This window comes from Bifidobacterium sp. ESL0822 (genome assembly GCF_052606675.1).
Map to the genome: position 1 here is coordinate 1,326,445 of NZ_CP199596.1, position 461,373 is coordinate 1,787,817.

326 protein-coding genes, 7 tRNA genes, 6 rRNA genes, 9 pseudogenes and 1 riboswitch (2 of these 349 cut by a window edge) are annotated in these 461,373 nt (G+C 59.1%); of the genes and pseudogenes, 147 read left to right on the forward strand and 201 right to left on the reverse strand.

The window, feature by feature from the left end:
• Positions 1-247 carry the beginning of an alpha-glucuronidase gene (locus ACUIAF_RS05225; protein WP_445338010.1) on the reverse strand. The gene continues 1,601 nt to the left of window position 1, outside the view, so 247 of the gene's 1,848 nt are visible here — the first part of the coding sequence; it begins with the start codon at positions 245-247; its stop codon lies beyond the left edge, outside the window.
• Between the two features lie 410 nt (positions 248-657).
• Here ACUIAF_RS05225 and ACUIAF_RS05230 point away from each other — a divergent pair, with 410 nt between their 5' ends.
• On the forward strand, positions 658-1,671 hold the full coding sequence (locus ACUIAF_RS05230) for a LacI family DNA-binding transcriptional regulator (RefSeq protein WP_015021274.1): 1,014 nt from the start codon (positions 658-660) through the stop codon (positions 1,669-1,671).
• 57 nt (positions 1,672-1,728) lie between these two features.
• Here ACUIAF_RS05230 and ACUIAF_RS05235 read toward each other — a convergent pair whose 3' ends face one another.
• The 7 genes and pseudogenes from ACUIAF_RS05235 to ACUIAF_RS05265 all read right to left on the reverse strand — a co-directional run bounded on the left by ACUIAF_RS05235 (position 1,729) and on the right by ACUIAF_RS05265 (position 11,878).
• Positions 1,729-3,084: an ABC transporter substrate-binding protein gene (locus ACUIAF_RS05235; protein WP_015021273.1), complete on the reverse strand. Its 1,356-nt coding sequence runs from the start codon at positions 3,082-3,084 to the stop codon at positions 1,729-1,731.
• A gap of 151 nt (positions 3,085-3,235) precedes the next feature.
• Positions 3,236-3,829 carry a DUF624 domain-containing protein gene (locus ACUIAF_RS05240; RefSeq protein ID WP_445338013.1) on the reverse strand — a complete coding sequence of 198 codons (594 nt, stop codon included), beginning with the start codon at positions 3,827-3,829 and terminating at the stop codon, positions 3,236-3,238.
• 153 nt (positions 3,830-3,982) lie between these two features.
• Positions 3,983-4,882: a carbohydrate ABC transporter permease gene (locus ACUIAF_RS05245; RefSeq protein WP_445338014.1), complete on the reverse strand. Its 900-nt coding sequence runs from the start codon at positions 4,880-4,882 to the stop codon at positions 3,983-3,985.
• The gene (locus tag ACUIAF_RS05250; protein WP_198216408.1) at positions 4,875-5,807 is read right to left on the reverse strand and encodes a carbohydrate ABC transporter permease; all 933 of its coding nucleotides are present in this window, start codon (positions 5,805-5,807) and stop codon (positions 4,875-4,877) included. Before ACUIAF_RS05250 ends, ACUIAF_RS05245 begins: the two co-directional genes overlap by 8 nt.
• Before the next feature lie 544 nt (positions 5,808-6,351).
• Positions 6,352-7,635, reverse strand: a complete 1,284-nt coding sequence (locus tag ACUIAF_RS05255; protein ID WP_445339165.1) for a sialate O-acetylesterase — start codon at positions 7,633-7,635, stop codon at positions 6,352-6,354.
• 102 nt (positions 7,636-7,737) lie between these two features.
• Positions 7,738-8,253: pseudogene (locus ACUIAF_RS05260) on the reverse strand (hypothetical protein); the annotation flags it as partial.
• A gap of 130 nt (positions 8,254-8,383) precedes the next feature.
• Positions 8,384-11,878: an SNF2-related protein gene (locus ACUIAF_RS05265; protein WP_445338016.1), complete on the reverse strand. Its 3,495-nt coding sequence runs from the start codon at positions 11,876-11,878 to the stop codon at positions 8,384-8,386.
• Positions 11,879-12,038: 160 nt separating this feature from the next.
• Here ACUIAF_RS05265 and ACUIAF_RS05270 point away from each other — a divergent pair, with 160 nt between their 5' ends.
• The 4 genes from ACUIAF_RS05270 (at position 12,039) to ACUIAF_RS05285 (ending at position 16,843) form a co-directional block, all read left to right on the forward strand.
• On the forward strand, positions 12,039-13,511 hold the full coding sequence (locus ACUIAF_RS05270; RefSeq protein WP_445338018.1) for a DHA2 family efflux MFS transporter permease subunit: 1,473 nt from the start codon (positions 12,039-12,041) through the stop codon (positions 13,509-13,511).
• Between the two features lie 101 nt (positions 13,512-13,612).
• Positions 13,613-14,848 (forward strand): FtsX-like permease family protein, encoded by a 1,236-nt coding sequence (locus ACUIAF_RS05275; protein WP_445338020.1) that lies wholly within the window; start codon positions 13,613-13,615, stop codon positions 14,846-14,848.
• The gene (locus ACUIAF_RS05280; protein ID WP_445338021.1) at positions 14,845-15,879 is read left to right on the forward strand and encodes an ATP-binding cassette domain-containing protein; all 1,035 of its coding nucleotides are present in this window, start codon (positions 14,845-14,847) and stop codon (positions 15,877-15,879) included. Before ACUIAF_RS05275 ends, ACUIAF_RS05280 begins: the two co-directional genes overlap by 4 nt.
• Before the next feature lie 82 nt (positions 15,880-15,961).
• On the forward strand, positions 15,962-16,843 hold the full coding sequence (locus tag ACUIAF_RS05285) for a hypothetical protein (RefSeq protein WP_445338023.1): 882 nt from the start codon (positions 15,962-15,964) through the stop codon (positions 16,841-16,843).
• Here the strand turns inward: ACUIAF_RS05285 and ACUIAF_RS05290 are convergent.
• Positions 16,822-17,487: an HD domain-containing protein gene (locus ACUIAF_RS05290; RefSeq protein WP_445338025.1), complete on the reverse strand. Its 666-nt coding sequence runs from the start codon at positions 17,485-17,487 to the stop codon at positions 16,822-16,824. The two genes, ACUIAF_RS05285 and ACUIAF_RS05290, sit on opposite strands and share 22 nt — an antisense overlap.
• Before the next feature lie 233 nt (positions 17,488-17,720).
• On the opposite strand from ACUIAF_RS05290, the gene zwf reads away from it, so the two are divergent.
• The 3 genes from zwf to pgl all read left to right on the forward strand — a co-directional run bounded on the left by zwf (position 17,721) and on the right by pgl (position 21,078).
• A complete protein-coding gene (gene zwf / locus ACUIAF_RS05295) occupies positions 17,721-19,202 on the forward strand; it encodes a glucose-6-phosphate dehydrogenase (RefSeq protein ID WP_227028616.1) in 1,482 nt (493 codons plus the stop codon).
• Positions 19,199-20,206, forward strand: coding sequence for a glucose-6-phosphate dehydrogenase assembly protein OpcA (locus ACUIAF_RS05300; RefSeq protein WP_445338026.1), 1,008 nt, complete (start codon positions 19,199-19,201; stop codon positions 20,204-20,206). Before zwf ends, ACUIAF_RS05300 begins: the two co-directional genes overlap by 4 nt.
• 80 nt (positions 20,207-20,286) lie before the next feature.
• Positions 20,287-21,078, forward strand: coding sequence for a 6-phosphogluconolactonase (pgl, locus tag ACUIAF_RS05305; protein WP_110416756.1), 792 nt, complete (start codon positions 20,287-20,289; stop codon positions 21,076-21,078).
• Positions 21,079-21,107: 29 nt separating this feature from the next.
• Here pgl and ACUIAF_RS05310 read toward each other — a convergent pair whose 3' ends face one another.
• Positions 21,108-21,884, reverse strand: coding sequence for a FadR/GntR family transcriptional regulator (locus ACUIAF_RS05310; RefSeq protein WP_220000428.1), 777 nt, complete (start codon positions 21,882-21,884; stop codon positions 21,108-21,110).
• Between the two features lie 233 nt (positions 21,885-22,117).
• Between ACUIAF_RS05310 and ACUIAF_RS05315 the strand changes: the two genes are divergently transcribed.
• From ACUIAF_RS05315 to gnd, 3 genes are all read left to right on the forward strand, one after another.
• The gene (locus ACUIAF_RS05315; RefSeq protein ID WP_445338029.1) at positions 22,118-23,563 is read left to right on the forward strand and encodes a GntP family permease; all 1,446 of its coding nucleotides are present in this window, start codon (positions 22,118-22,120) and stop codon (positions 23,561-23,563) included.
• Between the two features lie 36 nt (positions 23,564-23,599).
• On the forward strand, positions 23,600-24,277 hold the full coding sequence (locus ACUIAF_RS05320) for a gluconokinase (RefSeq protein ID WP_015021257.1): 678 nt from the start codon (positions 23,600-23,602) through the stop codon (positions 24,275-24,277).
• Positions 24,278-24,363: 86 nt separating this feature from the next.
• A complete protein-coding gene (gnd, locus tag ACUIAF_RS05325; protein ID WP_445338031.1) occupies positions 24,364-25,242 on the forward strand; it encodes a phosphogluconate dehydrogenase (NAD(+)-dependent, decarboxylating) in 879 nt (292 codons plus the stop codon).
• On the opposite strand, the gene ACUIAF_RS05330 is transcribed toward gnd, so the two are convergent.
• The 4 genes from ACUIAF_RS05330 to ACUIAF_RS05345 all read right to left on the reverse strand — a co-directional run bounded on the left by ACUIAF_RS05330 (position 25,232) and on the right by ACUIAF_RS05345 (position 29,378).
• Complete coding sequence (locus ACUIAF_RS05330; RefSeq protein WP_445338033.1) at positions 25,232-26,116, reverse strand: family 43 glycosylhydrolase; 885 nt, start codon at positions 26,114-26,116, stop codon at positions 25,232-25,234. The genes gnd and ACUIAF_RS05330 overlap by 11 nt on opposite strands.
• Positions 26,117-26,244: 128 nt before the next feature.
• Entirely contained in the window at positions 26,245-27,102 is an 858-nt protein-coding gene (locus ACUIAF_RS05335; protein WP_015021254.1) for a carbohydrate ABC transporter permease, read from the reverse strand.
• Positions 27,099-28,022 carry a carbohydrate ABC transporter permease gene (locus ACUIAF_RS05340; RefSeq protein ID WP_181415535.1) on the reverse strand — a complete coding sequence of 308 codons (924 nt, stop codon included), beginning with the start codon at positions 28,020-28,022 and terminating at the stop codon, positions 27,099-27,101. The genes ACUIAF_RS05335 and ACUIAF_RS05340 overlap by 4 nt, the downstream gene beginning before the upstream one ends.
• Before the next feature lie 102 nt (positions 28,023-28,124).
• On the reverse strand, positions 28,125-29,378 hold the full coding sequence (locus ACUIAF_RS05345) for an ABC transporter substrate-binding protein (RefSeq protein WP_445338035.1): 1,254 nt from the start codon (positions 29,376-29,378) through the stop codon (positions 28,125-28,127).
• Between the two features lie 224 nt (positions 29,379-29,602).
• Here ACUIAF_RS05345 and ACUIAF_RS05350 point away from each other — a divergent pair.
• Both ACUIAF_RS05350 and ACUIAF_RS05355 read left to right on the forward strand, forming a co-directional pair.
• A pseudogene (locus ACUIAF_RS05350) lies at positions 29,603-29,677 on the forward strand (LacI family DNA-binding transcriptional regulator); the annotation flags it as partial.
• 144 nt (positions 29,678-29,821) lie between these two features.
• Positions 29,822-30,628 carry a LacI family DNA-binding transcriptional regulator gene (locus ACUIAF_RS05355; protein WP_445339166.1) on the forward strand — a complete coding sequence of 269 codons (807 nt, stop codon included), beginning with the start codon at positions 29,822-29,824 and terminating at the stop codon, positions 30,626-30,628.
• Between the two features lie 178 nt (positions 30,629-30,806).
• Here ACUIAF_RS05355 and gndA read toward each other — a convergent pair whose 3' ends face one another.
• From gndA to ACUIAF_RS05370, 3 genes are all read right to left on the reverse strand, one after another.
• On the reverse strand, positions 30,807-32,273 hold the full coding sequence (gene gndA, locus ACUIAF_RS05360; RefSeq protein WP_110416750.1) for an NADP-dependent phosphogluconate dehydrogenase: 1,467 nt from the start codon (positions 32,271-32,273) through the stop codon (positions 30,807-30,809).
• 112 nt (positions 32,274-32,385) lie between these two features.
• A complete protein-coding gene (locus ACUIAF_RS05365) occupies positions 32,386-34,707 on the reverse strand; it encodes a KUP/HAK/KT family potassium transporter (RefSeq protein ID WP_445338037.1) in 2,322 nt (773 codons plus the stop codon).
• 174 nt (positions 34,708-34,881) lie between these two features.
• Entirely contained in the window at positions 34,882-35,838 is a 957-nt protein-coding gene (locus ACUIAF_RS05370; protein ID WP_445338038.1) for a TatD family hydrolase, read from the reverse strand.
• 198 nt (positions 35,839-36,036) lie between these two features.
• Here ACUIAF_RS05370 and ACUIAF_RS05375 point away from each other — a divergent pair, with 198 nt between their 5' ends.
• On the forward strand, positions 36,037-37,101 hold the full coding sequence (locus ACUIAF_RS05375; protein ID WP_445338040.1) for a glycoside hydrolase family 43 protein: 1,065 nt from the start codon (positions 36,037-36,039) through the stop codon (positions 37,099-37,101).
• Between the two features lie 508 nt (positions 37,102-37,609).
• On the opposite strand, the gene ACUIAF_RS05380 is transcribed toward ACUIAF_RS05375, so the two are convergent.
• From ACUIAF_RS05380 to ACUIAF_RS05415, 8 genes are all read right to left on the reverse strand, one after another.
• Complete coding sequence (locus ACUIAF_RS05380; protein WP_445338042.1) at positions 37,610-38,341, reverse strand: hypothetical protein; 732 nt, start codon at positions 38,339-38,341, stop codon at positions 37,610-37,612.
• Between the two features lie 163 nt (positions 38,342-38,504).
• Positions 38,505-39,386, reverse strand: coding sequence for a carbohydrate ABC transporter permease (locus ACUIAF_RS05385; protein WP_015021245.1), 882 nt, complete (start codon positions 39,384-39,386; stop codon positions 38,505-38,507).
• Positions 39,383-40,333 (reverse strand): carbohydrate ABC transporter permease, encoded by a 951-nt coding sequence (locus tag ACUIAF_RS05390; protein ID WP_015021244.1) that lies wholly within the window; start codon positions 40,331-40,333, stop codon positions 39,383-39,385. Before ACUIAF_RS05390 ends, ACUIAF_RS05385 begins: the two co-directional genes overlap by 4 nt.
• 112 nt (positions 40,334-40,445) lie before the next feature.
• The gene (locus tag ACUIAF_RS05395) at positions 40,446-41,765 is read right to left on the reverse strand and encodes an ABC transporter substrate-binding protein (RefSeq protein ID WP_445338044.1); all 1,320 of its coding nucleotides are present in this window, start codon (positions 41,763-41,765) and stop codon (positions 40,446-40,448) included.
• Positions 41,766-41,994: 229 nt separating this feature from the next.
• On the reverse strand, positions 41,995-42,987 hold the full coding sequence (locus tag ACUIAF_RS05400) for a glycoside hydrolase family 43 protein (RefSeq protein WP_445338046.1): 993 nt from the start codon (positions 42,985-42,987) through the stop codon (positions 41,995-41,997).
• Between the two features lie 138 nt (positions 42,988-43,125).
• A complete protein-coding gene (locus ACUIAF_RS05405) occupies positions 43,126-45,963 on the reverse strand; it encodes a family 43 glycosylhydrolase (RefSeq protein WP_445338048.1) in 2,838 nt (945 codons plus the stop codon).
• A 161-nt stretch (positions 45,964-46,124) separates the two neighbouring features.
• Positions 46,125-47,207 (reverse strand): LacI family DNA-binding transcriptional regulator, encoded by a 1,083-nt coding sequence (locus ACUIAF_RS05410; RefSeq protein ID WP_110416742.1) that lies wholly within the window; start codon positions 47,205-47,207, stop codon positions 46,125-46,127.
• Positions 47,204-49,375: a family 43 glycosylhydrolase gene (locus ACUIAF_RS05415; RefSeq protein ID WP_445338050.1), complete on the reverse strand. Its 2,172-nt coding sequence runs from the start codon at positions 49,373-49,375 to the stop codon at positions 47,204-47,206. The genes ACUIAF_RS05410 and ACUIAF_RS05415 overlap by 4 nt, the downstream gene beginning before the upstream one ends.
• A 211-nt stretch (positions 49,376-49,586) precedes the next feature.
• Here ACUIAF_RS05415 and ACUIAF_RS05420 point away from each other — a divergent pair, with 211 nt between their 5' ends.
• The gene (locus ACUIAF_RS05420) at positions 49,587-51,161 is read left to right on the forward strand and encodes a glycoside hydrolase family 43 protein (protein WP_110416740.1); all 1,575 of its coding nucleotides are present in this window, start codon (positions 49,587-49,589) and stop codon (positions 51,159-51,161) included.
• Between the two features lie 6 nt (positions 51,162-51,167).
• On the opposite strand, the gene ACUIAF_RS05425 is transcribed toward ACUIAF_RS05420, so the two are convergent.
• The 6 genes from ACUIAF_RS05425 to metG all read right to left on the reverse strand — a co-directional run bounded on the left by ACUIAF_RS05425 (position 51,168) and on the right by metG (position 62,880).
• On the reverse strand, positions 51,168-52,526 hold the full coding sequence (locus ACUIAF_RS05425) for a glycoside hydrolase family 27 protein (RefSeq protein WP_445338052.1): 1,359 nt from the start codon (positions 52,524-52,526) through the stop codon (positions 51,168-51,170).
• Between the two features lie 52 nt (positions 52,527-52,578).
• The gene (locus tag ACUIAF_RS05430) at positions 52,579-53,646 is read right to left on the reverse strand and encodes a glycoside hydrolase family 43 protein (RefSeq protein WP_445338053.1); all 1,068 of its coding nucleotides are present in this window, start codon (positions 53,644-53,646) and stop codon (positions 52,579-52,581) included.
• A gap of 192 nt (positions 53,647-53,838) precedes the next feature.
• The gene (locus ACUIAF_RS05435) at positions 53,839-55,668 is read right to left on the reverse strand and encodes an ABC transporter ATP-binding protein (protein WP_445338055.1); all 1,830 of its coding nucleotides are present in this window, start codon (positions 55,666-55,668) and stop codon (positions 53,839-53,841) included.
• 29 nt (positions 55,669-55,697) lie between these two features.
• Complete coding sequence (locus ACUIAF_RS05440) at positions 55,698-57,536, reverse strand: ABC transporter ATP-binding protein (protein ID WP_445338057.1); 1,839 nt, start codon at positions 57,534-57,536, stop codon at positions 55,698-55,700.
• Between the two features lie 226 nt (positions 57,537-57,762).
• Complete coding sequence (locus tag ACUIAF_RS05445; RefSeq protein WP_445338059.1) at positions 57,763-60,783, reverse strand: HAD-IA family hydrolase; 3,021 nt, start codon at positions 60,781-60,783, stop codon at positions 57,763-57,765.
• A 225-nt stretch (positions 60,784-61,008) separates the two neighbouring features.
• Complete coding sequence (gene metG, locus ACUIAF_RS05450) at positions 61,009-62,880, reverse strand: methionine--tRNA ligase (protein ID WP_445338061.1); 1,872 nt, start codon at positions 62,878-62,880, stop codon at positions 61,009-61,011.
• A 382-nt stretch (positions 62,881-63,262) separates the two neighbouring features.
• Here metG and ACUIAF_RS05455 point away from each other — a divergent pair, with 382 nt between their 5' ends.
• Both ACUIAF_RS05455 and ACUIAF_RS05460 read left to right on the forward strand, forming a co-directional pair.
• Complete coding sequence (locus ACUIAF_RS05455; RefSeq protein WP_181415532.1) at positions 63,263-63,754, forward strand: hypothetical protein; 492 nt, start codon at positions 63,263-63,265, stop codon at positions 63,752-63,754.
• Positions 63,751-64,212: a variant leucine-rich repeat-containing protein gene (locus tag ACUIAF_RS05460; RefSeq protein WP_445338063.1), complete on the forward strand. Its 462-nt coding sequence runs from the start codon at positions 63,751-63,753 to the stop codon at positions 64,210-64,212. Before ACUIAF_RS05455 ends, ACUIAF_RS05460 begins: the two co-directional genes overlap by 4 nt.
• On the opposite strand, the gene rsmI is transcribed toward ACUIAF_RS05460, so the two are convergent.
• Positions 64,176-65,129, reverse strand: a complete 954-nt coding sequence (gene rsmI, locus ACUIAF_RS05465; RefSeq protein WP_110416733.1) for a 16S rRNA (cytidine(1402)-2'-O)-methyltransferase — start codon at positions 65,127-65,129, stop codon at positions 64,176-64,178. The genes ACUIAF_RS05460 and rsmI overlap by 37 nt on opposite strands.
• 226 nt (positions 65,130-65,355) lie before the next feature.
• Here rsmI and ACUIAF_RS05470 point away from each other — a divergent pair, with 226 nt between their 5' ends.
• The gene (locus ACUIAF_RS05470; protein WP_445339167.1) at positions 65,356-66,912 is read left to right on the forward strand and encodes a dolichyl-phosphate-mannose--protein mannosyltransferase; all 1,557 of its coding nucleotides are present in this window, start codon (positions 65,356-65,358) and stop codon (positions 66,910-66,912) included.
• Positions 66,913-67,093: 181 nt separating this feature from the next.
• Here ACUIAF_RS05470 and ACUIAF_RS05475 read toward each other — a convergent pair.
• The 6 genes and pseudogenes from ACUIAF_RS05475 to ACUIAF_RS05500 form a co-directional block, all read right to left on the reverse strand.
• A pseudogene (locus ACUIAF_RS05475) lies at positions 67,094-67,391 on the reverse strand (class I tRNA ligase family protein); the annotation flags it as partial.
• Between the two features lie 578 nt (positions 67,392-67,969).
• Positions 67,970-69,592 (reverse strand): ABC transporter substrate-binding protein, encoded by a 1,623-nt coding sequence (locus tag ACUIAF_RS05480; RefSeq protein ID WP_445338065.1) that lies wholly within the window; start codon positions 69,590-69,592, stop codon positions 67,970-67,972.
• 97 nt (positions 69,593-69,689) lie between these two features.
• Positions 69,690-70,361 (reverse strand): YesL family protein, encoded by a 672-nt coding sequence (locus tag ACUIAF_RS05485; protein WP_445338067.1) that lies wholly within the window; start codon positions 70,359-70,361, stop codon positions 69,690-69,692.
• Positions 70,362-70,448: 87 nt separating this feature from the next.
• Complete coding sequence (locus ACUIAF_RS05490) at positions 70,449-71,369, reverse strand: carbohydrate ABC transporter permease (RefSeq protein WP_445339168.1); 921 nt, start codon at positions 71,367-71,369, stop codon at positions 70,449-70,451.
• 36 nt (positions 71,370-71,405) lie between these two features.
• Positions 71,406-72,290, reverse strand: a pseudogene (locus ACUIAF_RS05495) (ABC transporter permease); the annotation flags it as partial.
• Positions 72,291-72,972: 682 nt separating this feature from the next.
• A complete protein-coding gene (locus tag ACUIAF_RS05500) occupies positions 72,973-74,367 on the reverse strand; it encodes a GH1 family beta-glucosidase (RefSeq protein ID WP_110416730.1) in 1,395 nt (464 codons plus the stop codon).
• A 212-nt stretch (positions 74,368-74,579) separates the two neighbouring features.
• Here ACUIAF_RS05500 and ACUIAF_RS05505 point away from each other — a divergent pair, with 212 nt between their 5' ends.
• On the forward strand, positions 74,580-75,260 hold the full coding sequence (locus tag ACUIAF_RS05505) for a VTT domain-containing protein (protein ID WP_445338069.1): 681 nt from the start codon (positions 74,580-74,582) through the stop codon (positions 75,258-75,260).
• 83 nt (positions 75,261-75,343) lie between these two features.
• Positions 75,344-75,416 (forward strand) — tRNA-Ala (locus ACUIAF_RS05510).
• A 1,165-nt stretch (positions 75,417-76,581) separates the two neighbouring features.
• Here the strand turns inward: ACUIAF_RS05510 and ACUIAF_RS05515 are convergent.
• Together ACUIAF_RS05515 and ACUIAF_RS05520 are read right to left on the reverse strand one after the other, a co-directional pair.
• Positions 76,582-77,682 (reverse strand): mandelate racemase/muconate lactonizing enzyme family protein, encoded by a 1,101-nt coding sequence (locus ACUIAF_RS05515; protein WP_445338071.1) that lies wholly within the window; start codon positions 77,680-77,682, stop codon positions 76,582-76,584.
• 100 nt (positions 77,683-77,782) lie between these two features.
• Positions 77,783-79,195, reverse strand: a complete 1,413-nt coding sequence (locus ACUIAF_RS05520; RefSeq protein WP_445338073.1) for an MFS transporter — start codon at positions 79,193-79,195, stop codon at positions 77,783-77,785.
• Between the two features lie 219 nt (positions 79,196-79,414).
• Between ACUIAF_RS05520 and ACUIAF_RS05525 the strand changes: the two genes are divergently transcribed.
• Positions 79,415-81,538 carry a transketolase family protein gene (locus tag ACUIAF_RS05525; RefSeq protein WP_110416725.1) on the forward strand — a complete coding sequence of 708 codons (2,124 nt, stop codon included), beginning with the start codon at positions 79,415-79,417 and terminating at the stop codon, positions 81,536-81,538.
• On the opposite strand, the gene ACUIAF_RS05530 is transcribed toward ACUIAF_RS05525, so the two are convergent.
• The 12 genes and pseudogenes from ACUIAF_RS05530 to ACUIAF_RS05585 form a co-directional block, all read right to left on the reverse strand.
• Positions 81,526-82,182 (reverse strand): GntR family transcriptional regulator, encoded by a 657-nt coding sequence (locus ACUIAF_RS05530; protein WP_015021211.1) that lies wholly within the window; start codon positions 82,180-82,182, stop codon positions 81,526-81,528. The two genes, ACUIAF_RS05525 and ACUIAF_RS05530, sit on opposite strands and share 13 nt — an antisense overlap.
• Before the next feature lie 123 nt (positions 82,183-82,305).
• A pseudogene (locus tag ACUIAF_RS05535) lies at positions 82,306-83,928 on the reverse strand (DEAD/DEAH box helicase); the annotation flags it as partial.
• A gap of 199 nt (positions 83,929-84,127) precedes the next feature.
• Entirely contained in the window at positions 84,128-84,658 is a 531-nt protein-coding gene (locus tag ACUIAF_RS05540; protein WP_198216511.1) for a heat shock protein transcriptional repressor HspR, read from the reverse strand.
• A gap of 52 nt (positions 84,659-84,710) precedes the next feature.
• Entirely contained in the window at positions 84,711-85,715 is a 1,005-nt protein-coding gene (locus tag ACUIAF_RS05545; RefSeq protein WP_110416722.1) for a DnaJ C-terminal domain-containing protein, read from the reverse strand.
• Positions 85,716-85,861: 146 nt separating this feature from the next.
• Positions 85,862-86,587, reverse strand: a complete 726-nt coding sequence (gene grpE / locus ACUIAF_RS05550) for a nucleotide exchange factor GrpE (RefSeq protein WP_445338074.1) — start codon at positions 86,585-86,587, stop codon at positions 85,862-85,864.
• Between the two features lies 1 nt (position 86,588).
• Positions 86,589-88,487: a molecular chaperone DnaK gene (gene dnaK / locus ACUIAF_RS05555; RefSeq protein WP_445338075.1), complete on the reverse strand. Its 1,899-nt coding sequence runs from the start codon at positions 88,485-88,487 to the stop codon at positions 86,589-86,591.
• Between the two features lie 229 nt (positions 88,488-88,716).
• Positions 88,717-89,316, reverse strand: coding sequence for a DUF624 domain-containing protein (locus tag ACUIAF_RS05560; RefSeq protein WP_445338077.1), 600 nt, complete (start codon positions 89,314-89,316; stop codon positions 88,717-88,719).
• 16 nt (positions 89,317-89,332) lie between these two features.
• A complete protein-coding gene (locus ACUIAF_RS05565) occupies positions 89,333-90,454 on the reverse strand; it encodes a glycoside hydrolase family 172 protein (RefSeq protein WP_445339169.1) in 1,122 nt (373 codons plus the stop codon).
• Between the two features lie 55 nt (positions 90,455-90,509).
• The gene (locus tag ACUIAF_RS05570; RefSeq protein WP_445338078.1) at positions 90,510-92,750 is read right to left on the reverse strand and encodes a hypothetical protein; all 2,241 of its coding nucleotides are present in this window, start codon (positions 92,748-92,750) and stop codon (positions 90,510-90,512) included.
• Between the two features lie 3 nt (positions 92,751-92,753).
• The gene (locus ACUIAF_RS05575; RefSeq protein ID WP_445338080.1) at positions 92,754-93,593 is read right to left on the reverse strand and encodes a carbohydrate ABC transporter permease; all 840 of its coding nucleotides are present in this window, start codon (positions 93,591-93,593) and stop codon (positions 92,754-92,756) included.
• Positions 93,590-94,444, reverse strand: coding sequence for a carbohydrate ABC transporter permease (locus tag ACUIAF_RS05580; protein ID WP_445338081.1), 855 nt, complete (start codon positions 94,442-94,444; stop codon positions 93,590-93,592). The genes ACUIAF_RS05575 and ACUIAF_RS05580 overlap by 4 nt, the downstream gene beginning before the upstream one ends.
• A gap of 166 nt (positions 94,445-94,610) precedes the next feature.
• Positions 94,611-95,975, reverse strand: a complete 1,365-nt coding sequence (locus tag ACUIAF_RS05585; RefSeq protein WP_445338082.1) for an ABC transporter substrate-binding protein — start codon at positions 95,973-95,975, stop codon at positions 94,611-94,613.
• A gap of 564 nt (positions 95,976-96,539) precedes the next feature.
• On the opposite strand from ACUIAF_RS05585, the gene ACUIAF_RS05590 reads away from it, so the two are divergent.
• Positions 96,540-98,288: a glycoside hydrolase family 13 protein gene (locus ACUIAF_RS05590; RefSeq protein ID WP_445338084.1), complete on the forward strand. Its 1,749-nt coding sequence runs from the start codon at positions 96,540-96,542 to the stop codon at positions 98,286-98,288.
• Between the two features lie 76 nt (positions 98,289-98,364).
• Positions 98,365-99,405, forward strand: a complete 1,041-nt coding sequence (locus tag ACUIAF_RS05595) for a LacI family DNA-binding transcriptional regulator (protein ID WP_445338085.1) — start codon at positions 98,365-98,367, stop codon at positions 99,403-99,405.
• A 96-nt stretch (positions 99,406-99,501) separates the two neighbouring features.
• On the opposite strand, the gene ACUIAF_RS05600 is transcribed toward ACUIAF_RS05595, so the two are convergent.
• The gene (locus ACUIAF_RS05600; RefSeq protein ID WP_445338086.1) at positions 99,502-100,212 is read right to left on the reverse strand and encodes a histidine phosphatase family protein; all 711 of its coding nucleotides are present in this window, start codon (positions 100,210-100,212) and stop codon (positions 99,502-99,504) included.
• 40 nt (positions 100,213-100,252) lie between these two features.
• Here ACUIAF_RS05600 and ACUIAF_RS05605 point away from each other — a divergent pair, with 40 nt between their 5' ends.
• Entirely contained in the window at positions 100,253-100,618 is a 366-nt protein-coding gene (locus tag ACUIAF_RS05605; protein ID WP_445338088.1) for a DUF4235 domain-containing protein, read from the forward strand.
• Between the two features lie 105 nt (positions 100,619-100,723).
• Positions 100,724-101,542 (forward strand): nitroreductase family protein, encoded by an 819-nt coding sequence (locus ACUIAF_RS05610; RefSeq protein WP_445338089.1) that lies wholly within the window; start codon positions 100,724-100,726, stop codon positions 101,540-101,542.
• Positions 101,543-101,713: 171 nt separating this feature from the next.
• Here ACUIAF_RS05610 and ACUIAF_RS05615 read toward each other — a convergent pair whose 3' ends face one another.
• The 7 genes from ACUIAF_RS05615 to ACUIAF_RS05645 all read right to left on the reverse strand — a co-directional run bounded on the left by ACUIAF_RS05615 (position 101,714) and on the right by ACUIAF_RS05645 (position 110,373).
• A complete protein-coding gene (locus ACUIAF_RS05615; RefSeq protein ID WP_445338090.1) occupies positions 101,714-101,965 on the reverse strand; it encodes a hypothetical protein in 252 nt (83 codons plus the stop codon).
• 205 nt (positions 101,966-102,170) lie between these two features.
• Positions 102,171-103,109 (reverse strand): aldo/keto reductase, encoded by a 939-nt coding sequence (locus tag ACUIAF_RS05620; protein ID WP_445338091.1) that lies wholly within the window; start codon positions 103,107-103,109, stop codon positions 102,171-102,173.
• 68 nt (positions 103,110-103,177) lie between these two features.
• A complete protein-coding gene (locus ACUIAF_RS05625; RefSeq protein WP_015021183.1) occupies positions 103,178-103,930 on the reverse strand; it encodes a tyrosine-protein phosphatase in 753 nt (250 codons plus the stop codon).
• 189 nt (positions 103,931-104,119) lie between these two features.
• The gene (locus tag ACUIAF_RS05630; protein WP_445338093.1) at positions 104,120-104,785 is read right to left on the reverse strand and encodes an NAD(P)H-binding protein; all 666 of its coding nucleotides are present in this window, start codon (positions 104,783-104,785) and stop codon (positions 104,120-104,122) included.
• A gap of 300 nt (positions 104,786-105,085) precedes the next feature.
• Positions 105,086-105,202 (reverse strand): 5S ribosomal RNA (gene rrf / locus ACUIAF_RS05635).
• 170 nt (positions 105,203-105,372) lie between these two features.
• Positions 105,373-108,444, reverse strand: a 23S ribosomal RNA gene (locus tag ACUIAF_RS05640).
• Between the two features lie 404 nt (positions 108,445-108,848).
• Positions 108,849-110,373 (reverse strand): 16S ribosomal RNA (locus tag ACUIAF_RS05645).
• The 16S, 23S and 5S rRNA genes sit together here, the layout of an rRNA operon.
• Positions 110,374-111,027: 654 nt before the next feature.
• Here ACUIAF_RS05645 and ACUIAF_RS05650 point away from each other — a divergent pair.
• The 6 genes from ACUIAF_RS05650 to ACUIAF_RS05675 all read left to right on the forward strand — a co-directional run bounded on the left by ACUIAF_RS05650 (position 111,028) and on the right by ACUIAF_RS05675 (position 118,045).
• Positions 111,028-111,783 (forward strand): Sir2 family NAD-dependent protein deacetylase, encoded by a 756-nt coding sequence (locus ACUIAF_RS05650; RefSeq protein ID WP_445338095.1) that lies wholly within the window; start codon positions 111,028-111,030, stop codon positions 111,781-111,783.
• 979 nt (positions 111,784-112,762) lie between these two features.
• On the forward strand, positions 112,763-113,416 hold the full coding sequence (locus ACUIAF_RS05655) for a DUF1648 domain-containing protein (protein ID WP_445338096.1): 654 nt from the start codon (positions 112,763-112,765) through the stop codon (positions 113,414-113,416).
• Positions 113,417-113,463: 47 nt separating this feature from the next.
• Positions 113,464-113,835: an SdpI family protein gene (locus ACUIAF_RS05660; RefSeq protein WP_445338098.1), complete on the forward strand. Its 372-nt coding sequence runs from the start codon at positions 113,464-113,466 to the stop codon at positions 113,833-113,835.
• 507 nt (positions 113,836-114,342) lie between these two features.
• On the forward strand, positions 114,343-114,843 hold the full coding sequence (locus tag ACUIAF_RS05665) for a hypothetical protein (protein ID WP_445338100.1): 501 nt from the start codon (positions 114,343-114,345) through the stop codon (positions 114,841-114,843).
• A 486-nt stretch (positions 114,844-115,329) separates the two neighbouring features.
• A complete protein-coding gene (locus tag ACUIAF_RS05670; protein WP_445338102.1) occupies positions 115,330-117,348 on the forward strand; it encodes a bacteriocin-associated integral membrane family protein in 2,019 nt (672 codons plus the stop codon).
• Positions 117,349-117,373: 25 nt separating this feature from the next.
• Positions 117,374-118,045 (forward strand): ATP-binding cassette domain-containing protein, encoded by a 672-nt coding sequence (locus ACUIAF_RS05675; RefSeq protein ID WP_052733229.1) that lies wholly within the window; start codon positions 117,374-117,376, stop codon positions 118,043-118,045.
• Between the two features lie 531 nt (positions 118,046-118,576).
• Here the strand turns inward: ACUIAF_RS05675 and ilvA are convergent.
• From ilvA to ACUIAF_RS05705, 6 genes are all read right to left on the reverse strand, one after another.
• Complete coding sequence (ilvA, locus tag ACUIAF_RS05680) at positions 118,577-119,842, reverse strand: threonine ammonia-lyase (RefSeq protein ID WP_110416703.1); 1,266 nt, start codon at positions 119,840-119,842, stop codon at positions 118,577-118,579.
• 255 nt (positions 119,843-120,097) lie between these two features.
• Positions 120,098-122,563 carry a bifunctional alpha,alpha-trehalose-phosphate synthase (UDP-forming)/trehalose-phosphatase gene (locus tag ACUIAF_RS05685; protein WP_445338104.1) on the reverse strand — a complete coding sequence of 822 codons (2,466 nt, stop codon included), beginning with the start codon at positions 122,561-122,563 and terminating at the stop codon, positions 120,098-120,100.
• Positions 122,564-122,725: 162 nt separating this feature from the next.
• On the reverse strand, positions 122,726-124,636 hold the full coding sequence (locus ACUIAF_RS05690; protein ID WP_445338106.1) for a glycoside hydrolase family 13 protein: 1,911 nt from the start codon (positions 124,634-124,636) through the stop codon (positions 122,726-122,728).
• Positions 124,637-124,724: 88 nt separating this feature from the next.
• Positions 124,725-125,624 carry a carbohydrate ABC transporter permease gene (locus ACUIAF_RS05695; protein WP_445338108.1) on the reverse strand — a complete coding sequence of 300 codons (900 nt, stop codon included), beginning with the start codon at positions 125,622-125,624 and terminating at the stop codon, positions 124,725-124,727.
• A gap of 1 nt (position 125,625) precedes the next feature.
• Positions 125,626-126,564 carry a carbohydrate ABC transporter permease gene (locus ACUIAF_RS05700; protein ID WP_445338110.1) on the reverse strand — a complete coding sequence of 313 codons (939 nt, stop codon included), beginning with the start codon at positions 126,562-126,564 and terminating at the stop codon, positions 125,626-125,628.
• 20 nt (positions 126,565-126,584) lie between these two features.
• The gene (locus ACUIAF_RS05705; protein WP_445339170.1) at positions 126,585-127,781 is read right to left on the reverse strand and encodes an ABC transporter substrate-binding protein; all 1,197 of its coding nucleotides are present in this window, start codon (positions 127,779-127,781) and stop codon (positions 126,585-126,587) included.
• A 291-nt stretch (positions 127,782-128,072) separates the two neighbouring features.
• On the opposite strand from ACUIAF_RS05705, the gene ACUIAF_RS05710 reads away from it, so the two are divergent.
• Positions 128,073-129,353, forward strand: coding sequence for an ROK family protein (locus ACUIAF_RS05710; RefSeq protein ID WP_445338112.1), 1,281 nt, complete (start codon positions 128,073-128,075; stop codon positions 129,351-129,353).
• 22 nt (positions 129,354-129,375) lie between these two features.
• Here the strand turns inward: ACUIAF_RS05710 and ACUIAF_RS05715 are convergent, their stop codons facing one another.
• Both ACUIAF_RS05715 and ACUIAF_RS05720 read right to left on the reverse strand, forming a co-directional pair.
• Entirely contained in the window at positions 129,376-131,601 is a 2,226-nt protein-coding gene (locus tag ACUIAF_RS05715) for an alpha-galactosidase (protein WP_445339171.1), read from the reverse strand.
• A 176-nt stretch (positions 131,602-131,777) separates the two neighbouring features.
• Positions 131,778-132,752 carry a ketopantoate reductase family protein gene (locus ACUIAF_RS05720; protein ID WP_445338114.1) on the reverse strand — a complete coding sequence of 325 codons (975 nt, stop codon included), beginning with the start codon at positions 132,750-132,752 and terminating at the stop codon, positions 131,778-131,780.
• 245 nt (positions 132,753-132,997) lie between these two features.
• Here ACUIAF_RS05720 and ACUIAF_RS05725 point away from each other — a divergent pair, with 245 nt between their 5' ends.
• Complete coding sequence (locus ACUIAF_RS05725; RefSeq protein ID WP_110416697.1) at positions 132,998-133,825, forward strand: sulfite exporter TauE/SafE family protein; 828 nt, start codon at positions 132,998-133,000, stop codon at positions 133,823-133,825.
• Between the two features lie 10 nt (positions 133,826-133,835).
• Here ACUIAF_RS05725 and ACUIAF_RS05730 read toward each other — a convergent pair whose 3' ends face one another.
• Complete coding sequence (locus ACUIAF_RS05730) at positions 133,836-134,264, reverse strand: nucleoside deaminase (RefSeq protein WP_015021164.1); 429 nt, start codon at positions 134,262-134,264, stop codon at positions 133,836-133,838.
• Between the two features lie 59 nt (positions 134,265-134,323).
• Positions 134,324-137,110, reverse strand: a complete 2,787-nt coding sequence (locus tag ACUIAF_RS05735) for a cation-translocating P-type ATPase (RefSeq protein WP_445338116.1) — start codon at positions 137,108-137,110, stop codon at positions 134,324-134,326.
• 522 nt (positions 137,111-137,632) lie between these two features.
• Here ACUIAF_RS05735 and ACUIAF_RS05740 point away from each other — a divergent pair.
• Positions 137,633-139,861: a cation:proton antiporter domain-containing protein gene (locus tag ACUIAF_RS05740; protein WP_445338118.1), complete on the forward strand. Its 2,229-nt coding sequence runs from the start codon at positions 137,633-137,635 to the stop codon at positions 139,859-139,861.
• Positions 139,862-139,867: 6 nt separating this feature from the next.
• On the opposite strand, the gene ACUIAF_RS05745 is transcribed toward ACUIAF_RS05740, so the two are convergent.
• The 3 genes from ACUIAF_RS05745 to ACUIAF_RS05755 form a co-directional block, all read right to left on the reverse strand.
• On the reverse strand, positions 139,868-140,623 hold the full coding sequence (locus tag ACUIAF_RS05745; protein WP_033511701.1) for an alpha/beta hydrolase: 756 nt from the start codon (positions 140,621-140,623) through the stop codon (positions 139,868-139,870).
• Positions 140,624-140,654: 31 nt separating this feature from the next.
• Positions 140,655-141,464: a hypothetical protein gene (locus tag ACUIAF_RS05750; protein WP_445338120.1), complete on the reverse strand. Its 810-nt coding sequence runs from the start codon at positions 141,462-141,464 to the stop codon at positions 140,655-140,657.
• 200 nt (positions 141,465-141,664) lie between these two features.
• A complete protein-coding gene (locus tag ACUIAF_RS05755) occupies positions 141,665-141,898 on the reverse strand; it encodes a DUF2188 domain-containing protein (RefSeq protein ID WP_015021159.1) in 234 nt (77 codons plus the stop codon).
• Positions 141,899-142,443: 545 nt separating this feature from the next.
• Here ACUIAF_RS05755 and ACUIAF_RS05760 point away from each other — a divergent pair.
• Both ACUIAF_RS05760 and ACUIAF_RS05765 read left to right on the forward strand, forming a co-directional pair.
• A complete protein-coding gene (locus ACUIAF_RS05760; RefSeq protein WP_445338121.1) occupies positions 142,444-143,517 on the forward strand; it encodes a hypothetical protein in 1,074 nt (357 codons plus the stop codon).
• A gap of 830 nt (positions 143,518-144,347) precedes the next feature.
• A complete protein-coding gene (locus ACUIAF_RS05765) occupies positions 144,348-144,785 on the forward strand; it encodes a hypothetical protein (protein WP_445338123.1) in 438 nt (145 codons plus the stop codon).
• A gap of 229 nt (positions 144,786-145,014) precedes the next feature.
• Here the strand turns inward: ACUIAF_RS05765 and ACUIAF_RS05770 are convergent.
• Positions 145,015-145,085, reverse strand: a tRNA-Gly gene (locus ACUIAF_RS05770).
• A gap of 123 nt (positions 145,086-145,208) precedes the next feature.
• Complete coding sequence (locus ACUIAF_RS05775) at positions 145,209-146,327, reverse strand: ROK family protein (protein ID WP_198204087.1); 1,119 nt, start codon at positions 146,325-146,327, stop codon at positions 145,209-145,211.
• Positions 146,328-146,624: 297 nt separating this feature from the next.
• On the opposite strand from ACUIAF_RS05775, the gene ACUIAF_RS05780 reads away from it, so the two are divergent.
• From ACUIAF_RS05780 to nagA, 4 genes are read left to right on the forward strand one after another with little or no spacing between them, the layout of a single operon-like run.
• On the forward strand, positions 146,625-147,929 hold the full coding sequence (locus ACUIAF_RS05780) for an AGE family epimerase/isomerase (RefSeq protein ID WP_445338124.1): 1,305 nt from the start codon (positions 146,625-146,627) through the stop codon (positions 147,927-147,929).
• Between the two features lie 5 nt (positions 147,930-147,934).
• On the forward strand, positions 147,935-149,041 hold the full coding sequence (locus tag ACUIAF_RS05785; RefSeq protein WP_445338126.1) for an ROK family protein: 1,107 nt from the start codon (positions 147,935-147,937) through the stop codon (positions 149,039-149,041).
• Positions 149,038-149,826, forward strand: coding sequence for a glucosamine-6-phosphate deaminase (gene nagB, locus ACUIAF_RS05790; RefSeq protein WP_015021154.1), 789 nt, complete (start codon positions 149,038-149,040; stop codon positions 149,824-149,826). Before ACUIAF_RS05785 ends, nagB begins: the two co-directional genes overlap by 4 nt.
• Positions 149,827-149,840: 14 nt before the next feature.
• Complete coding sequence (nagA, locus tag ACUIAF_RS05795; RefSeq protein WP_445338128.1) at positions 149,841-151,148, forward strand: N-acetylglucosamine-6-phosphate deacetylase; 1,308 nt, start codon at positions 149,841-149,843, stop codon at positions 151,146-151,148.
• Positions 151,149-151,168: 20 nt separating this feature from the next.
• Here nagA and ACUIAF_RS05800 read toward each other — a convergent pair whose 3' ends face one another.
• From ACUIAF_RS05800 to ACUIAF_RS05845, 10 genes are all read right to left on the reverse strand, one after another.
• The gene (locus ACUIAF_RS05800; RefSeq protein WP_015021152.1) at positions 151,169-152,011 is read right to left on the reverse strand and encodes an ABC transporter ATP-binding protein; all 843 of its coding nucleotides are present in this window, start codon (positions 152,009-152,011) and stop codon (positions 151,169-151,171) included.
• Positions 152,012-152,143: 132 nt separating this feature from the next.
• A complete protein-coding gene (locus ACUIAF_RS05805; RefSeq protein WP_445338130.1) occupies positions 152,144-153,976 on the reverse strand; it encodes a hypothetical protein in 1,833 nt (610 codons plus the stop codon).
• 249 nt (positions 153,977-154,225) lie between these two features.
• A complete protein-coding gene (locus ACUIAF_RS05810) occupies positions 154,226-155,401 on the reverse strand; it encodes a sensor histidine kinase (protein WP_445338131.1) in 1,176 nt (391 codons plus the stop codon).
• A complete protein-coding gene (locus ACUIAF_RS05815; protein WP_181415028.1) occupies positions 155,398-156,057 on the reverse strand; it encodes a response regulator in 660 nt (219 codons plus the stop codon). Before ACUIAF_RS05815 ends, ACUIAF_RS05810 begins: the two co-directional genes overlap by 4 nt.
• A gap of 47 nt (positions 156,058-156,104) precedes the next feature.
• On the reverse strand, positions 156,105-157,040 hold the full coding sequence (gene htpX, locus ACUIAF_RS05820) for a zinc metalloprotease HtpX (RefSeq protein WP_015021148.1): 936 nt from the start codon (positions 157,038-157,040) through the stop codon (positions 156,105-156,107).
• Positions 157,041-157,121: 81 nt separating this feature from the next.
• The gene (locus ACUIAF_RS05825; RefSeq protein ID WP_445338132.1) at positions 157,122-157,715 is read right to left on the reverse strand and encodes a DUF4411 family protein; all 594 of its coding nucleotides are present in this window, start codon (positions 157,713-157,715) and stop codon (positions 157,122-157,124) included.
• On the reverse strand, positions 157,712-158,893 hold the full coding sequence (locus ACUIAF_RS05830) for an ImmA/IrrE family metallo-endopeptidase (RefSeq protein ID WP_445338134.1): 1,182 nt from the start codon (positions 158,891-158,893) through the stop codon (positions 157,712-157,714). The genes ACUIAF_RS05825 and ACUIAF_RS05830 overlap by 4 nt, the downstream gene beginning before the upstream one ends.
• A 166-nt stretch (positions 158,894-159,059) precedes the next feature.
• Positions 159,060-160,526 carry an FAD-dependent oxidoreductase gene (locus ACUIAF_RS05835; RefSeq protein ID WP_445339172.1) on the reverse strand — a complete coding sequence of 489 codons (1,467 nt, stop codon included), beginning with the start codon at positions 160,524-160,526 and terminating at the stop codon, positions 159,060-159,062.
• Between the two features lie 117 nt (positions 160,527-160,643).
• Positions 160,644-162,611: a heavy metal translocating P-type ATPase gene (locus ACUIAF_RS05840; RefSeq protein ID WP_445338135.1), complete on the reverse strand. Its 1,968-nt coding sequence runs from the start codon at positions 162,609-162,611 to the stop codon at positions 160,644-160,646.
• 171 nt (positions 162,612-162,782) lie between these two features.
• Positions 162,783-164,660, reverse strand: coding sequence for a S1C family serine protease (locus tag ACUIAF_RS05845; protein ID WP_110416681.1), 1,878 nt, complete (start codon positions 164,658-164,660; stop codon positions 162,783-162,785).
• A gap of 232 nt (positions 164,661-164,892) precedes the next feature.
• On the opposite strand from ACUIAF_RS05845, the gene tgt reads away from it, so the two are divergent.
• Together tgt and ACUIAF_RS05855 are read left to right on the forward strand one after the other, a co-directional pair.
• Entirely contained in the window at positions 164,893-166,191 is a 1,299-nt protein-coding gene (gene tgt / locus ACUIAF_RS05850) for a tRNA guanosine(34) transglycosylase Tgt (RefSeq protein WP_015021142.1), read from the forward strand.
• A gap of 56 nt (positions 166,192-166,247) precedes the next feature.
• Positions 166,248-166,330: transfer RNA gene (locus ACUIAF_RS05855), tRNA-Leu, on the forward strand.
• Between the two features lie 70 nt (positions 166,331-166,400).
• Here ACUIAF_RS05855 and ACUIAF_RS05860 read toward each other — a convergent pair.
• The 7 genes from ACUIAF_RS05860 to ACUIAF_RS05890 form a co-directional block, all read right to left on the reverse strand.
• Positions 166,401-167,039 carry an RpiB/LacA/LacB family sugar-phosphate isomerase gene (locus ACUIAF_RS05860; RefSeq protein WP_015021141.1) on the reverse strand — a complete coding sequence of 213 codons (639 nt, stop codon included), beginning with the start codon at positions 167,037-167,039 and terminating at the stop codon, positions 166,401-166,403.
• Positions 167,040-167,098: 59 nt separating this feature from the next.
• Positions 167,099-167,908, reverse strand: a complete 810-nt coding sequence (locus ACUIAF_RS05865; RefSeq protein ID WP_015021140.1) for a gluconate 5-dehydrogenase — start codon at positions 167,906-167,908, stop codon at positions 167,099-167,101.
• 80 nt (positions 167,909-167,988) lie between these two features.
• On the reverse strand, positions 167,989-168,825 hold the full coding sequence (locus ACUIAF_RS05870; RefSeq protein ID WP_015021139.1) for a sugar phosphate isomerase/epimerase family protein: 837 nt from the start codon (positions 168,823-168,825) through the stop codon (positions 167,989-167,991).
• A gap of 75 nt (positions 168,826-168,900) precedes the next feature.
• Positions 168,901-170,532 carry a hypothetical protein gene (locus ACUIAF_RS05875; protein WP_445338139.1) on the reverse strand — a complete coding sequence of 544 codons (1,632 nt, stop codon included), beginning with the start codon at positions 170,530-170,532 and terminating at the stop codon, positions 168,901-168,903.
• Between the two features lie 162 nt (positions 170,533-170,694).
• Positions 170,695-171,480, reverse strand: coding sequence for a carbohydrate ABC transporter permease (locus tag ACUIAF_RS05880; RefSeq protein WP_232348561.1), 786 nt, complete (start codon positions 171,478-171,480; stop codon positions 170,695-170,697).
• Between the two features lie 65 nt (positions 171,481-171,545).
• A complete protein-coding gene (locus ACUIAF_RS05885) occupies positions 171,546-172,463 on the reverse strand; it encodes a carbohydrate ABC transporter permease (protein WP_110416679.1) in 918 nt (305 codons plus the stop codon).
• Between the two features lie 37 nt (positions 172,464-172,500).
• The gene (locus tag ACUIAF_RS05890) at positions 172,501-173,760 is read right to left on the reverse strand and encodes an ABC transporter substrate-binding protein (protein WP_198216766.1); all 1,260 of its coding nucleotides are present in this window, start codon (positions 173,758-173,760) and stop codon (positions 172,501-172,503) included.
• A 429-nt stretch (positions 173,761-174,189) separates the two neighbouring features.
• On the opposite strand from ACUIAF_RS05890, the gene ACUIAF_RS05895 reads away from it, so the two are divergent.
• The 3 genes from ACUIAF_RS05895 to ACUIAF_RS05905 are packed head-to-tail and all read left to right on the forward strand — an operon-like array spanning position 174,190 to position 177,282.
• Positions 174,190-175,185, forward strand: coding sequence for an ROK family protein (locus tag ACUIAF_RS05895; protein WP_445338141.1), 996 nt, complete (start codon positions 174,190-174,192; stop codon positions 175,183-175,185).
• A gap of 1 nt (position 175,186) precedes the next feature.
• Positions 175,187-176,200, forward strand: a complete 1,014-nt coding sequence (locus ACUIAF_RS05900; protein WP_110416677.1) for a sugar kinase — start codon at positions 175,187-175,189, stop codon at positions 176,198-176,200.
• A complete protein-coding gene (locus tag ACUIAF_RS05905) occupies positions 176,197-177,282 on the forward strand; it encodes a glycoside hydrolase family 88/105 protein (RefSeq protein ID WP_445338143.1) in 1,086 nt (361 codons plus the stop codon). The genes ACUIAF_RS05900 and ACUIAF_RS05905 overlap by 4 nt, the downstream gene beginning before the upstream one ends.
• Here the strand turns inward: ACUIAF_RS05905 and ACUIAF_RS05910 are convergent.
• Positions 177,279-178,643, reverse strand: coding sequence for a dicarboxylate/amino acid:cation symporter (locus tag ACUIAF_RS05910; RefSeq protein WP_445338145.1), 1,365 nt, complete (start codon positions 178,641-178,643; stop codon positions 177,279-177,281). The two genes, ACUIAF_RS05905 and ACUIAF_RS05910, sit on opposite strands and share 4 nt — an antisense overlap.
• Positions 178,644-178,812: 169 nt before the next feature.
• Positions 178,813-179,094 (reverse strand): metal-sensitive transcriptional regulator, encoded by a 282-nt coding sequence (locus tag ACUIAF_RS05915; protein ID WP_110416674.1) that lies wholly within the window; start codon positions 179,092-179,094, stop codon positions 178,813-178,815.
• A gap of 115 nt (positions 179,095-179,209) precedes the next feature.
• On the opposite strand from ACUIAF_RS05915, the gene ACUIAF_RS05920 reads away from it, so the two are divergent.
• Positions 179,210-182,038, forward strand: a complete 2,829-nt coding sequence (locus ACUIAF_RS05920; protein ID WP_445338147.1) for a heavy metal translocating P-type ATPase — start codon at positions 179,210-179,212, stop codon at positions 182,036-182,038.
• 21 nt (positions 182,039-182,059) lie between these two features.
• Here the strand turns inward: ACUIAF_RS05920 and ACUIAF_RS05925 are convergent, their stop codons facing one another.
• From ACUIAF_RS05925 to ACUIAF_RS05945, 5 genes are all read right to left on the reverse strand, one after another.
• Positions 182,060-183,151 (reverse strand): alpha/beta fold hydrolase, encoded by a 1,092-nt coding sequence (locus ACUIAF_RS05925; RefSeq protein ID WP_445338148.1) that lies wholly within the window; start codon positions 183,149-183,151, stop codon positions 182,060-182,062.
• Positions 183,152-183,187: 36 nt separating this feature from the next.
• Positions 183,188-185,518, reverse strand: a complete 2,331-nt coding sequence (locus ACUIAF_RS05930) for a YhgE/Pip family protein (protein ID WP_445338150.1) — start codon at positions 185,516-185,518, stop codon at positions 183,188-183,190.
• Positions 185,515-188,151 carry a YhgE/Pip family protein gene (locus ACUIAF_RS05935; RefSeq protein ID WP_445338152.1) on the reverse strand — a complete coding sequence of 879 codons (2,637 nt, stop codon included), beginning with the start codon at positions 188,149-188,151 and terminating at the stop codon, positions 185,515-185,517. Before ACUIAF_RS05935 ends, ACUIAF_RS05930 begins: the two co-directional genes overlap by 4 nt.
• 277 nt (positions 188,152-188,428) lie before the next feature.
• Positions 188,429-189,736, reverse strand: a complete 1,308-nt coding sequence (locus tag ACUIAF_RS05940) for a chloride channel protein (RefSeq protein ID WP_445338154.1) — start codon at positions 189,734-189,736, stop codon at positions 188,429-188,431.
• Positions 189,737-189,793: 57 nt separating this feature from the next.
• A complete protein-coding gene (locus ACUIAF_RS05945) occupies positions 189,794-192,202 on the reverse strand; it encodes a prolyl oligopeptidase family serine peptidase (protein WP_445338156.1) in 2,409 nt (802 codons plus the stop codon).
• A 346-nt stretch (positions 192,203-192,548) separates the two neighbouring features.
• Between ACUIAF_RS05945 and ACUIAF_RS05950 the strand changes: the two genes are divergently transcribed.
• The 8 genes from ACUIAF_RS05950 to pknB all read left to right on the forward strand — a co-directional run bounded on the left by ACUIAF_RS05950 (position 192,549) and on the right by pknB (position 202,579).
• Positions 192,549-193,415 carry an LPXTG cell wall anchor domain-containing protein gene (locus tag ACUIAF_RS05950; protein WP_445338157.1) on the forward strand — a complete coding sequence of 289 codons (867 nt, stop codon included), beginning with the start codon at positions 192,549-192,551 and terminating at the stop codon, positions 193,413-193,415.
• 198 nt (positions 193,416-193,613) lie between these two features.
• The gene (locus tag ACUIAF_RS05955) at positions 193,614-194,318 is read left to right on the forward strand and encodes an FhaA domain-containing protein (protein ID WP_015021121.1); all 705 of its coding nucleotides are present in this window, start codon (positions 193,614-193,616) and stop codon (positions 194,316-194,318) included.
• Between the two features lie 36 nt (positions 194,319-194,354).
• Positions 194,355-194,870: an FHA domain-containing protein FhaB/FipA gene (locus tag ACUIAF_RS05960; RefSeq protein WP_099327452.1), complete on the forward strand. Its 516-nt coding sequence runs from the start codon at positions 194,355-194,357 to the stop codon at positions 194,868-194,870.
• Positions 194,871-194,876: 6 nt separating this feature from the next.
• Entirely contained in the window at positions 194,877-196,451 is a 1,575-nt protein-coding gene (locus ACUIAF_RS05965; protein ID WP_110416667.1) for a BofC C-terminal domain-containing protein, read from the forward strand.
• A complete protein-coding gene (locus ACUIAF_RS05970) occupies positions 196,448-197,971 on the forward strand; it encodes an FtsW/RodA/SpoVE family cell cycle protein (RefSeq protein WP_445338159.1) in 1,524 nt (507 codons plus the stop codon). Before ACUIAF_RS05965 ends, ACUIAF_RS05970 begins: the two co-directional genes overlap by 4 nt.
• Positions 197,968-199,431 (forward strand): peptidoglycan D,D-transpeptidase FtsI family protein, encoded by a 1,464-nt coding sequence (locus tag ACUIAF_RS05975; RefSeq protein ID WP_198216696.1) that lies wholly within the window; start codon positions 197,968-197,970, stop codon positions 199,429-199,431. The genes ACUIAF_RS05970 and ACUIAF_RS05975 overlap by 4 nt, the downstream gene beginning before the upstream one ends.
• On the forward strand, positions 199,428-200,420 hold the full coding sequence (locus tag ACUIAF_RS05980; RefSeq protein WP_198216697.1) for a serine/threonine-protein kinase: 993 nt from the start codon (positions 199,428-199,430) through the stop codon (positions 200,418-200,420). Before ACUIAF_RS05975 ends, ACUIAF_RS05980 begins: the two co-directional genes overlap by 4 nt.
• On the forward strand, positions 200,417-202,579 hold the full coding sequence (pknB, locus tag ACUIAF_RS05985; protein WP_198216698.1) for a Stk1 family PASTA domain-containing Ser/Thr kinase: 2,163 nt from the start codon (positions 200,417-200,419) through the stop codon (positions 202,577-202,579). Before ACUIAF_RS05980 ends, pknB begins: the two co-directional genes overlap by 4 nt.
• A 237-nt stretch (positions 202,580-202,816) precedes the next feature.
• On the opposite strand, the gene ACUIAF_RS05990 is transcribed toward pknB, so the two are convergent.
• The gene (locus ACUIAF_RS05990; RefSeq protein WP_445338162.1) at positions 202,817-203,932 is read right to left on the reverse strand and encodes a class E sortase; all 1,116 of its coding nucleotides are present in this window, start codon (positions 203,930-203,932) and stop codon (positions 202,817-202,819) included.
• Complete coding sequence (locus ACUIAF_RS05995; protein WP_445338164.1) at positions 203,933-204,685, reverse strand: DUF881 domain-containing protein; 753 nt, start codon at positions 204,683-204,685, stop codon at positions 203,933-203,935.
• Positions 204,686-204,775: 90 nt separating this feature from the next.
• Between ACUIAF_RS05995 and crgA the strand changes: the two genes are divergently transcribed.
• Positions 204,776-205,216: a cell division protein CrgA gene (crgA, locus tag ACUIAF_RS06000; protein WP_110416662.1), complete on the forward strand. Its 441-nt coding sequence runs from the start codon at positions 204,776-204,778 to the stop codon at positions 205,214-205,216.
• A gap of 416 nt (positions 205,217-205,632) precedes the next feature.
• Here crgA and ACUIAF_RS06005 read toward each other — a convergent pair whose 3' ends face one another.
• On the reverse strand, positions 205,633-206,394 hold the full coding sequence (locus ACUIAF_RS06005) for a rhomboid family intramembrane serine protease (RefSeq protein WP_015021111.1): 762 nt from the start codon (positions 206,392-206,394) through the stop codon (positions 205,633-205,635).
• 154 nt (positions 206,395-206,548) lie between these two features.
• On the opposite strand from ACUIAF_RS06005, the gene ACUIAF_RS06010 reads away from it, so the two are divergent.
• Positions 206,549-206,779 (forward strand): hypothetical protein, encoded by a 231-nt coding sequence (locus ACUIAF_RS06010; RefSeq protein WP_015021110.1) that lies wholly within the window; start codon positions 206,549-206,551, stop codon positions 206,777-206,779.
• A 133-nt stretch (positions 206,780-206,912) separates the two neighbouring features.
• Positions 206,913-207,332: a sterol carrier family protein gene (locus ACUIAF_RS06015; RefSeq protein ID WP_198204118.1), complete on the forward strand. Its 420-nt coding sequence runs from the start codon at positions 206,913-206,915 to the stop codon at positions 207,330-207,332.
• Positions 207,333-207,359: 27 nt separating this feature from the next.
• On the opposite strand, the gene ACUIAF_RS06020 is transcribed toward ACUIAF_RS06015, so the two are convergent.
• Entirely contained in the window at positions 207,360-207,743 is a 384-nt protein-coding gene (locus tag ACUIAF_RS06020; protein WP_445338167.1) for a DUF3073 domain-containing protein, read from the reverse strand.
• Between the two features lie 153 nt (positions 207,744-207,896).
• On the opposite strand from ACUIAF_RS06020, the gene trpS reads away from it, so the two are divergent.
• Entirely contained in the window at positions 207,897-208,982 is a 1,086-nt protein-coding gene (gene trpS, locus ACUIAF_RS06025) for a tryptophan--tRNA ligase (RefSeq protein WP_445338169.1), read from the forward strand.
• Here trpS and ACUIAF_RS06030 read toward each other — a convergent pair.
• The gene (locus ACUIAF_RS06030; protein WP_445339173.1) at positions 208,979-210,871 is read right to left on the reverse strand and encodes a threonine/serine ThrE exporter family protein; all 1,893 of its coding nucleotides are present in this window, start codon (positions 210,869-210,871) and stop codon (positions 208,979-208,981) included. The two genes, trpS and ACUIAF_RS06030, sit on opposite strands and share 4 nt — an antisense overlap.
• A gap of 306 nt (positions 210,872-211,177) precedes the next feature.
• On the opposite strand from ACUIAF_RS06030, the gene ACUIAF_RS06035 reads away from it, so the two are divergent.
• Both ACUIAF_RS06035 and ACUIAF_RS06040 read left to right on the forward strand, forming a co-directional pair.
• Positions 211,178-213,937: a phosphoenolpyruvate carboxylase gene (locus ACUIAF_RS06035; protein WP_445338170.1), complete on the forward strand. Its 2,760-nt coding sequence runs from the start codon at positions 211,178-211,180 to the stop codon at positions 213,935-213,937.
• 305 nt (positions 213,938-214,242) lie between these two features.
• The gene (locus ACUIAF_RS06040) at positions 214,243-217,725 is read left to right on the forward strand and encodes an RCC1 domain-containing protein (RefSeq protein ID WP_445338171.1); all 3,483 of its coding nucleotides are present in this window, start codon (positions 214,243-214,245) and stop codon (positions 217,723-217,725) included.
• Between the two features lie 379 nt (positions 217,726-218,104).
• Here the strand turns inward: ACUIAF_RS06040 and ACUIAF_RS06045 are convergent, their stop codons facing one another.
• The 5 genes from ACUIAF_RS06045 to ACUIAF_RS06065 form a co-directional block, all read right to left on the reverse strand.
• Positions 218,105-219,742 (reverse strand): glycoside hydrolase family 36 protein, encoded by a 1,638-nt coding sequence (locus ACUIAF_RS06045; RefSeq protein ID WP_445338172.1) that lies wholly within the window; start codon positions 219,740-219,742, stop codon positions 218,105-218,107.
• 45 nt (positions 219,743-219,787) lie between these two features.
• Positions 219,788-221,908, reverse strand: coding sequence for an alpha-galactosidase (locus tag ACUIAF_RS06050; RefSeq protein WP_445338174.1), 2,121 nt, complete (start codon positions 221,906-221,908; stop codon positions 219,788-219,790).
• Positions 221,909-222,013: 105 nt separating this feature from the next.
• On the reverse strand, positions 222,014-222,874 hold the full coding sequence (locus ACUIAF_RS06055; protein WP_144085847.1) for a carbohydrate ABC transporter permease: 861 nt from the start codon (positions 222,872-222,874) through the stop codon (positions 222,014-222,016).
• Between the two features lies 1 nt (position 222,875).
• A complete protein-coding gene (locus ACUIAF_RS06060; protein WP_445338176.1) occupies positions 222,876-223,862 on the reverse strand; it encodes a carbohydrate ABC transporter permease in 987 nt (328 codons plus the stop codon).
• Positions 223,863-223,887: 25 nt separating this feature from the next.
• Positions 223,888-225,150 carry an ABC transporter substrate-binding protein gene (locus tag ACUIAF_RS06065; RefSeq protein ID WP_198189877.1) on the reverse strand — a complete coding sequence of 421 codons (1,263 nt, stop codon included), beginning with the start codon at positions 225,148-225,150 and terminating at the stop codon, positions 223,888-223,890.
• Between the two features lie 325 nt (positions 225,151-225,475).
• On the opposite strand from ACUIAF_RS06065, the gene ACUIAF_RS06070 reads away from it, so the two are divergent.
• Positions 225,476-226,489: a LacI family DNA-binding transcriptional regulator gene (locus ACUIAF_RS06070; RefSeq protein ID WP_445338178.1), complete on the forward strand. Its 1,014-nt coding sequence runs from the start codon at positions 225,476-225,478 to the stop codon at positions 226,487-226,489.
• 148 nt (positions 226,490-226,637) lie between these two features.
• Here the strand turns inward: ACUIAF_RS06070 and ACUIAF_RS06075 are convergent, their stop codons facing one another.
• Together ACUIAF_RS06075 and ACUIAF_RS06080 are read right to left on the reverse strand one after the other, a co-directional pair.
• Positions 226,638-228,389 (reverse strand): FAD-dependent oxidoreductase, encoded by a 1,752-nt coding sequence (locus ACUIAF_RS06075; protein ID WP_445338180.1) that lies wholly within the window; start codon positions 228,387-228,389, stop codon positions 226,638-226,640.
• A 120-nt stretch (positions 228,390-228,509) separates the two neighbouring features.
• A complete protein-coding gene (locus ACUIAF_RS06080; RefSeq protein WP_015021096.1) occupies positions 228,510-229,073 on the reverse strand; it encodes a peroxiredoxin in 564 nt (187 codons plus the stop codon).
• A gap of 158 nt (positions 229,074-229,231) precedes the next feature.
• On the opposite strand from ACUIAF_RS06080, the gene ACUIAF_RS06085 reads away from it, so the two are divergent.
• The 3 genes from ACUIAF_RS06085 to ACUIAF_RS06095 all read left to right on the forward strand — a co-directional run bounded on the left by ACUIAF_RS06085 (position 229,232) and on the right by ACUIAF_RS06095 (position 233,231).
• Complete coding sequence (locus tag ACUIAF_RS06085) at positions 229,232-230,617, forward strand: hemolysin family protein (protein WP_445338182.1); 1,386 nt, start codon at positions 229,232-229,234, stop codon at positions 230,615-230,617.
• A 375-nt stretch (positions 230,618-230,992) separates the two neighbouring features.
• Positions 230,993-231,472 (forward strand): Dps family protein, encoded by a 480-nt coding sequence (locus tag ACUIAF_RS06090; RefSeq protein ID WP_015021094.1) that lies wholly within the window; start codon positions 230,993-230,995, stop codon positions 231,470-231,472.
• A gap of 499 nt (positions 231,473-231,971) precedes the next feature.
• Positions 231,972-233,231 carry a Na+/H+ antiporter NhaA gene (locus ACUIAF_RS06095; protein ID WP_445338183.1) on the forward strand — a complete coding sequence of 420 codons (1,260 nt, stop codon included), beginning with the start codon at positions 231,972-231,974 and terminating at the stop codon, positions 233,229-233,231.
• Positions 233,232-233,342: 111 nt separating this feature from the next.
• Here the strand turns inward: ACUIAF_RS06095 and ACUIAF_RS06100 are convergent, their stop codons facing one another.
• The gene (locus ACUIAF_RS06100; protein ID WP_445338185.1) at positions 233,343-234,110 is read right to left on the reverse strand and encodes an SDR family oxidoreductase; all 768 of its coding nucleotides are present in this window, start codon (positions 234,108-234,110) and stop codon (positions 233,343-233,345) included.
• Between the two features lie 495 nt (positions 234,111-234,605).
• Positions 234,606-235,214, reverse strand: coding sequence for a M48 family metallopeptidase (locus ACUIAF_RS06105; protein ID WP_445338186.1), 609 nt, complete (start codon positions 235,212-235,214; stop codon positions 234,606-234,608).
• Between the two features lie 104 nt (positions 235,215-235,318).
• On the opposite strand from ACUIAF_RS06105, the gene ACUIAF_RS06110 reads away from it, so the two are divergent.
• Together ACUIAF_RS06110 and ACUIAF_RS06115 are read left to right on the forward strand one after the other, a co-directional pair.
• A tRNA-Ile gene (locus ACUIAF_RS06110) sits at positions 235,319-235,392 on the forward strand.
• Positions 235,393-235,429: 37 nt separating this feature from the next.
• Positions 235,430-235,502 (forward strand) — tRNA-Ala (locus ACUIAF_RS06115).
• Positions 235,503-235,779: 277 nt separating this feature from the next.
• On the opposite strand, the gene ACUIAF_RS06120 is transcribed toward ACUIAF_RS06115, so the two are convergent.
• The 8 genes from ACUIAF_RS06120 to ACUIAF_RS06155 form a co-directional block, all read right to left on the reverse strand.
• Positions 235,780-236,772 carry a hypothetical protein gene (locus ACUIAF_RS06120; RefSeq protein WP_445338187.1) on the reverse strand — a complete coding sequence of 331 codons (993 nt, stop codon included), beginning with the start codon at positions 236,770-236,772 and terminating at the stop codon, positions 235,780-235,782.
• A gap of 241 nt (positions 236,773-237,013) precedes the next feature.
• On the reverse strand, positions 237,014-238,030 hold the full coding sequence (locus ACUIAF_RS06125; protein WP_445338188.1) for a hypothetical protein: 1,017 nt from the start codon (positions 238,028-238,030) through the stop codon (positions 237,014-237,016).
• A gap of 914 nt (positions 238,031-238,944) precedes the next feature.
• Positions 238,945-240,009: an Abi family protein gene (locus ACUIAF_RS06130; protein ID WP_445338190.1), complete on the reverse strand. Its 1,065-nt coding sequence runs from the start codon at positions 240,007-240,009 to the stop codon at positions 238,945-238,947.
• 229 nt (positions 240,010-240,238) lie between these two features.
• On the reverse strand, positions 240,239-241,720 hold the full coding sequence (gene nhaC / locus ACUIAF_RS06135; RefSeq protein WP_445338192.1) for a Na+/H+ antiporter NhaC: 1,482 nt from the start codon (positions 241,718-241,720) through the stop codon (positions 240,239-240,241).
• Positions 241,721-241,727: 7 nt separating this feature from the next.
• Positions 241,728-242,900 carry a MalY/PatB family protein gene (locus tag ACUIAF_RS06140; protein ID WP_015021082.1) on the reverse strand — a complete coding sequence of 391 codons (1,173 nt, stop codon included), beginning with the start codon at positions 242,898-242,900 and terminating at the stop codon, positions 241,728-241,730.
• A gap of 100 nt (positions 242,901-243,000) precedes the next feature.
• Complete coding sequence (locus tag ACUIAF_RS06145) at positions 243,001-243,828, reverse strand: helix-turn-helix transcriptional regulator (protein WP_445338195.1); 828 nt, start codon at positions 243,826-243,828, stop codon at positions 243,001-243,003.
• Between the two features lie 755 nt (positions 243,829-244,583).
• Positions 244,584-246,347, reverse strand: coding sequence for an amino acid ABC transporter ATP-binding/permease protein (locus tag ACUIAF_RS06150; RefSeq protein ID WP_445338197.1), 1,764 nt, complete (start codon positions 246,345-246,347; stop codon positions 244,584-244,586).
• Positions 246,331-248,418, reverse strand: coding sequence for an ATP-binding cassette domain-containing protein (locus tag ACUIAF_RS06155; RefSeq protein ID WP_445338198.1), 2,088 nt, complete (start codon positions 248,416-248,418; stop codon positions 246,331-246,333). Before ACUIAF_RS06155 ends, ACUIAF_RS06150 begins: the two co-directional genes overlap by 17 nt.
• 219 nt (positions 248,419-248,637) lie before the next feature.
• On the opposite strand from ACUIAF_RS06155, the gene ACUIAF_RS06160 reads away from it, so the two are divergent.
• From ACUIAF_RS06160 to ACUIAF_RS06195, 8 genes are all read left to right on the forward strand, one after another.
• Complete coding sequence (locus ACUIAF_RS06160) at positions 248,638-249,246, forward strand: MptD family putative ECF transporter S component (protein ID WP_015021078.1); 609 nt, start codon at positions 248,638-248,640, stop codon at positions 249,244-249,246.
• Entirely contained in the window at positions 249,243-249,941 is a 699-nt protein-coding gene (locus ACUIAF_RS06165; protein WP_198230208.1) for an energy-coupling factor transporter transmembrane component T, read from the forward strand. Before ACUIAF_RS06160 ends, ACUIAF_RS06165 begins: the two co-directional genes overlap by 4 nt.
• Positions 249,919-251,370: an ABC transporter ATP-binding protein gene (locus ACUIAF_RS06170; protein ID WP_445338200.1), complete on the forward strand. Its 1,452-nt coding sequence runs from the start codon at positions 249,919-249,921 to the stop codon at positions 251,368-251,370. The genes ACUIAF_RS06165 and ACUIAF_RS06170 overlap by 23 nt, the downstream gene beginning before the upstream one ends.
• 164 nt (positions 251,371-251,534) lie before the next feature.
• Positions 251,535-252,236 carry an ABC transporter ATP-binding protein gene (locus ACUIAF_RS06175; protein ID WP_198216729.1) on the forward strand — a complete coding sequence of 234 codons (702 nt, stop codon included), beginning with the start codon at positions 251,535-251,537 and terminating at the stop codon, positions 252,234-252,236.
• A gap of 2 nt (positions 252,237-252,238) precedes the next feature.
• On the forward strand, positions 252,239-255,697 hold the full coding sequence (locus ACUIAF_RS06180) for an FtsX-like permease family protein (RefSeq protein ID WP_445338202.1): 3,459 nt from the start codon (positions 252,239-252,241) through the stop codon (positions 255,695-255,697).
• Positions 255,698-255,801: 104 nt separating this feature from the next.
• Complete coding sequence (locus ACUIAF_RS06185) at positions 255,802-258,633, forward strand: ABC transporter ATP-binding protein/permease (protein WP_445338203.1); 2,832 nt, start codon at positions 255,802-255,804, stop codon at positions 258,631-258,633.
• A 110-nt stretch (positions 258,634-258,743) separates the two neighbouring features.
• Positions 258,744-259,586, forward strand: coding sequence for a formate/nitrite transporter family protein (locus ACUIAF_RS06190; RefSeq protein ID WP_046323574.1), 843 nt, complete (start codon positions 258,744-258,746; stop codon positions 259,584-259,586).
• 126 nt (positions 259,587-259,712) lie between these two features.
• Entirely contained in the window at positions 259,713-260,096 is a 384-nt protein-coding gene (locus ACUIAF_RS06195) for a nuclear transport factor 2 family protein (protein WP_445338204.1), read from the forward strand.
• A gap of 82 nt (positions 260,097-260,178) precedes the next feature.
• Here the strand turns inward: ACUIAF_RS06195 and ptsP are convergent, their stop codons facing one another.
• The 13 genes from ptsP to ACUIAF_RS06260 form a co-directional block, all read right to left on the reverse strand.
• On the reverse strand, positions 260,179-261,792 hold the full coding sequence (gene ptsP / locus ACUIAF_RS06200; RefSeq protein WP_445338205.1) for a phosphoenolpyruvate--protein phosphotransferase: 1,614 nt from the start codon (positions 261,790-261,792) through the stop codon (positions 260,179-260,181).
• Positions 261,789-262,049, reverse strand: a complete 261-nt coding sequence (locus tag ACUIAF_RS06205) for an HPr family phosphocarrier protein (RefSeq protein ID WP_015021069.1) — start codon at positions 262,047-262,049, stop codon at positions 261,789-261,791. Before ACUIAF_RS06205 ends, ptsP begins: the two co-directional genes overlap by 4 nt.
• Before the next feature lie 10 nt (positions 262,050-262,059).
• The gene (gene alsE / locus ACUIAF_RS06210; protein WP_445338206.1) at positions 262,060-262,809 is read right to left on the reverse strand and encodes a D-allulose 6-phosphate 3-epimerase; all 750 of its coding nucleotides are present in this window, start codon (positions 262,807-262,809) and stop codon (positions 262,060-262,062) included.
• 26 nt (positions 262,810-262,835) lie between these two features.
• On the reverse strand, positions 262,836-263,954 hold the full coding sequence (locus ACUIAF_RS06215; protein WP_445338207.1) for a PTS fructose transporter subunit IIC: 1,119 nt from the start codon (positions 263,952-263,954) through the stop codon (positions 262,836-262,838).
• Positions 263,955-263,991: 37 nt separating this feature from the next.
• Positions 263,992-264,303 (reverse strand): PTS fructose transporter subunit IIB, encoded by a 312-nt coding sequence (locus ACUIAF_RS06220; protein WP_445338209.1) that lies wholly within the window; start codon positions 264,301-264,303, stop codon positions 263,992-263,994.
• A 39-nt stretch (positions 264,304-264,342) separates the two neighbouring features.
• Entirely contained in the window at positions 264,343-264,807 is a 465-nt protein-coding gene (locus ACUIAF_RS06225; RefSeq protein WP_015021065.1) for a PTS sugar transporter subunit IIA, read from the reverse strand.
• Positions 264,807-265,280, reverse strand: coding sequence for a PTS sugar transporter subunit IIA (locus ACUIAF_RS06230; protein WP_198204149.1), 474 nt, complete (start codon positions 265,278-265,280; stop codon positions 264,807-264,809). Before ACUIAF_RS06230 ends, ACUIAF_RS06225 begins: the two co-directional genes overlap by 1 nt.
• Complete coding sequence (locus ACUIAF_RS06235) at positions 265,277-266,779, reverse strand: BglG family transcription antiterminator (protein WP_445338211.1); 1,503 nt, start codon at positions 266,777-266,779, stop codon at positions 265,277-265,279. The genes ACUIAF_RS06230 and ACUIAF_RS06235 overlap by 4 nt, the downstream gene beginning before the upstream one ends.
• Before the next feature lie 493 nt (positions 266,780-267,272).
• A 5S ribosomal RNA gene (gene rrf, locus ACUIAF_RS06240) occupies positions 267,273-267,389 on the reverse strand.
• 170 nt (positions 267,390-267,559) lie between these two features.
• Positions 267,560-270,631, reverse strand: a 23S ribosomal RNA gene (locus tag ACUIAF_RS06245).
• 404 nt (positions 270,632-271,035) lie between these two features.
• Positions 271,036-272,560, reverse strand: a 16S ribosomal RNA gene (locus ACUIAF_RS06250).
• A gap of 528 nt (positions 272,561-273,088) precedes the next feature.
• The gene (locus ACUIAF_RS06255) at positions 273,089-273,985 is read right to left on the reverse strand and encodes an alpha/beta fold hydrolase (protein ID WP_445338213.1); all 897 of its coding nucleotides are present in this window, start codon (positions 273,983-273,985) and stop codon (positions 273,089-273,091) included.
• 221 nt (positions 273,986-274,206) lie between these two features.
• The gene (locus ACUIAF_RS06260) at positions 274,207-277,284 is read right to left on the reverse strand and encodes a glycoside hydrolase family 3 N-terminal domain-containing protein (RefSeq protein WP_445338215.1); all 3,078 of its coding nucleotides are present in this window, start codon (positions 277,282-277,284) and stop codon (positions 274,207-274,209) included.
• A 422-nt stretch (positions 277,285-277,706) separates the two neighbouring features.
• On the opposite strand from ACUIAF_RS06260, the gene ACUIAF_RS06265 reads away from it, so the two are divergent.
• The 3 genes from ACUIAF_RS06265 to ACUIAF_RS06275 all read left to right on the forward strand — a co-directional run bounded on the left by ACUIAF_RS06265 (position 277,707) and on the right by ACUIAF_RS06275 (position 282,021).
• Positions 277,707-280,136, forward strand: coding sequence for a glycoside hydrolase family 3 C-terminal domain-containing protein (locus ACUIAF_RS06265; RefSeq protein WP_445338217.1), 2,430 nt, complete (start codon positions 277,707-277,709; stop codon positions 280,134-280,136).
• Positions 280,129-280,800 carry a hypothetical protein gene (locus tag ACUIAF_RS06270; RefSeq protein WP_198204248.1) on the forward strand — a complete coding sequence of 224 codons (672 nt, stop codon included), beginning with the start codon at positions 280,129-280,131 and terminating at the stop codon, positions 280,798-280,800. The genes ACUIAF_RS06265 and ACUIAF_RS06270 overlap by 8 nt, the downstream gene beginning before the upstream one ends.
• 171 nt (positions 280,801-280,971) lie before the next feature.
• Complete coding sequence (locus tag ACUIAF_RS06275) at positions 280,972-282,021, forward strand: glycosyltransferase family 2 protein (protein ID WP_445338219.1); 1,050 nt, start codon at positions 280,972-280,974, stop codon at positions 282,019-282,021.
• Here ACUIAF_RS06275 and ACUIAF_RS06280 read toward each other — a convergent pair.
• Positions 281,985-283,352, reverse strand: coding sequence for a sensor histidine kinase (locus ACUIAF_RS06280; protein ID WP_015021057.1), 1,368 nt, complete (start codon positions 283,350-283,352; stop codon positions 281,985-281,987). The genes ACUIAF_RS06275 and ACUIAF_RS06280 overlap by 37 nt on opposite strands.
• Positions 283,349-284,059, reverse strand: a complete 711-nt coding sequence (locus ACUIAF_RS06285; RefSeq protein WP_015021056.1) for a LytR/AlgR family response regulator transcription factor — start codon at positions 284,057-284,059, stop codon at positions 283,349-283,351. Before ACUIAF_RS06285 ends, ACUIAF_RS06280 begins: the two co-directional genes overlap by 4 nt.
• Positions 284,060-284,255: 196 nt before the next feature.
• Between ACUIAF_RS06285 and ACUIAF_RS06290 the strand changes: the two genes are divergently transcribed.
• The gene (locus ACUIAF_RS06290) at positions 284,256-285,209 is read left to right on the forward strand and encodes a DMT family transporter (protein ID WP_015021055.1); all 954 of its coding nucleotides are present in this window, start codon (positions 284,256-284,258) and stop codon (positions 285,207-285,209) included.
• On the opposite strand, the gene ACUIAF_RS06295 is transcribed toward ACUIAF_RS06290, so the two are convergent.
• The 8 genes from ACUIAF_RS06295 to dnaA all read right to left on the reverse strand — a co-directional run bounded on the left by ACUIAF_RS06295 (position 285,155) and on the right by dnaA (position 297,232).
• Positions 285,155-286,270: a VanZ family protein gene (locus tag ACUIAF_RS06295; protein WP_015021054.1), complete on the reverse strand. Its 1,116-nt coding sequence runs from the start codon at positions 286,268-286,270 to the stop codon at positions 285,155-285,157. The genes ACUIAF_RS06290 and ACUIAF_RS06295 overlap by 55 nt on opposite strands.
• A 58-nt stretch (positions 286,271-286,328) precedes the next feature.
• Entirely contained in the window at positions 286,329-286,955 is a 627-nt protein-coding gene (locus ACUIAF_RS06300) for a DUF3566 domain-containing protein (RefSeq protein ID WP_198216799.1), read from the reverse strand.
• A 105-nt stretch (positions 286,956-287,060) separates the two neighbouring features.
• Positions 287,061-289,688, reverse strand: coding sequence for a DNA gyrase subunit A (gene gyrA, locus ACUIAF_RS06305; RefSeq protein ID WP_445339174.1), 2,628 nt, complete (start codon positions 289,686-289,688; stop codon positions 287,061-287,063).
• A gap of 135 nt (positions 289,689-289,823) precedes the next feature.
• Positions 289,824-291,872: a DNA topoisomerase (ATP-hydrolyzing) subunit B gene (gene gyrB, locus ACUIAF_RS06310; RefSeq protein ID WP_445339175.1), complete on the reverse strand. Its 2,049-nt coding sequence runs from the start codon at positions 291,870-291,872 to the stop codon at positions 289,824-289,826.
• A 292-nt stretch (positions 291,873-292,164) separates the two neighbouring features.
• Positions 292,165-292,650, reverse strand: coding sequence for a DUF721 domain-containing protein (locus tag ACUIAF_RS06315; protein WP_232348564.1), 486 nt, complete (start codon positions 292,648-292,650; stop codon positions 292,165-292,167).
• 8 nt (positions 292,651-292,658) lie between these two features.
• Positions 292,659-293,921 carry a DNA replication/repair protein RecF gene (gene recF / locus ACUIAF_RS06320; RefSeq protein WP_110416628.1) on the reverse strand — a complete coding sequence of 421 codons (1,263 nt, stop codon included), beginning with the start codon at positions 293,919-293,921 and terminating at the stop codon, positions 292,659-292,661.
• A 29-nt stretch (positions 293,922-293,950) separates the two neighbouring features.
• Positions 293,951-295,075 (reverse strand): DNA polymerase III subunit beta, encoded by a 1,125-nt coding sequence (dnaN, locus tag ACUIAF_RS06325; RefSeq protein WP_110416627.1) that lies wholly within the window; start codon positions 295,073-295,075, stop codon positions 293,951-293,953.
• A 414-nt stretch (positions 295,076-295,489) separates the two neighbouring features.
• Complete coding sequence (gene dnaA, locus ACUIAF_RS06330) at positions 295,490-297,232, reverse strand: chromosomal replication initiator protein DnaA (RefSeq protein ID WP_015021047.1); 1,743 nt, start codon at positions 297,230-297,232, stop codon at positions 295,490-295,492.
• Positions 297,233-297,564: 332 nt separating this feature from the next.
• Between dnaA and rpmH the strand changes: the two genes are divergently transcribed.
• From rpmH to ACUIAF_RS06370, 8 genes and pseudogenes are all read left to right on the forward strand, one after another.
• Positions 297,565-297,699, forward strand: coding sequence for a 50S ribosomal protein L34 (gene rpmH, locus ACUIAF_RS06335; RefSeq protein ID WP_015022700.1), 135 nt, complete (start codon positions 297,565-297,567; stop codon positions 297,697-297,699).
• Positions 297,700-297,725: 26 nt separating this feature from the next.
• Positions 297,726-298,109 (forward strand): annotated as a pseudogene (rnpA, locus tag ACUIAF_RS06340) (ribonuclease P protein component); the annotation flags it as partial.
• 119 nt (positions 298,110-298,228) lie between these two features.
• Entirely contained in the window at positions 298,229-298,540 is a 312-nt protein-coding gene (yidD, locus tag ACUIAF_RS06345) for a membrane protein insertion efficiency factor YidD (protein WP_015022698.1), read from the forward strand.
• A 2-nt stretch (positions 298,541-298,542) separates the two neighbouring features.
• The gene (gene yidC / locus ACUIAF_RS06350) at positions 298,543-299,565 is read left to right on the forward strand and encodes a membrane protein insertase YidC (RefSeq protein ID WP_445338221.1); all 1,023 of its coding nucleotides are present in this window, start codon (positions 298,543-298,545) and stop codon (positions 299,563-299,565) included.
• 177 nt (positions 299,566-299,742) lie between these two features.
• Positions 299,743-300,384, forward strand: a complete 642-nt coding sequence (locus ACUIAF_RS06355) for a Jag family protein (RefSeq protein ID WP_015022696.1) — start codon at positions 299,743-299,745, stop codon at positions 300,382-300,384.
• A 432-nt stretch (positions 300,385-300,816) separates the two neighbouring features.
• Positions 300,817-301,698 (forward strand): 16S rRNA (guanine(527)-N(7))-methyltransferase RsmG, encoded by an 882-nt coding sequence (locus ACUIAF_RS06360; protein ID WP_445338223.1) that lies wholly within the window; start codon positions 300,817-300,819, stop codon positions 301,696-301,698.
• A 2,009-nt stretch (positions 301,699-303,707) separates the two neighbouring features.
• Positions 303,708-304,655 carry a ParA family protein gene (locus ACUIAF_RS06365; RefSeq protein WP_445339176.1) on the forward strand — a complete coding sequence of 316 codons (948 nt, stop codon included), beginning with the start codon at positions 303,708-303,710 and terminating at the stop codon, positions 304,653-304,655.
• Positions 304,656-304,659: 4 nt separating this feature from the next.
• Positions 304,660-306,255 (forward strand): ParB/RepB/Spo0J family partition protein, encoded by a 1,596-nt coding sequence (locus ACUIAF_RS06370; protein ID WP_445338225.1) that lies wholly within the window; start codon positions 304,660-304,662, stop codon positions 306,253-306,255.
• A gap of 772 nt (positions 306,256-307,027) precedes the next feature.
• Here the strand turns inward: ACUIAF_RS06370 and trxB are convergent.
• Positions 307,028-307,978: a thioredoxin-disulfide reductase gene (gene trxB / locus ACUIAF_RS06375; RefSeq protein WP_445338226.1), complete on the reverse strand. Its 951-nt coding sequence runs from the start codon at positions 307,976-307,978 to the stop codon at positions 307,028-307,030.
• A gap of 109 nt (positions 307,979-308,087) precedes the next feature.
• Here trxB and ACUIAF_RS06380 point away from each other — a divergent pair, with 109 nt between their 5' ends.
• On the forward strand, positions 308,088-308,444 hold the full coding sequence (locus tag ACUIAF_RS06380; protein WP_445338228.1) for a hypothetical protein: 357 nt from the start codon (positions 308,088-308,090) through the stop codon (positions 308,442-308,444).
• A 1,205-nt stretch (positions 308,445-309,649) separates the two neighbouring features.
• Here ACUIAF_RS06380 and ACUIAF_RS06385 read toward each other — a convergent pair.
• The 5 genes from ACUIAF_RS06385 to ACUIAF_RS06405 all read right to left on the reverse strand — a co-directional run bounded on the left by ACUIAF_RS06385 (position 309,650) and on the right by ACUIAF_RS06405 (position 319,481).
• Positions 309,650-310,852 (reverse strand): D-alanine--D-alanine ligase family protein, encoded by a 1,203-nt coding sequence (locus ACUIAF_RS06385; protein WP_110417892.1) that lies wholly within the window; start codon positions 310,850-310,852, stop codon positions 309,650-309,652.
• Between the two features lie 3 nt (positions 310,853-310,855).
• Positions 310,856-312,139: an aminotransferase-like domain-containing protein gene (locus ACUIAF_RS06390; RefSeq protein ID WP_445338229.1), complete on the reverse strand. Its 1,284-nt coding sequence runs from the start codon at positions 312,137-312,139 to the stop codon at positions 310,856-310,858.
• A gap of 243 nt (positions 312,140-312,382) precedes the next feature.
• Complete coding sequence (locus ACUIAF_RS06395; protein WP_445338230.1) at positions 312,383-316,606, reverse strand: lipid II flippase MurJ; 4,224 nt, start codon at positions 316,604-316,606, stop codon at positions 312,383-312,385.
• Positions 316,603-318,816, reverse strand: a complete 2,214-nt coding sequence (locus ACUIAF_RS06400; RefSeq protein WP_445338232.1) for a DUF6049 family protein — start codon at positions 318,814-318,816, stop codon at positions 316,603-316,605. Before ACUIAF_RS06400 ends, ACUIAF_RS06395 begins: the two co-directional genes overlap by 4 nt.
• A complete protein-coding gene (locus tag ACUIAF_RS06405; protein ID WP_110417888.1) occupies positions 318,813-319,481 on the reverse strand; it encodes an NUDIX hydrolase in 669 nt (222 codons plus the stop codon). Before ACUIAF_RS06405 ends, ACUIAF_RS06400 begins: the two co-directional genes overlap by 4 nt.
• A gap of 81 nt (positions 319,482-319,562) precedes the next feature.
• On the opposite strand from ACUIAF_RS06405, the gene ACUIAF_RS06410 reads away from it, so the two are divergent.
• Positions 319,563-320,975, forward strand: a complete 1,413-nt coding sequence (locus tag ACUIAF_RS06410; protein WP_445338233.1) for a CCA tRNA nucleotidyltransferase — start codon at positions 319,563-319,565, stop codon at positions 320,973-320,975.
• Between the two features lie 123 nt (positions 320,976-321,098).
• Here ACUIAF_RS06410 and ACUIAF_RS06415 read toward each other — a convergent pair whose 3' ends face one another.
• The 9 genes from ACUIAF_RS06415 to ACUIAF_RS06455 form a co-directional block, all read right to left on the reverse strand.
• On the reverse strand, positions 321,099-321,758 hold the full coding sequence (locus ACUIAF_RS06415) for an LPXTG cell wall anchor domain-containing protein (protein WP_445338235.1): 660 nt from the start codon (positions 321,756-321,758) through the stop codon (positions 321,099-321,101).
• On the reverse strand, positions 321,731-322,387 hold the full coding sequence (locus ACUIAF_RS06420) for an InlB B-repeat-containing protein (RefSeq protein ID WP_445338237.1): 657 nt from the start codon (positions 322,385-322,387) through the stop codon (positions 321,731-321,733). Before ACUIAF_RS06420 ends, ACUIAF_RS06415 begins: the two co-directional genes overlap by 28 nt.
• A gap of 221 nt (positions 322,388-322,608) precedes the next feature.
• On the reverse strand, positions 322,609-323,220 hold the full coding sequence (locus ACUIAF_RS06425; RefSeq protein ID WP_015022681.1) for a LytR C-terminal domain-containing protein: 612 nt from the start codon (positions 323,218-323,220) through the stop codon (positions 322,609-322,611).
• Positions 323,221-323,230: 10 nt separating this feature from the next.
• Positions 323,231-324,151 (reverse strand): 4-(cytidine 5'-diphospho)-2-C-methyl-D-erythritol kinase, encoded by a 921-nt coding sequence (locus tag ACUIAF_RS06430; RefSeq protein ID WP_445338239.1) that lies wholly within the window; start codon positions 324,149-324,151, stop codon positions 323,231-323,233.
• On the reverse strand, positions 324,148-325,029 hold the full coding sequence (rsmA, locus tag ACUIAF_RS06435) for a 16S rRNA (adenine(1518)-N(6)/adenine(1519)-N(6))-dimethyltransferase RsmA (protein ID WP_445338241.1): 882 nt from the start codon (positions 325,027-325,029) through the stop codon (positions 324,148-324,150). The genes ACUIAF_RS06430 and rsmA overlap by 4 nt, the downstream gene beginning before the upstream one ends.
• Before the next feature lie 33 nt (positions 325,030-325,062).
• On the reverse strand, positions 325,063-326,484 hold the full coding sequence (locus ACUIAF_RS06440) for a G5 domain-containing protein (RefSeq protein ID WP_445338242.1): 1,422 nt from the start codon (positions 326,482-326,484) through the stop codon (positions 325,063-325,065).
• A 402-nt stretch (positions 326,485-326,886) separates the two neighbouring features.
• A tRNA-Thr gene (locus tag ACUIAF_RS06445) sits at positions 326,887-326,960 on the reverse strand.
• Between the two features lie 110 nt (positions 326,961-327,070).
• Positions 327,071-327,994: a DsbA family protein gene (locus tag ACUIAF_RS06450; protein WP_445338244.1), complete on the reverse strand. Its 924-nt coding sequence runs from the start codon at positions 327,992-327,994 to the stop codon at positions 327,071-327,073.
• A 61-nt stretch (positions 327,995-328,055) separates the two neighbouring features.
• Positions 328,056-330,074: a serine/threonine-protein kinase gene (locus ACUIAF_RS06455; protein ID WP_445338246.1), complete on the reverse strand. Its 2,019-nt coding sequence runs from the start codon at positions 330,072-330,074 to the stop codon at positions 328,056-328,058.
• 171 nt (positions 330,075-330,245) lie between these two features.
• Between ACUIAF_RS06455 and ACUIAF_RS06460 the strand changes: the two genes are divergently transcribed.
• From ACUIAF_RS06460 to ACUIAF_RS06470, 3 genes and pseudogenes are all read left to right on the forward strand, one after another.
• On the forward strand, positions 330,246-330,644 hold the full coding sequence (locus ACUIAF_RS06460; protein WP_154312993.1) for a carboxymuconolactone decarboxylase family protein: 399 nt from the start codon (positions 330,246-330,248) through the stop codon (positions 330,642-330,644).
• A gap of 201 nt (positions 330,645-330,845) precedes the next feature.
• Entirely contained in the window at positions 330,846-331,973 is a 1,128-nt protein-coding gene (locus tag ACUIAF_RS06465) for an ABC transporter ATP-binding protein (protein ID WP_445338248.1), read from the forward strand.
• A gap of 171 nt (positions 331,974-332,144) precedes the next feature.
• Positions 332,145-333,506: pseudogene (locus tag ACUIAF_RS06470) on the forward strand (DUF4032 domain-containing protein); the annotation flags it as partial.
• Positions 333,507-333,926: 420 nt separating this feature from the next.
• On the opposite strand, the gene rlmB (ACUIAF_RS06475) reads toward ACUIAF_RS06470, so the two are convergent.
• The 6 genes from rlmB (ACUIAF_RS06475) to ACUIAF_RS06500 all read right to left on the reverse strand — a co-directional run bounded on the left by rlmB (ACUIAF_RS06475) (position 333,927) and on the right by ACUIAF_RS06500 (position 342,018).
• The gene (gene rlmB / locus ACUIAF_RS06475; RefSeq protein ID WP_445338249.1) at positions 333,927-334,919 is read right to left on the reverse strand and encodes a 23S rRNA (guanosine(2251)-2'-O)-methyltransferase RlmB; all 993 of its coding nucleotides are present in this window, start codon (positions 334,917-334,919) and stop codon (positions 333,927-333,929) included.
• A 646-nt stretch (positions 334,920-335,565) separates the two neighbouring features.
• A complete protein-coding gene (locus ACUIAF_RS06480) occupies positions 335,566-337,377 on the reverse strand; it encodes a DUF4012 domain-containing protein (RefSeq protein ID WP_445338251.1) in 1,812 nt (603 codons plus the stop codon).
• 208 nt (positions 337,378-337,585) lie between these two features.
• Entirely contained in the window at positions 337,586-339,298 is a 1,713-nt protein-coding gene (locus ACUIAF_RS06485) for a sugar transferase (protein ID WP_445338252.1), read from the reverse strand.
• A 114-nt stretch (positions 339,299-339,412) separates the two neighbouring features.
• On the reverse strand, positions 339,413-340,528 hold the full coding sequence (locus tag ACUIAF_RS06490; protein ID WP_110417877.1) for a glycosyltransferase: 1,116 nt from the start codon (positions 340,526-340,528) through the stop codon (positions 339,413-339,415).
• A gap of 45 nt (positions 340,529-340,573) precedes the next feature.
• On the reverse strand, positions 340,574-341,506 hold the full coding sequence (locus ACUIAF_RS06495; protein WP_445338253.1) for an RNA methyltransferase substrate-binding domain-containing protein: 933 nt from the start codon (positions 341,504-341,506) through the stop codon (positions 340,574-340,576).
• A 218-nt stretch (positions 341,507-341,724) separates the two neighbouring features.
• Entirely contained in the window at positions 341,725-342,018 is a 294-nt protein-coding gene (locus ACUIAF_RS06500) for a cupin domain-containing protein (RefSeq protein WP_445339177.1), read from the reverse strand.
• Positions 342,019-342,031: 13 nt separating this feature from the next.
• Here ACUIAF_RS06500 and ACUIAF_RS06505 point away from each other — a divergent pair.
• Positions 342,032-342,307: pseudogene (locus tag ACUIAF_RS06505) on the forward strand (cation transporting ATPase C-terminal domain-containing protein); the annotation flags it as partial.
• A 139-nt stretch (positions 342,308-342,446) separates the two neighbouring features.
• On the opposite strand, the gene ACUIAF_RS06510 reads toward ACUIAF_RS06505, so the two are convergent.
• The gene (locus ACUIAF_RS06510) at positions 342,447-342,908 is read right to left on the reverse strand and encodes a sugar transferase (protein ID WP_445338254.1); all 462 of its coding nucleotides are present in this window, start codon (positions 342,906-342,908) and stop codon (positions 342,447-342,449) included.
• Between the two features lie 1,245 nt (positions 342,909-344,153).
• Between ACUIAF_RS06510 and ACUIAF_RS06515 the strand changes: the two genes are divergently transcribed.
• The 4 genes from ACUIAF_RS06515 to ACUIAF_RS06530 all read left to right on the forward strand — a co-directional run bounded on the left by ACUIAF_RS06515 (position 344,154) and on the right by ACUIAF_RS06530 (position 348,863).
• Positions 344,154-344,963 (forward strand): glycosyltransferase, encoded by an 810-nt coding sequence (locus ACUIAF_RS06515; protein ID WP_181415697.1) that lies wholly within the window; start codon positions 344,154-344,156, stop codon positions 344,961-344,963.
• Complete coding sequence (locus ACUIAF_RS06520) at positions 344,960-346,201, forward strand: glycosyltransferase (RefSeq protein ID WP_445338255.1); 1,242 nt, start codon at positions 344,960-344,962, stop codon at positions 346,199-346,201. The genes ACUIAF_RS06515 and ACUIAF_RS06520 overlap by 4 nt, the downstream gene beginning before the upstream one ends.
• A gap of 108 nt (positions 346,202-346,309) precedes the next feature.
• The gene (locus ACUIAF_RS06525) at positions 346,310-347,392 is read left to right on the forward strand and encodes a polysaccharide pyruvyl transferase family protein (protein ID WP_445338257.1); all 1,083 of its coding nucleotides are present in this window, start codon (positions 346,310-346,312) and stop codon (positions 347,390-347,392) included.
• Positions 347,393-347,498: 106 nt separating this feature from the next.
• A complete protein-coding gene (locus tag ACUIAF_RS06530) occupies positions 347,499-348,863 on the forward strand; it encodes a lipopolysaccharide biosynthesis protein (RefSeq protein WP_445338259.1) in 1,365 nt (454 codons plus the stop codon).
• Here ACUIAF_RS06530 and ACUIAF_RS06535 read toward each other — a convergent pair.
• Together ACUIAF_RS06535 and ACUIAF_RS06540 are read right to left on the reverse strand one after the other, a co-directional pair.
• The gene (locus ACUIAF_RS06535; RefSeq protein ID WP_445338261.1) at positions 348,860-350,068 is read right to left on the reverse strand and encodes an EpsG family protein; all 1,209 of its coding nucleotides are present in this window, start codon (positions 350,066-350,068) and stop codon (positions 348,860-348,862) included. The genes ACUIAF_RS06530 and ACUIAF_RS06535 overlap by 4 nt on opposite strands.
• A gap of 141 nt (positions 350,069-350,209) precedes the next feature.
• On the reverse strand, positions 350,210-351,922 hold the full coding sequence (locus ACUIAF_RS06540; RefSeq protein ID WP_445338262.1) for a DUF4012 domain-containing protein: 1,713 nt from the start codon (positions 351,920-351,922) through the stop codon (positions 350,210-350,212).
• A 499-nt stretch (positions 351,923-352,421) separates the two neighbouring features.
• Here ACUIAF_RS06540 and ACUIAF_RS06545 point away from each other — a divergent pair, with 499 nt between their 5' ends.
• Positions 352,422-353,045: a hypothetical protein gene (locus ACUIAF_RS06545; RefSeq protein ID WP_445338264.1), complete on the forward strand. Its 624-nt coding sequence runs from the start codon at positions 352,422-352,424 to the stop codon at positions 353,043-353,045.
• Between the two features lie 46 nt (positions 353,046-353,091).
• Positions 353,092-353,328, forward strand: a complete 237-nt coding sequence (locus ACUIAF_RS06550; protein WP_445338266.1) for a hypothetical protein — start codon at positions 353,092-353,094, stop codon at positions 353,326-353,328.
• A 105-nt stretch (positions 353,329-353,433) separates the two neighbouring features.
• On the opposite strand, the gene rlmB (ACUIAF_RS06555) is transcribed toward ACUIAF_RS06550, so the two are convergent.
• The 8 genes from rlmB (ACUIAF_RS06555) to ACUIAF_RS06590 form a co-directional block, all read right to left on the reverse strand.
• Complete coding sequence (rlmB, locus tag ACUIAF_RS06555) at positions 353,434-354,426, reverse strand: 23S rRNA (guanosine(2251)-2'-O)-methyltransferase RlmB (RefSeq protein WP_445338267.1); 993 nt, start codon at positions 354,424-354,426, stop codon at positions 353,434-353,436.
• 114 nt (positions 354,427-354,540) lie between these two features.
• The gene (locus tag ACUIAF_RS06560) at positions 354,541-355,305 is read right to left on the reverse strand and encodes a carboxymuconolactone decarboxylase family protein (RefSeq protein ID WP_445338269.1); all 765 of its coding nucleotides are present in this window, start codon (positions 355,303-355,305) and stop codon (positions 354,541-354,543) included.
• 18 nt (positions 355,306-355,323) lie between these two features.
• On the reverse strand, positions 355,324-356,406 hold the full coding sequence (locus ACUIAF_RS06565; RefSeq protein WP_015022652.1) for a LacI family DNA-binding transcriptional regulator: 1,083 nt from the start codon (positions 356,404-356,406) through the stop codon (positions 355,324-355,326).
• On the reverse strand, positions 356,403-357,851 hold the full coding sequence (locus ACUIAF_RS06570; RefSeq protein WP_015022651.1) for an MFS transporter: 1,449 nt from the start codon (positions 357,849-357,851) through the stop codon (positions 356,403-356,405). The genes ACUIAF_RS06565 and ACUIAF_RS06570 overlap by 4 nt, the downstream gene beginning before the upstream one ends.
• Entirely contained in the window at positions 357,841-361,899 is a 4,059-nt protein-coding gene (locus ACUIAF_RS06575) for a fibronectin type III domain-containing protein (RefSeq protein ID WP_445338271.1), read from the reverse strand. Before ACUIAF_RS06575 ends, ACUIAF_RS06570 begins: the two co-directional genes overlap by 11 nt.
• Positions 361,900-362,147: 248 nt before the next feature.
• Positions 362,148-362,729 (reverse strand): dCTP deaminase, encoded by a 582-nt coding sequence (dcd, locus tag ACUIAF_RS06580; RefSeq protein ID WP_015022650.1) that lies wholly within the window; start codon positions 362,727-362,729, stop codon positions 362,148-362,150.
• Positions 362,730-363,576: 847 nt separating this feature from the next.
• Complete coding sequence (locus ACUIAF_RS06585; RefSeq protein ID WP_110417801.1) at positions 363,577-364,980, reverse strand: MFS transporter; 1,404 nt, start codon at positions 364,978-364,980, stop codon at positions 363,577-363,579.
• A 13-nt stretch (positions 364,981-364,993) separates the two neighbouring features.
• The gene (locus ACUIAF_RS06590; protein ID WP_110417800.1) at positions 364,994-365,986 is read right to left on the reverse strand and encodes a nucleoside hydrolase; all 993 of its coding nucleotides are present in this window, start codon (positions 365,984-365,986) and stop codon (positions 364,994-364,996) included.
• A 275-nt stretch (positions 365,987-366,261) separates the two neighbouring features.
• Between ACUIAF_RS06590 and fbaA the strand changes: the two genes are divergently transcribed.
• The 5 genes from fbaA (at position 366,262) to ilvC (ending at position 372,770) form a co-directional block, all read left to right on the forward strand.
• Positions 366,262-367,326 (forward strand): class II fructose-bisphosphate aldolase, encoded by a 1,065-nt coding sequence (fbaA, locus tag ACUIAF_RS06595; RefSeq protein WP_445338272.1) that lies wholly within the window; start codon positions 366,262-366,264, stop codon positions 367,324-367,326.
• Positions 367,327-367,520: 194 nt separating this feature from the next.
• Entirely contained in the window at positions 367,521-368,822 is a 1,302-nt protein-coding gene (locus ACUIAF_RS06600) for an adenylosuccinate synthase (RefSeq protein ID WP_110417798.1), read from the forward strand.
• Between the two features lie 9 nt (positions 368,823-368,831).
• On the forward strand, positions 368,832-369,800 hold the full coding sequence (locus ACUIAF_RS06605) for an FAD:protein FMN transferase (protein WP_445338275.1): 969 nt from the start codon (positions 368,832-368,834) through the stop codon (positions 369,798-369,800).
• A 399-nt stretch (positions 369,801-370,199) separates the two neighbouring features.
• Complete coding sequence (locus ACUIAF_RS06610; RefSeq protein WP_445339178.1) at positions 370,200-371,456, forward strand: MFS transporter; 1,257 nt, start codon at positions 370,200-370,202, stop codon at positions 371,454-371,456.
• Between the two features lie 264 nt (positions 371,457-371,720).
• The gene (ilvC, locus tag ACUIAF_RS06615; RefSeq protein ID WP_121912809.1) at positions 371,721-372,770 is read left to right on the forward strand and encodes a ketol-acid reductoisomerase; all 1,050 of its coding nucleotides are present in this window, start codon (positions 371,721-371,723) and stop codon (positions 372,768-372,770) included.
• A 311-nt stretch (positions 372,771-373,081) separates the two neighbouring features.
• Here the strand turns inward: ilvC and ACUIAF_RS06620 are convergent, their stop codons facing one another.
• Together ACUIAF_RS06620 and ACUIAF_RS06625 are read right to left on the reverse strand one after the other, a co-directional pair.
• Positions 373,082-374,587 carry an amino acid permease gene (locus ACUIAF_RS06620; protein ID WP_445338276.1) on the reverse strand — a complete coding sequence of 502 codons (1,506 nt, stop codon included), beginning with the start codon at positions 374,585-374,587 and terminating at the stop codon, positions 373,082-373,084.
• A gap of 204 nt (positions 374,588-374,791) precedes the next feature.
• The gene (locus tag ACUIAF_RS06625; RefSeq protein ID WP_445338277.1) at positions 374,792-376,267 is read right to left on the reverse strand and encodes an amino acid permease; all 1,476 of its coding nucleotides are present in this window, start codon (positions 376,265-376,267) and stop codon (positions 374,792-374,794) included.
• 96 nt (positions 376,268-376,363) lie between these two features.
• Positions 376,364-376,542, reverse strand: a riboswitch (Lysine riboswitch).
• Positions 376,543-376,715: 173 nt separating this feature from the next.
• Here ACUIAF_RS06625 and ACUIAF_RS06630 point away from each other — a divergent pair.
• Entirely contained in the window at positions 376,716-377,672 is a 957-nt protein-coding gene (locus ACUIAF_RS06630; RefSeq protein ID WP_198217349.1) for a 3-hydroxyacyl-CoA dehydrogenase family protein, read from the forward strand.
• 18 nt (positions 377,673-377,690) lie between these two features.
• Here the strand turns inward: ACUIAF_RS06630 and ACUIAF_RS06635 are convergent, their stop codons facing one another.
• Positions 377,691-379,151 carry an amino acid permease gene (locus ACUIAF_RS06635; protein ID WP_445338278.1) on the reverse strand — a complete coding sequence of 487 codons (1,461 nt, stop codon included), beginning with the start codon at positions 379,149-379,151 and terminating at the stop codon, positions 377,691-377,693.
• A 302-nt stretch (positions 379,152-379,453) separates the two neighbouring features.
• On the opposite strand from ACUIAF_RS06635, the gene ACUIAF_RS06640 reads away from it, so the two are divergent.
• The 8 genes from ACUIAF_RS06640 to ACUIAF_RS06675 all read left to right on the forward strand — a co-directional run bounded on the left by ACUIAF_RS06640 (position 379,454) and on the right by ACUIAF_RS06675 (position 388,762).
• Positions 379,454-380,944: an amino acid permease gene (locus tag ACUIAF_RS06640; protein WP_445338279.1), complete on the forward strand. Its 1,491-nt coding sequence runs from the start codon at positions 379,454-379,456 to the stop codon at positions 380,942-380,944.
• 160 nt (positions 380,945-381,104) lie between these two features.
• Positions 381,105-382,919, forward strand: coding sequence for an FTR1 family iron permease (locus ACUIAF_RS06645; RefSeq protein ID WP_445338280.1), 1,815 nt, complete (start codon positions 381,105-381,107; stop codon positions 382,917-382,919).
• Positions 382,916-383,539 (forward strand): iron transporter, encoded by a 624-nt coding sequence (locus ACUIAF_RS06650; protein ID WP_110417790.1) that lies wholly within the window; start codon positions 382,916-382,918, stop codon positions 383,537-383,539. The genes ACUIAF_RS06645 and ACUIAF_RS06650 overlap by 4 nt, the downstream gene beginning before the upstream one ends.
• A 13-nt stretch (positions 383,540-383,552) precedes the next feature.
• On the forward strand, positions 383,553-384,827 hold the full coding sequence (locus ACUIAF_RS06655) for a Fe-S-containing protein (protein WP_445338281.1): 1,275 nt from the start codon (positions 383,553-383,555) through the stop codon (positions 384,825-384,827).
• Positions 384,828-384,849: 22 nt separating this feature from the next.
• Positions 384,850-386,160, forward strand: coding sequence for an ABC transporter permease (locus ACUIAF_RS06660; protein ID WP_445338283.1), 1,311 nt, complete (start codon positions 384,850-384,852; stop codon positions 386,158-386,160).
• Positions 386,161-386,176: 16 nt separating this feature from the next.
• Positions 386,177-387,343 (forward strand): ABC transporter permease, encoded by a 1,167-nt coding sequence (locus tag ACUIAF_RS06665; protein ID WP_445339179.1) that lies wholly within the window; start codon positions 386,177-386,179, stop codon positions 387,341-387,343.
• A 44-nt stretch (positions 387,344-387,387) separates the two neighbouring features.
• Complete coding sequence (locus ACUIAF_RS06670) at positions 387,388-388,215, forward strand: ABC transporter ATP-binding protein (RefSeq protein WP_445339180.1); 828 nt, start codon at positions 387,388-387,390, stop codon at positions 388,213-388,215.
• 1 nt (position 388,216) lies between these two features.
• Positions 388,217-388,762: an FMN-binding protein gene (locus ACUIAF_RS06675; RefSeq protein ID WP_445338285.1), complete on the forward strand. Its 546-nt coding sequence runs from the start codon at positions 388,217-388,219 to the stop codon at positions 388,760-388,762.
• A 70-nt stretch (positions 388,763-388,832) separates the two neighbouring features.
• Here ACUIAF_RS06675 and ACUIAF_RS06680 read toward each other — a convergent pair whose 3' ends face one another.
• Positions 388,833-390,122, reverse strand: a complete 1,290-nt coding sequence (locus tag ACUIAF_RS06680; RefSeq protein ID WP_445338287.1) for a class I SAM-dependent methyltransferase — start codon at positions 390,120-390,122, stop codon at positions 388,833-388,835.
• Positions 390,123-390,313: 191 nt separating this feature from the next.
• Here ACUIAF_RS06680 and ACUIAF_RS06685 point away from each other — a divergent pair, with 191 nt between their 5' ends.
• Positions 390,314-390,724 carry a DUF4186 domain-containing protein gene (locus ACUIAF_RS06685; RefSeq protein WP_445338289.1) on the forward strand — a complete coding sequence of 137 codons (411 nt, stop codon included), beginning with the start codon at positions 390,314-390,316 and terminating at the stop codon, positions 390,722-390,724.
• 9 nt (positions 390,725-390,733) lie between these two features.
• Here ACUIAF_RS06685 and ACUIAF_RS06690 read toward each other — a convergent pair whose 3' ends face one another.
• The 10 genes from ACUIAF_RS06690 to ACUIAF_RS06735 all read right to left on the reverse strand — a co-directional run bounded on the left by ACUIAF_RS06690 (position 390,734) and on the right by ACUIAF_RS06735 (position 404,370).
• Positions 390,734-392,392 carry an MFS transporter gene (locus ACUIAF_RS06690; protein WP_445338291.1) on the reverse strand — a complete coding sequence of 553 codons (1,659 nt, stop codon included), beginning with the start codon at positions 392,390-392,392 and terminating at the stop codon, positions 390,734-390,736.
• Positions 392,393-392,571: 179 nt separating this feature from the next.
• On the reverse strand, positions 392,572-393,465 hold the full coding sequence (locus ACUIAF_RS06695) for a 3-hydroxyacyl-CoA dehydrogenase (RefSeq protein ID WP_110417783.1): 894 nt from the start codon (positions 393,463-393,465) through the stop codon (positions 392,572-392,574).
• A gap of 215 nt (positions 393,466-393,680) precedes the next feature.
• Positions 393,681-394,574 carry a 3-hydroxyacyl-CoA dehydrogenase gene (locus ACUIAF_RS06700; RefSeq protein WP_015022614.1) on the reverse strand — a complete coding sequence of 298 codons (894 nt, stop codon included), beginning with the start codon at positions 394,572-394,574 and terminating at the stop codon, positions 393,681-393,683.
• A gap of 301 nt (positions 394,575-394,875) precedes the next feature.
• The gene (locus tag ACUIAF_RS06705; RefSeq protein WP_015022613.1) at positions 394,876-395,271 is read right to left on the reverse strand and encodes a VOC family protein; all 396 of its coding nucleotides are present in this window, start codon (positions 395,269-395,271) and stop codon (positions 394,876-394,878) included.
• Between the two features lie 486 nt (positions 395,272-395,757).
• Positions 395,758-397,830, reverse strand: a complete 2,073-nt coding sequence (locus ACUIAF_RS06710) for a glycoside hydrolase family 31 protein (RefSeq protein ID WP_445338294.1) — start codon at positions 397,828-397,830, stop codon at positions 395,758-395,760.
• Positions 397,831-397,870: 40 nt separating this feature from the next.
• Complete coding sequence (locus ACUIAF_RS06715) at positions 397,871-398,686, reverse strand: carbohydrate ABC transporter permease (protein ID WP_198183248.1); 816 nt, start codon at positions 398,684-398,686, stop codon at positions 397,871-397,873.
• Positions 398,686-399,636, reverse strand: coding sequence for a carbohydrate ABC transporter permease (locus ACUIAF_RS06720; protein ID WP_198183246.1), 951 nt, complete (start codon positions 399,634-399,636; stop codon positions 398,686-398,688). The genes ACUIAF_RS06715 and ACUIAF_RS06720 overlap by 1 nt, the downstream gene beginning before the upstream one ends.
• Before the next feature lie 97 nt (positions 399,637-399,733).
• A complete protein-coding gene (locus ACUIAF_RS06725; protein ID WP_198216340.1) occupies positions 399,734-400,903 on the reverse strand; it encodes an ABC transporter substrate-binding protein in 1,170 nt (389 codons plus the stop codon).
• 210 nt (positions 400,904-401,113) lie between these two features.
• Positions 401,114-402,139, reverse strand: a complete 1,026-nt coding sequence (locus tag ACUIAF_RS06730; protein WP_445338297.1) for a LacI family DNA-binding transcriptional regulator — start codon at positions 402,137-402,139, stop codon at positions 401,114-401,116.
• Positions 402,140-402,498: 359 nt separating this feature from the next.
• Positions 402,499-404,370 carry a PfkB family carbohydrate kinase gene (locus ACUIAF_RS06735; protein ID WP_445338298.1) on the reverse strand — a complete coding sequence of 624 codons (1,872 nt, stop codon included), beginning with the start codon at positions 404,368-404,370 and terminating at the stop codon, positions 402,499-402,501.
• Between the two features lie 251 nt (positions 404,371-404,621).
• On the opposite strand from ACUIAF_RS06735, the pseudogene ACUIAF_RS06740 reads away from it, so the two are divergent.
• The 8 genes and pseudogenes from ACUIAF_RS06740 to ACUIAF_RS06775 form a co-directional block, all read left to right on the forward strand.
• A pseudogene (locus ACUIAF_RS06740) lies at positions 404,622-405,272 on the forward strand (ECF transporter S component); the annotation flags it as partial.
• A gap of 146 nt (positions 405,273-405,418) precedes the next feature.
• Positions 405,419-406,237, forward strand: a complete 819-nt coding sequence (locus ACUIAF_RS06745; protein ID WP_110417779.1) for an energy-coupling factor transporter transmembrane component T — start codon at positions 405,419-405,421, stop codon at positions 406,235-406,237.
• Positions 406,234-407,082 (forward strand): energy-coupling factor ABC transporter ATP-binding protein, encoded by an 849-nt coding sequence (locus ACUIAF_RS06750; protein ID WP_445338299.1) that lies wholly within the window; start codon positions 406,234-406,236, stop codon positions 407,080-407,082. The genes ACUIAF_RS06745 and ACUIAF_RS06750 overlap by 4 nt, the downstream gene beginning before the upstream one ends.
• Positions 407,079-407,897, forward strand: coding sequence for an energy-coupling factor ABC transporter ATP-binding protein (locus ACUIAF_RS06755; protein WP_445338301.1), 819 nt, complete (start codon positions 407,079-407,081; stop codon positions 407,895-407,897). The genes ACUIAF_RS06750 and ACUIAF_RS06755 overlap by 4 nt, the downstream gene beginning before the upstream one ends.
• Before the next feature lie 34 nt (positions 407,898-407,931).
• The gene (locus tag ACUIAF_RS06760; RefSeq protein ID WP_445338303.1) at positions 407,932-408,855 is read left to right on the forward strand and encodes a nucleoside hydrolase; all 924 of its coding nucleotides are present in this window, start codon (positions 407,932-407,934) and stop codon (positions 408,853-408,855) included.
• A gap of 40 nt (positions 408,856-408,895) precedes the next feature.
• The gene (locus tag ACUIAF_RS06765; protein ID WP_015022602.1) at positions 408,896-410,344 is read left to right on the forward strand and encodes an MFS transporter; all 1,449 of its coding nucleotides are present in this window, start codon (positions 408,896-408,898) and stop codon (positions 410,342-410,344) included.
• A gap of 473 nt (positions 410,345-410,817) precedes the next feature.
• Entirely contained in the window at positions 410,818-412,455 is a 1,638-nt protein-coding gene (locus tag ACUIAF_RS06770; RefSeq protein WP_445338305.1) for an anthranilate synthase component I family protein, read from the forward strand.
• Complete coding sequence (locus ACUIAF_RS06775) at positions 412,436-413,026, forward strand: anthranilate synthase component II (protein WP_445338307.1); 591 nt, start codon at positions 412,436-412,438, stop codon at positions 413,024-413,026. The genes ACUIAF_RS06770 and ACUIAF_RS06775 overlap by 20 nt, the downstream gene beginning before the upstream one ends.
• Before the next feature lie 233 nt (positions 413,027-413,259).
• Here the strand turns inward: ACUIAF_RS06775 and ACUIAF_RS06780 are convergent, their stop codons facing one another.
• The 5 genes from ACUIAF_RS06780 to ACUIAF_RS06800 all read right to left on the reverse strand — a co-directional run bounded on the left by ACUIAF_RS06780 (position 413,260) and on the right by ACUIAF_RS06800 (position 418,516).
• Complete coding sequence (locus ACUIAF_RS06780; RefSeq protein WP_445338309.1) at positions 413,260-414,231, reverse strand: siderophore-interacting protein; 972 nt, start codon at positions 414,229-414,231, stop codon at positions 413,260-413,262.
• Positions 414,232-414,383: 152 nt separating this feature from the next.
• Positions 414,384-415,283 carry an ABC transporter ATP-binding protein gene (locus ACUIAF_RS06785; RefSeq protein WP_445338311.1) on the reverse strand — a complete coding sequence of 300 codons (900 nt, stop codon included), beginning with the start codon at positions 415,281-415,283 and terminating at the stop codon, positions 414,384-414,386.
• A 5-nt stretch (positions 415,284-415,288) separates the two neighbouring features.
• Positions 415,289-416,305: a FecCD family ABC transporter permease gene (locus tag ACUIAF_RS06790; protein WP_445338312.1), complete on the reverse strand. Its 1,017-nt coding sequence runs from the start codon at positions 416,303-416,305 to the stop codon at positions 415,289-415,291.
• A gap of 44 nt (positions 416,306-416,349) precedes the next feature.
• The gene (locus ACUIAF_RS06795; RefSeq protein WP_445338314.1) at positions 416,350-417,354 is read right to left on the reverse strand and encodes a FecCD family ABC transporter permease; all 1,005 of its coding nucleotides are present in this window, start codon (positions 417,352-417,354) and stop codon (positions 416,350-416,352) included.
• A gap of 91 nt (positions 417,355-417,445) precedes the next feature.
• Positions 417,446-418,516: an iron-siderophore ABC transporter substrate-binding protein gene (locus ACUIAF_RS06800; protein ID WP_445338316.1), complete on the reverse strand. Its 1,071-nt coding sequence runs from the start codon at positions 418,514-418,516 to the stop codon at positions 417,446-417,448.
• Between the two features lie 651 nt (positions 418,517-419,167).
• Between ACUIAF_RS06800 and ACUIAF_RS06805 the strand changes: the two genes are divergently transcribed.
• The 9 genes from ACUIAF_RS06805 (at position 419,168) to ACUIAF_RS06845 (ending at position 428,558) form a co-directional block, all read left to right on the forward strand.
• The gene (locus ACUIAF_RS06805) at positions 419,168-420,310 is read left to right on the forward strand and encodes an ABC transporter ATP-binding protein (protein ID WP_445338317.1); all 1,143 of its coding nucleotides are present in this window, start codon (positions 419,168-419,170) and stop codon (positions 420,308-420,310) included.
• Entirely contained in the window at positions 420,307-421,086 is a 780-nt protein-coding gene (locus tag ACUIAF_RS06810; protein WP_445338319.1) for a multidrug ABC transporter permease, read from the forward strand. The genes ACUIAF_RS06805 and ACUIAF_RS06810 overlap by 4 nt, the downstream gene beginning before the upstream one ends.
• 2 nt (positions 421,087-421,088) lie before the next feature.
• On the forward strand, positions 421,089-421,853 hold the full coding sequence (locus ACUIAF_RS06815; protein ID WP_445338321.1) for a hypothetical protein: 765 nt from the start codon (positions 421,089-421,091) through the stop codon (positions 421,851-421,853).
• Positions 421,854-422,058: 205 nt separating this feature from the next.
• Complete coding sequence (locus tag ACUIAF_RS06820; RefSeq protein WP_445338322.1) at positions 422,059-422,754, forward strand: lantibiotic protection ABC transporter ATP-binding protein; 696 nt, start codon at positions 422,059-422,061, stop codon at positions 422,752-422,754.
• Positions 422,751-423,608: a hypothetical protein gene (locus ACUIAF_RS06825; protein ID WP_110417769.1), complete on the forward strand. Its 858-nt coding sequence runs from the start codon at positions 422,751-422,753 to the stop codon at positions 423,606-423,608. Before ACUIAF_RS06820 ends, ACUIAF_RS06825 begins: the two co-directional genes overlap by 4 nt.
• A gap of 1 nt (position 423,609) precedes the next feature.
• Positions 423,610-424,434, forward strand: coding sequence for an ABC transporter permease (locus ACUIAF_RS06830; protein ID WP_110413571.1), 825 nt, complete (start codon positions 423,610-423,612; stop codon positions 424,432-424,434).
• Between the two features lie 150 nt (positions 424,435-424,584).
• Positions 424,585-425,316, forward strand: a complete 732-nt coding sequence (locus ACUIAF_RS06835) for a response regulator transcription factor (RefSeq protein WP_110413570.1) — start codon at positions 424,585-424,587, stop codon at positions 425,314-425,316.
• Positions 425,304-426,812, forward strand: a complete 1,509-nt coding sequence (locus ACUIAF_RS06840; RefSeq protein ID WP_110413569.1) for a sensor histidine kinase — start codon at positions 425,304-425,306, stop codon at positions 426,810-426,812. The genes ACUIAF_RS06835 and ACUIAF_RS06840 overlap by 13 nt, the downstream gene beginning before the upstream one ends.
• Positions 426,813-427,025: 213 nt before the next feature.
• On the forward strand, positions 427,026-428,558 hold the full coding sequence (locus ACUIAF_RS06845; RefSeq protein WP_110417768.1) for an ATP-binding protein: 1,533 nt from the start codon (positions 427,026-427,028) through the stop codon (positions 428,556-428,558).
• An 81-nt stretch (positions 428,559-428,639) separates the two neighbouring features.
• Here ACUIAF_RS06845 and ACUIAF_RS06850 read toward each other — a convergent pair whose 3' ends face one another.
• Positions 428,640-429,692, reverse strand: coding sequence for a LacI family DNA-binding transcriptional regulator (locus ACUIAF_RS06850; RefSeq protein ID WP_110417767.1), 1,053 nt, complete (start codon positions 429,690-429,692; stop codon positions 428,640-428,642).
• Positions 429,693-429,935: 243 nt separating this feature from the next.
• Here ACUIAF_RS06850 and ACUIAF_RS06855 point away from each other — a divergent pair, with 243 nt between their 5' ends.
• From ACUIAF_RS06855 to ACUIAF_RS06865, 3 genes are all read left to right on the forward strand, one after another.
• Positions 429,936-431,234 carry an MFS transporter gene (locus ACUIAF_RS06855; RefSeq protein ID WP_110417766.1) on the forward strand — a complete coding sequence of 433 codons (1,299 nt, stop codon included), beginning with the start codon at positions 429,936-429,938 and terminating at the stop codon, positions 431,232-431,234.
• A 32-nt stretch (positions 431,235-431,266) separates the two neighbouring features.
• Positions 431,267-433,933 carry an alpha-L-rhamnosidase gene (locus tag ACUIAF_RS06860; protein WP_110417765.1) on the forward strand — a complete coding sequence of 889 codons (2,667 nt, stop codon included), beginning with the start codon at positions 431,267-431,269 and terminating at the stop codon, positions 433,931-433,933.
• 184 nt (positions 433,934-434,117) lie between these two features.
• Positions 434,118-435,443, forward strand: a complete 1,326-nt coding sequence (locus ACUIAF_RS06865) for an MFS transporter (RefSeq protein WP_045924972.1) — start codon at positions 434,118-434,120, stop codon at positions 435,441-435,443.
• A gap of 946 nt (positions 435,444-436,389) precedes the next feature.
• On the opposite strand, the gene ACUIAF_RS06870 is transcribed toward ACUIAF_RS06865, so the two are convergent.
• The 4 genes from ACUIAF_RS06870 to ACUIAF_RS06885 form a co-directional block, all read right to left on the reverse strand.
• The gene (locus ACUIAF_RS06870) at positions 436,390-436,680 is read right to left on the reverse strand and encodes an ATP-binding cassette domain-containing protein (RefSeq protein ID WP_082067746.1); all 291 of its coding nucleotides are present in this window, start codon (positions 436,678-436,680) and stop codon (positions 436,390-436,392) included.
• A gap of 403 nt (positions 436,681-437,083) precedes the next feature.
• Positions 437,084-437,335: an ABC transporter transmembrane domain-containing protein gene (locus tag ACUIAF_RS06875; protein ID WP_110413566.1), complete on the reverse strand. Its 252-nt coding sequence runs from the start codon at positions 437,333-437,335 to the stop codon at positions 437,084-437,086.
• A 475-nt stretch (positions 437,336-437,810) separates the two neighbouring features.
• Complete coding sequence (locus tag ACUIAF_RS06880; RefSeq protein ID WP_024627010.1) at positions 437,811-439,241, reverse strand: ABC transporter permease; 1,431 nt, start codon at positions 439,239-439,241, stop codon at positions 437,811-437,813.
• Complete coding sequence (locus ACUIAF_RS06885; RefSeq protein WP_445338325.1) at positions 439,238-439,903, reverse strand: ABC transporter ATP-binding protein; 666 nt, start codon at positions 439,901-439,903, stop codon at positions 439,238-439,240. Before ACUIAF_RS06885 ends, ACUIAF_RS06880 begins: the two co-directional genes overlap by 4 nt.
• Before the next feature lie 111 nt (positions 439,904-440,014).
• Between ACUIAF_RS06885 and ACUIAF_RS06890 the strand changes: the two genes are divergently transcribed.
• The 5 genes from ACUIAF_RS06890 (at position 440,015) to ACUIAF_RS06910 (ending at position 450,554) form a co-directional block, all read left to right on the forward strand.
• The gene (locus ACUIAF_RS06890) at positions 440,015-440,401 is read left to right on the forward strand and encodes a hypothetical protein (RefSeq protein WP_146210942.1); all 387 of its coding nucleotides are present in this window, start codon (positions 440,015-440,017) and stop codon (positions 440,399-440,401) included.
• 454 nt (positions 440,402-440,855) lie between these two features.
• On the forward strand, positions 440,856-443,894 hold the full coding sequence (locus ACUIAF_RS06895; protein ID WP_445339181.1) for a cation-translocating P-type ATPase: 3,039 nt from the start codon (positions 440,856-440,858) through the stop codon (positions 443,892-443,894).
• 121 nt (positions 443,895-444,015) lie between these two features.
• Positions 444,016-445,938 (forward strand): hypothetical protein, encoded by a 1,923-nt coding sequence (locus ACUIAF_RS06900; protein ID WP_445338327.1) that lies wholly within the window; start codon positions 444,016-444,018, stop codon positions 445,936-445,938.
• Between the two features lie 27 nt (positions 445,939-445,965).
• The gene (locus tag ACUIAF_RS06905) at positions 445,966-447,831 is read left to right on the forward strand and encodes a DEAD/DEAH box helicase (RefSeq protein WP_445338329.1); all 1,866 of its coding nucleotides are present in this window, start codon (positions 445,966-445,968) and stop codon (positions 447,829-447,831) included.
• Positions 447,832-448,229: 398 nt separating this feature from the next.
• The gene (locus ACUIAF_RS06910; RefSeq protein ID WP_445338330.1) at positions 448,230-450,554 is read left to right on the forward strand and encodes a KAP family P-loop NTPase fold protein; all 2,325 of its coding nucleotides are present in this window, start codon (positions 448,230-448,232) and stop codon (positions 450,552-450,554) included.
• Between the two features lie 1,042 nt (positions 450,555-451,596).
• Here the strand turns inward: ACUIAF_RS06910 and ACUIAF_RS06915 are convergent.
• Positions 451,597-451,669: transfer RNA gene (locus tag ACUIAF_RS06915), tRNA-Lys, on the reverse strand.
• 498 nt (positions 451,670-452,167) lie between these two features.
• On the opposite strand from ACUIAF_RS06915, the gene ACUIAF_RS06920 reads away from it, so the two are divergent.
• The 9 genes from ACUIAF_RS06920 to ftsY all read left to right on the forward strand — a co-directional run.
• A complete protein-coding gene (locus ACUIAF_RS06920) occupies positions 452,168-452,905 on the forward strand; it encodes an ABC transporter ATP-binding protein (protein ID WP_445338332.1) in 738 nt (245 codons plus the stop codon).
• Positions 452,905-454,326, forward strand: a complete 1,422-nt coding sequence (locus ACUIAF_RS06925) for an FtsX-like permease family protein (RefSeq protein WP_445338334.1) — start codon at positions 452,905-452,907, stop codon at positions 454,324-454,326. Before ACUIAF_RS06920 ends, ACUIAF_RS06925 begins: the two co-directional genes overlap by 1 nt.
• A gap of 37 nt (positions 454,327-454,363) precedes the next feature.
• The gene (locus ACUIAF_RS06930) at positions 454,364-455,629 is read left to right on the forward strand and encodes a sensor histidine kinase (RefSeq protein ID WP_445338336.1); all 1,266 of its coding nucleotides are present in this window, start codon (positions 454,364-454,366) and stop codon (positions 455,627-455,629) included.
• Positions 455,622-456,296 (forward strand): response regulator, encoded by a 675-nt coding sequence (locus tag ACUIAF_RS06935; RefSeq protein WP_445338337.1) that lies wholly within the window; start codon positions 455,622-455,624, stop codon positions 456,294-456,296. The genes ACUIAF_RS06930 and ACUIAF_RS06935 overlap by 8 nt, the downstream gene beginning before the upstream one ends.
• Positions 456,297-456,595: 299 nt before the next feature.
• Positions 456,596-457,159 (forward strand): GNAT family N-acetyltransferase, encoded by a 564-nt coding sequence (locus ACUIAF_RS06940; protein ID WP_445338339.1) that lies wholly within the window; start codon positions 456,596-456,598, stop codon positions 457,157-457,159.
• A gap of 1,199 nt (positions 457,160-458,358) precedes the next feature.
• Positions 458,359-459,129, forward strand: a complete 771-nt coding sequence (locus ACUIAF_RS06945) for an ABC transporter ATP-binding protein (protein WP_445338341.1) — start codon at positions 458,359-458,361, stop codon at positions 459,127-459,129.
• Positions 459,126-459,857 (forward strand): ABC transporter permease, encoded by a 732-nt coding sequence (locus ACUIAF_RS06950; protein WP_198177162.1) that lies wholly within the window; start codon positions 459,126-459,128, stop codon positions 459,855-459,857. The genes ACUIAF_RS06945 and ACUIAF_RS06950 overlap by 4 nt, the downstream gene beginning before the upstream one ends.
• 225 nt (positions 459,858-460,082) lie before the next feature.
• Entirely contained in the window at positions 460,083-460,646 is a 564-nt protein-coding gene (locus tag ACUIAF_RS06955) for a hypothetical protein (RefSeq protein ID WP_445338343.1), read from the forward strand.
• A 199-nt stretch (positions 460,647-460,845) separates the two neighbouring features.
• A protein-coding gene (gene ftsY, locus ACUIAF_RS06960) for a signal recognition particle-docking protein FtsY (protein WP_445339182.1) crosses the window boundary here: on the forward strand, positions 460,846-461,373 show its beginning. It continues 639 nt past the right edge of the window; only the first 528 of its 1,167 coding nucleotides appear in the window; its start codon is at positions 460,846-460,848; its stop codon lies off the right edge, out of view.

Sequence of the window (461,373 nt, forward strand, 5' to 3'; positions counted from 1 at the left end):
TGGATTCGCCTGCGTACCCGCGCTCAACCGAACCATCCGTCTGATCCCAGTGGTCGATCATTCTCAATGCTTGATTCGGCACTGACTCAAAGTCATCGATCTGCTGCCCGCATGCCTTTCTGCGCACCCATCCGTAGAGGCCATAGAGGAGGGCCGTGGCCGTATTGCCTTCGATGCAGACACAATCCCCCTCTGTGTGGATGCGATAGGCCCCGTCCTGTTCCGCGGGTAAGGCAGCGGAATTCATTATGAAGACCAAATCCGCGCACTCCCGGTCAGCCGCTTGGCTAGCCCCGAAGAAATCAAGCAGTTCTCTATATATGCGCGTCGCGACAGGATCTTGAAAATCAAGACCCTCAATATAGAACCTGCGGGTGCCGACTATGGGTCTTATGACTTTTGGCGATAGCCACATGGGCTCAAACATGCTCATTCCTTCTTCGCTGCAGACTTGGCATAGTTGATAACGTAAATTTCGTTACTAGCTTCGTAATTTTATTATATACGTACCTTGTACAATGATTCCCAGACAGTGTCCTAGACGACACAAAAGAGTCCACTACCTTTCTATTAGACACAGGTGAGCAGTAATCTAGTAATTACTTAGAAAGTTTCGATGAATTCAATCGCACACTTACTCGGAAAGGCTCCCGAATCATGAGGAAAGTTGTGAAACTCGCTGACATTGCAAAAGAGGCCGGAGTCTCCACTGCCACTGTCTCCAAAGTCGTCAATGGACGATCCGATGTAGCCAAGACCACACGCGACCATATCGAGAAGCTGCTAGACTCGGCAGGATACAAGAAATCGCTGACCAAGACCGCCAACAGCAATTCGATTGAAGTCATTCTCGAACGAATCGATACCGTATGGTCCTTGGAGATCCTCCAAGGGGTGAGCGAAATGGCTCAGGAAAACGACCTGAGCGTCACTCTGACGATGGCCAAGACCGGTGACGAGAGCGACAATCATTCCTGGGTCTACGGGACTCTGGGACGGCGTCCAATTGGGGTTATCTTTGTGCTTCTGGAAGGCAACAAGAAGGAAAGACGCCTGCTCACATCCCGCAATATTCCTTTCGTCACAGTGGATGCACGAGGCGAAGTCGCACAGGACTCCATCACGCTCAGGGCGGACAATTGGACTGGTGGACTTTTGGGAACCAGACATCTAATCTCCCTGGGGCACACCCGGATCGGAATCATCACTGGTCCGAAAGACATGACCTGTTCCATGGCACGTTATGACGGATACTGCTCAGCCATGGCCAAGGCAGGCATTCCTGTGGATCCCGCCTTGAAGCGTTCAGGTCAATTCACCGAAAGCGACGGTCGCGCACAGGCCCTGTCCCTGCTCTCCATGGACAATAGGCCAACAGCCATCTTTGCTGGTGACGACCTTCAGGCCATGGGCATCTATGAAGCGGCCCGACAGTTGGACATCAGCATTCCAGGCGATTTGTCCGTAGTCGGATTCGACAACATCCGAACCTCGGAATACCTGGGTCCAGCCTTGACCACGGTTGAACAGCCGATTTCCGAGATGGCCCGTCATGCCGTTAAACTTATTCTGCAAATGAAGGATGGGCAAAAGGTGGAGAACGAAAACGTATTTCCCACCAAACTTATTGTCAGGAACAGCACGGCGCCAGCACGTGAAAACAAGGGGTGAAGCAACATCGCGGCATACCGCTCTGCTGCTCCCACCCTTGAATTCCAGCGGTTTTTATCAGGATGCGGTATCTACCGAATTCTGAATTTCGCTGATCAATTCATCTGCAGCCTTATCAGGCTTGGACTTATCAAAGACGACATCCTGAAGCTTGCGTAGGAAGGCGTTGGTAAACCCACTGGCTCCGTTAGGGGTCGGGTCTGGATTGGGACCAGAGATCTTGCTCATCTGATCCACAAACGCGAACAGCTGCTTATCAAGCGGATTCGCAACGCTGTCCAGTTCCTTGCGAATTTTCTTGTTGGAGGGGATGCCACGGTCCGTGCCAAACTCCTTGCCGGTTTCATCATCGTTGATCAGAAAGTCGATCAGCTTGGCAGATTCTGCGGGGTGCTTGGTCTTCGCCGACATCGACCAGTACATCCCCGGCTTCATGTAATAGTACTTCTTACTCGCCGACTTGTCAGCAGGCATGGGAACTATCTTGAAGTTTTCAGTTCCCAGTGCCTTTGCATACTGAGCCAGCTGGGATGAGAGGCCGCCTGATCCGAATGAGAGAGCCTGCTTGCCCTTGGCCATATCCGAATCCTGGAGGGTTCCGTTTACTGCAGAGAACTGCTCACTCCACCTGTCGGGACTGCCGGCAATGGGGTTCTTGCCATGGGTCCAGTCATAGGCTTTCTGCATGTAGTCTGACATCAGTTTCTTATCGATGGTGACCTTGTTGCCAGTGAACATTGTTCTCTTGCCATGTTGGCGCTGCCAAAGCTGGAAGTCATAGCCGCCGAAGGTAGGCTGGGTGCCCACATACTGACCATTGGACTTATCGACCACCTGCTGACAGACATCTTCATACTCCTTCCAGGTCCACTTCGAGGTGTCAGGAAGGGTGATGCCCAATTTCTCCAGTATGTCCATATTGACGATTACGCCAATCAAAGTGACGCTTGTTTCGGCTGCATACTGCTTTCCATCGATTTGTCCGGCTTTCTTGTTTTCCGCAGCCATGTTTCCCAGATCCAGGTATTTCGAAACCTTGGAAAGGTCATAGAGCGATCCTTGCGAGGCATAGGAGGAAAAATAACTTTCATCCATTTGCATCACGTCAGGAGCGTTATCCCCAGCCACCGAGGTTGCCAGCTTGTCCCAATATCCACCCCAATCGGAGTATTGCATATCTACGTGAATGTTGGGATTGGCCTGTTCGAATCGCTTCACTGCGGATTCGGTCAGCTTAACGCGAGCGTCGGAGCCCCACCAGTTCAGCGTGATAGAGACCTTCTCCCCTTTGGGGGCCAAAGTCGGGTCATCGCCGCCACCACTGGCGCTGACTGAACTACCACAGCCCGACAGAGCCATAACCACAGCAGAAGCGGCAGCAACGGCTGCGATCAGCGTACTTTTGTATTTCATTGCCATTCCTCCTTGAAAAGCAGACAGGGTTTCACACCCGTCTTCATAAAAACCAGCTCGAAGCGCGTATTCCGGACGATGCCTTCTCCAGCAGCAAATCCTGGGCTATGACCACTGGGTTGAGGCATCGTCTATTGAACTCCACCTCCTTTCATGCGGAAGTTCGTCCAACGATGACATACTGCCTGATGCCTTCAGAAGCGTTCCATACATGGACAAGAGCCAACGGACCCCAGGCAAGCAGGAGCAGGATGCAGAGCAGATCCGGAACGAGAAGGGCCGTGATCACGATCAGGCAAGGCCCCGCGAGGAGAACCAACATGTTCCGGGGCAGCCTGATCATGGTCAATAACAGGGAATCGCGGACCAGATTACGGTAATGCAAATCAGTCGCCCATATGAGTGGAAAAACATAAGTGGCAGCCATGCAGAACAAGACGAATATAAGGATGAATCCCATCATGGCTATATCGCCGCCAGGTCCTCCAGCCCGGGAACAGAAGACAATCCCCGTGAAAGCAACCACCTGAAAGGCCAGCAGCGTCCATCCTGCGCACATGACGCGCTTCCAATCTTGGATCATGGCCCTTGGAAAATCATGCCAGGGATTGCAGATCCGGCGTTGCATGAGCATATCGCAAACCCGGCACAGGGCTGAACAGGCCAAGGGTATGGTGATTATTGGCAGACAGGCGAGGGTGAAGACCAGGCTCGCCTGGATAAGCTGCCACGGCCTTGTTGCCATTACATGCACCAGCTGTCTTATACCTGTCAACGGCTGGGCATCTGAGCGCTTACCACCTCGCCACTTTGATGCGTCTTTGTACCGCAACATGCTCACGTCTACCTCCCTGCCCTCCGGACAGACCGCATTCCTCCACACTCGACACGGATATCGCTACTTGCCGCCGGTTGTTGCAATGCCCTCGACCAGATATCTTTGTCCGAAGCAGAAGACCAGGAAGAGCGGGACAATCGACAGGACGCTCATGGCAAACATGGGGCCATAGGATGACTGTGATTGGGCATCGATGAAAGTACGGAGAGCAATGGGGACCGTATAATACTGTGGTTTGGTCAGATAGATGAGCTGACTGAAGAAATCATTCCAGGTCCACATGAAGGTGAATACGGCAGTTGTCCCGATGGCCGGTTTCATCAATGGCAGAAGCACTTGGAAGAATATCCGCAGATGACCGGCTCCATCGATCTTCGCCGCTTCATCCAAATCCCGGGGTATGCCTCGTATGAATTGATAAAACAGAAAGACGAAGAACCCATCCATGGCCAGGAACTTGGGAAGGACCAGCGGCACGATCGTGTTGATCATGCCCAGGGAATTCCAAATGATGTACTGCGGAATCACAATGACATGGATTGGGACCATCAGCATGAGCAGCATAAAGCCGAACATGATATTCCTGAAGCTGAAATCCAATCGTGCAAAAGCATAGGCGGTCAGCGAACAGGTGATGATGTTGCCAATGATGGCAAAGATCACAATGATGAATGAATTGATGAAATACTTGCTGAACGGGTAGCTTAGCGCATTCCAGCCTTTGACATAGTTCGACCAGATTGGGTGGGTTACCAAGAGCCCCATATTCTTGAAAATCTCATTTTGCCCGCGCAGACTTGAAGCTATCATCCACAAGATTGGATAAAGCATGACAAGGGCAAAGACAAACATGAGAATCTGCTTGATAAGCTGCTTGAATATATCCGCGCTCCGATGACCAAAAACGGGAAGAGCAGCGGACGGAGAGCCTGTTTTCAAATTTTTGTGCGAATCAGTCATCGTAATACACCCAGTACTTTGAAAGAGCGAAATTGATCAGTGTAAATACAGCCACGATGAGCACCAGGATCCAAGCCATTGCGGAAGCATAACCCATCTTCAGCTGGCCAAAACCCTGTTGGTAGAGATACAGGGTGTAGAACAGCGTGGAGTCGGATGGTCCACCCGTGCCTCCGGAGACCACGAATGCTTGGGTGAAGGTCTGAAAACTATTGATGATGCTCATGACCAAGTTGAAGAAGACTATGGGCGACAGCATCGGCATGGTAATTGACCGGAACTGCCTCCACTTTCCCGCCCCATCGACACTCGCGGCCTCGTAGAGCTCCCGGGGAATCTGCCGTAATCCCGCCAGGAAGATCACCATGGCGGAACCGAATTGCCAGACATGCAAAGCCACCAAGGTCCAATTTGCAGTGGCGGGATTTCCTATCCAGGACTGAGTCATGTGAAGGCCGAACATATTCAGGAAATTGTTAAATAGTCCTTCCGAACCAAACACCATCTTCCATAGGACTGCTATGGCCACGGAACCGCCGAGCATTGAAGGCAAATAGAAGGCGGAGCGATAAAATGTCAACCCCTTCATTCCGCGATCCAAGATCACTGCGAGTGCCAGCGCAGCCAAAAGCTGTAGCGGCACAGACACAATGACATAGGTGAAGGTGACTCGTAGCGAATGCTGAAATCTTATATCCTTGAACAGGGTGGCAAAATTCTGCAGGCCCACAAATTTTGGACTGGTCAGCATGTTGTATTTGGTGAACGACAAGACAACGGAAGCGATCATTGGTATAAGCGACAAAAAGACAGCCCCGATGACCCATGGGGCCATAAAAGCACATGCTGCCTTATTGTCAGGATGCTTCCGCTTCTCCCTTTCCCTGTCCTTCACCAATGAAGCGAACTCAGCGGCATAGCTCACAGCCGTTCATCCCCTTTCACTGAATACATGTGTTGTCGAATTTCTTTCAACCCACCTCCAGCGCGTGGACCTACCATCATCCCTTGCCGTCCTTTCCTGGAAAGAGTGAGAACTGAACGAAGACCGATCATGGTCGTTCGACAACTCCGTCAGGTTCTTTGTTGCTCAGCAACCAAAGACAGTGTATCAGTTTTTAAGGAAAAAACCTAATCTTTTCATTATTCATATCTTAATTTTCGTACTACCTGATCGGATATTCCCCACCTAATAAATACCTGCCTAAAGGCTCATATGTATGGTTCTCAAAGATACAAAGTCTATAAGATAGCGATACTGGGACAGGTCACAATCCGCCTAAGGAAGCATTCGCATTTTTCACGGTTTTGTGTCACCTGCAATCTTCACCTCAGCAAGCATCAGAAGGGATTGATAGTATGTTTCTCGCTCGAATTAACGACAATTTCGACTAGTTTCCGCAATCTGATGAGAGATCCATTACCAAACAGGTCCATCAGGCAAAGACTGGCATACGCCGCCCCGAAATTCACCGGGAGGGGAGAATTTGATCCAGCGGGACTTCAAAGGGGGAAACCGGCAGACCATCCTCGCCGGCCAGAGGCAGACGAGGCGAGTGCGCCCAGGCGTATCGCACAAAGACCGGATTGCCCAGAGCCCGGTCCGAATCCAAAGGAATGAGAATCATGTCAGAAGAAGCGATGATTCCGCTTAAGGATTCAGATACTCCGCCAGATGAAGAATCGACCAGGTCAAACTTCAGCGGGCCGTTTGCAACCAGACCGGACCCGGCTTCAGCGAAATGGAGGACGATGCCCTCCTCCCTGCGCTCCGCGTGACTGATCCGCGGGCCCATTGCCGGATGGTCGGCACCATAGACAATGGACTGTGCCGCATAGGCCAATCGCTCCCCCACAGCTTTTTTGTTCAGCGGATGCAGATCGTTATCCTCGCCTAAGCCGCAGGAGACCACCATTGCAGTATGGTCAAGGACCAATGCCTTGCGCTGTTCATCACGCAGACGAGGCCATTGCTGACCTTCGATTTTCAGGTTTGGCAACTGCACATATATAAATGGAAGATCCGGCCGATGGAAAAGGCGTCGCCAATCCTGAATCAAACCAATTAATTTTCTGCCATACCCCTCTGACGAACGAGAAGCATTTGATTCGCCCTGATACCACAGAACGCCTGACATTTGCAAACCAGCCAGTGGCGCCACCATGGCATTGAAACACGCAGCCGGCATCCGCGTAGGATAGTGCTCGATTGGAGCCGGCGGCGCCCATAGACCCCTCCGACAGCGCCACGACCCAGAAGCATCCAAATCAATCTGCGCCTGATCCATATCGACGATTCTCAGGCAATGGCGCTTGCCCGGCGTCCACCCGCCCCCCTGATCGGTGTCAATGCGAAGCCGTACCGTTATCTGCATTTGAGCGCCCAAGTGTCCGACGGGATACAACCGAGGAGGATATCGATATCCAGTCTCACCCACTAATTGCCCATCAACATAGCACTGGTCCGAATCGACCAGAGTACCCAGATCCAGCACAGCGGGATGTCCTTGATACAAGGGCGGAACCTCCACCTTGCACCGCATCCATACAACTCCTGGACCCGCGAAGGCATCATGCAGGTACCATGCCTGGCTGAGTGCAAGAGGCTTCCAGTCCGAGTCATCATAGTCCCGCTCGTACCAATTGCCAGCCAGACCGCGATCGGCCTGATCCAGGCTACGCCGATATTTTTGAACAGCGTCATGCTCTGATTGTTGAAAGGCCGTAAGGCCGTCTTCGGAAGGAAAATCCATGGGATCCGCCTGAAGATACCCCAGGTTCTTCAACCGACAAGCGCTCATCCAGGACTCGATGGGCGTACCGCCAATGGCTATCTGAATCAAGCCGAGAGGCACATCCTGGCTTTTCCTGATCCTCCGGGCGAAGAAGTAGCCTACGCCGGACAAATTGGTGATATCGTCCAAACCGACGACCTGCCAGCGCCCCCCAGGCAAATCGATGGAGGGCTCACAGGGCGATGCAGATTCGCCAACCAGAAAGAACCGTATGCCATCGTCATTGGCCATATCGATTTCATCGTGATATTTGGTTTTTAATCGTCCCATCCAGAGCTGCATATTCGACTGGCCAGCCAGAATCCAGACATCCCCAAAGAGGACATCATCGATGACGATCTTCTCTTCACTAACCCCGGACTGTGTTCTTGAGGTCACATGGAGCGCATATGGGCCTCCAGCAGCATGCGCAGGCAGAACAATCCGCCAGCGACCGGAGCGGTCAGACAGAGCGCTCCCCTTCGAATGCGCAATGGATGCATCCACTCGGGTTCCGGGTCTGGACCATCCCCAAATCACAGAGGGAACATCACGCTGCAGCACCATTCCATTGCTGAACACCGACGACAAACGCATGGAGAACACCTCATCGTATGAAAGTCATCTTTCCTGCACCTGTATCTGGTATCCATCAACCTCACCATCAACGGCACAGAGTATGAAGCCATATACAATTTCAAGATTACCAACACCCAGTCCAAGCCGCTCAGCCCAGCAGTGCCAGGAGGTCTTTTCTGCTCAGTCTTGCCACGCTGGAAGCGCCGGTGGAGGCGGCCGAATCGACAAAGCGCGATGCCAGGTCGCTCTTACTGTGCTGCAGGTTGAGGATGCGTTCCTCGATGGTGTCCTTGGCCACGATCTGGTAGACGTTGACGTCCTGGGTCTGACCGATCCGGTGGGCGCGGTCGTTGGCCTGCTCCTGGGCTGCGGCGTTCCACCAGGGGTCCGCATGGACGACTACACAGGCTCCGGTCAGGTTGAGCCCAGTATTGCCGGCCTTCAGGGAGATCAGAAAAACCGGCGTGGCATCCCTATTGAACTGTTCCACCAGCTCCAGCCGACGCTTCTTGGATGTGGCGCCGGTGATCAGGTCGTAAGGCACGTCCAGCCGACGGAGCCGTTGTGCTATCAGGTCCAGGTAGGAGGTGAACTGGGAGAAGATCAGCATCTTACGCCCGGCATCCTGGCAGGAGACCACCAGATCCTCGATGGCATCCAGTTTGGCCGACTCGCCGCGCCGGTCCCGACCCTGATCCTGGTAGACCAGACGCGGATCGCAGCAAACCTCCCGCAGCCTGGTCAGCTGGGCCAGCACCTGGATTTTACCGACCTCGTACTCCTGATCCCTTTCCTTGTTGAGCGTGGCCCTCAGCTCCTGCTCCAGAGCCGCATAGAGTTTGCGCTGACGACCCTGCAGGGGCACGCTGATCACGTTTTCGATCTTCTCGGGCAGATCCGTCAGCACCTGTGACTTGAGCCGGCGCAGAATGAATGGTCCAACCAGGGCCTGGAGCCGGGACTGGGCATCCTGATCGCCGCTGAGTATGCGCATTTCGAAGCGGTCCCGGAACCGAGAGTAGGGACCCAGCATCCCCGGCATCAGGAAGTCGAAGATGCTCCAAAGCTCAGACAGCCGGTTCTCAATGGGCGTACCGGTCAGGGCGAACCGGTGCAAGCTGTCCAGAGCGCGTACGGCCCGGGCCGCCTTGGTGGCATGGTTCTTGATGTACTGGGCCTCGTCCAAGACCAAGGCATACCAGGGCAGCCGCCGATACCGGTCCAGGTCCTGCCTGAGCAGATCATATGAAGTTATCAGCAGATCGTAGGATCTGGCCTGATCCAGCAGAGTCTGACGCTGGCTGCGCCCTCCGGCCAGGACCGCCACCCGCAGATCCGGCGTAAAGCGGCGGCACTCGGCCTCCCAGTTGTAGACCAATGAGGCCGGACAGACGATCAGCGAGGGTCCCCGATCTCTGGCCTGATCCCGACGGGAGAGCAGGTAGGCCAGCATCTGTATGGTCTTGCCCAGGCCCATCTCGTCGGCCAGGATGCCGCCGAATCCGCGATCGCTCAGGGTACACAGCCAACGCAGCCCCTCGACCTGGTAGGGCCTGAGCTGTCCGCGCAGCCCGTCAGGGACCCTGAACCCCTGCGGGTCGGGCTTGCGCTCCTTCAGATAGTCGCGAAAGCTGGAATCGCGGTCCTGCTCGGGCACCAGCGCATCCAGGTAGCCGAGCTGGAAGTCAGGCACCCGGACCGGCCCCTTGGCCAGATCAGCCGGGTCGATGCCCAGATCCTGGGCCAGGGTGTCCACTGCCTCGGTATCCAGATCAGCCAACTCGACGAAGGCCCCATTGCGCAGACGATGGAAGCGCCGACGACGGCGATGGTCAGCCAAAATGGCGGCAGCCTCCTCAGGCCGTACCTCATCGGCGATGGGCGAAATCTCGACCAGTCCGGATCGCACCCGCACGCCCACGCGGATCTGTGGATGAGAGACGACGCTCAGTCCGTCGAAGGCCGGGGTGGAGAAGACCCGTCCCAGACCCTTGAGCACTGGCAGGCCCCGGGTCAGCAGGGTGTGGATAGCCTCCTCGTTCTCCTCGGGTATGCGCGCCAGTCCCTCCTCCATCAGAGGGAAATAGCGGCGGACCGTCTGCCTGGCCAAAGACTCGCTCTCCCGATCCCTGCCGGGTTCATCCTCCGAGGCAGGGTCGGTGCCTACAGACAGAAGACGGTCACCATAACGGGCTTTGAGATCGCAGCTGACCCCCTGCCGATCCCTGTCCAGGTAAAGCTCGATCCTACAGGGCGGCCGCCGCCGGGCATCCAACTCCTCGGGCAGACTGGCGGAGAGCCCGGATCCTTCCTGGGCACCCTGATCCAGGTCGGGCAGTACGGTCCGGGCAAAAAGATCCAGGTCGTCGGCATCCAGATGCAGATCCCGATCCTCGCCAGGGCGGCAGAGGGTCTCCAGCAGGTCCCGATGACGCATGAAACGCGCGCTGCAACGGTGGATGACTGGTCCCGAATCCAGCCCTAAACCGGGCTGAGAGGGGCGCACGATAACGAAGGAATGGGCCTGGCCTACGATGAAGCGCTCCACGGCCAGGGCATGAGTGATCCGGTAGCCTTCCGCCTCCTTGCTGACTGCGATGCCAGGGTCCGGGTCTCCGCCGACCACGGGGGCAGGCATGGTCTGCAGGAAGGAGTCCTCGGGAGGCGTGTAGTCCAGGGTGAGCCCGGAATCCACGAACAGATCGAGAATCTGCGCCACCTCGTCGTCGCTGAGCCGAATCCCCGCCAATCCTGCACGTGTAAGACGGCGGCGCATGCCCCCCTCCTGTTCGGCCAGGCTGCGACGGATGGCGCCGGCCCTTTCCAGAATGGTCAGCAGAGCCTGTGCCCGGTCATCAAAGGTGTCACGAGAATGGATGAAGGCCAGCCGCCGTCCGTAAGACATGAATTCGCCCTGGTTCACGGCACGCAACAGGGCCGGCAGGTCCTTGACCAGGTAGGCGACACCGTGGGAGGACAGGGTGATGTGCAGACGTACCTGCCACCCGCCGCGTTCACTGGTCAGATCGGGGATCAGCCCAACCGAGCCGATGGGCAGGTGACGACCGCCGACCGGACCGTTCTCCTGCTTGAGCAGGCTCAGCTGGCGGTCACGAAAGGCCTGCCGCCGCCGACCCTCCTGCCGGTGCATATAAGCCGCCAGGGGTCCGGAAGTCGACCGGGCGGACCGGGATCGACCCCGGTCACCGGCCCAGTCATCCGATCCTGCAAAGGCCTGGCTGGACTCGTTGTAGGCCATGATCAAGGCGACTACGTGCTTGCATGCAGGACCCTGGCGCCCGAAGGACCGGCAGGTGCAGGAGGAGTCGATGACCCGATGGGCCTGCTCGTCCAGCCGAGCCTGAACCATGCAGTCGCCATCCGGCTGATAGGTGGCGGGCACACGTCCCTTGAGGACGGTCAAAGCCCCCAGGTGCCGCAGGCGCAGGTCTGTAAAGCGGCGGTCATCCAGCAGTTGATGGGCACGAAAGTAGGCCTTGCCGCCCAATCGACGCAGAGCGGCGTCAGAGATGGTGTCCGGATCGCCGAAGATCCGTCCCTCCTCCTCGTCGCCCGGATCATAGAAACCATGGCCTCCCGAACCGCCGGCTCTTGACCCGTAGACCGTTGCATGCCAATCCACACGCACCCTCCTTATGGTCTCTGACGACCATTCCCGAGCATAACCTTTTCCGTCCCGAGGCGGCACGCCTTCGGCGAAGCGAGTAGACATGCCGGCTTACGAAAAAAGTGCCGCCTCCCTAAGATGGCGTGCTGTTTGTCTGAAGAAGGAGATCATTATCGTGCAAAACACGTCCACCTCTGCTTCCGTTCACCGGTCACGCCCGGCCGTCCCCCACCCCTGGCCGGCCATCGCCGCGCTGATGATCGGGGCCTTCGTGGGCATGCTGAGTGAAACCTCGCTCAATATCGCCCTGCCCAACCTGATGGAGAGTTTCCAAATCCCCGCTGCCACCGTGCAATGGCTGGTGACGGGGTACATGCTGGTCATCGGCATCGTCCTGCCCTTCTCCAGCCTGATCTCCAAGTGGTTCACCACCAGGCAGACCGTGATCTTCGGTCTGGTCGCTTTCCTGGCGGGCTCGGTGATCTCGGCCATGGCCCCCACCTTCCCCGTCCTTCTGACAGGACGGCTGATTCAAGGCATCGGCACCGGCCTGATCCTGCCGCTCATGTTCACCGTGGCCATGCTGATCTTCCCGCCGGCCCGTTTGGGCACGGTCATGGGCATGTGCGCCCTGGTCATCATGTTCGCTCCCGCCATCGGCCCGACCCTGACCGGAATCATCCTGGGCAAGCTGACCTGGCACTGGATCTTCTGGTTCTTCACCCCCTTCCTGGTTGTAGCCCTGATCTTCGCCGTCGGCTTCCTGAAGAATGTAGGGACCATCACCCACCAACGGCCCGACCTGGCCTCTATTCTGGAATCCATTGTCGGTTTCGGCGGACTGGTGGCAGGCGTCAGCCTGGCCAGCAGGTACGGCTGGCTTTCCCCGGTCACCCTGATCATTCTGGTTGTGGCCCTGGCTGCCCTGGTCCTCTATATTCGTCGTCAGCTGGACCTGGAGCACCCGGTGCTCAACCTGCGCATCTTCTCCATCCCAGCCTTCCGCTACGGCGCCACCCTGGTCATGCTGGACTTCGCAGTCATCCTCTCCTCCATGTATCTGCTGCCCCAGTTCCTGCAGCGGGGACTGCTCCTGCCCGTAGCCATGACCGGCATCCTCATGCTGCCCGGTGGCGCCATCAACGCTCTGGTCTCAGCCTTCGCCGGCCGGCTCTATGACGGCTTTGGAGCCCGGATGCCCGTCCGCTGCGGATTCATCGTCGCTCTGCTTGGAACCGTCATCCTACTGTTCACCGGCCCCCACACCCCTGTAGCCCTGGTGGTGGCAGCCCACATCATCCTCATGATCGGCTGCCCCCTGGCCATGTCACCAGCCCAGACCTACGCGCTCAACTCTCTGAGCGGCCCGCAGTCCGGCGATGGAAGCACCATCATCAACACCATGCAACAGATCGTAGGAGCCGTGGCCACGGCCATCACCACCTCCCTGCTGGCCATGGGTGAAGGGCGGGCAGCCGGAGCTGATAAAGCACAGGCCTTCACCAGGGGCACCCACTACGGATTGATCTTCACCCTGGTGCTGATTCTGGCTGCTCTGGCCGTCTCCCTGAAGGTGCGCAACTTCTCCCACGCCGAGCAGCCAGAGACCGAACAGGACATTCAGCAAGCTCCAAGTTCGCACCGCTAGCTTGGGAACGTCCTTGGTTAGACTGGAGGACGGCGACCGGACTCAAGGCCCGCCAGCGCGGGCCGCCCGGTCATCCCTGGAACGCTATCAGGAAGGGTGTCATGTTCGTTCTCAAGAACGCCTGGTTCACCATCAGGCGGCATGCGGCGCGGAGCCTGGTCATGGTTCTGGTCTGCCTGGTCGTGGCGGCATCGGCCACGACGGCGGCCACCGTGCTCCAGGCTGACACCAGGGCACGTACCACAGACTACGAATCCCAACAGGTGGATGCCGTTATCAGCCCGCGCAAGGGAACCAAGGCCTCTCCCCTGGGCTGGAACGAGTATTCCAAGTATGCCCAGCGCCTGCAGATGGATGGCATGCAGTACAAGGCCTACTTCCATGAGACCGCCGACATCAGCCCGGAGGGACTGCCCCAGTCAGGCACTTACTCCCTGGTGGGTGTTTCCGACAAGCAGGCCGAGCCCACCCTGCCTCACGGCCCCTTCGTACTGGACCAGGGCAAGGGGCTGGATTACGCTTCACAGAATGCCTCGGGCACCCAGACCGTGCTGATCTCCAAGCAGATGGCACAGTCCAACAAGCTCAAGGTGGGCGATACCCTGACCATCAAGGATCCCCGCCAGCAGGATCAACAGGTCGAGCTGACCGTCTCGGGCATCTATCATTACCGAAAGGCCGCCGACCAGGCAGCCAACCGTGCCATCTACACGGCCTATCCCACTTTTGCCATGCTGGGGTTGGATACGGCCAGCAAACCCGGTGATCCTGGCCATGAGCTGCTGGTGGCCTTCGTCCTGGATTCGCCGAGCACCTACCAAAAGTTCATCAAGGAGCTACGCAAGGACGGGCTCAAAGCCTCGCAGTACGACATCGACTCCCCCGGCCTGAAGGACTACCAGCGTCGGATGGAGCCGGTCCACCAGGCTGCCGACCAGGCGCGAACCACCATCATCCTGGTCTGCCTGCTGGGCGGGCTGATTCTGCTGGGCTGCCTGATCCTCATGCTGCGCGGCCGTGCCAACGAAATCGGCATGGCTGTTACCATCGGAGTCCACAAAGCCCGGCTGGGCTGGCAGTTCGCCCTGGAGACCCTCTTGCTCACCCTGCCCGGACTGGCACTGGGCCTGGCTCTGGGCGCCCTGATCAGTCGGCCGCTGGGCCGGTTGCTCTTCCGACTGGGGAACCTGGCCAGCATGCCTGATGCTGGTCTGATCTGGAAGATGACCCTGATTGGCCTGGCCGCCTGCCTGGTTCTAGCGCTGGCCGCAGCCGCCCGGGTAGCGGCCTTCAGAACCGCCCAGCTATACACCAACGACCTGGAGGACGAGGCATGAGCGAAAAGACATCGGACCAGCAACCTAACAAAGAGTCCCAGGAAAAGGCTGCGACCATGACCGCTGACCAGGCAAAGACTGAAAAGACTGATCGGAAGCAGGCCGATCAGAAGCAAGCTGCTCAGACAAGGGCCGAAACCAATCAAAAAGCCGACGAGAACACCGGCGCCGAACCTCTGCCCGAATCCGAGCAAGAAGCAGCCACCCTGACAGACGAAAAGTCCGAGGAGGGTGATTCTTCGGAAGAAGATGTCTCGCTGGCTGCCTTCAAAGTGGTCATCGAGCATGAAGATGCCGAAGATCCTGATGGCGACCAGGAAGAGGACCCGCTGTTGGAGACCGGTGACCAACGGGTGCTGGTTCCTGGCGGCTACCCGGTGCTTTCCCTGAAGCACGTGGATTACACGCGCAAGGTCCAGGGTCGCCCCGAACAGATTCTGGACGATGTCAATCTGGATTTCCAGCGCCGCCGCATCTACTCAGTGGAGACCACCTCGCCTTCCGGACGGGCCGCACTGATGGCTCTGATAACCGGTCTGCGAGCCCCCACGCAGGGCAGCGTGCTCTTCCGAGGCACGGACCTGCGCCAGTTGCTGGCCTCCGACTATCGCGGCCACCAGATCGGGGCCATCTTTGACACCGATGCCTTGAGGCACGACCTGACCGCCGTGCAGAACCTTGTCTACACCATGGATGCCAGCGGGCGCACCTTCCTGGGACCCAAGGACAATCTGGCCCGTCACCTGCTGGACGAGGTGGGCTTCCCGGAGCGTCTGCAGGACAAGACGACCGCTGATTTGGGCCACCTGGACTTCCGTCTGGCCTCCGTGGCCCGTGCCCTGTGCTGCGAGTGCGATGTGCTCATCGCCGACGAACCCACCGAGGGGCTTGAGCCGGGTGACTGGGACACCCTGCTGGCCACCCTGAAACGGGTCTCCCGCCGTCATGACTGCACCGTGATCATCCTGACCTCGGGCGGTTCGGACACTGTAGACGAGGGCACCTACGACGACCGGTTCATCGTCGATTGAGCCCCAACCTTCCGGGCCGGGGACGGACGGCACTGCACTGATTTGTTCGGTCATCACCCATGAGGAGTGGATACCCCGGGTCGTGGCCGAGCAAATCAATTTGTGCAGCAAGGGCCCACGCCCGCAACAAGGGGTCATTCTGCATCATCACCATGGATTCGGACCCATTCAGGAAGTCGGCGTCAAGGAAGCCATATGGATCACCCCAGGGCTGCTGATCGCCCAGAACGTCTGGCTGGCCTCCCATGGCCGTCCTTCCTGGGTCCTGTCATCCCCACCGACCTTGTGGCTGGATGAGCTGGATCAATCCCTGACCGGACGCAGGATTCTGACCGTGACGGCCGAAACCATCCTGAGCTGGCACCGACTGCCATCGGGCTTGGGACAGCGCCCCTGGTCGCAACTGGCTGCCGGACGGGTATCGGGCCTTCCTGCAGCCCGACGAACCCTTGCAGACCTGCAGCATGACCTACGAACGGCACCTGCGCAATCGCTGATTCGCATCCAGACCCACTTGCCGGATATTCATGAGGAGTGGCGGGTCATCATCGACAAGGACCGGATTGCGGCCTCCAGCGGATACTGTCTGCATGAGGGTGAAAATTCTCGGACCATCACCACGGTCTTTGACGGTGCCGTCTTCAACCCCAGGCATCGAAGAATCGCCGAGGACTGCGCCCTCCAGGCAACCGAGGGTCAATCTCCTGCTCCGATCAGCGTGGATCTGGCCTTCCTCCGTGGATCGGATCGGCCTCTCGTTCTGGAAGGAAACCCGGTCTGGTGCGCAGCCCCTTACGCTTACGGATCGCAGGGGATGATCTCTTTCCTGAAAGCCGTTGCGGCATGCCGGACCAATCCAGTCGACCCTTATCAACCAGACCCGTGGATGCTGCGGGAATTCGGCGGTCGCTTCCGCAGTTCCTGGGGTCCGGTACAGCCGAATCAGACGATGGTCATGCCATAGTGATTGGCCAGGGGTTGCAGGTCCGGCACCCCATACCGGGCCACCAGTTGCCTCCACCGGGCCAGATTGTCGGGACCATACTTGGCCGTGCGCTTGGCGGCAGTGGGCTCGGAGACAAAGATAGGCGGCTGGTGCTTGCTGTGGAACTTGTCCGCATACATGACCACCTCCTGCTCAGGATTGACCGGCAGGTAGTCGTCCGGGGGCAGGTTCAGATGCTCCTCCTCCACCTGGCGACGGGTCAGCCCCACCCCGGTATGGTTGCGGGCGAACTGGGCCACCGACTCGTCCACTCCAGCACCCAGCAGCAGGCGGTAGCCCTCTAACCCGTGCTCGATGTACCGATCGCCCTGGAAGGTCAGGGGCCGACCCTGGGAGCCGTCATCCTTGAGGATCCGATAGGTGCCGATGTCGTGCAACAGGGCGCCTATGCGTACCAGATCACGATCCAGGGGCCGCTCGGGCAGAACCCCTTCAGGGTCATCACCACGCAACAGGCGTTCGTTGACCTGATCGGCCATACGCACCGCTAGGGCGGCGACGATCTGGCAGTGGGTGTGTATCAGTTCATAGGCGGCTTGGGAGGGCGCGTACTGACGGTGCAGGTCCTCGGCCATGGGAACATTGGGAATCATACGGACCATTCTAGGGATTCCATCCGTAAATGTGACCTTTGCGACGCTTATGCACACTTCAGCGGATATTCAGCCCTGCCCTTCTACTGCCGACAGTAGACTGGGAGCCACGGTATTTCACGAGGAGCACTATGGACACTTCACCACTTGCGCGCTCCGCCGACCAGCCCACTCCCCCCGACGAGGGCGGCGGCCGACAGGCGCCTTGGCACAATCCCCTGCTGGACCCGCGCGATCTGCGCATGCCGCGCATCGCAGGACCCAGCTCACTGGTCATTTTCGGCGTCACCGGCGATTTGGCCAAGAAAAAGCTATTGCCGGCCGTCTATGACCTGGCCAACCGGGGGCTGTTGCCGGCCAGCTTCGGACTGATCGGCTTCGGACGGCGCGACTGGAGCGACCAACAGTTCGTCGCCTTTGCGGAGGAGAACGTCCGCGCCCACTGCCGCACCCCCTTCAACGAGTCCACCTGGCGACATCTGAGCCAGGGCATGCGCTTCGTCAAGGGCAGCTTCGACGATGCCGAGGCCTTCCGCAACCTGTCGGCCACCGTCTCGGAGCTGGACCGGGTCCGGGGCACCCGTGGCAACCATGCCTTCTACATGTCGGTGCCACCCAAGGCCTTTCCCCAGGTTGCCCGTCAGTTGGCGGAGTCAGGGCTCTCCCACTCCACCGAAGGGGCCTGGCGCCGCGTCATCATCGAGAAACCTTTCGGCCACGACCTGGCCTCGGCCAAGGAGCTCGACCGCGTGGTCTCCGAGGTCTTCGAGCCGGATTCGGTCTTCCGCATCGACCACTACCTGGGCAAGGAGACCGTGCAGAACATCCTGGCCCTGCGCTTTGCCAACATGATGTTCGAGCCGGTCTGGAACTCCAACTACGTCTCCCACGTGCAGATCACCATGGCCGAGGACATGGGCATCGGCGGCAGGGCCGGCTACTACGACGGAATCGGAGCAGCCCGGGATGTGATCCAGAACCACCTCCTCCAGCTGATGGCCCTGACAGCCATGGAGGAGCCGGTTTCCTTCTCGGCGTCGGATCTGACGGCTGAAAAAACCAAGATTCTTTCCGCTGTCCATCTTCCCAAGGATCTGGCGGCCCACACCGCCCGAGGCCAGTACACGGCCGGCTGGCAGGGGTCCCAGCATGTGGTCGGCTACCTGGACGAGGACGGGATCGACCCCTCCTCCACCACCGAAACCTACGCGGCCATCAGGCTGGATGTGGACACCCGCCGCTGGGCCGGCGTCCCCTTCTACCTGCGCACAGGCAAGCGCCTGGGCAAGCGGGTCAGCGAAATCGCCATCGTCTTCAAGCGTGCCCCCCACCTGCCCTTCGAGGCCACGGCCACCCGGGAACTGGGCGCCAACGCCGTGGTCATCCGCGTACAGCCCGATGAAGGCGTGACCCTGCGTTTCGGGGCCAAGACCCCTGGCTCGGCCATGGAGGTTCGCGACGTCAACATGGACTTCTCCTACGGGCGTTCCTTCACCGAAGCCTCACCGGAGGCCTATGAGCGGCTGATCCTGGACGTGCTCCTGGGAGACCCGCCCCTCTTCCCCACCACCGAGGAGGTCAATCTGTCCTGGAAGATTCTGGACCCCATCGAGGAGTTCTGGGCCGGACAGGGCCAACCCCAGCCCTACCGCGCCGGCACCTGGGGTCCGCGGGAGGCAGATCTGATGCTAGCCCGCGACGGATACCACTGGAGGATGCCATGATCGTCAGACTGAACAACACCACTACCTCCGCCATCGCCCGGGAGATTGACGAGCTCCACGTGGAGCGGGGAGAGGCCGCCCAGGGACGGGTGCTGACCCTGGTCATCATCACCGAGCAGGCCCATCTGGAGACGGCCCTGGAAACCGTGAACGCAGCAAGCCGGGAACACCCCTGCCGGGTCATCGCCATGGTGACCGACGCCGAAGACCACCAGGCCGAGCAGGAAGCGGACCAGAGGTTCGCTGCAGCACAGTCCTCTGAAGACTGCGTCTCCTACAAGAACACCGACCATAACGGCGAGCGCACACTGGATGCCGAGATTCGCTTCGGTTCGGATGCCGGCGCCGGCGAGGTGGTGGTCCTGCGGCCAGTGGCGGCTCTGCTGGATCATTCCGATGCCCTGGTCATCCCCCTCCTGGTGCCGGATGCACCTCTGGTGGTCTGGTGGCCCACCAATCCACCCGTGGATCCCTCGCAGGACCCCATCGGGACCATGGCCGCCGGCAGAATCACCGACGCCATGGAGGCCGACGATCGCCAGGCCGCCTTCGCCCGGCTGCTGGCCCATTCGCGCGCCCAGGACGTGGATCTGTCCTGGACCAGAATCACCATCTGGCGGGCACAGCTGACATCCATGGTGCAGCAGCCGCCCCATCTGCCCATCCGTTCGGTTAGGGTGACCGGCCAGGCCCACTACCTGCCATTGGAGCTTTTGGCCTCCTGGCTGGCACTGAAACTTAAGGTGCCGGTCACCGTTGAGCGTGACCCGCAGGCCCGGGCCGTCACCGGTGTCTACTTCGAACGTCCTGACGGAGTCATGAGCATGGAGCGCCACAATGACGATCAGGCCCGAATCAACCAGCCCAATCAGGCCTCACAGACCATCTCCATGCCCCTGCGCACCGCTGTGGACTGTATGAGCGAGGAACTGGGCCGGTTGGATCCTGACGAGGTCTATCAGGAGGTCATCCACACCGGCTGGGGAATGGTCGACCACCAGTAGGCCCCGGCAGCGACTGAATTCATATGCAAACACAGGGGTGTAGGCTGAGGCCAGCATCACCTGCATGCGAGGAGGATCAGATGACCGATCGTCGTACCGTGACCTATGCCACAACCAAGCTGCTCAACCAAGCTACAGCAGCCCGCATCCTGCTGGAGTTGGGAGACCTTCTGGCCCGTCAGGATCGGGCAGACCTGGCGCTGACCGGTGGGCGAGATGCGGCGGATGTCTATGCCCTGATGGGTGCTGATCCCTTGAGCCGGAGTGTGGATTGGAGCCGGGTCCACCTCTGGTGGAGCGATGAGCGGTTCGTGGGCCTGGAGGACCCGGACCGCAACGACGAACAGGCACGGCGGGCCTGGTATGGTTCGCTGATTGACCAGGGGCTGCTGCCGCAGGCCAATGTGCATTCCATGCCCGTGGACACCCGCAGCCCATCCCAGGTAGAGGCCGCCGACCAGGAGGAGAACGAACGGGCTCTGACCCAGGCTGCAGCCACGTATCAGCAGGAGATCATCGACCAGCTGGGCCCTGAGGGCCGGATGGATCTGGCCGTCTTTGGCGTGGGCCCCGACGGCCACTATGCCTCCCTCTTCCCCGACCGCCCTGAAGTCAGGTTGCAGGACGACGCTCTGCTGGTGACGGGTGTCAGCAACTCCCCCAAGCTGCCCCCGCTCAGGGTCACCATGACCACGCCGTTTATCCGCCGAACCCCAAAAGTGTGGCTCTTCACCTCAACTGCCGAAAAGGCCTCGGCCGTCGCTGCCGCCCTGGGAACCACAGACAATCCCCATGTCCCCTCCTCTTATGCCAGGGGCACCCTGGAGACCCTGTGGCTCCTGGACGCTGATGCCGCCTCGAAACTGAACTGAGCCTTCTGCACCAAGAGCCTCCACGGATCTCAGGACTCCGAAGATTCCTTACCCGCAGCACGGACGGAATCTTCGGAGTCCTTTCTCGTCATTTGCTCGACAGCCCGATCGGATTCGTCGACGATCCACTCCATGGCATGCCGTGCCCCCTCTGCATCGCCCCGACGTATCAGCGCAGCCACGTCGCCGTGCAGCCGCAGAGCCTTCTCATCGGCCTTCCTGGGCATAAGTTCATGCCGGGTCCGCCCGGACAGCACTGAGGCAATCACATCGCCCAGCGCCGCGAACATAGCGTTGCCCGATGCCTCAAGCAGGGTTCGATGGAAGGTTTCGTCAGCCCGAAGATAATCCGGACCGTCGGCCCGGTCAGCGTTGGCCACCATATCAATAGCGGCCCGCGTCAGCTTCGCCCATTGATCCTGATCAGCATGGCCGGCCGCCAGCTGGGCAGCCATGGGCTCCACGCATGCCCTGAGCTCGGACAGCTCATGCAGGGTCCGCCCCCGGTCGGGTCCGCGCAGCCTCCACTCGATCACCTGTGGATCATAAATATTCCAGTGTTGACAAGGATTGACTGTGGCACCGACCTTGCGCTTGACAGTGACCAGACCCATGGCCTCAAGAACACTGGTAACCTCCCGAGTCACTGTGCGCGAAGGCCTCTGGCTATCCAGATCCGGGGAGGGCAGCCTGTCGCCCGGTGCGATAGTGCCATCGACGATGGCCGCCCCCCACTGGTCCAGCAGCCGGTCATGCAGGGTGCCTTCTATAGCCGTTTCGTCATCAGGCTTGCTCGCGCTTTCCACGGATTCCACTCTAGCAATCGGTCCCGTATTCAGAGCGATCAGACGATTCAGCAAACAAGTAGAGGCTCAACCCTGCTTTCAGCATGCCATCTTCCAATCCGTCCCAGATTCGTGTAGGATATTGTTTGTTAAGGCATACTTAATTTCACTCTGTTGATATTAAGTAATGCAAAAAAAAAGAGCCGGAAAGCTGATAATGCCGAATGGTTCGCACCCTCAGAGAAGAGGTAGCCATGCTTTTAGCGTCGCAGCCGACAGCCGACGGGTACCTAACCCTGGCGGCGAGTCAGGCCGTTTCCCTGAACACCACCCAATTGGGCATCAGCTTGGTGCTCAGCCTGGTGGTGCTCATTTTCCTGGTCACTGTCGTCAAACTCCATCCCTTTGTCTCCCTGCTGGGTGCCGCCCTGGTGGTCGGCATCGGTTCCGGCTACGGTCCCATGGCCACCCTGACCAGCTTCACTGGCGAGTTCGGCTCCACCATGGGCTCCGTGGGCATTCTGATCGGCCTGGGAGCAATGATCGGCAAGGTCCTCATGGACACTGGAGCCACTGACCAGGTGGTCAACACCCTGGTCGCCAAGTCCAAGCCCGCAACCATCCCCTGGATCATGGCCCTGATCGGCGCCCTGATCGGCCTGCCCATGTTCTTCGAGGTTGGCCTGGTCATTCTGGTCCCGGTCATCATTCTGGTGGCCCGCCGCACCAAGCTTCCCCTGATGCGTGTGGCCATCCCCACCCTGGCAGGCCTGTCCATCATGCACGCCTGTGTGCCTCCTCACCCTGGTCCCCTGGCCGCCCTGAGCCAGTTCAAGCAGACCGGCAACGTAGGCCTGACCATGATGTTCGGCATCCCCTTCGCCCTGATCACCCTGGTCGTCGTGGGCCCGGCCTTCTCCCGACTGGCCTCCCGCTGGGTGCCCATCGAAGCCCCGGCTGACTTCGTGGCCAAGAGCGAACAGGCGGGCAAGGAAGAGACCCGTCTGCCATCCTTCGGCCTCTCGGTCTGCTGCATCCTACTGCCAGCAGTCCTCATGCTGCTGACCTCCATCTTCGAGATTGCCATTCCCGGCTTCATGGACCGCACGGACGGCCTGGCACAGACCATCAACTTCATCGGCAACCCGGTCATGGCCCTGGCCATAGCGCTGATTGTCTCCATGCTGGTCCTCAAGGCAGCCTCGGGAATCTCCTGGAAGACCGTCAATGACTCCCTGGGAGCCTCGCTTCCCGCCGTGGCAGGCATCCTGCTGATTGTGGGCGCAGGCGGCGGCTTCAAGGGCGTTCTGGTCTCCACCGGCATCGGCAAAATCATCGGTACCTTTGTAGAGAACTCCAATATCTCCATTTTCCTTCTGGGTTGGGTCATCGCCGTCTTCGTGCGCATCGCCACAGGCTCGGCCACCGTCTCCATCCTGACCACGGCCGGCATCCTCAGCAACGCCATGACCATGATGCATGCAGGCTCCATGGCCACTACCCTCCTGGTCATCGTCATCGGCGCTGGGTCCATCTTCCTCTCCCACCTCAATGACGCGGGCTTCTGGCTGATCAAGGAGTACTTCGGCCTGAGTGTCGGCGAGACCCTGAAGACCTGGTCGGTTCTTGAATGCCTGCTGTCGGTAGTGGTCCTGGTCCTGGTCATGGTCGCCAGCATCTTTGTGCCCATCACTGCCTGAGCGTCATTGTCAAATCACTTTTCAGAAAGGTTACACATGGTCGACACAACGTTGAAGAACTCCGACGCGCTGAGCGCAGAAGAACACCCTGAGCCGCAGGTGCCCTCAGCAGTGGACAACACGGTTCCCCCGGACTACTTCCAAGGCCGCACCCCCATTCTGGTCATCATGGGGGTCGCCGGCTGCGGCAAGACCACCATGAACGAGCACCTGGGCAACAAGCTGGGTTGGGACATGGCCGAGGCCGACGATTTCCACCCGCAGGCCAACATCGACAAGATGGCTCGCGGCATCCCCCTGAACGACGAGGACCGATGGCCCTGGCTGGACAGTATCCATGATTGGATCAAGGACCACATGCGGCGAGGAGTGCCCGGAATGGTCACTTGTTCGGCCCTGAAGCGGATCTATCGTGAACGGTTGCGGATGCCGGGGGTAGTCTTCATTCACCTGAGCGGGGACTACGACTCCATCATGGAACGGCTCTCCAAGCGGAAGGGCCACTTCATGAAGCCGCAGATGCTCCGCTCCCAGTTCGATGACCTGGAACCCCTGGGACCGGACGAAGTCCACCTGACCATCGACGTGGGTCTGCGCATGTCTCCTGAGATCGAGGCCGAAGAGGTCATCGACACCCTAGGCCTTCAGAGCTACGTCAAGGCGCACACCGCCCAGGTTCAGGCCGAGCGTGCCCGGCAGGCAGCCCGCCAGTAGCACCGACGATTCGGCCCGACCGCGGCCGAGAACCAACCGCCGCGGTCAACTTCACACTGTTGCAGTCAAGGAGAGGAACTGACACTATGAAGATTGGCATGATTGGCCTGGGACGCATGGGCAAGAACATGGCAGACCGCCTACGTACCGGCGGCCACCAGGTGATCGGCTACGACATCGCTCCGAACTCGGGCAGGGATGTCAGCAGCCTTGGGGCCCTGATCCAGGCGCTGGAGGCCCCCAGGGTGATCTGGGTCATGGTCCCGGCCGGCAAGCCCATCGAGTCCACACTTGATCAGCTGGGCGAGCTGATGGAACGTGGCGACCTGGTCGTGGATGGCGGCAACACCCGCTTCACCCAGGACCAGGAGCACGCCCAAGCCCTGTCCGCCAAGGGTATAGGCCTGGTGGACGTGGGCACCTCCAACGGCATCTGGGGCAAGGAGAAGGGGTACGCCCTGATGGTCGGCGGATCTGACCAGGACGTGGCCCGGATCCAGCCCATTCTTGACACCCTGAAGCCCGAGGGCGACTACGGCCTGGTCCACGCTGGAGGAACCGGCGCGGGCCACTATGCCAAGATGGTCCACAACGGCATCGAGTACGGGATGATGCAGGCCCTGGCCGAGGGGTATGCGGTCCTGGAGGCCTGCAACCTGATCAAGGAGCCAGGCGAAGTGGTGGAGTCCTGGCGCAAGGGCTCGGTCATCCAGTCCTGGCTGCTGGACCTGCTGGCCCAGGCCCTGAAGGAGGATCCGCACCTGAGCGGGATCGCCGGCGAGGCCGATGAGACCGGTGAGACCAAGTGGATGATTGCGGACGCCCTGGGGCTGGGGGTGCCCACACCGGCCATCACCTCGGCCCTCTACGCCCGTCAGTCCTCCAAGATCGAGGATCCCATGACCATGAAGGTGGTCTCCGCTCTGCGCAGCGCCTTCGGCGGCCACCCCATCGTCAGGGAGTGACCTGGTCCCGGGCCGGGTACCAGTAGGATCCCACCTGCGGACGGACCTGGACCATGGCACCGTCATCAGCGAAATCCAAGGGGGCAAAGACGATTTCGCGATGGCAGCCGTCGCCCTGAACGTCCCTGGCGAACCTGTGGTAGGCCACAATCCAATCATCCCGGCCCGGCACGCATGTGATGCAGTGGTGCCCCGTGGCCAGGATCCCCTTGGCACGATCCGCCTGGATCAGAACCTCGGGCGTGGTCCAGGGCCCGTCTAGCGATGGCGCGCTGGACCAGCGGATCCGGTAGTTCGGATCCCTGGTGTCGTTCTCCGACCAGGAGGCATAGTAGGTATCTCCCCGTCGGAAAACAGTGATGGCTTCGCGGAAATTGTCGGGTACGGCGGAGCGCACCGAGCCGTCTTCCAAGCGCAGGCCGTCCGAGCTCAGCCGCGCCATGTAGGCACGGCCATTGCCCCAGAGCAGATAGGGTACATCGTCGTCATCCACAAAGACCGAGGGATCAATGGGCACGCAGTCATAGTCCCCTCGGGCGATGAATGGCTCCTGGGCCACCCGGAAGGGGCCGGTTGGGCCGGGAGCGACAGCTTGGCCGATTTGCCCGTCTGCCACAAAATACAGGATGCAGCGCCCCTGGCGCACCAGCAGACAGGGAGCCCAGGCACCTTGCCTCCCATGCCACCAGGGGACCTGGTCCAGGTCCAAGATCTTTCGGCGGGTCCAGTGGCACAGATCCCCGGATTCATAGACGTAGAAGGCGTGCGAGGACCAATCAGCTAGACCGTCCTCGGTACAATAGAGGTACCAGCGGTCCCCGATCATGACCAGATCCGGGTCCGCACAGTAGCGATGCAAAGGGTTGCTCGCCAATCCCGTCCCCTTCGGCCCTTGATGTGCGCTTGCGAATTCCTCCATGGACTATGACTCCGATCCTTCATGAGTGCGGCGGCCGGAACCTCCGACCGCCGCCATTGACTACGACCTTTCGACTGGCCGCCTTACCCCTTGACCGCTCCGGCAACCAGCCCGGAAACGATCCACTTCTGGCAGAAGATGAAGAAGATGAAGACCGGAATCAGGGCCAGGACCGTAATGGTCATGAAGCTGGGCCAATCAGTCGTGAACTGGCCGACTGCGTTGTAGACCTGCAGGACGATGGTGCGCAGGTTGGAGCTGCTGATGAAAACGTTGGCCGTCATGAAGTCGTTCCAGGTCGACATGGTCTGGAAGACCACCACCGTAGTCAGGATGGGCCTGATCAGTGGCAGCACGATGCTCCAGAAGATCCTCAAGGGGCCGGCACCGTCGATCCTGGCGGCCTCGATGAGCTCGAAGGGCAGGGACTGCATGTAGCCCACGATCAGGAAGTAGCAGAAGACCGCCCCGCCCAGGTACATGACGATCAGACCCAGGAGCGTGTTGACAAGCCCCACGCTGGACTCCATCCGGTAGAGGGGAATCAGAGTGGACTGGGCGGGAATGACGAAGGCAATCATGAGGATCACCCCGATGACCGAGGTGAAGATCGACTTGCGCATGATCATCCCGTAGGCAGCCAAAGCTCCGATCAGCACCTGGAAGAGGACACCGAAAAAGGTGACGATCAGGGTGTTGACCAGGCTGCGGACGATGGGCACCGTGGCGAAGGCCCGCGTGTAATTGCGCAACGTCCACTGCTTGGGCAGGCCCAGGGGATTGGTGGCCATGTCGGGGACGGTCTTGAAGGTGTTGATCAGGATGTACCAGAGGGGCACAGCGCAGATCAGGGCGATAATCAGCACCACTACGCTCCTGACCACCGAACGCCGCCGCTCCCGCTGGCTCAGTGTCAGAGTCGAGCTCTTGCTGCTGCTCATTGGAACCTCCTCGAAATCAGACTGGCGGCACCCATCTGAGCGAAGACCACGAGGGCCGTAGCCAAGGTGAACAAAACCGCCAGGGCCGAGCCCAACCCGTACTGGGACTGGCCGATGCCCTGCTGGATGATGGACTGGGTCACCGTATAGGTGGAGTACCCGGGGCCGCCCTTGGTCATGGTGTAGGGCAGATCGTAAACCTTGAGGCCACCTGACATGAGGAGGAAACTTGAGGTGACGATGCCCGGAATCAGCTGGGGCAGGGTGATGTGGACGAACTGCTGGCGGCTGCTGGCCCCGTCCACTGTGGCCTGCTCATAGAGGTCTCCGGGAATGGACTGCAGGAAAGCCAGGTAGAGGGTGGCATGCCAGCCGATCTGTGCCCAGACGGCGATGAAGATGACGCAGCACCGGGCCAGGGTCGAGTTGGACAGCCAGGGCACCGGCGCCAGGCCGAAGACACCCAGGATGGTGTTGAAGACGCCCGACTTCATAGGCGAAAAAATGTACTTCCAGACCATGCCCATGATTGCCAACGATGGCACACTGAAGAAGAAGAACAGTGAGCGTGCGAAGTTGCGGCCCCAGAACTTCCGGTTCAGGGTGACGGCCAAGGGGATGGCGAAGACGGTCACCAGGACCGTCTGGGCCACAGCGTACAGAATGGTGAACACCAGGCCCTGTATGGTCGAGGAGTCAGTGAACACGCTACGGTAGTTCTCCCAGCCCACATAATGCATGTTCATGCTGTAGCCGTTGAAGTCGGTCATCGAGTAGATGATGGTCTGCACCAAGGGCACTGCAAAGAGAATTATGAAAACAGCCAGGATGGGCAGGAGGAACCAAAACGATGTGAGATCTTCCCGCAGCCCTTGGATACGCTTGCGATGAGCATATTCACGTTCCCGCCGATCATCCATACTCAAACTATCAGCCGTGGCACGCACCACTGGCATTTCATCATCAAGGACCATAAGTCACCCATTTCGGACCAACTGTTTCAACTTTCACCAACTCGGATTTCATTTCACTGAAGCCATTTTGTCGTCGATGGCCTTGGCCCACTGATCCACTGAAATAGAACCCTGCACCAGCTGCTGCGTCTCCGACTGCCGGACCGTAGTCAGCACATCGGGCTTGGCATAGAAATTCATGACCAAGAAGTAGCGACCTGTCTTGACGTTCTTCTCGTACACGGTCTGGTATTCTTTTTTAACCGTGGACTTGAAACCCTCGACAGTAACGGCATCACCGTTTTTCGCCCTTTCCTTGAGCGCCCAGTCCCCTTCCAGGAAAGTCAGGAACTTACGAGCTGCCTTGAGTTTGCTACCTGTCAGCTTGGAGTAGATGGCAAAGGCAGGCGAGGGAGATCCTTGCGCGTAGTTTATCTGCCCCTTGGCAAGCATGGGCATTGGGGCCATGCCCCACTTGATGTCAGATTCAGAGAAAGAAGGAATATCCCATGGACCGGTGCAAATCATTGCCACCTGTCCATTGACGAACTGTGTCTTCATGTCATCCCCGCTGATGCCCACAGTATCTCTGGTGACCAAGTCTTCATCGTAGAGTTTCATCCACGCCTTGACAGCCTCCTTCTGGTCTGCGCCCGGGGTTTGAGGACGCTTGTCGATCAGTGAAGTGACGTCAACGTTGTTTTGAGCAAATTCGGAGCCCAGAAAAGCATCAGGGATTCGGCTGGGACCATCAGCGATTGTCTCCAAGAATGGGGTGATCTGGGCTTTCTTGAGCTTTTCGCAGAGCTTGAGGAAATCATCCCAGTTGTCGGGAACACTCTTAGCGCCGACTTTGGCCAGGAGCTCCTTGTTGTAGATGATGCCCGACGCCCAGGAGGAAAGGGACATGCCGTAGACTTTCTTGTCGTGGCTGACGAAATCCTTGTTGGCCTGCGATATGTTTTTCATGAAAGGCTCATCTGTCAGATCACGTACATACCCGTTCTTGATCAGATCAGCTTTGTTCTCGGAAGTGATAATGAACACGTCAGGAGCCTGATTACCCACAAGTCTGGTCTGCAGGGTCTGAATATACTCCGGGGTCGGCGGCGAGTAGCTGAAATCAACCTTGATATCAGGATTCTCTTTCTCGAACTCGTCAATATACGGTCTCATAGTCTGCTCATTGCTCCATGACAGGAAAGACAGCTTGGTCTTGCCGGCATTGGATTCACCTCCTCCACCACAGGCTCCCATCGCCGCCACCATGGCACCGGTCAGGGCCGCAACTGTCACTTGCTTCAGTGCTTTGCTCAGCTTCATGATTCCTCCTTGTAATCAATCTTCTGTAATCCTTGTGGTATTCAACTCCGAAACCAGCATTTTTGACACGATTCAATTCCACTACACAAAGATATATCATTTGAATTGAATCGTGTCAAATCATGAATGTACTACTATTGCAATATGGCATAACACGGTGCACTTTTATGCGTTGAGATAGATGTGAAACCGGAAATACTGGAATGGTGCGCAACATGGTAACAATGAGTGACGTAGCCAGGGAGGCCGATGTGTCGCGAGCCACTGCCTCATATGCCCTCAGAGGCGATAGCCGTATCACGAAAAAAACCAGGTCGAAGGTCATAGCCGCAGCGAAGAAACTCAATTATTCTGCCAATCTTTCAGCCAGAAGCCTTCGGTCCGGAAGAAATGGGGTTGTCGGGGTTGCAATCTTCGAACTGGACAAGTCCTACCCCTCCCAGATGAGTGCCGCAATCTCCAAGGAAATCAACGCACACGGAATGCAAGCCATCATCCAACAGACCACAAACTCCAGAGAGGACGAGGTTTCTATTCTGCAGCGGGTCACCAGCCAACTCTGCGATGGAACCATATTCAGCCCAGGCAATGTCTCAAACGAGGAGATGAAAGCCTTGATCCACGGCAAGCCGATAGTCTTGCTTGATGATCACTCGGCCCATCCCATCTTCGATAGTGTCGAGACCGCCGGCCGGGAAGGCGCAAGGACGGCCATAACCCATCTGCTCGCCCAGGGATGCCGACACATTGGAGTGGTAGGAGCAGACATTTCCGTTCTCGAAAAACCCTCCATGAAAAACTCCGTTGCAGCCAGAAGATTGATCGGTTGTCAGGAAGCCTTTGAAGCTAGCGGCAGGATGCTGTCTCCGGATGCATTCATAGGATTAAGCCCCTGGGACGAAAATGCCTCCAGGTCCTTGGCCCATAACCTGGCCGATCAGGGCGACTTCCCCTTCGATGGGGTGTTCTGCTTGACGGATTCGATAGCTCTGGGCATGATTCGGGGACTGTATGATTGCGGAATCTCCGTTCCGAGAGATGTGGCAGTCATTGGCTTCGATGGCATCAACGAAGGCGCTTCCTATATTCCTTCCTTAACGACAATCAGCACGGATCGAGAGGATCTGGCCCGCAAGGCGGTCTCCATTCTGCTGCATGATCTCAACCATCCCGACAGACAATCCAAGCCCAGGAGAGAAACAGCCAAGTTCAACCTGGAAGTGCGCGAATCCACCATGCTTGGCCGGTAAGAGTCCGAAAAGCACACACTCCACGCATACCCACCGCAACACGGATGCTCCCCTGGTTCTCCGAAGAGAGCCAGGGGAGCATCCGAAGCCAGAGCGTTGCCTGAGCCGAGGCATTAACCTATGATTGGCAATTGCTCATGACGAGATCAATCCACAGGAAATGCCGACATTCTGCTACTCAGTCCTGCTTGATTTCTGACTTGTCCTCGGCCCAGAGGGTGTGGAAGACACCCGGCTGATCCACGCGCCCATAGGTGTGGGCGCCGAAGAGGTCGCGCTGCCCCTGGATCAGGGCGGCGGGGAGCCGATCGGAACGCAGTCCGTCGTAGTAGGACAGGGAGCTGGCGAAGACGGGGATGGGGATGCCGGCCTGGGTGGCGCTGGCCACGACACGCCGCCATGAATCCTGGGCCTGCTCGACCGCCTGCTTGAAGAAGGGGTCGAAGAGCAGGGAGCCCGGTTCACGGCCAGAGGCGTAGGCATCAGAGATCCGGTTCAGGAACTTGGCCCGGATGATGCAGCCGCCGCGCCAGATGCGGGCGATGGCGCCCATGTCCAGCTTCCAGCCATAGACCCGGGCTCCCTCCTGCATCTCGTTGAATCCCTGGGCGTAAGCCACGATCTTGGAAGCATAGAGGGCCTGGCGAATGTCCTCGATGAAGGACTTGCGGGCCTCGGGGTCGGCAGCCAGATCGGCCATGACGGCCTTGGGCTGCGGACCCTTCAGTCCCTCCTGTGCAGCCTGGCTGCGCAGCTCAGGCGAAGAGGAAAGTCCCCGGGCGAAGACGGCCTCACCAATGCCGGTCACGGGCACAGCAAGATCCAGTGCGGTCTGCACAGTCCAGGTACCGGTGCCCTTCATGCCGGCCTGATCGGTGACGATGTCGATGAAGGGCTTGCCGGTGGCGGCATCGGTGTGGTGCAGCACCTCGGCGGTGATCTGCACCAGATAGGAGTTCAGATCGCCCTGGTTCCACTCCTCGAAGACCTGGGCGATGGCCTCGGGCTCCATGCCCAGACCGCGACGCATCAGGTCATAGGACTCGGCGATCACCTGCATATCGGAGTACTCGATGCCGTTGTGGACCATCTTGACGAAGTGACCCGCACCGTCTGTGCCGATGTGGGTAACGCAGGGTTCGCCGTCGACCTTGGCGGCGATGGACTCCAGGATGGGTCCGAGGGTCTTCCAGGACTCATCGGTTCCACCGGGCATCATGGAGGGCCCCAGGAGTGCGCCCTGCTCGCCGCCGGAGACACCGCAGCCAACAAAGTGCAATCCACGGGCGCGGATGGCCTTCTCCCGGCGGATGGTGTCCTTGAAGTAGGCATTGCCGGCGTCGACGATGATGTCCCCCGGCTCCATCAGGTCGGCCAGGTCGTTGATCATCTGGTCGGTGGGATCACCGGCCTTGACCATGATGATGGCGGTGCGGGGTTTGGTCAACGAGGCCACGAACTCCTGCAACGTCTTGGCCGGGACAAACCGCCCCTCCTGGCCATGATCATTGATCAGGGTCTCGGTGCGCGAATAGTGACGGTTGTAAACCGCTACGGTATTGCCGTGCCGTGCCAGATTCCTGGACAGGCTGGCGCCCATGGCGGCCAGACCCACGACTCCGATATTGGCTTGAGCTTGTGTCATCACATCACCTTTCGACGGTAGCCCGGAAAGGCCGGGCACCAGGTTCCATGCCGTCAATTCTATGGCCCGGACCCGATTTGGGCCAGGATCCATAGGGTGAGATTCCACTCACTCAGTCCTTGTGATGCTTGCCGCCCTTGATTTTGCGGGAGGGCAGGACCACTCGCGTCAGCTTGGGAACCGCCCTGGTGGAAACGAACAGGGGCTGCACCTCCACGATGGGGTTGTAGGGAGCCAGACCGAACCACTTGATCGGCGAGCCCGCCACCTTGCGGATGGCATACTTGACCTTCAGCGAGAAGGCACCGCGGGAGTCGATCTTCGACTCGGGCATCAGAGCCTTGTGGACCAGCACGTAGGTGACTGTGCCGATCTGCGGATCCTCGTCCACCTTGGGGTAGATGGATGGCTGCTTGGGCAGTTCGCCGCTGTCGATCAGCTCATGCATGATCTGGTGCAGGTAGGTGGCCACATTCTGGTCAACCTTGAAGCCCAGCCTCATGCGCACACGGAAGAGGTAGTTGGTGCCGAAATTCTCCACCGAATACTTGCGGGTGTAGGGAGCATCCGTGGTCTGGACCGAGACCGCCCACCAGGCGCGAGCCCGTTTGGGCCGGTTGGCGAAGATGGAGAAGAAGATATCGGTGTCCAGCCGCCGCATCTCCGCGTCCGAGGTCAGATAGACCAGATTGTCCGCGTAATAGGGGACGCGGAAGTCGTTGTGGAGCATCTCCAGGGCGGGCAGACACTCCTTTGCCGTCATATGCCGACGCTGCGAGCGCTCCACCTTGGTGCCCACATCCCAGGTGTACATGATGTAGAGGATGGCCGCGGTCAGCAGCATGGTGAACCAGCCGCCGTGCATGAACTTTGCCATGGAGGCCATGAAGAAGAGGATCTGGATGGCCAGGAAGACAGCAGCGAAGAGCAGGGAGAGCGCACGCTTGCCATCGTGCCAGATATAGTCGGCCAGCAGAACGGTGGTGGTGATCATGGTCACCGTCAGGGCCAATCCGTAGGCGGCAGAAATGTGCTCGGAATCCTTGAAGATGGCCAGCACCGTCAGCGTGGCCGCACACAGGACCCAGTTGATGGTTGGGATATAGAGCTGGCCACGGGTCCGCGCCGGGTAGCGCACCTGCAGGTGCGGCATCCAGTTGAGGCCGGTGGCCTCCGAGACCATGGTGAATGCACCCGTTATCAGGGCCTGCGAGGCGATGACACCGGCCGTCACCGACAGGAGGACAGCCACGTAACGCACGGTGGTGGGCATCATCTGGAAGAAGGGGTTGAGCCCGTCCACACCCTGCAGGGCCTTATTGTCGCTGTTGCGCAGGATCCAGGCCCCCTGGCCGAAGTAGTTGAAGACCAGGGCGACGTTGATAAAGGGCCATGTGGCATAGATGTTGCCCCGACCCACGTGACCCATGTCGGAATAGAGAGCCTCGGCTCCCGTGGTGGACAGGAAGACCGTGCCCATGATGGTCAGACCCACCGGGTTCTGCGGGCTGAAGAGGAAGCGAATCCCGTAGACCGGATTCAGGGCCTCGAAGATGGACCAGTCGTTGCCTATGCAGTAGATGCCGATCAGGGCCAGGAATGCGAACCAGACCATGACCACGCTTCCGAAGACCTTGCCGATCCGCTCCGTTCCGCGCGACTGGACCGCAAACAGAATCAGGATGATCACTAAGGTGATGACCATGGTCAGGTTTCCGTTTTCGCGGAAGATCGGAGTCAGGACTGGGATGGTCTTCAGGCCTTCGACTGCCGAGGATATGGAGACGGCCGGAGTCAGCACCGAGTCAGCCAGGAAGGCTGCACCGCCGACCATGGCAGGAATGGCCAGCCATTTGCCGTAGTGCCGGACCAGGGTGTACAGGGCGAAGATGCCACCCTCGCCCTTGTTGTCGATGCGCATGGCCACCAGAACGTATTTGACCGTGGTGATCAGCGTGATGGACCAGAAGACCAGGGAGAGCATGCCCAGCACTGCAGCCCTGTCCACACGGGCCATGCCGCCCTGCCCGGCCACGAAGGCCTGCATGGTGTACAGGGGCGAGGTGCCGATGTCGCCGTAGACCACACCCAGGGCCACGATGCACATGCCCAGGCTGATCCTGTCAGGCGAGGACTGCACCCGTCGCCACCAGCGGCCCAGAGGGCCCTTTGGCGGGGTGCGGCGACGCTGGGCCGCACGCTGGGCCTCGCGCCGGACCCGCTTGAGCTCGTTCTCCTCCTCGCGGGTGCGGGATTTGGCCGAGATCTTTGGGGCCTTGGTAAAGCTCTCCGGGGGAAGTATCGACTCCTTCGTCAGCCGACCCTTACGGGAGGCCGCCGTCGACTTCGCCGCTTTTTCGCCGGATAACCGGGGTGGTTCGTCAGCGCCCCTGCCATCATCCTGAGCCGCCAACTCATGCCGCTCATCCGCCATAGAGCCCTCCATCGGCCAATGCCTTCACTCATCTACTTCCGGGTGCCGTATGTTGCTGTTCGCGCACACGTGCGACGACAACCGTAGCACTCTCCCCCCACACTCGGCAGGGGCGATTCAGACCGCGACACACCATTAGCTTAATACCGCCTGGCAGCGTCCGTCGGACATCCCTCACAAGCCATAAACCCGGCGCGTGGTGGCCGCCGTCGCTTTGGCCACTTGGGCCAGGGGGCAACCCAAGGCATCGGCCATGGCTCGGAGGGTATAAGGAATCATGTATGGGGAGTTGGTGCGTCCCCTGTAGGGCATAGGACTCAGGTAGGGTGCATCGGTCTCCACCATGATGTGGTCCATGCCGACCACGGACAGGGCCTGGCGGATTCCCTCGTTGCCCTTGTAGGAGACCGTCCCGGAAAAACTCAGATACCAGCCGTGCTCTGCGACCACCTGAGCCATCTGCGCATCACCCGAATAGGAGTGGAAGATTGTGCGCTCGGGAGCGCCGTCCTCCAATAGGGTCTCGATGACCTGCCGATGGGCGTCGCGGTCGTGGATCTGCATGGGCAGACCCAGCTCCTTGGCCAGGGCAATGTGGTCGCGGAAGGCCTGCCGCTGGATCTGTTCGGCCCCCTGACCGGTTCGGAAGAGGTCCATGCCCGTCTCACCGATGGCCACCACCTGGTCGGGATACGCGCGAGCCAGTCGCGAAACCTCCCCAAGCGCCTGCTCGAAGGAAGCTTCATGCCAGGGCTGATACTTCAGTGGCAGTCCGTCCGGTCCCGGCACCCCTCGATGACCATGCAGAACGGCCTCATTGGGATGAATGGCCAGAGCTGCGTGAACCACCCCGGGATGGGCCAGGGCCAGGTCCACAGCCGTCTGCAGGTTAGGCAGCTCGCAGCCCACGTCGATGGTCCCGACCACGCCCACGGCCCTAGCCCTTTCCAGCTGCTGGTCGACCGTGCGGACGGGGACCGGATCCTGCCCGCGCTCCCTGGCCTGCCGGTCCATCTCCTGGGCGAAAGGAACAACAGAGGCCATGTGGGTGTGATCGTCGATGACTCCAATGCCTTCGGGCAGGGGCTCCGGGTCGGGAGCCCAGCTGCGGTCGCGATGATGCCTGCTCATGGTCCACAGTCTAGAGTCCCGCGCGACCCAAACCACGACCCGTCCGGGTGGGTGGCGCCGACAAAGGGAACGCCGGCAGCTAAAATCACCCATGGCGGCCCTCGAACGGCAGGAACGGAAGAGCGAAGAAGCATCCGCCGTCCGTCCGCCAGTCCCCCGCCGCCGCGGTACCGTTGTCGTAAGCAGGAAAGGTGGATTATGTCTATGGATTGGCAGCCCTCTTTCGAGGCGACCAGCGCCTACCTCTTCGTCCACTTCACCGGCCATGAACAGGCCGAGACGGACGAGCAGCTCTACTTCGCCCTCAGCCGCGACGGCCTGCACTGGCATGACCTGCGGGCCCAGGGAGACCCGGTGCTGACCTGGAGCGAAGGCGAGGGCGGCGTACGCGACCCCTATGTCGTCCGTGGACCAGACGGCCTCTTCCACATCATCGCCACCGACCTATCCGTCTACCACAGGGGCGGCTGGCAGGAGGGCAGGGCCACCGTAAACGGATCCACCGGCCTGGTCATCTGGGATTCGCCTGACCTGGCCCACTGGGGTAGACCCCGCCTGGTTGATGTGGCCTCGGCCATTCCCAAGGCCGGCATGGCCTGGGCGCCGGAGGCCTGTTGGGATGCCGACAGGAAGCAATGGATAGTCTTCTGGGCCACGGCTGCCGCCGACAGCACCGAGGACCCGGCCGCGGCCGACCTGGTCAACGAGCTGGGCGACGGCATCAACATGTATTACGCCACCAGCGCTGACCTGATCACCTTCTCACGTCCAGTCAAGTGGATCGACCGCAGCAACGGAATCATCGACACAACCATGCTCAAGGCGCCCGACAGCTGGTGGTACCGAGCCTCCAAGGATGACCAGATCACCCTGGAACGCACCCGTAACCCTTATGCGGTAACCCATGAGCTGGTCCGTACGGACGACGACCAGGCCTGGTCCTACCTATCCAATCTGACCGACATCTTCGGCCAAGGACGCTACTCCTCGCATTATCTGGAGGGACCCGAGCTCTTCCTCTACAACGATACGGATGCCGCCGTACCCGACGGTCGGACCATGCCCTTCGGCCTGATCTGCGACCAGTTCGCCGAGGGCCGAGGCTACCTGCCCTTCCGCTCGGCGGATTTGTCATCCCGACGGCAGCAGGACTGGACCTTGGTCAACGACATGAACTTCGGCCGACTGACCAAGCGCCACGGCTCCATTATGCCCATCACCGAGAGCGAGTATCGGATTTTGAAGCGGACTCTGACCCGCTGACTCGCTTCTTTGCAGGTTCGTACATATACAGCTCCATACCAGTCAGCCTTGCCCACATGAGGGTAAAGGCAATCCTCCTCTCCATCTATATGCCTCTGCATGTCATGGAGTCCGATGTCCGGCAGCGCAGCACCCGGTGTCTGTCCATAATCCGCTCCGGAGAGATCATTCCTCCCGGCGCCCCACTGGCAGAGCACAGCCCAGGTCGCGCCAGTGGACGAAGTCCTCGGTGGCGTAGCAGCAGATTCACCCGAATTGGCTGCCTGCGGAGACGGGATTGAACCGGAGCCCGCTCCGTCCCCACCCTGACCATCGTGGCCTTGGATTTCACTTTTCACTGAAATGGCGCAGAGGCCATCTTCATGATGCTGGATCATGTCCGTCAGCAGGAAAGACAGGAAGATTCGGGCCGAACCCCTCGCGCAGTGATTGTGGGCTACCATCTGTTGGAGCGGGAATTCGCCCTGGGAATTCATACCACAAACACGCTTCAAAGGGATCCGGGAACTCAGTCGAAATCCATATAGTCAACGAAGGCCCGGACGTAGGTTATGGTGTCTGCCACCTTGCTCAGCCCTAGGATGGCATGATCGGGCAGACCAGGCACCTGCCGCCAGCGCGATGAGCGGGAGAGATCCAGACCCATGGCACGGGACGGATTCGATACCTGTCGGCCATTGGAATCCACCAGAACACCCTGGCCAGCCAACCGACGCAGGTCGTCGCCCTTCAATCCTTGCGAGGGCTTGGCCACCAGCCCGCGCTTGCATAGAGTCGGAAAGATGCCCACGGGGGCGATCACCATGTTGATCTGGCCTGCGCTGACCCGGGTCAGGGCCTTGGCCGAATCGTCGTAGCCTTGGCCGTTCAGCGTCATGGTCGCCTCCATGTCCACCAGCCGACCATCTTTGATTCCCCGGTCGCGCATGAATCCCTGTTTGAGCCGGTCGAACCCCTCCTCATGGGCGCTCATATTGAAGCCTTGCACTGAAATAAGCGGGTCCGGCGGCCTGGTCAGCCTGGTGACGACCAGGCTGACCACAAGGGCCAGCACCAGACCAGCGGCCAGAATACCAGGAAGGAAGTGCTGGGCGAAGTAGGGCCAACGCTTATCCGGCGGCAATTGCCTCAAGATGGTCCATTTGGACTGTCCGGCGTGAGGATCCGCCGATGCCAGAACCCCTAGGGCATCCTCCTGCTCGGAGCTCAGCCCATATTGATCGTCCTGACGCTCATCCATGCCTGACCTCCCCGTCCGCGACGTTCACCAGCCCAGTCTAAATCCAGAACGAACAAGGGGCCGACGGAGGTCGCTCATCCCCCGTCGGCCCCTTGGGCGCCAGGCAGAAAGTTCCATCCTCAAGGGACCCTGTATCTGGTGCCGATGATGTCGGCCTCGTCGGTCACTTGATGCCCGTCATGGCGATACCCTGTACGAAGCTCTTCTGAATGAAGAAGAAGATGATCAGCAGGGGCAGCGCCGAGATCAGGGCGCCTGCCATGACCACGCCATAGGGTGTGACCGAGGAGCCATGCCCGGTCAGCATGGCCAGACCGGCGGTGATGGTCCTGGTTTCCGGGCGGCTGGTCATGATCAATGGCCAGAGCAGATCGTTCCAGTTGCCCATGAAGTTGAACATGGTCACCACCAGCACCGAGGATTTGGCGTTGGGCAGGATGATCTGCCAGAAGATGCGGAACTCGCCGGCGCCGTCGATGCGGGCCGCGTTGTCCAGATCCTTGGGCAGGGAGATGAAGAACTGACGCATCAGGAAGATGCCGCCCACATCAGCCAGCCTGGGGATGATGATGCCCCAGTAGGAGTTGACCAGCCCCATGCTTGCCAGCAGCTTGTACACCGGGATCAGCAGGGCCATGCCGGGGATCATCATGGTGGCAATCAGGATTCCCAGCAGGAAGCCGCGCCCCTTGAAGTCGATCCTGGAGAGCCCATAGGCAGCCAGGGAGTCGAAGAAGACCGAGAAGACCGTCACGGCTCCGGCGAAGATCACCGTGTTCATCAACTGTCTGCCTATAGGCATCCGCTGGAAGAGCGAGGTGTAGTTGTCCAGGGTGAATGAGGAAGGAATCACCTTGGGCGGCCAGGTCTGGGTCAGCTTGTTGGGTGTGAAGGAGGTGATGAGCACGATCAACAGCGGGAAGATGATGATCACCGTCATCAGGATCAGCAGGAAGTAGGTCAGAACCCTGGCCACCATGTGTCGGGCATGAGCCCTCTTGAGCAGCTTATCGTGCTCGATTGCGGTAGGAGTCGACTGGCTCATCCGATTTCCTCCTTCTCATGCTTGTTGTTCCAGACCAGCTGGATAATGCCGATGATCAGCGTCATGATCAGCAGGACATAGGACAGGGCCGATGCGTAGCCCATCTTGCCGTTGCCGAAGGCCTCGGTGTAGATGCGGTAGACGATGGTCTCCGTGGCGCGGTCGGGGCCTCCGGAGGTCAGAATGAAGACCTGGTCGAAGACCTGGAAGGATCCGATCAGTCCGAAGATGACCACATAGTTGAAGGTGGGCATCAACCCGGGCAGTGTGATGTGCAGGAAACGCTGCCAGGCGTTGGCCCCATCCAGCGAGGCCGCCTCGTACAGGTCCGGGTTGATCCCCTGCAGACCGGCCAGGAAGATGACCATGAAATAGCCGAAGTTCTTCCATACGGTGATGAAGATGATGGTGGCCAGGGCCGTGGACTTGGTTCCCAGCAGATCCATGTGCTGGATGCCGAAGAGCACCTTGCCCCAGTAGGGTATCAGACCCAGGGAGGGCGAGAGGAGGAAGCTCCAGGCGATGGACGCCACAGTCAGCGAAATGATGTAGGGCATGAACAGGCAGGTGCGGAAGAAGCCGACCCCCTTGATGTCCTTGCGGTTGAGCAACAGGGCGAAGGCCAGGGCCACGATGACCACCAGCGGCGCGTAGACGACCGCGTAGATGACCGTGTTGCGGAAGTCGGTCCAGAAGTCCGCGTTGGTGAAAAGCTCGGCGTAGTTGTGCAGACCGACAAAGATGCCCTTGCGGTTGATGCGGTCTGTAGTCAGCGAGGTGAAGAAGGTCTTGATGGTCGGGTAAAAGACGAAGACCGACAGGACGATCAGGGCCGGGGCTATGAAGCTCAGCCCGATGCGGATATTGCGCCTTGAAAGGGTTTTCTTGTTGTCCTTGATGACCGCGTCGGCGCCCTGCGCGGGTGGGATCCCAGTGGTAGTGGACATAAGTACTCCAAAGTGCCGCCCGGACGCCGGGCCCGGGCGACGGTCAGCCATGAGGGGACCGGCCGGCGGCACTACTGGCCGCCAAACCGGTTCCTCAGGGGTGGATGGTCAATCAGTCCTCAGCCTTGTACTCGTCCAGATACTTCTGGATCTTGTTGGAGGCTTTGGACAGCGAGGCGGAAATGTCATCGTCGGTACGAGCGGTGTTCTGGGTCACCGAATCCAGGGTGGCCGAGATATCCCCGAAACCGCCCTTGAGGCCGGCAATGCCAATGTAGGAGTTGTCCGTGTTCTCGGAGACCTTGGCGATCAGGGGGCGCTTGGAGAGCTCTTCGGTGGTCACGGTCTTGTTGTTCGGCGGATAGGCGGAGCCCAGGGACCACATGACCTGGTTGTCATGGTTGTTGTAGTACTTGAAGAAAGCGTAGATGCCCTTCTTCTTGGCCTCGTCCTTGACCTGTGAGGTAACCCACCAATACAGGCCGGTGCAACCGGTGTTGGAGCCCTTCTTACCATCGGGGTAGACATAGGTGCCGTCTCCGTTGGGTACGGGGAACAGATCGTGCTTGATGCCCTTGTCGGTGGCTGCCTGGTCCTCCCAGGGACCGACGATTACCATGGCCGACTGGCCGGACTCAAAGGACTCGCGCGCAGCGGTGTCATCCATGCCGCTCTTGGAGTAACCGCCCTTGTAGAACTCGCGCATCTTCTGCAGGAAGGCCTTGTTCTGCTCGGAGTTGATGGTGACCTTGCCTTTGGTGTCGTAAAGACCGGTGCCGTTGCCCTTCATGAAGGCCGCCCATCCGGAGTCGGACAGGGCCATGCCGTACTGGGAACCATCACCCTTGGTCAGCTTCTTGGCCACATCCAGGAGCTGATCCCAGGTCTTGGGATAGTCCTGCTCGGTCAGGCCAGCGGCCTTCCACATATCGGTGTTGTACCAGACGGTGGTGGGCGCGTAGCCCATGGGGACCGCACACTGCTGCTTCTTGCCGTCAATGGTGAACTCGGTCTGCTTGGTGACGTTGGGCAGGTAGTTCTTGGTCTCGTTGGAGGGATCGTCATAGAAGTCCTGCACGCACTGGAAGGTGCCGTCGATGGACCAGCCCTGGCCGTTGTCGGCACCGGTGGTGACGAAGTCGGGGCCGTCACCCGAGGTGACCTTGGTGACCATGGTCTCGCCGATGGTGCTCCAGGGCTGGAGCTGGGCATCGATGTGGTACTGCTTCTGGGACTTGTTGAAGTTCTCAACGATCTTCTTCAAAGTCTTGCCATCAGCCTCGGAGAATCCGTGCCACATGACGATGTTGGTGACGCCGTCCTTGCCCTTGGCATCCTTGCCTCCACTGCCGGAACCGCAGGCCGAGAGCCCTACGGTGCTGAGCGTGGCGAGCGCGATTGCGGCTACCGCAGCCTTTCTGATTGCCTTCATTGTCTCTGTCCTTTCGACATCAAGCAACGGTTACAAAGGAACCGATGGCGGCCGGAACAGCCATGTCCTGCCCATCTGGTCCAATGGCTTGCATCGCTTGGTCACGCTCCCAGATACGTGAACGTAGCCCACGCCTTTGTAAACCGACATCTTTCTAACGTTGCAAATTATATAATACTCGCTTCTCCAACGATGTACAAGCGTGTCGGGCATGGCCCGGCAATGCCGCTCAATGACTACCGTCGGGAGGCAGGATCTGACGACTTGTCGGGGTCCACCGATCGTCAGGCAAAGGCCGCCCGAAGTCCGGGCCATGGTCGGTCCAAGTGACCAGCCCCACCCTGGCATGACGGTTGGGATCAAAGAGGGGATCCCCCTCGATCTGGGTGTAGTTGCGGGCATGGTAGACAATCAGATCCTGGCTGCCGTCCTCGCTGACTGTGAAGCAGTTGTGGCCGGGCCCGTACTGATGGTTCTCCTCTGCCGTTTTGAAGACGGGATGGTCACTCTTGATCCAGGAGGCCGGATCCAGCAGGTCGGCCTCCTCACGGGCGGTCAGCATGCCCACCGCATAAGGGACCCCGGTGCCCGATGCCGAGTAGGTCAGGTAGATCATACCCTGGTGAAGCAGGACAGCCGGCCCCTCGTTGACCTTGAAATCAATGCATTCCCAGTCGTATTCGGGCTTGGAGAGCAGGACGGGATCGGTGGCCAGGGTCCAGGGGTTGGCCATGCGGGCGATGTAGAGATTGGAATTGCCCTCGATGGCCGGATCCTTCTGGGCCCAAATCAGGTACTGGCTGCCCCCGATCACCGCTGTAGTGGCATCCAGGGAGAAGGAATCGATCGGGGTGTGGATCTGCCCCTTCTCGGTCCACTCGCCATCCATGGGATCTTCGCCGGTATTCTCCAGTACGTACATGCGGTGGGTGGGCAGATCAGCAGAACCGAAGTCCTGCTCGGCTGCCGCGAAGTAGATGTACCAGGCCCCGTTGATCCGGTGGAGTTCAGGTGCCCAGATGTACTTGCTCATGGGGCCGGACTCGTGCTTGCGCCAGATGGTGTGCTCAGGTGCGGCCTGCAGATCGTTCAGCCTGGCGGCGGCACGCAGGATGATCCTGTCATAGGCCGGGTAGGAGGCGGTGAAATAGTAGAGGCCCTTGTGCCTGATGACCCAAGGATCGGCCCTCTGGAGTACCAGGGGATTGTGGTATGCGCTCATCATGTGTTCCTATCACGAAGACGAAGGTACTGGTCTGTACGACCAATATACAACGTTGAATATCATTGGACGGCTCACCATCCGCCGGGGCGATCGAAGGCGAAGGCGGAGGGCGGCTTCGGCAGCGTCCGTTCGGGTTCAGCCCCGGGCTCGGCGAATTGCAGTGAAGACCAGTGCTCCCAGACCCAATAGGGCCGCAGATGCGGCCGCAACGGGAGCCGACAGGGCCGATCCAGTCGAGGGCAGGCGACCGGCCTTGCCTTCCTTGCCGGACCGGCCTGCGGGTTCACGAGTGGAGTTCGAGGCGGGAACAGTCGCATGACCGTTGCCACTGTCGACTTCCTCCTGAACCTTGGCATCGGTCAGGGGACGCGAACCCCAGATGGCCGCGGCGCCTGCCGTCTTGGAGACATCGGCACCGGCATCGGTGAAGACATCGCCGCCCAGCCCTGAGAAGAAGACGACCGGATGGCCTTGCTCATCAAGCTGTCTGCCCAGTCTGGCCCGATAGAGACCATGCAACAGAGTGCCCGGATCCGCCGAGTCCACCTTGATGGTCAGATCGCCGCCGGTCGCCGTCCAGGAGCCCTGCACCTGGCCGCCCAGCCGACCGTCGGCCAGCAGACTCACTGACACCGACCGGTAGATGGCCGGACTGGACAAGCCAGATCCCGCATAGTAGTGGACAGGGTCATGAACCACCACCTGGTAGTCGCCGACCACCTGGCTGGAGGAGACCCTGCCCACCGAATCCCGGTATTCGAAGGGCGTCATGACCAACCAGCCGTCAAGGGTCTGCACCATCTGCTTGACCCGGACCTGGTGCTCTTCAAGATTGCCCTCAGCGCGCACGAAGCGAGTGTGGTAGACGTTGAAGACGCGATCTTCGTCAATCAAAAGTGCGTTGCCACCCTGGGAGGTCAGCACCTGGTCCTGTCCGGGCTGGGCGAGGGAGGAGTCGATCCGCAGACCCCGGTTGGCATCCAGATCATTCATTTCACGCTCGTAGACGGCCGGCTTGCCATTCTGATCCAGGTAGGGGCCGGTGATGGAACGGGAGCGGAATTCCCGCATCTGATAGCCCACGGTCTGCCCCAGTCCGCCGTAAGAAAGCATCAGATACCACCAGTCGCCCTGATGGACCAGGGCGGTTCCTTCGCCTGAGTTGCCGAAGCCGCCGGCGAGTTTGTGCCCGTAGTAGGCGTCGGACTGGTTGGCCTGGGTGGGGTAGGTGGTGGAATAGTCGCGCAGCCCGGTCTTGGGATCCAGGCGGATCATCCAGATGCCGCCGAACCAGGAGCCGAAGCTCATCCACAGGCCCCCCTGCCCGTCATCCTTGACACAGGCGTCAATCGCATTGATGCCGGTATCCGTGAGGCTGGCATATCGCGACAGATCGGCATTGGGGCCCAGCACCTTGGGAACGTCGGTCGCCGCCACGTTGGACTTCTGGAAACCGGAGTAGACCACCGGGCCCACCAGGCTCCAGTCCCCCTCGATGTCGTCGGCGGTCAGCAGGACGATGACCGACTTCTGGAAGGGGAATCCTCCCCCGTTCAGGCTCAGGTACATGCACCACTTCTTCATGGTGGCGTTGTAGTAGACCTCGGGCGCCCACATGTTGCCGGTCACGTCCGGATTGGAGGACTGCTTGGGCCATGCCTTCCAGATGGGATCCAGAATGCGCTGGTAATCCTGGCTCAGATTGTTGGTGAAGGGCTCCCAATGCTTGAGGTCGGTGCTACGGGCCCAGGCCCGGTGGGAGCCGAAGATGTAGTAGCGCCCACCGGCCTTGACCACGGAAGGGTCATGCACGGGGACGCGCGAGTAGGCATTCTGACCGTCCTTGGAGGTGCCCCTGACAATAAGCCGATAGTCCTGCTGGATGGCCTCAGCGTCCAGGGAGGGCCCCGAGGCCTTGCTCGCCTGCAGCCGGGCCGTCAGCGTAACGGGGACATCCCGCTTGCCGCGGACCACATGGGCCCTGCCGGTGGCTGCATCGACACTGACTGTTCCGGAAGCCGAAGAGGTCCACACCACTGAGGCAACAGTAGTTGAGACCGGCAGGTTGAAATCACCGTCCACAGCGGCTGGGACCGCCAGCGATGTGGCCTGCTGGTCAATCAGCTCGCCCAGGTCCTCCGAGGGCAGCGTGGCAGCGATCTGATCGGCATCCAGGGCCTGCGGGTAGACGGCGAATGACTGTACTGCGCCATGGAAGAGCGCGTCGCCTATGCCAGGGTATCGGGACTGGCCGATTACGTTGTGATGGTGGTCGCCAAAGGCTGCTGGATTGACCGTGGCCTTGCCCTCAGCCACCTGCAGACCGTTGATATAGAGCCGGACCATGTTGTCCTTGCCATCGATGGTGGCCGTCAGCGTGGAGAAGCGGTTGTCGGGCAGGTCCTTGGATGCCGGCAGATAGGTCTCACCCTGGCCGTTGGCCTTGGAAGTGATGGAGGTGTACAGGGAGGTGTGGGTGGAGGCGGTCCAGGAGCCGACAGCCCGCTGGCCGGTCCCCCCTAGTGACCAGAGATAGGTCCAGGGGCCTGAGGCATTGAATCGGTCGTTGCGCACGCGGATGGACACCGTGGCGCTGGCGTGTCCGCTCAGTATGCCATCAGGAAGCTTGACATAGGTGGATCCATCGAGCAGGAGCGCATCGTCGGCCTTGACCGCCCCGGCCGGCCGACCATCGGCGTCCAGGATGCGGGCCGGGCCAAAGGATGAGCCTGAGACGGTATTTTTTGCCTCCCTGGCTTCTGGGGCAAGAGCTGAAAAATCATAGCCAAGCAGGGGCTGCGGCTGACTGGTCGGCATCGTGGCTGTGGCTCCGCCGCCGGCTTGGGACTGATCCGCCCAGGCTGGAGATGCAACTGTACCGCCCGCCAGTATCATGCCCATGCCCACGAGGGCCGCCGCTGCAACCCCTCCTCGGCTTCGTCGTCCCGCGTCTGATGACGATTGATGACGCATGCTCACACCTTTCCATATCGGCATCGAAGCGACCGCGCTCCGACCGGCAGGCCTCCATGGTCCGCCGATGCTGCCTCAAATTATTTATCCGAAATCTTCTTCAGTATATTACAACGTTAGAAATCAAGAAACCCAGAGAACCCGAAAAAGAACGTCAGCACTCAGACGGCGATTTCGTTTCCGGGCAAGGCACGGGTTGATTTACGGACCACCAGCGAGGAGGACACCTTCCGGAAGACGTGCTGGCCTTCCTTGGTGTTCAGCGGACGCACCCCATTGATTCTGTCCTTGAGGACCCGGACGGAGAGCCTTGCCACGGCCTTGAGCCCGGGCGAGATGCTGGTCAGCGAAGGCGACAGATACTGGGAATCGTCCGAATTGTCGAAGCCGATGACCGAGATGTCGTCCGGCACCGACATACCGTGCATTTGTATGGAATGCAGAACCCCTGCCGCCAGCATGTCATTCAGGGCCACCACCCCGTCGGGGACGATGCCTTGGTCCAGCAGGGAGTTCATGGCATTGACCCCGTCGATACGGTGCCACATGCGCGATGGGGCTACCAACCGGGGATCGTAGTCCAGGCCTGCCTCCTCCAGACCCTGCCTGTACCCCTCCAGGCGAAGAGCGGCCGACCCCAGCTTTTCGCCGGGGTGGGTGCCGATGACCGCCACACGACGGCAGCCGGTATTGATCAGATAGGCGGTGGCGTGCTTGGCACCCTCCACATTCTCCGTGGCCACATGATCAAATTGATCGCTGAAGATCCGCTCCCCCACGACCACCAGGGGGTAGTCCACCCGCAGCTGGTCCAGGTCTTCCATGCCCAGCTCCAGTGGGCTGTAGATGAGGCCGTCGATCATGGACCGCTGGGAGCCGTGCAGGGACTCAATTTCACCCTCACGTGAGTAGAGGGTGGGCTCCACCAGCACCCTCATGCCCAGTTTCTTGGCCTCCTCGATGACCAGGGAAGAGAGCTGAGCGAAGTAGGGCATGGTCAGATCAGGTATGGCCAGGGAGATCATTCCCGTGTAGCCCAGCCTCAGATTTCTGGCCGGTACGTTGACCCGGTAGCCCAGCTCCTCTATGGCCTTATTGACCCTGCCCCTGGTGGCCTCGGAGACGAATTCGTAATCATTGACCACGTTGGAAACGGTTTTGACCGACACTCCTGCAGCCTGGGCCACATCCTTCATGGTCGGGGTGGAACCACGTCCGGTGCCGGGGGAAGCGGCTAAACTCATAAGACCCTGACCTCCAAGGTTACCGTGGCGCGGGTGGGGTCGAGCTCCTCACCCGTTTGCATATCCAATACGGGCATCCCCTCAGCAGACCAATGTACCCGCCGTACCTGACTGTCGCGGCCGAGGTAGCGGTCCTGGTCATGCTCGGCATTATGGAAGACGTAGATCATGGTGCCGTCCTCGTCCTGGGACCACATGCCGTGGCCGGTGCCCAGCTGCCAGTGACCATTGTACTTCCCGGACTTCTGCAATGGGTAGTCCAGTTTCTTCCACACACCGGGATCGCATAGATCGGCGCCGACTCCGGCCGGTGCAGTTACCAGTCCAGTGGTGTAGTCGATGCCCACCAGGGAGCCGGAATAGATCAGGAAGATCCGGCCGTCATGAACCACGGCGTTGGGCCCTTCGGCAATCATGTTATCCCATGCGAACTCGGGGACGATGATCTGGCGCGGCGTGCTGGTCAGACGGTCGGGGCGGGCCGGGTCGAAGGCGGCGATCCAGACCGAACCCAGCTGCTGCCAGGCGTAATACCAGCGGCCGGTATCATGCAGGACCGTCATGTCCAGGCTGATGCGCTGGATGGGGTTGAGAGGGGTGCCTTCAGCCCGCAGGATGGGTCGGGGCCTGTCCCAGTTCTCAGGCCGGCGAGGGTCCAGATCCCGGCCCTGGTCGTCGCGGCGCAACTGCATGATGTGGCAGCAGCCCGTCCACATGTCCGGCTTTCCGGCCCGATCATTGGCGGTCCCGTCCGGGTTGGTCTGCGGACCATCGAAGCAAGGCATGAAGAGAATGGAGAGCCTGCCGCCAATCAGGTGAATCTCCGGAGCCCAGAAGCAGCCGGTCATGACCCGGCCCTCGCTGTTGCGATCGCCCCTGCGCAGCAGGTCCACTTCCTTTTCATGGCCCCCGGCCTGATCGCTCAGACCCTCGATCATGTCAGCAACCCGCAGGGGCATGTGCGTGTGCCCGTTCAAGGGGTCGACACAATTGCCATCCGCATCCTCGGTGGCGATGAACATGAACAGGCGCTGGCCCCTCCAGGACCAGCGGAAAATGGAGGGATCGGCACGCTGCCGGGCGAAGGGTACAGGGTAGGCCGTCTGCCGGACCCGTCCGCCGATCAGCCTGGTCGCTCCAGGATTCAGACGACCCTGCGCCAGGTCACCGGCCAGACGATCCAACTGGCCCTGGTCCCAGTCCACCCCGCGCAAGGCGGTGGACCCGTCGCTGTAGAGGAGCCGCGCCTGGGCCTGCCGGACCGACTCCAGGCCGTCGCCCCGACGGACCTGAACCGGATCCACCTTCACGCCCGTATTGTAGATGCGGCCGAAGCGTTCCAGCAGGCCACGCTCGCAATCGGCGCTGACCGACACGACGTTGCCAGCCAGAATGCCCTTCATGCCGCAGTCCTCCTCCAGGGCGCGCCGCCGATCCAGGGGCAGGGGGTCGCCCTGGGCCAGGGGAGCGTCATCCTCCAGGACCTTCATGCCGGTCACTGTGCCCATCCGCGTCGGGTCATCCGCCGTGGCCGTGCACAGCCGCCCGCGGTCGTCGTCCCAGTAAAGCCGGCAGCCCTGGCCATCGTCCAGAAGCCGCGCCCTGGGCCGGTGGACACCATGAGCGCCCAGGATATGGACCTGCGGCAGTCGTCTATAGGTCAACAGATCCGGCGAAAGAGCCATCAGGAAGGAGTCAGCCTGGGAGCCGTCCGGCTGACCGCCCCTGGCCACCCTGGTGGCCAGAATGACGAAGGTACCGTCTCGCAGAGGCAGCAGGAACGGGTCGATCAGACTCTTAAGGATCAGATCCTGCCCTGGTACCACCGCAAGTTCCTGGGCCGCCTGCGATGCCTGGTGAGCGTCCAGTCCAGGATTGTGTTCGCCCTCTTGCGGTGCCTCCTCGCCTGGCAGGGCGGCCCCGGCCGTGCAGGCCCCGCGGGCACTATCCGGCACTGCCTTGGTGGGTACAGCCGCAGCGAAGAAGATGCCATAGTCGCCGTTCAGGGGTTCCCAATGGCCATTCGCCCGCGAGCGCAGCGCCAGGTGCATGCTCAGGGCGATATCCTCGTTGTTGGCCTCCTGCCGATCAGTGGGATGCCGGGTGTAGCACATGAGTGCAACCCCATTCCCGAAATCTCGTCCACCGTCCAGAGCATCCTCACCCATGACGATTCCTTCCATCCGGCTTGCCGGCTTCAACGCCGACGACTATCGTTTCTAACGATAGAAATTATACATGGAGATCAGTCCCCGACGCCCGACGCCCGCATGGATGAGGCCGGGTTGTTCGCTCATTCGAACCGAGCCGCAAGGTCGGCCATACGCCGCGGGTCGTCATCGATGTCGATCGGACTGCCTCCACGGAAAGCGAGGAACCATGAGAAGACCCAAACGCACCGGACGGGCCATGAAGGCCCTGACTGCCCTGACGGCGGGTCTGGCGGTGCTGCTGACAGGAGCGCTGGGCGCCTGCTCTAACCAGCAGCCATCGGCCAGCGGCACAAATGCCGCCACCCAGGAGCCCAAGCGCGTCTCGGTCCACGACCCCTCCGTGGTTCGCTCAGGCAAGAACTACTACGTCTTCGGCTCGCATCGGGCCTATGCCCGCAGCACCGACCTGGTCAACTGGACCCCCTTCACCAACAATCTGAGCCGCGATTACAAGAAGATCTTTGCACAGATATGGAAGGACTGGCCCAAGCAGTCCTCCAATCCGGATGTGACCGGCAACATGTGGGCGCCCGACGTCTATTACAACGCCACCATGAAGAAGTGGTGCATGTACCTGAGCCTGAACGGGGCAGAGCATCGTTCGGTCATCGTCCTGCTGACCGCCGACCGGGTGGACGGCGATTGGACTTATGTGGGACCAGTGGTCTACTCCGGCTTCACCCGGGCCAATTACATGAACACCGACGTTCCCAAGGTGCTGGGCTCTGACCCGAAGCTGGACCGCTACCAGTCCTACACGGATACGGGTATCAATGCGATTGACGCCTGTGTCAAGGATGACGGGCAGGGGGGCCTGTGGATGAGCTTCGGCTCCTGGTTCGGCGGCATCTGGATGATCCGCCTGGATCCCAAGACCGGGCTGCGCGACTATTCCACCACCTACCCCACCCAGGCCAACCAGTCCGACGCCTACTACGGGCACAAACTCGCCGGCGGCTTCGGCAACTCAGGCGAAGGATCGGCGCTGCTGCACACCAACGGCCACTGGTACCTCTTCCTCTCCTATGGCAAGCTGGTGCAGACCGGCGGCTACCAGATGCGGATGTTCCGCTCGGACTCCATTACCGGCCCCTACCTGGATCAGCAGGGCAACCCGGCCATCGCCACCAGCGGCGAGGCCGACAACTGGACCAGCAAGACAGGCATCCGCCTGATGGGTTCCTACCAGTGGAGCGGGGACAAGAAGAGCGACATCGAGGTTTCCCAGGGTGGGAACACGGCCCTGCATGACAAGGACGGCCGGGACTACGTGGTCTACCACACCAGATTCTCCGACCGCAAGGAGGAGCATCAGATCCGGGTCCGGCAGCTGATGCCCACAGCAGACGGGTGGCTGGTGGCTGCCCCCTATGAGTATCTGGGCACCAAGGCCGGCGGCCCCGCCAAGGACGAGGCCGGCACCTATGAGCTGGTGGAGCATGATCCGACCATCTTCTTCAAGGGGCCGCGCAAGGTGACCGACACTCACAGCACCCGATACCGGGGCGTGGTCAAGGCCGTGGACATCCGACTGGAGCCCGGCGGCCAGGTGACCGGAGCGCGACAGGGCCACTGGCAGGTCGACGACCAGGGACGGCTGTCCATGGACCTCAAGGAGGAGGACGGGACCGTGACCTACCAGGGGGTCTTCGCCCGGCTACCCAGGGACAAGGATCACCGGACGGTCATGACCTTCAGCGCCCTGGGCGACAACGTCTGCATCTGGGGTTCCAAGCGCTGAGCAGTCTCAGCGGGGATCCAGCGCCACCCAGACCACGCCGTGTGCGGGCACAAGGGCCACCAGCTCCCGATCGACACCCTGTCCTTCCAGGCTGATCTGGGCAGGCTCGGTGGTTCGGTCCCGCCACAAATCGACCGGGGTCCAGGTCCCGTCCGCCTTATCCAGTCCCACCAGGGAGGACAGGGCCGTCCTGATCCGCCGGGGGCGATCCCCGGTCCAGAAGACAGCCGCATAGACCCCGTCGGCATGGGCCGAGGGGGTTCCGTCAGCCCAGTCGCTGGCCAGAGCCCTCCAGACGATCTCCTCGCCTAAGACCTTCTTGTCTTGGCCGTCCCCGCCCTCGACCGGCTCCCGGATGATCTCACCGTTGTCGGCCGAGCCGGCGGTAACCTCCTGCAGGACCGGGTTGTCCAGCAGCGACAGAGTGGCCTCATCGCTGCTGGGAAGGTCGCCGCCCACCATAAGCGGCGAACGCCCCATGGCCCATAAGGTCAGCATGGTGCGCTGCTCGTCGGCTGTCAGAAGGCTGGACCGGTCCCCGCCCCGCTCGGCCCGCAGGCCGATATGCCCCAGGGGCAGCATGTCCGCATCAGCCCAGTGACCTGTGCGCTGCAGGGGAGCCCAGCGGGCCAGACGGGCGAACTGGGCATAAAGATCCTGCCAACGATCCCAGAGATCGTCCGAAATCCGCCAGAGCTGAGCATGATCCTGGAGGAAACCAAGGTGGGTGGTGGGCACCCGGGTGCCCGGGGACAGAGAGAGGGTCATGGAATGCCCATGGGCCTGCTCGGCCTTGCGGATGGCCCGGGCATAGGCGTCGATTTCACGGTCCATGAAGGGGGCCTGCATATCGTCCACTTTCAGGTAGTCCACTCCCCAACGGGCAAACTGGTCAACCTGGGCGTCGTACCAGGCCTGGGCTCCCAGATGGGACTGGTCCAGGCCGTAATTGTCGGGGTTCCAGGCACAGACGTGGGTGGTGTCAGCCACCTGGGCGGCTGTATAAGAGGTGCCGAGGACGGGCAGGTTCCGCTCGACCGCCAGCCTGGGGATACCCCGCATGACGTGGATGCCGAAGCGCAACCCCAGATCGTGGATTCGAGCGGCCAGAGGGGCAAACCCCTGACCCTCGGCCGCCGATGGGAACCGGACCGGATCCGGCAGCTGCCGGCCGTAGTCGTCCAGGACCAGAGGCGCCTTGGCATTGTAGCCATGGGCCCTGGCGGTCGGGTCGTACCAGGCGATGTCTATGACAACCGTATCCCAGCCCACCGGAAGCAACCTATCGCGCATGACCTGTGCGTTGTCCAGCACCTCCTGCTCAGTGACGGTGGTCCCGTAGCTGTCCCAGCTATTCCACCCCATAGGTGGTCTCCAGGCCTTGTCCATATCTTGCTCCTTTCCCAGTTCTTTTACTTCAGTTCTGCTGCGCCAGAGGGCGCAGACGTTCGTATTCCTGCCGGGTCAGGGACAGGACTCCGCCGTGCTTGGTATGGGGGCGCAGATGAAAGTCCTGCTCCCGGGCATAGTCGAACCCGGTGTCCGGATTGTCGCTGACCATGGGCCTGTAGCCCACTGAAGGAATCACATCCACCAGCAGATACCAACGGTTACGGGCATGGTCGGCATAGAGGGCCGGACCCTCTACACCCGAGGGGTTGCCATCGGCGCACCAGCCGGCGCCGATTCGCTCCTGGATGGTGGTCCACCGGGCCTGTGGCAGCCACCATCTAGGATTGTCGGTGCTGTCCAGCCAGATGCCCCTGCCAAAGCCGTTGTCCTTGGTGGCCCGGTAGGTGCGCAGGCCGCCCCCAGGCAGAGGGCACTGGACCATGGTGGTGTCGATGGCATTACGACCGGTATCGATAAGGACTCCCCCATAGCGGAAATGCTCCTGGCTGAAGTCGGTGGTCGAGCCCCAGAGCACCCGGTCGTAGGCCGACGGGTCGGCATGGTCGGGATCATCCCGGTCAAAGAGCTTGGATGACCAGTAGAGGACGAAGGCCCCCTGTCCCGGTCCCTCATAGTCGGGCACCCATAGGCACTCCGGCGCCCAGGCCATGCCCAGCGGGACCCTGCTGCCGTCCTGCTGCAAGGACACATCCAAGGGCCAGGGACCTGACCAATGGATCAGGTCGTCAGTGGACCAGATCATCAGCTTGGTGCTGCCATGGCGGGACCAGTGCTCCCAACCACTACCCTGCGACTGATCGCCGCCGAACACCCGCAGATCGGTGGCCATGACATAGATCCGGCCGTTGCGCGGGTCACGCACCATGTAGGGATCCCGCAGACCGGTGGTGCCCAGGTTCGAGGTCAGCAGCGGCCTGCCCCCGTACAGCGGATCCCACTTCAGAGGGTCGTCACCCCGGGACAGGTCGAAGTAGAGGCGCTCGGCATACCCCTGGGGGTCTTCGATGAAGTGCACCATCAGATACCCGTAGGGGTCGGCTCCTTCGACGTTTTTATGAACCGTATTGCTCAAGGTCTGCTCCTTTGCCCTGGCTGCCGATCCTGTCGGCTTTGACTTGTCGCTACTGATTTTATAACGATGTAATTCTGCTAGCTAGAGACCAGAACCAACGCATAGGTCAGCCTGCTATTGAGCAGAGGCAGCCGAATCCTGCTGAACCTGGTTATCCTGTCCTGCATCATCGCCAGGCTGTGCCGATTGCGCCTAATCGCCGTTGGCTGTGCGGATCATGGCGTACTGGGACTCGTGCAGCCGATAGTAGGCGCCCCTCTTGTCCAGGAGCTCCTGATGGGTGCCGTGCTCCACAATCTGCCCGTGATCGATATAGAAGATCTGCTCCGCATTCTCGATGGTGGACAGCCGGTGGGCGATGACGAAGGAGGTCCGCCCCTTGAGCAGATGGGCCAGTCCTGCCTGGAGGGCCTCCTCGGTGCGGGTGTCGATGCTGCTGGTCGCCTCGTCCAGGATCAGGATGCGGGGGTCGGCCAGCAGGACCCTGGCAAAGGCGATCAACTGCCGCTGACCGGCGGAGAGGGTGGATCCGCGCTCCTCGACCTTGGTATCGTAGCCGTCGGGCAGCTCCATGATGAACTCGTGGGCATGGACGGCCTTGGCGGCCTCTTCGATCTGCTGGTCGGTCGCATCCAGGCGGCCGTAACGGATGTTCTCGCGCACGTTGCCGGTGAAGATGAAAGTGTCCTGAAGCATGACCCCCATCTGCCGGCGCAGGGAGGACAGGGTCACGTCGCGCACGTCATGCCCGTCCACGCAGACGCTGCCCTCGGTCACGTCGTAGAAGCGCGAGAGAAGGTTGACGATGGTGGTCTTGCCGGCGCCCGTGGGCCCTACCAGGGCGACCGTGCTGCCTGCCGGCACATGGAAGTCCACCAGGTTGAGGATGCTGCGGCCTCCGGGCTCATACTTGAAGACCACGTCGTTGAAGTCCACCCTGCCCTTGATCGGTGGCAACTCTATGGCCCCGGGGCGGTCCTCGATCTCCGGGTGGACGTCCAGGGTCTCGAAGATGCGCTCCAGGTAGGCCGAGCAGGTAATCAGCTGGTTGTAGAAGTTGCCGATGTTGATGATGGGGTTCCAGAAGTTGTTGGCATAGCCGATGAAAGCGATCAACATGCCCGTGGTCACCTGCACGCCACCCAGGCCGGTGATCCCCAGATAGTAGATCAGTGCGATGGTGATGGTGGAGATGTTCTGCACTCCTGGCCACATCAGGTACTGGATGTGCACGGCCCGCATCCAGGCGCTGCGAACCTGGCCCTGCTGCTCCTGGAAGGTCTGGAACTGCTCGCGCTCCCTGACGAAGGTCTGCGTGGTCTTGACCCCTGCGATGGACTCATGGATGTAGGCGTTCAGATTGCTCTGCTTGTTGGACAGACGCTGGAAGGCCCGCCGCTGGAAGCGCTGGAGGACCAGCACGTAAAGCACCAGCAGGGGCATGAGGACCAGGGACCAGAGGGTCAGCCTCCAGTCGATGACGAACATGACCACCAGGGTCAGCAGGAAGGTGAAGATGTCCGCAATGACGTTGATCAGACCCGAGCTCAGGGTATCCGAGAGGGTGTTGACGTAGTTGACCACCCGAATCAGAATCTTGCCGTGGGGCCGGGAGTCGAAGTAGGAGAAGGGCAGGGTCTGGATGTGGGTGAAGAGGTCCCTGCGCATGTCCTTGAGCATGAGCTGGCCCACCTGGGTGATGGCCACGGTCCGGTAGCGCAGGAGGAGCTCATAGACCACGATTGCCAGCAGGAAGACCGCGCCCAGCGCGAAGAGCCGGACCGGATCCTTGGAAGGGATGACCGTGTCGATCATGGTCTTGGTCATGTAGGGAATGGCCACGGCGATGGCACTCATGGACAGGACCGCCGCCAGGATGATCACCCCCTGGCGCAGGTAGGGCTTCAGATAGGCCCCTATGCGCTTGATGTCACCGAAATCGATCTGCTCTTCCAGGTCCTCGTCCTCGCGGAAGGTGTTCCTGCGAGCGGTGCCAGCCGAACGTTGCTCTTGCTGCTTCATCGTCTCACCTTGTCAAACCTGCTGATGTGTCAGAATCCTACCGACTGTCCGGATTGCAGCCCCAACTGCTTGCGGTATATCCGGTAGTAGCGGCCGTGGGCGTGGACCAGATCCTCATGGGACCCGCGTTCCACGATCCTGCCGTGGTCCAGGACCAGGATCAGGTCGGAATCCTTGATGGAGGAGATCCTGTGGGCGATGGTGACCATGGTCCTGGTGCCCTCCATCTCCTGCAGATGCCGCTGGATGGTGGCCTCGGTCTCCATGTCGACGGCCGATGTGGTGTCGTCCATGATCAGGATAGCCGGGTCGTCAGCCAGGGCCCGTGCCAGGCTGAGCCGTTGCTTCTGTCCACCCGACAGGCCAACCCCGCGCTCGCCCACCACGGTGTCATAGCCCTCGGGCATCCGGTTGATGAATGAGTCAGCGCCGGCCATGGAGGCCATGGTCCTGACGTACTGCTCGTCGTCGCGGTGAGCTCCGAAGGCGATGTTGTCGCCGATGGTGTCCGAGAAGAGGAAGGTGTCCTGTGCCACGATGTTGACCTGCCGCCGCAGCAGGTCCAAGGGCCACTGCCTGGCGTCGATTCCATCGATGAGCACATGGCCCACGGTGGGGTCGTAGAAGCGGGCCACCAGGCTGACCAGGGTGGACTTGCCCGATCCGGTCTCCCCCAGTATGCCCAGCCGGGTGCCGGCCGCCACATGGAAGTCGATGTCCTTGAGGATGGGGGTCTCCGGGTCGTCAGGGAAGGCGAAGCTGACATGGTCGAAACGGATGTCCCCGCGAATCCTGACCGGGTCACCGGTCTGTTCGCCGTTGACCTTGGCGCGGACCTTGGCCGCCTGGACCACACCGGCCTGGGCGTTCTTGCGCTCGACGATCCTGGGCTCGGCCGTCAGCAGCCGACGGATCTTGACACAGGAGGCGTTGAAACGCTCCACATCGTTGATAAGCCAGCCGGACTGGCGCACCGGGCCGTCAATCATCCACAGGAAGCTGTTGAAGGAGACCAGGGCACCCAGGGTCATCTGCTGACGGATGACCAACCAGCCGCCCAGAATCAGGGTAATCAGCTGGAGCATGTAGGAGCAGCCGTCCAGCCAGGGCATATAGGTGCGGCTGTTGCGGGCGGAGTCCATGTTGCGCTGCATATAGTCATCGTTATGCCGATCGAACTTCTCGGTCTCATAGGGCTCGCGGACGAAGGCCTTGACTACCCGGTTGCCCTCGATGTTCTCTTCGACCATGGAATTAAGGGATGCCAGCGAGTTGCGGATGGCATAGAAGAGCGGGTGGGCGTGCTTGGAAAGCTGCCAGGTGAAGTAGAAGAGGAACGGCGTCACGGCCAGCAGGGCCAGGGCCAGCCGCCATTCGATGGTGAACATGACAGCCAAGGACCCGGCGAAGAGGCAGACGGCATCCAGGATGTTGTAGGAGACCCAGGAGACGAAGTGGCGGATGGCATCGGTGTCCGAGGTCATCCGGCTCATGATGTCGCCATTGCGGGTGTGGTTGAAGTAGGTGAAGTCCATGTCGTGGAGCTTCTCGTACTCGTCGCTGACCAGTCGATAGATGGTGTTCTGACCGAAACGCTCCATGAACATCTGATAGCCGTAGCGGCAGACGCTGCGCCCTAGGGTGACGGCTATCATGGCGAAACAAAGCCTGGGCAGCCGGTCCTCGTGCCCCTGGCCAATGACCTGATCCACGATCATGCCCGCCAAAATGGGCATAAGCATGACCAGGACCTTATCCCCCGTAAAGAGCAGGAGGGCGGCGGCTATTCTACCGGCGTCCGGCCTGCAGTAGGGGAGAATCCATCGAAGGTTGTTGCTGTGCTGATTCTTCGCAGAATCGACATACATTGGAGGACACCCTCACGTTCCCTGTTGAACTTCTCTGATCTGGTCTCTTCTCATTGCCGTGACCGTCCGGGAGAGTGACTGACCGATGATGACGCCCGGCTATGTTCCCCGCCTCTGCAACGCCGCGCATGTCCGCCCTGGATTCGTCAAGCGTTGCCTATTTTATTGGAGCCCGGAGCAGATGCAACCCCGGATTCCGGGCGTGTCTAAGCCCGGAATCCGTAGGTCATATATGGCGGGGATGCCCCTGAACCAGAAGGTCCAGCTCCGGTCCTGACAAGCGCTTCAGATCGACACCGTCTGTCGTTACAGCAACCTGGAACCTGGTGCCCCGCACCTCCAGCTCATAGGTCAGCGAGCGCCAAGAAGAAGGCAGGCGGGGATTAATGCTCAGCGCGGTCCCACCGGTGTCGCGCAGGCCTCCAAAACCACAGACCAGGCTGGACCAGACGCCTCCGCAGGCGGCCAGGTGGATGCCATCGGTCGTATTGGCATGCAGGTCGTCCACGTCCGTGAACAAGGACCGACGGAAGTACTGCATGGCCAGCTGATCATGCCCCACCTCGGCGGCGAGGATGGACTGGGAGGCTGCAGACAGGGTCGAATCCCCGGTGGTCAGCGAATCGTAGTAGTCGAAGTCAGCCAGCTTCTGCTCCGGGGTGAACCAGGAGCTGAGCAGGTAGAGGGCCATGACCACGTCGGTCTGCTTGAGCACCTTGTGCCGGTAAATGACCAGCGGATGGTAGTGCAGCAGCAGGGGCCTGGCCGTGAACTGGCCGAAGTGCCAGCGGGGGCGTTGCATGAACTGGGCATCCTGGGCATGGACACCCTCCTGATCGTCGAAGGGGACGAACATGGCCTCGGCCGCACGAGACCACGTGTCGGTCTCAGCGTCGTCGAAGTGCAGCCTTTCACGGATGGCGCCAATCAGGTCGGAGTGCTTCTCGAGCAGGTGCCGGTAGGCCTTGTAAGCAGCCAGAAGGTTGAACCGGGCCATCTGATTGGTGTAGAGATTGTCGTCGACCAGGACCGTGTATTCGTCAGGGCCGGTCACACAGTGGATGTGAAAACGGCCGTCCTCCTTGTAACCCCCCAGACTCATCCAGAGACGGGCCGTCTCAACCAGGATGTCGATGCCCTCGGCCTGCAGGAAGTCTTCATCGCCGGTGACCTGCACATACTGGGCCACCGCGTAGGCGATGTCGGCATCGATATGGTATTGGGCCGTGCCCGTAGGGAAGTAGGCGGAGGCCTCCTCGCCATCGATGGTCCTCCATGGGAAGAGGGCGCCGTTCAGGTTGAGCGCGCAGGCCCTGCGCCTGGCGGCAGGCAGCATCAGGTAGCGGTAGTGGAGGACGGCTCTTGCCCGAGCAGGCGCCGAATAGATCAGGAAGGGGAGAATGTAGATCTCGGTGTCCCAGAAGTAGTGGCCGCTGTAGCCGGACCCGCTCAGACCCTTGGCGCCCACACCGTTCTCGATCTGGGCCGTGGACTGGGCCAGCTGGAAGAGTTCCCAGCGCACCATTTGCTGGGTACGACCGCCATCATCGGCCTGGATGCGGATATCCTGCCGCTCCCAGAACCGATCCAGCCATTCCCGTTGGCGCTGCTCCAGCTCATCCAGAGAGAGGGTGCTGACCTCCTCCAACCGATCACGGCAGTCCTCGACCAGATTCCTGGTCCCCTCGCCCCGGGTCTGGACGACCAGACCGTTGCCGCTGGTACCAGCCGGAAGAATGGGGTGGCTGCGGTAGACAGCGTAACGGACCAGACGGGTGGAACCGCCCTTGGGCACATCCATACGCCAGCCGGATCCCTCGACAGGTCGGCCGTCCCTGAACTGACGGACGCCCAGGGCCAGACTGAGCCGTGAATTATTGCAGCGAAAGACCCTGCAATCCGCACTCAGCTCACCGTAGACCGCATTGTCCAGCACCTCGTGAATTCCACAGCCGTCCACAAAGGTCGACTTGCGGGGGTCGCTGGAATTGACATGTCGGGGGTTGTCGGCGTTGACCGGCCCCTCGACCACCACAGCCATGTCCCGGTCGGGTGACTCAACAGTCAGCGTGCAAACGGTCAGGCTGCGGTCATAGAGGCAGACCATGCGGGTGAGCACGGTCTTCAGATGGATGCCATGGCCCAGATCATACAGATTGGCGGTGGTCGCGATTCCGGTTCGGAAGTCCAGACGCTGAGTGGTCTTCTCCGGTCGACCCAAGGGCAACCCCTCCACCTTGAGGGTGAAATCCGAAGCGTCGGGCACTCCCTGAATCAGCTGGCCAACCTTGGCATATCCGTAGGCGCTTTCGGGATGGGCTATCCGGAAGGTGTCATGGAAACCGCTCAGGAAGGTGCCGTTGCCCAGGCACCGCTCCCCGCCGCCTTCGCCCCTGACACCGACGGAGCCGTTGGTGACCGAGAAGACTGTGGCACTGACCGCATCAGGCCGACCGACCTCGCTGAGCCCCCACTCCTCCACAGGGAAGCGATCCTCATCCAGACTGGGGTCTTCCCCCTGCCCACGCTCGCTGGCATCGTCGTCGATCAGCTCGATCAACTGATCCACCACCAGGTCCGCACCCGCCTTGAGCAGCTGCTCGCGGCCGGCGCCTCTGTTTACGCCCACGACCAGTCCGAACCTGCCCGCGTGACCCGCGGCCACGCCAGAGAGGGCGTCCTCGACCACAACGGCATCCTCATTGCGCAGGCCCAGCACCTTGGCCGCATAGGCGTAGGTATCCGGGGCAGGCTTGCCCTGAAGACCCATCTCGTCCTTGAGATTGCCGTCCACCACAGTGTCGAAGTATCCGGCGATTCCAGCAGCCTGGAGGACTTCGGCCGTGTTGCGCGAACTGGACACCACAGCCAGACGTTTCTTGTCAGCGCGCAGGTGCCGAAGCAGATCCACTGTGTCCGGGTAGGGATCGATGCCCTTCTGCTTCAGCATCCGCTCAAAGGTCACATTCTTGCGATTGCCGTAGCCGCAGACGGTGTCCAGCTGCGGATCGTCATTGGGGCTGCCCCAGTCCAATTCGATACCCCTGCTGCGCAGCAGGGCGTCGACACCGTCATAGCGGGGCCGGCCATCCACGTAAGCGTAGTAGTCCTGCTCCGTATAGGCCGGGACGTTCCCGGGCAGGACCTGATCGAACAATGCCTTCCAGGCGGCCTTGTGCAGGATGGTCGTGGGCACCAGCACCCCGTCCAAGTCGAAAAGCACACAGGCGAATTGGGCAACTTTCATGGTTTCTCATCCTATGAGTCTTCCATGACGAAAGAACCCGGCGGTTCTGAGAACCGCCGGGCGAGAAGAGAGAGAAGAAGGGGTTCAGTTATCGGGGCCGCATGACCCCCATCGGCCAGTACCTCAACCGACAGAACAAATATAACCAGCGCTACCTTGGAGGAAGTGCCCGAAAACCTCAAAGTTCTCTGTGAATCACGGATGTCGTCCCAGGCGTGTCGACTGTCACTTACCCTGATCGCCCAGCTTGGCCTGCTCAGCCTCGAACCGGGCGCGCTCCTTGGCTTTGCGGCGGTCAAGCTGCTCCTGGAAGCGGTCCAGCTCTTCCTGCACGGCCTCCTTGGGAATGCGGGGGAAGATAGGTGTGGGTCGATCGATCGGCGTGCCGCCCCTGAGAGGCTCGCGCGCCCAAGGATGGACCGTCTCCCCCAGCCGGTAGTCGCCGGTGATGATGGGATAGTGGAAGTCGGATCGATCCAGGTCGTCAACCTCCTCGACACGGGGCAGGGGCGAGAAGGTGCCCTTGCCGCCCATGGTCTCCCAGACCTGCTGAGAGGCATGGGGCAGGAAGGGGGCCAACATCGTGTTGGCATCCAGTACGGCCTGGGCGGCAGTATGCAGAACGGCAGCCAGTCGATTCTGGTCATCCTTAATTTTCCAGGGCTCCTGGGCAGAGATGTACTTGTTGATGTCACCCACCAGAGCCATGGCCTCGACCAGGGCGGCCTTCTGACGATGGTGCTCGATCAAGGATCCTACAGTATCGAAGGCCTGCAGGCTGCGATCCAGCAGGGCACCATCCTCCTCGGTCAGCCAGGATTGCTCGACGGCGGGGATACTGCCGAAGTCCTTGTTGAGCAGGTTGGCCACGCGATTGACCAGGTTGCCCCAGGAGGCGGCCAGCTCCTCGTTGTTGTGCCGGACGAACTCCGCCCAGGTAAAGTCCGAGTCCGAGGTCTCTGGTCCGGCGATGGAAATGTAGTAGCGGACTGCATCGACCGGATAGCGTGCCAGGATGTCCTTCACATAGATGACGATGCCCCTGGACGAGCTGAACTTCTTGCCCTCCATGGTCATGAACTCGCTGGCCACCACCTGCTCAGGCAGGTTGAGCTCGCCGTAGGCTCCCGGCTGCCCGCCCTTGGAGCCCTGGCCGTTGTATGCAAGAATCTCCGAGGGCCAGATCTGCGAGTGGAAGGTGATGTTGTCCTTGCCCATGAAGTAGTAGCCCAGGGCTTTGGGGTCGTTCCACCACTTGCGCCAGGCCTCGGAATCGCCCTGACGGCGGGCCCATTCGATGGATGCCGACAGGTAGCCGATGACGGCATCGAACCAGACATAGAGCTTCTTGTTGGGGTCGTCGACCCAGCCGTCCACAGGCACGGGAATGCCCCAGTCGATGTCGCGCGTGATGGCCCTGGGCTTGACCTCCTTGAACAGCCCCAAGGAGAAGTTGAGCACGTTGCTGCGCCAGCCCCTGCGGGTCTTCAGCCAAGCCAGGTTGGCCTCGGCCAGAGCGGGAAGATCCAGGAAGAAGTGCTTGGACTCCTCAAACCGTGGCGTCTCCCCATTGATCTTGGATACGGGGTTGATCAGCTCGTCCGGATCCAGCTCGTTGCCGCAGTTGTCACATTGGTCGCCGCGAGCGCCATCGGCGCCACAGATGGGGCAGGTCCCCTCGATATAGCGGTCCGGCAGGGTTCGGCCGGTGGAAGGCGAGATAGCCACCTTCTGCTGGCCCTCATAGATGTAACCATTGGCCCGGCACTGGCGGAATAGCTCCTGGACCACTTTCTCATGATTGCCGGTCGTGGTCCTGGTGAAAAGGTCATAGCTGAGCCCCAGATCACACAAATCCTTGACAATGACCCGGTTGTAGCGATCGGCGATCTCCTGGGGGCCCACTCCTTCGGCATCGGCCTCCACAAGAATGGGAGTGCCGTGCTCGTCAGTCCCCGAAACCATAAGGACATCATTGCCCTTCATGCGTTCGTAGCGTGCATAGACGTCCGAGGGGACGCCGAACCCAGCGACGTGGCCGATGTGACGGGGCCCATTCGCGTAGGGCCAGGCGACGGAAACAAGGATATGACTCATACCAGCAAGATTATCGACTCAGGCCTACAATCCCCCTGCTCGTCCACAGGACTGCAGCTGAGCAAGGAAATTATCCACAAGTACACAAATTTTGGCCCTCCCTCAGGCAAACCCGGGCACAACCATTTACAGTCGAACCATGAATCGAGAACACGCGCTCGGGGGAGCGACGTGGACGCCTACCAGTGCCCTTGGCGCCAGCCGCCCCCCTAGAGCTACTACCAAGCCGCCAAGTCGACCACTACAAGCCGGGGCAGCGCCGACACACACCCGCGGCCGTCCGACTACTCCCCAATTGGCGGCCCCAGCCCCTGAACCCGAACCGCTGCCCAGTCTGATCCGAACTGAGGATCTGCCCGGTCCGCTCAGTCTTAGCCTGCTGGTGAATGAAGGAATCGTCACCTGTCTGGACCAATCCTGCTGCTACCTGAACGAACAGGCGGAGGGACTCTACGGTCGCGCCTCCATCGTCACGCCCATGGTCCCATACGGTGCAGCGGCATGCGGCGGGCTGGCGCTCTGGATATGGATCAACGGCCAATTCCCCGATACGCTGGACATCATCTCCAACTCCCACTTCCGCACTCCGGTTCACGGCAGGCCTCTGCGACCCCACCAGCGCCAGCTGGATGCCCGTTACCTGATGAAGCTTGGGAAGCTCTGGGTGACTTCGCCGCTCTGGACGGCCTGTGATCTGGCCTGCGATTCTTCGGGCCAATGCAACGGGGAGGAGACCATGGCGGTTTTGCAAGAGCTCATGGAGCGGTATCAGGTCAGCTGTGGATCCTGCGAGGAACTTCTATCCTCCAATCCGCGCTGGCCTGGCCACGCCCAAGGACTGGAGACCATAAGACGACTCAGGGCGATTCTATGAATCAGGAGATGAGGGGTGACCGACGCTGGCATGGCCATCTTCGACACCGGGAACGGAATCGGGGCCGTCGTGGATTCTCCGCCGCTGAACGCATGGCCCAACTCATGACCGCCCTCAGTAACCGGTCGCACCTCGCAGCAGAAGACAATTTGAGCCAAGACGAGCCTTATAGCCTGGAACCAATGGCCCAGGTGCACGCCCCACCGCCAGAGCCTCCCCTGGTGCCAACGGCCTTGATGGCCACAGACCCCGAGACCGATCCGAGTATCCTCTGGGCCATCGCCCGGGAAGAGCCCCGGCTGCGTCGATGGCTGGTAGCCAATCCCGCCGCCTCGCCAGCCTTGCTGGAGGCCGTCTCCCAGCTGGGTGGGCCTGGTGTACGCAGGGCACTGGAGGTACTGCTGGAAGAGGGGAAAGGGGATCAGTCCTCTTTATCCTCTTCAACGGCCAAGGCATAAATCCTTTTGCGATTGGGCAGGCTGCCATCGGCCAAGGGATGCTCGACAGCTATCCTGGCGATGGCCTCCTTGAGCCGCAGGCCCTCGGATCGGGCCAGATCACGAGCCAGGACTGCCAGCTGCCGGTCATCCATGGCATCCGGATCGTTGCGTCTGGCTTCCAGGGCGGAAGCGCCGGCCACGACCAGGACCATCTCGCCCCTGGGAGGATCCTCCTGAAGGGAGTGCACAATGTCGCCGATGGTGCCCCGCCGGATCTGCTCATGCTCCTTGGTCAACTCCCGGCAGAGGGCCATGAGCCGGTCGGGGCCGAAGACCTCCTGAAGGTCCTGCATAGCCTGATCAATGCGGTGGGGCGTTTCGTAGAAGACCATGGTCCGCTCCTCGCTGCGCAGGGTGCGCAGATGCCGCAGCCGTTCCTGGTGTCGGCGGGGAAGAAACCCCTCGTAACAGAAGCGGTCAGTGGGCAGACCGGAGAGAGCAAGGGCATCCAGCACGGCGCTGGGGCCGGGCGCACAGGTGACCGGTATGCCTCGTTCGATGGCCCGCCTGACGATGGCCATGCCCGGATCGTTGATGGTGGGCATGCCCGCATCCGAAACCACCAGCGCACAGGCTCCGTCGCGAACCTGGTCCAGGATGGGATCAGCCATTCGCCGCTCGTTGTGATCGTGATAAGCCAACACCCTGCCGCCTACGCGCACCCCCAACCGGTTGGCCAGATCATAGAGCCGCCGCGTGTCCTCCGCAGCCACCAGGTCCGCCGACTGCAGGAGCTCCACCAAGCGTGTCGAGGCATCGCCAACATTGCCTATTGGCGTGGCCGCCAGCACCACTGTTCCACGTGAAACACCCGACGAAATCGTCTCCTCATGACTTTCTCCGCCCGGTGTATGTCCATCGCTCCGGCCATTCATGCTGCTCATGCCTTTAGTATGGCCTAATCTAGGGGTGATGACATCTTTGGTAGGGCTTTCTTCGCAGCATCGCTCCTCCAGACACGGTAGGCACGCCGCCCACCGGTCCGGTCGCCCTGCCATGCTGTCCATCTTCAGCGGGCCCAAAGGTCAGCATACCAAGAGAGGGATCAACTGGATTCCCCGGCTCTCCCATCGGGAAAGCGGCTGGCTGGCCTGCATACTTATGGCGCTTCTGGGCGGGCTTCTGCGGTTTGTGCGGCTGGGTAGTCCTCGCGCCATTGTCTTCGACGAGACATATTACGTCAAAGACGCCTGGACCATGCTGATGACCGGCGAGCCACGCAACTGGCCGAAAACAGCCGGCCCGCTTGATCTTCCCATAGACCAGATCTTCGCCCAGGGACACACCAGCGGCTGGCTGCCCCAGGCCGAATACGTGGTCCACCCACCGGTAGGCAAGTGGTGCATCGCCCTTGGTCTCAAGCTCTTCGGTGGAGCCGGCAATCCTTTCGCCTGGCGAGTGGCCACTGCCTTGGCCGGCACCATCGCCATCCTGCTGCTATGCCGTGTCGCTCTGCGCCTCTTCCACAACCTGCCCATCGCCCTGACAGCCGGCTTCCTCATGGCCATCGACGGTCTGGGCATCGTCATGAGCCGTACCAGTCTGCTGGACAACTTCATCATGATCTTCGTCCTGGGAGCCTGGCTGTGCCTGATGGGCCATCGGGATTGGGCTCGGGCCAGGCTGCGACAATCCTGGGCCAAGGATCAGGCAGACTTCCGTCTGCACTACCGGGTGAAGGTCATTCAGTCACAGGGGCATCCAGGGCAGGAAAGCCGTGTCGAATTGCCCGTGGCCACTACCGGCCCCTTCATCGCCTGGTCCTGGTGGCGTACCGGCGCCGCCCTGCTGCTGGGGCTGGCCACCGGCACCAAGTGGTCAGGGGCCTACTTCTTCGCCGTCTTCGCCCTGATTTCAGTGCTCTGGGACGGATGGGAGCGCCATCAGGCAGGGTATGGATCCTGGCTGCAGAGTGCAGTGTTCAGGGACGGGCTGCCAGCGGCCTTGCTTATGATCCCCGTCTGGGCGGGAACCTATCTGGCCTCCTGGACGGGATGGTTCCTGCACGGCGATTCCTTCATGCACAATTGGGCGGCCCAGCACCCTGGCCAGGGTCTGACCTGGTTGCCTGAGGGGCTACGGTCCCTGGCTGAATACCACCGGCAGATGTGGCACTTCCACACCACCCTGCATACCCGCCACCCATACATGGCCAACCCCCTGACCTGGCCCCTGCAGATCAGGCCCACCAGCTTCTACTGGCAGAAGATCACGGGCTTCCCCGGCCTGTGCGGACTGGCCAAGGACTCCCCCTGCGTAGCCGCCGTCACCTCCCTGGGCAATCCCCTGACCTGGTGGCTGGGCAGCATCTGCGTGATTCTGGCCATCTTCATCGCCGTTGTGGTCAAGCACGGTGATTGGCGCATCTGGGGGGTGTTGGCAGGCTTGCTGGCCGGCTGGCTACCCTGGATGCAATACATGAACCGGACCACCTTCACCTTCTACTCCATCGTCATCCTGCCCTGGATGATCCTGGCAATCTGCTATGTGGCCAACTGGCTACGGCAGAACTCGGACAGCGTCCTCTACCGGCAGACCATGATCATGGGCCTGACCCTGCTGGGCCTGACCTCAGCTTTCTTCTACCCGCTATGGACCGCCATGCCCATCCCCTATGACTTCTGGCGCATGCACATGTGGCTGTCCAGCTGGATCTAAGACAAAGGCAAGGCGGGTCGGACAAGGATGCCCGACCCGCCTTGCAACAGCGTTTGGATACCGTCATACTCAGACAGCTCGATCGCTGATGATTTGCGCGTACCCCGGACCGCAATCCTTCCAGATCCGCTCCTGGGTTTCATAGTCGTCTGATCAGCCCAAAGCGTTTAGTTCAGACCAGAGCCCATTCGATGGATGCCGACAAATAGCCGATGACGGCATCGACCCAGCCGTCCACGGGTACGGGAATGCCCCAGTCGATGTCGCGCGTGATGACCCGCGGCTTGACCTCCTTGAACAGCCCCAGGGAGAAGTTGAGCACATTGCTGCGCCAGGCGCTGCGGGTCTTCAGCAAAGCCAGGTTGGCCCCGGTACTGGCGGAAGAGCTCCTGGATCACCTTCCCAAGATTGCCGGTCATGATCCGGGCGAAAAGGTCATAATTGAGTCCCAAATCGCACAGATGCTTGGCAACGACCCGATATAACGGTCAGCGTCCGAACGTTGGCAGGATTGAGGATCCTCCTACGATTCGGCCAAGGTAGCGGTGGACCTGGCAGGCCCATTCCAGTTGAGGCACTGACGGCCAGCGAAACGCCCGGGGAGGGGCCGAAGCCGGTCATGATCACTCCAGCAAAAACGCTGGCAGTCGGCCAATGGCGCAAGAGGGCAACCCACCGGGAGAAGGCAGAGCCCGGCGGGCAGCCCCCCTGTTCCGTGAATCCGACAGCCTTTTTTTTGGGGGGGGGGGGGGGGGGGGGGGGGGGAATGCCATGCATGCCCTCAGTCTGCATCGGATAGGTAGTGTCCAACCGGAGGGGAACCAGAGAAGAACCGGAGAATCCGGACTATTGACGGCCATAGACCCGTGTACAGAAACAGCCGAGCTTTGACGGATGGTCTGAGGCAGCCCTGAACTCAGACGGCGGTTTGTCGCCAACCCGGCCGCCTCATCGGCCCTCCCAGGGACCATATCGTGTAGTTGGTGGCCCCGGGGTCCGACGGACCCTGGAGACCCACCTTGAATCACTGGAGGGCCCCAGGGCACGTCTTCATCCGTCAGTTCTTGGAGTAGTACTGGTCGTAGGCTTTCTGCACCAACTTGATGTTCTGATCCAAATTGGCCTTTTTCAGGGTCTCCACATAGTTGTCCCAATCCTGGTCCACACCACCCTTGGTCACCCACTGGGCGAACTTGGTCATGGCGGTGTTCATCAGGGTCGTGTTGTTGTTCTGCATGGTGGTCTGGTCCTCGGAGGAATACTTGAGGGCACCCGGGATGACATCCAACTTGGGGTCCACATTGGCCAGAGCCGGCTCAAGAGGCTGCTCCTGGCCCTTGACCTCCTCGAGATCCGCCGGCAGCTCGATCTTGAGATTCGGACGTATCCAGTAGGGAGAGTCATCAGCCAGGGTCTCCGTCCACTTCCAGGTGGAGGGGTCCTTGGTGGAGTCAGCAGGCGGCAGGACCTTATAGGAGTCCGGCCCTGTCTTCTGCACATCCGTGCCCAGATCACCCCAGAGCATCTGCAGGGACATGTCCTGCCCGTAGAAGGCATTAGCCACCTTGATGGCGGTCTCCTTGTTCTTGCTCTTGGCCGAGACCACCAGCGCGAACTCGCTGTAGTCCAACCGGTCCCCCTGGGTGTCGTAGACCAACTCATCCGGGTTCTGATCGGCCTTGGCCTTCAGCTGGGGCATGGCCACATACTGACCGGCCAACTTGTCACCAAAGCGGTCGGAGGCCGTCCACCCCCAGGTGAAGCCGATCTTGGCCTTATCGCCCTGGCCGCGTGCGGTGGACTGGGACTTGGAGTAGTCGTGGGTGAAGGCGTCCTTGGCGATCAACCCCTCCCCCCAGAGCCTGTTGAGGTACTGGATCAGTTCCTTGTAACGGTCATCGGTCAGGAAGGACTTGACCTTGCCCTTGTCGGCATAGAAGCCCTGGCCGCCACCTACCGAGGTCACGATGCCCAGGCTCCCCAGCAGGAGGGTCGGCTGATAGTCACCGAAACCCCCGGTACCGGGAGACTGGAAGTCAAAGGGGATCTCGTCGGCCTGCCCGTTCCCATTGGGGTCCTTGGTCTTGAAGGCCTTGAGCACCTCCTCAAGCTCATCCCAGGTGGTCGGCACCTTCAGGCCCAGCGTGTCCAGCCACTGCTTGTTGATGTACATGTGGCTGACGGCCTTGGGCCAGATACCCTTCTTGACGGCGGGCAGGATGTAGATCTTCCCGTCCGGCATGGAGACCACCTGCTTGGCCGTGGGGTCGGTATTGAACATCTTCTTGACATTCGGCATCTTGTCCAGGTCCTGGCTCAGATCCTCGAAGAGCGTGCTATAAGTGGCTATGTCCGCCAGGTTGATCCCCTTGAGAATGAGGTCGGGCACATCGCCGGCCGCCAGCATGGCCTGCTTCTTCTGGTCCCAGTCCGAGCTCGCCTCCTGCCAATGGATTTCGCAGCCACACTCCTTCTCCAGCTGCTTGGGCCACTTCATCTCGGATATCTTCTTGGTCAGAGGGTGCTTGGCTACGGCTATCGTGATGATCGGCTGGCCCTGGGCATTGGTGGTGGGCTCCTTGGAACCGCCGCAACCGGCCAGCATCATCGACATGGCCATCGTCATGGCCCCTATGGCCACCAGACGGTTCCTGAACCTGTGTTTCCCGAACGAACTCATGATTCGCTTCTCCTTGTTCGACATTGAACTTCTCTGCTTACCCCGGGCCCATGCGCCGATCGCACCGGTCCAGGCGGTGTACTTAATGACGGATCCGTCACTCTCCTTTCGTTGCCATCTCGCCCTGTGCGCCCCGGCGCATCCGGACGGAAAAACCGTCGAGCCTGCCGTAGAACCAGACCGCCGACGACGACAGGAGGCAGGGCAGGGCAGGCCCGAAGACTACGGCCAGGCCGGGCCAGGACCAGCAGGCAAAGGCCATAAGGGCCAGACCGAAAGCCAGGACCACACTCATCCAGGGACGCGCCAGAACCATCTGGACCGACCTGACCAGAATCCAACCGACCCCCTGGTCGTAGAGGGCGAATAGGACCCAGGACAGGGCAGTGGCCAGAATCATGAAGACCATGAGGCAGAAGAGGATGCCGGAGACGAAAACCCCGACCCTGCCTGTCCGGTGAAAGTTGACGATCCAATAATCCCCCAGCAGGAGGGCCCAGATGGCCGCCTGTGCCCAGCCGAAAATGTTGGCCCCCCTGAGCTCCTTCTTCCACAGACGATGGAAGGTCCGCCAGGTCTGAGCGATCCCCCACTCCCTGTCCTCATCTGTCAGCCACCTTCTGAAAACCCCGCAGGTTGCGGCCAGGGAGGGGAAGAAGCCTAGTAGGACAAGCCCCATGATGGTGTGTGCCAGCAGGGCCAGGTTGGTGATGAAGGCCACCAGGACCAAGCGGGCCGCCTGCTCGTATCCGAGGGCGAATCTTTGCATGCTTTCTCCTTTTCCGGGTACAGCCATGGCTGTCCGGCCCATATCCGACCTGTCTTTGCTCCCCGTCAGTAGGACGGTCCGGTGCAGTCAGCCTTTGATCGCCCCAATCATGACCCCCTTGTTGAAGTACTTCTGTATGAAGGGGTAGATGACCAGGAGAGGGAGGGTGGAGACGATGATCACCCCGTATTTGATTTGGTCAGCGAACTCCTGCCCGTATCCGGCACCGGCCGTCGAGCCCGACCCCCCCTGGAAAGCCTGGTTGGACAGGAGGATGTCACGCAGGACAATCTGCAGGGGTTGCTTGTCGTAGGTGCGTATGTAGACCAAGCCGGTGAAGAAGTCATTCCAGTGCTGCACCAGGTAGTACAGGCCGATGACGGCGATGATGGCGGAACTCAGGGGGATGACGATCCGCGTAAAGTAGCGGAAGTACCCCACCCCGTCGATCTGAGCGGCATCGTGGAGGTCCTCGGGGATGGAACTCTCGAAGAAGGACCGGGCGATAATCAGGTTGTAGACATTCAGGGCCTGGGGAATGACGAAGACCGCCCAGGAGTCCAGGAGACCAAGCTGTTTGTAAAGGAGGTAGGTCGGGATCAGACCGCCGTTGACGAACATGGTAATCGTGAAGAAGAGCATGATCAGGCGGCGCCACTTGAACTCGGGCCGGGAGAGGGCGAAGGCCGCCGGCATGGTGACCACCAGGTTCAAGACGGTGCCTGCCACAGTGTAGATCAACGTATTCCGGTAGCCGTTCCAGATCCTGTCATCCCCGAGAATCTGCTGTAAGCCGTAGGCCGAAATGCCCTTGGGAATCCAGGTGACCTGGCCTGTGTTGACCAGGGTCTGATCAGAGACCGAAGCGATGATGATGAACCAGATTGGGTAGAGGATGGAGGCCACTATCAGCAGCAGGATGAGGACGATGATCAGGTCAGCCAGCCAGTCTCCCAGCGTCTTCCCCCCGATAAGCCGTCTGACCCTGCGGGCCCCGGAGCGTGCCATGTCTTGCGTGTTTTCCATTTTGTTGTCTTCCTCCCCTCAGAAGATGCCGGTGTGAGACACCCTCCTGGAGATCTGATTGGCGATGACCAGGAAGACGAAGTTGATGAGCATGTTGAACAGGCCGATGGCTGTGGAATACGAGAATTGATTCTGCAGGATGCCGATCTTGTAGGTGTAGGTCGATATGACCTCGGAGGCTGGCAGGTTCAGGGTGTTCTGCATAAGGAAGACCTTTTCGAAGCCTACGTTGAGCACACCGCCCATGTTCAGGATCAGGAGGACGCCGGCCGTGGGCATAATGGCGGGTATATCGATGTAACGAATAAGCTGAAAACGGCCTGCCCCGTCCATCTTGGCTGCCTCGTAGAGGGCCACGTCGACCGAACTGAGGGCGGCCAGGTAGATGATCGAGTTCCAGCCCATATGCTGCCAGACCTCGCTGATCCAGTAGATGGGCGTAAAGGTGCTGGGATTGCCCATGAAGTTGGCGTTGTCGATGTGGAGGAAGGCAAGGAAACGGGTGAGCAGACCCGTGGAGGGGGTAAGGAAGAGGTTGATCATGGCCACAATCACCACCGTAGATATGAAGTGCGGCATGTAGGTGATGGTCTGTACGAAGCTCTTGACCTTGGTGGAATGGATCTGGTTGATCAGGAGAGCCAGGATGATGGGGGCGATGAAGCCCATGACCAGAGTCCACAGACTGATCCTGATCGTGTTGACCATGAGGGGCTTGAACATGGGTGAGGCGAAGAACTGCTTGAAATATTGGAAACCCACCCAGTCGCCTCCGGTGAGGCCCTTGGTGAAATCATACTTCCTGAACGCCAGTTGAATGCCATACATGGGACCGTAGTTGAATATGGCCACGAACAGTATGGCAGGAAGCACCATGACCCATAAGGGCCAACAGCGCTTCAGGGAAGATTTATACCCCCCCCCCCCCCGCGAGAAAGAGTCTTATGTGCCTTGGCGGGTTTGGAGGAGGCGAGACGCGCGGTTTTACCGGAAGTCTTGGCCTGACGGTCGACTTCTACATCGGTTCCGTTCATGCTCAGCCCTTCTATGACTAGTATTGCTCCCATCCGGCTCAATCCTTGAACCTGAAGGAATCCACATTCGGCAACTGTGCCGTCATGACAAAGTTAGTTTATCTAACGTTGTAAAAAAAGTCAATTCAATCCTTGCCGCCTGTAGGTGTACATGGAAAGCGTCCGTCTGCGGAAAGCGACGAACCCGGTCACCACCAGGAGCATCTCCACTTAGGCGGGTCATCCTTCCTTGGATGGTGCCGGCCATCTGCTACAAGGCCGACTGGCTCGTGCGGATTGCAAGATGGACCACCTATCGATGCTGGCACGCGATCATCCCAGGCCTCATCGTGCTGGCCTCCCTCCTCTTCTTGTCCCTATGGATGACCTTTCAGGGTCCCTTACGGGTTCTGACAAATTGACACGTGACCGCCAAGCCAGATATGAGGGGTCCAGAAATCCGGAAACCAAACACATCAATCAGGCCGACGGGAAGAGTCACCCTCCTGCCGACCTGATTAAATGGTCAGGGTCGGCGGGCGGCCCACAGACCGATCGAGATCAGAGCCCTTTCAGACGGCATTGGCCTGCACAATCCGGCAATAGCGCCTTCCCGAATCCTTCCAGATCCGCTCCTGGGTGTCATAGTCGACCCTGATCAGCCCGAAGCGCTTGGTGTAGCCCAGTGCCCACTCAAAGTTGTCCAGCAGGGACCAGGCGAAGTAGCCGGTAACCCGGGCCCCTTCATGGATGGCCCGGGCCACGGCGCGCAGGTGCTCCTCCAGATAAGCCACTCGCTGAGGGTCGTGCACCCCTTTGCCTCCAGGGAAGGACGGATCCGAGCTGACCTGGTCCTCCCAGGCAGAGCCGTTCTCGGTGACCATGAGCTCCAGCTTCGGAAAACGCCCCGAGACCTCCATAAGTAGGTCGGTCAGCCCCTGAGGCTCCTGGTTCCAACCCATGGCGGTCAACGGCCCCCGGGGAGGCAGTGTTTCGACCATATCCTGTGCAGGCATGGGGTTGCGCTCGGAACTGACGCCGCTTCGACCCCGCACGTGGTTGGTCGAATAATAGTTGATGCCCAGCACGTCCAAAGGCTGATGAATTTGCTCCAGATCGCCATCACGGACGAAACTCCAGTCAGTGATACCCTCAGCGGCATCGTGGATACGCTGGTCATAGGTGCCGGCCAGCATGGGACCCAACCATACCTCATTGGCGAACAGGTCAGCCCGGGTTTTGGCTGCCAGATCCTCCGGATCGTCATTATCAGCCCGGTTGACCTGCAGGTTCAGGGTCACCGATATACGCGCCCTGTCACCCAGTTCGGCACGGATGGCCTGTGCTCCCAGCCCGTGGGCAAGATTCAGATGATGGACCGCCGCAAGGGCCTGCCCATAGTCGCAGATGCCTGGAGCGTGGCCGCCGTTGCCGTAGCCCAGATAGGCCGAGCACCAGGGTTCGTTGAGGGTCGTCCAGGTCTGCACCCGATCGCCCAGAGCCTTGGCCAGGACGGCCGCATAGTCGGCATATCGCTGGGCGGTGTCACGATTGGCCCAGCCTCCAACCTCCTGCAGGTACTGGGGCAGATCCCAGTGGTAGAGGGTGACCACAGGCTTGATGCCGTTGTCCAGCAGCATGTCCAGCACCCTCCGGTAGTGGTCCAGGCCAGCTTGGTTGATGGCACCGCCTGCCTGCGGCACAATCCGAGGCCAGGCCACAGACAGCCGGTAGGCCCCCACACCCATTTGCTTCATGAGTGCAATGTCCTCGGGGTAGCGGTGATACTGATCGCAGGCGATGTCGCCATTGGACCCATCAACTATTCTCCCCGGCTGCCTGCAGAAAACGTCCCAGATGGAGTCTCCTCTGCCGTCCTCATGCGCCGCCCCCTCTACCTGGAAGGATGCCGTTGCCGTGCCCCAAGTAAAGTCCTCAGGGAAGGCGAGCTGTTCGTCATTGACCATATGTCCACTCCTCAATCGCGTGAGCCTTCCTGCCTATCTTTGCACATGAGGACCGACGACAAGACCATGGTCGACAGCCCATAAGTCCGGCAACGATGGGTTGTGTTGTCCTCGCAAGAAATCAGACCGACGGGTACCGGGTGCCGGGACTGGCTTGTTAAAGTGTGTCTCGGTTCTGCAAATGCACACATCGACGGAATGGAACACGATTCATGGGGTTCGTCAACTGGCTCATCAACCTGCTCAAAGATCCGCGCAGCGCCATCGCGGGGTGGATTGCCATGGGACTGGTACCCACATATGCGTTCATCTTCCTGATCATCTTCATCGAGACCGGCGTGGTTTTCATGCCCTTCCTGCCAGGAGACTCCCTACTCTTCGCCGCCGGCGTCTTCGCCCATGACCCGTCCAGCGGGATGGCCTTGGATGTGCTCCTTCCCGTCGTCTGGCTGGCCCCCATCCTGGGCGACCAGAGCAACTACTTCATCGGACACTTCTTCGGCCGGGCCATCGTCCGTTCCGGCCGCGTGAAGTCACTGACCCCCGAACGAATCGCCAAGACCGAGGGGCTGATCGACAAGTGGGGACCCCTGGCCGTGGTCCTGGGACGCTTCCTTCCCTTCATCAGGACCTTCATGCCCTTCATATCGGGCATTTCCGGAATGCGCTGGAGGCGCTTCACCCCATTCAGCATCCTGGGCGGCCTGATATGGTCCACCCTCTTCACCCTCCTGGGCTATTTCTTCGGCGGCATCCCTGCAGTCCAGCAGCACTTCGAGCTGGTCATCATCCTGATTCTGGTCATTTCGGTCCTGCCCACGGTCATCGGTCTGCTCAAGGCCAGGTTCGGTCATAAAGCTCCCTCAGAAAAAACCAGCTCCACGGCGGACTGATGTCTGACCTGTGATATTTTGCGTTTGGCCAGGGCACACGCTAAAGTAAATTTCTGTTGTTCGGCTACGGTCGGGCAACGAATGGGGCTGTAGCTCAGTTGGTAGAGCGCTTCGTTCGCATCGAAGAGGTCGGGGTTTCGACTACCCTCAGCTCCACTCTCGCAAGAGATTCCGCTGTAGTAAATCTGCGTTCCACATATATTGACCTTGAGTCTGTGCAGTTCCTGCAGCAGATACTTGCCTAATTCACATCAAACCGACTCCCTTATTGAAAGGCGTGCATTTTCTGCCCTGCTAGGAATACAGATTGCAAGGATGACGATTTACCGATGCAAAGCCAAGCTCATACTCCCTGGGCTGCATAATCTGATGAGTCAAACGACCTCATGAACCACCAAGGGTGGGGAGGGGGGTAAATGCGCTTACGGCATCCAAACTGCGTGTCACGATTATTGCAACAGAAACACGCTTGGCCAGAAATCGCGGTTGCCCAATGACGAGTGGAACGTTTGCCGAATCAAGAGTTCCAATCGGCTCGTCCGCGAAGACAATCCTGGGCTGGAGGTGGAGTCACATGCACTACAGCGGCTCTCAGTTGTTGCCTTCCAGACAAATTCAGAACAAAGTCATGAATACAATCAGCAAGTAATTAGCAAGGCCCAACAGCTGCAAAATAAATCCGGCTCGCCTCACATCAATGCCCAAACCAGCAAACTGGGCAGAAATAAGAACATTCTCGAGCACAGTCATCGTCAACACAGGATTCAGGACCAGGCGAAAGTTGGTCCGACCGCTTACTTGAGATGATATCCATCGCCAGGCCGACGAGAGACGGCAAATCACCAACCACCGACGTTCCTTCATAGGGATACCCTTGAGGCCACAGCGGCTCAGGCCACAGACGAAATCGCCGTTGAGTCCTTCAACTTTCCGCTTTGTCTGTATCTTCACCGCAGGAGATCGGGCCAGATCCGGCCAATGAACGAGAATACTTGTCAAAGCGCGAATCGGCTGAATGAAGCTGGCTCAGGTGCAAGCGACCGGCGCTTGCGCTCACGTGAGATTCTGTCGCCAGGCTCCTCACGCCTAAAGATCAGGCTTACGGCTATCCCCATCAGCCTTCGGGCCTTCCTTCGCTATTTGTCAGACCTTGGCATAAATCCGCCGGCTTCCCCTAAGCACAGGCACGCGGGGTCCGCATACAAGAAAAGCGTAAATGGTTCTATTAAGTCACTGGGCAGGACATCGGGGATTCGCCCAAGATGACGCTCGGTCATCGTGGGCGAATCCCCGTTATCTTGGCACAGAACATACGATGCCGTCAGAAGCGATGATCCTCCAGATAGTCCCTGTCCAACTGAATGCCGTGTCCAGGACCAGTGGGAGGCACCCAGAAGCCATCCTCATCCACATGCCCCGAGGATTTGAAGATCCGCAGATCCGTCCAAGTGCCGCCATCCGTGACCTCGGAAGCATAGATGTTAGGAATGGTCGACAGGAGGCTGGCACTGAGCTCGAAGACGAAATGCGGCGTCATGGGCAGATTGTGGGCCCTGGCCGCTGCAGCAATATCCAGGTAGCCGGTGATACCGCCCACGCGGCCCAGATCCGCCTGGACATAGTCGCAGGAACCTTGCTCAAAATACTGATTGAACTGATTGAGGTTGTATATGTTCTCGCCCATGGCCAGCGGGGTATTGACCCTTTCACGTAGAATCCTATGCCCCAGAATATCGTCTGAAGGCAACGGCTCCTCGATCCAAAGCAAATCCAGATCATCGAACTTTTTGAAGGCACGCAAGGCGGCCGGCAAATCCCATCCTTGGTTGGCATCCACCGCCAGGGGGAAGCCTGGCACAGCCTCCTGGATGACCTTCAGGCGCTCTACATCCTCTTCGATGTCGGGTTTGCCCACCTTGACCTTGGCGGCGATGAATCCCTTGGCCTTCCAACGCTTGACCTGATCCACAATCTCATCCGCCGATAGATTCAGATTGATGCCGGACCCATAGAGCGGGACACGATCGCGCACCTTGCCCAGCAGATCATATAGAGAGACGTCAAGGGACTTGGCGAGCAGATCCCAATAGGCGATATCCAAAGCGGACAGGGCGTGGGTGGTTACACCGGCCCCACCTACATCGTGAATGTACTTCCACGAGCGCAGCCAAAGCGCGCGAGGGGATACGGGCAGGCCAATCACATCGGGGATCATCTCCCTCACCAGAGCGGCGATGGTGGCCCCGCACCAGCCGGAGGTATGGCTGAACCCCGTGCCGGTGATCCCATTGTCTGCCGTGACATCAGCAACGACGACCTCTATGTTCTCGACATGGTGGATCTGGTCGCCCCATGGGCCTTCCGGCAACGGAACCCGGGCGGTCGTCAGTTCTATTTTCTTGATTTTCGGTACTTGGAACATGGTGATAATTCCTTTCTTATCGACGCCTTTTCATAGCGTCACATCGCATGTTGATCCAAACGCGCCTATCCTTTGCAGACAAAGCGTTCCAATCAGCGAATCAGTCTTTAGATCCGGTCGCCTTGGCTTCAGCCGACTGTATGGTCTCCGCATTGACCGCGTGACCGAAGGTCTCGGGCAGAATGAAGACTGCGGCCAGGAAGGCCACCACAGGACCGATAGCGATCAGCAGGGTGGCTTTAGGCACGCCCAGCCGGTCATAAAGGGTCGGGAACACCCAGAGGGTCAGGAAGGAGGCCAGCTTGACGAAGACATAGGCAATGCCTGAAGCGGCTCCTCTATAGGCCGGCTTGGCCACCAATGAGGCGATGGTCATTCCACTCTCCGAAGACCAGTAATGGCCCCAGAGCATGATGCCCGATCCGGTGATGATGATGGCCATACTGGTCCGGGTGATGCCGAAGACCATGACCAGAATGCCGATGGTCACCAGGCCGAAGCCCCATTCGCTCAATCCCTTATGCCCCAGTTTGGGCAGGGTAAGAGGTCCTACGAAAGCGGAGATGGAGGCCAGCAGGTAAACGGCGAACATGGCCATATTGTTTTGAACGAGGGTCGCTATGCCCAGGCCGGCCAGGATGGTAGGCAGATAGAAGGAGAACGAATAGTTCTCGAACGCCTGGACGAAGCAGGATATCCAGGCGAATATGGTGCTCCTGCGACTGAATCTGTCGCTGAAAAGGTCCGAGATGGCCTCACGCCAGGAGGGCTGGGGAATATGCATATCATGATCAGGCAAAACGTCAGCCAAAACATCCTTGCCATAGTATTCGTTGGCCACCTTCCGGGCCTTGACGAAATCACCATGCTCCACAAGCCAGACGGGGGTTTCGGGCAGGCCGGACCTGACCAGCAGAAGCAGGCCGGCAGGGATGGCGGGCACAGCCAGGACGAACCGCCAGGTCAGGTTGGCCGGCATCTTGCTCAGCTCAAAGGCGGTGACCAGCAGAATGGCGCATAAAATCCCCAAGGAGAACATGAACTGCCATCGGTTGCCCATGATCTCGCGCTTGCCTTTGGGCAGGATCTCCATCATATAGGTAAAGCCGTTGGCCACATCGGCCCCTACAGGCAGGCCGGCAAAGCAGCGGATGATTGCCAGAACCCACATGTTGGGCGAAAGCGCCTGAAGAACGGCACAGACCGCAAACATGCTCATGGAAGCCAAGAAGATGTTGCGACGCCCAAACCGGTCGGTCAGCCAGCCGCCCAGGATGGAACCGACGATGGCACCGAGCTGGGTGCCGGCTGCCGCGAATCCAAGCAGAAAGCTGCTGGGGTGGAAGACATCCTTGAGGTGGGTCATGATGAACGACATCGAGTAGATATCCCAGGATTCGATCAACAGAGCCGTCACCATGAGCCAACCGGCCCTCGAGGAGTGCTTGGCCTCCTGTCTGTCCAGAATGGCCTTGGCCCTGTCAAGGGTCTGGTAAATTGATAAATCCGTCATTGGACTCCTTTGTTCGCTCCGGCGCTCGGTCTGAGCCCATTGACTGTTCTCCTGCCCGATGCCAGAATCAGTGCTTCATTGCGTAACTGATATATTACTGATATATTAAAGGCGAAAGACAGCGGTGTCAATTTGGGCCGTCCAAGAGGCTTGGCGAAAGCTGACCGCAGAAGACGACCAACGGTGCACGAACACACCTGGAAAGGCGGATAAAGAATCATGCAAAAGCCTTGGGATGATTTGGATCGACGAGCCATCAACATGGCCAAGGTGCTGACGGCTGATGCGGTGGAGCGGGCCGGTAATGGACATCCGGGTTCGGCCATATCCTTGGCCCCAATCGTCTACGCCCTCTATCAGCGGTATTTGACGCATGACCCGACCGACCCGCATTGGCCCGGCCGCGACCGGTTCATCCTCTCCGGCGGCCATGCATCCCTGGCTCAATACACTCAGCTCTTCCTGGCCGGCTACGGCCTGACGCTGGATGATTTGAGAAACTACCGGTCCGGCGCCCACACACGGACTCCAGGCCACCCCGAGCTGGGTGTCACCCCTGGTCTGGAGATGACCACCGGTCCGCTGGGACAGGGGTTGGCTTCGGCCGTAGGCTTCGCATATGGCCAGCGCTATCAGCGCGGCCTGCTGGATCCTGATGCCCCCAGGGGTTCCTCTCCCTTTGATCATCGAATCTGGGCCATATGCGGAGAAGGCGATCTGGAGGAGGGCGTGAGCGCAGAGGCCTGCTCATTGGCCGGAGATCAGTCCTTGGACAATCTGACCGTCATCTATGACGCCAACCATATCCAGATTGAAGGCGACACCAGCATGGTCCTAGGCGAAGATGTATGCGCACGTATGCGCGCCTACGGCTGGTACACCGACTCCATCGATTTTGTCCAGCCGGACGGTAGCTACAAAGAAGACCTGTCTGCGCTGTCCCGCGCCCTGGATCAAGCAGGCGAAATCACCGATCGCCCCAAGTTCATCAAGGTCAACACCCTGATTGCTTGGCCGACCCCAGGTTTGACCAATGATGCCTCCACCCACGGCTCGCCTTTGGGCGCAAAGGCTCTGGCTGACCTGAAGAGCCTTCTTGGATTTGATCCCAATGAGGACTTCCCCATTGACGAGGAGGCTCTGGCGCACGCCCGACAGGCTGCGCAACGCGGGGTTCGAGCCCACGCTGATTGGGATCGACGCTATAGACAGTGGCGAAAGGACAATCCCAAGCGGGCCGCTCTCTACGACCGCATCCGTAGGCACGAGCCGCCTAAGGAGCTCGACAGCGCCATCGATGAACTTGAAAACGAGTTGCATGTGGGAGATTCCGTGCCGGCGCGACAGGCTTCAGGGCGCGTGCTCAACGCCATCGCCCCGATCATGCCTGAACTCTGGGGCGGATCCGCTGATCTGGGCAGCGCCTGCATGACTGATCTGGAAGGAGCGGACTCCTTCGCTCCCGCCGGTCGGGCCACTCGCCAGTTCCCAAAGGCCAATCCTTATGGCAGACAGATCCACTTCGGCGTCCGAGAATTCGCCATGGGGGCCATTACCAACGGCATCCTGTTGGACTCGGACACCAGGCCCTTTGGCAGCACCTTCTTCCAATTTGCCGACTATGAGCGGCCGGCGGTCCGGTTGGCCGCTCTGATGGACATTCCCAATATCTACATCTGGACCCACGATTCAATCGCCCTTGGGCAGGATGGCCCGACACACCAGCCAGTCGAGCATCTTGCTGCCATGAGGGCCATCCCCCGTCTGGCTGTTGTCCGCCCTGCCGATGAATTCGAAACGGCAGAAGCCTATCGACACATCTTCGAAAAAAGCGACACACATCCCACGGCCATAGTGCTCAGCAGACAACCGTTGCCCAACTTGGCTGCAACCGCAGCTCGAGCCCGCCAGGGCGTATCCCGTGGAGCATATATCCTCCAAGAGCCCGAGAACCGTTTGGACATGCTGATCATGGCATCAGGATCTGAGGTGCAGCTGGCTCTGGAGGCAGCCAACCGCCTGGCGATCGAAGGCATCGGCGCCCGCGTTGTCTCCGTGCCTTGCATGGAATGGTTCGAGCAACAGGACCAGGATTACCGCAGCTGGGTCATGCCGGAGGAGATACGAGCACGAGTAAGCGTCGAAGCCGGACTCGCCCTGTCCTGGCACCAGTATCTGGGAGACGCAGGCAAGGCTGTTTCAGTCGAGGACTTCGGACTTCAGGGAGACGGCGAAAGCAATCTCATAGACTACGGCATCACCGCTGACCATGTAGTGGATGCAGCACACGCGTCCCTGCTTAAGGTCGGACGGTGCGGAAGAAGATGCTATCAGCGGAAGTAATCGGCATGAACCCTGCTGGCCTGTAGATAGCTGATTCGCGAATTGTGCAGATGGGCGCGGATGGCCTCCACCGCGCCTTCCTCGTCACCATTGAGCGCTGCATCGATGATGGCTATATGCTCTTGGCAGGAAGCCTCGTCCCTCCCCTCCTGATAAGGCAGGAAAACACGGGTGCGCTGGCTCAATGCCAGCAGGGTGCTCATGAAGGCAAGCAGGTACTTGTTCCCTGCCTGCCTGGCGAAATACATGTGAAAAGTGTAATCGAAGTCATCCTGAATGGAGACCGGCTTGACTGATCCACGCTCCAGCCTGGTATTGGCGGCCGCACGGTAGCTCCGCAGGGTCTGGGCATCCAGATGAGCGAAGGCTTGATGCATGAGATAAGGCTCGACCAGCATCCTGCTATCGAGCATGTCGTTGAGGTCTTTAAGAGAAAGCTGGCTGACGATGATCCCCTTGCGCGGAAAAACCTGGACCAGACCCTCCTCAGCCAGCTTATTGATAGCCTCGCGTACAGGTGTGCGGCTGAATCCCAGTCGGGCCGACACAGCCTTTTCGTCAATCAGATCACCAGGTTTCATCTTGCAGAAGACGATCTGATCGCGCAGGTAATCGTAGGCCAACGTGCGCTTACTTACTGACATCGGATCCTCCTCTTTTCCCTGCTGGAGACCAGGCACGCCGTCAATACCGATTTTATGCCAACCGAGGCTTGGGAATCATGATTGCCGCTAAACGGATCAGCGCCGGGAAGCAGAGCGGAAAGGATTATCGTCACGGCGATGGTGGCGATGACCGCGGCGGAATCCCCGACGGTCTGCATCAAAACGGGAGCCGGCGCGACCGTTGCCGTGCCCATGATCATGACCATGGACACGCCCGCTACTGTCGGCATGACGATGGCCTCTGGTCCGGCCATCCAAGGGACCATCCTCACGATTGAATGCCGATCGGTCATCTGACCGCCTGGAACGGGAGGGCCGGCGATCCCGATCTCGACCTGCAGCCCGGGCCTGGCCGCCGCGATCAAAGCGCCTGTTTGCGCGGGAACGGCCCCGATGTCCGCTGCGGCCGCCACGCCCGCTACGAGCAGGGCGACCAGCGGAAGCCTGCGGCTGCTCGGTCTGCAAGGACCAGCCGTGTACCGGCTTGGCCACGGGTCCTACGAGCTCGGTAACCTCGGACGAATCGGCAGTCACCTGAACCGGCTTGGCATCGATATGGGCCATGCGCAGCATCCGTCTAGTGTCACGCCACTGGTCGGGAAGAACCAGGGTGACCACGTCCCCGGAACGACCGGCCCGGGCCGTGCGCCCTGACCGGTGAAGGAAGGACTTGGGATCGGCCGGTGGATCCACTTGGACCACAAGGTCTACGTCGCTGATATCCATACCGCGGGCGGCCACGTCGGTAGCCACCAGGACTTTCACCTCACCCCGGGAAAAAGCCTCCAGGTTGCGATCGCGCTGGTTTTGGGAAAGGTTGCCGTGCAGCTGTGCAGCCGGAATGCCGTTGTCGATCAGGTTCTTGGCCAGCTTCTTGGCCTGGAATTTGGTCCGGGTGAAGAGGATGCGCCGTCCTGTACCCGAGGCCAGCCTGCGCACCAGATCGTGCTTGGCTGCCTGGGTGGTGCGGAAGATGTGGTGGGTCATCAGATCCACATGCTGGGTAGCGGAATCCACCTCGTGAATCTTGGGGTCCTTGAGGAAACGCTTGACCACGGCATCCACACCGTGATCCAGGGTGGCCGAGAAGAGCATGCGCTGACCACCCGGACGAACCTGGGCCAGAATCCGCTCCACAGCTGGCAAGAAGCCCATGTCGGCCATCTCGTCGGCCTCGTCCAACACGGCGATCTCCACTTCCCCCAGACTGAGCTTGTGCTGGCGGAGCAGATCCTCCAAGCGACCCGGACAGGCCACCACAATCTTGGCCCCGCGCCGCAGGGCATCGACCTGACGACCCTGGCCAACCCCGCCGTAGACGGTGCAGGTCCGCATGCCGTAGGCCTGAGCCAGGGGGTTGAGAACCTCGTCGATCTGATTGGCCAGCTCGCGGGTGGGAGCCAGGACAAGACCGCGCGGGCGGGGCAGACTGTCTGAACCGGCGACACCACCGCGGCCATGGCGGGTCCGTCCTCCTTCGCAGGCAGCCAGTTGAGCCACCAGAGGGATGCTGAAAGCCAGGGTCTTGCCGGAACCGGTCCGGCCCCGTCCCAGAATGTCACGGCCAGCCAGGGCATCAGGCAGGGTATCCCGCTGGATGGGGAAGGCCCTGGTCTTGCCGTCCTTGCGCAGGACGCGAACCAAGGGCTCAGGCACCCCCAGCTGGTCAAAAGTCATAGGTTCTACGGCAGACTGGCCGGAATTGGACGAATTGGAATCGGGCATGGATGAAGCAGTCACAATGACCTTTCACAACAGGGAAAACGGTACTGTCGGTCGACAGTTCGCAGGCCGCGTGCAAAGCAGAGAATGACGAATTTCGCGCAAGCGGTTTCCCCGTACTCAAAGCATTCAGGCGACAATCAGCCGTCGCTCTTGGGCGAGCGGCCAACCTGTACACCATAGCACAGGCCCCGCACCCATTTCAGGAGCGTACGCTCCAGACGATCAACGATTTGGAATCAGTCGGATCGGCCTCGTCATGCGTCGTGTCCTGCCGCCAGAGCCTGGCCCTGCTGGACCGCCTGACCTCGACGACCCGGCCATCGGTGGCAGCGGCAAACATACTGGATCCCTGTGACTGATGGGAGCGGCGCAGCTGGCGCCTCAGCTGACGATTCTCCTCGGCCAGGGCCAGGATCCTGGTTACACCTGCCAGGTTGATGGACTCGTCCTGGCTCAGATGCTGGGCCTGGCCCAGCCGGTCCAGATCCCGCAGAGAGTAACGGCGCGCACCCCCCTCGGTACGTTCCGGCACAATCAGACCCAGCCGGTCGTATTGGCGCAGGGTCTGCGGATGGATGTTGGCCAACTGCCCGACCTGGCCGACGCTGAAGACCGGCAGCTCGATGTCCAAACCGGCATCGTCGGCAGCATCCAGGCTGATGTGTCCGGCCACCAGTCCGCGAGCGCAGGCCAGATAGATCCGCCTGGTCTCGGGATCCACCCTGACCATAATCATCACTCCTCTCCGCTCTTCGTTCCGACTTGATCCGGCATCCGGATCGTCATATCTTCATGCGCTCCCCGGCGATCTGCTCGTCGAAGTCGCCACTGGACTTGGCAAAGTCGCGCATGGCCTTCTTCTGGGCCATACCCAGCCGACCGGGCATGCGGATCTCTATCCGTCCCACCAGGTCGCCCTTGCCGCGCCGGTCCTGAACCCCCTTGCCGGCGATACGAATCTCGTCGCCGCTGGAGGAGCCAGCAGGAATCCTGAAGGTGACGACCTGGTCATCGATGTCCCGGGTCTGGACCTTGGCTCCCAGGGCCGCCTCGGATACCGTAACCGGCAGGGTCATGACCAAATCCTTGTCCTTCATGGTGAACCGGTGGCTGGGCTGGACGCTGATCTGCAGGTAGAGGTCGCCATTGGCGCCCCCGTCCCTGCCAGGCCGACCCTTGCCAGCCAGCCTGATCCGCTGACCGTTGCGAACCCCGGCGGGGATATGCGTCTTGAAACGCTTGCCACCCACGCTCAGGGAGACCGTAGCCCCCTTGACCGCCTGACGGAAGGACAGACCGATTTTCGAGTTGCGATCCTCGCCCTTGACGGGCCTGGGCCTCGCCTCCTGGTAAGCGGTCCGACCGCCACCGCCGGCACCCCCACCGAAGGAGGAGAAGATGTCAGCGAAGTCCGGCTGTCCGGAACCATCGCCGAAACGGATGCGGGTGCCTCCTGGCGCCCCGGCCCCGCCGAACATGGAGCCGAAGATGTCCGAGAATGCATCGGTGTTGAAACCACCCTGGCCGGAGCCGCCGGCGAACCGGGCTCCCCCCATGCCGAACTGGCGGATGGCATCATACTTCTGGCGCTGCTCCTTGTTGCTGAGCACGTCGTAGGCCTCGGAGATCTCCTTGAACTTCTCCTCAGCCTCCTTGGTCTTATTGAGATCGGGATGGTATTTGCGGGCAAGCTTGCGGTAGGCCTTGGTGATCTCCGCTTCGCTGGCGTCCTTGGAGACACCAAGGACCTTGTAATAGTCCTTGCTCAGCCATTCATTCTCAGCCATCCATGTCTCCTTTCCTCATAAGCTACGAATATATCGAATTGGAATCCGCCCTTTCGCGTGCGGCGGCGGGCGGGACCATAACCCACCCAGCCGCCGCATGCGAAGGCGTCGTTCAGCCTGCGGAAGGTCCGCAATCACCGTCCCTGCTACTGCCCGGGCGAGGTCACCACTACCCTGGCGGCCCGAATCACCCGGTCGCCGATCCGATAGCCTGCCTCGACGACCGTGTCAACGGTCTCTTTCTTGGCATCGGGGTCCGGCTTGTGCAGGATGGCCTCATGCTTGGTGGGGTCGAAGTCCTCGCCTTTTTCGCCGAACTTCTCGACACCGAACTTCTCGAAGGTCTTGTCGATCTTCTTGGCCACAGCCTGGAAGGAATCGTCCATCTGCCCGTGCTCCCTGATCCGGTCAATGTCATCGAGGGCCGGAAGAAGGGCGGTCAACACATCCACGATGCCATGCTGGCGGAAGATGTCCTGCTCCTTCTTGGCGCGGTTGCGGAAGTTGACGAACTCGGCCCGCTCGCGCTGGAGGGCCTCCAGGTAATCGGCGGCCTCCTTCTTGGCCTGGCCCAGAGGGGTCAGCCCCTCTGATCCCTTGTCGGCACCGTCTTCCTTGGCCGAGTCAGCATCGGTCTTGTCATCAGCATGAGCATCTGCTGACGACGCATCCTTGGCGGAGGAATCCGACGAGTGCTGGCCGGCCGCCCGGCCATCGTCTGCAGCGCTCTTGCCGGCATGACGGCCGCGGGCCGCTTCCTGATCGGGCGTAGAGGCGGCGTCAGAGGCCTTGGCCTCATTTCCGTCCGGTTTGCCGGCGGCGGCCGGGTCGCCCTTCAGCGGCCCGGCATCATCCTTGTCGAAGGCCGACATGTCACTCGCCGTCCTTCTTCTTGTCGTCGTCGTCCACGACCTCGGCATCCACCACGTCGTCATCGGCGGACGAGGAGGAGCCTGCACCCGAGGCAGCACCGGCGGCGCCTGCAGCGCCCTGGGCGCCTGCAGCATCCTCGGAGCCCTGCTGGGCGTAAAGGGCCTGGCCGATCTTCTGGGCAGAGGTCATCAGCTCGCTCTGGGCGTTCTTGATCTTGTCCATATCCTCGCCCTTCAGAGCCTCTTTCAGAGCGTTGACCTTGTCGGTGACCTCCTTGGCCACCTCGTCGGAGATCTTGTCCTTGTTGTCGTTGACCAGCTTCTCGGTCTGGTAGGCGGCGGACTCGGCGGCATTGCGGGTGTCGGCGTCCTCACGACGCTGCTTGTCCTCGGCCTCGTGGGCCTCGGCCTCCTTGACCATGCGGTCGATCTCGTCCTTGGGCAGAGCGGAGCCGCCTGTGATGGTCATGGACTGCTCCTTGCCGGTCCCCTTGTCCTTGGCGGAGACGTGCACGATGCCGTTGGCGTCGATGTCGAAAGTGACCTCGATCTGAGGAACGCCGCGCGGGGCCGGAGCGATGCCCGTCAGCTCGAAGGTCCCCAGAGGCTTGTTGTCACGGGCGAACTCACGCTCGCCCTGGTAGACCTGGATCAGCACGGAGGGCTGGTTGTCCTCGGCGGTCGAGAAGACCTCGGACCGCTTGGTGGGGATGGCGGTGTTGCGGTCGATCAGCTTGGTCATGATGCCGCCCTTGGTCTCAATTCCCAGGGAAAGCGGAGTCACGTCGATCAGCAGCACGTCCTTGCGGTCGCCCTTGATGACGCCGGACTGCACGGCAGCGCCGACAGCCACGACCTCATCGGGGTTGACGGTCTGGTTGGCTTCCTTGCCGCCGGTCAGTTCCTTGACCAGGTCCTTGACAGCAGGCATACGGGTGGAGCCGCCGACCAGCACCACGTGATCGATGTCCTGAACCGAAATGCCGGCATCGTGCAGCACGTTGTTAAAGGGCGTACGGCAACGGCCCAGCAGGTCGGAGGTCATCTCTTCGAAGTGGGCCCGAGTCAGGGTCTCGTCCAGGTGGACTGGAGTCCCGTCGGGGGTCATTGCCAGGTACTGCATGGAAATACTGGTGGACGAGGAGGAGCTCAGCTCCTTCTTGGCCTGCTCGGCGGCCTCCTTGAGCCGCTGCAGGGCGATCTTGTCCTTGGACAGATCCACGTTGTACTTGTTCTTGACCTCGCTGACCAGCCAGTCGATGATCTTCTGATCCCAGTCGTCGCCGCCCAGCTTGTTGTCGCCGTTGGTGGCCTGGACCTGGATGGTGGAGAAGCCGTCGTCGTCCTTGCCGATCTCCAGCAGGGAGACATCGAAGGTGCCGCCGCCCAGATCGAAGACCAGGATACGCTCATCCTCCTTGCCCTTCTCCAGACCGTAGGCCAGGGCCGCAGCGGTGGGCTCGTTGATGATGCGCAGGACGTTCAGACCGGCGATTTTGCCGGCATCCTTGGTGGCCTGGCGCTGAGCGTCGTTGAAGTATGCAGGGCAGGTGATGACCGCGTCAGTGACGGGTTCGCCCAGATAGGACTCGGCATCCCTCTTGAGCTTCATGAGGATCTGGGCCGAAATCTCCTGCGGGGTCCACTTCTTGCCGTCGATCTCGACGGACCAGTCGGTGCCCATGTGACGCTTGACCGAGCTGATGGTCCGGTCCACATTGGTGACGGCCTGACGCTTGGCCACTTCACCGACCAGAATCTCGCCGGACTTGCTGAATGCCACCACTGATGGCGTGGTACGCGCGCCCTCAGCGTTGACGATTACCGTGGGCTCGCCGCCCTCCAGGGTTGCAATGCAGGAATTGGTGGTTCCCAGATCGATACCAACTGCACGTGCCATACTCGTTACCTCCTGATGTAATTGAGGCGTGGGTTCTGGCCCCGCACCTCATCGTTCACGTTCTCCGCTCGCGCTTCGTTCGTGGTCCCGATGGCCGGCTCCCGTCGGCCCGGGCAAGCAGCCATCATGACCACTCCGAAACTTGAGCCTATATCACTCAACTTCTTCTGGCAAATATTATTCCCAACTGCGTGAACGATTCCTGCTTTAGTTTCAGATGGTCACTTTCTTATGCGACGTAGGAACGCATTGCATGATTTAAAATTGCGCTCTTAACCATGACCAAGCCTCCAGGCGCCACCAGAGCAAGCAAAAAAAGACCGCGTGGCATAACAGCCACCGAGGCGAATAGAAGTCCGAAAATGAGGCAGTCAAGCATTACAATTACTAAGGTATATGGCCATTTAGTTAGTCCGAAAATCAATGAATTCTTCAATGTTCCCACAACAGAGTTGGCAAATCTCGCCTGTAACCACCAAACCCACTCAAAGCTGATTACCCAAAAACAGGTAGCAATAAGCTGCGGAGCCAGTAGCGCCCATGAACGCACGACAATCCAGAGGACTATCAAAGCGGCGCCAGGAATACCAAGAATCAGCCACAGGATGGTTGCTTGTTTAAAGTTGCTTTTAAAGGCAGCGAAAAAATCTTGTGTCACATGTCCAATCCCCGCCAAAGACCTCCTGGCTGCATAATTCGCGGCGACCAGAGCAGAGCCTGCAGTAATCGCGGGCAACGATGCCACAATCATCAAGATAGTTATCCATACCGCATCAATAACCGTCGATAGTCCACGCATGAAGGCTGACTCTGGCGAAAGAATATGCATAATGTTCTTTTCGACGTCACCTAGGCATCAGCAGATTTGGATCAGGCTTTTCAACAACAGTCGGAAAAGGCAGATGCGGTTCTGTTTGATACCAATAAGCCACAGTGGCCACATCATCCTCCCGCTCGAACATTCCGCTCTCGCGGCCTCCTATCTGTTGCCATGTGACCCGTAAATCCTGATGGAAGATAATTGGGTCCATTAGGTGCCATCGATACATTCCCCGAACTACAGGACCTGAGTCATCCCAATAATCGCTGACTTCACCCCCAGAAGTCCGCGAATAGAATGGGTAGCCCATGAAGGCCCTGTTATAGGTCTGTTCATGCATGGCATATTTATTATTCTCCGATCGAAAACTCCAAGCACCACCGAAATAATCCTCCGCACCAGTACTGCACCAGGTAGGAAATTGGTTATCCCCATCGATGAAGAATTTAAACTCACCTTCGCCCCACCATCGTGATTGCAAAGCAGTAAGGGCCAAATAGGTACCCACATATATTCCGTCACCCGCTACGCCCTCAAGCACGGTGTAATCCTGCTGTCTAGTAGTGACAGGTTCCCGCCGCCATTGAGCGTGAAACCTCATCAACCCGTCAGGCAGTGCATCATTAAGTTCATAATCGATCTGATAAAAGACTGATTGCACATCCTCGTCGTGGTTGTTAACCAGCACGATTCTGGCCGCGCTGAACGGCATGGGGAAGTAACAATTAAATCCTCTCGTTGGGTTAACGCAGATAGGTAAGGAGTCCACCAGAGCACTCCGTCCATGTCCACAGCAGAAGAAATCACCCAGAGGAGAGACGACCGACGGTCTCTCTTCACCATCCCAATAGATTTTAATCAAGAGATTCCGAAGAACATACAAGCCCTGTGGCGAAGTGGCATCCGTGACAGTGAACCACATATGCTTGATGATCCCCGGCTCCTGAATATCTGCAATGGTAACTGTTTCGCCGCGGCGCAGAACTGGCAGACTGGGATGCCCTTTTCTGGTAAACCCTAAAGGACTGCTTGAATTTCCAGCTTCCCCTTTGCCCCCCTGAGGATTTTCCCCATTTATGCACCTCGTCACACCATATCTTGGCCTCAGCAGGCGATAAAGCAGGTCATTCTCGTTTGCTTGCACCATCAATTGCACCAATCGCTTTCTCATTCGTCCAAACTTATTGTCGGCTATTAATCGCTTATGAAATCGCGATAGTCATATCAACCCGTTTCCGCGGGCCCACTATCTGTTTCAAAACCACTGAAGAACTGTCGAACAGCCTGACCAGCTGAGCTTCCATCCTCCTGCTTGAACCATTGATTTTGACATCTTCAAGCATGGAATTTGCGGGCATGCAAAGTTGTAGACGAGCATGGATATCGCGGCCTGTGTTGTTTACTAGGCTAAGTTTTTCGCCGTCCACCACAAAATCCACTGTGCCGTCCAGGAAAGCGAAACCTGTGAGACTGGCCTTGCGCCAAGGCAGATACGGCGCAAAACTTACAGAACTGGTTTTCGCATCGGCTTGTATTCCGAGAATGTCATGGAGTATGAGACTCACGAATTCACCACCGCACCAGCCGCACTTTCCCAGACCTCGTTTTACTCGATTCGCATCCGGCTCGTCATGTTTAAATGGCCACCACCAAAACGACCCATCTAAATCGGTCGTCCTACGTATTGCCGCAAAGGCCTGCAGAAGATCCTTACGATTCCTTGTCCGTTTCAATAAACACAGGTGCCCAGGATATGAAACGCCATTGCTGCCGTCGAAATCCCAGAAATCAATGCCACCGGAGATGCGGGCATAATATGGATTCCCTACGCTATGAGCCCAATACATATGGTTGATGATGCGGCGATCATCACGTTTGGTAAAACCATAAACGCTTGCAAGAGCTAAATCACTTTCCTCAGCATCATGAATTGGCACCAGAGTGCCATCGACATATGCACCTTCCACGAACTGCTCACCCTGACCAAAGGACCCCACGCACAGCGTTTCAATGGTCTCCACTAGTTGTGAACGAATCGACGACAGCGTCTCGATCGTGCTGTTATCAAACAGGGCATGGAAATCTTCAATTAAGGCATCTGCAGCCCTCCATGCAAGCATATTGGATCCTGTATGAAAATCCCCGCGAGATAAGCCATCGGAAATAAAACGCGTGGCATATAATGATCCTCGAGCAGGCCGGTCGGCGATCATGCACCTTGCAAGTTGATGAAGATAATCGACAATCACCGAATCAGGCTGATCTACGAAGTCGTAGCCATAACGTCGACAAATCATCGAGAGGACAACTGCGCCCATGCAGGCGTTGCCCAAAGAGTGCCGATACGATGATTCACCTGCTTGGCCTTCATCAGTGGTACCCCACGGCTCGCCAGGAGCACTGGCAGCGCAAAGATATTTAGCACACTTATATGCCAACTGTGGATTCGTATCCACTAAGCCAATAGCCGTGTAGGAAAAATCCCTCATCCATACGTCGGGTTTCGGATTGACATTAGACCCCCAGAAAGAGCCTATGACCTCACCGTTTGCAAGCTGGAGGACACTCTGTCTTGCTAGTTCAGCCGCTCGAGTCAGCTCCTCACCAACCCAAGGCTCTTCTGGTACTTCTAACACTCCTTGTGAGCCCACGGACTCCAAGACTTTCCCAAGTGCGCAATCCATTTCCTCAAGAGTTACCACTGAAAGTGATGGAAGCACGCTGACGCCGAATCTGCAAATGCAGCCGATCTGTATCATCTGTCCGGCATCAATGCTCATCTGGCAGCTGCCATGGTTATCGGTATTACCTTCAGCAATCAGCGTTACGTCCGTTACCAAATCCGGCCACTTTGATTGACCTGATTCTTCGCAATCCAACTCAATACCCAACGTATGGGACGAATCACTCTGATTTCTCACCTCAGCCAGCAGGAAAACAGCACTCGCCTTTGTCTCATAGACAGCTGGCACGAATACCCGCAGCATCACCTCGACATCGCTCCGACAGAAGCAAAAAACAGGAACGACGCCTTTCTCGAAGCTCAGCGAAGGCTGTTGCAAAGGTCTACCGTCAATCGACATGCACAATCCGCAATGACCATCGAAGTATGCCAATTGTTTTTTAGTGTATACGCCTGGGGCATCAGAACCCCGCGCGTCCTGAGACCCCACACCGACTACTACACGACGAACGAATGCCGAACGATCTAGCGAAGCCAAAAGCCGATTATTGGAAACATCTACACAAAATGGGTAATCATTATATCGAGGTATCTCCTCCTCGGGCATATAGTCGTTTGGCCATTCCAATCCTGCTGCAGCATACAATGAAGACCGGTTACGGGCACCGCCTTTGGCATCATAGCCCATAGAGACTAACTGGCCCATTATTGGCTGTGAATCTCTTATTCCACTCGATTTCCTGCTGGTTACTTCACCCACAGCTCACCCCTTTACTGCTCCAGTAGTGATACCCTCAACGATGTATCGCTGGCAGAGCACATAAAATACGACGACCGGTATGATGGCCAAGACCAGGCAGCCCATCATGGCACCCAGATCGACAGCGCCATAGCCGCCTTTTAGATATTGCACGGCAATCGATATTGTTTTGTATTTTCTGATATCCAAAGTTAGATATGGCAGCAAAAAGTCATTCCAGATCCACATGGTTTCAAGAATGGCCACGCTCATGACAGTCGGCTTCATCATGGGCAGGATGATTCTGAAGAAAGTCTGTGGAACTGATGCACCGTCGATCATGGCCGATTCTTCGACTTCCATTGGCAACGATTTCACAGCTCCTGTAAAGATGAAGACTGCGAGACCGGCGCCGAAGCCCAGATAGATTACCCATAGACCCCAGGGTGTGTTCAATCTGAGCATGTCTGTGATTTTGGACAGTGGGAACATAATCATCTGAAAAGGTACGATCATATTGAACAGGAACAGCACATAGATGAGCTTTGCGAATTTGTTGTTAACGCGGACTATCCACCAGGCGCACATAGATGTGCATAACAGGACCAACAAAACGCTTCCCACGGTCAGAATAATGGTCCACCCGAAGCTGACCAAAAGATTCGTACGCTCAATGCCACGTCGATAGTTTTCCAGTCCTGCATAACTTTCAGCATTGGGCAAGCTGAAAGTTTCTGTGGAAATATATGCCTTTTTCTTAAAAGAGTTGATGATCACTAGGATCAACGGATAAATCCACAACAATGAGACCAGCGAAAAGAACACGGTCCACAAACGGCCGTGACGCAAGGTGCTTTCGCTCACAATGCCACCTCTTTCCTTGCAGAAAGGCGATTCTGAGCAATCGCCACAATCGCAACAATCACGAAGAATATGACAGCCTTGGCCTGTCCAACCCCTTGCATGCCAGCAGTTCCGTAGAAGGTTCGATAGATATTGAGCGTGATCAGCTCGGAATTATTGGATGGAGCACCATTTGTCAATGCGAGGTTCTGGTCGAATGTCTTGAATCCGTTGGTTATAGTCAAGAATGTGCACACCGTGATGCTGGGCATCATCAGGGGCAGAATCACGCGTCGCAATGTCTGACCTTGGCTGGCACCATCTACCTGCGCAGCTTCGATAACATCCCCTGGCAAAGCTTGCAACCCGGCGATATAGATAATCATCATGTAGCCAATTTGCTGCCAGCAGGTAAGTATCACCAGGCCCCAGAATCCATACGTCGCGGAGAAGGTGATAGACCGGTTCCAGAACGACAGCACGCCATTGAGCAGCAACTGCCAAATGTATCCCAGAATGATGCCGCCAATCAAATTAGGCATAAAGAAGATGCTGCGGAACAATGTCGACCCGCTGATTTTCTTGGTCAGCATATAGGCGATCATAAACCCGACAACGTTGATGATGACCGTAGTTACCACTGTAAATAGAACTGTAAGCACCAAAGAATGTATGAATTCCGGGTCACTAAAGACACCTGAATAATTACCAACACCAATCCATTCGGCATCGGTAATGGTAGTGAAGTTTGTGAAGCTTAAGTAGATGCCGAGAATGAAAGGTACTACAAACCCCACCATAAAAGCTACCAAGGTCGGTAAGGAGAACAACATCCACCATTTACGTATGGATTTGCCTATCATCGATATCATTATGTTGCTGACTTTCTGACATGTAACGGTCGTCCACTTTGCCCGGGGCAGCTTTTGAGGCGTCTCTCACGCCGAGGTGGGGGCAGATTCTTGCGTTTTGTACGCATCGAGGATCTGCCCCGTCGCGCGATGTTGTTTTCAGACAACCGCTTTCGTCTGCGATCGATTAGTGGAGTTTCGTGGCAGTCGGCAAGGCACCGGTTGTTTGCTTGACCAGCTTCCAGTCTTTCTGCCAACCATCAATGTAGCTGCGCTCGACATTGTTCCAATCCTTGGTGCCTTGGGTATACTCCAAGAGTGCGTTAGCCAGGTTGTCACCCCACTGAGTGCTGGGAAGATTGAAACTGCGAACCAGTGGCTTGCCTTGCTTCTCATAGGCCCGCGCGGACAAGGTCAGGACATTGTTGGGCTGGTATTTGTCGCTAAATGCCGAGAAAGGCACGGAGAAACTCATCTTATGAGAAAGAGTTTCCTTGCCCTCTTCGGAAGTGACCATCCACTTGATGAACTTCAAGGATGCTTCCTGATTGGCCTTGCTGGTTTTTTTGTTAATAGCCCATGAAGCATCATAAACAGACGCCGGTCCCATTTTTTCTTCGCCAGGAATACCCATCCAATAAGGAAGCATGCCCATATCCTCATCCGCTACCTTGTTATTGCGAATCAATGGATAGGCCCAGACCCCTTCAGGGAAGAAAGCAACCTGTCCCTGGGAGAATTCAGCGACACAATCGTCATAGGTCTTATTGCTGGCTGTCTTTGGATTCGACGGACTGCTGGCAACTTCAAGATCAAAAAGATCCTTGTAGTTCTTCAAATAAGTGCCCTTCAATTCAGGTTTGAAGGTGGTATTGGAGTCCTGATATTCGTAATAAAGCGGTATACGTGACATGTGGGATACGAACCTGTGCTCATCGGAAGCGTCTACCGACGGCGTAGTCACTGCACCTTGCAGGCCCAGATCGTCTTTGTGCTCCTGAATTGAGGTGATCACTTTCTTTAATGTCGAGTAATCCTTGATATCGTCGACACTTTTAACCACGGCGTAGGGTTTGGTCCCATATTCGTTGATGATCTTCTTGTTGTAGATGATGCCGTAATATTCGGCTGCGAAGGGGAAAGTGAAGGAATCGTTGCCGTCCTTCATGGAATACTCCTTGCCGTTCTTATCCAGAAGCTTATAGACATCAGTATCCTGAATGGGCAGCAGATACTTCTTAAATTTCGGGAAGTTATCCATGCCGATACTCAGAATGGTCGGCGCATCCTTCTTGGCTAATTCCGACTGTGTGGTCTGATCCAGTGTGTTGGTCGCTGCCGTGACGATATCAACCTTGATACCGGTCTTTTTTGTGAAATCCTTTGCCAGCTGATGGTACTGATCGGCAACTTCAGATTTGTGATTAAGAAAATAGACTCTTCCCTTATCGGAACTGGAAGCGGACGAACCGCCACCACAGCCCGCCAAACCTACGGCCAGCATGGCTACCGTGGTCATGACGGTCATACTTTTCACGATACCGCTGCGCATATTGCTCACGCTCCTTTGCGAATTCTCATGGACACTTGCAGTATGGCACCTATTGCAACCGTTGTCAAATATGAATAAAACTATCTATTCCTCAACCACAAAAGACTTCGTACTTTGCTGATATTGCAACAATTTTCTTCTACCTACAATAAAAACAACGTATGCATTAACTTCATGTATATTTCTAATTCATTGCTTTCAATGGCAATGATTCGAAGTTATTTTCATGTCCGAAAATCCTTTATTATCCTGCAGACTTTGGTAATTAGTGTCACATAGCGGACTTGATACTTGGCAACAATTCCATTGCAGGAAAGTCACTACAACTCTTAATTGCAATCGTTGTCATCTCTGTAGTATAGGTTATCTATATACCACCTGCAGAAAGAGGAGGCCATAGGCGGCAAATAGAAGTAGTACGGATCGGCATGTCTTTTCGAGCGATCCGATAGAAATATCCATCCAATAATCGTACAGGTTGGCAGTGCAGCCGGCATGAGCAATTAGACATATCGGTGGGGCCACTTACCTGTCGCCGCAGCACAATGTCACAGGAGGAGCATTATGCAGCAGATGCAGAAACGGGACGACTGGTGGAAACAAGCGGTCGTCTACCAAATTTATCCACGTAGCTTCAAAGATTCGAACCAGGACGGGATTGGAGACATCGCTGGAATTACCAGCAAAATAAGTTATCTGGATTACCTAGGAGTTGATGCCATCTGGCTTTCACCCTTCTATCCTTCTGAACTGGTTGACGGTGGCTATGATGTCATCGACTATCGAAACGTCGACCCGCGCCTAGGGACTATGGCGGATTTCGACACCATGACAGCAACGGCTCACTCGCATGGAATCAAAGTCATTGTCGACATCGTCCCCAACCATACATCTGATCGTCACCCATGGTTTCAGGAGGCCCTTGCCTCGCCAAAAGGGTCTGGGGCCCGTAACCGGTATATATTCCGTGACGGTAGAGGGCCTGACGGATCCATTCCTCCCACTGACTGGATATCCGAATTCGGCGGCTCTGCATGGAAGCGAGTAGAAGACGGTCAATGGTATCTGCATATATTCGCTTCCGAACAGCCCGACCTGAACTGGAAGAATACGGATGTCCGTGAAGATTTCAAGCACACGCTACGCTTCTGGTCCGATCATGGAACCGACGGGTTCCGTATCGATGTCGCACATGGGCTGGCCAAGGACGTGTTAAACAGGCCTCTGGAAGAGTTGAACCAATGGACCCTGCAAAACAAAGATAATCCGGATGGGAGCAATCCTCTCTGGGACCGTCCAGAAGTTCATGACATCTATCGTGAATGGAGAAAGGTATTTGACGAATATACTCCGGCTCGCTTTGCCGTTGGAGAAGCTTGGGTCGAGCCGGATCACCAATACCGTTACGCCTCCAAGAATGAATTGGGACAAGTATTCAATTTCGAATTTGCCAAGGCCAATTGGGATTCTTCAGAAATGCGAGATGCGATTGAGGACGGTCTGCAAACAGCCGAACGTTCCCACTCAACTGCCACATGGGTAATGAGCAACCATGATCTAGTCCGGCATGCCAGCCGTTATGCGTTGCCCCAGATTCACTCCCGAACACAGCATCAATTCGCTAAGGACTGGGTGCTGCGAAATGGCGAGTCCTATGAAGAAAACCGTGTACTAGGTACACAAAGAGCGAGGGCCGCTATTCTGCTTGAAATGGGCTTGCCCGGGTCTGTATATATTTATCAAGGGGAGGAATTGGGTCTCTTTGAGGTGGCTGACATTCCTTGGGAACGCCTAGAGGATCCGACAGCCGTACGTTCCAAAGGGGCCTTGAAAGAAAAAGGTCGTGACGGTTGCCGTGTCCCCCTGCCTTGGGATGACCATGACTCCCCAGAGCCAGCAGAATGGAATCATAAATTCGGGCAGAACGGAACCTTTGGGTTCTCCAAGCGCAAATCCAACCAATTCGTAAAGCCGCACCTGCCGCAGCCCTTGTGGTTCGCAAGCTTCTGCGTTAATCGCGAAGAGTCGGATCCATCCTCCATGTTGAATCTCTACAGGCAGGCCATATCTGAACGTGCACGGTTGTTGACAGAGATCCCCGATACATCTCTGAGCTGGCTGACGAACTACGACGACCCGAAGGTAATTGCCTACACCCGATCCTGCAGCAGCGGGAATAGTAAACTAGCCATCATCACCAATTTCGGCGAACACCCTATTCCCCTACCTACCGGTAGCGTAGTTCTTGCTTCAGTAAAAATCGCGGATAACCTTCTTCCTCAAGATGCCACTGCATGGATATTATTGGAGTAAACATCTACGACTGATTCCCGCATTTGAAGGAAAGGTCGACCTGCGAGCGCTGGGACAATGGAAAGGCGGAAACCTTGTGAATGCGACTATTCAGGATGTTGCCGCCTCGGCACATGTATCGGTTTCCACAGTCTCACGGGCTTTCAACAACCCTTCACTAGTATCCGATAAGACAAGAGCACGAGTGCTCGAAGCTGCACGCCAATTGAACTTCTCCATCATGAGATCAGCTACTGTACTGAAATCAGGACAGTCGTTGCGTATCGCGTTGCTAATCAGCAGCCCAATCCAATCCTGGTTCAATTCTTCAATTCTGGAGGGGTTGAACGCAATCTTCAATCCGGCTGGCTATGACATCGCCATACGTCGAATTCTGACCCTCCAAGAACGACAGGAATTCTTCCGCGATCTACCTATCAGACGCAACGCTGATGCAGTCATCGTAACTTCGTTTGACATAGACAAAGACGAAGTTGAACGACTTCATTCGGCGGATGTTCCTCTAATCGGCATCAATTCATCATTGTCGGAACTGTTCGACGCAGCGGTCAATATTGACGATGTGCAAGGAGGCATGCTGCTGGCACGCCATCTCATGTCCTTGGGGCATCGAAATATTGCCTTTATAATCACAGAGATGTATGCTTCAGTACTCCATTTCAGTGCGCAAAAGCGAGTTAATGCCTTTCTCGATACCTGCCGAGCCAACGGAGTAGAACCCACCATTATCAAGGTCGCAGACAGCCATGATCAGATAGATGATGCCTTAACGCAAATATTCAGCCTTACATCCCTTCCCACTGCGATAGCCTGCCAAGAGGATGGCATAGCCGTGCCCTTGATGTTCGAATTGCAGAAGAGCGGCATTGATGTACCAGCCTCGGTCTCGGTGACAGGTTTTGATGACAGCCTGTACGCTCATGAAGTCGGGTTGACTACGATCCATCAGGATCCCATACGACTTGGAAAAATCGCCGCCAGGAAAGCCTTGGACCTAATCGCTGGCAAGAAAATAACCAACCCTTGCGAAACAGTACCCGCCAAGCTAATTCTACGCAGTAGTACATCCCGTCCAAGGCATGAGGCCGAAAGCATCACATCTGGACGACAACCATAATGCACTATAGATTTCTGCCTGATCCGAATTATGTTATACCGTGCAGACTCAATTGGAATCATCAAAACCGCTAAAATAATCCAATATTCATCTTGATCAGACGTTCCACTGCCTGAGCACGCGTTCCCCCTGGTAGATGCCAAGAACACCATAATGCGCCGTGTTCATTCTAAGCAACTGGGCCTTGCTTGGGTCTAAGGCTAACCACTGCGTAGTCAGGATGCGCAGGATATGAGCATGCGCCACCAGGAGCACATGCTGCCCTGCACATACCTGCGGTTCAAGCCAATCAACTATCTCTCGCGCACGAGCAGCCACCTGATCCAGACTTTCACCGCGGGTCACGTGGACTGGGACACGGCTGCCCGAAGGGAGAACAACCACCCGATCCCCGGACAGTTCATCGATGCCCAAGGCCCGTGGGCCGTCGACCCACAGTTTCCAGTCGTGCCCTAGACTAGCCACCACATCTTGGGGACGGTGCCCTTCGGCCGGGCCATAATCCCACTCCACAATCTCATTCATCGTTGCCGAATCAGGAAAGCCTGCGAGCTCGGCTGTCTGCCTGGCACGTTGTAGGGGGCTGGAAAAAACACAACCAGCGTCAAATCCTTTGGGAAAGGCTTTGGCCAGCCTCCGGCCCGCCTCTCTGGCCTGTTCACGGCCTTGGTCAGTCAAAGGGATATCAGTACGTCCCGTATACTGTCCTGTCTGGCTCCAAAGAGTCTGACCATGCCGCAAAAGCACGGCGTAACCCTCACTTTCAGCCGAGGCATCATTGCCCACCGAATTGCTCACCGTATCCATGCATGGTATTTTAACCCCAGGCGTGTGGGATAATGGACCTATGACGGACTCAGGACGGGAACCTGGCAGAATGGCCGACCAAGTGGTCGGCATGCTTCATCAGGTGGATGACAAGGTGAATGACATGCGCAACTCGATTGAATCGGACCCGGAATCGCTGACAGATAAACTAATCAAGTTTGCGCTTCCCAGCATCGCTGCACTGCTGGCAGGCAAGCTCTTCCAGTCTTTTTGGAGTGGAATGGTACGCAAACGCAACGGAGGCGTTGACAACCCCAAAGAAGATCAGGAGAGCGCTACCGCCGGTCTCCTCTTCGGCGTTCTGTCAGCAGCCGTCACTGCCCTTGTCTCTGGTCTGTTCGAGCGGGGTTCCCAGGCTCTGATCAACCACCGCCACCAGCGCTGAAGACATAGGATGCTGACTGGCAGACAGGCTGAGCTGATAACGCTGATTGCGTGATTTTGACGACAAGGTCTTGCATTGCAAGGCGTTGACGGCCAGAATGTCAAAATGACCTTATCAAACGCACAGAAAACCCCGGCCACGAATCCGGCAGACAATCCCACCATACGGACCTTGCTAGAGCGGCGCTCCATCCGCGGATTCACCGACGAACCCGTTGATGATCAGACCGTCGCCCTGCTTGAGCAGGCGGCCCAGCACGCAGCGACCAGCCGGTACTTCCATGAATGGTCGGCCATCAGGATCACGGACCATAATGAAGCACTTGCCATCGCCGATATGGCTCATCAGCGCTATGTCGCCGAAGCCCCGTTGCTCTATATCTTCCTAGCCGACCAACGTCGCAATGCCGATCTGGTCCGACAATTCGCCGATGATCTGGATCCGGATACCACCCTGCTCAATTCTGGGTATGTCTTCCTGCAGTCCCAGAATGATGCGGTTCTGGCCCTGCACGCCATGGAGACCGCAGCCAACGCCCTGGGTCTGGGCGGAGTCATTCTGGGCAGCGTCATTAATGACACAAACAGATTGATTGATTTGCTGAAGCTACCCAAACTGGTCTATCCAGTGTTGGGTCTTGCCATTGGCCACCCGGCCCAGGATCCAGATCCCAAGCCCAGGATGCCTCGTCAGGCGCAAATCTTCACCAACACCTATCAGCGGGCCGACGATGATGCAGATATGAAGAATGCCTTGGCTGACTTCGACCAGACGGTAACCCGCTATTATCGCGACATCCGGCACATGGACGATCCCCATCGCTCATTCAGCGCCATGATGTCCGACAAGGTTCGCAACCCTGCCTCCGGCCATGAACCCATGCTGGATTCGATCCGCCGACAGGGCTTCGACCCAGCCTGTTAGATAACGAAATCCCTACCTGCCAACCAGGCAAACCGTAAGAGTCACCAGCCTGGTTCACCAGTCTTGGGTGAATAGACAAAGTTCAATCGGCCCTAAGCAGCAAGATCAGTGAAATCCAATCCTGCTGCTTGGGGCTGTCAAAATGCATGGGCTATAGAGGCAAGGGCTGCCTCACCTGCGACGGGGCTTGTACCCACGTTTGCGACTATGCGGTTTTGAAGCTCGCGAGACCGCCCTCATGCGCTGGTAGGAGCCCGGCTCATGGCTGGTCAGATGCCAGTTTCCGCAGTAGTCGCAACGGTAGACCCACAAAAGAACGTCGCGTTCGACCATGCTGCGGTCGGCGGCCTGCTGGGCCTTGACACGATCGTGATACATGATCTTGGACGTCGCAGCGCAACGTCGTGGGGTGAAATAATGCATGACAGCGTACGACTACCTTGAAACCGATCCAATTATTGTTCTGAGCATCTTAAGCGTTCACGGCACCCAAAGCCTGACCAGGCAGGCCCTGCCAAATGACGCAAGCAGATGATGCAAAATCAGACTGGCAGGGCGCAATCCTTCATAGCTCGAAGTGGTAAAACTGGGCAGAAACCGGGCAGACGAGTACATCGGCAGGCAGAGATCAGGGCAGGTCGTGACCGGCGCTCAGGTAGAGATCGTACCATTCCTGGGCAGTCAGATCCACATCTGCGCCAGCGGCCATCTGAGTGATCCGTTCTGGATTCATGGATCCCAGGAGAACCTGTATGCCAGCGGGATGCCGCAGAATCCAAGCCACCGCAATAGCGCTCTTGGCTACCCCATGCTGCTGGGCCAGTTTGTCCAGCTCGGCATTGAGTTCAGGATAGCGTGGATTGTCCAGGAAGACTCCGTCGAAGAATCCCGTCTGGAAGGGACTCCAGGCCTGAATGGTCATGGACTTTAGTCGCGAATAGGCCAAAAGACCACCATCATGGTCCAGGCTGGGATCATCACCCATATTGACGTGAATCTCCTGGTCGACCATGCCGGTGTGCCCCAGGCCGAACTGCAGCTGATTGACCTCCAGCCGCTGGCTTACTGCGCTCTGCAGTAAATCCACCTGCATAGGATTGACGTTGCTGACACCGAAGTGCCGTACTTTTCCGCTGGACTGCAACTCATTGAAAGCCTCAGCGAGATCATCCAAGTCGACCAGGGTGTCGGGGCGATGCAGGAGCACAAAGTCAACATGGTCAGTCTGCAGGTTGATCAGCTCCTGATCCAGGGTCTTCAGCAGGTGATCCTTGGAGAAGTCATAACGGGTAATCTTGTCGCTGTCTGGGTTACGGAAGATTCCAAACTTGGTCTGGATGCCCACGCTGTCACGATCTACACTCAAATCCTTCAAAGCCTGTCCCAAGGCTCGGCTGCTGGCCCCAGCATGGTAGCAATCTGCTGTGTCGAAGAAGTCCACGCCCGCATTCATAGCCGTCTCCACAATGGTCCGCGCTTCCTCGCGGCTCTTCTGATCGATCCGCATAACCCCCAAGGCCACACGGGAGGCCCGGAATCCTGACAGTCCTAAATTCATGTATCGCACAATATCCTCCTCGCAATTGACATCTAGAATCGAGTCTACCCGTCCCAGACGCCTCCAACCCTGTGCACTTACTCCAGCAGGTTGCTGCGCAGGGCATCTACCTGGTCTGACCCGAACCCTAGAGCCTTCTGGGCATAGGTGAAGACATCCCCGTAAGCCTCGAGCATGGTCTGTTGGGCATGGGCCAGGTATTCTTTCTTGACGCAGAGCGCAATCTGTAGTGCATCCAGTGAATCCTGGTCGAAGCCCTTGGCGCGGAATAGATCCAGCAATTGATTGTTAGCCTCGACCCGCTCCTCGTTGGTCTTCAGATAGTCCGCAAACACCTGGTCGTCGTCTACCTCCAACAGCCAGAGGACCAAAGCCGCGGCGAATCCGGTTCGATCCTTGCCGGCGAAGCAGTGGAAGAGCGTGGCACCCTGGGTGTTGCCCACGACGATGCGCAGGAAGCGCCCATACCCCTGCTGGGCCGCAGGATTCGTGACCAGGTCATGGTAGACATTCAGCATGTGGCCGTTGACCTGATCCGCCGAACCCAGCGATGCGAAATCGTCCAAACTGGCACTGTTGGTGCCGCTTTGCTCCAACAAATCGATGTTGGTGAAGGTTACGCCGTCAATCCGATCATCCGGGCTTTCCTGTATTTCGAAGGGCCTGCGGAAATCCACGACCTGGGTCACCTGATAACGGTTGACGAGCTCTTGTTTGGTCTCCTCGTCCAGGCCGACCAGCTGTCCTGACCTGATGAACTTGTAAGGACGCACCTGACGGCCGTGGATGGTCCGGGTGCCTCCCAGATCACGAAAATTGGTGATATTCATCAATGACCTCCTCGAGATCAGCCCTGCCTCCAAGCTAACCCCGCCTTCAGAAAGGACACGGGAACTCAGTGTGCCAGCGCGCAATCAACAGCAACAAGCATTGCAACCAAGGTACCATCCCCCATGCTGTGCAGACACGCCATAATCTGTCAACGGGAGGCTCTTCTGAGGAACTCGGTTGGGTTTCATTCACTGCTTTGCAGTGAGGGCCTGCCTGATGGGTGTGCTGCCACCGACGATGTTGTAAATCCTGTTCGCGGTCTGGGGGAGATCGACGCAGTCGGCCAGGCATTGTGCCACGTCGGGAATCGGTATGGGCCCGGGTCCGTCCGGCTCCACCTTGATGGTTCCTGTGCCTTCCTGCTCGGTGAGACTGCCTGGCTCGATGATGGTGTAGTCCAGCCCGGAGGTGATCAGGTACTGGTCGGCCATGTTCTTGGTCACGTAGTAGTCGGCCAGGGCGTCGATGGCTGGTTTGACCTGTGGCTGCTCCCAGCGCAGCCAGTCCGCTGCATACATGGCCCCCAGCATGATGTACCTGGTGATGCCGACCGCTTTAGCGGCCTCTATGGTCTTCATGGCTCCCAGTGCGTCGATCTGATTGATGTCCTTGCCACGTGAGCCTGCGGTGAAGACGATGACGTCCGCATTCGACTTGCGGAATGCATCGGTGACTTGGGAGAGCGGGTCATGCAGGTCCAGGGTCATGGGCTCCACCTGCCGGCCTGCTGGAATCTTCGAGGCTCCCCGAGCGCAGGCGACCACCTCGTGGCCCGCTTTGACCAGGTCCTCGCAGGTCGATGCGCCCACTCGGCCGGTGGCTCCTACAAGAATGATTCGTTTGCCCATGCTCATCCGCTTTCTTCGCATATGTGTTTGCGTATATGATTCGGCTACTTCTCATTCTAGATCTTGTGGGCATAAACGACAGGCGGTAAAACCGGCCTGAGCTTCCGCACCCGTGTCTGCAAATCTTCAATTGCAGACTGCTGGTGCGGAGCAGCCTCTCATTGCTCAGCCTGATTGTGGCCGCTCATTTCCCGTGAGGCTTTGTGCACGTATGCAACATTGCCCGACCTGGGTCTGAGAAGATATGGAAAAAGGGAGGTCTCTTCAGGTTTATCCTCCTGAAGAGACCTCCCTATGTAGGTGTATTAGCGGCGGTGTGCTACTCTCCCACACTCTTCCGGGTGCAGTACCATTGCCGTGCTGGGTCTTAGCTTCCGGGTTCGGAATGGGACCGGGCGTCTCCCCCAGGCCATGACCGCCGCGAATCTTCGGTTCTTCCAACCCCGTGTGGGGGGATGGGGTCTCCTGGCGGCTTGGGGACCGGATGGTGGACGCGTGTTCCGTGTGTTCGATCGCCTGTGGCCGTTCGTGTTCATTGCCGCAGGCAGGCTTCGCAGCAGGGGTTGATGCCGCCGCCCCTCCCGGGGGCGGGTGTTGTGTTGTCCTCGACCATTAGTGCCGGTCGGCTCCGCCCCTTGCGGGGTGTCCACGTCCGGTCTATCGACCATGTGTTCTGCATGGGGTCTTCAGAAGCCCGGAGGCTTCATGGAATCCTTATCTTGGAGGGGGCTTCCCGCTTAGATGCTTTCAGCGGTTATCCCATCCGAACGTAGCCAACCGGCCGTGCCGCTGGCGCGACAACCGGCATACCAGAGGTTCGTCCACCCAGGTCCTCTCGTACTATGGGCAGGGCTCCTCAAGATTCCAACGAGCGCAGAGGATAGAGACCAAACTGTCTCACGACGTTCTGAACCCAGCTCGCGTGCCGCTTTAATCGGCGAACGGCCGAACCCTTGGGACCTGCTCCAGCCCCAGGATGCGACGAGCCGACATCGAGGTGCCAAACCATCCCGTCGATATGGACTCTTGGGGATGATCAGCCTGTTATCCCCGGGGTACCTTTTATCCGTTGAGCGATGCCGCGTCCGTACGCCGGCACCGGATCACTATCTCCGACTTTCGTCCCTGCTCGACCCGTCGGTCTCGCAGTCAAGCTCCCTTGTGCGATTGCACTCGACACCCGATTGCCAACCGGGCTGAGGGAACCCTTGGGCGCCTCCGTTACTCTTTGGGAGGCAACCGCCCCAGTTAAACTACCCGCCAGGCACTGTCCCTGGCCGGGATGACCGGCCGAGGTTAGAGGCCAGATGAGGACAGAGCGGTATTTCACATTCCGGCTCCACGGATGCTGGCGCACCCGCTTCGAAGCCTCCCGCCTATGCTACACAGTCCGCACCTAACGCCAATACCAAGGTATAGTAAAGGTCCCGGGGTCTTTTCGTCCTTCTGCGCTTAACGAGCATCTTTACTCGTACTGCAATTTCGCCGAGCTCCTGGTCGAGACAGTGGGGAAGTCGTTACGCCATTCGTGCAGGTCGGAACTTACCCGACAAGGAATTTCGCTACCTTAGGATGGTTATAGTTACCACCGCCGTTTACCGGGGCTTGAATTCACCGCTGCCCCCCCCGAAGAGGGATGACGGATCCTCTTAACCTTCCGGCACCGGGCAGGCGTCAGTGCATATACAGCGACTTACGTCTTCGCATGCACCTGTGTTTTTGGTAAACAGTCGCTACCCCCTGGTCTGTGCCGCCCCCACCGGCTCCGCGCGCAAAGGCGCCTCACCGGCCGGGGCCTCCCTTATACCGAAGGCACGGGAGTGATTTGCCGAGTTCCTTGACCAGGATTCGCTCGATCGCTTTGGTATACTCTACCTGACCACCAGTGTCGGTTTGGGGTACGGGCGGCGCCACTCCTCACGCCGAAGCTTTTCTCGACGGAACGGCACACCGGATTCGGGGCACAAGACCCCCCATCATCACACCTCGCGCTCATGCCGGGCGGATTTGCCTGCCCGACGCGCCGCATGCTTGACCACGGATAACCACCACCGCGGCCCGGCTCCCGTTCCGTGTCACTCCCGCGCTACCCGCCACGCATCCACACGCCGGTCCCATGCCATCGGACGGTCCGAAGACCGCCACCCGACACAGGTAAGGGCATGCTTCCACGTCTTGGATTGGACGGCTTGACGCCGGTAGGAGAATATCGACTCCTTCATCCATTCGACTACGCCTGTCGGCCTCGCCTTAGGACCCGACTCACCCGGGGACGACGAACGTGGCCCCGGAACCCTTGGTCATCCAGCGGACGGGATTCTCACCCGCCTCTCGCTACTCATGTCTGCATTCTCACTTCCACGCGGTCCACGGCCGGCTCACGCCGCCGCTTCGCCCCACGCGGAACGCTCTCCTACCCAGCACAGCGAACTGCGCTGCCGCGTCTTCGGTGGCGTGCTTGAGCCCCGCTACATTATCGGCGCGGAACCACTAGACCAGTGAGCTGTTACGCACTCTTTCAAGGATGGCTGCTTCTGAGCCAACCTCCTGGCTGTCTATGCGACTCCACATCCTTTCCCACTTAGCACGCGCTTGGGGACCTTAGACGACGATCTGGGCTGTCTCCCTCTCGACGACGGAGCTTATCCCCCGCCGACTCACTGCCGCGATACACCTCACACGTATTCGGAGTTTGGCTGCTGTCGGTACCCGATACGGGCCCTCAAGCATCCAGTAGCTCTACCCCATGGAGGCACTCACGCGACGCTGCACCGAAATGCATTTCGGAGAGAACCAGCTATCACGGAATTTGATTGGCCTTTCACCCCTAGCCCCAGGTCATCGGCCCGGTTTTCAACCCAGGTCCGTTCGGTCCTCCACGCGGTCTTACCCGCGCTTCAACCTGCCCAGGGCTAGATCATCCCGCTTCGGGTCCAGGACACGCGACTGGAAACGCCCTTATCGGACTCGCTTTCGCTACGGCTGCCCCACACGGGTTAGCCTCGCCACGCACCACTGACTCGCAGACTCATTTTTCGATAGGCACGCCGTCACCCCGAAGGGCTCCGACGGATTGTAGGCACACGGTTTCAGAAACTCTTTCACTCCCCTCCCGGGGTGCTTTTCACCTTTCCCTCACGGTACTCGTACGCTATCGGTCAGACAGGAATATTCAGGCTTACCCCACGGTCGGGGCGGATTCACACGGGATTCCACGAGTCCCGCGCTACTTGGGAACAAGGACCGGCAGGCGGCGCGCCTTCGGCTACGGGGCCATCACCCTCTACGGCCGGGAATTCAATCCCGTTCGCCTCACACGCCGCTTTATCACTGCCGCCGGGCCCGTCGGAGCCCGGACGCCAAGTCCCACAACACCCATGCCGCAACCCCCGACGGGTATCACACGGCACCGGTTTGGCCATCATCCGCTTTCGCTCGCCACTACTCACGGAATATCCTTTCCTGCAGGTACTGAGATGTTTCACTTCCCTGCGTACCCCCCGCACGAATGCGGTGCCGGCCCATCACGGCCGGCGGGTTTCCCCATTCGGACACCCTCGGATCAAAGCCCTGTCGGCGGCTCCCCGAGGCCTATCGCGGCCCCACGCGTCCTTCATCGGTCCTGTCTGCCAAGGCATCCACCATGCGCCCTTGCCGACAACACGACCACAGGCCATGCCACGACAACAACAACTGCGAACTGCCAGACGACAAATCATCACACTAAACGATCACAAAACGATCGACCCGAACCCACTCACATGGGCCCGGACGAAACAATACAGCAGACAACCGGCCTCACAGCCGGCCATCCGCTCGCGTCCACTATCCAGTTCTCAAGCCACCAGCGCGCCGCCGGGACCCGCCACGGGGCAACACCCCATGAGGAACCCGACGGGCGACGGGAACACCACCCACAAGGGTGGCGGCCCGGGAACCCAACAGCGCATCCATGCCACAGCCTCAAGACCGTTCCACGCCAGCACGCCCACACCATCCGGCCGACCGGCCGGACCCGCAGGCACGACCCCCACGCATCACACGCGGGGGATTTCCAGAATCTCCGTAGAAAGGAGGTGATCCAGCCGCACCTTCCGGTACGGCTACCTTGTTACGACTTAGTCCCAATCGCGGACCTCACCTTAGACGGCTCCCCCCCTTGCGGGTTGGGCCACCGGCTTCGGGTGCTGCCCACTTTCATGACTTGACGGGCGGTGTGTACAAGGCCCGGGAACGCATTCACCGCGGCGTTGCTGATCCGCGATTACTAGCGACTCCGCCTTCACGGAGCCGGGTTGCAGGCTCCGATCCGAACTGAGACCGGTTTTCAGGGATCCGCTCCATGTCACCATGTCGCATCCCGTTGTACCGGCCATTGTAGCATGCGTGAAGCCCTGGACGTAAGGGGCATGATGATCTGACGTCATCCCCACCTTCCTCCGGGTTAACCCCGGCGGTCCCCCGTGAGTTCCCACCATAACGTGCTGGCAACACGAGGCGAGGGTTGCGCTCGTTGCGGGACTTGACCCAACATCTCACGACACGAGCTGACGACGACCATGCACCACCTGTGAACCGGCCCCGAAGGGAAGCCGCGTCTCCGCGGCCGTCCGGCACATGTCAAGCCCAGGTAAGGTTCTTCGCGTTGCATCGAATTAATCCGCATGCTCCGCCGCTTGTGCGGGCCCCCGTCAATTTCTTTGAGTTTTAGCCTTGCGGCCGTACTCCCCAGGCGGGATGCTTAACGCGTTAGCTCCGACACGGAACCCGTGGAACGGGCCCCACATCCAGCATCCACCGTTTACGGCGTGGACTACCAGGGTATCTAATCCTGTTCGCTCCCCACGCTTTCGCTCCTCAGCGTCAGTGACGGCCCAGAGACCTGCCTTCGCCATCGGTGTTCTTCCCGATATCTACACATTCCACCGTTACACCGGGAATTCCAGTCTCCCCTACCGCACTCCAGTCCGCCCGTACCCGGCGCCGATCCACCGTTAAGCGATGGACTTTCACACCAGACGCGACGAACCGCCTACGAGCCCTTTACGCCCAATAAATCCGGATAACGCTTGCACCCTACGTATTACCGCGGCTGCTGGCACGTAGTTAGCCGGTGCTTATTCGAAAGGTACACTCACTCTCGCTTGCTCCCAATCAAAAGCGGTTTACAACCCGAAGGCCGTCATCCCGCACGCGGCGTCGCTGCATCAGGCTTTCGCCCATTGTGCAATATTCCCCACTGCTGCCTCCCGTAGGAGTCTGGGCCGTATCTCAGTCCCAATGTGGCCGGTCGCCCTCTCAGGCCGGCTACCCGTCGAAGCCTTGGCAGGCCATCACCCCGCCAACAAGCTGATAGGACGCGACCCCATCCCATGCCGGTAAACCCTTTCCCACACCATCATGCGACGGTGCGGAGCATCCGGCATTACCACCCGTTTCCAGGAGCTATTCCGAAGCATGGGGCAGGTTGGTCACGCATTACTCACCCGTTCGCCACTCTCACCACCAAGCAAGCTTGGCGGATCCCGTTCGACTTGCATGTGTTAAGCACGCCGCCAGCGTTCATCCTGAGCCAGAATCAAACCCTCCACAAAAAACCATGAAGAAGGCCGAAACAGCCCACATCAATAATTGACGGGCCGGCTTCCATAAGGAGGAAACCAACCCACGAAAAACCCCGACACCCCTCACAACGCTCCCACGTACCCGACAACAGCCGGGCGGGCATCGGACTGGCAATCAAAAAGCTATAAGTAGCACAAACACGCTCTTGAGTTCTCAAACCACCACCACACCAACAAGCGTTCAGCTTCCTCCCGGAAGAAGAACCGCCGTGTTGAGCAGCAAGAGATAAACTTACCACGAGCCGGCCAAAACGCAACCCGGCCCCTCCGAAAAGACCCTCAAAACAAGCTATAACAAGCCCTCAGACGGCGTGTCGTTGCATGTCCCTTTTTAACTTTAGACGTCGCGAAGATTGGACTTCAGCGCACTGACACGGCTTCATGCACACATTTTATTCACAAAGTGACGATCGGGTCCCAGCGCCATTTGCGTGTCGGCTTAGTCCCTTCATAGTCCTTTTGAACTCTGCTCATAGTCGGCTGTATCCAATGCGGAGTTCACCTTCCGTTCTCGACCGCCAGTCATCCACAGCCTACGAATATGAATGTTGATATAGATGTATGTTCGCGCACTATGTTGGTCTGCGAGTCATGGATTCTGTTGACGGATGGTAAGACGGGTGTATGAGCACAACAATTGCAGTACTGACCGGGGCGGGAATCTCGACTTCCGCCGGCATACCGGATTTTCGCGGGCCTGACGGGGTTTGGACCAAGCATCCCGATCAGATGAACGTTTATGACTTGGATCTGTTCATGAGTGACCGGAAGCAGCGGGAGTATTCATGGCGGTGGCAGAAGGAGTCACCAGTATGGAAGGCCCAGCCCGGAGTAGCGCACAAGGCACTGGCTAGGCTGGAGCAGGCAGGCATGCTGAACCTGCTGGCTACGCAGAACTTCGATGCCCTCCACGAGAAAGCCGGCAACTCCGAGGATGTCATCATCAACCTTCACGGGACCATCGGCAGCTCCCATTGCATGAAGTGCGGTCAGGCATATCGGACGGCCGACATCATGGCCAAGCTCGATCAGGAACCCGATCCACACTGCCACAAGCCCATGCCCTACCAAGGCAACATGCCTTGCAACGGCATCATCAAGACTGATGTGGTCTATTTCGGTCAGGCCCTGCCCGAGGGAGCCATGGAAAAGAGCATGAGGCTGGCCAGCCAGGCCGATCAATTCTGGGTGATCGGCTCCACCTTGGAGGTGTATCCGGCGGCCTCACTGGTGCCGGTGGCAGCCCAAGCAGGTGTGCCAATCACCATCATGAACATGGGTTCAACCCAGTATGATTCTCTGGCAACCCGACTCATCCATGAACCTATCGAAGAAGCGTTGCCCAAACTCGTCGACAAAACTATTGCCGGACAGGAATGATTCGCTGACTGCTCCGCGCAATCGCTGGAACAGATCTGCGATCTGCAGATTTCTGATGGGCTCTGCAAGAACCTGCGGGGCCCGCTATGGCAATCCTTGCGCCGTCTTCCGTTTCACTACGGGCAGACTCCGCCTGTACCGGTCCCCTGTCAGCGTCGCTTTGGAACCCCGGCACCCCTATCACGCGGATACTCTGCATCAGGTAGCAAACCCCTGCCCCAGAAGAAGGAGAGCGAATCGACTCCGGAAGCCAAAGTCTTCCCGCCCGAGCAAAGCTATGATGCCCTGGACATGCCCTTATCAGCACCGCCGAGTACTGGGGCAAGATACCGATAGGGCCCATGAAATTCGAACAGGAATAACCGTGCTCCCCTGCCCCTCTGCTTCCAACTCACCCCCGTCCTCCTATCCATCCACCCATTCGCAGCACCGACAGAGTCGATTCTTTGCTCCAAAACACCCTAGCCACGCCACAATGATCAGCGGGCACCCCGCTGACTTCCAGCCATACATCCCATTGGAGCCTTTTCATGCCCGATAGCATACTTTTAGTAGAGCCATAAGCCTGAAGCACACTGTCCCAACAGAGCTCCGACGCTTCCGATATAGAATCTAGCCCTCAGATAGTCACCAAGTAGATTAAACGTGTAATAGTCGAGCTCAAACTCGCCTGAAAGACATGATCACAAGTCCGAATTCATCGGCAAAAGCACCGACGCCTCTCGCCTGCTGAAGAAACGACCGATTATCGCTTGACAAGTACTACAGTATTTGTCAATCGCATCACATTTTGCGATTGCATTTGATAAACGTATATCGACTAAGGGGTTGTTGATTATGGGTACTGTAACTAAGGAAAACGAAGAGTTAGTGGACGGAGTCTGTACCTTTATTTTGCGTTCCCGAAAGGGTGACGGTGGTTTAACTGTGTTGAATTATGGACATCCATATTCCCAGTCATTAACGTGGAAGTTATGATATGAAAAAGTTGCTGTCGCCGTCCGTAATGTTTTCGTTCATTCTTGCTTTGGTGATGGCTATCGTACTTGGTAGTAACTATTATGCACTGCCTGATGTAGTGCCAACGCACTGGAATGCTCTTGGGAAGGCTGATTCTTGGGGGGAAAAATATACCGTTCCGATTTTCCCTGCAGTCATTGTGTGTGCGGTGCTCATTGTTCTCATTGCTCGATCTGTACTCGTGATTAAACAAAGTGTTGGACGAGCGGTTGACTCTATTGATGTTTATCTTCCTGTGGCCACTGCCGTTTCAGGGTACGCTGCAATGGTGATACTTAGTAGTTCAATGGAGCATCAATCACCAGCTTTTAGAAATCCAGTGAATCAGTTTATTGTTGCTTTTTCGGTGCTTCTTGTACTGTCAGCCATCACAACAGTTCCATCAAAAAGGACTCTTCTGCAAGAACCCGGCAATGGAGATTGCCTTATGAAACTGTCAATTCGGACAGTAAAAATCATATGGGTTTCTGATCTTCTTTTTGTTGGAGTCGCAGGTCTTGTTGTCGCAGTATTGATATCGATGACTGGCTTCATAGCTCTCATGTTTGCCTTGATTGCCGTCTTCTTATTACTTATCGGTGTTGCAGCAGCGTTTGTCATATCCAACAATTAAAAATCGGATCCATTAGCAATAGTTTTCAAAAAAGAAAGCGAAATTCAATGGTAGCAGCACTTTGTGTATTGATGATGGTTTTGGCAATTTACTTTGTGTGGCTGTACCGAAAGGCGAAGCTGGGTAATTTACGCAGAAACGGGCAAGTCGGATTAAGGACTAAAGCCATAATGTCATCTGATGAAACCTGGGGATATATTCACTCCAAGTATTCTTGGTTGTTCCTATTGGAAGCCGTAATCATGGCATTGATGTCGATAGACTTGGCGTTTAGTTGTATTTTCACCAAGGGTGTCAGCGCATTTGATCCCACTTGTTTGGTCATACTTTGGGTGTTGCTGGTAATAATGCTTGGAGCAGCTGCCGTTATTGGAATTTATGCAAACAGTGATGCCAATAATCATAATAAGCGGGGATAGAGTTTCGGATATCTGAACCAGGCTATGTGTCGTAACAAGCAAAATAGTGGATTGATTCTGGCGTTCCGCCACTGATTACGATACGTAGCCTGGTTTATCTCTTATGTATCGTGAACGACCCAAAAACAGCCCACCAAACGTAACCACCCAAGCATCAGACCCACCAGCAATCACGAAACCACCATCATCAACACACCCCAAATGCACCAACCAGCGCAGACAGCAATCACGTCCAGATAAGCCACAATCAGACCAAATTCAAGAGATGGACCTTGAATGCAATTTGAGGGACTTTGAATGCAGCAAACCCTCTTAGCCCCACGCGCATTAAATCTAATCAGAGATCCCCTATATACCTATACTAGAAAACTTGAATTTTTGATTTTGATTTTGACGGTGGATGACTTCGCTTCGCGGTCATTGGAGAGACGCTCATCGAGAAGCTGCGCGAACAGATTAAGAGCGTGGCCGGAGAACTGCAATCGCTGCTGGACGAAACGAGGAGACATGGGCAAGAACCCGAACCAGAGCAACGAGGAGAACCTGAGCGCGCAACTGCGCGAGACGAGGCATTTACTCGAGGAGCTCGGGAACTACCAGGGCACGCAAATGCATCTCGCCACTAGCAGCCAGGTGAACCGCAAGGAGCAGTTGGAGGCGATAACCTCCACGACGGAACAGGCCAACCAGATGCTGTTGATCAGCTTGCAGCGATTAGAGGACTCAGGCGACAGGCAGAACGAAGCCTCAAGGAAGGTCATCCTCTCTGACTACAAGGCGTTCGAGGAAAGCGTGGAGCAAACGGCGAGCAGGAACGAAACACAGCTCAGAAAGATGAACGACGAGCAGCGGCACGTGAACGAGCAGCTCTTAAGCCTGCAGAGCAAGCAGAACAGCAGGCTCGACTCGCTCGCCCACGACGTCACACGACACCTCGACGAGGCCCTGGCCTCACTCGATAGACAGGCCAGCGAGCAGATCAGACGAATGGGCAACCGGCTCGACTGACATCAAATCCGCAACTGGCTGACCGCCACCATCCCCACCAGTGTCATCACCAGCGACATTCTCTACATGATTCCGCACTACATCCACTAAACATCCCATGCTCATGGTGTGAGTGTAACCAAGCAAACTGGTCTTTTATGTGTTGTTCGAATTCCGGCAGGGTATTGTTCCAGGAGTGGTGGCGTCATCGTACCAGTTCGGATTTCCACATCGGTGTCAGTGACATGAGAGCAGTCTCAATGTGCGAGAGGCCGGAATGAGTTAGCTGTGTTTATGGAGTAGAATAGTCAGCGGTAGAACGTTTTCGCCTCATATTTGCTTTCAAAGGAGAAGACTATGAGGAAGTTTGGGAAAGTTGTTGCTTCATGAATGGCAGCTCCTGCCTTGTCGGCCGGCATGTGTCTACTCTTTGTTTTGGGTGGGTGAGGTGATTTGCGAATTCACTGGATTCAACGGTTGACGGTTTGGGCTTCCTTGATTCTCACCATGGTGGTGACATTCGAGATGCTTATCACTATCGACCAGGAGCTTCCGGCAGGTACCGGTACCTCTTTCACCGTCGAGAGGGTTGATACCGCGACGAAGGCGGATGCTGTGCGTGCGATTGCTCAAGCATCAAGAAATTTAGGGATTAATGTCTTCAAAATCCAACCTTCATTTCGTGATTCAATGAAGTCTCGTGTTCTCGTGGCCTTTGTGGGTGACCAAGAGTCTTTTCAACGAAATGGAGGGTACGATTATCCTTCCTTTTCAACGCGTGACCAGTCAACGAAAGTAGTTTCTTTTGAAGAGATTACCACCCAGGACTTGCGCGGAAGCTATGCGACCAATGCGGATAGGTCACATATGGAACAGCTCGCCAAGGCTTTGTCACGTTCCCGGATAGTGGTTGACGAATCACAAAGCCTCTGGTCACGAGGCTTCTGGATAGCTGCGATGATATACGCGTTAGGGAGGGGTGGCCTTTGGGCGGGAGTCGCCATCATCGCCATCACATTGGTGGTTTCCACCGCGTATTCCCTGTCTAGGAACAGGAAGATACATGCGGTCAAGGCGATGCATGGTTATACCAGCGGAAGGATACTCGTCGGCGAGCTGGTTTCACTGCTCGCCACGCTCGCCGTGGGATTGATGACGATTACCCTGGTGGGATTACCTTTCCTCTGGCTTATCAATAACTTCCACCAGATTTGGCGACTCCTTCGAGCGCTGTTTGTCGCCGTGGCTGTATTGACGGCCTATCTTGTCTTCCTGGCGTTGGTTTTGGGTGGTGCCAGTACATTCCGCGATCGAATACCCGCTGTTCTGAACGGAGAGGGTAACGAACTTCGTGATGGCATCATCGCGGGTTTTGCCCAGTTCATGGTGGTGGCTGTTCTCTTTGGCACCATCAGCGGGTCTCTGAATAGGATCAGCGCGGTACAGAGCACCAGCCGGTCCTTGGCACAGTGGTCTCGCATCTCGGATCAATATGTCCTGAGGTTTTCAATCAACATCACACAGGAGGATATGCTCCGGGCAGCGTCTCCCCTGATGAAAGTGATCGAGGATCTTGACAGCAGAGGGAAGGCGATGCTGGTCGGGTATAATAAATTTGGCTCCGATTATTACGATGATCCTTACGAACCGGACGGATCCGATTCGATGATAGTGAGCCCGAACTATCTTGACAAACAACCCATTGCCGGACTTGATGGGAAACCGGTTAGAGTGGTTGGAAAAGATATCGGGGCTTTCACACTCCTGGTGCCTTCATCATATAAAGGGGACCCCGGAGCCTTGTTGAAGAAATATGCCGAATATTTCAAGACACAGTGCCAACTGGGTGTTACCCAGAAACAGAAACCATATTCCTGCAACCCTCACGGCGTCTTGGTCCGCACACGTTCGGACCAAGACATATCTCTCTTCTCGGGAACGCAGTTCATGCCTGCGGAAGATCAGCAGAAGCTGTCTTTGAAAGATCCAGTGGTAGCCGTCACATCCCCATCGTCAGGGTTGATCAGCCCCATGGTATACCTGTCATACACATCAAGCGATAGTGTATTGTTCTCTGATCCGGAACTCCTGCAAAGCAAGCTGGACCATTATGGAATCTCCGGATACTTCCAGGGTATTGACAACGCCAAAGACTCGGTGGCGTATACGTTGTCATTATCCAGGAACGAGCAACGCGGGGACATTATAGCCATATCGTTCGGTCTGGCCGCTGCCATGATGGCCATCCTTGTGTGCTCGGCCGCGTATTGCGCAAGACGACGCAGGCTCTCCTTCGTCCAATTCATCCATGGATACGGGTTTTTCAGAAGACATGGAGGCTTCCTTATCATGCAGAATACCGGGGTACTGCTGACCCTCATGGCAGTCGGCATGATCGGCTCGATGAACAAGGTTGCGGATCTGGTGGCTGGAACATTGCTCTTCGCCGGATCCAGCCTCATCATGGCCATTACCGTATCGGCATACGAATCAAGGTTCCGTGCCGACGACATCAAACGCCCGTGAATCCGCGGTGCGGAGGGAGATGCATATGACAGACGCAGGCATGCAGCCGACATTGAAAGTCGAAGGACTTACCAAGAGATTTGCAGAACACACCTTATGGTCGAGACTGTCCTTCGACGCTGGACCTGGTTCCATAATCGCAGTGAGCGGGCCGTCCGGTGCAGGCAAGACGACCCTGCTCAACTGCGTCGGCTTGTTGGAGGACTTCGATGAAGGATCGGTCACTTACAACGAAGGGACATTCCGTTCCGGTTACTTACACAAGAGCAGGAAGGGACAGCGAGTGTGTCTTCGCGAAAACATAGGATTTCTATTCCAGAACTATGGTCTTGTCGAACAGTGGAACGTATCGCGTAACCTGCAGATTCCCCTCAAAATGAAGAAGCGCGAGCATCGCAAGGAACGGGACGAACGAATCGACAGCGTACTTGACATCGTCGGGATGAATGGCTCACAGAAGAAAAAGATTTACACCCTATCGGGCGGGGAACAACAGAGAATCGCCCTCGCAAGGCTCCTGCTCAAACAGCCGAGTGTCATTCTTGCAGACGAGCCGACCTCTGCGCTGGATCAAGACAACGCTAACGTCGTAATACGTATACTGTGCGAACTTGCCCAACAAGGTGCCGCCGTCATCATCTCAACGCACAATGAAGAAATAAAGCAAATCTGTTCGTCGATTATCGAGATAGGCTGATATACCCACGTCCTCCAACCGCAGACCGTGACGACCCTGGGGAAGGGCATCACCCGCATCCGGCCGTACAGGGAGAAGGCCAGGCTGCTCATGGTGTGGATAAGCACCCAAGTCGGGCGCCAGAAGAAGCACAAGACCAGCCGCGTCATCATGCTTCCCTCCACAGGCCGGGGTACGGAATTCGCTCCAGAACCAAATGGGCTCGAACTATGCCGAAACACGAAACTTCGTCACTAGATTCAAACAGTCGCTGAAACATGTGGCCGCTCTCTGGAACGCGGCCCTGGCCGACGCCGGCGCAGAGGGAAGGCTCCACTACAGCATCAAGAAAGGGACTCCGCCTGTGATGAGACGCAAGGCAGCACAAGAATCGCCATAGATTGGACCTTTAAGAACCAGCAAGTCCCATCAGCCAAGCCCAGCAAAGGCGTCGACCATTCTGACTGTTCTCTCGGCGATGATCATTGTCCATCACTGTCCCCGAACATCGGATGCCAGGCACGGGCACCGGATCCAATCTTGACATAGTGCTCAGTAGTTCTGATGGACCTGGAAGCCTCGACTGCGCAAGGTGTCCAGAATCTGGGTGATGTGATCGGGGCCGTTGGTCTCCACGGTCACCTCCAAGAGCACGCCGTTGTCATAGTGGCCGGAGGATTTGAACTGATCGTGGTTGAGCTCGATCACATTGGCACGCAGATCGGCCAGGACCGTGGCCACCTTGACCAGCTGGCCGGGAACATCGGGTAACTCCACGCCGAACTGCATGATGCGTCCGCGGGAGATCATCCCCCGCTGGATGACCGCACCCATGGTGACCGTATCGATATTGCCACCCGAGATGATGGGGACGATCACATGCGGCCCGGGAGCCGACCGGAAGACATCGGACTGCAGATCCAACTGGCCCAAGGCCGCCAAGGAGACGGCGCCAGCTGCCTCGACCACCAGTTTGTGCTTCTCCAGCATGAATAGAATCATCTCGGAGATGTCGCTTTCGGTCACCTGGACCAGATCATCCATATAGCGGCTGAGCAGGGCATAGTTCAGATCGCCGGGACGTCTGACGGCTACGCCCTCGGCAGCCGTACGCATCTGATCCGCTGCGACCACATGACCAGCTGTCAGAGATTCACGCCAGGCCGGAGATCCGACCGGGGTGGCTCCGATGACTCTGACCTCAGGCTTGAAGGTCTTTACGGCGAGCGCCACGCCGGCGCCCAGCCCGCCCCCACCCAGGGGAACCACGATATCGGTGACATCGGGCACGTCCTGAAGAATCTCCATGGCGATGGTCCCCTGACCGCAGACGACCTCGTAGTCGTCAAAAGGCGGGACAAAGGTCATGCCGCGGTCACGTGCCAGCCCCAAGGCGTAATCAGAGCTTTCATCGAAGACCTCGCCCTGCAGGACAACCTCGGCACCATAGGCCCGAGTGGCATCGACCTTGAGGGGCGGAGTGATCCGGGGCATGACAATCGTGGCCTTCGCGCCACGGCTGCGTGCGGCAAAAGCCACCCCCTGGGCATGATTGCCGGCGGAGGCGGTGACGATGCCGCGGTCCAGCTCGTCCTGATCCAACGAGGCCACCTTGTTATAAGCTCCGCGAATCTTGAAGGATCCGGTCAGCTGCAGATTCTCCGGCTTGAGCAGAACGCGATGGCCAATCCGAGCACCCAGGTCATCGGATTGCTCGATAAGGGTGTGACGGGCCACACCTTCCAGACGTTGGGAGGCTTTGCGCAAATCAGCGGCATGATCGGCCTCAAGACAGGCAGTGATTGTTGAAGTATCCATGCTCCAAGTATGGTCGGCCGGGCCCGACCAATGGGGTCAGCCGTCAACATGGTGGACACCCAAACTTATCGAAAAACAAAAACATGTGGGTAATCAGACGTTTGGGCACCCGAAGACCGGACAATTATGAGAGCAAACCTGAAACAAGCAGACCGATAACCAAGCGTGCCACCAGCCCGCCCGTGAACTTGACGGACTTCACGAACAGTCACCGGTGATGGCTGGGGTCACCGGTGATGGCAGTGGTCGTCTGTCTTACTTGTCGTCTGTGAGCTGGGCGTGCGCCTCGTCGACCACGGTATGGTCGTCGCGGAAGTCGTGGGAGGCCACAGGCTCATTGGAGTCACGGGCCACACCGGCACCCAGGTCTGCCAGCAGCAGAGTGACCGCTGTCGGATCGTTGACCCGCAGCCGGGCCTTGGTCTGGCCGGGCCCGACCTTGATGGTCCAGCCCTTATCAGGCATGACGGCGAACATGGTCTCGTCCGTTTCATCGTCGCCCAGGGCCATCATGAAGTCGTAGTCGCCGCTGTTGACGAAGGGCAGGATGGCCTGGCCCTTGCTGGTGGCCACAGGGGTGACCTCGACGACCTTGGAGTTCTCCATGATCATCAACCCCAGGCCGACCACTACTCCGCGCAGGCGATGGAGCAGATCCTGACGCTCCTGGTCGGCCACCTGGGCATCGCTCATCCGGTAGTGCCAGGCCACCGCATCGGACTTGCTCTCCACAAAGGAGTTGGGGACCCTGGTGGCCGACTCATCCATGATGGGCCGGATCACCTTCTGCCAGGTATCGGAGTCGGGCAGGCCTTGCGCCCGCTGCCACTCGTCCGAGTCGCTGCCGGGCAGGTTGCGGTTCCAGGCGCCATGCTCGGCAATCAGCCCCACCGGCAGGTCACCGAACCAGTCCTGCATGATCTGATGGCTGCGGCCGGAGACCAGCAGGAAGTCCACATCGGGATTGCTTCCCACCTGGGTCAGCAGGCGGCGAAGGGCCTGGGTGGGCTTGGCCCGCTCAGGACGGCGAACCAGCGGGGTCAGCGTCCCGTCATAGTCGCACAGGACCAGACGACGATGGGCGCCGTCCCACTGACGAACGATGGCGTTGTGGTGATCCATACGCAGCCTCCTGTCTGTCATGCCCGGAGTGGACACCTGCCGCAGGGAGTCGAGGAACGAGGTGCACCAGTTGGCTGCAGTGCGCACCTTGAGTCGGGCCTGCATGCGGATGTTGCGCTGCCTGGACTCCTCGGGGGTGATTTCCAGGGCGTTGTGCAGGGCCTCGCAGACCATGTCGATATCGTAGGGATTGACGATGAAGGCATCGGTCAGCTCGTCGGCGGCCCCGCACATGTCCGACAGGACCAGGGTGCCGTCGCGTCCGTCATGGCAGGCCAGGTACTCCTTGGCCACGAGGTTCATCCCATCGCGCAGGGGGGTGACCAGGGCTACGTCGCCGGCCGTGTAGATGCCGCAGACAGGCTTGATGGACAGGGAGCGGGTGATGTAGTGGATGGGGGTCCAGGCCAGCAGGGAGTAGCGGCCGTTGATCTCCCCCACCAACTGGTCCACCTGGGCCTTGAGCCGCTGATAGGACTCGACGACCTCACGCGAGGGGGTAGCCAGCAGGTAGTAGGTGACATGGCCCACCCATTCAGGGTACTTGTCCAGCATGCGGCCGAAGGCCTGAAGCCGCTCGGGCAGACCCTTGGTGTAGTCCAGCCGGTCCACCGAAACGATGACCTTGTTGGAGCGGCTGCCCACCGAGGAAGCCGCCTGCTTGGCCAGCGTGGACTCGGGGATGTCCTTCTCCATGTAGTGGCTCCACCAGTTGGCGTCCGATGTGGCGGCTTCGTTGGCCGCCACGCCCTCGGCAGTCACCGAGGTGCGGTAGCGATGACGGGGGGACTTGCCGCAGGCCTCGTCGATTCCTCGACGCATGGCCCGGGCCAGGCCGGAGTGGGCGGTACGCCGGTAGAGGTTGTAGTCGATGCCGATGGGGAAGGCGTCGATGGCTGCTCGGTGGCCGTCAGGCATTTCGACCACGCCGTCCCGGTTGACCGGCAGTTCGGGCAACAGCCTGTGCAGCGAAGCCAGGAAGCTGGCGGAGAAGTCCACCGTATGGAAGCCGATCAGGTTGGCGCCCAGGACACCCTCCAGGATCTCGCGGCTCCATGGCAGGGAGCGGAAGATCTCGGCACTGGGGAAGGGCACGTGCAGGAACCAGCCGATGGAGGCATCGGGGTAACGTTCGCGCAACATCTTGGGCAGGAGCATCAGGTGGTAGTCCTGGACCCAGATGGTGTCGCCCTTGCGGATGAGCGGCTCCACCACCTGCGCGAAACGCATGTTGACTTTGCGGTACATCTCCCAGTCCTCCTGGCGGAAGACGGCCTCATGCGAGAAGTCATGGAAGAGCGGCCAGAGGGTGTTGTTGGAGAAGCCGGCGTAGTATCCATTCAGCTCCTCCTTGCTCAGGAAGATAGGAATGCACCGGCTCTCCCGGTAGGCCTGACGGATGCGGTCCAGCTCCTTTTCCGAGTACTTCTGAGGATCGATGCCGCTCCAGCCGATCCAGAGGCAGTCCTTATGGGAATGGTGGTAGGGGCCGATGGCCGTGGCCAGTCCCCCCACGTTCTGGCGCAAGGTGTAAGAGCCGTCCTCCTGTGCCTGCAAGGACATGGGCAAACGGTTGGAGACGATGATCAGACGAGACATGCAACCCGCTTTCTTTTCCCGTCCGCGCCGGAATCGTCGGGATTGACCACAGCGCGAACCCATCGCCCCGGGACCCGCGGACCCGACCGGTCCGCACAGGCCCATCAGGGCATCGCTGACTTCCACTCTAGCCGGGAAAACGTGCCGACGGCGGGGTTTTCCTCAGAGTCGGTAGACGAAGCCCTCCCAGGGGGAGAGACGGCCGGTCAGCAGGGAGCTGGCGGTTTGCTCCGGTCTGTAGGTGGATATGAGGATTCGATCGGGGTCCACCGCTCCGAGGGCCATGGAGGTGAATCCGGTTTGGTCCAGGCCCAGAAGTGCGGCGGTTTCAGGCGGCAGTGAGGCCGGGCGGCTGCTCAGATTGACCACAACCAGAAGGCGCTGACAGGGCAGGGCATCCAGAACGCTGGCAGCCTCGGGTCCCGACTTGGGCTCGGGCGCCTGGTCCAGGGAACGGGTGAATGAGTAAATCTGGTCCGCATCCGGATCCAGAAGGGTGAAGCCGCCGGCCGCCACGACCGGATTGGTATGACGCAGGCGGATCAGCTCCCGGTAGAAGGCCAGGACCGAATCCGGATTACGCTGCTCAGTCTTGGCGTTGACCTTGTCCCTATTGGGGTTGACGGCCAGCCAGGGCTCCTTGGGGGCGTATGGAGCCGTGAAGCCGGCGAACTTGGTGGAGTCCCACTGCATGGGGGTGCGGGCGTTGTCGCGGCTCATATAGGCCAGGGCGGCCATCATGGACTCCGGATCCTGCTCGTGCGCCTGATCGACCCGCTGATGGTAGAGGTTGATGGACTCCAGATCCTGGTACTGGTCGAGGCTGGTGAAGCCGGCATTGGTCATGCCCAGCTCCTCGCCCTGATAGATGTAGGGGGTCCCCCGGTGCATGTGCAGGAGGAGCCCCAGGGCCTTGGCCGAACGCGAGCGCAGCTCCTCACTGGAGGTGTCGCCCCAGCGGGAGACGATCCTGGGCTGGTCGTGGTTGTCGAAGTAGAGGCTGGCCCATCCGGCCTTGGCCACAGCCTGCTGCTGCTCGTCCATGGCAGCCTTGAGCCGGGGAACCCGGAAGGGACGGATGTCCCACTTGCTGTCCCCGGTGTCAACCTCGGTCTGGGTGAAGAGGAAGAGCATGTCCAGCTCGTGGTTGGCCGGGTCGGTGATCTGCCCGCTGCGGGCAGGCGCCAGACTGGGAGCCTCCCCCACGGTCAGGTAACCCTGCCGACCCTGGAAGACCTGGCTGCGCATCTCTTGGAGGAACTCATCCAGCCTGGGGCCGTCCACGCAGAAAGGCACCGAGGACGAGTACCCCTCAGGCCCCACGGGACCGTCAGTGATGGCCGATCCGTCCTCGCCGGGCAGGCGGCCCTCGGAGTCGACGGTCTTGGAGATCATGACGATCACATCCATGCGGAACCCGTCGATGCCCCGGTCCATCCACCAGTTCATCATGTCGAAGACGGCCTGCCGGACCTGGGGGTTCTCCCAGTTGAGGTCAGGCTGCTTCTTGGAGAACAGGTGCAGGTAGTATTCGCCGCGCTGTGGATCGTACTGCCAGGCGGAGCCCCCAAAGCAGGATCCCCATTGGTTGGGCTCTGCGCCCGGGGTGCCGGGTTCGTGGCCGGCCTTGGCGGGCCGCCACCAGTACCAGTCGGCGTGCGGGTCCTCCTTGTTGCGGGAGGCCTGGAACCAGGCGTGCTCATCCGAGGTGTGATTGACCACCAGGTCCATGACCACCTTGATCCCCCGCTTGTGGGCCTGGTCCAGAAGTTCGTCCATGTCGTCCATGGTGCCGAAGATGGGGTCGATGTCCTGGTAATCGGCGATGTCATAGCCGTTGTCGTCCTGGGGGGACTTGTAGACCGGACTGAGCCAGATTACGTCCACGCCCAGGTCGGCCAGGTAGTCCAGCCGCTGCGTGATGCCCGGCAGGTCACCGTAGCCATCGCCGTTGGTGTCCTGGAAGGACCGCGGATAAATTTGGTAGACCACAGCGTTGGCCCACCAGGGATTGGGGGTGGCTCCGTTGGTCCGTACCTGGTCGGGCAGCTGCATGCGTTCTTCCTGGGTCATGGTCCTCCTCACGAAGATTGGATTCCTGGGACTTCCTTGTTCTGTGACCTCTACTATAGGCTGACCAGAACTGCCTGTCCCGGCAGGGCTACTTGACAGCTCCTCTCATAACGCCGCTGATGACCCACTTCTGCGCGAACAGGTAGACGATCAGGATGGGCGCCAGGGCCATCAGGTAGCTGGAGAATGCCATCGGGTAGTTGGTGGCGAACTGGGAGCTGAAGACATACTGTGCCAGAGGGATGGTCTGGCTGGTCTGATCCGTCAAAACAATCAATGGCATGAGGAAATCGTTCCAGGCCCAAAGAGCCGTGGTGATGGCGATGGTCGCATTGATCGGCCCCATCAGCGGGAAGATGATGGTCCAGAATACCCTCCAGGTGCCTGCGCCATCCAGGCGGGCGGCCTCCTCAAGAGCTGTGGGGATGGATCGGATGAACCCGGTGGCAATGAAGAGGTTGGTGCCCAGGCCCAACACCACGTAGAGCAGGATCAGGCCGGGCACGTTGTCCAAGTGCCAGCTGCCGAACTGCTTGGCGATGGGAAGCATGACGACGGGGAAGGGGACGAACATGGCTGCGATGAAGAAGTAGTAGAGGAAGCGGAAGAAGCGCTTGTCCATATTCCTGGCCACGGCATAGGCCACGAAAGTGTTGGTCAGCAGGGTGAGTGCCACTGCGCAGACCGTGACGATGGCTGAATTCAGTGCAGCCTTGGGATAGTTGACCTTGTTCCAGGCATCGGCGAAATTGTGCCACTGCCAGGAAGAGGGCAGGCTGAAGGTTCCGGCCTCCGCAGGGGTCTTCAGAGCCGTGACCACGGTGAAGTAGAGCGGCACAAGAATCGTCAGGGAGAGGACAGCCACGGTGACCGTCAGCCACCAGTTGACCCTCTTGAGGCGCGATCCCGTAAATCCCCAATGCCGCCTTCCACTTATTTCTGTTGATTGTTCAGATGTCTGCGGGTGAATAAGTGCTGTCTGTGCCATCTCAGATCTTCTCCCCTCTTCTGGAAATGCCCAGCTGGATGAACGCGATCACAGCCAGGACGATGAAGAACATGACCGCGTTGGCTGTCTGGTAGGCGTACTCGCCTCCGGTAAGGCCGCCCTTGTAGATGAGGTAGGTGACTGTTTCGGTCTTGGAATCGGGCCCTCCTGCGGTCAGGGCCACCACCTGATCGAAGGTGTTGAAGGCATTCTTCAGAGTCAGCACCAGGTTGATGGTGAAGAATGGGCCAATCAAGGGGAAGGTGATCCTCCAGAATTTCTGCCACTCGTTGGCGCCATCAATGGATGCGGCCTCATAGACCTCCGAGTCGATGGTCTGCAGACCCGCCAGATAGATCAGGGTTGAATAAGCCACCGCCTGCCAGACCGATAGGAAGACAATGGGAATCCAGGCATAGTGCTCGCTGGTCAGCAGGGACTGGGAGAGCCAGCCGATGCCCAGGGCCTTGCCAAGAGCCGGCAGAGGCGTCATGAAGATGTATTTGAAGACATAGCCGATGACCAGAACCGAGAGCGTGTAGGGGATGAAATAGATGACCCGGAACCCGTTCTTGAAGGCGATCCTCCCATTCAGCGCCACCGAGATGAACAGGGCGATGAAGTTGACCAACAGGGTGATCAGAATGGCGATCAGCAGAGTGAACAGGTAAGCGTGGCCCACGCGACCGTCACGGAAGAGGGCGCCGTAATTCCTGAAACCGATCCACGAATAGCGCCCGTATCCCTGCGAATTCGTGAAGGAGTAGGCCACACCCTGGAGGAAGGGCACATAGAGGAAAAGCGCGAAGATCAGGGCCGCAGGGACCGCCATCCAGTAGAAGGCGCGGTCCACCTTGCGACTGGAGAACCTCGAAGGCCGTTTTCTGGCCTTGGCTGTTGCGTCGGCTGTATGGATGCCGACGACCTTGGATTGTGCCATGTCTGAATCCTGACCTTTCATCATTGGAAGTTCCTTGCCTGGACCTTGTCCCATTCGTTCTGCATGGAACCGATGAAGCCATCCACATCCCCTTTGGTGACCATGGTCTGTAGGTAGCCGCCGATGTTGATGGAAGAGGGGATGTAATGGTCGCAGAAGTCAGCCAGGCGGTTCTGTTGGAAGAAGGGAAGAACCCCGTTCAGGGCCGGATCGCCTGCCTCCACCTTTCTGGTCGGCGTAAAGGCAGTCTGGGCCTTTGCATAGGTGCGCAGCTGTCGGGGCTGCATCAGGTAGCGGATTAGCCTCATGGCCTCCTTGGGGTGCCTGGTGGTGGCGCCCATGGTCAGCATGACATCGTCGCCAGCCGTCAGTATCTGCCGGGAGGGGGAATCATTCGCAGGCATCTGGGCGAATCCGAGGTCCACATCCGGATCGATCATCCTGATTTGTGGTATGGCGTATGTTCCCAGGGGAAGGATCGCCACCTTGCCCTTGGCCATGTTTTGGGTGCCCTGCTGGTAGGTGACGCCCTTGTCGCCGGTGGAATGGCCGAAAAGCTCGACCTCGCGCCGAGCCGGCTGTGTCCACAGGGTCTTGAAATCGGTTTTCCCAGCCAAAAGCTCCCTGTACCTGCTCTCGGGGACCAGGGTTCCCGCCAGTGATGCCAAGGGGGCCTGGGCGGTCCAGGAATCGGAAAGGGTGCCCTGCACAGGTTCGATACCCTGGTCCTTGAACCTGTCCATGACGGCCGTGAACTCCGACCAGGTGCGGGGCGGATTGTCGGGATCGACCCCTGCCTTTCGCCAAAGCGTCTTGTTGTATATGTATCCGCTGGCATTGCCGGCAAAGGGCAGGCCATACAGGCGCTTGGCCGAAGGATCCTTGGTCTGGACCAGATTCCTGGCTATCGACACCATGCCCGGATTCAGATCCTTGACCAGGGGATCGTCAGTGAAATCATGGAAGACCCCGGAAGCCGCGAACATGCCGAAGCTGATATCGCCGTTGAAGGTGATGACATCGGGCACCCGGTTTTTGACCAGCCGAGTGCGCAGATCCGTCTGAGCGTCGGCCGAATTGTTGATATTCACCCTGATATCAGGATTCTCCTTCTCGAATTGTGCCACCATGGCCTTGAACTGGTCGGCGGCCTCGAATTTGAACTGGAAGAAGTCCAGAGTGACCAGGCCTGAATCTGCGGAACCGCAGCCAGCCATGGCCACGAGGGTCAACAGAGCCAGGAGTGAGGCGACTCCGTTGCGAACCCAGGCCGATATTCGACCAAGCCCGAATCCCTCCCTACTGCCGATATCCTTCATATTTGGCTCCTTTACCATCCGTATGGGCAACAATGACCTAGATGATTCTGCGGATCAGCATAGGGGACCGGGATATTTCATTCCCAGCTCCGGCGAGTTCCTTTCGTTAAGAAAGTAATTAAGATAGGCTGTTCGGTATAAGGGGTTTGTCCGCAATCAGGTCGGACCAGTTTTCCGCAAGGAGGCACCGTGGCCGACAGAGAAAACCAGAGATCAAACCAACACGAGGATGCTGACTGCTCAGGGGAAGCACGGCCATTCCCAGCCTGGTTCACGGCATCCAAATACACCCACCGCATCGCCGTCGAGATCCTCCAGCACGGCCCGATCTCCAGAGTGGCTCTGGCACGGCGATTCAACCTGACCCAGGGCGCTGTATCACGTATCACCAACGATCTGACCCATCTCGGGGTCATCAGGGAAGCCGGCACTCTACCGCAGGCAGACGAACCAGGAAGGCAGAATGGCCGCAAGCATAGTTCCAATAGCGTAGGCAGACCGCAGCAGGCCCTGCTCATCCGCCGGGAAGCCAAGACCTTCATCGGCATCAATCTTCACGGCGGCACCGCGTTGGCCACGGCGACGGACCTGGCCTGTCGACCGGTCGGCCGGTCTCACAGTCATCACATACGTCAACGCAGCCTAAGCCAGGTCGTGAGGATGCTGTCAAACCTTACGCAAGATTGCATGCGTGAGATCAACCAGACCGGATTGCCCAGCCCCTCAGGCCTTGCCATCTCCCTGGGCGGTCGGGCGGAGGGAGACAGGGTCGTCACCTACGCCCCATTCCTGCATTGGAGCGAACCCGTCGATCTTGCCACCCAGATGGAGAACACATGTGATCTGCCTTGTCTGGTCTTCAATGATCTCGACGCCCTGGCCCTGTACGAAGGATGGTTTGGCGAGGGCATCGGACTGGACCGCTTCGCTCTGATCACCATGGGATCCGGCATTGGCTATGCCTTGAGCGAGCACGGCATGCCCGTCTCCTCGCCGGATGAAGGGTTTGGGCTGATCGGCCATCAGCTGGTGGATCCGGATGGGCCGGTCTGCTATCTGGGCCATCGTGGCTGCGCCCAGTGCCTGACTACAGGCTCCCTGGCTGAGCAATACTCACATGCCATCGGGCAGGCCGCCAGCCTCGAGAAGTTGGTCAAGGACCTGGAGGAAGACATGCCGCAGGCGGAGACCCTGCTCAATCTGACCGGTTATCGGCTAGGGGTCCTGATCGCCCTGGTGGCCAACGTGGCCCTGCCTGACAAGGTCCTGGTGGGCGGGGAGACCTCCTATTTGATGAAGAGATGCATCGAATCCGTACGCAAGGGCACAGCCTCATTCCGCCACAGCCAGATGGTCGAGGTCCCTGTGAAGATCATCGACAGCGACTGGCTCCGCTGGGCACAAGCGCCGGCGGCCAGAGCAATCGCACGGTACCTGCAGGGTCCCGAAGGGGCTGATAAGCCCGAATGAACCGGGAAACGACTGGGCGGATTCAGATACGGCTCGCCTCAAAGATCACGGCCTCAGCGGGGTGAATGACCGGTGGCCGGATTCCCTGAGTGCCCAAGGCCGCACCCGGCAGGACCACGCCTTGGGGACACCACCAGGCCAGAGGGCTTTGCCCGTTGCCGATCCGATCCAGGTCACGGCAGATGTCCAAGGGCCTGATCCGGTAATCAGACTTGGAATCCAGGCCGGGAAGCGCTAAAGGCTGCGGGGGGTAATTGACCGAAGAGGTCAACTGGGTGAAGCGGTAGAGCGCCTGCGAGCCGTCAGCTGAGACCACCCCGTCCAAGCGAACTGCCGGGTCGGGTGCGTCGCCATGTACTACATGACCGGTGTGCAGCATATGCCGCCACTGCTTATACAGATCGATCCAGCGTCCCAGCTCGTCCAGCTGATCCTGGGGCACGGCAAGCAGGTTCCATTCCACGCCCATGTGGCCGAAGAAAGCCATGGCCGCACGCAGACCGAGCGAGGTGGCACGGCCGGTGGAATGGGCGGGGGAATCACCCACATGCTCACCCATCATCTCCGGCGGCACCAGCAGGGATGTGTACCGTTGGATGTCGGCCCGCTCGACCGGATCCACGCAGTCCGAGACCCAGACCCTGTCGGCATATTCCAATACGCCCAGATCGATGCGGGCGCCTCCGGAAGCGCAGGACTCGATCTCCAAACCGGGATGCCTGGTTTTCAGGTCGCGCATGATTCCATAGACCGCCTGGGTCTGCGCATGCACGGCAGGACGTCCCGATCGGGGAGAGCAGGCCTCGGTCGCATAGCGATTGTGGTCCCATTTGATGTAGTCGATGCCCATAAGCGCAATGAGCGAGTCCATGGCCTCGAACACATGGGCATAGGCATCGGGATTGGTTAGATCCATGACCTGCTGGTTGCGGCCTATGACGGGCAATCGGGAAGGCCCCGGGGACAGGACCCAGTCAGGATGATCCCGGAAGACGCCTGAGTCCGGACTGATCATTTCGGGTTCGAACCAGAGACCGAATTCCATCCCCAACTGATGTACCTTGGCAGCCAGGGCTTCCAGACTCTTAGGTCCTTCTGGCCATACCTGCCGATCTATGGACCAATCCCCCAGCCCGGACTCATCCGAACGCCTGCCCTGGAACCACCCGTCATCAACGACAAAGCGCTCCACACCTATACGGGCCGCCTGTTCGGCCAGGGCAGCCAGCTTGTCATAGGACTGATCGAAGTAGACCGCCTCCCAAGTATTTAGGGTGACAGGCCTGGGACGTGATGCAAAACCAGGATGCAGGGACCGTAGGAAAGCATGATACCTGTGGGCCGCCTGGTCCAGACCTTTGCCCCGGGAACCATACAGCCAAGGCGTGGAATACGCCGGCTGGCCGGAATGACCGTCAGCAGGAGGAAGCGTGATCTCCCCTGCCATCAGAATCTCGCCGCCGCCCAGCAATGCGGAAGCTGAAGGAATCCGCTCGGCGCTGAGCAGACCATTGCCGCTCCAACCCAGGTGGATTGCGTATACCTCATCATGCTCGAATCCGAACCCGGGTCGGCCCGCGCACATGAGCAGGGAGGAATCAAAATCCGGCCGACCCACCAGGCTTGGACGCTCCAGACGGCCTACGGTCAAGGGCTGGCGTTGTGGACTGCGCTCGCGCAGGTGGTGACCGGTGGTGGTCAGAATCTCGGTTGCCTCAGCCGGCAAGGGAAAAGCCAGCTCCAAGCCATTAACATCCAGATCTCTGGCCGTATCCAGGTTGAGCAGGTCTGCACGCTGTCTGACGAGACCGGACGAGAGCACTTGGCAATGCCAAGTCAGCCCCACGCCCTGGTCCCGGTCGCAGGCCTGAACCTTCAGCGTCGGAACTGCGGAGTCGTCAGGACAGACCTGGGCCGTGCCCAGATCGACTGATTCCACCTGGAAGCAGCAAAAGATCTCAACTCCGCCGCGGCAGATGCGCAGTCGGCGCTGTCCGGTCCAGGCCTCGGACTGGGTCGGGAGGATGCTGGGCCAGGCCGTCAGATCCAGGCCTCCTGAGACCCGCTGCGGCGCCAGAGCATCGTAGGTTCCCAGAAGGGCCTGCGGATCGGCCACCGGATCGCCCCAGTGAACTATTCGCGGCAGATCCTTCCCCGGGAAGAGGACAGCAAGGGACAGCCCGGACTGCTCCATGTAAACCAACCTGAGGGAAACCCCCAGATTCGATTTGCTCTGATAAGACCCCATCCTTGGGCCGCCGCGATGATCCTCCATGACACCTCCGCCATAAGCCCGACGGTGCCGTTTGCCGACACCGAATAATTAGGCTCCATGCTAGGGACCCGCGGCTAACTTGTCTGGAAGGGCGTGTTTTTCTTACTTGGGAAAGTAATTCACGGAAATCTACTCAGCGGCCGTTCGCATCACCCCTGGTCGGACTGCTCCTCATGGTGAACGCGGAAGGCCAGCTCGGCCAGGTGAACGCCGTGGGTCAGGAACTCCTGGGTCCGGCAGACGTAGTCATGCTCGCGGCCCAGGCGCGCCAGATAGCCGTTGATGTAGTCCACCTCGGTCGGGCGCCCCTTGGACATGTCCTGGTACATGGAGGGGTAATGAAGCGGATTGCCTATGCGGCTGACGTAGTCCACCTCGTCCAGGGTCTCCTGGCGGGTCTGAATCAGCTGCTTGCCGGCCCGCTCGCAGGCGTCGTAGGCCTCGTCGATCAGCTGGCGGGACATGTCCTTGGCACCCGGGTAGGAGATGAATTGGCCCATGGTGATCTGGTACATGGTGCAGATGGTGTTGACCACCGAATTGAAAATGATCTTGGCCAGGCAGGTGCCCTCGAAGTTCTCGGTCAGGATGGGGTTGAGGTTGGCGGCCTTGAAGTCCTCGGCCATCCGGCGCTCCAGGTCGGTGGTCTGCTCGGTCATGGCACACAGGTGCATGGAACCGCCCCCGGACTTGCCGATGAAGTCCACGTCGCCCGGCCCATTGAGGACCGTGCCGATCATGGCCGTGCCGCCGTAGATGCGCTCCTTGGGGAAGTACTTGAGCAGCTTGTCGAAGTGCCCCCAGCCATTCATGGCCGAGAAGACCACCTGATGGTCGCGGAAGAGCGGTGCGCAACGCTCCAGGACCCCCTCCAGCTGCATCTGCTTGAGCATGACGATCCAGACGTCGGGGTCGCCCTTGTAGTCCTCGGGGGTGTAAATGTTGACGGGCACCAAATGCCGATTCTCATGATCGCGGGAAACATAGACGCCTCCCTGGTCATGAACCTTGTCAATATTGGGCATCCAGGTATCCACGAAATCCACCTGCAGGCCGGCCTGCTCCTGCAGCAGCACGCCCAGCCGATAGCCCATGGCTCCGGCACCGATGACCGTATATCGCATCGAAACACACCCTCTTAATTCTCTCGAATAGACAACACACCTCCGGGGACCGGCCCGGGGGATACCAAGCAGTATGCCGAGACGGCAGAGGGGAACCAGGGCAAAGGTCGCATGGTGGACATAAGGACCGAAATATGCGTGGATTCCTGCACCTTAAAAGATCCCGCCACGTCTGATCGGGGCCCATCGGCACGTACGCGGACATCCTGCCTTCCCGACGAAAACGTCGACCTAGGCTGGAACCCATGCAGAAAGAGCAGAGAGGAGCCGGAAGAATGAACCGGCGGACCCTGGCCATCCTGGTCCTGGTAGGTGTGATCAGCGGATTCCTGTCGGGAATGTTCGGCATCGGCGGCGGATCGATCATCGTGCCAGCACTGGTATGGACCGGACTGCAGCAACGGCAGGCCTCAGCCACCTCGCTGGCATCCATGATTCCTATGTCGCTGGCCGGAGTGGCCTCCTACGCCCTGGGCGGGCATGTGGACTGGCTGGCGGCCTTGCTGCTGGCCGTGGGCACGGTCATTGGAGCGCAGATTGGCACCTGGCTGCTGGACCGGCTTCCTGAGGTGATACTCAGGTGGCTCTACGTGGGCTTTCTGATGGCAGTCATTGCCCAACAGCTGCTGTCCACGCCTTCCCGGGAGAGCAGCATCCAGCTGAGCCCGGCGGTGGCCTTGATCATTCTGTTGGTCGGCGTCCTGATTGGAACCCTGTCAGGGTTGCTGGGCGTAGGCGGCGGTGCCATCGCGGTCCCGGCCCTGGCCCTGCTGGGCGCCAGCGACCTGATCGCCAGGGGGACCTCCCTGCTGGCCATCCTGCCCAGTTCCTTGTCAGGAACATTCACCAACCTGCGGCACCACCTGGTCCATGCAGGTCAAGGGCTGCTTCTGGGAATTGTGGCTGCTCTGACCACGCCGGTGGGCACCTGGGCGGCCTCGGGGGTCAGCGCGCGAATGGGTGCCAATCTATTCGCCGCCTACCTCTGCCTGATTGTTTTGCGCTGCATCTGGGCGGCCCTCCAGGTCACCCCGGCCTTCCAGCGGTACAGAGCCAATCACAACCACCGCTGAAAACAGGGACTCAGTCCTGGCGGTGTTGGGCGAAGAAGTCGGCAAGAATACCGGCACACGCCTGTTCACACACACCGCCCAGCACCTCGACCTTCGTTCCGGTGTGCGGATCACGAGGGAGATCCCAGACCGATCCGCAGGCACCCATCTTGGGATCCCAGGCACCGAAGACCACCCTGCTGAAATGGCAGGCCATCAGGGCTCCAGCACACATAGGGCAGGGCTCCAGGGTGACGACCATGGTGCATCCTGCCAGATCCCAGCCCGCGTCGGATTTCCCGATGGCCTCCATCTCGGCGTGGGCCAGGGGGCGGCCCAGGGCCTGCCGCTGATTGAAGCCCCGGCCGATGACCCGGTCCGAGGCATCCAAGACCAGGGCACCCACGGGCACATCCCCCCGGTCTCCGGCTATGCCGGCCAGCCGCAGGGCCTCCCCCATGGGCGCCTTCCACCGTTCTCGCACGGATCCAGTCTGACAGTCCAGCCAGACAGGTCGATTCAGTTGATCATGCCTGCGATGCGGCGGCGCACGTGGTGCAGATGGCCCTTGGTCCGCCCCGACGTGTCGATGCCACGCTTGGCCAGGAAGGCACGGACCATCTTGTCGCCTTCGCTGAAGATCAGAACCGTCAGTCCAATCCCCAGGCAGATGAGCCACTGGCTTGCGCTCAAGGGGGCCATGCCCAGTACACCTGCAACCGGAGCCAGATACATGGCCCCCGCATGGATGCCCAGGGCCACGAACGAGGCCACCAGAAGGAAGATGTTGTCCAAGGGGTTGAGTTGGAAGATCAGCCTGTTCTCGGACCGGGCCGACATGGCGACGAAGAAGTTGAAGAGGACCAGCAGGGTCAGGGCGATGGTCCGGGCGTGGGCCAGATCCATTCCCGCGTGGATGTTCAAGCGGAAGAGGACCAGGATGCAGGTGGCCATCCAGAGCCCGCAGACGGCCAGTCGCGCCCAGAGCACCCGCGAGAGCAGGCCCTCTCCAGACGAACGCGGGGGCGACTCCAGTTCATCCCCGTTGCCTGGTTCGAATCCCAGGGCAATATCCTGGACACCGTTGGTAACGAAGTTGATCCAGAGCATCTGCAGGGGCAGGAAGAGCAGGGGCTCCTCGGAGATTACATTGACCCCCACGGCGATCATGGCGGCTGCAGCCGTGGACAGGAGGAAGTAGGCGGACCCGCGGATGGCCTTGAAGATGACCCTCCCCTGGCGCACGGCCTGGGTGATGGTGACGAAGTTGTCGTCGGTCAGAACCACGTCGCTGGCCTCCCGGGCCACGTCGGTGCCGGAACGGCCCATGGCGATGCCTACCGAAGCAGCTTTCAGGGCCGGGGCATCATTGACGCCGTCGCCGGTCACGGCCACCACATGGCCCTCATCCTGCAGGGCCTCCACAATGCGCAGCTTGTCCTGGGGGGAGACACGGGCGGCGATGGAGGTCTCACGCAGACGGGCCCGAAGGACCTCGTCACTCATCTCCAGCATCTCGCTGCCGGTCAGTGCCTGATCGGTGTGATCGAGACCAAGACGGCGGCCTATGGCGGCTGCGGTCACCGGGTGGTCGCCGGTGATCATGACCACACGGATGCCGGCCCCGGCGCAGTCGGCGATGGCCTCGCGCACGCCGGGACGAGGCGGGTCGAGCATGCCCTCAAGTCCCAGGAAGGTCAGGTCGTCGGGCCGACGGCGGGAGGCGGGATCCTGGTCGGAGGAAAGGACCCTGCTGGCCACGCCTATGACACGTAGCCCCTGGGAACCCATGGCCTCGTAGGACTTGTGGACGGCCTGGGTGTCCAGGGGGACGACTTGGCCATCCGGGTCCAGCATGGTTCGGCTCATGGCCATGACCGCGTCCGGGGCACCCTTGACGTATTGGGTCAGGGTGCCGTCCGGGCTGCGGCGGATGGTCATGGAGTGGAGCAGCTCCGGCTCATAGGGGGTCTCCATGACGATGGGAGCATCCAGGTCTTCAGTAGTCACGGCCCCGGTCTGGTCGGCCAGGCGGGCCATGGCCATATCGACCGCGTCGCCGCTGTATTCGATGCCGCCTTGTTCATTCGGCTGCCGGTGGGCCTCATTGGTCAGAGCCCCGGCCCGGGCAAGGGCGGCCAGACCGCGCATACGGTCGTCGTCGGACACGGTCGCTGCGCCCAGGTCCAGACCCTCAACTGGGACCGGCTGGCCGCCACCCAGGGTGAACTGTTCCACGGTCATGCGGTTCTGGGTCAGCGTGCCGGTCTTGTCCGAGCCGATGACGGTGATGGAACCCAGGGTTTCAACGGCCGGCAGAGAGCGGACGATGGCATGGTATTCGGCCATCCTTGAGACTCCCAAGGCCATGGCCACGGTCAGCACGATGGGCAGGGCCTCTGGCATGGAGGCCACCACCAGGGAGACTGCGGACAGGAAGGCCCCAGTAGCGTCGCCATTGAGGATGGCTCCGCCGATGAAGACGAAGATGGCCACAAGGATGACGGCAACGGCAATGCCCACCTCGGTGCGGTGGATTATCCGCTGCAGGGGTGTGCGACCCTTGGCCACATGGACCAGATCGTTGATTTCGCCCAGCTCGGTGTCGGAACCGGTGGCCACCACCAGACCTCGGCCACGGCCACTGGTGACCATGGTGCCTGAGAAGGCCATGCAGTGCCTGTCGCCCAGGGCTGCATCGCGGTCCACGGGGTCCGTATTCTTCTTGGCATCCTCGCTCTCGCCCGTCAGCATGGCCTCGTCGATGCGCAGGTGGAGGGCCTCGATCAGCCTCAGGTCGGCGGGGATGCGATCACCGCTCTCCAGGAGGACCAGGTCGCCGGGCACCAGCTGGTCGGCGTCAATCTGCTCCATCCGGCCCTGACGCACCACCCGTGTGGTGGGGGTGGACAGGGTGGTCAGGGCCTCCACGGCCTTGTCGGCCTTGGACTCCTGCACATAGCCGATGATGGCGTTGAGAAAAAGGACCAGGAAAATGGCCGCAGCATCCACATAGTGCTGCAGAAAAATGGTGATGATGCCGCAGAGCATCAGGACGGCGATCAGGGGGCCGGCGAATTGCTCCAGGAAGAGCTTCCAACGGGGTTTGGCCTTGGCCTCGGCCAGGCTGTTGGGCCCGAAGAGCTCCAGTCGGCGTGCGCTCTCCTGCGTATCCAAACCCTGGTCCCCGGTGTGCAGGGTCTCCAGCACAGCCGAGGTCTCCAGGCTATGCCAGTCGGTGTCGTCGAAGCGCATGTCGGTCCCTGCTGCCGCTGCGTTCTGATTCTTAATGTCTGTAGATGTCATGGATGATGTCATCGGTCAACCTGGCCTTTCCAAACCGGATCGGTCATTTGCCCCCGCATGCGACCCTCTGCAGTCTTTCTTGCAATCTTCCTTTTGGACCGGGGTATGTCCAAAAGCATCGGGGAAACAATAGCGTGTACGCAAGTCCCCGGGGTCAAGAGATGGGGCTCCATGGTCATCCGCCGCAAGCGGTGAACCTCTGGGAGGTTCGGAGCCTTCCCGGTCTTCATGAGTATACCGATTGAGCCGGTCTTTCATGCGATTACGAGGGGTCCCCGGGCCGGATTTTCACAAATGTTCGCCTATCGCGAGCACAGTCTGTCCACCATTTTGGCTTGAGGTGTCAACTTGGCGCACATTGTCCATTGATGCTGTTCCTGGATACCGTGATTCCGTATAATGGACTGTGCGACGTCGATCCTCATGCGACCCTGCACTCGGAGATTCCTTCATTGGTCGAACGAACCCTGCTAGTCGGGCCTGCGGCAGCCCGCCCGGGATTGCGTGGCGGAAAGGAAGCCCGTGGAAACATTCATCCTCATTCTGTGCATACTTGCTGCCGTCCTCGTCTCTTCCTTCATCTCCAGGTTCGTTCCCCGGATTTCCACCCCCCTGGTCCAGATCGTTCTGGGCGCAGTCATGGCCCTGCTGCCCATTTTCCCGCGGATGCGGCTGGATCCTCAGCTGTTCATGGTCCTTTTCATCGCGCCGCTGCTCTACTACGAGGCCCATACCATCAACAAGGTGGAGTTGCTCAAGGGGCTGCGATCATCCCTTTCCCTGGCCATTGGCCTGGCTGCTCTGACCATGCTCATGGTGGGCGTCATCCTGCATGCCGCCTGGCCCATGTTCCCCCTGGCTGCAGCCATGGCCCTAGGCGCAGCCCTGGGACCCACCGATGCCGTGGCCGTTTCGTCCCTGGGCGAGAGCGCCGACCTCACACCCGACGAACATTCAATCCTTGCCGGTGAATCGCTCTTCAACGATGCCACCGGCGTCATCGGCTTCCAGTTTGCCATCCTGGCAACCGTGACCGGCTCCTTCTCCCTGCCCCAGGCCCTGGGCGAGTTCTTCGTTGAGTTCGTGGGCGGCATCGGCTTCGGACTGATCATGGGCTTTGTAGTCAACTGGCTCTTCGAATCCGCCCGTCGCCTGGGCTGGGAAACCACCACCACCAGGATCCTGCTGGAGCTCTTCCTTCCCTTCCTGATATATATGGTCGGGCAGAACATTCTGCATGTGTCCGGAATCCTGGCCGTGGTCTCCACTGGACTGCTGGTCCGCTTCGACCACACCGGAGTGGGACCCAATACCTCCAAGGCCAACATCGTCTCGTCCAGCGTCTGGAAGGTGCTCTCCTTCAGCCTCAACGGTGCGGTCTTCGTCCTTCTGGGCATGTTGCTGCCGGCAGCCATGGGCACCAGCTGGCGAGACCGGCGGGTCAGCAACTGGGTGTTGGTGGCTACCATCACTGTGGTCTGCTTGACCGTGATCGTGTTGCGCTTTCTCTGGACGGCCAGCGTCCTGATCTTCACCAAGGACCATGAAACCGGCAGCAGACCACGGATCACATCCAAGCTCCTGAGGTCGGCAGCCGTCATGACTTTCGGCGGCCCCAAGGGAACCATCACCCTCTCCCTGGCTCTGACCATCCCCTATATGACCGACGATGGGTCAGCCTTCCCCATGCGCAGCGAGCTGATTTTCGTGGCCGCCGGGGTCATCATCGTCACCCTGGTGCTGGCCAACTTCGCCCTGCCGCTGCTGGCCCCCTCACAGAGCAGCGAGGTGCCGGCCCAACAGGTCGAAAAATCAATCAAGGTGCTCAGGGGCACGGTTCGGGAACTCTCCAGCAGGATCACCGACGAAAACCGGCTGGCCATCCAGCAGGTGATCAAGCAGTACAACCACCGCATCGCCAAACTCAAGTCACAGATCGGACAGTATTCGCCCAAGGATTTCCAGGACCTGCAGGTACAGACCATGGAGTGGGAGCAGGACTACATGGAGGAGCGGCTGAGCCGGATCGAAGAGGCCCAGGATCAGCTGGAAGAGCAGCTCAGAAGCGAAGATGACGTAGAACAGGCACCTGCATCAAGGCAGTCTGCCGCCGGGACCGAAACCGGGATCGAACCCAGTACTGAGGCCGAGACCGTAGCCGACAGGGATGCTGACGCCCAGCTGATCGACCGGCGCAGCGAGCGCGGAGACGACCAGGAGGAACTGCTGAATCTGCGCAGCCAGGAACAGGCAGCACGCAGAATCCTGTCCACCATATCCGGATCCCTCTTCCACCTGGACAGGGGCGGGGAACTTCGCTGGAGGGCCTATACTGCTCGCAGGCGCATCAAGGGCCTCTTGCACAGCCAGTTCCACCGCCTAAAGCACCTGACCCAGCCGATTGACAAGGACCAGGTCTTCATCGCCGGGCGCCACCTGCAGGCGGAGATGAACCACTTCCTGATCGAGAAGCTCTACTCCGAGCTGGGCAAGGGACGTTTCAAGACCGAGGACCTGCTGACCACCATCATCAACCACCAGATGATTGAATCCTCGGCGGAAGGAAAGACTGAATACGCGGGCATGCCTGCCATCAGGGATCAGTTGGAGGAGGCCAAGCGCGAGGGGTATGCCATCGAGCTGAGCCAGATTCAGGACATGGTCGAATCCGGGGAAATCTCACGCACGACAGCCAGGAAGATGCGCCGCAACGTCTACGTCATGCAGGTCGACGCAGATTCGGCCCTGTGACCCGGTCTACATAAGACCCGAGGTCACATCAATCTCGCCCAACCACTGGCGAAGGTCGTTCATCTCGCGCATGTCGACGGCATGTTCCATATGGTCGTACTCGGTGGTGTGCAGCCATACATGCTCGTCCAGCCAGGCGGCCAGGGCCCGGAATTCGTACTTGGGTACTGTGGTGTCATCCGAACCGAAGCCCAGGAAGACCGGCTTATTCAAACCAGCCAGACGCTCATCCGCCGGAGCGGTTCCCGGTACCAGGCCTGGGGCCAGGAATCCGGACAGACATATGGAGGCCCGATAGCGCTCAGGGTTGACCCGAAGCAGATGAACAGCCAGCATGGCTCCTTGGGAGAAGCCCATGGCCACCACAGGTCGATCCTCGGGGATGTTGGCTGACACCCAGGCGTCCACAGCCCGAGCCGCTGCGTAGCCATCCCGATCCAGGTCCTCCTGCTCAGGGCGCATGTCGTGAAACCAGGTGTAGCCCGGGCCGAACATGCCGCGCTCGCTGCCTGGCACCACCATGGGCGCCCGCAGGGATGCGTAGTCGTTGTAGGGGGCCGCATAACGCATCAAGTCGGCCATGTCCTCCTCGTTGGAGCCCCATCCGTGCATGAGTACAAAAATGGGCCGAGAAGGGTTGGCTGTGCCTTGCTTGCGGGACCAACGGACCTGCTCGACCTTGAGTTCCTGCCCAAAGCGCCCGGGCACTACCGTGGAGGGCCGACCCACTAATCCACTGTCATCCTTTTGTGCTTGATCCATATCTGCCACGATAGTCGACCGGTCCGGTCATTCAATCCCGGCCCATGAACGGCTCGACCTGGCCACCCCACTGGCCCTGCACTTCCGTCACCTGGGTCCTGCTGCCCACCACCATCCAGCGCTTGCCGGTCAGCACCCATAGATCCTGGGGCTGCAACCCACCTTCGTAGCGGGAGAGCAGGTCAGGCACGCGGGCGCGGATAGGCCCCTTGGCCAGGGTTGCCGCTGAATCGTTGTCGAAGACCACGTAGGCCATGGTCGTATCCGTGCAATACTGGGCTTGGGAGATGCCCACATACCCGCCCAGGCTGACATCATGCCAGCCGGAGGCACACTGGCCAACAGCCTTGTCGATACCGTCGGTCATGGCCTGGGGCGAGCCGATGGGCGCGTCGTCACGCGCAGGGGCCTTGATGATGCCCTTGGGGGAGGAGCTGGCAATAAGCAAGCCTGCCAAGGTCAAGAGCATTCCGCATATCAGAAGAATAATGCCCGCCGAACCTACCGATGGCCGGTTCGGGACTGGTCCGGAGTGACGGGCTATGACGACCAGAATCAAGGTCAAAAGGGCAAAGGCGACGGAGACACCCACCCAAGCCGAGATGCCCACCTGACCTATGACCCCCAGCCTGGAGGGTGCTATGGCGTGGGCCAGCAAGGCCGCGCCCGCCAGGGCCGAGACCAGCCCCGTAACCGCCGCAAACCGACTCCAAATGTTGGCATGGGCTATCTGAATGGGACGCTCATCAATATCCGGGCGAGGAGGGTAGGAGGCTGGCAGACCCTCGTCATACCCGCTGTCCGCCAGCCGCTGATCCAGCTGGTTGAATCCATCGGCCATCGACCTCGCCACCTTTCACGGTTGGTTTCAGTCTATGGGGGCGGACACATACAGACCAGCGACGGCGGCCAATGCTTCACCATCCCAACATCCTGCCGCGCTAATGGAAGGGGATAATTAGGCATAGTCGCTCATCGCCACGACCCACGGCCCCCGCACAAATCCGATGGCGGCGAAAGATCCCAAATTTCAATTGGACTTCAGCCCTTGATGTCTCGGGGATCCTTCTTGCCTATGGTGCGCTTGTCGCGTATTTTGTTGCCACCCTTGTTATGGATGTTGACTTCACCGCCGCCGGACCGGTCTGCAAAGACCTTGGCCTGCTTGGTGGCCTCCGCCTTGGTTGCGAAGGTGCGGGAGGCGCGTGAGGCTCCGGCCCGCTTGACTGTCCAGAGATCGCGATCCCCGTCGTATTGCACGTGATAATCAGCCATGATGGCCGTCCTTTCCATACTTCCCTGTACCCCCTCATCTTCCACTGCCTGACCTGGGGCACCGTGCTTCGACACTCCAAAATATATAAGGATTATGATTTTTTACTAGTGCATCTCTAATACAGCCACCGCGCCTATTCGCGATTACCTTAGCTGGCGGCATGCAACAATCCGAACAACATCTTTCATGCGCAATCTTGGCAATATTAAAAGCACACGGTCTTCGTCAACAGTGAGATACATATAGACTTTTACATGAGCGCGCCTGAAGAGTGAGAAGAAGATATATATAAACCATCTCCGATATGACCAAGCGAAGATAACTGCGCCAGACTTCTCAACTTTCTCGTAATTGCATCATTGTCTGCATCAATACTATGGGATAAGAGGTATAGACATTAAGTATTGTAGAAGCCCGCCCACGTTATCTTATAGAAACGCCGACTTCCAGGCCTTAGTGCTATCGTAAATTAGAATTCCTGCATAAGAACAACAGTCATTTCATGCTGTAAATACTTCTCAATGTAGCGTCTAAACTTGAAAGCATGGGTGCGGAAAAAGCAAAGATAGAGCGACAGACAAATAATACAACTGCTTACAGCTTGTCTTTGCAAAAGATACAAGATAGCATTCGATCTTTTTCAACTTACTATTCGAATAGTATCGATTTACCTAAAAATATATCTTCGTTATTTTCAAATAATTCCGATCTAATTAATAATCTCTTATCCTTTACTTCAACTAGCGACATGGCAAAATCACTAGTAAGAATAACCGATAGTCTTAGTCCCATTATTCAACGGATTCAGACCGCCACGGATTGGCAAAATTCTTTAACTCAGATATTTAGCAACATACAGCAAACACGATTGCCTGAGAATATTGGTACTATAACCAAATTAGCTGAGATGCTGGCTCAGATAGATTCAGTTGCATACATAAGATCATATCCATCTAATATTCAACGATCTGGAATCTTAGCCAAGAAAGGTAAGTTAATTGATCTAGAATTAAAAGAAGGAATAGCCTTATATTCTGTAATCAGAACAGAGCTTATTGATGAGCTAGCTATAGCTGGATCAACACACCACAGAAGAATAGTTCTTGCACATTCATTGAATTATATTATCGAAGACTGCAGAGGGGCAATCAAAAAATCAAAGAATAGGCAAGAAAGCGAGGAGGAAGAATCACTTATTCAACTACTCCAAGAAGCACTCGATGTCATTGCCGAAAAACATCTGGCTTCTGGGGAAGCTCTTTTAGCCGGAATATTATCCCATCTAATTGATCTACTAAAGAAACCCGAAAGCGAGTTGTATCGGAAATTAAAAAGTGCCAGAGAGACAGAAAATCCTAAAACGCTTGACAAAGTCACAAAGACGACGAGTATCAGCAGCATAATTGCAATTGCTCCCATACCCGCTGCTATGCAGGGTTACGCATACGGGAAAACACCCATACCAACCACATTTTCCCGTCATGCTATCGCTCACCATCCAAATAAACAACAATTCACGCCCGCAAACGCCGCACAAGGTCTTTTATTAATCACCTCACTGATGTCTTACATATTTGGCTGGGAGAGAGATAACTATGAAGCACATGTCATATGTTAAAACAATAATCTTACATTAAGAAACTTTACTTAACTATTTTAATGGCAGTATGCACCATCTCTGACAATAACCATTTATCTAAATATTTTAGCGATTGCGACCAATAAGGAAGAATTGCCAACACAATCTAGAAAAATCAACTTCAGACAACCTGCCATCCAGGACTGCAACGAGCTTTGAGATGTTTAGCGCCCCATTTGAATACAATCCTTGGGGTAGATGCCTTTTCAGGCAAGGTGGACGCGCCTCCGTTAACGTTGAGATTCTAGAGATTTTAACAGAGTACCGTTTGCGACCTAAGACGCGACTGTTTCGCCGACATGGAAGATAATGTGTTTAGGAGTCGTCGATAGTGCCCGGCTCTCTCCACTGAGGATGCTCGCAGTAGAGCGATATCAGTTCGCCGGTAGGGTACGGCTGTCTTTGAGTATGAAGGCAGGGCTGCATCATGTTGATAGCAGCTTAAAGTTAGTGCTCCATTAAATGGTCGGCGGTGGTCGCCAGCATAGTCACAAGTCGAGTTGGCGCACACCACGTCGTAGATTTCCTGCCAGACAGCGAATTTCGATAAAACTTCCTCACATCGGATGAAGCGGGCAAAAGTCTGGACATACGCCTCAATCAGATGTGGAAACACAAACAAGGCCACGCCATGATTCGTGCCGTCTTTTGCTATAGTCGCCCAACTTGCAGATCGCACGGTCAAACCTTTCACAGATGAGAAACTCTTCAGTGAAAACTGGCGGTCAAGTGGAACAAGATTGACGGGGAATGTGAGGAAGCGTCTGCATGTGGCTCTTCATACCTACAGATGCTGTAGCCTTGCGGCTATGGCATGCAGGGGACGGAAATCGGATAAAACAGGCGAGGATACGGAGAAGACCGACCTTCGCCGCATGATCCATGTACCCGCTCATGCCGACCTTGTCCTATGGCTTCTAGGCCTGGTTCTGTTACTGCCAATGAGCTGGGGCTGGTATAGCAGAACTCCCATTGAGTTCTTTATGGCATTCCCGTATGCCGTTGATTTTGCCTCGGACACTTGGGTGAACAGGATAATTGCGACCACTATTGTGGGGCTTGTCTGCTGGCTGATAAGCGGCATTGTCCATATAGTTGCCTTGTATAAACGGAAGTCGCGCAAAGCCCGGAAATGGTGGAACGTCGTCACAAAAATCCTGCTTGTTTTAGTGACGTTGATCGTCTTGCTGCATAGTCTGGCTGGGGTACTGTTCCTCTCGATAGACGTCAGCGATATTCCCCTGTGAGTAAAGGCTGATGCTGACGCTCGCTCACCGCCTATAAATCAATCAGCTTCATCAAATGGCTAACAATCTGGATTCGCAAGGAATGCAGCATACGCTCGAGCAAGGGTTTCGGCTCCATCATTAGCACGAGGCCGGTCAGCTCCAGATGCGCTCAAGAACTTATCTTTGCCAAAGTTGAAAACTTCCCAAAGCCACATGTCAATGCTGATGGCGATTTTCTAGAAAAGAGAGCGGGCGACGGGAATCGGACCCGCCTCTGAAGCTTGGGAAGCTTCCATTCTACCAATGAACTACGCCCGCAAATCCGGCTACCGGGGTCAGGCCTCGGCCAACCGCATGTGAGTCACCATAATAGCAGGTCTCGGCGATGTGCGCGAATCACCAATTCCAGTCGCAGTTGCGTGACAGGCCTTCAATCCACTTTCAGATAGTGCCATCAGGCTCGATCAGGTCGGCCACCACTGTGGAGCAGGCCCCGAGCAAGGCGGCATCCTCGCCCAAGGCCGAGCGGTCAACCACCAGGGGGCGTCGGAAATCAGCAGCCAGAGCTTCGTTCATGGTCTTCTCCATGGCGCTCAGGAAGATGCGGTTGACCACTCTGGAGTCGCCTAGGACAGCTACTCGAGGGATGTCCATAAGGCCTGCGGGAATAGTCAGAACGCGGCCCAGCAGTTCACCAGCTCGGCGCAAAATGCTGGCCAGATTGTCAGGGTCCCGATCTATTGCAGCAGTCAGCTTGGGAACGGTAATCAGCGATTCCAGGCAGCCGCGTTTGCCGCAGCGGCACTGAGGACCGGTGGGGTCCACCACCACATGGCCGATCTCGCCGGCCGCGCGATTGCAACCGGTCACCAGCTCGCCGGAAACCAGCAACCCTGCCCCAACCCCGTCGCCCAGATGGACCAGAAGCAGGTCGGACTGGCCCGAGCCAAACTGCTGCTCAGCCAGGACCTCATTGTTGGCATCGTTGTTGACAGTCACCTCCAGGCCTGTCTTCTCATGCAGATAGCCACGCAGGTCGGTCTGAACCCAGCCCAGGTTGGTGGCATCATCCACCACACCTTCAGCGCTGACAATGCCGGGACTGGATACGCCGATACCCATGATGGGGTGGGCTGCACGCTGCATCAAAGAATCGGCCAGCTCCCCCACCAAATCCAGGGGGACCTTGCCGTCAGCGGTCAGCGGGATCTCCTCACGCGCCGCCACCTGCCCGGTCAGGTTGAGCACCGCCCCCCTGAAGACGTAGGGCGTGGAAAGGTCCAGAGCCAGGATGCTGCGCCCATCGGGATTGATGCGCAGCAGCCGTCCCCGCTTGCCCGGCCCAGTGGATTTGCTATAACCCACTTCCATGAGCAGATGCTCGCCCAGCAGCTCGGCCACGATGTCTGATATGGCGACCCTGGTCAGCCCTGATGCGCGGGCCAGATCAGCCCTGGTCATACTGACATCGGGGTAGAGCAGCCTGAGCAGAATGGCTCGGTTGTGGTGCCGCACCGACTTGGGCAGCGCCTTGGACAGGTTACCGGTATTGCTGGTCATGATTCGCCTGACGATAGATAATGCGGGAACGGGGACCCGCCATGGGGATTGGGCCTTGAACCCCGTGATCATGCCCATCCATGCTTGCTACTTATATTGTAAACTTCCTTGCTCGGGCAGGTCCATACCTCGTCATTGCGGCACCAAAGGGGTTCGTTTTCAGGACTGCCCACTAGCATCGTGAGCAAGAAAACGGGTACAGCCAGTAAAAAGTTCAGTTTCCTAACAATTACGTGTTAGGCTGTAAACAGATACCAGAAACAGCTGCATCCCCCGCTGAGCAAAGGAGCGATCGCCATGACCACGACACCGAACCATTCGGGAGTCTCACCGTCCGCCATAAATCCCCGATACCTGCTGGGCAACGAGGCCAACCGCATCTTCATGGCCTCGCAGACCTATGGCTTCCTGGACTTCGGACGAGGGTTCCCTACCGAGCAGGGCGGTGCCGGCTGGCTCAATGACGACGGCAGCATCGACCCGGACCAGGGAATCCAGACCTGGATCACCTGCAGAATGACCCACGTCTACGCCATCGGCAGCCTCCTGGGATACCCGGGCGCATCAGAGCTGGTTCATCGTGGCGTCCAGGCCCTCCAAGGCAACCTGCACGACGACGAACATGGCGGCTGGTATCCCTCGGTCTCCTGGCAGGGCCAGCCCGAGAGCGGCAAGTCCTGCTACACCCACGCCTTCGTAGTCCTAGCCGCTTCCTCGTCCATGCTGGCGGGCGACCCCGATGGGCAGGACCTGCTGGACCAGGCACTGGAGATCTTCAACCGCTACTTCTGGGATGACGAGAAGGGCCTGGCCGTCGATACCTGGGACAGTGGCTTCACGCAGCTGGACTCCTACCGGGGGCTCAACGCCAACATGCACAGCACCGAGGCCTTCCTGGCCGTGGCCGATGCCACCGGCAAGGAGGACTACCGCGAGCGCGCCGGCCGCATCATCGACCAGGTCATCAGGTGGGCCGAGAACAACCAGTGGCGCATCCCCGAGCATTTCAACAGCGACTGGCAGGCCGACCTGAACTACAACCAGGACAACAAGGCCGACCAGTTCAAACCCTATGGAGCTACGCCGGGCCACGGAATCGAATGGGCCAGGCTGATCACCCAGTACGCCCTGGGCAGGTTCGATCAGGAGGCCGACCGTCGCCGCTATATCGAGGCAGCCGAGCACCTGTTCGCCAGGGCAGTGGAGGATGGCTGGGCCGTCGACGGGGCCGAGGGCCTGGTCTACACCACGGACTGGCAGGGCCACCCTGTAGTTCACGACCGCATGCACTGGACCCTGGCCGAGGCCCTGAACACCTCGTCCACCCTCTACGCAGCCACCGGCAAGACTACCTACGCTGACTGGTACGCCACCTTCTGCAGCTACGTAGACCACTACCTAATTGACCACCAGGGCGGGTCCTGGTGGCATCAGCTGGATGCCGACAACCATGTCATCGGCACGGTCTGGCCCGGCAAATCCGACCTCTACCACGCCTTCCAGTCCACACTAATCCCCTACAACGACCCGGCGGTCTCCATCGCCACGGCCGTCAAGAAGGCCTGTGGACAGGGACGGACGGACCAGGATCAGGCCCACTGAAATCCATGGCAGCATCGACCCCGCATCCCGAGGCGGATACAGATAGCGTCCAGGCTGGCCCGATCAGCCTGGGGATTGACATTGGCGGTACCAAGATCGAAGGCGTGGCCATGGATGGCGACAAGCACCTGCTGGCCAGCTTTCGAATCCCCACGCGCGAGGGAAACCAAGCGGTTTATGACGACACGGTGACGCTTATCCGCCACCTGCTGGATCAGTTGGGCCCGAACCAGGGTACGGCCACCGTGGGCCTAGGCATCCCGGGACGTGTGGATGCCAACCGGGGAATAGTGGATGACGCGGTCAACCTGGGCATCCGTCACATGGCTCTGGGTCCTGCCGTCGCCAGGGCGACTGGCCTACCTGTCCGCGTCGAGAACGATGTCAACATCGCTGCACTGGGAGCCGCATCGCAGGCCGATGACACACTGGTGGCCCCTGGAACCACACCCCACTCCGAGGCTGCCCGGGACCAGTCCCGACGCCCCGCATCAGAGCCTGGACGTGATGGGCCCAGGGCCCTTCCCGACCAAGACGACCACGTAGTGGCCTTCATCAACCTAGGCACCGGTCTGGCAGCGGGCATCATTCGAGAGGGTCGGATCGAACACGGAGCCAGCGGGGCAATCGGCGAAATTGGCCACATCTCAGTGGATGACCATCGGTTTCCCTGCAAGTGCGGCCAGTGTGGCTGCCTGGAGACCGTGGCCTCAGGTTCGGCAGCGGAAGCCCTTTGGCCGGGAATCGCCCACCCCATGCCTGACCTGATTGCCCAGGCAAGCCAAGGGAACCAGCACGCGCAGGAAGTCCAGGACATCATCGGCCATGGCATTGCCCTGGCCGTACAGATTGTGGCCCTGACCATCGATCCCGCAGTCATCATCCTGGGCGGCGGCATGAGCAAAATCGGCCAGCCGCTGCTGGATCTGGTCACCGAACATCTGAATAGAAGTGCAGCCTGCAGCCACTTCATCGCCTCGCTGAGTCTGTCAGACCGGCTGCGTCTGGCCCCAGCAGACCTGCCCATCGCAGCCATCGGCGCAGCCTTGGCAGGACGCATGGCCGCCGACAGTCGCCCATCTGACTTTATTGGAAAGGAAATCGCATCATGACCGAAATCATCATCGTCAAGTCCCAGGAGGAAGCCGGCAAAATCTATGCCCGCTACACAGCCGACCTGATCCGGCGCAAGCCTGACTGCGTGCTGGGTCTGGCCACGGGGTCCAGCCCCCTGGCGGCATACCAAGCGCTTGCCGATCTGGTCCGCAAGGAGAAGATCGACGTCTCCCAGGTGCGCGGCTTCGCCTTGGACGAGTACGCGGGGCTGGATCCGGCCCACCCGCAGTCCTACCGTTCCACCATCGACCGAACCGTTGTCAAGCCTCTGGGCCTGGATCCTGCCAAGGTAAGGGTGCCCAATGGAAACCTGGACACCATCAAGGACGCTGGCCGCGTGTACGACCAGGCAATCGAGGATGCCGGCGGCGTCGACCTGCAGATTCTGGGCATCGGCACCGATGGACACATCGGCTTCAACGAGCCCGGGTCCTCCCTGGCCTCGGGCACCCGCATCAAGACCCTTACCGAACAGACCCGCATCGACAACGCACGCTTCTTCGACAATGACATGGACCAGGTACCCACCCACTGCATCACCCAGGGAATCGGGACCATCCTCAAGGCACGCCAGCTGGTCCTCCTTGCCTTCGGTGCCGGGAAGGCAGAAGCCGTGGCCGAGAGCGTAGAGGGCGGCATATCATCCTTCTGCCCGGCCTCCGCCCTCCAGATGCACCCCCATGCCACCGTGATTGTGGACGAGGCCGCCGCCTCTCGCCTGCGCAACCGCGACTACTACAAGTGGGCATATGCCAACAAGCCTGACTGGCAGTCCATCTAGAAGGCAAACCAAACATGTCCAAGGAAGCATACGAGTCGGCGGGGCTCGCGGTTGAATCATCCCTCCACGGACCGGCCCATCCCCTTGTCCTGACTGGCGCAAGGCTGATAGACGCTCGAGGAATCAGGGAAAACAGCTGGATTTTGGCCCTGGATGGCAGGATTGAGCAGGTCGGGCAAGGCAGAGAGAGCCTGGAATCCGCCCTGAGGGCCGCTGGCCTGCCCAGCCTGCCGCCCTCCTTCCAGCCTGGATCAGATACCCATGACGTGAATGCGGACGGTGCTGAGTTCATCGATGCAGCCAGCTTCATCCTCACCCCCGGGTTCATCGACATCCACTCCCACGGCGGCTGGGTTCACTCATTTGACGACGGCGACGAGGCCATTCGCACAGCCAGGGCCTGCCATATGGTCCATGGAACAACCAGGCAGGTGCTCAGCCTGATCACCAATCCGGTCGACACGATGTGCACCAATCTGCGCTCAGTCAAGAGGGTCATGGACTCCAGGCCCGACGTGCTGGGCGCCCACTTGGAAGGGCCCTTCATCGCACTCTCCCGTAAGGGCGCGCACGATCCCAAGTGCCTGCGCGATCCTGAGCCAGCGGTTCTTGACAATCTCCTGGAGGCTGCCGACGGTTGCATACGCCAGGTGACCCTGGCCCCCGAGCGCGACCATGGCTACGAGGCCATATCCCGCCTGGCCGAGTCCGGTGTGGTGCCTGCGGTTGGCCATTGCGATGCCGACTATGACCAGACCCGCCGCGCATTCGATGCCGGCGCCCGTATACTCACTCATGTTTTCAACGCCATGAACGGCATCCACCACCGTCAGCCGGGCCCCATTCCAGCCGCCGTGGAGGACCGCCGGGTTACGGCCGAGCTGATCAACGACGGTTTCCATGTGCAGGACCCCTGCGTCGACCTGGCCTTCAGGCTCTTCCCCCATCGGATAGCCCTGGTCACCGACGCCATGGAGGCCACCGGCTGCGAGGACGGCGCCTACAAGCTGGGTTCCCTGGATGTAACAGTGAGGGGCGGCCACGCCCGTCTGACCTCCAACGGGGCCATCGCCGGCTCAACCCTGACCCTGGATGTGGCAGTCGGCAGAGCTGTCCAGGCCATCGGCCTGCCAGCCCCCCAGGCCGTGGAAGCCGCCACGCTGACACCTGCCCGAGCCCTGGGACTGGACCGCTCCAACCCGATCACCGGTGCTCCGCTGGGTCTGCTGGCACCCGGCTATGCGGCCGACCTCCTCCTCCTGAACCCGGCTGACTGGTCCGTCAAAACCGTGGTCTGTAACGGGCACAGGATTCAGCTTTGAATCGACCTCAGCGGCTCCTCCTACTCCGACCCGGACAGAAGGAGCCGCTCTATATCCTCTTGATCCATATGGGGATAGGAACCGCAAATCCTCCCATCCTGCATATACAGAATTCTGTCGGCCCTGGAAGCCACCCTGGCATCATGAGTAACCAGAAGGCTGGCCTTGAGTCCCGCACTCATGGCTGCTTGGATGGCATCAAGGGTGTCCTCACGGGCTCTGGGATCCAGATTGCCGGTGGGCTCATCCGCGAAGAGAACCTGCGCATCCATGATCATGGCCCGAGCGATGGCCACCCGCTGCTGTTGACCTCCTGACAGCTCGCCCACCTTTCGCCTCATTACACCGGTCGGCAGGTCCACACAGGCCAGAGCCCGACGTACAGCACCATCATCGGTGGCTGAACCATTCAAGGACCGCGGCAGGATGATATTCTCGGCGACCGTCAAAGAATCGACCAGCATGTAATCCTGAAAAATGAAGGCGAATTCGGTCCTGCGAAGCCTTGCCCGGCGAAAATCCGGCTGCCGAGCAATATCCCGATGCTCATACCAGATCTGACCTCGCAAGGGGGTCAGGATGCCGGCAAGCAGCTTGAGCACAGTGGACTTCCCGCATCCCGAGGGTCCAATCAGGGCCGTAATACAGCCATCTTGCAGTTCTATATTGACTGGCCCGATTTGAGGTGCCGGCCCATTCCTGTCATACGACTTTCCCAGCAGACGATGCCTGCGTCGTCCATTTTCCGAGTAGTCGTAGCAAACGGACCTGGCCCGCAAGACCGTACCGCCACCATCCGGGCCCACACCCTGGGCAGTTACCTGAGATTTTCTTGCATCCCATCCATCATGTCCTGTTTCCATACATCCCTCCTTCTCACGCCCAGCCTTCTTACACGCAATTTTCAAAACATCCGCTCACAACCGCCGAATGTAAGACTCCGTCTCATTTCATGGCGCTCTCACTTATTTCCAGTCCACCACAGGCTGCTTTGCTCATCCCTGACAGACCAGACGAACATAGGAAATCATGTGGGCGACCAGGGCCACCAGCCCCATCGCCAGGACCACCGCCAGAAGCAGACCCAGCTGCCCAGCGGGACAGTAAAAGGAGATACCTCCATAGAGTTCGACTGACTGCGGGTGAGAGCAGAGGTTGACAACCAGGAGCGAACCGGCGCAGGCCAGCAGGAAGGCCGGCAAGACTTCGCTCAGGTACCTTAACGTCCCACTGCATCCGTACCGCCAGACTCCCAAATCAAGAAGGACGGCCACGGCCCTGGTCCTACGCCTCTCCTCAACCATGGTGAAGATCAGCGACAGGACGCCCACGGCACATATGACCAAGACCGGGTAGACGATGACGGCCATTTCCTTCATCCCCTCCCCTCCGGTCTGTGAATAGATCTTGCCAGTCGGCAGATTCGCCACCCATGCTTCAGCCGTCTGGTCAACGACCCCTGTCGGCACCTCCCGGCCACCCACCTGTGACGAAACCAGAGCCAGGGGAGTGCGCCCGCCCCAACGTTCATATCCGGTCTTCCATGCATTTCGGGAGGTAGAAGTAGATAGATGCGAGGGGATGAAGTACTGACCCATTCCACCCGGCAGGTCAGCTATAGCCGCAATCCGACTCCGTCGAGCTGGTCCGTTCCCATCATCAATACAGACCGGCGCGCCGAGGGACATACCCGCACCCACCTCCGGACTGGAAGCCACCACCCCATCGAGCCCGTCCAATCCTGTACTATCCCGCGCAGGATGCAGGGCTGCCGACGGAAAAATCCGACTCAGATCGCCATCTATTTGAAGGCGTGAGGCACCACGATAGTAGGAGGCGGCCCGGCGTATTTGCCGGTCGCATCCCGCACCGTCCTTTGCCATAGGCACTACGGTGGCAGGAGCCAGAATAAGAGGATCAGTATCGCGCGACCGAACATAGGCAGCCCAATGATCCAGGGCCCCTCGGTCACTGCCGACCGGGCTGATCACAGACCCTCCTGCCAGAGCCGTGGTCAGAGAGGCGCGCGCATTGGCATCGCTGTATCCCAAGAAGCCGAAAAGTCCGCAGGCAACTGCAGTGGCGACGACCACCATCGTGAAGAGGGAGGCCGCCCTAGTGGTCTCCTGATTGCGCAAAGCCAAGGTGACCACAGGACCTTTTGGGTAACCCGCCATGATGACCCCCGCTGCTCGGTTCAATAGGGGTCTGCCCACTCTTATCAAGGCCCATGCCAAGAGAGGAATCAAAAAGATGCCCATACCGCCGGCGGCCGCTCCAGTCCCCTTTAGGTAGATCATCATGCAAGTCGCAAGGACCACCAGGAGCATGGCCGCAGTAGACAGGGCGCGGTGCCGTCTCCCGGAAGAGCGGGGCATGGACTGCAAATCGGGCCGAGCTCGGATGACCCTCACTGCAGCCAATATGGCGCCCAGACATTGGCACAAAACGGAAAGCAGGACCGTCATAAGAATGGAGGAGAGGTTTGGCAGAATGCCATGCTCCGGCAAAAGCATGTCCAGCCGTGCCATGGCAGGCCTTGCCAGAGGCTTCATCAGCTCGCCCAGAGCCACGCCAATGAGGCCTGAGAAGGCAGCCATGAGACCTTGGACGGCCAGTATCGAGCCCAGGAGCCGACAGGGGGAGGCGCCCAGCAGACGGATGCGCATGAGCCTGTCCCATTGAGCAGTGAAGGCATGGTCGCTGATGGTCTTGGAAACGGAAGCTGAAGACGTCAGAAAGATGGCTACCATGACTACCGGAGTGGTCGAATCGGCACCCTCTCCTCCCCGGACCATAGCCTCAAGAACCAGGAGAATCAAGGCCATGGGACAGGCTCCAGCCAGGATGTTCAGGATTTGCAGGCCGCGGTTTCCCCTCCACAAGGAATTCACCAGGCGGATGTACCCGATCCTAATACTCCGCCCCTCAGCCCCTTCCGTTCCGGGTCCTTTCCTTTCACTGCCTATTGCTGCCCATTGCATAGGGCCAAGCTATATCGACGGATAGTGGAGATGCTACCGACAGATGTCACCATCAGGAGGACAAATGTCACTGCGTCCGCTGCACTGCAGAAGTTACCTGCAAGAATCCGCGGTCAATGGAAGGGAGAGTATTACCCGGGTACCTCGGGAAGACTCCGCTGTCTCTGCCGGTCCTACCTGCAAGAAGCCGCCCAAGTCCTTTACCCTCTGCTCAAGGGAGGACAGGCCGAAGCCCGGCACAAACCGACCAGACCCTTTGCCAGGACCCACCCCGTCGTCCGTCACACACAGGCGAAGGGTTCTCGGTGCCAGATCAATAACAATCGAGGCGGAGGAGGCATGGGCGTGACGGACCACGTTGGTCAAAGTCTCCTGCAAGGCCCGGTAGATAAGGACCTTATTCTGCGATGACAGGCCCTCCAGGCTCCCATTCACCGTAGCGGTCACATGCAGACCTGTGGATTCAAAGGAGTCTGCCAGACCGACAATCGACTCCTTGGTCAGCTCCCCGCCAAAGGCAGCCGGGTTCAAAGCCCTGGCCTGCTGACGTACCTGAGCCAGTGCCTTCTTATCGATGTCTCCGGCCTTGATCACATGGGTGAGGGCCCGGTCGATGGATGAACCCTTGTGCAGGGTCCTTTGCGCCGCCTCAAGCTCCATGTGCATGGCCGATAGGTACTGACCAATCGAATCATGCATCTGCGAGGCCATCTCTGCCCGCTCCTTAGCTAGGGCCAGGCTCTCTATTGTGAGCGACTGCCTGGCGAGCTGCCGGTTCTTTTCAATGAGCAGACGGCTGGCCCGTGCGTAAAAGAGGAAAGCCACCGCGAAGAAGACGATCAGAGCCAGGTTCAGGACCGTATCGCCCCAGGAGTCCCGTCGCCATTCTCCCCTCCATGCCATATGCAGAATGTAGACCCCTATTTCCCCTCCTACTGCGACCCAGGTCCAGATCTCCGGAAAGGCGAAGAGAACATCCACAGTCACGATGGTGGTGAGAAACATCTGCGGCGGATTGTCGAAGAGAGTGGCTGCCAGACAAACCGCGATGAGAAGGCCCCCACAAATGAGGGCAGGAATACGTCGCCGAATCAGCCTATAACCCAGCCAGGCCGACACCATGACCGTCTGGAAGAGGAAGAAGTTGAGAGGATTGCCATATTTTGACCACAGGAAGGAGCAGCAGAACGAAGCGACCTCCACCAGGCCCACGTATGGGAGGGACCCTGGTTTCCGCTCCTGAGACGACTCAGTTTCTGACAGGCTCATGACCGCCTTGAGGTCATGGCCAACTCGGTGCGATTGCGCACGCCGGTTTTGTCGAAAATGCTGCTGACGCGGTTTCTGACCGTGCCCAGGGATAGGCAGAGATGATCGGCAATCTCCCTGTTGGTTAAACCAGCCACGATCATGTCGATGATCTGACGGTCAGTCCGATCGAAGTCGTCGGCTACGTCGACTCCTCCCGCTGCTTTGACAGGCTGCGACGGTTCGCCTTCCCTGCTGATGAGGTCCATCAGCCTACCCGACTCTGCAGTCCCGAGGACGCGTTCACCCCTATAGACCCTATGCACGGTGCCGATGATCTCCTCTGCATCGGCGTCTTTGAGCAGGTGCCCATATGCTCCAGCCTTGATGCTTCCCACAAGGTTCTCATCCTCGTCGAATGCCGTCAGTGCGATGCATCGGGCTTTCAGTCCTCTCTTACGCAAGATGTCGATGAGGCGAATCCCGTCAATGTCAGGCATACGGCAGTCAACCAGGGCCACATCGACATCTCTCAGGCGAGGGTGCTCCAGAAGCTCCCGGGCACTGGCTGCATCCGCGACAATGTTGATATCGTCCTCATCAGCCAGTATCGAGACCAGTCCTGCTCTGACCAGCTCCTGATCGTCGACGATGGCCAGATTGATGGTCTCCGTCATCCCAGGCATCATCTCCTATCGACAGGGACGCAAAACTGCTCGACCTCTCAGTACCCCACCTGGGCTCCACGCCCGGAATTCACCTGGGTCTGCCCCATCTCCTGGCTCATCTGCATCAGGCGGGCTATGCGTTCCTCGGTGGGCGGATGAGTGGAGAAGAGCCTGCTGAATCCCTTGACCGAGAAGGGGTTCTCGATCATCATGGCGGCGGCGCTCTGGGTGCCGGCGGTCTGAGGCATGGGCACGGCCTGGGATCCGTAGGATATTTTGTTCAGCGCCGATGCCAGAGCCGCCGGATCCCCGGTCAGCCGGCTGCCGTCCTCGTCGGCGTCATACTCTCGAGTACGGGAAATGGCCATCTGAATCAAGGAGGCGCCCAAGGGGGCCAGAATCGAGCTGATCAGCACGCCCAGGAGGCCAAAGAGGCCGGAATCATTATCCCTGTCCCGGCTGTCGCCGCCGAAATACATGAGGGAGTATCCCAGGTAAGTAATGACCGTGGCCATGGCCGAAGCCACGGCAGAGGTCAGGATGTCATGGTTGTAGACATGCATAAGCTCGTGGCCCAGCACCCCGCGAATCTCACGCTCGTTGAGGATGCGCAGAATCCCCTGGGTGCAGCAGACGGCGGCATGGCGCTCATTACGGCCTGTGGCGAAAGCGTTGGGCGAGTCAGTGGGGGCAATATAGATACGAGGCATGGGCTTACCGGCCCTCCCCGACAGCTCCCGGACAATCCGGTAAAGGTCGGGGGCCTCCTGCTCGCTGACCGGCCGGGCATGCATGGAGGCGATCGCCACCTTGTCGGAGAACCAGTAGGACCCGAAAGTGGTGGCCAGGCCTATAAGGATATAGATGCCCAGCGTCCCCTGGCGACCGCCAGTCAGCCACCAGATGAGCATGATAACGGCCCACATGAGGGCGAACAAAAGCGTCGTTTTAAGGCCGTTGAAATGTCCGTGAACCTTCAGCTTGCCATTCATGGGTTCCATGGTAGACAATACCGCTGAATTTTTGCTGAACGACCGCTGAAAAGATGGGGCTGCCGATGTCCCCCTCTTTGTTCAGAACAATACGATTGGATCTACGCTCTTCCTGTCACGAGGCTTAGGAACATATTGGGCCTTCTTCAACCTCCCGTTGGCATCGAAGAATCGCCGAAGATTCATGGTCTTCACCCCAAACTGGTCTGCGATGTTGGGAATCTTGGGCTCTTTCTTCATGTGCTGCCCCTGTTGCAGCGGAACTCGGGCCTCATCCGTCACAATGACCGCCCCTTCGACCTTGGCCACGGCAATCAGCCAGGGATCCGCCTTGCCCTCTGACTCCCAGTATTGGCGCGACCCTTCCGTATACTGCCCGCAGGTGACCAGATAATCCTGGATTTTCGCATAGACCTGTGCATACCTGTCGTCCTTATGGCTTATTTGGCGGCCTTTGAACACTGCACGCACCCAAAGAGCCAACATATCGGGATCAGCGGCCTGCTCATTGACCAGCTCGTCGTAGACAACATCCACCATGGCAATCACCCTGTCCTCAGTCAGCTTTTCCATCCATCGCCAGAAGGGGTGGAACTCCTTGTAGTCGAAAGGATGGTTGAGCCCGTAGGAGGCGATGAAGACGTTGGAATCGGGCAGGTAGAGAGTAGGGGTCATATCAGCTTCTTTTCACGAATCAAACCCTGATAAGACTGCGGAGAACGCACCCCCACCAGGTCGAAGCCCTCGGTCGGGGCCAATCTGCCCCCGTCCATGGCGGCATTGACCAGGCGGACGAAGCCGGTGTCGACCCTGGATGCGTTGGTCCTGTTGCCATTGCCATGGGGTTCCCGATCCTGATGGCGAGTTGCCTTGTCCTGAAGATGCCGATTCATTCGTGCCTGCAGTTCCTCAAGCGTATCCTCGCCAGTCAAGCCGAACTGATGGGCTTGTATGCCCATAGCCAAGGCGCTCAGGTGGAAGTCATCAGCTATGGACTCGGCGGCATCGGCAGGCTTTTGTCCCTCTTCCAACTGCTCTCGCCACACCTGCCGGAAGCGCTCATCGTCGATCACGGCCTTTACCACTGCCCGGTTTATAGCGCGCTCCGTGACCTTGCGATCCCCTTGGCCGCCAATGCCGTCGAAGAGCTCCTGAGTGCCCAGCAATACGTGCCCCACCTCATGAATCAAGGTGAAGATCATGCCGTCAAAGGAATCGTTTCTGTTGATGAACACCAGCGGAGCCATGTCGTCGATCAGCACGAACCCGCGGAATTCCTGAAGATCCAGCTTTCGAGAACTCATGGAGCCCACCTGGGAGTTGAGCATGATCATAATGCCTGCATTAGAGGCCCGTTCCTTGATCTGACGGAAGCGGTCACTGGAATTGCCGCCCTCCCAGGTAGAGCGCACATCCAGTCCTAGGGTGGAGCGAAGCGCATCAGCCAGGGCGTCGTCCTGCTCTGCATCCCCTACCGACCCGACCAGCGGGTTAGCATCCAAACCGGATTCGAGCAATTCATCCCTGGCCCATTCCTGTCTGAATCGCATCTGGTCGATAGTGTCCTGCAGATTTTTGCTGGGCTGCACAGACGTATTGCCTACGGTACGGTACCGGACCAGGGGCTCAAGGCGGTGCCGGGGCACGACCGACCTGACCAAGGCGCCGAAAGGCACATGCAGGGCCCTGCTGAGCTGCTCAACCTTGTTGAAGGATACGGACACGGGTTCCTTGGATTCCAACCAATCCGGCAACTGGCCAAGCCCCCGGCGCCGGGACAGGGCCACTGGATCGGCATCGCTCTCCTCAACGGCCCACTGGAGGGTGGCCGGATAGAGAGTCAGGTTAGCCATGTCACGCTCCTTCGATTCCGTGAGGGGCTCATACGACAATGATAGCTGTGCCAGATCTATTCGCCGCACTGTGAGCACCCAGTAGTGTGTACCAAGAAAACAGGGCCTGGATGAGGATTCATGAACCTCATCCAGGCCCTACCACCGACGGCCTATGGCCGATCGCCTACTCGCCGTGGGCGAGCTGGCGGAGCTGATCGGGGTCGATGACCTTGATGTGCTCGCGGCCGACCTTAGCCCCTTCGGCTCGCTCGTAGGCATCCACCCGTTTCCAGCCGGCGAAGTCGATGGGCTGGATGCCCTTGTCAGCCAGGAAGCGATCAATCGAATCGTCGTCCCGGTCCTTGGCGAAGCGGCCGCGAGACGGGCTGGCAGCCAAGTCATCCAGCATGTTGCCGATGGTCTCCAGGGCATCGGACTTGGTGGACCCGATCAGGCCCACGGGTCCCCGCTTGGCCCAGCCCGTGGCGTAGAGCCGGTCGATAGGTCGACCATCCTGCCCTTCGGGAGCAGTAGTCACGCGACCGTGGACGTTGGAAAGAGTGTAGCCGGAGAAGTCGTAAGGAATGCCGGGAACCTCGGCAGGCTTGTAGCCGATGGCATGGTAGACAGCCTGTACCGGATACTCCTCGTACTGGCTGGTCTCCTCCATGGTGCCCTCGGGCGTGACCTTGGTCTTCTCCACGCGAATTCCGGTGACCTTACCATCCTGGCCGATGATTGCGGCGGGCATCCGGTAGAAGTGCATATAGAAACGGCGGTCGGCGGGATTGCCTTCGAAGTCGACGCCACCGTCCTCAGCCATGTCCTCGGCCATCTCCCTGATGGTGAAGAGCTCCTCCAGCATCTGCCGGGTCAGCTTGTCGGCGCCGGCCCGATCGATGGTCTCCTGATCCAGGTCGAAGTCCTCCTCGTCGATGACGATTTGCACCCCGGGCAGCTTCTCCAGCTCACGCAGCTCCTGGACCGAGAACTTGGCCTGGGCCGGCCCGCGACGGATGAACATGTGCAGTTCGCGGGCCTGGTTGCCTTGAATCCCCTTGTAGACATTGTCGGGGATGTCCGTGCCCAGCAGGTCGTCGGCCCTGCGCATCAGGATTCTGGAGACATCCATGGCCACGTTCCCGCCTCCGATGACTGCCACCTGCTTGGCATCCAGGGGCCACTCCTGGTCAGCATCAGGATAGCCGTCATACCACTCGACGAAGTGAGCGGCCCCATGAACGCCATCAAGTTCGTGGCCGGCGATCTCCAGGGGGCGGTCGTCCACGGCGCCGGTGGCGAAGAGCACCACATCGTAGCGCTGAAGCAGATCATCCAAGTTGACGTCCTTGCCGAACTCCACATCCGCATAGAGGTGGATCTCGGGGTTGTCCAGGGTCTTCTCCAAGGCGCCGGCGATGTACTTGATGCTGGGATGGTCCGGGGCCACGCCGTAACGGACCAGGCCGAAGGGAACAGGCAACTTCTCGAACAGATCGATTCGGGCCCTGTCGCCCAGACCCAGGTCTGCGCCCTTCTCCCGAAGTTGCCGCAGCAGGATGTCAGAGGCGTAGACCCCTGCAGGCCCCGCGCCTATGACGGCCACGCGCAGGGGGGAGTCGGCCTCCTCGCCGCGGGCCGGTGCGGGCATGGTGGAATCGTTGACATTATTATCGCTCATGCTTGTCAGCCTAACGCAAAGCGACGGCCGGGAACAGAGCTAATTGGGCTCCATCCCCGGGACTTTCACCAAGCGTCGCGAATGGCCTCAGTCCCGGTCTATCAGCGCAGTCAGGGCCCAGAGGATTGAAACCACGTCGATGGCCTCTTGCGTAAAGGCGCCGACAACCACCGGAATCAGATCGAAGGCGGCACAGAGCATGCCCACCGTGGCCAGGGTCAGACCCAGCATGACCGCCTGGAGCATGACCCGCTTGGTCCTGCGTGCAATGGTGATTGACCTGGGCAGGCAGGCGATGTCGTCATTCATAATCACGGCCTGGGCGGACTCGGAGGCGGCCGTGGTGGTTCCGTCGGTGATGGCCATGCCCACGTCGGCCGCGGCCAGGACCGGGGCATCGTTGATCCCGTCCCCCACCATCAGGGTGATGGATTTGGTCACTGACTCCCCCAGGAATTTGGACAGCCAGATGTCCCAGATGGGCTGCCGGTTGGGCTCCTCCTTGGAGGCCTTGGCAATCAGATCGGCCTTGTCCTCGGGGAAGAGGCCGGCATGCACGTCGGTGATGCCCACCTGGTCGGCGATGATCCGGGCCGAGTCCTCCTTGTCGCCGGTGACCATGGATAGACGGGTGATGCCCAACTCCCGCAGCTGGGTGATGGTCCGGGCGGCATCCGACCTGGGCACGTCCTTCATGACGACCCTGGCGGCAAGGACCCCATCAATGGAAACATAGGAGGCCATCTCATCAGGCGCCAGGGGGCCGAATAAATCACTTGAATGCCCGTCGGCCACGAACTGGGCCCTGCCCACCTTGACCCGGTGACCATCGACCTGGCCCTGCACCCCGTTGCCGGAGTCCTCCTGAACCTCCCGCGCATGCAGATGGGTCTCGCCCTTGCCCTGTGCCCGCAGTCGCTCCTGGGCGGCGGCCCCGGCCTCAGCTATTCCGTTGGCCAGGATGTGGACCGAGTAGGACTCCACAGCACCCGCCATGGCCAGAATCCGGTCCGTATCGACCTTCTGCTTTTCACCGTATGGCAGGTCGATCTTGGCCACCTGAGGTCGTTTGACGGTCAGCGTGCCGGTTTTATCGAAGAAGATGTGCGATACCCGGCCCAGATTCTCGATTACGTCCTGGGTCTTGATCAGCAGCCCAGCCTTGGCCAGCCTCCCGGTCCCAGCCATGTAGGCCACAGGGGCGGCGATCAGCAGAGGACAGGGGGTGGCCAGGACCAGGACCTGTGCGAACCGGGTCGGCACGCCGGAGATGATCCAGGCCACGCAGGCGATGATGAAGGCCACCACGGTGAAGGGGACCGCCATCAGGTCGGCTGTTCTGACGACTGCAGCCCGGGAGTTCTGGGCGGAACGCACCAGGTTGAGGATTCGCTGGTACTGGGAGTCCCGCGCCAGTTGCCGGGCCCGCATCAGAAAGGTGCCCGAGCCGTTGACCGCCCCGGACATGACCTGGGCATCCTGGTAGAGTCTGCGGGGCATGGGCTCGCCATTGATGGTGGACATGTCCAAGGTGGCGGTGGGGCTGATCAGCTCGCCATCAACGGGCACGGTCTCGCCGGGCTTGACCACCAGGAGGTCGTTCAGACGGACCTTATCGACCGCCACCGTGCTCCAGTCGCTCTCCTTGGGAAGGGCATGCTCCCCCTCTGGCAGGTCTGCCTGGACCACATGGGCCACCTGGGGTGCGGCCTGGACCAGTACGGTCAGGTTGTTCTGCGCCTTGTTCCCGGCGTACTGCTCGATGGCATCGCCGGAGTAGAGCATGAGGACCACGGCCCAGCTGGCCCAGTACTGCCGGACGGCAAGGGTGGAGAGGATGGCGACCACAGCCAGGATGTCCACGCCCACGTGGCCCTGGCGCACGTCATCGATCATCCCCTTGAGGGTATCCACCAACGAGACGGCCACCAGCACGGCGACCAGCCATTGGGCAGCCTGACGATAGGGGTGCCAGAGCAGGCCCATGACCAGCCCACAGACCAGAACCACCCAAAGCATGGGGACCTTCTTGGCGAAACCCAGGACTCTTGACATAACCACTTCCCCGCTCCGGACTTGTCGACCTGACAGCCGTAGCCGGATCACGGCTCTCTTCTGCTCTTGACATTTCAAGCCTATACCGCGCCGGGGTCAGCGATGGACGGCGGTATGACAAGGGGCCGCACCTGTCATCTGACGGATGCGGCCCCTGGGTTCAGTCCCGGATCACTGCCCGAAGAAGAAGCGGAAGGGATCCATGGAGTCATCGTCGTCGCCCGAACCGCCCTGGCCAGAGTCACCGTCCTGACCACTGCCGTCCGAGTTCCTCCTGTTGGTCCTAGGCTTGCCCTGGACGGTCTGCTCCTCGCTGTCCAGTGTGGCGCTCAATTCGGCGGTCTTGCCGTCGCGCACCACGGTGATCTTGACCGAATCGCCGAAGGCGGCAGCCCGGACGAAGCCCAGCAGGGAGTAGTTGTTGTTGACCGCATGGCCGTTGAAAGCCACGATGGTGTCGCCCGTCTTGATGCCCGCCTTGTCGGCCGGTGAGCCGGAGACCACCTTGGTGACCTTGGCCCCGCCTCGGGTTACCCCATCGGCCTGGGCCGTGCTGCTCTGGATGGTGACACCCAAGGAGACATGCTTTGCCTTGCCGTCCTTGATGATTTCATCGGCAATCCGCTTGACCAGGTTGGACGGGATGGCGAACCCGATGCCGATGGATCCCGCCTCGGACTTGGAGGAGGCCATGGATGCGATGGAGGAGTTGATCCCGATGACCTCGCCAGCCGCGTTGAAGGTTGGACCGCCCGAGTTGCCGGGGTTGATTGCCGCATCCAGCTGAACCGCGTTGGTCACAATGGGGTTGTTGTTGCTCTCGTCCATGACCGAGACCGGGCGGTTCAGAGCCGAGACGATGCCGGTGGTGGCCGTGTTCTCGTAGCCCAAGGGATTGCCAATGGCCATGACATTCTCGCCCACAGCCAGCTTTTCGGAGTCGGCGAACTTCACAGGCTTCAGGTCGGAGGGCGCATGATCCAGGCTGAGGATGGCCAGATCGGCCGTGGTGTCGGTGCCGACCACCTTGGCCGTGTACATCTGCCCGTTGGAGAGGGTGACGTGAATCTCCTGGGCGCCATCGACTACGTGGTTGTTGGTGACCACATGGCCCTGGGTATCGAAGACCGCGCCCGATCCGGCCCCCACCCCGCTCTTGGTCTGCACCTGGATGGAGACCACAGACTCGGAGACCTGCTTGCTGATGGTCTGCCAGTCAGGAGCCTGCCCTCCCTGGACCTTGGCTGTGCCCTGGCCTGAGGAGTTGGAAGAGACCCCGCTGAGCGAGGAGGACGATGGCAGGGTGATCCATCCGTTGGACAGTGCCGCCCAACCCAGGCCCAACATGAGGGCAGCAGCCACTAGTGCAGCCACCACGGCGGTGAAGACGTACTTGCCCGTGCCGCTCATGTTGCTGCCGGCGTTGTTGACTGGACCAGGCCGGCCATTGGGGCCACCGGAGCCGAAGGGCACGAACGGTCCCTGACCGGAGGGCTGGCCACCCTGAGGGTTCTGGCCGGCATTCTGACGGGGCTGGCCACCCTGACCGAACTGGCCAGGCTGCCCGTATTGTCCGAAGAAACCCTGCTGAGGACTGGAACCATACCCCTGGTTATTGGGCTGCTGGTTCGGCTGCTGCTGACCCTGATCGTTGGCAGGCGGACGCGAGCCTGCTGGCGCGTAAGCTCCATACTCGGGCGCAGGCCGATAGTAAGGCTGTTGCTGCGTCGGCGCATCCTGCCCCGTGGTCGAGCCACTGGGAGCGGAGGCTGAAGTCCCGGTGCCGCTATCGCCATTCGACCCGTTTTCCGTAGTCGTAGGCAGGGCATCACCACCAGGCATGGCGATGGGGGTGGTGGGCCTCTGGTCCCAGGCCTGGGTCTGCTGGTCCCCTTCTTCTGTCGCAGGGACTTGAGCAGAGACGGTCTGGTCCGCGGAAGCTCCCGTCTCCTGCTCTTGATCGGCGGCCCCGCGCTCGATGTGGCTTGGCTGCCAGGACTGATCGTCATCGCCGCCCCTCCAAGGGTCGGCCTTGTGCTCTTCAGCCATTTCTGCTCCTTTGGATCGATGCCGCTGCCTGCTATTCGGTCACGCTTGTCAATCTACCCCGTCGCCCGCGGTTTTTGCTGTTTCCGGCTGACAGGCGAAGCGGGTCCTCGCATGCATTGCTTCCAAGTCTAGAGCCGAAATGCTGAATGTTGTCTGAACATTGGATGAAAGTCACATCGACTGTACGCAGGGCGGCAGCGGGACGGTTGGAAGTCTTGGATACAGTGGAGCCATGAGCCTGATCACCAACCCACTGGGAACCGCGCCGGGCCGACCCGGCGACCGTGCTGCATTCTCTTTCGAGACCCTGAACCGCCTCCCTGACAGCGCCGAAGGCCTGGGACACGATGGCCGCCGCTACGGCCGCACCGGCATCATCCACACTCCTCACGGAGACATCCACACCCCCGCATTCATCCCCGTGGCCACCCAGGCGGCCATGAAGGCCGTCCTGCCCGAGCAGATGCGGGAGCTGGGTGCCCAGGTCCTCCTGGCCAACGCCTTCCACCTGTTCGAACGTCCCGGTCCCGACATTCTGGACCAAGCAGGCGGCCTGGCCCGGTTCATGAACTGGGACGGCCCCACCTATACCGACTCGGGCGGCTTCCAGGTCCTCTCGCTGGGGGCTGGATTCAAGAAGACCCTGGCCATGGACGTGACCGGCATGAAATCGGACCAGGTGATCGCTGAAGGCAAGGAGCGCCTGGCCTTCGTGGACGAGGACGGAGTCACCTTCAAGTCTCCGCTCAACGGTGACCGTCACCGCTTCTCGGCCGAGATCTCCATGGGCATCCAGCACCGCATCGGCGCCGACATCATGTTCTCCTTCGACGAGCTGACCACACTGATGAACACCCGCACCTACCAGGAACAGTCGGTGGAGCGCACCTTCCGTTGGGCCAAACGCTGCGTGGAGGAGCACCAGAGGCTGACCCAGGCACGGACCGGCAAGCCCTACCAGGCCCTGTTCGGCGTGGTACAGGGGGCCAACTATGAGGACCTGCGCAGACGCGCCGCCCGCCAGATCGCCTCCCTGGACTTCGACGGCGTGGGCATCGGAGGCGCCATAGAGAAACGGCTGCTTGGGCAGACCTGCGCCTGGATCTGCGACGAAATGCCTGAATCCCGGCCCAGGCACGTGCTGGGCATCGCAGCCGTGGACGACATCTTTGCAGGCGTGGAGAACGGCGGGGATACCTTCGACTGCGTATCCCCGGCCCGCTGCGGCCGCAACGGGGCCGTCTTCACCCGTGACGGCCGCTGGAACATCAAGCGCGCCCAGTTCAAGACCGATTTCAGACCCATCGAAGAGGACTGCGACTGCTACACCTGCACCCACTACTCCCGGGCCTACATCGACCATCTCCTTCGCGCCCATGAGCTCAACGGCTACACGCTGGCCACCATCCACAACGAACGCTTCTTTGTGAGGCTGCTGGACGAAATCCGCCAGTCCATAGACGGCGGCTACTTTGACGAGTACAAGAAGGAGACCCTGGCCCGGTTCTACGCTCACGGATCCAAGGGCTGAGCCAACACGCCCTTATTGCGCCGCGCAGACAACCGTGCTAACCTTTTCAGTTGTCTGCGAACGTGGCGGAATGGTAGACGCGCTGTCTTCAGGTGGCAGTGAGCTGATGCTCGTGAGGGTTCAACTCCCTCCGTTCGCACTTGTAGATATAAATGAGGCGCCGGAATCTCCGGCGCCTCATTTATATTTTCTGACCTGTCTTTAGCCGTTCAGGCCAGCAGGGCAGCGATGCGGTCTTTGATTGGCCCATCCTGGGCGTTGGCCATGAAGTATTCCGCAAAGTGTTCGCCTGCTATGGTTTCCTTGACGAAATCAGGATCCAGCCTATCCAGCACTTCGGTGAGAGGGCGATAGACTTGAGCCTTGACCTTCTGCAGGATACCGGCATTGCAACGCTCCGGCACAGCCCGCTCCTTGGGATAGCCGCCCCCCATAGGCTCTGCGAAGAGCCGCTCGAAGATCAGCTCCAGATTGAGCTCACCGCCCCAGCCAAAACCCTTGGCGAAGGGAATCGACAGGGCGTTGCCTCCGTTGATCTGGCTGAACAGATAGGCGTCAGTGGGCTCCTCCGCCAGACCGCAGACAATCCCAGGGAAGCTGTTCAGGGCGGTCATGGCCCCTTGACCTGTGCCGCAGCCGGTGATTACGAAGTCGACTGCCCCAGCGTTGAGCAGAATGGATGCCAATAGCCCATTCTGCACATAGGTCAGCTGGCTCTCCCCCTGCTTGCCGTACATACCGTAGTTGAAAGTCTGATATCCCTTGCTGTCGCAGACCTTCTTCAAGGTCTCAAAAATAATCTGATTCTTGGCGGCCTGAGAATTTTCGTTGATTAATGCCACTTTCATGATCGTGCATTCTCCTTTGCTGATAGATTGTCAATATAGTGGGATTCTGGCACCGCAGTTCACTCCGGCTGCTTGCCGATATAAGCCAGGATGCCCCCATCCACATACAGCACCTGACCGTTGACGAAGTCGGATGCCGGGGAAGCCAGGAAGACTGCAGGCCCTTGTAGGTCTGCGGTCGAACCCCAGCGGGCAGCCGGGGTCTTGGAGATGATGAACCGATCGAATGGGTGCCGGGATCCATCAGGCTGGCGCTCGCGCAGGGGAGCCGTCTGTGGTGTGGCGATGTAGCCTGGGCCAATGGCATTGCACTGGATGTTGGCGTGCCCATACTCGGCGCAGATGTTTCGGGTCAGCATCTTCAAACCGCCCTTGGCTGCCGCATAGGCGGATACTGTTTCCCTTCCGAGCTCGCTCATCATGGAGCAGATGTTGATGATCTTCCCTGCGCCCTTGGCAATCATGCCCGGCAGCACAGCTTTGGAGACGATGAAGGGGCCATTCAGATCCACGTCCACCACCTTGCGGAAATCGGCGGCGCTCATGTCAAGCATGGGAATGCGCTTGATGACGCCTGCGTTATTGACCAGGATGTCTACGGTACCCACCTCCTTGCCGATGCGCTCCACCATGGCCGCCACAGCCTGCTCATCCGTGACATCGCAGACGTAGCCATGCACCGGAATCCCGGCTTCCCGATAAGCGGCCAATCCACGATCCACCGATTTGGGATTGGAGGCGTTGAAGACGATGGTGGCGCCTGCCTCATGCAAGGCCGAAGCAATGGCGAATCCAATGCCGTAGACGGCCCCGGTGACCAGCGCTACCTTACCTTTAAGTGAAAACTGGTCCATGGAAAACCCTGTCATGATAACCTCCTTACGAATTGGTCGGGGTCCAAGGCACCCAACCGTTTTCCTCTGCTCCGCGGACGCGAATATACGTCAATTCAATAATTGGCATATCTTTCCACTACGCGGGCGATGGCCGGCCCCTTGGTCTCCTCGAAGACCACAGCCGACATGGGCCTATAGGCCTTGACAAGATCCAGAACGGCGGGAACGTCCATAATCCCCTCGCCATTGTCGCAGGGTTGGACCTGTTCCTTGCCGGGTACGATTCGATAGTCCCGTACATGAACGGCCAGGATCCTGTCAGCAAAGGCATCAAACCCGGCCCGGGCCAAGTCCATTTGTTCCCCGGCATTGCCGGCAAAAATCAGGGAAGTCGGATCGAAGACCACGCCCAGGTAGGGCGAATCGATCTCATCCAGCAGCCGCCGAGTGCGCGCCACCGAACAGATGGGATGGTTGATGCCCGGCTCGATGCCGACCATGGTTCCCATACGCTCCCCGTAGGCCACAAGCCGTGATATGGATGCGCGGGCCTGCCGGTAGGCTTCCTCAGTGAAGTTGGCCTCGGTGCGACTTGTAGGCTCGGGAAGAACCGAACCTGTCTCGCTGGCCACCATCGGCGCGCCGAAGCAGCGCGCGAAGCGCAGATGCGCCTCGAATTGCCGCAGCAAGGCCTCCCGACGCACCGGGTCGGGATGGATCATGTTGATATAACACCCCAGTACAGCCACATCGACCCCGTGCGCCCCCAACTGACGACGACAGGTCTGACCAATGCCGGGATTGATTCGGTCCACCGAAGCCAGATCGGGGAACTGCCGAGCCAGAGACAGCTGGACCGCATGGACCCCATACCCCTCCAGTCGGGCGCCCAGGGATTCGAAGTCATCGACCCCGGGAACGTCATGCCCCCTCACTGCAACGGTAATCATCCTTGGGCTTCCTCCTCACCATCTCCGATTGATTGGTCAACTGTAATAGCAATGTCTGCAGGGTTTGACTTTGTTTCATGCTCTTGCCATACTCCGTTGCCAGCGAGCCGAAAGAACCAGATCTCCGGCGGTCGACCCCGAGTAAATCAATTTCTGGCCAGCCACTGCATCGTCGCCTCCCGGGTAGGTATAACATTCCCCGGGATCGTATGCCATGGGATGCTCAGACGGTCGACCCTGAATGCTCAGGCGCAAACAGGTGCGATCATCCTCGGCCCCGGCTACGATCTCCGCCGGCTGTGCCTCGGAAATCCTCCAAACTCCATTGCCATCGGCCCTGGCTCCGGCACGAATCCCCATCTGGTCCCCCTGCAGAGCCAACAGGCACGTATAGGTAGTGACGGGACCTTGAAAGCGGGCGCGCAGATTGAATCCATCCGGGTACATCTCGACTTCGATCCGCGTAGACAGAGTCAGATCGTCCCGTTGGCGCCGATCGAAGTCCATGCAGGCGAAGAACCTTCCTTCGTCGGTTAACCGGTATGCAGCATCGTTTCGGCAGAATCTCTGATCAAGCGGCTGGTAATAGCCGCTGGTACGCATATCGCGCATGACCCAGGCCAGCCTGTTGCCCTGCCTGACGCAGTGGCAGGGGCGCAACGGACCCAGGCCGAAGAACTCCGGGGATATTCTCAGTGTCTCCAGAGTCAGCCCAGGCGTTGAGAAATCGACAATCGTGGAGTTGTTGGCCAGCCCCGAGGCCACCCGACCAGTATCGGGAAAGTCCGATCCGGCATAAATGGAGGCTGTCATGCTCGATTGAGCCCATGAATCTCCGGACAGCAGGACCCTGGTCAGCCCGGACTGTTGATACTCCTGAACCCGATCATCGCGGTCCTCGGCCCCATCGACCTGGGGCAGAGGCCCAGCCAGGCGCGGATCCACCAGAAGCTCAGCCAGATGTCGAGCCGGATCAGCCAGACGGCGCCGGGAAAGCCACGAGGCCCAGCGAACCACCCGCGGGTCGCCCTTGACCACAGCCAACAGCCGGGCCTGCGAAAGGAAGGGCTCGGGGTCGAATGGCCGGTTCTGGTCCTGACGACGCGATTGAACGGTCTCCATCATTCCGTCTGGTCGCATCAGAGCAACCTGGGCGCGCAGGTTCCTCTCGACCAGGTCCAGGTATTGGGTATGTCCGGTCCTGCGCGACATGGCAATCAGACATGGGTTGGTCACATAGGCTGCGTAGTTGGGGCTGCGCTCCGAATAGAGACCATCGGGCTGAATATCGATGCCTTCGGCCAGCCAGGCCTCAGCACGGGAACGCAGTTCGCTCCCACCCAGGAAGAGGTTGAGCCCAACCAGGGCGCTGGCTATCTCCCATCGGTGGTTGGGAGTATGCACGCCCCCCTGCAACATGGCCGGGGCGGCACGGCGAGCTATCTCAAAGAGGGGTTCACGCACGGCCTGGATCACGGACTGGGGGCAGTCCTGGACCTGCATCAACTCCAAGGTCAGGCACAGATCATTGATGGTGAAGGCGCTATCGGGAGGAGAAACCAGATTATCCCCTCCAGAGAAGAGCCCCTCCTCCAACTGCAAGTCGGCCAAGTGCTCCAGCAGGGCCGGGAGCCTGTCGACCAAGTCCACCGTCTGATCGGAGGGGCATATGGCGGACACAGCAACCACGGCCTTGATCAGCTCCATCGTCGCACGGTGCGACAAACCAGCCAGCAAATCAGAATCCCTATCCAGAGCCTGCAAGCGTGTGCGAACGAATCGCAGCGAGCTACTGCTCAGGATTTGGGTGTAGGACATATCTGACATCACATAGGCCTTTCCTCCATGGAATGTCCGTCCGGACATGGCTCAGCCCTTGAAGGCTGCATCGACATCCGAACCAACGATGTACTTTTGGCAGAACATGAAAATCAGGACCAGCGGAATCATGGAGATGACAGATGCCGGCAGCAGGATGGCCCAGTCGATCTTCTCCGCACCAACCAGCGTCCGCAGTGCCACCTGCAGAGTGAACCGTTTAGAGTCATTGAGAATCAGCAATGGCCAGATATAGTCGTTCCAACGCCACTGGAAGGAGAAAATGGCCAGGGTCACAATGCAGGGCTTGGCGATGGGCAACATGATGCGCAGGAAGATCTGCAGTTCGGAGCATCCGTCCACACGGGCCGCCTGCATCATCTCATCAGGGACCGTCAGGTAGTACTGGCGGAACATGAAGATGCCGGTGGCGGTGATGATCGAGGGAACGATTATACCGGCCAGGGTGTTGTACAAGCCGATGTCGCGCACGACAATGAAGGAGGGCGACATTATGACCTCAGTGGGCAGCATGGTCGTCAGCAGTATGCCGATGAAGAAGAGCCTGGTCCACCAGTAGTCATATTTGGCCAGTGCATACCCGGTCATGGAGCTCACGATCACGGTCAGCACGGTGGTGATGATGGCAACTATTGCCGTATTGCCGAAGTAACGGGCGAAGTCGATCCTGCTCCAGGCCGCCGCGTAGCCCGCAGTGGTCCATCGGCGGGGAAGGAAGCTCATGGGCACGGCGAAAAGCTCATCCGGCCCCTTGAAGGAGGACAGAATCAGCCAGAATACCGGGAAGGCGAAGCAGATGACCAGGAACCACATCATTATGGTGGAGGGTGCGTCTGTCTTGACCCGTTGCCACCACGTTCTCACAGATACAGCATGCATATCTAGCGACCCCCTGTTTTCTTGTTCAGGCGCATCTGCAGCAGCGATACCGCAACCAGAATGACCAGCAGAACCATGGAGGCTGCCGAGGCGTAGCCGATGCGGGAGTTGGAGAAACCTGTCTCGTAGATGTACTGGACCACCAGTCGATTGGACGTGCCTGGTCCGCCCCCGTTCAGGGCCTGGACCATGGCGAACTCCTTGATGCCTCCGATAGTGCCCAACAGGACGACCATGAAGGTGGTCGGAGCGATGCCGGGCAATGTGATATGCACGAACTTCTGCCAGATGTTGGCCCCGTCCAGTGAGGCCGCCTCATAGAGGGAGGTCTGCACATTCTCCAGGGCGGTGATGAACAGCAGCATATTGAAAGCCATTCCGGCCCAGACGCCGGCAAGGATAAGCACCAGGAAGGAGAGGTTGGCATCGGTTGCCCAACGCATGGGGTGTCCGCCCAGCCCCTGGATGACCTGATTGACGATGCCGAAGCCCTCGCCGAACATCCATCGCCAGATCAGACCGGTGATGATGGGAGAGACCAGCCAGGGGATGAAGAAGAGGGTGCGGGCCAGGGTCCGGCCGACTGCCTTCCGATTGGTCACCAGAACCGCCGCCAGCAGGGACAGGCAGACGTTCAGAGGCACCGAGCACAGGATGTACTCAAAAGTGCGCAATAGTGAGGACCAGAAGTCATGGTCGGCCAGCAGCGTGGTGTAGTTGGACAGGCCCACCATCCGGTACTTGGACAGGCCCTTGTAGTTGGTGAAGGAATAAAAGAGTCCGATTGCTGCAGGCCAGATGAAGAAAATCACATAGAGCACCACAGCGGGCAGAATCAAAAACAAGGGCGCTGCCAGCGGCTTTTTCATTCTCCTGGGCGCTTTACCGCCCTCACCCGCTCTTCCATGGGACCTCACCATAGACCTCACCTCCATAGTCTTTGCCGAACCAGTGGATTCACTGTTTGTTGTCGACGGTGTAGGACTTGGTGAACAGGCGGTTCATATTAGCCACGGTCGTGTCTACATCCTGCTCGTCAGACAGGTACTTGATCGTCTCGTCCTTCATGGGGTCCTGGCTCGGCAGAACAGCGCCCTTCAGTGCAAGCTCCAGCTGGGTCATGACCTGGCGGGAAAGCACATCCTGATCGGATTCACGAATGATCTTCTGGTAGAGTTCCATGTCCTCGTTGTGGTTGGCATACTTAGGCGTGATGTCGTTGAGGGCGGGTAGATAGTTGCCCTGCTCGCAGAAGGCAGTGTAGTTCTTCTTGCTGTAGAACCAGTCGAGGAACTTTTTGCCCGCAGGACTCAGGGCGACCATGTAATTGGTTCCCACATTGGTGGCCTTGGTGGGCGAGGCAGGCATGATGACACTCTTCCAGGTGAACGAGGTGATGGATGTGTTGAAATCAGCGATCTGCCAGTTGCCCGAATAGTAGGCGGCCACCTGTCCCGACTTGAACAGAGCCGAGGGATCCTCATTGGAAGCCCAGACCGACTTGGGCATGATCTTGTCGTCATCGATGCTCTTGAGGAACTCAAGGGCCGTCTTGGCCTTGTCATCCAGACCCCAGGATCCATCCGCATGCTTGCGGACGCCCTTGGATCCGAACTGATAGAGGAAAGAGCGTTCACGGTGACTGGAGGCATCCATGACCAGGCCATACTTGGCTCCAGTAGCCGCTTGCACCTTTTTCAAGGCGGCTATGAATTCCTCCCAGGTCCAGGATCCGTCGGGATCCGGATAGGAGACACCAGCCTTGTCGAACAGCGAGGTATTGAGGAAGAGGCCCACAGCTGTCAAATCAGAGGCAATGGTGAGTATCTTGCCGTCCGGAGACTTGCGCAGAAGGCTTTTCATGGCATTATGATTATCGGCTATATTGGTCAGATCCTCCAACTGATCGGACCAAACGGGGTTGATCTGGGGGACACGCGCCACGTCGGGAAGGTCATCGGCCTTGGCGGCATTGGCGATTTTGGTGCCGAGATCCGCATAGGGCACCTCCATGATATTGACCTTGACCCCGGTGTCCTTGGTGTACTTCTGGGCCATGGTCTTGTAGGCGTTGTTCTGATCATCCGAATAGGTCAGGGTGATCTCCTTGGCATCTGCCCCAGAATTTCCCTTGGACCCGCCACCGCAAGCGGTCAGGGCGAAGATAGAGACCACCGCCACTCCCGCGGCTAGGAATCGGCGAATTATCCTTGGCATACGACACTCCTTTGTGAGTCCGATCTCACGTCCACGTGAGATATCAACTTGAGAATAATACTAGCATAGATAACGAAAGTCTGTGAACAAAATAGTGAAACTCCTGTTGGTTATTGTATTAATGCACTTTCGGAATCGCAATGAATCAGGCATCTCCACCTGTGAATCATCAGGAATATCTTAATCTGAACTACTATTTACTATCATTATAAGAATGAATGTCGGAAAGGCAAGCAGGCAATCGGTCTCTTTGCGGAAAGAAAGACCGACCACATCGATATGAGAGACAGGAAAAACATGGGCAGACGGACCGCAGGAGCGAACATGGCCCTCCATGGGAACAGAGATCGGGTTGTCACAACCAATAGGAGCGTTATTCTAGACACCCTATGCCATACCGATAGCCTTTCTCGGGCCCAAATCGCTGAGTTGACAGGGATCCCGCTGCCAACTGTCCACCGACTTTGCACCCAGCTTCGGAAGGAAGGCATTATCCAGGAGAGCGCGAAGAACCGCGATGGCCGAGGCCGGCCGGTTCGCCTGCTGCATCTGAATCCGAGCTTCCACGCCGTTCTGGTCGTCAATGTCAGAGGAACAGCCATTGATGGAGCCGTGGTCAGCCTGAATGACCGGATCCTGCACGAGGAGCACATGCCTCAACCGCCAGAGGACGATAAAGGGGGCACCGGTAGCCGCATACGCGCCATTACCGCCATGGCCCGGCTCCTGGATCGCTGGGCCGCAGATCGGTCCATTCCCTGCACCGGTATAGGCGTAGCCGTGCCCGGCATCGTCCAGAACGACGGCATGGTTACGGCCGCCAGTGAATTGGGCTGGAATGAAGTACCCCTGGGCGACATCCTGCGTACGGCCGACAAAGGCCCTGTTCTGATAGAAAACAACGCCAATGCCTATGCATATGGAGAAGTCCTGGCAGGAGCAGGGAAAAACCATAACCCGGTGGTCGGCTACACCATCCGCCATTTCGGCGTAGGTGCCGGCATTGTCGTGGACGGCTGCATCCTACGGGGGAGCCATGGCATGGCCGGCGAGATGGGCTACACGCTGACCAGTCGGGAATCGCTGGACAAGTACTACACATACGGCGGCGATCTGGAATGGCAGATCTCCCAGATCAGCGCCGTCGAGGACCAACCGAGCAAACGAAGCGAGGAAACCCTGATCGATTTGATCAGTCTGTCCATCGGGGATATCTGCCTGGTGGCCGACCCTGAAATCATCGTCCTGGACATCGCTCCAACCTTGCCAGGGCAGCGAATCCGGGAGGGCATCCGACGGCGCCTGATCGGACGCATCCCCCACATGCCGGATCTCGCAGCAACCCAGCTGGGCAGGAAAGCTCCCCTGATTGGCGTGGGAGAGCTGATCAGCCAGCAGGTCAGGACGGCGGCCTTCAATGTCTAGCATGGACAGCAGGCGGCAGGGGAATCCCCTACCTGTGGTCGGCGTGGACGTAGGCGGAACCAAGACCCGCATCGATACGCTTTTTTCAAGACATCGCCAAAGCCTGACCTTGGCTTCGGACTCATGGCGGAGGAACAGCGACACCGTACTTCCACACGATATGAGCCGACTGGCCGAGCTGGTACAGGCACAGGCGGCCAAACGCCGACCTGGGCCGGCTGTGCTATGTCTGGGGCTGCATGGGGCCGATACACCCCAGCAGCTGAACCTGGCCACGACGGCATTGACCGAACAACTGCCCGGATGGCGAATCCGCGTGGTCAACGACGCCGAGCTGCTGGGGCCGACGGCGGGCATCAGGCAGGCGTTGAATCTGGTGGTAGGCACCGGCATGGTCGTTGTCGGTCGGGATACCTCCGGCAATCTGGTGCGAGCCGACGGATACGGATACGGTTGGCTTCTGGGCGACTACGGCAGTGCCCCTGCCTTGGTCCGGGAAGCAGTCAGGGAAATACTGAACCGCGGCGTCGTCGCGGGAACGGAGGCAGTCATGGAAGATCCTCTGACACAGGATCTGCTGGAGCACTTCACCGTGCGGGACATCAACCAGTTAGCCCTGGCTTTCGGATCATCCGCAGACGAACAGGCCTGGGGGCGTCTGGCTCCGCTCTTTTTCCGGTCTCTGCAGAAAGGCTCGGCCATCGCCGACGAAATATTGGACCAGGCTGTGACCCGCATCGGCCTGGCCGTGAAAGCAGTCATTCATGCCGGGGCCTGCGGGCGCCAAGTGGTGGCTGCTGGCGGAGTCATCACCCACCAACCGATCATGGCCCACAGGCTGAGCGGGGTCCTTGCCTCATTGACAGGCGGCCCTGTCGGCCTCCGCCTGTTGGAGGACCCGCCCGTCACCGGAGCTCTGGCGCTGGCTTCAAAGCTACAGAGCGATACTGGTCAAACGACCTCAACAGATGAGACAATTATCATGCCGATTAACAAAAAGGGGACTGAATCATGAAACCATCATCACCAGCGCAGTACGCCCAGGCGGCCGTGGACACCATGCGGCGTAAATTCCCCAAAGGAAGCGATCTGCCGCCCCGTAATCACTTCCATTATCACCAAGGGGTCTTCCTGTCGGGCGTTTACCAGACATTTCTGCTCAATGGCCGTGAGGACGACATGGCCTATCTGCAGGAATGGGTGGATGCCAATGTTGACGAGCGCGGACACGTACTCAACCAAGACCAGATCTGCCTTGACGACATTCAACCGGGCATTCTGCTTTTCCCCTTGGAGGAGCGAACCGGGGATCCCCGATACCGGAATGCCCTGGACCAGCTGGCCGGAGAGCTGCGGCTCTACCCCAAAAACGACGAAGGCGGTTTCTGGCACCAGCAGCGGGCGGCTGGACAGATGTGGTTGGATGGCCTCTACATGGGCGGACCCTTCATGACGGAATACGGTCGCCGCTTTGGGGACCCGGCACTGATGGACGAGGCCATCAGGCAGGCCCTGCTCATGCAGAAGAAGACGCGCATACCCGAGACCGGGCTCTGGCGGCATGCCTACGATCCTTCTCGCCAAGCCCAGTGGGCGGATCCGAAGACTGGTCTCTCGCCTGAATACTGGGGTCGATCTGTCGGCTGGGTGCCCGTAGCCATTGTAGATGAGCTCGACCAGATTCCACAGGACCACCCGGGCCGCGAGGATCTGCGAAACCTGGTCCGCGACCTGCTGACCGCCGTCTGCCGCTATCAGGGCCCCGACGGCCGCTGGTGGCAGGTTCTCGACAAGGTCGGTCAGGAGGGCAACTGGCCTGAGAACTCTTGCACCTGTCTCTTCGTGGCCGCCATCTGCAAGGCCGTAGACCAAGGCATTCTGGACAAGGCCTACCTGGAAGCGGCCAACAAGGGGTATGAGGGGGTCATAAAGAGCCTTGAGCGGCAGGGAGATGACCTCCTCATCGGCGACATCTGTGTAGGAACCGGCCCCGGGAGCTATGAGGAATACTGCCGGCGACCCACCAGCATCAACGACATGCACGGGGTGGGCGCCTTCCTGCTCATGTGCGCAGGAATGGAACGCGTCAGGGCCTAGTCCCCTGACTGTTGTATCTCCTCGTCCGCTTCAATGTCCTGGTCGTCGAAGACCTTGCGGCCCTTGTAAAGATCCAGGTCAAGCTCGTTCTCGGTCCTGGCCACGATGACTGCCGTATTGGCTGCACCAGCCACGTTCACCAACGTGCGGCCCATATCAACCAGCTGGGAAATAGGCTGCATGATAGCGATGAATGGTACGGGCAGGCCAGCCGCCGTGAATAGGGAGGTGGCGGTGATTGTGGCTGTGCCGGGCACACCCACCGTCCCCACGGAAACCACCAAGGCAAAGACGATCAGGAGGGCGAAGCGCAAGGGAGAGTAAGGAATCCCCTGGGCGTTGATGGCGAAGACCGCCAGGAGAACGGGCCAGAGCCCGGCGCATCCGGGCATGCCCAGATTGGCTCCCAGACTAGCCACGAAGGAAGCCGTCTCTTCGGGAACGCCGGCAGAGCGCAGCTGACGGACTGTGACAGGAATGGTGCCGATGCTGCTCTCCGAGGTGAAGGCCACCACGCCCGCCGGCCAAAGGGAGCGGAAGAAGGGTAGAGGATTGACCCTACCGACCAGGGCCAGGATCAGGGGTTGGACCAGGAAGAGCTGAATGGCCAGACCCAGGTATGCCACCAAGAGAACTGCCAACAGGGGCAGAAGGCTCTTCAGGTTGCTACGACCGATGGCGGCTGCAATCAGGGACAGAACCGCATAGGGGGTGAAGCCAACCACGATTTGGGTGGCCTTTGACAGGACCACATTGCCGGCTTCCACGAAAGCCTTGAAGGGGGCCACGCTCTGTTCGCCGCGCGGTGTCGATGCGGCCTTGTTAAGAGAGACCGCCAAGAGGATGGCGAAGATCACTACGGGAATGACCTGGTTGTGAGCCCAATTGTCCGCCAGATTCGATGGGAAGAGACCGACCAGAGTATCGAGTACCCCTGGCACCTGGCGAGGTTTGGCCCCCTTGGGCAGGGCCTGGTTGAACCCCTTGCCGACCTGGAAAAGCAGCCCTAGAACCAGGGCAATCACGGCGGCTGTGAAGGTATTGACCAGGAGAAGAACAATGGTCTTCACACTGATGCTCTTCAACCGGCCAGACCCGCCGATACGGCTGATGCTGGCGATGATGCTGAAAAGCAGCAGCGGCACTACGAGGGCCGAGATGACCTCGGACCAGACGTTGCCGAATGCTCCTACATAGGCCGTGTGGCCGGAGAAGCCTACACCCACCAGGATTCCCAACACCGTCGCTATGATGACCCGCCAACTGAAGTTGACCTTGGTCTTCCTGCTCAGCAGGGCCAGCACTGCAAAGAGAATGACGACCACTATCAGGGCCGCCCAATCCCAACTCGTTTTCGACATTGCCTCTCCCCTTCAACCTCTCTTTCCCAGGACCGAACAGCCCGGGGTTGGGGTTCAATCTAACAGGAGAAAAGCGGAAGTCCAACCATTCCCGGAAGAATGCCTATACCCGTTGCTTATGGACTGCTATTCCCGGGCGGATTAGGCCTGGCTGACGGGGGGGGGGGGGCTAGGAGCGGACCAGGCGGGCGATGGCCTCGGAAGCCTCCTCCATCTTCTCGTCGGCCTCCTCGCCTCCTTTTTCGGCAGCCTCGCGGACGCAGTGGTTCATGTGGTCGTCCAGCAGGGTCAGGGCCACCGACTTCAGGGCGCTGGTCGAGGCGGCAATCTGGGTGAGGATGTCGATGCAGTAGGTGTCTGACTCTACCATCTGCTCAATGGCTCTGACCTGGCCCTCGACACGCCGGAGTCTGGTGATGGTCCGCTTTTTATCGTTGGCATATCCGGGCAAGATTCACTCCATTCCTGGTCAATGGCCTTCATGGAGGAGCCAGGACCGACCCGAATCCATGAAACCCATCTCGAAATTCACTATCAGTATACCCCTGGGGGGTATAGTGGGCCACATGAGCAACATCCTGGTCCTTATTGCAGCCCTGGCCATCACGGCGGGCATCATCTGGTACTTCTTCGCACCCAGAAAGGCCACCCAGGCCAAGGATGAGGGCGGCGTCCAGACCGTCCACATCACAGTCAAGGGCGGATACAGCCCTCAACTGATCCAGGTTCAGGCAGGACGGCCGGTCAAGCTGGTCTTCGACCGCCAGGAAAGCGGGGAATGCTCCTCTCACGTGGTCTTCAACGACTTCAACATCGACAAGACCCTGCCCGCTTTCCAGACCTCGACCATCCAGCTGACCCCGCCCAAGGCCGGCGACTACCCCTTTGCCTGCGGGATGAACATGCTCCACGGAATGCTCCGGGCCACCGATGGGCCGACGACCGGCAGTGCCGAGTCACAACCCGAACATTCGCAAGCCGAACCTGCCGAGGCCGCCAAATCCACCCAGACCACTGGCGGCAGCGACCAGGACGAGGCGGATCAAGAGCGCACGGCGGAAATCCACGACCTGACCAGGCGATTCATCATAGCCCTGGTCTTCACGCTCCCGGTCTTCATTCCGGCCATGTTCGGCATGTTCCTGCACATGCCCCACATTCTGATGAACCCCTGGGTCCAGCTGGTCCTGATCCTGCCGGTGATGTTCTATTCCGGCTGGCCCATCCACCGCACCGGGTGGCTGGCCCTGGCACACCGGGCCCCGGAGATGAACTCCCTGGTTGCCCTTGGCACTGCCACGGCCTTCCTCTACTCGCTGGTTGTCACCGTGGCCCCGCAACTCCTGCCTGAGGGAAGCCGCGAACCATATTACGAGGCCGTAGGCACCATCATCACCCTGATGATCCTCGGTCAGATCCTGGAGGCACGGGCCCGGCGCGGCACCGGCGATGCCATCCGCGCCCTTGTCGGTCTGAGGCCCAAGACCGCCACCGTGGTGAGGGCCGACCAAGACGGCAGGGAGACCACCCAAGAGATCGCTGTCGACGATGTAGCCGTAGGAGACGTGATTCAGGTCCATCCGGGCGAGAAGCTGCCAGTGGACGGCCAGGTCATATCCGGATCATCCTCAGTGGACGAATCCATGGTGACCGGCGAGCCCATGCCCGTCCTCAAGCAGGAGGGCGATTCCCTGGTCGGAGCCACCGTCAATGGCACAGGCTCCCTGCGCTACAGGGCCACCCAGGTAGGACAGGACACGGTTCTGGCCCAGATCATCCGGCTGGTCAAGACGGCCCAGACATCCAAGGCACCCATCCAGAAGCTGGCCGACCGGATATCGTCAATCTTCATCCCCGGGGTCATCCTGGTGGCGCTCTGGACCTTCGTAGCCTGGTGGATGTTCGGCCCCATGCCCCGCGGCGTATACGGAATCGTGGCGGCGGTCTCCGTCCTGGTCATTGCCTGCCCCTGTGCCCTGGGCCTTGCCACTCCCCTATCCGTGACGATCGGCACTGGACGCGGCGCACGTGCCGGCGTACTCTACCGGTCGGCGGAGGCTCTGCAGGGAGCACACGACGTCGATACCATCGTCCTTGACAAGACCGGCACCATCACCCAGGGCCGGCCTGAACTGGCCGATGCCCTGAGTGTGCAGGGGCTGGATGAAAACCTGCTGATCAGGGCGGCCGCGAGCGCTGAGAGCAATTCGGAACATCCCCTGGCCCAGGCCATCGTCCAGGCCGCCAAGGACCGCAACCTGGAACTGGTCCCGGCCAAGGACTTCGACTCGGTCACCGGCGCCGGCATCGATGCGACCTTCCCCTCAGGATCTTTCGAAGGGAGCAAGGGCACCTCGCACGTCCTTGTCGGCAACCGCAGGCTGCTCGAAGGCAAGGGAATCGACCTGGAGAACGAAACGGCGAACCAGGCAGGCGCGCAATCCCTCTTCGACACCGCCCGCAGCTGGGAGGATCAGGGCCGCACGACCATCTTTGTGGCCATCGACGGCAGGCTTGCCGGGGTCCTGGCAGTGACCGACCAGGTCAAGACCGGCTCCAAGCAGGCCATCCACGACATGAACGAGCGTGGCATCCAGACCATCATGTTGACCGGCGACAACCAGGGCACCGCCGAGCAGGTCGGGGGCCAGGTAGGGGTCACCCGGGTGGTGGCGCAAATTCATCCCGAGGACAAGGCGAGCATCGTCAAGGCCCTTCAGGCCCAAGGGCACAAGGTGGCCATGATCGGCGACGGCATCAACGATGCCCCGGCCCTGGCCCAGGCCGACCTGGGCATGGCCATCGGCACCGGAACGGACGTAGCCATCGAGTCCGCCGACGTGACCTTGGTCTCGGGCGACCTGAATGCAGCTGTCAAGGCCATCGACCTCTCTGCTGCGACCATGCGCAACATCCATCAGAACCTCTGGTTCGCTTTCGGGTACAACGGCCTGGGCATCCCCATCGCCGCCGGCGTGCTCTACCCCTTCATCGGACTCCTGCTCAACCCCATGATCGCCGGCGCGGCCATGGCCTTCTCCTCCCTGTCGGTGGTGCTCAACGCCAACCGGCTGCGGCATACGCCCATGAAGGCAAGGCCGGTCAAGGAGACCAGGGCAATCGACATGGATGCCCTGACCAGGAATCTCAGTATTTCCACCAACCAAGAACACAACCAAGAGAAAGGAAATGAGATGGGACTCTTCCACCATCATGACGACATGCAGCAGAATCAGACACAGGCAGACAAGGTCACCGACCCGGTCTGCGGCATGTCCATCGACCCCAGCACGGCCGCAGCCAAGCGCGACTACCAGGGCAAGACCTACTACTTCTGCTCGCAGAACTGCGTCGATACCTTCGATGCCGATCCGCAGAAGGTGCTCAACAAGTAGAACTGCGCGTTCTTCATCTGATTAGCGATCGTCAGCGAGCTGCCAGGGCTGGTCAAAAAAGTCGAAGATGCGCTCCAAGTATGGCCTCAGGACCTTGTCCGGCATCTGGTAGAGCTCGTGCATGCTGCCTGGGATGCGCACCAGCGTGGCCTGGCAGCCGCCCTGCTGGACCTGGTCGACAAAACGGTTCTGGGGCATCGGCAACACGAATCGGTCAGGCTGCGCCTGGAAAAGCAACAGAGGGGTCTCCACCCGACTGCACCGGTCGGGTCGCAGTATGGCCCGGCTCATCTCCAGGCTCTCCCTGACCCAGCCGAAAGTGGCGGCGCTGGTCTGGTAGTGCAGCTCCTTGGCCCGCAACTTATGGGCCCAGGACACCCGCGCCTGGCTGCCATTGGGGTACTTGCCCATGTCCAGCTCGGGACGGTATGGTCCGAATCCCGGGACCATGCTGCGAGAGCGGCCCATCATGCAGGCGGCGTTGGCTGCGGTCCACGCCACTGAGGGCATGAACCCGGTTCGCGGCGCAATCATTGGCGATGACAGGACCGCCTTGTCGATAAGCGAAGGAAAAGTCTCCAGCATCCGCGCAGCGACACCGCCGCCCATGGAGTGGGCATAGAGCACCATGGGCTTGTCCTGGGCATACTGCTGACCCACCTGGGAGCAGAAAGCGGCCAGGTCCGCCACATACCGATGCCAATGATCCACCCATATCAGACTGGGATCGTTTACGCCCCGGCCCGAGAACCCGTGTCCCCAGTGCTCGGGAATGCAAACAGAATACCCCTGCATCAGGAAATACCAGGCCATCTCCTGATACTTGTCGGCGAATTCAGAAAAACCGAAAGAGATGATTACGGCCCCGCGCACACGAGCCGATCCTGACTCCACCGCCCCCTGGCGGAAAAGCGTCCGGTCATAGCAGACGTAATGCAAGAGCCGGGATGGGTCTACGCCCCTGACATGGGCCTTGTCCAACAAGGTTCCCCCGTCCTCGCCGCCGTCATGGGAGATCATCCATCCGTCACTGCGACAGGAGGCCAGGTCAGGAAGGACACGCTCCTTCATGATTTGGTCGTAGCGGCGCTCCTCAACCAGTTGGACGCTCATGCTCTCACCCTATACCACCCTCTGCTGGGCTCGGCCCTACATGAGCCGGGTGCTCTCAAGGTTTCTGACGATCCAATCATTGAAGCGGATGACGGGCTTGCGCAAAACCAGCCCCAGCAGCAACGAAGGCACCAGGAAGAGGGCCAGGATGGCCATCTCACGCCAGAACTCCATGCCGTAGGCTCCGGCAACGGCCGACTGCATGGCCCCGATGGCGTGGACGAAGGGCAGGAAGGGATAAACCCCCTGGAAGAAGCCGGGCAGGGTCTCCATGGGGAAGGTGCCGCCCGAACCGGCCACCTGCATGACCAGGAGAATGACGGCGATGGCCTTGCCGATGTCCCCGAAGGAGACGACCAGGGTATAGATCAGATTCATGAAGACGAAGGAGGCGAAGACCGCAACCAGCACGAACATCAGCGGATGTACGCACTGGACTTTCAGGTAGAAGAGATCTCCCAGCGCGATCAGGCAGCCCTGGAGGATGGCCATCAGGGCGAAGACCGCGAATCTGCCGAAGTACTCCTGGTAGAGCTGAAGGCCAAAGCGGCGGGCGTTGCCCGGCGACTCCGGGCGGAAGGCTCCCCAGGAGCGGCGGCCGTCGGAGTCCTCATCCAGGTCATCGGCCCTCTTCCAGGCATCCTGCAGGGAGTCCAGGTGCAGGACGAAGGCCTTCTTCTTGTCGGACAGGGCCACCTTCATCATGGCAGCCAGAATGGTGGCACCCACCCAGATGGAGAGGATGGTGTAGAAGGGCGTCATGGCCGACCCGTAGTTCATTACGGGGAAGACCGCATGCCGATGGATGCCGACCGGCGAGGACAGAAGCACAGCCAGGGTTTCGGAATCCCCGCTCAGCAGGTTTTTGACCTCCTGCGTATCTTTGCCCTGCGAAGCCTGGGTCAGGTGTCCTCCCAGGTCGGTCAACCGCTTGGAGGCCTGGTCCAGACGCTGGGAGATTTCACCCAGCTGGTCCTTGGCCTGGCTGATGTCGTTGGTCATGGGTCCCGTCAGCCCGGAGGCGCCCTTGACGGTTCCATCCAGACCCATCAGCAGCCGGTCGGTCGAGGTGACCACGGTGTCCATGGAGGAAGCCAGGTCGTCCAGTCGTGGCTTCAGGTCATTGCGGTACTGGGTGCGAACCTGGTCGACCGAGGCGCGGGCCTGGGCAATCCTGTTCTTCAGGTCCTGGCGCTGACCGGCCAGCTTGTCCTTGCCCTCACTGGCTGTCTGGGAGGCTTGGCTGATCCGATCGGCCAGGTCGCGCTGGACCGCCTGGGCCGCGCGCATTCCGGCCTGGGCCTGATCGATGGCGGTCAGAAGAGCCTGGCGCTGGTCGGCTGTCAGATTGGCATCGGATTCCACAGTGCTGCGCAGATCCTCCAGGCTGGCGATCATCCCGTCGTAGTCGGCCGCCGAGTCTCTGATCCGTTCGCTCAAATCGTTCAGCTGGCTGCTGACGGCGTCGCTCTGCTGACCCACCTTGTCAAAAGCGTCGTCGATCTTGGAACCGATGGTGTCATAGGCGCCCGAGGCCTGGTCAAGGGCAGCGTCGACCGCCTGGGCCGACCCGGAGAGGGACCTGCCCAGATCCTTGGACCCCTTGGTGCCCTGGTTCAGGGCCTTCCTGGCATCGGCCATGGCGGAGTCGGACCGACCCAGAATCCTGCCGGTGGAGTCAATCATCTTTCCGGAGGAGTCCAGAAGGCCCGCATAGGCATTCACCTGGCTGGAGGCGGTGGTCAGCCGCTGTGACATCTGGTCAATATGGCCTGTCGTCCTGGCCAGATAATCCTGGACCTGGGGGCTCTGGGAGTATGTGAAGACCTGGCTGGCCAGGTCGATTCCCACCTGGCCCACGGTCTTGACGAAGGTCTTGTCAATGGTCGTGGCCACGGTGTCGGCCCCCTGCTCAGTGACATGGGGAGCGATGGCATTCTTCTTTTCGTTCAGGCAGTACTCAAGGTTGGCGTGCTTCACGTCCTGCGAGAAGAGGGTCATCATGTCCGCGCTGAAATCATTGGGGATGACGATGGCGGCGTAGTACTCACCTGAGCGCACCCCCTCCAGGGCCTGGTCACGGTTGACGAACCTCCAGTCCAGCTGGTCGTTGGCCCGCAGGGTGCTGGTGACCGTCTCCCCTACGTTGATCCTGACCGGAATCAGGTCGGACTTGTACCCCTTGTCGGTGTTGGCCACGGCCACCTTGATGGCCTTGGTGTTCTTGTAGGGGTCCCAACTGGCGGCGATGTTGAACCAGGCATAGAGGGCCGGGACGATGATCAGACCCATCAGGACGATGATGGCGATGACGTTGCTGGTGGCATCGGCCAGGTCCTTGCGCAGGATCCTCCAGATGTTCCTCATCGGCGATCACCATCCTCGGGAGCGCCCTCCCCATCACGATTCAGGACTGATTCGCGCACGGCCGTGGTCAGCCTGGTCATGGCCGAAGGCCCCTGCCTGCGCGTGCGAATCAGGGTGTGAAAGTCCATGCCGGGACGTTCGGCCAGGCCCAGCTGCTGCACATAGCTGTCACAAATGTATTCGACGATGATCAGGTAGGCATCGATCAGGACGATGGATGCGATGCAGGCGATCAGCATGACGATCTTGGCCTCGGTGCTGAACAGCAGGATGAGGAAGAGGACCGGCAGCAGAACCAGGGCCAGACCAGCCCGGATCAGTGTTGGATAGAGTGCCAGGAAGCGATGCGCCCGCCGCCTTATGACCGCACGGTAGTCGCCCTCGCCCAGGATGGAGCGGGCCAGGCTGCCCAAGCTCAGACGACGGTCAGCGGAATGGTTCTGCTCGGTCAGCATCAGGTCGGTGGCGCCGAGCCGCCGGTCGAAGAGGGCATTCAGGTTGAGCAGGTACCGCCGCACCACCAGTCCGATCAGCAGGGCCGCCGGCAGGTACCAGAAGATGTGGAGCATGTCCTGCCAATAGTGGTTGCCGTACATGCCGCCGATGGTCTCGCGCATGGCATTGATCCCGTAGGTGAAGGGCAGCCAGGGGTTCAGATTACGGAAGAAGTCAGGCATCATCTCAATGGGATACATGCCCGAGGAGCCGGGTATCTGCAGAATGACCAGGACCACGGCCAGGGCCTTGCCGATGTGCCTGAAGGAGGCGGCCAGGGCGTAGATGATGTTGATGTAGACGAAGGAGGCGAAGACCCCGGCCAGGACGAACAGGGCCGGCTGCTGGCATTGGATGCCCAGCATCAGGTCGCCCACTGTAGCGATCAGCGCCTGGAAGAAGCCGACGAAGACCAGCAGAAGCCAGCGGCCCAGGTAGGCCTGGGTGGCGGTGCACTTGCGGATGCCCTCCTTGTCGACCTCCAGCTTGTAGATGGCTATCAGGATGAACCCTCCCACCCAGAGGGCCAGATTGGTATAGAAGGGCGCCACGGATGACCCGTAGTTGCTGACCGGATAGACCGTGTGCGAGGCCAGCTCCACCGGCGAGGCCATGGCCTTCCCGAAGGATTCCGGACTCAACCCAAGGGTTTGGGACATCCGGTTCCAGGCGGCCGAGGATCCCAGGGCTGCCACATCGGTGCGAACCCCCTCCAGGTCGGACCTGACCGAGACCAGGGAGGCCCTGGTGGTGGTCAGGGTCGACTGGGCCTGACCAATGGTGGAATCCAGCTGATCCAGCAGGGCATCGGTCTGGGCGGCCGTGGTGGCCAGGCTGCTCAGGGCGCCCTGGAGCGAGCCATTGGAGGCATTGAGGTTGTCCAGCCCGGTAAGGAGGTTGGGCATGGTGGTCCCCGTCAGGCTCTGGCTGGCCGCAGTCAGGGCCTTGATGCCTGTGTCGCCGGTGTCGGTCATGGCCGAGCTCAGGTCTGATGCGGCCTGCCTGCCCGAATCCAGGGCCGTCGAGGAGTTCTTCTTGAAGGCATCCAGGGATGCTTTCTGCTGCTGGTTGGTCTTTTTCAGATCGTCGATCTGCCGCTGGATGCTCTGATATGCCGGATCCCCGGGATGCAGCCCGGAATGGTCCAGACCAGACTGGAGCCGGTTTACGGCCTTTCCGTTGGCATCGACCAGCTGACCAAGGCCGGAATTGACCCGGTCCACCTTGTCCTGGGTGGCGTTCAGATCGGCGGTGATTCCGCCCGCCACCGTATTCACATCAGTGACCGCACTGGACAGCCGTACCGACCCGTCCGCCAGGGCTTGGTTCAGGGCGGAAGAGAATCGAAGACTGTCGTCGCGGGTCCTGGCCATGTGATTCTGGGCCTTGCTCAAGGTGGTCTGGGTGGCCGATATCTGACTCTGCAGGTCCTTGATGTCGTTTCTGGAGCCGGCCACGGTCTGTCGGGCCTGAGCCATGGTGGAACCAATTCGGTCGAGCTGGCCGTCCGTCCGATCCAGCTGGTCGATGATGTCCCCCAGGTCGCCCACCACCTGGCTGCGGCTCTGCTCAGCCGCGCCCTGGGCATCGCCGGCGGTCTGCAGAACCTTCCCTGCCAGGGCATCGCTGACGGCCGAGACGAAGACGGTGTTGATCTCCTGGTCGATGGTGGATGCGCCGGTGTCGGTAACCTTGGGGGCGATGGCGTTTTTCTTCTCATTGACGTAATAGTTCAGAGCAGGCCTGCTCCCGGTTCCCTCAACGATGCCGACCAGGTCGGCGCTGAAATGTTCGGGGATGACAATGGCCGCATAGCACTGGCCCGAGTGGACCTCGTCAATGGCTCTCTGGTCATCATCCATGAACTTCCAGCCCAGGCTGTTGTTGCCGCGCAGCTCCTGGATGACCGATCTGCCGGCGTTGATCCTGCCGGTTTGCGCGGATTGCGCCCCTCGATCCATGCTGACGACGGCCACAGGAAGGTTCTTGACATTGCTGTAGGGGTCCCAGAGGGCCATGATGTTGAACCAGGCATAGAGGGAGGGCAGCACGGCCACCCCGATGGTCACAACCAAGGCCACGGGATTGCGCAGTATCCGCCAGAGATCTCGCCTGAAGATGGCCAACACGGTCTTCACCGCCAGGCACCTCCTTCTTGTCTGTCCGGGGGATTACGGCACTGGCCTGCTCCGCTCGGATTGGCTGCATCCTCCCGGGACTTACGTCCGGCCTGAGTATAGCCACCCTTCCTTACTGGCCCAGACCGGTCAGCTGACCGTGAATGCCCACTCAAGGCTGGAGGCGGTAGGGCAGACATGTGACCAGTGGTGGTTTCATCGTATATGAGCGAGGACGGAATCCTTCGGCATCACGCAAGACCGGCCCGTCAGGGCAACAAGGGCTTCCGACGACGGTTTATGCTTTAGCCACGAATAGACGCGAGACCGCCATCGACAGGGCCACAGCCAGGCCCATGGGCATGAAGGCCATGACCGGCAGGTGACAGACCTCCATCAACATGGCCATGGCCATGAGCGGGGCCTGCTGGGATGCTGCCAGCAGGGAGGCGGCGCCGATTACAGCGCACTGCCAAACCGGTAGGCCGGGCGCAAGACCTGCCAGCAAGAGACCCAGAACAGCGCCCATGGCGGATCCCAGGGCTATGGACGGCGTCAGGGTGCCACCGAAGGCCCCGGCACGGATGGTAGCTGTGGTCAGCAGAGCCTTGGCCAGCGCAAAGAGGGCCAAAAGGGCAAGTGACTGAGCCAGCTGGAGCCCTGAGAACCCGACAGGCAACCGCTGATCCATGCCCATCTGGGCCAGGGCCCGGCCGTTGCCCATGACCTGGGGGACAGCCAGAGCGACCAGACCGGTCAGCAGGGCAACCCCCGTCAGCTGCCAGATAGCCGCAGGACCATTGGTCCTATGGGCCTCCGCCCAGGAGGTCATCCGCCGGAATCCGGCCCCCAGCAGTCCCATGACCGGTCCGATCAAGAGGACCACTGCCATAAGCCATGGCCGGAAGGGCTCGGAGCCGACCTTATAGTATGGAGCGAACCCCTTGATAGAGCCGCCAACCAGGGTAGCCAGGGCTGACATGGCCAGATTGACCGTCACCACTTCGGCATCCACCCGCCGCAGCAACACCTCAATGCCGAAGAGGGCCCCAGTCAGAGGTGCAATGTAAATGCCGGCGAATCCCGCACCAGCTGCAGATGCCACCAGCAACGGACCGTCCTGATCACGCAGCCCCAGCCGTCGACCCATCCTGGTCCAGAGACCGCCCAGAAGGGCCCCTGCCTCGCGAGGGGCCACCTCCCTGCCTATGGAACCGCCGGCAGCCACAAAGAAAATCTGGGTGAGCACATGAACCACGGTCCGCCCCGGGGGCATGGGCGCACCCTCGACGGCCTGGCCAACCGAGGGAACCAGCCTGGTCCTCGTCCGCAGCCAGGCCCAGACCAGCCCAGCCACCAGTCCGGCAATGGTCACCGAGGCCAGCCTCCTGATCGGCGACACCACCTCAGCCGTGGGAGCCTCTGGAGTCTCAGCGAAACCCAACAGGCCGACCTGTGTCAACTCGAAGAACCTTGCCAGCAGGCCTGAGGAAAGTCCGACCAACAGGCCCAGGCAGAGCACCGAGACCGCCAGACCCCAGCTACGGGGAAGCCGGAGTCCGCGATTGGGCCCTGGAGTCTGGTCAGGCTTTCGTTGAATGTGCACAACCCCAATCTAGCGGAAGCAACCGCCAGCAGGGCGTCAGCGCAAGCAGCCTTTCTGTCAGTCCGTCTTGTTCTTGAGGGCCTCCCGCAGGAAGTCCCGCTGCAGAATAAGCAGGTTCTCGGCCACGGTCTCGTCGTTGGTCATGTGGGTGATGCCGGTCAGCGGCAGGACCGTATGAGGACGGCCGGCCGCCATCAGAGCACCGGAGAGCCTCAGGGTATTGGCCACGGAAACATTATCGTCCGCGAACCCATGGATCAGCATCAGCGGGCGGCGCAGCGAGGGGGCGTCATCAATGATTCCGTTACGGCGGTAGACGGCCGGGTCCAGACCCAGATAGCGCTCGGTGTAATGGGTGTCGTAAAGAGTCCAGTCCGTGGGCGGGGCGCCTGCACAGGCCGCATGGATCCGGTCGGGAGCCCGCAAAACGGATAGGGCCGACAGGAAGCCGCCATAGGACCAACCGATCATGGCCACATGCCCCAGGTCGGCCTCGGGAGCAAAGTCCGGCAGGGCCTCCAGAGCCTCAAGCTGGTCATCCAGAGTCACCTGGGCCATGTCCTCGAAGATGGCCCGATCCCAGGCGGGACCACGACCAGGTGTGCCCCGGCCGTCGGCGGTCAGGACCAGGAAGCCTTGATCAGCCCACCACTGGGACTCCCAGTAGTAGGACTGGTTGAAGACCACCTGCTGGGCACCTGGCCCGCCATAGGGCTTGAGCAGGACGGGCAGGCTGTCGGCGCTGGCGTAGGGACTGGATTCGGACGGCCTGACGATGGCTGCGAACAGCTCGTGCTGGCCGATGCGCACGAAGTCCACGTTGGGGGTGAACCCGGGATCGCTGCTGGTGTCGGCCAGGATGGCGCTCATGGCTCCCTGACTATTGATATGACCGGCATCCACAGCCCGGCGATCAGGACGGTCCTGATGCTCAGGCCGCACGGGTTCGCCGGTCTGTCTAGCGCTGCTGGCGGAGCGGGCTTCGCCCACCAGGCCCAGCCCTTCAGCGCCCAGGCGGTCCAAATCCCCGTCAGCCCCCAGGTAACAGTGGCGCACCTGTCCCTGCGCCGAAGCCATGGTCCGGCCACTGACCACGATGCCATGGCCGGCTCGCGAGGCAGTCCACACTCCGGGCAGACGGTTGAGCACATGAATGGAGCCGTCATAGCTCAGACGCATCAGGTCGAAGCTGCGGGGGTCAGTGGAGACAACCGCCAGCACATCGCGGTCCCCCACAGACAGCACCTGCCGAATCTGGCAGCCAGCCGGGGAGAATACCCTCCCGTCCAAACGTAGCCGCGTGGTGTCGGCTTCTGTATCGATGAAGGCATCCACCAGCCCGCCCTGGGGCTGGTAGGCCGGCAACCCGGGCACCAGGTCGATCCACTGATCGTTGTCATGCGTCTGCAGCGCCCTGGTGGCCACCTTGGGCGCCGCCTCGGGATCGAGCAGGGTCATATTCTGCCCTGGCTCCAAGCCCTGACGGACGTCCGGCACCTGCACATCCAGGATCCTGTCCTCGGTCTGTCGACGGTTCTGAACCAGCAGCAGGGGCCGATGCCCGTCCTGCCAGCGGACCACGGCAAGGTACTCGAAGGCCTGATGATCCCAATCCACCTCGCCCACCCAGGGGTCGGCGTCATCCTGGCCTAGGAGGACCAGGCTCAGCCCGACGCGGGCGTTGGCGGTCAGTGCCTGGGGATACCGCCGGGCGCGCGGCCCGACCTGGGGATTGGCCGGATCGCTGATGTACCAGATCGGCTCATCGGAGGAATCAGTGTGCTCGACCAGCAGGGCCCGGGAATCCGGCGACCACCAGAACCCCTGGTAGCGGTCCATCTCCTCGCCGGCCACGAATTCGGCCAGTCCCAGCCGCATCCGATCATCGGTGCCGGGGCGCAGGGACAGGACAGCCCGTTCACGATCCTGCCCGTCATCCTGCCCGATGGTGACCACCATCAGCCGGCCGCCAGTGGTATAGGCCACCATGGTGCCGTCCGGGCTTATGGCGGGATTGAGCACAGCCGAATCGCTGTCTTCCAAGCTCAGAGCACGTGTGGAGGCGGTGAGACCATCAGGGGCTATCAGCGAGAGCCAGAGCCGGCCGCCCAAGGCAAAGACCACCCGATCCCCTGCAGCATCCACGCTGTAATCGACAATGCCCTCGCCGCCTTCCCGCGAACGCTCCCTGCGAGCCAGCTCGGCGGCCGGCACCTGTTCCTGGTCCGCATCCTCCAGCAGGGCCCTGGGGTCGGCCAGGAGCACCTCATGGTGGCGACCTTCCTGGTCAAAGACGGACAGCCAGAGCCCGGTCACCAGATCTTCGGGTCCGTCGGAGCGCAGGAATACGGCCCGCGAACCGTCCCCCACCGCCATGGCCGACCGTGGCGCACCCAACGTAAACCGCAGGGTCCGGGCCTTGGCCCGCGGATATGCCTCCATCGCCCGATCCACCTCTTCGGCCATGCTCGCTCCTCGAATATCTCTGACATGATCCCCATGACCATGCGTCTGCCACGATGATAAGCGCCCAGGTGCCAAAGGGGAATTCGAATAGCTCAACTGCGATCTGCCGCTCTGCCTGCAACGGACGTTAATCGTTCTACATGAGAAACTTTTATCGTCGAATAAGGCATATTCCCGGACTACGACCGGCCGATGACCATTCCCTGCGGTAGAATTTTGGCGTGTTATCGCCAAAGATTGGTCGATGATGCCTGTTTCCCCGGAGTAGGGGGGGGGGGTGTCAAGGCAGGACACCTCATGAATGTATCTGGGGAGCAACTGACAACAGAGAAAACAGAGGTAACCGATGAACATCATGGTTCGTTTCAAACGCGCATGCGCAGTACTCGCTGCCGGCGCCGCCCTGGCAAGCGGCTTGGCATTGCTGCCTACCGTGGCCCAGGCTGTCGAGAGCAAGAATGTCCAGACCAAGGCCGCTGGCTACAAAATCACGTTCATTGACCCAAGCGTAGATATGGAACACCCCACCGAGGTGACTAAAACTACCGATGAAAACGGCAAGCTGAGCCCCGACCAAGTCCCCGAAGTTAAGGTGCCGAATTCATTGGTAGACACCATGAAAGGTGACGGCTGGAACTTCGAGTACGGAAGCCCGGAACCGGCAATCGACTTCGATACCTACGTTTTCACCGGAGACACCACACTCTATCCTCGCTACGCCGAGAAAACCCCCACCACCTACAACATTACTTTCATCAGTACGAATCCGGAAAATCCAAAAGATTCCTATTCGCAACTACTTGTAACCAATAGTAAACGCAGGCTTTCTGAAGACCCCAAGATCGTCGACTACGACGGTTACACTTTCGCCGGCTGGTATAACACCAATGGCTGGGGTCCTCTTGTCCCTGGCGCTCCCTACACCTCAGATACTACTTTCATAGCCAAGTATGACAAGGTGACCACTCCCACCCAGCCTGACCAGCCCAACCAGCCTGACCAGTCTGGTCAGACCGCTCCGGTTGACAACAACACCAAGCAGCCTGCCAAGGACAACAAGGCTCCCGCCAAGGATCCGGCTAAGCAGGACACCAAGAACAACAACACACTGGCCCAGACCGGCGCCGACGCCACGGCTCCTCTGGCCATCGCCGCTGGCCTCTGCCTGGCTGCCGGCATCACCCTGGGTCTGCGTCGCAAGCTGGCTCTGTGAGCCCGCAGGCTTCAGCCTGACCTATGATGATTGAAGCCCAAAGGCCCCTGGTCCATTGCGGCCACAGGGCCTTATCCATATCCGGCAGTCGCGGTCGTTCGAACCTGTTCATTGAAGAAATTGCAAGCATCCGACCGCCCATTACCCCCTTACGGCAGGGTCACGTACTATGAAAGGGTTATATGGAAAGGGATGACTATGAGCGTTCTCGATCGTTTCGAGAAGAGCGTGGAAGGCGCCGTTAACGGTGTCTTCTCGAAGTTCGGCTCCAAGGACCTACAGCCCGTCGACCTGTCGAGCGCCCTCGAGCGTGAGATAGACTCACAGGCCATGCCCGTCGGTCGCGACCGCACCGTGGCGCCCAACGAGTATCGATTCAGACTATCCACACCAGACTTCGACCGCATCGAGCAGTGGGGTTCGGAGGCTCTGGCCAACGAGCTGGCAGACAACCTGACCAAGTACGCCGAAAGCCAGCACTATGCCTTCGTCGGCCCGGTCGTGGTCATCTTCGAGGAGGACCTCAACCTGAACAAGGGCGACTTCCACCTGTCTGCCGAGTCGGTCCAGGGCAACGCGGCACCCGTCACCACACCCGAAGAGTCCAAGGACTGCCCGGTGTTGGAGATCAACGGTCGCCAGTACCTGCTGACCGCGCCCATCACCACCATCGGCCGTGGATCCTCCTGCGACATCGTCATCGACGACGCAGGCATCTCCCGTCGACACCTGCAGATCGAAATCACTGACAAGGGCGTGGTAGCCCGCGATCTGGGATCCACCAACGGAACCTATGTAGAGGGACATCAGGTTCCCGCAGCCACCCTGCTGGACGGCAATACCATCACCATCGGCCGTACCCGCATCCTTTACTGGGCATCGTCGCAGGAACAGGATTCGTAAGCCGCCCAGACCTTGAAGTAAGGTCGAATCATTATGCTGACTGAACTGACATTCGCCATCCTCAAATACGGATTCCTGGCTCTGTTATGGGTATTCGTATGGCTGGCCATCCGTTCACTCCGCAAAGACATCGAAACTTTCAGCCCCAAAACCTCTCATACCCGCCGACGTAGCGAACGCGCAGCCCAGGGCAAGCTGCCGGCGGCCGCCAGATCCGTACCCATCGCCCCAGTCAGCAAGACGGAGCCCGCAAACAACGAGCCTTCCCTGCTGGTGGTCATTGACGGACCTTTGGCCGGCTCCTCCACGCCGCTGTCCGGACGACCCATCACCCTGGGCCGCTCCTCCTCGAACACCCTGGTGCTGGACGATGAGTTCGTCTCCGGCCATCATGCGCGGGTCTACCAGGATCCCGCATCGGGCCGATGGGCCATCGAGGATCTGGGTTCCACCAACGGTACCGTCGTCTCGGGGCAGAAAATCACGGCACCGACAATCCTACCGGCGGAGGTTCCCGTGCGCATCGGAGCCACCACCTTCGAGTTGAGGTAGCCGCCCATGACCAGGAACGATGCGAGTAAAAAGCTGTTCCTCTACTCCACGGCGGTTTCAGACGTGGGGTACGTGCGCAGCAACAACCAGGATTCGGCCTTCGCCGGCGAGCGCCTGGTGGCCATGTGCGACGGCATGGGCGGCCACGCAGGCGGGGATACAGCCTCGACCATAGCCATCCGATCCCTGGCCCACATCGAACGCGACGACCGGGAACAGGACGTGCAATCCCTGGCCCGGATGATGGAGACTTCGGTCATCGCGGCCCATGACGCCATCGTGGGCAAGGCCAAGCGCGAACACCGCCTGTCAGGCATGGGCACCACGGTCACGGCCCTGGCTCTGGCCGACGACTCCTGGGTGCTGGCCCATATCGGGGACTCCCGAGGCTACCTGCTGCGGGAAGGCAAGTTGATCCGGATGACCCAGGACCACTCCTACGTGCAGCACCTGATCGACACCGGCCGCATCTCCCCGGCAGAAGCCCGCAACCACCCTCAGCGCAACGTGGTCATGCGGGTCCTGGGGGACTTCGACATCGACCCCCGTCCGGACATCTCCATCTCCAAGGCCTTGCCCGCAGACCGCTGGATGATCTGCTCGGACGGCCTCTGCGGCGTTCTGGAGGACTCGACCATCGCCGAAGTGCTGTCCTCTGTCTCGGACCAGGCAGAGTGCGCCCAGCAGCTGGTCACTTTCGCCCTGAAGGCCGGCAGCACCGACAACGTGACCGTGGTCATCGCCGATGCCACGCTGGCCCTGGACGCCGATGCCTTCGATCTGCCCCATCAGACCCCCTTGGTCGGTGGCGCAGCCAGCTCCAACCTGGAGGCCCTGGCCGACATTCTGGATGAGCCAGTAGCGGCCGCACCGCGCCTACGCGACGAGTCCCGGGAATCCCCCGCCAAGCGGGCCGCCGACCTGGCCCAGGACCGGGATGCCGGCAAGCAGGAGGACGAGGATGACGATGTCCGCACCGCCCAACCCTCGGCTGCACGCGAAGAGAGCGGCGAACGACATGTGCCCGACACCAGCGAGATCCCCGTCGTCCACAAGAAGGACGGCTCGGACTCTGCCGACCCCTACGACCCGGACGTGGCCGACGCCATCCACAAGGAGCACCTGGAGCAGCGCAAGCGTCAGCGCTCAAGGCACCGGCGGATTCGGCTGATCCTGGCCGGCATCATCACGCTGGTAATCCTTGCCCTGGCCGGAGGCACGGCGGCTGCCTACCGCTGGAGCCAGGAACAGTACTACCTGGGCACGGACCAGGGCCGAGTCGTCATCTACCAGGGCGTGCCCACCAAGGCCTTCGCCCTCTCGCTGTCCCACCCGGTGCAGACCACGGACATCGCCGTCAAGGGTCTGCCCCAGTCCTGGCGTGACCAGCTGGAAGAGGGCATCACCGTCTCCAGCATGGACGACGCCAAGGAGCACGCCCGTCTGATTCGCAAGGAGGCCGGCGACCTCAAACGCGAGCACGCCAAGGAGGCCAAGGACGAGTCCGACCAGACGTCGGCTTCTCCCTCAGCCTCGCCCTCACCGTCGGAAACCGATCAGGGCGGGCGGCAGAAGTCATGATCATCACCCGTCTGCGCCGCATAGGCCTTCTGCTCTTCTCCCTGCTGGTGGGGTTCATCTGCTTCTTCCAGATGTTCGCCCGTGTGGCGGGCCACTTCCCCAAGGATTATGCCGCCCTGTTGGCAGTCACAGCCGCCCTCTTCATCGCCCTCTGGGTCCTGCTGGAGATTTTTCAGCCTTACGGCAGCCAGGCCATCCTGCCCGGCATCGTCATCCTGAGTTCCCTGGGCATCACCCTGATCACCCGTATAGATCTGCGCAACGCCCAAATCGGCCAGCCCACACGGGTGGGCTTCACCCAGCTGATCTGGCTGTGTCTGGCCCTGGTCCTGTGTGGACTGCTGGTGGTGCTGCTCCGGGACTACAGGCTGTTGCGCCGCTTCTCCTATGTAAGCATGGTAGTGGGCCTGGTCCTGCTTCTTTCGCCCATGCTGCCAGGCATCGGCCGCGAGATCGGCGGTGCCCGCATCTGGATAGGCGTGGGGTCGCACACCCTGCAACCCGGCGAATTCGCCAAACTCTTCCTGGCTTTCTTCTTCGCCGCCTACCTATTCGACCACCGGGACCAGCTGGCCGTGGGCGGCAAGAAAGTCCTGGGCATGCGGATGCCCCGAATCAAGGACTTTGGCCCCATCATCATCGTCTGGCTTATTTCGCTGGCCGTCCTGGTCATCCAGCATGATCTGGGCACCTCGCTGATGTACTTCGCTATGTTCGTGTCCATGCTCTATGTGGCCACCGGCCGCACCAGCTGGATTGCCATCGGCTCGGTCTTCTTCGTCATCGGGGCTGTGGCGGCATCCATGATCTTCGCCCACGTGGGTGCCCGTGTGGACGCCTGGCTGCACCCCTTCAGCGATGCTGAGTTCAGCAAGGCCTTCGGAGGATCCGGCCAGCTGGTGCGCGGCATCTTCGGCCTGGCCGCCGGCGGGCTGACCGGCACCGGCCTGGGCCAGGGACGCCCCTGGATCACCCCCCTGGCCAACTCCGACTTCATCTATACATCGGTGGGCGAGGAGCTGGGGCTGAGCGGCCTGCTGGTGGTCCTGGCCCTCTACCTGGTCATCGTGGCCTCGGGCATGATCACGGCCATGAAGATCAAGGACGGCTTCGGCAAGCTTCTGGCCTCCGGTCTGGTCTTCACCATGGCCTTCCAGGTCTTCACGGTGGTGGGCGGCATCACCCTGGTCATTCCCCTGACCGGCCTGACCATGCCCTACATGGCGGCGGGTGGCTCCAGCCTGGTGGCCAACTGCATCCTGGCCGTCCTGCTGATCATCATCTCCAACGCGGCCAACAAGCCTGCGCCGGAGGTCAGCTCGGACACCTTCAAGTACGAGGCCTTGGCCGTGTTGCGCCAGCAGGAAACCAGCAAACGCGACGAACAGGACGACTCGGACTCCGAAGAGCCCCATGGTCATCATGCCGGGCCGATCGAGACAACCGAACAGGATGAGGAGACCGATCTGCCAGCCACCGGTCGCATCCCCGTCCGCCAAGTTCGAGGAAGTGGACAGTGAACAAGGCCCTGCGTCAACTCTTCAACGCCGTCATCGTCCTCTTCGTCATCCTGGGGCTTTCCAGTTCCATCATCATGGTGATCCGGGCGGGCAGCCTTAACTCGGACCCCCGCAATCTGCGCGCCCTCTACCACGAGTATGCGGCGCCCAGGGGGGCCATCCTGACATCGGACGGCGCCGTCATGGCCCAGTCCGACCCCATCAACGACTCCTTCCAGTACCAGCGGCACTACCACAAGGGACCCGTCTACGCGCCCATCACCGGCTATTACTCCATCACCAGCCCGGCAGACCGGGGAATCGAAGCTTCGCGCGACCGCCTGTTGAGCGGCCAATCGGACAGTCTTTGGATGGACCGGCTCAAGTCCCTCTTCACCGGCACACAGAACAAGGGCGCATCCATCGAGACCTCCATCAATCCCCAGATGCAGGAGGCCGCCTACGCCATGCTGGGCAACCTGTCCGGTTCGGTGGTGGCCATCGAGCCCTCCACAGGCCGCATCCTGACCATGGTCAGCACACCGAGCTACAACCCCGAAGACCTGACCGCCCACGACAGCGGCGATGCCTCCCAGGCCTACCAGAAGCTGGCCTCCCGTTCCGACAACCCCATGCTCAACCGGGCCACCTCGCAGCTGTATCCGCCCGGGTCCACCTTCAAGGTGGTTGTGGCCGCCGCCGCCCTGGAGTCCGGCCAGTATCACCCCGATAGCCAACTGCCGGCCGGGGCCTCATACACATTGCCCGGCACCAACTACAATCTGACCAACACCACTACAGCGGCCGGCGGGGTCAACGGGAAGATCAGCCTGGAGAATGCCCTGGCCTACTCATCCAACACGGCCTTCTCCCAGCTAGGGGTCGCCCTGGGCGGCAAGACGCTGGCAGCGCAGGCCCGCAAGTTCGGCTACGGCTCCACCATCACCCTGGACGGGACCACCTCCACAGGACGGCCCATGAAGGCCGTGGCCTCCAAATTCCCCGAGGACCAGTCCCAGGACCGGATCGCCCTAGCTTCCATCGGCCAGGGGGACACCCTATCCACCCCACTCCAGGCTGCCATGACGGTCGCCGCCGTGGCCAACGGCGGCAAGCTCATGCAACCGACCCTGGTGGACCGGGTGCGCTCCAGTGACCTCAGCGTCATCAGTGAGACAACGCCCTCGGTCTACTCACAGGCCTTCTCATCGGACACCGCCAAGGCCCTGACCACCATGATGGAGGCAGTAACCACCAAGAGCTACCCGGAGCTTGAGATTCCAGGAGTGCAGGTGGCCTCCAAGTCCGGCACAGCCCAGATCGGCACGGGCAATACGGCAAATGACGGGTGGATGGTAGGATTCGCTCCGGCCGACAAACCCAAGGTAGCCGTAGCCGTCGTGGTGCATGGAATCTCCTCCTATGGCATAGACATTGCCGGGCCAATCATGAAACGCATCATGCAGGAGGCTGCCAAGTGAAACTGGTACAAGGACAGCTCATCCATAGACGGTACCGTCTGGACCGTCGCCTGGCCCAAGGGGGCATGGGCGAAGTCTGGAAGGGCTATGACATCGAACTGGGACGAGTTGTGGCCATCAAGGCCCTGCGCGAGGATCTGACCAACGAGGAGTCCAAGCTGCTGCGGCTGCGGGCCGAGGCGCACAATTCCGCCAACCTGGCCCACCCCAACATCGCCGCCCTCTTCGAGTACTACGAGCACGACGGCATCGGATTCCTGATCATGGAATACGTGCCCAGCCAATCCCTGGCAGACATCTATCGGGACCGGGGCGCCCTGGACCCCATCGAGCTGCTGCCCATCCTGATACAGACGGCCCGAGGGCTCTACGTGGCCCACTCCCACGGGGTCATCCACCGGGACGTCAAGCCGGCCAACATCATGGTCTCCGACACCGGCGAGGTCAAGATCACCGATTTCGGGGTCTCCTACTCCACCAACCAGGGGCAGATCACCCAGGACGGCATGGTGGTGGGCACGGCCCAGTACATCTCGCCCGAGCAGGCCCAGGGCCTCCAGGCCACCCCCCAGTCCGACATCTACTCCCTGGGTGTGGTGGCCTACGAGGGGCTCTGCGGGCACCGGCCCTTCACCGGCGCCACCCCGGTGGACATCGCCGCAGCACACGTCAACGACCCTGTGCCGCCACTGCCCGACTCGGTGGACAACCAACTCATGAACTTCGTCATGTCCATGCTGGCCAAGGACCCGCGAGACCGCCCGGCAAATGCCCTGGTAGTCTCGCACACCCTGGCCAGGATCGAACAGCGGCTGCTGGACCAGCAGCTGGGCGAGACGGAGGTCATCGACCCGCGCGCGCCCATGCCTCGACGCATTATGAGCAGGCCACACGCGGCAAAAGACATCTTCAGGCCCTTCTGGGGGCACTATGGAGGAGGAAGCGCACAGCGCGGCCTTGAAGCGACGAACGGAGGGGATACCCTATGAGCATCACACTGCCGCCATCCCTAGCGGACGGACGCTACCGTCTGGGACAGCTGATCGGACGCGGTGGCATGGCCGAGGTCCACAAGGCTGTGGACACGCGTCTTGGAAGGACGGTCGCGGTCAAGATCATGCGTTCCGATCTGGCCAACGACGAGGTCTTCCTATCGCGGTTCCGGCGGGAGGCTCACTCGGTCGCCCTGCTCAACAACCCCAACATCGTCTCCATCTATGACTCGGGCGAGGAGATACTGACCGACGACCAGGGCAACCATGAGCGGGTGCCCTACCTGGTCATGGAGTACGTCAAGGGACAGACCCTGAGGTCCATCCTCAAGGAGAACGGTGCTCTGAGCCAGCGCGACAGCGAGCAGGTCATGCTGGGCATGCTGAGCGCTCTGGACTACTCCCACCACATGGGCGTCATCCACCGGGACATCAAGCCCGGCAACATCATGATCTCGGAGCAGGGCATCGTCAAGGTCATGGACTTCGGCATCGCCAGGGCCATGGACGATTCGGCCGCCACGATGACCCAGTCTCAGGGTGTGGTGGGCACGGCTCAGTACCTGAGCCCTGAACAGGCCCGCGGCGAGAGCGTGGACATGCGCTCCGACCTCTATTCGGCCGGCTGCGTCCTCTACGAGATGCTGACCGGGCGGCCGCCCTTCAACGGGGATTCGGCCGTGGCCATCGCCTACCAGCACGTCACCGAGGTGGCCACCCCACCCAGCACCATCGTGCCCGGCCTGCCGAAGATGTGGGATTCCATCTGCGCCAAGGCCATGGCCAAGGACCGCCAGAACCGGTACGCCACGGCCGCCGCCTTCAAGAGCGACATCCTGGCCTTCATGAACGGCGGAACCCCGGTAGCTGCCGCCTTCAACCCGCTGACCGACCTGGCCAATGTCAAGGCCCGCAAGGATGCCGAGCAGGGCACCGAAACGGCAACCCTGCCGCTGACCGAAGAGGAGACGGCAGCCACCCAGGCCTTCAACCCTGTTCAGGACCCGCTCAATCCGGCCGCCGCCACCGATGTAGCCACGGCTGAGCGCACGGCCACCAGGGCGGCCCAGAAGAAGTCCAAACGGCGCAAGCAGATCATCATCGGCGCCATCGTGACGGCTTTGGTCCTATTGCTTGCTGGATTGGGCGCGTGGAACGTCCTAAGCCGAAACCGTCATCCGATGGCCGAGGTACCCACCATCAACGCGCAGATGTCGCGGATCCTAGCCCGTGAGAAGGTCACCGCCGCAGGCTTCCAATACCAGGAGAAGGAAGACAACGACTCGGCCGAGCCCAAGGGGACCTTCACCAAGCAGAGCCCCAAGGGCGGAAGTATGGCTCCCAAGGGCTCCACAGTGACCGTCTGGTTCTCCTCCGGGCCCAAGGACTCGGCCATCCCCGATGTCAAGGGCAAGACCCAGCAGGAGGCCCGCAGAACCCTGGAGAAGGCCGGATTCAAGGTCTCTCCCGCTGCATCAGTGGAAGATAGCCAGGATGTACCCAAGGACCATGTGACCCGCACGGATCCCGCTGCAGGCCAAAGCGTGGCCAAGGGGACCAGCATCCTGATCTACATCTCCTCGGGTATGACCAAGGTGCCCGATCTGTCTGGCAAGACCAAGGACGACGCGACCAAGATTCTACAGAACCTGCACTTCAACATCACCATCCGCGAGCAGGCCTCCAACACAGTGGCCAAGGATATGGTGATCAGCACCGATCCGGCTGCCGGGTCCTCCATCCAGCAGGGAGCCATGATCACGGTCACCGTCAGCAACGGCATGCAGCTGAGCAACTACATCGGCATGACCCTGGGCGAGGCCAAACGCAACCTGGGCCAGGGGGTCAACATCACGGTCAACGGCCCCAATAACGACAACGCCGAGGTAACCGGCCAGGATCCCACCTCAGGTTCCTCCTTCGACAAGTCCAAGGACACCATCACCCTGACCACGGCCATCCGCATCCCGCCCTTCTCCCAGGGCGAGACCTTGGGCAGCTACCGGCAGAAGCTGACCAACAGCGGTGTCAGCGCCGACAGGGTGACCTCCATCGGCAAGGACACGGACAAGGTGACCGCAGTCAGTCCTGGGGCCGGCAGCAGGGTGGACGACAGCACCCCCATCACGGTGACCACCGTAAGCTCCAGCAACTGACCCTATGGCTCGGCGGCCAAAGTCTTGCCGCCGAGCCATATCGTTGGTCATATAGGACCGGTCAGAGTTAATACGGGGTGAACATAGCGGCATCTACCAGACTGTGGCCGCAGAAGAGTCTTGGGTAAACCTCGGGCAATTGCTTCTGGCGGTCGGCAATGTGCGACATCAATAAGCGGCGGGACCGCAGAATCACAGTGGATTCCGCGATCCCGCCGCTTTTCCATGCCGCCTAGGTCAGATGGTGGAGTAGTTGGACATCTGTCTGAGCATGGGCACGTTACTGGCCAGCCATGGGAAGCCCCATTCCATCAGGGCACAGGCCAGAGCCAACAGGAGCAGAATCAGCAGAAGCCAGCGGATCGGCGCTATACCGGACTGATGCCGCAGCAGCCAGCCGTAGAGGCTGATCATGGGCTGGGGCTTCTCGCCCTTGCGAATCTGCCGCAGCAAGGGGTAACGCCAGGCAGCCAGGGCCGCCAGGTAGATGATCAGATAGGCTGCTACCAAAACCATGAAGATCGGTTGCAGAGAACCCAGCTTGGCCACGACGGAGCCCTTGTCGTCCGCAAAGGCCACTTTGCCGCCTCGGTCACCCAAAAGCTCCTTGGGCACTCCGTCGGACACCTTGGCCCAGTAGCCGAATTCGCCCCAGCTTATCCAGCGGTGGGTGGCCGTGGTGTACTTGGGCTCACAGGTGGTCAGCGTGATCATGCGCCGATCAGGAGACTCGTTGGGCGAATAAGGGTTGGGAGCGATAACGCTGACCTCGTCGGCAGAGACGATCTTGTAGCGGGTGTAGTGGTAGACGTACCAGTAATCCTTGGTGCGCAAAACGATGGCATCGCCTACCCGTAGCTCATCCACATGACCCAGCGGCTCACCATAACCGGCACGGTGTCCGGCCAGGGCTACGTTGCCTATCTCGCCCGGCATCTGCGTATTGGGGTAGTGTCCCAGTCCCGCGTAAGCCAGCTCCCGGGGCGATGTGCCCTGAACCACGTTGCGCTCCCAATTCTGTCCAAAACGAGGAATGTAGGCCTGGGCCATCAGCTCACCCTCGGAGGCCTGCTTGGGCTGCACTGGTGGCGCCCCTTTCTGAGGCTTGGCTACCTTGCGGGAGTCACCGGATCCCGGGTTGCTCCAGGAGGTCGAGGCACGGGCCTCCAACTGCTGATGCTCGGACTGCACGCCGGTCCACCAGAGCTGCCAGACCACGTAAAGTGCGCAGACGACGGCCAGCGTAATCAGCAGCTCCCCTACGATTTCTGCAATGCCCACCAGCCAGGTTCGCCGCTTATCCGCCGGTTTATCGACCGACGTCCTGTCGTTCTCCGAGTCCTCTGTCGTCATTTACCGTGCCTTCTCATCTAGCGATGCGTACTGGAGTGGCTGCAGGACAGCCGTCGTCTCAGGGAATTTCAGATTGTCCGAAGACTCGACATCCCAACCCAGACCTACCGTATTCACGTACTCCTTGTAAATTCGGATGGATGGCGAAGCATTCAGGGACTTGGTCATCCGATCGACTGGTCCTATGGCTGAAATCTTATATGGCGGCGAGTACTTTCGGCCGTGCAGCAGCAACACATTGCCCACGCATCGCACAGCCGTGGTGGGCAGAACCCGCTGATCCTGGATCCTCATGGACTCGGCTCCCCCGGCCCAGAGCGCGTTGACCACGCTCTCCACGTCCTGCTGGTGGATGACGTAATCGTTGATGTTGGCCGTCGACCCGTCGGAACCAACCTTCTGTTGCCAGAGCGGGGAATCATCGAGGGTCACCGTCAGCCCCGGCCCCTGGACGGCCTTGAGCACCGTACCAGAGCCGGGGTCCTCGCGGGCCTGGTCCGAGCTGCCCTTGTCGTCGGTCAGGGTCTTCAGCGCGTTGATCTGCGAGCTCATATCATTGATGTCCTTGCGCAGCTCAGCAGCCTTGTTCTCGCGCTCCTCCACCAGCCCGGCCGTATCCGAGGTGACCGTGACCGTCCTGTTGACGCGGATGTTGGTGGTCAGCATGAACCCGACCAGGGCCAGCACCACAGCCACGGCCACTGTGCCGACCAGGGACCTGCGCGCACCGTGCCGTCCTGTCCGTCTGGTCATAGGCATACCCTCATCCTCGTCTGCGATAGTATTACGTTCGAGTCTAACCGCTACTATGGCTTAGTAGATCTACTGAAGGAGAATAACCTCATGGCAGAGCATCAACTCCATGATGACGAGGACGATGCGGTGGACGAGGCCAAGAAGACCGAGGCCGAGGACAAGACCGCTGACACTGGCGAGGATGCCGAGGACGAGGAGTACGGCCTGTCCATGGACAAGGTGGAGGCCGTGCTCAACCAGAGCGTTGACAAAAAGCACATGACTCCGCAGATGCGCCGCATCGTGCAGCGTCAGGAGGAGAACACCCGTCGCGTGGAGGACACCATCAAGAGCACCAAGGCCAATCCGCGCTGGTTCGTGCCCCTCTTCGTCACGCTGATGGTGGTGGGCCTGATCTGGATCGTGGTCTACTACATCTCCTCCGTCAGAGGCAGCGTCTTCCCCATCCCTGGCATTGGCAACTGGAACCTTGCCGTGGGCTTTGGCATTCTGCTGGTCGGCTTCCTCATGACCATGTGGTGGCACTGATCCAACAGCATTACTCTTCAGGAACCCCGCAACCGTCCAGGCATGGCTGTGGGGTTCTTTGTATGCCCATCCACACCTGAGCGTCAGGCATGTGTGGATTCAAGCCTCCAGCTCCACCTATTTCATCCACCGATTCGAAACTCAATCTAAAGTTATCCACAATCGCCCGAATTCCTCGTGGACGGCTTAAGGCACTCGTCCACAACCCTACTGCTGATTGAGTTCTGCATTCACTTATCCACTTTTTACAGGCATATATACACCAGTTCTGAATACTTATTCCCAGGTTATCCACAAGATTGTCAACAAATGTGGATAGATGACATCCATGTCATTTATCAATTACCGGACCCAAAACGAGGACGAAATAGTTGGCCGTCAACGGCAGGCAATCGACAGCGGGCAGATGCTGATTTTCAGCGCAAGGGGTTGAACATGTTGCAGCCCAGAGCCAGCAGAACCAGAGCCAGCAGGAAGATCAGCGTGGGCAACAGCCAGGAGAGCAGACCATGCACCCGGGAGCCAGGCCGGCCCACGTGCAGCAGGACCAGCATGAAGAGGCCGCCGACTATGAACCCGCCCACATGATCCTGCCAGGCGATGCCGGGCACGAACAGGGGCATGCAGAAGTTGATGGCCATCCAGACCACCATGGAAATGATGTCAATCCCCAGACGGCGGTAGACCACCAGAATGGCGGCGAAGAGCCCGAAGAGCGCGCCCGAAGCCCCGATGGCCGACGTGCCCCAGCCGTTGGGCGCCAGGACCGCATAGACCATCAGCCCCAGGTCTCCGCCCAGCCCGCTGATCATATAGAGGGCCAGGAAACGCCCATGACCTATCAGATTTTCCAGCACCGGCCCCACAACCCAGAGGGTGATCATGTTGAAGAGGATGTGCGAGACATTGGTGGCGTGCAGGAATATGTTGGTCACAAACATCCAGGGCTCATGAATGGCCGTAATCGGCACGAAGGCCCAATAACCCAACAAAAGCCGCTGGTAGCGAAGCGGAGCCAGCAGGTACAGGGCCATCTGGATGACCCAGGCCACTATGCAGATCAGGGTGATGGCTATGGTCACCACCGGAGCATGGTCACCCCAGTACCGCCGGATCCATCCCCGCGGCCCCCGACCGTTTCCTCCGCCTGTGAAACCGGTGCCCATGCCATTGACCATGAACCATACCTTACCTGACAGCCCAGCCCGGGGTGTGCGGTTTCCGTGCCGCAATGGCACCGATGCGCCCCACAGTTCGCCGCTTTCTACTAGGATGTTGACTAGGTCGGTCGAAGTGGGCAGGACCGACGAAAGTCGTCGAAAGGAGCCAAACATGGAGAATTCATCTTCAAACGGCTGGAAGTTCTTTGCACTGCTCTTCGGCACGCTGCTGGCCGGCGTTGTCGCTCTGTTCGTATACAAGCAGCAGAACCCGGATTATGATCCCTGGGAGGAGCCATGGGAGAACAGCTCATCGCCAGTCGACCTGGGCCTGGCCAAGGATGAGGAGGACAAGGGGTCCGAGGATCCCGAGACCCCTCTGCAAGCGGGCGCACAGGCCTGACCGTTCCGGTCGGGAAGGAATCCGACCCAGCGTCAGGGACGTGAGGGCAACGGATTCCTTTTTTCATGCCTGACTTCGGCCTAACCACAGTCTGTTGGACACGCCTGTTGGGGCGGCGCGTCACAATGGAGCCATGAGTGCCATACGGGAAGCAGACATGGAAGAGGGCCGCCGGGATTTTCTGACCTGGCGCGATGCAGCCAAGGAGGCCGCAAATAATCTGGGCCCGGAGGGCGACCGCCTGTCAGTGGCCCCACAAACGGATAGGCGTAGCAAGGCCATGGCGGTCCGCTATTCCTTGCACATGCTGGAGATCAAGGCCCCCGGCCCCGGTGTGGAGGTCAGGGTGGCCCCCTGGGGAGCCGTCAAGATTCTGGACGGTCCGGCATCCGACCCGCATAACCTGACCCCGCCCGACGTAATCGAGCTGGACCCGGATGTCTGGCTGCGGCTGGCCGCCGGCATCACCGACTGGAGCGAAGAAGCCGCCGCCGGGCATATCAGCGCCGTGGGCGAACGCGACGATCTGCACGAGCTGCTGCCGCTGGTATGACCAATAGCCGACTACCTCGGCGGTCGGCTACTTGTTCGCCGACCCCTTGGCTGCGGTCTTCTGGTCCTTATGGTGTTTGAGCGCGCTGGGCACGGGAATGGGTATGCGCTTGTGCGGCTTGGGCGTGGCTGGCATCTCCCCAGAGGTGGCTTTGGCAGCAGCCTCGGCGGCCCACCGGGCGTAATCATCCAGATCATCGTCCGGGGAATCCTCGGGAGCCTGGCCCCCCGATTTGCGCGAATCCGGCTTGGAGTACTCCTCTTCAACCATTTTGAAGGGATCTTTGCCCTTGGTTCCGGGTTCCTTGCTGCTGAGCTCTTTGGCCAGCTCGTCGTAATCCGTGTCCGTTGTCAGATATTTGAGCTTCCGGGCTATTTTCGTCTGCTTAGCCTTCTGACGTCCGCGGCCCATCCGACCCCCTTCGCCAGGTAACGTGCACTTAGGCAACTTGAATGTGAATTTGCATCATTTATGAGAGTACCACCTGAGCATCTTGTCGGCTCGGACTTTTACCATAAAAGCAATTCCCAGAAGGACATTCGGCACGACGACGAGGGTGGGACCATGCAGGAAGAAGTCACAGCGGCAGGCAATGAGATCAGCGACAGCTTCAGAGCCGCCAAGCATCGGTCCGACCAGGTGCTGGCCGAGCTGGACAAGAATCCGAGCCGCTACACCATGCTGACCGGCGACCGCCCGACCGGCAGGCTCCATCTGGGCCATTACTTCGGCTCCATCCGCGAGCGTGTCCAGATGCAGAACCGCGGCGTGCATACCAACATCGTCATCGCCGACTACCAGGTCATCACCGACCGGGACACCACGGAGCACATCCGCGACAACGTGCTCAACCTGGTGCTGGACTATCTGGCTGCGGGCATCGACCCCAAGAAGACCATGATCTTCACCCATTCGTCCACCCCCGCAGAGAACCAGCTGCTGCTGCCCTTCCTCTCCCTGGTGACCGAGGCCGAGCTCCACCGCAACCCCACAGTCAAGGCCGAGATGGAGGCCAGCGGCCACGCCCTGACCGGCCTGTTGCTGACCTACCCGGTCCACCAGGCCTGCGACATACTCTTCTGCAAGGCCAACGTGGTGCCCATCGGCAAGGACAACCTGCCGCATGTGGAGCTGACCCGGACCATCGCCCGCCGCTTCGACGAGCGCTACCCCGGCCAGGCCCCGGTCTTCCCCGAACCTGATGCCATCCTGTCCGACACCCCTGAGATCCCGGGCCTGGATGGCCGCAAGATGAGCAAGTCCTACGGCAACTCCATCATGCTGGGCGCCACCGCGGAGGAGACCGCCAAGCTGATTCGCAAGTCGCCCACCGACTCCGAGCGCAAAATCACCTTCGACCCTGTGAACCGCCCCCAGGTCTCGGCCCTGCTGACCACGGCCGGCCTGGTGACTGACCGGAAGCCCGAGGACATCGCTGAGGAGATCGGCAACGCCGGCTCGGGCGCCCTCAAGGCCTATGTAACCAAGTCGGTCAACGAGTTCCTGGCACCCCACCGCGAGCGCCGTGCCGAGCTGGCCAAGGACATGGACACTGTGCGCGACATCCTGGTCGAGGGCAACAAGCGCGCCAACCAGATAGCCGAGGAGACCCTTGATCAGGTCCGCTCGGCCATGGGCATGAGCTACTAAACGTCGTACCGCCAGGAACGGTCGGTCAGCACCCGGGCCGTGACCAGGCCTATGGGCAGGCAGATGATGACCATGAAGGCCCGGAAGGCCCAGTCCAGGGCGTTGAGTGTATTGAACTGCCCCAGGTAGAACATGGCCCTGTACATATACAGGCCGGGCACCATGATGACGATGGAGGGCACGGTCAGGCTGATTCTTGGGTAGCCCAGGTGGGGCGGCAGCAGGCCGTGACGGACCGAGGAGCGCCAGACAGTGGCCAGCATGCCGGCCAGGAAGGCGCCCAAAAAGGCGGCCATCTCCGGAGGGACATGAAGCAGGTCCTGCATCTCCAGACGCATGGTGTCGGTCAGGGCGCCAATGACAGCGGCCACCAGGGCCATGCGCTGGGGTGAGTTGAAGAGGACCGAGAAGCCCCAGACCCCGCAGAATGCTGCAATCATGCGAAACCCGGCCATCAGCCAGGGGCTCAGGTTCATCGGTTCAAAGCCCTGGGGATTGAGCATTACCATCCGCGCCACGGCCCAGCCTCCCAGTGTGGCCACCAGGATGATCGAAAAGGCGTAGGTGATGCGTTGCACCCCCGAAGGGAAGTCCAGCTTGGCGATGTCCAGGCCGCCGGTGACCAGGGGGAAGCCGGGAATGACGAAGAGGATGGCACCGATGTAAGCCGTGTCGTGCTTTAGGGCCACCGGGTCGAAGATACCCACCAGCCTCAGTGTGCCGACGCAGGCCAGGGCGGCGATGATGACCGCCACCCCGGTAGCGAAGAACTGGTTGATCCGCCTGCCCAGCATCTGACGGCGCACCCATTGGCCTATGCCAGCCCCGACGAAGGCTCCGGCCATGTCGTAGGGGCCACCGCCCAGCAGGAAGACGAAGGCCGCGCAGGCCACAGCCGAGGCGAAGCCCGAGAAGAGGGGCGAATAGAGGGGTTTGCGGCGCTCAATCAGGTCCAGGCGTTCATGCGCCTGCCGGACTGTGATGCCACCCGCTGCCTGCGGCTCTGGGTACGCGGACTTGTCAGAGGAGGCAGGCTTATCGGAAGATACAGCCTCTTTGAAAGACGTGGACCGGTCAGAAGACGCTGACTGTTCAGAAGACGCAGCGCTCTCGGAAGACCTGGCCTTCTCATGTGCTTCGCCTTGAGTTGACGCAGATTGTCCGGACGCAGGCCGCTCAGCCCCCGAATCGCTCCCTTGGCTGGTTGCACAAGATTCAGTGACTGCAGAACCAGCGGCACTCGAATCTGAATTCTCAATCGCGGCGGCAGCAGAAACGGAAGCAGCCTTGGAATCGTTGGAATCCCCCGGCCGAGGCGTGGAGCCTACGGTTCCCAGACCGGCGGCTGTCCTGGTGTCTATGGCCGCCGCATCGATCCGGCTCTGGCTGATCTCGTCCTCGTTGTGTACGGCAGTGGCCACCGCGTCCTTGAGCGCCTTGGCCGCATCCTGGTCCTGGGCCAGCACCTCTTTGACCGCCTTGCGAGCCGCTGCATAGACGTTCGGCTCGTCCAGGTTGTCCACCAGCTCCCTGGAGACCACCGACATGGCGTGGTAGGTCCCCGCCTGCCCGCACTTGACGCTGAGCCAGTCCGCGAAGTGTTCCAGGAGCCAGATCCGCTCGGTGTTGACCCCGGTGGTGGGCAGGTCCACCACCTCAGTGATCCGAGACACACCATCCGTGCAGGTGGCCTCGATGTCGGTCAGGTTCACGTCGGCCCGCACATGCACGCCCATGGGGTAGGCAATCCTGTGCATCATCTCGCGCACGCGGAAGCTTCCCGTGCCGGCCCCCAGCTCCAGCATGCCCACCCGCACAATCAGGCTGGTCTTGGCCGCTATGCAGGCCTCGACGATGGGCTTGTCGTAATCGCGTTCAATGTCCTCCATGTCCAGCGGAATGGAGTGGGTGTGGTACTTGCTGACCCGTCTGACCTCGGCTGCGGTCCTGCCGCGATAGCCGTCCTTGGAACTCCTGCTCTTGAATTTCACACCCACATTCATACTCCACCCGGGTCACGTGAGCTTGCACCGCCGCATGGGACCATGAAACGTATCCGACCCGGAAGCGTCCTAGAATGGGCGGCGAGCCATCGAACCGAAGGCTGTGGGCCTGCAACGCCGACCACCAATAACCGCGGAGGAGCCGTGGAATGGTCGAAGACCGGGCAACCTGCGATTCGACAAGGAGGACTGATGACAGATAGTAATCAGCAAATCACGGCTGCCGATGCGACCCTGGTCACATCCGGCACCGGGACCAAGGGGCCGGAGGAACGCAAGCTGCCTCAATCGTTGGATGAGGACATGGCCTTGTGCCTGCGGCTGCTCAGGGATGTGTTGGGGGAATTCGATCAACAGCTGCTCAAGCGGTTCGACTCCCTGCGCGAGGACGTGATGACGGCCAGCGCCGAGCACTTCAACCGCCACCCCTCGGACCCCGTGCCTGACGAGGACGGCCTGTCCAAGGCTGTGGCCCTGATCGACGACACCTCAGTCAAGGATTCCCAGTTGCTGGCCCGCGCCCTGACCACCTACTTCCATCTGGCCAACCTCTGCGAGGAGAACTACCGGGTGAAGGTCCTGCATGAGCGCGAGGGCAAGGTGGACCTGAAAGTCAAGGGCACCGACCCCATCAACGAGATGACCAGCGCCTACAGCCAGCTCCTTCAGGAGATGGGCCCGGCCAAGGCCTCGGAGCTGTTGGAGAAGCTGGAGTTCCACCCCGTCTTCACCGCCCACCCCACCGAGGCGCGGCGCAAGGCCGTGGAGGGCAAGATCCGGCGCATCGCCAACCTGCTGGCCGTCCGCCGCGGCCTGGGCGGCTCCGAGCTGGAGGAGAACGAGCGTCTGCTGCACAACGAGATCGACGCCCTCTTCCGCACCTCGCCCATCGCAGCCAAGAAGCCGACGCCCGTCGAAGAGGCCAACACCATTCTGGACATCTTCGACGCCACGCTCTTCGAGACCATTCCCAAGGTCTACCGCCGCTTCGACGACTGGATGCTGGGCAAGAAGGCCGGCATGGTCAAGCCCGTCTGCCCTGCCTTCTTCCACCCGGGCAGCTGGATCGGCTCCGACCGGGACGGCAACCCCAACGTGACAGCCAAGGTCTCGCGCAAGGTGGCGCGCAAGTTCTCCGACCACATGCTCGAGGCGCTGGTCAAGGCCACCACCACCGTGGGCCGCAATATGACCATGGAAGTGACCACCACTCCTCCCAGCTCCGAGCTGAGGAGCCTGTGGAGCCACCAGAAGGAGATGAGCGAGCGACTGACCGATAGGGCCACCACCATCTCGCACAACGAACTGCACCGTGCCGTGGTCCTGGTCATCGCCGACCGTCTGCAGGCCACCATCCAACGTGACGCCGACCTCATGTATGCGGACTGCGACGACTTCATCGCCGACCTGCGCGTGGTCCAGGACTCCCTGGCCAAGGCGGGGGCAGTTCGTCAGGCTTATGGCCCCCTGCAGGATCTGATCTGGCAGGCCCAGACCTTCGGCTTCCACATGGTGGAGATGGAGTTCCGCCAGCACTCCCTGGTCCATGCCCGCGCCTTGGAGGACATCCGCGAGCATGGCCTACACGGCGAGCGCGGCGAGCTGCAGCCCATGACCCACGAGGTGCTCGACACCTTCCGGGCCCTGGGAGCCATCCAGAAGCGCAACGGCCAGAAGGCCGCCCGCCGCTACATCATCTCCTTCACCAAGTCGGCGCAGAACGTCAAGGACGTCTACGAGCTCAACCGCCTGGCCTTCGAGCATGCCGAGGACGTGCCGGTCATCGACGTGATCCCCCTGTTCGAACAGCTGGAGGACCTGCAGAACTCGGTGGACGTGCTTGAGGAGATCATCAAGATTCCCGAGGTCCAGGCCCGGCTCAAGGAGACCGGCAACAAGATGGAGGTCATGCTGGGCTACTCCGACTCCTCCAAGGATGCCGGCCCTGTCTCGGCGACCCTGGCCCTGCACTCCGCCCAGGAGCGCATCGCCAAGTGGGCCGAGAGCCACAACATCGATCTGACCCTCTTCCACGGACGCGGCGGCGCCGTAGGCCGTGGCGGCGGCCCTGCCAACCGTGCCGTGCTGGCCCAGCCTGTGGGCTCCGTCAACTGCCGGTTCAAGCTGACCGAACAGGGCGAGGTCATCTTCGCCCGCTATGGCAACCCGGTCCTGGCCATCCGCCACATCGAGTCCGTGGCCGCGGCCACCCTGCTCCAGTCCGCGCCCAGCGTGGAGGAGCGCAACACCACCATGACCGAGAAGTACGCGGACATGGCCGACAAGCTGGACCAGGCCGCCCACGAGCGCTTCCTGGACCTGCTGCACACGCCGGACTTCGCCCCCTGGTTCTCCATCGTGACGCCCCTGAACGAGATCGGCCTGCTGCCCATCGGCTCCCGGCCCGCCAAGCGCGGCCTGGGAGCCAAGTCCCTGGACGATCTGCGGACCATACCCTGGGTCTTCTCCTGGGCGCAGGCCCGCATCAACCTGGCCGCCTGGTATGGCCTTGGCACCGCCTGCGAGAAGTTCGGCGACTTGGAGACCCTGCGTCAGGCCTACGAGGAATGGCCGCTCTTCAGCACCTTCATCGACAACATCGAGATGAGCCTGGCCAAGACCGACGAGCGCATCGCCAAGATGTACCTCTCCCTGGGCGACCGGGACGACCTGAGCCAGAAGGTGCTCTCGGAGATGGAACTGACCCGCAAGTGGGTCCTGCAGATCGTGGGTGACGAGTGGCCCCTGCAGCACCGCCACGTGCTGGGCCAGGCCATCCGGATCCGCTCTCCATATGTGGACGCCCTGTCGGTGACCCAGGTGCGCGCCCTGCGCACCCTGCGCCGTCGCAACGACAAGGAGGAGCTCAGCAAGAGTCAACAGGCCGACTTCATCTACCTGATCCTCTGCACCGTTTCGGGAGTCGCCGCCGGCCTGCAGAACACCGGCTGATTACCGCTTAGTAGTTTAAGAATGCGGCCCCGTTCTCTTGCAGATAGCAGGAGGCGGGGCCTCATTACATCCAGTCGTCTCTTGACACGAGTTTTGCGTTTTTTCGAGTAAAATGTTGAGTGTAGTGGTGTTGGGGAGTTGGCTGGGTTTCGATATGGCTTGTACGGCTGGCGCTGGGGCGGCTTGAGGACTGGGGAACTGGACGGCTTCCTGACGGATGGAACGTTGTAAGCAGGGATTCATCGGCACCTTCCTGGGGATGTTCGAAGTGGCTGTGTCCGGTGTGGGCGAAAGGTTGTCGGCTTATGCATCAGGGTACCCGTCTGCGTCGCGCCTCGGCGACGACGATCCTCCTGCTGGGCCTGCTGGCAGGCCTGGGCGCCGCGACCGCCGACGCGGACGCTCCCCCATCCATCGAGGAGGGCCGCCAGACCCCCCACACAGCTGGACAAACCCCCGGCAGCGCAGCCGGCACACCGCTGCCCTCGCCCTCGCCGCTGGAAACCGCCCCGCCCCTGAACCCCCAGGCATCAAACCCCGGCACCCCGTTAACGCCGAAGGACACCACCAACGGCGCAGACCCCTCTCCGGCCAAGCCATCCGACAAGACGGACGAGCAGGCCGCGCACACGGTGCGCTTCGACCCGGCCGACGGCAGCAAGCCAACACAGGCGAGCGTGAAGACCGGCACCCTCGCCACGCCCCCGCAACACAACCCTCAACGTGATGGCTTCAGGTTCGACGGATGGACACGTGACGGCCAGCCCTATGACTTCCAGACCCCCATCCTGAAGGACACCACCCTGACAGCCAAATGGACGAAGACCACGGACTGGAAGCTGAGCCCGGAGCACGGGCCCGCCACCGGCACCCGGCTGACCATCAGCCCGCCCGACAGGCAGGAACCCTACTACACGAGCATCCAAGCCGCAGGAGACCAGACTGTGGGCCTGACCGGGGACGGCCGCATCCACACCTGGACACAGGACCACACACCCGTGCAGGTGCCTTCCCCCACGCAGGCATCCGACGGGTTCCACTACCTGCAGGCCGCGGCAGGCGACCAATGGCAGGCGGCACTCGGATCCGACCAGCACATCTACACCTGGGACAGCCAACAATCAACGCCCACCATCCTCGACACCGGACAGGACACCCGGTTCACCAGCATCAGCCTGAACGGAGACCGGCTCCTGGCCGTGGACCGTAAAGGACAGGTCCACGCCTTCCAAGACAGCCAGAAAGACAGCCGGGACCCGAATCCGAAACTCCTGGAGCAGGCCACGACCATCCTGCCCGGGAAGGCGCAGGCCGTCACCGCCGCCGCCTCCGCCAGCCGGACCCTCATCGTGGACTCTGACGGGCAGGCCTGGACCTGGGAGACGAGCAGCCCCGGCGATGTCAAGCCCGAACCCGTCAGGCAGGACCCGGGCACGCGCACCGTCCAGGCGCAGGCCCTCAACCAGGGGTTCCTCCTCCTGGACGCGGACGGGCAGGCCTGGTACCTGGCCGACAGCACAACCAACCCGACAGCCGTCAGCCCGCCGGAGGGCATGAAAGCAAGCAGGATCACGGCAGACAAGAACCAGGCCATCATCACCGACTGGGAGGGCCGCGTCTGGGCATGGAAGCCCGGCGGAACCCCCGTCCGGGCGGACAACAGCAGCCAGCCATGCACGCAGGCCGTCCTTGCAGACGGCAGGATCACCGCCGTCAGCAGGCAGGGCGGCCTCCACCAGTGGAGCCTGGACGGGCAGGGCCGGCCCGGCCAGCCAGCCCGGCTCGACACCACCCAGGCGCCCACCCTGGAAACAGCCAGCATGGACGGCCAAGCATTGACACTCACCAGGAACAACGACGCCTGGCAGACGGACATACCCGCCCACACGCCAGGAGAGGCCACCATCACCATCACCGGCAGTCAGGACGGCCAGCCCTTCACCAGAAGCCTCAACTACACCGTCGACCAGCCGCTGACCAGAGACATCCGACAAGGCTCCACCCACACGGTCAGCTTCGACACAAACGGAGGAAGCCAGGCGCCCCAACCCCAACAGGTCCCCTACCCGTACGGGCGAGTGCAACGACCCACCCCCGACCCAGTGCTCGAAGGCCACCAGTTCGACGGATGGTTCATTAGCGACATCGCCTACGACTTCAGCAAGCCCGTCACCGACAACCTCACCCTCACCGCCAAATGGACACCAAGCACATGGACCATCAACCCCGACAAGGGCAGCCAGTTCGGCAACGAAACCACCACCATCACCCCACCCCCTGGCCAAGGCATCAAATTCAACCAGATCAGCGGCTCAAGAGATTTCGGAGACAGAGGGTTTACTTTGGCGGTCGGCAGTGACGGAAACGCTTACGCATGGGGAAGAAACAACTACGGCCAGCTCGGCGACGGGACACTCACACAGCGAAACAAACCCGTCATAGTGAAAAAGCCTGCAGGCGCGTCGGCGGATTTCACATACGTGCAGGTCAGCGCTGGGGATGAGCAGTCGTTGGCAGTGGGCAGCGACGGATACGTGTACGCATGGGGGAATAACGAATCGGGTCAGCTCGGCAACGGCAGTAGCGGCGGCTATTCGACCGTTCCCTTGCGCGTGATTGACCCTAACGATCCCCGCAGTGGGCTGACAGCTGTACAGGTGAGCGCCGGATACTATCATTCCTTGGCGATTGATGCGAGAGGGAACATCTGGGCATGGGGATTCAACCAGTTTGGCGAGCTCGGCAACGGCAACAACATCAACTCAGCAATCCCCACGCTAGCGCAATACCCCAGGGATGCAGGCACAGTGACAGCCATACAAGTCAGCGGAGGATTTCACCATACGGCGGCAATAGACACGAAGGGGAACACCTGGTCATGGGGATGGAACTGGTTCGGCCAGCTCGGCAACGGCAACAACATCGACTCAGCAATCCCTGTGCCAGTGCAATACCCCAGGGATGCAGGCACAGTGACAGCCATACAGGTGAGTGCCGGAGCCGATCATTCGTTGATAATAGACACAAAAGGAAACACCTGGGCATGGGGATGGAACCAACTGGGTGAGCTCGGCAACGGTTCCAGCAGCGCTGACGCGAATCCTGTTCCAGGAATGGTGAAATATCCCGAGAACGCGGGCACAGTGACAGCCATACAGGTGAGTGCCGGCGGCTATCACTCGCTGGCGATCGACAAGAACGGTAACGCCTGGGCGTGGGGAGGCAACGATAGCGGTGAGCTTGGTATCGGCACTACTAGCAAATCGGAGATTCCCGCGCTGGTACAGTACCCCAAGAATGCAGGCGCGGTGACAACCGTACAAGTGAGCGCTGGCGGCTATCACTCGCTGGGAATCGATAAAGAGGGAAAAACCTGGGCATGGGGATACAACCAGTTTGGTCAGCTCGGCAACGGCACTATCAGCAACTCATCGATTCCCACTCCGGTGGCGTTCAACCTGTCCCCGGTGATCAGCAGCGTTACGTTCGACACCAGCCCTGCCACGAATCTGAACTATATAAACGACAGCAGTGTCACGGTCTTGACACCTGAACACCTGCCGGGCCCGGTCACGGTCAGCGTGGGCTACACGCTGGGCGGCGAGGGAAGCACCCTGATTAACAAGTCCCTCACCTACACGTACCTGCCTGCAGGCGTGCTTCCCCGGGCTGGAGGGGAAGGCATCCTCCTCGCCTTCGCTACGGGCATGACCGGCATGGGCGGGGTTCTGGCTTCACGCCGCCACAGGAGGGAAGCACACCAACTGTTGCACGCTTCGCACGAGTAAGACAGGCCTGGGACGGATCAATCCCCCCGCCCGCGCCTGGAGGAGGCGGAAACACGGCCGGAACGGCCACGGGCATACAACCACAGCCAGCCCGGCCGCTGTTTACTCATTCCGTCAGCCGTGAGTTCCGCCGACATTGGATCAGGCTGTCATAGTCATTGCGCGATGATAGGGTTGTATCACTGTACAAAGACGCAGAAACGAATGACATGCACCGTCTGTTGGGGAGACAGTCGGCAGAGTTCTTGGGAGGCTCTGTAAATGTCATTATCGAATATTCCCCGCTGTGCTTCGCACGAGTAAGGCCGGATTCCCATCACTGCAATCCGGCGAACAGGCGGCTGTGCCCATCCCAACCGAGCACGGCCGCCATCTACTTCTAGACGGCGGAAAGATACCCGTCGTAGCGCTCGGGCATGTCCGCGAACTCCAGGCCAGCCGGCTCATACCAGGAGTATCGGCGAGCGCCGCCGTCGTCAGTCCAAATTTCAGGGCAGTCGTTGACCAGCCAGTCCGAGGGGATGGCATGGGCGCCGCCGGTCGAGGCCAGGGCCAAGGCCTGCCCGAGCTGGTCCTCCTGGTCGGCGGTCAGGCTGCCGGGGCGGGCCGAGAAGAAGAGCGGGGTGCCGGTCCTCGCCAGCAGGTTCATCCACTGGCGGTTGAGCTCCCAGTCGATTGAGTCGGATATGCCCACGCAGTCGGCGTCGGTGGCGTAGAAGCTCCCGTTCTGAGGCAGGCGGAAGGCCAGGGTGTTGACTCCGATCTGCCTGGTCCGCTCCCACTGCAGGCCGCTGGTGTCGTCGCCGGTCCGGTTGATCTGCATGAAGCCGACGCCCAGGTGGCCGACCACATTGCACCCCTGAACCAGCATCCCGGCCTTGGTAGCCTGCTCGAAAATGGCCCGGTAGAGCTGCTTGACCACCTGGGCGCTGGTCAGGCTCCGGTCGTAGAAGTGCCAGCCGTCCGGGCTGGGCCAGGGGTTCATCTGGAATCCCCACCTGCCCAGCAGGTCGAAGGTACTGAAATCATGCTTGACCAGCTGGTAGCCCCACTCCCCCAGCTGGGCGACGTCCTGGCGGATGTAGTCCAGGGCCTGCGGGTTCGAGGGGTCCAGGCATCCGTTGTGCGGGAGCCTGAACTGGTCGGCAATGGCCTCGTCCTCGTTGAGGAGCGGACGGTACCAGATGCCCGGTTTGATGCCCATGGCCTTGATCTGGTCGGCCAGGGCGCCCATGTCGCCGAACTTTTGGTTGCCACGCCGCCAGGGGCCGCCGTTGTAGTCCTCAAGCCGGTGGTGGTCCTGCCAGCCGTCATCCACAACCATGGTGGGGCGGTGGGCGTTGCCCTGGGTCAGGTCGGCCAGATACTCAGCATCGGCAAGAATCCGGGAACGGCTGGAGTCCCCGTAGGCGTAGTACCAGTTGTTGCTCCCGTAGACCGGCTCAGGGGGCATAAGGCCCTTGCGGCTGATCCGGGAGCAGAAGTCACTGGCCACAGCAAAGACCGGGGCGCCAGCCCGCTCCTGGAGCGGATATTGCAAGCAGATGATGGTGGCCGCTTCAAGCTCCCGACCGTCCAGCACCAGGCCACTGCCGCCGTTGCGCAGGTCCAGGAAGAGGGTGATGCCGGCCGTATCGACCTGCCAGAAGCAGAAAGCGTTGGCACCGGTGGCCACCCCGTACCCCTCGGCCTGCTCCTGACCCGCCGCCAGGAAGTACCAGGGCATGAACCGGTTGGCACGCATGGTCTGGAAACCCATGCGGCCGTAGCCACGCTCCCAGGCATCGCCCAGGTAGAGGTCGTCGGAGGACATGGGCCTGGTCCAGCGCAGCGCCAGGGACCGGATGGGGGTGGAGCCGGCGGTCAGGCTGACCGTCAGAGCGGATTCGCCCTTGAGGCTGACCCTCGCATCGGGGGCTGCGTGGAAAGGCCTGCCTGCGGGCGCTGTCTCCCTGTCGGCATCGGTGGTCAGCGTAATCCAGTCCGGCTCTCCCAGGCTAAGGCTGGTTGGGTTCATGATTCAGTGCTCCTTCATCCCCGTGGTGTGGCTGATAGCGGCGGGTCAGACCCGGACCAGGTCGATCAGGCGGATGGTTTCGGGCTGGCAGCGGGGTATGCGAACGCCCACGCGCTCCAGATAGGTGCCGGTGACCTCGGCGGTCCCCAGCGGGCCCGTCGGATCCAAAGGCTCAAGCGAAGCCCTGGGCTTGGCGGGGCCGGTCCAAGCCAGCCGGTACCGGGCCTTGGGATCCAGGCCGGGAATACGTAGATAAACACCACGATTATGCAGGGATTCGTCCAACTGGACATGGGCCAGGATGGCACGGCTGCGGTCGGGGGCCACTACACCATGGGCCAGAACCGAAGGGTCGGCCAGGTCCAGGCGGACCACGCGGCCGGAGTGGAGGAAGCCGCGGTTGGCCTTGTACCAGGTGACCCACTCCTTGAGCCGCTCCAAGTCCTCCTCGCTGGCCTGGCGGATGTCCCACTCGATGCCCATGGACCCGAAGACGGCCGTGGCCGCCCGGAAATCCAGGCTATAGGTTCTGCCGGTCTGCTGGGAGGAGGGCTGGGAGATATGGGCGCCGATGTACTCGGGGGCCACGGTCTGCTCGGTCCAGCGCTGGATCAGCTGCCTGCTCAGGGCATCGGTCATGTCGGAGTTCCAGAAGCGGCGGATCTTCTCGATCACGCCCAGATCGATGCGACCGCCGCCCGAGGCGCAGGACTCCCACTCGACCTTGGGGAAGCGAGCGCGGAGGATGTCCAGCAGGCGGTAGTAAGCCAGGGTCTGCTCATGGATGGCAGGCGCGCCACCGTGGGCCTGGGAACCAGCCTCAAGAAGGTCGCGGTTGTGATCCCACTTGACGTAGTCGATTTGGCAGGACCCCAGAACCTTGGTCATGGCCTCCAGCACATGGTTGAAGGCCTGAGGGTTGGTCAGGTCCAGGACCAGCTGGTTGCGCTGCAGCTCCGGGTTTCTGGAGGATGCCCTCATGACCCACTCAGGATGGTCACGGAAGGCATCCGAATTCGGATTGATCATCTCCGGCTCGAACCAGAGGCCGAACTGCATCCCCAGTTTGTGGACATAATCAACTAAAGGCTCCAGACCCTGGGGCCAGACCGCAGGGTCCACCCACCAGTCGCCCAGGCCAGCCGTGTCGTCCCGGCGCAGGTGGAACCAGCCGTCGTCCAGAACGAGGCGCTCCACCCCGATGTGGGCGGCGCGGTCGGCCAGGTCGCGCAGGGTGTCGAAGTTGTGGTTGAAGGTGATGGCCTCCCAGACATTCAGGATGACCGGCTGCTCGCGCGGATGCTCGGGCAGGGTGCGCTCCCAGGCGTGCAGGCTGTTCATGATCGGATCCATGCCATGGTCGGAGGCCATGACCACGATCCAGGGGGTGCTGTACTCCTGGCCCTGGCCCAAGACCACCTCGCCGGGCAGGAGGAGCTCGCCAGCGCTGATGCCTGCCGGGGTGGCGCTGTTCCGGTCCACCCGGAGCACCGTGTTCCCGCTCCAAGCCGGCTGGACGCAGAGCACCCTGCCGTGATGGAAGTTGAACCCTGGGGTGCCCACCATGACCACGGGGCCCTCGAATCCGGTGCGGCCCCAGCGGAACTCACGCACCCAGGCTCCGTCGGCCAGGTCATGGCGCTGGGGGCTGCGCTCACGCTCGTGCCTGCCGGCGAAGTCCAGAATCTGGGTCTGCTGGTCGTCCAAGGGCAGACGGACCTCCAGACCCTCCAACAGGAAAGGATCGGCGCCCAGATTGCGCAGGGTATGGCGAATCCGCAGGGAGCCGCCGGCCATTGCCTCCACCCTGGTCTCCAACCCAAGCTGGGCATCCTCATCGCGGGCCTTGATGGTCAGCGAGTCGGCGGTCTGCTCGGGCTTGCCCTCCACCAGGAATCGGGGCGACCAGGAACGGCCAGCCTGGATGCCCTCGGGGCCTTGGGCGATCCGATGCCCGGTCAGGCCCGGATGCAGGTAGGTGTTCTGCGCATGCTCCAGCAGCAAGGGCGAATGGGTCGAGGCCCAAGCGGGTGTCTGTTCCAAGCCATCCAGGTCGGGGCCTGCATAGAGCCCCCTGATGTCAGGAATATCGGCACCCGGCGTAATGGGCCCCAGGGCCATATAGGTGAGTGGCTGATCAGAATGGACCGGCTGTGGAAAGAGCATGAAAATTCCTTTGGTAACTACAGCACAAATGTGCAAAAACAACGATGCTTGATGAACCAGTGAGCCGCCCGCCCCACTGCAGTTGGGCGGCTCCTGATTGATAGACTACTTGACTGCTCCGGCCACCATCCCTGCAATGAAGTACTTTTGCAGGAACATGTAGGCGACCACCATGGGGGCTGCCGCAATCAGGGATGCCGCTGCGGCGACGCCCAGATTGTTGGTATTGGCCGAGAAGAAGGAGGCCACGCGAGGAGCGATGGTCTGGGCCGAGGGGTCGGTCAGGATGTAGCTGGACAGGGCGTAGTCGTTCCATACTGTCGAGCCGGTCATGATGATTACGGTCGCCGTCACCGGCTTGAGCATGGGCAGGACCAGGCGCATGAAGACCTGGAGTCGGTTGGCTCCGTCCAGCTCGCCGGCCTCGTCAATCGCCGGGGGTATGGCCTTGATGAAGGCCGTGTAGAGGAAGACCGACAGAGGCAGATTGGTGGCCGTCAGCACCGCGATGATGCCCCAGTAGTTGTTCACCCCGCCGATCTTCACCAGGAAGGAGTAGAGGGGGACCAGAATGCTCAGGGGCGGAATCATCATCATGGAGAGGATGAAGGCCGAGACCAGCTTGTTGAACCGGGTCAGGCGACGAGCCAGGGGGTAGGCCGCAGCCGCTCCAAGGATGCAGACCAGGGCCGTCGTCCCCACGGTCACCACCACGCTGTTGAGCACGGATTTGAGGATGCCGCCCTCATTGACGGCCTCGGACCAGTTGGACCATGCCATGTCGTGGGTGCGCATGCTCAGCGCCGAGCTCAGATCATCCGAGGGTTTGAGCGAGGTGGTGATCGCCAGGTAGAAGGGCAGGAGCTGGCAGAGGCAGACGATGACCAGGAAGAGGTAGATGGCCCAGCGCCCACGCTGGTATGACCGCTCGGCAGGGGTCATCGCATTCTTGTTCTTGCTAGCCATGTTAGGCCTCCCAATCCAGCTTGGCCAGCCCCTTGTTGACCAGCCAGGTCACGATGGCAATCAGGACGAAGAGGAAGACCCCGATGGCCGAGGCATACCCGGCCGCCTGATTGTCGAAGTAGATCGTGCCGATATAGGTCGAGATGGAGTTGGTGGCATACCCGGGGCCGCCGCCTGTCAGCACCTTGACCATGTCGTAGAGCTTCAGTCCTCCGATCAGGTTCAGCACCACGCTGGTCGTGAAGGCGGGCGACAGGAGCGGCAGGGTGATGTTCCAGAACTTCTTCCAGCCGGATGCCCCATCGACCTCGGCGGCCTCGACCACCTCCTGGTCCATGGTCTGCAGACCGGCCAGGTAGATGATCATGGAGACGCCGACGAACTGGATGGAGTTCACCAGCACGATGATGCAGACCGAGAACCCCGCATTGTTGAACCAGGCCACCTTGTGCAGACCCAGCGCCGTCATGACGGCGTTCAGAGCGCCCTGCTGGTACTGGAAGACGAAGTAGTACATGATGCCCATGATGACCGGGGCCACCAGGGCGGGCAGGTAGATGATGGCCCTGATCAGGGTGCGCCCCTTGATCTTGGCGTTCAGCAGCAGTGCCAGAGCCAAGCCCAGGATCTGCTGGAGCACTGTGCTGCCGATGCCGTAGATGAAGGTGTTGATGACCACCTGTTTGAAGTTGGTGTCAGTCAGCATCTGCTTGTAGTTGGCCAGCCCTACGAAGGATTTGGCGTCGTTGTACCCGTCCCAGTTGGTCAGGGAAAGCTCGATCCCCGACAGGAGCGGATAGATGATGAAGATCACCAGGAGGATGACGGCAGGAAGATAGAAGAGATTGATCGAGGCACCCCTGAAGCGGCGACGACGCGGGGAGGAACCCCTGCCGTGGCCAACGGATGCATTCCTGCCATCCCCATGTAACGGTGATTCGGATTGGGTGTCCTGCGAAGGAATCGCCCCTGAGCGACTATCTGTCATGACTCGACTCCTCTTGGTCGACTAATCAGGAAGACTTCTGGCCATACAGGCTGTTGAAGGAGGTCTTGACCTGATCTGCAGCGGCCTGTGCAGTCAGCTGACCGGTCAGCAGACCGTCGGTGGACTTGGCCAAGGTGTTGTACATGCCGTTGGGCAGGTACTTGCGGTCGAAGAAGGGGACCAGCTTGGTCTTCTTCTCGTTCACCCAGTAGTTGTAGGTCGGCTCGAACTGCCCCAGTGCGGACTTGACGCCGGTCAGGGCCGAATCGTTCATGCTCACGTCGACCAGCTTCTGCAGGTTTTCAGGCTCGGCCATGAAGTCGATGAACTTCAGCGCCGCGTCCTTGTTCTTGCTGGTCTTGGAGACGCCGAAGGTCAGGGTGTCCTCGCCGGTGGAGAAGTAGGGCTTGCCGACCTCGGCGGGAACCGGCATCATGCCCAGCTTGACGTTGGGGTTGTAGGACTGGATCAGCTGTGAGCTGCCGTTGGCGCGGAAGGAGAAGCCGACCTTGTCCTGGGCCATCAGCCTGGAGATGTCATCCTGGGAGGCAGAGGTGTAGTCCACATTGAACCAGCCGTCCTTGGCCCACTTGGCCACCCTGGTGGTGTACTTCTCGTAGACCGCGGTGTCGAACTTGCCCTTGGAGAGATCCTTGAGCTGGCTTTCGTCGTACATGCCCGGAAGCATGTAGTCGGCAAGGTCCCCGTTGGGGCCCGCGTCCTTGTTGGAGGAGATGAGCGGGGTGTATCCGGCGGCCTTCAGCTTCGTGCAGGCCTGTTCAAAGGCGTCCCAGGTGTCGATGGACTTGGGATCGATGCCGACCGCATCCAGGACCGTCTGGTTGTACATGATGCCCGACACCTGGATGTCGGCGGGCAGGGCGTAGAACTTGCCGTCCTTGGTCTTGAAGACATCGTTGCCTATCGGCTTGAGCCGCTTGGCCCAGGGCCTATTCTGCAGCGGCTCCAGGAAGTTGCCGTACCGGTCGCGCGACCAGCCGTGGGTGTTCCAGATGTCCGGAGGGTTGTGGCCCGCCAGACGAACCTTGATGTCGTTCTCGTTGTTGTTGGTGCCCGGAACCATCTTGATGGTGATGTCCGGATTCTTGGCCTCGAACTTCTTGCCCAGGCCCTGAAGAGCCTTGAGCTGGGGGGTTCCCGTAGACTGCATGGTCATGAATTCCACGGTCTTCTTGCCCCCGGAGGAGGAAGAGCCGCAGGCAGCCAATGAGGTTATTGCCATAGCGCAGCAGATGCCGACCGCCGCCACCGTCTTGATCCTATTCATCAACCACTCCTTCGTAGGTTGCTTCATTGCCGAACATGTTCCATGCGAACAGGAACTCATTCGTGTTTCTTAATATACACGAGTAGATTTATCTGTCAAATATCTGACGCCGATTGCCTGAACAGCTGCTTTTGAAGACAAGGGCTTTCGCAACGGCTGAAAATTTGGTGCCATTTCCCTTGATTTTCCGGCTATAGCCCGGCATGTGCGGACAGGTCAATGGCGATGTAGAACGGAGTTTGAAAACAATATCAATTCGAGTAGATTCTATATTCCGGGTAGCATGAATTGAGACTGGTGAATAGGCAGATGGGATCGAGCTCTGATGGCTGCAAACGATAAGAAACTCCGACAACGCAGAAGGGCCACACGCACGGATGTGGCCAAGCTGGCCAACGTCTCCACGGCGGTGGTCAGCTACGTCTTCAACAACGGGCCCAGGGCAGTGGCCCCGGACACATCCAAGCGGGTGCGCGAGGCGGCGAAGCTGCTGAACTACCACCCCAACCCCACGGCGCGTGCCTTGCGCACCGGGTATTCCAAGATGCTGGGCGTCATCGTGCCGGATTCGTCCAACCCCTTCAGCGCCGGCATCTACGACGAGCTGCAGACGGTGGCCATGCGGCGGGGGTACTCGGTCCTCTTCATGAACGTGCGTAGCGACCCCGAATTGGAGGAGCAGTCCATCAGGCAGCTGCTGGAGCGCAACGTCGATGCCATTTTCCTCTCATCCTCGCGCAGCTACACACAGCTGAGCATGGCTCATCTTGAGGAGAGCCGCTTCGTCTTCATGGACCAGCCCCACCGGGTGACCAATGCCAAGAGCGTGTCGACCGATTTCTTCCACTCTGGCCTGACCGCCACCCAACACCTGATCGAGCACCGGCACTGCAGCGTCGACATGCTCTTTGGCGGCTCCCCCGACGACCGGGGCGACGCCCGCATCCAAGGCTGGTACGCGGCCCACCAGAACGCCAACCTGCCCGCCGGCAGGATCCGCCAGGCCTTCTTCACACGCGAGGGCGGCTATCGCGCCACCTTGGATCTGATCGACAGCGGCAAGCCGCCCCAGGCCATTTTCGCCGGTTCCGACATGGAGGCCATGGGCGCTCTTCGAGCCCTGCATGAGCGCGGGCTGCGCATTCCCGAGGATGTGGCCATCGTCTCCTTCGACGGCACCGTCGACTCCCTCTACACCTGGCCTCAGCTGACCACCATGCAGCAGGACACTGCGAAAATCGCCGCCTGCGCCATCAATGCGGCCTTGGAGCCGGACCAGGTCCCCGACGTGCAGATCATCAAGGCGGATCTGGTCATCCGCCACTCCTGCGGCTGCTGATACAGCACATCGTGCAAACCGTGGATAATATCCATAGTTTTTCATCAATGCAGACCTACAACATATATCAGAGAAGGCGCTGACGTCACGCCACAAAGGCATTGACGCCAGCGCCTTCTCAGGCTCTATTCAGGCTCGGACCTAGGGGTCAGGCCCCGATCAGATCCAGCATTTCGGGAACGGACTTCTTGCCGAACTCCACGGTCTCCTGGCCATCTTTGCGGATCACGATGCAGGGGACGCTCATGACCTGGTACTGGTCCTTGAGCTCGGGGAAGTGGGCCAGGTCGTAGGCCTCGGCGCGCACCTTGCCGTTCTGGGCAGCCACCCGCTGGGCGGACAGGACCGTGGTCGGGCACATGGTGCAGGTCAGGGAGACCAGCATCATCACGTCCACCTGGTCCTTGATGGCATCGATACGGTCCGAGGTGGGCTGATCCACCTGCTGGCCGGGGCCCGCCGCATTGTAGAGGGCCAGGACAAAGGAGTTGAACTCGTGACCGCTGGGCACGCCATGGAAGGCCAACCCGGTCGGCTGGGACACGCCCTGATCGTCTACGCGGCAGATGCGCACGCTGGGCCGAGCATCGGGCAGGTCGCCGGCGGGATCGTAATCCTTGCCGTCCTCATCCGTGCGGGAGTCCACCCTGGAGGTCAGCTTGCCGTCGGAGAGCCCGACCAGCTCGTCCACGAAGGCCTCCAGCTCCTTGGAGACCTGGCTGCCGTCCAGATCCAGGGCCAGCTCCAGCTTTCCGGTCATCTTGCCGAAGACCATGTCCAGCTGCTTGCGAATGTCGGGCCCGAAGAAGCCGGAGGTCTTGGCCGGAGCCTGGTCGTGCTCCTGGGCCACAGGCGCGGGCGAGGTACCCGAGGCCAGTGCGGAGTTCTCGGCCTGACGCTCGGAGCGGGCGTAGGGGGAATCCTCGGGCCGCGGCGGCACCAGACCAGTCTTGTCCGACATGTTGGAGGCGTAGCGCTCCAGCTCCACGGCGGCTACAGCCCCATCGGAGGTGGCGGTGATGACCTGCCGCAGGTTCTTGACCCGCAGATCCCCAGCAGCGTAGATGCCCGGCACCGAGGTCTCCAGGTAGTCGTGGGTCAGCACGTAACCGTGGTCGTCCAGATCCACCACGCCCTTGAGCATGCCGGTCTGGGGCACGTAGCCGGCGAAGACGAAGACGCCGAAGGTGCCGCCGTCCTGGGGCTTCCAGGTGGTGGTCTGCCCGCTCTTCCGGTCCAGGATGGTAGCCTCGACCAGCCCGCCGGGGCCTGCGGAGACCCCTTTGAGCTCGGTGGAGTAGTGAATCTCGATCTTGTCGTTGTCCCGGGCCTCGTCAGCCACGGCGGCATCACAGGTGAAGTCCTCCTCGCGCACCAGCAGGGTCACCTTGGTGGCGTACTTGGTCAGGAAGACCGACTCCTCAGCGGCCGCGAACCCGCCGCCGACCACCAGGACCTCGCGCCCGGTGAAGAACTCGCCGTCGCAGGTGGCGCAGTAGGCCACACCGCGGCCCGCATACTCCTGCTCGCCCTGGAAACCGATCTTGCGGGGGCTGGCGCCGGTGGCGATCAGGATGCCGAAGGTGCGCAGGTCGCCCCGGGAGGTGTGGACCACCTTGATGTCGCCCTGGGCTTCGATGCCTGTGGCCTCGGCGCTCATGAACTCGGCTCCGAAGTTCTGGGCCTGCTGGCGCATGGTCTCGGTCAGCTTGCGGCCGTCGGTGCTGGCCACGCCCGGGTAGTTGACCACGTCGGCTGTAATGGTGATCTGACCGCCGAAGTCGTCCTTCTCCAGGATCAGGGTGCGATACCGCGCCCGAGCCAGGTAGAGTCCTGCGCTCAGGCCTGCAGGGCCGCCACCGATGATGACCACGTCATAAAGATTCTTGTCTTCCGTCATGAATGCCTCTTCCGAAGGAATGCACGGATGTGCTGTTTTGAATGCTGGTCGTAAATATAGAAAAGGGAACCCGCCCTGGTCGCTTCCGATCGGCGAGTTCCCGATGTTGGCAGCTGCGGATCAGAGCTGGCCGACCAGATCCAGGCTGGGCTCGATGGTGTCCTCGCCGGGCTCCCACTTGGCAGGGCAGACCTGATCGCCGTGCTCGTAGACGAACTGGGAGGCCTGGACGCGGCGCAGCAGCTCGTCGGCGTTGCGGCCCACGTTGGAGGAGATGACCTCGTAGGCCACGACCTTGCCTTCAGGAGTCAGAATGAAGTCGCCGCGCTCGGCCTTACCCTCGGCCTCGTTATAGGTCTGCAGATCCTTGGCCAGGGTTGCGGTCGGATCGGCCAGCATGGGATACTGGACCTTTGCGATCTTCTCATTGGCCTCGTGCCAGGCCTTGTGAACGAACTCGGTGTCGCAGGAGACGGAGTAGATCTCGCAGCCGATCTTCTTGAAGTCCTCGTACTTGCTGGCCAGATCCTCCAGCTCGGTGGGGCAGACGAAGCTGAAGTCCGCAGGGTAGAAGAAGAGCAGGGACCAGTGGCCCAGCAGATCCTTCTTGGAGACCGGGAAGGTCTTGTTATCCTGGTAGGCCTGCGTGGTGAACTCAGTCAATTCGTGCTGAAGTTGTGACATGAAAAAAATCCTTTCGGGAGCATTGGGAACGTCGGCCTGAAGCCGAACCTGTCTCCGTATTTCATGCTAGTCAGGAAGCGCTGCATGGGGAAGACGGAGGTTCGCCGCTGGGGTGTGACATAGGGCACATGGGGCGCCCATACCCTAGCATTAGAGGCATGGCATTATGGCTGAACATCCTGCTCATTCTCTTCTTTCTCCTGCTCGGATCCGTCTTCTCGGGGACTGAACTGGCGCTGGTCTCCCTGCGAGGCTCGCAGCTGGAGCAGATGGAGCAACAGGACGCGCGCGGCGCCCGGGTGGCCCGCATCGCCCGCGACCCCAACACCTTTCTTTCCGCCGTGCAGATCGGTGTGACGCTGACGGGCTTCCTGTCGGCATCCTTCGGCGCATCGTCCATCGCCCCCTACGTGGTGCCCGTCCTGACCGGGTGGGGCGTGCATGAGGGTCTGGCCGGCACCCTGACCACGGTGATTCTGACCCTGATCATCTCCTACTGCTCCATCGTCATCTCCGAGCTGGTGCCCAAGCGGATCGCCATGCAGCGCACCGAGGCCATCGCCAGGGCCGTTGTTCCGGCCATCGACGTCTTCACTACCCTGTGCAGGCCGCTGATCTGGCTTATCGGAAAGAACACCAACCTCATCGTGCGCATCCTGGGTTTCGACCCCCAGCAGACCGACACCGAGGTCAGCGACGACGAGCTGCGAATGCTGGTCTCCTCCAACACCAACCTGAGCAAGGACGAGCGGATGATCCTGGGCGACGTCTTCGATGCCTCCGAGACCAGCGTGGCCGAGGTCATGCGCCCCAGGGCCGACGTGGTCTTCATCGCCGGGGACATGCCCCTGCAGGAGGCGGTCGAATTCGTGCATGATGAGCCCTACTCGCGCTACCCGGTGACCGGACGCGACTTCGACGACGTGCTGGGCTTCGTCCACGTGCGCGACCTGATGGACGTGCGCAATCCCAATGCCAAGACCGTAGCCGACGTGACCAGGCCCGGCATTGCCCTGCCTGGCACCTCCAGGCTCCTGCCCAGCCTGGAGAAGCTGCGCAAGAAGGGCATCCACCTGGCCGTGGTCATCGACGAGTACGGGGGCACCGACGGCATCGTCACCCTGGAGGACATGACCGAGGAGCTGGTGGGCGACATCCGCGACGAGTACGACCTGCCCGAGGAGCAGAACCCTGCCCATCCCCAGGCAACCGCCTTCGTCAACGGGGTTGCCACGGTCGACGGCGGCATGACCATCGAGGACTTCGCGGACCTGACCGGAATCGAGCTGGAGGATGGCCCCTACGAGACCCTGGCCGGCTACTTCCTGGCCCAGACCGGGCGCATGGGGCAGGTGGGTGACGTAGTCCACTCCGACGACGGGTATGACATGGTGGTGACCAAGGTGGACGGGCGGCGCATCGAGACCATCGAGGTCAGACGGCGGCAGGAGGCCGAGGATCAGTCCGACGATGATGACGAGGCCGACGCGGATGGTAAGGATGAAGACGGGTCGAATTCCGAAGCAGGAGCGGACCGAGGATAACCGGACTGGATCTAATCTGAGGGAGACTGATTTGACCGAGAATAGCTTTGCCGGCTCTAACCCGACCGAGGTTGGTCGAAGCCAGGAAGGAAGACGACAATCCAAGGCGGGCCGAGACGATACTGCGACCAGAGCCTAGCTATCGTCTAACCGAATCCCTACTATCATCCAGCCAGTGCTGGGCTGGTAGTCAGCCGGTGACCGCTCTGACGCCAGTCAAGAAAAAATGACTATCAGCGTAGCCGATGGTCCGTGAATGATTTCACTGGTTGATTCCCGCAAAATCCAAGCGTTTCCTTGCTTTTTCCTCTAGTCTGGAGATACAAGGTCGGGCTGACCCGACCGAAGGCATAATTTCATATTTAAGGAGCGATTATGGCATTGAACTTTACCGTACCGGGACTCGACGAAGCGACCAGCGAGAAGGTCATCGCCATCCTGCAGAGCCGTCTGAGCCAGGAACAGGAGACTGCCCTGATCCTCAAGCACGCCCATTGGAACATGAAGGGCAAGGAATTCATCGGCATTCATGAGATGATGGACCCCGAGGTTGATTCGGTGCTGAACATGGCCGACGAGACCGCTGAGCGCATCGCCACCCTGGGCGGCTCCCCCGCCGGGCGCCCTGACGACATCATGAAGAACCGCGACTGGGATGGCATCACCATGACCGGCCGTCAGGATGCCCTGGACTACCTGAAGGCCCTGGACACCTACTACACCACCTTCATCAAGCGCGACCGCGAGGCCATCAAGGAGCTGGACGACCTGGACATTGTCAGCTCTAACATTCTGCAGGACCACGTGCAGGAGCTGGAGCACTTCCAGTGGTTCATGCGCAGCCACCTGTTCTGAGTTACTGAGTTACTCGGTTTCTGAGTTCTGAGAACTCATCGCCGCCCCCGATAGGCGGTAAACCAGCGGCCCTGCATCGTGAAAGGTGCGGGGCCGCTGGCATTTTCTCTGACCGAGATAGACTGTTGGACTTCAGGATAGAATTGGCACTTGGGAGACGGCCGGGCGCCGCCTCATGCCGGGAAGACTGGTCGGCCATGGAAGACCGAACTCTACCCGCCCGACCAGGAGCATCATGCCGCCCACGCCTGCATTCCCAGCATTCTCTGTCAATCCACGTCGTCAGGATTACGACGATTCGAATTCGCAACAGAATCTCAAACCTTTCCATCCCAGGCAGTCGGATTCCCGGTCATCAGACCCCCAACCGAATTCTGGACCGTCGGATTTCAAGTCATCGAATGCCCAACCATCAAATCCACAGCGTGGGCAGGGCGGATCTGACAGGGACCGGCACAACAGACATCATCCTTCAAACTTCTTCGCCGCTCTGTCATCGTTGGCTGAAAACGATCGGATCACCGGGCTATTCATGATGGCCTGCGCCCTGGCCGGGCTGATCCTGGCCAATCTTCCAGAGACCGGGCCGGGGCTGAACGCTCTTGCCGCTTGGATTCCTCTGGACCTGCCCGGTGGACTGAACCTGTCCCTCAAGGACTGGATACAGGACGGGCTGCTGACCATATTCTTCCTGACCATGGGTCTTGACCTGCGCCAGGAGGCTGCCACAGGCACTCTGCGCGACCACAGGCAGGTCCTGCTGCCCATGCTGGCCGCTCTGGGCGGTGTGGCCGTTCCGATCCTGATCTACTGCCTGTTCAACCTGGGCTCCCCTGCCGGGTTGCGCGGCTGGGCTGTCCCAACGGCCACCGACTTAGCCTTCTCCCTGGCGGCTCTGCAACTGCTCCTACCCAAGGCTGGGCCCGCCCTGCAGGCCTTTTTGATGACCCTGGCCATCTTCGACGATCTGATTGGTGTCCTGCTGATCGCCCTGGGCTACTCCAGCTTGGGACAACCGAGCTGGCTGCTTGCCTGCCTGGTCGGCCTAGTGGTCTGGGCCTCGCTGGTCCGAGCGGGGAGCCGTTCCTCACGGCTCTGGCGACCTTTGATGCCGCTGTTCCTGCTGGGTGCCCTTACCGGCGGACTGCTGGCCTGGTACGGCCTCTTCAAGGCTGGGATCCACCCGGTGTTGGCGGGAGTGGCGATGGGCCTATTGACCCCTGTCACCAGGTCACGCGAGGCTGAACCATCCGGAACAGAATCTACTGGGGCCAATCCAGCTGGAACCGAGACAACAGGGATTGGACGGAGCCACATCCAAGCATCATCGCCTGCCGAACAGTTGGATCGCCTGCTGACACCTTTGAGCGCCCTGGTGGTTCTACCCGTGTTCGCCTTCTTCTCGCTGTCCATCTCCCTGGATCAGCTGGGACCCGGACTGCTGACGGACCGGGTCTTTTGGGGCGCCACACTGGGACTGGCCTTGGGCAAGCCCCTAGGAATCATGACCATGGTGATCCTGGCAAGTCATCTGGGGCTGCGGCGGCCTGCCGGCTCCACGACCGGAAACATGATCGGTCTCTGCCAGCTCTGCGGAATCGGCTTCACCATGTCCTTCCTGATCGCCAATTTGGCCTTCGCCGAATCCCCACACCTAGAGTCAGCCTTGCTGGGTGTGCTGACGGGGTCGGTCCTGTCCGTGCTCGTCGTGGCCGTGGGCACTATCCCCGGTCGGCTGCGCTCCGCCAGGCGCACATAGGCTTAGTTGCCAAGACTCAACCTCTGCCAGACCCGGTCCCTGGCAGAATCAACCTGCCAAACTCGGTTTTGGACAGAATCAGTTTTTGACGGAATCGGTCCCTTACCAGGCTCAGCTGCGACGGTAGAGCTTGGTGTAGGAGCCCTCAGCGCGGGGGCGGACCACGATTTGGTCAATGTCCACAGTGTCGGGCTGCTCCAGGGCCCAGGTGACGCATCCCGCGATGTCCTCGGCGGTCAGCGGGTCGGGCACCCCGGCGTAGACCGCATCGGCCCGGTCGCTATCCCCACCGAACCGCTTCAGGGAGAACTCGTCGGTGTGGACCAGACCCGGGGCGATGTCGACCACGCGCACTGGCTCGCCAATCAGCTCCAGCCGCAGAATGCGGGCCATGACCCGTTCCGCCGCCTTGGAAGCGCAGTATCCGCCGCCGCCCTCGTAGGGCTCGATGCCTGCCGTCGAGGAGATGACCAGGACCGTGCCCTCCGACTCTTTCAGGGCCGGAAGCAGCTTCTGAATGACCCGCAGAGTGCCGATGACGTTCAGCTCGTACATGCCGCGCCAGTCGTCCAAACTAGAGGTTGCCACCGGATCCTTGCCGAAGGCCGCACCGGCACAGTTGACCAGAGCCTTGACCGGCCCGCCCTTGAGCACGGCATCGACGGCCGCCTGGGTGGAGGCCTCATCAGTCACGTCGCAGACCTCATAGGTGAAGCTCTGACCCAGCTGGTCAGCCAGAGCCTTGAGCTTGTCCTCGCGCCGGGCCAGGCCGACCACCTTCCAGCCCTTGTCAACTAAGGCCCGCACACTGGCCTGGCCGATGCCGCTGGAGGCGCCGGTCACCACGGCGCGCTTGATTGTCTTCTTGGATTCCGTCATCTCATCCGCTCCTTCATGATCGATTGCCCCGGATCGGCTCCACACACGTCTCCGGGTCACAGGGACCCTACCTAACTGCTGCAGGATCACCCCTCTTCCTCAACGCTAGCGCACCATCATGGGCTGCGGCAGTCTTCCTTTAGTCTTGGATGACAAATGTGGTGCATTACACCAGACTTGAGTAGGGCCAGAACGAATCAAAGGCAGATTTAGGTTGAGTCAGAACAGAGCAAAGTGAGATCGGGCTGAATCAGACCATATAGTCGGTCTAGATCGGGATAGACAAGACGATCAAAAACCGATTCAACTTCGCACCAGATGGCCTAGCGAGGGTTTGGTCACGAAATCTTCAGCACGGATGATGCCGCAGGTTCGTAATTTACAAGCTCCCCGTCCATAGGTTCAGGACTCATGAGGATTTTACGGCTCCGGAAGTCATGAGTCTAGAAGTCATGGATCTCGAAGTCATGACTTCAGACGTCTAAGCTTCGGAGGTCACAGAGCTAAATAGCGGTTGAGCCGACGACGGCGCTCAGCCCAGTCGGGCATATAACGATCCATCCGCGCGCGGAAGCCGGGCCCGTGACCATGCTCGTAGAGGTGGGTCAGCTCGTGAACCAACACATACTCCAATAGGTCAGAATCCAGCCAAGCCAGGTCGGTGTTGAGCCGGATGCTGCCAGTGGCGGGGGTGCAGGAGCCCCAGCGGGTTTTCATCTTCCGCAGACTGATGCGCTCAGGTCGACGGCCCACCACTGGGACCCAGCGATCCAGAAGGACGGGCAACCTCTCACGGAGAATCCTCTTTGCTTCGGCATCGGATCGGTCTGGCGACAGCAGACCATCAGCTCCAAGCTGGGCGTATACATCGCGTGAGCGGGCCAGACGCTCTCTAGTGGTTACGATCCAGCGGCGCTTGCCGTCGATAAAGGCACGAATCTGGTCATCGTCCAGCTTTAGAGGCGCCGTCACTTCCAGATGGCCGTCAGGCGGCTTGACCCGCAGATAGACGTTGGCGATCCGCTTCCTGATGACCAAAACCGTCTCACCACTGACCTCCAGCTGCTCCGACCGGACTGGTTCCGCACGCCGTTTCCGCCTCATGACCCCCATTCTTCCGCCAAGACGCGACGCGACGCCGCCGGGATTGACTTGAGGGGACACTATGGTAAGCTATCCATTTGTGTGATTCTTCGGTCACACGGCATGGGCCTGTAGCTCAGCTGGTTAGAGCGCATCCCTGATAAGGATGAGGTCGGAGGTTCAAGTCCTCCCAGGCCCACGCATTCTTGTGCGGTTGAAGTTCTTTACACATTCACGGGGCTATGGCGCAGCTGGTAGCGCATCTGCTTTGCAAGCAGAGGGTCGCCGGTTCGAATCCGGCTAGCTCCACAGGTAGATTATTTAGGTCTCTTGAAAATGCGTATCGACGTTGACTGTGGGCGGCTGGCAATGATGCCGCAAAGTGAGCAAGTCAGAAGCCGAAGCTCATGCGGCAAGATACGACTTCACTATTATCTCCGTGCCACTGAATGCATACCCACCCTCACCAAGCCGTTTTATAAAAATTTTCAGCGAAGCTACTTGTGGAAGCAGTTTTTGGTTCAATACAAGTTTCAACACCATCGCTTTATGTAAGAACCAGATATTTTAATAGGAATTAGGAATATTAGAAATCCTGATGGCCAATCAGATGATCACCTTCCCAATGAGCTTCTCCATCTGAACCATCGGTTGTGCCAACCCAAGCAGGGTGACGATTAACACTGCTGTCACCGTTGCCGCCCTTGGGGGCAGTTGTGTCGCCTCCTCCGGAGGGTGCACAATAGTTGCTGCCGCCGTTCTGGGATGGGGCTCGATAGCCGTTGCCGCCCCGGCGCGCAGTAGCGCCGTAACCGCTATCAACCATAGAGGGAGCGCTTGCAACAGCCTTGGCATCCGCCTGGGCTTTGGCTGAGACTGCGTCATTCACGGCCTTGACCTTGGCATCCAAATCGGCCTTGACGTCGGCGAAAGCCTTAAAGACAGACTTCTTGCCATTGAGGATATTCTTAGCTGAGTCCAAGTCCTTGGCCAGGTCGTTGCGCGTCTGGTCCCCGTCAGGCACTTTGCCATCAGAATCAGCCAGGGCCTTATACCCATTCCCAATAGCATCAGAGAGCAGCTTATGCGCTTGGGAAGTGGTGACAGCAAGCACATCCCTCTTAAGAATCTTCAATTTTGACTTCATCTTCGAAGTCCGGGCCTTCAGAGTTTCGGTAACTTTTTTCAATTCGCTTGTGGATGCATCCCCGGTCAAGTTGGTTTTCGCCACTGTCGTCATACCGGAGGCCGGCTTGACGGTCTGCATGCTCTTGGCCAGAATCTGGACTGTCTTAGCGTCACTGACCTGATTATCTGTAACCGCCGAAGCGGACTTAACCTCGTCAGATGCCAGATATTTGCGGTATTCGCCGTCCTGTGCCTCGTAGGACCTGACCACTGCCTTGTATGAGGCAAAGGCCCGATCATGCTCCTGCACGGAATGATGATGCCACTGTAAACCCCCGCTAGAAACGACAGCAACCACCAGCACCAAGGCAGCTATGATGATAAACCGACGCCTCGAACCGCTGCTCTTACCAGTACTATTTTTACCAGTACTATTCTCGGATTTCTCCACGATTGCCCCTCTGCCCTTCCCGCGAACCCACAGCTATTTGTCCGCAGGAACCCCTTGACCTGGCATAACCAGCCTTGCGCCAAACGCCTCGCAATGCCCATTCTAAACGACGAACCGCTCCAATTCTTAGAGCAATGCATCATCCAGCTGAGGTCGGGAAACAATATGAAGGCATTATTGCCCACCGCCGGACGACACCGTACAAACAGAAAGGAGTCTGCGATTACCCTAGTCGGGCAGATCAGCACCCAGTGGTGATATCGGGCTGCATTATGCACAGGTAGTGGTGCGCCCCGTCTATCTGTTCCTGAGTGTATTGAGGGGTCGTGGGCGCAGGGTTGACCGCTGGGACCTGAGGAGACGTGGACCCACCACCGTTCCCTGTACTGCCCTGCCGTCCGGCCCCGGGCTGGTTCTGAAAATTCCCAGACATGCTTCCCGACCACCTCGACTGGGGGTACAAACCGGATGATGCCGCACCGGGAGCCCGTGCACTTCCGGCCTGCGCCTGAGCAGAGCGTGCTCGCTCGTCCCGTTGCCGAGCGGCATCCTGATCCGCCTGGGCTTTGGCTGAGACTGCGTCATTCACGGCCTTGACCTTGGCATCCAGATCGGCCTTAGCATCAGAGAAAACCTTAAGAACCGACTGCTTATCATTGAGGACATCCTTAGCTGACTCCAACGCCTTGGTCAGATTGTTACGTGTCTGGTCCCCGTCAGGCACTTTGCCATCGGAATCGACCAGAATTTTATCTCCGTTCCCGATAGCATCAGAGAGCAGCTTTTGTGCTTGGGAAGTGGTGACAGCAAGCACGTCACCCTTGAGAGCCTTCAATTTCGATTTGAGCTTCGAGGTCTGAGCGTTCAGAGTATCGGCAGCTGTTTTCAATTCGCTAGTGGATGCATCCCCGGTCAAGTTGGTTTTCGCCCCTGTCGTCCTGCCGGGGGCTGGCTTGACAACCTGCACACCCTTGGCCAAGGCATGGACGGTCTTCGCGTCACTCACCTGGTCATCCGTAACCGTTGAGACGGCCTCTACCTCGTCAGATGCCAGATACCTGTGGTATTCACTTTCCTGAACCTTGTAGGTTTTGGCCGCTGCCCTATAAGAGGCAAAAGCCCGATTATGCTCCTGGACAGCAGTGCGATGCCACCACAGACCCCCGCCACAGATGACGGCAACCACCAGCACCAGGACCGCTACAATGCTGAGCCTGCGCCTCGAATTGTTGCTTTTACTATTCTCGGTTTTCTCCACGATTGCTCTTCTGCCCTTCCCATGGGCCCTCAGCCATTGTCGGCAGGGACCCCTTCATCCGACTCAAGCATAACCGAGCTTGCGCTAAATGCCCCGCTACGCTCATCATGTCATGTATACAAACATGACATCCTATTTGCATTGAGCTTATGGACAACACTGATTTGACCCGGAAGGACTATGCTCAAGAACTCGGCATCAACATCGCCAGAGCACGCACCGTCAAGGGATATTCCCAGAACAGGGCGGGGAACCAACGCAGGCCTCCCGTGCTTCACCTACTGGAAGCTTGAACGCGGGGAATCGAACCACGACACCCCTGCCAACCCCAGACTGAGCAGCATCCGCGCCTCGCCGAAACACTCGACGTCGAACTAGACGACCTACTGCCCAAACACACCCCAAGCCTCCGTCGCCGATAGCCTCAAAACATGTCAGGACAGTCCACAAAGCCTCAACGCCGATCAACCCCTAACCGCGCAAACAACGTGTCCCCAGTAAGAACCATTGCCATTACGAATATGACTGCACAAGCCATGTATCTGACTTGTGCCCACAACGAGAGCATAGAGAACTCGAATGAGATACTCGTCGACTTGATTCTCTTTTCGCAAAGATTCACGTTTGTTATTTTCCAGTTGGTTATGACGCACAACCACATCTATCACGCCGAAATGCGATTTGGGGTTCATTCTTTTAATTACTGATTCCACTGAATAAGGCCGATCACAATAACAGGAATGAAAACCCAATACACATAGCTTCTAACACAACTTGTCACCAGAAGAGTGCACAGAGATACAGCGACGCAAGGGATTCATTATCCAAATAGAATGCACTAAACAAGTAAGAGATCAGCTAAGTAACGACTTCGGGAAAACCGCGATTCCTTCAAACTGGTGACTGAGCAGGATTCACTTAACAGGAAAAGGCTGAGGGATAAAATGCAATCTTCCGCTTTGATGCGGCTTGTCTCTTTCAGCTTTAATGTATGCCGAGAACGCTCTAGAAATACGAATAATGCACGCAAGAGTATTCCTTAAGTGGATGCACTCCGAATTCCCCTGATAATACTGCTCATAATTCTTGCATATTCTTTGTTCTAGATCTGACATCAATTTTGCTGCTACGCGACGTATGGGCATACTGTTACAGATTGTAAGAAACATGCACAAGAAACTTGAATAGTCATAGACAAGTTGCGACTTCTTAATCGTACTTGGAATAGGTGCCGGGGGTTTATCCATCTGGAACAGATCGCACAAACACCCATCGACAAACTCAGTCTGAGGCACATGGCCCTGCTTGTTTGTTCTATCCACATCCAACAGTAACGGGGCACTATGCGATACCGCATTTCGCAATCTACGGAAGTTGCCAAAAAATTTTGTAGCATTGTCCCTCAGATGTGATGACTCCAGATACTTCATGTATGAATCAATTAGATCACCCAGATTGAAGCATTCCCATAGATTCCATATTTCAGGGTCAGGGAAATATTTGCGAACCATAGCATCTGAATAAGGAGAATATTTAAGCTTGATTCCTGTCTTGCCAGGCTTGCCATCGCGCTGATTTCGATAGCCAGTTTTTTCATCAAATACAAAGCAATCATGTGGATCAACCAGCTTTGCGATTCGTTTACCGTCAAGCTCAGAATTTGACATCAATAAATTATTGAATCGCACTTTCAAATCATGTTCCGCGTTTGCTACCAGATATTCCATTGCCATCCTGAGTTCATAGTCAATGACCGCCAAATCCTTGAGTACAGCGAAATCGAGATTCTTGTACTTCCCATCATGGTTCTTATTGAAATTAGAAGCATATCGCTTAATCCTAAACAGATAGGTGTTCGCAGATAGATATGCTTTAGCGGATTCCTCATTACAGATATCGAATACGACGCCATCGTTTTGCAAATTAGCAATTTGAGAATCGAGGCTTTTAGCCAAACACATGCGCTTTGAACTGTCCACATTGGCCCTCGCAGCTAAACTAATGGGGCATCCGCTTCGAAAAGCGCTGCCCCATTAGTGAAGAGCCGGCCAATGTGACCAACCCCCTTTTGACTTTGTAGTTACAATGCTAATTACATATAAGCATGTGTCAATTTATTTCGTGTTCTCTTTTATCCGCCAACAAGAAAAGCGCCACAACAGGCATTGCCCGGTTGTGGCGCTGATTAGCTATAGCAGGGAAAATGCTCTACGCTTCCTTCTCCTTATCCAGCTCGGCGAGCATGGTCTTCTGCTCATCCGGTGTCAGCTTGCGAATGCCGATTCCAGTATATCCCCAGATGGTGGCGAAAATCACACCGGTCCAGCAGAGGGTTGCCCAAGGCATATAAGAGAGCGTAGGTACGCCCAAGGTGGCCGCCATATAGGCGCCAGCGGCTGTCCAAGGCAGGATCGGCTCGAATATGGTGCCGGAATCCTCTATGCTTCGACCAAGATTGCAGGGATGCAGACCTCGGCGAATGTAGGCAGGCCTCAGCAGCTCGCCAGGCAGTAGGAGGGAGACCTGGCCGTTGCAGGTGGTGGATATGGTCAGGATGCCGGTCAGCAGGGTGACGACAATCAATGAGCCGGTGCTCTTGCTGATCTTGAGCAGGGATTCCACGATCTTGTTCAAAGCTCCGGAGGCCGAAAGCACCCCTGCGAAGGACAGGGCACAGAATGCAATCAGGAGGGTGCTCATCATGCTCTCCATACCGCCCCGGTTCAGCAGACTGGTGATGTCCTTGGCTGCGGGACCCAAGTTGAAGCCCCTGGGAAGCATAGAGGTGTCGAATCCGTTGACAATCGCGCTGAATGCGTTGGTGACGGAGAAGTGCTGGATGACGACGGCATTGAACATGGCGACCACCGACGAGAGCAGCATGACCGGGATGGTCGGCTTCTTCCATGCAGACCCGATCAGGATGATCAGGAGGGGTATAAGCAGCATGACCACGTTCCAGGTGAAGGCCTGCGAAAGCGTGTTATTCATCTCGGCAACCTTGTCAAAGCCGCTGCCACCTGTGGACTGGACACCACGGCCCGCCACAAACATGACTATCGCTGACACCAGCAAGGAGGGGAAGGTTGTCCACAACAGGTGCTTCATATGCGTGAACAGATTCACATGGGTGATGGCTGCAGCCAGGTTGGTATCTCCGGACAGAGGGGAAAGTTTATCCCCGAAATAGGCGCCACTGACCACTGCACCAGCGGCGATGGCAGGATTGATGCCTTCCATGCCCAGCGCCACTCCCATAAAGGCCACGCCAATGGTACCTGCTGAACCCCAGGAGGTTCCCGTGCAGACCGAAGTGATAGCCGTGACCAGCAGGGCCGTCAGATAGAGGTACTGGGGCGATACGATCTTGAGACCGAAGTAGACCATCATCGGAATGGTTCCGCCAATCATCCAGGACCCGATAAGCATGCCCACCACTATCAGAATCAGCAAAGCTGGCATGATCCCAGCAATCTTCTCGGCTATGGTGTTGAGCATCTCATCGTAACCGTGACCGAGCATGTAGGCAATGATTGCTGCTACCACGGCAGCCAGGATAAGCATCGGCTCAGCGGGAAGTTCCAGCCAGATGGCTCCAACCCCCATGAACATCGCCATAGCAATAATTGGGGTCAGCGCCAAGAGCAGTGAGGGGGAGCGCTGCTCCCTTTGTTTCTTTTCCTTCGTCATTGCAAGGTTACCTTTCCGTTGAAGTGCCAAGCGCCCGATTCATACGCGACAGGGCCTTGGTCAGAATCGGCGTAGTTGTTGCCAGGTTGATGCGCACAAAGCCGCTGCCACCCTGGCCGAAGTCAGTCCCCGGATCCAGCATCAGACCCTGTTTAGCCAGCCGCTTTTCGATTTCCTCATCCTCGAGTCCAAGCCCTCTCATATCTATCCAGGCCAGGTAGGTGCCTTCAGGTTCAATCAGCTTCACACCATCCATCCCGGCAACGCAGTCTCGCAAAAAATCAGTGTGCCTCTCAATCTCGGTCAGAAGCTCATCCAGCCAGTCTGCGCAATGGTCGTATCCCGCTTGAGTAGCAACTTGTGCAAAATAGCGGGGATTATGGCAGCCGGCATCATCAATGGCCTTCTCCACCTTGTGCCGTAGATCAGCGTCAGGAACGACGATATTGGCCGTTTCCAGCCCAGCGATGTTGAAGGTTTTGCCCGGAGAGGTAAAGGAGATGCCTCCAGCCGCTTCGGGCGACGAAATCAGATAAGGCTGAAATCGATATCCTGAATGGATCAGATCGGCATGGAACTCATCTGAGATGACCAGAACATTATGCTTGGCAGCAGCCTTGGCCACTTTGGCCAGTTCGTCACGGGTCCATACGCGACCAGTGGGGTTATGCGGATTGGTGATTACCAGCGCACTAGCTTGGTCAAGCAGGCCTCCAAGAGCATCAAAGTCGAATCGGTATTTTCCTTGTCCGTCCATCTTGAGCAGCCACGGAAGAACCTTGCACCCTGCAGCCTTAATCGCCGTTGGGGTGGGCGAGTATGCAGGATAAGGAACGATTACCGAACAGGCGGGCGGTAGAGCCTCCCTGAGTATGGCAGGCAAGGATTCCACCATTCTGCCTACCGGCACCAGACTGGCTGGACTAATCTGCCAACCATGGCGCCTTTTGAACCAGTCGCACACTGACTGTCTATATGAGGCGTCCAGGTAGGTGTAGCAGAAATCGCCCACCTGAGCACGCTTGACCACGGCCTGGACCAAAGGGTCCGGGGCTTTGAAATCCATGTCTGCCACCGACAGGGATATGGCATCGTCACCGCAGATGCGATGTGCGTCATCCCAGCGGATACTGTGTATTCTTCCCAGATCCTGGGTTGAAACGGGATGTAGAAGACCCATAATTACATCTATTCCCTTCTTTACAACTATGTTGGATTCTTGCCTTCATTGGCAATGTGATCCTCAGAGGCCACCATGACCTCGATAGTGCTTCCCCCGTTTATTGCTTTTTCTTATCTTTGACGGAGGTCGTCTCCTCTATTTCTTTGAGATAGTTGTAGACGGTGAACCGTGAAATCTGCAAGCGGTCGGCCAAGGTCTCAGCCGCATCTCGCAGGAAGAAAAAGCCCTGCTCTTTGGCTTGTCTTATCACCTCCTTTTTATGACTTTTTGTCATGAGTTCAACGGGCACACCCTGGCTGGCAACAGCACGATCAAGCACGATATTCGCCAAGTCGTCAAGGTTGTGGACGAAGACTTCACCCGCAGAATTCGCTTCAGCCGAGTCCGTTCCACGACTTATCTGCCCTGTCTCGAATCCAGTCTTTTTTCCGATGCCATACCGTTGGTTCTGATCCAAATCTTTATCAAAATCAACTTCCAACTCTGATTCAGAACTTGCATCGATACTGCCGTAGAGCATTTGTTGGCATATTTTCAGAAGCCCGGACCAGATTTCGACGCTACTGTTGATGCATAAGGCAGCGACCGGCTCCCCTTGGCTATCCTTGACGGCTATAGTGGCACAACGAATCCGACGCCCGTCAGGCAGAACAGAGCTGTAGTTGACCATGGTGCGCACCCGACCCTCAGCCAGCTGCTTAAGTAGAACATCGGTGGCCGGATCGCCAACCTTGCGACCAGTCAAACCTCCTGCAATAGCGACGATGGTGGTGGGTACCTGCGAAAGATCATGCACTACAACCTCGCAGTCCGGCATCAGCGAGGCCAGTGGCTCCACCAGTTGGGCCAAGGATTGGATTATCAGGGCACGCTCTGCGCTGTCCTGCGCCTTAAGGCTGCGTGCCGATTGTGCATCGTTGCTCATACATCATCTCTTTCGTGAAGTACCTGAAGATAGTATAACCATTTAATAAACATTTTGTTGAGTGATTCTATAAATTGTTTATTTATTTCTGTAATTTTTGTGAATTCACAATCTTGATGGGGAATGTTCATCTATTCAAACCCTTGAAAATCCAGCTGTTCAACCACGAAGCAGATAGTGTTGAGCACAAGGTGGTGGGACATCCATAATCTGCAGATAGGAAACCAAAGTAACCAACTAGACCCTTGATAGGAGCTTCAGGATATCGAAAAAGCGACGCTCTGCCGGGAATCCAACAAGCTCTAATTCCCAAAGTAAGTTGTCGAAGACTATCTACTCGACTGCTGGGGTCCATGCCAAGCTGACCTGAAAGCTGGCTTCCGCCTATTAATTAGTGAAGCAAGTCGGTAAAGCGATAACTGTACTGATAGACTTAGTTATCTCAACTCTACCGCAAGGAACCCTTTACTTTTCAGCTGTTCCAAGACTGCTGGGGTCCATGAACCAGGCTTGTAGAGGAAGCTGATAGATATACCACTACCCCGGATGAGAGCGGACACCTGGTTTACTGAACCTATTTTTCTCCGAACTAACTCCAACTACGCTCCCCATTTGCGGAGTCGGCAGAAAGAATCCACGCCTAGAATCTTTCATTAAATGTGCCATGCCGATTTGAATTGTTTCGACAGCAACATAGCTGCGAGCAACAATTCGAACCGGCACTATAAATTGCATCTCATTCTTTATGCAGATGCTCAGGCAGAGACTAGCCTTCCGTCCTGCAGCGTCAGCAGCCGGTCAGCTCGGGCAAGGACCGAGGGACGGTGAGAGACAATCAGACAGGTGCGGTCGCCCTTCCGCTCAATCAACCTGGTCAAGACCCGGCCTTCGAGGAGAGCATCCATATTGCTGGTTGGTTCATCCAAAAGCATGAATGGCGCCGAGCTCAAAAAGGCGCGAGCCAGAGCCACCCGCTGCCGCTGCCCCTCGGACAGGTCCGAGCCATTATCGGCAAGCAGATGATCCAGACCGTCGGGCAGCTGGTCAATCAGATCGTCCAGGCAGGCATCATGGGCCGCCTGCTCGATATCCGCCCTGCTGGCTTCGGGCCGAGCCAAGGCGATGTTGTCAGCCAAGGTGAGACTGAATATGTAGGTGTCCTGGCTCACCAGAGTCTGCTGAGCACGCAGATCGGCGGTGCGGATGGTCTCGATAGGCAGGCCAGAGACGGTCAGGTCCCCGCCGCTACGCTCCTGGAACCGCATCAGCAGATCAATCAAAGTGGACTTGCCAACCCCGTTGGCCCCCTGGATGCCAATCAGTTCGCCAGGCTTGATGGAAAGATCCAGACCCTCCAAAACCGAAGTCCGGTCGCTATGTTCACCCGAGTCAGTCTTGCCTGGATCGTCCTTACCCGTGTCAGTCTTGCCGGCGTAGGAAAAGGAAACTGCCCTGGCATTCTCTCCAGTGAACTCCGCCAAAGGATTCCCGTGATTGGATTCCACCTCACGTACAGGCGGCTCCTTGTCCAAAAGAGAGAAGACCCGCCGAGCAGCAGCCAGGGTAGGCTGCAGGCCGGCGCCTAGCCGGGCCACAGGTATCAGGGGGGCGAAGGAGGAGAGGAAACCGACCAGTCCAATCATCCCCCGGGCAGGATCCATCAACCCCTCAGAGCCAAGCCAGCAGGCCATCAGCGTGAAGGCTCCGGCGCAGATCAGAGTGACCACATTGGTGACCATGTCGTTGGTGATGGTCCGCCCAGAGGTGCGTCCCCTGGCATCCAGCATCTGGTCCGTAGCGACTCCCACCCGGCGACGGGTATTCCCCAGAGCGCCCAACCCTGCCAGCTCTGTGCGGCCCTGAAGGGTCTCCAGAAGCAGGGAGTGGAGGTTGGCTTGGGCCGTCCGCTCCCTCATAGCTCCCTTGAAGGTAGGCCTTGCGCTCAGGATGGGGATGAGCAGACCGACGATCAGATAGGAGACCAGGGCAGCCAGACCCATCCAGGGCGAGAGCCAAGTGAGCAGAGCCAGGTTGGCCAAGGAGGTCACCAGGGCGATGGCGATGGGCGAAAGCGTATGGGCGTAGAAAATCTCCAGCAGCTCGATGTCGTTGGTAATCACCGTCACCATGTCTCCGCGCGCCTGGTTTCGCAGGCCGGCCGGGGCCAGGGACCGCATCTTGTCGAAGACCGTCGTGCGGATGTCACGAAGCATGCTAAAGGCCATCTCATGGTTGTAGTACTGCTCCCCATAGGCCATAACCCCTCGGCTGAGAGCAGTCAGAACAGCCACCAGAGCCCAGACGACCCACTGGCCACTCAGCGGCGGCCAGTCGGTAACCAGACCGATCAGGGCCGCAGCGGCTGCCATCATGCTCCAGACCGCGAAGAGATGGCCCAAGCTACCGTAGAGGATGGCCTTGCCCTCCGTACCAGCCAGGGGCTTCATCAGCCGGGCCATGCGACGCATCATCGTCAGGTTGCTCGTCGTCTGTTGCATGTCGTCACTCCCCGTCCTCATACTGGGCCTGCTCCTTCCACTGGGCGGCAAATCCGCCCCCGGCATCCATCAGTTCACGGAAGCCACCACTCTCCACCAGACGACCCTCCTGCAGGAAGAGAATGGAATCGGTATTGCGGACCCCGGCCAGGCGGTGGGTGATGGTTAGAACCAGGGACTCCTTGCCCAGCGCATCCATCAGGGCTGCCAGTGTAGCGTCATGCTCGCGGTCCACGGCGCTGGTGGCCTCGTCGAAGATATAGACGGGAGAACGCCGCAGGAGCCCGCGGGCAATGGATAGGCGCTGGCGCTGCCCACCGGAGAGATTGCCTCCTTCAGGATCGATGTGAGCGTCCAGCCCGCCCTTGCTTTGGACAAGACCGGTCAGACCGACCTGATCCAGCGCGTCCAACAGCTCCCAATCCGAGTAGCCCAGTCCGGCCGGATCGAGATTCGACCTGATGATCCCGGTAAAGAGATGGTCGGTTCCCCGAACCACGGTCTGCAGGCCGACCAGGTCCTGGCGTGACAGGTCGCAGATCTGGCACCCGCCAATGGACAGTTCGCCGACATACCCCTGAAGGCGCCCGGACAGCAGGCCCGCCAAGGTGCTCTTGCCGGAACCCGAAGCGCCGACCAGACCCACATGCCCCTTGGCCGGCAGGTCGAACTTCAGATTGGTCAAGGCCTGGAATCCATCAGGATAGGTATAGGTCAGATTGCGAGCGCTGATGCCCGGCAAATCGTCGCCAGACATATCCGTCTGATCTGCCTGCTGCGAGCTCGATCGCGCCGAACCAGTATTCTGCCTCATCGCATTGGCAGAACCCGGTGCAAGTATTTGAACAGCACCCAAAACAGGTTTCGACGCAGATATCCGTGCAGGCATTTGGACAGCATCTGAAACAGGTTCTAAAGCAGATTCCGACGCAGGCTGCAAAGCAGGCTTCGAGGCGGATTCCGATTCAGACTCCCGAATTGCTTCCTCAGATGCTTCGAGACCCGCTTCCGGAGCCGCTTCCTCAGATGCTTCCGGAATCGTTGCCGGAACCTCTTCCGGCGCCACTTTCTTGCGTGACTCAGGAGTCGTCCCCGGAGCCGCCGACTTCTCGTCGCTCCCCTGCCGCGCTTGGAGAATATCGTCGATGGCCTTGCCCTGCTTGATGGCGACCATGCCGGAATGCATCATGTAGACCAGCTGGCGCTCAGGTGCAAAGAGCCGGACCCCAGCCAGGGCGACAACCAAACAGGACAGCACTCGAGAGGGCCCGTCCTGCCCAATCAGGACCGTGGCTGCCACCGCCAGAATGAGGCTGGTGTAGATGACCACGTCGGCCTTGATCAGCGAGCGCAGCTGCCCGCCAAGGACCCCCATGGTTATCCGGCGGAATCCCTCGGACTCCTCGGCCAGGTCGTCGGCCTGCCGCTGGTCTGCCCCGAAGATCTTCAAGGTGTTGAGTCCCCTCAGGGCATGCTCGAAGTGGACGCCGACCTTGTCATACTTGCGCAACTGGCCCAGCTGCACCTTGATGTTCTCGCCCATGGTGGGCTTGGATGCCAGGGGCAGAGACACCATGCCGATCACGACGATTGCCACAGCCAGGGGACTGACGGGCAGAAGGACGATCAGAGTCACGACCAGCATCAAGGCGGTCTGGACCAAGGCCGGAATGTAGGCCGTGAAGTAGGAGACGACCGACTTGACCCCCTCGGTCGAAAGCCTGGCCAGGGTCTGCGCCGGAACGCCCAGATCATCCTCCTGCCTGTTGGGGTCGAACACGGATAGGTACAGGGCCTGGGAGAGCGCCTTGCCCATCCCATCAGCCAGCCGGGCGCTGACGGACTTGGCGATCGCCTGAGTCAGGAACCGAACCAGGATCAGCCCGCCTATCAAGACCGCCAGAGGCCCGGGCCGATTAGGCACCCAGGCAAGGGCATGAGGAACAGCCAGGCCAAGGGAACGGCCCACGGCCGCGACGGCCACCGGCAGGAGGAGCACCTCCGCCAGCGCGCCGATCGTCTGCAGGAGGGCCAGCAGGAGGCTGGCGCCCATCCTGGCTCCCGGTAGATGAAGTAGTCGCTTGCTGATCATGCCTGTCCTCCGTGCCGCCTTTCTGATACGCCCCTCTCAGTGGACACTAACAAAATCTCTGCGCGCCAGGCAATACCCTGATTGTGAAGCACTGGCAAGAGACATAAAAAAATATCATTTACTTTCCCTCCCGGCCCTCCTAAACTTGACGGCACAACATGAAATCGGCGGATATGGCCTAGAGCCGAGCGACCGCCACCCAGATGGGAGCGATCCTTTATGAAAGCACTGAAGACAAAAGACCTGGTCAACGTCGGCATTTTCACGGCCCTCTACTTCGTCAGCATGGCGGTGGGCAACTTCATCACCGTCTTCCTGGCTGGCCTGGTCATGCCCGGTCTGTCCTCCCTCTTCATCCCCGCTGTGGTGGGGCTGGTCTCCGGCCCGGTCTACATGCTGATGATCCGCCGGGTGCCCAGGTTCGGGGCCATCACCATCGTCGGCGTCATCATGGGCCTCTTCCTGCTGGTCTTCGGTCACTTCGCCCTCTCCTTCATCCCCTACGCCTTCTGCGGCCTGCTGGCTGATCTGGTTCAGTCCTCGCTAAGGGAGAGCCGTCCCAACCTGGCCCGCTACCTGAGCTACGTCATCCTCACCTTCGGCTGCACCGGTCCCGTGCTTCCCCTTTGGTTCATGAAGGACGCCTACGTGGCCAGCCTGGTTCGTCGCGGCAAGAGCCAGGAGTACATCGACGGAGTCTTCGCGCCCATCACCGGAGCCACCTTCCTGGTCTGCATTCTGGCCACCCTGGTCGGCGCTCTGCTTGGAGCATGGATAGGCGCCCGGATCGTTGACCGGCATTTCAACCGGATTCCCGCCAAGCAATGACGCCCATTTCCATCTACACCAGATTCCTGCTGGTTATCTTCGCCAACGCCCTGATCTTTGTCACTCTGCCCACCCCCCTGGTTCTGGCCATCAACATCTACTTCTGCAGCTTCCAGGTCATCGTGGGCAGGATCAGGAAGGGCCAGGCCTGGCTTCTGGTCTGCCTGGTCTTCGCCCTGGGCGCCTCACTGGCCATGGTCTTCCCCGAGAATCTGCCGGGGCATTATCTGCTCTTCCTCTTCGTCGGCGTGGGCAGGATCCTCCCCCTGGTACTGGTGGCGGCCTTCATGATGGGCACCACCAAGGTTTCGGAGCTGGTCTACCTGCTGCGCAAGATCCACGCCCCCCAGTGGCTGGTCATCCCCGTCAGCGTCCTCTTCCGCTTCTTCCCGACCGTCAGACACGATTATGCCCAGATCAGACGGGCCATGAAGTTCAGGGGGATCGCGGTCACCACCGGCGACATGGTCCGGCACCCGATGCGAACCATGGAGTACATCTACGTCCCCCTGCTCAACAACGCCACCAATGTGGCCTCCGACCTGACCTCGGCTGCCCTGACCAGGGGGATTGGCGACCCCGGACCCAAGACCTCCATCCAACGGATTGCCTTCACCAGACTGGATGCGCTCATGTGTGCCCTGGGTCTGGTCCTTATGGGATGTGGAGCCTATGTTGCAATGTTCCAGGCTTAGCTTCACCTACGAGGGCGCCAGCCAGCCTTCCCTCCAGGAGGTCTCCTGCCGGATGGGCCAGGGACGGCTGACCGTGATCACCGGGCCGAGCGGTTGCGGCAAGACCACCCTGTCCAGGGTCATCAACGGCCTGATTCCCGAACTCTACGAGGGCAAGCTGGAGGGAGAGTGCCTGATCGAGGGCGAACCCACCACGGCCCGACCCATCTACCGTCTTTCGGAGCAGGTGGGGTCGGTCTTCCAGAATCCCAAGACCCAGTTCTTCACCACCGACGTCCGCAGCGAGCTGGCCTTCCCCCTGGAGAACACCGGGGTCCAGCCGGAAGCCATCCGTGAGCGCATAGACCAGGTGGCTGACCTCTTCAGCATCGCCCCGCTTATGGACCGGGACATCTTCTCCCTGTCCGGGGGCGAGAAGCAGATGATCGCCATCGCCTCCTCCTGCATGATGGACCCGGAGATTTTGGTCCTGGACGAGCCCTCCGGCAATCTGGACGTGGAAGCGGTGGCCAGCCTGGCGCAGATTCTGGGCCGCTTGAAGGACCGGGGCCTGACCATGGTCCTGATCGAGCACCGCCTCTACTACCTGGACGGCCTGGCCGACGACTTCCTGGTCATGGAGGACGGCAGGCTGGCGGAGCACCTGACTCCGGCCGCCATGAGGGGGCTGGATGGCCCAAGCCGCCAGGCCATGGGGCTGCGGGCCCTGAATCTGGACGCGACCGAGAATGCGAGCGCCCCAGCCAGGGTCACTACCGAGAAGACCCCCGACCTCTTGCGGGTCAGGAACCTAACCTATGCCTACCACCACGACCAGGATCCTGCCCTGGATGTGGACGACCTGACCCTGTCCAGCGACGACATCACCGGCATCATCGGCCGCAACGGTGCCGGCAAGAGCACCTTCGCCTCCGTCCTGACCGGACTGCTCAAGCCTGGCGACAGGTCGGAGATCAGCCTGAATGGGACGAAGCAGACCGTCAGGGAGCGCGTCGAGGACTCCTATATGGTCTTCCAGGATGTCAACTACCAGCTCTTCAGCGAGACCGTGGAGGGCGAAATGCTTCTTGGGGCCAGGCGGACCGACCTCTTCGAGGAAGTGGCACGAAAGCTGGACCTGGAGCGGCTCCTGGGCCGGCACCCCAACACCCTCTCCGGCGGGGAGAAGCAGCGGGTGGCCATCGCGGCCGCCATACTGTCTGGCAAGCGCCTGGTGGTTCTGGACGAACCCACCAGCGGCCTGGATCTGCTCCACATGAACCAGGTGACCGGGATGATCCGCTACATGCGCTCCCTGGGGGTCATGGTGATCGTCATCTCACACGACCAGGAGTTCCTGGCCCAGACCTGCCAGCGGTTCATCACCTTCCGCCAGGGCAGACCGGTCAGGGACAGCCGCAAACTGGGCAACCTCCTGCAAGCCCTCTGAACCTCCGAACCCTTGCAAGGTCGGCGAACATGACGCCTCCCGGCAGGCGGTTCTCCTGTGCTCCGGACCCCACAAACGTATACAGTAGTGGGGAAAAGAGCATCAGGAGGGCGTCCCTTGCGTCGGACGACCCCGCCGCACAGCCAGGGTTACGAGAGGGCATGATGGGCTATATCGACGTCATCGGAGAGACGAAACGGTATGTGACCGGCGAGACGACCATCGTGGCCAACAATGAGGTCACCTTCTCCATCGAGAAGGGCGAGCTGGTGGTCATCCTCGGCGCCTCGGGCGCGGGCAAGTCGACCGTGCTGAACATTCTGGGCGGTATGGACACCTGCAACGAGGGCCAGGTGATCGTGGACGGGAAGGATATCGCCGGCTACGACGCCCGGCAGCTGACCACCTACCGCCGCTACGACGTGGGATTCGTCTTCCAGTTCTACAACCTGGTGGCCAATCTGACCGCCAGGGAGAACGTAGAACTGGCCTCGGAGATCGTGGACGACGCCGCTGACCCGGTCCAGACCCTGGTCGACGTGGGCCTGGGCGACCGGATTGACAACTTCCCCGCCCAGCTTTCCGGTGGTGAGCAACAGCGGGTGGCCATCGCCCGGGCCGTGGCCAAGAACCCCAAGATCCTGCTCTGTGACGAACCCACCGGAGCCTTGGACTACCGGACCGGCAAGCAGGTGCTTCGCATCCTCCAAGACCAGTGCCGCAAGAATGGCGCTACCGTGGTCATCGTCACCCACAACGCGGCCATCGCCCCCATCGCCGACAGGGTCATCCGCATGCACGACGCCCGGGTCCAGGCCGTGCAGACCAATGACAGCCCCGAAGACATCGAAAACGTGGAGTGGTGAGGATGCAGCCCGTCAGGAAGGTGCTCTGGCACGACATCCGGGTCTCCCTGCGCAAGTCCCTGGGACGGTTCATCTCCATCGTCTGTCTGGTGGCGCTGGGCTCCTTCGCCCTGGTCGGACTGAGCGTAACCGGGCCGGACATGCGGCAGGCCGGCAACGCCTACCTGTCCAGCCACCATCTGGCCGATCTGATGGTCATCAGCAGCTACGGGCTGGATCAGGAGGACCGGGATGCCATCGACACCGCCCCGGGCAACTCGGGCATCGAATACGGGTATCTGAAGGATGTGGCGCTCAAGGGGACCGACAAGAGCCTGCGCATCTACTCCGCCCCCGACCGGATCTCCACCTACGAGCTGGTCGACGGATCCATGCCGGCCAGGCCTGACCAGGTGGCGGTCGACACGGCCCTGGCCGGGAGCCACCCCATTGGCAGCAGCATCCAGGTGGATGAGAAGGCCGACCAGCTGGGCAGGAAGGTCTTGAGGCACCACAAGCTGCGCGTGGTGGGCACGGTCAGGTCGACTGAGATCCTGAGCAAGGTCAACATGGGCCCTTCCACAGCCGGATCCGGTTCCCTGGACTCCTACGCTGTGACCACACCTAAAGCCTTCGAGTCGGACGAGTACATGATCGCCCGCCTGACTTTCAAGGACCTGGACCGGATCCGGGACCACTATTCCGACCAGTACATCCAGGCCTTGCAGACCCACAAGGACGACCTGAACAGGATTCTGTCAGGACGCCCCACCGCCAGACTGAACGCCATCAAGGCTCCTCTGCAGAAGCAGCTGGACCAGGGGCAGGATCAGGTGGACCAGTCCAGAAAGGAACTCGAAGGGAACAGGCAGCAGCTGGACCAGGCCAGGAAGGATCTGGACCAGGGTGCCCAGAGCATCCAGTCCGCCAAGAACCAACTGGCCGCCAGGACGGTGCAGGCCCAGGCGGCAATTGACCAGGGACAGCAGGAGGTGGATCTGAGGTCGGCCGAACTGGCCAGAAAGCAGAAACAGTACCAGTCCTCCGCCAGCCAGGTGGACCAGGGCAGGCAGCAGGCCGACCAGGGACAGCAGGCCATCGACCAGGGACAGGCCAAACTTGATGGTTCCCGCCAGCAGCTGGAGGGCGGCAAGGCCCAAGCCGACCAGGCTGTAGCCCAGGCCCAGGAAGCCCAGAAGCAATGCAGACAGGGCATAGCACAAGTCAGCGGCCTCATTCAGGCCATCGACGCCCAGCTGGCCGCCCCCGGGCTGACCCCCCAGCAGCAGGACGAGCTCAACCGCAGAAAGGCCGGACTCCAGGTCCAGCTGGCCGAGCTCAACCAGCAGTCACCGCAAATCGACGCACTGGTAGCCAAGGCCAAGGCGGGCCGCGATGCCTTCATGACCAACCAGTACACCCCCGGCATGTCCCAGATTGCGGCCAACCAGTACACCCTGGACGCAAAGCGCCAGGAACTGAGCCAAGCAAGAACCAAGGCGGAGGAGGGCGAGCGCCAGCTGGCCCAGGGTAAGGCCCAACTTGATCAGGGGTCCGCACAGCTGGCCCAGGGCAGGGCCAAGCTAGCCCAGGCCCGGCAGCAGCTGGCCAGCAGCCGTGCCTCAGCCCAGGGGCAGATCGACCAGGCCCAGGCCATCCTGGACCAGAAAACCGCGGAGTACCAGACCAAACTGGGCAAGTTCAACAGGGAGAGCCCGGACGCCCAGAAGAGGATCGACGACTCCCAGGAAAAGCTGAACAAGGCGGCCGACCAGCTGAGCCGACTGGAAAAGCCGGTCTACGCCCTGGACTCACGCCGTGAAGCGCCCGGCTCGGAGGGCTACAAGGTCTACGCCTCCGTATCGTTCATCGTGGACTCGCTGGCCAAGGTCTTCCCCTACTTCATGTACCTGGTGGCCGCCCTGGTCACCTTCACCACCATGACGCGATTTGTGGACGAGGAACGGATCAACGCCGGAACGCTCAAGGCCCTGGGCTACAGGGACCGGGATGTCATGGCCAAGTTCCTGGTCTATGGCGGAGCGGCTTCCGCCCTGGGCGCGCTTCTGGGTATCATCACCGGCCACACCCTGCTGCCCTGGATCGTCTACCAGGCCTATGCCCACGCCTTCGACATGCCGCCCATCCACTACGGCTTCCACCTGCCCATCACCCTCTTGGCCTGCCTGCTGGCCTTCCTGAGCGCCGTGGTTCCGGCCTTCCTGAGCGCCTGGCGGGAGCTGCGCGAGAAGCCGTCGGCGCTGCTCCTGCCAAAGCCGCCCAGCGCCGGTTCGAAGATCTTCCTGGAGCGCATCCCCCTGATATGGAACAGGCTCAACTTCACCCACAAGGTCACCGCCCGGAACATCTTCCGTTACAAGCAGCGGATGCTGATGACCATCTTCGGGGTTTGCGGGTCAGTGGCCCTGCTGATGGCGGGATTCGGCGTGCAGGGATCCATCTCGGCCATCAACGAGCACCAGTTCGGCCAAGTCATTCGCTACGACCTGATTGCCGCCGAGAACAGCCAGGCCACATCCGACCAGCGCCAATCCATCAAAAAACGACTGGAAAAGCCCGATGTGAGCCGCTCCCTGAACGTGCGTTACGAGGAGATGAGCAAGACGGCCGGCCACAACGCCGACAAGCAGTCCATCACCATGATCGCGCCGGCCAGCGCCGAGCACCTGGACGACTTCATCCGCATGGACACCCGGTCCGGGCACAAGCCCCTGAGCCTCAAGGGCGACGGCGTGATCCTCTCCGAGCGGATCGCCCAGCTGACAGGGACCAAGGCCGGCGACAGGATCACCCTGCAGGATTCAGGCGGCAGGGACAGGACCATGCGGGTGGAAGGCATCTGTGAGATGTACCTGGGGCACTTCGTCTTCATGAGCCCATCGGCCTACAGGACCGTCTTCCACCAGGACTTCTCGCCCAACGCCCATCTGGTCACCTTCAAGGACTCGAGCGCGGAGAACACCAGAAGGCAGGCCGCCTCCTTCATGCGGATCGACGGAATCCAGGGGGTGGTGCAGAACACGACCCTGATGAGCCAGATCGACACCGTGGTCAGGTCCCTGAACATGATCATGCAGGTGCTGATCATCGTGGCCACCCTGCTGGCCCTGGTCATCCTCTACAACCTGACCAACCTGAACGTGGAGGAACGGATCCGCGAGCTGAGCACCATCAAGGTGCTGGGCTTCTACGACCGCGAGGTGACCATGTACATCTACCGGGAGACCATCCTCCTTTCGGCCATCGGCGTCCTGGCCGGGTACGGGTTCGGGGCCTGGCTGCACCACTACATCATCACCACCGTCCCTCCGGACAACGTCCTCTTTGACCCCTCCATCAGCTGGGTGGCCTTCGTCGTGCCCCTGGTCATGATCACGGTCATCACGGCCGGCCTGGGCTGGATGGTCAACAACAAGCTCAAGCATGTGGATATGCTGGAGGCCCTCAAGTCGGTGGACTAGGCCATATCGGCATTTACCCATTCTGATGGCGTAAGCTGGCACTCCAAGAGTCCATAAGTCCATGTCATTAAAGCCATTGAGAATCCAGAAAGCGGAGGACGACGGTGCTGCAGATCGAACACATCTCCAAACAATACAAAACAGGGGACTTCGTCCAGCAGGCCTTGAATGATGTCAGCGTCAACCTGCGCGACAACGAGTTCGTGGCCATCCTGGGCCCCTCCGGCTCCGGCAAGACCACCCTGCTCAACATCATCGGCGGGCTGGACCGCTACGACAAGGGCGACCTGATCATCAACGGCACCTCCACCAGAAAGTACAAGGACCGTGACTGGGACTCCTACCGCAACCACACCGTGGGCTTCGTCTTCCAGAGCTACAACCTGATCCCCCACCAGAGCATCCTGTCCAACGTTGAGCTGGCCCTGACCATCTCAGGCGTGCATCGGCAGGAGCGGCGTGAGCGGGCCAGGAAGGCCCTTGAGCAGGTAGGGCTGGGCCAGCATGTGAACAAGCGGCCCAACCAGCTCTCGGGCGGGCAGATGCAACGGGTGGCCATCGCCAGGGCCCTGGTCAACAACCCCCGCATCCTCCTGGCAGACGAACCCACCGGAGCCTTGGACTCCGAGACCTCCATCCAGATCATGGACCTGCTCAAGGAGGTGGCCCAGGACCGGCTGGTGGTCATGGTCACCCACAACCCCGAGCTGGCCCACCAGTACGCCACCAGGATTGTGGAGCTGCACGACGGCTCCGTGATCAGCGACTCCGACCCCCTGCCCGACGACCAGGTGCCCATCCGCCGGGCCCGCCACCGCACCTTCGGCAAGGCCTCCATGGGGTTGCTGACTTCACTGTCGCTGAGCTTCAACAATCTTCGGACCAAGAAGGCCCGAACAGCCCTGACATCCTTCGCCGGATCCATCGGCATCATCGGCATCGCCCTGATCCTGTCCGTATCCACTGGGGTCAACCGCTACATCGACAGGGTGCAGCGGGAGACCATGACCTCCTACCCCATCACCATTCAGGAGCAGTCCTTTGACCTGAACAAGATAGTGGACTCCGCCCAGGAATCCCAGAAGGAGGCCAAGGCCCACAAGGATCTCAAGGCCATCCAGCCGGACGACTCCAGCATCAAGGGGGCCTCCAGCCTGACCAGCAGCATCACCCAGAACAACCTGACAGACTTCAAAAAATACTTGGACAATCCCAAGAGCGAAATCCATCAGTACGTGGGGTCCGTAGGCATCCAATACTCCTACGCCACCAAGTTCTCGGTCTTCGGACACGATCCGGACGGCAAGCTGGTCTCTGCGGACAAGGTGACCATGAGCGGGCAGAACGATGCCGGCTCCACCGCCAGCCAGATGGCCACGGCCAACACCGACAGCGACATGGGTGACATCCAGTCCATGCAGATGTCCTATCTGACCGGCAAGACCGAGAAGAACAAGGCTCCGGAGATCTTCGGCGAAATCATGCCGGGCGCCGATGCCAAGACCACCATCAGCAAGGTGGTGACCGACAACTACCAGGTGGTGAACGGCACCTGGCCCAAGGCCAAGGACCAGGTGGTCCTGGTGCTGGACAAGAACAACCAGATGCCCGTCACCAGCCTCTACAAGCTGGGCATCCTCCCCTCCAGCCAGTACACAGACATGATGAACAAACTCAACAGCGGCCAGGAGGTCAAGGTCGACACCAAGCCCATCGAATACGCCAAGGCCATGGACCAGAAGCTCTCCCTGGTGCCTGCTGCGAACCAGTATGCCAAGGGGACCGACGGCCACTACCACTACATCGGCGACAGCACCGACCAGATGTCCAAGGCCGCCGACCAGGGTCTGCAGCTGCATATCGTCGGCATTGTTCGTCCCAACCAGGGGGCCAAGGCCACGCCACTCAAGGTCGGCGTCGGGTATACCCGCCAGCTGACTGATTATCTGATCGACCAGGCCAAGACCAGCCCCATTGTCACCGACCAGGAGGCCGACCAGGGCCACAGCGTCCTCAACGGGATGGCCTTCGCCCCTGCCGACGATGCCGCCAAGGCCAACGACGCCAAGGCCTACATCGCATCCCTGGGCGTCAGCCAGAAGGCCAGCATGGCCCAGGAGATCATGAAGGGCTCGGCAGCCATTGCCGGCCAGGAGACCCAAGCCCAGGGCCGGGCCGGGGCCGCTGCAAGAGCCCAAGGTTCTGCGGGCATCCCCACGGGTGCCTCAGCCGAACAGCAGACGGCCCAGGCCTTCGACCAGTACATCGCCACCGCTCCCCAGGACGCCCTGGTCGCCATCTACAACCAGTACGTCTCCACCGGCACCTACGCGGACAACCTGAGCGACTTCGGCCTGATCTCCCGGGATGCCCCCTCCCGCATCAGCATCTACACGGACAGCTTCGAGAACAAAAATTCCGTAGGCGACTCCATCAAGCACTACAACGACAAGGCCGCAAAGAAGAACCGGATCGTCTATACCGACTACGTCGGCCTGATGATGAATTCGGTCACCACCATCATCAACGTCATCACCTACGTGCTGATAGCCTTCGTCGGGGTCTCGCTGGTGGTCTCCTCCATCATGATCGGCATCATCACCTACATATCGGTTCTGGAGCGGACCAAGGAGATCGGCATCCTGCGCGCCATGGGCGCCTCCAAGCGCAATGTCTCCAACGTCTTCAACGCCGAGACCGGCCTCATCGGTCTTCTGGCGGGCCTGCTGGGGGTGGGCATCACCCTGCTGCTGATCATTCCGGCCAACAGCATCATGCACCACTTCATGGGCACCACCGAGGTGAACGCGGCCCTGCCCGCCTCGGGTGGCGTGGCTCTGGTCATTCTGAGCGTGGTCCTGACCCTGATCGGCGGCCTGATCCCCTCACGCAAGGCGGCCAAGCAGGATCCTGCCACCGCCCTGCGCACCGAGTGATGCCGGCGACACTGGCAAAGTAGTGAATTCCCGCACAGTAGGGCCCTAAGGCCGGCCTTCCCCCGCTCGGGAATGCCATAATGAACCCCGTGAACGAGCAACCCAATCAAATGACAGATCAACAGAACAGACAGCCCCTCTTCCCCGGACGGGCCTTCATCAGCACCGTCCTGGACGTGGTCGAGAGCAAGAAGACCATGAGCGGCGCCCTGACCGGCAAGTACATGCAGCGGGCCACCATGGCCGGCCTCTTTGTGGGTATCTTCTTCACGGCCTTCTTCGTCATCATGGGTCAGGCCGGACAAAACCCCGCCGACCACGGCCTGATTCTGGCAGGTCGGGTCCTGGCGGCAACCACCTTCGGCTGGGCCCTGGTCCTGATCTACTACACCAACTCCGAGCTGCTGACCTCCAACATGATGGTGGTCACCATAGGCGCCTATCACAAGCGCCTGGGCTGGCTGGCCTCCCTGCGTATCCTGGTCCTCTGCCTTCTGGGCAACCTGGTCGGAGCCCTGATCGTGGCCGTCATCCTGCGATTCTCATCCATCGTCAGCGGTCCCACCCTGGACCAGATGCTGGCGGCCGCGACGACCAAGATCGGCTACGTCTCCGGCGGTCCCATGGGGTTCGCCGACCTCTTCGTGCGCGGCATCCTGTGCAACTTCTGCATCAACATCGCCATGCTCATGGTCTACAACGGCAAGCTTTCCAACGACTTCACCAAGTGCATCATCATGGTCGTGGCCGTCTTCGTCTTCGCCTTCTGCGGGTTCGAGCACTCGATAGCGGATTCGGCTCTCTTCCTCATCCTGGGCGTCTTCGGGCGGGTCAACGCCTGGAAGGCAATACTGGTGGTCCTGGTGGCCATGCTGGGCAACTATATAGGCGGCGGCATCCTGATCGGTCTGAACTTCGCCACCATGAACGACGAGCGCCACTTCAAGGCCTGACAGCCCTTCCCGCCTGCCGCCGTCCCTCGCTCATCGGAGACCACAGATGTGCTTACGAGCCTGAGCGAAGACACCTATCATGAAGAAACTCGACAGCCTATGTACAGGCAGAAGCGGAGGTTCATGATGAGCGAGAGCGAGACGACAGCCAACAAGTCCCTGGTGCAGGAGTTCTACGACCAGGTCTTCAGCCGGAGAGATACCAGCAACCTCGACAGGTTCATGCGGGACGACTACATCCAGCACAACCCCACCTGCGCCGACGGGAAGGCGGGCTTCCTGGAATTCATCAAGGGCTTCCTGGCCCTGGGCCCGCAAATCGGCATCATCAGACTGAACGGGGAGGACGACATGGTCTACGTCTTCTTCAAGTGCACGCTGAAGAACGGCCATGTCAACAAGGTTTGCGACATCTACCGGCTGCAGGACGGCCAGCTGGCTGAGCACTGGGACATCATCGAGCACAATGTGGAAGACGTTCAGTCCCGCAACGGCAACGGTCTCTTCTGACCCTTACCCCGTCCCTCGACCGACCAGGCTGGTTCTCTTGCCTACGAACCATATGGTTCGTAGGCAAGAGAACCAGAAGGTTTCAGCGAGCGCGAATGGCCTCTCTGACCGGCAGAACGCTCGCCGGCGAGACCGAAAGCTCGTCCAGGCCGTAATCCAGGAAGGTCGCCGTAAGATCCCTGTCGGCACCCAGCTCGCCGCAGATCCCGCACCAGATGCCAGCCTGGTGAGCGGCATCCACGGCCATGCGGATCATGCGCAGGACGGCAGGCGAATGCGGGTCGGCAAACTGTCCCAGGTTGGGGTTCTGCCGGTCACAGGCCAGGGTGTACTGGGTGAGGTCATTGGTCCCGATGGAGAAGAAATCCACCTTCCGGGCCAACTCCGGTGCCATGATGACCGAGGCCGGGGTCTCGACCATGATGCCCACCTGGATGTCCTCCTTGAAGTCTTCGTCCCTACCGCGCAGCTCTTCCTTGACCTGGTCGATTATGGCTCTGGCCTGGTCGACCTCTTTGGTGGATGTGATCATGGGCAGCATGATGGAGACGTTCCCGAAGGCTGATGCCCGCAAGATGGCCCTGAGTTGCACCTTGAAGATCTCCGGCCGGGTCAGGCAGATACGGATGGCCCGATACCCCAAAGCAGGATTGGCCTCATGCTCCAGACCGAAGTAGCCGACCTGCTTGTCAGCCCCGATATCCAAAGTCCGGATGATGACGGGCTTGTCGCCCATTCTCTGGGCGACCTCCTTGTAGGCCTGGAACTGTGATTCCTCCGTGGGGAAGTCCTCACTCTCCAAGTAGAGGAACTCGCTGCGGAAGAGTCCGATCCCCTCGGCATCGTTGGCTTCAACCGCATCCAGATCCGAAGGCCTGCCGATATTGGCATAGAGATGGACCTCCTGGCCTTCCTTGGTTCTGGTGGGCTTGCCCTTGAGCTCCTGAAGCTGCTGCATGTGCTGCTGGAACTCCCGTTGACGGACTTTATAGGCTTCAAGGGTCTTTTGATCCGGGTCGACCAACACCAGACCCTGACTACCATCCACAATGGCCGTCAGGCCCTGGTCCTCTGGTCTGGGATCCTGGCCGAGACCGATGACCGCAGGCAACCCCATGGTCCTGGCCAGTATGGCCGTATGGGAATTAGCCGATCCCTGGCTGGTGGCGAAGCCCAGCACTTGCGAAGGATCCATCTGAGCCGTCTGGCTGGGGGCCAGGTCGGAGGCCATGACGATGGTTGGTCGGCCATCCCCGCTTCCCTGCGCACCCGAGCCCAGGTTGTCGATCAGACGCCGGGAAATGTCCTGCACGTCGGCGGCCCGTGCCTGCATATAGGAGGAGTCCATACCGGCGAACATGGTGGCAAACCTCTGAGCAGTGGCATCCACCGCATATTCGGCATTGACCTTGTCCGATTGGATCAGCCCCTCGACCCCTTCCACATAGTCCGGATCTTTGAGCATGAGCCGGTGGGTGTCGAATAACTCGGCCTTGTCCTCGCCGAGTTTGGCAGCGGTATCCTCCCGGATCCTGGCCAGCTGATCCATGGAGACCTGCTGGGCCTGGTGGAATCGTTCAATCTCGGCGTGGGGATCATCGACGGTGCGCCGCACCACCTGCCTGGCCTCCTCCAGGACCTTGACGGGCCCTATGGCGATGCCTGCCGAGACGCCGGTGCCTCTCAGCTCCCTCATAGGTTCTCCTTGAAGAAGCTTTGGAGCTCCTCGACGGCCTTGTCCTGGTCCGGGCCATCCACGCTCACAGTGAGCGTATCGCCCTGCTTGGCCCCCAGGCCCATGACCGCGAAGATGCGTTTGGCATCCGCCTTGTTGCCCTTGTCATCGAGAGTGATGGCGGACTGGTACTTCTGCGCCTGTTCGACCAACCTGCCTGCGGGTCTTGCATGCATGCCCTCAGGATCGGAAATGGTTACGGTGAATTCACTTGCCATATCTACCTCCTCAGTCTTCGCTGACGTAACGGCCATTGTCGAACCGGTATCCTGTGGACTGTTCATACTCGTGGACCATCTGGTCCCAGGAATCCTCGATCCTGTCGGTAAGTCCGAATAGCCCGGAACGGCCGATCACATAGATATCGGGATCGGCATCGGATATCAGCTTCCAGTGGGCCAGGTTGGTGGATCCGTCCATCTCAATCTGATAGCCATAGCCGTGCTCGTCGCGCAGTTTGCGCAATTGGACGATCTTGTCCAGGCAGACCGACAGGAAACGCTGACCGGCGAAGCCCGGATCGATGGTCATGATGGTCACCTTGTCCAACAAATCGATGTAAGGAAGAATGGTGTCGACCGGGGTCTCCGGGTTGAGCACCATGCCCGCTTTAAGACCCGCATCATGAATCTGGTCGATCAATCGGAACGCCACGCCGTTGGACACCTCCGCTGGCATGCAGATCATCTCGCACTTGATATCAATCAGCTGCTGAACCCAGAAAGGTGCGTCAGTCACCATCAGGTGGGCCGACATGGGCAGATCCGAGATCTTGCGCGCCTGCTCGATAAACCAGGGCGACAGGGTGATGTTGGGTACGAAGTGGCCGTCCATGATATCGATGTGGTAGAGGTTGACTCTCTCGTTCAGAAAGCTGATCTGCTCCTTGAACTGGTCCAGATCCATGGTCATCAGCGAGGGGGCCAGCTGAATTTGCCGCGGGCGCTTGGTCAATGTTGGTGTGCTTGTTACTGTCATTGTGAAATGTGTGTCTTTCTGTTAGTTCAGATGACCTGGATGTCGTCCAGGTCGAGGTCCTCTTCGTCTTCGGCCGCTGCTGCAGCAGGCTCGGCGGCGTCTTCAGGAATCGACTTCTTGATCAACGCATAGACGATGCCGGTCACCAGGACGTTGGCAGCGATGGCCAGCAGTCCAACCCACCACTTGGCACCCATGGTGGGAAGCATCAGGAAGCCGCCGAAAGGCACGGTGGCGCCCTTACCGTTGGATAGGCTCATCAGGATGGCGCCTTCGCACATGCCGCCCAGACCAGCGGCGACGATTCCCCTCACCAGATCGTTCATGACAATGGGGATGGATCCCTCGACGATGTTCACAACACCCATGGGCACAGCCGACTTGAGGGTCTCCACCTCCTCATGGGTGTAAATCCGCTTGCGCAGAAGCTTGGCGACCAGATAGGCGAAGCCGAAGCCGATGGGGGTGGCCGTGTTGGTCAGCTGCAAGGCAGTGACAGGACCGTTGATGCCCTGGGCCTGCAGCGTCAGTGCAAAGGCAAAGGCGGTCTTGTTGATGGGGCCACCGAAGTCGACGATGCTCAGCGTGCCCAGAACGGCGCCGAAAATGAGGTTGGAGGCCCCGTTCATGCTTGTCAGCAGGTTGGTCAGCCAGGTGGTAAACCAAGCCACAGGGGTGCCGATGATGTAGACCATGATCAGTCCGCTGGCCAAGGAGGCCAGGAAAGGCACGATCAATGTGGGCATAAGTCCCTTGGCCCAGCTGGGTACTTTGACGTAGCGCAGTACAGCGTAAGCCAGCCAGCCGCCAATATAGCCGCCGATGATGCCGCCGATGAAGCCAGCGCTGATGGCTACGGCCGCCAGACCGGTCACGAAGCCGGGCGCAATCCCTGGCTTGCCCGCAATCGAGAAGGCGATGCCTGTGGCAATGATGACCGGGAGAAGTCCCAGTGCCTTGCCGCCCAGGGTAGCCAGGGCCTGGAAGAAGTCGAACTTCCCCATGACCAAGGCGTCCTGGGCCTTGCCTCCGAAGGCCATGCCGATGGCGATAATGAAGCCCGCACCACAGACGATGGGGATCATATAGGAGATGGCCGTCAGCAGATGGCCCTTGAAATTGGCTTTCTTCCAAAATTCTTTCATGATGACTTCCTTGTCCACATGGTTGGTTGCATGGTTTCTACTTACCGACGATTTCGTGCAGTTTGGCAATCAGCTTGTTGGGCGACTTGATCGCCGTCTCAGTCGAGACCTTGACGGTCTTCTTGCCCTGGAACCGCTCTTCGTCAGCTATTTTGATGTCAATGGCCAGAATGACCACATCCGCCTGTTTGATGTCGTCTGCGGTCAGGGCATTCTCGATGCCGATGGTGCCCTGGGTTTCGATTTTGATATCGTCGCCGGCCGCCTTGGCTGCATCCTCCAGCTTCTGCTGGGCCAGATAGGTATGCGCGATGCCGATGGTGCAGGCTGTGACTCCAACGATCTTCATGATTAATTCTCCTTTGCTGTTATTCGATTAAGTGACAAATCATCTGGTCAAAGCTGACACGACCTGGTCGGTGTTCTGGGCCTGGAGGAGGTCGTGTACCACATCGGCCTTGGCCAGTTTCCTGGCAAACTCCGAAAGCAGCTGCAGGTGTCGCTTTGAGCCCTCGTCATCAGCACCTACGGCAAACAGCACCACAACTTTTGCTCCGGTGTCGTCCAAGGATTCCCAGGGAATTTCATGATCCAGCACTGCAATGGCGACGCCGTTCCTGCGAACAGTGTCACTGCGACCATGAGGGATGGCCACATGCTCGCCTATGCCTGTCGCGCCCTGGCCTTCACGCTCGTACAGGGCCTTCATGAAGGCCTCTGGCGAATCGATGTAGCCGGCATCATGAAGCCTGTGGGTCAGCTCGTCGAAGACCTCGTCCTTGGTCTTCGCTTTAAGTCCCGTCACCACGGTCCTCTTGTCGATTGCCTCGCCAAGTGATGCTGCGTCCACCATCATTTCCCTTCTGTCGTCAATATCTGTCGAACATCCGTGATCGAACCTGTTCCTAACAGGTCCAGAACCCTCTCACCACCCATTCGCCGGTAGAGGTCACGCAAATACTGCAAGTCCTCCATCGAGGGATTCTGCGGGATGAGGGTGAGCAAAAGTCGGGATACTTCATGCAATCCGTCCCACTTTGGAACGGGTCGGGAAAGCCCCAAGTAGAAGAGCACGCATTCATCGACGAAAGGTCCCTGCGCGTGCGGATTGGCCAGATGGTCTGCAATGACTGTGCTGCCCGAGACCTCACGGGCAAGCAGTTCCTTTGCTAGGAGATCGACGGACCTGATGATGCCCTTGGACTGCAAATGTCTGCATATGCAGACGAATAGGGCATGCATCGACTCCTGGCCTGAGGATGCCGTTGATGCAGAGTTTCGGATTCCGAAACCGCCAGAAGGCTCCTGCTCAATCAGGATCTTCATCGTCCGACCTCCCCGTAATGGATATGGTCGGCCATCCGCTCCAGCCGCTCCTGATCTTCGATGGTCAGCATGGCGCTGACGACCAGCGTCGGCCGCTTCAGCGCTTCAGACAGGGTAACTGTAGAGACCACGAGATCAGTCATCGGATACCGCTTCAAGGCCTTCTCTACATCTCTGGCAGCCACTGTCCCTATGACGTTCATATCGGAGAACCGCCGCTCGATTTTGGATTTCAGCAATTGAGCCGTGCCCAGCCCAGTGGTGCAAACCAGCAGGATGTTCAAGGGCCTGCTGAGATTTTCCACAGCCTGAGCGAAATAAACAGTGATGAAACCGATTTCCTCGTCGTCGATGACCGGGAGATGCTCGTGCTCCTCCAACTGGCGTGTGGCTTCCTTCACTGTACGGAACAGGTTCGGATACTCCAGCTTGATCTGCTCAAGAAGGTTGTTGTTGACTCTGATGCCGTTCTTCAACCTGTTAAGCAAGGGCTTCATATGCTTGGAAAGCCTGGCGAACAACTCGGACTGATCGATCTGCGCGTAACGAGGGTTCAGAGCGACCCGGTCGATCAGATAGCGCGTGGCCCGCCGAACTGGATCAGGCATGTCGTTGGCAGCCGAAAGATCATCCTCGATCCTTGAGGAAGCCAGATATTGGTAAAGATCGTAAACTTCGGCATCGGGCAGCTGTGCATCCAGATACATGTCCACGTTGGCAATGACAGCTCGGCAGACGTTCATGACCTTGGAACCATCATCGGCAATGGCGGCCTGCTGTTCCCCGGCTCGGTCCTCCATGAGAGCCCCAACACTGCGAAATCGCTCGATGAGGATATACAGATGGGTGAAGATGTTGACCCTATAAGGATAGGGAATCTCGGTGTGAAGCAGTTCCTCGATCAGATCCAGCTGTTTATCGACAAAGGCCGCATCACGCTGCTCGATGTCCTGGTCGGACTGCATGAACCGTCTGTTGCCAGGCTGGCCTTCATTGACGAACAGACTGCCGATCGCCCGACGGATATCGGCCTCCTCACCATCGATCCAAACGAACCCGCTGACATGTTCGATGAAAAGCTGGAAGCGGCCAAGCATCAGTCTCAGGGAACGAAGATCGGTCGCTACGGCAGAGTCACCGATAAAGTATTTGCCCCAGAGCTCGGTCACCCTGTACCGTTGCGGCGCCGTGAACAAGAGTCGCTTGACAATCTCATCCCGCCGCTCTATGGACGTCAGACGGCTGACATCGACATTGGCCTGGCCGATCACAAATCCTGAATCACCGAATGACAGCGTCTCGGGGTTCTTAAGGCGATACCCGCGCCCTCTCTTGGATTCGATGATGGTCACGGGCCGGTATTGCTCGTTGATCTGTTGGACAGCTCTGGTGATGGTTTTAGTCGAGACCTTGAGCGCATGGGATAACTCGGAGCCGCGCACGTAATCACGCCTGTTGAGCAGATAGCCGATTAACGACTTCTTGAACCCGGTCTCCATTGCCCTTGGACCTCCTTTACGTTTAGGGTAATGTGGCCGCTTTCGGCATAGGGCGGTGTGTGATATTCAGCCTTGTCCTTTGTCTGCGGACTATGTGCTGAACATCAGGGAAGCCTGCAAAACCAAAAAAGGCGGAGAAGTTGCTGAAATACGTCGTCGTCGACAAGTATCAGCACCATGTTGTATACATAAGGATTCGATGGTATCCGCAACTAAATAATGGTTCCACAAAATGTCTGCCACGGGACATGTTTCAAAGTGCATCATAGGAGTGAAGTCGTATTTGATAGCTGCTTCTGTTGCATACGAACCTTTATGGCGTGGTACGCGCTTATTGGCGTGTTGGTCTGTGAAGCACTCGGCCATGGCGTAGTGCTCTTCCAGGTATGGTGGCGGCGTACAGACAGTGGTGTTTTGCTGGGTATAGGACGAGGGAATACAGTAAAGGCCTCTGGTGATCGGTGTCATCAGAGGCCTTTACTTTTTCGTGTTGTGGCGGCGGTGTGCTACTCTCCCACACTCTTCCGGGTGCAGTACCATTGCCGTGCTGGGTCTTAGCTTCCGGGTTCGGAATGGGACCGGGCGTCTCCCCCAGGCCATGACCGCCGCGAATCTTCGGTTCTTCCAACCCCGTGTGGGGGGATGGGGTCTCCTGGCGGCTTGGGGACCGGATGGTGGACGCGTGTTCCGTGTGTTCGATCGCCTGTGGCCGTTCGTGTTCATTGCCGCAGGCAGGCTTCGCAGCAGGGGTTGATGCCGCCGCCCCTCCCGGGGGCGGGTGTTGTGTTGTCCTCGACCATTAGTGCCGGTCGGCTCCGCCCCTTGCGGGGTGTCCACGTCCGGTCTATCGACCATGTGTTCTGCATGGGGTCTTCAGAAGCCCGGAGGCTTCATGGAATCCTTATCTTGGAGGGGGCTTCCCGCTTAGATGCTTTCAGCGGTTATCCCATCCGAACGTAGCCAACCGGCCGTGCCGCTGGCGCGACAACCGGCATACCAGAGGTTCGTCCACCCAGGTCCTCTCGTACTATGGGCAGGGCTCCTCAAGATTCCAACGAGCGCAGAGGATAGAGACCAAACTGTCTCACGACGTTCTGAACCCAGCTCGCGTGCCGCTTTAATCGGCGAACGGCCGAACCCTTGGGACCTGCTCCAGCCCCAGGATGCGACGAGCCGACATCGAGGTGCCAAACCATCCCGTCGATATGGACTCTTGGGGATGATCAGCCTGTTATCCCCGGGGTACCTTTTATCCGTTGAGCGATGCCGCGTCCGTACGCCGGCACCGGATCACTATCTCCGACTTTCGTCCCTGCTCGACCCGTCGGTCTCGCAGTCAAGCTCCCTTGTGCGATTGCACTCGACACCCGATTGCCAACCGGGCTGAGGGAACCCTTGGGCGCCTCCGTTACTCTTTGGGAGGCAACCGCCCCAGTTAAACTACCCGCCAGGCACTGTCCCTGGCCGGGATGACCGGCCGAGGTTAGAGGCCAGATGAGGACAGAGCGGTATTTCACATTCCGGCTCCACGGATGCTGGCGCACCCGCTTCGAAGCCTCCCGCCTATGCTACACAGTCCGCACCTAACGCCAATACCAAGGTATAGTAAAGGTCCCGGGGTCTTTTCGTCCTTCTGCGCTTAACGAGCATCTTTACTCGTACTGCAATTTCGCCGAGCTCCTGGTCGAGACAGTGGGGAAGTCGTTACGCCATTCGTGCAGGTCGGAACTTACCCGACAAGGAATTTCGCTACCTTAGGATGGTTATAGTTACCACCGCCGTTTACCGGGGCTTGAATTCACCGCTGCCCCCTCCGAAGAGGGATGACGGATCCTCTTAACCTTCCGGCACCGGGCAGGCGTCAGTGCATATACAGCGACTTACGTCTTCGCATGCACCTGTGTTTTTGGTAAACAGTCGCTACCCCCTGGTCTGTGCCGCCCCCACCGGCTCCGCGCGCAAAGGCGCCTCACCGGCCGGGGCCTCCCTTATACCGAAGGCACGGGAGTGATTTGCCGAGTTCCTTGACCAGGATTCGCTCGATCGCTTTGGTATACTCTACCTGACCACCAGTGTCGGTTTGGGGTACGGGCGGCGCCACTCCTCACGCCGAAGCTTTTCTCGACGGAACGGCACACCGGATTCGGGGCACAAGACCCCCCATCATCACACCTCGCGCTCATGCCGGGCGGATTTGCCTGCCCGACGCGCCGCATGCTTGACCACGGATAACCACCACCGCGGCCCGGCTCCCGTTCCGTGTCACTCCCGCGCTACCCGCCACGCATCCACACGCCGGTCCCATGCCATCGGACGGTCCGAAGACCGCCACCCGACACAGGTAAGGGCATGCTTCCACGTCTTGGATTGGACGGCTTGACGCCGGTAGGAGAATATCGACTCCTTCATCCATTCGACTACGCCTGTCGGCCTCGCCTTAGGACCCGACTCACCCGGGGACGACGAACGTGGCCCCGGAACCCTTGGTCATCCAGCGGACGGGATTCTCACCCGCCTCTCGCTACTCATGTCTGCATTCTCACTTCCACGCGGTCCACGGCCGGCTCACGCCGCCGCTTCGCCCCACGCGGAACGCTCTCCTACCCAGCACAGCGAACTGCGCTGCCGCGTCTTCGGTGGCGTGCTTGAGCCCCGCTACATTATCGGCGCGGAACCACTAGACCAGTGAGCTGTTACGCACTCTTTCAAGGATGGCTGCTTCTGAGCCAACCTCCTGGCTGTCTATGCGACTCCACATCCTTTCCCACTTAGCACGCGCTTGGGGACCTTAGACGACGATCTGGGCTGTCTCCCTCTCGACGACGGAGCTTATCCCCCGCCGACTCACTGCCGCGATACACCTCACACGTATTCGGAGTTTGGCTGCTGTCGGTACCCGATACGGGCCCTCAAGCATCCAGTAGCTCTACCCCATGGAGGCACTCACGCGACGCTGCACCGAAATGCATTTCGGAGAGAACCAGCTATCACGGAATTTGATTGGCCTTTCACCCCTAGCCCCAGGTCATCGGCCCGGTTTTCAACCCAGGTCCGTTCGGTCCTCCACGCGGTCTTACCCGCGCTTCAACCTGCCCAGGGCTAGATCATCCCGCTTCGGGTCCAGGACACGCGACTGGAAACGCCCTTATCGGACTCGCTTTCGCTACGGCTGCCCCACACGGGTTAGCCTCGCCACGCACCACTGACTCGCAGACTCATTTTTCGATAGGCACGCCGTCACCCCGAAGGGCTCCGACGGATTGTAGGCACACGGTTTCAGAAACTCTTTCACTCCCCTCCCGGGGTGCTTTTCACCTTTCCCTCACGGTACTCGTACGCTATCGGTCAGACAGGAATATTCAGGCTTACCCCACGGTCGGGGCGGATTCACACGGGATTCCACGAGTCCCGCGCTACTTGGGAACAAGGACCGGCAGGCGGCGCGCCTTCGGCTACGGGGCCATCACCCTCTACGGCCGGGAATTCAATCCCGTTCGCCTCACACGCCGCTTTATCACTGCCGCCGGGCCCGTCGGAGCCCGGACGCCAAGTCCCACAACACCCATGCCGCAACCCCCGACGGGTATCACACGGCACCGGTTTGGCCATCATCCGCTTTCGCTCGCCACTACTCACGGAATATCCTTTCCTGCAGGTACTGAGATGTTTCACTTCCCTGCGTACCCCCCGCACGAATGCGGTGCCGGCCCATCACGGCCGGCGGGTTTCCCCATTCGGACACCCTCGGATCAAAGCCCTGTCGGCGGCTCCCCGAGGCCTATCGCGGCCCCACGCGTCCTTCATCGGTCCTGTCTGCCAAGGCATCCACCATGCGCCCTTGCCGACAACACGACCACAGGCCATGCCACGACAACAACAACTGCGAACTGCCAGACGACAAATCATCACACTAAACGATCACAAAACGATCGACCCGAACCCACTCACATGGGCCCGGACGAAACAATACAGCAGACAACCGGCCTCACAGCCGGCCATCCGCTCGCGTCCACTATCCAGTTCTCAAGCCACCAGCGCGCCGCCGGGACCCGCCACGGGGCAACACCCCATGAGGAACCCGACGGGCGACGGGAACACCACCCACAAGGGTGGCGGCCCGGGAACCCAACAGCGCATCCATGCCACAGCCTCAAGACCGTTCCACGCCAGCACGCCCACACCATCCGGCCGACCGGCCGGACCCGCAGGCACGACCCCCACGCATCACACGCGGGGGATTTCCAGAATCTCCGTAGAAAGGAGGTGATCCAGCCGCACCTTCCGGTACGGCTACCTTGTTACGACTTAGTCCCAATCGCGGACCTCACCTTAGACGGCTCCCCCCCTTGCGGGTTGGGCCACCGGCTTCGGGTGCTGCCCACTTTCATGACTTGACGGGCGGTGTGTACAAGGCCCGGGAACGCATTCACCGCGGCGTTGCTGATCCGCGATTACTAGCGACTCCGCCTTCACGGAGCCGGGTTGCAGGCTCCGATCCGAACTGAGACCGGTTTTCAGGGATCCGCTCCATGTCACCATGTCGCATCCCGTTGTACCGGCCATTGTAGCATGCGTGAAGCCCTGGACGTAAGGGGCATGATGATCTGACGTCATCCCCACCTTCCTCCGGGTTAACCCCGGCGGTCCCCCGTGAGTTCCCACCATAACGTGCTGGCAACACGAGGCGAGGGTTGCGCTCGTTGCGGGACTTGACCCAACATCTCACGACACGAGCTGACGACGACCATGCACCACCTGTGAACCGGCCCCGAAGGGAAGCCGCGTCTCCGCGGCCGTCCGGCACATGTCAAGCCCAGGTAAGGTTCTTCGCGTTGCATCGAATTAATCCGCATGCTCCGCCGCTTGTGCGGGCCCCCGTCAATTTCTTTGAGTTTTAGCCTTGCGGCCGTACTCCCCAGGCGGGATGCTTAACGCGTTAGCTCCGACACGGAACCCGTGGAACGGGCCCCACATCCAGCATCCACCGTTTACGGCGTGGACTACCAGGGTATCTAATCCTGTTCGCTCCCCACGCTTTCGCTCCTCAGCGTCAGTGACGGCCCAGAGACCTGCCTTCGCCATCGGTGTTCTTCCCGATATCTACACATTCCACCGTTACACCGGGAATTCCAGTCTCCCCTACCGCACTCCAGTCCGCCCGTACCCGGCGCCGATCCACCGTTAAGCGATGGACTTTCACACCAGACGCGACGAACCGCCTACGAGCCCTTTACGCCCAATAAATCCGGATAACGCTTGCACCCTACGTATTACCGCGGCTGCTGGCACGTAGTTAGCCGGTGCTTATTCGAAAGGTACACTCACTCTCGCTTGCTCCCAATCAAAAGCGGTTTACAACCCGAAGGCCGTCATCCCGCACGCGGCGTCGCTGCATCAGGCTTTCGCCCATTGTGCAATATTCCCCACTGCTGCCTCCCGTAGGAGTCTGGGCCGTATCTCAGTCCCAATGTGGCCGGTCGCCCTCTCAGGCCGGCTACCCGTCGAAGCCTTGGCAGGCCATCACCCCGCCAACAAGCTGATAGGACGCGACCCCATCCCATGCCGGTAAACCCTTTCCCACACCATCATGCGACGGTGCGGAGCATCCGGCATTACCACCCGTTTCCAGGAGCTATTCCGAAGCATGGGGCAGGTTGGTCACGCATTACTCACCCGTTCGCCACTCTCACCACCAAGCAAGCTTGGCGGATCCCGTTCGACTTGCATGTGTTAAGCACGCCGCCAGCGTTCATCCTGAGCCAGAATCAAACCCTCCACAAAAAACCATGAAGAAGGCCGAAACAGCCCACATCAATAATTGACGGGCCGGCTTCCATAAGGAGGAAACCAACCCACGAAAAACCCCGACACCCCTCACAACGCTCCCACGTACCCGACAACAGCCGGGCGGGCATCGGACTGGCAATCAAAAAGCTATAAGTAGCACAAACACGCTCTTGAGTTCTCAAACCACCACCACACCAACAGCTCCAAGCCCTCCGAAGAGTTCTCATCACTGCCGGGCAGCAAGAAGTAAACTTACACGAAGTTGGGTTGTCCCGCAAATTGGCATAGAAAAATATCGAAGGAATCCAACGATTCCGGGGATTCTACGGCGTGTCGATTTTCATCGACATAATCCCCGCTTCATCGACCTTCGCCTATCCAGGAGCCCCGTGCACTCTTCAGCGAGGCTCAAACCAATATCTTCAATGACTCATATTAGTAGATTTCGTCGCTTGCAGCACGTATTTCCACCATGCGAATGAGCGCAAGCGGCAAGGTAGCCCTTGCTTATCATATAAAGCGCTACAGGCAGATGGCTTTAACCGTCGCAGCAAATCGTTCTGGCTCATCCCATTGCGGGCAATGCCCGGACCGGTCAAAGCGAATGAACCGATGTGGGCTCTTCAGCCCATCTGCAAACCGCTCAACCAGAATGCCTGGCAGATGACGGTCATACTTGCCGCTGATGAAATATACAGGGGCCCCGAAAGAAGTCAGCCCGCTGAAATCAACCTGCTCCAGCTCACCATCCAAGCGAGCGCGGGATTGAGCCACCCCCTTGGCTTGGTTGAGCAGACGCAACCAGTTGTAATAGGGCGAGCGCAGGTAAGTCATAATCCGTTCCAAGGATCTGAACAACATGGCGACCCCGCCACGAGACAGCAACTCATCGATCATCAGCACCAAGTCGGCAGCCCCGCTCTCCCTGCTGACGACCGAACCGAGCCGGTGACCCAAATTCTGTTGCCCCCAATGCCGTCTTAGCCGAAGAGCGGCGCGCATGCTGACAACCTGCCCAAGGCCGATGTAGCAGCTGACAAGCGAGGGATAGCGCTTCGCCATCTCCAGCCCCAGGACGCTGCCCCAGGAATGACCGATGAGAATCACGGAATCCTGTCCGTAGGCTCGAAGCAGCTTCAGCACGAACTGGTGAACATCTTCGACCATCGAATTGATGGTCACCACCTCGTCAGGGGCAAAGGGATGGTAGGACAGCCCACTGCCCCGCTGGTCCAGGTTGATGAAGCGGAAATCGCGCTCCAAGGCCGAATTGTAACGCATGGTCAGGGGAATGCAGGCATCGCCTGGACCCCCATGCAGATAGAGCACTATGGGGGCCTCCGGCGATGCTGGGTTCATGGAGAAGACCATGCGGGCACCGTTGATATGCACGGCGTAGAGCCGAGAATGTGTGGACACCTTTGATGACCCTTCTGAACGGGATGACATCTGATTATTCCCATCCCCACTGCTCATAGCCTACCGACGCCATGGCCGCTTGTCACGCACAGCGCATGAAATTCGATGCGAGGGCAGATAACCGAGGAACAGAGCGACGATGACACTCCGCGCAATACGGCTATTTAGGGAGACGGCTAGGCGTTAGCGCCGAGACTCTGAATGCCCAGCCGTACCCCCGGTCAGATGGCTTTGTCTGACTTCTTTGCCTGGCGCTTCAGTCTCCTGGCGGCCCGTTTGGCCTCTTTGCGGACGATCACTGTTTTGCTATGCCTGCGGAAAGTGAACCAAGCCAACAGCAGGATGATGACAGCGACAGCTACATTAAGGCTGTACCGAACCACGTTCATGACGTTGAAGTAGCGGAATCGGCTACCTGGCATAGCCCCATTCATGGCTTTGGAGTTGGCCACGGCATAGAGCATGTGGTGAGCTGCCTGGCGCGCGTACTGGTAGGTGGCAGGATCCTTGAAGTCCAACTTCTCACCAGTCGGATCCTTATCCACATTCAGTAGCTTTGCATCCGCACCAGCCTCAATCATCTGATAGGGACTCATAAACACACCGGTGTTGGCATTGTCCGTGATAACCAATCCGTTGAAGCCCCACTCTTGCCTCAGGAGCTTCGTCATCAACTGGTAGGATCCACCGGTCCAGGTTGCTCCGATGCGGTTAAAGGAACTCATGACCCCCATAGCTGCGGGAACTTTGGCAATAGCCTGTTTATATGAACCATCGGGCAGCTTTTTCACGTACTTCATGGGAAGTTCCGGTGCCTTGATACAGGCCTCGAAGGGCGACAGGTAAATCTGCCGGATGGACTGCTCGTTGGCCCAAGTGGCCACGCTGAAGTTGCCCGGTCGATCCCCGCGATGATCCTCCTGATCATTGAGCGCAAAGTGCTTGATATAGGTGTAGACGCCCTTGGATGCGGCTCCGCTAACTTCCGCTGAAGCGGTACTACCTGACAGGAATGGATCCTCTGAATAGTACTCGCCGTTACGGCCGCTGAAAGGTGTACGGTGGATGTCCATTGATGGGGCGTACCATCCACTGGCACCACCCAGCAGGGCCTCGTTGCCGATCATTTTGCCGAACTGCTCAGCCAAATCATGATTGAAGGACTGGGCCAGCATCATTACATTGGGGAAGGTCTTGCCGGTCCCGCCATAGAATAAGCCGTTGGCGGCGTCAGCATCCATGGTATAAGGCTTTCCGACTGACTTGATGAAGTCCAAACCGTAGCCAGCGTCAATAGTGACTTTCCAGTAGTCATCCTCGGTCATCTGATCAAGCAAGGCATCCCACTCCTTGCTCTCATATGGAAGGCCGCGCATCTCAATCAGACTGCGCTTGTTGTCCTTGCCGAAAACCGGACGGGTGTGTATGGACCGTCGTGCAACTGGTGTGCCTGAGTCATGACCATCTAGCTTGGCGATCAAACTATCATCAGCGGTCTTCTTCCACGTGTAAGCCTTGGGATGACCGTCTTTCTCACCGTTAATCTCACCGCCCCAAGTGCTGATCTGGTCGGACGGAACGCCATCATGCTTGGGGAAAGTTCCTGTCCAATCGGCACGGCTCAGATAAGTGGTGTCAGCCCGGGCAAAATCGAATAGATTCGTGATTTTTTTACCCGTCTTGGCATCTTTGGAGAAGGTCGTGACATCCACCTGAGCGTTGGTCGGAGTATACGAGGCAACTAGCGAAGGATTGCCGGGAGCTGTCATGCCATTATTAATGGTGCGGCCTTTCTGGGCCAGGATGTTGTTAACTGCATCATGAGCATCATGGGCCGCAGTGAAGCGGTATTCGCCTGCGTCAAATATAAAAGTCTTCGCCGTTTTAGCATCATAGGCTTTAAGTTGGCTTCGGTCGAAAGTGATCTTCACGCTTGTATGGGCTCCAGGCTGCAGCTGCGGGGTCTTTGCATATCCGACAAGGTCGACTGCAGACTTTTCCACGCCGTTGGCTTTGTCATATTCGGTATAGGGACTCTGTGCATAAAGTTCAACCACGTCACGTCCTGGACGATTACCGGTATTCTCGACCACCAGAGAAGCCACGAACCGATCACCCTCCTGGTTGATGTGAAAGTCTCGCCAGTCAAAGGTGGTGTAGCTCAGACCGTAACCAAAGGGATAGATGACTTCGCGGGCATGGTCGAAGTCACCTGCATTCCCTTGACCGAGGACCTTGTCCTCATAGCGTGTTTCATAGTAGCGATAGCCAACGTAAATGCCTTCCGCATAGGTCAGATAGTTGTACTTCGTAGGCTTGCCCTGCTTGTTGTAATACTGGTAATCTCCGAAATTGTGCGCAGCAGGGGAGTCGAGCGCATGCCGTGCGAAAGTGTCGACCGTTCTGCCTGATGGATTCAGTCGGCCAGAAAGAACGCCTGCCAGTTGGCGGGTGATGTTCTCTGAGTAGACTACCGATCTGATGTGAGGGAACTGATCCAACCAGCCTAGGTCTAACGCCGCATTGGATTTGACGACTAGGACAACATTGTCAAAATTCTGGTTCAGATAGTTTAAAACAGAAAGCTCGTTGGAGTCTGGCTCTAGGTAAGTCCTGCGCTTGTCTTGGTCCGAACTTGCATGGTTATACATCGAGCGAGGCATATCACGGCCTTCGCCGGCTACACGGCTTAGTAGATAGACCGGCACTGTGCCCTTAACAGAATCCAGCAATCCCGGCTCCCGCTTGAGGACATCGATAGAAGCCTCATTGATGCGGAAGTCTTCGCCATCGCCAAAGTTAACGGATCCTGCGGCCAAGCCGTATTTCTTGCCAGCATCCTTGCTATAGAACTGCCAAAGTTTGTCATTGACCTTGAACCCTTCCTGCTCAAGTACTTCTTTGGCAGTAACACCCTTAGACTTAGTCAGCATGCTGGCACCGTCTGCCTTCACGCTATTGGCGCTGAAAAGGCTCAAATGGGCACCTGACTTGAGGGGTAGGGCATCGTCCTGATTTTTCAGCAGAACTGTACCTTGTTCAGCGATATTCGAAGCCAGCCTGTTTTCGGCAGCTTTGATAGTATCGACATTGTAATCGGCTTTGTAATAATTCAGGTCGAGATTTTTATCCTTGATTTGGGAATTATCGATACTCTGCCTGTTGTAGTTCATAATGTTTGACAGAATCTTGTTGGTTTTTAGCTGGGGGTTTGCAAGCATCAAACCGACAATGAGTGCCACAGCGAATATAATGGAGACAATCGTTTTGATTATCCTCACTATTTTTGCCTTCTTCATTGAATTCCTTTCTCTGGCATTGACGTGGTAATCCCTGCATCACCTCCGAAAACCGGGTATTCCGATCGTCAATTCAAATTAATGATAAAAAACTACAGAATCCGATGGTTCACAAAATGACTGAATTGTTCTTTCTCCCACTTAAACTGTCGGAATTCCCCTATCTACGCCACAACAAGCGCAGCGAATATTCATGATTGCCGCTCAGCCTTACAACCATTTATGCCAGGAAAATGACAATTTATGGAGTTCTTCCTTGGCGCCACGAGTTTTCGCTGAATAATGAACAGCGAAATGTGGCAAAACAATTGATGTGAAATCATCGTTGCCGCAACCGGAATACGTCTGACGATATTCATATCCAAACAGAGCAAGATTGAAATTGCAGCGTACCGGCGGAAGTTGTTTGGAGAAGGAACACCATGGAAGTCAAGGATCTGACAGTTCTGGAACGGGCATCGTTGCTCTCCGGAAAATCCACTTGGGCGACCCGCGCCCTGAAGAGAGCGGGCATCCCGAGCATGGTCCTGAGCGACGGCCCGCACGGCCTGCGCCGCCAGACCGGATCAGGGGACAACCTGGGCATGGGCAAGTCCAAGCCCGCCACCTGCTTCCCCACAGCCGGCACCGTGGCCTGCTCGTGGGACCCGGAGCTGGCCAAGACCATGGGCCAGGCGCTGGGCAGCGAGGCCAGAAGCCTGGGCGTCAACATGGTTCTGGGTCCGGGCATGAACATCAAGCGCAACCCCCTATGCGGCAGAAACTTTGAATACTATTCCGAAGACCCCCAGGTGGCCGGTCAGATGGCTGCAGGCCTTATTGAAGGCATCCAGTCCCAGGGCGTGGCCGCAACCCCCAAGCATTTCGCCTTGAACAGCCAGGAACTGCGCCGCCAGGCATCTGACTCCGTGGTGGACGAACGCACCATGCGTGAGCTCTATCTGACCGGATTCGAGATCGCAGTGCGCCAGGCCCACCCTTGGGCCATCATGACCTCTTATAACATGGTCAACGGCACCTATGCCAATGAGAATCCACATCTGCTCAAGGACATCCTGCGCGATGAGTGGGGCTTTGACGGCATGGTTGTCTCGGATTGGGGCGGCTCCAACAGTGCGGTCGCCGCAGCCGCCAATGGCTCCTCCCTGGAGATGCCCCAGGCCGGATACGACTCCGTTCGCCAGATTGCCAAGGCCGTGCAGGAGGGCCGCCTGGACGAGGCCGACCTGAATGCCCGGGCCGAAGAGGTGGCCCGACTGGCCAAGCTGACCTATCACTCCGACATGGATCCCGATGGAAACCTGACCGCAGAGCAGATACGGGATCACCATCAGGTGGCACGGAGCATTGCCGAGGGATCCGCCGTTCTTCTGGTCAATCGGAAGGGACGTCTGCCACTGGCCGCCGGCACCCGGGTCGCCCTGGTCGGGGATATGGCCCAGACTCCAAGGTTCCAAGGGTCCGGATCCTCAAAGGTCAACGCAGCCAAGCAGGAGAGCATGCTGGACCTGCTCAGGCAGGGCAAGGGCGACGGACTGGAGCTGGCTTCCTACAGCCAGGGCTACGAACGCCATGGCGAGAAGAACCAATCTTTGATCGACCAGGCCGTGGCTGCGGCTGGCCAGGCTGACGTGATCGTCGCCTGCGTGGGCCTGGATGAGCGCAGTGAATCCGAGGGCCTGGACCGTTCCCACATGGACATTCCCGGCAACCAGGTCGACCTGATCAAGGCCCTGGGCGCGACGGACAAGCCCCTGGTGGTCGTCCTGGTGGCGGGCTCCCCCGTCACCACCGACTGGATCGACCAGTGCGATGCCGTTCTCTATATAGGACTGTCCGGGCAGGCTGGAGCCTCAGCCACCCTGAACATCCTGACGGGCCGGGTCAACCCCTCCGGCCACCTTGCGGAAACCTGGCCCAAGTCCTATGCCGACTGCCCCAGCGCCGACTGGTACCCCGACCCAGCGCACGAGTCCATCTACCGGGAGGGTCCCTTCGTCGGCTACCGCTACTACCTGACCGCCGAGGTGGAGGAACGCTTCCCCTTCGGCTACGGCCTGTCTTACGCACACTTCGCCTACGCCGATCTGACCGTGGACGACAAGGGGGTCACCTTCACCCTGACCAATGATTCGGACAGGCAGGGGGCCACCGTTCCCCAGCTCTACGTCCAGGCGCCCAAGGGTGGCGTGCTCAGGCCAGTCCGCGAGCTGAAGGGCTTCAAGAAGGTCAGCCTGGAGGCCGGCCAGTCAGCCCAGGTCCGCATCGACTTCGACCAGACGACCTTCCGGCACTTCGATACGGCCAGCAGCTCCTGGCAGGTCGAGTCCGGCGACTGGACCATCATGATCGGGTCCGACGCGCGCAAGATGGAACTGCGTGGACATCTGAGAGTCCACGGCACCGTCGATCCGCAGGGTCCCGACCCTGCCCTCGGCGCCTATCTGACCGGCCGGGTCAAGGAGCTCGACGATTCCGCTGTGACAGCGCTCTTCGGTCACGCGGTAGCCCGACAGGGTTCAGTCACCACCTTCGGCGTCAACGATCCGCTCTCATCCTGGAAGGACTCCAGAAGCGCCCTTGCCCGGTTCGTGGCCGACTTCCTGTCCAAGAGCGAGAGCCGCCACGAAGCCAAGACCGGCAACCCCGACCTGAACACCCTCTTCCTGCTCAACATGCCCCCAAGGGCCATGGCCAAGATGACCAACGGACTGATCGACACGGCCATGGTCGAGGCCGTCGTGCGCATTCCCAATGGCCACCTATGGCGGGGGCTGGGCGGATTCATCGCCGGATTCTTCAGGAACATGTCCGCCAACCGCCGGACCGGAAAGGAGCTCAATCATGAGTGATCAGCACAGCCAGCAGGCCGGACAGCCGACTCAGGGGAAGGCAACGACGACCTCACAGTGGGCGATCGTCCGCTGGTGGCGACGGTTCAGCGACCGGCACACCACCCTGGCCCAGTTCATCGTCTTCTTCATCCTGTCCAACGGGGTCACCGTCCTGCAGCTGGTGCTCATGCCGGTGCTCAAGGCCATCTTCAACGGCACCTCCCTGGTGGGCACCAACTTCCAGATCTGGCGCATGGGTACCGTCGGCGGCAAGCCCTACTACCTGTTCGACTATGCTGCCGGATCCATCGGCCAGGGCGGCGGGGGCGGCCTGGCCTACTTCCTCGCGGTGGAGATCACCCTGCTGATTGCCCAAATCATCAATTTCTTCCTCCAGCGCAACATCACCTTCAAGTCCAACTCCTCGGTCTGGAAGGCGGCCTTCTGGTACCTGGTGGCCTATGTGATCATCACCATCATCGCAGCAGCGTTGCAGGGCTGGTACAAGGACCCCATCTACGGCTTCTTCCAGCACACCCTGAACTGGGGTAGCCTGGGGACCACCATTGCTGACCTGGTCACCATGATCATCAACTCGGCCATCTCCTTCTGGGTCTTCTTCCCCATCTTCAAGGTCATCTTCCGTCAGGAGCCCACCGAATCTCAGGCGAGCGCCCAGTAAAATTCCGGCCCCACTCCCCCGGCTGCCAATGAACCGGCATGCATCGGCGGCCAGAGGGACGGGGCCTTTTCCTCAAACCCATCATGTACAGTGGTCGCAACGGCCGCCGGCGGGATTACGGCAACCCCGCCGACATACCCGCTGACCCATTCTTTTGCGAAGTGATCGTTCATGACAGCTGACCGACCGGCCTCCACGAGCCCGCCCGTTCTCACTTTCATCGTCCCCGCTTATAACATGGCAAAGCATCTGCCGACCTGCCTGGATTCCCTCCTGAGCAGGGAGTGTGACGATCTGGAGGTCATCGTGGTCGATGACGGATCCACCGATGCCACAGCGCAGGTGGTGCAGTCATACCAGGCACGCCATCCGCACACCATCCGTCTGATCAGCCAGACCAACAAAGGTCACGGCGGCGCGGTCAACACCGGCCTGGCAGCCGCCCGGGGCCGCTACGTCAAGGTGGTCGATGCCGACGACTGGGTGGACCCGACCTCCCTGAGTCTGGTCCTGGACCAGCTGCGTGACCAATCGCGACGTACGAATCCAGTGGACATGGTGGTCACCAACTACGTCTATGAAAAGGAGGGCCGCAAGCATAAGCGGGTCATCAACTTCCGCAGCGTCATGGATCCAGGACGGGTACTGGACTGGAACCACCTACGGCGGTTCGGACTGGCCCAGTACATGATCATGCATGCCCTGATCCTGCGCACCGAGGTGCTCCGCCAGGCCCACACATGCCTGCCCGAGCACACCTACTACGTGGACTTCATCTACTCTTATCAGCCCCTGCCCTGGGTGCATACCCTGCTCTACCTGGATACGAATTTCTACCGCTATCACACCGGTCGCCAAGGCCAGTCGGTACAGACTTCGATCATGATCGCCCGGGTTTCACAACTGCTGCTGGTCAACGGGCTCATGGCGGATTCCACACCTGAACCGGGGATGGTTCCCCGTGGACTCTATCGTTATATGATCCACTATCTATCCATCAACTGTGTGGTGACCTCGGTCTTCCTGATCCTCTCCCGCAATCCCAGCAACTACAGGAACAAGGACATGCTCTGGAACAGGCTGAAGCACCGCTCCCCCGTCATCGCCTCCGACGTCCGCTCCACCCTGCTCTGCCGGATGATCAACATGCCGGGCAGGCCGGGCCGCCTGGCCATTCGTCTGGGTTACAAGGCCGCCGAAGCCGCCATGGGCTTCAACTGATCGCCCTTCCTGGGCAGGAGCACGCAGAGGCTGAACCAATGATGCTCGGTGCGCAGGGTCATCTCCCCCTGGTAGCGGTGGGCTATGTGCCGGATGGACTTGACACCATACCCATGCAGGCCATCGTCAGTCCTTGTCTTGGTGGTGGCCAGCTCGCCATTGCCCTTCCAATTCAGGGGCGAGGTGAAGTAGTTTTCGATGCGAATCACCACGAATTGTCCTCGAGCATATAAGGCTACCTTGATCAGGCGGCGGTCAGGCTCCTTGACCTTTCTCAAGGCCTCGATGGCATTGTCCAAGGCGTTGCCAAAGAGGGTGGAGACATCCATGGGGGCCATCCCCTCCAAAAGCGAGCCGTCGGCCACCATGGTCAAAGTGATTCCCTCTTCCGAACAGATGCGCTCCTTGGTGGACATGACCACGTCCAGGATGGGGTTACCAGTGTGCTGCTGCGACCCGTACCGTCCGACCGCAGCCTCCAGCTCCTCGAAGTCCTGGGACTTGCGCTCGGGGTCCATCTGCGAGCGCAGGGCGGCGATCTGATGCTTGAGGTCGTGGGCAAGCCTGCCCATGGCCTCCAGATTCTCCTTGGAACGCATGTACTCGCGATGCTGGCTGTATGAGCGGGCATTGATGGAGGCCAGCTCGGCGCTGGTATGGCTCTCCCGCAGCTGCTCCTGCTGGGCGTAGAGCATGGCGAACCCGCACAGATCCACCAAGGTGCGGATGTAGAAGACCTCCAGGCCGACCCGACCGGAGAAGGGGGTATTGGTGGAGACGAAGCTCAGGTTGGACATGGCGAAGGTGACCACTGCGATGACCGCGGCAATAAAGACGCTGCGTCCAGGCACGGAAGGCTGGGCATCGGCGAAGTTTCGCCGCTCAGCAACCCAGGCCAACAGCCCGACACCGCCATAGATCAGGACCAGCAGGATCAGGGAGGCCGGGTCGTACAGGCTGTGGCTGGAAGGCCGCATGAAGGAGTCCAGCTGCCAGTGCAGGGAGGCGACCAGCTCAGCCAGGACGAAGGCACGGGCCAGCAGATAGGCTCCATCCAGCGCACCCAACCCTGAAGCCAGCATGATGATGGCATACATGCAGGCCACAGCCAGGCACATGCTGATGATCCAGAAGGCGATAGGCAGGGTGCCAGCCCAGTATTGAACCACGATCAGCACAGCCAGACCAGGCAGGAGGACCGCTGCCATCCGCAGGCGGGAGATTCTCGGCCCGATGGCCAACAGGTAGACCAGGCAACCCAGCCACTCGCTGATGGCCGTATAGAGCCGGGGGATGTCAGGCAGGGCATTGAGGATGTGGGTGGTGGTCATGGCCGACCTGCCACGTAGGCGGTAAGAGCCGTCATAAAGGACTTCTTACGGGGCCTGCTGACCCGCAGCCGCTGACCGGTGGACATAATGCAGTCCTGGTCCTCCATGCCCGTCACGTGGGCCAGGTTGACCAGGTAGCAGGAGTTGGAGCGGAAGAATCCCCGCTGGTCCAGCTGGCCCTCAAGACTCTTCAACGTACTGTTGGTGGTCAGCGAGGAATCCAAGGTATGGATGACGCTGCTGTGGCGGACGGATTCGATGAAGACAATGTCCTTGAGGGGAATTCTGGTGGATCGGGCGCCCTCGGTAATCAGGATGGACAGGTCCACGCGGCCGCGCACCTGGGCGATGGACCGGTCCAGCTCCTGGGAGAAGGCGAACCAGGGCAGGGGCTTGAGCAGGTAGGAGAGAGCGCCCACCTCATAGCCATTGATGGCGTACTGGGGGGCGGAGGTGATGAAGACGATGACCACCGACTCATCACGGGCGCGTACCCTGCGGGCCACTTCAATCCCGTCCATGGGGGTCATCTGAATGTCCAGAAGGAGGATGTCGTAAACAGGCCGATACCCATCTGCAAAGGCCTTGCCATCGGTGAAGACGCTGACCGTCAGTTCCTCCTGACGCTCCTTGCGATAGCGGCTTAGGTAATTGACCATGGTCCGACAGCTGATGGAATCGTCATCCACCACTGCGATTCTGATCATCCTGGCGCACACTCCTTAACCCGTCGGCCAAGGACCTATGGCCGCCGTTATCACCATTCTTCCATGATATCGGAGATGTCCGGCATGGCAGACCCTGCTTGCCCGAAGCCGAACCAGGACAAGCCTGGTTTGGACTACTCGCTTTTGTCTTGCAAATCAATTCTCACTTGTGGACGGGCAAGATTAGAGTCGAAACATGTCTACCTTCGCACCCTCTTCGTCCTGGAAACCCTCCACCTGGCTGGCCCGCCTGATGCTGCTGATGGCCGCCGCCGCCTGGGGAGCCGGATACACCTTCGAAAAGGTTGCCATGGAGACCCTGACTGTGCGTTGGCTGATGGGCATTCGCATCCTGTGTGCCATCGTCATCATGACGCCCTTTTTGCTGCCACGGCTGCGTAGAACCGGAGCCATACACACCTTGGTACCGGGTCTGATTCTGGGGGTCAGCTACTGGGCGGCTTTCAGCCTGCAGATGATGGGGCTGACTACCATCGCCCCAGGCCGCAACTCATTCCTGACGGCCACCTACTGCATCTTTGTGCCCTTCCTGGTCTGGATCATGGCACGTCGACGGCCGGCCCTGCGCCACTTCATCGCGGCCGCCATCTGCATCCTGGGTGTGTCTCTGATCTCACTGCCAGCCCACGGCGGGGGACAGGGGCTGGCTCTGAGCACCGGTGACCTGCTGACCCTGGCCGGCGCCCTGCTCTACGGGGTCAACCTGGTAATCACCGGCTTCCTGACCAAGGAGTTCGATGCCCCCACCCTGACCTACCTGGAGCTGCTTTTCGGCGGTATCCTCTTCCTGGTCTGCGCGCTGATCTTCGATCCCTTGCCCAGTGCGGCCGACTTCACGCCTTCGACCCTGGGCTCCATGATTTATCTGACGCTGATCTCGACCCTGATGGCCCAGAACTTCCAGAACATCGCCTTTTCCAGGGTTCCAGCCGCCCAGGGTTCGCTGATCCTGTGCTCGGAGAGCCTGTTCGGCATGCTGGTCTCGGTCCTGATCCTGCACGAGGAGCTGACGGCCACCCATCTGTTGGGATTCGCCATCATCTTCGCCGCCATCATCCTGTCCGAGGTCAGGCTTCACCCCCGCCGGTCGTCGAAGGATTCCTCTGCACCCGTGTCCTCCTCCCGGTAGGCTGTCCCAGGCAAGAGGTCATAGGGCATCTGCCGCTTGATCAGATAGAAGACCAGCAGGAGCAGGGCCAGGATGCGCGTTGCAATCTGAACGTTGCCGGTCCAGGGGCCGAAGACTGCCAGGATGACTGCGGTCCGGAACAGATAGAAGAGGAAGCGGGACCAGCCATGCCGCTGCTTGGTCTCGACGGTCATGTGGGTGAAGGTGGCACCCAGTGTCCGTCCCCTGCGGGGCAGGGGGATAAGCAGTTCGAAGATCAGCAGCATGACCAGATTCACCACCATCCCGAACACATCCAGAGCTGATGGAGCAATCAGTAGCCCGCCAAAGCGGTAGTGGCCATCCAGCTGGTAGGTACCCAGGCGATGGACCGCATAGGTCACGCCCATCCCCAGGGACATGGACAGGATGGTGGCCAGGAGCAGATCCAAAGCCAGCGAGACGGCACGGTGTATGAACCCGGGGTTGGTGACCAGCTGGGCGGCGTCAGCCTGACGGGTGGGGACGAGTTTGTTGGCCACCATGGCCACCAGGTAGCCGATTATGGCGCCAGAAGTATTCCAAATCAGATCGTCCACGTCGAAGAGACGGTAGGCGCAGCCCACGATGCCGAAGACCCCGGTCAGCTGGGCCGTTTCGATGAAGAGGGAGACCAGGAGGGCGACCGGCAGGGCCAGGATGAAGCGCCAGCGGAAGACCCGCCCCATAATGAAGCCCAGGGGCAGGAAGAAGACTACATTGAGCAGGATCTGCAGCATGGCCATACGACCGCCTGTGCTCAGGTCGGTCAGGAACTGCAGGGGGTTGAGCTGGGGGCTCAGATGATGGGTGGCGCAGAAGGCGGCACGGTCGTCGGGCATGGGCCAGAGGGTGAAGAAGACCAGGGCCAGCAAGTATAAGACGGTCAGGTAGGCCGCCATGGCTGCTGTCAGCCGGAGCCGGTGATAGCGGTTGTAGATCAGGGCAAGAATGGGCAGGGTCAGAATCAGCGAGGCCAGCGGCCAAAAAACCAGAGATATGCCAAAGGAGCCGCTGAAGTAGTCCAAGTATGTCGAGAGCACGAATCCAGTCTAAATCGCTCTCGGGTCTATCGACCGATTGACCGTGCCGACGAAGAGCTCAGTCGTCGCCCAAGGTCACGTGGATGCCGCCTACCAGGGAACTGACCAGGTTGTAGAGGAAGGCGAAAATGGTGACCATAACCACTACTATGACAATCTCGAAAATGGAGAAGATGGTCACCGAACTCAGAACCGTCCCCAGGCTCAGCACCTGGCCCAGGTCGAAGCCGCCCGCGTCCAGGCCCGTCTTGGAGATGACCTGGGTCAGGTTGTCAAAGAGCCCCATGGCGTTGAGCAGGAACCAGAGCAGGGCAGCAGCCACCACCTGAATGATGCCCCCGGCGATGGCCAGCAGGAAGGTGACCTTGGCCACCGACCAGGGCTCCAATCGGGTCAGGGACAGTTGCATACGCCGGGCCCGAGGAACATGAGGACGCGCCGTCGAAGCCGAAGCCGCAGGCCGAACAGGACGGGACGAGGATACCTTGACCGGACCGGCAGCAGAAGCTGCGGTTCTTGCGGGACGTCCAGATGCCGTCCTGCCGGCTGCAGGAGTCGGGGGAGTGACCGATGAAGATCGACGGGACTCGCCCTGTGCGGATTCATCAGCCTTGGTCTTCCCCTTTTGGGGCTTACCAGCACCCTGCTTGCCGGCCTTGACCTGCTCCTGATCATCCTGGCTCATCGGCACTCCTTGATCCTTGCGTTCAATGGCCCGCGCATACTGCCGCTGGGCCTGCATGACTTCTTACGAGGCTACCAGTCTTGTCAGACTGGTAGCGGACCAAACTCAGTGCTCCTGGGTCAGGCTCTGGCCGTCGCCGGTTCCGGTGGTGGCGATGGGCTGATCCTTGGCTGCCAGGGGAGCGGCGGAAGCCAGGTCGGTCTGACCGGCATCCTCTTCCTGGTCATCACGTTCGGCATTACGAGCGATGGAGAGAATCTCGTCACCCTTGTCGGGCTTGGCCAGGGTGACCCCCTGGGTGTTACGACCGGTCCGCTTGACCTCGGCCACATCGGAACGGATGACCTTACCGGACTTCATGATGGCCATGATCTGGTCATCCTCGTTCACCACCAAGGCGCCGACCAGGGATCCACGGCCCTCCACCATGGCGATGGCCTTGACACCGTAACCGTTGCGGCCCTGCAGGCGGTACTCGCTCAGGGCGGTTCGCTTGGCAAAGCCCTCATCGGTGACCACCAGCAGGTCATCCTCGGACTCCTTGGCAATCACGTCCATGCTCAGCAACTCGTCGCCGGGCCGGAATCGCATGCCCTGGACGCCGGCGGTCTGCCGTCCCATGGGCCGCAGAGTGGAGTCGTCCGCCGAGAAGCGCACGCTCATGCCCTTGCGGGAGACAAGGATGATTTCGTCGTCGGCATTGCAGAGGGCGGCACCCACCAGCTCGTCGCTCTGGGGCACCTCCTGTCCCTCCTCGTCGGTGACGGTGCCCAGCTCCATCAGTCGCACGGCGATCAGGCCGCCCTGACGGGGCGAATCATACTCGTCCAGGCGGGTCTTCTTGACCCGTCCTGTCCGCGTGGCCAGTACCAGATAGTCGGCATCGTCGTAGCCGTGCAGGGAAAGGACCTGTTCAATCCGCTCGCCTTGGCCCAGCTGGAGCAGGTTGGCTACATGCTGACCCTTGGAGTCACGGGAACCCTCAGGCAGTTCATAGGCCTTGAGCCGGTACACCCTGCCCTTGTTGGTGAAGAAGAGCAGCCAGTTGTGGGTGCTGGTCAGGAAGAAGTGGTCCACCACGTCGTCCTCGCGCAGCCTGGCCCCGCGGATGCCCTTGCCGCCGCGGTGCTGGGCACGGTACTCGTCGGCCTTGGTCCGCTTGACGAAGCCGGAATGGGTGACGGTGACCACCACCTGCTCGTCGGCAATCAGATCCTCCACGTTCATCTCGCCCGAGTAAGGGACGATCCGGGTGCGCCGCTCGTCACCGTACTTGTCGACGATCTCGTCCAACTCGTCGCCCACGATGGTGCGCTGGCGCTCTGGGTGGGCCAGGATGTCGTTGTAGTCGGCGATCTTGCGCATGAGATCCTCGTGCTCATCCAGGATCTTCTGCCGTTCCAGGGCGGCCAGACGGCGCAGCTGCATGGCCAGGATGGCGTCGGCCTGAACCTCGTCCACATCCAGCAGCTCCATCAGGCCGGTGCGGGCAGTCTCTACATCCTTGGAGGCTCGAATCAGGGCAATGACCTGGTCGATCATGTCCAAGGCCTTCAGATACCCCTGCAGTATATGGTCGCGATCCTCGGCCTCACGCTTCAGATAGCGTGTGCGCCGCTCGACCACGTCCAGCTGGTGGTCCACCCAGTGGCGGATGAAGGCATCCAGGCTCAGCGTCCTGGGAACCCCGTCCACCAGGGCCAGCATATTGGCCCCGAAGGTCTGCTGGAGCTGGGTGTGCTTATAAAGGTTGTTGAGAACCACCTTGGGCACGGCATCGCGCTTGAGCACCAGGACCAGGCGCTGGCCGGTGCGGCCCGATGTCTCGTCGCGCATGTCGGCGATGCCCTGGATCTTGCCGTCGCGCACGGCCTCGCGGATGGACGAGGCCAGCCGGTCGGGGTTGACCTGGTAGGGCAGTTCGGTGACCACCAGGCACATCCTTCCGCGGATCTCCTCGGTATTGACCACTGCCCGCATGGTGATCAGGCCCCGTCCTGTCCGGTAGGCCTGCTCGATGCCCTTGTGCCCAAGAATGGTGGCGCCCGTGGGGAAGTCAGGCCCCTTGATGATGGCGATCAGAGCGTTGAGCAGCTCCTCCTTGGAGGCCTCGGGATGCTCCAGTGCCCAGTGCACACCCTTGGACACCTCGCGCAGATTGTGCGGAGGAATGTTGGTGGCCATACCCACGGCGATCCCGGCCGATCCGTTGACCAGCAGGTTGGGGAAGCGGGAGGGCAGAACCGTCGGCTCCTGGGTTTTGCCGTCGTAGTTGGGGATGAAGTCGACCGTATCCTTGTCGATGTCGCGCACCATCTCCATGGCCAAGGGGGCCATGCGGCACTCGGTGTACCTCATGGCGGCTGCCGGGTCGTCGCCGGGGGAGCCGAAGTTGCCCTGGCCGTCCACCAGCGGATAGCGCATGGACCAGGACTGGGCCAGGCGCACGATGGTGTCATAGATGGCCGCATCGCCGTGGGGGTGGTACTTGCCCATGACGTCGCCTACAACGCGCGAGCACTTGTTGTAGCCGCGGTCGGGCCGGTATCCACCGTCATACATGGCGTAGATGACCCTGCGGTGCACTGGCTTCATGCCGTCGCGGACGTCGGGCAGGGCGCGCTCCACAATCACTGACAGGGCATAGGACAGGTAGGATTCCCGCATCTCCTGCTGAAGGTCAATGGGCTGAATCCGCTCGCCCTTCAGGAGGCCGTAGTCGGTGTTGTCCATCTCCTGAGGGCTGAGTGGCTCTCGAGACCCGTCGGGCAGGTTGAGGCCATCCTGTTCCGGGTTGTTGTCGTTGTTGTTATCGTCTGCCAAAATCGATCCTTAGCTCAAATGTTGAAAAGGGGAGGCGTCCGCGTCTCAGGCGTCGATGAAGCGGGCGTCGTGGGCGTTGCGCTGGATGAACAGACGCCGGGGTTCGACCTCGTCGCCCATGAGCATGGTGAAGGTCTCGTCGGCCTGCTCGGCGTCATCGATGCGGATCTTCTTGAGGATGCGGTGCTCCGGATCCATGGTGGTCTCCCAGAGTTCCTGGTAGCTCATCTCGCCCAGACCCTTGTAGCGCTGGATTCCTTCGCCCTTGGGCAGCTGCCGACCGGAGGCCTTGCCCTCGGCCAGGACCCTGTCGCGCTCGGCATCGGTGTAGACGAAGCTGTGCGGTCCCTTGGTCCACTTGAGCCGGTAGAGCGGTGGCATGGCCACGTAGACATAGCCAGCCTCGATCATGGGCCGCATATAGCGGAAGAAGAGGGTCAGATTCAGGGTGGCGATGTGGGCGCCGTCCACATCGGCGTCGGCCATGATGATGACCTTGTGGTAGCGCACCTTGTCGATGTTGAAGTCCTCGCCGTATCCGCCGCCCACGGCAGTGATCAGGGATTCGATGGTGTCGGACTTCATCATGCGGTCCAGGCTGGCCCGCTCCGTGTTGAGGATCTTGCCGCGCAGGGGCAGGATGGCCTGGGTCATAGGGTTGCGCCCCTGAATAGCCGAGCCGCCTGCGGAGTCGCCCTCCACGATGAACAGCTCGCACTCCTCGGGGTCGTTGGACTGGCAGTCCTTGAGCTTGTCTGGCATGCCGGCCGTCTCGAAGATTGACTTGCGCCGGGTGTTTTCGCGGGCCTTCTTGGCAGCGATCCGGGCCCGGGAGGCCTCCATGGCCTTCTGGATGATGGCCTTGGCCTCACCTGGGTGGGCGTCGAACCAGTCGCTCAGTCTCTCGGTCATGACCCGCTGGACGAAGGTCTTGGCCTCGGAATTACCCAGCTTGGTCTTGGTCTGGCCCTCGAACTGGGGGTTGGTCAGCTTGACGGAGACCACGGCGGTCAGCCCCTCGCGCACGTCGTCGCCAGAGAGGTTGTCGTCCTTGTCCTTGAGGATGTTCTTGTCCCGGGCGTAGCGGTTGATCATGCTGGTCAGAGCCGCACGGAACCCCTCCTCATGGGTGCCGCCCTCGGTGGTCGCGATGGTGTTGGCGAAGGTGTGGACCGACTCCGAGTAGGCGGTGGTCCACTGCATGGCCACCTCGGCGGAGATGCCCAGCTTCAGATCCTCGGCCTCGAAGTCGATGACCTCGGCCTCCACAGGCGTGGCCTTCCTGACCTTGACCAGGTAGTCCACATAGTCCTTGATGCCGTTGGCATACTGGTAGCTGACTGACTGGCCCTTCTGCTCCGGGGTCTGCTCCTCGCCCGCCACCTCGTCACCGGCCTGGTCATTGGGGCGCAGGTCGGTCAGGGTGATCCGCAGACCCTTGTTGAGGAAGGCCATCTGCTGGAAACGGCTACGCAGGGTCTCAAAATCATAGACCGTGGTTTCGAAGATCTTGGGATCGGCCCAGAAAGTCACCGAGGTGCCGGTGCTCTCGTCCGGCCCCATGGCCTGGTCCTTGGACAGGGGAGCGGTTGGCTTCTGGTTGCGGAAGCTCTGATGCCAGTGATAGCCCTGTCGGCGCACCTGGACGTCGATCCGGGTAGACAGGGCATTGACCACGGAGATGCCCACGCCGTGCAGGCCGCCCGAGACCGCGTAGCCGCCGCCACCGAACTTGCCACCGGCATGCAGCTTGGTCATGACCACCTCGACGCCGCTCTTGCCCTCGCCTGGCACCTCGTCCACAGGGATGCCGCGCCCGTTGTCGTCCACACGGATGCCGTTGTCAGGCAGGATGGTGACTTCAATATGATCGGCGTACCCGGCCAGGGCCTCGTCGACCGAGTTGTCGACGATCTCGTAGACCAGATGATGCAGGCCCCTGGGGCCCGTCGAGCCGATGTACATGCCAGGACGGACGCGAACCGCCTCCAGCCCCTCCAGCACCTTCAGATCGCTGGCGTCATAGTGCTCGGGGGAGAGCGAGTCATCCAGCTGCGCGTCGTCCAGCCGGTCCAGCTGATCCTGGCCCGTCATGCCATCATCCTGAGGCTTGTCCTCCTCATGCTCCCGGCCCTCTTGCGGGGTCCGGGACGGGTCGGTGTTGAGATCTGCCACGGATAGTCCTTTCTGCACCCCCATCGTCGGCCACTGACGACAAAGCAGCTTCCGTTCGTGGTCGAGCGGGGGATTGAGTCATGGTCACCAGGTTCCAAATCGTCCATAAAGGGGCCTTGGAAGCGTTTGACCCTATAACCTATAGAATACCAGCGCTATGGGACTTTAGGCTTACAGAAAGCTGGGAAGACGGTATTCGCAGATTATGGGTTCACCCATAGGTGTCGCGCACGCCTCGGCCGGGCGGATCGAACCGCGAACGGCGGAAGCTGTAGTTGTGGGGGCCGGTCACCCGAATCTGCTTGACCGGCATGCCCAGTCGTTTGACAATGGTCGCCTTGAGCTGAGGGACCAGGTAAGTCAGCTGGGTGGCCCAGACCGTGGTCTGCGCCTGGATAATCAGCACGCCTTCCTGGTAGGAGACCACTCTCGAATGGGCGGCGATGCCGGGTCCCACCACACTGTCCCACTGGTTGCGCAGCCGGGCTACCTTCAGATGGCTGGTCCACCCGCTCCCGGCAGCCAGGCTGGTCACCACGCCTCCTAGTTTGGCTGGATCGCGGCCCGGCTTGCCGAATGCATACCAGGCCTTACGGGAGTTGTCCTCCCGCTGTCGACGAGTGGCAGCCCGTCGCGTACAGCCTTCGAAGACCAGGGCCGGCAATCGACGCTGATCCAGGTGCAGGGTCTCAACCATGGGCGCCTTCATGACTGGTCGTTTTCTTCCGACTCATGCGGCATATCCGAGTCGTCATGAGCCGTCCCTCTGGTTCGACGCAGATCCTGCATGGCACTGGCAATGGCGGGATCCTGGGCGGCCGGATCGGATGGCTGCACAGGTCTCAGTCGGGACACATCCACCAGCCTGGCACCCTGCAGGGAGGGAATATCGCTGTCGGCGGCCACGGTAATCAGCACCTGGTCCTGCTGACGGGCAAAATCCAGAATCTGATCCCTGCGGCCCCGATCCAACTGGGCGAAGACATCATCCAGAATGACGATGGGCTCCAAGGAGCGACGATCCTTGACCACCTGCAGCAGAGCCAGCCGCAAAGCCAGGGCCAGGGTCCACATCTCACCGTTGGAGGCGAACTCCCGGGCAGGCATGCCATTGAGAGTGAAAGCCAGATCATCGCGCTGGGGACCAATCAGATTGGTGCCTCGGGCCACTTCTCCCGGGTATATCCGCTGAAAGTGACGGCTGACGGCTTCGGCGACTTCGGGACCTGTCTGCTTATCTGGGCCAATCTCCTCCAGAGATGGCCGGTAGGTCAATCGAGCATCCTGATCAGAGCCTGCCAGCCGACCATACAAATCGCTGAAGGGCTGATTCAGAGCCTCTACCAGAGCCGCTCGTCGGCAGCTCAAATCCAGTCCGGTGCGAATGAACTGCCCAGTCCAGACCTCAAGGCCGGACAAGGCGGCGTCACGCCCATTACCCGAGGGATCATAGCCCGCTTGGGAAAGCTGCTTGAGCAGGGCGGAGCGCTGCCTGGCTACATGGCGAAAATCCTGCCGGACCTGGAAGTAGTCGGCATCGAGCTGGCTGCCGGCCTGGTCCAGCACGGCCCGCCTGGCTGCCGGCTCTCCGGAGACCATCAGCTGATCCTCGGGGCTGAAAGTCACGCAGGGCACCCGACCTACCAGGTCACGCTGATAGAGGGAAGGCCCGCCGTTGATTCTTCCCCGGTTGGCTCCTTTGGCGGCAATGGTCAGCTCATAGTCGGTGGCGGTTCCGTCCTGCTCCAGCCTGGCCCTGATGGTGGCCTTGGACTGCCCACGTTCTACCAAAGGCAAGGAGGATGAGGTCCTATGGCTGCCGCCAGTGGAAAGGACCTCGATGGCCTCGACCAGGTTGGTCTTACCCAGGCCGTTGCGCCCCTCGAGAATGGTCACCCCGGGTTCAAGATCGAGGACGCAATGCTCCCAGGAACGGAAGTGATCCAGAACCAGACGGGAGATGTGCACGACGATCGTTCCTTGAACCTGCCCGGGTGTCAGTTGTTGAAACGCATGGGTACCAGCAGGTAACGGTAGTCCATGGACTCCTCGGAATCCTGCTCCTGCTGACCGTTGAACTCCACGGCCTTGACAGCCGAGGTCATCTTGATGCGGACAAAGGGCTCGGCAATGGCGCCCAACCCATCAATCAGATAGCTGGGGTTGAAAGCCACCGTGATGTCTTCACCGTCCAGATCCACCTGCAGAACCTCATGGGCCTGCGCCTCGTCAGCTGTGCCTGCGCTCAGGGTCACCTCGTTGCCGGAAAAGACCATACGAATGGGGGCGTTGCGTTCGGCCACCAGAGCCACACGCTTGATGGCGTCAATCAGATCCTGCCGGGCGATGACCGCCTGGATGGGGTACTCGTCCGAAAAGAGACGATCAACGGCCGGAAATTCTCCATCAATCAGCTGGGTGGTGGATATTTTGCCAGCGTTTTCCACGCCCATGATGGTGGGGTTGTCAGCCTCGTAATCCATGGTTACATTCTGGTGTTCGTCCAGGGAACGGGCGATGTCTCGCAGCAGGGAGCCACGGATCAGCATGGAGGTGGAAAAGTCGGAGTCGCGAGGAGTCCAGGTGAAGCTCGACCGGGACAGCCTGAAACGGTCGGTGGCGGTCATGACCACCTTGTCCCCGGTGATTTCGGTCTTGACGCTGGTCAGTACAGGCCGGCTCTCTTCCCTGGAAACGGCGACGATGGACTGGGAGATGGACTGGATAAAGGTCTCAGCATCCACCTGACCCATGGGTTCGGGGACGGCAGGGAGGTCTGGATACTCGCTGTCGGGCATCAGTTGCAGGGAAAAAGTCGATTTGCCCGAGGTAATGGTCATCTTGGATCCCTCGGTTGACAGATAGGTCTTCTCCGACGGCAGGGATTTGGTGATGTCCGCCAACAGTTTGCCCAGGACCAGAGCCGTTCCGGATTCGTCGATGCCTGCTTCGATGTGGTTTCTTGCCGAAACCTCGTAGTCGAAAGCGGACAGTTTCAATGTTCCGTCAGAGGCTTCCATCCTGATACCCGCCAGAATCGGCGAAGCCGGTCGGGAAGGGATGATGCGGGTGGTCCAGGCCACTGCATCCGAGAGTGCGGATGAATTCACTTCTACTTTCATGGGAGCCTTCTTGTCGATGAATGAACTGGTCTCATTCTATCGAATAGCTCTGGTGATGTGGTTGGAGTGAGCAGATGTGCTTGAGTGTGAAGGTGACTATTGCATAAATATACATAGAGTCATCGTAATAAGCACGGTGGATGGTGTGGATAAGTTCTTAAATCCCTGCAACGTGGTGGATACACACCGCCCAATCGCTGTGGACAAGTGGTGAGATCGATGTGAACAAGAAGTCGAGTTGTGCACAGGGATGGATTTCTGCCGAGTTATCCACAAAATTAGTGTGGTTATTCGCTGAGAATCCACCGCCTGTCCCCGGAAAAGCGGTGGGTTATTCCCAAGGATTGCCCACATCCGGGGATAAGTAGGTGGATATCTTTTTTCGGCAATCCACACTGGTGTCTGCGTGTCGTGTCAGTTCTGAGGCTGCTTGAGCCGAACCGTCAGCTCCATGACGTAGTTGTAAATCTCCCTTTTCTCCTGCATCTCATTGGAGATACGAGTGTATGCGTGCATGACTGTGGTGTGATCGCGGCCACCGAAGACCTCGCCAATGTCAACCAAGGACATGCTGGTCATTTCCCGGGCCAGGTACATGGCAATCTGCCGGGCCAGGGCGATGTTCTTGGTGCGCGTGCGGCCGACTATATCGTCAAAGGTCAGATGGAAGTACTTGGCCACCTGGGAGATGATGTCAGTGGGCTTGATTTCTACGTCCGTTGAGAAGAAGTCCTGCAGGGTCTGTTCAGCCAATGCTGTGGTAACCGGCTGATTATTGAGGCTGGCCACGGCCGTGACGCGGGTCAGGGCCCCCTCAAGTTCTCGGATGTTCTCGGTGAAGCGTTCCGCAATCAGGTCCAGGACCTCGTTGGGAATACTGACCCCGTTCATGGAGGCCATCATCCTAAGTATGGCCACCCGGGTCTCCCTGTCTGGTGGTTTGACATCCACGGTCAGACCCGAATCGAAGCGCGAAATCAGTCGGGATTCGAAGCCTTTCAGATTCTTGGGGGCCACATCCGAGGCGATGACGATGCGCTTATTGGCGTCATGGAGGGCATTAAAGGTGTGGAAGAACTGATCCAGGGTGGCTTCCTTGCCTCCCAGAAATTGGATGTCATCGATAAGAAGCACATCCACCTGCCGATAGCGGCGGTTGAATTCAGCTATCTGCCCCGATCCTTGGGTGGAGTTCTGCAGGGCGTCAATGAATTCGTTGGTGAATTCCTCCGAGTTGACGTATCGGACTTTGAGCGAGGGATCCTTGACCAGAGCATAATTGCCGATGGCGTTGAGCAGATGGGTTTTGCCCAGGCCTGAGCTGCCGTAGATACATAAGGGGTTGAAGTCCTGGCCCGATCCTTCGGCCACGGCCAAGGCCACGGTCCGTGCAAAACGGTTGGAGTCGCCTGGGACGAAGGTGTCGAATGTGGCGTTTTTGTTCAGGTGGGTCTGTGGGTCACGCTCCACCCTGTTCTGGCTCATGGGGAAGCGCGGCACGGTAAAGGCGGGCCGGGATGCGGTCCTGTCTGCCTCGCTTTGTTGATCGGCATCACCGCCTGCCGTTGACCTCATAGCAGGGGAGGGCTCTGACAGCTCAGCCTGCATATCCAAGGTCATGGGCACATAGGTGCCCTCATGGAAGTCATTAACGGAAACAACAGGGGACTTGGATGTTCCAGCAGTCTCGGTCTGCCAGTCCGAGTGGGTCTCCGAGCCGGGGGTTCGATCTGCGCCGGTCTGACGCTGATAGTCGCCGTAAGGATCCTGAGCGGGACTGTGGACCTGACGGAACTCGCCGCTTCCCGGGGCGGAGCCAGCCAAGGCGGATGTTCGTTGGTCTTTCTGCTGGTCGGCAGCCATCTGTTTGGCCATCTGCTCCGGATAGACGATCTTGATGGCCGGGAACATTTCCTGGTTGGTGACCAGCTGCAGTGCATTGAGGAGGGGCTGACTGAGCGGTCCCTGCACAGCCTCCTGGGTGGCCTTAGAGGAGACCCGCAGAACGATGGTGGTGCCGAAGACCGCCTCAGGGGTGATGTCCTCCAGCCAACCCTTGTCCCTGGAGGTCAATGAGCTGCTGTAGCGGAGCACCTGCAGGACCGAATCCCAGATTCTCTCGGCCTGGGCAGCGGCATCCAGCGGATCCTGCGCCATCAGTATGCTCCTCTCTTCTCGACGACGGATTGTCCCGGTCTTCCTGCTTCTCTCAAAGTAGACAGTAGCCCATTGTTACACCGACTTTGCGTGGTTATCCACAGGATAGCGTGTTGTATCTGCGCCGAATGTGAATAACAGTGATGTAATTTGTGGATAAGTGAGGAGGCTCTTTCTCCCGCCATGACAGGGTTTGCGCAAGGTAGGGAGTGGTCTTCACCAGTAGGATGATGGAAGCCTGTTTGACTCCGTCCCGGCTCATGTGTACCGTGATATAGCTTGACTCATTACGAGCCGTACTCGAGTATGTCTACACACGGGAGCAACGAATTATGAAGAGGACATTCCAGCCCAACAATCGCCGTCGTCACATGAAGCACGGATTCCGCGCTCGCATGCGCACCCGCTCCGGTCGTGCCCTGATCAACCGCCGCCGGGCAAAGGGCCGTCGGACCCTCTCCGCCTGAGCCGGATCCCAATCCCTTTTCAGAAGGTGGAACGGCTGAGGAGCCACCGGGAGTTCACGGCGGTGCTCAGGCGACGTCATCGGGTCAGTAGTAGGGATCTGGTCATACATTATTGGATACCCGGATCTGACCGGACGGCGACTCAGTTGCCGGTGACATCGGCTGTGCGCGAAGGGCGGCATGACATCCTGCCTGTAGGCAGACGCCGCATGGGGCTTGCTGTGTCCAAAAATGTGGGTAAAGCCGTGACTAGGAACAAGGTCAAGCGCAGATTCAGGCAACTTGCCGGATTCAAGGAGGACCTGCTGCCATCCTCCTGTGATCTGGTCCTGCGCGCCAAACCCAGCGCTGCTACAGCCACCTACAAGCAGCTGGAGGAGCAAGTGGACAGGCTCTTCCGTGACCTCACGCATAAGACCGGAAAGACTGTCGGCAGTCTCGATGCACAGGGACAGTCAGGTCTGCAGCTCGCCGGCGGATCCAAGGGTCGACCGATTCAACGACTGGAAGCCAACGAAGGATGTAGGGCATGAGCGGCCTGGCCTCCCGGACTTTGCAGGGTGCAGTCCGCTGGTATCAGCGCCACATCTCACCCTTGTCGCCGCCGAGGTGCCGTTACTACCCGACGTGCTCACAGTACGCTTTGACCGCCCTGAAACGGTTCGGGGCCTTGCGTGGAACCATCCTGGCCGTTCTGCGCCTGTTGCGTTGCACACCCTTCAACAACGGCGGAATCGATGACGTGCCCCAAAGATTTTCCATCTTCTATCGGTTCTCGTGGTCAAAGGCCCATGAGGAGGCCCGGCTGACCCCCATGGCCCCAGACAAGGAGACGGCCTGACAATGTTCCAGAACAACGACACCTTTACTTTCGATACGGGCATATACGGCTTCTTCTACAAGATCCTGTACCCTATCGAGTGGCTCATGACCTACATCATGACCTACTGCCACAAGTTCCTGACCTTGATCGGGTTCCACAAGGGTCCCGGCGTGGCCTGGGCGCTCTCGGTAGTGATGTTGGTGCTGGTCGTCAACCTGTGTGTCCTGCCGCTCTTCATCAAGCAGCTGCGATCCATGCAAAAGATGCAGGCCCTGCAGCCCAAACTGATGAAGATCCAGAACAAATACCGCAACAAGAAGGATCCGGCTAGCCGAGAGGCCATGAGTCGGGAGACCATGAAGGTCTACCAGGACAATCATGCCAACCCTATGGGGTCCTGTCTGCCTGCGTTGGTCCAGGGCCCGGTCTTCATGACCATGTTCTATGTGCTTTCGGCTGTGCCCTTCATCGCCCGTGGCAAGCGGGCACCTCTGGGAGCCTTCAATCGACAGGTGGCGCGGGAATTCGAAGAGACCACCTTCTTCGGGCTGCGGATTTCTGACAACTTCATGTCAGCCCAGGGTGCGGGCCGCATAGTCATTGTGGTCTTCATTGTGCTCATGTGCCTGGCCATGTTCTACTCGCAGTTCCACAACGTCCGGCGGAACATGCCCAGGTCGGCCATGCAGGGACAGCAGTACAAGTTGCAGCAGATGATGGCCTTCATCTTTCCGGTCATGTATATCTTCTCGGGCATATACTTCCCCTTCGCTGTGTTGATTTACTGGTTGACCAACAACCTTTGGAATCTGGGCCGAACCCTCTTCCAGGTCCGTCATATGCCAACGCCGGGCTCGCCGGCCGCAGAGAGCAAGGAAGAGCGTGACCATCGCCGTGAGAATGCCCGCCGCAAGCGCCAGGGGCTGCCCTCTTTGGAGGAGGAGCAGTTGATGGAGGCCAAGAGGTTGGAAGAGGAAGCCCGCAGCAACAAGAACATCTCCCACCAGCGTTCCCAGCCCCATCGCAAACGTCGCGGCCGTTGATGCGGCTACTGGCGGTGGAGGCCGGCGTGGTAACCCGGCTTTCGGTCGGGCGAATACTGGAGTAATCTGCAATCATCACGTCCGTGTATCCTCGATACTGGACACTCGATTGGTGACCAGGAATCCAGTGGACCTGAGGTTATGAATCGGATGTAAACGCGTGTAAGGAGAGCATAGATGTCTCAGTCTCTGGACCAGGGAAAGACCATCGAGCAACTCAATGAGGAGGCGGATGTCGCCGCCGACTATCTGGAGGGGTTGCTGGACATCGTCGATTACGAGGGCGATATCGAGATGGGGGTGCGCAACCACCGTCCGACCGTGCAGATTGTGGCTGACGACGATACGGACATTAAGCATCTGATCGGCAAGGATGGTGAGGTGGTCGATGCTCTTCAGCAGCTGACACGCTTGGCCGTGCAGCAGAAGATAGGGGAGCGCTCCCATCTGATTGTGGATGTGGATGGTTTCCTGCGGCGCAAGCGCGAACATCTTCGCGAGCAGGCCCTGGATGTGATTGATGAGGTTCGTGAGACCGGCGATCCCGTCAATATGAAGCCTATGAACTCTTTCGAGCGCAAGATCGTCCATGACATGGTCCGCGAGGAGGGGCTGAAGTCACGCTCCCACGGCGAGGAACCCCATCGTTATGTCACTGTCTACCTGAAGGCCAGGAGCGAAGACGAAGACCTGCCTGACGATGCTGAGGACGAACCTGTCGGATATGATGCCCCGTTGGACGCGGATGAAACAGATCAGGCTGATGATTCGGTTGATTACACAGATGATGGCGATTCTATGGATACCGACATGGAGTGACTACAGAGTCATGCAGGGTTATGGGCTGATGAAGAACTTATGACGTTGGATCCTTTGGATTGTTCCATCGTTTGGCGCAGTCATGCATGCTTTCTAACCAAGTGTGTTGTGCTATTTGCCAGTGTATTATTTGGCAGGTGCCTAGTGTTGTTCGGCTCATGAGGGTTCTTGGTTCGCCATGCTGCTTAATTCGGATTGTGCCTGGTCGATGATCTTGTTTAAGGGACTGCATCCCAAGCTGTTCGATAGGATACTGATGTATGACTCTTGATGCCCTTTTGCGGTTGAAAACCGTATGGTGGTAATGGTCTTAGAAATCCAGCAGTTTTCGGTTCCGGCAGTGTGAATTCTCGCTGGATACCAGACAGTATGCCGTTGTCATAGTCTGTGGCTGTGATTGACTGGGCTTCGAACGTGAAGTGAGGAGTGTAAATGGCTGTTGTGGATGATGAGCTGAACAATAGTCCCCTCTTGAGGCAGGTGCTCGGCGATGCACTGGTGCCCATGCAGCGTTTCCACGACAAGCTCTTGCACGAGGGTGTGGAGAGGGGAATCATTGGCCCTCGCGATGAAGGTATTATTTGGGAGCGGCACATACTCAATTCAGCGGCTATTGTGCCGTTCGTGCGTGAGCGATTGAACACTGACTCTCGCACGGCAACGGTGGCGGATATAGGTTCCGGTGGAGGCTTCCCTGGTATTGTACTGGCTGCCTGCCTACCGCAGTGCAATGTTGTTCTGGTCGAGCCGATGGAGCGGCGTGTAACCTGGTTGCAGGAAGTCGTTGACGAGTTGCACCTGGCTAATGCGTTTGTGTTCCGCAAGCGTGCAGAGGATCTGGTTCCACAACCCTCTAAGGCTTCGATGAGGCACAACAAAAAAGGTTCACAGAGTCGTCGTCATGGTCGTCGTCTCAACGAGAAACAGCCTGCTTCGACATACGGCCGTGGTGGTTCTTTAAATTCGGTCGCAGCTAGGAATGCTGAAAGCCAACAAGGAGTAAAGAGTCAAAACTCCTCGGAGACGGTTGGAGCAGGCCTAACAGGCGTCGAATCCAATCATCCAATTCCGCAGACTTTTGATGTCGTGACATGCCGAGCTGTAGCCCCAATGACAAAGCTCGCCGGATGGACCTTGCCTCTTTTGAGATCGCAAGGTCAGCTTATCGCACTTAAGGGTCGTTCGGCACAGGCAGAGCTCGATAAGGCTGCCAAAGAGATAAAGAAATATCATGGAGAGAATCCACGGGTTTGCCGAGCTCCAATCGCACCTGGGCTTGAGGATACCCACGTGGTTCTCGTGGATAAACATTAAAGCAGAACACCGATATGACTTTATTTAATGATTCAGGCGTCCGAGATTTTCCTCAATAAGAAGAAAAGAATTGGCCGGGTAAGATAAATAATTATCAGCATCTAGAATAGAGGCCTGCCGAATGTCTGATTAGAGATGATGACTAAGCTCTGCCAGATTTGATCGTACTTTTCAAAGCAGCAGATTAAATGATCTTCAATCGATATAAATGGAATATTAGGTTAAGGAGAAGGTGAGTACGTAGCAGAATTATACTGTATGCTATAAATTTGCATTCAGTCCAGATATTTCTAGTTATTTGATACAAAATTTTTGATAAAAGTGTCATAGACCCTGGCAGAATAGAATATATATAATAAAAATATTCGAAACATAAGCGTCTTTTGCCTTGAATAAAGCGCACATCATAGTGCCTCTTTGAGTTATCGGACCCGTAGTATTATCTCATCCTGATTGCGTAATCCAAGCATTCTTGGACTGATAGCATCAGGTTTATCCTGGAAGTGGATGTACTGTCGTCTTTCTGATGCTTGATCAAGAGACTTAGGAGATGTTTTAGTTTCGTTGTTTTGAAATCTATGAATCCACACACTTCATGTACTTGATACCCGTAGTTACACTGTTATCGCTCTATCTATTTCCTAGTTTCCCTAACCTCATGGGAGTTTATTGTCTCTAGACCTGTGTCTCAATCTTCACTGTTCCCTTTTTAATGCTCATAGAGGTAAGTAGATTCCTGCATACGCACGAGGATTGCACGAGTTACCGGTTAATCAGTTTAGACAATGGCTCTAATATTGTTTAAAAAGACAAAAGTGCCCCAATATATTGAGTATGGGATAACCAATTTGAGTTACCATGAAGCTATTCAAGTATCTTATATGCTGCCACTATCGAATGTTTCACGTGAAACATTGTAAAGTAAATACCTTTTTTAACCGGAAACAGAGAAACAGGAACCCTTGATCGAAGGTGTGACAAGGCCAAATAACAAATCGACGATTAAGTGTATGTTGCGCAAGAAGGTCAATCCGTCACTAATATATTTCGGGCAACACCGCGCATGACATTATTGAGTCGGTTCCGCCTCTAGTGGATGATATCTATGTAATGACAGATTTAATGTTTCACGTGAGACACGTAGCATAGCATGGACCAATCACGACTAAGGTCATAGAAGCAAAAGAGCAAGGTTATTGCAGTATCTTTTAGATTTTGTTTAGGGAAAAGTTGTCAATGGTCGCATTTCTTAGATACTTCCTTTTTTAATCTAAAGCGCATGATGTAAAACACAGTGGCGTTTTATATACTGATGCTGATAGATTAATGACAAAGCTCATACTTAAATCAAAACAAGTAGTCCAGTATCTTGATTCGTTAGTGGTTAAAAAACGGTGGATTAATATGATTGGAAAACACACAAAACTAAGCCATCCGCTTTGTTTGCCAGCAATTTACGGGGTGACGTTACTTCTTGGGCAATATAGATGTTTCACGTGAAACACTATCATGCTGTACAGTTGTATAAGGTCTCCGTCCGAAGGATTAATTTGAAAGTTACAGCAGTTTTATAATCGCTATTCAACAGGTGATGAAATCATTGATTATAACCATGAACTGTGCTGTTTAAATTGACGGCGAGATTGATTTAATGGTTTGTTGTTTGTAAGTTATGCACAATTGAGATGCGACGATTGAATTATCCACATTATCGTTTATTAGCCATTTCGTGTGGTGTGAAGCGTCAGACTTGTCAATAATTACAAGGCAAAGCTAATAATCTAAGAGGAGAGTGAGTCGCTGTGGCATGATTGGATCTATCCACACTTATCCACAGTTATAAACAGCGGCCGTGTATAACTCTCGGATGTACAGACATGTCCAAGTGGAACGGGAAAATTGAATGGTAATCAAAAGGAGGAAGGTTCGTGACCGCATCGAAGAAGGTGAAACCCGTTTCGAGAAATACTCCGGATATCGGTGAGCATCCCACGCCGAACGCATCAGGTATGGAAACGGCAACGGATATACTAAATCGGATATTCGCTGATGGTACTGGTTCGGTGTCTGGTGCGGAGATGGCAGATCTTTCTGCTCGCTATCAGGCATTACGCCAGGCCGAATTTCCTCACCCATCAAAAACACGCTTCATTGCCGTTGCAAATCAGAAAGGTGGGGTAGGGAAAACCACGACCACTGTCAATTTGGCATGCGCGTTTGCCGAATTCAATGCACGTGTGCTGGTCATTGATATGGATCCACAAGGCAACGCTTCTACTGCATTGGGCGTGGCTCATGAATCCGGGATGCCATCAACATACGATGTACTGGAGGGTCGCCTTGGGATTGACGATGTTAAGGTGGCTTCCCCCGAATTCCCTAACCTTGAGGTTGTCCCATCCTCCATTGATTTAAGTGGTGCTGAGCTGGAAGTCGCAGATATGCCCAACCGCAATCAGCTCATGAAAAAAGCAGTCGCCGACTACCTCAAAATCTGCCATCAGCATTATGACTACGTTCTTGTTGATTGCCCGCCTAGTCTCGGACTGCTGGTTCTGAATGCCATGTGTTCTGTCAATGAGGTATTGATTCCAGTGCAAGCTGAATACTATGCCCTTGAAGGGTTGCAACAATTGTTGCACACTATCGGACTTGTTCAGCAAAGCTATAATCCTTATCTCGTAATCTCTACCATGTTGTTGACTATGTATGACAGGCGAACTCTGCTCAGCAAAGAAGTGTTTGATCAAGTCAAGGAACATTATCCAGAGATAGTGCTTAATACGACCATCCCGCGTTCCGTCAAGATTTCTGAAGCTCCCAGCTTCCGGCAAAGCGTTATCACTTACGACCCTAAAGGAGCTGGCGCTATCGCTTATGAAGAGGCGGCGTTAGAAATCGCACAGAGATCTGAGCAAGTGCTGGAACATATTTCCAATAGACGACAGGGGGAGTGAGGACATGACAAGCCGTTCACGGTTAGGCAAGGGCTTGGGGGCTCTATTTCCCGCCCTGCCAGGTGAAGATGATGAAAGTAATGCCGACAAAAATCGGCAACAAGCTAATAAAGTACCGAATTCCGGTAACAAGCAGCCCACTCTTCAAGGTTTGGGTGCGGAATCAGACAAACGACAGCGGCCGAGGACAGACACCGCAGAAAATGACAGGGCAAGCAAAGAATACAGTACTACGCATCCGGATCGTGGAAGCTCTCAAATAGCGGCTTCGGCAAAGTCTTCTGAGAGCGGTCGTAAACGTTCTAAGACAGGACAAAAGCTTGTCAGCAGTTCCGAGTCTCTCAACATGGATGTTTCACGTGAAACATCCACGGCGAAGAGGGCTACCAAGCGTCGGTCAATCCCGTCCATCAGCAGCCTGGAACATCCAAGTGATCTATTCTTTGGTCCAACGACAACAGATGTTTCACGTGAAACATCGCTGATGGTGGAATCGAATGAGGTTGTCGACCGTCGAACAAAGGAGACCCAGCAAAGCGCTAATCGTACGCCTATTGTTGGCAATGATACTGGGTCGAATAACAAGGCGGAGGGCAATCACCAAGAAGAGCTGAAACCAGTCCAAGGTGGGTACTTGGCTGAAGTGCGCGTGGACGATATTAGGCCTAACGCTCAGCAGCCGCGGCAAATCTTCGATGAAGACGAACTGCTGGATCTTTCCCGCTCCATCAAGGAAGTTGGTGTATTGCAACCCATAGTGGTGCGTAGATCAACTCTTGTAGACCGTCCAGGAACAATCGAGGATAAAACAACTGCAGTTGGCAACGCGACAAACAAATCCAGTGCAGTCGAAACTAAGACCGGTGATGATCAATCTAGTCAGCTTTCAAACAATTGGGAAGCGGCTCTGCGGCAAGGAACCCATTTTGAAATCATAATGGGTGAGCGTCGTTGGCGTGCTACTCGATTGGCTGGTCTGGATACCATACCTGCAATTGTGAAAACAACGAGCGATGACACCATGTTGCGTGATGCCTTGCTCGAGAATCTCCATAGAGTGGCCCTTAATCCGTTGGAAGAAGCAGCCGCTTATCAGCAAATGATTGATGATTTTGGCTTGACTCAGGACGGTTTGTCTAAGTCGATCTCTAAGTCCAGACCTCAGATTACGAATACACTTCGATTGTTGAAGTTGCCCCCAAGTGTGCAGAAAAAGGTAAGCTCAGGTGTGTTGTCGGCTGGACATGCCCGCGCCTTGCTTACTTTGCCGGATGAAAAGTCTATGACTGCTCTGGCAGACAAGATCATTGCTGAAGGTCTGTCGGTAAGATCTACCGAGGAACTTGTCGCTTTGCAGACCGGGCAGGCCAAGAAGAGAGCAAAAAAGCCTAGAGTAGACGCCTGGGCGGATAGTCCCGTACGCCAGGATCTAGAAAGTCGCTTTGACACCAAGGTGGCTATTAAGGGCACTAAAAAGCACGGGAAAATAGAAATCGTTTTTTCTTCGCCTGAAGACATGGACCGCATCGTTGCCATTCTCTTGGAAAAGAATCAATCTGCAAGTAATGACGGAGATTCGGGTGATAAAGACTGGGTTTGATCCCATTCTGGAAATGGAACTTCAGGGTTTGCTCATCCAAACCTTGCCGTTAAAGTGAGCGATTGCTTCATGGCTCGATCGAGTTTGGGATGGGTTGATGAGCAATCGCTGCATTTGCCTTGGGATCAGAATGATTGGGCCATCCTAGGTATGTGTTCCATTCACTAACCAGATATATCTGCATTGGAATGTTGATTAAATAGCTTGAAGCTGGCAAACAGTCAGTCGGCAGACTGTTGGATTATGAATCACTGCATAATGGGTTATCCGGTCATTTTGTCGGGTCACCATATCTAACTGGATCCGACTGGTAGCTTGATAGCTGTCGGCAGTGTGATGGGTATATCCAATCCCGAGATATGCGATTAGTCGTTGTTGACCGGCTACCCAGTAGGTCATGATTGAATTGCTGCTTCTTTGTACGCCGTCTGGTAGGTAATAAGCCCTTGCTTTCGTACGGCTTTTGACGGAGGTTGGCCTTGGCCGTTGATGTGAGGTGGCAAATCCGTGCAGCGAGACATTGAGAATTTCAGTTACGGCTTTGGGGAGGAGGGAATCGGTTGTGGGAGATTGTTTCGATGAGAAGCAGCCTGTGTCAGCGGGGGATGATGTGCGTAGCTGTAAGGTCGGGAATGCTCTTGTTGAGTAGAGTGTCCGGTCGTGGCCAATGGAGAACTAGAAGAAACTAAGTAGGTAACACGGCATAATCAATAAACGGAGTGCCTGACAATCGTAAACTGTCAGGCACTTAAATCTTTGTTTGCGGGGCCGTTCAAGCCTTATGGCTATCCAAACTTGTCAGATATTCCTGAGCGTCTAAAGCAGCACGGCAACCCATACCAGCAGCAGAGATGGCCTGACGATAGATCTTGTCGGTCACATCACCAGCGGCAAAGACTCCAGGTACAGAAGTGGTTGTCGATCCACCCTTGACCAGGATATAGCCGTCCTGGTCCAGATCAACTTGTCCATTGAGGAAAGCAGTCTGAGGGGTGAATCCAATAGCAACGAAAACTCCGTTAGCTGGAATAGTGGACTGCTGGTCAGTGGCTGTATTGCGAATATCCAAAGACGTCACACCACTATCGTCGCCATTAATCCGCGTGACGACCGAATCAAGAAGGAAGTTGATCTTGTCATTAGCCTTGGCGCGGTCCACCATGATTTTTGAAGCGCGGAAGCCTTGGCGACGGTGAATCAGTGTGACAGAAGAGCCGAAACGGGTCAGAAAGTCCGCGTCACCCATGGCAGAGTCGCCACCGCCAACAATAACAATCGGCTTGTCTTTGAAGAAGAAACCGTCGCATGTGGCGCAGTAGGATACCCCTCGTCCTGAGAACTCGCGCTCGCCAGGAACATCCAATTTACGATATTGCGAGCCAGTGGTGATAACGACGGATCGAGCCTGGTATTCCTGGCCGCCATCCGTTGTTATCCGCTTGACGTCTCCGTTCAAGTCAACTGAGACGACATCGTCGTATTCAATCTGGGCACCAAAATGTTCTGCCTGATCGCGCATCTGATCCATCAGATCGGGGCCCAGTACCGCTTTAGGGAATCCAGGGAAGTTCTCTACTTCGGTGGTGTTCATAAGCTGACCGCCAGGCGTAAGAGCTCCAGCAATAACGAGTGGAGCGTATCCGGCTCTGCCAAGATAAATGGCGGCTGTGTAACCTGCTGGTCCGGACCCTATAACAATGGCATCATGAACAGTTTGCTTCATAACGCTACTGTATCCATGCAGGATGACCGAGGCACACGCGGTGGGCGAAAAGGGCGCTACTTATCTCACAGTAGGTTCGGTTCTGATAGGGGCAGGCTATTCTTGAACTATGGAGAAAACCGTGGTAGTCGCCATCGTAACCAATCTTGGGACGATTCTAGTGCTGATTTGGTTTATGCTCCGAGTTGATCGGTTGCTGCGGGAGCATCCTAGCCATCAAACAGATGATAAGAGTAAGGATGACAGCTGGCATAGCTGGCGTTTTTGGAACCCACCAAGCCTTGAGGACAATGTTGACGAGTTGGACGCTGATTCTCCGATAAAAGACAAAAGCCTTGGGACTGGTGAGGATATGACTGCCATGACTGCTGACCGATATGTATCTTCAAGTCAGGAAGAACCTGCCGAAAGTTCTTCGCGCGCATCGGGCAAGGACAAGGACGAGGAAGGTAGCAGAAATAAGTAAGACGTATCTAGCCAGGCCGTAGACAGTTCGATAAGGGTGGGGTGCGGTTTCAATTGTTAGTTCGATTTTACGAAAGTATGGTCTCTTAATAAGGACGGATGCGCTTGGGTATGTTGTACATGCGAATCCAATGACTTGCAGGGTATCCGCGGGCTTTTCCCTATCCGCTTTGGATCGGTTGCCAGGGGGCAAAATGCGTAAGCGCTATGACTCGATGAATCAATTCTGATAAGGAGATTGTACTCATCAACGATGAGTATGTGCGAATCGGGGTAAATCAATCAGTACAACAATGCCGATAAAAGAACGGCAATTAACTGGTGCGGTCTCGCTCTCGCTCAGAGTTCCTGCTGGCACAGTAGAGATGTGCGCTCGATTTTTGAAGGTATAAAGGCAGCGTTGCCTCAATGTAGTCGCGCTTGTTTGATAAACATCTCGATAAAGAAGCCTGAGCCGATTGATGCAGAACCCGTAGTGATTGCGATCCTATGAAGGCTGTATTCATTTGCTCGAGGCCCGTATCTTTATTCGACTCGCACCGTTAACGGGCAGGATTCTCTGTTGGTTATAGGCGTTGTGGCATGCGGGGCTCTCGCTGGAGTTGATGAAGTAAGTTGATCATCCCAGAATGTTTCACGTGAAACATTCGATACCGACCATGCGCACATGCATAGGCGTAGAGCAATATAGCACTGTCTTGAGTTGAATCCTGGAAGGTGACCAGCCATACCGGCATCGGCTATATATTAGACCGCGTCTCTTCTGCAAGTCAGCCTAGTCGGCAATATAAAAGCAAGGACTTGATTGAACATACCTCCAATCAGCCTTGGCTTTGGTGGAGTAGTAAAGGAGAAGCGGGGGAGAGGAGAGGAACGGAGAAGTTGGGAGTCGAGATTGACGGATAAAGGGAGGGAGATAACCGAGGCAGAGTGGTGAGCAGTGAACAACTGACATTTGGCGGGTAGAGAAGAATGATGATGAGAATAATGGATATAGAACAGAGTACCGGGTTTGATGATTACAAACTGTCAGTCCGTACTGTGTGTAATGTGCTCGTCTTGTGCACTATCTGCTCTGCCTGTATTTGCAAGCTATTGAAATTGCAAGTCCGCATGATACATATTGTGCAGTGTACACACCATATATCATGCGGACTTTGCTCATGCTAACCGAGTGGTAGGCAGAGCCAGGTAGGCTTTGAGGCCTCATTTGGTTCGTTTTTGATTCAAAACTGATTGAACCAATGCAGTGTATAGCTCTGGCAGGTTGTAGCCGGCGGCCAGGGCTGATTGCGGTAGAAGCGAGGTGTCCGTCATGCCGGGCGCAACATTGGACTCCAGGAATTGCGGCTGACCTTGGGCATCGACGATGAAGTCGGTGCGCGAGATATCTCGAAGCCCCAGAGCCCGATGGGCGGTCAGTGCAGCATCGCTCACAGCCTGTGTGGTCTTGGCATCCAGTCGAGCTGGAACATAGAACTCCGTCGGGCCAGGTGTGGAGCGAGCCTCGAAGTCGTAGGTGCCTGAGGGGGTCCAGATTTCAAGCGGAGGCAAAACCAGGGGGTGTCCGTCAAACTCGAGGATGGAGACGGAGACTTCAGTGCCCGTGACAGCCTGTTCGATTAGTGCCACATCACCGTAGGCAAAGCAGTTGATCAACGCCTGAGTGAGCTGGCTCTGTTCCGTCACCATGGTGCAACCCATGGCCGAGCCGCCCATGGTGGGCTTGATGAAGAGCGGAAGCCCCAGCGAACCTAGAAGCATATCGATAACGGGTTCGACTCCCAGCTCGCGGAACATGGATTCAGGCAAGGTCACGGAATGTGGCGTCTGCAATCCGGCCATGCGGACAACGTTCTTGGCGATGGGCTTGCTCCAGGCGGTCCTGGAGGCCTTGGCCCGAGATCCGATGTAAGGCAGTTCAGCCATCTCCAAGACATCACGGATGGAGCCATCTTCGCCGTTGGCGCCGTGCAGCAGAGGCCAGACCAGATCAGGACGGGTCGACTCGTCAGTCAGATAGGGCAGGAGCGAGCCATCCATGTCATGGACATGGACCGTCCATCCGGCCTCCTCCAGGAATCCCTGGACTCGATGCCCCGAGCTGATGGAGACATCGCGTTCATGGCTGAGGCCGCCGCAAATAACCAGGAGGGACTTATCAGCACGCTTGGTGGCCTTGCTCGCCAGGGAGAGGACATCGTCCATGGTGAATGGCGTGGCCTCGCGGGTGGAGCGGTGCGAGGTACGCCTGGCTCTTTTGGCCACTTCGCCAGCAGTCGTGGCTACGGTGGTGTCCGGGCTGTCGACTGTGGTCGGCGTCGCGCTCGCGGTTGTCTTGGTCTTGCCGACTGCCGGGGTTTTGCCGCCGGTCTGCTGCCGTGGTGTCTTACTGTGCTTGGCCGCCATGATTCAGCCCCTTTCCTTGCCGCTGTCGGGCTCGAACAGCCGGACGGTGGCGAGTTCATTCTCGATGACCGTGGACAGTCTGCGTATTCCCTCTCGGATTCGATCGGGAGTGGGGTAACAGAAGGACAGGCGCATATGGTCCGCGCCCTCCCCGTTATCGTAGAAGGCTGTGCCCGACACGTAGGCCACCTTGGCGGTGATCGCCCTGGGCAGCATGTCCTTGGCATTGAGCCCCTGGGGTATCTTCAGCCAGATGTAGAAGCCACCCTTGGGTTTGAGCCATGAACAGTAGGGCAGATATTCCTTCAGAGCCTCGTCCATGGCATCGCAGCGTTCCTTGTACATTCCCCGGTAATCGTTGATTTGCGATTTCCAATCGAAGTTGTCCAGATAGGTGGTGATGGTCATCTGGCTCATGTTGGAAGGACAAAGGATGGCCGACTCGTTGGCCAGAACCAGTTTCTGTCGGATGCCGGGAGGCGCAACCATCCAGGCCACGCGCATGCCAGGAGCGATGATCTTGGAAAAGCTGCTCAGGTAGACAACGCCCTCGGAGTCGTAAGAGCGCAGGGCCGGGTAGGTTTGGCCGTCGAAGGCCAGCAGTCCATAAGGATTGTCCTCGACGATTAGCACGTGGTACTTCCTGGCGATTTCAATGACTCGTGGCCGCCGTTCCACGCTCATGGTGGCCCCGGCAGGATTGTGGAAGTTGGGCACAGTGTAGAGGAATTTGACCGACTTGCCCTGGCGGCGCTGCTCCAGAATGGTCTCCTCCAGAGCCTCAGGGATCAGTCCGTCTCCGTCCATGGCCACGTTGACCACATCGACCTGGAAGGATTGGAAGACGCCCAAGGCGCCCACATAATTGGGTGCCTCGGCCAGAACCACATCACCGGGGTCGCACATAATCCTGGTGATCAGGTCCAGTCCCGACTGGGAACCGTTGACTATGACCACATCATCCGGCTGGACGTCCTTGATGCCTTCCAGCTCCATGATGGGCAGCACGTCTTCACGCAGGTGGGGATCGCCCTGTGCTGACCCATACTGCCAGGCCACCTGGCCCTTGCTCCGCAGCATATCGCCAAGCTGGTCGGCCAACTTGGCGAAAGGCATCCGGCCCAGATAGGGCATGCCGCCGGCCAGGGAGACCACCTCAGGCCGATTGGCCACGGCGAAGAGGGCACGAATCTCGGAGGCCCGCATCTGCTCGGCTCGTGTTGCATAGGAGCTATACCAAGGATCGTTCTTGATGACCTTGGATGCGATATTGGGATCATCCGCCATAACTGACTTCCGCCTTCCTGCCGCCGTTGTCTAAGGAAACTGTATTACCTGTGGGCGCTATGTAGGAGGAAAAATCCAACACATTACCATTTCGGTACACCCATAGTATCGGCATACGGATGGGTGGGCAGTCATGTCCGGTTGACGGGGCCCATGGGGCCTGCAGGCAATTGCGGTCGACAAGTGGCCCGTGGGCCGACGTCGGGATGATTCGCCTTTGTTGCCGTCGACCCATAGTCATGCTCAGAAGACTTGGACGGAAGTGAAGCGCAGGGTATTGCCCGGCATACCATCCATGGGTACCCAGATGACCAGGTCCTGAGTCGTTACCGGCTCGCGCAGGGTGACCTGGGTTGTGCCCGAGGCATCGAAGCTGAAGTCGGCCAGAGGCTGTCCCTGGTTGGGCTGAGCCGCTGTGGAATTCGCATAGATCTGGGCATGGCCACCGCTCTGAGGTGCGACGATGGTCAGGCGGGAGACCTCTTCCGGCTTGGTTAGATGCATATACCATCCATAGCCCTGCAGGCCGGCAGGCTTGTTGAGGAAGAGCTGGCGACTGGTCTGATAGGCTGTGGTGTTCTTGGGCTTGGGCGGATCGGGAACCTTGCCCGCCTTCTTGTCAGCGTGGCTGACCTTGTCGTTCCCGGCATTGGTGTCGGCCTGAGCCTGGTCGTCACCATTGCCATTGCTGGAGGGAGTCGCTTCGTCGCTCTCATTGGTCTTGCCGGGGAAGGGCACGTTGGACATGACCGGCCAGCCGCCCTCACTTTTACTGACCTCGGATCGGGATCCGGTAATGGTTGAGAGGGCCCAGACCAGGGCCACCACAACGATTACAGCCGCTATGGCGATGACCACTGAGCGAGTCGTGAAGCGTCCGAACAGACGGGTGTCAGCCATATCAGCTTCGTCATCCAGATCCTTATCCTGCTCATCGTCGGAAAGTACCGAGTATGTCACCGGCACGGGCATGGAGTGGATTTCAGGTGTGAAGCTGGGGGGCAGCGGCTCCATGACTGTGGTCTCTTGCTCCTCCTCATCGAAATCAGGGTTCTTAGAGGAACGGGCCACCTGGGCAGGTGCCACGGTCTTTTCAGAAGATGCGGCAGAAGGCGAATGTCCACTGCGAGCTGCAGGTTCTCCACCGCCTGCGATATGAGATTCAGCGGCGGCAGCTCCTGTTTGACGCGCATGCGAATCCACGTCGTCCTGTGAAGCGGTCCAGTTGGATATTGCTGTGGTCTGGCGACTGTCGGCCGTCGCATCGTCCTGCGCACTGCCGGACTTGTGGAAGTCCCACTGGGAGAAGCCTCGCTCCACGGGATTGTCGGCAGTTACGCCGTTGCCGGTGAGAGCCTCGGAGGATTTACGCTGATCGTCTTTGATGGTCGGCATTCGTCCGGTCACAGCCTTGGACTCTTCCTCATTGGCCGCGGGCCTGGGCATTGTCGCCCTGAGTGCGCTCACATCCATGGCTGCGGTCTTGCGGGAGGAGCTGTTCAGCGAGCGTAGCCGCTGACGCTCGTCAAAGAGCGAGAAGAGATCCGTATCCGTGTCTTCTGGATTGAGCATCTCAATCTCACTGCGGCCGGGGAAGAGCAGTTGGTTGGTCTTCCAGTGCGGCTCATGGTGGGATACGGTCTGCGCGGCAGGCAGGGCTGAGGAGGTCAATCCCGCGGGAAGCGGGAGTACGTTCCTGGGGTCCACCGGGCGCAGGGCCACGGCCTCGATGGATGCACGGCCGTCCAGCTCGGGCCAAATCAGATCGCTGTCGGTCAGCTCCTCGGGCGGGACCCAGGGGCTGAGCAGGGCCGAGAGCTCCGCCAGGGTGACCAGTGGAACCGGCATGGCTCCCTGCTCATTAGCTAGGCCCAGTCCACGCATGCAGATGATTTTGAACTCTTCCGGGGTCTGCTCGGGCAGCTCCTGCAGACTTGGCTGTCGTCCGTCCTGATCGGCCCGTCTGGTCAGCATGGCATAGAGCACGCCGGCCAGCCCGTGTATGGCATATTCCTCGTCCGTCAGTCCCATTTCAGTTGAGACCGACGGGTGCTCGAGCATAGGCGATATGGGTGCATCGGCCAGGGTGATCGAGGCTGGCGCCAGCCTGATGGTGCTCGTGGAGACTGCATAGTCGACCATGCCGGCGGCATGCAGGGTGCGCATGGCCTCGGTGACCTCTCCCATGATGGTGCCGATGGCCCGGTTGCTGAGCGTTTCCCCGGCGGGTCCGTGCATGTAGTCCCTCAGGGACATACCGGCATCGGGGGCGGTGACGATCAGGGAGACCTTGTCACGGGTGTGCAGCTGGTAGACCGGGGTGAAGCGGCGGTCCTTGCTCAGCGCCAGGCTGGAGGCGTTGACGTTGATCCGGTCCATGCAGGTTGAATCCCCGGCGATGAAGAGCTGGCAGTCCCTGTCCAGGACCTTGTCCTTGGCCCGCCAGGCGCTCAGACCGTTTGCGCGGCGGAGCAGGGTGACCAGGGTATATCTGCCGAGGATGGTGTCTCCGATATGCGCGTTCATGGTTGCCGAGCTCTCATCAGAAGTGGGGCGTCGCCTGTAGTCGGCGACACCATGGTGGACCTTGCTGTTCCTAGGTACAATCCTAACGGGTTGCGGGGTCGGAGGGGCCGGCGGAGGCCCGGCTATCGCGGATTCTCCATCAGTATCGGACTCATGGGCCTCTTCGAAGTTCTCCAGGGCTGCGTCCATGCCGGGCAGAGCGGAGTCAGGGGAGGAGGAGTGCACCACCCTGACCGAGCGGTCGGCCAGCCGGGAGGGTCGTCCCTGCAGAGTGTCCATGCTGCGGACGGGGTGCCGGGTTGCCCTGCCCAGTCGACGGGCCAGGTCGATCAGGAGCTGGGTGAATTCCTCAGTGCGCAAGGCTACCAGGGTCACGACATAGATGACCGCCGTCAGCAGGGTGATGACCACGCAGATGAAGAGTGCCTGCACCCAGCTCATATGGCCCTGTCGGCCCTGAACCCAGGCGCCGACTAGGTGGGTCACCGGGGTCTTGACCGTCAGGGCGGCTGCCAGGGCCAATCCCGCAGCCAGGAAAGCCTTGGCGTAAGTGGTCAGAATCCGTCGCTCGTCCAGATTCCCCTGGAAGGGGCTGCGCAGCATGTGGGTCAGGACAGGGAAGCTGAGGATGCTGCTCAGGGACAGGCTCAGACCCACCAGCGCTGCCCAGTAGCGGGGAGGGAACAAGCGTATGGATACCAGAACCAGTGCTACCTGGATGGTGTTGGAGACAGCAGCGAAAATGAAAGGATGCCGCCCATCCTCGAAGGCGTAGAAGGTGCGCTGAATGAGCAGGAAGGCGCTTGAGGGGACCAGCCCCAGGGACAGGGTTATCAGCGGCCCTGAGATAAGGACAGACTCATGGACGCTTACCGAAGGCAGCAGTGCTCGTGTGATGGGCACTGGAATTGCCAACAGGACTGCAGCGAAGAAGAACATGGCCAGTCCGACGTTGCGCAGGGCTTGGCTCAGCTCATTGCGGGCATCCCCGATGCGGCCGTCCGAAACCGCTTTGGACAGCTTGGGAAAGAGGGCCGTGCTGACCGAGACGGCTACCAGGGAATAGGGGAGGATGAAGAGCGTGTAGGCGTTCTGATAGGACCCGTTGCCAGCGATGTCGAACGGGTTGCCTTCAAGGGGTGCACCGTTGTTGATGCGGGCATTGACCACGTTGGCCAGCTGGTCGATGATGACCACGCACATGCTCCATGCCGCTACCGAGCCCATGGATCGCAGGCCGATTCCACGCAGACCCCAGCGAGGACGATAGCGGAAGCCGCTCATGATCAGGGGGATGAAGAGGACCAGTGCCTGGAAGGCCACGCCCAGGGTCCAGGCTCCAGCGGTCAGGGCCACCTTACCGTTGTCCCAGAAGCCGACCGGCTGATTGCGGGCGTTGCCGAACAGGAGGATGAAGGCCAGGAACCCCAGGCAGCTGATGACGTTGGCGCCTACCGAGCTCCAGGCGTATGCGGTGAACCGGCCCTTGGCGGCCAGGATCTGACCGAGGACCGTGTAGAGCCCGTAGAAGAAGACCTGGGGCATGCACCAGAGGGTAAAGGAGTTGGCCAGGGCCCGCTGGGCCGGGTTCCACTTGGAGTTCAGATAGATGGTGGTCAGCACCGGGGTGCCCAGCATCAGCAGCAGGGTCAGCAGGGCCAGGAGGACCATGGCGATCGTGATCAGCTTGTTCAGCCGGTCTGCTGCATCCCGTTCCTTGAGGGTGCGCACGATCTGCGGGACCAGGATGGCGTTGAAGATGCCGCCTGAGATCAGGGTGAACATGACCTGAGGGATCATGGCGCCGGTCTGGTAGGCGTCGGCCGCGATCCCGGTGGTGCCTATGGCGGCTGCCAGCAGGATGGTGCGAATCTGCCCGGTCACGCGGGAGGCTGCGGTCCCCGTGGCCATGATGGCGGAATTGCGCCCTACGGAACTCATTCGTCCGGGTCCTTCGTACGGTGGAACTGCCGCCAGAGCCCCAGGAGTCCTAGGAGTACGGCGATGACGATGATGATTAGGCCGCTCATGTCGCTCAGTCGCAGATTGCTGGTGATCTGAGCCCGGCGCACCTGGCCGAAGGGGCGGCCCTGGCTGTCCAGCAGGCCGATGTCCACGTTGGCCCTGCCGGCTGCCGCCACCCTGACCTTAAAGGTCACTTGAGCCTCGGAGCGGGCGGGAATAACCACCTCCGCCATACGCGAGGTGACAATCTCCATGGAGTCGGTTCGAGCGCTGATGCGAGCGTATACAGGGTAGGGGTGGCTGTTGCTGACGGTGACGGGCATAGAAGCCGTCTCGCTGACCACGTTCAGGGACTCGCTGGGCGTGATGCTGATTCCGTCAAGGAGCCGGTGGGATATGGCCTCGGCCTGATCGGCCAGACCAGCGGCGGTTGCGGTTCCCCCCAAGGACTTCAGAGCCAGGTCGTCGTGGGTTGCGGTCAATTGGTTCAGCCACTGATGCGGGTCCTTGGGCTGGCGGGCGGTGGTGTCGGCATCCTGGCGGGCCAGGGCCTGACTGTCGGTCTTGCCTGCTGTGGCACTAGCGGTGGGTTGGGAATCCTGCTTGTTGTCAGCCAGAATGGAGGTGGCAAATCGGTCGATGTCGGCCCGGCTGGCAATCAGAGAGTCCAGAGTGCCTGTCGAGCCATCGCCGTGCTTGGTGCCGCTCTTGGTGCTGCCGAGCTCCATGGCCTTGAGCAGACCCGACGACCCGCCGGTGAAGTCGGGCGCCTTCATCAGATTGTCCATGGAGATCAGGTTGATCCACGGAGCATGCTCCAGTTCGGTCATGATCTGGTTTGCCTGCTGGGTGTCCTCATCGGCGTCGAAGCAGACCAGGAGGGAGCGTTCGGCGTAAGGCTGTTCCATCTGGTAGAAGGCACTCTGGGCTATGAAGCGGGCCGTCTGCCCAGCCTGAGTCTGCTCACCGGTGGCGCGTGTGGAGCTGGGATGGCCCCTGGCCAGGTTGCTGAGCTCTCGCTGGGCCGACAGGACGGTTACCTTTCCGGCCTTGGTTTCGAAGGTGTACTTGCCGGTGTGGGCGGAGGTGCCGGCGTCGACCTCGAAGCCTTGGGGGGCGATGACCGTCTGATAGCCGGCACGTCGGGCGGCGGTGATGGAGTCCATGGTCCACTCCTGTCGGCCCTGCCAAGCGTATATGCCAGGCGTTGCGTCAGCATAGAGCTTGGCTGCAGTCTGGGCGCTCCAGGACTCGGGGGTGACTCCAGCCTGGACATAACGGTCCTGACTCTGGGATGCATACCTGGTGATGTCGAAGTCGGCCGGCTGAATCAGCCCCTGGATCTGGGGACGGTTGGCGAAGGCGGACAGGTAGACCGGATCGCCCAGGGCCTGCAGGGACTTGTGCTTGGATAGCAGCTGGCTCTGATCCTCCTGGCGGCGGGCACCCTGGCGGGTCAGTGTCACATTCCGGTTTTTATCGTTGCCTGGGCCTGACTCGGATTTGGCACTGGACTGGGTCATCAACGCCGTCATGGCCCTGTCGTCAATATTCCAGTCCGAGGAGGTCAGCGGAAGGACCATGGTCAGGGACAGGGCGGGGGTGCCTGCGGTGGGCAGGCCATCCCAGGTCCTGGTCAGAAAGGTGAACACATCGCCCAGGACCCGGTCCTGATCGTCGCTCAGGGAGAGCCGGACAGGTTTGGGCCCCCAGCTGGTCATCTTCTTGATCGCGTCTTGATCAGTCGGCACGTTGACTGCAACCTCGATGCTCTGCCCGGCCGGGATTGTCGGTACGGTCTGCGTACCCAGCACGTCCGGGGTGGGGATGCGGGCGTGGCCTTCGGACCAGGCCTGCATGTCAACCCGGGAGCTGAAGGAGTAGAAGGCGCTGGTGGACACGCTCAGATGCGCATGCTTCATGGGCTGGCTCGCGGTGTTGGTCACAGCAGCGCGCAGGGCGTAGCCGGACTTGTCGGTCACCACCGGCGTCGACCAGCGCAGGGCCACCTCGGCTGAGCTCTGATGACTGGTGGCAGCCAGGGCTGGTGTCGGGTGCCAGGGGGTTATGACCAGGGCCAGCAGAAGGACAATCGCTAGCAGGATTCGAGCCCACCGAGCCCATCGATTAAAGGCATGGGTGCGCTGGCTGGTGCGCCCGACCGGGCGCAGGGGGGGCTGGATCATGGCTGTTTTTTGTACTTCCTCGCGTAGAGCCAGGCTATTTTACGCTCATTGGGGTAACTGAGCACCGAGGTCAGGTCGGAGAAGTCCACCCAGATGGCATCTTCGGCCTCATGATCGGGGTCGCCTTCCACGCTCAGGGATCCTCCGATCATCCGCAGGACGAAATGATGGACCAGCTTGTGGACCCGCTGGTTGGTTCCGGTGAACCAGTAGTCGATGGTGGCGATGGAGTCGGTCACCCTACCCAGTATCCCCGTCTCCTCATGGACCTCGCGCACCGCCGTCTGTTCGGGTGTTTCCCCCTTCTCGATATGCCCCTTGGGCAGGCACCATTCCAGATGGCCCGAGCGGGAGTGCCGGGCGATGATGGCCACCCGGTCATGCCGGTCGAAGATCAGTCCGCCCGCCGAATACTCGCGGACCACGGGCAGCTCCTGGGCATCCAGGGAGGCGAAGGTTGAAGGTCCTGAGGCATGCTTATGCCGGGGCATGAGGGCAGGTGTGGGAGCGTCATCCTCGGTCTGTATGCGCTCGCGGACCTGCGGATCCAGACGTTCGCTTACGGTTTCCACAAGATGGCCCCGCTTCTGCTGGCCGCGGGCATGAATGTCCGCAGAGTCGGCGCTATGCGCAAGCATGCGCGCCATGTCCGCGGGCGTAATCATACTCCAACTCTACGTAAGGTAATGTGCAGGTGGGGTAACGGTATGCTAGTAGGCGCATCAACTCCGTAGGAAAGGGTGAGCGTGGATTTCCAAGTCTGGCCGGAGGCCATCGAGCTCGGGCGCCTCTTCGCTGAGCAGGGATATGAACTGGCGTTGGTAGGGGGTCCTGTACGCGATTTGCTCCTGCACCGGCCCTCCCACGACCTGGACTTCTGCACCTCGGCCAGACCCGAGCAGTTCGAGCCCATCCTGCGCCATTGGGGGTCGGGCTTCTGGGACATGGGGCGCAAATTCGGCACCTTGGGCGCGCTGCGACGGCGTCCTGACGGAACCGAGGTCAAGGTGGAGGTGACCACCTACCGGCGAGACACCTACGATCCCAACTCCCGCAAGCCCGAGGTGGACTATGGGGACAGCCTTGAGGGCGATCTTTCAAGGCGCGATTTCACTGTCAATGCCATGGCCCTACGGGTGCCCGACCTGGTCTTCGTAGACCCCTACCGGGGGGCCAACGATCTGGCCAAGCAGGTGCTGCGGACCCCGGTGGACCCCCGTCAGTCCTTCGACGACGACCCCCTGCGGATGATGCGGGCCGTGCGGTTCGTGGCCCAGCTGGGATTCACCATCGCTCCGGAGACAGCCGAGGCCATCACCCGCATGACCGATCGAATCAGCATCGTCTCGGCCGAGCGGATTCGCGACGAGCTGACCAAGCTCATGCTGTCCGACCACCCCGTCCAGGGCATCGAGGCCCTGGTGCAGTCCGGCTTGGCCGACATCGTTCTGCCCGAGATCCCCGCCCTGCAGCTGGAGATAGACGAGCATCACCGGCACAAGGACGTTTTCGAGCACACCCTGATGGTGGTGGACCGGGCCATCGCCCTGGAGACAGGACCTGACGGACCTGTGCCCGCCCCGGACCTGACCCTGCGCCTGGCCGCCCTGCTGCACGACATCGGCAAGCCCGCCACCAGACGCTTTGAGCCCGGCGGCAAGGTCAGCTTCCATCACCATGATGCAGTCGGGGCCCGGTTGGCCCGCAAGCGCCTGAAGGCCCTGCGCTTCGACCACCACCTGATCGCCGACGTCTGCGACCTGATCTCCATGCACCTGCGTTTCCACGGCTATGTGGACGAGCGGTGGACCGATGCGGCCGTACGCCGCTACGCCCGGGAGACAGGTCCGCTTTATGAGCGGCTCAATCGCCTGACCCGGGCCGATGCGACCACCCGCAACAAGCGCAAGGCCCAGGTCTTCTCCTCCGCTATGGACGAGTTGGAGGACAGGGTGGCTCAACTGCGTCGGCAGGAGGATCTGGATGCCATCCGGCCCGACTTGAATGGACAACAGATCATGCAGATTCTGGGCCTCAAGCCTGGACCGCAGGTGGGGCGTGCCTATCGGCACATGATGGACTACCGCCTGGATCAGGGCCCGGTCGACCAGCAGACAGCCGAGCAGGAGCTGCGGGACTGGTGGCAAAGCCAGGGCTAGAGCCAGGCCTGGTCCGCATTCTGCAGGTTCAGCTGCCGCCGGATTATATGTGGAAGATGTTTGCCTGGTCATCAGGTGCCAGGCTGGTATTGGCTGTGATTGTTGTACGGCCCGGACTGTTGCTTACTTGTGTGAAGTGTTCATGCTGCCTGTCGTGCGGGCCTGCTTTTGGCGGCTTTTGGCGGCTGTGGCGGCTCCTGCGGTGAGCAGTCCTATGGCGAGCAGAAGGAGCATGCCGTCGCCTCCGGTCAGGGGCAGGCTGGCGATGGGCAGGTACCGGTAGGTGTTGTCCTTGTCAGTTTCCTGCTGTTTGCCGTCCTGGGTCCAGTCGATGGCCACGGGCGCCAGCCCCGGCGTGTAAGGGGGAGTGGTCACCTTCCAGGTGCCGTCGGGGCTGGGCTTGAGGTCCTTGCCTGCGGCGAGGCACGTGCCCTGCTCCTGATTCTGGCCGAAGCATACGCTGGTGGTCTGCGGCTCTCCGGGGAAGCTGACCGGTCCCGGCCGGCTGGCCGGCCAGGCGTTGGAGGGGGCGCGCCCCAGCTGACCGTTGCCGTTGTTTCCCCAGGTGTAAAGCTGGCCGTCGGAGCCGATGGCTGCGGAATGATACCATCCCACGCCGGATTGTTTCCAGGTGAATCCTTTGGGCGCTCCTTGGGGCTTGCCTACCAGGGTCGGCGTCTGCCGGTCGGTGGTGGTGCCGTCGCCCAGCTGGCCGGTGTAGTTCCACCCCCAGGTGTAGAGGTTGCCGTCCGAGCCTATGGCAGCGGAATGAAGGCCTCCCATGCTGAGCTGGCTGAGTCTGATGCCGCGTCGCGCGGGCGGGGTGAGGTGACCTTGGCGCCTCCGGCTATGGGCCCTTGGCTGGGGCTGATGGCCCAATAGCCGTCTCCCTTGGTCCAGTGAGCGGTGAGGGTGGTGCTGCCGGTGACGGGCTGGGTGAAGTCGTAGGCAACGTCGCCTTGGAACCAGCCGTCGAACAGGTATCCGTCCCTGGCGGGGTCGGGGCTGGGCCGACTGGCCTGGCCCCCGTCGGGGACGGTCTGCCTGTCGACGCTGCCGCCGCCTGCCGTGTCGAAGCTGACCGTCCAGGCTGCGGAGGATTGGGCCTGGACGGCAGCAGCATCGTCGGCAGCATCGAGTGTGGGTGAGGAGGGCATCGGGGTCGTGTGGCTCAGAGGCGAGGGCGTTGGCAGGGGTGAGGACGTTGACGGGGGGGGGGAGGACGGCGATACGGCCTGCGGGCTATCATCCCTGTCGGGGTTCTCCAGACCCCCTCCTCCTTGCTGTTTGTCCAGGGTGGTGGGCGTGGCTGTTCCGGATGGGCCGCTGATGTTCCCGGCCAAAGCAGGTGTGCAGGACAGGGCTAGGAGAAAGGCCAGGGCGGCGGCTGCCATGCCCGAACGTTGACGCAAGATGAGTCGACCCCCTTCTTCGCAGAGCCTGCTACAGCATCCCCCGGACATCACACTCAAAACTGTACTAAGAAACTGTATCAAGCGCGCAAACACCCGCCAACCAAGGGTATTACGCTTGCTACCATATCACGGCGCGCAAACGCCTCCTGTTGGGGGTTCTGCAACAGCCGGGTCCGCGCTCCTGGGCGGGATGCCAGGCCGGCAACATTGCTGCGGCGTCAGGCCTTGGGAGCCTTGGGCAGGTTCTTCATGGAGGAGGGGTCGGCCTGGCAGCCCTTGATGGCTTCGATTCTACGTCCTACGACAGGGGTGCTGTCCTCGTCGTTAAGATCGGTAAAAGTGGCCCCGACGACTACGTCAATCAGATCGTCACTGCGGTCGTCCATGATCAGAATGGCATCATTGAATTGGGATCCCACTGTGTAGCCACGGTCAATGGCCGAAGCTCCGAAACGTATCTCGGTACGGGCTGTCTCGGTCTTGCCCGGATAGTCCGCCACATCCTGCATATTGAATCCCCGATTACGCAGGGCAGAGGCCAGGGCAGTGGCCAAACCTGACTTGTTGGTTCCGTTGAGCACCCGCACACGGATGTCGGGGTGGTTGACCAGCTTGGACTTGTCAGGCGGGCAGGGCACGGCGACACCATAGTTGGGCTTGGTGATGCTGGCATGTTTGGCGGTATGCCCGATGGACTCGAAGATAATCAGACCGCAGATGATAAGGATAACAACCAGAGCGCTGACGACTATGGTGAAAACCATCTTCTGCCGCCGTCGTACGAACTGCCTGCGGGCCTCGCGTTCGTCGAGTGGTTCGGGATTCGTCATGCTGCCTACTCTACTGTCCATGGGTGACTCTCAGGGGGACCATCCTGGGCAGGACTGGCGAGTCAGCCTCGATTATCCTGTCCACGGCATTTTGCTCCCGCCAGAGCCTTATCAATGCGATTGCCTGCTCGGGGTGAGGGGCCATGACTACCACGGAGGGGCCCGATCCAGAGACAAAGGCCGGTCCGATGCCTGCCTGCCGGGCAAGGTCCAGAGCCTGGCGCGAGCGCGGGTGCAGGGTGCAGGCGGTCTCCTGCAGGTCGTTCGGGTCCTTGGGGCCGGGTCCGATCAGATCGAAGGCCTTGTAGACATGGGCTGTGCTCAGCTGATCTTCGTAGGCACCGATCAGGAGGTGTCCGGTCAGCCCAGCACGGGACAGCCGCTGGGCCTGCAGGCCATCCGGATCCAGGGGCTCAAGAATTTGGCCGAAACCTGTACCTCTGCTGAGCCCTCCATGCAGGCAGAAGGGCAGGTCCGCGCCCAGCCTGGCGGCGATGCGGTCCAGCTCGGCGGCAGCCATTCCAAGATTCCAGAGCCGGTTCAACCCCAGCATGGTTCCGGCAGCATCCGCGGATCCACCGGCCAGCCCGGCGCCCACCGGTATCCGTTTGAGGATGTGAATAGCCACATCAGGCTGGTGCCCGGTGGCCTGTGCCATGGCCAGAAGGGCCTTGACGGCCAGGTTGGCGCGTGGATCGGCATCACGGCGGTTCAGGTCGCCCAAGTGGTCGCCCTCCAGGCTCAAGCGGAAGCCGTTGCCGGGTTCTGTCCGACGTAGTTCCACCCGATCCCAGATTCCCACAGCGCTGTAAATGGTGTCCAGGCGGTGTCGCCCTTCAAGTTCGGCTTGGGCCGGACCGACACGAAGCCTTAGATTGATCTTGGCGGGACAGTAGAGGGCAATGCCGTCCCTTCCGACTGCCGGGCTCAAGCGGCCACCTCGCGGCGGGCTTGCTCCAGGGCGACGAACTCCTCGATGGTCATGGTTTCCCCCCGGCGTGCAGGGTCGATGCCTGCGGCCTGGAAGACTTCAGCGGTCACCAGGCCCTTCAGGGCGGCGTGTAGGGTTTTGCGGCGCTGTCCGAAGGCGGCATCAATCAGGGAGAAGACTCGGGTCCTCGTTCCCTCGTCCGTGCGTCCGCGTCCGTCCTTGTCCCGGGTGAAGGAGACCAGTGCCGAGTCCACGTTGGGGGCTGGCCAGAAGACATGGCGCCCGATTCTGCCCGCCTGGGCGGCATGCCCATACCAGGCCAGCTTCAGACTGGGAGCGCCGTAGACCTTGGAGCCCGGGGTGGCCGTCAGCCGGTCCGCCACCTCCTTCTGGACCATGACCAGGAACCGGCTCAGATTGGCGAACCGGGCCAGGAGGGTCAGAATGATCGGAGTGGCTACGTTGTAGGGCAGGTTGGCCACCATGGTCAGGTCGGCGGTCGTGCCTGCATCACCTGCCAGCTGAGGGGTCATGGTCAGGGCATCCCGGTCGACCACGGTCAGCCGGTCCAGGCTCTCCGGCATGCGCTCGCGGACGGTCTGCGGCAGCTGCCGGGCCAGGGCGGGATCAATCTCGTCGGCGGTCACCAGGCAGCCCATCTCTAGCAAACCGAGAGTCAGGGATCCCAGACCAGGACCTACTTCCAGAACTGGCTGGCCGGATGCCACCCCCGCCAGACGCACGATCCTGCGGACGGTTCCTGGATCGATGACGAAGTTCTGCCCCAATCGTTTAGTGGGGTGGATGTCGATCTGGTCGGCGATGCGTCGGATGTCGGCTGCTCCCAGGAGGCGGTCGCTCTCAGTTTTAGTGTTCATGTCGGTTCGTTGCTCGTGGATGTGGTTAGGGGATCAGTAGTTATGATGTACGTTCCAGTAGCTCATGGCCGCACTAGGACTGCCGTACCGTTGTGCGATGTAGTAGAGGCCCCAATCAATCTGGACAGCAGCATCGTCACGCCAATTGGCTCCGAATTGCGCCATCTTGAAGCCAGGGTTAGCCTGGGGAATGCCATAGGCGGGTGAACTGGGGTTCTGGGCATACCAGAGCCAGCTTGACTCCTTGTTCCAGAGTGTCACCAGGTCATTGAATTGCGAACCCGTCCATCCGCGCTGGGCTGCTGCACCCCCGGCGTAGACCTGGGCTACACCAGGTTCCGCATGCCAAAGACCGTCACGAGATGGACTCGGCGCTGGCGACGGGGCTGGTTTGTTCTCGGGCTGAGCTGGAGCCGGTGGGCTTGGTTGTTTCGGCTTGGTCGTCTGCGGAGGCTTGGTCTGTGTTGGCGTAGGGGTCGGTGTCGTTGCCGACTGCGAATCCTGGCTGGGCGAGGGGCTCGGAGAGGGCGTCTTCTGCGTCTGCTGGGAGTCCTTGCCTGTGTCCTCCTTGGACTGCTGCCCGCTGTTCTGTTCCTCTTTCGGCTTGTCGGGACCGACGGCCACCACCTGATCCACTGGCATGGCTACGGTCTCCTCCTTGACCACCTGCTCCGATTCGGCCTGTCCGTCCACGTAGGTGACCTGTATGGTCTGCAGGCGTTGACCGGCTACGCCCGCTTGTCGCACCTGGGTCTGACCGGGCGCCAGGCTCGGGTCGACCACGGTCCTCGTAGCGAAGGGTATAGGGATTGTTTTTTGAGTGTTTCCGTGGGTGACCCGTTGGACCCGCAGCACAGTGGTGCCCTGGTCATGCTCCACGCTGACCCGGTCCTCCTTGCCCAGCACGATGCCCTTGGAGTCCAGGATGGATGCTGCTGGAAGCTTGCCGTCAGGGGCTACCGAGGTCTTCCCGTCAGCTATGACCGTGACCGGCCCTGCCTGGTTGATGACCAGACCGCCGGTCAGCTGGTTGTAGATGTTGCCTACATCCACGGTGACCTTCATGGCCTGCTTGCGGTTCTCCTCGAAGAACCCAAGCAGCTGGTCCATGCTGGTGGCCGTGGTCCAGAAGGGCACCCGCTGGCCCTGGATGACGATAGTGGTCTGATAGGCGGAGCGCACAGTGACCGCCGCGTGGTTGTGCAGCTGGCCTCCGGAGGTGGAATCAACCAAGTCGTGGGTCTTGACCTTGATTCCCTGCTGGCGCAGCAGACCGTCCACGCTGTAGGCGTAGGTGGTCACCATCTTGGTCTGCCCATTGACGCTTAGCGCTACGCTCTTGCGCGCAGTAACGCCGAAGGTCAGGATCATTGCCAGAACGACCAGGAGGGCGCAGGAGACCACGCGAATCCTTCTGAGCACGATGAAACGCCGCGGTGTCCAGCGTCTGGCCATGTGCTCGCCTCCCGTTCCTGCCTTGTCCGTACCCGGCAATTCTAACGGCGCGGGCATGGAACGAGGCCGCACAATCCGCAAGGTCGGGCAAATATCCACATTTGTCGCAGAGGGAGTGGCAACAAAAAAGCCGACTTGACCGTCATCGGTCAGTCGGCTTTTCAAGACCCGGGCCCTGGGCCGGCGGATCAACGTCAAGAGGACGGGAATGAAGGGGAATGATCCCGTCCTCGAATACGAACGGAGATGGTTGGGGAAAAGCTCCGTTCGTACTTCGGAGAACGAGCCTCCGAAATGACTTACTCGAGGGAAGTATTTGCAATTATCCAGGTAATGTCCACTATTATAACCTGCCCGGAGACAAAGCCGAACAGTAGGATTTATGGTTCGTTCCTGGCGTAGAGCCTCCTGTCAGAGTCGAACTGACGACCTGCCGCTTACAAGGCGGCTGCTCTGGCCAACTGAGCTAAGGAGGCGGTCCCGGTGGTCCATTACAGCATTCCGGGCCGCGGTACGGAATGATATCGTACCATCACCGTGCCCCCAAGGGGACGCTGGACGCGAAATTTCTCTCGCCGTGCCCAGCTCAGTCCAGTGAGCGCGGATGGCCGGAGGCGCCGATGGCCGGCATGGCTCCCTTGACGCCCACCTTGGACTGGTCCAGACCCAGAGCCTTGAGCAGGCCCGAACTGTAGTCCAATCCCGCCCGGGACAGGTTGCCCAGCTCCCAGTAATTGCCGTTGATGCGAACCGTGGGCGTGGTCATCTGTCCCTTATTGGAACCGGAGGGATTCCAGAGTTCCTTGCGCAGGGGGGTATAGGCGTCCATGGCCTTGATCCAGTCCCGGTAGTGGCCCTTGAGCGCCTGGTCGGCAACCTTGGGATCAACCCCGGCCTTGATGGCCTGCTGACGGATCTTGTCGTTGCTGACGGGGTGGTAGTCGGATTCGTCCGGTTGGAAGTCCTTGGCGTAGAGGTTGGCGATGAAGGGCAGTAGGTGGTCCGGATCGTGCTGTGCCACGTAGATGGTGGCCGTGCCCGTCCTGGTCGAGTAGTTGTCCGTGGAGAGCCGGTCCATGAAGCTCATGGGGTAGATGACCAGGTTGATTTGGCCGGCATCCACCAGACCGGTCAGTGTGGAGTCCAACCCGCGATGCAGGGCGCCGCAGCCTGGGCACATGAAGTCCATGTAGATCTCCACGGTCGGAGCCTTGGCCACCGGCTTGTTGAGTCCCTGGGAGCTGATCAGAAAGCCGCCCTGGTCATTGGCGGCCGAGGGCTTTTCCTTGACCTTTGCGACGGCCTGACGGGCCTGCCCCAGGTCCTGGGACTTGACCGGGCGATGGCTGCGCCAGTAGAGGAATCCGCCCAGAGCGATCAGGATGATGAGCGCCACGGTGACGATGACGCCGATCGTGGTCTGCTGGCGGCGTTCCTTGGCCTCCTGGAGCCGACGGGCCTCTTCCTGGGCCTTGAGCGCGGCCTTGCGGTTCTGCTTGCCCTTGGACATGACCTGGATCCTTTCCTTGGCGTACTGAGCACAGTGTAGCCGTCAGGGGTGGAGCACGACCTTAGGCACGCAGCAGGTGGATAGGGGCCCAGTCCATGGAGGGCTGGACAATCAGCCCGGCCAGGAGAACGGCCACAATCAGCAGCCAGATCAGGAGCAGAATCCACCTGCGGCGGGGGTTGCCCGGTGCCTCGGGATCCTGGCGGCCCATAGGGATTCGGCCCGCCGCCAGGCGCAGGACCATGTTGCCGCTGTTGGCCTTGGGGGCTGAGCGGTCCTGCGTCGGCAGAGTCGTCAACATCCAGCCGGCAAGCGTCGCCAGGGCCATGGCCAGTCCGCCGGCGGACAGGGGCCTGGCCGCTGGCAGGGGGACGGTCAGAAGGCGCTCGCCCAAGGTCAGACCGGCACGAACGGTGGTGAGGGCGCCCGCCCAGGTCAGCGGCAGAGCGACCAGGACTTGGACGAGGATCATGCCCGGCAGACGGAGTAGGGCGGCTGCCAGGCCCTTGAGCAGGTGCCAGGGGAGGGCGGCTGCGTTCAACAGACGATCGGTGCCCCGCCTAGGGCCGTCGCGACGCAGTTCCCGTTCGATTTGGGCTTTTATGCTCCATCCTGTGGTGCTCAGGGCCCAGAGGAGGATTCCGGCGGTGGCCAGTGCGGAGACCGGGGCCAGAGCTGTCAGCAGTGCGGGGAGGATTCCCAGCATTACCAGGCAGGAGGTTCCGGCTTTCAGGTAGCACAGGCGTCGCATCTGGGCGGGGGGTTGGTCTCCCAGCCAGCGGGTGTTCGCCTCGTTGCGGTATCCGCTGGGCAGGGGCTGTGCCGGTGGAAGAGGATCCTGGACGGTGGTGGCTTGAAGATCTTGGCGGTCGGCCAGGGGCTGGCGGTCCTGCCAGGTCTGCGTCTGCTCCTGCTGCTCCTGGGCTGCGGGAAGGGGATTCAAGAGGGTGGTGGGTTGCTCCAAGTCGGGCAGGAGGGTCGTCTGTTCATCGGCTTTGCCGTTTGTCGGAGGCTGTGACCAGGCCGTCCGTGGACTGTCTGGATTAGCTCGCGTAATAGGCGGCATAGGCATGGTGGCCGGCTCAACGACCATGGTGGGCGAGTCGGTCTGCTCCTCAGCCTCCGAAGAGCCGCCGCCAAAAGGGCGCATCGTCTCCTGACTGCCCTTGCCGTTCTGCTGCCCTTCCGTGCCCTGGTCGTCTTGCTCCCCTTGCCAGGCCTGCGGATCCATGGCATCCCGGCTGATGGCCTCCAGGAGCTCCTGGGGTGTGCAACGCGCACCTCGGTCGGGGGAGAGGGCCGAGCGCAGGGCTTTCATGGTGCCGATGGGCAGTCCGGACAGGTCAGCATTGCCCGAGGCCTCCCGTTCCAGGACCGCCATCATGGGTTTGTCGCCGAAGACCGCCCGTCCAGTGGCTGCATAGGCCAGAACTGCGGCTGTGCTCCACCAGTCGGTTCCCTGGTCGGCCTCGGCTCCGTCGATGATCTCCGGGGCGATGAAGCCAGGGGTTCCCATGACCAGCCCGGTCCGGGTCACATGGCTCTGCCCTTGGCCCATGGCGATGCCGAAGTCCACCAGCACCGGACCCGAGGCCGAAATCATGACATTGGTGGGTTTGATGTCCCGGTGGACGATGCCCGCCTGGTGGACGGCAGCGACGGCATCGATCAGCTTCCGTGCCAGCCGCTCCAGATCGTCGCCCCGATAGGGGCCATTGACAGCCACGTCGTCGCGAAGGTTGCGCCCCTCGATCAGTTCGGTCACGATGAAGGCCAGGGCATCATCAAGTTCCATATCCACGATCCGGCAGACGCCTGGATGACGGATCCGTTGCAGGGCCAGAGCCTCGCGTCGCAGGCGCTCGCGAGCCGAGGCGCGGTCCCGTTCGTCAGAGTTGTCTGGCGAGGTCTGCTCGTCCTCCTCCAAGGATTCCCGCAGAATCTTCATGGCGTAGTCCTGGCCCCCGCCATCCCGCGCGCGCCAGACGGACCCCATGGCTCCGCCACCAAGGGGCTCAATCAGGGTGTAGCCCCCGACCAGCCGTCCCGGCCTTAGGTCCAAACCCTCAAGATCGCTCATATCTCCATTGTGCCCCGACAGGTTGAAAAGCACCTGATTGCGGTTCCTGCTGTTTCGCCGCGTCCGAGATTGCCGGAGTTGGCTCCACCACCGGCGGCATAATGCGTAAACAGGCGCTGATACAATATTCTCGGCTGGGAAGTATGCAGAACAACAGAAAGAAGGGGCTTCATGGAAGCTTCGCGCTTTGAAAAGGGCTCTGAGGCCTTGGCCGCTATCGACGGCAAGGGAGGTCAGGCTGTCATCGACTCCCTTCAGGACATAGCGCCGGACCTGGGTCGCTGGATTGTCGAATTCGCCTTTGGCGACATATACACCCGGAAAGGACTCGATCTTCAGCAGCGCGAGCTGGTCACCATAGGCAGTCTGGTGACGCAGGGAGACACGGCTCCACAGCTGGCCGTTCACATCCAGGGAGCCCTGAATGTGGGCCTGAGCAAGCAGGCCGTGGTCGAAGCCATACTCCAATGTGCTCCCTACGTGGGATTCCCCAGGGTCATCAACGCGATCAACGTGGCCAGGACGGTCTTTGAGCGCGATGCCGAAGATTCCGACAAGCCCAAGGACTGAGTCGGCAAGGGTTCGCACGTCGAATTCAGACCCTGGTGTATAGTGGACACTGGCTCAAGGGAGAGTTTCTCTTAACCACAAAATAGAAAACCGTCGCATGGCCATGCCGATGTCGGTGTTGACCCCGGGACGGAACCACAGTGAAAATCAACCCTTCACTACGGATCGTTCGGCACGTACCTGCCGATGAAAGGATGAACAATGGCAGAAGTGGTATTCGACCACGTCACTCGTATCTACCCGGGCAACGATGAGCCCTCGGTCAGTGACCTCAGTCTGGACATCAAAGACGGTGAATTCCTTGTTCTGGTAGGGCCTTCCGGCTGCGGAAAGTCAACTACCCTGCGCATGCTGGCCGGCCTGGAGGAGGTCAACAAGGGACGCATCATGATTGGTGACAGGGACGTGACGACCATGCAGCCCAAGGATCGCGACATCGCCATGGTCTTCCAGAACTACGCCCTTTACCCTCACATGACCGTGGCCGACAACATGGGCTTCGCCCTGAAGATCGCCGGCACCCCCAAGGACGAGATTCGCCAGCGGGTGGAGAAGGCCGCCGAGGTGCTGGATCTGACCGAGTACCTGGACCGCAAGCCCAAGGCTCTGTCCGGTGGTCAGCGTCAGCGTGTGGCCATGGGACGCGCTATTGTGCGTCAGCCCAAGGTCTTCCTGATGGATGAGCCTCTGTCCAACCTGGACGCCAAGCTGCGTGTCCAGACCCGTACCCAGATCGCGGCCCTGCAGCGTCAGCTCCACGTCACCACCCTGTATGTGACCCACGATCAGACCGAGGCTCTGACCATGGGCGACAGGATTGCCGTCATCAAGCTGGGCGTCCTGCAGCAGGTGGGTGCGCCCACCGAGCTCTACGATCGGCCTGAGAATGTCTTCGTGGCCGGCTTCATCGGCTCGCCCTCCATGAACATCAACATCCACCCCGTGGTCAACGGCCAGGCCAAGATCGGCGAGGACACCATCAGCCTGCCGCGCGAGGCCGTCGACAAGCTGACTCCCGAGGACCAGGGCAAGATCGTCGTGGGCTTCCGTCCCGAGAATGCCGGTCTGGCCAGCCCCTCCGATCCGGATGCCTTCTCCCTGAAGGTGGCCAACGTTGAGGATCTGGGTTCCGACGGCTACATCTACGGCAACATTCTGACCGACAACAGCGTGGCCGAGCAGGCCATCGTCATGTCCGACCAGAACAAGCTGACCACCATCCGCGTCAACCCGCGCGACCTGCCCAAGGTTGGCGATGTGGTCAAGATTCACATCGATCCTGAAAAGATGCACCTGTTCTCCCCGGCCAGTGAGCTGCGGCTGAACTGAGCGTTTCTGTGACCCTGTGGTTCGGCCACGGTTTCCCGCCGATCCGCAGGGCCTGTATCAATCATTGATATCATTTCCTTTCCTTTTTGACCGGGTGACCAGAGGCCCCGCGCGGCGCATCCGTGCGGGGCTCTTCCCGTATAGGATGGGCGGCGATGGGATGGATGAAGCATGACTAGCGTGAACATCAACCGGGCGACGGCCTCCTCTCTGGACCCTCGCGCCATGAAAGCCACCTCGATAAAGACCACGGCCGACCCCTCTTCCGAGCAGGAACCGGCTGCCCTGCACATCACGGCCACAAGCTCCAATCCCAGGATGTTCACCCTGCCTTGGGAGCGGCCGCTGGCCACCTGGCCTCGGGATCTGCTGGCCAACCTGCCCAGAGGCATCTCCCGACACGTGGTTCGCTTCGTCCACGTGGGCGACGATGTCTACGCCATGAAGGAAATCACACAGCGGGTGGCTGAGCGTGAGTACGAGCTCCTGCGCAAGCTGCAAAAACTGGAGCTGCCCACGGTCAACCCCATCGCCGTGGTCACAGGACGGCACACCCGTGAGGGCGAGCCTCTTGAGGCCATGCTGGTCACCCAGCACCTGAAGTTCTCACTGCCCTACCGTGCCCTCTTTGCCCGCAATCTGCGCCCGGATACAGCAGAGCGGCTGATCGATGCCCTGGCGGTCCTTCTGGTAAGGCTCCATCTTGCCGGCTTCTACTGGGGCGATGTCTCCCTGTCCAACGTGCTTTTCCTGCGTGATGCCGATGCCTTCTCGGCCTTCCTGGTCGATGCCGAGACCGGTGATTTGCACCCCAGTCTGACGGATGGCCAGCGCGAGTACGACATTGACCTGGCCAGGACCAACATCATCGGCGAGCTCATGGATTTGGATTCCGGCAACCTGCTGGCTGGCGAGGTGGACGAGGTCGGCGTTGGCAACCGGCTGGTGGACCGCTATCACTCCCTCTGGAGCGCTCTGACGGACGTGGACAGCTTCGATCCTGATGAGATGTGGAAGATCGAGCGCCGCGTCAACAGGCTCAACGATCTGGGCTTCGACGTGGACGAGCTGGAGATGAAGACCGAGGAGGACGGCAACCGGGTGCTGGTGCGCCCAAGGGTGGTCGATGCCGGCTATGCCTCCCGCAAGTTGCTCAGGCTGACCGGTCTGGATGTGCAGGAGAATCAGGCCCGGCGGTTGCTCAACGATTTGGATGCCTACCGGGCATCCACCTGGCGTCAGGGCGAGGACCTGGAGATCGTGGCCACCGACTGGATGCGCGAGGTCTTCGAGCCCACCGTGCGCATGATTCCGCCGGAATATCGCTCGCAGATCGAACCGGCCCAGTTCTTCCATGAGGTGCTGACCCACCGCTGGCTGATGGCCGAGAAGGCCGGCCACGATGTGCCCATGGCCGAGGCCGTGCAGAGCTACATCAGCGAGTCCCTGCCCGAGTACCGGCTGGATTCCGAGGACATGAAGACCATCAACGAAGAGGCCGATGCCGGGGTGGTCGACGATGAGATGAATTGGCAGGGCGGCCATGCCCAGGCTGGTCAAGGTGAGCAGGCCGGCCGCGATCGGACTGACAAGGATGCGAATGGCCATGAAGTGGAAGGCCAAGACGCAGCTGGCAGTGGGGTGACTGGCCGAACCGACGCTGGAGGCCGGAACGGAGCAGGCACCCAGACGGACCGTGACCGGGCTGTCGAGGAGGTGTCGTCGCAGCCGGCCTTTGAGGACGCGGGTGGTGGTCGGGGTTCGTTGAGGTCGGTCTATGCTCCTGGCAGTCTGGATGCGGCTGCCGATCAGGATGATCAGGATGATGCGGTCTGGGCTTCCAGCTGACTGGTTGGTCTGTGCGGCATCCGGTCTGCAGCGGGCTGGATGCCGTGTGCGGTCTGGGCGTCCTCCTGGCGTGTCTGTCTTCAGGTTGCCGGTGTCTGTCTGGGGTTATTGGGTGTGGCTGGCGGGTCGTCGGCGTGCCGTGGCTATGGCGTAGAGGCTGATGCCGGCCGCGACCGAGGCGTTCAGGGATTCCACCGAGCTGGAGATGGGGATGGAGGCCAGGGCGTCGCAGTGCTCGCGGACCAGGCGGCTCAGCCCCTTGCCTTCGGAGCCCAGGACCACCACCAGCGGGTCGGTCTCGAAGCCCGTCTCGCCCACGGTGGTGTTGCCTGCGCCGTCCAGGCCGACCGCGTAGTAGCCGCGTTCCTTGAGTCCCTGGATGGCCTTGGTCAGGTTGACCACGCGGGCCACGGGCAGGTGGGCGGCGGCCCCGGCGGAGACCTTCCAGGCCGCGGCTGTGACCGTGGCGCTGCGCCGTTCGGGCAGGATCACCCCCGAGGCGCCGAAGGCCGCAGCGGATCGGATCACGGCCCCGAGGTTCTGCGGGTCGGTGACCCCGTCCAGGGCGATGAACAGGGGGCGGGCGGCGACCCTGGTCGCCTGGTCGGCCCCTTCCAGGGCGGCCGCGTGCTTCTCGGCCCGGTCGGCCAGGCTCTGCAGGGAGGCGTACTGGTAGGGCCGCACCTTGAGGGCCACGCCCTGGTGGCTGCCGGACCGGGCGATGCGGTTCATCTCCAGCCGGTCGGCCTCCAGCAGGTTGAGCCCCTCCTGCCCGGCCAGGCGGACGATCTCCCTGGTCCTGTCGTCGTGTTCCATCCGGGCGGCCAGGTAGAGCTGGCTGGCCGGCACGCCCGCGCGCAGGGCCTCCAGGACCGCGTTGCGGCCGATGACCAGGTCGTCGGAGTCGGAGGTGAACCGGTCGGCCCGGCGGCGGGCCGCCAGCCGTGGGTCGGCCGCCTGCCTGCGGCGGGCCGCCTGCCGGGCCTTGTAGGCCTTGTGGTAGACGCGGTCCTCGGCCCTGGGGGTGGGCCCCCTGCCGCGCAGCTTGTTGCGGTGCTTGCCGCCCGAACCCTTGGTCGGGCCCTTCTTGTCAGCCATGCCTCCAGTGTAAAAGCAGGCAAGAACCAACAAAACATCCTCTCCTCATTTATGCTGATTGACGCTGCGTCTGACAATCAGAGATTTCGAGGTGGGTGCAGCATCCATGTGCTGAGTAATGCATGGCAGCTTCCGTTTTGTAGTTCCTTGGTCATCACATATGGCGAAGAGCTATGCTGGGTTCCTATTCCTACACAAACGGTATTTTTGCGACTGGTTTGGTTGATACACACACCTTTGAAATGTGGATTGTGGCCGAACACTAACTTGATATGGTTATGCCACCTCGGCGATGAGTCTTTGGGAAAACAAAATAACTACTCTAAACCTCCTCCCCCCGAAGAGATCCACGGTGTGTGATTCAGAAGGCGGCGAGGAATCAGGGTTACGATTGGTTGATGTTTTGCCGTGCCCGGCAGATGATCAATCAAAGCCCCGATCCGTACAGAAAGTTGCGGGCAATGCCGGTTATCCGGATGTGAAATCCCAGGCCGGGCCGATCGGTTATTTGTGTTCGTTGAAAAACGAGTGCATGATCACCGCATGTATATGCCTTTAAGTGAATTTGAAATCAAACAGATGGATCCGATGGTTCAAAATCCTCCTGCTCTGCAGGCCTGTGGAACTGTGTGGTTATACCATGTTCTTACTGCTCATTGTTGCCGGTAAGGTCATTGAAAGTGACACCTGGGTCGGCCCAACCCATCGGAGTCTGATCCACGTTCAGGTCCGTCTTGGCTTTTGGTGAGGTGGTGACATCGTACTCATAGACGACAGTTTGACCTGGAGGTATGGAGGCCAGACTGGTATAAAGGTGTTTACCATTGAATACGGCACGTTTAGGCTGCCAGCCCCCACCCTTATACCGGATGTTTGAGATGGATCCTCCTGCGGGTGGGTAGAAGAGCATTTTCTCCAAAGCAGTGCCCCTTGAGGTAAAGTTGCTCGATTGGCCCAGTACGTAACTGGTTAAACCGCTCATTTCACTCTGGGTGAGGACATTGGTCATCGAGAATTTGACATGATAAGTTCTGCTTCCGTCCGTTGCAGTTGAGGTGTGTGTGATGTCAGTTTTGCGGTGAAGGTACCAGTCCAGTTTGGAAGGATTGTTCTGATTAAGGTAAATTCCAATTTCCGGTTTCTCCTCGTTATCAGGGGCTTCCTTGGCTAATCCCGAGCCTTGGAAGTACGTGGCCTCATCCGCATGGAACGTATACATGTATAGATGTCGTTGCTCTGCCATTGGCTTAAGTAGCTTTGACAGTGCCATAATTTTTTTTGTACTCATCTTCGCGAAGACACCGTTCATGGCTTGTTTCGCAACACCGGCAAATACTGCATCCTGCTCATACACGGGAAATGTTTTATATATGTCATTCATAAAGAATTGTGCAGTATTTTCTCCGGTGAGAATTTGACCGTTGGAAGTCCTGATGTTGCCGCTGATTTTGATTACTTCTTGTATGAATACAGGGTCGATCATGATGACGCCATCAATCTGTCCGGCATATGGAGAGCGTTGCCAGCAAGTATTAACAGCCTTTGCAGTTTGAGAAAAATCAGGATACGCTGTTAAATCTCGAATATCGAAGCCAAAATGCAGAGGCGCTGAAAAAATCCCATCTGGGTCGTCAGTACTTATGACTCCTAGGCGGATAAACTCTGTATTGGGGTGAAAGTCGTTAACTTTAACCATCCCATTATCAGCGTGCATTGAGCCCAAAGAGCCTATAAGGCCTCCACCTGAACGAGATTCCGAAGGTGTTTGAGCTGCGATAATATAGGAGCGTGGGCCTTGAATTCCAAGTAACTGCGGGAGAACGTGAACAGCCCGGTTGAGGTTGCTTGTCGTGTCAGCCAAGTAGGAGAATTGCTTTTTTGCCTCGGTGTATACGTTCTGTACTTGTCTGATTCGGGGATAAGGAAGTGATTTGAGCTTTTCAGATTGCGTTTGTATGCTTTTATCCGCCTGTGCGAATCCAGCCCCTGCTGCTGTAAGGGGTCTCAGATTGATTTGTCCATTTCCCTGGTCATATGCAGTATTTACGAGCTGACGAATGGTATCTGATAAAACAGGGAGTGAATCATGTGAGATGCTATTTACAATCTCGACCATACCCTGAAGATTCTTTACATCATCGCCGATTCCAGGGATTACAGAGGCTGTGTCCCAAACTCTGCTGTGAGCTAGACGGTTGGCAGCCGAAGTTTCGGCTTGTACTTTAGGTATTACGCTAATAGCTGTATCTGGATCCTGGATTATATTGTCTGCACTCAATCCGGAAATATAGGAAAAGGCGACTTCTTCGTGGTTCTTGATCTGCATGGCGTCACGATAAAATTTGAAGCCGAAGCCTGCTGCTAATAGTAGAAGCGCCGCGAACACTATGAAAGTGATGAGTAACGTATTGTGCAAGCGGTGAGACTTGTATTTACGAGCATTAAATTCGTTGCGCATATGCTCAGGTGGTTTGTTATTTGTCCTGGAACGGTTTTTCGAGATGTTTTTTAGGCATGTGCACTCCTGCTTGTTGCCGCTTATTTGCTGTTTCTCCTTAGGCTTCTAACATCATATAGTTTATCGAATTTGATTTGTGCTTTTACTCACATTCTTCTAACTGCGCGGTCGGAATCTAGTACTAGGACTTACACGCAATTTGGACTGATTAGTAAGAACCAGTGTGACGCAATACGGCCATAATCGTTTTAGCAAGAATGGCCAAATCCCCCGTAACGCTCCATTGCTGTATGTAAGAAACATCGAGACGTTCGGCTTCTTCTTGAGAGAGGTCGGAACGGCCGGAAATCTGCCAGGGCCCTGTGATCCCCGGCCGTACTAAAAGGCGAGTAGAGTAAAGTGTCCCGTAGTCGGCCACTTCATACTCTTGCTGAGGTCGGGGACCGACCAACGACATATCACCTTTTAGCACGTTGAAGAACTGGGGGAATTCATCAATAGAGTACTTACGTATGAAGCGTCCCACTTTGGTTATCCTTGGATCGTTCTCGACTTTGAAAAGAGCACCATATTTTTTCCCGGCTACCTCAGCAAGCTGGGCATCAAACCTGTCTGCGTTAACAAACATGGAACGCAGTTTATAGCAATGGAATGGCTTACCGTTGCGACCAATGCGTATTTGTTTGTAGAATGCCGGCCCATGATCCTCGAGCTTGATGGCAATGGCAGCGGGGAGGATTATAAAGGGCGTGAAAACGATGAGAGCGAGGAAGGACCCTATGATGTCCATGGTTCGTTTAACGAAGCGTGTGAGTGATGAATATTGAGGAAGACTGGCAATGAGGATGGGTTGTATGCCTGAATAGTCCAGATCAATGCGGTGACTACTCAAATCCGCGACCGATATGGATAACCCCAGTTCTATGCCTAATGATTCCACGGCTAAGGATAGGGCATGCATGATTTGATTATCGCGGGTAATGACGTCCGTAACAATGACTATTTGTGCACCAAGTCGTTCTGCTGTACGTGGAAAGTGAGAGTTGAAAGCGACAACATGCACATGTGGACAATCTTGCATGCCCTTATTAGGAATTGTTTTTATTTGAGAGTTGGTATCTGAGTCTGGCTGGTGGTATGGAGTAGCTATAATGTCACCGTGTGGCGAATTCGGATCAAGAGCGATCGGGCATACCGCTATAGGTGTATATCCGCTAGCATCGCTGGTTTCAAGGGTGTTTAGCATATTATCTATTCCAGCTTGAGAACCTACTATTATTGCGTCATATTTGCACTTGCCTTGTTGACGGTATTGATGTAAAGCGCGGCGGGCCATCCAGCGGGCGAGTACTTCTAAAACACCCGCTATGACGGGCACGATAATCGCAGTAGTTCTTGGAAGACTTATATTGAGCATATATACCAGGCAACTGGTTATTACCATGTCCAATAGAGCGGCGTTAAAAATTTTGGTGTAAAGGCCGTAACCTTCTGACATGACATGTCGGTGGTAGGTTCCGCAAATCAACAGGCTGAATAACCATATCAAGCATTGGATTAGCCCAAAGTAGAAGGCAGGTATATAGTTTTCTATGGTCTTTAAGGATAGTGGCTTAATTAGAAAACTGACCATAAGTGAAACTGACATGACAGCTACGTCTACCGCAATGAGGGAAGCCACGAACCAATATCGCCAATGCGGGGTTCGGCGAAGTTGCTGGATGATGGAATTGGTGTTGTCTGTTGAGTCGAACTGCTGGTTGATGAAACGAAGTGTCTGTGTAGGTGCTGTCTCTAACGGCAAAGAATCGGGAGCTACTTCGGGATTGGATACGGGACCATGACCATAGCTATAGGCTACACTACTGTCGAATCCCGCTTGGCCCTTGTAATTGCCGGGATCTTGAGCAACGCTGTTCAATCGCTACACCTTCCCAAACATATTAAGACAGACGATATACAGACTACGTATCTAATGCTTCATTAGTTTACAATAACCTGTGTTCAATTAACCACAAGTCAGAAAATAGCTATTTCAGTTTACTAAGTTGCAGTAGAAATCCATCATTCGTGCAGCGTTTAGTCTTGCATCATATCCTTTTTCTTTAATCTTAGGAAGATTGCATTCACGATTATATTGCGGCATTCGCATATAGGCTGTAATGATTTCGCTCCATTTTGCAAGGGCCTCTGTCGAATTAATGGGCAGGAACTTCGTAGTTCTCGCGAGATCAGCTTCTTTGCTGATGGTATCCGCGAAAAGTACAGGCAGACCATTGCATTGAGCCTCGATGCCGACCAGTGGCAATCCTTCAAAATTTGATGGAAGGGCAAAAAGATCCATAGCGTTATAGTACAGTTCAGGAGTTTCGATTACGGGAGCAAATATCACTTTGTCAGCCATTCCAAGTTCGGTTACCCTACTCTGTATTTCCTCTTTCAGCTCCCCTTCACCTACCATGAGCAGGATTGCTCTGGGATTATGATGGAGTACTTCTGCAAAGATTTTGATGAGGAATTGATGGTTTTTTTGCTTGGCAAAGCGACCGATATGCCCTATCACATAGGCAGAATCGCTCAAACCAAGACTAGCGCGTGCAGCTATCCGCTTTTGCGTGTTAAAAACGAAGCGATTGGTATCGATAGCATTCTTCAAAAGAGTAAAGGGTCGATTGCCATAATAGTAGTGGCCTGATGTAGTAGAGCAGGCACACAGCTGGGAGGCATTGCGCCACGACTGCTTTATTAGAATCATCCGGATATAACCTCGTGGATCACGAATATAGGAATCCTCATGGGCATGAATTAACCGGTTTCGTATGCCATGGCGCTTTGCAGCAGCCAGATAAAACATGGCTGTTGTACCCATATGCCCATGGACAACATCGATTTCCTGGTGTCTGGCGAAGAAAGCATCCAGCTCCCTGCAGTATCTGGGTAGGCTTCTGTACTCCATAAAGGGAATGTGATAGATGTGTCCGCCCAGGGCTTTGATTTCCGTATCGAAAGCATCCTCAGAGCTGTAGTGTTCAAGAAAATCGAACTGAATACGGGTTCTGTCGATGTTGCGGTACATATTCATGATGTAATTTTCAACCCCACCCCTTTTCATGGTGGGGGTCACATGAAGAACGTGGATTATTTTACTCATAGCCTTTGCTTTCCGATAATCAATGATGGGTATTGGCGCGTTTCCTCAGCAGCTTTTTGTAAGCCCACTCGCGCAAGCCATTGGGAACAAGGCATACCCTGCTGTGCAGGATGATCCCTTCAAGGCTTGGGATGTAGACAGGAAGCTGAGTTTATGAAAGCGCCATTTGAAGTCGACCATGTCCTTAGTGTATGGCCAGCCACCCCGGCGCGAATAAAAATCTTCGCCTACCCTCATACTCACGAGTGGTTCCTGGATGTCGTAAAATCTGCTTCCCTTCGTCAGCATTCGAACGAAAAGATCGTAATCCTCAAAATAGGGGTAGTTCTGATAATTCCTCGTCCGCAGGACTGCGCTCTTCCTGAACCGTACAGAAGAAGGATGACGGCAAGGATTGCGCAGTTTGGCGAACTTACGTATTTTCGTGTCTTTTTCCGGAAATTGTATAAGGCATATGGGTTGACTAGGTGATTCTATGAACTCGGTGCACAAAGTGCCTATAGCATCATAATTTGGATGATTAGTCAGAAAATTCTTCTGATGTTCAATTCGATAGGGCCGCACCTTGAGGGCCACGCCCTGGTGGCTGCCGGACCGGGCGATGCGGTTCATCTCCAGGCGGTCGGCCTCCAGCAGGTTGAGCCCCTCCTGCCCGGCCAGGCGTACGATCTCCCTGGTCCTGTCGTCGTGTTCCATCCGGGCGGCCAGGTAGAGCTGGCTGGCCGGCACGCCCGCGCGCAGGGCCTCCAGGACCGCGTTGCGGCCGATGACCAGGTCGTCGGAGTCGGAGGTGAACCGGTCGGCCCGGCGGCGGGCCGCCAGCCGTGGGTCGGCCGCCTGCCTGCGCTGGGCCGCCTGCCGGGCCTTGTAGGCCTTGTGGTAGACGCGGTCCTCGGCCCTGGGGGTGGGCCCCCTGCCGCGCAGCTTGTTGCGGTGCTTGCCGCCCGAACCCTTGGTCGGGCCCTTCTTGTCAGCCATGCCTCCAGTGTAAAAGCAGGCAAGAACCAACAAAACATCTGTCGGTCTCAGCTGCATCACAATCACACGGTCATTACGGCATGATCCGACAGTGCAGCAAGCATGAAGCAGTGATGATTCGTGTCTGGGCTGGCTGGTTTGATTGCCGCAAACTGGTTAGGATTCTTCCTTTTCAGTTGGAAGTAATCTTCCGTTTCAGGATAAAAGATGTATCAGGCTTAGGGCTGCCAACTAATCGGGAAGTCCAGCCACTTGACCGGGGACTGGCTGTTCAAGGTCGGGGTGATAGCCACGTGGGTCATGGAGGAGTTCTTTGATACACCGTGCCTGTGTCTGACGCCTGCGGGGCGGAAGACCGCATCGCCCGGCTTGAGTTGCCGAGGTATCTGCTCTCCCTCTTGTTCCCAGCCCAGCCCGGCCGTAACCAGAAGAAGCTGGCCATCGGGGTGGGTGTGCCAGCGGTTGAAGTGCCCGGGGGGCGAAGGTGACTTTGCCTGCCGAGTATTCCATATCCGGTTCGGTCAGGTCTTCGCCCAGCTCTTCAACGCCCTGGCCTCCCGCTCCTCCCGCAAGTCGGCCTTCCAGGGGCTCTTCAGCAATCCCTGGCTCTGGGGCGCCATAGACGTCTCCATCCTGCTCCAGCTCCTGGTGATCTACGTGCCCTTCCTGGGCGAGGCCTTCGGCACCGTCCCCCTCCAACCCCAAGCATGGCTGGAGTGCATCGCCCTGGCCTCCCTGGTCCTGGTGGCCTCGGAACTGCGCAAACAGGTCATGTGGGGTGTTCGCAAGTTACGGAGGTGAAAGGCCACTCCCATGTGGTTTCAGCATGAGCCATGGTGGCGCAAAACCGCTACCACGTTCTTGGCCAGTATGGCGATATCTCCGGTGATGCTTCGTCGTTGGAGATAGGAGACATCAAGTTGTTCGGCTTCTTCCCTGGTCAGGTCCGAACGGCTTGGTATCTGCCAAGGGCCTTTATGCCAGCCTTGATCAGGAGTCTTGTGGAATAGAGAATGCCATAGGTGTCGACCTCGTACTGCCGCTGGGGATAAGGGTTCACCAAAGACATATCACCTTTCAACGCATTGAAGAACTGAGGGAATTCATCGATGGAGTATTTACGGATGACCCCACCGACCTTGGTCACTCGCGGATCCTTCTTGATCTTGAAAAGAGCATCCAGATCCTGTCCTTGTTGTTCAGCCAGCCGGGAATCCATCTTTTCAGCACCCAGGCACATGGAGCGTAGTTTGTTGCAGTCGAATGGAACCCCGTTCATCCCAATGCGTTTCTGCTTATAAAACACAGGCCCATGATTCTCGCGTTTGATGGAAACCGCCGCAGGCAGTATAACGAATGGTACGGAGACGATTAATTCTGCAAGACAGCCGATGATGTCCATGGTTCTCTTGATGAAGCATGTGGTTGTGGAGTAGTGAGGGAGGCTTGCCACCCTAATAGGTTGGAAATCGGAATGGGCCAAGTCGATGCGATGGCTGCCGATGTCTGCGAGGTAATGGGAAGAGTGAACTCGACGCCGAGTGATTCTACAGCCAGTGACAAGGCGTGCATGATCCTATTGTTGCGGGTGATGACATCGGCGATGATAGGTGTCGCAAATCAGTATACAGAGTAATCCAAGTGGTGTACTGACAGAAGGTGAATTGCCAGCCAGAGTCTTACACTGGACTTCAGGGAGCCCAGTGAGGATGGGTTGAGTACAGAGCAGATTCCCAACGAGACGAGCATGATGAGCACATCGGTAACAATCAGCAGCGTTACGTACAGGTATCGCCAGGTTGCTGCGAATGAACGATTCTGGGTTTGTGCGCGAGACTAATCTGATAGGCTGAATGGCGAATTGATGAGAAGCAGGGGAGGCTCATCCACCTTTGCCTCAGACGAACCGGATTGGAATCTCATCTCAAGAGAATCGTCCACCCCTTAGCTGGTCACTGCACGGTTGACGAACGAGGATTGTCTGGTGACAGAGTCTTGTGGCCCGTGAACATTATTCCCGACTATCCTCGTCCAGTTCCTTTTCAGGGTACTTTTGCTAATATCATATCGTTCCATTCTTACGTCACAGAGATGTGACCTTAACGATTACTGATAATGGGTAATTCGTCATACGCTAGTTTTTCTTTCAAGGCCGTGGACGTGGCCCTCTTTCTGTTGCAGTGTCTGTGAATGCGCGAACTTGATGCCATTCAGAAATGGCATAACTATCAGATATTCATTGAAAAGCACACTATTTCTGACTGCAGTTACCGACTAATGCAACCATAGTCTGTGGGGATCCACGAACCGTTCGTATACCACATGACGGTGGCGGTCTCGTGGATGAGTAGGACGGAAACCCATAAGCAGCAAGGAATCAGACTGAAGACGGCTCTGTTCTTTGCCAGTGGCGATGGGAGAGACCTGGACCGGTCGGTTCGGATCAAGTGCGAAAAGAGCCATGGCTTTTGGTCACAGGTGTCCAAGCGATTGACCAAGTGCGGGTTTTGAATTGGAAGTGGGAACGACCTAACAGGATATATATCATTTGCGTTAGATTAACCATGTAATTTCGTTTATCGCGTAAGTCTGAACCAGAAGAAGGAGCAAAGACTCAATGCTGCGGAGGCCTCGATACAGCGTTCTTATGAGCGTCTATGCGAAGGAGAAGTCGGATAACCTTCGGCTTGCGCTTGACGGCATTATTGACCAGACTCAGCCGCCTGAAGAAATCCTGCTAGTTGAAGATGGCCCTCTTCCCGATGCGCTCCATGGTCTTATATCGGAATACGCAGAGGCGCACCCAGGGATGTTCACTATAGTACCGTTGAAAGTCAATTGCGGGCTTGGTAAGGCCTTGTCACAAGGGGTCCTACGATGCAGGAACGAGATTATTGCACGGATGGACTCTGATGATTACTCATCTCCCGAGCGCATGGAGGCTGAACTACGAAAGATGGACTCAGAGCATTTGGACCTGGTAGGTTCCCAGGTCACGGAGTTCATCGGCGATATGTACCATCCTATTGCTCGTACAGATCTGCCCGTGACGCAGACAGGAATCAGTGAGTACTCAAAACGTCGAAATCCCTTCAGGCACCCTTCTGTCGTATTCAGGAAGAGCATTGTTGAAAAAGCGGGAAACTACAACGGCGATTACCCGTATTTCGAAGATTGGGATCTCTTCAATCGAATCATCGGGATTGGTGGCAGGGTCGGGAACATTGACAAACCGTTGGTGGCTATGCGGGTGAGCGAGGATTTCTATATAAGGCGTGGGGGGTTCAGATACCTGTCGAATATGTGGAGGTTCAAATATGGCCTTTGGAGACGCGGCTATTCGAGCTTTGCAGACTTCTGCATCTCCACTTTGCCCCACATGATTATCTGCCTGCTACCGAATCGTATACGACGAATCATCTATACGCAGGTTCTGCGCAAGAAGGTCGAGGCATGAGCGGAGCAAGGATTCGAATTTTGCAGGTCGTACCGAAGATGCAACAGGAGGACCTGGAGAACTTCATCATGAGCCTGTATCGCAATGTAGATAGGAATCAGGTGCAGTTCGATTTCCTGGAGCATTACTCGGATGATCAGTTCTTTGATGATGAGATTCGTTCCTCGGGGGGACTGATCTACCGTATTCCTTACATGGAACACGAGGACAGGTTCTTTGATTACCGCATCGACTTGAATTGGTTTTTTAACGAGCACCGAGAGTTCTCTCTGGTACATGGACACATGGGCTCTACACCTCTCTTCTACTTACAGGCTGCGCAGAAGTGGGGTGTTGCCAATTGGATTATTCATGCTCACGAGAGTTCATATATCAGAAGTGTGAGAGGATATGTAAGGAAAGCCCTGATTCGGCAGTCCTGGCAGCATGCGACTCAGTTGCTGGCCTGCTCCGGAAATGCAGGAAGATATCACTTCAATGACAGGTCTTTTCATATTGTTTGTAAAGCGATTGGTGTGCAGCGGTTCCGATTCGACATGGATACTCGAATCCGAATCCGACGGAGCCCACAGATTGATGAACAAACCTTGCTTCTGTGTCATGTGTGGCGGTTTGCGGCCGAGAAGAACCGTGCATACTTGGTTGACGTGCTTGAAGCGGTAAAGAAGCTGGTTACCTCGGTCATGCTGGTTATGATTGGCGAGGGTGAAACCAGGGCCGATATCCAAGCCCGTGTGGCTCAGTCCCATCTGGAGGAGAATGTACGTTTCGTCGAAGTATCGGCGAATCCTGAATGGTACTATTCCGCCTCTGACGTTTTCCTGCTTCCCTCCCTCTACGAGAGGCTTCCTCTAACAGGCGTGGAGGCTCAATGCAATGGTCTGCCAATCATTTTTTCGGAGAAGGTCCCCTCCGATGTCTTTATCTCTTCGTCTGTTCATTATTGCTTGATTAACGGTCTCGCAAGTGGACGGGGGGGAGAGATCGTCAAGGACTGGGATAGGGGCCTGTCGAACCGCGCCTTAGGCACGAAAGCGGTACAAGCTGCAGGGTTTGACGTCCGGGAGACAGCGAAGCGCATGCAGGGATTACTACCTGCGTCTTGCCTGTGGAGGCAAGGCGACCAAGGCGGGAGGGCAATGCTGCTGCTGGTGTGCCACAACCTGTTACTCTCGATACGAGGTCGTTGTACTGCGAGGTCGTTTTGTTTCCGGGCACCTTGCACTGCTTGGGGTTAGCAGCATCTTGTTGTCTTTCCGGTATGCAAAGCGCCCCGGCGCATACCTGATGTTGTTGCGGTATTGAATGGACGAGAAGAGTTTACGGTATTTACGAGAGGTAGGGCAATGAGTCGAGACGGTGATAGTACATATGCTTCCACCATGCAGAAAGGGCTGAAGTACCTGCGCCAATCCGCCGTGTATCTGAAGTACGAATGCAGCACCCCACGCGATACGGGTAGCGGGCATGCGGGAGATCCGATTCTTCTGGATACTGGGCTGCTGAGCTTGAACGCCGGCGACGATATCATCATGCACTATGCCAACAAACAGCTTTCGCGGTTGTTCGACCTGGAGCATGTCCGCCGAATTCCAGTGCATGGGGGACGGGTTGAAGTCGGTTCTGATGTGCAGGACAGGCTCAAGATACTCTGCGGCACCAATGCCTTGAACACGCACATGAACAGGCATCATTCGATAGCCTTGCCCGGGCGTGTGGACTACTACCGGAACTCTGTGCTGCTGCTGGCTGTGGGACTGGCCAATGCCGCTGAGGGAACGGGATTCAATGCACCGACCCGGAGAATACTCAGGAATCTGCTGACTGGCGACCATATCCATTCCGTGCGAGATGGGCATACGGAGAAAGCGCTGAAGGACATCGGCATCACCAATGTCCTGAATACCTCCTGTGTGACGATGTGGGATTTGACCGAGCAGTTCTGCGCATCCATTCCAGGTAAGAAGCATACTGATGTGTTGACATCCATAACGGATTACAATTTCGATCCGACGATGGACGGCTATATGCTCAGGAATCTGCAGAAACACTATCGTACCGTGTATCTGTGGGTCCAAGGGACGCAGGATGAAGACAGGTTGAGACTCCTGCCCGAAATCGAAGGAATAGAGCTCATCCATGGTGGACTGCCTGGACTGAGGGAATTCGTCGCCACCCATAAGGACATTGATTATTTCGGCACCCGCCTGCACTGTGGCATATACTGCCTCAATCACCGCATACGTTCCAGGATTGTGTCCATCGATAACCGCGCGGCCGACATAGCAAAAGACACGGGTCTTCCCATCGCCATGCGTGCTGATTTGAAGGATTCCATGGACGATTTCATTGAGCAGGAAACGACCTTCAACATTCGCATTCCCGACCAGGCAATACACGATTGGAAGATGCAGTTCGCTGCTGAGTGAGGGGCATGGATGCATGCCAGGGCTGACGAACAGCTGTAGGCGGAGGGGTGGTTTGGAAGCTATGTCTAAGTATGGCAGACTGATTAAGAACGTTGGCGCGTTCACCGTGAGCAACGTAGCGATAAAACTCATAACATTCCTGCTGGTACCGTTCTATACGTATTACTTGTCAGCCCCAGAATTCGGCATAACCGATATGCTTAACACGGTTACCGCGCTTGTTCTTCCCATAGTGACCGGTTCCATTGCCGACGCTGTTCTGAGGTATGCCATTGACGACCAGAGCCGGGCGAATCAGTTCATACGTTTTGGTTTTCTCGTCACAGGTGCCAGCTGTATCCTGGTGGCTCTTCTCCTGCCTCTTCTGGACCTGGACTTCTTTGGTGGTCTGGGCGCCTATAAGGGCTGGTTCATCGCCGCTTATGCGACCATGGCCATCCACAACTACCTATCCATCGTGGCCCGCGGTCTTGACAAGTTGCGGACCATGATGGCCGCATCGATTCTGTCGTCCTTGGTGAATATAGGGACGGCCATGGTCGCCATAGCTGTTCTTCATCTGGGGGTTGTCGGGTTCTTCCTCTCCTGGGTTCTAGGTAATACGGCCGGATGCCTGTGGTATCTTCTGGTAGGCGGATTGCGTCATCAGTGCTTTGGGAAATTCATCCTGTCCAGGAACCTCCTCTCCCTCTTCGCCTATTCCTTGCCCCTTGTGCCCAATGCCCTCTTCTGGTGGGTTAGTCAGAGCATCAACAGGTTTTTCATCACCGGTTTCATCGGTATCGGCGCTTCAGGGCTGTTCGCAGCCGCGAGCAGGATTCCGGGAATTTTGAACATGGTCGCCTCCATTTTCCAGCAGGCATGGAACCTTTCCGCCTTCCAGGAGTACCGAAAGAAAGGACGTGACGTATTCTTCAGCACGGTCTTTAAGGTGTACCAGTGCGGCATGGCTATAACCACGATCCTGCTGATTTGTTCCTCCAAATGGATTGCAACCCTGCTCTTCCAGAAGGACTTCTTCCGGGCCTGGACCCTCGTGCCCATCCTTCTGGTGGCATTCTACTTCAGCGCCTTGAATACTTTCTACGGGTCGGTTTACACGGCCAGTATGAAGACCAAGTACCTGTTCGTTACCACAGTGGTTGGTGCATTGGTTTGCGTAGCGGGGACCTGGATCCTCCTGAAGTTGATTGGCCTTCCTGGGGCCGGAATCGCCACGGCGCTTGGTAATGCCGTGGTCTGGCTGATGCGACTGTTGGACTCTCGGCGCTTTGTCACCATCGATGCATCACGTACCGTAATCGTTATAACTATCGTATTGCTGCTGGTATCGTCATTCTCGATCTGCATGGACCAAGCACCGTACAAACTGGTTGCCTATGGCTGCCTCTTGGCTGTCGTCGCTGTACAGGTCTGGCAGGTATGGGATATCTTGGTACATCTTTTGCGGCGAGGCCGTGGAGATAGTTAGACTCGTGGAGCTCCCGAGTACAGCGTGTATGGGTTGATTCCGAACCAGCGTCGCGGTACGAGCAGGAAAGCCACGAAAAAGAGCACCAGGGCTAGGGCGCACAAGGCGTGCATAATCTTTTGCAGTGTCGTCTTCGGCTTGGTCATGAAAAGCGTGGGGATGACCAGGGTCAGGAAGGGCAAGAGCTCATACATCAGTCGGTACAGGACATTGGTGAACAGAACGCTGGTGCCTACCAGTATGCCGCATGCACAACTGTATGTCGCCAAATTCCAGAGCAGGTCGGTCTGCCGCCTGTCGTACGCATCATAATAGGACAGATTGGCATGTCGGCTGATGGTGCTTCTGGTGCCCTTCGGAATTATACGTGGCCTGGCGGCTTCTGCATTTGGATCTTCCCGCGTATTGCCGACGGTGAGAAGGCCGGCCAGGAATATGCCGAAGAAGAGTATCTGGATGGCCGGCATCAGTCTGCCGGGCTGCAGGAATCGAAGACCATGGGTGGCGTACCCTCGGTACTTCGGTATCATGCCGATGATTGTCGGGAGCATCGAACCAACTATCGCGATCAGAGCTGCGAATATCAGCATGACCACGACTGTGGTTCTTATCTTTGGCCTGATCCTGGCCACTATGAACAGAGGGACCACGATGATGGCCGTCAAATGGAACATGGCTGCCACGACCACCAGAAGCGTGGTGACCCATATGTTCTGTGTACGGGTGAATACGAGTATGGCTATGAAGATGATCGCAATGGCTATGCACTGCCGCATCGCCGTCAACGATGTGAAGTACTGCGTGGTCATGAAGTAGGCGCAGTACACCAGGGCTGGCCGGTCTGTCAGAGCGTAGATGGCAAAGAAAGGTAAGACGCAGATGATAATGGATGAGACGATGATGAGGACACGAGCCGGTTCGGCGAACTGAGAGCATAGGCGCAGGAGTATGACGAACCCAGGCTCATAGCTCGAGTACAGACCCTTGCTGTGGTATTGCTCGTAGCCTAGTTTCTTGATAAGGAGAACCGCATAGACGAACTGCTTGGTGTCTGTTCCTACTTCAACCGATCTCAGCACAGCAATCATTGTCGCTGGAATGATTGAGCAAAGGAACTCCGCAAGTTTTCGTGCATGTCCAGGGAGTTTCAGAAAGACGATTGAGCAAACTATTAACCAAATGAAAAGCAGAAAATAGATTGTCATAACAATCTTTCCTATCAGGTCCTTATTTTGTCGGTTAGCATACACTTGATCGCGAAGAAGCTTCAATCATCATCCATATGACATACACTACCTTGTACCGCGCCACCGGGCTGTCTCATCAATGGGCGGGGGTTGATAAAGTCAGCCATTCTGCACCGGACAAGAGCCGGCGATGTTGGTGATTCCCGGATCCGTCCTTCCCATGGGGGTCTGGTCAAGCATGAGATCGCTGGTGGCCTTATCCGATGTCGTGACATCGAAATCAAGCGTGACGATGCCGTTGGGCGGAATCGAGGAAACTCCAGTCATAAGGGGCTTGCCATTCAACGTGGCCTGTTGGAATTCGCCTCCCTTGATATTCGAAATGCTCCCACCGGCAGGGGCATAAATCAGGATTCGTTCAAGAGCTGTGCCGGACTGGGTGAAGGGTTGTGTGCCACCGAGGATGTACCAACCTGCTTCGTTCAGATCCTTTTGAGAGATCTTATTGATCATGAAGAAGCTGACGTGATAAGTCTGAGCACCTCTGGATGAGCATGAGGTACGGATGATGGTGGTCTTGCGATGAATGTACCAATCCAATTTCGATGGATTGTTTTCGTTCAGATAGATGCCGACCTCAGGCCGTTCCTCGCTTTCGGGTGCATTCTTGGCCAATCCTGCACCTTGGAAATTTGCCGCCTCGTCCTCATGGAAGGTATAAAGGTAAAGATGTCTATCCTTGGCGAGGGGAGCGATGAGATTCGCCAGTTTCATGAGCTTGTCCATGTCCAGATTCGTAAGGACATCGTTCAGCGCCGCTCGCGAGGCACTGGCGAAGACGGCGTCCTGTTGATGGATAGGGACCTCCTTATATATCGTGTTGGAGAAGTACTCGGCTGCGTTGTCTCCGTTGAGCACCGTTCCGGAGGGGAGCCTGACCTGGCCGCCGATTTTCAGCATCTCCTGCACGAAGACAGGGTCAATCATAATGACACCATCTACAGGTCCTGCATAGGGAGACTGTTGCCATCGGGTATTGACAGTCTGCGCGGTCTGTGAGAAATCCGGATATGCCGTCAGGTCGCGAATATCGAAGCCCATTTTCAGGGGGCCCGAGAAGATGCTTTCGGCATCAGCTTCCGCGCCGCCTCCCAAGGGAACAAACTCGCTGTTGGGGTGGAAATTGTTGACCGTTATCTCGCCGTTTACAGCATTCATCGAGCCCATGGAGCCAATCAGGCCTCCGCCGGAGCGCGACTCGGAGGTAGTCTGCGCAACGATGATATAGGTGCGTTCTCCTGATTCACCCATGAACTTGGGGAGAATCTGAATACCATTATTGAGCTCGTTGATCTTGTTGGAGACCTTGGTGAGCTTTTCCACGCTTTCTTGGTAGGTGGCGTTTACGAATCCGATTTTTGGTTGCGGAAGGGACTTCAGCGTCTGTAGCCGATTTTGTATGTCGGTGTTGGTTTTGTTCAACTGCGCACTTGCCTGGCTGATGGGTTTAAGATTTATCTGACTGTCTTGGGTGCTGAGGGAGGCCGTCGACAGTTGCTGAGTGATGCTACTCAATTGCGGTAGCGTCTCTTGGCTGATGCTATCGACCGCACCGACCATCCCTTGGACTGCCTTGACATCATTGCCATAGACCGGCAAATGTGCAATCGTGCTTATCAAAGGGCCATGTACTATTTTTTTGGCTTGGGAGGATTCGCTTTGAGCCTCGGCTATGGTCTGATTCATGGTGTCTGTCCTCTTGAGGACGCCATCATCCCGGAAGGAGTCTATCAGGGACAGTGTGTGTTCTTCGTGGTCCTTGATTTGTTTAATATCGCGGAAGAGCTGGAAGGCGGCAATGCCGGTAAGCATGCAGAGTAGGAGCAGTACTATCAGGATTGTGACCAGTCTCCTGTGTGTGCGCGCTCTTCTCGACTCCTGATTCCTGATGAACGCGGTGCTGGAGTCGGCCTGACCGTGACGGGTACTATGATTACAGTGCTCATTGGCTCTCGACATGGCCTGCTTTCCGTAAAATTGGCATTTTCAATGCGTTCTTATTCTGTCAAGTCAAGTACTCAATCGCACGGATAAAAGGATATCTCTACAATTTCCTGATATGCGGAAAAGCGAATGCAAGGTAGAGTTGAGTCCCGTGCCGGGCCGATGAGGCCTGGCGCTGGCATGCCAGTGTCTGCTTGTTCGCCGACCATCCCGGAATGCCCATGCCTGAAGCAGGCCTTGGCCACCTCCGCCGCCAGGGTCCGGATTGGCAATAAATGGCAACGCCTCAATACGATGTACCCTGCCTGTTGACCGGCCATGACGGGCGGTCGGGAACCGGCAGCGGCAGGCAGCGAGGCGAGGCGGCATGAAACTCAATCTCAACGGCATCTGGGACTTCCACCCCGACGACGGAGACCGGGGATACCCCGTCATGGTGCCCACCTGGTGGGACAGCCTGCCGGAGACCACCGGCTATCCGGACTCCTGGAGCCGGGACCTGCACCATGGCGTCTACCTCAGGGAGTTCTTCCTGGGCGCCCTCGACCCGAACGAGGACGTGATCCTGCACCTGGACGCCCTGGCCACCCTGGGCAGGGTGTCGATCAACGCAATCCAGGTGGGGCCGCCATCCACCGGCGGCTATCTGATGACGCTGCTGCCCTACGACCTGGACGTCACCAGGGCGGTTCATGCCGGACGCAACCGGATGAGGATCGAGATCTGGGGCGTCAAATCCCTTCCCGCCGACGCCCTGGCTCCTGCTGAGGGCCCCGGCCGGCTGCTCTTCCCCTTCGGCACCGAGAACATCGTCGGACGGCTGGGGCTGGGCGGCGACGTCTGGCTCGGCAGCAGGCCCAGGGTCCGCATCGAGGACATGCAGATCATCCCCGATCTGGGCGGCGACGCCGACCCCTCCAACGACCGGCTGGAGCTCAACGCGACCCTGACCAACACCAGCAAACACCCATGCCCAGGCTGGTCAAGGTGAGCAGGCCGGCCGCGATCGGACTGACAAGGATGCGAATGGCCATGAAGTGGAAGGCCAAGACGCAGCTGGCAGTGGGGTGACTGGCCGAACCGTCCCTGGAGGCCGGAACGGAGCAGGCACCCAGACGGACCGTGACCGGGCTGTCGAGGAGGTGTCGTCGCAGCCGGCCTTTGAGGACGCGGGTGGTGGTCGGGGTTCGTTGAGGTCGGTCTATGCTCCTGGCAGTCTGGATGCGGCTGCCGATCAGGATGATCAGGATGATGCGGTCTGGGCTTCCAGCTGACTGGTTGGTCTGTGCGGCATCCGGTCTGCAGCGGGCTGGATGCCGTGTGCGGTCTGGGCGTCCTCCTGGCGTGTCTGTCTTCAGGTTGCCGGTGTCTGTCTGGGGTTATTGGGTGTGGCTGGCGGGTCGTCGGCGTGCCGTGGCTATGGCGTAGAGGCTGATGCCGGCCGCGACCGAGGCGTTCAGGGATTCCACCGAGCTGGAGATGGGGATGGAGGCCAGGGCGTCGCAGTGCTCGCGGACCAGGCGGCTCAGCCCCTTGCCTTCGGAGCCCAGGACCACCACCAGCGGGTCGGTCTCGAAGCCCGTCTCGCCCACGGTGGTGTTGCCTGCGCCGTCCAGGCCGACCGCGTAGTAGCCGCGTTCCTTGAGTCCCTGGATGGCCTTGGTCAGGTTGACCACGCGGGCCACGGGCAGGTGGGCGGCGGCCCCGGCGGAGACCTTCCAGGCCGCGGCTGTGACGGAGGCGCTGCGCCGTTCGGGCAGGATCACCCCCGAGGCGCCGAAGGCCGCAGCGGATCGGATCACGGCCCCGAGGTTCTGCGGGTCGGTGACCCCGTCCAGGGCGATGAACAGGGGGCGGGCGGCGACCCTGGTCGCCTGGTCGGCCCCTTCCAGGGCGGCCGCGTGCTTCTCGGCCCGGTCGGCCAGGCTCTGCAGGGAGGCGTACTGGTAGGGCCGCACCTTGAGGGCCACGCCCTGGTGGCTGCCGGACCGGGCGATGCGGTTCATCTCCAGCCGGTCGGCCTCCAGCAGGTTGAGCCCCTCCTGCCCGGCCAGGCGGACGATCTCCCTGGTCCTGTCGTCGTGTTCCATCCGGGCGGCCAGGTAGAGCTGGCTGGCCGGCACGCCCGCGCGCAGGGCCTCCAGGACCGCGTTGCGGCCGATGACCAGGTCGTCGGAGTCGGAGGTGAACCGGTCGGCCCGGCGGCGGGCCGCCAGCCGTGGGTCGGCCGCCTGCCTGCGGCGGGCCGCCTGCCGGGCCTTGTAGGCCTTGTGGTAGACGCGGTCCTCGGCCCTGGGGGTGGGCCCCCTGCCGCGCAGCTTGTTGCGGTGCTTGCCGCCCGAACCCTTGGTCGGGCCCTTCTTGTCAGCCATGCCTCCAGTGTAAAAGCAGGCAAGAACCAGCAAAACATCTGTCGGTCTCAATATCTGCCGGGTGAAAGCACGCCGTACCGTTGTAGATCAGGCCGCGCGGATTGTTCCTGCGAGTCATCCCAGAGCGGCTACCTGGTCAGGATCTGGGAACTCCATCCACTCGACCGGGGACTGTCCCTTCGATGCAGGTGTGACGGCGATGTGGGCCATGGACGACCGGCCTGAGGCGCCATGCCAGTGTCTGATGCCCGCCGGGCAGAAGACCACATTACCGGGTTCCAGCCTGCGGGGCCGATGGCCCTCCTCCTGCTCCCACCCCTGCCCGGCGGTGACAATCAGGAGCTGGCCATGCGGGTGGGTGTGCCAACGGTTGACGCACCCGGGTGCGAAGGTCACATTGCTGGCTGAGCATTCCGCGTCCGGATCAGTCAGCCGATGCAACCAGACATGCCCGGTGAAGTTGGGTCCGTCTGCCGAATCCCCCAAGGGGTAAGGCCCTGAATCCGGCCCGGTTCCGGTTGCAGTTGCGGCGGTGTCCTGGCTCTTGTCGTCACTGTCGCCCTCACCGTAGACCTCCTTGGCCAGGCCGAAAGCCGACCATGCCTTGGGCCAGCCTGCATAGAAGGCCAGGTGGGTGATCAGCGCCACCATTTCAGTGCGGGTAACGCCATTGTTCTTGGCCATGGTCATATGGCTCTTTAGCTGGGGGAAGAGCCCCATGCTCATCAGACCTGCGCAGGTGATCATGCTGCGGTCCCTGGCAGAAAGCTCATCCTCGCGGGACCAGACCTGGCCGAAGAGCACATCATCGTTGAGGTGGGCGAATTGTGGTGCGAACCGACCGAGCTGGTCGTGGCCCGCCGTCTGTTTGATTGCCATGGGTTGATCTCCTTGCCATCATCTTGGCCGTGTCATTCCGGCAGATTCAGCTATACCCCTTCGAGTGCGCTCGAAGTCAAGGATGCCCAGGCTGTCCCTGATGATCAGCGAGGTAGGCAGGGCGAGGGCTCCGGGATCCTCGGTGACAGGCGGGATGCCGGCTTTGCGCAGCCGTGCGATCAGGGCGGACTGTTGGCGGGACTGCCCGGTCTCGGGCTTCCGACCCAGCAGAATATCCGCTGCGGCATGTCCTATGGCTCGGCGGGGGATACGAATCGTAGCAACGGCCGGCTTGACGACAGGGGCGACCATGGTGTTGTCAAATCCGATGACGCCGACCCTGTCGGGCACGGTGACTCCTTTGGATTGCAGTCCCAGAATGACTCCGGCGGCGATCAGATCATTGTAAGCGACCACAGCGTCGGGAGGTTCCTGCTCCAGAGCGGCGGCAGCCTGCCGGCCGCCTTGGACAGTAGGATCCACTGGCCCCATTCGCCGGCATTCCAACCCCATGGCCCGGCTGAGTGATTGTATGCTCTCCCAGCGGGATCGGTCGGACCAGGCTCCCACCCGGCTGGCTATGTAGACTACGGACCGTCGTCCCTGCCGCCGTAGCAGTTCCAGGGCTTGGGCCAGACCGGTGGAGGCATCGGGCAGGATGGAGGGAAGGCCCTCCATGGGGCGGTTGATTACCACAAGAGGCAGGCGTCGTGCCAGGCGCCGGGCCGTAGGCGTTCGGACCTGATCAGTGGCCAGAATGATCCCACGGGTATGGTCGACCAGGCTTTCCAGTAGGTTTTCCGTCCGCCCCAGCTCGGCTCCGGCCTCGATGATGCCGACTGCACCTTGCTCAGGCAAAGCCTCTTGAGCGCCGGCAAGAATCTGGGAGGAGATGCCGTTGGAGGCATCCTGGACCAGAAAGGTTATCAGGACCGGCCCGGTCGCATCCCTGTTGGGGGGATTGACAGGCAGGGGGTAGCCCATGGATTGGGCCAGGGAGCGGATCCGGGCGGCAGTCTGCGAGTTCAGTCGACCGGGATTGTTGAGTGCGCGGGAGACCGTGGACGGGGACACTCCGGCCCTTGCGGCCACGTCGATCATGCGCACGCGTCGGTGCCCTTCCCGCCCCTGTGTGGGCTCCGGGGATCTCCTGGACAAGCCTGATGCTCCGTTCCTTGCCTGATATGGCTGCACTGGCATTGTATACGGCCTGCCTGCAGGTCGGCGCTGATGCGTCCGAAGACCTCCTCGGTCAGCGGATAGCAGCGGATGAGCAGGACAGAGATGGTGAACATGACGGCAGGTACCAGGCCCACAGCCAGTCGCATATTGGCGCCCAGGGCTGGATCCTGGGCAACATTCATACCAGGCCTGTAACCGAGGAAAGACAGGATGGCCGGCCCCGCCCATCCATTGATGGCCGCTCCGACCTGGCGGGTGATGCTGAGGGCGGCCATGGAGGCTCCTGCGGTGTTTCCATTGCCGGTCCGCCACTGCTCGTACTGGACCGAATCCGCCTGCATGGACCAGATGCAAGGGGTGATGACCTGCACACCGATGCCGTTCAAGGCTATGCAGGCAACGGCAGGCCAGGCGGATCGGACCAGGATGAAGGCCAGCGAGGATCCGATGACCATCAGCCCGCCCAAGGTCCAGGTGCCCCGCTTACCCAGACGCTGCACCAGCCAGGGCGAGCAGGGGGCTACGACCACCCCGGCAAGGACGCCCACCAGGGTCAGGGCGAAGGTGACTCGTCCGGTCAGCCCAGGGTTGCCGACGGTCAGGACCTCCTTGGCGACGATCGGGGCCAACGAGGCCACCGGGTTGGTCATGAACAGGGTGGCCAGACAGACTACCAATAGAGGACGATTGTCGGCCAGGAGTCGCAGATCCTCTTTCAGGGAGGAAGGAGGGGCTGCCGGAGGCAGGTAGCGCTCCCTGGTGGTCCGGGCCATGATCAGATAACCCAGGGAGCCCAGCAGACAGCAGGCGGCGACCACCGGAAGAAAGAGTCGGGAGGGGTCCATGTCGTTGACCCGCGGAGCCAGGGTAAAGGTCAGGACGACCCCTGCCGCCGCTCCGCCGAAGGTGCGGGAAGCCGCCAGGCGCTGACGGTCATCGGAGTCCCGGGTCATGGCTCCCAGCAGGGCCCCGTAGGGCACGCCGCCCAAGGCTCCAAGGAGCTGATAAAGCAGGTAGGTGGCGATGGCCCAGCCGATGCGTACCGGCATGGGCGCGCCCGCCGGGATGGTGTACATCAGGGTGACTGAGATCATCATCGGCAGGCCGAAGACGACCACCAGTCGCCGCAGACCGCCCTCCTTGTCCTTGGCGCGGCCGTCGGTGATTCTTCCGGCGACCAGGTAGACCAGGGCCTGGAAGAGGTGGGCTCCCAGGAAGATGTCGGCCACCAGCATGGGGTCCATGCCCAAGTAGAGGTAATAGGTGGTCAGAAAGAGGTTGGTCATCTGCCAGCCGATGTTGTTGGCGGCATCGCCTAGGCCGTAGCCCAGAATGGCGGACCTGGGCAAGGACTCAGCGTTCATGGTCGTCCTCGGCGATGAGGCAGGGAAGGGAGGCGGGGGATTCCGGTCCGGGTCCTGCCGCGTTGATGGCGCTGACGCTGACTGTATACTTGCCGGGCTCCAGGTCACTGAGGGTCAGGGTGGTCTGTTTGGCAGCCAAACGCAGTCCTGTACTCTGCCCACGGGCCATTTCGCGTAGGGTGACCTGATAGGCCTGTAGAGGGATGCCTCCGTCGCTCGGGGCCGACCAGGATGCCTGCATGGTTTTACCGGAAGAGGTCAGCCTGGGCTTGCCTGGACGCCCGGGCGCATGTCCCAGAATCAAGGAATCGCCTGGGGGAGAGGGGGACGAGACTCGACCATCCTCGGTGGTGAAGGCTGCCATGACGCGATAGATGCCTGGAGGAACCTGTCGGAAACTGTGGGTCTGCCTGCCGGCGGGCAGCCAGACGGTCGGCTCGGGCTCATGATCGTCGGTTGGTTTCAAGGTCAGTTCGTATCCTGAAAACCCCTGAGGGACCTGGTCAACAGTCAGACGGACGGTCATGTCTGCCAGATCGATGCTGGCCTGAGGGTCGCCGGGGCAGGGCAGCGCCGGGTCAGTCCTTCCGGCTTTGGGAGGGCCCATGTGCAGTTCAAGCGGGTCTGCAGGTTCGCCGATGCCCGTGGAGTTGCACTCCTGCAGGATCATCCGCCAGGAGCCGAAGGGGATTCCGTCCAGGTCGGCCCGTCCTTGGGACCGGTCCAGGTAGAAGGTCATGGATCTGCCGTTTCGGTCGCGCAGAAGGACCTGGGTGGTGCTCGGCGCGTCGGCCTGGCGTCGGATTGGTCCGTGCCGCCAAGTCAGCCGCAGACAGTGTCCGTGAGGCTGGGCGTCAATGCTCTTGGGAGCTGCAGGTATGGCTGGCAGACGATGGCGGGCGAAGGCCATGATCTGGCTCAGCTGCAAGGCGTACCGTCCTCCTTGATAAGGATTGGCGCGCAGCCGCGTTGCCTCGATTCTGATGAACCTGATATTGCTCATTGGAGCAAAATCGAAGGCCTGCGGCCGACCGTCCACCGGCAGCGGATAGTTGTGGCGGGTGCAGACCCGAGTCCAGCTGCGGCCGTCCGATGAAAGGCTGATGGAGAAGTCCAGCGGAAAACCCTGACCCTGGTTGGGGTCAGTCAATCTGTTGCTGGTTGCGTACTCCACCACGCCGAAGGAATCGGTGTCTGACGACTGGCTGGACTGGTCCGCGCCTCCGGATGGATTGCGGCCCCGGGGTGCCAGAACCACCTGGGACAGGGTGGCCGCCTTCCGCATCTCCAGGAGAATCCACTCCGGGCGATTCCGGTTGCTGACGAAGCTGGACCATCCGAATCGGTTGTAGGCGGCTCCGAGACGACCGTCGACCAGGGCGGCCCTTGTCCATCCTGGCAGATCAGACTGGGATGAGACCTGAACCCGGGCACCAGCGGCAAGATTGGCCCGGGCCTGTCGGGGAGGCCGGCGTCCAGCGGTGAAGGTGACCGTTACCGTGGCCGTCTCCTGCAACGCCCCTTGGAAGCGCACGCGGGCCCGGTAGAGGTGCCCAGGTTCCAGGCCGGAGGGATCGACAGTGTAGTAGATATCCTGCTCGTGACGCAGGTTCCCCTTCATCCTTTCCAAGCTGAAGGCGCCCTCGGCATCCTCCAGGACCTGGGCGCTCCAGTGCTCGCTCATTGCGCCTCCCTCCTGGCACAGATGGATGCAGTGTTTGACCTCCCGTGATACCCATTCCACCCGGCCCAGGTCGATGCGGGGGTGTGCGGTCCCCAGCCGTGGCGGAGCGGCATGGTCGATCCACCCCAGGAAGTTCTCCTCCCGGAAGACCTGTCTACCCTGCTTGCGCACGCACAGGACCAGAAGGAGTCGGGATCCCTGGCTGGCCTGATCCCTGGGCACGGTGATGGTCACGGGTACGGTCCGCCAGGATGCATGTGGGACCTGCACCCGTTGGCGACCTCGGTCGACAACCACCCGTCTGCCCCCTGGGCCATCCTGCCAGGCCACTTGCCAGACCAACTCAAGGTCGGTTCCCCGGCGTTCCTCGTCATTGTGGACAATGATGGTGCGTCGGCTGGTCGTTCCGCGCGGGTAGATCCTGTGGGGCTGACCCAGGCGCGGTTCACGGTCGAATTCCTTGTCGTAGGCGGCGACATCTGCGAAGGAGGCAGCTATATATCCAAAGGCCGGCCCCTCCTGCCAGGGGTCATCCTCATCCCGCCAGGGATCGAACTGGGGGCGCAGCAGCCTTTTAGGGTTGAGCCCCCTGCGGATTCTGCGCCGGTCCGGTTCCAGGCAGGCCTCGACGTTGTCGTAGATGAAAGCGGAAATACAGAAGGGCTTCCAATCGACCACTCGCGTGGTTCGTATGCCCCTGGTCACCCGTCCGACCTCCCGGCCGAAGTCCGCCCTGGAGATGGTGTCCGGATCTCCGTTGAGCCGGCCGTGATAAATGTCGGCAATCCGTCCCTGCCCATCGTAGCGGGGGATGCCTGCGGTGGAGACCGAGAATTCCTCGCCGGCGGCCAGGGGTAGGGGCGATTTGATGTCGTAGAGGGCATAGATGTCTGGAGCCGAGGTCATGCCAGAGGGATACCCCCCGTAATAGTGGCGGGAATCCTCGTCGGTAATGGGGGCATTAAAGCCGTCATTGACCACTGGCCGGGTGCCGTCCTGTTCATGCACGGCCGCCTGCAGGGCTGGGATGAGAAGGTCGCCGTCCTTGGGGTTCCATGCCTCGTTGGTGGTGGACCAGAGGACGATGCTGGGGTGGTTCCGATAGGCCCGTACCCATCGCCGCGTCCACTCGACATAGTGGCCAATGGCTTCAGGGCCGTAGCTCATGTGGAGGGGCGGATCCAGTTGCACATTGGCTGGAGAGCCTGGATTCCAGAAGGCCGTCTCCTCCTCAAGGAGCATACCGGTCTCGTCGGCGCGGTCGGCCAGGGCTTGAGAGGGGACTGAGCGGATGTGGTTGCGCAGAATATTGAAGTTGGCATGTCGATAGGCATCCACCCAGGCCTTGGTCATGTCCTGACCGGATTGGTTGTCGTCAAGGATCAGCCCATAGGCATCGCCGGCCTCGTTGATCAGGTCGCGGCTGCCTTGGTTGAGTAGGCAGAGGGAGTCGCCGCGCAACCGGATGGGGGTGCCGTTGAGCAGGTACCGGTCTCCCTGGCGCTGGAATTGCCGGAAGCCAAATCGCTCCTGGGCACGGTCGACTACATGGCCGTCGATGTCGAGAACAGCCTGCATGACATACAGGAAGGGGTCGGTCCGGGACCAGTAGTGTGCGTCCGGCCAGGCCATCTGCAGGCGGATGATCTTGGAGGAGCGGGGATCCAGAGAGCAGGATACCGGGTTGAAGGCCAGCACAGTCCGACCCTTGGGCTTTGAAGACTTCCAGGGGCGGACCTCGGCCCTGAATCGCAGATCGCATGGGTGTTTGCTGGTGTTGGTCAGGGTCGCGTTGAGCTCCAGCCGGTCGTTGGAGGGGTCGGCGTCGCCGCCCAGATCGGGGATGATCTGCATGTCCTCGATGCGGACCCTGGGCCTGCTGCCGAGCCAGACGTCGCCGCCCAGCCCCAGCCGTCCGACGATGTTCTCGGTGCCGAAGGGGAAGAGCAGCCGGCCGGGGCCCTCAGCAGGAGCCAGGGCGTCGGCGGGAAGGGATTTGACGCCCCAGATCTCGATCCTCATCCGGTTGCGTCCGGCATGAACCGCCCTGGTGACGTCCAGGTCGTAGGGCAGCAGCGTCATCAGATAGCCGCCGGTGGATGGCGGCCCCACCTGGATTGCGTTGATCGACACCCTGCCCAGGGTGGCCAGGGCGTCCAGGTGCAGGATCACGTCCTCGTTCGGGTCGAGGGCGCCCAGGAAGAACTCCCTGAGGTAGACGCCATGGTGCAGGTCCCGGCTCCAGGAGTCCGGATAGCCGGTGGTCTCCGGCAGGCTGTCCCACCAGGTGGGCACCATGACGGGGTATCCCCGGTCTCCGTCGTCGGGGTGGAAGTCCCAGATGCCGTTGAGATTGAGTTTCATGCCGCCTCGCCTCGCTGCCTGCCGCTGTGTCAGTTCCCGACCGCCCGTCATGGCCGGTCAACAGGCAGGGTACATCGAATTAAGGCATTGCCATTTATTGCCAATCCGGACCCGGGTAGTGGGGGCAAGGCTTGCTTCAAACATGGCGGTTGAAGGCAGGCTTCTGGCCTGAGCGTTCCGGGAAGGTCGGTGAATATACAAGCACAAGCATGCAGATGCCAGGCCTTATGGGCCAGGCCCGAGGCTGATCAGTCTGAGACGTCGGCCTTGTAGAAGTTGATGTAGGAGCGGGAAGGGGTTGGCCCGCGCTGGCCCTGGTAATGGGATCCATTGTGCTTGGAGCCGTAAGGGTACTGGGCGGGCGAAGAGAGCTGGAAGAAGCACATCTGGCCAATCTTCATGCCGGGCCAGAGCTTGACCGGAAGGGTGCTCACGTTGGACAGCTCCAGGGTGATGTGCCCCTCAAAGCCGGGATCGACGAATCCGGCGGTGGAGTGGGTCAGAATGCCCAGACGGCCCAGGGAGCTCTTGCCCTCCAGCCGGGCGGCCAGGGTGGAGTCCAGCTTGACATACTCCCAGGTGGATCCCAGAACGAACTCGCCGGGGTGCAGGATCCAGGGTTCGTCTTTGGGCACCTCGAACTGCTCGGTCAGTGCACCCTGGTCCTCCGCCGGATCTACGTAGGTGTACTGGTGATTGTTGAAGACCCGGAAGTAGCGGTCCAGGCGTACATCCACGCTGGAGGGCTGGACCATGGCCGGTGTCCACGGGTCCAGATTCAGGTGTCCTGCCTGATGGGCATCCAGGATGTCATGGTCGCTGAGCAACATGCCGAGGTATCTCCTTTAGGTTCGTTAATCGAGGTTCTCTCGTCGGGCGGGAAACCATCCGAAATCCAGTCTAACCGGCCCTATGCCCGCCTTCTGATCCGGCTGGATTCACAGAGAATTCTCAGATAACACTATCGTCACCATAAGGTAGCTGTTGTTTACTATAAACATCGGCTCAAAAACCGAACGGGCGGTTGACCTCCGTCCGACAACTGATTTCCCTTTCTTCTCTCTCGCCCGGCGGTGTTCACGCACCGCCGGGTTCTCTTCATTTTGGGGGAGTATCGGTGCGCCGAGGTTTCACGTGAAACCACGTAGACAATGGCTCGATTGAGTTCGTTAAGGTCTATTACAGTACGGTCGGGCGTTGGCAAATCCATGAGCGTTGGCAAATCCACGAGTCGTCCAGTGTTTGTCCGGGCCGGGCCTTTGTTCCTTGAGCTTCTGCCCCCCCCCCCCCTGTATTCGAGACTCGAGACCGGCAGATCTCCAAGATGGGATTGAAAGTTCCGCACAGCCGCTTTCTGGCATCTATATAAGTTGTGCTCCGATGCGCGGTCCGAACCATGGGCACAGGATTAAAGGTAGCGGTCGAAGATATGGAAGAACCCCCGTCAGTTATGGCTATGACGGGGGTTCTCCACCGGGGGGAGGGGCGGCGATCTTCTTGCCTTCGGCGGCTGAGGGAAGAGGGGGACTATCACATTGCCGAAAGCAGTCCGAACTCCGCTCCCTCCCCGGTTCGAGCGGCCGGGTGCCGGTGCTGGGCCCGACTCATTCCCGAGGCCAGGAAGAGTGAACCAAGCAGTGCGGCTATCCGACCAAGTGTGTGTGGGTCACATCAGCCTTACTCCTGGGGAGCCTTGGCTGACATGGCCTTGTGGAAGATGGCCACGATGATCAGGGCCAGTAGGGCGGCCAGTGCCATGACCCAGAACATGTTGGCTACCTGGGCCTGGACGCCGGTCTTGACACCTGCCAGGGCATGTGACCCGAATTGGGGATTGGCCATGAGTCCGCTGTAGACAGCCATGCCGATGGATGCCGAGGTGTTCATCATCAAATCCCCGATGCCGATGCCGCGTCCGTTCTGGTCCACTGGCAGGGTGGCCGAGAAGGAGTCGTAGAGGGGCGTGTAGGACATGGTGATGCCAGCAATGAAGACCGAGGCCAGCGCGGTCAGGACCCAGAAGCCCGAGGTGAGCATCAGGGCCGAACCGGCAGCTCCGGCGATCATAAGCAGGGCGGACAGGATCAGCATGGGCAGGCGTCCCATGGTGTTCATGATGACTCCGGACAGGCAGCCCACCAGGGTGGCCACGATGTAGACGATGGTCAGGCAGAGGGAGACCTGGCTCAGGGAGATCCCGTAGATACGGTCGCCGATCACGTTGTAAATGGGCACGCAGGCGAAGTTGAAGAAGTAGAAGACGAAGAGGGCCAGCAGGACAGCCATGTAGGCGCCGTTGGTCACGAACCCACGGCTCAGGAAGGGGTTGGCGCCCTTCCAGACGTAGCCGGCGAAGATCAGGATCAGGACGGCCAGCACCCCCAGCATCCAGGTGGCCGGGAAGGAGAAGTAGACGGCTACGAATCCGGCGATCAACGCGAACAGGGCGATGCCGAAGACATCGATGCGCTCACCCTTGATGCCGGTGTCAGGTGTGTACTTGAGCACCGGGGGGATCAGCAGGATGGAGACCAGGGGCACCAGGAAGAGGTAGCGCCAGTCGATGGAGGTGATCAGTCCGCCGGCGAAGATGCCCACGGCGGAGGAGGCGTAGTAGACGGCGTTGAAGATGCCCAGATAGAAGGCACGCTCCTTGTCGCTCAGGTACTTCATTGCCATGACCAGGAAGACCGAGCCGGCCACCTGACCGCCCGCGGTCTGGATCATGCGGGCCAGGACCACGGCCCAGAAGTTCGATGCGCCGAAGAAGCCCAGGAGGCTGCCGATGATCAGGGCGCCCACGCCGAACAGGGTCATCTTCCGGGGGGAGATGTAGTCGCAGAGGGTGCCGTAGAGCATGCAGACCACGCCCAGGACAATGCCGGGCAGGGTGCTGATCAGCGAGGCGTTGGCGGACATCCCCAGGGAGTCGCCCACGTTCTGGAAGACCAGGTTGAAGGCCTGGATCATCAGTGTGCCCAGCAGGAAGATGGTCAGCAGGGCCGGCAGGGCCCGCTTGGTGCTGCGGCGGTTTTCGTCCACGGTCGTTTCGGTAGCCGTTGTGGTGATGGATTCGCTCATGACTGCCGTCCTTTTATCGTTCGCTCTCGGTCTTGCGCACCAGGGTCAGGAGCCTGTCCATGAAGCGCCGGGTGAACCGCTCGGTGTCGACCGACAGGGCCACCTTGGTGTTCTTGACCGTGTCCAGGAGCCTGCTGGGGTCGCCGATGGTACGGGCCCGCTGTGGTCCCTCGGTCTCGACCATCAGGTTGGTGGCGAAGGTGGTGACCAGGCTGGGGTCGATGGCCACGGCGGCGGCCAGGGGGTCGTGCAGGTTGCAGCCGCCCAGGTAGACCCCGCTCTCCTTTTCGCTGATGTCGATGTAGTAGTCGGTCATGTCTGCCAGGAAGCGGCCGGCGCTGGTGCCTGTTGCGCGCAGGGCCTCGGTGTCCTCGCGGCTCATCAGAGCCTGGGTGGTCACGTCCAGACCAACCATGGTGATGTCCGCCGTGGTGGCGAAGACCCGATTGGCGGCCTCGGGATCCTGGTTGATATTGGCCTCCGCGAAGGGTCCCACGTTGCCCGGCTGGGTCAGTGTGCCGCCCATCATGACGATGCTGATGCGGTCGACGATGTCGGGAGCCTTTTCCAGGGCGGCGGCGATGGTGGTCAGGGCGCCGGTGGGCACCACGACCAGCTCGCCCTTGGGGTAACGGCGGACAGCGTCGATGATGAAGTCCACCGAGCTCTGCTGGCTGGCCTGCCGGTCGGTCTGTGCAGGGATTTCGACGTTGCCGGTGCCGTTGGCCCCGTGGAAGATCTCGGAGTCCGGCGGAACGCTGAAGGAGTCGGCCGTGCTGGGGTGGTCGATCCCCTTGAAGACCGGGATGTCCTCCCTGCCATACATGGCCAGCAGCCGCAGATCGTTGTCGATGCCTTGGTCGAGCACCACGTTGCCGTAGGTGCCGGTGATTCCGATCAGTTCGGCATCCGGGGAGCCCAGGACGTAGGACAGAGCCAGCGTGTCGTCGATGCCAGTGTCCAGATCCAGGATGATCTTGCGGACGGTTTCCTTGCTTGCTGACACGTTGGTCTCCTTCCCAGAAGGATGGGCAGCCCCAACCTTCTGCTTACCTATGTCGTGCCTTCCCTAGGCTGATTCGTTACTGCCGTGAAACAAACAACCTGTTTGATGTAACGTTTCATCAAACTGTACGGAGCTAAACTACCTGCGGCTTGGAGGCTTGTCAAAGCGCGTTGGGGGGTGTTCGCCATCAGGGCAGAGACCCGCAAATCTATCGGTGATGTCTGTAGCTGCGTGTGGTAGGCCGCTTTTCCTCGCACTCGACGATAATGAGGGGTATGACTTTAGCGACTCCTGAACAGTATGTGGCGATGCTTGATGCAGCCAGACGGGGGTCCTATGCCTACCCCGCCATCAATGTGACCAGCACCCAGACTCTGAACGCGGCCCTGCAGGGGCTGGACGAGGCCCAGTCCGACGGAATCATCCAGGTCTCCGTGGGAGGTGCCGCCTACCTGTCCGGACAGCGCCTGGCCGACCGGGTGGCTGGCTCCATCGCCTTCGCCAAGTTCGCCCACGAGGTGATCGCCCGTTACCCAAGCATCACCGTGGCCCTGCATACGGATCACTGTGCCCCGCAATACCTGGGCGAGTGGGTTCGTCCCCTGCTGGCCTATGAGAGGGACCAGGTGGCTCACGGTCAGGAGCCGCTTTTCCAGTCGCACATGTGGGACGGTTCCGGCCTGCCTCTGGGGAAAAACCTGGCCACGGCGGCGGAGCTGCTGGAGCTGTCCCGTGCCGCCCGCACCATCCTGGAGATTGAGGTGGGCACAGTCGGCGGCGAGGAGGACGGTCACTCGGCTGCCATCGACCAGCGGCTCTATTCCTCGCCCGAGGACGGCCCCAGGGTGGTTGATGCCCTTGGTCTGGGCGAGCGCGGCCGCTACATGGTGGCTTTCACCTTCGGCAATGTGCATGGGTCATATAAGCCAGGTGTGGTCAAGCTACGGCCCGACCTGCTGGGGCAGATCCAGGCCAGGACCGCCCGAGCCATATCCGATGGGGAGATTGGCGGCATCCCTTCCCCGGGCGCCCCTGCCGACAAGCCCTTCCTCTTGGTCTTCCACGGGGGCTCCGGCTCGCAGCCGGAGGAGATTGCCTCGGCAGTTGCTCATGGCGTGGTCAAGATGAACGTGGATACCGACACCCAGTACGCCTTCACCAGGGCCGTGGCAGGGCACATGTTCGCCAATTACGACAAGGTCCTCAAGGTGGATGGGGAGGTCGGTGACAAGAGCGAGTACGACCCCCGTTCCTGGGGACGCCAGGCCGAGGACGGGATGGCTGCCCGAGTAGTCCAGGCCTGCCATCAGCTGGGCAGCGCAGGGCGGGCTATGAGATGATTTGTGATTTCCAGTTCGAACATGGTCCTGCGGGCGGGACAGTCATGATCGGCTGCTGAGCCTATTCGGCCTTTTGATGCCAGGGTTGGTTCCTGGGTCGGTCGGTCTTCCGCTCCATACATGGGGTTAGGCTCGTCTATGGATGGTCTGCCTTTGTTTTCCTTGAATGGCGACCAGTGGATAAGGAGCATCGTATGCCGGGAATCGTGATTGTCGGAGCCCAGTGGGGCGACGAGGGCAAGGGCAAGGCAACGGATCTGATCGGCGAGCACATGGACTACGTCGCCAGGTTCAACGGGGGCAACAATGCCGGCCATACCGTGGTCGTGGGCGACCAGGAGTATGCCCTCCACCTTCTGCCCTCGGGAATCATTCACCCGGCCATCACCCCGGTCATCGGCAACGGCGTCGTGGTCGACCCGGCCGCCCTCTTCGAGGAGATCGATGTGCTCCAATCACGCGGTGTGGATTGCAGCCGGTTGAGGATCAGCGAGTCCGCGCACATCATCGCCCCCTATCATCGGACGCTGGACAAGGTGACCGAGCGTTTCCTGGGCAAGCACAAGATTGGCACGACCGGCCGTGGGATCGGCCCGGCCTATGCCGACAAAATCAACCGTGTAGGCATTCGTGTACACGATCTGTTCAACGTCGACCACCTGCGCGACAAGGTGGAGGCCAGCCTCCACCAGAAGAACCAGATGCTGGTCAAGCTCTACAACCGCCGGTCCATCGAGGTGGAGGCCACCGTTGAAGAGCTGGCGGGATACGCTGAACGACTCAAGCCATACGTGGCCAACACCTCGCTGATGCTCAACCAGGCTTTGGAGCAGGGCAAGAACGTCCTCTTCGAGGGGGGACAGGCCACCATGCTGGACGTGGATCACGGCACCTACCCCTTCGTCACATCATCCAACTGCACGGCCGGGGGTGCCTGCACCGGTACTGGGGTGGGCCCGACCAAGATCGACCGGGTGGTCGGCGTCGCCAAGGCCTATGTGACCCGCGTTGGGGAGGGGCCCTTCCCCACGGAGCTGGACAACGATCAGGGCGAATGGCTGCGCCGTCAGGGCCACGAGTACGGGGTGACCACCGGCCGCTCCCGTCGCTGCGGTTGGTTCGACGCGCTGGTCAGCCGCTATGCAGTGCAGATCAACGGCCTGACCGACATCGTGCTGACCAAGCTGGATGTCCTCTCTGGTCTGGAGACCATCCCGGTCTGCGTGGGCTACGACATCACCCGGTCCGACGGCTCCCGGGTCAGGGTGGACCAGATGCCCGTGGACCAGGCCGAGTTCCAATCGGCCCAGCCGGTGTACGAGGAGCTGCCGGGCTGGCGCGAGGACATCTCCGGCGCCAGGAGCTTCGAGGAGTTCCCGACCAAGGCCAAGGACTACATCCACCGTCTGGAAGACCTTTCCGGCTGCCGCATCTCGGCCGTGGGCTCGGGCCCGGGCCGCGACCAGATCGTGCAGATTCACTCCCTTATCGACTGAGGAAGTTCCATGGGTCTGCCCTGCCTGACCGCCTTCCCTGGGGCGGTGGGTACGGGAATCATCGTCTCCACGGACAGGCCTCTGGGAGAACGACTGCACGGGGCCATCGCCAATCTGATCGAGGATTACGAGCGTGCCCTGTCGCGGTTCAGGCGGGATGCCATACCTGCGCAGATGGCCCAGGCCTCTCATGGGGGCAGGTTCGTCTTTCCCGACTACTGCCAGGGGCTCTTTGACTTATATGACAGGCTGTATTCCGCCACCGGGGGAGCCTTGGACCCCATGGTGGGCGAGGATTTGACCCGCCTGGGCTACGGCAGGCAGCCCACCTTCCGGTTGCAGGCCGATGCCGCCGGTCATTTGGGACGGATCCATGGGCGACCGACCTGGGGTGGTGACCTCAGCCGTCAGGGTGCCGTCCTTATGACCGCCGGTCCGGTCAGCCTTGACTTCGGGGCGGTCGGCAAGGGCTATCTGGTGGATCTGATTGCCGACCTGCTCGAACCTTGGGTCGAAGAGTATCTGATCGATGCCGGCGGCGACATGCGCATGCGGACCTCCCGCCCGGTCTCCATCGCCATGGAGGATCCCGGCGATCTGTCTGCAGGCGTGGGCCGGATTGAGCTGTCCCATGGCTCCTTGTGCGCCTCTGCGCCCAGCCGTCGCCATTGGACCGACCGGTCCGAGAATGCCGCAGCAGCGGGACTGACAGCCCTTCACCACATTTTGGATGCCATCGACGGCCGCCCGGTCGACCATGTGCTGGCCTCTTGGGCGGTGGCTGATGGAAAGGATGACGAACATCCCACGGGCCTGGCTGACGGTCTGGCCACCGCCCTCTTCCTGGTGCCGCCGGATGCGCTGGCCGCCCAATTTTCCTTCTCCTGCGCCCTGATGTATGCCGACCGACAGGCCGTGGTCTCCGACGAATTTCCTGGCCGGTTCTTTACTGACTCCAATAACCATTTGTCCACATAGTGGACCAGTCTCGCTGGATCGGCCGATGTCAGGCCTATGGTCAGCACCAATACGGATGCGCAGAAAACGCATCCGATTCGAGGATGATGAAGGGAGGTTCGCCGTGATGACCAGCTTGACAGACACCCGCCGATTCGGCACCGTGTCCGCACGAATTATTAGCCCGTCCTCACCGGCGGACTGACTCGACAATCTTCATTGTTCGACCCCGTCGGAAGGCGGGGCTGGACGCATAGGCTTCATCGCATCAGACCCTGCCAACAGCGGGGTTTTTCTATAAGGAGATGAGATGAAGTGACGGCAAACGACGTCAGTGTTGCTTCCCCGGCCCCGGCAGCCACCGTGTCCGGCGGCACCCGTGTGACCCGCAGCTCGGTTCGCACAGTCATCGGGGCCTCCATGGTCGGCACGGCCATCGAGTTCTACGATTTCTACGCTTACGGGACGGCTTCGGCCAACTATTTCCCCAAGCTCTTCTTCCCCAAGACCGATCCGACCGTGGCTCTGCTGGCCTCCCTGCTGACCTTCGCCATCGCTTTCATCGCGCGGCCCTTGGGATCCTTGATCTTCGGACACTTCGGGGACCGTCAGGGGCGCAAGACCACGCTGGTGGTCTCCCTGCTGACCATGGGCTGCTCCACGGTCCTGATCGGTGTCCTGCCCACCTATGCCACCTGGGGTCTCTGGGCCGTGGTGGTCCTCTGTCTCTGCCGGTTCGTACAAGGCATCGGCCTGGGCGGCGAATGGTCCGGCGCGGCCCTGGTGGCCACCGAGAACGCCCCGGAAGGCAAGAGAGCCCTCTACGGCTCCTTCCCTGAGCTGGGCGCCCCCATCGGCTTCTTCCTGGCCAATGGAACCTACTTCCTGCTGGAGATGTTCTGCACCCCCGAGCAGATGCTGAGCTGGGGCTGGCGCGTGCCCTTCCTGCTCTCCGCCATCCTGGTGGTCGTAGGGCTGGCAGTGCGCGTCTCCATGCAGGAGACCCCAATCTTCCAGATGGCTCTGGACCAGCAGAAGGTCGTCAAGACCCCCCTGCTGGAGGTCTTCCGCAAAAGCTGGCGCCAGGTGCTCCAGGCCACCTTCCTGGTCGCGGTCACCTACACGCTCTTCTACACCTTGGCCACCTGGTCCCTGGCCTACGGCACCAAGCCCAAGTCCCAGGGCGGCGGCGGTCTGGGCTTCAGCAACCAGGAGTACCTGCTCATGCTCATGGTCTCCATCCTGGTCTTCGCCCTCTTCATCGTGCTGGCCTGCGTCTATGCGGACCGCATCGGCCGTCGCCGGGTACTGATCGGCAGCTCCGTCATGCTGGTGGTCTTCAGCCTGGTCTTCCCCTACCTGCTCATGGCCCATCACAACACCTTCCAGGTCATGGTCTTCCTCTGCGTCGGATTCGCCCTGATGGGCATTGCCTTCGGGCCTATCGGCGCCTTCCTGCCGGAGCTCTTCGACGCCAACGTGCGCTACTCGGGTTCCGGCATCGGCTACAACTTGGCGGCCATCGTGGGCGCGGCCTTCGTACCTACCATCGCCACCTGGCTCTCCTCCCACTGGGGAGTGCGCTCGGTCGGGCTTTACCTGGCCGTTATGGCGGTCTGCTGCCTGGTGGCAGTGCTGACCTGCCACGAAACCAAGGATGTGGACTTCACCAAGTAAGCCCCGAATGCATCCCGCCGGCCGGTTCTTCGAATCGCGCCGGTGTCCGAACAACGAATTGCGGACAGTCCATCTGGCCATATCACGAGTATGGTTGGAGACATACCGTATCCACAGGGTACGGATCGGGGTCAAGGACAAAATCCGTCGCCCCGGTCGAAAGAGCATCGTCCGCCTGGAACAACGACAGGAATTCACAGTATTTTGCGTCCCCCGGCCTGGAAGAGCCGGTCCGGTTGGACCGCACATAAAGGAGTGTAGATAATGGCAGCACAGATCTGGTATGAGAAGGATGGGGACCTTTCGGTTCTGGATGGCAAGAAGGTGGCCATCATCGGCTACGGTTCCCAGGGACATGCTCATGCGCTGAACCTGCGTGATTCCGGTGTGGATGTTGTGGTCGGCCTGCGTGCCAACTCCAAGTCGGTGCCCTTCGCCAAGGAGCAGGGCCTGGAGGTCAAGACCGTGCCCGAGGCCACCAAAGAGGCCGACATCGTCATGATTCTGGCCCCCGACCAGTACCAGCGCAACATCTGGCGGGACGACATCGAGCCCAACATCAAGGAGGGTGCGGCTGTCGCCTTCGCCCACGGGTTCAACATCCATTACGGCTACATCAAGCCCAGTGCCGACCACCCGGTCTTCATGGTGGCCCCCAAGGGCCCGGGCCATATCGTCCGTCGTGAGTATGTCGCTGGCCGTGGCGTGCCCGTGGTCGTGGCCGTGGAGCAGGATCCTCGCGGCGACGCCTGGGACATCACCCTGGCCTATGCCAAGGCTCTGGGCGCCCTGCGCGCCGGCGCCATCAAGACCACCTTCAAGGAAGAGACCGAGACCGACCTCTTCGGCGAGCAGGATGTGCTCATGGGCGGCGTCAACCATCTGGTCGAGGCCGGCTTCGAGGTGCTGACCGAGGCCGGCTACCAGCCTGAGATCGCCTACTTCGAGGTCTGCCACGAGCTCAAGATGCTGGTCGACCTGATGAACGAGGGAGGCCTGAACAAGGCCCGCTGGTCCTGCTCCGACACCGCCCAGTACGGTGATTTCACCTCCACCGTGGTGGACGAGTCCACCAAGGACAGGATGCGTCACCAGCTGAAGCGCATTCAGGACGGCTCCTTCGCCAAGGAGTTCATCGATGACCAGGATGCCGGCGCCCCCAAGTTCAAGGAGCTCCAGGAGAAGTACTCCCACGAGAAGATCGAGGAGGTCGGCCCCAAGCTGCGCGCCATGTTCTCCTGGAACAAGGACGTCAAGGATGCCGACGAGGCCCAGTCCTTCACCGGCAAGATCGCCCGTTCCCAGGTGCAGTGACCTCTAGGTTCTGTTGGGAGGACCTTGTTTGGTTCGACTGACCATTCAGCAAATGGCCGTTCCCTCATCCGGATGCAATGCCGATGAAGGAACGGCCATTTTGTTATCATGACCCGACGCTTACGTTTCAATCGTGTGGTCGGATTGTTTCACTGACCGGATCGGTCATGTGGATATGTGCAATATGCAATGCCAGAGGATGTACGGCGGTGCCCCACCCATATGGTCAATTCATCTGGGTGGGGCACCATTGGTTATAGAGGACGCGGTTTTTTACAAGGTGTCCTCCGTGCCTGCTGTGTCCTTCTGCTTCAGCGGGTGGATTCGACGCCGGACACGTCCATGTCCTTGAGACGCACGATCTTGGTGTGGTTGACGAACTTGAAGCCCAGGTAGAGGACCAGGACCAGTACCACGCTGAAGTATGTCATGGCCATGTGCGACCAGTTCAGGCTGAGCAGGGAGGGGATGTCCTGTCCGGCGATGACGATGACGCAGAGCACCATGGCCAGGATCGGGCCGAACGGATAGAGCTTGGAGTGGTACTTGAGCTCGCTCAGGTCGTGCCCCTGGAGCTTGAAGGCCCTCCGGAAGCGGAAGTGGCTCAGGGCGATGCCGATCCAGGCGATGAACCCGGTCAACCCAGTGGCGGTCACCAGCCACATGTAGAAGGACTGGCCGAAGATGCTGGAGGCGAAGGTGGCCAGGGACATGCAGACCGTGGCCACCAGCGCCGCCAGGGGGATGCCCCTCTTTGTGGTCTTGGCGAAGATGGCTGGGGCATAATGGTCCTTGGCCAGTCCGTAGAGCATGCGGCTGGAGGCATAGGCCCCGGTGTTGACGGCCGAGAGGATGGATGTCAGCACCACAGCGTTCATGACGCTGGCCGCCGAGGCCAGGCCGGCCCGCTGGAAGACCAGGGTGAATGGCGACATGGCGATGTTCCCGTCAGAGGCTCCCAAAAGGTTGGGGCTGGTGTAGGGGATCAGGGCGGCGATGACGAAGATGGACAGCACATAGAAGAGCAGGATCCGCCAGAAGACGTCGTTGATGGCCTTGGGAACCGCCTTGCCGGGGTTCTCGGACTCGCCGGCGGTCACACCCACCACCTCGGTGCCCTGGAAGGAGTAGCCGGCGATCAGAAAGACGCTCATGATGGCCGGGAAACCTCCCACGAAGGGGGCGTCCTTGTAGGTGAAGTTCTTCAGGCCGACCACCGGCTGGAACATGATTCCGCAGATCATGGCCATGCCGATGACCAGAAAGACGATGATGGTGGCCACCTTGATCAGGGAGAGCCAGAACTCAGTCTCGCCGAATGCGGAGACCGTCAGGGCGTTGATCAGGAAGACGATGACCAGGACCAGCAGGCTCCAGATCCATCCTGGGGTGTGGGGCAGCCAGTACTGGATCAGCAGGGCGGCGGTGGAGATGTCCACGGCACCCGAGATGGTCCAGTTCAACCAGTAGTCCCAGCCCATGGCAAAGCCCAGGGCCGGATCCACGTAGCGGGCGCTGTAGGCGGCGAAGGATCCCGACACCGGCAGGTGGGTGGCCAGCTCGCCCAGACTGGTCATCAGGAAGTAGACCATGACGCCCATGGCGATGTAGGCCAGAAGTCCTCCGCCGGGACCGGCTGTGGAGATGGTGGAGCCGGAGGTCATGAACAGGCCGGTGCCGATGCAGCCACCCAGGGCGATCATGGAGATGTGGCGGGTCTTGAGGTTGCGCTTGACGCTGCCATAGCCATGATGCTCTTGCCCGGCCCGGTCGGATTGATTGGTGTTCGACGCTGCATTGCTGGTGTTCTGCGTCATGATCCTCCTCCTTTTGGCTGGGCGACGCACCGGGGAGTCCGGGGTCGTACTGAAATTGCGATTCCTGATGTACCGGCCGGATGCCGGAATAGGTTCATATGGCCGGGTCCTTGAGCCGGTCCTCGAACGCTTAGGGAGTCTATGCCATTGGTATGGCCTTTCGACTCCCTTGGTCACAATGTGTCATGGTAGTTGGCAAACCTGTCATGGCGATTCCGGATCTCCGCTCAAATCCATCGTCTCCAGGGGCACAATCCGGGTATGGTTCCGGACCTTGTAGCCCAGGTAGAGCGCGAGTACCAGAGGCACGCTGATGTAGGTGACGCCGATCTCCTGCCAGTTCCAGTTGACGAAGGCCTCGAAGTTCTGCCCGCCGATGACGATGACACATAGGACAAGGGCCAGGATGGGCCCCAAGGGGAAGAGTTTGGCATGGTAGCGCAGTTCATCAACCCGGTGGCCCTGAACCACCCAGGCGCGGCGGAAGCGGTAGTGGCTCAGGGCGATGCCGATCCAGACGATGAATCCTGTCAGCCCCGAGGCGGCCACCAGCCACATGTAGATACGCTGGCCGAAGATGCTGGCGGCGAAGGTGGCCAGGGAGACCACGAGAGTGGCGACCAGCGAGGCCATGGGGATGCCGTGACGGGTGGTGTGGCCGAAGAAGGCCGGGGCGTAATGGTCCTTGGCAAGGGCGTAGAGCATTCGGGTGGAGGCGTAGACACCCGAGTTGGCGGACGAGAGGACCGAGGTCAGGATGATGGCGTTCATGACGCTGGCTGCCGAGGCCAGACCCGCCCGCTGGAAGACCAGGGTAAAGGGCGACATGGCGATGTCTCCTTGCGCGGAGCTGAGCAGATTGGGGCTGGTGTAGGGGATCAGCGCGGCGATGACGAAGATGGACAGGATATAGAAGAGCAGGATCCGCCAGAAGACATCGTTGATGGCCTTGGGAACGGCCCGGGCTGGGTCCCTGGACTCGCCGGCTGTGACGCCTATCAGCTCGGTGCCTTGGAAGGAAAAGCCCGCTATCAGAAAGACGTTGAGAATGGCGGGGAATCCTCCCACGAAGGGGGCGTCCTTGTAGGTGAAATTCCCCAGGCCCACGGCCGGACGGAACATGATTCCGCAGATCATGGCCAGACCGATGACCAGGAAGACGATTACCGTTACCACCTTGATCAGGGAGAGCCAGAACTCGGTCTCACCAAAGGTAGACACGGTCAGGGCGTTGATCAGGAAAATGGTCACCAGGACCAGCAGGCTCCAGACCCAGCCGGGGGTGTGGGGCAGCCAGTACTGGATCAGCAGGGCTGCGGTGGAGATGTCCACAGCCACGGTGATGGCCCAGTTCAGCCAATAGTTCCAACCCATGGCGAATCCCAGAGCCGGATCCACATAGCGGGCGTTGTAGGAGGCAAAGGAGCCGGAAGTGGGCAGGTGGGTGGCCAGCTCGCCAAGACTGGTCATCAGGAAGTAGACCATGAGGCCCATGGCCGCATAGGCCACCAGCGCGCCTCCCGGTCCGGCCTTGGCAATAGTGGAGCCGGAAGTCATGAACAGGCCGGTGCCGATGCAGCCGCCCAAGGCGATCATGGTGACGTGTCGGGTCTTGAGGTTGCGTTGGACCCGGTCGTCGGATGTGGAGGGGCTGACCTTTCCGCCCTGCCTGGTCGCCATGGCTGCTCTTCTCCTCGAACTGACCTGAGAGCCCTATGACGACGGTTCCGGCCAGTTCCGCTCAGGCGGAATCCAGACGCATTGCCTGTCCGTGACACTGCACATAGCGCTCCGCAACATGGGGTTGCGACAGTCCCGGACCTGTTCGACCCGGGCCCAACGGGACGGATGGGCGGATCCGTGCCGTTTCGGCCGAACTTCCTTTCGCCGGGAATACGCGACACCGCACTGTCTGATCCCGGTTACTGATAGGTTCGGCGACCTCTTCAGTGATTTGCAATTACCGGTCAGCATAGAGGGATTCTCAGACAAGGCCCAAACGGATCCCTTGTCTTCGATGATCGATAGGCAGATCTGCAATGTCCCTGGCCATGCTGAGCGGTCCTGGTCATGCCGGTCGACTGTCTTAGGATAAGTATGAATTCGTTAGGAAAGAAGGCAGCGACTGATGAAGGTCGACGACATCAAGGTAATCGGCAATATCGGAGCGGGGACCATGGGGCATGCCACGGCGCTCCAGTTCGCCATGCAGGGGTATCCGGTCCGGCTGGTGGACTCCAGCCGCCAGGCACTGGACCGGGGGAGGGGATTGATCGAGCATGATCTGGATACCTTCATCGGTGCTGGGTTGATTTCCCAGGATCAGAGGGAGAGCGTGCTGGATCGGATTCAGGAGGACACTGATTACGGCATTCTGGCTGATGCCGACTTTGTCATCGAATCCGTCTTGGAAGACATGGATGTCAAGCACCAGGTTTGGCAGCAGGTGGAGACCATAGTTGGAGAGCAGACCATTCTGGCCACTAACACCTCGGGACTGGGGCCCACTGAGATCGCCTCGGTACTGCGGCATCCTCAGCGGTTCCTGGTTGCCCACTTCTGGAATCCCGCCCAGCTCATGCCCCTGGTCGAGGTGGTGCCTGCTGCGGACACCGACCAGGGCGTGGTGGATACCACGGTTGAACTCATGAACCGCATCGGCAAGCATGCCGTGGCGCTATCCACGGAATCACTCGGATTCGTGGGCAACCGCATCCAGGCGGCGGTTATTCGGGAGTGCCTGAATATCGTGGAACGGGGGATCGCCACACCGCAGGCCGTCGATGAGATCGTCACCTACAGCCTGGGTCGACGGTGGAGCATCCTTGGACCCATCGCCAGCGCTGATCTGGGAGGATTGGATGTCTTCGACAATATCTCCAAGTACCTCTACGACGATTTGGACAACCGTCCTGGCGAGGACCCGATCTTGAAGGCCAAGGTTCAGGCAGGGCAGCTAGGCGCCAAGAGCGGTCAGGGGTTCTATTCCTGGCAGGGGGCCGAGAGCCAAGCCATGATCGCCGACCGCGACCAGCGGCTGCTGGAGGCGCTGGTCGCGGACCGCAAAAAGGAGAAAGACCGCTGAGTTCTTCCGCTTATATCACTACCGCGCTCGCCCCTGGGTCAGCTGATAGGCCACCAGCAGGACGATCAGCCAGATGGGCCCGGCGATGACGGCCACCCGGTAGCTGGGCGAGAAGCACATGAGCACCACGATCATGGCCAGGAAGGCCAGGACCGCCCAAGGGGTCACCCGGGCAAAGGGCAGCTTGAAGTGCAGGGCGTTCAGAGCGCTTTCGCCGGTCTTGCCTGCCAGGTCGCCGGGTCCCTCGCCACGGGCAACAGCACGCCGGAAGAGCATCTCGGTCACCATGATCATGGACCAGTTGATGATGGCCGAGATCGTGGCGATGCTCATGAGGTAGTTGAAGGCGAACTGCGGCCAGAGGAAGACCACGACCACGGCCAGGGCGATGATGCAGGCCGAGGTCAGCACTCCTGTGTAGGGCACGCCTCCCTTGGACAGCCGTCCCAGATACTTGGGGGCATTGCCCTGCCGGGCCAGGGAGAAGAGCATGCGGGAGTTGGAGTAGAGGGCCGAGTTGTAGACGCTCATGACCGCAGTCAGGCAGACGAAGTTGAGGATGCCTGCGGCTGCGTGGACTCCCACCGAGTCGAAGATCTGGACGAAGGGGCTGACGACCATGCCTTGCGCGTTGGGCTTGCCGATGGCATTCCAGGGGACTACGGCCATGATCACCCCAAGCGTCAGGATGTAGAAGACCAGAATCCTCCAGATAATGGCGTTGGTGGCCTTGGGGATGGTCCGACGGGGATCGGAGGCCTCCCCGGCGGTGATGCCGATCAGCTCGGTGCCGCCGAAGCTGAACATGACCACCGCCAGCGACATGAGCAGGCCGGTCCACTGGCCGTTGGCCCCGTGCCTCATGAGTCCGTTGGGCAAGAACCCGCCGCCTACTGTGAACCAGTTGGCGAAGGATGCCCGCAGACCGTTGGCCGTGGGCAGGGCCATGACCACGACGGCCAGGCCGCCGATGATCATGGCGACGATAGCTGCGATCTTGATGATGGCGAACCAGAACTCGAACTCGCCGAACTTGCTGACCCCCATAAGATTGGCTGCCGTGATGACCACCAGGAAGAAGGCCGCAGAGACCCAGGCGGGTATTGCCGGGAACCAGAAGTTGACGAAGGTGCCCACTACGGAAAGTTCGACCATGGATACCAGCACGTAGTTCATCCAGTAGTTCCACCCCGATACAAAGCCCGCGCGCTTGGACCAGTAGCGGGTGGCGTAGTAGCTGAAAGCGCCGGACTTGGGGTCTTCCACGCTCATTTCGCTCATGGCCCTGACGATCATGAAGATGGCCAAACCGCCTATCAGATAGGCGATGATGATGGCCGGCCCTGCCAATGAGATGGATTCCCCGGACCCGTAGAAGAGTCCCGTCCCGATGGCGCCGCCCAGCGAAATGAGCTGGATGTGCCTGTTCTTCAGGGTTTTGCGCAGGTTCTTGCCCTGCGGCTCCTTGGGTTGATCCATGGGGATGTCGTTCCTTAGTTGGTAGTTGTCAGCTGAATGTGACCGGCTGACAGGGCCAACCCTATAGGAGCCGGTCCGAGCGGAATGAGCATGCCTTTGCATTGTGGAATATAGACGTCCGCCATATGAGACGTTCAATTCACCGAATCGTGACCGCCGGGTCCTACCATGGGCGTCGGTGCCTGCCGCCTGCTCCCGGTTATCGACACCTCTGTGGTATTGCTGACCTACCGGCCTCGACGGGACGTCCCTTCCTGGACGGCGATGATTAATGGGTTGTGAAGACAAGGAGGTGCAGTCGCATGAACCGTACGGGCAATGGCCCTTTGGCGCAACAGAATCAGGGTGACAGTGCCTCGGCAGGCGACGGTATGGAACGCGGTCTGAGCAACCGTCATGTGCAGTTCATCGCCATCGGCGGCACCATCGGCACCGGGCTCTTCCTGGGGTCGGGCAAGTCCATAGCCCTGACCGGGCCCTCCATCATCCTGGTATACATCGGCGTCGGTGTGATCATGTACCTACTCATGCGGGCCATTGGCGAGCTCATGTATCGCAGCCCCGTACAGCACACCTTCATCGCCTTCATCAGCCGCTACCTGGGCCAGGGGTGGGGGTCCTTCGCCGGTTGGTCCTACTGGATCGTGCTCATCCTGATCGGCATGTCCGAGCTGACCGCCGTGGGCACCTACTTCGTCACCTTCTTCGGCACCTTCGGCATCGATCTGAGCGCCTGGCGGGGTCTGATCGAGCTCTGCTTCCTGACGGCCATGGTGTGCATCAACCTGATCGCCGTGAGGGTCTTCGGGGAGACCGAGTTCTGGTTCTCCATGATCAAGATCACCCTGATTCTGGCCATGATCGCCACGGCTGTGGTCATGGTCATCACGGGATTCCACTATCCCGCCGTCCACATGCCGGGACAGGACGGGATCAGCCCGGCCGGCCATGCGGGCCTGGACAACATCACCAACGGTTTGAGCCTGGCTCCCAACGGGTGGATGGCCTTCTTCATGAGCTTCCAGATGGTCTTCTTCGCCTACGAGATGATCGAATTCGTGGGGGTAACCGTCTCCGAGACCCAGAATCCCCGCAAGGTTCTGCCCAAGGCCATCAACCAGATCATCCTGCGCGTACTGATTTTCTACGTGGGCGCCCTGGTCGCCATCATGCTGATTGTGCCCTGGCGATCCTTCCGCCCCAACGCTGACGGCAGCTTCACCTCGCCCTTCGTCATGGTCTTCCGCTACGCCGGGGTGGACTGGGCGGCCGCATTGGTCTTCTTCGTGGTCATCACGGCCGCCAGCTCTTCGCTGAATTCCCTGCTCTACTCCGCCGGCCGCAACCTCTTCCAGTTGGCCGCCGCCGGCCGCTCTCCTGTGATGCGTAGCCTGCATACGATTTCGCGCCGCGGCAAGGTGCCCGCCCGGGCCATCATTCTGTCCGGAGTGCTGATCCTCTTATCTCCGGTGTTGCATATGCTGCCCGGCTTCGAGAACACCTTCGTCCTGTTCACCTCCTGCTCCAGTGCGGTCATCATCTTCATCTACATCCTGACCCTGCTTGCTCACCGCCGCTACCGGACCAGCCCGGACTTCATGCCTGATGGGTTCATCATGCCGGCTTACCGGGTGACCGGAGTCCTTGCCATCGCCTTCTTCGTCCTGATCTATCTCTCGCTCTTCCTGGCTCCCGACACCCGGTATCCAGCCATACTGGGATTGGTCTGGCTACTGGTATTCGGCGGCATCTGCCTGTGGAAGCATAAGGGTGAGCCGTTGTCGGTAGACTGACCGTCTGCGAGCGTGGGCGCATTATATGGCCTCAAAAGGCTATAAACAAGTCTGTTTTTCCATTTGCGTTTGGGCTAGATTGATTTTTCGGTAGTTGTCAAATCGGCCTTCGTTTCTCGCAGGTTCGATTACGAGGGACTGACGAAGGAGATCATCGCCCATGGTTGCACAGGTCGGCAGGACGCGAGTGGCCAGGACCGCTGGCTCTCTGCTCTCATGCCTGTTGCTGGCCCTGATGTTCCTGGTCTTGCAGACTCCGCAATCGGCCATGGCGGCGAGCGGGGCCACGGACTATGGCAGCTGGACCCAGGTGGCTGGCTCAGTATCCCATCAGTTGGATAGAGGGTGCGAGGACTATGCCCGGGGGGATCGTGCCGGGGCGGCCTCGCAATTCATGGGGGCCTACAACGTAAGCTATGTGGGATCCGGATTCGTCTCGGTGGTCGAGTCGACCCTGGGGCAGGACAGGCGCAACGCTCTGGATGGGCAGTTCCAGTCCCTGCAGAATCAGGCCTATGCCCCGGATGCCGGGCAGGCCCTGACCCAGGGCAGCGAAAAACTCAAGACCGATCTGGCCGCTGCGGCCACCCAGCTGGATGCCACCCAAGGGTTGGCCAATCCCCGTGCCTACGCCCAGGCTCAGCAGGAGCAGATCAAGGCGGACCGTCGAAGGCTGGACGCGGCCAAAAAGCATCGGAACAAGGGCAAGGGCGACCGGACCTGGACCCAGGTGGCCCATGAGATGACGCCCATCCTGGATCAGGCGCTCGCCCAGGCATCCAAGGGGCATGGTCAGGCGGGATCCGACCTGGTCAACAAGGCTTATTACCAGTATTACGAAAAGCTGGGCTTCGAGAAGAACGTCATGAACGCCATCAGCGGCAACAGGGTCTCTCAGGTGGAATACCAGTTCAAGGAGACCCGGATGGCCATGGTGGCGGGCAAGCCGGCAAAGACCCTGGTGAATGACCTCAAGAGCATGCTGGTCGAGGACGCAACCATTCTGGACGGAGGCGCCGCGGACAAGGTCAATGGGTGGACGTCCTTCCTGACCTCCGCCTTCGGCCAGGCCTTTGTGGTCCTGTTGAGGGAGGGGCTGGAGGCAATCCTGGTGGTGGCGGCCATCATTGCCTACCTGGTCAAGTCCGGCCATAAGGACAAGGTTCGGCACATCTACTGGGGCATTGCAGCCGGCCTCGTAGCCAGCGGGCTGGTGGCCCTGCTCTTCACCCTGCTCTTCAACGGGAATGGTCCCCAGCAGGAGATTCTGGAGGGCGTGGTGGCCTTGGTGGCCATGCTCATGTTGCTCTACACCAGCAACTGGATGCTGTCCAAGTCCTCTGTGGAATCCTGGAACCGCTATATTCAAAGCCGGACCGTGGCGGCCATCTCGAAGGGCAGCGTGATCTCCCTGGCCCTGCTCTCCTTCCTGGCGGTCTTCAGGGAGGGTGCTGAGACGGTCATGTTCTACCAGGCCATCTTCGCCATGGCCCCCGGCGGCAGGCGGGAGATTTGGACCGGTTTTGCGGCTGCCGCCGTGGTCCTGGTCATCGTCTTCGTGCTCATCCGCTTCACCTCGGTCAAGATTCCCATCCGGCCCTTCTTCATCATCACCAGCCTGCTCATGGCGGTCATGGTGATCATCTTCGCCGGGGGCGGCGTCCATGCCCTGATCGAGGGCGACCTGGTGCCGGCTACCTACCTGCCCGGTGTGCCCACCAGCGACTGGATCGGGCTGTATCCCTACACGCAGACCATCGGCGCCCAGATTCTGGCGGCCCTGGTCGTGGTCGTGCTGGCAATTGTGTCGACCCACCGCCTGCACAAGCAGGAGCGGTCGCGGTCGAATCAGGACTCCGGCGGGTCGCCGTCGGCACCCGTCCATCGGACGGAAACCGAGCAGGCCGCCGAAGGGGCTGTGCCCTCTGAGGTCACGGCATCCATGCAAACACCGAAGAGCGAAGGACAATCATGAAGAAGAGACAATTGACCGCCTTGGTCGCGCTGGTGCTCTCGGGCACCCTGGCCCTGGCGGGGTGCGGCTCCAGCGGGTCAGGCACCCGTGAGGCCCAAGCGCCTGAGGCCTCCGGCGCCTCCCAGTCCTCGGCGGGCAAGGGGGCCGGGTTCGAGGAGATCCCCATCCCGCCCGACGATCAGCAGAAGGGTCCCCTGAACATCGGCACGGTCTTCTTCCAGCCCATCGACATGGAGCCCGCCTCCATGGGTCTGAAGGCGGCCGATGCCAGCCTGCACCTGGAGGCCGATATCCACGCCCTGCCCAACAACAACCTGGGCTATGCCAAGGGCGAGTTCGTCCCGGATCTGACCGTCAACTACACCATTCAGAACAAGGATGACCCCAACGACAAGCAGTCCGGCACCTTCATGCAGATGAACGCCTCGGATGGCCCACATTACGGGGCCAACATCAAGATGGAGAAGGCCGGATCCTACAAGCTGACCTATTCCATCGACTCTCCTGAGAAGAAGGGCTGGATGCTGCACGTCGACCCGGAGACCGGCGTGAAGGGACACTTCTGGACCGAGCCCATCGTGGTCAGCTGGGACTGGGACTACACGCCCCATCAGTGGTAAGCTGCCATGCACCATGCTTGAGCAATTTGTCACGGTCTTGCCGGGGACGCTGGCCCCGGCCCTCCTGGTCATGGTATTCAGCGTGCTGCTGGAGGTGGGCGAGGGCCGCGATCGGCCCCGTTCCTCCTCCTGGCGACTGATCGGCCTGGGGGTCGGCGTGCTGGGGGCGTTGGTCTTTGCCCTCTTGCGCGCCACCGTGATCATCAACCGCCGGACCATGGTCAACTATCCGACCCTGGTAGCCTGCGTTCTGACCGACCTGGCGGCCATCGTGGTGGTGGTGGTCGCCGACCGGCTGGTCTCGGACTGGCATCGTCGCCCCTGGGCCATGGATCTGGTCAACGCCCTGGCGGCCCTGGCCATAGCGCTGACCACATTCCGCGCCCTGCCCGATGTCATCCTGCAGCTTACGGCCTTTGTGGAGCCGGGGGAGCCGGTGCTGACCTCGGCCATGCTCCTGCGGGCCCTGGGCTTCCTGCTCGGTCTGGCTGCCGCTGTGACGGTGGCTGCCATTCTGAGGACCATGCATACATCCTGCCCTCGGATGGCCTTTCGTCTGGCCGCCCTGCTCATGGTGGTCCTGCTGCTGATCCGGCACGGCGTAGCCCTGGTGGCCCTGATGCAGACCACCGGCCTGGTTCTTCTGCACGGCTGGGCTTTCCGGGTCATGGCCCTGGGTTACAACGCCGACCTCATCCTGGTGCTTGCCCAGGTTCTGGTCTTCATCATTCCAGTCCTGGCCTGCCTGGTCGCAGGCTGGCGCATGCCGGTGACCGGAGCCTCCACGGCCGACGACCGCAGCCACCGAGCCTTCCGCCGGAGGGCCCTGGCATCAGCGGTCTGGAGCCTGGTGGCCATGATCGGCGTCACCCTGGCCCTGACCGTGGGAACGGCCAAGGCCCACCAAGTGCCCGTGCTTTCGCCTCCGGAGCGGTATTCCCTGACTGCCCATACGGCTACCATCCGTTTCTCCCAGGTGGAGGATGGCCACCTGCATCGATTCAGCTACCGGGCCAAGGACGGCACCGAGATGCGCTTCATCATCATCCGCAAGAATGGCGCAGCCTATGGGGTCGGGCTGGACGCCTGCGATAATTGCGGGGATGCGGGCTACTACGAAAAAGACGGCAAGATCATCTGCAAGAAGTGCGACGTAGCCATCAACCTGGCCACCATCGGGTTCAAGGGCGGCTGTAATCCCGTTCCCTTGCCTTACAAGACAGGCCGAGGGGCCATACTGATCAGCACCGCCGACCTGGATGCCCTGTCATCGCACTTCAAGAGCTGAAAAAAGGGAAGGAGCGGTTGGTATGTTCTTCATGCGCATGATGCTGCGGTCATTCAGCCGCCAGTTTGGGCGAAGAATGCTCATCGCCGTCACGGTTTGCCTGTCGGCCTGCGTAGCTACTGCCATGCTGGGGGTGGTCTTCGATGTGGGCGACAAGCTCAACGCGGAACTGTCCACCTATGGATCCAATATCACGGTCCAGGCCAAGGCGGATGCCGTGGTCTCCGACCTCTACGGCGACCAGGAGGGCGGCCCCTCAGGTGACGAGTCAACGCCGACCGCCTTCCTCAAGGAGTCCCAGGTGCCCAAGATCAAGACCATCTTCTGGGCCTACAACATCACCGACTTCGCCCCCCGCCTGGACCTTCGCGGCACTGTGGACCAGGCCGCCGCCCCCCTGGTGGGCACCTGGTTCGGCCGGACCGTCAAGGTCGACAGCGGTGAAAGCAGCACCGCAGGCCTGAAAGGTCTTCGGCCCTGGTGGAAGGTTCAAGGCCGCTGGCCCAAGGATGAGGCCGTATCCGGCGGCAAGTCTGAGGCCATGATGGGCAAGGAGCTGGCTGCACGACTGGGTGGCCGTCAGGTCGGCGACCAGGTCAAGGTGGGTCTGGATGGTAAACAGCAGACTGTCACCATTGTGGGCATCTTCGACTCCGGTGATGCTGATGCCGCCTCCCTCTACCTGCCCACTCGGCCGTTGCAGGAGATGTCCGGCCTGACCGATCAGATCGACCAGGTGGAGGTCAAGGCTCTGACCACGCCAGAGAACGACCTGGCCCGAAAGGCCGCACGAAACCCTGCTGCCCTCTCCCAGGACGAGTGGGAGACCTGGTACTGCACGGCCTATCCCTCATCCATCGCCTACCAGATCGAGGAGGCCATCCCCGGGTCCATGGCCAAGCAGGTCAGACAGGTGGCGGCCCTTCAGGGCGATGTTCTGCAAAAGACCCAGGCGGTCATGATTCTGATGACCGTGCTCAGCCTGCTGGCGGCGGCCATAGCCGTGGCCAACCTGATGGCGTCCTCCATAAGCGAGCGGTCCTCGGAGTTCGCCCTGCTCAAGGCTCTGGGTGCCACTGACGGGGCCGTGTCCAGACTGGTGCTGGCCGAGACGGCCCTGATTGCCCTGGTCGGGGCTCTGGTCGGTGCTCTGCTGGGCTCCGGAGTGGCTCAGATCGTGGGCAGGGTGGTCTTCGGCTCAGGCATCACCATGCGACCCATGGTTTTCGTGCTGGTTTTCGTGCTGCTGGCCCTGACCGTGCTGCTGGCATCCATCTCGTCCATCAGATCCATTCTGCGGCTTCGGCCGGCGGAGGTGCTTCATGGCCGCTGATCGCCATAAGAGCCATATGACCAACACCCGCATGTTCCTGACCATGCTCTTCGGGGCCGTCTTCCGTCGTCGAGGCAGGGCCCTGATGGCGGTGGTGGCCTCCCTGGTAGGGGCGGCCACACTCTTCTGCCTGGCGGCGGTCTGTATTGAGGCCCCTAGGCAGATCAACCAGGAGATGCGTTCCTACGGGGCCAACCTGGTCGTCTCGCCCATCCAGGGAGGCAATCGGTCCGGGTCCGGCATCGAACAGGGCATGGTGGACCACACCACCCATATGGTGACCGCCAAGGCTCCGGCAAGGTACGCCACCTATCGATATGAGACGGTGCAGGTCAATGCCGGGGCCCGAGAGATGGCCGGCATCCACCCCGACCAGGTTCGTCAGCTCAACCGCCACTGGAGCGTGGAGGGTTCCTGGCCCCGGCCTGGTTCGGTCATGGTGGGGCGGGACCTGGCTGATTCGCTGGGGCTGACCACCGGCAAGCGGATGACCATCGGCTATCCGGCCGGACAGGTCACCGGCACAGGCAAGGCCGGAGGCCAGGGCCGTGATTTTCGAGTGGGCGGCATCGTCGATACCGGTGGTCCAGAGGATCGGATCATCTACGCCGACCTGTCTGATCTGGAGCTCCTGACCGGGGCCAAGCGGGGCACCGATGTCATCGAATACTCGGTCAACACCATGACCTCGGGGCTGAAGACCATCGCTGCCGGCATCAACGACATGACCTCCATGGGGGTCAAGGCCCGGCCGGTCACCAGGATCACAGCGGGCGACAGCCACACCATCGCCATGCTCCAGTCGCTTTTCTGGCTGGTTTCAGTGGTGGTGTTGGTCCTGACCTTCGTGGGCGTGGGGACCACCATGGCCTCCATCGTCTCCCAGCGGCGCAGCGAGATCGGCCTGCGCAAGGCCCTGGGCGCTTCCTCGCGGGGGATAGCCATGGAGTTTCTGGCTGAGTCGGCCTGCTACGGATTGGCTGGAGGTCTGATCGGCACCGCTCTGGGCTATGGTTTCGCCCGGCTGCTCTGCCTGTCCGTCTTCCAGCGGCCGCTGGGCTTCAACTGGTGGCTGGCCCTGGGCACGGTCCTGCTGAGCGTGGCCATATCCATGATCGCATCCATCCGGCCGGTCCTCCGGGCTTCGCGTATCGACCCGGCCCTGGTTTTGAGGGAGGAATGACAATGACGCAGGCAAAGGTGAGCGAGTCCCAGTCGGGCGACGGCATGCTGCTGGATCTGGACCATGTTTCCAAGATCTATGGCGATCTGCATGCTCTGGACGACCTGAATCTGAGCGTCCCGCAGGGTCAGTGGCTGGCCGTGGTGGGGTCCTCCGGCTCAGGCAAGACCACGCTGATGAACATCCTGGGCTGCATGGACACCCCCAGCCGCGGCTCGGTCCGCCTGCAAGGGCGGCCGCTGGAGGATCTGAGCCAGTCCCAGTTGGCCGATGTGCGCAAGAACGTGATCGGCCTGGTCTTCCAGAAGTTCTACCTGGTCCCGCATCTGACCGCCCTGGAGAACGTCATGGTGGCCCAGTACTACCACTCGGTGGTGGATGAGGACCAGGCCATGAAGGCCCTGGACCGGGTGGGTCTGGCGGATCGGGCCCGCCACCTGCCCAGCCAGCTTTCGGGCGGCGAGCAGCAGCGGGTCTGCGTGGCCCGGGCGTTGATCAACGAGCCCAAGCTGATCCTGGCTGACGAGCCCACCGGCAACCTGGACGAGGCCAATGAGCGGATTGTGCTGGACCTCTTCCGGCAACTGCATGACCAGGGGACCTCCCTGATCGTGGTCACTCACGATGCCCTGGTGGCCTCATGTGCCCAGCGGGAGATCATGCTCAACCACGGGGTGCTGGCCGGCGAGCAGTGGAATGATGAGGAGGCCAAGCGGGCCTACCTGGCAGCCGGAGGCCGGCCGGCCTTCAGTGGGGCTTCTGGCGACACCGGGGACCAGGATATTCCTGTAGGCTTCCATGACCCCACTAAGATGGCCAAGACAGGTGGGTCTCTGCCGGGATTGGCCGCTGAATCAGAAGGAGGACGCTGAGATGGCCAAAAGCAAGTCTCGTGGGCTGGCCACGGCCTCGGCAACGTTGGCGACTCTGGTGGCGGTCGGCTCACTCCTGGGCGGTTGCGGAAGCCAGCAGGCCAAGCCCATGGACGACGAGTTCGCCGGATCGGGCGCCGAGTCCAGCTCTGCTCCAGAGTCGGGAGCCGGCGCTGCGGGCGAGGGCAATCCCACGGCCGTCTCCCGTGATGGGCTGCCGACCGCTCCGGCTGACACTGGCAATTATCACGATGGCACTTACGCCCTGACGGGCAGGTACGGCCATGACGGGGCTGACAGCATCGATGTGGATCTGGACCTGTCGGGAGGCCAGGTGACCCGGGTCCAGGTCCAGGGGCATTCGGATTCGCCCGTTTCGCGCGGTCACATGGAGCGCTTCGCCCGTGCCGTGCCTGGAGTAGTCCAGGGGCGCCCGCTCAAAGACCTCAAGGTGGACAAGGTGGCCGGAGCCAGCTGGACTTCGGATGCTTTCAACAAGGCTCTGGACCTGGCTCGGCTGGAGGCTTCGGCGGACAGGTCTTCCTGAGTTCTGAGCTGTATGGTGGCGGAAAGGAAAAAGGCGAGGAATCGAATCCTCGCCTTTTTCTTCATATCAACTACCGGTCCCACCAGGGCCGCAGCGGGTAGGTGTCCGTGCCGGTCTCGGGATCGGGCTTGATGCACTGGAACTGGTGTATCTGAATGTTGTCGAGCTCGAAGTTGAGCCGCGCGCCGGCCATATACAGGCCCCAGAGCCGCGCCTTGGGCTCGCCCACCATGGGCTTGGCCTGGTCCCAATGCTCCTGGAGGTTCTCAGTCCAGTGCTTGAGGGTCAGTGCATAGTGCTGGCGCAGGTTCTCCTGGGTGATGACCTCGAAGCCGGTGTCCTGGATGGCCAGTTCGATCTCGGCCGGGCTGGCCAGCTCACCGTCGGGGAAGATGTAGCGGTCGATGAATCCGCCTGCCCGCTTGTGGTCGTGGGAGTTGGTGCGGGTGATCTGGTGGTTGAGCAGGATGCCGCCCGGACGCAGCTTGTCCATCATCTCCTTGAAGTAGGAGGGGTACTGCTTATAGCCCACATGCTCCATCATGCCGATGGAGCAGATTCCGTCGAAGTCGGACTCGGGCACGTCGCGATAATCCATCAGCCGGACCTCGGCCAGATCCTGCAGACCCTCCTGGCGGATCCAGTTCTGGGCCCACTCCACCTGCTCCTCAGCCAGAGTCACGCCGATGACGTGGATGCCACGGCGGGCGGCCGCGATTGCCATGGAGCCCCAGCCGCAGCCGACGTCCAGCAGACGGTCGCCCTTGTTCAGGTGCATCTTGTCCAGGACCATGTTCAGCTTGTGCCACTGAGCGTCCTCCAGGCTGCCGTCCGCCTTCTCGAAGACGGCACAGGTGTAGGTCATGGAGGAGCCCAGGAAGAGCCGATAGAAGTCGTTGGACTGGTCGTAGTGGTAGCTGACAGTGGCTGCGTCGCCCCGGCGGGTGTGGGGACGGATGCCCTCAGACAGTCGCTTGGCCAGCGAGGGCCCTTCGATGGCCGGTGGCTCGGGCACGCGCACTCCGTGAGAGAAGACAGCCCCTGCTGCCCGGGCTAGCTCCATCTTGCTGGGGTGCTTGACGAAGTGCTTGAGACCCATCAGTTCCTTGAGAACCTGGTATGGGTTGCCTGGCAGCAGCTCGGGAGAGTCCAGATCGCCCTGCAGGTAGGCGCGGGCCAGACCCAGATCGTTGGGATTTTCCGTGATGTAGTACATGGCACGGGAATTCTTGACTTCCAGATGCAGTGGCGCTTGCTTCTGTCCGAAGACCGACCCATCGAAGGCGGTCACCTGCACAGGCGCGTCAGGGGTGAGGAAGAGCCCGATCATCTCGGCTACAGTCATCTTGCTTTTGGCCATAAAGCCCCCTTGTTCGTGACCCGGACATGACGGAACACGGCGGGTCGAGTAGTTGATGAATATAGGTACTGTCCTCACCCTACCCCCGACACTGGTCCCTGCCGGTCCTATGTTCGGTGAATTATTCCGCATGGGAAACCTTGCCTGGGCACAGACTGTTTGGTAAGGCTGAATACGGAGGCGAGCAGGGAATGACCGACAGTGGATCAGCTATGCGTGGGGCGGATGAAGCCTGGATTCAGGACACTCTTGCCAGATTGGGGCATTCGCGTTTTCGGGCTGGATTCTCCCTGTCGGCCAAGGATCGCGCCTATGCTCGCGCCAAGGGCAGGAATACCATCGACCGCCATGCCCATGAGATGCTGGCCAAGCGTGTGGGGCCTGCCCATCCGTTCAAGGATGGCAAGCAGACCCCCTACCGCGGGCATCCGGTTTTCACGGCCCAGCATGCCACGGCCACCTGCTGCCGGGGGTGCATCGAACGCTGGCATCACATCCCCCGCGGACGGGCCTTGAACGATGCGGAGGTGGATGCCCTGGCCAAGCTGGTCATGGCCTGGATCGAGCGCGATTTGGTGGATCACCCGGTTCGCTCGGCCTGACGAAGGTCGCTACTTCTTGTTCCTGGTGCCTGTGTGGGAAAGGCCCAGAAGTTTGCGTGCCTCTGCTGCCAGCTTTTTCGGTGTCTTGCGCACACCGCTCTCTTCGGCATCCTTGATGATGGTCTTCACATCCAGGTCGGGATTGCGGTCCTGGGTGGCCACCAGGTCGCGTGCCTCCTGCCGGTTGAGCACGGTGGGCAGGGTTCCGGGCATGGGGCGCCGGGCGGTCTCGGCCAGGAAGAGCACGGTGATCAGACCGCAGGTCGAGGTGAACATGATCCAGTAGGCAGGTGCCAGGGACTTGCCGGTCGCGGTCACCAGCCCTTCCATGATGACAGGCGCGGTCCCGCCGAAGACGGCTACGGCCAGGTTGTACGACAGTCCCATGCCGCCGTAACGGGACGCGGTTGGGAAGAGAGCCGGCAGGGTGGATGCCAGGTTGGCCACGAAGAAGATGACTGGGATGGCCAGCAGGACCAGTCCGCCGAAGACAGCACCCGTGGTTTCATGCTCCAACAGTCGGAAAGCGGGCAGGGACAGGCACAGTCCAGTGAATGCTCCCATAAACAGCACCTTCTTGCGGCCAAAGCGGTCGGAAAGGGCTCCGGTGATGGGGATGCAGCAGGCCACCATGAGCAGGACCGGCAGGGAGAGCAGGTTGGCCTGGGCGGTGTTGTAATGCAGGGTGCCCGACAGGTAGGTGGGCATGTAGGCGGTCAGCGTGTAGCTCAGGGTGTTGGCCGCGGCCACCAGGATGAAGGCCATGAGCAGTTCCCGCCAGTAACCCCGGATCAGGTCCAGCAGGCTCTTGTGCTGGCTCTTGGTCTTCTCATCGCTGGCATCCTGGGCCTGACGGAAGGCAGGGGTGTCCTGGACCTTGGCCCGGAAGTAGACCGCGATGGCGGCCAGCGGCAGGGCGATGATGAAGGGGATTCGCCAGCCCCAGGCCAGCATGGCCTGCGGGGAGATGGAGAACTCCAACAAGGAGACCAAGGCTGCTCCGAAGGCGTAGCCCAGGTAGGATCCCACATCCAGCAGGGAGGCGAAGAAGCCGCGATGCCGGTCCGGTGAGTATTCGGTGACCATGGTCGAGGCGCCTGCATACTCGCCGCCTGTGGAGAAGCCCTGGATCAGCTTAAGCAGGATGAGCAGGATGGGTGCCAGGGGACCGACAGCCGCATAACTGGGAAGGAGACCAATCAGCAGGGTGGCTGCGGACATGCTCAGCAGGGTGAAGGCCAGAATGCGCTGGCGGCCGACCTTGTCGCCCAGCTGGCCCAGGACCACGCCGCCCAGAGGCCGGGCGACGAAGGTGACAGCGAAGACACCAAGAGAGAAGAGCCGCTGCACGGCATCGGATGCGTCGGACAGGAAGACACGGCCGATGGTCACCGCCAGATAGCCGTAGACCCCCACGTCGTACCATTCCATGAAGTTGCCGACCACGGTGCCGGCGATGGCCCGCTTGAGGGTGGATCTGTCCACTACGTTGATGTCGGTCAGGTGCAGGCGCTCGCTCCAGCCCCGATGAGGTCTGGGATTTTGCTTGCGAGCCCTGCGTTTTTCCGCGGCCTGCTGCTTCTTGATTTGCTTGGCTGCCTGCCTATCGCGCCGTTCCTGCTCGTGATGGCCGCTGTCAGCAGCCGAAATTTTATCGTCCTCTGCCATTATTCCTTCTCCGGCCACAAGGCCGTTGTTCGTCTTTTCCGCCTTTGTGAGTTCCCTGTCTGCCTCTTCCTCTAGCGGTTTTCACAAAAATGCCATAAATACACAGCTTACCACGCCTCATGATGAAGGCTATGGTGGACCCGGCTCCGGCCCACCACAGCCCACTTGGTCGGATTTGATCAGACCTTGAGGAATCCGGGGTCCCGGTAGTCGGGATCAGGATACTGGTAGAAGCCCTGACCGGTCTCTTCGCCCAGCTTGCCTTGGTCTATCATGGCCTTGAGCTTGTCCAGGAGGGGCTTGGCTTGAGGATTGTCACCCTGGCGCTGGCAGAGGATGTTGTATGCGGTCCGAAGGCCGACCATGTCGTAGAAGCCGAAGGGTCCCTTGGGCGCGCCAGTGGCAATCATCCAGGTTTTGTCGATAGTCTGTGGATCGGCCACATCGTGCGCCCATAGCATGCCGGCGGCGCCCATGAGTGGCATCAGCAACGTGTTGAGCACATAGCCGGGCTGTTCCTTGTGCAGCTGGATGGGGACCATGCCAATTTCCCGAGCAAAGGAAACGATTCGGTTGTAGATGTCCGGATCCGTTTGATCGGTTCCCATGATTTCAGCAGTATTCATCAGCCAGATCTGGTTGGCGAAGTGCAAGTTCAGGAATTTGTCTGGCCTGCCTGTGTCGGCTGCAAAAGTGCTGGGCACGTAGGTGGAGGAGTTACTGGCGAAAATAGTGTTCTCGGGTGCCAGTTTGGCCAGGCTCTGGTAGAAGTCGTGCTTGATGGAGGGCTTCTCGGGAATTGCCTCGATAACCAGATCCGCGTTCTTGACTGCCTCGCTCAGGTCGGTGGTGAAGCTCATTCGACCTAACCCGGCATCAAACTGTTCGTCTGTTGCTTTTATGTCGCGCTTATAGGCGGCACGAAGCGCTTTGACCCGTTCTCTGGCCGCTGCTACGGCATCGTCTCCGATGTCGTAGACCGTGACATTTTTGCCTTTGAATGCACATTGATAGGCGATCTGACTGCCCAAAACGCCACCACCGGCGACGGTGACCTGTTCGATCTCTGTCATAAATGACCTCTTTCATTGTGTCGGCACCCTTCCTTGGATGCCTGATTCAATGCTAGTAAAGAGGCGCAGTCGGCGGTTTGCGAGGGTTGGCGAGCAGCTTGACGGTTAGATTCGCTTGAAAATCGGCAGTGAAAACAGACCCTCCCATTGCGGGGAGGCGAGTTGCGTTGTGGTCCCCTGCAACGGGTGGGTCCTGTTTGGTGAAAACGGTTCTCTCAGGCCTTCAGGAAGTCAGGATCAGCAAAGGCGGGGTTGGGATAGGTGTAGAACCCTTCTCCCGAATCCTTGCCGGTCTTCCCCTCGTCCATCATCTTCTGGATCTTCTCCAGGAAGGGCTTGAAGTCAGGGTTGTCTCCCCGCTGTTCCTTGGTGATATTGAAGGCGGTCCGCAGTCCCACAACGTCAAAGATGGCAAAGGGTCCCATGGGTGCACCTGTTGCGATCATCCAGGTCTTGTCCACGGTCTCCGGATCCGCGATGCCCTGACCCCAAAGGTAGGAGGCGGCTTCGAGCAGGGGGATGAGGAGGGTGTTCAGGACGTATCCGGGCTGTTCTTTCTTCAGGACGATGGGAACCATGCCGATCTCCTTGGCATAGTCCACGATCTCATTGAAGACCTTGGGGTCGGTCTGATCGGTGCCCATGATCTCAGCCGTGTTGTACAGCCAAACCTGGTTGGCAAAGTGCATGTTCAGGAACTTGTCCGGCCTGCCCGTGTCAGCTGCGAAAGTGCTGGGCACGTAGGTGGAGGAGTTGCTGGTGAAGATGGCATCCTTGGGGGCCAGCTTGGCCAGGTTCTGGTAAAGGTCATGCTTGATTGAGGGCTTTTCCGGGACTGCTTCAATGACCAGGTCAGCGTCCTTGACGGCTTCGGCCATGTCGGCTGTAAAGGACATATTGTTCAGCCCGGCGTCGAATTGTTCATCAGTGGCATTGATGTCGTGCTTGTAGGAATCGCGCAGATTCTTGACACGCTCCTCGGCGGCCGCCACAGCCTGGTCGTTGATGTCGTAGATCGTTACCTTCTTACCCTTGAAGGCTGATTGATAGGCGATTTGGCTGCCAAGCACCCCACCGCCGGCAACCGTGACATTATGAATGTTCGTCATAGAAACCTCTTTCCATAGCAATGCATCCGTCCTTGGATACTTATTCCATACTACTTGCAGTACCTGGGATTATTCTGGGTGTCCCTATGTTCCTGAAAGGCTGGAATAAGGGGATAAATCACGGTCTTTTCGGCCGTTCAAGCAAGCGTGTGAAACAGTGAGAATTTTGTCGCTTTGCTCACATGAGTGTTCTGTGGCAGTCGTCGTTGGGGTGGGGTTGAGAGCTGCCATATAACCCGATCGGCCATCTGCATTCCTTGCTATACACGAGAGGGAAGAGTCGCCGGCCTTAGGAGGACAGTCAGAGAATCTGGCAGAACTCGATGGTCTCCTGGTTGGGGCCGATAACGTTGAAGTAGCGGATTCCCTGCTGCCAGAAAGTGGGAATGGACTGGATGGCCTTCTCTCTGATGGTCAACCCCATCTCCAGGGCATGCTCGTAAGCAGCATCGATGTCTGGCGTATCCAGTGCCCAGTGGTTGATGGCCCCGGTGCGCATGGGCGCAGGCTCGCCCTCCCAGGTCTCGATGGTCAAATGTCCCAGGCGCAGAAAGGCGCATCGATTCTCTTCGTTGGGGTAGATGCCGACCAACTCGAACCCGAGTTTGTCGGTGTAGAAGTCGATGGTCTCGTCCAGATCACGGGCGACCATGCCCGAGTGCTGCAGGTCCTTGGCATAGTCCGACATTGGTCTCATGATGGCCGCTCCTTTGGTGATTTGATGCTGCGATGCTTCCTTGCATCTACTCTAGGCGGTGGTGCGTGTGGAGATGGGGCGAGATGGAAAGTGGAACAGGCTTCGTAGCCTGAACCTTCAGAATCCTCCAATGTCCTGCATGAAGGCGAACAGGTTCTCAGTGTTAACCGAGAGCTGGGAGGCGACAGTCGGTACTTGGGACGTTTCCAGAGGCGATTGTGGCCGTATACCTCGTTACGAACCTTGTCGACGATTGTCACTTGGTCCTTGTTAGCCAGAACCTCCAGTGTCGCCAAAACGTTGCTGACAAGGCGAACTGAGGGTTGTAGTACCGGTTGTTGCACAGGGTGGAATATGAGCGTGAAAGCTTAATGAAATTGGAAACGGGATGAATCATGTCTCGATTGAATAGGAAGTCGGGCCAGGACGAGCGGTCCTGACCCGATGTGAATGACGATGAGCTTCCGTGACTATGTGACGGATAGATCAGAGTATGCCCAGCAGCTCGTGGTTTCTGCTGTCCCTTGCGAATACCGGCAGAGTATCCAGCGGGGCTTCTGCAGTAATCGTCTGACCCCCGTTGTACATCGCTCCGTCGCGAAGATCCTGCCACTGCGTAGTCGCGTCCCCAGGCAGGTAGACCTGTCGGGATCTGGCTCCTTCCTCTACCACGGGGGCTACCAGCAGATCAGGTCCGAGCATATACTCGTCGGCGATATCGGAGGCAGCGTCGTCATTGGGGAATTCGTAGAACAGTCCTCTGATGAGCGGCTGCCCGTCCTCATGTGCCTGGGCAAACAGCTCACGCAGATAAGGGCGAAGATGCTCTCGGATCCTGATGAACTTGACATAGATGTCTTCGACGGACTTGCCGTAGCTCCATGGTTCATTGCTCGCTCCGGAAGGTAGTCGTCGTTCGCCTTGCGCCGTAGTGATGGCGGTCTTGGTGGTCCCATCGGGGTGGTGCTGGCTACGGTCACCGTGATTGCGCATGACGGGCGAGAAGCAGGAGAATTGCGCCCACCTCAATAACAGTTCACGGAAGGTGGGATCGTCGATATCGCCATTGTGGAAGCCACCCAGGTCGGTGGTGAACCAAGGAATGCCGGCCATGCCCATATGGATGGCACAGGTGATTTGTGACCTGAACGCCTCGAAGGTGGACGCCACATCGCCCGACCATACAAGAGCCCCATATTGCTGGGATCCGGCCCATGCGCATCTGGTGAGGTTAACGATCTGTCCCTGGCGCCCATAGGCCAGCTGCCCCTCGTAGAACCCCTTGTTGTATTCCCGTGGATACAGATTGGCTGTCTGCTGAGCAGGTCCGGCCCAGTAGCGGTAATTGCTGAAATCGTAAGTGCCATACTCCGGTTCGGCTTCATCCAGCCAGAATGCGTCGACGCCGACATCGGCGTAGTGCTCACGGCATTTCTCCCATACATATTGGCGGGCTCTAGGGTTGGTGGCGTCGTAGAACTGGCTGGGTCCCTCGAACATCATGCCGATGTCTTCGCCGTGGTCTGCCCGTACCAGCAGATTCTTGGCTTTCATCTCTGGATAGTTTTCAGAAGTCAGTGCTATCTGCGGCCAGACTGACACCATGAGTCGGATCCCCATCTTGTGCAATTCGTTGCTCATGCTGACGGGATCTGGCCAGAATTCGTCCTCGAACCTGAAATCACCCATGTGAGGCCAATGGAAGAAGTCGATGACAATGAGGTCCAGAGGGATGTTGCGCTTTTTGAACTCTCTGGCAACCTCCAGCAATTGATCCTGGTTCCAATAGCGAAGCTTGCTCTGCCAAAATCCAAGACCCCATTCAGGCATCTGAGGAGCATGGCCGGTAGCGTCTGCGTAATGGGCCATGATAGAGCGGTAATCGGCACCGGCTGTAACCCAGTAATCAATCTGTCGAGTGCTGTCCGCCGACCATTGAGTCTTGTTTTTCCCAAAACTGACGGAACCGACGGCTGGATTGTTCCAGAGGAATCCGTATCCGCAGCTGGAGACGACGAAGGGTATGGAGACTTGCGAGTTCCTATGGGCCAGTTCGAGCGTGCAGCCTTTCAGATTCATGATGTTCTGTTGATATTCGCCCATGCCGTAGAGACGTTCGTTTTCCGGAGGGACGAACGTTACCTTGACCTGGTGGTCGCCTCCCACGATGGGAGTGAAAGAACGCGCTCTTAAATTCAGGGAGCCGCCATCGTTCATCTCGCTGAAGAGCAGCTTGCCGTCGGTGCGCCAAAAGCTGAGCAGGCATTTCGGCTCGGTATAGCCGCTGCCGCCGTAAACGCCATCTGAGGCCTGTGCTTTGACCATTAGGGATCCGTTGATTATGGTGGCCTGGCCTTGCTGGTCATCGATGCTTATACGCACTGCCTCTGCAGGCTCGTGGTGGTCGTGTAAAAGCCCCCAGTCCAGGTCTTCAGGCTCGTGCATCTGCGAGGATCGGACGCGTATCGAATCTGTTCCCCAGGGCTCGATGCGAAGGTATTCGCCGTCGCCTGTCCACTGCAGCGCCTGGCCGTCGGTGGTAAATGTTGAATGTTGCATTGATTCAGTACCCTTTCAATTGGTTGATTCACTTTCGGTTTCAGTCCTTTATCGCACCTGCTGTAACTCCCGCAGCGACATATTTCTGTGCGACGATCAGCAGTATTGCGGTTGGCACCGAAGCCAGGACGGCTGTAGCCATCAATGGACCCCATTCCTGATTCTGTGCCCCTATAAAATCATAGAGGCCCATCGTGATGGGACGCATGCGGCCCCCGCCGGAATCCAGCGTTGACGCAAACATGAAGTCAGACCATGCCCAGAGGAATGAGAACAACGAAGTCGTTACGATGGAGTTTCTGCTTAGCGGGACCACTATGGTTGTGAATACACGCCAGTGTGAAGCGCCATCGATTTCTGCAGCTTCAATGATGGAATGTGGCATGCCGGTCATGAAGCTCGATAGAAGCATGACGGCGAATGGTACGGCCACTGTGGAATCCGCAATGATCAGACCGGGGATGCTGTCCAAAAGGCCGATACGATTGTAGATCTGATAAAAGCCCAGGGCCATGACTACCGCGGGGATCATCTGAGCCACAATCAGAAGGAAATTGATTGTTCTGCGGCCTTTGAGTTCAAGAAAAGCGATGGCGTAAGAAGACGGAAGTGCGATGGCGAGTGTCAACAGAACTACACCGATGGCAATGAGCAGGGATGTGCCCAGGTATGTCATTTCGGTGTGGAAGGCTGAAGAAAAGTTCGTCAACGTGAAATCGCGTGGATATAGGTCTCCCGAGCGAATCGACCGTCTTTTGGTCAGAGAGATGTTGATCATCCAATAAATCGGGAAAAGCATGATTAGGGTGAGTACGACGGCGATCAGCGTTTTCCACCATGTCGAACGATGCCTCATTATTGCTTGCTCCTCTCTGAACCTTGTGCCCGTAGATAGGCAAAGGCGAATACCAGGGCGATGGCGATCAGAATGGTGCCCACGACGGATGCTTCTGAATATCGGATGGTTGCGGATGTTCCCTTCCCGAATGCCATCTCATAAGCCCAGGTGGCAAGGGTGCGCGATGTGCCCGTTCCTTTGGTCATTATCCAAATTATGTCTACGGTTTTGAGTGTGTATACGAATCCGAGCAGGAGGGTGATCATGGTGACAGGTTTCAATAAAGGAAAGGTGATTTTCCAGAATCGCTGCCAAGAGTTGCAACCATCCAAGGATGCAGCTTCGTATAGATCTTGGTTAATGTTTTGTAATCCTGAATACAGAATGACCATATTGAATGGAATGCCTAACCAGATGTTGGCAATGATGACTGACCATAGGGAGTGATCAGCCTGCAGCCACCAGATAGGGGAGCCGCCGAAAAAGCCTATGACTTTGTTGATGACACCGGTATCGGCATCCATCATCCATTGCCAGATAGTGCCTGAAATCATTGGAGGCAAGAGCCAAGGGACCAGGAAAGCGCCACGGAGCACAGCCGATAGTCGAAAATTCTGGTTGAAGAATACTGCCAGTGCCAGCCCCAGGCTGTATTGAAAAATAATTGAGAGTACCACAAACAATAAGGTCTGTACGAGTATCGTCCAGAACTTCGGATTTCCTAGAACCTCTTGGTATACCTGAATGCCGGACCATGGTGCGTCACCGGTGACGAAAGTCCGGCGAGTGAAACGGTGCAGACTCATGAAGATATTTTGGATAAGAGGTGTTACGTAGAAGACGGCCAGATACACGATGAGAGGCATAGCGAAGCCCCAGGCCGCCAGTGTCGTCGAATGGATGCCGCGTTTTTTTGAGTTCTGGATGCTCCCGTCGGAGTCCTGTAGTGGATGAATATTGAATGACATCGTTCACCTGATCAACGCAAGAAATAAGATTATTGAAAATTGCCTTGAGGCGAGGGGTGCTGGGAAGTCGAGCATCTCTGCCGACTTCTCAGCTGGTTCAGCGCTGGTTCAGCGCCTCTTGCAGATCTTCGGAGAGCTGCGCTGAAACATCCTCATATTTGAGGCCAATGTCAGAAGTTCTGCCCTTGGCCTGCTCGATCGGCTTTACCCACGGGGCCCAGATCTGGTTCTCTTTGACCTGTTGGTTTCTTACGGAGCGTTTCGCTGCTAAATAGACCATCTCATCATTGGTCTTTTTTAGATTATCCCCGTCAACCAGACAGTTAATGACTTCAGCCGTTGCTTTGCTGAGATTCTTGTCGGCCTTTTTCTGGGTAGGCATAGTGATGAATTCGCCTCCGGTCGGCACGGGGGCGACTCCGCCGGATTTACCAGGAATCGGTATCATTCCGTATCCCTTTTCCTTGGCGGATTCGGCCTGCCATGAGCCATTTTCAGAGAATCCGTACTGATCAGTCAGGAAAGCATCCCAGGCTGCCGATTGGTTGTCGGTGGATACGGATTTTGGCGCCCAACCTTTTCGGACCCAATCGGAGACCAGGTTCAAAGCATCGGTTTCGGCTTGTGATTTTGGATGTTTCAGATCCCCCTCTGCTCCCCAAAACCAAGGCAGGAACTGGAATGTACCCTCCTCGCCGGAGATGCCTGCGAAGGTAATGCCTTTGCTTCCTGACGCCACCACTTGTTCTATAGCCTTGTTCAGGCTCGCCCAATCTTTTATGGACGCAGGATCGACGCCTGCTTTTTCCAGTATTTTCGGGTTATAGTAAAGCCCCAGTGCATTGGATCCGTAAGAGATGCCGTATTGGACGTTGTCGATGATTCCAGGCGCCTCGATGTTGCTGTCGTATCCCTTGGTGTTGATGCCGGCGGCTTTGATGTCGGTAACGAGGCCAGCATCGACTGCGGTAGGCATTTTTGGATTATCTATCAAGGCGATTTGTGGGGCATTCCCGGCCTTTACGGCGGTGGTGAGATTATTCAGCAGATCAGACTGGGGGTATCCAGTACGCTTTATTTTGTAACCCTTGGGAGCGCAACGCTTGACGAATGCCTCCCATGTGCTGGATGCGTTTTTCTGTGGATAGGGATCCCAAAAACCAATGGTGTCCGCACTCTGATTCGAGCCGCCGCAAGCGGCAAGACTTGCCGCAATGACGACAGCTGAACAGATGGTTGCGAAGCGTTTGATGAACAGGTTGTGCATGATTTCCTTTCTGCGATGCCGCTACGGTGTGGCATCTTCATCCAAGCTGGTATGACTCGAGCCCCGGAGTCGAATCATCACTTATTGAACCGGTTCACAAACATTATATAATATCCTCGCAGTAGGTCAAATCAATTAATTATTGGACAGGTGGGATGCCGCTTGGGGTTTTGTATTCGGGATTGCAGAAACAAACTCTCCTGGAGATGGTCAGACGACTGCATCAGTGCTGTTTGCTGACTTTTGCTGCAAGGTAAAATCCAATAATGATTTTGTGATGGGTGCATCCGGATCCTGAATGCGAGCCACCAATGTACTCACGATTTTCTGCGCCAACTGGTCTATATCGGTTTGGATGAAGGCGAATGAGGCTAGCACCGACCACTGCATTTGTTTGGGAAAGACGGAAATCACATACAGGTCGTCTGGAATCTGAATGCCTCTTGCGGAAAAGGCCTGCGGGGCTATAATCGATGCACTTTCGTTGTGGATGATCATCGCAGTGGCATGAGGATACAGATGTAACGCATGCAACAGTTCTCCTGCTGGATCCGATTCGTCGTTGTCAGGTGAATAGATATGCAGAATAATTCCTAGATCCTTGGCGCTTTGTGTGATTTGGTCTCTGAAGCGTAAGGCGAAACCCATACGCTTCTCAAAAATGCTCTTAGACCAGGAGTACAAGATCACCTCCTGATGGTTATCGGCAGCCATGCATTGCATGCATCTTGCAGCCTCCGATCGGAAGTCTGAGTCCACTGTGTCTAAACCAAAAGATGAAATCGGTGATCCGAAGACGACTGTGGGGATTCCAATCTCTTTGGCAGTAGTCATGCGCGGGTCGTTGTCACATACATCCATAAGTATGAAGCCGTCCACTTTATGGGAGGCGGCGGCTTTCCTCATGGCGTCGCAACCGTCATCAGAACCGATGAACATGCTGTCGTAACCGGATCGTGTCGCATACTCAGACAACAGATAAATGTGCAGTCCGAAAAAGGATGACAGGTAGACACCATGGTGGGTGGGCGACACAATTCCCAGTACGTTGCTTTTCTTGGTTGACAGGGCTCTGGCAGCGTGATTGACGGTATATCCCAGATCATTTATTGTGCGCCGCACCTTCTCTGCCGTCTGTTTGCTTATTCTTTTATCGTTGGAGAGTACGTATGAAACAGTGGCTTTCGAGACTCCAGCCGCTTGGGCTACGTCAGAAATCGTCACTACTTTATCCACTTTTTACCCTCCTTTTGGTCTGCGCAGTCCCTGGCGGGTATAACACGCAAGGCGTCAGGGCAAAGATGCCCACCCCTCATTAGCTATCTATATGGTACTCAGAGATTGAATAAGTTAAGTCGCTTCACATTGTCGCCGTCAGTATTATCGGAGAAACAGATCGCTCGCAGATGAAAAGTCGGGTTCCGAAAGGAACTGGTCATAGCTGTATTCATGGGCGACTGACTGCAAAATTCTTAAAGTACAGCCCCTGATTGCTGTGTCGGGCCGACGAGCATACTTTCAGAAGCTGTAGACCTTGATGATAGGCACGGCAGACAATCACAGCCTTCTGACGACCGTGCTTGCGCCCGGGCCGCTCAGTCGATCAGGCCTTCCAGCTGGCGACGGTTTATCAGTGAGGGGATGACGCCTTCGTGGGCGACGCTGAAGCCGGCGGCCAGATTGGCAATTTGGGCGGCTTTGTCCAGGGCGCATCCGCTGCACAGGTAGGAGGCCAGGGCACTGATAAAGGCATCGCTGGCGCCGGTGTCGTCGATTGCTCGGGTCTCGTGGGCTGGGAAGTCCTTGTGTTCGCTGGAAGTGACCAGGGTGCAGCCGCGCTCGCCCTGGGTGATGATGACCCTGCCCACCCCGCCGTCTATGAACCGTTTCGCCTTGTCCACCACGGATCCTGCTCCGGGTATCAGGGTGTTCAACTCGTTCAGATTCGGGATCAGGATGTCGATCGAAGCCAGCAGGTCTTCAGGCAGGTGGTCGCAGGATGACGGTTTGACGATGGTGGCGGCCTGGTGGCGCTTGGCTGTTCTGCATGCCTCGGCGACAGTGTCCATGGGGATCTCTGTCTGGATTAGGCAGTAGCCGGTGTTCCGGAAGATCTGGTCGCGCTCGGTGATGTCGTCCGGAGTCAGGGACTCGTTGGCGCCCGCCACCAGGGAGATCATCGACTCACCCTTGCCGTCGACGAAGATGTAGGCTTTGCCCGTGTCCGCGCCGGTGACTCTGCGCACACCGGTGGCATCCACATGGGCCTGCCTCATGGTTTTGTAGATGTAGTCTGCGGCCGGATCGCTGCCGACATTGCCGATCAGGGAAACCTGATGCTCCAGCCTGGCCACGCCCACCGCCTGGTTGGTGGCCTTGCCCCCCGGTGTGGAGGCGAAGTTTCTGGTAGTGGTGGTCATACCCGCCTTGGGCAGGCTGGGGGCGGTCAGGTAGGTGTCCACATTGATGCTGCCGACCACCACGATCTTCTTGCATTGCTGGTCCGGGGGCGGGCCGACGGTCTTCTCGCCGTCCAGGGTGAAGACGTGCTCAAAGATCTCGCTCCGATCAGACTCATGCTCGATGGCGTGGATGATCCGTCTGCACAGGTAGGCGCCGAAGTCGGCGTTGCGCATGACGTAGGACGATATTTCCGGGCTGCCAGGGTAGCGCAGGTGCACGTTGGTGTCGTTCATCAGGGAGACCAGGGAGAGGTCCTGGGGCAGACGGTAATGCATGGATTCGGCGAACTGAAGGAATTCCAGGGCATGGTGGTAGTGGGATGCCACGATACCGGTGACGTGGCGGTTCTCCAGCACCTGGGTCAGGTCCTCGCCGATGGTTTCCAGGACCATGTCGGTGTGGTATTGGAGGTTGTGGTCGAACAAGCAGCGACGATAACCGTGCAGGAAGCTCTGTGTCCGTCTGCCCGGCGAAATAAGGCAAGCGATGCTGGCGTGGTGGCGCTTGATCAGCTCTTCAGTAAGACTGTAGGCAGCCTCCTCGTAGGGCATGAGCGCGGCCCGGTCGTCTCCCAGGGGTCCAATGGTCAGTTCGGGAACCCCTCCTGCCTCGATTCTGCTTTTCAAGGCCAGGCTTGTGCGGTCGATCGGTTCCCAGACCACGCCATCCACTCGATGTTCCAGGGCGGCCAGGATGTTGCGTTCCTCCTGGTCGTGATTGCCGTAGCTGTTGAAAACCAGGGTGCCGTACCCCGACTTTTGTGCCTGCTGGATGATCCCATCCAAGGTGGAGTCCATGGAGATGGATGAGCTGAGCAGGACTCCGATTCTCCAGGTGGTGGTGTTGGGCTTGGAGGATCCGTAGGGCGTGTAGTGGTACTTCCTGACCAGTTCAAGGACCCTGTCGCGCGTGGCGGCTGTGATGCTCGCGTCCTTGTGATTCACGATCTTGGAGACCGTCGATGTGGATACGCCGGCAAGCTGAGCAATGTCCTTGATGTTCATGTGGTTTCCTGTGCTCCTCATCTCTGACGCTCCGGCGAACGGCTCTGTCGACCTGTTGGATCTGGCGAATCAAGCTTACCTGAGAGATCGGCGTCGGAGGTTTCGCATTTGACACCCCTTGCAGCTGTTGATAGTCTCTGTCAATGAAAGTTGTTTACTAAAGTGGTTTCTCAAAGCGGTGATGCGGATCTGGCTGTGAGCGACGGCCATCTGCAGAAATCGACATTCAAGGACCAAAGGCGGTACGGATTATGAGCGCGCGACCGGTGTGGAGAGGGATCACTGCGCAGTTCTCGACAAAATCCTTGGTGCTGATACCCATCGCGGTGGGCATCAACCTCATCGGCGGTACCCTGAGCTCCACCCTCAAACTGCCGCTTTTCCTGGATATGATCGGCACCACGGTCATCGCCTGCCTGTCCGGCCCCTGGGTGGCTGCCCTGTGCGGACTGCTGACCAACGTCTTCCTCGCCTTGGTGGCCAATCCGGTCTATCTGCCCTATGCGCTCTCCAGCGTTCTGTGCGGCCTGGTGATCGGATACATGGTCAAGGCCGGGCTCTTCAAACGGATATGGGGAGTCGTCCTGGTCTGGCTGGCCTGCGCCCTGGTCAACACGGTCACAGCATCTCTGATCACCGTGCTCGTCTACGGGGGTGCCACCGGAGTCAACGGCACCTCGGTCCTCACAGCTGCACTGGTGGTGGCTGTGAAGAACATCGTTATCTCGGTGCTCTCCTCCTCCATGCTGGAGAATCTGATTGACAAGGGCATTACTGTCCTGATTGCTTATGTGATTGTGCGTCGAATCCCCAAGCGTTTCCTGAGCCAGTATGCTCTGGACGGCAGCGAGGACCAGGCCGATCTGGACGATTTGGATGACCTGGATGAGGATGAAGGCGAAGATGAACGCGAAGCGACTGGAGCGTCCAGTCTGGAGAGTTCAGCACGGCCGGGGAGGATCGACGGCGCAGCAGAAGCTGATGGTGGCACATCGACAGGCGACCCGGCTGACTTGGACTGTGAACCTACCCAAAGGTCTGAACGCTGATGCCTGGTCCTGCAACGAACGGGATTCCTGATTCTCCACTGTCCCGCATGCATCCCATGGCCAAGATCGCTGGCGTGTGCTCCTTGGGCCTGGCGACCTTGGTCTGGCCGGACTTCACTCTTGGCCTGGGGATTATCGTCATGCTCTTTATCGCAGCTGCTATGGCTCGGGTGCTCAGGCCCTTCTCTGGCGTGATGCTGGGGTTCGGCATTCCCGTTACGCTCATGCTGCTGTTCATTCAGGGGTGCTACAGCCCAAGGAATTCCAAGGTCATTCTTGACCTGGGATTCGCCCGACTGGGTCTCGAAGGCAGCCTCTATGCGGCCAAAATCGTAGTAACTCTTTTGGTTTTCCTGGGGTCCTTCTACCTGACCAATAAAACTACCTACACGGGTCGTCTGGTTGCTGCTCTGACGCAGATCGGTGTTCCATCGAAGATTGGCTACCTGATCCTGGCCAGTTTGAATGTGGTTCCGCAGATGCAGCGCAGGATTGCGATTATCGAGCAGTCTCAGCATGCACGTGGTCTGGAGACCGGTGGCGGCTTGATTTCCCGGGCGCGGGCCTTCCTGCCCCTGCTCGGGCCGGTGGTTCTTTCCTCTCTGACGGATTCGCAGGAGCGCGGGATGACCCTGGAGACCCGCGGATTCGGCATCCGAGGGGTGCGGCAGACCAGCTACCTTGAAGTGGTCTGGCGGCACAGTGACACCGTGATGACCATCCTGTTCACCGTTTTCCTGGTGCTCGCCCTGGTGCTCGGCTGCCTCTCTCGCGCAGGTCTGATCACTTTCGCAATCCAGTGGGGAGGTCGGGCATGACCGAGGTCATACGGGTGGAGGACTTCTCCTTCAGATACCGTGATGCTGATCGGACCACCTTGAAGCGGGTGAGCTTCAGCGTCGAACAGGGCAGCTTCTTCTGCATCGTCGGAGCCAACGGGGCGGGCAAATCGACCCTGTGCAACGCCTTGGTCGGTCTGATTCCGCACTATTTCGTCGGCAAATCCAAGGGGAGCGTCCGGATCAAGGACAGGGACGTAGCCACTTCGACCATTGCCGATCTGTCCAGACATGTAGGTCTGGTCTTTCAGAACCCCTTCAATCAGCTTTCCTATACGGCAGGGACCGTGGCCGAGGAACTGGCCTTCGGACTGGGCAACCATGGGGTTCCACGTGAAACCATGCATACCAAGGTGGCCCGGGTGGCCGCCCTTATGCATATCGAGGATCTGCTCGACAAGAACCCCTTGGAGCTTTCCGGCGGACAGGTGCAGCGGGTGGCCCTTGGCTCGACCTTGATCATGGAACCGGACATCCTGGTTCTGGATGAATGCACAGCCCAGCTGGACCCGCTTGGCAGTGAGGAGATCTTCGACATTGTCAAGCGGCTCAACCATGAGGGGATCACCGTAGTCATGGTCGATCACGATATGGAGCGGGTCGCCCGATGCGCTGACCAGGTCATGGTCCTGGGCGCTGGTCGGGTTCGTGCCCTGGGCACCCCTGAGAAGGTTTTCGCCGACCCCGAGACCGTGAAGTGGGGGATTGACATACCGGATTACGTCAAGCTCGGCAGAGGTTTGCAGGACGCAGGATTCGAACTGTCGGATTTGCCCGTACGCGAGGACCAGGCGGTGCGCATGATTCGGGAGGTGCTTCGATGAAGATCGACCTGGAGCATCTGGAGTACGTCTACCCTCATGGTCATCGTGCCCTGGATGGAGTGGAACTGACCCTCGAAGGTGATCGGCCCGTGGCGCTGATCGGTCAGAACGGCGCTGGCAAGACCACCTTGGCCAAGCATCTGAATGGCATCCTTAGACCGACCAGCGGTCGGATCTTGATTGACGGCGTCGATCTGGCTACGGCGGACACGGCCCAGTGGGCCCGGAAAGTGGGATACGTCTTTCAGAATCCCGACGATCAGCTCTTTCTGGACAGCGTGCGCAAGGAATTCGAGTTCGGTCCCCGGCAGCTTGGGTTCGATCAGGATCTGATAGCGCGACATATGGAGCAGGTGGCTGGGTTGGTGGGCCTGGCGGACCGGTTGGACGATCATCCTTTCGATCTGAGCCCCACCGAGAAGAAGTTCTGCGCCATCGGATCCGTTCTCATGATGGATACGGGTGCCGTGGTCTTCGACGAGCCCACATGCGGCCAGGACAAGGCCGGCAATGATCGACTGGCTGCCATCATCGCCGGTCTGCGGGACCAAGGCAAGCTCTGCATCACGATTTCCCACGACATGAAGTTCGTCACCCGCAACTTCCCCAGGGTCGTGCTCATGCAGCATGGCCGGGTCCTGCTGGATGGCAGCCGCGAAGAGGTCTTCGCTCGGGAGGATGTGCTTAAGCAGGCCTATGTGACGCCTCCGCCCATCACCCGGGTGGCCCGGCAGGTCGGATTGGAGGGCCCGGTCTTCACCGTTTCCGGCTTTGTCGATGCAGCCCGGCGGGCCAAAGCGGGGGCAGGAATTTGAGTTTGGACACGACAAGAGCAAAAGGAGTGAAGCAATGACCAGACCACTGATCATCGACACGGATCCTGGCATCGATGATGCTGCGGCCATTACGATGCTGGTCGACGAGCCCAGCTTCGACATCAGGCTGATAGCCTCGGTGTCCGGCAATGTGGGCATCGGCCACACAACCAACAATGCCCTGAAGCTGCTGACCTTCCTGGGCAGGCACATCCCCGTGGCCCGTGGCGCTGCGGCCCCGCTCATGCGTGACAACAGGTTCGCCACCGAAGCCCACGGCAAGTCAGGGATGGGGTCATTCGTCTTCCCTGAGCCGGACGCCAGCCTGCTGACCGAGAACAATGCGGTCCTGGAGGAGCGGCGGGTGCTGCTGGAGAGCGATGAGCCAGTCACCATCCTGACCCTGGGCCCTCTGACCAACATCGCCCTGCTGCTGGCCACCTTCCCGGAGGTCAAGGACCATATCGACCGGATCGTCATGATGGGAGGCTCCACCGGACGCGGCAACATCGGGGTCTATGGCGAGTTCAACATCTCCGTCGATCCTGAGGCCGCCAGGATGGTCTTCCGCAGCGGGCTGCCTGTGACCATGGTCGGCCTGGACATCGGTCGGAAGGCCCATCTGGTCGCAGGCGACCTGGACGATCTGGATGCAGCCGGCGAAGTGGGCGGCATGGTCGCCTCCCTCTTCCGGTCCTATGACGGCGGCCACATCGAAGAGGGGATCAAGATGTACGACCCTTCGGCCGCCATGGTCCTGATCCAGCCCGACCTGTTCACCATGCGCCAGGCTTTCGTGGATGTCGAAATCTCCAGTCCGCTCACCCTGGGCGCCACGGTGGTCGATTACGACGGCATCCTGGGCGGCAAGGCCAACGCCAGCGTCTGCGTGGACGTGGATGTGGACGGATTCCGCTCCGCCTTTGTCGACAGGGTCGGCCGAGTCCGCCGCCAGTAGCTTCCGTATTGAGAAGAACCGAAAGGAAACTAAGGAAAAAATGAGTGAGTCAACTGTCTCCGAGGAGCAGAAGAACGGCATACCCGTTCCCGAGGAGGGGACTCCCGAGTTCGCGAAAATGAACAAGATGGCCCGCGTGGCCATCCCGGTGGTCCTGATCATCTTCACCCTGGGCGTGCTCCAGCAGCAGGCCTTCGGCATGATCTACGTGAACATCGGCAAGCAGCTCAACCAGGCCAATCTGGCTCCGCTGATCACCTCACTGCCCGGCATCATCCTGGGAATCGTCTGTGTCATCTACGGCTCCCTGGGCGATTTCGTCTCCCTGAAGAAGATGATGATCCTGGGCACGATCGTCTTCGTTCTGGGGTCGATTCTGGGGTGCTTCGGCACCTTCAGCATCTGGATCGTCATCGCCGCCCGCGTGGTGCAGTCGGCCGGCTGGCAGGTTTCCGGATCCATCTTCCTTGTTCTGGTCTCCAAGTATGTGGAGAAAAAGAAGCGCGTGCTCTGGTACGGCGTCTTCGTCGCGGTCTTCCGCTTCGCCGCCGCCCTGGGAGTCTTCCTGGCCGGCTACATGACCCTGCTTGACTGGCGCTGGCTCTTCGGCGTGGGCATCCTGGCCGTCTTCTTCATTCCTGTTCTGGCCAAGAACCTGCCCGACCAGCATGCCGCTGGCGTAAAGATCGACGGAATCGGCTTCACGCTAATTGGACTGTTCGCCGCTTCAGTGACCATGTTCTTCACCGACATCAACTGGGGCTGGGGCATCGCCTGCATCGTGACCCTGGTGGCCTTCCTGGTCTACGTCAACAAGGCCAGCAACCCCTTCATCACTCCGAAGATGCTGACCAACCCGGCCTTCGCCATGACCATGACCGTCATCTTCGTCGGCTACTTCTTCAGCTACACCCTGAACGCCGGCGTCAACGCCATTGGTCTGAACGTGTACGGCATCGACTCCTCCAAGGTCTCCAACCTGCTGGTCTGGTCCATCATCCTTGCTGGCATCATGGGATTCGCTGCCGGGCCTATCATCCAGAAGATCGGGCGCAAGGCTTCGGTCATCCTGGCTCTGGCCTGCATGGGCGGCGGCCTGATCGCCATTGCTTTCCTGATTCCCGCCGGCAAGATCTGGGCCCTGGCTGTAGCGCCCTGCATCTACTACTTCGGCACCTCCTTCTTCTACCAGCCCATCGTTGACACGGCGACCCTGACCGTGGCTCCTGAGGAGTCCGGCCGTGTGCTCGGTTTCAACGACCTCCTGCAGGCCATCACCGGCTCTGTCGGCGTCGCCCTCTTCGGCCAGCTCATGGCCAACGGATCCATGGGTTCGGGCAGCCTGGCCGGCACTGCGCAGGGCCTGGCCTCGACCTACGCCAATGTCTTCATGATCGGCGGCGTGATCATCCTGCTGGGCTTGGTGCTCTTCATCTGCTCCATGAAGATGATCTACAGCCACTCCCGCGTGGCTGAGGACGAGGACTGATCTTCCGAGCTACTCATTGAGAGAACCGGGTCTGGGATTTATTCCTGGGCCCGGTTCTTCTCTATAAGGGTGTGGACAGAATTCCGTTGGGCATGATGGGTATGATGGGCATATCTTCCGCAACACCGTTGGCGGGTGAACGGCCTTCGGTCTAAAAATGTCCGGATTATGGATGCCGGTTGGGCGTTTGCAACCTGCTGCTCTAGCATCGTGGCCATGGAGAAAACGACATCACTGCAGCCCTGGCTGCCCAAGGGTGTCTTCTTCTATGTCGATGCCCGATGGCGTTGATTTTTAGCCGGTTCTTCTTCTAATTCCTGTATTTACCTCTTTACCTCGATGTTTGAGGTTGCTCTTTTATTATCTGCGGACATGCTGCCACAGGAAATCCATATCCATGGCGCGCTGAAACGGCATCAGGTGAGGTATCGCTGCCGCTCCAAACCGCAGTACCTGACCTAGGAAGTGCCCTAATGACTATCAACGTAACCATGGAATCCCGCCGATTCTCCAGTGACCTCGATGCTCTGGCCATCTACAGACGGCTGTGCACCAGGTATCGGGAAGATCAGCTTTTCCTCCTGGAGTCTCTAAGTGGCCCAGATAAGGACCGGAATCGCTCAGCCATCGGGTTCGAGCCAATGCTGACCCTGAGTGTGACGGACCATGTCATGACCATCGATCCTTTGGACAATGCTCAACTGACAGGAATCCTGGAGACAGTTGGCCGGATTGAGCAGGGGGTGGTAGACCATCCGGCCCCCGACATCAAGGAGGTCTTTGCAGTGCTGAGGCGGCTGGAATCCTCCTTCGCCATCAGCGGTGACCACAAAGGCCCTTTCGGGATGGGCTGGTTCGGCTACTTCGGGTATGACACCATCTTCATGATTGAGGATCTGGAGGAGCATATACCAAGGGACGCGGCCTTGCCGGTCATCTCGTTGACACTTTATCGGGGAATCATCACCTTGGATCTGAAGGCCGGCGACCACTGCGCTACTTTAATTCATGTCGAAGAGGACACTGCTGAGTGTGGCATTCCAGGGGGCGAGGAAAATTTGCGAGAGTGCGGATCTTCTGCACAGTCTGGTCCACAGATCCAGAATATGGCAACCGACAGCGGGGAGACCAGGCATGGATCTGCGCTGTTAGAAGATTCGCTGGAGTTGCTGCAATCCGACGCAACGCCGGGGCAAACTTCTGAATCGGATGCTACTCGTACCGGCATTCAGGGTGGCATCGGGCCGGACTATCCATACGAGGCCCATGACACAATCGATCGGGATCGTTTTTATCAATGGTTTGCCAAGGGCAAGGAGCACATAGCCGAGGGTGATGTTTATCAGCTCCAGCTCGGGCATGAGATCGAGGTGGATTCCCGCATTCCGCCCTTCCAGGTCTATCAGCGACTGCGTCTGCAGGATCCATCCCCCTATATGTATTACTTCGTGACTCCCCAAGGGGTGCATGTCATCGGAGCCAGTCCCGAGCTTTTCATTGGGTTGACCCCAGATGGTGACATAACCCTGCGGCCCATCGCCGGCACGGTCGGCAATCCCGGAGGTGAGGAGGCGCGCCAGGCGGCTATCAGGCAGCTGACCGGCGACCCCAAGGAGCGGGCCGAGCACCTGATGCTGGTGGACCTGGGTCGCAACGATGTAGCCAGGTGCTGCACACCCGAATCCTTGGAGGTGGACCGGTTGATGACCACCGAGGTCTACTCCCACGTCATTCATATGGTTTCGGATGTGGTCGGCCGGATCCGGCCTGGCCTGGACAAGTACGACGTCTTCTCGGCCGCTTTCCCCGCCGGTACCATGACAGGAACCCCCAAGGTACGTGCCGTGGAAATCATTGAGGAGACCGAGGTCAGTTCGCGTGGGGTGTATGCCGGAGCAGTGGGTTTCCTAGGATTCGATGGTCTGGTCCTGACCGCGCTATGCATACGGACGGCCTCCTACCATTCCGGCAGCTATCACCTGCGTGCCTCGGCCGGGATCGTCGAGGACTCCCAGCCTGAGAGCGAGTGGCAGGAGACCATGAAGAAGATGAGTTCGGCCTACCTGGCCATCACCGGAAAGGAGCTGGCCCATGAAAGTCTTGCTGGTTGATGCTTTTGACAGTTTCGTCTATGTGGTCAAGAACTACGTGGACCTGCTGGGCGTCGACACGACCATGGTCCGGGTGAACCGCCTTACGCAGGTGGACCCGCTCGCCTTCGACGCGGTCATTCTGGGCCCCGGACCGGGCCGCCCGGAGGACTGCGGCTACCTGGAGTTTCTTGATCAGGTGGCAGGAAGGAAGCCGGTCTTCGGCATCTGCTTGGGCATGCAGGCCATCGCGGTACATGCCGGAGCCCGGGTGGTCAGGGCCTCCAGTCGTCAGCACGGCAAGGTGAGCCGGATAAGAAACGACGGGAAGGGCTGCTTCGAGGGCCTGCCTGATACTTTCGACGTGACCAGATACCATTCCCTGGTTGCCGATGAGACCTCGGTCAGTCAGGTCGCCTACCTGGAGATCAGCGCGCGCTCGCTTTTGGATGGCTATGTTATGGGTCTGAGGCGGAACCGGTCGCTCATGGAGGGTGTCCAGTTCCACCCCGAGAGCATCGGCAGCCAGTATGGTCACCAGGTGATCGCCAATTTCTTCCGGGAGTACTGCGGTTCATCAGACGGGAACTGACTCATCAGGCCGGGCCGGGTTCCTTTCCGTATAATCTGCCGTGTAGCAAGCAGGACTGTGGTTTCTCTTCATCTGTCCTGCAAGATGCTGTGGCGAGGTTCAACTCGGCAACCCATGGTCTGATATTCACATAGTCAGAAGGGTTCGTGTGATCACTCTCTGATTCGTAGGTCAAGAAAGACTGGAGTGGGTTGTCTGCACATGGCAGGTCGCCCGCTCACTGGGTCGGAGGGTCAGGACATCTCACTGCGGCCCTGGCGCCAATATCCCATGAAGGAGACGCTGCGCCGGTCCATTCCCCGGTCTCTGACCAGCATGCGCCTCAGCTCGCGGACGGTGGCCGCCTCTCCGGCGATCCAGGCGTACAGGTCGTCGGCACGAATGGAGGCATCGGCTTGGGTGGCATCGGCAGTCTCCCAGAGCAGCTCTTTGTCGATATCGACCTCTGTGAATTCCTTGGAGGATTCATCGGCTACGGCCGTAGGCGAATGGATCGGCAGGTCCTCCAAGAGGTTGCGCATGGCTTCGATAAGGGCATGTCCATGACCGGATTCGTCGCAGGTCGTCCAAATTATGCGGATTCCTTCGAGTTCGGGCAGCGGAAGACGATCCTCTTCGGCCGGGACTTCGATCAATGCCACCCCTTCTCCCTGCCAGTGGTCACGAATCAGGCTGTCCATTATGGCGGCGATGGCCGGTACCGCCGTTTCGTCGCCCACCAGGAGGAGATGTCTGGATTGGCCTGGGTGAAAATCCATCCCCGCGACCGGTCCCCCGGCCTGTGCATTGGGGCCGATGATGATGGCCTGGTCGCCAGGTTTTGCAGCCTCTGCAAAGGCTCCAGCAGGTCCGGCATGATCGTGGATGACGAAATCCACATCTATTTGCTCGCTCTCGGGCCTGACCTTGCGAACCGTATAGGTGCGCATGGGATTGCGACTCTCTGCGGGCAGGGTCCTCCACTTTTGGTACCAGGCGAGCGGATCCTCAGGGGTCGCCTCAAAGAAGGAAGGGGGCGGCACGGATCCGTCGGGAAGGGGTAAAAGGATTTTGATTCGCTCATCGTACCCGGCGTCTGCAAAAATCTTCAGATCCGGTCCCTGGAAGACGATTCGCTTGAAATGGGGCGAGAGCGTTTCTGCTCTGGCTACGGAGACACGGAAGGGGATCAAGGGTACAGGATGATTGTTGGCTTGGCGTTCCATGGCTGGTTCTCTTTCGGTTGAGGTTTATAGGTCGATTTTGGTGTCGGGTTGTCGTCGTTCAGGTTGTGACAGTTTGTGACTTTGTGGCTTGAGACTTGGCGGTTCGGGATGTCGGGGTAAGTGATGTGGAGGGCGGGACGAGAGGTTTTACATCATCGGATTGTCTGGTGTCGTCCTGCCGAGTCATCCCAGTGTACGTGTACATTACGAGCCCCGCCAGAGTGGGCTTCAAGGCTATGGAGGGGCGCCGGGGTCATCATCGGGGCGCCGGTGGATTCGTCCTTCGCCACGGTGGATGCGATGTCGAATACCTCTCCGACCAGGTTCTCGGTCATGACCTCGTCGGGAGCGCCCAGGGCGGCAATCTGGCCATCCTTGATGGCCAGGATCCAATCCGAGTATCTGGCGGCCATGTTCAGGTCGTGGAGAACCATGACCACCGTCACGCCCTCCTGCCTGTTCAGGGTGCCCAGCAGGTCAAGGACCTCCAGTTGGTAGGCGATGTCCAGGTAAGTGGTCGGCTCGTCGAGCAGGAGTATGTCGGTCTCCTGGGCCAGGGTCAGGGCGATCCAGGCGCGCTGGCGCTGGCCTCCGGACAGGCGGTCGATTGGACACCCCGCCATGTTGGTCAGTCCGGTCAGGGAGAGAGCCCGCTCCACCGCTTTTTCATCCTTGGTGGTCCACCGTTCGACGAAGTGGTGGTGAGGGTATCGGCCGCGAGCGACCAGGTCGGCGATGGTGATGCCGGCGGGGGCTGACGGGTTCTGCGGCAGCAGCCCCAGAATCGTCGCCACCTTGCGGGTGGGCATGCTGGTGATGGGTTCTCCGTCCAGCATGACGGTCCCCGAGGCCGGTTTCAAAATCCTGGCCAGGGCTTTGAGGAAGGTTGATTTTCCGCACCCGTTGGGTCCGATGATGGACCCCATCGTGTGTGGGGGTATATCCAGACTCAGATCCTCGATGACCGTATGCCCGCCATAGGTGAGGCGCAGGTGCGAGGCGGACAGCCTGTGTGCGCTGCTCCAGGAGTCGTGTGCCGGGGGTGACGTCATGATGTTCAGAGCTCCTGTCTGCGGGTCATGAGGACCATGATCGCGATGAGGACGGGTCCGCCCACAATGCTGGTGATGATGCCGACCGGCACCTGGGCCGTAGGCAGATGTTGGGCGACGATGTCCGAACCCAGAACCAAGCAACCTCCTACCAGGCCTGACTGGATAAGGGCTGATGCTCCCCGGCCGACCAGGACCGTGGCGATGGGGCCGGAGAGGAACGACACGAAGGAGATGGGACCGGTAGTCGCTGTTGCGACGGACAGGAGCAGCACGCCTACGATAATCACCTGAAACTGAACACGGCTTACCCTGACGCCCAGTCCTGCGGCCATCTCCGGTCCCAGCTGTAGGGTGCTGACATTCCTGTCGAGTGCCAACAAGAGCGTGGCGCCGAGCAGTGTTGTTGTTGCCAGTATCGGCAGATCGGTCCACTGGGCATCGGCCAGGCTGCCCGTCAGCCATCTGGTCGCAGCCTGGATGTCCCACTGGTCGCTACGAATCATCAGCCAGGAGCCCAGTGCGTTGAACCCTGCGGCTACTCCTATTCCGATCAGTATCAACCGGGTCGGGTCAAACGAACCGCGCCAGGCCAGGGCCATGACCAGGAGGGCTGTCAGGAGGCCACCCATGACCGCCAGGCAGGCCAGAGGCATGCCCGACAGACCCAATACGACAATGCCGACGATGGCAGCAGTGTTGGCTCCGGCAGTGATGCCGATGATGTCCGGGCTGGCCATCATGTTGCGCAGGAGATGCTGGAAACCAATCCCGGCCATGCCGAATGCGATGCCGGCGACACAGCCAATTAGTGTCCGGGGCATGCGCAGTTGGAGAATCACGAACCTGGTGCCTTCGTCTGACTGCCCCCAAACCACTCCAAGCAGGTCGCTCATGGAGTAGGCACGATGTCCCAGGGCCAGATCGGCCAGCGCGAGAGCGACTATGAGCATCACAAGCAGGATGGTAACTGTCAGCGAACGAATGGCATGGGCCCGTTGTATCCGCTGCAGTTTGGTCATCGTGTCGGATTTAGCCGAATCATAAAGGAGACAAGCATCCATGCCTATACCTCCGCGGTTCTTCTGCGTCCGGCCAGAATCACGAATACGGGAGCTCCGATCAGCGCTGTGACGATGCCGACTTCCACATCGGATGGACGGGTGATTATCCTGCCTACCACGTCAGCTCCAACTACCAAGATGGGACCGATAAGGATGCTCAGGGCCATGATTCGCCTGTAGTCGGGTCCTATGAGCAGTCGTGCCACATGGGGAACCACCAGCCCGACGAAGCCGATCGGACCTGCTAGTGCCGTGCATGAGGCGCAGAGGAGTATCGCCGCAAGCCAGGCCATGCTGCGGACACGTCCGACGTGCATGCCCAGCCCCTCGGCCATCTGATCGCCCAGGGTCAAAGCGTTGATTCCGGGCGTCAGGCAGAAGGCGAGCAGCAGCCCAAGAGCAAGAAGAGGCAGGACCGGCATCATGAGGTCGAACCGGGCGCCCGAGATTCCGCCCACCTGCCAGAAGCGATATGAGCTGATGACGTTGACGCGCGGCAGAAGGATGGCGGAGGTAAGGGACCCCAGTACAGAACTGATCACGACACCGGCCAGGGTCAGCCGCAGGGGCGATGGGCCGGATGGACCCAGGGATCCTATAGCCCAGACGACCAGTGCGGTCATCGCGCTGCCCAGCAATCCCACCCAGACATACTGGGCTGGCGTCGATAGGGAGAAGAAGGCCATGGAGCAGACGATCGCCAGGGCCGCCCCCGTATTGAAACCCAGAATCGACGGGTCCGCCAGTGGGTTGCGTGATATGCCCTGCATCAGGGTCCCGGCCACCCCGAGCCCGGCACCGACCAGGAGGCCGAGGACGGTGCGGGGAATTCTCAGGCGGATGGCCGAGACCGCGATGTCATCCGAGGAGGCGGACAGGGCATTGAGGATGTCGGAAAGGCTGACGGAACGGGATCCGAAAACCAGGGACAGGGCGCAGATCATGACCAGACAAGCCGCCAGGATCAGCCCGGACAAAACCATGAGTCCGGTTCTCTTGCGATGCATGACGGCCTGTCGAGTATCAGGGCGCGGTGTCATTTCTGACCGCATATCGGCGCTCCCTCTTCCTTTTCCATCCCTTCCCTGCGGGGCCGAATCAGACCTTGGCGGCAGCCTCGCCCAGAAGCCCGGCGTAGGTATCGGTTGTTTTCTGGATGGACAGGGCTGAAGGGTCAAGGGCGTTGGCCATTTCGCTGTCGTTGTCGATGACCACGACGGATCCGCGCTCGACTGCGGGAATCTTGGAGAGGAGGGGGTCCTTGCGCATCGCTTCAAGCAGGTCCGGGGTGCCGTAGGTGACGATGATGTCGACGTCCTTGTACCTGTCGGCATGCTCGGAGGAGATCTCCTTGTAGAAGTCCTTGGTGCTCTTGGAGTCCTCCTTGATGGATTCGGGAGTCTCCAGGCCCAGGTCGTTCAGGAATTGCGGCCGGGCGTCGGAGGTGGTGTAGACGCTGAACTTGGAGAGCTTGGAGGCATCGAAATACATGACCGCCCCGGTCTTCCCCTTGATGGCCGGGTGGGCTTCGGCGGCCTTCGCGATGCGCTCCTCCAGGTCGGTTATCAGCTTCTTGCCCTTTTCGGGTTCTCCGATGGCCTGGGCCGTAGCGGTGATGACCTTGCGCCAGGGGTCTCCCCAGGCCACCTTCTGGTAGGCGATGGTGGGCGCGATCTTGCTCAAGGTGTCGTACTGCTTCTTGGTCATGCCGGAGAGCAGGCCGATGATCAGATCGGGTTTGGATGCGGCGATGGCCTCGACATCGATGCCGTCGGATTCGTCATGCAGCTTGGGCATATCCGCCTTGTCCACATGCATGGCATCCAAGGCATCCTTGGTCCAGGTCAGGTATCCTCCATCGACGGTCTTGCCGAAGGCATTCTTCTGGATGCTGACCGGCACGACCCCCAAGGCGATGAGGTTGTCGGGAGTGGCCCATCCGACGGTGGCGATGCGCTTGGGCTTGGAGGGTATGGCGGTGGTGCCGTAGACGTGATCGATCTTGACGGGGAAGGAGCTTTGCCCTTCCGAGGCCTTTGACCCGCTGGACGGGCCTGCCTGCGAGCCCGATCCGCAGGCGCCCAGGAAGAACAGGGCGCTTGCCAGCACCAGGATGGTTGCGATAGTGCGCTTGAATCGAGTGAGGGAAAGGAGCGGTCGAATGTGCATGTGGTTCCTTTGATCGTGCTGTCGAATTGGCATGGTGCACCAGAGCCAGATACCAGATGTAGCATCGGCGCGACGGGAAGAAAAGAGTTGATTTCCCTGGTTGCATGTGTTAAACGGAGCATCTGCAAAGGCGGTAGGCAAATGCCGATCCCAGCGTCTTTCTGATCAAGGGCATGGGTAGCCTAATGAACCCAGTCTTCTCTGCCGCTCCTTACACGGTTCCCAACCACTTCTGTGCGGCGTATATCAAGGTTTTTCAGACGGGTTCACACTGGACGTGATGCATAAAGGCGGTCCTCTGCGATCGTCGTCATCGGCCGGGGAACCGTACCCCGGCCCGGTGTATAGTGGCAAGCGGGTTCCTGCGGGAGCCTGGATACGTGCATGGGGATGGGCCCTTGCGGTCCCGATTCCCTGCGACCTTTGATTATCAGTGGATGGTGAAGTCATATGACTGCCGGCTTCCTTTGCGAGAAGCTGATTCCGGGCAGGGTCCTCTGAAGCCCTTTAGGCTCTGTAGGCCCGCTGGTTCAAGCCGCCCATAGGGGCGGCGACTCCGTTATGCCCGGTCTGGCGCCCCTGTGAGGCGTCCCTCGTGGTACTCCGGACCGCATTGGTTCGATTCTGATTTCGATTCCGGTCTGGGTGCACATGGATTTGCAAGCACTGAGCACGGAAACGGCATTTATTTTGATTGATTTCATCAAGCATTCCAACACAGGTATACGTGAAGGCTGCAGGTATCCGCAGGCCGGAGATGATGAGAGTCCGGCCCTGGCCCTCTCCCACGTCTGGCGGTCCTTCGCCGAAAGGCGAGGTAGGAGGAAGGAGGGACCCCAAACAGTCCTATCGGACATCAGTCTGAAGGTGGACCGGGGAAAGATACAGGCCTTGGTCGGTCTGAACGGGGCCGGCAAGACCACCCTGGTCAAAATCGCTTCCACACTTCTAACTCCTACACGTGGCGAGGTGAGCGTGGACGGGGTGGATGCCCTGGCCGATCCGAGCCAGGCCCGGAAGAGATTGGGGCTGGTGCTCGGTGGCGACAGGGGTTTCTACTCCAGGGCCACGGTGATGGCCAATATGCGCTTCTTCGCCGACTTGGCCGATGTGCCCTACCGGCAGAGGGACAGCGAAATCGGCCGTGTCCTGGAAGGGGTGGGTCTGAACGGTAAGGAGCGCCATGCAGTATATGAGCTCTCGAGGGGCCAAACCCAGCGCCTCCATATAGCAAGGGGACTCTTGGGTTCCCCCGGACTCCTCCTCCTGGACGAACCGACTGATGGCCTGGACCCGGGCACGGCCCTGCGCATCCGCAGTCTGATCCGTTCAGTGGCGGATTCGGGGGTGGGCATCCTTCTGACCAGCCATGGCATGGAGGAGGTGGAGGAACTGGCCGACCGTATAGCCGTCATCGATTCGGGCAGGATTCTGGTTGATGGGTCCCTGGAGGTCGTCCGGCGGTTCGCCGACGTGGGTTGGGTGGTTTCCTTCACCCTGAGGCCGGACCAGTTGTCCGACCCCGGTATCCTGATTGACTGGGTTGGTCGGCGCGGTGTGGTCCTCACACGGCCATCAGGTCCCGACTGGATGGTCTCCATCCTCTGGAAGCGAGCCTCGGAGAAGGGGTCGGGATCTGCCGGTGCAGAGCCGACCCGTCTCAGACGAGAAATGGCCCGGTTCTTCGTGGGCCGATCTCTCGACTGTCCGGCAGACCTCCTGGTCAGGCCTGCAGGTCTGGAGGATGCTTTCCTGGCCCTGGCCGCCCGCCCAGGTGCGGAGGCGAATCTATGATGAGGATGTTCAGGGAGGCCGCCTTCCAACTACGCGAATACACCAGAACCACCTACTTCATTGAGATCCTCCTGGTAGCCACCCTCTCAACCTGCCTGGTCCAACGGTTGGGGGTCAGGGCCTGGGGATCCGACCCCTACCAGGGGTTTCTCCGTTCGGCCGTCATGGGTCTATGGACCTCCTGCACCTCCGCTGCAGGTCTGATTGGTTTCGAGCGGCGCAAGGGGACCCTGGTTCATCTCATGGTCAGCAGGTCCGGCCTCCGGCCTGCCATTCTGGCCCTGATCTCTTCAACCGCCACCTTTGGCCTGCTGGCTTTTCCTCTAGCCGGTGTGGCCTGGCTGATTCCAGGACCGGGTGCCCTCCCATCCGCCGAGCTGGGGGAGCATTGGCCGGTCCTGGTCCTGGGAGTGCCTCTGATTTGGCTGGGGGCCCTGGTCATGGCCCTGGCGGTGGCCTGTCTCTTTGTGATGACCCCATATGCCACGGCCTATGAAGGCCTGGTTCTTGTTCCCTGTATGGCTCTGTCAGGGGTCTTCGAGGGTCAGGCGGGAGCGATTGACCTGGGGGAGGGGTTGAAGAATCTGATCCCGACCCGGCCTGTCCTGTCCATCATGAGGGCAGGTGGCATGGCCTCCGGTCCGGGTGCTTCCATTCTTTGGTGGGACCTGGCCTGCTGGCTGGTGGCCCTCCTCCTGTGGATCAGCCTGGCCGCCCGCCTTGCCGGCATTTCCGAGGCCAGAGCCAGGCGTGACGGCACAATCGAGGTGATCTGACCGTGAGTTGGATTCATAGGATGCTTACCGTAGCCAATGTCAGCTGGCGCTCTTCCATGCCTGCTGGCCGACCCCTGGCCCTCCTGGTATCCCTGGTCGTTGTCCCCATCCTGGGCGTGGCCTGCCAGCTCATGCTCGGAGGAAGCCTGAACTCCCCCGCCCTGGCTGACATCGGATACACCGGTGGTCTGGTGGCTGCGGCCTGCCAGGTGGCGACCGTCATGGCCAGCGGTATGACCATGGACAGGGAGGAGGAAATCATCTCGCATGTCCTGATACGTCGTCCGATGGACCTGGCCTACTGGATTGGTCTGGGTCTTCCGGGTGTGATGGCTGCTTCGTTCACAGGGCTGGTCGCCCTGGCCGGAACCCTGGTCCTGAATGTCGGACACAGCCCGTCCGATTTTCTCCGGGCCCTGAGCCTCCTGCCCACCGCCCTATTTGCAGGTTTGGCCTTGGGACTCCTTGTGGGTGGCCTCGGCCTGCTGACTGCGGATTCCCTCGCCCCGCTGAATGCGGTCACTGTCCTCCTTCCGGTGGCTGTGGGTGTGGTCGTGCCTGCCGAAGCCTACCCGGCCCCACTTCGTCGGTTCGCAACCATCCTCCCTTTGGGGGTCACGGTTCAGGCCGTGGGAGATTATGGCCTATCCTGGACGGCGGTCCTCCTTGCTGAGGCCGTCAGGGGGCTGGTGGAGGTGGTCATCGGTCTGGTGGCTTCTGTAGTGGCCCTGCGCAGAATACGGTCAGGCGCATACCTGAGGTTGTGATTGAAACCGGCGGCGATTGGCTGTCCCGTGAACGGACGTGGAAGGCAGGAGGGGCTGTGCGCGTGCATGCACCCCTCCTCCTGTCTCAGGTGTTCGTCTAACAAGGCATTATGGCGGCGTGAGAATCCGTTTCGACTTCTTTATCTTTCTTTATTTTCGGTCTTTAGTCTGGCTCCTGCCACAAGGAAACGAATAGGAGCTGACCATGCGTTACATATTGCGGACCGAGGGGCTGACCAAGGTCTTCGGCCACGGACAGCGGGCCGTCGACCAGGTGTCCCTGCATGTTCCTGAGGGCGGAGTCTACGGGCTCCTGGGCCCAAACGGGGCCGGCAAGTCCACCACACTGAAGATGGTTACAGGCATGCTGCACCCCACGGGTGGATCCATGATCCTGGACGGGCACCCCTGGTCGCGCCGGGACCTCTACGACATCGGCGCCCTGATCGAGCAGCCGCCCGTCTATCCCAACCTGACGGCCCGCCAGAACCTCAAGGTGCGCACAACCCTCTTCGGCCTGCCAGATGAGCGGATCGACCAGGCGCTCTCCATTGCCGGACTTACCGATACAGGCTCCAAGAAGGCTGGACAGTTCTCACTAGGCATGAAACAGCGCCTGGGGATAGCCAATGCCATCCTGACCAACCCTCGTCTGCTGATCCTGGACGAGCCCACCAACGGGCTGGACCCGCTGGGGATCGAGGAGCTGAGGGGGATGATCCGCAGTTTCCCGCAGCAGGGGATGAGCGTAATTGTCTCCAGCCATATCCTCTCCGAGGTGTCGATCCTGGCGGATCACATCGGCATCATTGCCGACGGTCGCCTGGCCTACGAGAATGAACTGCACGCCGGGGAGGACCTGGAAGGGCTGTTCATGGATGTGCTCAGGAGGTCGCGATGAACAAGAGGAGTGCCAACGAACTCATCCAGCAGGATACGGCTACTTCAGACGCCCGAACCGTGACAAAGGCTAGAACACGGGGAGGAGGCATCCCCTTCGGCAGGATCCTGGCAGCGGAGATCATGAAGGGCAGGTCGGCTGCGCCTAGGCGAATGGCTTTGGCCTTCCCCCTGGTGCTCATTGTCATCGTGGCTTGCTTCGCATTCGGACTGCACGTCTGGATGCCCTCCTGGGTCAACTACTGGTATGTTCTGCTCCTTCCGGCCATGACTGCCCTGATAAGCGTCGCCGTGGCCAACATCGACGGAAAGCAACGGTGGAGGACCACTCTGGCCCTGCCTGCCGCGCCCGTTATGGTCTGGTGGGCCAAGATCGTCTACTGCCTGCTTCTAGTCGGCCTTGCTACCTTGCTGGCTCTGGGCCTTTCGGCAGTCATGGTCGCCGTCTCCAGGGTCCAGGGCCCCTCCATAGTTGATTTCGTAGTCAGCGCCCTGATGCTGGTCCTGGCCTGCTCCTGGATGATACCGACTGGACTGGCACTGACCGCCCGATTCGGCGTTCTGATCGGGTTCGGCCTGCCTTACATGGTGGACCTGCTGGTCTCAATCATCTTCTGGGGAAGCCAACGGCTATGGCCCTTCCTGCCGCCCGCCGCCATGATCAACCTGCCGGTGCCCTTCATGAAGGTCATGCCTGATGGTGTGCCCCTGGAGACTGAAGACAACAGTCCCATCAAGGCTGCGCTGTCTGTCTTCGGCGGGCAAAGCCTGACGGCCTTGGTGGCCGGTCTGGTCTGGTTCCTGCTTCTGTCCGTCCTGACGGGCATCTGGTTCTCGCGGAAGGAGACCAACTGACATGGCTGGGATGACAGTCGGCCGGGTCGTGGCCTCGGAAGTCGTGAGATTGCACGGATCTGTGCTTATCGCCATCCATGTCGTCTGCGGGTTGGCGGCCGGACTCGTCTGCGGTGCCTACTTCGCCGCAGCCCCCTATGATCCCGGGTTGGAGACCGATGCCTTCTTTCAGGTCCTAGGCGCTTTCATGCCCCTAATGGCTGCCATCGTAGTTGCCATAAACATCGAGACTGAGCGTGAGGCCGGCGACATGGCCAACCTTCTGGGGATTCCCAGCCGCCGTCTGGGTCTGGCAGCCAAGGTCCTGGTGCTCTGGCTTCTGGGTCTGCTGGCCCTGGCCTTGGCGGCTCTGGCATTCTGCCTGCCCATGGCTCTGGCTGGCGGACTGGGCGCACCAATCTCGGCCGTCGCGCTCGCCACCCTGGGCATGGCAGGCGGTTCCCTCTGCCTCTACCTTTTCTCCATCGCCCTGGCCCTGAGCTTCGGCCGGAATGCGACCATCGCCATTGGTGTCCTTGGCACCGGGGTATCCATCAGTTCCCTTGGTGGCCTCTTCAACGGCCTGTACAGCCGTACTTTATCCGGTGTCGCGAGCACGCCCGGGATCAGCCGGTGGATACCCTTTACCTGGCCTACCAGGTTCGGCTCCCTGGGGATCGAGCAGGCCCTGGCCTTGACCATGCCGGGAGGGGAGGGCCTGCGTGCCTCAATCGGCGTGACGGCTGTGGATAATCTGGTTCCCTGTCTGGTCCTCACCCTGACCTTGGGCCTGGCCCTCTTGCTCTGGATCGGCAGGTTCGAGGATCGGCGAAAGGCCAGCGATTAGACTGGATTGCAGGGCATCCGGTCCGTAAGGAATCTGTCCTGCAAGAAAATCGTCCTGCAAGAAATCAGGCTTACAAGAATCCTGGCCTGCAAAAGGTCCATTCTCAAACGTTGCTGGGCCGGGTCGCTAAGCGCAGAAAAGGAGCCAATCGTGGCTGACGTGCACGCCGGAGGTTCCCCCGGGGACGATCGGTATCGGGCCTCCATCCTGGTGGTGGATGACGATCCAAGGATCACCACCCTGCTGATGGCGGCCCTGTCCAAGGACGGCTATGCCGTGACCGTGGTCAACGAGTCGCGGAAAGTTGTAAGCATGGACCTGTCCTCGGTCGACCTGATTCTCTGCGATGTCATGATGCCTCACATGGACGGCTTTGCCCTCCTGGCTGCCATCAGGGAACGGGTGTCCTGCCCGATCATCTTTCTGACGGCCAAGACCGATGAGGACAGTGCGGTCCTGGCCTATGGTCTGGGTGCCGACGACTATATACGCAAGCCCTTCGGCATTGCCGAGCTCCGAGCCAAGGTCAGGGCGAGGCTTTCCCAGGGCAGTCGGCGCGGGCGCCCGCTCTTGCATTTCGGATCCTTGGACATGGACCTTCAGGCGCGGCAGATCAGGGTGGACGGGCACAACGCCAATCTGACGGATGCGGAATACCGCATATGCGCCCTGCTGGCAGAACATCCCGGTCGGGCCTACGCGCCCATGCAGATATGGGAGGCCTGCCTGGCCGCAGAGGATGATCCGGCCGCCGACGATGCGGACAGCGATGCCACGGCTTCGGTAAGAGTGCATCTGAGCAATGCCCGGCGCAAGCTCAAAGCCCTGGGGGTGGACCCCATCAGGACCATCTGGTCAGTGGGGTACCAATGGGTGGCCTGACTGACGGCGCGCCCGAGTCGCCGATGGAGCAGAGCCTCGACGGCAGGGGCCGGCCAAGCCGCAGGGGAATGCCCATCGTTCTGCTGATCATCAGATACTTTCTCTACGTGCTGCTGATTCTGGCTCTGCTGTTCGCCGGCATATATATGGTCTGGATAAACCTGGGGGCCAGGGGCGACTTCTTCTGGGCCAACTATGGCGAGCAGCATCTGGAGAAGGTGGGGCGCTCCATTGGCCGTACGACCACTGTTGTCGAATCCCTGATTCCCGCCGCCTACTGGTACCGAACCTATGACAGTCAAGGGCATCCCGTGGGGGGCGATATGAAGGGCGGCATGGCCAGCGAGGCCGATCAGCTGGCCGCCGACCATCGGGCGCATAGCGTATCTAAGCCATCGGAAGAGCGGAGAGAGAAGACGGGACGGCCCCTTGCCACTCGCGCAAAGCCGGATGCGACCTATGTCGTCTATGCCACAGCCGATGGGCGGCCATGCGTTCTGGCCTATCGGATTCAGCCGCAGTGGGCGTCAAGGCAGACCCGGGACCGCTATCCCAATCCCCAGAACCTGCTGCTCGCGTCTTACGGGATCGCTTTGCTGCTCACCCTCCTGTTGGTCGGGCTGCGGGCGGCCCATGTCATATCGTCCAAGCTCAAGGTCTTCAACCAGGTGGCTGACGACATAGGGCGGCAGGACCTGGACGCCTCACTGCCCTGCAGCAACGTGCTGGAGATCAACCGGGTGCTGGGGTCCTTCGACAGGATGCGCGTCACGTTGAGGGAATCGCTGGAGAAGACCTGGACGGCCCAGGAGTCCCAGCGTCGGCAGGTGGCGGCTCTGGCTCACGACTTGAAGACGCCGCTGACCATCATGCGAGGCAACGCCGACCTGCTGGGGGAGACCGGGCTCAGCCAGGAGCAGCAGTCCTACCTGGACTCCATTGAGGATGCCATCCGTGAGATGGCCGACTATGCCCAGGCCATCAGCCAGGGTTCCATGGGCACCGCTTCAGAGCGATCCGGGGTCACGACAGTTGCCTTGAGGGATATGGTCGACAACCAGGCCCAGGGGTACCTCAATGCTCGGGGTCTGCGACTCGAGAGGGATGACCGCCTGGGTTCAGAGACTGGCCAGGTTTCCGGTAATGCTGTTGACCTTGCCCGGGCGATCATGAACATCGTGGCCAACGCGGCTGACTACTCGCCGGACCATGGTCTGGTGACGCTGACATGGAAGCTGGAGTATGGCCAGGAGGGCGGGCGAGCCTTGGTCGTGACCGTGCATGACCAGGGTCCAGGATTTAGCAGCCGGGCTCTGGCCCACGCCACGGAATGGCTCTATCAGGCTGACAGCAGTCGGCACGGCTCCGGCGGCCACCATGGCATCGGCCTGGCTGCCGCCCGGTCAACTGTCGAGAGTGCAGGAGGCCGCCTGACCCTGGGGAATGCAACCGATGGCAATGGCGCAGTAGTCACGGTATCTTTGCCGGTGCAGTGAATGAGGCGGGGTGAATATCGGCCACGGCCAACTCGGTGTCCGACTAAAAATTGCACAGTGATAAAGATCTGGAAATAGTGTTAATCATGGATTGATAATTATAAAAACATCAATTTTTAGCGATTATTTTAGTAATCAATTACTAAAGTTTGCCATTCTTTAGTAAATCTGTATGATAAAGATAACAGAGATTATCAATTTGTAGGGGCCTGTATGCAACAATCAGATGACGCTGAACAAAACGATCTGTCGCTGGAGGAGGTTGTGCGTTCGATTCAGCGCAAGGGTTGCGAAGGCCAATCGATAGAAGTCAAAGCCGCCAGCCAGGGGACTCCGAAGGTGTATGACTCGCTGTCGTCGTTTTCCAACCAAAACGAGGGCGGCATCATCGTATTCGGGCTGGATGAAAGTCTTGGATTTGAGGTTGTCGGCGTCCATGACGCGCAGGAGCTGGAAAAGGCGGTAACGGCACAGGGCAAAGAGATGTATCCCGAGGTCAGACCGGTCTATAGCGAAAGCCTGATTGACGGCAAGACCGTGGTGTCGGCTTACATCAACGGCAAACCCATGGGCGAGAGGCCTGTCTACCGTAAGACAGCAGGCATCAGCGCAGGCAGCTACACCCGGATCGGGGATGCCGATGCCCGCATGACGCCTACGCAGCTGTATGAGATCGAGACTTTCAAGGACGGTCGGCGCGACGATGTATCGGTAGACCCTCAGGCCGATTCCGATATGTTGAACCCAGGAAAACGTCATGATTTCATTAGTCGCGCACAGCGGGAACGCCCGCTCCTGGCCAGAAGGAATGAGGACGAGATCCTGGAGCTATCAGGTGTCTGCCGTCGTGGATCTCCCACTCTTGCAGGTCTGATGACCCTTGGCGAATACCCGCAGCAGGTGTATCCGAACCTCTGCATTACCGCCGTGGTTGTGCCGGGAACCAAGGCCGGAACTGGTCTTGGGGGAGAGCGGTTCCTTGACAATCAGCGCTTTGAAGGGTCCATCGATCGCATGCTTGAGGATGCCATGGCCTTCGTGCGGCGTAACAGCAGAACCAGAACGGTGATCAGGGATGGGGTGCGCACTGATATTCCCGAGTATCCCGAAACCGCAGTCAGGGAAATCCTGACCAACGCATTGATGCATCGTGACTATGGCCCATACTGCAACGGAACGCCGGTCAGATTGACGCTCTTTGCCGATCGTCTTGAATGCTGGAATCCTGGTGGTGTATATGGCGGTCAGAGCATCAACGACTTGGGCTTTGCCAACAGTCAGACCAGGAACCCTACTCTGGTCAGTCTGCTGGAGATTGAGGGGATTGCGGAGAATCGGCACTCAGGGATTCCGGCTATCCGTGAGGAGGCCAAACAGTATGGATATAAGCCTGTAGAGTTTCAGGATCGGCAGGCTTCCTTCACTGTGCGCTTCTACTCTGTGCCGGAGCGTGCTGGTGCGGCGGAAGCAAACGTTCCTTGGTCCGGAACCGCAGTATCAGATCCTGCGAAGAAGAGCATTGGAATACGAGACAGGATTCTCGATTTCTGCAAGGAGCCCCAATCGCTCGAGAGTGTTGCGCATGCGCTGGGGTTAGGCAAGTACTACGTCCGCAGGCGGTACATCGAGCCGCTGCTCGTAGAAAACGCACTCTCCATGACGCTTCCCGATAGACCCCGGAGCAAGTACCAACGATATGTGGCCAATGATTCCTTCTCTGAAGTGTCTTCGGGGAAGCAGCCGTGAATGGCATACCGTAAGGGCAGGCATTGCCGGGCGGCCATGATGAAGCAGGGTCATAACATGGTGAATGTCTTTTCCTCGAGATTATGCCGCCCGGCTTGAATCCCGCTCCACCAGAATCGGTTCAATCAATACAGAGCCGTGTACATGCCGGGAGTTGCTGAACTCGTCCATCAAGAGGGCTGCGGCCTTGCGGCCCATGTCGACGCCGGGCGCAGCGACGACTGACAAGGGGACCTTGGGATAGTTGCCCGTGCGGGCACCTTCGGTGCCGATGATTTTGATGTCGTCGGGTACGCGATATCTGTGCTTCTCCTGCAGGGCATTGATGATTCCCACCCCGAGCACATCGGTGCCGGCAATGATGCCGTCAGGGGCTGTCGTAGGCGGGAGCTGGCTGATCTCGCAGCCGACCTCATAGCCGTCTTCTATCATGATTCCGTGTGAGTCGATGATTGACAACTTGGCCTGGGACTGCTCTCGCATGGCCCGCTGAACCCCCGTATAGCGGTCGTATATGGACTGATAGTCGAAGGAGTGGGATACGAAGGCGATGTGTTGGCATCCAGCTTCCAGCAAATGCCTGGTCGCCATCTGCCCTACGGCGAGGTTGTTCTCCAGGACGCTGCAGTTCCTGGTTTTGCTGCTGGGCTCCACATGATCGACCAGCACTACGGGCAGCTTGACCGAGGCCGCCCACTCCAAGTCAGCGGTGCAGTCCACTACGCTGCAGAGAATAACCCCCTTGACGCCCAGTGAGTAGAAGAGCTTGAGCAGGCTGGTCTGGCGTTTCGAATCGGAATAAGCATTGGTGCCTATCAGCTGCATGTCCTTGTCCTCGCAGATTTCCTGAGCCCCTTCGAATACGGAGGTGAACAGGGAATGCTCGATATCGGTCATGATGATGCCGATGGTGGACTGTCCGGTCAGGGCCGCGGCTCCACGAGCTGGGCGGGGCACATAGCCGAGTTCGTCTATTGCTGCGCTGATGCGTTCTTTCAGAGTCTGCGAGACGCGGTCAGGGTAGTTCAGATAATTGGAGACAGTGCCCAGCGAGACCCCGGCTTTCTGGGCGATGTCTGCAACGCCGACCTTGCCTCTGCCTGCCGGGACGGCTGCGTCTTGTACGGACGACATTGTGTCGGATTCCTTCCTGCTGACCGTGATTATCGCATAAAACCAGCCTAACGCTTACCTGCCGGTAGCGCCGGGCTTTGTTTGGAGGCAAGGATTGAAATTTTCAAAAAGCGAGTTAGTATTAATCCATGACAAGGCAGTCTTTCGCCTTATTTATGAAATGAAAAATAAAAAATGACCAGTGTTGGGCTTCGATATGCAAGGTCGCGCCCGGCGCTCGCCTCAATGACAGAGGAGAAAAATATGGCAGACAGCACTTCTAACGCGGACAAGGGGCTGGGAGGCTATGGCTCCCTGGCTGTTGCCGCCGGCATCGGGTCCATGCTGGGATCAGGCATCATTGTGGGCCTCTCATCGACCATCACGGTCTGGCAGCAGGGTTTCGGGCTGAGCAATGGCCAGGTGGGGGTCCTGTCGGGTGCCTTGACCTTCGCCATCGCCTTCGGATCCCTCTTCGGAGGTCGCATCGCTGACGCTGTGGGCAGGGTCCGCTTTTTCAACTGGATCAATCTGCTCTATGCGGTGGGGGCCGCCATCGTCGTATTCTCCGGCTCCTATGCCATGCTTCTGGTCGGAGTGGTCATTGCAGGCGTGGCCTCAGGCGCGGATCTGCCGGTGTCGATGACCGTCGTCTCTCATGATGCTCCCAATGATTCGCTGGCGGCTCGCCTGGTATCCACCACTCAGGTCTACTGGCAGGTCGGCGTGTTCATCTCCTTCATCTGCGCTTTTCTGGTTTCCAGAATGCAAGGGGCGGCAGGAGGCCGTGTGGTCTTCGTGATTCTAGCTGTTTTTGCCGTGATCGCCTGGCTCTGGCGCACATGCTCGCCCACCTTCCGTGCCTTCCATGAGGCTGCTGATCGCCGCGACGCAGCCGAGCCCGGGGTTGAGACCGGGGCAAAGGTCTCGGTGATCAAGGTGATGATGGGCGCGAACAAAAAGATGTATCTGAGTTTCTTTGCTGCAATCCTGATCTTCTATGTGGGATGGAATCTGCTGGCCAACACCTGGGGTCAGTTCCAGACTTTCATGCTGGTCAATGCCCATGCCTCCCAGACCCTGGCCACCGGTATGGGCATCATCCTCAACTTCGTGACTCTGATCCTCAACATCGTCTTCGCTTCGATCGCCGGGGGTAAATACCGCAACAAGGCCTTCGTAGCAGGCATCATCATCACCTTCATCGCCATGGTCGCCCTTTCCCTTGGCGGCACCAACCTGTGGGTAATCGTCGGCGCCACCGCCTTCATGAATCTGGGTAGCCCTCTGGCCGGTGAAGCCCTCTACAAGGTCTGGACTCAGGAATCCTTCCCCATCGAGATACGTGCCTCCATCCAGGGTTTCATCAACGGCTTCTCCCGTCTGTGCTGTGGCCTGTTCGCCCTGGTTACACCTGCCCTGGTCGTGCCTTCTGCCATTCGAACCACCATGTGGGGCTTCGCGGGGGTGGTGATCATCGAGGCCATCGCCGGAGCCATCATGATCAGGCTCCAGGCACGGTATGGCACCGATGAGGAACGCAGGGAACGGTCCCAGCGGTAATGCACAGATACAAGACAAGGAGGTCAAGTTATATGAATACGGATCAGACAATCGCCATCAGTGCCCCTGAGGTGGAGCATTACCACGGTGACGTACTGGGAATCGGCAGCCACAGGCCTAGGCTTTCCTGGACATACTCGGAACAGCCGCCGCAGGGGACAAAGGTAGCGATCAACCTAACCAGGAGGATGCCGGGCAGTGATCCTGTACAGCAGGAAGCCGAAGTCGACGCAGGCGACAATATGTTTCTGGATTGGCCTTTTGAGCCCCTGCGTTCGCGGGAACGGGCGCTTGTGGTTCTTGCCATGCTCAATGCCGACGGAGCGCCTCTTGGAGCACCATCGCCAGAGCGCAACTTTGATGTCGGGTTGGATGTGACGGACCGCATCGCCGACTTCGTCGGTCCCTCCTGGCCAGAGGCCGAAACGGACCATCGTCATCTGCCCTTGGTGCGTGCGGAGTTCGAGCTGCCTGCAGCGCCTAGGTCCGCCAGGCTTTATCTGTCTGCTCTGGGCCTGGTCCAGGCTGAAATCAACGGCGCTCGGGTCGGATCAGACGAGCTTACGCCTGGCTGGACTGTTTATGGCCGCCGTCTGGAGTGCTGGACCTACGATGTGACAGAGCAGTTGTCGCAGGGTGCTAATGCCATGGGCTTCTGGCTGGGCGACGGCTGGTACCGTGGCCGGTTGGGTTTCGACGGCGGCATGGCAAACTTCTATGGCGACAGGATAGGAGTGTTCGCCCAGTTGGAGGTGGAGGGCGAAGACGGCTCGATCACCCACATCTACTCCAACTCCTGGGACCGCACCTGGAAGACTACTCTGGGGCCGATCGTGTGCTCGGACCTGTATGAGGGGGAGACCTACGATGCCAGGTTGGAGGAGCCTGGCTGGTCCAGACCAGGTTTCGATGATTCAGCATGGCGGCCAGTGGCTGAGGTTCCCTATGATCCGGCCAAGATTGAGAATCCGGAGCTCCAGTCCGTACGCATGCAGGGGCGGAACCAGCCGGTGTCCATTACCCGTACAGGAGGGTCGGGGAAGTCCTCCTCCTGGCTGATCGACTTCGGTCAGAACTGCAGTCAGCGGATGCGCTTGCACATGCATGGGTTGGCAGAGGGTGCTCAGATCTCCATCCGCCATGCCGAGGTGCTGGAGAAGGACGGTACCCTGGCCACACGGACCCTGCGCCGAGGGCAGGAGCATGATCAGTACATATCGAATGGACAGGATGCCTGGTGGGAGCCACGCTTCGCCATGCATGCCTTCCGCTATGCCAGCATTGAGGGCTGGCCCGGAGAGCTGACCACCGAGGACATCGACTGCCGGGTCTACCACTCCACCATGGAGCGGACCGGGTGGTTCGATAGCTCCAATCCACTTCTGAACAAGCTCCATGACAACGTCCTTTGGTCTATGCGTTCCAATTTCCTCTCCATCCCCACGGACTGTCCTCAGCGGGACGAGCGCATGGGCTGGACCGGAGATATCGATCTTTTCGCGCCGACGGCCGCTTACCTGTACGATGTGCAGGCTTTCCTCTCCTCTTGGTTGAAGGATGTGCGCATTGAGCAGGAGGCTCATGGAACCATACCGTTCTTCGTACCCTTTGTACCGCTGGGCGTCTGGGCCAAGCCGGCAGCCATTGCTATCTGGGGAGATGCGGCCGTAGCGGTCCCTTGGACCCTCTATATGGAGGGCGGTGATCGGCATATTCTGGATGAATCCTGGGATCTGGTGCGGGGATGGATAGACGAAGTGCGCGCTTACCTATCGCCGGACGGAGTCTGGGATCGTCGGCCTGACTATGTGCTGGGTCAGCTTGGAGACTGGCTGGATCCCACCGCTCCGCCGGATGATCCTGCTCAGGCTATGACACAGAAGGAGCTGGTGGCCACTGCCTACTTCGCCCGTTCGGTTGACTATGCCTCACGCATTGCCCAGGCTCTGGGGAAGCAGACAGAGGCAGCCGACTACCGCTCCTTGCATGAGCGGATGGTCGCCGGCTATCGGAACCGGTTTGTGGCCGGCGATGGCCCAGACATGCGCATGACCTCCGATACTCAGTGCGCCTATGCGATTTCGATTGCTTTCGGGTTGTTCGATGCCGAGCCTGGACTCAAGCAGGCTGCCGGCCAACGGCTGGCGGAACTGGTGCGCGAATCAGGCGGCAAGGTCTCCACTGGTTTCGCCGGCACCCCATTCGTCCTGCCAGCTTTGAGCGAGACCGGGCATGATGCTGAGGCATACTCCCTATTGCTGTCGACCGAGTGCCCCTCCTGGCTCTACCAAGTGAAGATGGGAGCGACGACCACTTGGGAGCGCTGGGATTCCATGCAGCCCGACGGGTCCATCAACCCGGGCGGCATGACCTCCTTCAACCACTATGCCCTGGGGTCTGTGGCCGAGTGGATGCACGAGCGAATCGGCGGTTTAAGAGCTCTCGAACCAGGGTGGAGCCTTTTCGAGGTCGATCCTCGAATCGGTGGCGGGTTGACGAAAGCCTCGACACGCCATCTGACGCCACATGGCATGGCTGAATCGTCCTGGCGGCTCGAAGAAGATGGCCGGGTTAGGCTTCGTCTGGTCGTCCCTGCCGGTTCCGTGGCGCGGGTGCTGATTGGTTCCCCTGCAGCCCCTGGCAAGCGATCCAGCAAGGATTACCCTGCAGGAACCTACGATCTGGTGGTTGAACGCTGACTGCTGCTGGGCCGACCAGGTCCTGACTGTTTGGACCTGGTCGGCCCAGAAAGCTATGCATGACGCATTCTGTCGTGGCTGATCCTCGTAGAAGCGGAGCAACAACACAGCTGTACGTCTGCGGAAGAGCAAAGAAGCTCGGATGGAGCATGGTGCTCCCCTGTAAAGGATTGGAGTATGTGAAATGGTTGATACGGTTGAGCAGGTTCAGAAGGCGACATCGTCGTCGGATGCATTGGCGCCGGATACGGGTCGTCCTCTGACACGAGCAGAGAAAATCCGCTTCGGCGTAGGCTTCTGCCTGTTTTCAGTACTGTGGATGACCGCCGGCACCTCCGGCTCCCAGGTCCTCCTGCCGCAGCGGTTCACGGATCTTGGCATCGGCGTTCCCGAGGCCATACTGGGCACGATGAATTCAGTCGGATGCGTATTCGCTTTGGTGTCCAATGTGATATTCGGCGCCCTGTCTGATATGTCGCACTCGCGGCTGGGCAAGCGCACACCCTGGGTTGTGGCCGGCGGAATTGTCACTGCGCTGGGCTATCTCTACACGGCACAGGCAGTGACTATTCCTACCATCGTGGCCGGCTGGTGCCTGGTGCAGGTGGGCGTCAACATGATGATTGCGCCGGCTGTTGCGGTGCTCTCGGACCGGATACCCGAGTCCACTCGCGGCACTTTCTCTGCCTTCTATGGAGGCGGTAGCATCGTAGGGCAGTCCCTAGGCACCCTGATAGGAGCCCGATTCATTGGTCACATGCAGGTGGGCTTCATCCTCGGTATCTGCCTGTTTGCGGTCACCGGCATTCTCACCGTCATCATTTGGCCGCGTGAGCATTCCGCTGTTGAAAGTGCCGCAGCAACGGCTGCGCGTAATGGAAAGGGTAACCAGAAGCAAGGGCTTTGGCACCGGCTGCGGGTCTCCTTCACTCCGCCGACCAAGGGGAGTCGTGACTTCTACCTGGCTCTCGGTGGCAGGCTCTTTATGATGATAGGTTCGTCGATGGTCGCTACTTATCAGCTTTACATTCTGCAAAAGTATTGCGGGCTTTCAGTGGCGGAGTCGGCCAGTACAATTTCTACGATGTCCGTCATTTCGATGGTGGTCACTTTCCTTGCTTCGATAATCTCTGGTCCCATATCGGACAAGCTTCGCCGTCGCAAGGCCATCGTGGCGGTCAGCTCCTGCATCCTGGCCCTGGGCATTGCACTTCCGTGGGTGTTCCCGACGGCAGTGGGCATGATGTGCTACGCGGGCATCGCTGGCTTGGGCAATGGCATCTATACCTCGGTGGACCAGGCCCTGAATGTTGATGTGCTGCCGAACAAGAACGAAGCTGGTAAGGATCTGGGCATCCTGAACCTGGCCAATACCCTAGGACAGGTCATCGCCCCAGTACTGGTCTCGGTCCTGGTGATCCGTGCCGGGTATGTGTTCATCTTCCCCGTGGCCATCGTCATGGTGCTGATCGGCGCGGCGGTCATCATGCTGATCCGCTCGGTCAAGTAGGGTCGTCTGTCTTCGGGCGTATCGGCATGGAAAGTCGGCTGATACGCCCTGAAGCAAAGAACTTGACGAGCATAGCCTGATTTATGTATATTCTTGGTTCAACTTGGTAAACATCCACGCAGCGTTTTGGTTTGGCCGCCTCTGATTTCTTTCAACAGGCCCTCGAAGCGTTGACTACTCCGTCTCGTTTAGGCTATTAACCAGCGGTCTGATGCCCGGTCCGGCTCCTTAAGCCCGTAGGCGATCAACATCGTCGTGATCATATAGTCATCAAAAAACAGATAGCTGATTGACTGTGCGGAACAGCGAGGGTCATGTCTTGACAATGAGCAATTCCAAGATTTATTCCTGCGTGCCCTGTGTAAGGTTCACGTGCTGTACTCCCAGCTAAACTTTACTGCTAGATATCCCGTGGTCAGTCTAGTAATGACTGCATATCATGCTGGAAACCAAGCAGCCAATAAATGTCATTAAAGATATCTTTAGAGGGCAAGACGATAGTTTGAATCGTCTGTTCCTTTGTTGAGGTGAGAACCTTGCTGCCGGTGGATCGTATTTTCCGCGCATATTTATATATAGCCAAATTATTCACATTGGTATCAAGTTTATTAACAGCAATACATATAGGAGAGTAGAATTGGCAGACAATATTTTCCAAAGGAAACCATTGATAGTTCTATTGGCCAAAACCATGATTCTATTTGACGAAGCGATTGATTGTATTCTCTGTGCCGCCATGACTATTGTCTGCTCCGGGGAATTGGCATGAATGACTTGTGCGACGAGCTCCTCGTTTTTAGCGTCTAAATGGTATGTTGTTTCGTCAAGCAGCATGATCGGCCGCCTTATGGACAACAGCCTTGCCAGGGCCAAGCGATAGCGTTCACCGCTACTCAGCAATACACCGCGTTGCCTGCTGGGGTATCCAATCCATCGAAGGTGTCTCTCACTTTGGCGTGAGGTTCACCTTATTTAAGGCATTCCAGCAGCCTTCATCGGATACGCCGTTCTTGTTCATCGCCAGATTCGTTCTGGAAGAACCGGAATATATGGGGGCATCGTGTTCTATATAGCCGATCAGAGAACGTACATAAGAGGAGCTGAGAGTTGAAAGATCAATACCATTAAAGAGAACATGGCCATGATTTGGCTTATAGAATACCCTTATAAGGGCCAGCATGGTTGATTTGCCCGCTTCGGATGGTCCGACTATCGCGTAGACGACACCGCCTTTCATATGCACGCCCGCTTCATTCAATTGGAGCCCGCCACGATTGTTCCGTGCGTCATCATACGGAATATCAGCATGGTCAAGATCGATGTCAATCTGATCGGAGTTGGTGACCTTCCTTTGGACCCTACTGGATACTGCTCATGCTGATGTCGCATCTTCGGTCGGCATTCTCATTATCGCTTGAATGCTGGAGTTCGCGCCCAACGCTCTGAACAGTCTGCTATATGTCGAAGAAAGTGTCGCCATAGGCGTGGGCATCATTTCTAGGTACATAGAGAAGTTACCAGTTGCTGAACAGTCATCACTCCTTTGGCCACTTGGAAAGCGCCGATTCCCGATACAACCATCAGGCACAACTGCATTAAGGCCATTCCTGATGGCCATATCAGTGACTGCTTCTTTGAAATTAGACGACCGGATGTGCACGCTTGCCTGGCTTCTCGCCGATTTTATTGGTCTCACGCTCCGTGGCGTTGAAGGCCCTGATCCTTTTCAAACTCATCAAAGCATCAGTGGCTGCAGACGTCATATCTCCTATGGCCGTTTGAGCCCCTCTGGAGCAGTCTCGTAATTTTCCGGATAAGACTACCAGTAAACCGACAGTAACAAGACAGGTCGAAAGAGAGATAACGAACATGACGGGACTGATTATGACCATTCCCACACACGCGCCTATGAACACCAGTAAAGTGCCAAACACTTCTGGCAATTATCGGTCAGCAATCGCTTCAGTTCATTTGTATCAGATGAAATAATAGAAATTACGTTGCCTGTATGCGACTGGTCCAGATCTTTGAACGGCAAATGCAGAATATGCATTACTAGAGACCGTCTCATATCGTTCAACAGCAGGTAAGCGTCAAAAGAAGTGATTGCTGCGCCGGACAGAAACACTCCTGCCAACGCTATTAGAGGGGCACTGCGGATCGCATGTTATGCTGCACGCGTCCAAGAATGACATTGACAAGCTGTGGCTGAGCCAGATTTAAGAGGGCGCTCGCTATACTTAGCAGACTAACCGTGAATAAAACACCCTTATGGATTTCAAAAGGCGGGGCACGTCTATCAAAGATGCGGTTTTCTCATTACTATTCCGCTTGTGTGGCGACATTTTCGTCCTTTGTTGGGGGTGGTTACTCACCGACTGCACGTGATATGACCCTCACAGAATCCTCGGAACGCGCGCACAGCGCCTGCACGCCTGTGACGAGGGCGCCTACGACAATAGCGAGGAGTGCGATGACCGCCCAATATCCCCATTGAACGCTTATCTTTGCGCTTCCCAGATATCGTTGCAGCATGAAGGCGGTGCCGCAGGTGCTGAGCAGTGTGATGACGAAGGCGAGCAGCACCGAGGTGACCATCGAAATGAGACCATCGAGGGCTCCCAAAATGCGCAACTGTCCGGTACTGGCACCGGATACGTATGTCAGCGCCAGATCCAGGCGTCGCCCTCGTGCGGTGATCATCAGTCCGGAGATTGCGCCCACCAAAGCGATGATGAGCGCAGGGCCGAGCATGGCCATCAGGTTCGTCAGCATGTGTGGGTTCACGTTCATGGAATGGCCGTTACTGGCGAAATTCTTGAGGCTGTCGGTCAGCGTATGCAACACACCAGAGAAAGTCATGAGCAACGACAAGCCGGCCGTCATGGGAATGATGGTCGCGTTCTGTCGTTGGATCCTCCCAACGGCCTGCTGCCTAGCGAGTTTCCAGGTGCTGAATGGCAGGGGGAGAAGATGCGTCCATCCTTTGGTGAACCAGTGCATGACATAGGGAGCCAGAACAGCCAATGCGAAGATCAGGAGGAACATGCCTCCCATGGAGAACCCAATGAATCCTGTCACTCTGGACTCTATGGGATTCCTGCCGGAAATGTGCGTGGCGAGCTCGCCAGAGTCTATCTTGCGTGTAGCTGTCCCCGGGATGATGAGCGCGCATATCGCTCCCACGAGCAACGATGCGCCTAGCAGAACACGGAATGCGTTCACTTGTCTCGGCGGGTTTTGTGACTGCCGAAGCGCCTCTATCGGCCTGATCTTGGATAGTGTGCGCACGGTCAGCACTGTGCCTGCAAGGACGGCGACTCCGGCAATGGCCAACCCAGTGCCGATGGATGCCAGCAGCTGGGTTGCTTGATACGTCAGTTTCAGCTCGAATGCTCTGGCCAGGAGGTCGAACAGATATGGTGCTGCCAGCGGCGTCAGGAGGGATGACGCTACTGCTGCCAAGATGAATAGGACGATGATGATAGCCAGATTCCCGAAGAGCAGCTGCCAGGGCGTGGCGCCTTGAAGGACCAGCAATGCTAGTTGGTGCCTGCGCTGGTTCAGAGCGGCGGTCACGACCCACAGCATCACGAACACGGCTATGACCACGCTGAACAGCATTGCTGGGCCGGAAAGGTTGGCGCCTAACCCGGCATCCGGTCCGTGGTAAGCGGCATCAATAGCCCTGCGCGCGGCGACGATAGTGCACACAGCGGTCTGGGAAACGATTAGTGACAGCCATACGCCGGCCCATACGGCCGGGGCTGCTTTCAGATCAGAGAGTGCGCCCCTCATATGCGGGCCCCGCTCTCCGTATCAGCGTTCAGCACGTGGCCATCACGGACCTCAACGATCTGGTCGCACTGTCCGGCTACCTCTCCACTGTGGGTCACTATTACTACGGTCCTGCCCGCATCCATAGCCAGGCTTTTGAACACCTGCATGACCTTGGCGCCAGATTCCTGATCCAAGGCTCCAGTCGGCTCGTCGGCGAAAATGATATCTGCATCGGAGAGCAGCACTCGTGCAAGCGCGACACGTTGCTGCTCTCCGCCTGAGAGCATCGTCACGCTCCTTTTTTTCTCGTTTGCCAATCCGAAGTACCGCAAGATCTCATCCGCTTTTTGCTTGGGGAGTCGACGGCCGCGCAGGGTGAATGGCAGCGCGAGGTTCTCCTCCACCGTCATGCTCGTGATCAGGTTGTAGGATTGAAACACGAATCCCAGATGTCGACGCCGAAACCGAGTGAGCGCGGACGCTCGCATATGTGTGATGTCATGCCCTAGAAGGGAGATGCTTCCGGATGTCGCACGTTCCAACCCCGAAAGGCAGTACAGCAAGGTGGACTTTCCGCTGCCTGAGGGGCCGACAATCCCCGTGATTCTTCCGGGCTCAGCATGGAAGTCGACATGGTCGAGGATGGTGATCGAATCATCCTTCCTCGGAGTCACCGTCATTGTCAATCCATTTGAACTCACTGAAGCACCACTCATCACCGTTCTCCCATCATCGCCGTTCTCGCGACTTATAAATCTTCATCAGAATATTGCTATGGATGCCATACAAGGATGGCGCCCATAGACTTACATGACTGTTGTCCCTGCCGTCATCAGGGCAAAAATGACAGCCCATGCCATTTTGATGAATGCGTCATCGCAGTGGCATATTTTTGTGGATTAGCTGCAGGTCCATCAACTCCAGATATTATCATGCCCACCGCCGTGGCATGCAAATATGCTGACGCCGCTATGATGAGCGGCTTCATCATTCATGGCGATATTACTATTCTGCAGATCGATAATGTTGTGCATTTTGTCCGTCTCTCTCCTCTCTTTCTCGTGTTTAGTGCTATTTCCAATGGTGTCTCCACTGAAAGGATCGTTAGGGCAGACGGCTGGCAAGAACTACCATGGTTGGCCTATAAGACTATTTACTGCTCAGATAACGCCAGCTGAGCCTGTCGAATAATCACAAGAGGGTCTTAAATAGGATTCTCAGGGCAGATAAGGGTTTTTATGCCAGATGAGCCCAAATTGATTAAAGCTTTTCTAATGAAGATCTAGTATTTTTTTTGGGGGGGGGGATTCGGCAACTAGGGCGCTGCCAAGTTAAGTGCAGCAAAGATACCGTCTCTGTCATGAGACAGGCCTGAGAATGCATACTGAAGCAAAGGCCTTGACGACTTCGGCCGTGTTTATGTATATTATTGGTTCAACTTGGCAAGCATCCACGCAGCGTTTTGGTCTGGCCGCCTCTGATTTCTTCCAACGGGCCTCTGAAGCGTTGACTACTCCGTGGCATAAGCAGGAGAGTGGCATGACTGGGTTGACCAGCGATCCCAAGCATGAGAAATCGACAGATACCGGCGTGATCCCGACTGCAGGGCAGGGCCATGAGCAGAGGCGCAGAGTGAATGGCCCCGTCCTCAAGGACCCTTCTATAGTAGGTGTCGATCAGGTTGCCCTTGCTCTGAATGTGGACCCCGACCGGGGCCTGGATGAGGCCGAGGCGGCGCGTCGGCTGGACAGGTTCGGTCCTAATGAGCTGGCTGGAGCGCCTCCCGTTCCTGCATGGAGGGAATTCCTTCAACAGTTCAAGGACCCCTTGGTCTATCTGCTTCTGGCAGCCACGGCCATTTCGTTGGTGCCCTGGGTGGTGGAACGCTCACATCCGGCATCAGGAGGCGGGGAGCCCCTGCCCTTTGATGCCATCGTCATCATGATCATCCTCATCCTTAATGCCGCCCTGGGGTACGCTCAGGAGGCTAAGGCCGAGCGGGCTGTGGATGCTCTGGCGAGCATGACGGCCCCGCACGCCTCGGTGCTGCGATGCGGCCGGGTGGTCAGCCTGGAGACCAGCAGGATCGTGCCTGGTGATGTAGTAGTCCTGGCTGAAGGCGATTCGGTCGGCGCCGACGGAAGACTGTTCCAGGCCGCGGGTCTGCGCGTGGCCGAGGCATCGCTGACCGGCGAGTCGCTGCCGGTGGGCAAGCGGCCCGGTCGGCTTGACCAGCCCAAGGCTCTGGGTGACAGAACCAACATGGTCTTCAACGGCACCGCAGTGACCCAGGGGAACGGGCGCATGATCGTCACCTCTACTGGTATGGACACCCAGGTCGGGAAGATCGCCGACATGCTGGCTGATACCCAGGAGGAACCCACGCCCCTACAGAAGGAGATGGCCCGCGTCTCCAAGCTCCTCGGACTGGCCGTCTGCTTGATTGCCGCCCTGGTTTTGGCTGCTTTGGCCCTGATGGAAGGCTTTCAGACAACCCAGGATCTGATTGATTCCCTGCTCATGGCCGTATCTCTGGCCGTAGCTGCTGTGCCGGAGGGGCTGACGGCCATCCTGACTGTGGTTCTCGCCCTGGGCGTGCAGCGCATGGCCAAGCATCATGCCATCGTCAAGAAGCTCAGCTCGGTGGAGACCCTGGGATCGGCATCAGTCATCTGCTCCGACAAGACAGGAACTCTTACACGCAATGAAATGACCGTTGAACGGGTGGTCGTCCCCTCGGGGCAGGTCAGGCTCACTGGCACCGGGTACGCTCCGGAGGGAACCATGCAGCCGTTCGAGGCCAGTGGGTCAGATGATCAACAACTGACAGATACCATTGGTTCATCTCTGGCTGAGGCAGTGGAAGAGACCCTGATGGTCGGGGCCATCGCCAACGACGGAGACCTGCATTGGCAGCCGGTCGAGGCCGAACCTGATTCCCAGGCCCAGTCTGGATCCGGGCAGGGTCACTGGCAGAGCGTCGGCGATCCCACGGAGGTTTCGCTGATTGTTGCCGCCCGTAAAGTCGGCGCTGATGCCAAGGCTGATAGCTACCGTCGTCTGGCCGAGATTCCTTTCACGTCCGAGCGCAAGCTCATGTCGGTTCTGGCTGCCCCGAATGATGACAACGAAAGGGAATCACGTCTCTTCTGCAAGGGCGCTCCCGACGTGCTGCTTGGCCGATGCGACCGGATTCTCGATGGCGGCCAGGTCAGACCTATGACCAGTGCCGATCGGGAAAGGATACTTGCTCAGGTCAGCAGTCTCTCGGCGGATGCCTACAGGACCTTGGGACAGGCTTTCCGGCCTGTATCCGACCAGGAGCTGTCGGCGCTGGCCGAAGCTGACGCGGGGGAGTGGCCGTCAAGCACGGTCGGGACGGATCAGACGGACCGGTTGCCTGAAAAGTCTCAGCATGCTCCTGCAATTCGCTTGTCTGCCGACAAGGTGATCCAGGAAAGCACCCGACTGGAGAGCAATCTGATCTGGACGGGCATGGTCGGCATCATTGACCCGCCCCGCACTGAGGTCCGCCATGCGGTGGATCAGGCTCACAAGGCCGGCATCAGAACGATCATGATCACCGGCGACCATCCGCTTACTGCAGCCAGAATCGCAGGGGACCTGGGCATCATCAAGCCCGGACAGCCGGCCTGCACTGGCGAGCAGCTGGATGCCATGGACTCGGACCAGCTTCGGGAGACCACCTCCAAGGTCTCCGTCTACGCCCGCGTGGCCCCCGAGCACAAGCTGAAGATCGTCGAATCGCTCCAGGACCAGGGCAAGGTCGTGGCCATGACCGGCGACGGCGTCAATGATGCCCCTGCTGTCAAGACCGCAGACATCGGCGTGGCCATGGGCATCACCGGGACCGAGGTCACCAAGGAATCGGCCAAGATGATCCTGGCGGACGACAATTTCGCCACCATCGTCCAGGCCGTGCGAGAGGGCCGGGGCATCTTCGACAACATTCGCAAGTTCCTGCGCTACCTGCTCAGCTCCAACATGGGCGAGGTCTTCACGGTCTTCGGCGGCGTGGTCTTCGCTGGTCTTCTGGGCATATCGCAGCCCGGCATGGCGGGCGTGACCGTGCCGCTGCTGGCCACCCAGCTGCTCTGGATCAACCTCCTGACCGACGCGGCGCCCGCGCTGGCCATGGGCGTGGATCCGCAGACCGACGATCTGATGGACCGCCCGCCCCGATCCATTAACGACCGGGTCATCGACCGGGACATGTGGGTTGACATCATCTACATAGGCCTGGTCATGGCTGTGGTCACCCTGATCGGCATGGACATGCACCTGAGCGGCGGCCTCTTCACCGACAGGTCCGTCCAGGCAATCGGTCACGAGGCGCAGATCAGGGAGGCGCGGACCATGGGCTTCACCATCCTGGTCTTCGCCCAGCTCTTCAACGCCCTGGCCTCCCGCTCCTCCCGCAAGTCGGCCTTCCAGGGGCTCTTCAGCAACCCATGGCTCTGGGGCGCCATAGGTGTCTCCATCCTGCTCCAGCTCCTGGTGATCTACGCGCCCTTCCTGGGCGAGGCTTTCGGCACCGTCCCCCTCCAACCCCAAGCATGGCTGGAGTGCATCGCGCTGGCTTCCCTGGTCCTGATCGCTTCGGAGCTGCGAAAACTACTCAACTGGGCGGTCAGACGGATACGGGCATGAATGCTTATTCCGATGCGGTGATTGGACTGGACAATGCCGCATCGGGATTGTCTCCTATGGCCTCATCCGTGGCTCGAACCTGTTCCTGCACCTGTCCCCGCTTATCCGCATACTGGCAAATATGGGGAACGATGAGCAACAGCATGCAATGGATGTTTTGTCATATTGGTGCGCAGTTGAACTGTTCTCGCCACAAAATTGGAGGGATAACCAGCTCATTGCTTTATCCTCCTCCCGCAACGACGACCAAAGGGTAAGCGTTTCTGAGCAGGAGCGACTTCCATGGAATGACATTCATGCTGATCTTCTCATCGGGCCGGTTGACAATGAGCATCGTTCCTATACAAACCTCTATAACGACCTGCAGAGCAGGAAAATATACCGGTTGCAGACAGACATGAACGCCCGGCTGACCAAACCTTTCTCGTTTGCAGAAGATACTGAGAACTGGCTGCGCGTGCAGGCGGTCAGATCAGGACTTGACGAACAGACTATAACCGGTCTGCTTGGGGAGACGAACCAGCTATGGCTAGAGGTGGCTAAGCAGCCCGGCTCTTTGCCGGCAGGTACTGAACTGACGGATTCCATGGTTTCGCGCCTGCTGCAGGTGGCGGGAAAGCTGTCAGCAACGGCCAATCGGCCTGGCTCAGCCTGTGCCGTTTATTGCAAGGACTATGACCGCCGATTTGCGCGTCGCCCCGTCCATCAGGCAGTGAAACCTGGCGAGGATTCGGAGCAGCAAGAAGCGGTGGGACGACAAAATCGGTGGCTTAAGCATGAACGTTTTCGAATAGCAGTCGGGCTCTCCCAGCGTGTAGTCACGAATGCGCTGTTGAAGGCCGCCAAGCTTGTTCGAGAGCTCTCGCCAGCCGAGGAGACTGCTCAGGACGAGGTGTTGCAGGAGTTAGCGCATCGGCAGAACAGGCGCGCCGGCGGTCCTTCTACCGTGGCTTCCCTTATGGAGTTCTGCGTAGGGGATGATGGTTGTCTGGCCCCAAGATCGTTGACGCTCTCTCAATATGCCAAGGCGGTTTCCTGCCTGTTCAATCATGAAGGCTGGCCTGATTGCCTGGCTGGGTGGCCGCATATCGAAGTATTTGACGAGACGGAAAGGAAACTCAAATCCGAATTCAATCGTCTGGCTGGGGAAGACTCTGAAGACGGAGCAGATCCGGTCGGCAGATATGAGATCGAAAGCCTTATTGAGCACGTAGTGGACCGGATGGGGCTGGATGACCGCGCGGTAAGTGGCTCTCCTCTTTTTGCTCGTGCTGACGGCTCGCCTCTGATCAGGAATTATGTCAATTGCCATCTGGAAGCCGGTTCGGGATTGTTGAATGGCGAAATGATGGATTCGTTCTTCCTTGAAGATCTTGAGGGCCTTTATCAAAATGGACCTGACATATTTTCTGAGCCGGTCAGGCAATATCTATCGATTGGTCATCCTCGACGGTTTAATCTGCAGAAGGACCCTGAGGGGCATCTGGTGGGCGACTTTACGGAACCTGCCGACATGCCATTCGGGCGATGGCCGAGTGCTTCCAATCAATTTCAGTCAACTGGTCAGCAACTGGCGATCAACCAAATACGGGCGGCCTTGGAAGGATATGGCAGCTCATCGCTGCTAGGTGTCAATGGCCCTCCTGGAACCGGCAAGACCACCCTGCTCAAGGATGTGGCGGCCGAGATTATTGTGGCCAGGGCTCGTCGGTTGGCAGGATTCTCCCGTCCTCAGGATATTTTCACATCTCGGAGGGTGGCCAGAGCAACCTCGGACGAGGACAAGGACTATATCTATTGGACGCTTGATCCGGCGGTGACCGGCTTTGAGATTGTCGTTGCTTCCAGTAACAACAAGGCTGTTGAAAACGTCAGCCAGGATTTGCCCAGTGCCGATGCTATAGACGCCGAGTGGGAGACCTATATTGACAGTGAATTCAAACAGGTTCCCTGTGGATTCGCTTTTCGAGACTTTGCCGGGCAAATTACCGATCGCAGAAGTCAGGATAATGAGAGCGGTTCTTCAAATGCCTCATCCGCTTGAGCTCTTATATCGGCGGTCTTGGGAAACATGAGCAATAAAAACCGATTCCTGTGGCCCTTCAAAAACGAGTTTATCTATAAATCATTGAGATATAGGCCAGATGAAAGGACCAGCAGAGACAGTTGGGCAAAGGCCAGGAACGACTTTAATACTGCGCTGAAGAAGGAAGAGAGCATCCGCGCCAGGAAAATTGCCCAGTATAAACTTTTACGTTCTTATTCAGACCTGTGCAATCAGCGATCCGATCTGTCAGCCGAGCTGAAAACCCTCAATGAACAACTTCGTGGCATGAAGGCAAGCCGCTCAAGGTATGTCGGACAGATTCAATCAATGGAACGGCAGATGTCGGATGCTGGCCAGGCTGCCAATAATGCGCAAGCTGCTTGGGAGCAGGCTGATAGCATTTGTCAGGTTCACTTGTCTTACTGGAAGGCGCATCCTCTAAGGTCGTTTTTCCACAGCCGCGAAAGGCAGCAGGACGAGCTTAAGGTACGTACTGATCTGGAGCAGGCACGTCGTGCAAAGCAGCATTTCGATGAGCAGGCCAGCACGGTCCATCAGCGGTTGCAGTCCTTCTATGGAGGGTTGGAAGTCGGTGATCAGAAGTTAGGGGAATGCCAAACACAGATTGCGACTTTGACCAGGCAGCTTGCCACCGTTGAACAGCAAATTGCTAAGGCCGAGCAGATTCAGTGGCCCAGGCCTGACATTGGCGATGACCATGTTGCGTGGATGGACCAAGAATGGAGCAAGGCGCGGACGGAGGTCTACATCAAGGCGTTGGCTCTTCATCAGCAGGCCGTCATGGGTGCTGCCCACCAGTTCATGCGCAATCTTTCCCTGGCTTGCGCTGTTATGCAGTCGAATGGTTTTACGGATGACGAGAGGCTGGTGGCTTGGCAGACTTTCTTCCTGGTGATCCCAGTTGTCTCCTCGTCCTTTGCATCAATATCCAGAATGTTTTCGGGGATAGGCAAGGAGGCGCTCGGCTGGGCGATTGTGGATGAGGCCGGACAGGCCCTGCCCCAGGCCGCTGCTGGTCTGTTGCAGCGCGTGAAACATGCGGTTGCGGTTGGAGACCCTATGCAGCTCCAGCCCGTGGATACCATGCCCAAGCCGATGCGTGAACTCCTGGCGAGCACCCATCACCTCCAGCGCCTGGGACTGGAATCCGAAAACATGCAGGCCTTGGTGGATTATCAGACCCCTTGCGGCCTTTTGGACGAGACGGATGACCACTGGCTGGGGATGCCTCTGGTGGTCCATCGGCGCTGTGATGAACCCATGTTTTTCATATGCAACGATATGGCCTACTCCGGCAGGATGGTTCGTGTAGGGCCGGAGCATCAGCCCTGTGCCTATCTGTCCGGTCCTCATGCGGGAGATGAGCTGCCGGCTTCCTGTTGGTACGATGTGCCGCCTAATTCCTGCGAAACGGGGAGAACGCAATGGAGGCCGCAGGAGGGCTACGAACTACACAAGCGTCTGTGCGGGCTCTTCAAGGGTGGGATTGACCCCACCAATATTCTGGTCATCGCTCCGTTCAGAGCTGTGGCCAACCAGGTGCGTGACACCTTCGCGGACGCCTTGCGGCAATGCACTGGTTGCAATGGCAGCGAAGCGAGCCGGCTGGCATCAAGCCAGGCCGGAACTGTCCACACCTCTCAGGGGCGCGAAGCCGACGTGGTCTTCATCGTTCTTGGCAGCAGAGCGGGCAAGCGTGGAGAAGGCTCTCGTTCATGGGTTAATGGTTCGCCCAACCTGCTCAACGTCGCTGTGTCCCGAGCTAAGCGCCGTGTCTATGTGGTCGGCAACCTTGCTGATTGGAAGAATGGAACCTATACGTCCAGGATCGCAAAGGACCTACCGGTGGAGGCGAGCGCGCAAGTTTGAGTGAGTTGGAATGCAAATAAGTTAAGTCTCGAAGCATCCGCATTTGATTGCAGAGCGATATATGTGTGTCATTCTTGCGGAGAAAAATAGAATCGGTTTGAGAATGGGGAGGTTACCTTGTGATGGGATACAGGTTTCCAATTGTCAAGGGCCTCTATCTATATCTCATAACTTAATCAATGGATGTCTGATCTAGCAAAGGGTTGCTCGGTGTAAATACAGGGATGGGACTCAGGTGGTGATCTATCCCCGTGGTGACTTTAGTGTCGGGAAAGCACAACGCGAGCATTAATCGCGTGATCCTGTTCTCTCAAGGGAAGTCCAAGAATTGTCCATCAGGGCAACTGATAGCCGAGATTGTATGACAGCAGGGCTCCTCGTTTATGTACTCTGGGTGTATGAGTGAGTGTTCAAAGTTGTATCCTCCATTGCTTCAGGATGAACCCATCAGGTTCGTTGCTGACGATCGATATGGCCGGGGCGAGTACGTGCGGAACCTCGCATTAGGTTTGAGGCGGTCCACGGGGCCATGCCCTCTTGTTGTCGGTATTCAGGGTCCGTGGGGGTCGGGCAAGACTTCATTGAAGAACATGCTTGTCGAACAGCTTGTTGCGGCTCCTTCTGATAAGGTGAAAGGACAAAAGCAAGAACAAGAAAAAGTTATAGTTGTAGAGTTCGAGCCTTGGATGTACTCAGGTAGTGGTCGGCTTGTGTCACTGCTATTCAGACAGATCTCCTATACAATATCGGGTTGGCAGGGCATCGTGAAACGCCATATTGCAAAGGTGAGCAAGACCGCCTCAGACATTGCCGATTTCATGTCTGATATGGATGTCGCTAGTTTGCAGGCAGCGAATAAGACAATTGCGAAAGGGTTCAAAGAAGTTGCGGAAGTTTTGGACCCTAGCAGCAAGGGTGTTGAAAGTCTCTCAAAACAACGTCGGAAGCTGCAGAAGAAACTGAATAAGTCGGCGACCAGGATCATCGTGTTCATTGATGATTTGGATCGCCTGATGGATGACGAGGTCACAGATGTGATGCGCGCTGTCAAGGCTGTGGGCGATCTGCCATATATGACGTATGTGCTGCTGTATGACAGGGATTCCGTCACTAGGTCGCTGGATAAGAGCTGCCACGGTAAGGGCGATGAATACTTGGAAAAGATAGTCCAGGTTCCTATTGGACTTCCCGAGCCCGTAAAAGAAGTTGTGCTGGACCGTCTGAAAGATGAGCTACACAATATCGTTGGTGAGCAGGATACCCCTCGCTCCTACGGCGGGTCCAGCGATAGTTCGTCCCGAATGCGAACTATCTATGAATCCTGCGTAATTCCATTTGTCAACAACATGAGGGATGTCAGCCGTTTGATAAATGAGTTCAGTCTGCGTTATCAGGTGCTGAAAGATGATGTGGAGACGGAAGATCTGCTTGGCATCACCAGTCTGGAGGTGTTCAATCCCGACCTGCACGAGTGGATCATGGCGAGTAAGAACCAACTGTGCAATCCTGGATACCTCGAGCAGTTTGGCCACGATTTATATAATTCCATGGAAAGCAATAATGAGCTCGAAGAGTACATGGGAAGTATGCCATCGAGCAATACGCGCGCCGGGGAAAGAAACTTGCAGGCCGTCGAATCCCTGTTCCCCAGAGTCGGATATGCAGTCGAAAAGGTCCGTGTTGCGGAAGATCGGCTTTTTTCACGGCTTTGGGGATATCGGAGCATATTCAAGGCTGAGCATTTCGACGCTTATTTCCGGCTTTCCATAGGCAACGGCCTCCTTCATGAGGATATCTATAAGAAGCTGCTGATCGACGATCCGCTGGACGAAACAGCCTTTAACCACGAACATTGGTATATCGTCAGTGACGAATATTTTGCCGGTAAAGCAGGGAAATACGCCGAATTGTTAGGTGCTGAACGCTGTGCCAAGATTATGAAATATTGTCTCGATCTCGAAGCAAAGTTCTACGAAGGCCAAGTTGTCACAAAATGCATATCACTTGATGTCGCGCTTAGTTTAATGCGTGTCGAGTCTACCGATGACTATATTGAAGCTATATTGAATACAATTGCAAATTCAAATTCTCCAGTGTCGATGTGGGTAGCGGCAGTATTGGTTATGGAGATGCAGGACAAACCTTTCCCCAAGCATTATCTAACAGGAAATGATACGGCTGGGAACAAAAATAATATCGATTGGCTGGCTCAATCTGTTAGTCGAAAATTTACATTTGAGGCAGGCGCCAAAGCACAGATATGGAAGAATAGTTTTAAAGCATTAAGCAATAAGCTCAAGCATCAAGAATTCAAATTGCCGAGTAAGCCGCTGTCTGGCCCCTTTATGCTAGCCTACGCGGAAATAATTCCAATTATATTTGATGATGACGATGACAAATATATAGCTTTTAAAGTATTCCATCAATTGGTGACAAATAACATATTTGTTGAATATGTGCTCGAAGCATTGACTCAAGAGTCTGAATCTGGATATGTCTGGGTTAGCCCGCTATTGAAATACCTACTTACTCCTGAATTGTGCCGGTCTTTTATAGATTCTTGGAAGGAGAATCCTGACTCCTGCAACGCGAGGGATATCGCAGCTTATGAACTGGCTTCTGGTAGTGGTGGTCTGGATGGTTCTGGATCCGAGTCTGTGCTTGTGCCTGCGGATAAGGTGAATGGGCTCATTCATCAGTGGATGGGTAGTAAGGCCGAGTAACGATTCCTGCCAAACTCGTTATATGCGAGGTGTCAATAAGGAACCAGAGGGCGTGCAGATCATTGAGAGTATTGGCGTTGAGTCCGCAGGTGAGGCTGATGGTCTCCTGGTGCCAGCAAATAAGTTTGGTGTCAACCTCGGTTATGAACCATCTAGATGCCTGTTCCGGGGGTCGATGTGACGCATATCAGCTTGCGCGGAATCAAGTGACTCAGTGGGTTCGGCCAGCACGATCGGTTCATGTGGAAGTTCTATTCGTTAACATGCGAGCCAAAATCTAATTCCAGGTCTTTTCTGGCTCGCGTGGTGCTGTCTGTGCCATTTGTCATCTAATACGTAGGTTTTGTCACCTTGCAGTATTAGAAGACAGTTGAATTTTAATGAAGTAGAGAATTTGTCTGCGGCGTAATCGGCATTATAAATAGTATAAGTCACAAATAGTATAAGAGTGAATTTATTATTTAGTTCTCTGAGGAAAACTGGATCGTGTTTTGCGTTTTGCGGACATCGGTGGTGATGGTGCATGTGCGGCACAGGCTAGATGATCCAGTTTTCTCTCGGTCGCGGTGGATTGGAATATAAAATATAAGAATACGCCATCGCTATCTTGTGCGATTTGGTTATGGCCGAATCAGCAGGCTGTGAAACATCGCTTCGGGGTGCGTGTCAAGTCGAATATAAACTGCGATAAACAAATGTAGAAAGCCGGTTACGTCGTTAAACCAGGTAGAAGTGTATTAGTTGAAGTTGTGTGTTTCAGTTTCAGATTCAGGAGGAAGATATAGGGCAAGGCGCAGGTTAAAGCTCATATGGGAAACGGATAGTTTAGGTAAAAACCACCCAAGGCATATATAGGTGAGTTTTGCGATTGGCTACCTCTCTTTCTATTTAAGCGTTCCCGCATACTCTGTATGCAGTAGGTAAGCTGTGCAGAAAGCTCATGTTAAGGCTTGTGAAACAGAATTAGTTATTCGTTATAAGAATGGGGGGCAAGCTGATGGACCAAACTCAATTCATCACAAGTTGAGTAAAGAATCTAAAGTGCCCCCCGTGGGACTCGAACCCACAACCCACGACTTAAAAGGACGCTGCTCTAACCATTGAGCCAGAGGGGCAACAGCTCAACACTACATGTTTGTTCTCGATTTTTCCAGTTCGCGGCAAGCCGGTTCTCGGGCGATGCAAGACCGAGAACCCGTACAGATCAACGAAGAATATCAACTTGAAACGCTACCTTTCCGCCCACTTAAGAAGGCTGTTGGGATGCGTGGGGGAGGGGTGGGGCAAACTCTGAACCTGCCGATGGGAGCCGTGCCGGACAGTAAACCAGCCTGTCTGCCAAAAGCTTCTGCCAAGGCTGTTGAGAGGCATTCCTCCCCGTTAGGCGTTGGCTGGTCCTTGTTTTGCCATCTGCAGATGGCGAAGTGGCGGCCGACGTTGATTCCCCGTACTCGGACTGAAAGAATCATCTCTGCGAGGCGACCTCTTGTCCTCGCAAGTGCGCTGAGGGAGGGAGCTACGATGAAACATCCGGCTCAATACGCATTGCCGCACGTACAGAGCGTCACAGGCTCATACGGACATTCACCCGTTTGCAGGCGCGGGATACTGCTATGAAGCGTACCGTCGATCCTTCAGGCCAGAACGAGCCCTTCCCTATCCACGCATCCGGCCTGTGCAAGCAGGTTTCACCCAGGAAAGGGGAGGCCATAACTCTTTTGGAGAATGTGGAGTTCACTGCTTCCTTGACAGCCATGACCGGGATTGTAGGGCCATCGGGGAGCGGCAAATCAACCCTGCTCTACTGCCTGGCTGGTCTCGAACCCGTCAGCTCGGGCCAGGTGGAAGTCCTGGGTCGGCGCATCTCTGCCATGGGGCCTGCATCGTCAGCGCGATTCCGGCGTGCGCACCTGGGCTTCGTTTTCCAGTCCTATAATCTGGTGCCTTCGATGAGTGTGGAGGACAATCTCAAGCTGCCCTTCATTCTGCGCAAGACTCGCTGGCCGGAGGATCGGGCGTTCAAGCTGCTGGACAGACTGGGCATCAGGGGACTACTCAAGACCAATGTGACCCTCCTGTCAGGCGGCGAGCAGCAGCGGGTTGCCCTGGCCCGCGCGCTGATTTCGGAACCCGATATCATTTTTGCCGATGAGCCTACCGGCGCCCTTGACCAGGAGACTGGTGATGTGGTCGTCAATGAACTCGCTGCCTTCGCAGAGCGACCGGGCCACGCAGTGATTATGGTCACTCACAGTCCGGAAGTCGCCTCCCGTTGCAATACTCTGGTGCATCTGTGCGACGGTCGCATAGCCACAGCCGACAAGGTTCCCATGCCGAAAGCGGGCGTCTGATGCGTCTTCTTCTGCGAGATTTCAAGGATGCCCCCTTGGCTTGGTTTGGCATCGCGCTCGTGCTGATCGCCTCACAAACCATGGTCGGCCTGCTTGCCATGATGCTCTCTTCGGCCAAGGCCCTGGGCGATCTCCCCGGCATGGCCGAGCAAGGCCGCACTGCCTACCAAAATTTGATGATCCCCTTCGTGGCACTTCTCGTTGCCGCAGTGCTGATCGTTCTGCAAGTCGTTTCGTCGGTGGTCAACCAGCGGCGACGCAACCTCGCCCTCCTAGCCCTGCAAGGCGCCACGCCCTGGCAGCTGACCTCGCTGACCTGTCTGCGCGTGCTCATTTTGGCGCTCGCGGCCAGTGTGGTCTCGCTGGCGGGCTCTTTTTTGCTGGTCCGTCCCCTCTATACCTGGGAGACTTCACAGTTCTTGATCGGCAGGCAGCCTTTTATCGCCAACCACCAGCTGGCTTCCTGGGCAGCAGGAATCTTGTGCGGAGTACTGGTGGCCTTGATCGGCACGCTGCTGACCATCCGAACCATCAGCAGGATCAGTCCCGTGGAATCTCTGCGTGCTGCAATTATTCCTCCAAAAACAGCGGGTTCTACTCGTCGTATCGCCGCTGCCTTGTGTTTGCTGGCAGCATCGACAGTCATGCTGATGCCGATTATGCAAGCGCGGACCATCCCTGATGAGCAACTGGTCCGTTTGCACACCGCGGCTCCCATCTTGCCTATCGCCATGGGAAGCACTTTCGGCTTCATGCTCCTGCTGGCCGCAATCTGTTTGGCGGGTCCCTCCCTGCTGGGTGCGGTCACCAGCGGCTGGATCAGGCTCGTCGCTCTTCACAACCCCTCATGGCTGATCGCTTGCCGGCAAGCCAGCGCCCGCATGCGTAGTCTCAGCTCCACGGTCATACCGCTGGTCGTGGGGGTTTCATTGCTGATGATGACCGATTCCTTCTACCAGACCAGCGCCGATTCCAGTCATCTGCTGCCTCCCAACCTGGATGTCAGCAGCTCTGATTTCTCCATGCTCATTACCCTTCTGGGCCCCGCACTGGTCGTCACGCTGGCTGGAGTATGCGCAGGATACCTGATCTCAGCCCATGGTCGAAGCCTGGATCTGTCCCTTATCTCGATCGCTGGCGCGGATCCGAACCAACTTGAAATCATGGCCGCTCTTGAAGGGTTCATCATGGCGACTACTGCCGTACTCATATCCTTCACCTCCAGCATCCTGCCCGTCATGGCTTACGCTGCCGGATTCCGCAAGGTCTTCGGCGCTGCCAGCATTGGCATACCTTGGGCTCACTGGGTGCAGGTCTACCTGCTTCTGTCTTCGGCGGCATCGTTGGCTTCATGGGTCACAGTGCGCAAATCAGCAAGTCGTTCCCCTGCCGGTGTGATAGCACAGTACACTGGCGAATGAACCTGGGCATCCTCGGCATGCGGCGTGAGGGGGCGCGATGAAGGGCATGGCAACCTACCTATTCGAGCTGTTGAGCAATCAGCGCTTGACCAGATTTGTCATGCCTGTGCTGAGCCTGGCGTATACGCTTCTCTATGTCAGTGCCCCTACGTTTCCTCCAGTCTGGGCCGAGAACATTCCTTTGCCCGTTTGGAAGGGGGACATCGGCCTGATTGGGCTTCTGTCTTCCTGCCTGCTGTACTGGAGCAGACAGCTTCCCCTGCTCATCACGACCATGGAGACCCTGACATACATCGGTCTGTCATTTGCTACCTCGGACGATAGCTTCCTGATACCACTGGTAGGCGCCCTCTATTTCTGCGTCTGTTTATCATCAGCACTCAGGATTGCGGCAGGCGTGGGTGAGGCAGTTGCGGCCGTCAGCCTGGTGACCGTCAGCATGCATGCCGGGCACATGCTCTTTCTGGAATGGTCGGCCCGGATGGCTGTCATCATGGCTGTCGTAGCCGCTGCCGTAGCTGTCAGGTTCTACCGGATTCGACGCGAGACGCAGCAGCGTGAGGAGCAGGAGCGGATCCGCTCTGAGATGCTTGCCAGGCAAAGGGATCAGGCCATATCACGTGCCCAGGTAGCAGGGGAGTTGCACGACAGCGTGGGCCACGACCTCACCACGATCATTGCCCTGACCCAGGGATTCGCTGACTCGGTTGAGGTAGAGGAGCTGCAAGAGGTGCTTAAGGACATCAATCAGGTGGCCAGGGATGGGTTGGCCGACACCCGACAAGCCGTCCGTACCCTTGTCCAAGAGCATGAGGCACTACCTGAAGAGTCCGATGATGACGGGCGCAGCTATGGTTCCAGGCTGCACACGCTCGATGAACTCGACACCGTGATCGCCCATGCCCGCGCGGCTGGTCTGGCTGTCGTGTCTACCGAAACAGGGCATCGGCGGCAGGATCGCAGACAGGACAACCTCTGCTTCATCATCAGCAGGGAGGCCATCACCAACACGCTCCGGCACGCTTCAGACCCGAGCACCATCGTCATCTCCCGCGACTATGAGCAGGACGGCACCCTCCGCATCAGCATCCGCGACGATGGGCATGGGAATGCACATCGACAAGCCTCGGGCGATTGGAAACCGGCCATTCATGACCATCCAGGAGTGGGCCTAAAGCAGATTGGGGAGCAATGCCGACTGATGGGAGGGAGTCTGAGTTGCGGACCGGGCAAGAATGGAGGATGGACTGTAGAAGCCATCCTGCCTGGCGCCAGCGAGAAAGAGGGCAATGCCGATGATTGACCTGATGCTGGTCGACGACCTTGCGCTCCTCCGCAAGGGGTTGGTGCGCATGATCGAGGCCGACCACGATTTACAGGTCGTCAGACAAGCCTCCAACGGTCAGGAGGCAGTGACCATGCTTCGGGAGATGAAAGCAGCCGTCCAGCCACTTCCTCGGGTAATCCTGATGGACGTTCGCATGCCGGTGATGGACGGCATCAGTGCCACTGCGGTCATTGCCAAGGAGTTCCCCGACATTCGCACGCTGATCCTGACCACCTATGACGAAGACGATTATGCTTTCACTGGTCTGCACGCAGGCGCCTACGGCTTTCTGCTCAAGGACGTATCCACGAGAGATCTGCACCGAGCCATTCACGCAGTGGCCGATGGGGACGCAGTGCTCACCCCCCGCATTACAGCGGAGCTCATCAACCGCGACAGAGCCTATGCCCGGCATAAGGTCAGTGATCCGCAGGCCAGACAGCAGCTGGATAAGTTGACCCCCAGGGAGTACGAGATAGCCGGGCTCATCGCTCAAGGTCTCTCCAACCAGGAAATAGCCCAGCGCCTCACTCTTGAAACTACCTCCGTCCGGCGCTACGTAAGCCGCATACTCGACAAGACCGGCTTGCGAGACCGTACACAAATTGTCATCACATGGTTTCAGGCCGGAATGTCTGACTGACGATCCCTGATCAGTTGTTCAGGGCATCGCGAGGAGAAAAGCAGAAAGAACAATAGATTCCAGAGCTACGCTTTCGTTGACCTGATGAAGCTGAAGCTGGGAACTGAAGAACAGAACTTAAGTTTGGAAGAACCTTGTTGAACATTGTGATTCTTGCTGTATTGAGTTCCGACTATTCACCCATGTGCGCGATGTCCCTGTGGCGCTTGTCCTCTTTGAAAACCCCAGTTCCGTTGAATGCTGCTCAGGTAAGCTGAAACACAAAGTGGTGGTCAAGCACTCGACAGAGGAGGTGGACCATGAGAATCCATCTGGTGAGGTTGGACCGGCCGGGGGCGGTGGATGCCGAAATGATCTGGGAATATCTGCAGGCCTGCCGTTCTCAGCCTCAGGATGAAGCGGCTGGTCTCGGCCCCTTGGAGGGCTGCCACAGCCTGGATGAGGTTCGTCGGTTTAGTCTGCCGGAGGTGGCTCGTCAGGCGCGTGGTGATGATCTGCCGCCGGGGTTTGTGCCAGCTCTGCAGTTCGCCGCCATGGACCCCAGCGGCAAACTGGTGGGGATGATTCAGCTGAGGTTGCAGCTTACGCAGGCGCTTCTGCGAGTGGGCGGCAACATCGGCTATTCAGTTCGTCCGGATTGTCGCCGGCTGGGCTATGCCGGGCTGATGCTGGATGAATGTCTTCGACAAGCTGCCACTCTGGGCATGAGTAGGGTCCTGATTACTTGTTCCCCGTCGAATCTGGCCAGCCGCCGGACCATCCTTTCGCGTGGCGGGCAACTGGAGAATGTGCTCCCCAGCAGATCTGGTCAGCCAGTAGAACGGTATTGGATTGATTTGTCTACGAAACGAACAGATCGGTAAACGCAATCTTGGATGCAAAAGCAGCTTTCATGTAATTGCTTCCTGGCTAGGCTCTCTGCAATGATTTTCTCCGGCTATGACGTATATGCGCATCCAGAACGCGAACTTATTTTAAGCTTATTTTGAGCGAATGCCGGTTAGTGTATATTTTGTTTTTATGCACATTCCGTGCATTATGTACGACGGCAAAGGAACCGCCATGAGACAAACAGCTTCGACACAGAAACCATCCGATAAGCCGCAAGTCATTGCTGTCAGGTTTTTTGCCCTGGCATTAATTCTCGCCCATGTTATATCGTTTGCCACCGGTTCACAGTTCTGGGGTTCATGCACATACCCAGTAGTTTGGCTAATGATGATTGTCTTCATGATGGTAAGACACTGGCGGCGAAACGGTGAAGGCCAGCATCATTCGAGATAGCCAATACGCGAAAAGGGCGAAATAGTGGGTTCCGTCGATAACTTGCAGAGTTTCGCATCATCGCCGTCGCTGTTCGTTCGCGCGGTCTACTGTTGTCGGCGGTCAACCTCCCCACTGGTGAGCATGAGCCGGGGGAACAAGCATCGCACTTTTCTCAATATCCGCTTTTGCTGATACTGGTATGGCTTCTCTTACCAAAGTGCCGATTGGGAACAAAGTAGATGTACCCGTCCGCCCCTTGGCGGCCCGCTTGATAAATGGGAATATGCTGTTCCAGCTGCAGGTAAACCAGTAGTGGAATCAGTGTTTGCCAGTACGTGCTCTTGGATGCCATAATTTGTGGGACGGTGGCGGTTTTATGTCTGATCCAGCTTGTATTTTATTAGAAAATGCCTGAAATTCTGGGCTCATGGGTGAGGAAAGAATATGGATTAATAGGTTATCGTAATTGAAGCAGATGGTCTCATGGCAAAGACCATCGGATCCAAAAATCACCAGAATATGCTGGGCCGGAATTTGGACTCATTCTTTCCTCTGCCTGTGCAGACTCAGCAAATCGAAATAGTCATGAATAGACAAGCAACAATAGACGACATAACCCGCGTTTTACCCCATCAGTATTGACGCTGAAAGGCTCTGGAATGGGCAATATCGAAGTAAGCGTATCGAACCTTACTGTTCGAATAAAGAACAAAACGATTCTCTCTCATCTCTCATTGGAAGTTGAAGAAGGGCCTTTCATGGGGTCATCGGGCCAAATGGCGCTGGAAAGACAACCTTGTTCACCGTCTTGCAGGGACAGCAAAAACCGACTGAGGGAACGGTCTCTGTTCTGGGCAAGACGCCCTATCCACGCAACTTGGCCCTGCTCCGCCAAATAGGCATCCAGCCTCAAAAGTCGTCCTTCTTCCCTAAAACGACGCTCCTTGAGCACCTTACCGCAGTGGCGGATATCTACCAGGTTCCCCGGTCGCGTGTGGACGATCTTATTGATGCATTGAAACTGGATCATGTGGCATCCAACAAGGTTGAAACATTGTCCGGCGGCGAACAGCAGAGATTGGCTATCGCCACGGCTGTCGTCCATCATCCTCGCCTGCTCTTTCTGGATGAACCCACTGCTGCCCTCGACCCCGAGTCACGCCACGATCTTGTGAGCCTGCTCAAATCGAATCAGCAATTGGCTGCGACGGTTCTTTATACGACGCACCATCTGGATGAGGCGGAGCGGTTGTGCGGCATGGTCTCGATTTTGGCGGATAAGCATATTCTCGTGACAGCCAGTCCAAGCAAGCTTATTGCGCAAGCAGAGATGGAATCGACCATTCTTCTTCCGAATGCCTTGGACCAGGCCGATCACGTAGCCCGTCTAGTGGGGAACGACTATGTAAAGGTTACGCCCGACGGTCTGACAGTTCGCACCAGGGATACCGGAGTTACTTTCGCGAAATTGGTTGATTCCGGGATCAATACAAGCCAGGCGCAAGTCAAGGATGGGCGTCTGGAGGATGTCTACCTTCGCCTTCTCGAAAAGGAGAACGTCAAATGAACAGCTTCAAAACTCTATTCAAGTTGATGTTCCACTACGATATTCGTGATTGGTCTACTTTGGTATTCACCTTTCTCTTTCCTATAGCCTTGTTGCTGGTCCTGGTCCTGTCCTTTAAGAGTTACGTTCCTGGAGTTGATATTGCCAGTCAAATCAGCGCCAATGTCATTGCGTTTGGTGCGGCCTACGTGGGTATTTTTGCGGGTGCTTCGCACCTTGCCCTCTGGCGTGAGAATGGCATGCTGCAGACGGTTCGCAATTTTCCTCTATCCTGGAATGTGATTATCCTCTCCCAGGCTGTTGTGGGTATCGTCGTCCTTCTGGCGCAGGCTGTAGTGCTTGTCGTCTTGGGGATGGTCATGGGAATGAGGCTGAAACCGACGTTTTTGTCGGGATTGCTTCCCCTGGTCCTTGGCTATCTTTTGTTCTTTTTCCTGGGTGTCATCATCGCCATGATAATTTACTCCATCGCAGGGGTATCCATCCTCGCGAACATCATTATTCTGCCCCTGGGCTTCATTGGCGGAGCTATGATGCCTGTCAATATGCTGCCGTCCTGGGTGCAGACCATCGCCCCGTATACGCCCCTATATCACATGCGGGAGGCCTTATCGATGATGCTGATCGGATCGGGCACCTGGCCTCATGCCTGGCTCGGGATCCTCTACCTGGCCGTGGGCTGCATTGCCTCAGGGCTTGTTTCCATCTACGGATTTCGCTGGAAATGATACTTTTGATGGCTATGCATCTTTTGTCGCCATTGCAGGAGATTTCTCGAATGGTAGTTGCGGACCTTGCTGAGCGTAATTCCTGCGATAGTCTTCCTACTTGCCTGCGACTGCCTTGGGTGTAAGAGGGGTCCTGAGCATCTGCTGACCTGCCAGTGTGAAAGAGACCGATAGATTCCTCGTGTCTTAGCGCGTCTGAGGGGTTCTTCTGAGAGAATGGCAGGTATGGTCTGGCTGATTGTCCTGGTATGGGTGCTTGTGGTTGCGGCATTCATCGTATTTGTCATGCGCTTGGCGCTTGGTGAGTCCCAGGACCGTGCCTTCTCCCAGTCTCTGGATGAGCGTGTACGTCGGGCCGCCCGCCGTCAGCAGGAACGAGAGAATAAACTGCCACGTATAGCAGGAGGGCACCTGTCTTTCGCTCCTGGTTCGGGCGAGGATGCGCCAACCGCTGAAGACCGCGCACATCCCTATCCGGTCTATGTCAATGCATCCTCCGTGGTGGAGGTTCGGGGTATGCTGGCCTCCGATTCCACAGACGAGATCAATGTGCCTCCGCCACCAAGCAGCGATTCTTCATCATCGGTCAATCCGAGACAGAAGAATAATGCCATGCAGTCGGCTTCCGCGGCCTCTGGGCCTCCAACCCCCAGGAACTCCACCCTACGATCATCCAGCCCTGAGCCTTCGCGTCCGCAGCGGTGGGAGCCTCAGCCCACCACCTCCGACATCATGCCTGCAGTCAAGAACGGTTCACAGACGGGAAAGAGTCATCCGAGCGGAAAGTGACCGCTCTTGATGACCGTTCGTGTCCCTTTTCGCCTTTAGGCTGGTACCTATGACAACACAGCAGATCCTTATTCTTATCGCGGTGTTGATCGTCCTGGTGCTGGCGGTGGTCGGCATCGTGGCGGTCCGCAAACGCCGGTCCCAGGGGGATTCCGCGCGCTCTGGCAGGGCGGAAGAGCCTGGTGACGGTAGATCCTCTTTGTCCCCGAAATCGGCGGCTTCTGCGGCAAAGAGTCAAGCTGAAAGCCAACCTGGCGCTTCCCGAAAATCTTCGTCGGATGGCCAGGCAATCCAATCTGCCTCGTCTGCATCGGGTGCATCCCCAAATCCAGACGCTTCTACGGGTTCCGGCGCAGTTGATTCAAAGGCATCCATTCAGTCTTCCTCGGCCGGCCAGGAAGCACCGTCAGCGCAGGAGGAGCTGGCTCACCCGGAGGCATCTGCATCCCGTATGACCAGACTCAAGGCCAGACTGGCCAAGAGCCCCAACCCCTTTGGCAAGGCCCTCTTTGCCATTCTGACCAAGGATCATCTGAGCGAGTCCGACTGGGAGGATGTGGAAGACACCCTGCTCATGGCGGATGTGGGTGCCGAGGCCAGCGAACAGCTGGTGAAGCAGCTGCGCGACGATGCTCGGATTACAGGGCAGAAGGATCCTGCAGCAGTGCGTCGTGGCCTTCGTCAGCGCCTGATCGATCTGGTTGATCCCGATATGGACCGAACTCTT

What these genes read in the sequence shown, in the direction of transcription:
- ACUIAF_RS05235 (WP_015021273.1), bottom strand. Translation starts at nt 3,084, where the DNA reads ATGAAATACAAAAGTACGCTGATCGCAGCCGTTGCTGCCGCTTCTGCT.
- ACUIAF_RS06825 (WP_110417769.1), top strand. Translation starts at nt 422,751, where the DNA reads ATGAACAAGAGGAGTGCCAACGAACTCATCCAGCAGGATACGGCTACT.
- ACUIAF_RS06525 (WP_445338257.1), top strand. Translation starts at nt 346,310, where the DNA reads ATGAGTCGAGACGGTGATAGTACATATGCTTCCACCATGCAGAAAGGG.
- ACUIAF_RS05320 (WP_015021257.1), top strand. Translation starts at nt 23,600, where the DNA reads ATGGTCGACACAACGTTGAAGAACTCCGACGCGCTGAGCGCAGAAGAA.
- ACUIAF_RS06735 (WP_445338298.1), bottom strand. Translation starts at nt 404,370, where the DNA reads ATGAACATCAAGGACATTGCTCAGCTTGCCGGCGTATCCACATCGACG.
- ACUIAF_RS05460 (WP_445338063.1), top strand. Translation starts at nt 63,751, where the DNA reads ATGAATCAGGAGATGAGGGGTGACCGACGCTGGCATGGCCATCTTCGA.
- ACUIAF_RS06890 (WP_146210942.1), top strand. Translation starts at nt 440,015, where the DNA reads ATGGCGCCCATAGACTTACATGACTGTTGTCCCTGCCGTCATCAGGGC.
- ACUIAF_RS05900 (WP_110416677.1), top strand. Translation starts at nt 175,187, where the DNA reads ATGGACAGCAGGCGGCAGGGGAATCCCCTACCTGTGGTCGGCGTGGAC.
- ACUIAF_RS05825 (WP_445338132.1), bottom strand. Translation starts at nt 157,715, where the DNA reads ATGACCCCTACTCTCTACCTGCCCGATTCCAACGTCTTCATCGCCTCC.
- rpmH (WP_015022700.1), top strand. Translation starts at nt 297,565, where the DNA reads ATGAAGAGGACATTCCAGCCCAACAATCGCCGTCGTCACATGAAGCAC.
- ACUIAF_RS06585 (WP_110417801.1), bottom strand. Translation starts at nt 364,980, where the DNA reads ATGAGCGAATCCATCACCACAACGGCTACCGAAACGACCGTGGACGAA.
- ACUIAF_RS05945 (WP_445338156.1), bottom strand. Translation starts at nt 192,202, where the DNA reads ATGGCCGAAGAGGTGGATCGGGCGATGGAGGCATATCCGCGGGCCAAG.
- ACUIAF_RS06010 (WP_015021110.1), top strand. Translation starts at nt 206,549, where the DNA reads ATGGAGAATTCATCTTCAAACGGCTGGAAGTTCTTTGCACTGCTCTTC.
- ACUIAF_RS05335 (WP_015021254.1), bottom strand. Translation starts at nt 27,102, where the DNA reads ATGAGCAGCAGCAAGAGCTCGACTCTGACACTGAGCCAGCGGGAGCGG.
- ACUIAF_RS05745 (WP_033511701.1), bottom strand. Translation starts at nt 140,623, where the DNA reads ATGGATCAAGCACAAAAGGATGACAGTGGATTAGTGGGTCGGCCCTCC.
- ACUIAF_RS06850 (WP_110417767.1), bottom strand. Translation starts at nt 429,692, where the DNA reads ATGTCGTCCGTACAAGACGCAGCCGTCCCGGCAGGCAGAGGCAAGGTC.
- ACUIAF_RS06035 (WP_445338170.1), top strand. Translation starts at nt 211,178, where the DNA reads ATGACAGATAGTAATCAGCAAATCACGGCTGCCGATGCGACCCTGGTC.
- ACUIAF_RS05505 (WP_445338069.1), top strand. Translation starts at nt 74,580, where the DNA reads ATGGGGTTCGTCAACTGGCTCATCAACCTGCTCAAAGATCCGCGCAGC.
- yidD (WP_015022698.1), top strand. Translation starts at nt 298,229, where the DNA reads ATGAGCGGCCTGGCCTCCCGGACTTTGCAGGGTGCAGTCCGCTGGTAT.
- ACUIAF_RS05840 (WP_445338135.1), bottom strand. Translation starts at nt 162,611, where the DNA reads ATGTCAAGAGTCCTGGGTTTCGCCAAGAAGGTCCCCATGCTTTGGGTG.
- ACUIAF_RS05420 (WP_110416740.1), top strand. Translation starts at nt 49,587, where the DNA reads ATGAGAAGACCCAAACGCACCGGACGGGCCATGAAGGCCCTGACTGCC.
- ACUIAF_RS06545 (WP_445338264.1), top strand. Translation starts at nt 352,422, where the DNA reads ATGAAACTCAATCTCAACGGCATCTGGGACTTCCACCCCGACGACGGA.
- ACUIAF_RS05920 (WP_445338147.1), top strand. Translation starts at nt 179,210, where the DNA reads ATGAGCAACATCCTGGTCCTTATTGCAGCCCTGGCCATCACGGCGGGC.
- ACUIAF_RS06750 (WP_445338299.1), top strand. Translation starts at nt 406,234, where the DNA reads ATGACCGAGGTCATACGGGTGGAGGACTTCTCCTTCAGATACCGTGAT.
- ACUIAF_RS05355 (WP_445339166.1), top strand. Translation starts at nt 29,822, where the DNA reads ATGAGTGCCGCAATCTCCAAGGAAATCAACGCACACGGAATGCAAGCC.
- ACUIAF_RS06440 (WP_445338242.1), bottom strand. Translation starts at nt 326,484, where the DNA reads ATGGCCAGACGCTGGACACCGCGGCGTTTCATCGTGCTCAGAAGGATT.
- ACUIAF_RS05705 (WP_445339170.1), bottom strand. Translation starts at nt 127,781, where the DNA reads ATGGCTGGCTGCGGTTCCGCAGATTCAGGCCTGGTCACTCTGGACTTC.
- ACUIAF_RS06540 (WP_445338262.1), bottom strand. Translation starts at nt 351,922, where the DNA reads ATGCTTACCGGCATTGCCGCCTTCCAGCTCTTCCGCGATATTAAACAA.
- ACUIAF_RS06165 (WP_198230208.1), top strand. Translation starts at nt 249,243, where the DNA reads ATGACGCCCATTTCCATCTACACCAGATTCCTGCTGGTTATCTTCGCC.
- ACUIAF_RS06630 (WP_198217349.1), top strand. Translation starts at nt 376,716, where the DNA reads ATGAAGGTCGACGACATCAAGGTAATCGGCAATATCGGAGCGGGGACC.
- pknB (WP_198216698.1), top strand. Translation starts at nt 200,417, where the DNA reads ATGAGCATCACACTGCCGCCATCCCTAGCGGACGGACGCTACCGTCTG.
- ACUIAF_RS05875 (WP_445338139.1), bottom strand. Translation starts at nt 170,532, where the DNA reads ATGGAGCTGATCAAGGCCGTGGTTGCTGTGTCCGCCATATGCCCCTCC.
- ACUIAF_RS06610 (WP_445339178.1), top strand. Translation starts at nt 370,200, where the DNA reads ATGGTCGGCACGGCCATCGAGTTCTACGATTTCTACGCTTACGGGACG.
- ACUIAF_RS05660 (WP_445338098.1), top strand. Translation starts at nt 113,464, where the DNA reads ATGGTAGCAGCACTTTGTGTATTGATGATGGTTTTGGCAATTTACTTT.
- rsmA (WP_445338241.1), bottom strand. Translation starts at nt 325,029, where the DNA reads ATGAACACTAAAACTGAGAGCGACCGCCTCCTGGGAGCAGCCGACATC.
- ACUIAF_RS06865 (WP_045924972.1), top strand. Translation starts at nt 434,118, where the DNA reads ATGGTTGATACGGTTGAGCAGGTTCAGAAGGCGACATCGTCGTCGGAT.
- ACUIAF_RS06805 (WP_445338317.1), top strand. Translation starts at nt 419,168, where the DNA reads ATGGATTTGCAAGCACTGAGCACGGAAACGGCATTTATTTTGATTGAT.
- ACUIAF_RS06800 (WP_445338316.1), bottom strand. Translation starts at nt 418,516, where the DNA reads ATGCACATTCGACCGCTCCTTTCCCTCACTCGATTCAAGCGCACTATC.
- ACUIAF_RS05715 (WP_445339171.1), bottom strand. Translation starts at nt 131,601, where the DNA reads ATGGGGTCTTATCAGAGCAAATCGAATCTGGGGGTTTCCCTCAGGTTG.
- ACUIAF_RS06070 (WP_445338178.1), top strand. Translation starts at nt 225,476, where the DNA reads ATGGCTGCAAACGATAAGAAACTCCGACAACGCAGAAGGGCCACACGC.
- nagA (WP_445338128.1), top strand. Translation starts at nt 149,841, where the DNA reads ATGTCCAAGGAAGCATACGAGTCGGCGGGGCTCGCGGTTGAATCATCC.
- ACUIAF_RS06510 (WP_445338254.1), bottom strand. Translation starts at nt 342,908, where the DNA reads ATGGACATCATCGGCTGTCTTGCAGAATTAATCGTCTCCGTACCATTC.
- ACUIAF_RS05540 (WP_198216511.1), bottom strand. Translation starts at nt 84,658, where the DNA reads ATGGTCAGGGTGGATCCCGAGACCAGGCGGATCTATCTGGCCTGCGCT.
- ACUIAF_RS05425 (WP_445338052.1), bottom strand. Translation starts at nt 52,526, where the DNA reads ATGGGGTGGAATAGCTGGGACAGCTACGGGACCACCGTCACTGAGCAG.
- ACUIAF_RS05655 (WP_445338096.1), top strand. Translation starts at nt 112,763, where the DNA reads ATGAAAAAGTTGCTGTCGCCGTCCGTAATGTTTTCGTTCATTCTTGCT.
- ACUIAF_RS06190 (WP_046323574.1), top strand. Translation starts at nt 258,744, where the DNA reads ATGACAGATCAACAGAACAGACAGCCCCTCTTCCCCGGACGGGCCTTC.
- ACUIAF_RS06860 (WP_110417765.1), top strand. Translation starts at nt 431,267, where the DNA reads ATGAATACGGATCAGACAATCGCCATCAGTGCCCCTGAGGTGGAGCAT.
- ACUIAF_RS05605 (WP_445338088.1), top strand. Translation starts at nt 100,253, where the DNA reads ATGACGGACTCAGGACGGGAACCTGGCAGAATGGCCGACCAAGTGGTC.
- ACUIAF_RS06520 (WP_445338255.1), top strand. Translation starts at nt 344,960, where the DNA reads ATGAGCGGAGCAAGGATTCGAATTTTGCAGGTCGTACCGAAGATGCAA.
- ACUIAF_RS06175 (WP_198216729.1), top strand. Translation starts at nt 251,535, where the DNA reads ATGGGCTATATCGACGTCATCGGAGAGACGAAACGGTATGTGACCGGC.
- ACUIAF_RS06395 (WP_445338230.1), bottom strand. Translation starts at nt 316,606, where the DNA reads ATGAGTTCCGTAGGGCGCAATTCCGCCATCATGGCCACGGGGACCGCA.
- ACUIAF_RS06645 (WP_445338280.1), top strand. Translation starts at nt 381,105, where the DNA reads ATGGTTGCACAGGTCGGCAGGACGCGAGTGGCCAGGACCGCTGGCTCT.
- nhaC (WP_445338192.1), bottom strand. Translation starts at nt 241,720, where the DNA reads ATGACGAAGGAAAAGAAACAAAGGGAGCAGCGCTCCCCCTCACTGCTC.
- ACUIAF_RS06770 (WP_445338305.1), top strand. Translation starts at nt 410,818, where the DNA reads ATGACTATCAACGTAACCATGGAATCCCGCCGATTCTCCAGTGACCTC.
- crgA (WP_110416662.1), top strand. Translation starts at nt 204,776, where the DNA reads ATGGCAGAGCATCAACTCCATGATGACGAGGACGATGCGGTGGACGAG.
- ACUIAF_RS06455 (WP_445338246.1), bottom strand. Translation starts at nt 330,074, where the DNA reads ATGAGCGATCTTGAGGGTTTGGACCTAAGGCCGGGACGGCTGGTCGGG.
- ACUIAF_RS06785 (WP_445338311.1), bottom strand. Translation starts at nt 415,283, where the DNA reads ATGACGTCACCCCCGGCACACGACTCCTGGAGCAGCGCACACAGGCTG.
- ACUIAF_RS05695 (WP_445338108.1), bottom strand. Translation starts at nt 125,624, where the DNA reads ATGGCACAGACAGCACTTATTCACCCGCAGACATCTGAACAATCAACA.
- ACUIAF_RS06840 (WP_110413569.1), top strand. Translation starts at nt 425,304, where the DNA reads ATGGGTGGCCTGACTGACGGCGCGCCCGAGTCGCCGATGGAGCAGAGC.
- gyrA (WP_445339174.1), bottom strand. Translation starts at nt 289,688, where the DNA reads ATGGACAACACCGACTACGGCCTCCTGAAGGGCGAGCGGATTCAGCCC.
- ACUIAF_RS06745 (WP_110417779.1), top strand. Translation starts at nt 405,419, where the DNA reads ATGCCTGGTCCTGCAACGAACGGGATTCCTGATTCTCCACTGTCCCGC.
- ACUIAF_RS05365 (WP_445338037.1), bottom strand. Translation starts at nt 34,707, where the DNA reads ATGGCGGATGAGCGGCATGAGTTGGCGGCTCAGGATGATGGCAGGGGC.
- ACUIAF_RS06905 (WP_445338329.1), top strand. Translation starts at nt 445,966, where the DNA reads ATGAGCAATAAAAACCGATTCCTGTGGCCCTTCAAAAACGAGTTTATC.
- ACUIAF_RS06625 (WP_445338277.1), bottom strand. Translation starts at nt 376,267, where the DNA reads ATGGCGACCAGGCAGGGCGGAAAGGTCAGCCCCTCCACATCCGACGAC.
- ACUIAF_RS06365 (WP_445339176.1), top strand. Translation starts at nt 303,708, where the DNA reads ATGGAAACGGCAACGGATATACTAAATCGGATATTCGCTGATGGTACT.
- ACUIAF_RS06640 (WP_445338279.1), top strand. Translation starts at nt 379,454, where the DNA reads ATGAACCGTACGGGCAATGGCCCTTTGGCGCAACAGAATCAGGGTGAC.
- ACUIAF_RS06665 (WP_445339179.1), top strand. Translation starts at nt 386,177, where the DNA reads ATGACCAACACCCGCATGTTCCTGACCATGCTCTTCGGGGCCGTCTTC.
- ACUIAF_RS05275 (WP_445338020.1), top strand. Translation starts at nt 13,613, where the DNA reads ATGTTCGTTCTCAAGAACGCCTGGTTCACCATCAGGCGGCATGCGGCG.
- ACUIAF_RS05800 (WP_015021152.1), bottom strand. Translation starts at nt 152,011, where the DNA reads ATGGAAACAGGACATGATGGATGGGATGCAAGAAAATCTCAGGTAACT.
- ACUIAF_RS06390 (WP_445338229.1), bottom strand. Translation starts at nt 312,139, where the DNA reads ATGGCGGATGATCCCAATATCGCATCCAAGGTCATCAAGAACGATCCT.
- ACUIAF_RS06460 (WP_154312993.1), top strand. Translation starts at nt 330,246, where the DNA reads ATGGAAGCTTCGCGCTTTGAAAAGGGCTCTGAGGCCTTGGCCGCTATC.
- ACUIAF_RS05530 (WP_015021211.1), bottom strand. Translation starts at nt 82,182, where the DNA reads ATGTCAGTAAGTAAGCGCACGTTGGCCTACGATTACCTGCGCGATCAG.
- ACUIAF_RS05700 (WP_445338110.1), bottom strand. Translation starts at nt 126,564, where the DNA reads ATGGCACAATCCAAGGTCGTCGGCATCCATACAGCCGACGCAACAGCC.
- ACUIAF_RS05560 (WP_445338077.1), bottom strand. Translation starts at nt 89,316, where the DNA reads ATGCATATTCTTTCGCCAGAGTCAGCCTTCATGCGTGGACTATCGACG.
- ACUIAF_RS06760 (WP_445338303.1), top strand. Translation starts at nt 407,932, where the DNA reads ATGACCAGACCACTGATCATCGACACGGATCCTGGCATCGATGATGCT.
- ACUIAF_RS06795 (WP_445338314.1), bottom strand. Translation starts at nt 417,354, where the DNA reads ATGCATCGCAAGAGAACCGGACTCATGGTTTTGTCCGGGCTGATCCTG.
- ACUIAF_RS06030 (WP_445339173.1), bottom strand. Translation starts at nt 210,871, where the DNA reads ATGGAGGACATTGAACGCGATTACGACAAGCCCATCGTCGAGGCCTGC.
- ACUIAF_RS05255 (WP_445339165.1), bottom strand. Translation starts at nt 7,635, where the DNA reads ATGGATTTTCCTTCCGAAGACGGCCTTACGGCCTTTCAACAATCAGAG.
- ACUIAF_RS06930 (WP_445338336.1), top strand. Translation starts at nt 454,364, where the DNA reads ATGAAGGGCATGGCAACCTACCTATTCGAGCTGTTGAGCAATCAGCGC.
- ACUIAF_RS06450 (WP_445338244.1), bottom strand. Translation starts at nt 327,994, where the DNA reads ATGTCCAAGGGCAAGCAGAACCGCAAGGCCGCGCTCAAGGCCCAGGAA.
- ACUIAF_RS06880 (WP_024627010.1), bottom strand. Translation starts at nt 439,241, where the DNA reads ATGAGGGGCGCACTCTCTGATCTGAAAGCAGCCCCGGCCGTATGGGCC.
- ACUIAF_RS06765 (WP_015022602.1), top strand. Translation starts at nt 408,896, where the DNA reads ATGAGTGAGTCAACTGTCTCCGAGGAGCAGAAGAACGGCATACCCGTT.
- ACUIAF_RS06830 (WP_110413571.1), top strand. Translation starts at nt 423,610, where the DNA reads ATGGCTGGGATGACAGTCGGCCGGGTCGTGGCCTCGGAAGTCGTGAGA.
- ACUIAF_RS06145 (WP_445338195.1), bottom strand. Translation starts at nt 243,828, where the DNA reads ATGAGCAACGATGCACAATCGGCACGCAGCCTTAAGGCGCAGGACAGC.
- ACUIAF_RS05815 (WP_181415028.1), bottom strand. Translation starts at nt 156,057, where the DNA reads ATGACGGAGACCATCAATCTGGCCATCGTCGACGATCAGGAGCTGGTC.
- ptsP (WP_445338205.1), bottom strand. Translation starts at nt 261,792, where the DNA reads ATGAGGGAGCTGAGAGGCACCGGCGTCTCGGCAGGCATCGCCATAGGG.
- ACUIAF_RS05395 (WP_445338044.1), bottom strand. Translation starts at nt 41,765, where the DNA reads ATGAAGGCAATCAGAAAGGCTGCGGTAGCCGCAATCGCGCTCGCCACG.
- ACUIAF_RS06950 (WP_198177162.1), top strand. Translation starts at nt 459,126, where the DNA reads ATGAACAGCTTCAAAACTCTATTCAAGTTGATGTTCCACTACGATATT.
- ACUIAF_RS06150 (WP_445338197.1), bottom strand. Translation starts at nt 246,347, where the DNA reads ATGAGGACGGGGAGTGACGACATGCAACAGACGACGAGCAACCTGACG.
- ACUIAF_RS05445 (WP_445338059.1), bottom strand. Translation starts at nt 60,783, where the DNA reads ATGAAAGTTGCCCAATTCGCCTGTGTGCTTTTCGACTTGGACGGGGTG.
- ACUIAF_RS06685 (WP_445338289.1), top strand. Translation starts at nt 390,314, where the DNA reads ATGACCGACAGTGGATCAGCTATGCGTGGGGCGGATGAAGCCTGGATT.
- ACUIAF_RS05245 (WP_445338014.1), bottom strand. Translation starts at nt 4,882, where the DNA reads ATGACTGATTCGCACAAAAATTTGAAAACAGGCTCTCCGTCCGCTGCT.
- ACUIAF_RS06675 (WP_445338285.1), top strand. Translation starts at nt 388,217, where the DNA reads ATGGCCAAAAGCAAGTCTCGTGGGCTGGCCACGGCCTCGGCAACGTTG.
- ACUIAF_RS05835 (WP_445339172.1), bottom strand. Translation starts at nt 160,526, where the DNA reads ATGCCCGCACCGGCCCGCGGCGAGGAGGCCGACTCCCCCCTGCGCGTG.
- ACUIAF_RS06275 (WP_445338219.1), top strand. Translation starts at nt 280,972, where the DNA reads ATGACAGCTGACCGACCGGCCTCCACGAGCCCGCCCGTTCTCACTTTC.
- ACUIAF_RS05880 (WP_232348561.1), bottom strand. Translation starts at nt 171,480, where the DNA reads ATGATGTGGTTCCTGGTCATCTGCTTCGCCTTCCCGGTATTCTGGCTG.
- ACUIAF_RS06725 (WP_198216340.1), bottom strand. Translation starts at nt 400,903, where the DNA reads ATGCACAACCTGTTCATCAAACGCTTCGCAACCATCTGTTCAGCTGTC.
- ACUIAF_RS06400 (WP_445338232.1), bottom strand. Translation starts at nt 318,816, where the DNA reads ATGATCCAGCCCCCCCTGCGCCCGGTCGGGCGCACCAGCCAGCGCACC.
- ACUIAF_RS05955 (WP_015021121.1), top strand. Translation starts at nt 193,614, where the DNA reads ATGAGCGTTCTCGATCGTTTCGAGAAGAGCGTGGAAGGCGCCGTTAAC.
- ACUIAF_RS06910 (WP_445338330.1), top strand. Translation starts at nt 448,230, where the DNA reads ATGAGTGAGTGTTCAAAGTTGTATCCTCCATTGCTTCAGGATGAACCC.
- ACUIAF_RS06710 (WP_445338294.1), bottom strand. Translation starts at nt 397,830, where the DNA reads ATGCAACATTCAACATTTACCACCGACGGCCAGGCGCTGCAGTGGACA.
- ilvA (WP_110416703.1), bottom strand. Translation starts at nt 119,842, where the DNA reads ATGGATACTTCAACAATCACTGCCTGTCTTGAGGCCGATCATGCCGCT.
- ACUIAF_RS06790 (WP_445338312.1), bottom strand. Translation starts at nt 416,305, where the DNA reads ATGACCAAACTGCAGCGGATACAACGGGCCCATGCCATTCGTTCGCTG.
- ACUIAF_RS06715 (WP_198183248.1), bottom strand. Translation starts at nt 398,686, where the DNA reads ATGAGGCATCGTTCGACATGGTGGAAAACGCTGATCGCCGTCGTACTC.
- ACUIAF_RS06355 (WP_015022696.1), top strand. Translation starts at nt 299,743, where the DNA reads ATGTCTCAGTCTCTGGACCAGGGAAAGACCATCGAGCAACTCAATGAG.
- alsE (WP_445338206.1), bottom strand. Translation starts at nt 262,809, where the DNA reads ATGACAGTAACAAGCACACCAACATTGACCAAGCGCCCGCGGCAAATT.
- ACUIAF_RS05300 (WP_445338026.1), top strand. Translation starts at nt 19,199, where the DNA reads ATGATCGTCAGACTGAACAACACCACTACCTCCGCCATCGCCCGGGAG.
- ACUIAF_RS05380 (WP_445338042.1), bottom strand. Translation starts at nt 38,341, where the DNA reads ATGGATGAGCGTCAGGACGATCAATATGGGCTGAGCTCCGAGCAGGAG.
- ACUIAF_RS05230 (WP_015021274.1), top strand. Translation starts at nt 658, where the DNA reads ATGAGGAAAGTTGTGAAACTCGCTGACATTGCAAAAGAGGCCGGAGTC.
- ACUIAF_RS06700 (WP_015022614.1), bottom strand. Translation starts at nt 394,574, where the DNA reads ATGACGAACATTCATAATGTCACGGTTGCCGGCGGTGGGGTGCTTGGC.
- ACUIAF_RS05890 (WP_198216766.1), bottom strand. Translation starts at nt 173,760, where the DNA reads ATGCCAAGGATAATTCGCCGATTCCTAGCCGCGGGAGTGGCGGTGGTC.
- ACUIAF_RS05585 (WP_445338082.1), bottom strand. Translation starts at nt 95,975, where the DNA reads ATGCGCAGCGGTATCGTGAAAAGTATGACCGTCATGACCACGGTAGCC.
- ACUIAF_RS05775 (WP_198204087.1), bottom strand. Translation starts at nt 146,327, where the DNA reads ATGACCAGCAATACCGGTAACCTGTCCAAGGCGCTGCCCAAGTCGGTG.
- ACUIAF_RS05580 (WP_445338081.1), bottom strand. Translation starts at nt 94,444, where the DNA reads ATGATATCGATGATAGGCAAATCCATACGTAAATGGTGGATGTTGTTC.
- ACUIAF_RS06080 (WP_015021096.1), bottom strand. Translation starts at nt 229,073, where the DNA reads ATGTCACAACTTCAGCACGAATTGACTGAGTTCACCACGCAGGCCTAC.
- ACUIAF_RS06065 (WP_198189877.1), bottom strand. Translation starts at nt 225,150, where the DNA reads ATGAATAGGATCAAGACGGTGGCGGCGGTCGGCATCTGCTGCGCTATG.
- ACUIAF_RS05750 (WP_445338120.1), bottom strand. Translation starts at nt 141,464, where the DNA reads ATGGCCGATGGATTCAACCAGCTGGATCAGCGGCTGGCGGACAGCGGG.
- ACUIAF_RS06140 (WP_015021082.1), bottom strand. Translation starts at nt 242,900, where the DNA reads ATGGGTCTTCTACATCCCGTTTCAACCCAGGATCTGGGAAGAATACAC.
- ACUIAF_RS06810 (WP_445338319.1), top strand. Translation starts at nt 420,307, where the DNA reads ATGATGAGGATGTTCAGGGAGGCCGCCTTCCAACTACGCGAATACACC.
- ACUIAF_RS05760 (WP_445338121.1), top strand. Translation starts at nt 142,444, where the DNA reads ATGGGTGCGGAAAAAGCAAAGATAGAGCGACAGACAAATAATACAACT.
- ACUIAF_RS06495 (WP_445338253.1), bottom strand. Translation starts at nt 341,506, where the DNA reads ATGGCTGACAAGAAGGGCCCGACCAAGGGTTCGGGCGGCAAGCACCGC.
- zwf (WP_227028616.1), top strand. Translation starts at nt 17,721, where the DNA reads ATGCCGCGCATCGCAGGACCCAGCTCACTGGTCATTTTCGGCGTCACC.
- ACUIAF_RS06680 (WP_445338287.1), bottom strand. Translation starts at nt 390,122, where the DNA reads ATGGCCAAAAGCAAGATGACTGTAGCCGAGATGATCGGGCTCTTCCTC.
- ACUIAF_RS06270 (WP_198204248.1), top strand. Translation starts at nt 280,129, where the DNA reads ATGAGTGATCAGCACAGCCAGCAGGCCGGACAGCCGACTCAGGGGAAG.
- ACUIAF_RS06955 (WP_445338343.1), top strand. Translation starts at nt 460,083, where the DNA reads ATGGTCTGGCTGATTGTCCTGGTATGGGTGCTTGTGGTTGCGGCATTC.
- ACUIAF_RS05440 (WP_445338057.1), bottom strand. Translation starts at nt 57,536, where the DNA reads ATGTATGTCGATTCTGCGAAGAATCAGCACAGCAACAACCTTCGATGG.
- ACUIAF_RS06820 (WP_445338322.1), top strand. Translation starts at nt 422,059, where the DNA reads ATGCGTTACATATTGCGGACCGAGGGGCTGACCAAGGTCTTCGGCCAC.
- ACUIAF_RS05665 (WP_445338100.1), top strand. Translation starts at nt 114,343, where the DNA reads ATGGGCAAGAACCCGAACCAGAGCAACGAGGAGAACCTGAGCGCGCAA.
- ACUIAF_RS06050 (WP_445338174.1), bottom strand. Translation starts at nt 221,908, where the DNA reads ATGCTCTTTCCACAGCCGGTCCATTCTGATCAGCCACTCACCTATATG.
- ACUIAF_RS06005 (WP_015021111.1), bottom strand. Translation starts at nt 206,394, where the DNA reads ATGGTCAATGGCATGGGCACCGGTTTCACAGGCGGAGGAAACGGTCGG.
- ACUIAF_RS05590 (WP_445338084.1), top strand. Translation starts at nt 96,540, where the DNA reads ATGCAGCAGATGCAGAAACGGGACGACTGGTGGAAACAAGCGGTCGTC.
- ACUIAF_RS05810 (WP_445338131.1), bottom strand. Translation starts at nt 155,401, where the DNA reads ATGAGCCTGTCAGAAACTGAGTCGTCTCAGGAGCGGAAACCAGGGTCC.
- ACUIAF_RS05780 (WP_445338124.1), top strand. Translation starts at nt 146,625, where the DNA reads ATGACCACGACACCGAACCATTCGGGAGTCTCACCGTCCGCCATAAAT.
- ACUIAF_RS06230 (WP_198204149.1), bottom strand. Translation starts at nt 265,280, where the DNA reads ATGAAGATCCTGATTGAGCAGGAGCCTTCTGGCGGTTTCGGAATCCGA.
- ACUIAF_RS06415 (WP_445338235.1), bottom strand. Translation starts at nt 321,758, where the DNA reads ATGGGAGGCCTTCATTCCGCTGCCATAGGCTCGGACGGCAACCTCTAC.
- ACUIAF_RS06845 (WP_110417768.1), top strand. Translation starts at nt 427,026, where the DNA reads ATGCAACAATCAGATGACGCTGAACAAAACGATCTGTCGCTGGAGGAG.
- ACUIAF_RS06385 (WP_110417892.1), bottom strand. Translation starts at nt 310,852, where the DNA reads ATGGCGGCCAAGCACAGTAAGACACCACGGCAGCAGACCGGCGGCAAA.
- ACUIAF_RS05990 (WP_445338162.1), bottom strand. Translation starts at nt 203,932, where the DNA reads ATGACGACAGAGGACTCGGAGAACGACAGGACGTCGGTCGATAAACCG.
- ACUIAF_RS05375 (WP_445338040.1), top strand. Translation starts at nt 36,037, where the DNA reads ATGTCTATGGATTGGCAGCCCTCTTTCGAGGCGACCAGCGCCTACCTC.
- ACUIAF_RS06690 (WP_445338291.1), bottom strand. Translation starts at nt 392,392, where the DNA reads ATGGCAGAGGACGATAAAATTTCGGCTGCTGACAGCGGCCATCACGAG.
- ACUIAF_RS05370 (WP_445338038.1), bottom strand. Translation starts at nt 35,838, where the DNA reads ATGAGCAGGCATCATCGCGACCGCAGCTGGGCTCCCGACCCGGAGCCC.
- ACUIAF_RS06705 (WP_015022613.1), bottom strand. Translation starts at nt 395,271, where the DNA reads ATGAGACCAATGTCGGACTATGCCAAGGACCTGCAGCACTCGGGCATG.
- ACUIAF_RS06560 (WP_445338269.1), bottom strand. Translation starts at nt 355,305, where the DNA reads ATGGCAATCAAACAGACGGCGGGCCACGACCAGCTCGGTCGGTTCGCA.
- ACUIAF_RS06465 (WP_445338248.1), top strand. Translation starts at nt 330,846, where the DNA reads ATGGCAGAAGTGGTATTCGACCACGTCACTCGTATCTACCCGGGCAAC.
- ACUIAF_RS06315 (WP_232348564.1), bottom strand. Translation starts at nt 292,650, where the DNA reads ATGGTTGAGACCCTGCACCTGGATCAGCGTCGATTGCCGGCCCTGGTC.
- ilvC (WP_121912809.1), top strand. Translation starts at nt 371,721, where the DNA reads ATGGCAGCACAGATCTGGTATGAGAAGGATGGGGACCTTTCGGTTCTG.
- grpE (WP_445338074.1), bottom strand. Translation starts at nt 86,587, where the DNA reads ATGTCGGCCTTCGACAAGGATGATGCCGGGCCGCTGAAGGGCGACCCG.
- dnaN (WP_110416627.1), bottom strand. Translation starts at nt 295,075, where the DNA reads ATGAAAGTAGAAGTGAATTCATCCGCACTCTCGGATGCAGTGGCCTGG.
- ACUIAF_RS06155 (WP_445338198.1), bottom strand. Translation starts at nt 248,418, where the DNA reads ATGATCAGCAAGCGACTACTTCATCTACCGGGAGCCAGGATGGGCGCC.
- rlmB (WP_445338267.1), bottom strand. Translation starts at nt 354,426, where the DNA reads ATGGCTGACAAGAAGGGCCCGACCAAGGGTTCGGGCGGCAAGCACCGC.
- ACUIAF_RS05925 (WP_445338148.1), bottom strand. Translation starts at nt 183,151, where the DNA reads ATGAGCGTCCAACTGGTTGAGGAGCGCCGCTACGACCAAATCATGAAG.
- ACUIAF_RS05610 (WP_445338089.1), top strand. Translation starts at nt 100,724, where the DNA reads ATGACCTTATCAAACGCACAGAAAACCCCGGCCACGAATCCGGCAGAC.
- dcd (WP_015022650.1), bottom strand. Translation starts at nt 362,729, where the DNA reads ATGTTGCTCAGCGACCATGACATCCTGGATGCCCATCAGGCAGGACAC.
- ACUIAF_RS05950 (WP_445338157.1), top strand. Translation starts at nt 192,549, where the DNA reads ATGAACATCATGGTTCGTTTCAAACGCGCATGCGCAGTACTCGCTGCC.
- ACUIAF_RS06620 (WP_445338276.1), bottom strand. Translation starts at nt 374,587, where the DNA reads ATGACGCAGAACACCAGCAATGCAGCGTCGAACACCAATCAATCCGAC.
- ACUIAF_RS05675 (WP_052733229.1), top strand. Translation starts at nt 117,374, where the DNA reads ATGACAGACGCAGGCATGCAGCCGACATTGAAAGTCGAAGGACTTACC.
- ACUIAF_RS05725 (WP_110416697.1), top strand. Translation starts at nt 132,998, where the DNA reads ATGCAGAAAGAGCAGAGAGGAGCCGGAAGAATGAACCGGCGGACCCTG.
- ACUIAF_RS06405 (WP_110417888.1), bottom strand. Translation starts at nt 319,481, where the DNA reads ATGATTACGCCCGCGGACATGGCGCGCATGCTTGCGCATAGCGCCGAC.
- ACUIAF_RS06170 (WP_445338200.1), top strand. Translation starts at nt 249,919, where the DNA reads ATGTTGCAATGTTCCAGGCTTAGCTTCACCTACGAGGGCGCCAGCCAG.
- ACUIAF_RS06940 (WP_445338339.1), top strand. Translation starts at nt 456,596, where the DNA reads ATGAGAATCCATCTGGTGAGGTTGGACCGGCCGGGGGCGGTGGATGCC.
- ACUIAF_RS05340 (WP_181415535.1), bottom strand. Translation starts at nt 28,022, where the DNA reads ATGGATGATCGGCGGGAACGTGAATATGCTCATCGCAAGCGTATCCAA.
- ACUIAF_RS06290 (WP_015021055.1), top strand. Translation starts at nt 284,256, where the DNA reads ATGTCTACCTTCGCACCCTCTTCGTCCTGGAAACCCTCCACCTGGCTG.
- ACUIAF_RS05970 (WP_445338159.1), top strand. Translation starts at nt 196,448, where the DNA reads ATGATCATCACCCGTCTGCGCCGCATAGGCCTTCTGCTCTTCTCCCTG.
- ACUIAF_RS06935 (WP_445338337.1), top strand. Translation starts at nt 455,622, where the DNA reads ATGATTGACCTGATGCTGGTCGACGACCTTGCGCTCCTCCGCAAGGGG.
- ACUIAF_RS06075 (WP_445338180.1), bottom strand. Translation starts at nt 228,389, where the DNA reads ATGACGGAAGACAAGAATCTTTATGACGTGGTCATCATCGGTGGCGGC.
- ACUIAF_RS06370 (WP_445338225.1), top strand. Translation starts at nt 304,660, where the DNA reads ATGACAAGCCGTTCACGGTTAGGCAAGGGCTTGGGGGCTCTATTTCCC.
- ACUIAF_RS05525 (WP_110416725.1), top strand. Translation starts at nt 79,415, where the DNA reads ATGCAAAAGCCTTGGGATGATTTGGATCGACGAGCCATCAACATGGCC.
- ACUIAF_RS06570 (WP_015022651.1), bottom strand. Translation starts at nt 357,851, where the DNA reads ATGAACGCTGAGTCCTTGCCCAGGTCCGCCATTCTGGGCTACGGCCTA.
- ACUIAF_RS05870 (WP_015021139.1), bottom strand. Translation starts at nt 168,825, where the DNA reads ATGATTACCGTTGCAGTGAGGGGGCATGACGTTCCCGGGGTCGATGAC.
- ACUIAF_RS05515 (WP_445338071.1), bottom strand. Translation starts at nt 77,682, where the DNA reads ATGTTCCAAGTACCGAAAATCAAGAAAATAGAACTGACGACCGCCCGG.
- ACUIAF_RS06260 (WP_445338215.1), bottom strand. Translation starts at nt 277,284, where the DNA reads ATGAAGAAGGCAAAAATAGTGAGGATAATCAAAACGATTGTCTCCATT.
- trpS (WP_445338169.1), top strand. Translation starts at nt 207,897, where the DNA reads ATGCAGGAAGAAGTCACAGCGGCAGGCAATGAGATCAGCGACAGCTTC.
- ACUIAF_RS06875 (WP_110413566.1), bottom strand. Translation starts at nt 437,335, where the DNA reads ATGGTCATAATCAGTCCCGTCATGTTCGTTATCTCTCTTTCGACCTGT.
- ACUIAF_RS06650 (WP_110417790.1), top strand. Translation starts at nt 382,916, where the DNA reads ATGAAGAAGAGACAATTGACCGCCTTGGTCGCGCTGGTGCTCTCGGGC.
- ACUIAF_RS05765 (WP_445338123.1), top strand. Translation starts at nt 144,348, where the DNA reads ATGGCATGCAGGGGACGGAAATCGGATAAAACAGGCGAGGATACGGAG.
- ACUIAF_RS05410 (WP_110416742.1), bottom strand. Translation starts at nt 47,207, where the DNA reads ATGAGTTTAGCCGCTTCCCCCGGCACCGGACGTGGTTCCACCCCGACC.
- ACUIAF_RS06920 (WP_445338332.1), top strand. Translation starts at nt 452,168, where the DNA reads ATGAAGCGTACCGTCGATCCTTCAGGCCAGAACGAGCCCTTCCCTATC.
- ACUIAF_RS06600 (WP_110417798.1), top strand. Translation starts at nt 367,521, where the DNA reads ATGCCGGGAATCGTGATTGTCGGAGCCCAGTGGGGCGACGAGGGCAAG.
- ACUIAF_RS05345 (WP_445338035.1), bottom strand. Translation starts at nt 29,378, where the DNA reads ATGAAGCTGAGCAAAGCACTGAAGCAAGTGACAGTTGCGGCCCTGACC.
- ACUIAF_RS06265 (WP_445338217.1), top strand. Translation starts at nt 277,707, where the DNA reads ATGGAAGTCAAGGATCTGACAGTTCTGGAACGGGCATCGTTGCTCTCC.
- ACUIAF_RS06755 (WP_445338301.1), top strand. Translation starts at nt 407,079, where the DNA reads ATGAAGATCGACCTGGAGCATCTGGAGTACGTCTACCCTCATGGTCAT.
- ACUIAF_RS05830 (WP_445338134.1), bottom strand. Translation starts at nt 158,893, where the DNA reads ATGGCTAACCTGACTCTCTATCCGGCCACCCTCCAGTGGGCCGTTGAG.
- ACUIAF_RS05755 (WP_015021159.1), bottom strand. Translation starts at nt 141,898, where the DNA reads ATGGCTGATTATCACGTGCAATACGACGGGGATCGCGATCTCTGGACA.
- ACUIAF_RS06900 (WP_445338327.1), top strand. Translation starts at nt 444,016, where the DNA reads ATGGGGAACGATGAGCAACAGCATGCAATGGATGTTTTGTCATATTGG.
- ACUIAF_RS06215 (WP_445338207.1), bottom strand. Translation starts at nt 263,954, where the DNA reads ATGAAAGAATTTTGGAAGAAAGCCAATTTCAAGGGCCATCTGCTGACG.
- ACUIAF_RS06870 (WP_082067746.1), bottom strand. Translation starts at nt 436,680, where the DNA reads ATGAAAGGCGGTGTCGTCTACGCGATAGTCGGACCATCCGAAGCGGGC.
- ACUIAF_RS05685 (WP_445338104.1), bottom strand. Translation starts at nt 122,563, where the DNA reads ATGTCTCGTCTGATCATCGTCTCCAACCGTTTGCCCATGTCCTTGCAG.
- ACUIAF_RS06425 (WP_015022681.1), bottom strand. Translation starts at nt 323,220, where the DNA reads ATGACGAATCCCGAACCACTCGACGAACGCGAGGCCCGCAGGCAGTTC.
- ACUIAF_RS06225 (WP_015021065.1), bottom strand. Translation starts at nt 264,807, where the DNA reads ATGGTGGACGCAGCATCACTTGGCGAGGCAATCGACAAGAGGACCGTG.
- ACUIAF_RS05670 (WP_445338102.1), top strand. Translation starts at nt 115,330, where the DNA reads ATGGTGGTGACATTCGAGATGCTTATCACTATCGACCAGGAGCTTCCG.
- ACUIAF_RS06055 (WP_144085847.1), bottom strand. Translation starts at nt 222,874, where the DNA reads ATGGCTAGCAAGAACAAGAATGCGATGACCCCTGCCGAGCGGTCATAC.
- ACUIAF_RS06695 (WP_110417783.1), bottom strand. Translation starts at nt 393,465, where the DNA reads ATGACAGAGATCGAACAGGTCACCGTCGCCGGTGGTGGCGTTTTGGGC.
- ACUIAF_RS05735 (WP_445338116.1), bottom strand. Translation starts at nt 137,110, where the DNA reads ATGACATCTACAGACATTAAGAATCAGAACGCAGCGGCAGCAGGGACC.
- ACUIAF_RS05910 (WP_445338145.1), bottom strand. Translation starts at nt 178,643, where the DNA reads ATGTCGAAAACGAGTTGGGATTGGGCGGCCCTGATAGTGGTCGTCATT.
- ACUIAF_RS06105 (WP_445338186.1), bottom strand. Translation starts at nt 235,214, where the DNA reads ATGAGGCGGAAACGGCGTGCGGAACCAGTCCGGTCGGAGCAGCTGGAG.
- ACUIAF_RS06670 (WP_445339180.1), top strand. Translation starts at nt 387,388, where the DNA reads ATGCTGCTGGATCTGGACCATGTTTCCAAGATCTATGGCGATCTGCAT.
- ACUIAF_RS06515 (WP_181415697.1), top strand. Translation starts at nt 344,154, where the DNA reads ATGAGCGTCTATGCGAAGGAGAAGTCGGATAACCTTCGGCTTGCGCTT.
- ACUIAF_RS05965 (WP_110416667.1), top strand. Translation starts at nt 194,877, where the DNA reads ATGACCAGGAACGATGCGAGTAAAAAGCTGTTCCTCTACTCCACGGCG.
- ACUIAF_RS06045 (WP_445338172.1), bottom strand. Translation starts at nt 219,742, where the DNA reads ATGAACCCAACCAGCCTTAGCCTGGGAGAGCCGGACTGGATTACGCTG.
- ACUIAF_RS06020 (WP_445338167.1), bottom strand. Translation starts at nt 207,743, where the DNA reads ATGGGCCGCGGACGTCAGAAGGCTAAGCAGACGAAAATAGCCCGGAAG.
- ACUIAF_RS05905 (WP_445338143.1), top strand. Translation starts at nt 176,197, where the DNA reads ATGAAACCATCATCACCAGCGCAGTACGCCCAGGCGGCCGTGGACACC.
- ACUIAF_RS06775 (WP_445338307.1), top strand. Translation starts at nt 412,436, where the DNA reads ATGAAAGTCTTGCTGGTTGATGCTTTTGACAGTTTCGTCTATGTGGTC.
- ACUIAF_RS06780 (WP_445338309.1), bottom strand. Translation starts at nt 414,231, where the DNA reads ATGGAACGCCAAGCCAACAATCATCCTGTACCCTTGATCCCCTTCCGT.
- ACUIAF_RS06360 (WP_445338223.1), top strand. Translation starts at nt 300,817, where the DNA reads ATGGCTGTTGTGGATGATGAGCTGAACAATAGTCCCCTCTTGAGGCAG.
- ACUIAF_RS05415 (WP_445338050.1), bottom strand. Translation starts at nt 49,375, where the DNA reads ATGGGTGAGGATGCTCTGGACGGTGGACGAGATTTCGGGAATGGGGTT.
- ACUIAF_RS06300 (WP_198216799.1), bottom strand. Translation starts at nt 286,955, where the DNA reads ATGAGCCAGGATGATCAGGAGCAGGTCAAGGCCGGCAAGCAGGGTGCT.
- fbaA (WP_445338272.1), top strand. Translation starts at nt 366,262, where the DNA reads ATGACTTTAGCGACTCCTGAACAGTATGTGGCGATGCTTGATGCAGCC.
- ACUIAF_RS06090 (WP_015021094.1), top strand. Translation starts at nt 230,993, where the DNA reads ATGGCATTGAACTTTACCGTACCGGGACTCGACGAAGCGACCAGCGAG.
- ACUIAF_RS05690 (WP_445338106.1), bottom strand. Translation starts at nt 124,636, where the DNA reads ATGACCCAGGAAGAACGCATGCAGCTGCCCGACCAGGTACGGACCAAC.
- ACUIAF_RS06635 (WP_445338278.1), bottom strand. Translation starts at nt 379,151, where the DNA reads ATGGATCAACCCAAGGAGCCGCAGGGCAAGAACCTGCGCAAAACCCTG.
- ACUIAF_RS05625 (WP_015021183.1), bottom strand. Translation starts at nt 103,930, where the DNA reads ATGAATATCACCAATTTTCGTGATCTGGGAGGCACCCGGACCATCCAC.
- ACUIAF_RS05490 (WP_445339168.1), bottom strand. Translation starts at nt 71,369, where the DNA reads ATGGCACGCTCCGGGGCCCGCAGGGTCAGACGGCTTATCGGGGGGAAG.
- ACUIAF_RS05565 (WP_445339169.1), bottom strand. Translation starts at nt 90,454, where the DNA reads ATGGTGCAAGCAAACGAGAATGACCTGCTTTATCGCCTGCTGAGGCCA.
- ACUIAF_RS05240 (WP_445338013.1), bottom strand. Translation starts at nt 3,829, where the DNA reads ATGGCAACAAGGCCGTGGCAGCTTATCCAGGCGAGCCTGGTCTTCACC.
- gnd (WP_445338031.1), top strand. Translation starts at nt 24,364, where the DNA reads ATGAAGATTGGCATGATTGGCCTGGGACGCATGGGCAAGAACATGGCA.
- pgl (WP_110416756.1), top strand. Translation starts at nt 20,287, where the DNA reads ATGACCGATCGTCGTACCGTGACCTATGCCACAACCAAGCTGCTCAAC.
- ACUIAF_RS05865 (WP_015021140.1), bottom strand. Translation starts at nt 167,908, where the DNA reads ATGACAGGGTTTTCCATGGACCAGTTTTCACTTAAAGGTAAGGTAGCG.
- ACUIAF_RS06575 (WP_445338271.1), bottom strand. Translation starts at nt 361,899, where the DNA reads ATGAAACTCAATCTCAACGGCATCTGGGACTTCCACCCCGACGACGGA.
- tgt (WP_015021142.1), top strand. Translation starts at nt 164,893, where the DNA reads ATGAGCCTGATCACCAACCCACTGGGAACCGCGCCGGGCCGACCCGGC.
- ACUIAF_RS05520 (WP_445338073.1), bottom strand. Translation starts at nt 79,195, where the DNA reads ATGACGGATTTATCAATTTACCAGACCCTTGACAGGGCCAAGGCCATT.
- ACUIAF_RS06855 (WP_110417766.1), top strand. Translation starts at nt 429,936, where the DNA reads ATGGCAGACAGCACTTCTAACGCGGACAAGGGGCTGGGAGGCTATGGC.
- ACUIAF_RS05720 (WP_445338114.1), bottom strand. Translation starts at nt 132,752, where the DNA reads ATGCGATATACGGTCATCGGTGCCGGAGCCATGGGCTATCGGCTGGGC.
- ACUIAF_RS06015 (WP_198204118.1), top strand. Translation starts at nt 206,913, where the DNA reads ATGAGTGCCATACGGGAAGCAGACATGGAAGAGGGCCGCCGGGATTTT.
- ACUIAF_RS06085 (WP_445338182.1), top strand. Translation starts at nt 229,232, where the DNA reads ATGGCATTATGGCTGAACATCCTGCTCATTCTCTTCTTTCTCCTGCTC.
- dnaA (WP_015021047.1), bottom strand. Translation starts at nt 297,232, where the DNA reads ATGGCGCAGGATCCGCTGGATGCCGCTGCCCAGGCCGAGAGAATCTGG.
- ACUIAF_RS06720 (WP_198183246.1), bottom strand. Translation starts at nt 399,636, where the DNA reads ATGTCATTCAATATTCATCCACTACAGGACTCCGACGGGAGCATCCAG.
- ACUIAF_RS05995 (WP_445338164.1), bottom strand. Translation starts at nt 204,685, where the DNA reads ATGACCAGACGGACAGGACGGCACGGTGCGCGCAGGTCCCTGGTCGGC.
- ACUIAF_RS06160 (WP_015021078.1), top strand. Translation starts at nt 248,638, where the DNA reads ATGAAAGCACTGAAGACAAAAGACCTGGTCAACGTCGGCATTTTCACG.
- ACUIAF_RS05280 (WP_445338021.1), top strand. Translation starts at nt 14,845, where the DNA reads ATGAGCGAAAAGACATCGGACCAGCAACCTAACAAAGAGTCCCAGGAA.
- ACUIAF_RS06060 (WP_445338176.1), bottom strand. Translation starts at nt 223,862, where the DNA reads ATGACAGATAGTCGCTCAGGGGCGATTCCTTCGCAGGACACCCAATCC.
- metG (WP_445338061.1), bottom strand. Translation starts at nt 62,880, where the DNA reads ATGAGTCATATCCTTGTTTCCGTCGCCTGGCCCTACGCGAATGGGCCC.
- ACUIAF_RS05385 (WP_015021245.1), bottom strand. Translation starts at nt 39,386, where the DNA reads ATGAGCCAGTCGACTCCTACCGCAATCGAGCACGATAAGCTGCTCAAG.
- ACUIAF_RS06925 (WP_445338334.1), top strand. Translation starts at nt 452,905, where the DNA reads ATGCGTCTTCTTCTGCGAGATTTCAAGGATGCCCCCTTGGCTTGGTTT.
- ACUIAF_RS05730 (WP_015021164.1), bottom strand. Translation starts at nt 134,264, where the DNA reads ATGGGGGAGGCCCTGCGGCTGGCCGGCATAGCCGGAGACCGGGGGGAT.
- ACUIAF_RS05390 (WP_015021244.1), bottom strand. Translation starts at nt 40,333, where the DNA reads ATGTCCACTACCACTGGGATCCCACCCGCGCAGGGCGCCGACGCGGTC.
- ACUIAF_RS05615 (WP_445338090.1), bottom strand. Translation starts at nt 101,965, where the DNA reads ATGCATTATTTCACCCCACGACGTTGCGCTGCGACGTCCAAGATCATG.
- ACUIAF_RS05600 (WP_445338086.1), bottom strand. Translation starts at nt 100,212, where the DNA reads ATGGATACGGTGAGCAATTCGGTGGGCAATGATGCCTCGGCTGAAAGT.
- ACUIAF_RS06655 (WP_445338281.1), top strand. Translation starts at nt 383,553, where the DNA reads ATGCTTGAGCAATTTGTCACGGTCTTGCCGGGGACGCTGGCCCCGGCC.
- trxB (WP_445338226.1), bottom strand. Translation starts at nt 307,978, where the DNA reads ATGAAGCAAACTGTTCATGATGCCATTGTTATAGGGTCCGGACCAGCA.
- ACUIAF_RS05400 (WP_445338046.1), bottom strand. Translation starts at nt 42,987, where the DNA reads ATGAGCGCATACCACAATCCCCTGGTACTCCAGAGGGCCGATCCTTGG.
- gndA (WP_110416750.1), bottom strand. Translation starts at nt 32,273, where the DNA reads ATGACACAAGCTCAAGCCAATATCGGAGTCGTGGGTCTGGCCGCCATG.
- ACUIAF_RS06220 (WP_445338209.1), bottom strand. Translation starts at nt 264,303, where the DNA reads ATGAAGATCGTTGGAGTCACAGCCTGCACCATCGGCATCGCGCATACC.
- ACUIAF_RS05500 (WP_110416730.1), bottom strand. Translation starts at nt 74,367, where the DNA reads ATGGTCAATGACGAACAGCTCGCCTTCCCTGAGGACTTTACTTGGGGC.
- ACUIAF_RS06380 (WP_445338228.1), top strand. Translation starts at nt 308,088, where the DNA reads ATGGAGAAAACCGTGGTAGTCGCCATCGTAACCAATCTTGGGACGATT.
- ACUIAF_RS06235 (WP_445338211.1), bottom strand. Translation starts at nt 266,779, where the DNA reads ATGGAGACCGGGTTCAAGAAGTCGTTAATCGGCTATCTGCTCAACAGG.
- ACUIAF_RS05405 (WP_445338048.1), bottom strand. Translation starts at nt 45,963, where the DNA reads ATGCGTCATCAATCGTCATCAGACGCGGGACGACGAAGCCGAGGAGGG.
- ACUIAF_RS06605 (WP_445338275.1), top strand. Translation starts at nt 368,832, where the DNA reads ATGGGTCTGCCCTGCCTGACCGCCTTCCCTGGGGCGGTGGGTACGGGA.
- ACUIAF_RS05650 (WP_445338095.1), top strand. Translation starts at nt 111,028, where the DNA reads ATGAGCACAACAATTGCAGTACTGACCGGGGCGGGAATCTCGACTTCC.
- ACUIAF_RS05785 (WP_445338126.1), top strand. Translation starts at nt 147,935, where the DNA reads ATGGCAGCATCGACCCCGCATCCCGAGGCGGATACAGATAGCGTCCAG.
- yidC (WP_445338221.1), top strand. Translation starts at nt 298,543, where the DNA reads ATGTTCCAGAACAACGACACCTTTACTTTCGATACGGGCATATACGGC.
- ACUIAF_RS06565 (WP_015022652.1), bottom strand. Translation starts at nt 356,406, where the DNA reads ATGATCGACGTGGCCGCAAGGGCCGGAGTGTCCCCGTCCACGGTCTCC.
- ACUIAF_RS06180 (WP_445338202.1), top strand. Translation starts at nt 252,239, where the DNA reads ATGCAGCCCGTCAGGAAGGTGCTCTGGCACGACATCCGGGTCTCCCTG.
- nagB (WP_015021154.1), top strand. Translation starts at nt 149,038, where the DNA reads ATGACCGAAATCATCATCGTCAAGTCCCAGGAGGAAGCCGGCAAAATC.
- ACUIAF_RS05435 (WP_445338055.1), bottom strand. Translation starts at nt 55,668, where the DNA reads ATGAAGCAGCAAGAGCAACGTTCGGCTGGCACCGCTCGCAGGAACACC.
- ACUIAF_RS05860 (WP_015021141.1), bottom strand. Translation starts at nt 167,039, where the DNA reads ATGAAAGTGGCATTAATCAACGAAAATTCTCAGGCCGCCAAGAATCAG.
- ACUIAF_RS06040 (WP_445338171.1), top strand. Translation starts at nt 214,243, where the DNA reads ATGCATCAGGGTACCCGTCTGCGTCGCGCCTCGGCGACGACGATCCTC.
- ACUIAF_RS06660 (WP_445338283.1), top strand. Translation starts at nt 384,850, where the DNA reads ATGTTCTTCATGCGCATGATGCTGCGGTCATTCAGCCGCCAGTTTGGG.
- ACUIAF_RS05480 (WP_445338065.1), bottom strand. Translation starts at nt 69,592, where the DNA reads ATGAGTTCGTTCGGGAAACACAGGTTCAGGAACCGTCTGGTGGCCATA.
- htpX (WP_015021148.1), bottom strand. Translation starts at nt 157,040, where the DNA reads ATGAATGGCAAGCTGAAGGTTCACGGACATTTCAACGGCCTTAAAACG.
- ACUIAF_RS06205 (WP_015021069.1), bottom strand. Translation starts at nt 262,049, where the DNA reads ATGGCAAGTGAATTCACCGTAACCATTTCCGATCCTGAGGGCATGCAT.
- ACUIAF_RS05930 (WP_445338150.1), bottom strand. Translation starts at nt 185,518, where the DNA reads ATGAGGAACATCTGGAGGATCCTGCGCAAGGACCTGGCCGATGCCACC.
- rlmB (WP_445338249.1), bottom strand. Translation starts at nt 334,919, where the DNA reads ATGGCTGACAAGAAGGGCCCGACCAAGGGTTCGGGCGGCAAGCACCGC.
- ACUIAF_RS06100 (WP_445338185.1), bottom strand. Translation starts at nt 234,110, where the DNA reads ATGACGGAATCCAAGAAGACAATCAAGCGCGCCGTGGTGACCGGCGCC.
- ACUIAF_RS06490 (WP_110417877.1), bottom strand. Translation starts at nt 340,528, where the DNA reads ATGAGTAAAATAATCCACGTTCTTCATGTGACCCCCACCATGAAAAGG.
- ACUIAF_RS05470 (WP_445339167.1), top strand. Translation starts at nt 65,356, where the DNA reads ATGGCGCTTCTGGGCGGGCTTCTGCGGTTTGTGCGGCTGGGTAGTCCT.
- ACUIAF_RS06480 (WP_445338251.1), bottom strand. Translation starts at nt 337,377, where the DNA reads ATGCGCAACGAATTTAATGCTCGTAAATACAAGTCTCACCGCTTGCAC.
- dnaK (WP_445338075.1), bottom strand. Translation starts at nt 88,487, where the DNA reads ATGGCACGTGCAGTTGGTATCGATCTGGGAACCACCAATTCCTGCATT.
- ACUIAF_RS05315 (WP_445338029.1), top strand. Translation starts at nt 22,118, where the DNA reads ATGCTTTTAGCGTCGCAGCCGACAGCCGACGGGTACCTAACCCTGGCG.
- gyrB (WP_445339175.1), bottom strand. Translation starts at nt 291,872, where the DNA reads ATGACGGGCCAGGATCAGCTGGACCGGCTGGACGACGCGCAGCTGGAT.
- ACUIAF_RS05545 (WP_110416722.1), bottom strand. Translation starts at nt 85,715, where the DNA reads ATGGCTGAGAATGAATGGCTGAGCAAGGACTATTACAAGGTCCTTGGT.
- ACUIAF_RS06280 (WP_015021057.1), bottom strand. Translation starts at nt 283,352, where the DNA reads ATGACCACCACCCACATCCTCAATGCCCTGCCTGACATCCCCCGGCTC.
- ACUIAF_RS05805 (WP_445338130.1), bottom strand. Translation starts at nt 153,976, where the DNA reads ATGGCCTTGATTCTCCTGGTTCTTGAGGCTATGGTCCGGGGAGGAGAG.
- ACUIAF_RS05290 (WP_445338025.1), bottom strand. Translation starts at nt 17,487, where the DNA reads ATGGTCCGTATGATTCCCAATGTTCCCATGGCCGAGGACCTGCACCGT.
- ACUIAF_RS06285 (WP_015021056.1), bottom strand. Translation starts at nt 284,059, where the DNA reads ATGATCAGAATCGCAGTGGTGGATGACGATTCCATCAGCTGTCGGACC.
- rsmI (WP_110416733.1), bottom strand. Translation starts at nt 65,129, where the DNA reads ATGAATGGCCGGAGCGATGGACATACACCGGGCGGAGAAAGTCATGAG.
- ACUIAF_RS06535 (WP_445338261.1), bottom strand. Translation starts at nt 350,068, where the DNA reads ATGACAATCTATTTTCTGCTTTTCATTTGGTTAATAGTTTGCTCAATC.
- ACUIAF_RS06885 (WP_445338325.1), bottom strand. Translation starts at nt 439,903, where the DNA reads ATGACGGTGACTCCGAGGAAGGATGATTCGATCACCATCCTCGACCAT.
- ACUIAF_RS05885 (WP_110416679.1), bottom strand. Translation starts at nt 172,463, where the DNA reads ATGGTGAGGTCCCATGGAAGAGCGGGTGAGGGCGGTAAAGCGCCCAGG.
- ACUIAF_RS05630 (WP_445338093.1), bottom strand. Translation starts at nt 104,785, where the DNA reads ATGAGCATGGGCAAACGAATCATTCTTGTAGGAGCCACCGGCCGAGTG.
- ACUIAF_RS05485 (WP_445338067.1), bottom strand. Translation starts at nt 70,361, where the DNA reads ATGCAAAGATTCGCCCTCGGATACGAGCAGGCGGCCCGCTTGGTCCTG.
- ACUIAF_RS05845 (WP_110416681.1), bottom strand. Translation starts at nt 164,660, where the DNA reads ATGGCTGAAGAGCACAAGGCCGACCCTTGGAGGGGCGGCGATGACGAT.
- ACUIAF_RS06195 (WP_445338204.1), top strand. Translation starts at nt 259,713, where the DNA reads ATGAGCGAGAGCGAGACGACAGCCAACAAGTCCCTGGTGCAGGAGTTC.